At 65.4% G+C, this 456,641-nt stretch carries 399 protein-coding genes, 10 tRNA genes and 1 pseudogene (2 of these 410 cut by a window edge); 240 read left to right on the top strand and 170 right to left on the bottom strand.

The features are described 5' to 3' along the window. Nucleotides 1-488, top strand: the 3' portion of a protein-coding gene (locus tag AC1PQG_RS18310) for an MFS transporter (protein WP_481119237.1). Its footprint begins 727 nt before the window's first position; 488 of the gene's 1,215 nt are visible here — the last part of the coding sequence; its start codon lies beyond the left edge, outside the window; its stop codon occupies nt 486-488. 128 nt (nt 489-616) lie between these two features. Then, complete coding sequence (locus AC1PQG_RS18305; protein ID WP_481119236.1) at nt 617-2,101, top strand: malonyl-CoA decarboxylase; 1,485 nt, start codon at nt 617-619, stop codon at nt 2,099-2,101. 27 nt (nt 2,102-2,128) lie between these two features. Here the strand turns inward: AC1PQG_RS18305 and AC1PQG_RS18300 are convergent, their stop codons facing one another. After that, nucleotides 2,129-3,253 (bottom strand): GNAT family N-acetyltransferase, encoded by a 1,125-nt coding sequence (locus AC1PQG_RS18300; protein WP_481119235.1) that lies wholly within the window; start codon nt 3,251-3,253, stop codon nt 2,129-2,131. 112 nt (nt 3,254-3,365) lie between these two features. Here AC1PQG_RS18300 and AC1PQG_RS18295 point away from each other — a divergent pair, with 112 nt between their 5' ends. The 3 genes from AC1PQG_RS18295 (at nt 3,366) to gltX (ending at nt 6,873) form a co-directional block, all read left to right on the top strand. Continuing rightward, nucleotides 3,366-4,985 (top strand): NAD+ synthase, encoded by a 1,620-nt coding sequence (locus AC1PQG_RS18295; protein ID WP_481119234.1) that lies wholly within the window; start codon nt 3,366-3,368, stop codon nt 4,983-4,985. 67 nt (nt 4,986-5,052) lie between these two features. Then, complete coding sequence (locus AC1PQG_RS18290; protein ID WP_079432897.1) at nt 5,053-5,391, top strand: P-II family nitrogen regulator; 339 nt, start codon at nt 5,053-5,055, stop codon at nt 5,389-5,391. 84 nt (nt 5,392-5,475) lie between these two features. Beyond that, nucleotides 5,476-6,873, top strand: a complete 1,398-nt coding sequence (gene gltX, locus AC1PQG_RS18285) for a glutamate--tRNA ligase (RefSeq protein WP_481119233.1) — start codon at nt 5,476-5,478, stop codon at nt 6,871-6,873. A 121-nt stretch (nt 6,874-6,994) separates the two neighbouring features. Here the strand turns inward: gltX and AC1PQG_RS18280 are convergent, their stop codons facing one another. Both AC1PQG_RS18280 and mnmC read right to left on the bottom strand, forming a co-directional pair. Beyond that, nucleotides 6,995-7,828, bottom strand: a complete 834-nt coding sequence (locus AC1PQG_RS18280; protein WP_481119232.1) for an outer membrane lipoprotein — start codon at nt 7,826-7,828, stop codon at nt 6,995-6,997. Between the two features lie 90 nt (nt 7,829-7,918). Then, nucleotides 7,919-9,835, bottom strand: a complete 1,917-nt coding sequence (gene mnmC, locus AC1PQG_RS18275) for a bifunctional tRNA (5-methylaminomethyl-2-thiouridine)(34)-methyltransferase MnmC2/FAD-dependent 5-carboxymethylaminomethyl-2-thiouridine(34) oxidoreductase MnmC1 (protein ID WP_481119231.1) — start codon at nt 9,833-9,835, stop codon at nt 7,919-7,921. Nucleotides 9,836-10,055: 220 nt separating this feature from the next. On the opposite strand from mnmC, the gene pepN reads away from it, so the two are divergent. Continuing rightward, nucleotides 10,056-12,746: an aminopeptidase N gene (gene pepN, locus AC1PQG_RS18270; protein WP_481119230.1), complete on the top strand. Its 2,691-nt coding sequence runs from the start codon at nt 10,056-10,058 to the stop codon at nt 12,744-12,746. 165 nt (nt 12,747-12,911) lie between these two features. Here pepN and AC1PQG_RS18265 read toward each other — a convergent pair whose 3' ends face one another. From AC1PQG_RS18265 to AC1PQG_RS18255, 3 genes are all read right to left on the bottom strand, one after another. Beyond that, nucleotides 12,912-13,715: a J domain-containing protein gene (locus AC1PQG_RS18265; protein WP_481119229.1), complete on the bottom strand. Its 804-nt coding sequence runs from the start codon at nt 13,713-13,715 to the stop codon at nt 12,912-12,914. Nucleotides 13,716-13,852: 137 nt separating this feature from the next. Further along, nucleotides 13,853-15,565: an ArnT family glycosyltransferase gene (locus tag AC1PQG_RS18260; protein ID WP_481119228.1), complete on the bottom strand. Its 1,713-nt coding sequence runs from the start codon at nt 15,563-15,565 to the stop codon at nt 13,853-13,855. Beyond that, complete coding sequence (locus tag AC1PQG_RS18255; RefSeq protein ID WP_481119227.1) at nt 15,562-16,044, bottom strand: glycosyltransferase family 2 protein; 483 nt, start codon at nt 16,042-16,044, stop codon at nt 15,562-15,564. Before AC1PQG_RS18255 ends, AC1PQG_RS18260 begins: the two co-directional genes overlap by 4 nt. A 267-nt stretch (nt 16,045-16,311) precedes the next feature. Between AC1PQG_RS18255 and AC1PQG_RS18250 the strand changes: the two genes are divergently transcribed. The 9 genes from AC1PQG_RS18250 to AC1PQG_RS18210 all read left to right on the top strand — a co-directional run bounded on the left by AC1PQG_RS18250 (nt 16,312) and on the right by AC1PQG_RS18210 (nt 24,584). Next, nucleotides 16,312-16,962, top strand: coding sequence for a DedA family protein (locus AC1PQG_RS18250; protein WP_481119226.1), 651 nt, complete (start codon nt 16,312-16,314; stop codon nt 16,960-16,962). Nucleotides 16,963-16,971: 9 nt separating this feature from the next. Then, nucleotides 16,972-17,619 (top strand): phosphoribosylglycinamide formyltransferase, encoded by a 648-nt coding sequence (gene purN, locus AC1PQG_RS18245; RefSeq protein ID WP_481119225.1) that lies wholly within the window; start codon nt 16,972-16,974, stop codon nt 17,617-17,619. Between the two features lie 7 nt (nt 17,620-17,626). Further along, nucleotides 17,627-18,715, top strand: a complete 1,089-nt coding sequence (locus tag AC1PQG_RS18240) for a DUF3108 domain-containing protein (RefSeq protein ID WP_481119224.1) — start codon at nt 17,627-17,629, stop codon at nt 18,713-18,715. Nucleotides 18,716-18,819: 104 nt separating this feature from the next. Beyond that, nucleotides 18,820-20,079, top strand: a complete 1,260-nt coding sequence (locus AC1PQG_RS18235) for an RsmB/NOP family class I SAM-dependent RNA methyltransferase (protein WP_481119223.1) — start codon at nt 18,820-18,822, stop codon at nt 20,077-20,079. Further along, entirely contained in the window at nt 20,079-20,705 is a 627-nt protein-coding gene (locus AC1PQG_RS18230) for a phospholipase D family nuclease (protein ID WP_481119222.1), read from the top strand. Before AC1PQG_RS18235 ends, AC1PQG_RS18230 begins: the two co-directional genes overlap by 1 nt. Then, nucleotides 20,671-21,969 carry a mechanosensitive ion channel family protein gene (locus AC1PQG_RS18225; RefSeq protein ID WP_481119221.1) on the top strand — a complete coding sequence of 433 codons (1,299 nt, stop codon included), beginning with the start codon at nt 20,671-20,673 and terminating at the stop codon, nt 21,967-21,969. Before AC1PQG_RS18230 ends, AC1PQG_RS18225 begins: the two co-directional genes overlap by 35 nt. A gap of 185 nt (nt 21,970-22,154) precedes the next feature. Continuing rightward, nucleotides 22,155-23,327 carry a DesA family fatty acid desaturase gene (locus AC1PQG_RS18220; protein ID WP_481119220.1) on the top strand — a complete coding sequence of 391 codons (1,173 nt, stop codon included), beginning with the start codon at nt 22,155-22,157 and terminating at the stop codon, nt 23,325-23,327. Between the two features lie 61 nt (nt 23,328-23,388). Beyond that, a complete protein-coding gene (locus tag AC1PQG_RS18215; protein ID WP_481119219.1) occupies nt 23,389-24,024 on the top strand; it encodes an rRNA large subunit pseudouridine synthase E in 636 nt (211 codons plus the stop codon). A gap of 95 nt (nt 24,025-24,119) precedes the next feature. Continuing rightward, complete coding sequence (locus AC1PQG_RS18210; RefSeq protein WP_481119218.1) at nt 24,120-24,584, top strand: DUF192 domain-containing protein; 465 nt, start codon at nt 24,120-24,122, stop codon at nt 24,582-24,584. A gap of 133 nt (nt 24,585-24,717) precedes the next feature. Here AC1PQG_RS18210 and tal read toward each other — a convergent pair whose 3' ends face one another. The 14 genes from tal to AC1PQG_RS18140 form a co-directional block, all read right to left on the bottom strand. Continuing rightward, nucleotides 24,718-25,797 (bottom strand): transaldolase, encoded by a 1,080-nt coding sequence (tal, locus tag AC1PQG_RS18205; RefSeq protein WP_481119217.1) that lies wholly within the window; start codon nt 25,795-25,797, stop codon nt 24,718-24,720. Nucleotides 25,798-25,870: 73 nt separating this feature from the next. After that, complete coding sequence (gene gspN / locus AC1PQG_RS18200; protein WP_481119216.1) at nt 25,871-26,623, bottom strand: type II secretion system protein N; 753 nt, start codon at nt 26,621-26,623, stop codon at nt 25,871-25,873. Nucleotides 26,624-26,626: 3 nt separating this feature from the next. Next, nucleotides 26,627-27,136, bottom strand: coding sequence for a type II secretion system protein GspM (gene gspM / locus AC1PQG_RS18195; RefSeq protein WP_481119215.1), 510 nt, complete (start codon nt 27,134-27,136; stop codon nt 26,627-26,629). Further along, nucleotides 27,133-28,350 (bottom strand): type II secretion system protein GspL, encoded by a 1,218-nt coding sequence (gene gspL, locus AC1PQG_RS18190; RefSeq protein WP_481119214.1) that lies wholly within the window; start codon nt 28,348-28,350, stop codon nt 27,133-27,135. The genes gspM and gspL overlap by 4 nt, the downstream gene beginning before the upstream one ends. Continuing rightward, the gene (gene gspK / locus AC1PQG_RS18185) at nt 28,347-29,315 is read right to left on the bottom strand and encodes a type II secretion system minor pseudopilin GspK (protein ID WP_481119213.1); all 969 of its coding nucleotides are present in this window, start codon (nt 29,313-29,315) and stop codon (nt 28,347-28,349) included. Before gspK ends, gspL begins: the two co-directional genes overlap by 4 nt. Then, entirely contained in the window at nt 29,315-29,941 is a 627-nt protein-coding gene (gene gspJ, locus AC1PQG_RS18180) for a type II secretion system minor pseudopilin GspJ (RefSeq protein ID WP_481119212.1), read from the bottom strand. The genes gspK and gspJ overlap by 1 nt, the downstream gene beginning before the upstream one ends. Further along, nucleotides 29,938-30,324 (bottom strand): type II secretion system minor pseudopilin GspI, encoded by a 387-nt coding sequence (gene gspI, locus AC1PQG_RS18175; protein ID WP_481119211.1) that lies wholly within the window; start codon nt 30,322-30,324, stop codon nt 29,938-29,940. The genes gspJ and gspI overlap by 4 nt, the downstream gene beginning before the upstream one ends. Further along, entirely contained in the window at nt 30,321-30,836 is a 516-nt protein-coding gene (locus AC1PQG_RS18170) for a prepilin-type N-terminal cleavage/methylation domain-containing protein (RefSeq protein ID WP_481119210.1), read from the bottom strand. Before AC1PQG_RS18170 ends, gspI begins: the two co-directional genes overlap by 4 nt. A 5-nt stretch (nt 30,837-30,841) precedes the next feature. Next, a complete protein-coding gene (gspG, locus tag AC1PQG_RS18165) occupies nt 30,842-31,270 on the bottom strand; it encodes a type II secretion system major pseudopilin GspG (RefSeq protein WP_481119209.1) in 429 nt (142 codons plus the stop codon). Nucleotides 31,271-31,280: 10 nt separating this feature from the next. After that, nucleotides 31,281-32,486, bottom strand: a complete 1,206-nt coding sequence (gene gspF, locus AC1PQG_RS18160) for a type II secretion system inner membrane protein GspF (RefSeq protein WP_481119208.1) — start codon at nt 32,484-32,486, stop codon at nt 31,281-31,283. Then, complete coding sequence (gene gspE, locus AC1PQG_RS18155; RefSeq protein ID WP_481119207.1) at nt 32,483-33,949, bottom strand: type II secretion system ATPase GspE; 1,467 nt, start codon at nt 33,947-33,949, stop codon at nt 32,483-32,485. Before gspE ends, gspF begins: the two co-directional genes overlap by 4 nt. Continuing rightward, entirely contained in the window at nt 33,946-36,147 is a 2,202-nt protein-coding gene (gene gspD, locus AC1PQG_RS18150; RefSeq protein WP_481119206.1) for a type II secretion system secretin GspD, read from the bottom strand. Before gspD ends, gspE begins: the two co-directional genes overlap by 4 nt. After that, nucleotides 36,144-36,767 carry a type II secretion system protein N gene (locus tag AC1PQG_RS18145; RefSeq protein WP_481119205.1) on the bottom strand — a complete coding sequence of 208 codons (624 nt, stop codon included), beginning with the start codon at nt 36,765-36,767 and terminating at the stop codon, nt 36,144-36,146. The genes gspD and AC1PQG_RS18145 overlap by 4 nt, the downstream gene beginning before the upstream one ends. Before the next feature lie 113 nt (nt 36,768-36,880). After that, nucleotides 36,881-37,519, bottom strand: a complete 639-nt coding sequence (locus AC1PQG_RS18140) for a dioxygenase family protein (protein WP_481119204.1) — start codon at nt 37,517-37,519, stop codon at nt 36,881-36,883. Between the two features lie 22 nt (nt 37,520-37,541). Here AC1PQG_RS18140 and AC1PQG_RS18135 point away from each other — a divergent pair, with 22 nt between their 5' ends. Beyond that, a complete protein-coding gene (locus tag AC1PQG_RS18135) occupies nt 37,542-37,766 on the top strand; it encodes a hypothetical protein (RefSeq protein ID WP_481119203.1) in 225 nt (74 codons plus the stop codon). A 43-nt stretch (nt 37,767-37,809) separates the two neighbouring features. Here AC1PQG_RS18135 and AC1PQG_RS18130 read toward each other — a convergent pair whose 3' ends face one another. The 9 genes from AC1PQG_RS18130 to nifH form a co-directional block, all read right to left on the bottom strand. Continuing rightward, entirely contained in the window at nt 37,810-38,577 is a 768-nt protein-coding gene (locus AC1PQG_RS18130) for a tRNA pseudouridine(65) synthase TruC (protein WP_481119202.1), read from the bottom strand. Between the two features lie 90 nt (nt 38,578-38,667). Next, nucleotides 38,668-39,426, bottom strand: coding sequence for a 4Fe4S-binding leucine-rich repeat protein (locus AC1PQG_RS18125; protein WP_481119201.1), 759 nt, complete (start codon nt 39,424-39,426; stop codon nt 38,668-38,670). Further along, nucleotides 39,419-39,727 carry a hypothetical protein gene (locus tag AC1PQG_RS18120; RefSeq protein WP_481119200.1) on the bottom strand — a complete coding sequence of 103 codons (309 nt, stop codon included), beginning with the start codon at nt 39,725-39,727 and terminating at the stop codon, nt 39,419-39,421. Before AC1PQG_RS18120 ends, AC1PQG_RS18125 begins: the two co-directional genes overlap by 8 nt. Then, nucleotides 39,724-40,443, bottom strand: coding sequence for a dinitrogenase iron-molybdenum cofactor biosynthesis protein (locus AC1PQG_RS18115; protein WP_481119199.1), 720 nt, complete (start codon nt 40,441-40,443; stop codon nt 39,724-39,726). Before AC1PQG_RS18115 ends, AC1PQG_RS18120 begins: the two co-directional genes overlap by 4 nt. Before the next feature lie 36 nt (nt 40,444-40,479). Next, the gene (locus AC1PQG_RS18110; protein WP_481119198.1) at nt 40,480-40,671 is read right to left on the bottom strand and encodes a 4Fe-4S dicluster domain-containing protein; all 192 of its coding nucleotides are present in this window, start codon (nt 40,669-40,671) and stop codon (nt 40,480-40,482) included. A 47-nt stretch (nt 40,672-40,718) separates the two neighbouring features. Further along, nucleotides 40,719-40,946 (bottom strand): putative nitrogen fixation protein NifT, encoded by a 228-nt coding sequence (gene nifT, locus AC1PQG_RS18105; RefSeq protein ID WP_481117812.1) that lies wholly within the window; start codon nt 40,944-40,946, stop codon nt 40,719-40,721. 66 nt (nt 40,947-41,012) lie between these two features. Next, nucleotides 41,013-42,581, bottom strand: a complete 1,569-nt coding sequence (gene nifK / locus AC1PQG_RS18100) for a nitrogenase molybdenum-iron protein subunit beta (protein ID WP_481117813.1) — start codon at nt 42,579-42,581, stop codon at nt 41,013-41,015. Nucleotides 42,582-42,723: 142 nt separating this feature from the next. Continuing rightward, nucleotides 42,724-44,196: a nitrogenase molybdenum-iron protein alpha chain gene (gene nifD / locus AC1PQG_RS18095; RefSeq protein WP_481117814.1), complete on the bottom strand. Its 1,473-nt coding sequence runs from the start codon at nt 44,194-44,196 to the stop codon at nt 42,724-42,726. 106 nt (nt 44,197-44,302) lie between these two features. Further along, nucleotides 44,303-45,181, bottom strand: a complete 879-nt coding sequence (gene nifH, locus AC1PQG_RS18090; protein WP_481119197.1) for a nitrogenase iron protein — start codon at nt 45,179-45,181, stop codon at nt 44,303-44,305. 209 nt (nt 45,182-45,390) lie between these two features. On the opposite strand from nifH, the gene AC1PQG_RS18085 reads away from it, so the two are divergent. The 4 genes from AC1PQG_RS18085 (at nt 45,391) to AC1PQG_RS18070 (ending at nt 50,275) form a co-directional block, all read left to right on the top strand. Continuing rightward, complete coding sequence (locus AC1PQG_RS18085; protein WP_481119196.1) at nt 45,391-46,248, top strand: NAD(+)--dinitrogen-reductase ADP-D-ribosyltransferase; 858 nt, start codon at nt 45,391-45,393, stop codon at nt 46,246-46,248. A 277-nt stretch (nt 46,249-46,525) separates the two neighbouring features. Then, nucleotides 46,526-47,152, top strand: coding sequence for a nitrogen fixation protein NifQ (locus tag AC1PQG_RS18080; protein WP_481119195.1), 627 nt, complete (start codon nt 46,526-46,528; stop codon nt 47,150-47,152). A 111-nt stretch (nt 47,153-47,263) separates the two neighbouring features. After that, a complete protein-coding gene (locus AC1PQG_RS18075) occupies nt 47,264-48,124 on the top strand; it encodes an SIR2 family protein (protein WP_481117818.1) in 861 nt (286 codons plus the stop codon). Between the two features lie 69 nt (nt 48,125-48,193). Beyond that, a complete protein-coding gene (locus tag AC1PQG_RS18070; RefSeq protein WP_481119194.1) occupies nt 48,194-50,275 on the top strand; it encodes a hypothetical protein in 2,082 nt (693 codons plus the stop codon). A gap of 12 nt (nt 50,276-50,287) precedes the next feature. On the opposite strand, the gene AC1PQG_RS18065 is transcribed toward AC1PQG_RS18070, so the two are convergent. The 5 genes from AC1PQG_RS18065 to AC1PQG_RS18045 form a co-directional block, all read right to left on the bottom strand. After that, nucleotides 50,288-50,974 (bottom strand): 4'-phosphopantetheinyl transferase family protein, encoded by a 687-nt coding sequence (locus AC1PQG_RS18065; RefSeq protein WP_481119193.1) that lies wholly within the window; start codon nt 50,972-50,974, stop codon nt 50,288-50,290. A gap of 5 nt (nt 50,975-50,979) precedes the next feature. Further along, complete coding sequence (gene secF, locus AC1PQG_RS18060; RefSeq protein WP_481119192.1) at nt 50,980-51,912, bottom strand: protein translocase subunit SecF; 933 nt, start codon at nt 51,910-51,912, stop codon at nt 50,980-50,982. Between the two features lie 30 nt (nt 51,913-51,942). Beyond that, on the bottom strand, nt 51,943-53,802 hold the full coding sequence (secD, locus tag AC1PQG_RS18055) for a protein translocase subunit SecD (RefSeq protein ID WP_481123027.1): 1,860 nt from the start codon (nt 53,800-53,802) through the stop codon (nt 51,943-51,945). 83 nt (nt 53,803-53,885) lie between these two features. Continuing rightward, complete coding sequence (gene yajC, locus AC1PQG_RS18050) at nt 53,886-54,218, bottom strand: preprotein translocase subunit YajC (protein ID WP_481119191.1); 333 nt, start codon at nt 54,216-54,218, stop codon at nt 53,886-53,888. A gap of 206 nt (nt 54,219-54,424) precedes the next feature. After that, entirely contained in the window at nt 54,425-54,751 is a 327-nt protein-coding gene (locus AC1PQG_RS18045) for a hypothetical protein (RefSeq protein ID WP_481119190.1), read from the bottom strand. A gap of 316 nt (nt 54,752-55,067) precedes the next feature. Here AC1PQG_RS18045 and AC1PQG_RS18040 point away from each other — a divergent pair, with 316 nt between their 5' ends. Both AC1PQG_RS18040 and AC1PQG_RS18035 read left to right on the top strand, forming a co-directional pair. Further along, nucleotides 55,068-57,278 (top strand): UvrD-helicase domain-containing protein, encoded by a 2,211-nt coding sequence (locus AC1PQG_RS18040; protein ID WP_481119189.1) that lies wholly within the window; start codon nt 55,068-55,070, stop codon nt 57,276-57,278. Between the two features lie 37 nt (nt 57,279-57,315). Then, entirely contained in the window at nt 57,316-59,157 is a 1,842-nt protein-coding gene (locus tag AC1PQG_RS18035; protein WP_481119188.1) for an asparagine synthetase B family protein, read from the top strand. Nucleotides 59,158-59,237: 80 nt separating this feature from the next. Here AC1PQG_RS18035 and AC1PQG_RS18030 read toward each other — a convergent pair whose 3' ends face one another. After that, nucleotides 59,238-60,008, bottom strand: coding sequence for a ParA family protein (locus AC1PQG_RS18030; protein WP_481119187.1), 771 nt, complete (start codon nt 60,006-60,008; stop codon nt 59,238-59,240). Nucleotides 60,009-60,345: 337 nt separating this feature from the next. Between AC1PQG_RS18030 and AC1PQG_RS18025 the strand changes: the two genes are divergently transcribed. The 3 genes from AC1PQG_RS18025 (at nt 60,346) to AC1PQG_RS18015 (ending at nt 64,172) form a co-directional block, all read left to right on the top strand. Beyond that, nucleotides 60,346-62,640: an NADP-dependent malic enzyme gene (locus AC1PQG_RS18025; protein ID WP_481119186.1), complete on the top strand. Its 2,295-nt coding sequence runs from the start codon at nt 60,346-60,348 to the stop codon at nt 62,638-62,640. A 177-nt stretch (nt 62,641-62,817) separates the two neighbouring features. Next, on the top strand, nt 62,818-63,792 hold the full coding sequence (locus tag AC1PQG_RS18020) for a quinone oxidoreductase family protein (RefSeq protein ID WP_481119185.1): 975 nt from the start codon (nt 62,818-62,820) through the stop codon (nt 63,790-63,792). Nucleotides 63,793-63,794: 2 nt separating this feature from the next. Continuing rightward, nucleotides 63,795-64,172 carry a hypothetical protein gene (locus tag AC1PQG_RS18015; protein ID WP_481119184.1) on the top strand — a complete coding sequence of 126 codons (378 nt, stop codon included), beginning with the start codon at nt 63,795-63,797 and terminating at the stop codon, nt 64,170-64,172. Nucleotides 64,173-64,266: 94 nt separating this feature from the next. Here the strand turns inward: AC1PQG_RS18015 and AC1PQG_RS18010 are convergent, their stop codons facing one another. After that, on the bottom strand, nt 64,267-65,313 hold the full coding sequence (locus AC1PQG_RS18010; RefSeq protein ID WP_481119183.1) for a GGDEF domain-containing protein: 1,047 nt from the start codon (nt 65,311-65,313) through the stop codon (nt 64,267-64,269). A gap of 180 nt (nt 65,314-65,493) precedes the next feature. Between AC1PQG_RS18010 and AC1PQG_RS18005 the strand changes: the two genes are divergently transcribed. From AC1PQG_RS18005 to AC1PQG_RS17990, 4 genes are read left to right on the top strand one after another with little or no spacing between them, the layout of a single operon-like run. After that, entirely contained in the window at nt 65,494-66,615 is a 1,122-nt protein-coding gene (locus AC1PQG_RS18005) for a rhomboid family intramembrane serine protease (protein ID WP_481119182.1), read from the top strand. A gap of 22 nt (nt 66,616-66,637) precedes the next feature. Next, on the top strand, nt 66,638-67,951 hold the full coding sequence (paeA, locus tag AC1PQG_RS18000; protein ID WP_481119181.1) for a polyamine export protein PaeA: 1,314 nt from the start codon (nt 66,638-66,640) through the stop codon (nt 67,949-67,951). A gap of 32 nt (nt 67,952-67,983) precedes the next feature. Next, entirely contained in the window at nt 67,984-71,475 is a 3,492-nt protein-coding gene (gene dnaE / locus AC1PQG_RS17995) for a DNA polymerase III subunit alpha (RefSeq protein WP_481119180.1), read from the top strand. 5 nt (nt 71,476-71,480) lie between these two features. After that, nucleotides 71,481-71,960: a WbuC family cupin fold metalloprotein gene (locus AC1PQG_RS17990; protein ID WP_481119179.1), complete on the top strand. Its 480-nt coding sequence runs from the start codon at nt 71,481-71,483 to the stop codon at nt 71,958-71,960. Here AC1PQG_RS17990 and AC1PQG_RS17985 read toward each other — a convergent pair. From AC1PQG_RS17985 to metG, 5 genes are all read right to left on the bottom strand, one after another. Continuing rightward, nucleotides 71,947-74,442 carry a sensor domain-containing protein gene (locus tag AC1PQG_RS17985; RefSeq protein ID WP_481119178.1) on the bottom strand — a complete coding sequence of 832 codons (2,496 nt, stop codon included), beginning with the start codon at nt 74,440-74,442 and terminating at the stop codon, nt 71,947-71,949. The genes AC1PQG_RS17990 and AC1PQG_RS17985 overlap by 14 nt on opposite strands. An 88-nt stretch (nt 74,443-74,530) precedes the next feature. Further along, nucleotides 74,531-74,824 carry an acylphosphatase gene (locus AC1PQG_RS17980; protein ID WP_481119177.1) on the bottom strand — a complete coding sequence of 98 codons (294 nt, stop codon included), beginning with the start codon at nt 74,822-74,824 and terminating at the stop codon, nt 74,531-74,533. After that, nucleotides 74,808-76,496, bottom strand: a complete 1,689-nt coding sequence (locus tag AC1PQG_RS17975; RefSeq protein WP_481119176.1) for a SulP family inorganic anion transporter — start codon at nt 76,494-76,496, stop codon at nt 74,808-74,810. Before AC1PQG_RS17975 ends, AC1PQG_RS17980 begins: the two co-directional genes overlap by 17 nt. A gap of 136 nt (nt 76,497-76,632) precedes the next feature. Beyond that, nucleotides 76,633-76,911 (bottom strand): hypothetical protein, encoded by a 279-nt coding sequence (locus AC1PQG_RS17970; RefSeq protein WP_481119175.1) that lies wholly within the window; start codon nt 76,909-76,911, stop codon nt 76,633-76,635. Beyond that, complete coding sequence (gene metG, locus AC1PQG_RS17965) at nt 76,908-79,076, bottom strand: methionine--tRNA ligase (RefSeq protein ID WP_481119174.1); 2,169 nt, start codon at nt 79,074-79,076, stop codon at nt 76,908-76,910. Before metG ends, AC1PQG_RS17970 begins: the two co-directional genes overlap by 4 nt. Nucleotides 79,077-79,245: 169 nt before the next feature. On the opposite strand from metG, the gene apbC reads away from it, so the two are divergent. The 4 genes from apbC to AC1PQG_RS17945 all read left to right on the top strand — a co-directional run bounded on the left by apbC (nt 79,246) and on the right by AC1PQG_RS17945 (nt 83,549). Next, nucleotides 79,246-80,337, top strand: a complete 1,092-nt coding sequence (apbC, locus tag AC1PQG_RS17960) for an iron-sulfur cluster carrier protein ApbC (protein WP_374487005.1) — start codon at nt 79,246-79,248, stop codon at nt 80,335-80,337. Then, nucleotides 80,334-80,528: an NF038104 family lipoprotein gene (locus tag AC1PQG_RS17955; protein ID WP_481119173.1), complete on the top strand. Its 195-nt coding sequence runs from the start codon at nt 80,334-80,336 to the stop codon at nt 80,526-80,528. Before apbC ends, AC1PQG_RS17955 begins: the two co-directional genes overlap by 4 nt. An 86-nt stretch (nt 80,529-80,614) precedes the next feature. Then, nucleotides 80,615-81,184: a dCTP deaminase gene (gene dcd / locus AC1PQG_RS17950; RefSeq protein WP_374487006.1), complete on the top strand. Its 570-nt coding sequence runs from the start codon at nt 80,615-80,617 to the stop codon at nt 81,182-81,184. 115 nt (nt 81,185-81,299) lie between these two features. Then, the gene (locus tag AC1PQG_RS17945) at nt 81,300-83,549 is read left to right on the top strand and encodes an Orn/Lys/Arg family decarboxylase (protein ID WP_481119172.1); all 2,250 of its coding nucleotides are present in this window, start codon (nt 81,300-81,302) and stop codon (nt 83,547-83,549) included. A 98-nt stretch (nt 83,550-83,647) separates the two neighbouring features. Here the strand turns inward: AC1PQG_RS17945 and AC1PQG_RS17940 are convergent, their stop codons facing one another. Both AC1PQG_RS17940 and AC1PQG_RS17935 read right to left on the bottom strand, forming a co-directional pair. Next, the gene (locus tag AC1PQG_RS17940) at nt 83,648-84,151 is read right to left on the bottom strand and encodes a dihydrofolate reductase (RefSeq protein ID WP_481119171.1); all 504 of its coding nucleotides are present in this window, start codon (nt 84,149-84,151) and stop codon (nt 83,648-83,650) included. A 1-nt stretch (nt 84,152) separates the two neighbouring features. Further along, nucleotides 84,153-84,947 (bottom strand): thymidylate synthase, encoded by a 795-nt coding sequence (locus AC1PQG_RS17935; protein ID WP_481119170.1) that lies wholly within the window; start codon nt 84,945-84,947, stop codon nt 84,153-84,155. A gap of 141 nt (nt 84,948-85,088) precedes the next feature. Between AC1PQG_RS17935 and AC1PQG_RS17930 the strand changes: the two genes are divergently transcribed. After that, a complete protein-coding gene (locus AC1PQG_RS17930; protein ID WP_481119169.1) occupies nt 85,089-86,561 on the top strand; it encodes a hypothetical protein in 1,473 nt (490 codons plus the stop codon). A 51-nt stretch (nt 86,562-86,612) separates the two neighbouring features. Here the strand turns inward: AC1PQG_RS17930 and AC1PQG_RS17925 are convergent, their stop codons facing one another. After that, the gene (locus AC1PQG_RS17925; protein WP_481119168.1) at nt 86,613-87,896 is read right to left on the bottom strand and encodes an O-acetylhomoserine aminocarboxypropyltransferase/cysteine synthase family protein; all 1,284 of its coding nucleotides are present in this window, start codon (nt 87,894-87,896) and stop codon (nt 86,613-86,615) included. 211 nt (nt 87,897-88,107) lie between these two features. On the opposite strand from AC1PQG_RS17925, the gene AC1PQG_RS17920 reads away from it, so the two are divergent. Further along, complete coding sequence (locus tag AC1PQG_RS17920) at nt 88,108-88,482, top strand: hypothetical protein (RefSeq protein ID WP_481119167.1); 375 nt, start codon at nt 88,108-88,110, stop codon at nt 88,480-88,482. On the opposite strand, the gene AC1PQG_RS17915 is transcribed toward AC1PQG_RS17920, so the two are convergent. Then, nucleotides 88,479-88,985: an O-acetyl-ADP-ribose deacetylase gene (locus AC1PQG_RS17915; RefSeq protein WP_481119166.1), complete on the bottom strand. Its 507-nt coding sequence runs from the start codon at nt 88,983-88,985 to the stop codon at nt 88,479-88,481. The genes AC1PQG_RS17920 and AC1PQG_RS17915 overlap by 4 nt on opposite strands. A 142-nt stretch (nt 88,986-89,127) precedes the next feature. Between AC1PQG_RS17915 and parA the strand changes: the two genes are divergently transcribed. Together parA and AC1PQG_RS17905 are read left to right on the top strand one after the other, a co-directional pair. Next, entirely contained in the window at nt 89,128-89,787 is a 660-nt protein-coding gene (gene parA, locus AC1PQG_RS17910) for a ParA family partition ATPase (protein ID WP_481119165.1), read from the top strand. After that, nucleotides 89,784-90,515: a hypothetical protein gene (locus AC1PQG_RS17905; protein ID WP_481119164.1), complete on the top strand. Its 732-nt coding sequence runs from the start codon at nt 89,784-89,786 to the stop codon at nt 90,513-90,515. The genes parA and AC1PQG_RS17905 overlap by 4 nt, the downstream gene beginning before the upstream one ends. Before the next feature lie 78 nt (nt 90,516-90,593). On the opposite strand, the gene pabB is transcribed toward AC1PQG_RS17905, so the two are convergent. The 6 genes from pabB to moaA all read right to left on the bottom strand — a co-directional run bounded on the left by pabB (nt 90,594) and on the right by moaA (nt 97,671). Beyond that, nucleotides 90,594-92,393: an aminodeoxychorismate synthase component I gene (gene pabB / locus AC1PQG_RS17900; RefSeq protein ID WP_481119163.1), complete on the bottom strand. Its 1,800-nt coding sequence runs from the start codon at nt 92,391-92,393 to the stop codon at nt 90,594-90,596. A gap of 93 nt (nt 92,394-92,486) precedes the next feature. Next, entirely contained in the window at nt 92,487-93,626 is a 1,140-nt protein-coding gene (ppk2, locus tag AC1PQG_RS17895) for a polyphosphate kinase 2 (RefSeq protein WP_481119162.1), read from the bottom strand. A gap of 49 nt (nt 93,627-93,675) precedes the next feature. Beyond that, nucleotides 93,676-94,587 carry a hypothetical protein gene (locus tag AC1PQG_RS17890; RefSeq protein ID WP_481119161.1) on the bottom strand — a complete coding sequence of 304 codons (912 nt, stop codon included), beginning with the start codon at nt 94,585-94,587 and terminating at the stop codon, nt 93,676-93,678. Between the two features lie 117 nt (nt 94,588-94,704). Next, nucleotides 94,705-95,979 (bottom strand): molybdopterin molybdotransferase MoeA, encoded by a 1,275-nt coding sequence (gene moeA, locus AC1PQG_RS17885; RefSeq protein WP_481119160.1) that lies wholly within the window; start codon nt 95,977-95,979, stop codon nt 94,705-94,707. Then, nucleotides 95,976-96,581, bottom strand: coding sequence for a molybdenum cofactor guanylyltransferase MobA (gene mobA / locus AC1PQG_RS17880; RefSeq protein WP_481119159.1), 606 nt, complete (start codon nt 96,579-96,581; stop codon nt 95,976-95,978). The genes moeA and mobA overlap by 4 nt, the downstream gene beginning before the upstream one ends. 1 nt (nt 96,582) lies before the next feature. Continuing rightward, nucleotides 96,583-97,671 (bottom strand): GTP 3',8-cyclase MoaA, encoded by a 1,089-nt coding sequence (gene moaA, locus AC1PQG_RS17875; RefSeq protein WP_481119158.1) that lies wholly within the window; start codon nt 97,669-97,671, stop codon nt 96,583-96,585. Nucleotides 97,672-97,917: 246 nt separating this feature from the next. Here moaA and AC1PQG_RS17870 point away from each other — a divergent pair, with 246 nt between their 5' ends. The 3 genes from AC1PQG_RS17870 (at nt 97,918) to AC1PQG_RS17860 (ending at nt 103,056) form a co-directional block, all read left to right on the top strand. Further along, entirely contained in the window at nt 97,918-100,008 is a 2,091-nt protein-coding gene (locus AC1PQG_RS17870; protein WP_481119157.1) for a methyl-accepting chemotaxis protein, read from the top strand. Between the two features lie 410 nt (nt 100,009-100,418). Next, nucleotides 100,419-101,267 carry a substrate-binding periplasmic protein gene (locus AC1PQG_RS17865; RefSeq protein ID WP_481119156.1) on the top strand — a complete coding sequence of 283 codons (849 nt, stop codon included), beginning with the start codon at nt 100,419-100,421 and terminating at the stop codon, nt 101,265-101,267. A gap of 28 nt (nt 101,268-101,295) precedes the next feature. Next, nucleotides 101,296-103,056, top strand: coding sequence for an outer membrane protein assembly factor BamB family protein (locus AC1PQG_RS17860; protein WP_481119155.1), 1,761 nt, complete (start codon nt 101,296-101,298; stop codon nt 103,054-103,056). A 16-nt stretch (nt 103,057-103,072) separates the two neighbouring features. On the opposite strand, the gene AC1PQG_RS17855 is transcribed toward AC1PQG_RS17860, so the two are convergent. The 5 genes from AC1PQG_RS17855 to AC1PQG_RS17835 form a co-directional block, all read right to left on the bottom strand. Further along, a complete protein-coding gene (locus tag AC1PQG_RS17855) occupies nt 103,073-103,702 on the bottom strand; it encodes a response regulator (protein WP_481119154.1) in 630 nt (209 codons plus the stop codon). Further along, complete coding sequence (locus AC1PQG_RS17850; RefSeq protein ID WP_481119153.1) at nt 103,699-105,108, bottom strand: sensor histidine kinase; 1,410 nt, start codon at nt 105,106-105,108, stop codon at nt 103,699-103,701. Before AC1PQG_RS17850 ends, AC1PQG_RS17855 begins: the two co-directional genes overlap by 4 nt. 145 nt (nt 105,109-105,253) lie before the next feature. Continuing rightward, the gene (locus AC1PQG_RS17845; RefSeq protein WP_481119152.1) at nt 105,254-106,507 is read right to left on the bottom strand and encodes a DUF1501 domain-containing protein; all 1,254 of its coding nucleotides are present in this window, start codon (nt 106,505-106,507) and stop codon (nt 105,254-105,256) included. 15 nt (nt 106,508-106,522) lie between these two features. Beyond that, on the bottom strand, nt 106,523-108,106 hold the full coding sequence (locus AC1PQG_RS17840) for a DUF1800 domain-containing protein (protein ID WP_481119151.1): 1,584 nt from the start codon (nt 108,104-108,106) through the stop codon (nt 106,523-106,525). Between the two features lie 12 nt (nt 108,107-108,118). Beyond that, nucleotides 108,119-108,460, bottom strand: coding sequence for a hypothetical protein (locus tag AC1PQG_RS17835; RefSeq protein WP_481119150.1), 342 nt, complete (start codon nt 108,458-108,460; stop codon nt 108,119-108,121). 295 nt (nt 108,461-108,755) lie between these two features. Here AC1PQG_RS17835 and AC1PQG_RS17830 point away from each other — a divergent pair, with 295 nt between their 5' ends. After that, nucleotides 108,756-110,042, top strand: a complete 1,287-nt coding sequence (locus AC1PQG_RS17830) for a cytochrome-c peroxidase (protein WP_481119149.1) — start codon at nt 108,756-108,758, stop codon at nt 110,040-110,042. A 326-nt stretch (nt 110,043-110,368) separates the two neighbouring features. Here the strand turns inward: AC1PQG_RS17830 and AC1PQG_RS17825 are convergent. From AC1PQG_RS17825 to AC1PQG_RS17815, 3 genes are all read right to left on the bottom strand, one after another. Then, nucleotides 110,369-110,444: transfer RNA gene (locus AC1PQG_RS17825), tRNA-Asn, on the bottom strand. Nucleotides 110,445-110,498: 54 nt separating this feature from the next. Continuing rightward, nucleotides 110,499-110,574 (bottom strand) — tRNA-Asn (locus AC1PQG_RS17820). A gap of 97 nt (nt 110,575-110,671) precedes the next feature. Further along, nucleotides 110,672-111,880 (bottom strand): amino acid aminotransferase, encoded by a 1,209-nt coding sequence (locus AC1PQG_RS17815; RefSeq protein WP_481119148.1) that lies wholly within the window; start codon nt 111,878-111,880, stop codon nt 110,672-110,674. Between the two features lie 132 nt (nt 111,881-112,012). Here AC1PQG_RS17815 and uvrB point away from each other — a divergent pair, with 132 nt between their 5' ends. Both uvrB and AC1PQG_RS17805 read left to right on the top strand, forming a co-directional pair. Continuing rightward, nucleotides 112,013-114,091: an excinuclease ABC subunit UvrB gene (gene uvrB, locus AC1PQG_RS17810; protein WP_481119147.1), complete on the top strand. Its 2,079-nt coding sequence runs from the start codon at nt 112,013-112,015 to the stop codon at nt 114,089-114,091. Nucleotides 114,092-114,172: 81 nt separating this feature from the next. Continuing rightward, nucleotides 114,173-114,664 carry a low molecular weight protein-tyrosine-phosphatase gene (locus AC1PQG_RS17805; protein WP_481119146.1) on the top strand — a complete coding sequence of 164 codons (492 nt, stop codon included), beginning with the start codon at nt 114,173-114,175 and terminating at the stop codon, nt 114,662-114,664. Between the two features lie 116 nt (nt 114,665-114,780). Here the strand turns inward: AC1PQG_RS17805 and AC1PQG_RS17800 are convergent, their stop codons facing one another. Next, entirely contained in the window at nt 114,781-117,879 is a 3,099-nt protein-coding gene (locus AC1PQG_RS17800; protein WP_481119145.1) for an Rne/Rng family ribonuclease, read from the bottom strand. A 541-nt stretch (nt 117,880-118,420) separates the two neighbouring features. On the opposite strand from AC1PQG_RS17800, the gene AC1PQG_RS17795 reads away from it, so the two are divergent. Genes AC1PQG_RS17795 through AC1PQG_RS17780 form a run of 4 tightly spaced genes read left to right on the top strand, consistent with a single transcriptional unit; the run spans nt 118,421 to nt 121,296 of the window. Beyond that, a complete protein-coding gene (locus AC1PQG_RS17795) occupies nt 118,421-119,377 on the top strand; it encodes an RluA family pseudouridine synthase (protein WP_481119144.1) in 957 nt (318 codons plus the stop codon). Next, nucleotides 119,370-120,026: an HAD-IA family hydrolase gene (locus AC1PQG_RS17790; protein WP_481119143.1), complete on the top strand. Its 657-nt coding sequence runs from the start codon at nt 119,370-119,372 to the stop codon at nt 120,024-120,026. The genes AC1PQG_RS17795 and AC1PQG_RS17790 overlap by 8 nt, the downstream gene beginning before the upstream one ends. After that, complete coding sequence (locus AC1PQG_RS17785) at nt 120,005-120,352, top strand: Rieske (2Fe-2S) protein (RefSeq protein ID WP_481119142.1); 348 nt, start codon at nt 120,005-120,007, stop codon at nt 120,350-120,352. The genes AC1PQG_RS17790 and AC1PQG_RS17785 overlap by 22 nt, the downstream gene beginning before the upstream one ends. Before the next feature lie 2 nt (nt 120,353-120,354). Continuing rightward, a complete protein-coding gene (locus AC1PQG_RS17780) occupies nt 120,355-121,296 on the top strand; it encodes a S49 family peptidase (protein ID WP_481119141.1) in 942 nt (313 codons plus the stop codon). A gap of 6 nt (nt 121,297-121,302) precedes the next feature. Here AC1PQG_RS17780 and AC1PQG_RS17775 read toward each other — a convergent pair whose 3' ends face one another. Together AC1PQG_RS17775 and AC1PQG_RS17770 are read right to left on the bottom strand one after the other, a co-directional pair. Beyond that, the gene (locus AC1PQG_RS17775; RefSeq protein WP_481119140.1) at nt 121,303-122,016 is read right to left on the bottom strand and encodes an SAM-dependent methyltransferase; all 714 of its coding nucleotides are present in this window, start codon (nt 122,014-122,016) and stop codon (nt 121,303-121,305) included. A gap of 3 nt (nt 122,017-122,019) precedes the next feature. Next, nucleotides 122,020-122,595, bottom strand: a complete 576-nt coding sequence (locus AC1PQG_RS17770) for a Maf family protein (protein WP_481119139.1) — start codon at nt 122,593-122,595, stop codon at nt 122,020-122,022. Between the two features lie 105 nt (nt 122,596-122,700). Here AC1PQG_RS17770 and AC1PQG_RS17765 point away from each other — a divergent pair, with 105 nt between their 5' ends. The 9 genes from AC1PQG_RS17765 to AC1PQG_RS17725 all read left to right on the top strand — a co-directional run bounded on the left by AC1PQG_RS17765 (nt 122,701) and on the right by AC1PQG_RS17725 (nt 129,204). Then, a complete protein-coding gene (locus AC1PQG_RS17765; protein WP_481119138.1) occupies nt 122,701-123,177 on the top strand; it encodes a YceD family protein in 477 nt (158 codons plus the stop codon). 21 nt (nt 123,178-123,198) lie between these two features. Beyond that, nucleotides 123,199-123,378, top strand: coding sequence for a 50S ribosomal protein L32 (gene rpmF / locus AC1PQG_RS17760; RefSeq protein WP_079435603.1), 180 nt, complete (start codon nt 123,199-123,201; stop codon nt 123,376-123,378). A gap of 79 nt (nt 123,379-123,457) precedes the next feature. Beyond that, nucleotides 123,458-124,471, top strand: a complete 1,014-nt coding sequence (plsX, locus tag AC1PQG_RS17755) for a phosphate acyltransferase PlsX (RefSeq protein WP_481119137.1) — start codon at nt 123,458-123,460, stop codon at nt 124,469-124,471. Beyond that, on the top strand, nt 124,468-125,433 hold the full coding sequence (locus tag AC1PQG_RS17750; RefSeq protein WP_481119136.1) for a beta-ketoacyl-ACP synthase III: 966 nt from the start codon (nt 124,468-124,470) through the stop codon (nt 125,431-125,433). Before plsX ends, AC1PQG_RS17750 begins: the two co-directional genes overlap by 4 nt. A 42-nt stretch (nt 125,434-125,475) precedes the next feature. Then, nucleotides 125,476-126,411 carry an ACP S-malonyltransferase gene (gene fabD / locus AC1PQG_RS17745; RefSeq protein WP_481119135.1) on the top strand — a complete coding sequence of 312 codons (936 nt, stop codon included), beginning with the start codon at nt 125,476-125,478 and terminating at the stop codon, nt 126,409-126,411. Further along, nucleotides 126,408-127,157, top strand: a complete 750-nt coding sequence (gene fabG, locus AC1PQG_RS17740) for a 3-oxoacyl-ACP reductase FabG (RefSeq protein ID WP_481119134.1) — start codon at nt 126,408-126,410, stop codon at nt 127,155-127,157. Before fabD ends, fabG begins: the two co-directional genes overlap by 4 nt. A gap of 54 nt (nt 127,158-127,211) precedes the next feature. Further along, nucleotides 127,212-127,484 carry an acyl carrier protein gene (acpP, locus tag AC1PQG_RS17735; RefSeq protein ID WP_481118208.1) on the top strand — a complete coding sequence of 91 codons (273 nt, stop codon included), beginning with the start codon at nt 127,212-127,214 and terminating at the stop codon, nt 127,482-127,484. Nucleotides 127,485-127,500: 16 nt separating this feature from the next. Next, nucleotides 127,501-128,736, top strand: a complete 1,236-nt coding sequence (fabF, locus tag AC1PQG_RS17730) for a beta-ketoacyl-ACP synthase II (RefSeq protein WP_481119133.1) — start codon at nt 127,501-127,503, stop codon at nt 128,734-128,736. A 30-nt stretch (nt 128,737-128,766) separates the two neighbouring features. Next, on the top strand, nt 128,767-129,204 hold the full coding sequence (locus AC1PQG_RS17725; RefSeq protein ID WP_481119132.1) for a protein YgfX: 438 nt from the start codon (nt 128,767-128,769) through the stop codon (nt 129,202-129,204). Here the strand turns inward: AC1PQG_RS17725 and nadB are convergent. Then, complete coding sequence (gene nadB / locus AC1PQG_RS17720; protein ID WP_481119131.1) at nt 129,201-130,814, bottom strand: L-aspartate oxidase; 1,614 nt, start codon at nt 130,812-130,814, stop codon at nt 129,201-129,203. The genes AC1PQG_RS17725 and nadB overlap by 4 nt on opposite strands. Nucleotides 130,815-131,021: 207 nt before the next feature. Here nadB and rpoE point away from each other — a divergent pair, with 207 nt between their 5' ends. The 22 genes from rpoE to AC1PQG_RS17610 all read left to right on the top strand — a co-directional run bounded on the left by rpoE (nt 131,022) and on the right by AC1PQG_RS17610 (nt 146,430). After that, the gene (gene rpoE / locus AC1PQG_RS17715; protein ID WP_079435684.1) at nt 131,022-131,621 is read left to right on the top strand and encodes an RNA polymerase sigma factor RpoE; all 600 of its coding nucleotides are present in this window, start codon (nt 131,022-131,024) and stop codon (nt 131,619-131,621) included. Between the two features lie 4 nt (nt 131,622-131,625). Next, nucleotides 131,626-132,162 carry a sigma-E factor negative regulatory protein gene (locus tag AC1PQG_RS17710; protein WP_481119130.1) on the top strand — a complete coding sequence of 179 codons (537 nt, stop codon included), beginning with the start codon at nt 131,626-131,628 and terminating at the stop codon, nt 132,160-132,162. Beyond that, the gene (locus AC1PQG_RS17705; protein ID WP_481119129.1) at nt 132,159-133,124 is read left to right on the top strand and encodes a MucB/RseB C-terminal domain-containing protein; all 966 of its coding nucleotides are present in this window, start codon (nt 132,159-132,161) and stop codon (nt 133,122-133,124) included. The genes AC1PQG_RS17710 and AC1PQG_RS17705 overlap by 4 nt, the downstream gene beginning before the upstream one ends. Continuing rightward, nucleotides 133,124-133,579, top strand: a complete 456-nt coding sequence (locus tag AC1PQG_RS17700) for a SoxR reducing system RseC family protein (RefSeq protein ID WP_481119128.1) — start codon at nt 133,124-133,126, stop codon at nt 133,577-133,579. Before AC1PQG_RS17705 ends, AC1PQG_RS17700 begins: the two co-directional genes overlap by 1 nt. Nucleotides 133,580-133,584: 5 nt before the next feature. Then, nucleotides 133,585-135,009 (top strand): DegQ family serine endoprotease, encoded by a 1,425-nt coding sequence (locus AC1PQG_RS17695; protein ID WP_481119127.1) that lies wholly within the window; start codon nt 133,585-133,587, stop codon nt 135,007-135,009. Beyond that, nucleotides 134,999-135,250, top strand: coding sequence for a glutaredoxin family protein (locus AC1PQG_RS17690; protein ID WP_481119126.1), 252 nt, complete (start codon nt 134,999-135,001; stop codon nt 135,248-135,250). Before AC1PQG_RS17695 ends, AC1PQG_RS17690 begins: the two co-directional genes overlap by 11 nt. 69 nt (nt 135,251-135,319) lie before the next feature. Beyond that, nucleotides 135,320-137,116, top strand: coding sequence for a translation elongation factor 4 (lepA, locus tag AC1PQG_RS17685; protein ID WP_481119125.1), 1,797 nt, complete (start codon nt 135,320-135,322; stop codon nt 137,114-137,116). 30 nt (nt 137,117-137,146) lie between these two features. Continuing rightward, the gene (gene lepB / locus AC1PQG_RS17680; RefSeq protein ID WP_481119124.1) at nt 137,147-137,935 is read left to right on the top strand and encodes a signal peptidase I; all 789 of its coding nucleotides are present in this window, start codon (nt 137,147-137,149) and stop codon (nt 137,933-137,935) included. 2 nt (nt 137,936-137,937) lie between these two features. Then, nucleotides 137,938-138,303: a DUF4845 domain-containing protein gene (locus tag AC1PQG_RS17675; protein WP_481119123.1), complete on the top strand. Its 366-nt coding sequence runs from the start codon at nt 137,938-137,940 to the stop codon at nt 138,301-138,303. A 6-nt stretch (nt 138,304-138,309) separates the two neighbouring features. Continuing rightward, nucleotides 138,310-138,978, top strand: a complete 669-nt coding sequence (gene rnc, locus AC1PQG_RS17670; RefSeq protein ID WP_481119122.1) for a ribonuclease III — start codon at nt 138,310-138,312, stop codon at nt 138,976-138,978. After that, nucleotides 138,978-139,886 (top strand): GTPase Era, encoded by a 909-nt coding sequence (era, locus tag AC1PQG_RS17665; RefSeq protein WP_481119121.1) that lies wholly within the window; start codon nt 138,978-138,980, stop codon nt 139,884-139,886. Before rnc ends, era begins: the two co-directional genes overlap by 1 nt. Nucleotides 139,887-139,895: 9 nt before the next feature. After that, nucleotides 139,896-140,633, top strand: coding sequence for a DNA repair protein RecO (gene recO, locus AC1PQG_RS17660; RefSeq protein ID WP_481119120.1), 738 nt, complete (start codon nt 139,896-139,898; stop codon nt 140,631-140,633). Continuing rightward, nucleotides 140,630-141,391 carry a pyridoxine 5'-phosphate synthase gene (locus AC1PQG_RS17655; protein ID WP_481119119.1) on the top strand — a complete coding sequence of 254 codons (762 nt, stop codon included), beginning with the start codon at nt 140,630-140,632 and terminating at the stop codon, nt 141,389-141,391. Before recO ends, AC1PQG_RS17655 begins: the two co-directional genes overlap by 4 nt. Further along, a complete protein-coding gene (acpS, locus tag AC1PQG_RS17650) occupies nt 141,388-141,765 on the top strand; it encodes a holo-ACP synthase (protein ID WP_481119118.1) in 378 nt (125 codons plus the stop codon). Before AC1PQG_RS17655 ends, acpS begins: the two co-directional genes overlap by 4 nt. Further along, nucleotides 141,762-142,799 carry a beta-N-acetylhexosaminidase gene (gene nagZ, locus AC1PQG_RS17645; protein WP_481119117.1) on the top strand — a complete coding sequence of 346 codons (1,038 nt, stop codon included), beginning with the start codon at nt 141,762-141,764 and terminating at the stop codon, nt 142,797-142,799. The genes acpS and nagZ overlap by 4 nt, the downstream gene beginning before the upstream one ends. Nucleotides 142,800-142,813: 14 nt before the next feature. Continuing rightward, the gene (uvrC, locus tag AC1PQG_RS17640; protein ID WP_481119116.1) at nt 142,814-144,610 is read left to right on the top strand and encodes an excinuclease ABC subunit UvrC; all 1,797 of its coding nucleotides are present in this window, start codon (nt 142,814-142,816) and stop codon (nt 144,608-144,610) included. A gap of 15 nt (nt 144,611-144,625) precedes the next feature. Continuing rightward, nucleotides 144,626-145,198 carry a CDP-diacylglycerol--glycerol-3-phosphate 3-phosphatidyltransferase gene (pgsA, locus tag AC1PQG_RS17635; RefSeq protein ID WP_481123026.1) on the top strand — a complete coding sequence of 191 codons (573 nt, stop codon included), beginning with the start codon at nt 144,626-144,628 and terminating at the stop codon, nt 145,196-145,198. A 58-nt stretch (nt 145,199-145,256) separates the two neighbouring features. Further along, nucleotides 145,257-145,332 (top strand) — tRNA-Gly (locus AC1PQG_RS17630). Between the two features lie 42 nt (nt 145,333-145,374). Then, a tRNA-Cys gene (locus tag AC1PQG_RS17625) sits at nt 145,375-145,448 on the top strand. An 8-nt stretch (nt 145,449-145,456) separates the two neighbouring features. After that, nucleotides 145,457-145,532: transfer RNA gene (locus AC1PQG_RS17620), tRNA-Gly, on the top strand. A gap of 201 nt (nt 145,533-145,733) precedes the next feature. Further along, nucleotides 145,734-145,877, top strand: coding sequence for a hypothetical protein (locus tag AC1PQG_RS17615; RefSeq protein ID WP_481119115.1), 144 nt, complete (start codon nt 145,734-145,736; stop codon nt 145,875-145,877). Nucleotides 145,878-145,971: 94 nt separating this feature from the next. Beyond that, nucleotides 145,972-146,430 (top strand): DUF4124 domain-containing protein, encoded by a 459-nt coding sequence (locus tag AC1PQG_RS17610; RefSeq protein ID WP_481119114.1) that lies wholly within the window; start codon nt 145,972-145,974, stop codon nt 146,428-146,430. Here AC1PQG_RS17610 and AC1PQG_RS17605 read toward each other — a convergent pair. Genes AC1PQG_RS17605 through AC1PQG_RS17595 form a run of 3 tightly spaced genes read right to left on the bottom strand, consistent with a single transcriptional unit; the run spans nt 146,415 to nt 148,505 of the window. Then, a complete protein-coding gene (locus AC1PQG_RS17605) occupies nt 146,415-147,086 on the bottom strand; it encodes a hypothetical protein (protein ID WP_481119113.1) in 672 nt (223 codons plus the stop codon). The two genes, AC1PQG_RS17610 and AC1PQG_RS17605, sit on opposite strands and share 16 nt — an antisense overlap. Beyond that, nucleotides 147,080-147,955 (bottom strand): class I SAM-dependent methyltransferase, encoded by an 876-nt coding sequence (locus tag AC1PQG_RS17600; RefSeq protein ID WP_481119112.1) that lies wholly within the window; start codon nt 147,953-147,955, stop codon nt 147,080-147,082. Before AC1PQG_RS17600 ends, AC1PQG_RS17605 begins: the two co-directional genes overlap by 7 nt. Further along, on the bottom strand, nt 147,942-148,505 hold the full coding sequence (locus AC1PQG_RS17595) for a DUF1415 domain-containing protein (protein ID WP_481119111.1): 564 nt from the start codon (nt 148,503-148,505) through the stop codon (nt 147,942-147,944). The genes AC1PQG_RS17600 and AC1PQG_RS17595 overlap by 14 nt, the downstream gene beginning before the upstream one ends. An 83-nt stretch (nt 148,506-148,588) precedes the next feature. Between AC1PQG_RS17595 and ylqF the strand changes: the two genes are divergently transcribed. After that, nucleotides 148,589-149,512, top strand: a complete 924-nt coding sequence (gene ylqF, locus AC1PQG_RS17590; protein WP_481119110.1) for a ribosome biogenesis GTPase YlqF — start codon at nt 148,589-148,591, stop codon at nt 149,510-149,512. Nucleotides 149,513-149,574: 62 nt separating this feature from the next. On the opposite strand, the gene AC1PQG_RS17585 is transcribed toward ylqF, so the two are convergent. From AC1PQG_RS17585 to AC1PQG_RS17555, 7 genes are all read right to left on the bottom strand, one after another. Further along, nucleotides 149,575-150,600, bottom strand: coding sequence for a class I SAM-dependent rRNA methyltransferase (locus tag AC1PQG_RS17585; RefSeq protein WP_481119109.1), 1,026 nt, complete (start codon nt 150,598-150,600; stop codon nt 149,575-149,577). 34 nt (nt 150,601-150,634) lie between these two features. Beyond that, nucleotides 150,635-152,155: a cyclic nucleotide-binding domain-containing protein gene (locus tag AC1PQG_RS17580; protein ID WP_481119108.1), complete on the bottom strand. Its 1,521-nt coding sequence runs from the start codon at nt 152,153-152,155 to the stop codon at nt 150,635-150,637. 102 nt (nt 152,156-152,257) lie between these two features. Next, on the bottom strand, nt 152,258-152,668 hold the full coding sequence (locus AC1PQG_RS17575; RefSeq protein WP_481119107.1) for an HIT family protein: 411 nt from the start codon (nt 152,666-152,668) through the stop codon (nt 152,258-152,260). 29 nt (nt 152,669-152,697) lie between these two features. Beyond that, nucleotides 152,698-153,090 (bottom strand): thioredoxin family protein, encoded by a 393-nt coding sequence (locus AC1PQG_RS17570; RefSeq protein ID WP_481119106.1) that lies wholly within the window; start codon nt 153,088-153,090, stop codon nt 152,698-152,700. Continuing rightward, entirely contained in the window at nt 153,087-153,341 is a 255-nt protein-coding gene (locus AC1PQG_RS17565) for a hypothetical protein (RefSeq protein ID WP_481119105.1), read from the bottom strand. Before AC1PQG_RS17565 ends, AC1PQG_RS17570 begins: the two co-directional genes overlap by 4 nt. Nucleotides 153,342-153,359: 18 nt before the next feature. After that, complete coding sequence (locus AC1PQG_RS17560; RefSeq protein ID WP_481119104.1) at nt 153,360-153,683, bottom strand: DUF6156 family protein; 324 nt, start codon at nt 153,681-153,683, stop codon at nt 153,360-153,362. A 53-nt stretch (nt 153,684-153,736) separates the two neighbouring features. Next, on the bottom strand, nt 153,737-154,762 hold the full coding sequence (locus AC1PQG_RS17555; protein WP_481119103.1) for a bile acid:sodium symporter family protein: 1,026 nt from the start codon (nt 154,760-154,762) through the stop codon (nt 153,737-153,739). A 105-nt stretch (nt 154,763-154,867) separates the two neighbouring features. On the opposite strand from AC1PQG_RS17555, the gene AC1PQG_RS17550 reads away from it, so the two are divergent. Beyond that, nucleotides 154,868-155,653 carry an AraC family transcriptional regulator gene (locus tag AC1PQG_RS17550; RefSeq protein WP_481119102.1) on the top strand — a complete coding sequence of 262 codons (786 nt, stop codon included), beginning with the start codon at nt 154,868-154,870 and terminating at the stop codon, nt 155,651-155,653. A 79-nt stretch (nt 155,654-155,732) separates the two neighbouring features. Here AC1PQG_RS17550 and AC1PQG_RS17545 read toward each other — a convergent pair whose 3' ends face one another. Then, nucleotides 155,733-156,437 carry a GntR family transcriptional regulator gene (locus tag AC1PQG_RS17545; protein WP_079436846.1) on the bottom strand — a complete coding sequence of 235 codons (705 nt, stop codon included), beginning with the start codon at nt 156,435-156,437 and terminating at the stop codon, nt 155,733-155,735. Nucleotides 156,438-156,624: 187 nt separating this feature from the next. Here AC1PQG_RS17545 and madL point away from each other — a divergent pair, with 187 nt between their 5' ends. From madL to mdcH, 9 genes are read left to right on the top strand one after another with little or no spacing between them, the layout of a single operon-like run. Continuing rightward, nucleotides 156,625-157,026 (top strand): malonate transporter subunit MadL, encoded by a 402-nt coding sequence (gene madL, locus AC1PQG_RS17540; protein ID WP_481119101.1) that lies wholly within the window; start codon nt 156,625-156,627, stop codon nt 157,024-157,026. Nucleotides 157,027-157,042: 16 nt separating this feature from the next. Then, complete coding sequence (gene madM / locus AC1PQG_RS17535) at nt 157,043-157,804, top strand: malonate transporter subunit MadM (protein ID WP_374486591.1); 762 nt, start codon at nt 157,043-157,045, stop codon at nt 157,802-157,804. Nucleotides 157,805-157,838: 34 nt separating this feature from the next. Next, nucleotides 157,839-159,494: a malonate decarboxylase subunit alpha gene (mdcA, locus tag AC1PQG_RS17530; protein WP_481119100.1), complete on the top strand. Its 1,656-nt coding sequence runs from the start codon at nt 157,839-157,841 to the stop codon at nt 159,492-159,494. A 5-nt stretch (nt 159,495-159,499) separates the two neighbouring features. Then, nucleotides 159,500-159,814, top strand: coding sequence for a malonate decarboxylase acyl carrier protein (gene mdcC, locus AC1PQG_RS17525; RefSeq protein WP_079436842.1), 315 nt, complete (start codon nt 159,500-159,502; stop codon nt 159,812-159,814). Next, complete coding sequence (locus tag AC1PQG_RS17520) at nt 159,811-160,725, top strand: biotin-independent malonate decarboxylase subunit beta (protein WP_481119099.1); 915 nt, start codon at nt 159,811-159,813, stop codon at nt 160,723-160,725. The genes mdcC and AC1PQG_RS17520 overlap by 4 nt, the downstream gene beginning before the upstream one ends. Continuing rightward, nucleotides 160,722-161,432, top strand: coding sequence for a biotin-independent malonate decarboxylase subunit gamma (mdcE, locus tag AC1PQG_RS17515; protein WP_481119098.1), 711 nt, complete (start codon nt 160,722-160,724; stop codon nt 161,430-161,432). The genes AC1PQG_RS17520 and mdcE overlap by 4 nt, the downstream gene beginning before the upstream one ends. 11 nt (nt 161,433-161,443) lie before the next feature. After that, nucleotides 161,444-162,112 carry a malonate decarboxylase holo-[acyl-carrier-protein] synthase gene (mdcG, locus tag AC1PQG_RS17510; protein ID WP_481119097.1) on the top strand — a complete coding sequence of 223 codons (669 nt, stop codon included), beginning with the start codon at nt 161,444-161,446 and terminating at the stop codon, nt 162,110-162,112. Beyond that, the gene (gene mdcB / locus AC1PQG_RS17505) at nt 162,105-162,983 is read left to right on the top strand and encodes a triphosphoribosyl-dephospho-CoA synthase MdcB (protein WP_481119096.1); all 879 of its coding nucleotides are present in this window, start codon (nt 162,105-162,107) and stop codon (nt 162,981-162,983) included. The genes mdcG and mdcB overlap by 8 nt, the downstream gene beginning before the upstream one ends. Before the next feature lie 8 nt (nt 162,984-162,991). Then, complete coding sequence (mdcH, locus tag AC1PQG_RS17500) at nt 162,992-163,903, top strand: malonate decarboxylase subunit epsilon (protein ID WP_481119095.1); 912 nt, start codon at nt 162,992-162,994, stop codon at nt 163,901-163,903. Between the two features lie 34 nt (nt 163,904-163,937). On the opposite strand, the gene AC1PQG_RS17495 is transcribed toward mdcH, so the two are convergent. The 5 genes from AC1PQG_RS17495 to AC1PQG_RS17475 all read right to left on the bottom strand — a co-directional run bounded on the left by AC1PQG_RS17495 (nt 163,938) and on the right by AC1PQG_RS17475 (nt 169,763). Continuing rightward, on the bottom strand, nt 163,938-164,621 hold the full coding sequence (locus AC1PQG_RS17495) for a hypothetical protein (RefSeq protein WP_481119094.1): 684 nt from the start codon (nt 164,619-164,621) through the stop codon (nt 163,938-163,940). Nucleotides 164,622-164,682: 61 nt separating this feature from the next. Then, nucleotides 164,683-166,620: a peptidase U32 family protein gene (locus AC1PQG_RS17490; RefSeq protein WP_481119093.1), complete on the bottom strand. Its 1,938-nt coding sequence runs from the start codon at nt 166,618-166,620 to the stop codon at nt 164,683-164,685. 124 nt (nt 166,621-166,744) lie between these two features. Next, nucleotides 166,745-167,164, bottom strand: coding sequence for a hypothetical protein (locus tag AC1PQG_RS17485; RefSeq protein WP_481119092.1), 420 nt, complete (start codon nt 167,162-167,164; stop codon nt 166,745-166,747). Between the two features lie 31 nt (nt 167,165-167,195). After that, nucleotides 167,196-169,034, bottom strand: coding sequence for a response regulator (locus AC1PQG_RS17480; protein WP_481119091.1), 1,839 nt, complete (start codon nt 169,032-169,034; stop codon nt 167,196-167,198). 174 nt (nt 169,035-169,208) lie between these two features. Beyond that, nucleotides 169,209-169,763, bottom strand: coding sequence for a DUF924 family protein (locus tag AC1PQG_RS17475; RefSeq protein WP_481119090.1), 555 nt, complete (start codon nt 169,761-169,763; stop codon nt 169,209-169,211). Between the two features lie 48 nt (nt 169,764-169,811). On the opposite strand from AC1PQG_RS17475, the gene AC1PQG_RS17470 reads away from it, so the two are divergent. The 14 genes from AC1PQG_RS17470 (at nt 169,812) to AC1PQG_RS17405 (ending at nt 195,294) form a co-directional block, all read left to right on the top strand. Beyond that, on the top strand, nt 169,812-170,993 hold the full coding sequence (locus AC1PQG_RS17470; protein WP_481119089.1) for a methyltransferase: 1,182 nt from the start codon (nt 169,812-169,814) through the stop codon (nt 170,991-170,993). Nucleotides 170,994-171,424: 431 nt separating this feature from the next. Then, nucleotides 171,425-171,973, top strand: a complete 549-nt coding sequence (locus tag AC1PQG_RS17465; protein ID WP_481119088.1) for a hypothetical protein — start codon at nt 171,425-171,427, stop codon at nt 171,971-171,973. Between the two features lie 33 nt (nt 171,974-172,006). Then, on the top strand, nt 172,007-173,050 hold the full coding sequence (locus AC1PQG_RS17460) for a DUF4214 domain-containing protein (RefSeq protein ID WP_481119087.1): 1,044 nt from the start codon (nt 172,007-172,009) through the stop codon (nt 173,048-173,050). 131 nt (nt 173,051-173,181) lie between these two features. Further along, nucleotides 173,182-175,098: a glycosyltransferase family 2 protein gene (locus tag AC1PQG_RS17455; RefSeq protein ID WP_481119086.1), complete on the top strand. Its 1,917-nt coding sequence runs from the start codon at nt 173,182-173,184 to the stop codon at nt 175,096-175,098. Between the two features lie 166 nt (nt 175,099-175,264). Further along, entirely contained in the window at nt 175,265-177,505 is a 2,241-nt protein-coding gene (locus AC1PQG_RS17450; protein WP_481119085.1) for a glycosyltransferase family 2 protein, read from the top strand. A gap of 26 nt (nt 177,506-177,531) precedes the next feature. Further along, a complete protein-coding gene (locus AC1PQG_RS17445) occupies nt 177,532-178,740 on the top strand; it encodes a glycosyltransferase (protein WP_481119084.1) in 1,209 nt (402 codons plus the stop codon). A 57-nt stretch (nt 178,741-178,797) separates the two neighbouring features. After that, nucleotides 178,798-180,264, top strand: coding sequence for an adenylyl-sulfate kinase (cysC, locus tag AC1PQG_RS17440; RefSeq protein ID WP_481119083.1), 1,467 nt, complete (start codon nt 178,798-178,800; stop codon nt 180,262-180,264). Between the two features lie 127 nt (nt 180,265-180,391). Further along, nucleotides 180,392-184,858, top strand: a complete 4,467-nt coding sequence (locus AC1PQG_RS17435) for a glycosyltransferase family protein (protein ID WP_481119082.1) — start codon at nt 180,392-180,394, stop codon at nt 184,856-184,858. Then, a complete protein-coding gene (locus AC1PQG_RS17430; RefSeq protein WP_481119081.1) occupies nt 184,855-186,345 on the top strand; it encodes a hypothetical protein in 1,491 nt (496 codons plus the stop codon). Before AC1PQG_RS17435 ends, AC1PQG_RS17430 begins: the two co-directional genes overlap by 4 nt. Before the next feature lie 20 nt (nt 186,346-186,365). Continuing rightward, nucleotides 186,366-186,953 carry a hypothetical protein gene (locus tag AC1PQG_RS17425; RefSeq protein WP_481119080.1) on the top strand — a complete coding sequence of 196 codons (588 nt, stop codon included), beginning with the start codon at nt 186,366-186,368 and terminating at the stop codon, nt 186,951-186,953. Nucleotides 186,954-186,995: 42 nt separating this feature from the next. Further along, nucleotides 186,996-188,318, top strand: a complete 1,323-nt coding sequence (locus tag AC1PQG_RS17420) for a polysaccharide deacetylase family protein (protein ID WP_481119079.1) — start codon at nt 186,996-186,998, stop codon at nt 188,316-188,318. Next, entirely contained in the window at nt 188,315-191,770 is a 3,456-nt protein-coding gene (locus AC1PQG_RS17415; protein WP_481119078.1) for a glycosyltransferase, read from the top strand. The genes AC1PQG_RS17420 and AC1PQG_RS17415 overlap by 4 nt, the downstream gene beginning before the upstream one ends. A 10-nt stretch (nt 191,771-191,780) precedes the next feature. Beyond that, on the top strand, nt 191,781-194,009 hold the full coding sequence (locus AC1PQG_RS17410; RefSeq protein ID WP_481119077.1) for a methyltransferase domain-containing protein: 2,229 nt from the start codon (nt 191,781-191,783) through the stop codon (nt 194,007-194,009). 37 nt (nt 194,010-194,046) lie between these two features. After that, nucleotides 194,047-195,294: a hypothetical protein gene (locus tag AC1PQG_RS17405; protein ID WP_481119076.1), complete on the top strand. Its 1,248-nt coding sequence runs from the start codon at nt 194,047-194,049 to the stop codon at nt 195,292-195,294. A 91-nt stretch (nt 195,295-195,385) separates the two neighbouring features. Here AC1PQG_RS17405 and AC1PQG_RS17400 read toward each other — a convergent pair whose 3' ends face one another. After that, nucleotides 195,386-196,000 carry a class I SAM-dependent methyltransferase gene (locus AC1PQG_RS17400; RefSeq protein ID WP_481119075.1) on the bottom strand — a complete coding sequence of 205 codons (615 nt, stop codon included), beginning with the start codon at nt 195,998-196,000 and terminating at the stop codon, nt 195,386-195,388. A gap of 147 nt (nt 196,001-196,147) precedes the next feature. After that, on the bottom strand, nt 196,148-196,966 hold the full coding sequence (locus AC1PQG_RS17395) for a hypothetical protein (protein WP_481119074.1): 819 nt from the start codon (nt 196,964-196,966) through the stop codon (nt 196,148-196,150). Between the two features lie 260 nt (nt 196,967-197,226). On the opposite strand from AC1PQG_RS17395, the gene AC1PQG_RS17390 reads away from it, so the two are divergent. The 5 genes from AC1PQG_RS17390 (at nt 197,227) to AC1PQG_RS17370 (ending at nt 205,654) form a co-directional block, all read left to right on the top strand. Then, complete coding sequence (locus AC1PQG_RS17390) at nt 197,227-197,430, top strand: SlyX family protein (protein ID WP_481119073.1); 204 nt, start codon at nt 197,227-197,229, stop codon at nt 197,428-197,430. Nucleotides 197,431-197,568: 138 nt separating this feature from the next. After that, on the top strand, nt 197,569-199,755 hold the full coding sequence (locus AC1PQG_RS17385; RefSeq protein ID WP_481119072.1) for a DctP family TRAP transporter solute-binding subunit: 2,187 nt from the start codon (nt 197,569-197,571) through the stop codon (nt 199,753-199,755). Next, the gene (locus tag AC1PQG_RS17380) at nt 199,752-202,763 is read left to right on the top strand and encodes a hybrid sensor histidine kinase/response regulator (RefSeq protein ID WP_481119071.1); all 3,012 of its coding nucleotides are present in this window, start codon (nt 199,752-199,754) and stop codon (nt 202,761-202,763) included. The genes AC1PQG_RS17385 and AC1PQG_RS17380 overlap by 4 nt, the downstream gene beginning before the upstream one ends. 66 nt (nt 202,764-202,829) lie before the next feature. Next, entirely contained in the window at nt 202,830-203,930 is a 1,101-nt protein-coding gene (locus AC1PQG_RS17375) for an extracellular solute-binding protein (RefSeq protein ID WP_481119070.1), read from the top strand. Continuing rightward, entirely contained in the window at nt 203,927-205,654 is a 1,728-nt protein-coding gene (locus AC1PQG_RS17370; RefSeq protein WP_481119069.1) for a diguanylate cyclase domain-containing protein, read from the top strand. Before AC1PQG_RS17375 ends, AC1PQG_RS17370 begins: the two co-directional genes overlap by 4 nt. Nucleotides 205,655-205,664: 10 nt before the next feature. On the opposite strand, the gene AC1PQG_RS17365 is transcribed toward AC1PQG_RS17370, so the two are convergent. Together AC1PQG_RS17365 and nadC are read right to left on the bottom strand one after the other, a co-directional pair. After that, nucleotides 205,665-206,561: a hypothetical protein gene (locus tag AC1PQG_RS17365; protein WP_481119068.1), complete on the bottom strand. Its 897-nt coding sequence runs from the start codon at nt 206,559-206,561 to the stop codon at nt 205,665-205,667. 65 nt (nt 206,562-206,626) lie between these two features. Beyond that, the gene (gene nadC, locus AC1PQG_RS17360; protein WP_481119067.1) at nt 206,627-207,475 is read right to left on the bottom strand and encodes a carboxylating nicotinate-nucleotide diphosphorylase; all 849 of its coding nucleotides are present in this window, start codon (nt 207,473-207,475) and stop codon (nt 206,627-206,629) included. 55 nt (nt 207,476-207,530) lie between these two features. Here nadC and AC1PQG_RS17355 point away from each other — a divergent pair, with 55 nt between their 5' ends. Next, nucleotides 207,531-209,033 (top strand): FMN-binding glutamate synthase family protein, encoded by a 1,503-nt coding sequence (locus tag AC1PQG_RS17355; RefSeq protein ID WP_481119066.1) that lies wholly within the window; start codon nt 207,531-207,533, stop codon nt 209,031-209,033. Between the two features lie 369 nt (nt 209,034-209,402). Continuing rightward, nucleotides 209,403-210,209, top strand: coding sequence for an EF-hand domain-containing protein (locus AC1PQG_RS17350; RefSeq protein WP_481119065.1), 807 nt, complete (start codon nt 209,403-209,405; stop codon nt 210,207-210,209). Between the two features lie 118 nt (nt 210,210-210,327). Here the strand turns inward: AC1PQG_RS17350 and AC1PQG_RS17345 are convergent, their stop codons facing one another. From AC1PQG_RS17345 to miaA, 3 genes are all read right to left on the bottom strand, one after another. Next, entirely contained in the window at nt 210,328-210,867 is a 540-nt protein-coding gene (locus AC1PQG_RS17345) for a cupin domain-containing protein (RefSeq protein WP_481119064.1), read from the bottom strand. 31 nt (nt 210,868-210,898) lie between these two features. After that, complete coding sequence (locus AC1PQG_RS17340) at nt 210,899-211,288, bottom strand: hypothetical protein (protein ID WP_481119063.1); 390 nt, start codon at nt 211,286-211,288, stop codon at nt 210,899-210,901. 61 nt (nt 211,289-211,349) lie between these two features. After that, on the bottom strand, nt 211,350-212,303 hold the full coding sequence (miaA, locus tag AC1PQG_RS17335; protein ID WP_481119062.1) for a tRNA (adenosine(37)-N6)-dimethylallyltransferase MiaA: 954 nt from the start codon (nt 212,301-212,303) through the stop codon (nt 211,350-211,352). Between the two features lie 59 nt (nt 212,304-212,362). On the opposite strand from miaA, the gene AC1PQG_RS17330 reads away from it, so the two are divergent. From AC1PQG_RS17330 to AC1PQG_RS17295, 8 genes are all read left to right on the top strand, one after another. Then, nucleotides 212,363-213,253 (top strand): TraB/GumN family protein, encoded by an 891-nt coding sequence (locus tag AC1PQG_RS17330; protein WP_481119061.1) that lies wholly within the window; start codon nt 212,363-212,365, stop codon nt 213,251-213,253. Between the two features lie 11 nt (nt 213,254-213,264). Then, the gene (locus AC1PQG_RS17325) at nt 213,265-213,972 is read left to right on the top strand and encodes an N-acetylmuramoyl-L-alanine amidase family protein (RefSeq protein ID WP_481119060.1); all 708 of its coding nucleotides are present in this window, start codon (nt 213,265-213,267) and stop codon (nt 213,970-213,972) included. Nucleotides 213,973-214,067: 95 nt separating this feature from the next. Then, on the top strand, nt 214,068-214,811 hold the full coding sequence (locus tag AC1PQG_RS17320; protein WP_481119059.1) for an EI24 domain-containing protein: 744 nt from the start codon (nt 214,068-214,070) through the stop codon (nt 214,809-214,811). After that, complete coding sequence (locus AC1PQG_RS17315; protein ID WP_481119058.1) at nt 214,812-215,585, top strand: competence/damage-inducible protein A; 774 nt, start codon at nt 214,812-214,814, stop codon at nt 215,583-215,585. It abuts the gene before it with no gap. A gap of 9 nt (nt 215,586-215,594) precedes the next feature. After that, on the top strand, nt 215,595-215,978 hold the full coding sequence (locus AC1PQG_RS17310; protein ID WP_481119057.1) for a hypothetical protein: 384 nt from the start codon (nt 215,595-215,597) through the stop codon (nt 215,976-215,978). Between the two features lie 72 nt (nt 215,979-216,050). After that, on the top strand, nt 216,051-216,575 hold the full coding sequence (locus tag AC1PQG_RS17305; RefSeq protein WP_481119056.1) for a hypothetical protein: 525 nt from the start codon (nt 216,051-216,053) through the stop codon (nt 216,573-216,575). 317 nt (nt 216,576-216,892) lie between these two features. Further along, nucleotides 216,893-217,870, top strand: a complete 978-nt coding sequence (locus tag AC1PQG_RS17300; RefSeq protein WP_481119055.1) for a TerC family protein — start codon at nt 216,893-216,895, stop codon at nt 217,868-217,870. 148 nt (nt 217,871-218,018) lie between these two features. Further along, nucleotides 218,019-218,522, top strand: coding sequence for a GNAT family N-acetyltransferase (locus AC1PQG_RS17295; RefSeq protein WP_481119054.1), 504 nt, complete (start codon nt 218,019-218,021; stop codon nt 218,520-218,522). 15 nt (nt 218,523-218,537) lie between these two features. Here AC1PQG_RS17295 and AC1PQG_RS17290 read toward each other — a convergent pair whose 3' ends face one another. Beyond that, complete coding sequence (locus tag AC1PQG_RS17290) at nt 218,538-219,437, bottom strand: DMT family transporter (RefSeq protein WP_481119053.1); 900 nt, start codon at nt 219,435-219,437, stop codon at nt 218,538-218,540. A 459-nt stretch (nt 219,438-219,896) separates the two neighbouring features. On the opposite strand from AC1PQG_RS17290, the gene nifJ reads away from it, so the two are divergent. After that, on the top strand, nt 219,897-223,469 hold the full coding sequence (gene nifJ, locus AC1PQG_RS17285; protein WP_481119052.1) for a pyruvate:ferredoxin (flavodoxin) oxidoreductase: 3,573 nt from the start codon (nt 219,897-219,899) through the stop codon (nt 223,467-223,469). A gap of 15 nt (nt 223,470-223,484) precedes the next feature. Next, the gene (locus AC1PQG_RS17280; protein WP_481119051.1) at nt 223,485-224,498 is read left to right on the top strand and encodes a dihydroorotate dehydrogenase-like protein; all 1,014 of its coding nucleotides are present in this window, start codon (nt 223,485-223,487) and stop codon (nt 224,496-224,498) included. A 178-nt stretch (nt 224,499-224,676) separates the two neighbouring features. Here AC1PQG_RS17280 and lpdA read toward each other — a convergent pair whose 3' ends face one another. The 4 genes from lpdA to AC1PQG_RS17260 form a co-directional block, all read right to left on the bottom strand. After that, nucleotides 224,677-226,458, bottom strand: a complete 1,782-nt coding sequence (gene lpdA, locus AC1PQG_RS17275; RefSeq protein WP_481119050.1) for a dihydrolipoyl dehydrogenase — start codon at nt 226,456-226,458, stop codon at nt 224,677-224,679. Nucleotides 226,459-226,468: 10 nt separating this feature from the next. After that, on the bottom strand, nt 226,469-228,142 hold the full coding sequence (aceF, locus tag AC1PQG_RS17270; protein WP_481119049.1) for a dihydrolipoyllysine-residue acetyltransferase: 1,674 nt from the start codon (nt 228,140-228,142) through the stop codon (nt 226,469-226,471). Between the two features lie 18 nt (nt 228,143-228,160). Next, entirely contained in the window at nt 228,161-230,836 is a 2,676-nt protein-coding gene (gene aceE, locus AC1PQG_RS17265; RefSeq protein ID WP_481119048.1) for a pyruvate dehydrogenase (acetyl-transferring), homodimeric type, read from the bottom strand. Nucleotides 230,837-231,266: 430 nt separating this feature from the next. Next, nucleotides 231,267-232,460 (bottom strand): ABC transporter substrate-binding protein, encoded by a 1,194-nt coding sequence (locus AC1PQG_RS17260; RefSeq protein ID WP_481119047.1) that lies wholly within the window; start codon nt 232,458-232,460, stop codon nt 231,267-231,269. Between the two features lie 197 nt (nt 232,461-232,657). Here AC1PQG_RS17260 and AC1PQG_RS17255 point away from each other — a divergent pair, with 197 nt between their 5' ends. The 11 genes from AC1PQG_RS17255 to AC1PQG_RS17205 all read left to right on the top strand — a co-directional run bounded on the left by AC1PQG_RS17255 (nt 232,658) and on the right by AC1PQG_RS17205 (nt 243,402). Continuing rightward, nucleotides 232,658-235,372: a PAS domain-containing sensor histidine kinase gene (locus AC1PQG_RS17255; RefSeq protein ID WP_481119046.1), complete on the top strand. Its 2,715-nt coding sequence runs from the start codon at nt 232,658-232,660 to the stop codon at nt 235,370-235,372. Continuing rightward, on the top strand, nt 235,347-235,979 hold the full coding sequence (locus tag AC1PQG_RS17250; RefSeq protein ID WP_481119045.1) for a response regulator transcription factor: 633 nt from the start codon (nt 235,347-235,349) through the stop codon (nt 235,977-235,979). Before AC1PQG_RS17255 ends, AC1PQG_RS17250 begins: the two co-directional genes overlap by 26 nt. Nucleotides 235,980-236,192: 213 nt before the next feature. Beyond that, nucleotides 236,193-237,050 carry a bifunctional methylenetetrahydrofolate dehydrogenase/methenyltetrahydrofolate cyclohydrolase FolD gene (gene folD, locus AC1PQG_RS17245; RefSeq protein ID WP_481119044.1) on the top strand — a complete coding sequence of 286 codons (858 nt, stop codon included), beginning with the start codon at nt 236,193-236,195 and terminating at the stop codon, nt 237,048-237,050. 3 nt (nt 237,051-237,053) lie between these two features. Continuing rightward, a complete protein-coding gene (gene purE, locus AC1PQG_RS17240; protein ID WP_481119043.1) occupies nt 237,054-237,551 on the top strand; it encodes a 5-(carboxyamino)imidazole ribonucleotide mutase in 498 nt (165 codons plus the stop codon). Between the two features lie 18 nt (nt 237,552-237,569). Next, the gene (locus AC1PQG_RS17235; protein WP_481119042.1) at nt 237,570-238,724 is read left to right on the top strand and encodes a 5-(carboxyamino)imidazole ribonucleotide synthase; all 1,155 of its coding nucleotides are present in this window, start codon (nt 237,570-237,572) and stop codon (nt 238,722-238,724) included. Between the two features lie 6 nt (nt 238,725-238,730). Continuing rightward, nucleotides 238,731-239,711 (top strand): L-threonylcarbamoyladenylate synthase, encoded by a 981-nt coding sequence (locus AC1PQG_RS17230; RefSeq protein ID WP_481119041.1) that lies wholly within the window; start codon nt 238,731-238,733, stop codon nt 239,709-239,711. A 56-nt stretch (nt 239,712-239,767) separates the two neighbouring features. Continuing rightward, nucleotides 239,768-239,843 (top strand) — tRNA-Ala (locus AC1PQG_RS17225). Nucleotides 239,844-240,006: 163 nt separating this feature from the next. Continuing rightward, on the top strand, nt 240,007-241,206 hold the full coding sequence (locus tag AC1PQG_RS17220) for a tyrosine-type recombinase/integrase (RefSeq protein ID WP_481119040.1): 1,200 nt from the start codon (nt 240,007-240,009) through the stop codon (nt 241,204-241,206). Nucleotides 241,207-241,316: 110 nt separating this feature from the next. Further along, nucleotides 241,317-241,565 (top strand): helix-turn-helix transcriptional regulator, encoded by a 249-nt coding sequence (locus tag AC1PQG_RS17215; protein ID WP_481119039.1) that lies wholly within the window; start codon nt 241,317-241,319, stop codon nt 241,563-241,565. A 13-nt stretch (nt 241,566-241,578) separates the two neighbouring features. Then, nucleotides 241,579-242,436 carry a helicase RepA family protein gene (locus AC1PQG_RS17210; RefSeq protein WP_481119038.1) on the top strand — a complete coding sequence of 286 codons (858 nt, stop codon included), beginning with the start codon at nt 241,579-241,581 and terminating at the stop codon, nt 242,434-242,436. 96 nt (nt 242,437-242,532) lie between these two features. Continuing rightward, complete coding sequence (locus AC1PQG_RS17205) at nt 242,533-243,402, top strand: replication initiation protein (RefSeq protein WP_481119037.1); 870 nt, start codon at nt 242,533-242,535, stop codon at nt 243,400-243,402. A gap of 198 nt (nt 243,403-243,600) precedes the next feature. Here the strand turns inward: AC1PQG_RS17205 and AC1PQG_RS17200 are convergent, their stop codons facing one another. From AC1PQG_RS17200 to AC1PQG_RS17190, 3 genes are all read right to left on the bottom strand, one after another. Next, nucleotides 243,601-244,398, bottom strand: a complete 798-nt coding sequence (locus tag AC1PQG_RS17200) for a hypothetical protein (RefSeq protein WP_481119036.1) — start codon at nt 244,396-244,398, stop codon at nt 243,601-243,603. Nucleotides 244,399-245,253: 855 nt separating this feature from the next. Continuing rightward, entirely contained in the window at nt 245,254-245,544 is a 291-nt protein-coding gene (locus AC1PQG_RS17195; protein ID WP_481119035.1) for a hypothetical protein, read from the bottom strand. A gap of 70 nt (nt 245,545-245,614) precedes the next feature. Beyond that, nucleotides 245,615-246,064 (bottom strand): hypothetical protein, encoded by a 450-nt coding sequence (locus AC1PQG_RS17190; protein WP_481119034.1) that lies wholly within the window; start codon nt 246,062-246,064, stop codon nt 245,615-245,617. 541 nt (nt 246,065-246,605) lie between these two features. Between AC1PQG_RS17190 and AC1PQG_RS17185 the strand changes: the two genes are divergently transcribed. The 7 genes from AC1PQG_RS17185 to AC1PQG_RS17155 all read left to right on the top strand — a co-directional run bounded on the left by AC1PQG_RS17185 (nt 246,606) and on the right by AC1PQG_RS17155 (nt 255,094). After that, nucleotides 246,606-247,019 (top strand): DUF6573 family protein, encoded by a 414-nt coding sequence (locus AC1PQG_RS17185; RefSeq protein WP_481119033.1) that lies wholly within the window; start codon nt 246,606-246,608, stop codon nt 247,017-247,019. Nucleotides 247,020-247,078: 59 nt separating this feature from the next. Then, nucleotides 247,079-247,213: a hypothetical protein gene (locus AC1PQG_RS17180; RefSeq protein ID WP_481119032.1), complete on the top strand. Its 135-nt coding sequence runs from the start codon at nt 247,079-247,081 to the stop codon at nt 247,211-247,213. Nucleotides 247,214-247,282: 69 nt separating this feature from the next. Beyond that, the gene (locus AC1PQG_RS17175) at nt 247,283-247,720 is read left to right on the top strand and encodes a hypothetical protein (protein ID WP_481119031.1); all 438 of its coding nucleotides are present in this window, start codon (nt 247,283-247,285) and stop codon (nt 247,718-247,720) included. 136 nt (nt 247,721-247,856) lie between these two features. Beyond that, nucleotides 247,857-250,595 (top strand): site-specific DNA-methyltransferase, encoded by a 2,739-nt coding sequence (locus AC1PQG_RS17170; protein ID WP_481119030.1) that lies wholly within the window; start codon nt 247,857-247,859, stop codon nt 250,593-250,595. Beyond that, nucleotides 250,595-251,635, top strand: a complete 1,041-nt coding sequence (locus AC1PQG_RS17165; RefSeq protein WP_481119029.1) for a protein NO VEIN domain-containing protein — start codon at nt 250,595-250,597, stop codon at nt 251,633-251,635. The genes AC1PQG_RS17170 and AC1PQG_RS17165 overlap by 1 nt, the downstream gene beginning before the upstream one ends. Nucleotide 251,636: 1 nt before the next feature. Next, the gene (locus AC1PQG_RS17160; RefSeq protein ID WP_481119028.1) at nt 251,637-254,789 is read left to right on the top strand and encodes a BPTD_3080 family restriction endonuclease; all 3,153 of its coding nucleotides are present in this window, start codon (nt 251,637-251,639) and stop codon (nt 254,787-254,789) included. Nucleotides 254,790-255,009: 220 nt separating this feature from the next. Beyond that, a tRNA-Tyr gene (locus AC1PQG_RS17155) sits at nt 255,010-255,094 on the top strand. Nucleotides 255,095-255,190: 96 nt separating this feature from the next. Here the strand turns inward: AC1PQG_RS17155 and AC1PQG_RS17150 are convergent. The 8 genes from AC1PQG_RS17150 to AC1PQG_RS17115 all read right to left on the bottom strand — a co-directional run bounded on the left by AC1PQG_RS17150 (nt 255,191) and on the right by AC1PQG_RS17115 (nt 261,609). Then, nucleotides 255,191-255,523, bottom strand: a complete 333-nt coding sequence (locus AC1PQG_RS17150; RefSeq protein ID WP_481119027.1) for a 2Fe-2S iron-sulfur cluster-binding protein — start codon at nt 255,521-255,523, stop codon at nt 255,191-255,193. Between the two features lie 153 nt (nt 255,524-255,676). Next, nucleotides 255,677-255,868 (bottom strand): 2-hydroxymuconate tautomerase, encoded by a 192-nt coding sequence (locus AC1PQG_RS17145; RefSeq protein ID WP_254051019.1) that lies wholly within the window; start codon nt 255,866-255,868, stop codon nt 255,677-255,679. Between the two features lie 29 nt (nt 255,869-255,897). Beyond that, complete coding sequence (gene dmpH, locus AC1PQG_RS17140; protein WP_481119026.1) at nt 255,898-256,686, bottom strand: 2-oxo-3-hexenedioate decarboxylase; 789 nt, start codon at nt 256,684-256,686, stop codon at nt 255,898-255,900. Further along, nucleotides 256,683-257,714: a 4-hydroxy-2-oxovalerate aldolase gene (gene dmpG / locus AC1PQG_RS17135; RefSeq protein ID WP_481119025.1), complete on the bottom strand. Its 1,032-nt coding sequence runs from the start codon at nt 257,712-257,714 to the stop codon at nt 256,683-256,685. Before dmpG ends, dmpH begins: the two co-directional genes overlap by 4 nt. A 10-nt stretch (nt 257,715-257,724) precedes the next feature. Next, entirely contained in the window at nt 257,725-258,639 is a 915-nt protein-coding gene (locus AC1PQG_RS17130) for an acetaldehyde dehydrogenase (acetylating) (protein WP_481119024.1), read from the bottom strand. Nucleotides 258,640-258,662: 23 nt separating this feature from the next. Continuing rightward, complete coding sequence (locus AC1PQG_RS17125) at nt 258,663-259,457, bottom strand: SDR family NAD(P)-dependent oxidoreductase (protein WP_481119023.1); 795 nt, start codon at nt 259,455-259,457, stop codon at nt 258,663-258,665. Nucleotides 259,458-259,577: 120 nt separating this feature from the next. Next, the gene (locus AC1PQG_RS17120; protein WP_481119022.1) at nt 259,578-260,504 is read right to left on the bottom strand and encodes a catechol 2,3-dioxygenase; all 927 of its coding nucleotides are present in this window, start codon (nt 260,502-260,504) and stop codon (nt 259,578-259,580) included. Nucleotides 260,505-260,712: 208 nt separating this feature from the next. Further along, a complete protein-coding gene (locus AC1PQG_RS17115) occupies nt 260,713-261,609 on the bottom strand; it encodes a LysR substrate-binding domain-containing protein (RefSeq protein WP_481119021.1) in 897 nt (298 codons plus the stop codon). Nucleotides 261,610-261,799: 190 nt separating this feature from the next. Here AC1PQG_RS17115 and AC1PQG_RS17110 point away from each other — a divergent pair, with 190 nt between their 5' ends. From AC1PQG_RS17110 to AC1PQG_RS17070, 9 genes are all read left to right on the top strand, one after another. Then, complete coding sequence (locus tag AC1PQG_RS17110) at nt 261,800-263,071, top strand: ABC transporter substrate-binding protein (RefSeq protein ID WP_481119020.1); 1,272 nt, start codon at nt 261,800-261,802, stop codon at nt 263,069-263,071. A gap of 101 nt (nt 263,072-263,172) precedes the next feature. Then, the gene (locus tag AC1PQG_RS17105; protein ID WP_481119019.1) at nt 263,173-264,066 is read left to right on the top strand and encodes a SphA family protein; all 894 of its coding nucleotides are present in this window, start codon (nt 263,173-263,175) and stop codon (nt 264,064-264,066) included. A 20-nt stretch (nt 264,067-264,086) separates the two neighbouring features. Continuing rightward, entirely contained in the window at nt 264,087-264,803 is a 717-nt protein-coding gene (locus AC1PQG_RS17100; RefSeq protein WP_079435985.1) for an ABC transporter ATP-binding protein, read from the top strand. Next, nucleotides 264,800-265,504: an ABC transporter ATP-binding protein gene (locus AC1PQG_RS17095; protein ID WP_481119018.1), complete on the top strand. Its 705-nt coding sequence runs from the start codon at nt 264,800-264,802 to the stop codon at nt 265,502-265,504. The genes AC1PQG_RS17100 and AC1PQG_RS17095 overlap by 4 nt, the downstream gene beginning before the upstream one ends. 2 nt (nt 265,505-265,506) lie before the next feature. Continuing rightward, the gene (locus tag AC1PQG_RS17090; protein WP_481119017.1) at nt 265,507-266,367 is read left to right on the top strand and encodes a branched-chain amino acid ABC transporter permease; all 861 of its coding nucleotides are present in this window, start codon (nt 265,507-265,509) and stop codon (nt 266,365-266,367) included. A gap of 5 nt (nt 266,368-266,372) precedes the next feature. Continuing rightward, nucleotides 266,373-267,431 carry a branched-chain amino acid ABC transporter permease gene (locus tag AC1PQG_RS17085; RefSeq protein ID WP_481119016.1) on the top strand — a complete coding sequence of 353 codons (1,059 nt, stop codon included), beginning with the start codon at nt 266,373-266,375 and terminating at the stop codon, nt 267,429-267,431. Nucleotides 267,432-267,433: 2 nt separating this feature from the next. Continuing rightward, the gene (locus AC1PQG_RS17080) at nt 267,434-268,030 is read left to right on the top strand and encodes a hemerythrin domain-containing protein (protein ID WP_481119015.1); all 597 of its coding nucleotides are present in this window, start codon (nt 267,434-267,436) and stop codon (nt 268,028-268,030) included. Nucleotides 268,031-268,054: 24 nt separating this feature from the next. Continuing rightward, nucleotides 268,055-268,852 (top strand): 2-oxopent-4-enoate hydratase, encoded by a 798-nt coding sequence (gene dmpE / locus AC1PQG_RS17075; RefSeq protein ID WP_481119014.1) that lies wholly within the window; start codon nt 268,055-268,057, stop codon nt 268,850-268,852. Between the two features lie 281 nt (nt 268,853-269,133). Continuing rightward, nucleotides 269,134-270,906, top strand: a complete 1,773-nt coding sequence (locus tag AC1PQG_RS17070; protein ID WP_481119013.1) for a sigma 54-interacting transcriptional regulator — start codon at nt 269,134-269,136, stop codon at nt 270,904-270,906. A 3-nt stretch (nt 270,907-270,909) separates the two neighbouring features. On the opposite strand, the gene AC1PQG_RS17065 is transcribed toward AC1PQG_RS17070, so the two are convergent. The 6 genes from AC1PQG_RS17065 to AC1PQG_RS17040 form a co-directional block, all read right to left on the bottom strand. Continuing rightward, entirely contained in the window at nt 270,910-271,974 is a 1,065-nt protein-coding gene (locus AC1PQG_RS17065; RefSeq protein ID WP_481119012.1) for a 2Fe-2S iron-sulfur cluster-binding protein, read from the bottom strand. Between the two features lie 13 nt (nt 271,975-271,987). Beyond that, nucleotides 271,988-272,353, bottom strand: a complete 366-nt coding sequence (locus AC1PQG_RS17060) for a phenol hydroxylase subunit P4 (protein ID WP_481119011.1) — start codon at nt 272,351-272,353, stop codon at nt 271,988-271,990. A gap of 91 nt (nt 272,354-272,444) precedes the next feature. After that, entirely contained in the window at nt 272,445-274,013 is a 1,569-nt protein-coding gene (locus AC1PQG_RS17055; protein WP_481119010.1) for a YHS domain-containing protein, read from the bottom strand. A gap of 16 nt (nt 274,014-274,029) precedes the next feature. Further along, a complete protein-coding gene (locus tag AC1PQG_RS17050; protein ID WP_481119009.1) occupies nt 274,030-274,311 on the bottom strand; it encodes an MmoB/DmpM family protein in 282 nt (93 codons plus the stop codon). A gap of 14 nt (nt 274,312-274,325) precedes the next feature. After that, nucleotides 274,326-275,327, bottom strand: a complete 1,002-nt coding sequence (locus tag AC1PQG_RS17045) for an aromatic/alkene monooxygenase hydroxylase subunit beta (RefSeq protein ID WP_481119008.1) — start codon at nt 275,325-275,327, stop codon at nt 274,326-274,328. A gap of 3 nt (nt 275,328-275,330) precedes the next feature. Then, on the bottom strand, nt 275,331-275,627 hold the full coding sequence (locus AC1PQG_RS17040; protein WP_481119007.1) for a phenol hydroxylase subunit: 297 nt from the start codon (nt 275,625-275,627) through the stop codon (nt 275,331-275,333). A gap of 442 nt (nt 275,628-276,069) precedes the next feature. Between AC1PQG_RS17040 and AC1PQG_RS17035 the strand changes: the two genes are divergently transcribed. Both AC1PQG_RS17035 and AC1PQG_RS17030 read left to right on the top strand, forming a co-directional pair. Next, nucleotides 276,070-276,543, top strand: a complete 474-nt coding sequence (locus AC1PQG_RS17035; protein WP_481119006.1) for a hypothetical protein — start codon at nt 276,070-276,072, stop codon at nt 276,541-276,543. Between the two features lie 4 nt (nt 276,544-276,547). Beyond that, nucleotides 276,548-277,942 (top strand): exonuclease domain-containing protein, encoded by a 1,395-nt coding sequence (locus AC1PQG_RS17030; RefSeq protein WP_481119005.1) that lies wholly within the window; start codon nt 276,548-276,550, stop codon nt 277,940-277,942. A 62-nt stretch (nt 277,943-278,004) separates the two neighbouring features. Here AC1PQG_RS17030 and AC1PQG_RS17025 read toward each other — a convergent pair whose 3' ends face one another. From AC1PQG_RS17025 to AC1PQG_RS17005, 5 genes are all read right to left on the bottom strand, one after another. Beyond that, nucleotides 278,005-278,562 carry an H-NS family nucleoid-associated regulatory protein gene (locus AC1PQG_RS17025; protein ID WP_481119004.1) on the bottom strand — a complete coding sequence of 186 codons (558 nt, stop codon included), beginning with the start codon at nt 278,560-278,562 and terminating at the stop codon, nt 278,005-278,007. A 153-nt stretch (nt 278,563-278,715) separates the two neighbouring features. Beyond that, nucleotides 278,716-279,837 carry an ABC transporter permease gene (locus AC1PQG_RS17020; protein WP_481119003.1) on the bottom strand — a complete coding sequence of 374 codons (1,122 nt, stop codon included), beginning with the start codon at nt 279,835-279,837 and terminating at the stop codon, nt 278,716-278,718. Between the two features lie 4 nt (nt 279,838-279,841). Beyond that, nucleotides 279,842-280,768, bottom strand: a complete 927-nt coding sequence (locus AC1PQG_RS17015) for an ABC transporter ATP-binding protein (protein WP_481119002.1) — start codon at nt 280,766-280,768, stop codon at nt 279,842-279,844. Nucleotide 280,769: 1 nt separating this feature from the next. Next, the gene (locus AC1PQG_RS17010) at nt 280,770-281,726 is read right to left on the bottom strand and encodes an HlyD family secretion protein (protein WP_481119001.1); all 957 of its coding nucleotides are present in this window, start codon (nt 281,724-281,726) and stop codon (nt 280,770-280,772) included. Continuing rightward, nucleotides 281,723-282,289 carry a TetR/AcrR family transcriptional regulator gene (locus AC1PQG_RS17005; RefSeq protein ID WP_481119000.1) on the bottom strand — a complete coding sequence of 189 codons (567 nt, stop codon included), beginning with the start codon at nt 282,287-282,289 and terminating at the stop codon, nt 281,723-281,725. The genes AC1PQG_RS17010 and AC1PQG_RS17005 overlap by 4 nt, the downstream gene beginning before the upstream one ends. 210 nt (nt 282,290-282,499) lie before the next feature. Here AC1PQG_RS17005 and AC1PQG_RS17000 point away from each other — a divergent pair, with 210 nt between their 5' ends. Genes AC1PQG_RS17000 through AC1PQG_RS16985 form a run of 4 tightly spaced genes read left to right on the top strand, consistent with a single transcriptional unit; the run spans nt 282,500 to nt 286,013 of the window. After that, nucleotides 282,500-282,991 carry a hypothetical protein gene (locus AC1PQG_RS17000; RefSeq protein WP_481118999.1) on the top strand — a complete coding sequence of 164 codons (492 nt, stop codon included), beginning with the start codon at nt 282,500-282,502 and terminating at the stop codon, nt 282,989-282,991. Then, nucleotides 282,984-283,658 carry a PspA/IM30 family protein gene (locus AC1PQG_RS16995; RefSeq protein ID WP_481118998.1) on the top strand — a complete coding sequence of 225 codons (675 nt, stop codon included), beginning with the start codon at nt 282,984-282,986 and terminating at the stop codon, nt 283,656-283,658. Before AC1PQG_RS17000 ends, AC1PQG_RS16995 begins: the two co-directional genes overlap by 8 nt. Further along, nucleotides 283,655-284,281 (top strand): YqiJ family protein, encoded by a 627-nt coding sequence (locus tag AC1PQG_RS16990; RefSeq protein WP_481118997.1) that lies wholly within the window; start codon nt 283,655-283,657, stop codon nt 284,279-284,281. Before AC1PQG_RS16995 ends, AC1PQG_RS16990 begins: the two co-directional genes overlap by 4 nt. Nucleotides 284,282-284,327: 46 nt before the next feature. Continuing rightward, a complete protein-coding gene (locus AC1PQG_RS16985; protein ID WP_481118996.1) occupies nt 284,328-286,013 on the top strand; it encodes a flotillin family protein in 1,686 nt (561 codons plus the stop codon). Nucleotides 286,014-286,190: 177 nt separating this feature from the next. Here AC1PQG_RS16985 and lysS read toward each other — a convergent pair whose 3' ends face one another. From lysS to AC1PQG_RS16935, 10 genes are all read right to left on the bottom strand, one after another. Continuing rightward, nucleotides 286,191-287,690, bottom strand: coding sequence for a lysine--tRNA ligase (gene lysS / locus AC1PQG_RS16980; RefSeq protein ID WP_481118995.1), 1,500 nt, complete (start codon nt 287,688-287,690; stop codon nt 286,191-286,193). Nucleotides 287,691-287,807: 117 nt separating this feature from the next. Then, nucleotides 287,808-288,908 carry a GGDEF domain-containing protein gene (locus tag AC1PQG_RS16975; RefSeq protein WP_481118994.1) on the bottom strand — a complete coding sequence of 367 codons (1,101 nt, stop codon included), beginning with the start codon at nt 288,906-288,908 and terminating at the stop codon, nt 287,808-287,810. Nucleotides 288,909-289,070: 162 nt separating this feature from the next. Further along, nucleotides 289,071-291,872 (bottom strand): AAA family ATPase, encoded by a 2,802-nt coding sequence (locus AC1PQG_RS16970; RefSeq protein WP_481118993.1) that lies wholly within the window; start codon nt 291,870-291,872, stop codon nt 289,071-289,073. Then, nucleotides 291,872-292,582, bottom strand: a complete 711-nt coding sequence (locus tag AC1PQG_RS16965) for a hypothetical protein (RefSeq protein ID WP_481118992.1) — start codon at nt 292,580-292,582, stop codon at nt 291,872-291,874. The genes AC1PQG_RS16970 and AC1PQG_RS16965 overlap by 1 nt, the downstream gene beginning before the upstream one ends. Then, a complete protein-coding gene (locus AC1PQG_RS16960; protein WP_481118991.1) occupies nt 292,582-293,937 on the bottom strand; it encodes a hypothetical protein in 1,356 nt (451 codons plus the stop codon). Before AC1PQG_RS16960 ends, AC1PQG_RS16965 begins: the two co-directional genes overlap by 1 nt. A 7-nt stretch (nt 293,938-293,944) precedes the next feature. Next, entirely contained in the window at nt 293,945-295,195 is a 1,251-nt protein-coding gene (locus tag AC1PQG_RS16955; RefSeq protein WP_481118990.1) for a hypothetical protein, read from the bottom strand. A gap of 63 nt (nt 295,196-295,258) precedes the next feature. Further along, nucleotides 295,259-296,363, bottom strand: a protein-coding gene (gene prfB / locus AC1PQG_RS16950; RefSeq protein ID WP_481118989.1) for a peptide chain release factor 2 whose coding sequence is annotated in 2 segments (ribosomal slippage) — nt 295,259-296,281 and nt 296,283-296,363 — 1,104 coding nt in all. Because the reading frame shifts where the segments join, the coding sequence is not laid out codon by codon here. An 84-nt stretch (nt 296,364-296,447) separates the two neighbouring features. After that, nucleotides 296,448-297,098, bottom strand: coding sequence for a hypothetical protein (locus tag AC1PQG_RS16945; RefSeq protein WP_481118988.1), 651 nt, complete (start codon nt 297,096-297,098; stop codon nt 296,448-296,450). A 157-nt stretch (nt 297,099-297,255) separates the two neighbouring features. Further along, nucleotides 297,256-298,599 (bottom strand): pseudouridine synthase, encoded by a 1,344-nt coding sequence (locus AC1PQG_RS16940; RefSeq protein WP_481118987.1) that lies wholly within the window; start codon nt 298,597-298,599, stop codon nt 297,256-297,258. Nucleotides 298,600-298,601: 2 nt separating this feature from the next. Beyond that, the gene (locus tag AC1PQG_RS16935) at nt 298,602-299,330 is read right to left on the bottom strand and encodes a pseudouridine synthase (protein ID WP_481118986.1); all 729 of its coding nucleotides are present in this window, start codon (nt 299,328-299,330) and stop codon (nt 298,602-298,604) included. 104 nt (nt 299,331-299,434) lie between these two features. Between AC1PQG_RS16935 and AC1PQG_RS16930 the strand changes: the two genes are divergently transcribed. After that, nucleotides 299,435-300,679, top strand: a complete 1,245-nt coding sequence (locus AC1PQG_RS16930; RefSeq protein ID WP_481118985.1) for a nucleotide disphospho-sugar-binding domain-containing protein — start codon at nt 299,435-299,437, stop codon at nt 300,677-300,679. 32 nt (nt 300,680-300,711) lie between these two features. Next, entirely contained in the window at nt 300,712-301,593 is an 882-nt protein-coding gene (locus AC1PQG_RS16925; RefSeq protein ID WP_481118984.1) for a PEP-CTERM sorting domain-containing protein, read from the top strand. Between the two features lie 153 nt (nt 301,594-301,746). On the opposite strand, the pseudogene AC1PQG_RS16920 reads toward AC1PQG_RS16925, so the two are convergent. Continuing rightward, nucleotides 301,747-302,118 (bottom strand): annotated as a pseudogene (locus AC1PQG_RS16920) (transposase); the annotation flags it as partial. 505 nt (nt 302,119-302,623) lie between these two features. On the opposite strand from AC1PQG_RS16920, the gene AC1PQG_RS16915 reads away from it, so the two are divergent. From AC1PQG_RS16915 to AC1PQG_RS16905, 3 genes are all read left to right on the top strand, one after another. Continuing rightward, entirely contained in the window at nt 302,624-302,854 is a 231-nt protein-coding gene (locus tag AC1PQG_RS16915; protein WP_481123025.1) for an IS4 family transposase, read from the top strand. A gap of 207 nt (nt 302,855-303,061) precedes the next feature. Beyond that, the gene (locus AC1PQG_RS16910; RefSeq protein ID WP_481118983.1) at nt 303,062-303,841 is read left to right on the top strand and encodes a hypothetical protein; all 780 of its coding nucleotides are present in this window, start codon (nt 303,062-303,064) and stop codon (nt 303,839-303,841) included. Between the two features lie 41 nt (nt 303,842-303,882). Further along, entirely contained in the window at nt 303,883-306,021 is a 2,139-nt protein-coding gene (locus AC1PQG_RS16905; RefSeq protein WP_481118982.1) for a putative bifunctional diguanylate cyclase/phosphodiesterase, read from the top strand. A 30-nt stretch (nt 306,022-306,051) separates the two neighbouring features. Here the strand turns inward: AC1PQG_RS16905 and mutL are convergent, their stop codons facing one another. Next, nucleotides 306,052-307,887: a DNA mismatch repair endonuclease MutL gene (mutL, locus tag AC1PQG_RS16900; protein ID WP_481118981.1), complete on the bottom strand. Its 1,836-nt coding sequence runs from the start codon at nt 307,885-307,887 to the stop codon at nt 306,052-306,054. Nucleotides 307,888-308,436: 549 nt separating this feature from the next. Here mutL and AC1PQG_RS16895 point away from each other — a divergent pair. Beyond that, entirely contained in the window at nt 308,437-310,068 is a 1,632-nt protein-coding gene (locus tag AC1PQG_RS16895) for a methyl-accepting chemotaxis protein (protein WP_481118980.1), read from the top strand. 83 nt (nt 310,069-310,151) lie between these two features. After that, on the top strand, nt 310,152-311,372 hold the full coding sequence (purT, locus tag AC1PQG_RS16890) for a formate-dependent phosphoribosylglycinamide formyltransferase (RefSeq protein ID WP_481118979.1): 1,221 nt from the start codon (nt 310,152-310,154) through the stop codon (nt 311,370-311,372). Here the strand turns inward: purT and AC1PQG_RS16885 are convergent. Then, the gene (locus AC1PQG_RS16885; RefSeq protein WP_481118978.1) at nt 311,347-311,958 is read right to left on the bottom strand and encodes a hypothetical protein; all 612 of its coding nucleotides are present in this window, start codon (nt 311,956-311,958) and stop codon (nt 311,347-311,349) included. The genes purT and AC1PQG_RS16885 overlap by 26 nt on opposite strands. A 113-nt stretch (nt 311,959-312,071) precedes the next feature. Here AC1PQG_RS16885 and AC1PQG_RS16880 point away from each other — a divergent pair, with 113 nt between their 5' ends. The 3 genes from AC1PQG_RS16880 (at nt 312,072) to AC1PQG_RS16870 (ending at nt 313,874) form a co-directional block, all read left to right on the top strand. After that, the gene (locus AC1PQG_RS16880) at nt 312,072-312,584 is read left to right on the top strand and encodes a MarR family winged helix-turn-helix transcriptional regulator (protein ID WP_481118977.1); all 513 of its coding nucleotides are present in this window, start codon (nt 312,072-312,074) and stop codon (nt 312,582-312,584) included. A 38-nt stretch (nt 312,585-312,622) separates the two neighbouring features. Further along, entirely contained in the window at nt 312,623-313,402 is a 780-nt protein-coding gene (locus AC1PQG_RS16875) for a gamma-glutamyl-gamma-aminobutyrate hydrolase family protein (RefSeq protein WP_481118976.1), read from the top strand. Nucleotides 313,403-313,508: 106 nt separating this feature from the next. Then, nucleotides 313,509-313,874: a hypothetical protein gene (locus AC1PQG_RS16870; RefSeq protein WP_481118975.1), complete on the top strand. Its 366-nt coding sequence runs from the start codon at nt 313,509-313,511 to the stop codon at nt 313,872-313,874. A gap of 9 nt (nt 313,875-313,883) precedes the next feature. Here AC1PQG_RS16870 and AC1PQG_RS16865 read toward each other — a convergent pair whose 3' ends face one another. Next, on the bottom strand, nt 313,884-315,227 hold the full coding sequence (locus AC1PQG_RS16865; RefSeq protein ID WP_481118974.1) for a chloride channel protein: 1,344 nt from the start codon (nt 315,225-315,227) through the stop codon (nt 313,884-313,886). A gap of 32 nt (nt 315,228-315,259) precedes the next feature. Further along, nucleotides 315,260-315,787 (bottom strand): peptidoglycan-associated lipoprotein Pal, encoded by a 528-nt coding sequence (pal, locus tag AC1PQG_RS16860; protein WP_481118973.1) that lies wholly within the window; start codon nt 315,785-315,787, stop codon nt 315,260-315,262. Nucleotides 315,788-316,256: 469 nt separating this feature from the next. Here pal and AC1PQG_RS16855 point away from each other — a divergent pair, with 469 nt between their 5' ends. From AC1PQG_RS16855 to AC1PQG_RS16835, 5 genes are read left to right on the top strand one after another with little or no spacing between them, the layout of a single operon-like run. Next, the gene (locus AC1PQG_RS16855) at nt 316,257-317,501 is read left to right on the top strand and encodes a GTP cyclohydrolase II (protein WP_481118972.1); all 1,245 of its coding nucleotides are present in this window, start codon (nt 316,257-316,259) and stop codon (nt 317,499-317,501) included. Continuing rightward, the gene (locus tag AC1PQG_RS16850; RefSeq protein ID WP_481118971.1) at nt 317,498-318,742 is read left to right on the top strand and encodes a URC4/urg3 family protein; all 1,245 of its coding nucleotides are present in this window, start codon (nt 317,498-317,500) and stop codon (nt 318,740-318,742) included. The genes AC1PQG_RS16855 and AC1PQG_RS16850 overlap by 4 nt, the downstream gene beginning before the upstream one ends. Before the next feature lie 26 nt (nt 318,743-318,768). Then, nucleotides 318,769-319,401: a uracil phosphoribosyltransferase gene (gene upp / locus AC1PQG_RS16845; RefSeq protein WP_481118970.1), complete on the top strand. Its 633-nt coding sequence runs from the start codon at nt 318,769-318,771 to the stop codon at nt 319,399-319,401. A 23-nt stretch (nt 319,402-319,424) separates the two neighbouring features. After that, nucleotides 319,425-320,084, top strand: a complete 660-nt coding sequence (locus AC1PQG_RS16840) for a TetR family transcriptional regulator C-terminal domain-containing protein (protein WP_481118969.1) — start codon at nt 319,425-319,427, stop codon at nt 320,082-320,084. Beyond that, nucleotides 320,072-321,349, top strand: coding sequence for an amidohydrolase family protein (locus AC1PQG_RS16835; RefSeq protein WP_481118968.1), 1,278 nt, complete (start codon nt 320,072-320,074; stop codon nt 321,347-321,349). The genes AC1PQG_RS16840 and AC1PQG_RS16835 overlap by 13 nt, the downstream gene beginning before the upstream one ends. A 575-nt stretch (nt 321,350-321,924) precedes the next feature. Here AC1PQG_RS16835 and AC1PQG_RS16830 read toward each other — a convergent pair. Together AC1PQG_RS16830 and AC1PQG_RS16825 are read right to left on the bottom strand one after the other, a co-directional pair. Next, nucleotides 321,925-322,704 carry a 2'-5' RNA ligase family protein gene (locus AC1PQG_RS16830; protein WP_481118967.1) on the bottom strand — a complete coding sequence of 260 codons (780 nt, stop codon included), beginning with the start codon at nt 322,702-322,704 and terminating at the stop codon, nt 321,925-321,927. A 102-nt stretch (nt 322,705-322,806) separates the two neighbouring features. Continuing rightward, complete coding sequence (locus AC1PQG_RS16825; protein WP_481118966.1) at nt 322,807-323,247, bottom strand: hypothetical protein; 441 nt, start codon at nt 323,245-323,247, stop codon at nt 322,807-322,809. 301 nt (nt 323,248-323,548) lie between these two features. Between AC1PQG_RS16825 and AC1PQG_RS16820 the strand changes: the two genes are divergently transcribed. The 8 genes from AC1PQG_RS16820 to AC1PQG_RS16785 all read left to right on the top strand — a co-directional run bounded on the left by AC1PQG_RS16820 (nt 323,549) and on the right by AC1PQG_RS16785 (nt 339,332). Next, nucleotides 323,549-325,570, top strand: a complete 2,022-nt coding sequence (locus tag AC1PQG_RS16820; RefSeq protein ID WP_481118965.1) for a TonB-dependent receptor — start codon at nt 323,549-323,551, stop codon at nt 325,568-325,570. Between the two features lie 6 nt (nt 325,571-325,576). Further along, complete coding sequence (locus AC1PQG_RS16815; RefSeq protein WP_481118964.1) at nt 325,577-326,773, top strand: PepSY-associated TM helix domain-containing protein; 1,197 nt, start codon at nt 325,577-325,579, stop codon at nt 326,771-326,773. 188 nt (nt 326,774-326,961) lie between these two features. Next, the gene (locus AC1PQG_RS16810; protein ID WP_481118963.1) at nt 326,962-328,233 is read left to right on the top strand and encodes an MdtA/MuxA family multidrug efflux RND transporter periplasmic adaptor subunit; all 1,272 of its coding nucleotides are present in this window, start codon (nt 326,962-326,964) and stop codon (nt 328,231-328,233) included. 3 nt (nt 328,234-328,236) lie between these two features. After that, complete coding sequence (locus AC1PQG_RS16805; protein WP_481118962.1) at nt 328,237-331,308, top strand: MdtB/MuxB family multidrug efflux RND transporter permease subunit; 3,072 nt, start codon at nt 328,237-328,239, stop codon at nt 331,306-331,308. Between the two features lie 85 nt (nt 331,309-331,393). Next, nucleotides 331,394-334,480 carry a multidrug efflux RND transporter permease subunit gene (locus AC1PQG_RS16800; protein WP_481118961.1) on the top strand — a complete coding sequence of 1,029 codons (3,087 nt, stop codon included), beginning with the start codon at nt 331,394-331,396 and terminating at the stop codon, nt 334,478-334,480. Between the two features lie 8 nt (nt 334,481-334,488). Beyond that, nucleotides 334,489-335,910 carry an efflux transporter outer membrane subunit gene (locus AC1PQG_RS16795; protein WP_481118960.1) on the top strand — a complete coding sequence of 474 codons (1,422 nt, stop codon included), beginning with the start codon at nt 334,489-334,491 and terminating at the stop codon, nt 335,908-335,910. A 191-nt stretch (nt 335,911-336,101) separates the two neighbouring features. Next, complete coding sequence (locus tag AC1PQG_RS16790; RefSeq protein ID WP_481118959.1) at nt 336,102-337,151, top strand: patatin-like phospholipase family protein; 1,050 nt, start codon at nt 336,102-336,104, stop codon at nt 337,149-337,151. Nucleotides 337,152-337,310: 159 nt separating this feature from the next. Next, entirely contained in the window at nt 337,311-339,332 is a 2,022-nt protein-coding gene (locus AC1PQG_RS16785) for a methyl-accepting chemotaxis protein (protein WP_481118958.1), read from the top strand. Between the two features lie 9 nt (nt 339,333-339,341). Here AC1PQG_RS16785 and AC1PQG_RS16780 read toward each other — a convergent pair whose 3' ends face one another. Next, on the bottom strand, nt 339,342-340,112 hold the full coding sequence (locus AC1PQG_RS16780) for a sulfite exporter TauE/SafE family protein (protein ID WP_481118957.1): 771 nt from the start codon (nt 340,110-340,112) through the stop codon (nt 339,342-339,344). A 96-nt stretch (nt 340,113-340,208) separates the two neighbouring features. Here AC1PQG_RS16780 and AC1PQG_RS16775 point away from each other — a divergent pair, with 96 nt between their 5' ends. After that, entirely contained in the window at nt 340,209-341,129 is a 921-nt protein-coding gene (locus tag AC1PQG_RS16775) for a LysR family transcriptional regulator (protein ID WP_481118956.1), read from the top strand. A gap of 36 nt (nt 341,130-341,165) precedes the next feature. Here the strand turns inward: AC1PQG_RS16775 and AC1PQG_RS16770 are convergent, their stop codons facing one another. The 5 genes from AC1PQG_RS16770 to AC1PQG_RS16750 form a co-directional block, all read right to left on the bottom strand. Next, complete coding sequence (locus AC1PQG_RS16770; protein WP_481118955.1) at nt 341,166-342,278, bottom strand: alpha-hydroxy acid oxidase; 1,113 nt, start codon at nt 342,276-342,278, stop codon at nt 341,166-341,168. Beyond that, on the bottom strand, nt 342,275-342,955 hold the full coding sequence (locus tag AC1PQG_RS16765) for a Fe2+-dependent dioxygenase (RefSeq protein ID WP_481118954.1): 681 nt from the start codon (nt 342,953-342,955) through the stop codon (nt 342,275-342,277). The genes AC1PQG_RS16770 and AC1PQG_RS16765 overlap by 4 nt, the downstream gene beginning before the upstream one ends. A 55-nt stretch (nt 342,956-343,010) precedes the next feature. After that, nucleotides 343,011-345,293, bottom strand: a complete 2,283-nt coding sequence (locus AC1PQG_RS16760) for a TonB-dependent receptor (protein ID WP_481118953.1) — start codon at nt 345,291-345,293, stop codon at nt 343,011-343,013. Nucleotides 345,294-345,480: 187 nt separating this feature from the next. Continuing rightward, on the bottom strand, nt 345,481-345,807 hold the full coding sequence (locus tag AC1PQG_RS16755) for a YkgJ family cysteine cluster protein (RefSeq protein WP_481118952.1): 327 nt from the start codon (nt 345,805-345,807) through the stop codon (nt 345,481-345,483). Between the two features lie 37 nt (nt 345,808-345,844). Further along, nucleotides 345,845-346,600, bottom strand: coding sequence for a helix-turn-helix transcriptional regulator (locus AC1PQG_RS16750; protein ID WP_481118951.1), 756 nt, complete (start codon nt 346,598-346,600; stop codon nt 345,845-345,847). Between the two features lie 204 nt (nt 346,601-346,804). On the opposite strand from AC1PQG_RS16750, the gene AC1PQG_RS16745 reads away from it, so the two are divergent. After that, nucleotides 346,805-347,191, top strand: coding sequence for a VOC family protein (locus tag AC1PQG_RS16745; protein WP_481118950.1), 387 nt, complete (start codon nt 346,805-346,807; stop codon nt 347,189-347,191). Here the strand turns inward: AC1PQG_RS16745 and AC1PQG_RS16740 are convergent. From AC1PQG_RS16740 to AC1PQG_RS16720, 5 genes are all read right to left on the bottom strand, one after another. Beyond that, nucleotides 347,182-348,453 carry a TolC family protein gene (locus tag AC1PQG_RS16740; RefSeq protein ID WP_481118949.1) on the bottom strand — a complete coding sequence of 424 codons (1,272 nt, stop codon included), beginning with the start codon at nt 348,451-348,453 and terminating at the stop codon, nt 347,182-347,184. The two genes, AC1PQG_RS16745 and AC1PQG_RS16740, sit on opposite strands and share 10 nt — an antisense overlap. A 74-nt stretch (nt 348,454-348,527) precedes the next feature. Continuing rightward, entirely contained in the window at nt 348,528-348,848 is a 321-nt protein-coding gene (locus tag AC1PQG_RS16735; protein ID WP_481118948.1) for a DUF3240 family protein, read from the bottom strand. Next, entirely contained in the window at nt 348,845-351,931 is a 3,087-nt protein-coding gene (locus AC1PQG_RS16730; protein WP_481118947.1) for an efflux RND transporter permease subunit, read from the bottom strand. Before AC1PQG_RS16730 ends, AC1PQG_RS16735 begins: the two co-directional genes overlap by 4 nt. A gap of 4 nt (nt 351,932-351,935) precedes the next feature. Further along, nucleotides 351,936-353,054, bottom strand: a complete 1,119-nt coding sequence (locus tag AC1PQG_RS16725) for an efflux RND transporter periplasmic adaptor subunit (protein ID WP_481118946.1) — start codon at nt 353,052-353,054, stop codon at nt 351,936-351,938. 93 nt (nt 353,055-353,147) lie between these two features. Continuing rightward, on the bottom strand, nt 353,148-354,068 hold the full coding sequence (locus AC1PQG_RS16720; RefSeq protein ID WP_481118945.1) for a bestrophin family protein: 921 nt from the start codon (nt 354,066-354,068) through the stop codon (nt 353,148-353,150). A 274-nt stretch (nt 354,069-354,342) separates the two neighbouring features. Between AC1PQG_RS16720 and AC1PQG_RS16715 the strand changes: the two genes are divergently transcribed. Next, complete coding sequence (locus AC1PQG_RS16715; protein WP_481118944.1) at nt 354,343-354,921, top strand: hypothetical protein; 579 nt, start codon at nt 354,343-354,345, stop codon at nt 354,919-354,921. Between the two features lie 63 nt (nt 354,922-354,984). Here the strand turns inward: AC1PQG_RS16715 and AC1PQG_RS16710 are convergent, their stop codons facing one another. The 4 genes from AC1PQG_RS16710 to AC1PQG_RS16695 form a co-directional block, all read right to left on the bottom strand. Continuing rightward, nucleotides 354,985-356,202, bottom strand: coding sequence for a PepSY-associated TM helix domain-containing protein (locus tag AC1PQG_RS16710; RefSeq protein WP_481118943.1), 1,218 nt, complete (start codon nt 356,200-356,202; stop codon nt 354,985-354,987). Between the two features lie 10 nt (nt 356,203-356,212). Then, nucleotides 356,213-358,345 carry a TonB-dependent siderophore receptor gene (locus AC1PQG_RS16705; RefSeq protein WP_481118942.1) on the bottom strand — a complete coding sequence of 711 codons (2,133 nt, stop codon included), beginning with the start codon at nt 358,343-358,345 and terminating at the stop codon, nt 356,213-356,215. Between the two features lie 105 nt (nt 358,346-358,450). Beyond that, complete coding sequence (locus AC1PQG_RS16700; RefSeq protein ID WP_481118941.1) at nt 358,451-360,793, bottom strand: fatty acid cis/trans isomerase; 2,343 nt, start codon at nt 360,791-360,793, stop codon at nt 358,451-358,453. Nucleotides 360,794-360,809: 16 nt separating this feature from the next. Then, nucleotides 360,810-361,340, bottom strand: coding sequence for a GNAT family N-acetyltransferase (locus AC1PQG_RS16695; RefSeq protein ID WP_481118940.1), 531 nt, complete (start codon nt 361,338-361,340; stop codon nt 360,810-360,812). 134 nt (nt 361,341-361,474) lie between these two features. Here AC1PQG_RS16695 and AC1PQG_RS16690 point away from each other — a divergent pair, with 134 nt between their 5' ends. Together AC1PQG_RS16690 and AC1PQG_RS16685 are read left to right on the top strand one after the other, a co-directional pair. Further along, nucleotides 361,475-362,773, top strand: coding sequence for a histidine kinase (locus tag AC1PQG_RS16690; protein ID WP_481118939.1), 1,299 nt, complete (start codon nt 361,475-361,477; stop codon nt 362,771-362,773). Nucleotides 362,774-362,897: 124 nt separating this feature from the next. Beyond that, entirely contained in the window at nt 362,898-363,278 is a 381-nt protein-coding gene (locus AC1PQG_RS16685; RefSeq protein WP_481118938.1) for a c-type cytochrome, read from the top strand. Between the two features lie 88 nt (nt 363,279-363,366). Here AC1PQG_RS16685 and AC1PQG_RS16680 read toward each other — a convergent pair whose 3' ends face one another. Further along, nucleotides 363,367-363,777 (bottom strand): hypothetical protein, encoded by a 411-nt coding sequence (locus tag AC1PQG_RS16680; RefSeq protein ID WP_481118937.1) that lies wholly within the window; start codon nt 363,775-363,777, stop codon nt 363,367-363,369. A 30-nt stretch (nt 363,778-363,807) separates the two neighbouring features. Next, nucleotides 363,808-365,673: a sigma-54-dependent Fis family transcriptional regulator gene (locus AC1PQG_RS16675; protein ID WP_481118936.1), complete on the bottom strand. Its 1,866-nt coding sequence runs from the start codon at nt 365,671-365,673 to the stop codon at nt 363,808-363,810. Nucleotides 365,674-366,079: 406 nt separating this feature from the next. On the opposite strand from AC1PQG_RS16675, the gene AC1PQG_RS16670 reads away from it, so the two are divergent. Then, a complete protein-coding gene (locus tag AC1PQG_RS16670) occupies nt 366,080-366,394 on the top strand; it encodes a c-type cytochrome (RefSeq protein WP_481118935.1) in 315 nt (104 codons plus the stop codon). A 128-nt stretch (nt 366,395-366,522) separates the two neighbouring features. Here the strand turns inward: AC1PQG_RS16670 and AC1PQG_RS16665 are convergent, their stop codons facing one another. Genes AC1PQG_RS16665 through pedF form a run of 3 tightly spaced genes read right to left on the bottom strand, consistent with a single transcriptional unit; the run spans nt 366,523 to nt 368,744 of the window. Then, a complete protein-coding gene (locus AC1PQG_RS16665; protein ID WP_481118934.1) occupies nt 366,523-367,467 on the bottom strand; it encodes a beta-propeller fold lactonase family protein in 945 nt (314 codons plus the stop codon). A 4-nt stretch (nt 367,468-367,471) separates the two neighbouring features. Beyond that, nucleotides 367,472-368,317, bottom strand: coding sequence for a substrate-binding periplasmic protein (locus tag AC1PQG_RS16660; protein ID WP_481118933.1), 846 nt, complete (start codon nt 368,315-368,317; stop codon nt 367,472-367,474). Further along, nucleotides 368,307-368,744: a cytochrome c-550 PedF gene (gene pedF, locus AC1PQG_RS16655; protein WP_481118932.1), complete on the bottom strand. Its 438-nt coding sequence runs from the start codon at nt 368,742-368,744 to the stop codon at nt 368,307-368,309. Before pedF ends, AC1PQG_RS16660 begins: the two co-directional genes overlap by 11 nt. 327 nt (nt 368,745-369,071) lie before the next feature. On the opposite strand from pedF, the gene AC1PQG_RS16650 reads away from it, so the two are divergent. The 10 genes from AC1PQG_RS16650 to AC1PQG_RS16605 all read left to right on the top strand — a co-directional run bounded on the left by AC1PQG_RS16650 (nt 369,072) and on the right by AC1PQG_RS16605 (nt 384,331). Further along, nucleotides 369,072-371,102 (top strand): sigma-54-dependent Fis family transcriptional regulator, encoded by a 2,031-nt coding sequence (locus AC1PQG_RS16650; protein ID WP_481118931.1) that lies wholly within the window; start codon nt 369,072-369,074, stop codon nt 371,100-371,102. Nucleotides 371,103-371,523: 421 nt separating this feature from the next. Further along, nucleotides 371,524-373,866: an acyl-CoA dehydrogenase gene (locus AC1PQG_RS16645; RefSeq protein ID WP_481118930.1), complete on the top strand. Its 2,343-nt coding sequence runs from the start codon at nt 371,524-371,526 to the stop codon at nt 373,864-373,866. 41 nt (nt 373,867-373,907) lie between these two features. Then, nucleotides 373,908-375,191, top strand: a complete 1,284-nt coding sequence (locus AC1PQG_RS16640; RefSeq protein ID WP_481118929.1) for an acetyl-CoA C-acetyltransferase — start codon at nt 373,908-373,910, stop codon at nt 375,189-375,191. Beyond that, nucleotides 375,191-377,134, top strand: coding sequence for a 3-hydroxyacyl-CoA dehydrogenase NAD-binding domain-containing protein (locus AC1PQG_RS16635; protein ID WP_481118928.1), 1,944 nt, complete (start codon nt 375,191-375,193; stop codon nt 377,132-377,134). The genes AC1PQG_RS16640 and AC1PQG_RS16635 overlap by 1 nt, the downstream gene beginning before the upstream one ends. An 11-nt stretch (nt 377,135-377,145) precedes the next feature. Next, nucleotides 377,146-377,553 carry an acyl-CoA thioesterase gene (locus tag AC1PQG_RS16630; RefSeq protein WP_481118927.1) on the top strand — a complete coding sequence of 136 codons (408 nt, stop codon included), beginning with the start codon at nt 377,146-377,148 and terminating at the stop codon, nt 377,551-377,553. Between the two features lie 118 nt (nt 377,554-377,671). Then, nucleotides 377,672-378,952, top strand: a complete 1,281-nt coding sequence (locus AC1PQG_RS16625) for an OmpP1/FadL family transporter (protein WP_481118926.1) — start codon at nt 377,672-377,674, stop codon at nt 378,950-378,952. A gap of 67 nt (nt 378,953-379,019) precedes the next feature. After that, nucleotides 379,020-379,700: a TetR family transcriptional regulator gene (locus AC1PQG_RS16620; RefSeq protein WP_481118925.1), complete on the top strand. Its 681-nt coding sequence runs from the start codon at nt 379,020-379,022 to the stop codon at nt 379,698-379,700. Between the two features lie 133 nt (nt 379,701-379,833). Further along, on the top strand, nt 379,834-382,218 hold the full coding sequence (locus AC1PQG_RS16615; RefSeq protein ID WP_481118924.1) for a 3-hydroxyacyl-CoA dehydrogenase/enoyl-CoA hydratase family protein: 2,385 nt from the start codon (nt 379,834-379,836) through the stop codon (nt 382,216-382,218). Nucleotides 382,219-382,235: 17 nt separating this feature from the next. Continuing rightward, a complete protein-coding gene (locus AC1PQG_RS16610; protein WP_481118923.1) occupies nt 382,236-383,432 on the top strand; it encodes an acetyl-CoA C-acyltransferase in 1,197 nt (398 codons plus the stop codon). 101 nt (nt 383,433-383,533) lie between these two features. Beyond that, complete coding sequence (locus tag AC1PQG_RS16605) at nt 383,534-384,331, top strand: enoyl-CoA hydratase (protein ID WP_481118922.1); 798 nt, start codon at nt 383,534-383,536, stop codon at nt 384,329-384,331. Here the strand turns inward: AC1PQG_RS16605 and AC1PQG_RS16600 are convergent. Continuing rightward, nucleotides 384,321-385,022, bottom strand: coding sequence for a YdcF family protein (locus tag AC1PQG_RS16600; RefSeq protein ID WP_481118921.1), 702 nt, complete (start codon nt 385,020-385,022; stop codon nt 384,321-384,323). The two genes, AC1PQG_RS16605 and AC1PQG_RS16600, sit on opposite strands and share 11 nt — an antisense overlap. Before the next feature lie 228 nt (nt 385,023-385,250). Here AC1PQG_RS16600 and AC1PQG_RS16595 point away from each other — a divergent pair, with 228 nt between their 5' ends. Both AC1PQG_RS16595 and AC1PQG_RS16590 read left to right on the top strand, forming a co-directional pair. Continuing rightward, complete coding sequence (locus AC1PQG_RS16595; RefSeq protein ID WP_481118920.1) at nt 385,251-385,784, top strand: DUF2802 domain-containing protein; 534 nt, start codon at nt 385,251-385,253, stop codon at nt 385,782-385,784. Then, entirely contained in the window at nt 385,781-386,692 is a 912-nt protein-coding gene (locus AC1PQG_RS16590) for an SPOR domain-containing protein (protein ID WP_481118919.1), read from the top strand. The genes AC1PQG_RS16595 and AC1PQG_RS16590 overlap by 4 nt, the downstream gene beginning before the upstream one ends. Before the next feature lie 47 nt (nt 386,693-386,739). Here AC1PQG_RS16590 and AC1PQG_RS16585 read toward each other — a convergent pair whose 3' ends face one another. The 3 genes from AC1PQG_RS16585 to AC1PQG_RS16575 form a co-directional block, all read right to left on the bottom strand. Then, nucleotides 386,740-386,961 (bottom strand): hypothetical protein, encoded by a 222-nt coding sequence (locus AC1PQG_RS16585; protein ID WP_481118918.1) that lies wholly within the window; start codon nt 386,959-386,961, stop codon nt 386,740-386,742. A gap of 85 nt (nt 386,962-387,046) precedes the next feature. Then, complete coding sequence (locus AC1PQG_RS16580) at nt 387,047-388,186, bottom strand: EAL and HDOD domain-containing protein (RefSeq protein WP_481118917.1); 1,140 nt, start codon at nt 388,184-388,186, stop codon at nt 387,047-387,049. A gap of 25 nt (nt 388,187-388,211) precedes the next feature. Next, complete coding sequence (locus tag AC1PQG_RS16575) at nt 388,212-389,240, bottom strand: CDP-6-deoxy-delta-3,4-glucoseen reductase (RefSeq protein WP_481118916.1); 1,029 nt, start codon at nt 389,238-389,240, stop codon at nt 388,212-388,214. A gap of 42 nt (nt 389,241-389,282) precedes the next feature. On the opposite strand from AC1PQG_RS16575, the gene AC1PQG_RS16570 reads away from it, so the two are divergent. Genes AC1PQG_RS16570 through AC1PQG_RS16560 form a run of 3 tightly spaced genes read left to right on the top strand, consistent with a single transcriptional unit; the run spans nt 389,283 to nt 391,795 of the window. Then, the gene (locus AC1PQG_RS16570; RefSeq protein ID WP_481118915.1) at nt 389,283-390,161 is read left to right on the top strand and encodes an NAD-dependent epimerase/dehydratase family protein; all 879 of its coding nucleotides are present in this window, start codon (nt 389,283-389,285) and stop codon (nt 390,159-390,161) included. 26 nt (nt 390,162-390,187) lie between these two features. Next, a complete protein-coding gene (locus AC1PQG_RS16565) occupies nt 390,188-390,604 on the top strand; it encodes a CopD family protein (protein WP_481118914.1) in 417 nt (138 codons plus the stop codon). A gap of 21 nt (nt 390,605-390,625) precedes the next feature. Then, nucleotides 390,626-391,795, top strand: coding sequence for a THUMP domain-containing class I SAM-dependent RNA methyltransferase (locus AC1PQG_RS16560; protein ID WP_481118913.1), 1,170 nt, complete (start codon nt 390,626-390,628; stop codon nt 391,793-391,795). A 119-nt stretch (nt 391,796-391,914) separates the two neighbouring features. On the opposite strand, the gene AC1PQG_RS16555 is transcribed toward AC1PQG_RS16560, so the two are convergent. Both AC1PQG_RS16555 and AC1PQG_RS16550 read right to left on the bottom strand, forming a co-directional pair. Next, nucleotides 391,915-393,051, bottom strand: coding sequence for a PilT/PilU family type 4a pilus ATPase (locus AC1PQG_RS16555; RefSeq protein WP_481118912.1), 1,137 nt, complete (start codon nt 393,049-393,051; stop codon nt 391,915-391,917). A 61-nt stretch (nt 393,052-393,112) separates the two neighbouring features. Further along, complete coding sequence (locus AC1PQG_RS16550) at nt 393,113-394,156, bottom strand: type IV pilus twitching motility protein PilT (protein WP_481118911.1); 1,044 nt, start codon at nt 394,154-394,156, stop codon at nt 393,113-393,115. Nucleotides 394,157-394,230: 74 nt separating this feature from the next. Here AC1PQG_RS16550 and AC1PQG_RS16545 point away from each other — a divergent pair, with 74 nt between their 5' ends. Genes AC1PQG_RS16545 through AC1PQG_RS16530 form a run of 4 tightly spaced genes read left to right on the top strand, consistent with a single transcriptional unit; the run spans nt 394,231 to nt 396,704 of the window. Then, nucleotides 394,231-394,965, top strand: coding sequence for a YggS family pyridoxal phosphate-dependent enzyme (locus AC1PQG_RS16545; protein ID WP_481118910.1), 735 nt, complete (start codon nt 394,231-394,233; stop codon nt 394,963-394,965). A 38-nt stretch (nt 394,966-395,003) separates the two neighbouring features. Beyond that, nucleotides 395,004-395,816 (top strand): pyrroline-5-carboxylate reductase, encoded by an 813-nt coding sequence (gene proC, locus AC1PQG_RS16540; RefSeq protein WP_481118909.1) that lies wholly within the window; start codon nt 395,004-395,006, stop codon nt 395,814-395,816. Between the two features lie 15 nt (nt 395,817-395,831). Further along, nucleotides 395,832-396,404 (top strand): YggT family protein, encoded by a 573-nt coding sequence (locus tag AC1PQG_RS16535; protein ID WP_481118908.1) that lies wholly within the window; start codon nt 395,832-395,834, stop codon nt 396,402-396,404. 3 nt (nt 396,405-396,407) lie between these two features. After that, nucleotides 396,408-396,704: a DUF167 domain-containing protein gene (locus AC1PQG_RS16530; RefSeq protein ID WP_481118907.1), complete on the top strand. Its 297-nt coding sequence runs from the start codon at nt 396,408-396,410 to the stop codon at nt 396,702-396,704. A gap of 4 nt (nt 396,705-396,708) precedes the next feature. On the opposite strand, the gene AC1PQG_RS16525 is transcribed toward AC1PQG_RS16530, so the two are convergent. Then, on the bottom strand, nt 396,709-397,596 hold the full coding sequence (locus AC1PQG_RS16525) for a LysR family transcriptional regulator (RefSeq protein ID WP_481118906.1): 888 nt from the start codon (nt 397,594-397,596) through the stop codon (nt 396,709-396,711). A 110-nt stretch (nt 397,597-397,706) separates the two neighbouring features. Between AC1PQG_RS16525 and AC1PQG_RS16520 the strand changes: the two genes are divergently transcribed. Next, nucleotides 397,707-398,474 (top strand): SDR family NAD(P)-dependent oxidoreductase, encoded by a 768-nt coding sequence (locus AC1PQG_RS16520; RefSeq protein ID WP_481118905.1) that lies wholly within the window; start codon nt 397,707-397,709, stop codon nt 398,472-398,474. 14 nt (nt 398,475-398,488) lie between these two features. Further along, a complete protein-coding gene (locus AC1PQG_RS16515) occupies nt 398,489-399,481 on the top strand; it encodes an aldo/keto reductase (RefSeq protein ID WP_481118904.1) in 993 nt (330 codons plus the stop codon). Nucleotides 399,482-399,504: 23 nt separating this feature from the next. Here AC1PQG_RS16515 and AC1PQG_RS16510 read toward each other — a convergent pair whose 3' ends face one another. From AC1PQG_RS16510 to AC1PQG_RS16475, 8 genes are all read right to left on the bottom strand, one after another. After that, the gene (locus AC1PQG_RS16510; RefSeq protein ID WP_481118903.1) at nt 399,505-400,785 is read right to left on the bottom strand and encodes a Glu/Leu/Phe/Val family dehydrogenase; all 1,281 of its coding nucleotides are present in this window, start codon (nt 400,783-400,785) and stop codon (nt 399,505-399,507) included. Nucleotides 400,786-400,857: 72 nt separating this feature from the next. Continuing rightward, entirely contained in the window at nt 400,858-402,171 is a 1,314-nt protein-coding gene (locus tag AC1PQG_RS16505) for a DcaP family trimeric outer membrane transporter (protein ID WP_481118902.1), read from the bottom strand. 156 nt (nt 402,172-402,327) lie between these two features. Continuing rightward, on the bottom strand, nt 402,328-403,632 hold the full coding sequence (gabT, locus tag AC1PQG_RS16500; RefSeq protein ID WP_481118901.1) for a 4-aminobutyrate--2-oxoglutarate transaminase: 1,305 nt from the start codon (nt 403,630-403,632) through the stop codon (nt 402,328-402,330). A gap of 55 nt (nt 403,633-403,687) precedes the next feature. Further along, the gene (locus tag AC1PQG_RS16495; RefSeq protein ID WP_481118900.1) at nt 403,688-405,157 is read right to left on the bottom strand and encodes an NAD-dependent succinate-semialdehyde dehydrogenase; all 1,470 of its coding nucleotides are present in this window, start codon (nt 405,155-405,157) and stop codon (nt 403,688-403,690) included. Between the two features lie 87 nt (nt 405,158-405,244). Further along, nucleotides 405,245-406,072, bottom strand: a complete 828-nt coding sequence (locus AC1PQG_RS16490) for an ABC transporter permease (protein ID WP_481118899.1) — start codon at nt 406,070-406,072, stop codon at nt 405,245-405,247. 146 nt (nt 406,073-406,218) lie between these two features. Continuing rightward, a complete protein-coding gene (locus AC1PQG_RS16485; RefSeq protein WP_481118898.1) occupies nt 406,219-407,505 on the bottom strand; it encodes an ABC transporter permease in 1,287 nt (428 codons plus the stop codon). Nucleotides 407,506-407,613: 108 nt separating this feature from the next. Next, nucleotides 407,614-408,648: an ABC transporter substrate-binding protein gene (locus AC1PQG_RS16480; RefSeq protein WP_481118897.1), complete on the bottom strand. Its 1,035-nt coding sequence runs from the start codon at nt 408,646-408,648 to the stop codon at nt 407,614-407,616. Nucleotides 408,649-408,711: 63 nt separating this feature from the next. Then, nucleotides 408,712-409,830 (bottom strand): ABC transporter ATP-binding protein, encoded by a 1,119-nt coding sequence (locus AC1PQG_RS16475; RefSeq protein ID WP_481118896.1) that lies wholly within the window; start codon nt 409,828-409,830, stop codon nt 408,712-408,714. A 265-nt stretch (nt 409,831-410,095) separates the two neighbouring features. Here AC1PQG_RS16475 and pdxR point away from each other — a divergent pair, with 265 nt between their 5' ends. Beyond that, nucleotides 410,096-411,586 (top strand): MocR-like pyridoxine biosynthesis transcription factor PdxR, encoded by a 1,491-nt coding sequence (pdxR, locus tag AC1PQG_RS16470; protein ID WP_481118895.1) that lies wholly within the window; start codon nt 410,096-410,098, stop codon nt 411,584-411,586. 76 nt (nt 411,587-411,662) lie between these two features. Here pdxR and aceB read toward each other — a convergent pair whose 3' ends face one another. After that, nucleotides 411,663-413,261 (bottom strand): malate synthase A, encoded by a 1,599-nt coding sequence (aceB, locus tag AC1PQG_RS16465; protein ID WP_481118894.1) that lies wholly within the window; start codon nt 413,259-413,261, stop codon nt 411,663-411,665. A 39-nt stretch (nt 413,262-413,300) separates the two neighbouring features. Then, complete coding sequence (locus AC1PQG_RS16460) at nt 413,301-413,993, bottom strand: haloacid dehalogenase type II (protein ID WP_481118893.1); 693 nt, start codon at nt 413,991-413,993, stop codon at nt 413,301-413,303. 187 nt (nt 413,994-414,180) lie between these two features. On the opposite strand from AC1PQG_RS16460, the gene AC1PQG_RS16455 reads away from it, so the two are divergent. From AC1PQG_RS16455 to AC1PQG_RS16415, 9 genes are all read left to right on the top strand, one after another. Beyond that, the gene (locus AC1PQG_RS16455) at nt 414,181-415,083 is read left to right on the top strand and encodes a LysR family transcriptional regulator (RefSeq protein WP_481118892.1); all 903 of its coding nucleotides are present in this window, start codon (nt 414,181-414,183) and stop codon (nt 415,081-415,083) included. A 792-nt stretch (nt 415,084-415,875) separates the two neighbouring features. Beyond that, the gene (locus AC1PQG_RS16450; RefSeq protein WP_481118891.1) at nt 415,876-416,298 is read left to right on the top strand and encodes a type IV pilin protein; all 423 of its coding nucleotides are present in this window, start codon (nt 415,876-415,878) and stop codon (nt 416,296-416,298) included. Continuing rightward, complete coding sequence (locus AC1PQG_RS16445) at nt 416,292-416,885, top strand: pilus assembly FimT family protein (protein ID WP_481118890.1); 594 nt, start codon at nt 416,292-416,294, stop codon at nt 416,883-416,885. The genes AC1PQG_RS16450 and AC1PQG_RS16445 overlap by 7 nt, the downstream gene beginning before the upstream one ends. 7 nt (nt 416,886-416,892) lie before the next feature. After that, entirely contained in the window at nt 416,893-417,342 is a 450-nt protein-coding gene (locus tag AC1PQG_RS16440; RefSeq protein WP_481118889.1) for a type IV pilus modification PilV family protein, read from the top strand. Beyond that, nucleotides 417,317-418,567: a PilW family protein gene (locus AC1PQG_RS16435; RefSeq protein WP_481118888.1), complete on the top strand. Its 1,251-nt coding sequence runs from the start codon at nt 417,317-417,319 to the stop codon at nt 418,565-418,567. The genes AC1PQG_RS16440 and AC1PQG_RS16435 overlap by 26 nt, the downstream gene beginning before the upstream one ends. Then, a complete protein-coding gene (locus AC1PQG_RS16430; protein WP_481118887.1) occupies nt 418,560-419,255 on the top strand; it encodes a pilus assembly PilX family protein in 696 nt (231 codons plus the stop codon). The genes AC1PQG_RS16435 and AC1PQG_RS16430 overlap by 8 nt, the downstream gene beginning before the upstream one ends. Next, the gene (locus AC1PQG_RS16425; protein WP_481118886.1) at nt 419,233-423,138 is read left to right on the top strand and encodes a pilus assembly protein; all 3,906 of its coding nucleotides are present in this window, start codon (nt 419,233-419,235) and stop codon (nt 423,136-423,138) included. The genes AC1PQG_RS16430 and AC1PQG_RS16425 overlap by 23 nt, the downstream gene beginning before the upstream one ends. An 87-nt stretch (nt 423,139-423,225) precedes the next feature. After that, nucleotides 423,226-423,301: transfer RNA gene (locus tag AC1PQG_RS16420), tRNA-Thr, on the top strand. A 114-nt stretch (nt 423,302-423,415) separates the two neighbouring features. Beyond that, nucleotides 423,416-423,491: transfer RNA gene (locus AC1PQG_RS16415), tRNA-His, on the top strand. Nucleotides 423,492-423,593: 102 nt separating this feature from the next. Here the strand turns inward: AC1PQG_RS16415 and AC1PQG_RS16410 are convergent. Both AC1PQG_RS16410 and rlmM read right to left on the bottom strand, forming a co-directional pair. Continuing rightward, the gene (locus tag AC1PQG_RS16410; protein ID WP_481118885.1) at nt 423,594-425,042 is read right to left on the bottom strand and encodes a DEAD/DEAH box helicase; all 1,449 of its coding nucleotides are present in this window, start codon (nt 425,040-425,042) and stop codon (nt 423,594-423,596) included. A gap of 80 nt (nt 425,043-425,122) precedes the next feature. Then, nucleotides 425,123-426,205: a 23S rRNA (cytidine(2498)-2'-O)-methyltransferase RlmM gene (gene rlmM / locus AC1PQG_RS16405; RefSeq protein ID WP_481118884.1), complete on the bottom strand. Its 1,083-nt coding sequence runs from the start codon at nt 426,203-426,205 to the stop codon at nt 425,123-425,125. A gap of 163 nt (nt 426,206-426,368) precedes the next feature. Here rlmM and AC1PQG_RS16400 point away from each other — a divergent pair, with 163 nt between their 5' ends. Genes AC1PQG_RS16400 through AC1PQG_RS16390 form a run of 3 tightly spaced genes read left to right on the top strand, consistent with a single transcriptional unit; the run spans nt 426,369 to nt 430,577 of the window. Next, a complete protein-coding gene (locus AC1PQG_RS16400; protein WP_481118883.1) occupies nt 426,369-427,406 on the top strand; it encodes an aldo/keto reductase in 1,038 nt (345 codons plus the stop codon). A gap of 34 nt (nt 427,407-427,440) precedes the next feature. After that, nucleotides 427,441-428,778: a cyclic di-GMP phosphodiesterase gene (locus AC1PQG_RS16395; RefSeq protein WP_481118882.1), complete on the top strand. Its 1,338-nt coding sequence runs from the start codon at nt 427,441-427,443 to the stop codon at nt 428,776-428,778. Continuing rightward, complete coding sequence (locus AC1PQG_RS16390) at nt 428,775-430,577, top strand: putative bifunctional diguanylate cyclase/phosphodiesterase (RefSeq protein WP_481118881.1); 1,803 nt, start codon at nt 428,775-428,777, stop codon at nt 430,575-430,577. Before AC1PQG_RS16395 ends, AC1PQG_RS16390 begins: the two co-directional genes overlap by 4 nt. A 15-nt stretch (nt 430,578-430,592) precedes the next feature. Here the strand turns inward: AC1PQG_RS16390 and AC1PQG_RS16385 are convergent, their stop codons facing one another. Next, on the bottom strand, nt 430,593-431,039 hold the full coding sequence (locus AC1PQG_RS16385; RefSeq protein WP_481118880.1) for a hypothetical protein: 447 nt from the start codon (nt 431,037-431,039) through the stop codon (nt 430,593-430,595). A 284-nt stretch (nt 431,040-431,323) separates the two neighbouring features. On the opposite strand from AC1PQG_RS16385, the gene AC1PQG_RS16380 reads away from it, so the two are divergent. The 24 genes from AC1PQG_RS16380 to AC1PQG_RS16265 all read left to right on the top strand — a co-directional run. Continuing rightward, on the top strand, nt 431,324-432,493 hold the full coding sequence (locus AC1PQG_RS16380) for an extracellular solute-binding protein (protein ID WP_481118879.1): 1,170 nt from the start codon (nt 431,324-431,326) through the stop codon (nt 432,491-432,493). Nucleotides 432,494-432,510: 17 nt separating this feature from the next. Further along, the gene (gene ugpQ, locus AC1PQG_RS16375) at nt 432,511-433,254 is read left to right on the top strand and encodes a glycerophosphodiester phosphodiesterase (protein WP_481123024.1); all 744 of its coding nucleotides are present in this window, start codon (nt 432,511-432,513) and stop codon (nt 433,252-433,254) included. A 76-nt stretch (nt 433,255-433,330) separates the two neighbouring features. Then, on the top strand, nt 433,331-434,299 hold the full coding sequence (gene ispB, locus AC1PQG_RS16370; protein ID WP_481118878.1) for an octaprenyl diphosphate synthase: 969 nt from the start codon (nt 433,331-433,333) through the stop codon (nt 434,297-434,299). Nucleotides 434,300-434,417: 118 nt separating this feature from the next. After that, nucleotides 434,418-434,494: transfer RNA gene (locus tag AC1PQG_RS16365), tRNA-Pro, on the top strand. Between the two features lie 355 nt (nt 434,495-434,849). Continuing rightward, entirely contained in the window at nt 434,850-438,806 is a 3,957-nt protein-coding gene (locus AC1PQG_RS16360; RefSeq protein WP_481118877.1) for a Pls/PosA family non-ribosomal peptide synthetase, read from the top strand. A 134-nt stretch (nt 438,807-438,940) separates the two neighbouring features. Further along, nucleotides 438,941-440,290, top strand: a complete 1,350-nt coding sequence (locus tag AC1PQG_RS16355; protein ID WP_481118876.1) for a phenylacetate--CoA ligase family protein — start codon at nt 438,941-438,943, stop codon at nt 440,288-440,290. 57 nt (nt 440,291-440,347) lie between these two features. Continuing rightward, nucleotides 440,348-441,673, top strand: coding sequence for an O-acetylhomoserine aminocarboxypropyltransferase/cysteine synthase family protein (locus AC1PQG_RS16350; protein WP_481118875.1), 1,326 nt, complete (start codon nt 440,348-440,350; stop codon nt 441,671-441,673). Continuing rightward, the gene (gene metX / locus AC1PQG_RS16345; protein ID WP_481118874.1) at nt 441,670-442,806 is read left to right on the top strand and encodes a homoserine O-acetyltransferase MetX; all 1,137 of its coding nucleotides are present in this window, start codon (nt 441,670-441,672) and stop codon (nt 442,804-442,806) included. Before AC1PQG_RS16350 ends, metX begins: the two co-directional genes overlap by 4 nt. A 51-nt stretch (nt 442,807-442,857) precedes the next feature. Then, nucleotides 442,858-443,268, top strand: a complete 411-nt coding sequence (locus AC1PQG_RS16340; RefSeq protein ID WP_481118873.1) for a hypothetical protein — start codon at nt 442,858-442,860, stop codon at nt 443,266-443,268. A 267-nt stretch (nt 443,269-443,535) separates the two neighbouring features. Continuing rightward, a complete protein-coding gene (locus tag AC1PQG_RS16335; protein ID WP_481118872.1) occupies nt 443,536-445,005 on the top strand; it encodes an MBL fold metallo-hydrolase in 1,470 nt (489 codons plus the stop codon). Between the two features lie 146 nt (nt 445,006-445,151). Further along, the gene (locus AC1PQG_RS16330) at nt 445,152-446,159 is read left to right on the top strand and encodes a sulfate ABC transporter substrate-binding protein (RefSeq protein WP_481118871.1); all 1,008 of its coding nucleotides are present in this window, start codon (nt 445,152-445,154) and stop codon (nt 446,157-446,159) included. A 116-nt stretch (nt 446,160-446,275) separates the two neighbouring features. After that, on the top strand, nt 446,276-446,962 hold the full coding sequence (locus tag AC1PQG_RS16325) for an RBBP9/YdeN family alpha/beta hydrolase (RefSeq protein ID WP_481118870.1): 687 nt from the start codon (nt 446,276-446,278) through the stop codon (nt 446,960-446,962). A 156-nt stretch (nt 446,963-447,118) separates the two neighbouring features. Then, on the top strand, nt 447,119-448,096 hold the full coding sequence (gene cysK, locus AC1PQG_RS16320; protein WP_481118869.1) for a cysteine synthase A: 978 nt from the start codon (nt 447,119-447,121) through the stop codon (nt 448,094-448,096). Nucleotides 448,097-448,110: 14 nt separating this feature from the next. Next, entirely contained in the window at nt 448,111-449,070 is a 960-nt protein-coding gene (gene epsC / locus AC1PQG_RS16315) for a serine O-acetyltransferase EpsC (RefSeq protein WP_481118868.1), read from the top strand. After that, nucleotides 449,058-449,294 carry a helix-turn-helix domain-containing protein gene (locus tag AC1PQG_RS16310; protein ID WP_481118122.1) on the top strand — a complete coding sequence of 79 codons (237 nt, stop codon included), beginning with the start codon at nt 449,058-449,060 and terminating at the stop codon, nt 449,292-449,294. Before epsC ends, AC1PQG_RS16310 begins: the two co-directional genes overlap by 13 nt. 49 nt (nt 449,295-449,343) lie before the next feature. Then, nucleotides 449,344-450,603, top strand: coding sequence for an OmpP1/FadL family transporter (locus tag AC1PQG_RS16305; protein WP_481118867.1), 1,260 nt, complete (start codon nt 449,344-449,346; stop codon nt 450,601-450,603). Between the two features lie 136 nt (nt 450,604-450,739). Beyond that, a complete protein-coding gene (locus tag AC1PQG_RS16300) occupies nt 450,740-451,192 on the top strand; it encodes a YeeE/YedE family protein (RefSeq protein ID WP_481118866.1) in 453 nt (150 codons plus the stop codon). Further along, a complete protein-coding gene (locus tag AC1PQG_RS16295) occupies nt 451,189-451,680 on the top strand; it encodes a DUF6691 family protein (protein ID WP_481118865.1) in 492 nt (163 codons plus the stop codon). Before AC1PQG_RS16300 ends, AC1PQG_RS16295 begins: the two co-directional genes overlap by 4 nt. 78 nt (nt 451,681-451,758) lie before the next feature. Continuing rightward, the gene (locus tag AC1PQG_RS16290; protein ID WP_481118864.1) at nt 451,759-452,682 is read left to right on the top strand and encodes an AraC family transcriptional regulator; all 924 of its coding nucleotides are present in this window, start codon (nt 451,759-451,761) and stop codon (nt 452,680-452,682) included. Between the two features lie 94 nt (nt 452,683-452,776). Next, complete coding sequence (locus tag AC1PQG_RS16285; protein WP_481118863.1) at nt 452,777-453,337, top strand: carboxymuconolactone decarboxylase family protein; 561 nt, start codon at nt 452,777-452,779, stop codon at nt 453,335-453,337. After that, nucleotides 453,334-454,419, top strand: coding sequence for an acyl-CoA dehydrogenase family protein (locus AC1PQG_RS16280; RefSeq protein WP_481118862.1), 1,086 nt, complete (start codon nt 453,334-453,336; stop codon nt 454,417-454,419). The genes AC1PQG_RS16285 and AC1PQG_RS16280 overlap by 4 nt, the downstream gene beginning before the upstream one ends. Beyond that, nucleotides 454,416-455,216 carry an ABC transporter ATP-binding protein gene (locus AC1PQG_RS16275; protein WP_481118861.1) on the top strand — a complete coding sequence of 267 codons (801 nt, stop codon included), beginning with the start codon at nt 454,416-454,418 and terminating at the stop codon, nt 455,214-455,216. The genes AC1PQG_RS16280 and AC1PQG_RS16275 overlap by 4 nt, the downstream gene beginning before the upstream one ends. Nucleotides 455,217-455,267: 51 nt before the next feature. Then, nucleotides 455,268-456,506 (top strand): ABC transporter substrate-binding protein, encoded by a 1,239-nt coding sequence (locus AC1PQG_RS16270; protein WP_481118860.1) that lies wholly within the window; start codon nt 455,268-455,270, stop codon nt 456,504-456,506. Beyond that, nucleotides 456,506-456,641 carry the 5' portion of an ABC transporter permease gene (locus tag AC1PQG_RS16265; protein WP_481118859.1) on the top strand. Its footprint extends 611 nt past the window's final position, so 136 of the gene's 747 nt are visible here — the first part of the coding sequence; its start codon is at nt 456,506-456,508; its stop codon lies beyond the right edge, outside the window. Before AC1PQG_RS16270 ends, AC1PQG_RS16265 begins: the two co-directional genes overlap by 1 nt.

Genomic DNA, 456,641 nt, shown 5'->3' with positions numbered 1-456,641 from the left:
TGCCCGGCGCGGTGGACCTGTGCGGCCTGCCGGCCAATGTGTCGGCGCTGTCGCTGGCCCTGATCGGCCTCGCCAACATCGCCGGCAGCCTGGGGGCCGGCGCTCTTGGTCAGCACTACCGCATGAAGTGGATCCTGACCGTCATGTACGCATCGCGCGCGGTGCTGGTCGGGCTGTACCTGCTGGCGCCGAAGACGCCGATGACCTTCTACGCCTTCTCCATTGGCCTCGGCCTGACCTGGCTGGCCACGGTGCCGCCCACCGCCGGGCTGGTCGGCAAGCTGTTCGGGCTGCGCTACCTGGCCACGCTGTTCGGCCTGACCCTGCTGTCCCACCAGATCGGTGCCTTCTTCGGGGCCTGGCTGGGTGGGCTGGCGCTGGTGCATTTCGGCAATTACGACTGGATGTGGTATGCCGACATCGTGCTGGCGCTGCTGGCCGCGCTGGTCAATCTGCCGATCCGTGAACCGGTGCCGGCGCATCGCTGATGCCGTCGGCACGGAACTGACGGCCGTCGGCGCCGGTCATCCTTGAAAGGAAGATCCGGACCGGCTGGCCCGCTGGCGTGGGCAGGCAAGGCCCGGAGGCAGGGATTCGTTCGAGGAAGGAGAGGGTAATGGGATCACCGGACAACACTGTGACGGACAGCGGCCGCGGGCTGGGTGCCTCCATGGCGGGGCTGTGGCGTCGCCTGGTGCGGGGCAGGGAAGAGGCGCAGGCACCAGTCCCGCGGGCTGAGGCCGTGCCGGCCCGCAGCTGGCGGCGTGTCGAGGACCTCCTGACGGCCGCGGCCGGCGACTACGACGGCGAAGCCCGTGCCCGGGAGCGCATGGCGCACCTGCTGGCCTTTTACCTGGCCGCCGGCGACGAGGACCGGCGCGCTTTCCTGGGGCGTCTGGAGGCCGATTACGGCCCGGTGGAAGTGGACGTCCGGCGTGCCATCGAGGCCTACATGACGGCCGCCGGCCCGGCCGAACGGGCCCGTGCCGAAGGGCGCCTGAGTGCCAGCCTGGAGTCGCCGCGGCTGCGTATCCTGCGCCAGTTCAACCTGCTGCCCCACGGCGTGCATGCGCTGGTGGACCTGCGCGCCGACCTGTTGCGCCTTGGTGTGGATGCCTGTCCGGGGCTCGACCAGGATCTCCTGCATCTGTTCGTCAATTGGTTCGATGCAGGTTTCCTGGAATTGCAGCGGGTCGGCTGGGAGTCGCCGGCCTCGCTGCTCGAGAAGCTGATCCGCTACGAGGCGGTGCATGAGATCAAGTCGTGGAGCGACCTGCGCAACCGGCTGGATTCCGACCGCCGCTGCTACGCTTTCTTCCACGGCCGCATGCCGGGCGAGCCGCTGATCTTCGTCGAGGTGGCGCTGGTGCGCGACATCGCCGACAAGGTGCAGACCCTGCTCGACGAGAGCCAGCCGACCCTCGACCCGGAAGCAGCGACCACCGCGATCTTCTATTCCATCTCCAATGCCCAGAGCGGCCTGCGTGGCGTGAGCATGGGCGAGTTCCTGATCAAGCGGGTCGTGCAGCAGCTGTTGCAGGAGTTTCCACGCCTGCGCAGCTTCGCGACCTTGTCGCCGGTGCCGGGCTTCAACCGCTGGCTGGACAAGCGCCTGGCCGAGCCGGCCTATGTGGCGCGCATCCCGGCTGATGTCCGCAAGCTGCTGGATGCTACCGGCAAGAGCGGTGTTGCCGCGGTGCTCGACTGTGTCGGTGCCGAGATCGCCGGCAGCCAGTCGCCGTCGGCGTCGCTGCAGGCCTGGCTCAAGGGCGAGTGTGCGTATTACCTGGCTCGGGAAAAGAGCGGCAAGCACCCGCTCGACCCGGTCGGGCGTTTCCACTTCTCCAACGGCGCCAGCCTCGGCCGCATCAACTGGCTGGGCGACGTGTCGGCGCGGGGCCTGCGTCAGTCCTGCGGCTTGATGGTGAATTATCTCTACAAGTTGAAGGACATCGAGGGCAACCACCAAGCCTATGCCCGCGAAGGCACGCTGGCGCTGGCTTTCGATGTGGAGCGTCAGCTGGAGGCGGCCGTCGAGGCGCGCAAGGAGCCGCGTGCCGGGAGGGCGCCACGGGCCCGGAAGGCGCGCGCCGAGTCTTGAGCCCTTCCTGATTCCATCGGCCGGGGTTCAGCTCCGGTCGCGGAAGGGCAGGCGCTCCGACAGTTCGTCCAGGTAGGCGTCCATGCCGCCCCGTTCCTGGGCCAGGAAGCGCGCCACCGCGTCGCGGAAGCGCGGGTCGGCGATCCAGTGGGCGGATGTGGTGCGCACCGGCTCCAGCCCGCGGGACAGCTTGTGCTCGCCCTGGGCACCGCCTTCGAAGCGGGCCAGGCCTTCACGGATCGCATAGTCGATGGCCTGGTAGTAGCAGGCCTCGAAATGCAGGCAGGGCACGAACTCGACGGCGCCCCAGTAGCGGCCGTAGAGCGCGTCCGTGTCGTGCAGGAAGAAGCTCGCCGCGATGGGCGTGCCGGCCCGTTCGGCGATCATCAGCACACAGGCGTTGGCATTGCGCAGCCCGAGGGCGGTGAAGAAGGCCAGGTTCAGGTAGGGCGTGGAGGCGTGTTCGGCGTAGGTGCGGCGGTAGCAGGCGTGGAAGAAGGCCCACTCCTCGGCACCGATCTCCTGGCCGCGCAGGATGCGGAAGTCGATGCCGGCATCCATCACCTTGCGCCGCTCCTGGCGGATCTTCTTGCGCTTGGGCTGGGCCAGCTGGGCCAGGAAATCGTCGAAGTCCCGGTAGCCGGCATTGCGCCAGTGGAACTGCACGCCATGGCGGATTTCCAGCCCGGCTTCCGCCAGCCACGCGCTTTCCTCGTCGGTGGGGAACAGCACATGCAGGGACGACGCGCCGGATGCGCGGACCTCGTCGAGCAGCAAGGCCAGCAGCAGGCGGCGGGCGGCTTCGTCGTGGCCGAGGATGCGCCGGCCCGGCACCGGCGTGAAGGGCACTGCGGCCAGCCACTTGGGGTAGTAGTCGAGGCCGTGGCGCTGGTAGGCGTCGGCCCAGGCCCAGTCGAACACGTATTCGCCGTAGGAATGGCTCTTCAGGTACAGCGGCATCGCGGCGAGCAGTCGGTCGCCTTCCCACAGGGCCGCGTGGCGTGGCCCCCAGCCTGCCCGGGGCGCCACGCAGGCGCTGTCTTCCAGTGCGGACAGGAAGGCGTGGGACAGACTGGGTTGATCGCCGGCCAGGGCGTCCCATTGGTCGGCGGGGATTTCGGTGAGGGCTGGATGCAGGCGGAAAGTCGGCATGAGAGGCTCCGGAGCGCGTGGCGGCAGCATACAAGCACGGAGCGGGCCTGTGGCCGCCCGTGCGGCGGGCGGCGGCTTCGTGGCAGGCGGCTTCGGGGTTATAGTGTCGCCCATGAAAACCCCTCTTACCGTCGCTGTCGCCCAGCTCAATAGTGTCGTGGGCGACCTCTCCGGCAATGCGCGCCGGATCCTGGATGCGGTGACCCGGGCCAAGGCTGCGGGCGCCGACGTGGTGCTGACCCCCGAGCTGGCCCTGTGCGGCTATCCGGCCGAAGACCTGCTGCTGCGGCCGGCCTTCCTCGAGGCTTGCGCCGACACGCTGGCCGAACTGGCCGTTGAGGTGCGCGGCATCACCGCGCTGGTCGGCTACCCGGCATTTGCCAACGGCAAGCGCTATAACGCGGCAGCGGTGATCCAGGACGGCCGTGTCGTCGCCACGTATTTCAAGCACCGCCTGCCCAACTACGAGGTGTTCGACGAGGAGCGCTACTTCGAGGCCGGCACCGAAGCCTGCGTTTTCGAGCTGAAGGGTGTGAAGGTGGGCGTGAACATCTGCGCCGACGTGTGGGAGTCCGGTGCGGCCGACGTGGCCCGCGGGGCGGGGGCGGAGGTGCTGCTGGTCCTCAACGCGTCGCCCTTCCACATGAACAAGCAGGCGCTGCGCTACGAGGTGCTGCGCGAGCGCATCGCCGACACCGGCCTGCCGGTGGTGTATTGCAACCTGGTCGGCGGACAGGACGAACTGGTCTTCGACGGCGGCTCCTTCGCCCTCGACCGGGACGGCACACTGGCCTGGCAGGGCAAGGTCTTCGCCGAGGAACTCCACCTGCTGCCGTTCGCCGACGGCGCCTGGCAGGGCGGCAGCGTGCCAGCGGTGCGTCCCGTCGAGGCCGACGTCTATGAGGCGCTGGTCCTCGGCGTGCGCGACTACCTGGGCAAGAACGGTTTCCCCGGCGCCATCATCGGCCTGTCCGGCGGTGTCGATTCGGCGCTGACGCTGGCGATCGCCGTCGATGCGCTGGGCGCCGAGCGCGTCCGCGCGGTGATGATGCCATCGCCCTACACGGCGCAGATGAGCCTCGACGATTCCCGCGAGATGATCCGCCGTATCGGCGTGCGCTACGACGAGATCGCCATCGAGCCGGCGATGCAGACCTTCGCAACGCTGCTGGCGCCGCAGTTTGCCGGCCTGGCGGCGGATACCACCGAGGAGAACCTGCAGGCGCGGATCCGCGGCATGATCCTGATGGCCCTGTCCAACAAGACCGGCTCCATCGTGCTGACCACCGGCAACAAGAGCGAGATGGCCACCGGCTACGCCACGCTGTACGGCGACATGGCCGGCGGTTTTGCGGTCATCAAGGACATCTACAAGACCTTCGTCTATCGCCTGTGCGCCTGGCGCAACGCCCAGCCTGGTGGCCCGGTGATCCCCGACAACATCCTGACCCGGCCGCCTTCGGCAGAGCTGAAACCCGACCAGTGCGACCAGGACTCCCTGCCGCCCTACGAAGTGCTGGACGCGATCATCGCCGCCTACATGGAAGAGGACCTGTCACCCCATGAGATCGTCGCCCGTGGCTATGCCGAGGCCGAGGTGTATCGTGCGGTGGCCATGCTACGGCGCAATGAATACAAGCGCCGCCAGGCACCGATCGGCATCCGCGTGACCCAGCGCGGCTTCGGCAAGGACTGGCGTTACCCCATCACGTCCCGATACCGGGATGCCTGACAGAGACCGGCCCGCGTAGGGCCGGATATTCCGGCTAGAATGCCGGACCGTTCCAAGGAGACCGTATATGAAGAAGATCGAAGCCGTCATCAAGCCCTTCAAGCTCGACGAAGTGCGCGAGGCCCTGTCCGAAGTGGGTATCACCGGGCTGACCGTTACCGAGGTGAAGGGTTTCGGTCGCCAGAAGGGCCACACCGAACTGTACCGCGGCGCCGAGTACGTGGTGGACTTCCTGCCGAAGATCAAGATCGAGGTGGTCGTCGCCACCGACGTGCTCGACCAGGCCGTGGATGCCATCATCAAGGCTGCCCGCACCGGCAAGATCGGCGACGGCAAGATTTTCGTGATGCCCGTCGAGCAGGTCGTGCGCATCCGTACCGGCGAGACCAACGAAGCGGCGATCTGATCCCCGCCAGACGGTCGGGAACTTTGGTCCCGACCGTGCGCTGTGCGTAAAATGCCGGGTTTTCAGCTTTCCCGGATTGACGTCATGGCTTCTACCGTCCGTACCCGTTTCGCCCCCAGCCCCACCGGCTTCCTGCATATCGGAGGGGCGCGCACGGCGCTGTTCTCGTGGGCCTTTGCCCGCCGCCATGGCGGCACCTTCGTGCTGCGCATCGAGGATACCGACGTGGCCCGTTCCACCCCTGAGGCGGTGCAGGCGATCCTCGACGGCATGAACTGGCTCGGCCTCGAATGGGACGAAGGCCCGTTCTACCAGATGCAGCGCATGGAGCGCTACAAGGCGGTCGTCCAGGAGATGCTGGCTGCCGGCACGGCCTATCCGTGCTACATGTCGTCCGAAGAGCTCGACGCACTGCGCGAGGCCCAGCGGGCCCGCGGCGAGAAGCCGCGCTACGACGGCCGCTGGCGTCCCGAAGCGGGCAAGGTGCTGCCCCAGCCGCCGGCCGGCGTAGAGCCGGTGATCCGTTTCAAGAACCCCACTGAAGGCGTCGTGGCCTGGGACGACCTGGTCAAGGGCCGCATCGAGATCGCCAACGCCGAGATGGACGACCTCATCATCGCCCGTCCCGACGGCACGCCGACCTACAATTTCTGCGTGGTGGTGGACGACTGGGACATGGGCATCACCCAGGTCATCCGCGGTGACGACCACGTGAACAACACGCCGCGCCAGATCAACATCCTCAAGGCGCTGGGCGCCGAGGTGCCGCAATACGCCCACCTGTCGATGATCCTCGGCGACGACGGCCAGAAGCTGTCCAAGCGCCACGGCGCGGTCAGCGTCACCCAGTACGACGACGACGGCTACCTGCCGGATGCGGTCATCAACTACCTGGCCCGCCTGGGCTGGAGCCACGGCGACGACGAGATCTTCTCCCGCGCGCAGCTGGTGGAATGGTTCGACCTCGACCACATCACCCCGTCCGCCGCCCAGTTCAACACCGAGAAGCTGAACTGGCTGAACGCCCACTACATCAAGCAGGCCGACAACGCTGTGCTGGCCGCCGACGTGTCCCGCCGCCTGGCCCGCCGCGAAGTGAATCCGGAAGCCGGTCCGGCGCTGGAGGCGATCATTGCGCTGTACAAGGATCGCGTGAGCACGCTCAACGAGCTGGCCGACGCCGCGGAACCGTTCTACATCGATCTGCACGTGGCGCCGGAACTGCTGGCCCAGCACCTCACCGATGCCGCGCGTACGGCGCTGGCAACGCTGCGCGGCAAGCTGGCTGGGGCAACCTGGGAAAAGGCCGCGCTGAGCGCCGCGATCAAGGAGACCTGCACCGAGCACGGCATGAAGATGCCCCACGTGGCGATCCCGCTGCGCGTGGTGCTGCTCGGCCAGCCGCAGACCCCGTCCATCGACGCGGTGCTGGAAACCATGGGCCGCGAGCTGGTGCTGGCGCGCCTCGACCGGGTGCTGTGATCCCGTCGGGCCGCTTTCGCACCCCATAAATACAACGGCCCCGGCGAATACTTCGCCGGGGCCGTTGCACTTTGGTTTGTCAGATCGACGACAGGGCTACTTCTCTCCTGCCGTTTCCGTCTCAGAAGTCGCTGCTGCGGCCCGATGCGGCCTGGCCGGCACCGACGATCTCGCCGTTGCGGACGCGCACCGCGTCGCCGACGCGCCAACTCGGGGCGCTCTGTTCGGTGATCACGCGGCGGGTGCCGTCGTCCATGCGTACGGTGACCTGGTAGTGGCTGACGGTACGGGCGCGACGCTCGACTTCGTTGCCGGCGAAACCGCCGAGCACGGCACCGCCGATACGCGCGAGCTTCTTGCCGGAGCCTTCGCCGACCTGGTTGCCGAGCACGCCGCCGAGGATCGCGCCGCCGACGGCGCCAATACCTGAGCCTTCACCCTTCTGCTGGATCGCCTCGACGTTCTCGATCACGCCGCATTCACGGCAGATGGCCGGCGGCGGGGTTTCGATGACCTTGCGGGCCGGGCCGCTGCTGGCGCCCGTCGGCGGGGGCGCCGGCACTGCGTCGGCCGGCGGCGGATTGCCGGCCGTGGCCGGTGTCGTCGAAGCGACCTGGTGTTTGGTGTGTTCCCTGGCAGGCTTGGAGGCGACACGCGGGGCTTCGTGGCGCTCGGCCTGCTTGGCCGCCGGAGCGGGTTCGACGGTCTGTGGCTGCGCACTGGCGACTGGGGCCGGCTCTGCGGTCGGGTTCGGGGCTGCAGTCGGCGCGGTGATTGGCACCGGTGGGGTGGCGGGTGCGCTGGCGGTGGTTTCCGCGGGGGCAACCGGCGCGTGGGAGGTGTCGGGCAGCAGGCCGGTCAGTTTGGCGACGCCGGCGAGGCTCAGCACGGTGACGGAGGCGGCTGCCACCCACATCATCGGGTGCAGAGGCGTGCGTGAAGGACTGGTGCTCATGGTGTTCTCCTCAATGAATGAGGAGATTAACGCCGCAGCCTGGCTGGGGGTGACATCTGCAACCGCCGCTTACAAAAGTCATGGGCTCCCTTACTCTTCGCCGCTCGTGCTGGGGCGGGGGGGCTTGAGCAGGTAGCGGGCCGGGTCGAGGGCGTCCACCAGTTCGCGTTCCAGCGGTAGCGGATCCCCGTCGAGCTGACTGGCCAGCAGTTCGCCGATGAGGCTGGCCCACACCAGGCCACGGGCACCGAAGCCGGACACGGCGAACAGACCCGGCTGGCGCGGAATGTCGGTGAGGGGCGTGGTGCGCTCGGCGCGTTCGACGGCCGGAATGGCGCCGACCATCGGCAGGCGGTCCGGCGAGGCCGGGCGGAAGCCGACGCGGCCATCGAGCTGGGTCGGGTCGTAGGGTGCCGCGTAACCGGGCAGGATGAAGTCCAGCTTGGTGAGGTTTTCCCGGTGCTCGGCCTCGCGCAGCTCGGTACCGTCGTCGTCGGCCAGGAAGGTGGCGCCGGCGCAGCGCAGGCCGTCCACTTCCGGGCTCACGTAGCCGAGGCGGCACACCACCACCTTCGGTGGGCTGCCGGCCGTGGCGGGCAGGTGGGAGACCTGGCCGCGGGCCGGGCGCACCGGCAGCGTGGCGGCCTGGGGGAGGGCGCGGATGCCGACGCCGTTGGCGAGGATCGCCACCGGCGCGCGGGCGATCTCGGCGCCGGCCTGATCGAACGCAATCCACATGCCGTCCCGGCGCTCCAGGCGGGCCACTAGCTGCCCGAAGCGGGTTTCGACGGTGGCTCCGGCGGTTGCGAGGTTGGCGGCGCACAGGGTCGGCGGCTGGATCCAGCCGCCGCTGGGGAACCACCAGCCGCCCAGTTCCACCGGCCAGCCGACGATTCGAGCGGCCTCGTCCTTGTCCACGAAGCGCAGGTAGTCGGTGGGCGGGGTCTGGGTATCCACGACGGCCTTCTGCTTGCCCTCCTGCTTGGCGTCGCGGGCCAGGTGCAGCACGCCGCAGGGCGACCAGCGCGCAGCGTGGCCGGCTTCGGCCAAGGCCTCCAGATGGTGGCGTCCGTACAGGAAGCCGGCGCGGGTGATGCGGGCCAGGCGGTTGTCGTCCAGGCTCGGCAGCGGGCGGAACACGCCGGCTTTGTTGCCGGAGGCGCCGTGGCCGGGGCCGGCGGCTTCGTCGATGACGGTGATGCGCCAGCCGCGGGCGGCCAGCCGCTCCGTAATGGAGGTGCCGGCCACGCCGGCGCCGATCACCAGCGCCCGGCGTGGCTGGACCGGCTCCGCTACGGATGGGGCGTCGGCGAAGTGCCCGCTGAGCATCTCCCGCTTGCCGCCGAAGCCGGCGCGCCGCTCCAGCGTGAAGCCGGCCTCCTGCAGCCCGCGGCGCACATGGCCGGTTACAGACCAAGTGGCCAGCGTGGCGCCGGGGGCTGCCAGGCGGGCGAGCTGCGCATAGACCGCCGGCGACCACAGGTCCGGGTTGTTGACTGGCGAGAAGCCATCCAGGTAGAAGGCGTCGGCCTTGGCCTCGAGTTGCGGCAACGTGTCCAGGGCGTCGCCGAAGATCAGTGTCAGCGTGACGCGCCCGGCGTCCAGATGGATGCGGTGGAAGCCGGGCACCAGCGGCGGCCAGTGGCGGCGCAGCTCGTCGGCGAGCGGTGCCAGCTCGGACCAGGCAGCGTGCAGTTCGGCCAGGTCGTCGGCCTGGAAGGGGTGCTTCTCGGTGGAGACGAAATGCAGGCGCGCGCAGCGGGCCGGGTCGTCCCGCCAGGCGGCCCACGTGGCCAGGAAGCTGAGCCCGAGGCCGAAGCCGGTCTCGACGATGGTGAAGCGTTCCAGTCCCTGCCAGCGTGCCGGCAGGTCGTTGCCGGCCAGGAAGACGTGCCGGGCCTGGCCGAGGCCACCGGCGGTGGTGTGATAGACGTCGTCGAAGGCAGGCGAGTAGGGCGTGCCATCGGCGGCGCGGACGAGGGTGGCGGGGATCAGCGGCGAGTACATGAAGCGTTGGCTTGCGGCAGCAAGGCGGAAGGCGAACTGGGGCGGAACTTTGGCACCGTTCCCGCCTGCTGTCGAATCTTTCGCCGACAGGTGCGTCTCAAGAGGGAAGCCGCCCGAGCGCCGTTGCGCGCCTTGTTCCGATTCATCGATTGATACGCCGGCCGTCGCGGCCGCCGGGCTAGAATCCCTGCTTTCGCGAAGACAACACTAAGGACATCCAATGCGTACCCCCAACGGCTCGCCCATCCGTCGCGAGGCTTACCAGCCGCTCGCCTACGGCGTTGAAACCGTCGACCTGGATTTCGTCCTCGAAGCTCAGGCCACCCTCGTCACCAATCGCATGCGCTGCGTGCGCAATCCGGATGCCGATGCCGGTCCCATCGTGCTGCTCGGCGATGGCCTGAGCCTGGTGTCGGCGCGCATCGACGGTGCCGAGCCGGCGCCCGGCCAGCTGCGCGAGACCGAGTCCGGTCTGGAGATCGACGTGACGGCGGAAGCCGTCGAACTGGAGATCGTCACGCGCATCGATCCGTCGGCCAACCTGACCCTGTCGGGCCTGTACCAGTCGCGGGGCGGTTACTACACCCAGTGCGAGGCCGAGGGCTTCCGCCGCATCACCTATTTTCCCGACCGTCCGGACGTGATGGCGCGCTACACCGTGCGCCTGGAGGCCGACGCGGCCCGGTGCCCGGTGCTGCTGTCCAACGGCAACCTGCTGGAGACCGGCAGCCTTCCCAACGGCCGCCACTTCGCCCGCTGGGAAGATCCGTTTCTCAAGCCGTCCTACCTGTTCGCGCTGGTGGCCGCCGACCTGAAGGCGCTGGAGCGCCGGGTCAAGACGATGTCCGGCCGCGAAGTGCTGCTGCAGGTGTGGGTCGAGGCGCGCGACCTGGACCGCGTCGATCACGCGATGGAATCGCTGGTCCATTCGATGCGCTGGGACGAGGAGACCTTCGGGCTGGAACTCGACCTGGACCGCTTCATGATCGTCGCCGTGTCCGACTTCAACATGGGCGCGATGGAGAACAAGGGCCTCAACATCTTCAACACGAAGTACGTGCTGGCCAACCCGCAGAGTGGCACTGACGTGGATTACGAGAACGTCGAGAGTGTCGTTGCCCACGAGTACTTCCACAACTGGACCGGCAACCGGGTGACCTGTCGCGACTGGTTCCAGCTGACGCTGAAGGAAGGCCTCACCGTCTTCCGTGACCAGCAGTTCTCCGCCGACATGCTGGCCAGCGCGTCGGATTCGCCCGCTGCCGCGGCCTCGGCCCGTGCGGTGACGCGCATCGCCAATGTGCGTGTGCTGCGCAGCGCCCAGTTCCCGGAGGATGCCGGCCCGATGGCCCATCCGATCCGCCCGGACAGCTACCAGGAGATCAACAACTTCTACACCGCCACGGTGTACGAGAAGGGCTCCGAGGTCATCCGCATGCTGCATACCCTGCTCGGCAAGGAGGGCTTCCGCAACGGCATGGACCTGTACTTCTCCTACCACGACGGCCAGGCGGTGACCTGCGACGACTTCGTCGGCTGCATGGCGGAGGCCAATGGTGCGGACCTGGACCTCTTCATGCGCTGGTACAGCCAGGCCGGTACGCCGCGCCTGAAAGCCGAAGGCGTCTTCGATGCGGACAACCGCAGCTACACGTTGACCCTCAGTCAGCGCACGCCGCCGACCCCGGGTCAGGCGGACAAGCTGCCGCTGCACATCCCGGTGGCCATCGGCCTGATCGGTCCGGACGGCAAGGATCTGCCGTTGCAACTGGAAGGCGAGGCCCGCGCCGGCGACGTCACGCGCATCCTCGAACTGAAGGAGGCCAGCCAGAGCTGGCGCTTCACCGGTATCGACGTGGCGCCGGTGCCGTCGATCCTGCGCGGCTTCTCGGCGCCGGTGATCCTGGAGCTCGACGAGGACGACGCACGCCTGGCCTTCCGCATGGCCCACGACAACGACCCCTTCAACCGCTGGGACGCCGCCCAGCGCTACATGGAACGGGTGATTCTGGCTTTGGCTGCGGATGCCGCCGCCGGCAGCAAGCTGGAAGTGCCGCAGGCCTTCGGCCACGCCTTCCGGGCGCTGCTGGTCAATGAATCCCTCGATCCGGCCTTCCTCGCCGAAATCCTCGCGCTGCCGGCCGAAACCTATCTGCTCGAGCGCATGCCGCAGGCTGATCCGGCGCCGCTGCGTGCCGCGCTGATGCACTTGATGCGCGAGTTGGGCCATGCGATGCAGGCTGACTTCCTCGATCGCTACCTCGATCTGGAAGTGGACGGCGCCTACCGCTATCACCCGGCAGATGCCGGCAAGCGCGCGCTGCGCAACCTGTGCCTGCGCTACTTGACTGCCTGGGGCGGTGCCACTGCCATCGACCTGGCGAAGAAGCAGTTCGAGCACGCCGGCAACATGACCGAGCGCTACGGTGCGCTGGCCGCGCTGGTGCAGAGCGATGCCCCGGCGCGCTTCGATGCGCTGGCGGCTTTCCATGAGCAATACAAGGACGACGCGCTGGTCCTCGACAAGTGGTTCCTGCTGCAGGCCAGCGCCTGGCGCTGGTCCGACGCTGCGCCGGCCACCCTCGAACAAGTGCGCGAGTTGATGGGCAACCCGGCTTTCAGCCTGTCCAACCCCAACAAGGTGTATTCGTTGTTGGGCGGTTATTTCCGCGCCAACGCGGCGGAGTTCCACCGGCCCGACGGCGCCGGCTACGCCTTCTGGGTCGAGCAGGTGAAGGTATTGAACAAGAGCAACCCGCAGGTCGCGGCGCGCATGGCACGCTCGCTGGAAGGCTGGCGCAAGTTCACGCCGGAGATCCAGGGCCGCATCCGCACGGCCTTCGAGGCGCTGGCGAAGGAGGAAGGCTTGTCGCCCGACGTCGCAGAGATCGTGGACAAGGCGCTGGCCTGAGTGAGTATCGGGAAGGGCTGAAACCGTGGGGAGAGTTCATTCGCCCCACGGTTCGACGAGTCTGCGCCTGGCGTTGGAAGTGATCGAATTGCCGACCGTTGAGCGAACAGCCTTACGCCCCCTCCGCGAGCGGCGTCGGTTTCTGCGAAGGCGCGTTGCCGTGCCCTACTTGACCGCCGTCGCCGACATGCCAGCAAATTCGAGTACGAGGCTGGCGAGGGCGTCGGACTCGGCCTCGATTTCCGTTGCCAGGGTGGCCTGCTTCTCGGCGATCCATTCCGGGTCCTCGAGATCGTCGGCCCAGCAGAACGGCGCTTGGCTGCCCATGCGTGACAGGCGCTTGCGGCGGACGTCGAGGAGGTTGCGCAAACGAGCTTCCGCACCCGTCTGGAAGGGGCGCAGTGCGGTGGCGACCTCCCGCTCGATGAAGGGGGCAAGCGCGTCGAGCAGGTCGGCGTCCATATCCTGGTAGGCATCGCTCACTTTGCCCCAGTAACGGTCCGCCAGCGGTTCATCGGGACGGATTTCCGGGTGCAGGTGGCGGGCTAGCCGTCGCCAAGCGGAACGGCAGCGGGTGACCCGGGCTGGATCGAGGGGGGCGCGGCCGCCCGGATGGCGCTGGCTGTCGGCCAACACACGGGTGTGGTCGGCTTCCAGGGCCTGCCAAGCCAGCACTTCGGAGGCCACGGCCCGTTCGATGGTGGCCAGAGCCAGGCTGCTCAGCGGCTCGCCGCGGCGTAGGCGGGCCTGACCGAGTTCGACACGGCAGCGGTATGCCCGGTGTTCGACCTTGAGGCCCAGCAGCCGGACCTCCAGCTCGCCAAGACTGGCCTGGTAGCGGGCCAGCAGGTAGGGACGTTCAAAGCGTTCGAGCCACTCGATGGCTTCGAGAGTGTCGGCGAGGGCGCAGGCCACTTCATCGGCCGCAGCGGACTCGGGGGAGGGAACGGGATTGCGGTCGATGGACATGGCAAGGCTCCGGGGCTGTGGTTCGGCATGCATGACGCAGTGCCGTGCATGAGTGTTCAATCATGTGTCTGAGCGCGGGGCTCGTGCCCTTTAATGAGCATCGATTTTTCTATTTTCTGAAGGAGATGAAATCAATTTCATAAGCCAGGTGTCGCTTTGAATTGAACGCCATCTTGCGCCGATTTGCTTGGTGTTGTGGATGTCGGCAAGCAGGTTGCTGACAGGCGGATTATGTCCGCTTGTGGCGGTCTTACGATTTGCTCCGTAAAAGCCAGTTGTTTGGCAATTCTCTCTGGAAGGTGCCCTTTGATGCCATCAATGAGTGCAACTGCAAATTGCCCTGCACCTTGTTTTTTGGACCGGATTGTGCCGATACGGTCGCCACATTGGCTAACCTTGGCAATTAATGCAGGGGCGGCAGCGTGCACCATGGAGCCATTGGAAGGCTCAAGTATCAGAACAATATGTTCGGGGCGGTGCTCAATGCTCTCGGATGCAATGGTGGAGGGCGCCAGCCCTGGCGGCAGAATTTCGGGGTAATAAGCGGTGATAGGCTGCAAGTTCGCCGGCTTTGGATACCCTTGTAGTTCCCGCAACTTGGCTACACGGATGGCTTGATCAAATACCAAGTACGTGGAGTCGTTATTCGCGCGAGCTTGTGCGATCGATTGGTCGAGGCGGCTTTGCTTGTTGTGCACGGTTTGTTGTTCCAGGCTTGTAAGCCCAAAGCTGCCAAATCCAATGATTAGCACGACCAGGGCTTGCAAGCCGCCCCCGGCCTTCAATAGAGCCCAGCTTCCGGCCAAAGCCAATGGGGCTACGAAAATTATTGCGTAATTCTCCTGCTTGGGAATAAATTTGATGGGATTGATTGATATCGGAAAGAATGAGTACGCTAAAATCATTAGCACTAGCCAGTAAACCACGTAGCGTCCGAAGTCCCCGCGCGTGTTGTCAGCCTGCCGTCTTATGACCAGGAAGGCTAAACCAGCCATCGCGATATGCGGTAACAGCCAAAGGTCGCGCATGTCGCGGAACATCATTTGAAAATAAAAAGCTGGGGTGCCATAGCCCCAGAATGGATCGCCTGTGTATTCCTGATGAGTGCGCAGAAATGGAAGGAGAACGCGTAGGGTATGCAATGGATCGCCATAGACGTTCCACAATAGGAGCCACTCCAGGCTGACAATGCAGATAAAGGCAAGCGCTATTAACCACCAGCCGTAGAATAAGCGCCGGAACCATGCGATAGATACGAGAAAAATGGCGATCAGTGGAATCGTCGCTGTGGGTTTGATACACCAGCACATGCCCAGAGCCACGCCGGACAGGACTGCCATGGGCCTGGAGTGGTCTTTTTCTGCGAGGAATAGTCCGGTGAAGGCTAGTGTGATAAAAGCAGCAAAAGGCGCGTCAGCCAGAGGGCGGCCCGCAAGCGCAACATGCATGGGGGTAAGGCTGACCAAAAGGCCTGCCAATATCGCGCCTCGATGGCCCCAATAGCGTCCGGCCAGTATGGTGACAGCGGTAATCTCGAGCAAACTGCAGATTAGTGACCAGGCTGTCAGCGCGATGTCGCTATTACCTAGAAGATGACTCAGTAGCGCAATCGGCAGAACAATGCCGAAGCGCAGATCTCCAGGATCAGTCGAGTATCGCCAGTCCCCATGAGAGATCTCCAAGCCGCGCAAGGAATATAGGACATCGTCGGTACCGCCCAAACCAGGCATCAGCAAGAGCCGCTGAACTACGGCGAACGTCAAGATGGCCGCGATGGTCAGTAAAGGAGTGGCCTTTCTGGGGGCTGAGGATTTTGACATGGTCGTGGGGCTGTGATGGGGGGCACTCATGGCAATTGGGTGCCGGAGCAGATACGGCGTCGTCTCGAGGCGTTGGTTGCTACATGACCTTCTTCCCAAAGGCGGCCCTTCACAGACAAGGGCGGATTGCTTTTTCCGATGAGGTTGCGACTGGAGAAGATCGGCAGCACGTCCGGGGGGGCGTCGAAAACGGTAACCTGCCGTTTTAGGTCCACAACTGCAATTAGGTCGTCGCGCCGGGGTGCCTTAATGTATTTGCCACATGCTTCGGTTATGCCGCGGTTCCAATTGCCCGCTGGTCCCAAAGTCTGGAGAAGGCGAAGATGACGCAGGCGAGGACCGAAACTGCAGAGTCCAACGGTGAGGGCAGTGTCGTTGGGCGAGGAGTCGTCCGCCACGAGCAGTTCGAAGTCTTCAAAAGACTGAGCCAGAAAGGACCCGATGGTCATCTTCAGGCTGGCGTCTCTGCACCAAGTTCGGGTACAGACCGAAACGCGAGGGTGGTCCATAGAATATCCAACTAAATCAACGGGTTTTGTCGCCAACTGTAGCTCGCGACGGTTCGCCACGTCTTTTCAAAAGATTTACCATTTTAGATGGTAAGGATAATTGGATTGATTTTTTTCGGGGGCAGAGTATGCCTAGTGTGTGATGGATGGCATTGCCACGTCAATCCAGAGGGGCGTTGCATTTGGGTAATGTCGCGGCTGCATGCTGCTCCCTGTTTGTGCTGCCCTCCGGTATTATGATTGGATTGTATTTTCTGTGCCGCGGCAATGGAACTCATCACAACCTTTATCGACATTGTCCTGCATCTGGACGTGCATCTGGCAGACCTGGCGAACAACTATGGCACGTGGATTTACGCGATCCTGTTCCTGATCATCTTCTGTGAAACCGGCCTGGTGATCTTCCCCTTCCTGCCGGGCGATTCGCTGCTTTTCGTGGCTGGCGCGCTGGCCGCCACCGGCGGCATGGACATCGGCGTGCTGTGCGCCGTGCTGTTGGCTGCCGCGGTGCTGGGTGACAACACCAACTACTGGATCGGCCATACCATCGGACCCAAGGTGTTCCGGTGGGAGAATTCCCGCCTGTTCAACCGCCAGGCCTTCGACAAGACCCACGCCTACTTCGAATCCCACGGCGGCAAGACCATCATCATCGCCCGCTTCCTGCCGCTGCTGCGCACCTTTGCGCCCTTCGTGGCCGGTGTGGCGCGCATGACCTATGCGCGCTTCGTAGCCCTGGACTTCCTGGGCGGTGCGGTATGGATCTTCTCGCTGACCTGGCTTGGCTACGGCTTCGGCAATCTGCCGGCCGTCAAGAACAACCTGTCGGCGGTGATTCTCGGCATCATCGCCATCTCGCTGTTGCCGGTCGCCATCGGCTGGCTGCGCGGCCGTTCGGCAGCGCGCGCGGCGAGTTGAGGACTCTTCATGCAGAAAAACATCGTCATTCTGATTTCCGGCCGTGGCAGCAACATGGAGGCCATCGTCGCCGCCGCGATCCCCGGCGCGCGCATCGCGGGCGTCATTTCCAACCGGCCGGATGCGGCCGGCCTCGACTTTGCGGCTGATCGCGGCATCCCGACGCGGATCGTCGATCACAAGGCCTACCCGGACCGCGAAGCCTTCGACGCCGCGCTGGCCGAAGCCATCGATGCGCTGGCGCCCGATCTGGTGGTGCTGGCGGGCTTCATGCGCGTACTTACCGATGGGTTTGTGAGCCGCTACGCCGGCCGCCTGCTCAACATCCACCCGAGCCTGCTGCCGTCTTTCCCCGGCTTGCATACCCACCGGCGTGCGCTGGAGACCGGTGTGCGCGTGCATGGCACGACGGTCCATTTCGTGACGCCGACTCTTGACTGCGGCCCCATCGTAATCCAGGCCGTCGTACCGGTTCTGCCGGGTGACGACGAGGTGGCTCTGGCCGCCCGCGTGCTGGTGCAGGAGCACCGCATCTATCCGCAGGCGGTGCGCTGGTTCGTCGAAGGGCGCCTGGGCTTCGACGCGGAAGGCCGTGTCCGCGTCCGTGACGAACTGGCCGGCCCGACCGGCTGGACGGTGCCGCCGGTCGAGGGCTGAACCGCTAATGGCTGTGTCTCGCCGGGCTGGCGCGACCCTTGCCGTCGCGATCACCGTATCGTTGCTGGTTCATGGGATAGTGTTGATCGGCCCTGCCTGGCGCCTGCCGTTCGATCAGGCCAGCGTGTTGCCGCCCTTGGACGCCCGCCTGGCGCCGTTGCCGAAGCCCACGTTGCGGGAGGACAGGAATCCGGCCGCCGCAATCCGCAAACCGCTTCCGCGCCGGGCACCGGCACCGCATCGGGCGGTGGCCGAGAGTGGTGCTGCGATGGAGGCTGTACCGGTACCGGTACCGGAAGCGGGCCAAGGGCCCTCCGACGTCGCTCAGGAAACACCGCCCGCCGCCGACGCCGCTGGGGCACAAAAGCCGGCAACCGAGGCGCCTGCCTCCGCCTTGCCGGAAGGGGCCAGTGGCAAGGCGCCCGGAGCGGGCTACGGCGATGGCTGGCTCAAGTCTGGCCGGGTCCAATACAACGTGATCCGCGGTGAGCGCAATTTCATCATCGGGCGCACCACCCATGCGTGGACCCACGACAAGGACCATTATTCGATGGAGACGGTGGTCGAAACCGCCGGCCTCATCGGCTTGTTACGGCCGTTCCGGATGATCCAGCACAGCGAAGGGCGCATCGGCCCCAACGGCCTGATGCCGGACAAGTTCACCGTCGAGCGGGACGGCCAGTTGAAGGAAAAGGCCGACTTCGACTGGTCCGCCGGCAAGGTCGTGTTGACGGCCGGCGAGCGGCGGCGGGAGTTTCCGCTGGCCGAAGGCGACCAGGACGTGCTGACCCTGATGCACGATCTGGCGCTGCGGCCGGAGGGTTTCGAGCGCGCCGAGTTGCTGGTGGTGACTGGCAAAAGCGCGGTGCGCTCGGTGATCCAGAATCTCGGCCTCGAGGAACTCGACATCCCCGCCGGCAAGGTGTCTGCCTATCATCTGGGCAGCACCGGCCACCGCGGCGAGCTGAAGATCGACATCTGGCTGGCCCGCGACTACGCCAACCTGCCGGTGCGCCTGAAAATCACCGACAAGAATGGTGACGTACTCGACCAGGTCGCTACCGGCGTCGACCTCGGCAAACACGCTCCGCAGTAAAATCACGGGCAAATCCAACAAATAATTCGGGGCCGGCTTGCCGGCCCCGGTCCGCTCCATTGGGCGAGCACGCTCGCCCCCACAAGCAAGAGTAACGAATTCCCATGACCATCACCCCCGCCCAGATCCAGTCCGCCAGCCAGGCCTTGCGCACCGTACTGCGCTTCGAATACCCCGCCGATTCGGTGCTGTCCCGCTATTTCAAGGACCTGCGCGAACTGGGGGCACGGGACCGGGCCTTCGTCGCCGAGGCGGTCTACGGCGTGCTGCGCCGCAAGCGCACCCTCGAACGCCTGTGCGGCCCCGAGGCTTCCACCCGCCAGCTGATCCTGGCCTGGCTGGCCCGTGTCGAAGGCACCACGCTGCGCCAGCTCGGCGAAGGCCTGCACGGCCGCGACATCGACTACTTCACCGAGATCAAGGGCCGTGACGCCGGCGAGATGAGCCTGGCCGAATCCACCGATCTGCCCGACTGGCTGGCCGAGCGCCTGCTTGCCACCCTCAGCCCTGAGCAGGTCGTGGCGCTGGCCCAGAGCCTCAACCGCCCGGCACCGCTGGACCTGCGCGCCAATACCCTGAAGATCGAGCGCGACGCGCTGGTCGAGCGCCTCAAGGCTGACGGTATCGCCTGTGCGCCGGGACGCTACTCCCCCGCTGCGGTGCGCCTGGAAGGCAAGCCGGCGTTGCAGAAGCATCCGCTGTTCCTCGACGGCAGCTTCGAGGTGCAGGACGAGGGCAGCCAATTGCTCGGTTTCCTGCTGCAGCCCAAGCGCGGCGAGATGGTCGTCGACTTCTGTGCCGGCGCCGGCGGCAAGACGCTGCTGCTCGGCGCGCTGATGCGCAACACCGGCCGTCTGTACGCCTTCGACGTGTCCGACAAGCGCTTGTCCAAGCTCAAGCCGCGAATGGCCCGCTCCGGCCTGTCCAACATCCATCCGGTGGTCATCGCCAGCGAGAACGATCCGCGCGTCAAGCGCCTGGCCGGCAAGATCGACCGGGTACTGGTGGATGCCCCGTGCAGCGGCCTCGGCACGCTGCGCCGCAACCCCGACCTGAAATGGCGCCAGAGCCCCGAGGCGTTGGCCGAGCTGACCGCCAAGCAGGCCGCCATCCTGGCCAGTGCCGCACGTCTGGTGAAGCCGGGCGGCCGCCTGGTGTATGCCACTTGCAGCCTGCTGCCGGAGGAGAACGAGGCCATCGTCGCCGCCTTCCTGGCCGCCAACGAAGGCTTCCTGGCACTCAACGCGCAGGACGTGCTGGCCAAGCAGGGCGTCGCCATCGAGTGTGGCGAGCAACTCCACCTGACTCCGCAGACCCACGACACCGACGGCTTCTTCGCCGCGGTGCTGGAGCGCAAGGCCTGATGCCGCTCCGCCTGCTGCTGGCGGGCCTGATGCTGCTGTGCGCAGTACAGGCCCGCGCCCTCGAGCGGGACCCATCGACGTTGCTGGCCGCCAAGGGCAAGGTGGAGATCGCCTTCTCCCCGTGGAACGATCCGGAAGCGGTGCTGCTGAAAGCGATTGGCGAAGCCAGGGAACGCATTCTGGTCCAGGCCTATCTATTCACCAGCAAGCCGCTGGCCCGCGCGCTGATCGACGCCCATGGGCGCGGTGTGAAGGTCGAGGTGATGCTGGACGCCGAGATGAACCGGCCGGCCTCGCCGAGCGTGCTGCCCACGCTGCTGGCCGCCGGCATCCCGGTGGCCGTGGAGACCCGCTACAACATCGCCCACAACAAGGTGATGATCTTCGACCCGGATTCGCCGCGCGCTGCGCTGGCCACCGGGTCCTACAACTTTACCCGTGCGGCCAGACTGTCCAACGCGGAGAACCTGCTGGTGCTGCGCGGCAATCCGGCGCTGGTGCGCGTATATGCCGACAACTGGCAACGCCAGCGCGCCGAGGCCCAGGTGGTGCGTAGCCTGGAAGATCTGCCCGAACGGAAGAGGAGAGAGAGTGGAAGAGAATCAGATCGCGCATCTACTGACTGACCTTTGGGGAGACCTCCAGCAGCCCACCGTATTCTGGCAGGTGGGCGTGCTGGTTCTGTGCCTGGTGCTCGCCGGCCTGATTACGCGGCAGATCCGTGTGTTCCTGCATCGCCGCCTCAAGGTCAATCCCCAGCTGCAGCGCGGCGCCGGTGAGGAAAGCCTGCGCCGGGTGATCTTCCCGGTTACCGCGCTGGGCTTGGTGCTGATTGCCCGGATCATCCTCAGCAACTGGCAGCACGTGAACCTCTTCCGCCTAGCGGTCCCCTTGCTGCTGGCAATGGCGGCGATCCGCCTGACCGTGCATGCGATCAAGCGGGCCTTCCCGCAAGCTGGCTGGTTGGCCGCCTTCGAGAAATTCTTCGCTTTCACGGCGTGGATCATCGTGGCGCTGCACATCAGCGGCGTGCTGCCGACCGTCATCGACGGCCTGGAGCAGATCGACTTCACGATCGGCAAGGCCAGGCTCAACCTGTGGATGCTGCTGCAGGGCGCCCTCACGGTGCTGCTGACGGTGCTGGCGGCCCTGTGGCTGGGCGGTGTCGTCGAGACGCGGCTGATGAACACAGAGGGGCTGGATTCGAACCTCAAGCTGGTCTTTGCGCGGCTGGTGAAGGCGGTGCTGATCGTGCTGGCGGTGGCCATCGGCCTGCCGCTGGTGGGTATCGACCTCACCGCGTTGTCGGTGTTCGGCGGTGCGCTTGGCGTTGGTCTCGGCTTCGGCATGCAGAAGATCGCCGCCAACTACGTGTCGGGCTTCATCCTGCTGCTGGACCGCTCGATCCGCCTTGGCAACCTGATCTCGGTCGGTAACGAGCGCGGCGTGGTCAGCCAGATCACCACCCGCTACACGGTGCTGAAGGGCATGACTGGCATCGAGTCCATCGTGCCGAACGAGACCCTGGTCGGTTCCGTCGTGCAGAACGAGACCTTCACTGATCCGAAGGTGCGCATCGCGCTGCCGATCCAGGTCGGCTACGCGACCGATCTGGAGAAGGCGATGGCCATCCTCGTCGAGGCTGCCAAGCATCAGCCGCGGGTGATGGACGACCCGGGGCCGGGGGCCTTCGTGGAGGCCTTCGCGGACAACGGCATCAACCTGCAACTGGGCTTCTGGATCAAGGACCCCCATGAAGGCACCTTGGGCATCCGTTCGGCGATCAACCTGGAAGTGTGGCGGCGTTTCCGCGAGGAGGGCATCGAGATCCCCTTTCCCCAACGGGAGGTCCGTCTGCTCAACCCGGTAGCGCCCCAGGCGAGCGTTTGAGCGCCAGCCGGCAGGGATGCGTCCTTGCTGGCAGGAAGTAGAACCGCCAGTGGCCAAGCATATTTCACTGTTGCTGAAAAGCCCCTGATGGGGCTTTTTTGCCTTTTTGTCCCGCTTTCACCTTGGTTTGGTATGGCGACTCGACTAGAATCGGCGCACTACCCAACGAAGGATCGTAGGCCTCGATGTTCTCCGGACTGTTCGATTTACCGTGGTGGGGCTATGTGGCCATCACCCTGGCGCTGACCCACGTCACCATCGCCTCGGTGACGATCTTTTTGCATCGCCACCAGGCGCACCGCTCCCTTGAGCTGCACGCGCTGCCTTCCATGTTCTTCCGCTTCTGGCTGTGGCTGACCACCGGCATGGTCACCAAGGAGTGGGCGGCGATCCACCGCAAGCACCACGCCAAGTGCGAGACCGCGGAGGACCCGCACAGCCCGCAGATCCAGGGCATCAACAAGGTGTTGTGGACCGGCGTGCTGCTGTACGTGAAGGAGTCCCGCAATCCGGAAACCATGGCCCGCTACGGCCACGGGACACCCGACGACTGGATCGAGCGCAAGCTGTTCTCGGCCTGCCCCAAGACCGGCATCTTCATGATGCTGGGCATCGACATCGCGCTGTTCGGCGTATGGCCCGGCGTGCTGATGTGGGGCGTGCAGATGATCTGGATCCCGTTTTGGGCGGCCGGCGTCGTCAATGGCCTGGGCCACTTCTGGGGCTACCGCAACTACAACTGCGCGGATGCTTCCACCAACCTGATCCCGTGGGGCATCCTGATCGGCGGTGAGGAGCTGCACAACAACCACCACAGCTTCGCCACGTCGGCCAAGCTGTCGGCCCGCTGGTACGAGTTCGACATCGGCTGGATGTATATCCGGACCCTCGAGATCCTCGGCCTGGCCCGCGTCAAGAAGACCATCCCGACGCCGCGCTTCGGCGTTGCCAAGGCCTTGGCGGACTTCGATACGCTGCAGGCCATCATCACCTGCCGCTACGACGTGATGACCCGCTACGTGAAGTCCCTGAAAGCCATCGCCCAGGAAGAGTTCGCGGCCCTCAAGGCCCAGTCCGGCGGTACGCTGAAGGTCAGGGAGCTGCGCCGCTGGCTGGCGGCAGAAAATGGCCAGCTGTGCGCCGACGAGAGCAAGCGCCTGGCGTCCCTGCTGCAGGGCAATGCCCGGCTGCAGACCGTCGTCGCGATGCGCGAGGAACTGACCGCCCTGTGGGCGCGTTCCACGGCCAGCCGCGAACAGCTGCTGCAGCAGCTGCAGGACTGGATCGCCCGCGCCGAGCAGAGCGGTATCCAGCAGCTGGAAGAATTCTCCCGCCGCCTGCGCCGCTACGCCGTCTGATCCCCGTCCCGACCCTTGCAAGCCCGCCCATGAGGCGGGCTTGTCGTTTCTTGAGCGAGCCGTGTCCACCCTGATTCTCTTCAACAAACCCTTTGGCGTGCTGTGCCAGTTCACCGGCGAGGCCGGCAAGCAGACCCTGGCCGAGTTCATCCCGGTGCCCGGTGTCTATGCGGCTGGCCGTCTGGACGCGGACAGCGAGGGCCTGCTCGTGCTGACCGACGACGGCGGCCTGCAGAAGCGCATCGCCGATCCGCAGCACAAGCTGCCCAAGACCTATCTGGTGCAGGTGGAAGGCGTGCCCGACGAGGCGGCGCTGGCCCACCTGCGTGCCGGCGTGGACCTGGGTGATTTCGTCACCAAGCCCTGCGAAGCACGCCTGGTGGACGAGCCGGGCTGGCTGTGGCCGCGGAATCCGCCGATCCGCGAGCGCAAGTCGATTCCGACCAGCTGGGTCGAGATCGTGCTGCGCGAGGGCAAGAACCGCCAGGTGCGGCGCATGACCGCCAAGGTTGGCTTTCCGACGCTGCGCCTGATCCGCGAGCGCATCGGCGACTGGTCGCTGGCCGGGCTGACGCCGGGAGAATGGCGGCAGGCGCCGGTGCCGGCGAGCCTGCGGGGCCGCCTCGCGCCTGCGGCGGCTGCAGCGCCGCGTCCTGGCAAGCCCGGTCAACCACACCGCCGGCCCCGCGTTGCTTGAATTTTGGCGCGGTGTGTTCATCCGCTCCGTGCGTGTCGATTGGTTTCCACCGGCGAAGGCATTCGCTTCCACCCTTATTTGTTTCTATCCCTGCCATGGCCCTGATCCGTTGTTCCCTGCCTTCCGCCACTGCCGGTCTGGCCCTCGCGCTGGCGGCCCTTGTCGCTCACGCCGAGGGCGAAATGCCGCTCACCGAACTGAGTGTCGGCATGTACCGCATCGAGGCCGAGGCGGCCGTCACCATGTCGGACCGCATGCGCGGCCTGATGCAGCGCAAGAACATGCCGCAGAACCACGGCATGCTGTTCGCTTTCACCGAAAACCAGCGCCACTGCATGTGGATGAAGAACACGCTGCTGCCGCTGTCGGTGGCTTTCATGGATGAGCAGGGGCGCATCCTCAACATCGAGGACATGCAGCCGCAGACGGAGAACAATCACTGCGCGGCCGGGCCGGCGCGCTTCGCGCTGGAGATGAACCTGGGTTGGTTCAAGCAGAAGGGAATCGCGCCGGGGGCGACGATCAACGGCGTGGCCCGGCTGGCCGGGGCGGCGCGCTGAGCGTGGCCGGAGGTCGAGGAACTGTCGAGGGGCGGGGCGGCGAATGAGCTTGCTGCCGTGGATGAGCTCAGACGGGGATGGATCGAATAAAAAAAGGCGCCGGGAGGCGCCTTTTTTTATTGCGGCAGCGCGCTCAGGCGGTCAGTTCGAGCAGCTTGCCGAAGGCCGTGGCGAACTGGGCGAGGCCGTCCTGTTGCAGGCGTTCGCCGAGGACTTCGAGGTCCAGGCCGAGGGCGGCCAGCGCCGCAATGTGGGCGGCGGCGCCGTCCACGTCCTCGGTGACGGTGCCGGCACGCACCTGGCCGTGGTCGACGAAGGCGGCCAGTGTGGCGTCGGGCAGGGTGTTGACGGTTTCTGCGCCGATCAGCGGCTCGACGTACATCAGGTCGGAATAGGCCGCGTTCTTGGTGCCGGTACTGGCCCACAGCATGCTCTGCGGGCGGGCGCCCTTGGCGGCCAGGGCGGTGAAGCCCTCGCCGTGGAAGCGCGCCAGATAGCGCTGGTAAGCCTGGCGGGCCAGCGCCACACCGGCCTTACCGCGCAGCGCGAGGGCGGCGTCGCTGCCGATCTCTTCGAGCTGCTTGTCGATCAGGCTGTCCCAGCGGGACAGGAAGACGCTGGCCACGGAGCGCACGCGGGATACGTCGCCGCCGGCCGCGGCCAGTTTTTCGAGGCCGCGCTGGTAGGCACCGGCCACTGCATCCACGTGGCCCAGCGAGAACATCAGCGTGACGTTGATGCTGACGCCTTCGCCGGTGAGGGTTTCGATGGCGCGCACGCCGGCCGCGGTGGCCGGGATCTTGACCAGCAGGTTGTCGCGGGCGACGGCAGCGCGCAGGCGGCGGGCCGCGGCGACGGTGCCGGCCTCGTCATCGGCCAGCGCCGGGGAGACTTCCAGGCTCACGTAGCCGGCATCGCCCTGGCTGGCGTCGAAGACCGGGCGGATCAGGTCGCAGGCGCGCTGCACGTCCTCGATCACCAGGCGCTCGTAGCGCTGTTCGGCCGACAGGTTCTCGCCGTTCAGCGCATCCAGCGCCGGGCGGTAGTCGTGGCCGTCGGCGATGGCTTTGTGGAAGATCGCCGGATTGGTGGTCACGCCGGCCACGCCATTTTCGATGTGGCGGGCGAGCAGGCCTTCGTTGATCAGGGCGCGGGACAGATTGTCCAGCCAGACTTGCTGGCCGGCGGCACGGGCGGCTTGGATCGGATTCATGGATGCGGGCTTCGGCGTGGCGGTGGTTCGGAATGATCCCGCCATTCTGGCCGAATCCCGTGGCAGAGGAAAGTCAGCGCGGCGGCCAGTGGATCTCGAAATGCCCGGGCTGGGAAGTGGGGCGGGCCGCGCCGCCGGCGATAGCGGGCAGGCGGCTGAGGAATTCCGGTTCGCCGCTCAGCGTGCCGTCGAAGCGCGGCATGTGGCCCGACGCCGCCTCGCCGCTGCCGTTGGCGACCACGTCGCCGGCGAGGGTCTGCAAGGTGTAGCGGATGAGGCCGTCGTGGGCGTCCAGGCTGATCTCGTAATCGCCGAACTGGCGCCCGGGAAACAGCGCGCTGCGTGCTCCGCGCCACAGCAGGCGCGCCTTGCCCGAGCAGCGCCCGTCGGGTGGGCAATGCCAGGCCGGCGCCTCGATGGTCAGATCGCCCTGCCAGCCGGCGCGGGCGACCGGATTGGGGATCGGGCTGAGCGCCGCATCGGCGGGGGCGTGCAGGCTGAAGCCGCTCACATCGAGGCCGCGCAGGCCCGCTTCGATGCGGCCGATGGGCACGCCGCTGCTGGCCAGCGACCAGGCGGCGGCGCCACGGGCGAGGGCGGCGGTGTCGAAGTCCCAGCTCAGCGGCAGCCAGGGTTTCAGGCTGCGCCCGCTGGCGTCCCGGCTGGCCAGTACGCCATGGCCCCGCCACAGGCTGCCTTCGGCCTGTTGCAGGTGCAGGCCGTCCTGGGTCAGGCGGGCCACCAGCAGGTCGATGAGGCTGGCCGGCGCCTTGGCGATCAGCAGGGCCAGCGTCAGCAGTGCAAAGACGAGCAGTTTGCGCAGCATGGCTCAGGGGGCGGAGGGCCCCGCCAGCACCGCGTCGATGCTGGCCTGCGGGCCTTGCTGCTGGATCTCCATGCGCAGCACGCGCAGGCCCTGGTCGCGCTGCACGGCGGCCAGCCAGGTAACGAGTTCGTCGAAGGGCGCCTGGCCCTTTACATGCAGGCCTTCGCCGCCGGCCTGCAGCGTCAGGCCGAGGCCGCGGCTCTTGGCGGCGGCCTGGGCGGCTTCGAGCAGGGCCGGCCCGGCGGGGACCTGCAGGGGCGGCTGGGTGCGCAGGCGGGCGACTTCGGTGGCGGATTCCTGCACCAGCTCCAGCTGCGCGGCACTGCGCGGCAGGCTGCGGTCGAGGCGGCCGCGCTCGTGGCGAGCCCAGTCGAGCAGGCTCAACGTGAGGCCGATGGCGACGACAGCGCCGGCGATCGTGACCAGGCGGCGCTCCCGTGGGCTGATGCCCTGCCAGGCGGTGGTGAGGCGAGTGATGGGGCCGATGGCGGCGACGGGCTTGGTGGTGCTCATTGCAGGTTCTCCCGGCGCAGCAGCAGATGGGGGGCGCTGCCGTCCCGGCGCAGGTCGGCGAGCAGGCCACGGCTGGCGAGCAGGCCGACCACCGCTTCGGCACGGGCGGCGGCGGAGCCGCCGAGGGTCAGGTCGAGGCGGCCGTCCTCGTAGCGCAGCGCGACGATGCCGGCCGCCGCGTCGGTGCCGAGGGCTTCGGCGGCCTGGGCCAGCAGGGCCAGCGCGTCGTCGTCCCGCAGCAGGCCGTGGCGGGCCCGTTCCTGGTTGAGCTGCTGGCGCATCTGGGCGGCCGGGGCGACCACCGGGGTGTTCGGGAAGCTGGTGCGGTAGATGCGCTCGATGCGCCCGTCGATGTCGCCGACCTGATGTTTCATCCACAGCACCTCGCCCACGTCGGCCACCAGCCACAGGGCCAGTGCGCTGCCGCCGAGGATCAGCGCCGGGCGCAGGCGGCCGAGCCAGGCGCCGCCGCGGGCGCTGGGCGCGAACTCGCCGTGCAGCAGGTTGGTGGCCTTGCGGTCGGCGCCCTGCCACCAGCGGTAAGGCGCTGCAGCCACGGTCTCGAGGCCGGTTTCGGTCTGCAGGCTGGCCAGATCGGGGGCCGGTGTGCCGGCGGCCACATGGACGTCGATGCGCGACGGGGCGCTGTTGGCGGCGCGGGCCACGCCGGCCTGCTGGGCCAGCAGCGGCATCAGGATGTCTCCGTCGATGGCCAGGCCGGCATCGGGGCCGGTGCGCAGGATGGCGCCGTCGGCGGACAGGCTCAGCTGCCAGCCTTGCGGGTCGGTCGGCGCGGTCTGCAGTTCGGCGAGCACGCGCTGCGGCTGCCGGCCGATGGCGGCGAGTTGGGCCGCCACCAGGCGCAGGCGCTCGCGGGCGACCACCAGCACGCCGGCCAGGTCGCGTTCGCCGTCGTCGGCGGGGCGGCGATGGCTGACGGTGAGGTGCTGGCTGTCCGGGTCCTTCAGCAGGCGGTCCTCCAGCGCGTAGGCCAGCAGGCGCGGCAGGTCGCGTCGGGTGGCGCGCGGCAGCGGCACTTCGAGCCACAGGCACTGGGGGCCGGTGAGCACGACTTCGCATTCGTCGGCGGCCGGCCAGTGGCGGGGTTCGCTGCGGCCTTCGGAGAGCGGCTGGCCATCCGGGCCGAGGAGCGCCCACGGGCAGTCCGGCCGGGTCGGCCAGTGCTCGTCGATGGCGAGGATGAGACGGGTCATAGCAGTTTCTGCCAAACGATGGTGGGCCAGTTCTGGGCGCGGTCCAGCAAAACCTCCATGCGGACCATGGAGACGCCGAAGCGGGCGCGGCCAGTGGCAAGGAAATGCCGGCTGGTGGTGGCCAGCCGGGCGGTGTCGGGGTTGAGGTCCTGGGACGGCAGGCGGGCCTTGAAGTCGGGCAGGTCCTTGAACCACGCGCGGCTGCGCTGCACGATCAGAAGGCGGGCGGCGTCGAGGCTCAGGCCGGGAACGGCGGCGGCGAGGACTTCGGCCGGGGCGGTATTCACGTTGATCTTGCTGTCGGCGGGCAGCGCCGCCACGAAGGGGCTCAGGCGCGCCACCAGGTCGGGCGTGAAGCCGCGCACCTGGGTCAGCTCGCTGACCGCCAGCAGCGGGCCGTTGGCGGGCCGGCGGGCCGGCGTCTGGGCTTCGTACCAGGATGACTCGGCGCCGCCGGGCAGGCGCGGCGTGTCGTCGGCATCGAGCCAGTCGAGCAGGGCCGACGTAAGGTTGAGGGCATCCCCGTCGCCGACGCCGACGATGGCCAGCAGGCGGCGGAACTGCTCCACTTCGAGCAGGTTGGCGCCATCCATCTGGACCAGGTTGTTGAGGTTGACGCGCCCGGACAGGTCTTGCAGTTCGCCACTGACTTCGCCTTCCTCCACCGGCGTTGGCGGCACCTTGACGGCCCAGCTCTCGCCGAGGTGGTCCACCTGGGTCGTACGGGCGTCTTCGGCCAGCACGTTGCGCGCCCAGTCCACGGCGCCGCGGGCCAGCAGGCGGGCCTGGGCCTGGTCGTGGCGGCCCATTACCTGGTCCATGGCGACGCCCAGGTCGCCGACCGCGGCGGCGGCGATGCCGGCGACGAGGGCCACCGTCAGCAGCGCGAGGATCACTGCCGCGCCGCGTTGTGGGCCAGGCCGGCAAGTGGGGGCGGAAGTGGGGGAAAAGGGACGGCGGCTCATCAGCGGAGAGCGATCATGCGCGTGATGGTGCCCACGTCGGGCAGGTCGAGTTCGAGGATCACCGCGTCCGGCAGCGCGGCGCGGCGGTCTCCCGGCGGCCAGGCATCGAGGCGGTTGTTGTTGTACAGAAAGCGCCAGCGCAGGTCGCGGATATTGTCGAGCAGGGGCTCGACGCTCGGCTCGCCGAGGAGCTCGCGGCCGCTCCAGCGCAGCCATTCGAGGCGGCCATCCACCAGGCGGAAGCCCACCCGGCGCACGCCGCGGCTGTCATCGAGGCGCAGAAACTGGAATTCCGGGCCGCCGCCGTTGGCGCTGCGGCCGAGGATCATGGCCGGCGTGCTGGTGCTGCTCAGGGCCGGGACACCGCCGGGCATGCCGCGCTGCTCGCCCGGGGCGACGGCCTGAAGCAGGTCGGTGTCGATGCGCTGCATGCTGCGGCCGATGGCGCGCCAGCGCTCGAAATTGGCCTCCAGTCGGTCGCGGCTGGTGGCGACCTCGGACAGGGCGCGGTAGGACAGTACGCCGAGGATCGCGAAGATCGCCAGCGCCACCATCAGCTCGATCAGGGTCAGGCCGCGTTGGTGATGCGGCTTGGCCTGACGGGCGCGCGCATGAATGGGGCTCATCGCAGCGGCCTCGCCAGGTAGCCGCTCAGGCGGGCGATGGCGTGATCGTCTGACTCCTCGCTGAAGACGCTGACGTCCACGCGGCGGAACAGGGGGTTGGCGGTGTTCTTCACCTCTTCGCGCCAGCGGTAGCTGCGCCCGGCCTGATCGGCCGTGCCTTCGTTGGTGCCGGCGTTGGGCCAGGCTTGGGTGGCGCGCAGTTCGGCCAGACGGTTCTCGGCGATCCAGTCGCCGACAAGGCGTTCGCGCAGCTCAGCGGAGGACTGGGCGGTGACGCCCATTGCGCGGAAGGCGGCGGTCAGCGCAATGGCCAGGATGGCCAGCGCGACAAGGGTCTCGAGCAGCGTGAAGCCGCCCGTCCGGCGGGCACCTGCGCGCATCATGCGTTGCGACCCGGCAGAGCCAGGATCACGTCGCCGTTGGCCTTGCCGATGAGGCGGGCTTCGCCGCTCGGGGTGGCGACGCGCAGTTCGTATTCCGGTGCCTGGGTGCCGAACTGCAGGCGTGGCGTGGTGGCTTCCGGCTGGCCGTCGATGCGCAGCCCGGACCAGTACAGGCCGTCGGGTAGCGTCTTCTCGGTGAATACCGGCGGGTCGTTGAGAGGACGCCAGTTGTCGTCCGGGTCGAGGCCCGAGAAACGGTAGCCGTCCGGCAGGAATTCGATGACGATCGGGCGGCCGCGGACCGCCGCCCGGTCGGCGGTGGCCTCCAGCACCAGGCGCAGCCGCCGCAGGGCCTGATCGGCGTCGCGCCCGCGCAGGCTGTCCAGCCCCAGGCTGATGCCGGTGGCCATGACGCCCATGATGACCAGCACCACCATCACTTCGATGAGGGTGAAGCCGGCGTGGCCGCGGAGGCCCCCCAGCCGGGGCGTGGCCACGGTCGCGGGGGGCATCTTGATCACAGGCTCCAGGAGCCGATGTCCGCGTCGAAGCCTTCGCCGCCGGACACGCCGTCGGCACCGAAGCTCATCACATCCACGTCGCCCTTCAGGCCGGGGACCACGTACTGGTAGGGCTTGCCCCAGGGGTCCATCGGCAGCTTGTCGAGGTAGGCCTTCCAGTTCTCTGGCACCGGTGCAGTGGTCGGCTTGACGACGAGGGCCTGCAGGCCCTGCTCGGCGGTGGGGTAGCGGCGGTTGTCGAGCTTGTACAGCTTGAGGGCCTGCATGATCGCCGAGATGTCCTGCTTGGCGGCGACGACGCGGGCTTCGTCGGGGCGGCTCATGACCTTCGGCACCACCAGCGCGGCGAGCACGCCGAGGATGACGATGACGACCATCACTTCGATGAGGGTGAAGCCGCGGCTGCGGCGGAGGCGATTGAGCATTGGTACGTCCTTATTTCATCAGGGTGTTGATTTCGATGATCGGCTGCATCACTGCCATCACGATGAGCAGCACGAAGCCACCCATCAGCAGCAGCAGGATCGGCTCCAGCAAGGCCGTGAGCGTGGCGGTGCGGTTCTCGAGCTCGGCCTGCTGCAGGCGGGCGGCGCGGTCGAGGAGTTCGTCGATGCGGCCGGTGGCTTCACCGTTGGCCAGCATGTGGATCAAGAGCGGCGGAAACTGGCGGCTGGCGCCCAGCGCGCGGGACAGGGGCTGGCCCTCGCGGACGCGTTCGGCGGCGACGCCTACCGCGTCGGCCAGCGGCAGGCGGCTGATCACCTGGCGGCCGGCGTCCAGCGCGGCGAGCAGCGGCACGCCGCTGCCGGCGAGGATCGACAGGGTGCTGGCGAAACGGGTCGCGTCGAGGGTCCGCAGATGGCGGCCGAGCACCGGCAGGCGCAGCAGCCAGGCGTCCCAGCGGCGCTTGACGGCGGTGTCGCGCAGCGCGCCGCGGGCAGCGAGGATGGCGCCGATGATGGCCAGGATCATCAGCCAGCCCCATTCCCGCAGCACGGCGCTGACGACGATCAGGCTGCGGGTGAGCAGCGGCAGCGTCTGCTTGCTTTGCTGGAAGACGGACACCACCTGCGGCACCACGTAGGTCATCAGACCGATGATGACCATCAGCGCCACGCTGGCGACGATGGCCGGGTAGAGCAGGGCTTGCAGGGTCTTGGTACGCAGCGCGTTGCTGCGGTCCAGGTAGTCGGCCAGTTCGGTCATTACCTTGGCCAGCTCGCCGGATTTCTCGCCGGCCGCCACCGAGGCGCGATAGAGCGTCGAGAAGGCCTGCGGGAAGCGGTCCAGCGCGGCGCGCAGGCTGTAGCCGGAGAGGATCTCGGAACGCACGCCGGCCAGCAGCTGACGCGTGGTCTCGGTTTCGGCCTGCTCGATAAGAGCCGCCAGCGCCTGTTCGACGGTCAGGCCGGAGGCCAGCAGCGTGGCCCACTGGCGGGTCAGTAGCGTGAGGTCGGCATCCTTCAGCTTGCGCCGTGCGACTTTGGCGCCACCGCTGCCCTGGGCCACCGAGGCGACTTCCAGCGGAAACAGGCCGCGCTCGCGCAGCAGGCCACGGGCGGCCTTGCCGGTGTCGGCTTCGAGGACGCCGGCGGATTCCTTGCCGGCAGCGTCGAGGGCACGGTAGCGGAAAGCGGTCATTCGCGGGTCACGCGGAGCAGCTCTTCGGCCGAGGTCTGGCCGCCTGCGAGCAGGCGCAGGCCGTCATCGCGCAGGCTGCGGGTGCCGTGGGCGAGGGCGTGGGCGCGCAGCGCGGCTTCGTCGGCGCCGGTGTGGATGAGGCGCTGGAAGGCGTCGTCGACGACGATCAGCTCATAGATGCCGCTGCGCCCCGAGTAGCCAGTGCGTGAACACTCCGGGCAGCCGGGGGCGTGCCACAGCTGGGCCGGAGCATGGCTGCCGAGCAGGGCGCGGTCGGCCGCCGCGGTTGGTTCCGATGTGCGGCAGACCGGGCACAGCTTGCGTACCAGGCGCTGGGCCAGCACGCCGCGCAGCGTGGACGCCAGCAGGAAAGGCTCGACGCCCATGTCCACCAGGCGGGTGACCGCCGAGGCGGCGTCGTTGGTGTGCAGCGTGGCCAGCACCAGGTGGCCGGTGAGGCTGGCCTGCACGGCGATCTGGGCGGTCTCCAGGTCGCGGATCTCGCCGATCATGATGACATCCGGGTCCTGCCGGAGGATCGCCCGCAGGGCCCGCGCGAAGCTGAGATCGATGCGGCTGTTGACCTGGATCTGGCCGACGCCGGGCAGGTCGTATTCGACCGGGTCCTCGACGGTGACGATGTTGAGGCTGTGGGCGTCCATGCTCTGTAGCGCCGCGTACAGCGTGGTGCTCTTGCCGGAGCCGGTGGGGCCGGTGACGAGCAGGATGCCGTGGGGTTCGGCGAGCAGCTTGGCGAAGGGATCGACGGTGTCGGCGGCCATGCCGAGGCTGTCGAGGCTGCGCTGGCCGTTGCCCTTGTCGAGCAGGCGCAGCACGATGCGTTCGCCGTGGGTGGTGGGCAGCGTGGATACCCGCACGTCCACCTGGCGGCCGGCCAGGCGCAGGGCGATGCGGCCGTCCTGGGGCAGGCGCTTCTCGGCGATGTCGAGGCTGGCCATGATCTTGATACGCGAGGCCATCGCGGCGTGCAGCGCGCGGTGGGGCTGGGCCACGTCCACCAGCACGCCGTCGCGGCGGAAGCGCACCACCGAGTGGCGCTCGTAGGGTTCGATGTGGATGTCGCTGGCGGCCTGGCGCACGGCCTGGGTCAGCAGCGCGTTGATCATGCGGATGATCGGCGCGTCGTCCTGGGTTTCCAGCAGGTCCTCGACGGCCGGCAGCTCGGTCATCAGCTGGGTCAGGTCCACTTCCTGGCCCACGTCGGCGACCACTTCGGCGGCATTGTCGTCGGCGCCGGAATAGGCTTCGGCGAGGCGGGCCTCGAAGCCGGCGCGGGGCAGGGTCTCGATGCGCAGCGGTACGCCGAGGCTGCGGCGTACTTCGGCGACGGCGGCGAGATCGGCGCCTTCGCGGAGAATCAGGTCGGCGTGCTCGCCACCGTGGGCGGCGACGAGGATGCCGTGGGCCTTGGCGAAGGCATAGGGCAGCGACGGGGCGCTCATGGAGTTTGCGGCGCGGTCTGGGCCGGGGCGGCGGCGGCCGGTTCGGGGATGCGGTAGAAGGGCACGGTCGGTGCCGGGCTGCCCGGCGGCGGCAGCTCGGGGGCGCTCGGCTCGCTGCGCATCAGCGCGTCGCTGCGGTCGATGTTGCGCTGCTGGCCGATGATGTAGTTGTAGCGGTCCGACGAGATGCCCTGGATGCTGGCCGCGTCACGCAGGATCACCGGACGCAGGAAGACGATCAGGTTGGTCTTGCCGCGGCTGCGGGTGGTGTAGCGGAACAGGCTGCCCACGTAGGGCAGGTCGCCGAGCACGGGCACCTTCTCGACACCGCCGTTGTAGGTGTCTTCCACCAGGCCGCCGAGGGCGATCACCGCGCCGTCGTCCACCAGCACGGTGGATTCGATGGAGCGCTTGGTGGTGGACGGGCCGTTGGTGGCCGACGCGGTGGAGGCGATGATCGCCGAGGCTTCCTGGTAGATCTGCAGGCGCACGGTGCCGCCTTCGGAGATCTGCGGCTTGACCTTCAGCGTGAGGCCAACGTCCTTGCGCTCGACGGTGGTGAACGGGTTGGTGGTGGTGCCGCCGGTGGTGGCGTAGGAGCCAGTGACGAAGGGCACGTTGCTGCCGACGACGATCTTGGCTTCCTCGTTGTCGAGGGTCACCAGGTTGGGTGTGGACAGGATGTTGGCCTTGGTATCCGACTCGAGGAAGTGGGCCAGCATGTTCAGGTTGGCGATCTGCTTGCCGCCGACGGTGATTGTGCCGCCGCCAAGGACCAGGTTGAGGCCGTTGCCGGGCAGCGTCGCCGATGAACTGGAAGCCAGGCCGGCGGCCAGCGTGAGGAGGTTGTTGCCGCTCGAGCTGAAGCTGGTCCCGCCGTATGCGCCGGTGGAGCCGACCTTGCCGGCCTGCCACTGGATGCCGATCTCGGCGGCCTTGTCGGTGCTGACTTCGGTGATCAGCGCTTCCACGTAGACCTGCGCGCGGCGCTTGTCGAGTTCGTCGATGACCTTGCGGATATTGTTGTAGATGGCGTCCGGCGCAGTGATGATCAGCGAGTTGGTCATCGGGTCGGCCTGAATGAAGCCGTTGCCGGTGCCGCTGTTGTTCGTGCTGCTGTTGCTGAAGGACGGCGTCGTGCCCATCGTGCTGGTGTTGCTCGTGGACGAGCTGCCGGTCGAGCCGGTGGTGTTCGCGGTCGGGGCGAAGCTGCTGCTCTGGTTGCCGGTGCCCGTACCGGTGGTGGAGCCGGCTTCGCCGGACACCACCGCGCGCAGGGTCTGGGCGACCTTCACGGCTTCGGCGTTCTTCAGGTGCACGACGTGGATGTTGCCGGCGGCACCGGGCTGGTCCAGGTTGGCGACCAGCTGGCGTACGGCGTTGATCTTCGATGGGTTGTCGGAGCGGATCAGCAGGCTGTTGGTGCGCGGATCGCCGATCACCGTAACGCGCTGGCTGGCGTCGCCGCCGGTGCCCGGCGCGGTGGCCGCAATGCCGCTGGCGCCGTCGTTGAGCAGGCGGGTGACGGTCTGGGCCAGGTCGAGGGCCGAGGCGTGCTTGAGCGGCATCACGCGCATGTCACCCTGGGGTACATCGATGGATTCGATGATCTGCGCGATGCGGCCGATGTTCTCGGCGTAGTCGGTAACCACCAGCGAGTTGTTGCCGGGATAGGCCGTAACCGTGTTGTTCGGCGACACCAGCGGGCGGATCACCGGCACCAGCTGGGCGGCCGATTCGTTCTTCAGGTTGAAGACCTGGGTGGTCAGGCGGTCGCCACCGCCGGCACCCGCGCCCTTGCCGACCGGCACCGCGTGCAGCTTGGCGTCGGCTTCCGGCACGATCTTGGTGACGCCCTGGCCTTCGACCGCCGCATAGCCCTGCAGGCGTAGCGCGGACAGCAGGATCGAGTAGGTCAGGTTGCGGGCCACCGGACGCGCGGTGACGATGTTGAGGGTGCCCTTGACGCGCGGGTCGACGATGAAGTTGCGCCCGGAGATCTTGGAGATGGCCTGGATCACCGCGCCGATGTCGGCATTCACGAAGTTGAGGGACACCGGCTCGCCGCTGGCGGTGGTGCCGTTGTCGGCCGCGAAGGCCAGCGGTGCCGGCAGGGCCAGGGTTGTGGCGACGGTGGAGGCGAGGCAGGCGGCGAGAACGCGCCGGGTGACCCCGGAGCGACGGCGGGCTGGTTTCATTGGTTGCTGACAGGTTGCGCCGGGAAGCCGGCGGGGAATGGGGTTTGCGCGGGCGCGTCGGTGCCATTGGCCGGTGTAGGGGCCTGGAAGACCGCGGGCGGAGGCATGATTGCCGCTGGCGGTGTGGCTTGGGCATCGCTACCCGGCGCGGCCGCGCCGCGTTCGACGAGCTTGATGGTCTGGCGGGCGCCGCCGGTGGATACTTCGATGCTGTCCCGGCCGACGCTGGCCAGCGTGACTCCGGACTGGATCTCCTGGCCCTCGACGAAGCCCTGCTGGGCACCGCCGTCGATGGCGATCACCGCCCAGCCGGGGCGGCCGTCGCTGCCGGTGACGACGGCCTGCAGCGTATAGCGGCCGACCGGAGCGGCGATCACGGCCGGACCGCTGCCGGACTGGCCCATCAGGTGCCGGCTGGCGATGGCCTGGGCGGCGGCCTGCGGATCGGCCACGATGGCGACGGGCAGGGCCGGCGCGCGCGGTGCGCTGAAACGCCAGAACAGGTCGGCCGCCACCCAGGCGGACAAAGCCAGCGCGACACCCCAGACGAGGGGTGTGACGAAGCGGGCGGCGCGCGGCCAGGGCAGGCGGGACAGGTCGAGGCGTTCGGACAGGTTCATCGGGTGCGTCGCACAAAAGACCGACAATCTTAGCTGGCCTCTGTTACGGGATAAAGCGCCGCGATGACGCAGGGGTGCGATCCACACCGATCGCAACCTCCGGCAGGGAAGGTTTACGCGGATATGCCGACGGTGAGGGATGCGGAATAGCCGTTGCTCACTGAGCCGCTGATGGAGGCCATCTGGAGGCTGTAGCCGTCGCTGAAGACGTTGTCGGTGGCGAGGCTGATGGCGCTCAGGTTGCTGGCGCTGCTCGAGTAGCCGCTGGTGGCGTACACCTCTTGGCAGGTGGCGGTCGGGAAGGTCAGCTGGGAGGTCTTGAGCTTGTTGCCATAGGCGGTGGCCTTGGCGAGACTCGGATAGATCTCGAAATGGATGTGGGGGACGCGCCCGAGGTAGCAGCCGGGGAAGATCGTCAGGAAGGTGACCTTGCCGTCGCTGTCGGTTTCCTGCACGCCGCGCAGGTAGTTCTCGCCGGTGATGCCGGTGCTGTAGAGGGAATACAGGCCATCACGGGTGCAGTGCCACAGGTAGATCGCGTAGCCGGACAGGCTGGCGCAGCTGCCCGCCGTGTTCACCAACTGCAGCGTCAGGATGAGCGGAATGCCCGCCGCCACGCCGCTGGCGCCGGCAATACTGGAGCGGATGTCGCTGCGCACGATGCCCGACAGGCTGAGCGCGTTGGCAACGCCGTTGCTGTTGTAGTTGGAGCCGTCGCCGGGGTAGGGGCCGGCGGTCTCCTCGGGGATCACCGAACAACTGCTGACGCTCGACGTGATTGCGCTGCTGGAGGCCGTCGTGGTGGAGATGCTGCCGAAGCTGGCGGAGCTGCCACCGCCTCCGCCGCAGCCGGCCAGCGGCAGCGGGGCGACGGCGCCGGTCGGCGTTGGCCTTGAGCAGGGTTTCGAGGTCGTGGATGAGGTGGTGATCGTGCTTTTCCATGGTTCGCTCCGCGCGGGGGAAGGGCTTCCGGCTGGGCCGGATTGCCGCGGAGTGTAGGAAGAGCGGCCGTTAAGGCCTGTTGGAGCGGGGTAAAAACGGGTTAAGACGAGTGCATGCCGGACGGCGTCGGAAGGATCAGCGGGGCGGGCAGCGCGTCCGACCATTGCAGCGCGTTCAGCAGCGCGGCGAATTCGCCGTCGGGCGCCGCGAGCAGGTCGAGGGGCTGGCCGGAATGGGGATGCGTCAGCTGCAGGCGCGTGCACGCCAGCAGCATGCGCTGGCAGGCGAAGAGCTGCTGGAACAGCCGGTTGTGACGGCCCTTGCCGAAGGTCGAGTCGCCGATGATGGGGTGGGCGATGTGCTTCAGATGGCGGCGGATCTGGTGGCGGCGGCCGGTGTGGGGCGTCAGTTCGAGCAGCGCGTAGCGGCTGGTCGGATAGCGGTCCACCTGGTGCGGCAGCTCGCAGACGGCCAGGCGGCGGAAGTCGGTGACGGCCGGCTGGGCTTCGTCCGAGCTGCGTTCGCCGACCCATTCCTTGTCGTCGCGGCGCCGCGACAGCGGGTGGTCGATACGTCCGGCCACGGGCGGATGGCCGCGTACGACGGCCAGGTAAGTTTTGAGGACCGCCTGGCTTTCGAACTGGGTGCCGAGGGCGCGGGCGGTGTCCCTGTCCAGCGCGAACAGCAGCACGCCGGAGGTGCCGCGGTCGAGGCGGTGGGCGGGATAAACGTGGCGGCCGAGCTGGTCGCGCAGCAACTGCACGGCGAAGCGGGTTTCGTGGCGGTCCAGTTCGCTACGGTGGACCAGCAGCCCGGCGGGCTTGTGGATGGCGACGAGGTGTTCGTCCTGGAAGAGGATGGGCAGCATCGGGCGATGGTAGCCCAGGCCGGCCTCGCGGCGGCAGTGGATGTGGGCCGTGTCGGGGGCGAGCCCGTCGCCCCGCCGGCTGTGCCGGCTTCAGCCGACCTGTTTCTCGGCGCTGCTCAGGCGTTCCTGGCTTGCGCGCAGGACTTCCTCGTCGATTTCGCTGTCGAGCAGATCCCTGATGGCATCCAGCGGTGCCTGGGCGACCGCGGCGAGGCGTACCGACCAGTCGGGGTCGGCCAGCATTTTCGCCGCATCCGGCGGCAGCATGCGCCCGGCGGCGATGCGGCGGACTTCCGCCTCGCTGTCGTCGGCGTAGCAGCTCAGCGCGAAGGGCGGCAGGCGGCTGGCAACGGCCTTGCGGACTTCCCGCTCGGGGTCGTGGATCAGCGGCCGCAGCAGGCCGTGGGAGACCTTGCGGACTGCGAACATGCGCACCAGGTAGTCGATGTCTTTCAGCGCCCATTCGAGCTGTTCGGCGGGCATGCGCTGGACGGCGATGGCGCGGACGTCCCGGTCGGGATCGTGGATCAGCTCGGGCAGGCGTTCATCGGGGATGCGGCCGGCGACCACGCGGCGCACGACCTCGTCGGCGTCGTGCATCAGGTGGTCGATGGTTTCCAGTGGCGCGTAGCGGGCCGCAATGGCGCGGCGCTCCCAGAAGCCGTCGCCCAGGTAGGCCTCGGCCTCGGCCGGGTTGGCGCGGAAGAAGCGGTCGATCTGGCGGCCGCTCATCGCCACCACGCAGCGGTCGCCGGGCGTGCATTGGCCGGCGGCGAGGAGATCGGCGTGGTGGCAGCCGGCACAGTCGGCCGCCACCACGCGCAGGCCATGGGCGCCCCTGTCAGTCATCGTCGCCGGACAGCAGGGTGAACACGATGCCGCAGGCGCGATCCTCATTGGTGGTGAGGGACACGCAGTGCTCGGTGGCATCCAGCAGGTACATGGCGACGCCGTCGTGTTGGAGCCAGGTCGGCATGCGGGCCGGGATGTCGTCCTCGTTGCAGATCAGCAGGCGCAGACCCGGGTGCTCGACGCGCATGACGGCAAGCATTTCGGTGGAGCCATTGTGGGCCTTGACCCGGCCGGCCAGCTCACGGGCCAGCTCGGGGGTGATCTGCGGGCGCGGGGGCAGGGCGTTGGGGGCGTTCATGATTCGGCCTCCTCCACCTCGGTGTCCTCGGCAAAGCGTGCCAGGGATGCCGGTTCCACGCCCATCACGCGGGCCAGCCAGGGCGGCGGGGCGAGCATGGCGGTCTGCAGCTTGGCGAGGGCGTTGTCCGCCGGGCCGCCGGCCGGCCACTTGACCGGATGGACGCCGGCGCGCACGACCTTGGCCGCGGCGGGGCCGCCGATGGATTGGACGTAGACCAGCTGGCAATCGGCGATCAGCGCCGAGCGGGCGACGTTCTTGTCCTCTTCGGCGTCGGCCTCGGCGGTGCCGCGGACGGCCACCAGCCGGCTGTCGGTGGTGCTGACCTGGTAGATCAGGAAGCGCTGGCAGGAGCCGAAGTGGCCGTCGGCCAGTTCGCCATGGTTGGAGGCCATCGCGACGCGCAGGCTGTTGGGCAGGTCGCCGTCGGCGTAGGGCTGCGGTTTGGGAAGGCCGTCATCGACGCCTTCGCCCCACAGGAAGCGGACGGCGCGTTTGATGGCTTCCTTGTCGACGGTGGTCTTGCCGTCTTCGCCGGCCAGCCACAGGTTCAGGTCGGCAACGGTGACGCCGCCGAGCTTGTCGGCGGTGAGGGGCAGGCCGAGCCTTTCGGAGACCACGCCAATGAAGCCGCGCAGGTCGAGTTCGGGCATTTCGCGGACTGCCAGGGCGAGTCGCAGGGCGATCTCGCGGGTGAGGGGGGCGGTTTCACTCATGGTTGCGCTCCTTGGGCTAGGTCGTGCCGGCCGTGTTCAGGGCGCGGGCACGATGCAGCCGTCCGTCGGACACACCGAGACGCACTGGGGCTCGTCGAAATGCCCCTCGCATTCGGTGCAGCTATCCTGGTTGATCAGGACCATCCCGCCCGACGCCTGGATCGAATGGGTCGGGCAGACGGTTTCGCAGTCGGCGCAAAAGACACACAGGGCTTGTCTGATCTCCATGGCCATGGCTGCGCGATCCGTGCTGGGGAGGTTCCGTCGCGGCGAGATCAGTCGTCTTCGCCACCCACCCGCTTGGCCTTGACCGTGATCGGCAGGCGCGGCTGGGTTTCGAGAGGATCGAAGTACCAGCGGCTGCCGTCCTTCAGGACGAGCTCGCCGCCCCAGCGCTCGGGGGTGTCGAATTCGAGGGAGACGATGTCGTCTTCCAAGTCTTTCTTGGGCAGGTAGAACGACAACGAGCCGTTGTCGCTGCGCCGGATCATGATGTTCGCCATGTCGGTGTACTCCTTCTGTTCGTGCCGAAGCCCCCGTCCGGGGACGGGGGCTTGCGGGGATGCCGATTAACGAACCAGATCGTGGTTGTAGTCGGTGGTACCCATGCCGCGGGTTTCTTCGTCGAGACGCTCCATCACCGCGTTCACCAGGGTGGTGAGCATGTACATGGCACCTTCGTAACCGAGGGTGGTCATGCGATGCAGGTGGTGACGGTCGAAGATCGGGAAGCCGAGGCGGATCACCGGAACTTCGAACTCCTTGCCCTTGTGCAGGGTGTCGCGCTGGATGTACTTGGCGTAGGAGTTGCCGATCAGGAAGTCAGGCTTGTCGGTGAAGACCAGGCTGCGCATGTGCCACAGATCGCAGCCGGGGTAGGCCTTGCCGTGGATGCCGTACGGCGAGCTGGCGAGCAGCTTGTCGATGGCCTTGGCCCACTTCTTCGAGCCGTTGTTGGACAGGATGTGGGTCGGCTCGGCACCGCATTCCATCAGGAACTTGGTCAGGCCCAGGGTGAAGTCCGGATCGCCATACAGCGCGAACTTCTTGCCGTGCAGCCAGGTGTGGGAGTCGCCCATCATGTCCACCAGGCGGCCGCGCTCCAGCTCGAGGCTGGCGGGGATCGGCTTGCCGGTGACTTCCGAGATCTTCATCAGGAATTCGTCGGTCCAGTCCAGGCCCATCGGGATGTTGAGCTTGGGGACGTCGTGCTTCCAGGTGTTCTCGACGAACTTCTTGGTCTTTTCCAGCTGCATCGGCTGGAGCAGAACCGTGGTGATGGCGTTCGGCGCGGTCTTGACCTCGTCGATGGTGGTGCCGCCTTCATACATGCGGAACTTGCCGTCGGACGGGGTATCGAGCACTTCGGTGGGGTCGGACAGCAGGGTCGCGTCGACACCCATTTCACCCATCATGCGCTTGATGACACGATAGTTGCCGAGGTAGGTCTCGAAGCCCGGCACGAAGTTCACCTTCTGGCTGGAACCGACAACCTTGTCGTCCATGGCGTTGAGGGTGAAGTAACGCGCGATGCCTTCGAACATGTTGTCCCAGCCGGTGGTGTGGCTGCCGACGAAGGACGGGGTGTGCGCGAAGGGGACCGGGTATTCCTGCTCCAGGTGACCTTCCTTCTTGGCGTTGTTGATGAACGCGTTGAGGTCGTCACCGATCACCTCGGCCATGCAGGTGGTGGATACGGCGATCATGGTCGGCTTGTAGATCGCCTTGGCGTTGGCGAGACCGTCGAACATGTTCTTCTGGCCACCGAACACGGCTGCATCTTCCGTCATGGAGTCGGACACGCAGGAGACCGGCTCGCGGAAATGACGGTTGAAGTAGGTGCGGAAGTAGGCCACGCAGCCCTGCGAACCATGGACATACGGCATGGTCTTTTCGAAGCCCAGGGCACACAGCACGGCGCCGAGGGGTTGGCAGGCCTTGGCGGGGTTGACCGTCAGGGCTTCGCGCTTGAAGTTGAGTTCCTGGTATTCGGCGGTGGTGGACCACTTGAAGGCTTCGTCAACCTTGGAGGTTTCGTGGCCTTCTTCGTAGTCATCCTTCTTCCGCTTCAGGACGTCCTTGTACTCGTCGTTGCGGAACAGGGGATAGCACGGCTTGATGTCGTCGACTTCTTGCATTTCTCGTCTCCCAGCCCGGCCGCCAATCTGCGGACCCAGGCAACAGGTCGGAAAGGTGGGTGGCGACAGGGGTCGTCACCCGCATGGGGCTTGCGTCGCCCCGCCGCAAGGGCAGGGCGGATGCAGCAGACTTGCTACGGAATCAGGCGGCGGCAGCCAGCGGGGCTGCGTCGTCGTTCTTCTTCCACGGCGGGGTCTGCGTCTTCCAGCAGGGGTTGTTCAGGGTCATGTCCATGTCACGGGCGAAGATCGCGAAACCGTCGTAACCGTGGTAGGGGCCCGAGTAATCCCAGGAGTGCATCTGACGGAAGGGGATGCCCATCTTCTGGAAGATGAACTTTTCCTTGATGCCGGAGCCGACGAGGTCGGGCTTGACCTTCTTGACGAACTCTTCGAATTCGAAGCCGGTCACGTCGTCGTACAGCAGGGTCGCGTTGCCCATTTCCTTGACGGTGCGCTCGTAGTCGTCGTTGTGGGCGAATTCGTAGCCGGTGCCGACCACTTCCATGCCCAGGTCTTCGTACGCGCCGATCACGTGACGGGGACGCAGGCCGCCCACGTACAGCATGACCTTCTTGCCTTCGAGGCGCGGACGGTACTTGGCGATGACGGCGTCCATCATGGCCTTGTACTTGGCGATCACGCGCTCGGCGCCTTCTTTGATGGTGTCATCGAAGTAGGTGGCGATCTTGCGCAGGGATTCCTCGACCTTGGTCGGGCCGAAGAAGTTGTACTCGACCCAGGGAATCCCGTACTTCTCTTCCATGTGACGGCTGATGTAGTTCATCGAGCGGTAGCAGTGGAGGAGGTTCAGCTTGACCTTCGGGGTGTTCTCCATTTCGGCCAGGGTGCCGTCGCCGGACCACTGGGCGACCACGCGCAGGCCCATTTCCTCGAGGAGGATACGGGACGACCAGGCGTCACCACCGATGTTGTAGTCGCCGATGATGGCCACGTCGTACGGGGTGGAGGCGAATTCCTTGGCGTCACGGTTGCCGATCACCCAGTCACGGATCGCGTCGTTGGCGATGTGGTGGCCGAGGGACTGGGAAACACCGCGGAAGCCTTCGCAGCGCACCGGCACGACGGTCTTGCCGAACTTGGCGGTAGCCTTCTTGGAAACGGCTTCGATGTCGTCGCCGATCAGGCCGATCGGGCACTCGGACTGCACGGAGATGCCCTTGTTCAGCGGGAACAGTTCTTCGATTTCGTCGATCAGCTTGGCCAGCTTTTTGTCGCCGCCGAAGACGATGTCGCGTTCCTGGAAGTCGGAGGTGAAGTTCATTTCACCGAAGGCGTTGATCCCGGTGACACCGACGTAGTAGTTGCGACGACCGGCACGGGAGTACTGGCCGCAGCCGACGGGGCCGTGGGAGATGTGGATCATGTCCTTGATCGGACCCCACACCACGCCCTTGGAACCGGCATAGGCACAGCCGCGGATGGTCATCACGCCGGGCAGGGACTTGCGGTTGGAGGTGATGCACTTCTTGGCATTGGCCTCGTGATCGTTCACCGCGAGGTGCTTCGTACGATCCTTCTTGGCCTTTTCGGGGTAAACCTCCAGCACCTCCTGGATGAGGGCTTCGGTTTCTTCACGCGTAAGCGCAGCCATGGTGTTGCTCCTTTTGCGTCCCGCTAATCTGCGGCGACGAAATCAGGTTGGCGGAGAAGGTGCCGGCCGGGCGCAGCCGGCACCAAGGTACGGCGTAGCGCGCTGATCAGGCGGCCAGTTCGGAGGCAGTCTTGCCGACGATGGACTCGTCTTCCTGCTCCATGATGCCGAATTCCATCAGCAGCTCTTCCAGCTCTTCCATTTCGATCGGGGTCGGGATCACGAACTTCTTGTTCTCGAACACCTTGCGAGCCAGAGTGCGGTACTCGTCGGCTTGCTTGTGGGTGGGGTCGTATTCGATCACGGTCATACGACGGATTTCAGCGTGCTGCACAGCGTTGTCACGCGGCACGAAGTGGATCATCTGGGTGCCCAGGCGCTCGGCCAGGGCGATGATCAGTTCGTCTTCGCGGTCGGTGTTACGGCTGTTGCAGATCAGGCCGGCCAGACGCACGCCACCGGAGTTGGCGTACTTCACGATGCCTTTGGCGATGTTGTTGGCGGCGTACATGGCCATCATTTCGCCGGAGCAGACGATGTAGATTTCCTGGGCCTTGTTCTCGCGGATGGGCATGGCGAAGCCGCCACACACCACGTCGCCGAGCACGTCGTAGAACACGAAGTCCAGGTCTTCGTCGTAAGCGCCTTCTTCTTCCAGGAAGTTGATGGCGGTGATAACACCACGGCCAGCGCAGCCGACGCCGGGTTCCGGGCCACCGGATTCGACGCACTTGACGCCGCCGTAACCGACGGACAGGACGTCTTCGAGTTCGAGGTCTTCGACGGAGCCGGCTTCAGCAGCCAGGGCCATGACGGAGGTCTGGGCCTTCGAGTGCAGGATCAGGCGGGTGGAGTCAGCCTTCGGGTCGCAGCCGACGATCATGACCTTCTTGCCCATTTCGGCCAGAGCCGCTACCAGGTTCTGGGTGGTAGTAGACTTACCGATACCGCCCTTGCCGTAGATGGCGCATTGACGCAGTGCCATTTCGATTCTCCTTGGGTTTATCAATCCGACGAGACCCTATGCCTCGTGTGATTACCTAATCGCAAGCGCTGTGCCATGTCCTGATTGTTTATTCAAGTTATTGAATTTATTCTGTTAAATGATTTTTGTAGGGTGCTGTTGTCGCGTGTGGGATGCGACAAGACCCCACGCTTTGTAGGGAGTTTCACAGCTTGGAGGATGTCGTCGGAGTGAAAGGGGAGGAAAGCGTGCCGGCTTTGCCGAGGGGCGCGCGTCTGCCGATCAACCGCTGCAACCTGCCGGCGGCGATCATCGGTGGCCTGACCTACCAGCGGAATCCGGCGCCGCTGGTCATCGACGGGGTGTGGGAACTGCACCGCAGCCTGTTCGAGATGCTCGATGGGCTGCCCGACGTGGCCCGGCGGGCCCAGCGTTTCGTTGACTACATGGTGGTGAGCTTTCGCCTGGAGGCGCTGGAGGAGGCCGGGCTGAGTCCGGACTTCGGGCGCCTGGCGCCGTGCCGCAACCGCGCGCCGGCGCGCGGCAACAGCAATTACCAGCGCGTGGTGCGCGGCTGGGCCTTTGACGCGGATGGCCGCGAGGCGGCGGTGCTGAAGGGCTGGGTGGAGTCGCGCTTCGGGCTGACGCCGCGCTACCACCGGGGCTCGTTGGCCGACACCGGCAGCGAGGTCTACTGGCGCTACCTGGAGGCCCGCTCGGCCGGGCTGTATGGCACCAATGCTCTCGAGGCGCAGCTCGATCTCTTATATGCCTACACGCAGTACGAACTGCACCGGCCGGACCCGGACCGCACGCACCTGACGCTGTACCGCGGCGTGAACAAGCTCGACGCCCACGAGCGGATCGCCGGGCACGGGCGTTCCGACAGCATCTACCTGCTCAACAACCTCAATTCCTTCTCGACGTCCCGCGAGCGGGCCAGCGAGTTCGGCGACTACATCCTGCAGGCCGAAGTCCCGCTGACCAAGATCTTCTTCTACAACCACCTGCTGCCCGGCATGTTGAAGGGCGAGGACGAGTTCGCGGTGATCGGCGGCCTTTACGCGGTGCAGGTCACCACCTTCTAGGTGATGGCCTCCGGGGGGCGCACTGTCTTCTTGAGGAAGGTCGTGGGATGCGTGGTTTCGCACGACGGAACAATCAGCACGGAATCGTCCAGTAACGGCTTGTCGTGAATGCGACAACTGGCAGGAAGCCCGCGGGGGAGAGTCTCGCCCCGCAACCGACATAGAAGCGGCAGGCCGCACCGGGCGCGGCATTGGCGGGGCATGGGAAGCTGTTCCGGGTATGGCACGGGCTTTGCGTAAAGACTGGCATTCGAGGTCAATCTTTTCGGAGGCCATCATGGCGAGCCCTGCCAATCTGAACCTGCAACTCCTCGCTGCAGCCGGCGATCCGTCCGACGTGACCACCATCGCGCTGGCTGGCGTGATCGCCGGCGCTGCGCTGCGCCCGGCCGAGTATTCGGCGCCGATCGCCGGCTTGGGCGTGGAGGAGTTCGCGTGGCTGCTGGAGAGCGAATTCCCCTACCTGGAATGGGATGCCCACCTGGCCCTGCGTGCAATGCAGAAGTCGGCGCCGCGCCCGTCCAACTCCCTCGACGAGTTTTCCGACCTGCTGGCCCTGCTGTGGGACCACCGGGCCGAGGACGACACGCGCAGCCTGTGGCTGGCCTGTGCGGTGTCTACCGCCTGCATGTCGGCCAATCACCTGTGGCAGGACATGGGCCTGCCGTCCCGCCACATGCTTGGTGAGGTGCTGCAGAGCCACTTCCCGGTCCTGCACGGTCTGAACAGCGGCGACATGAAGTGGAAGAAGTTCTTCTACAAGCAGCTGTGCGACCGGGCCGAGGTGCATGCCTGCCGGGCGCCGAGCTGCACGGTGTGCAATGACCGCCCGACCTGCTTCGGCCCCGAGGATGGGCTGCCGCTGGCGGCCTTTGCTCCACCCGCAATGGCCCTGCATGCCTGATTTCCGTTCGCACCGGCTCGTTCGTCCGCCGGCCGTGGCAAGCGGCCGGTGCGGCGCTTGCCGCGATTTCCGCGTTTGTCCTCCTTCTTCTCCATCCCCACGGAGTCATCCATGAGTCAGACCATTCCCGCCGATCTCCTGGCCAGCTTGCATGCAGGCCTCGCTTCCGGCGACATCGTTCCCTACCTGGGCGCCGGCGCGCTGTCGCACGTCACCCATAAGGTTTCCGGCAAGCCGATCCCGGCCGACAGCAACAGCCTCATCCTGGCCATGAACAACGGCCAGCCGATGGCGCCGCGGCTGATGTACGAATTCCCGCGGGCGGCGATGAACGTCGAGCTCAAGCGCGGCCGCGCGGCGGTGAACAAATTCCTGATCGCCACCTACGGCTCGGACGAATGGACCGATTCAGCCTTCCATGGCTGGCTGACCGGCTTCAACCCCGACTACGTGATCGACATCAACCGGGACACCCAGCTGCAGCGTCTGTGGTCGAAGACGCCGCACATCCTGGTGGTGGGCATCGCCCGCATGGCTGGCACGGCCTTCCGCTACCGGCTGTATCAGCACGACGGCGAGAAGTACGCCGAGGTCAGCAACGAAGGCGTGGACAGCTCGCTGCCGGTGCTCTTCAAGCCGATGGGCACGCCGTGGCCGCAGCCGGACTTCATCGCCTCCGATGCCGACTACGTGGATTACATCACCGAGCTGATGGGGGGCTTCTCCATTCCGCCTTTCCTGAAGGCTCGCCGGGTGGGCAAGCGCTACCTGTTCCTCGGTCTGCGTCTCAACCGCGACACTGAGCGGATGGTGATGAGCGACATCATCTACGACTGTGCGACCGGTCCGGCCGCCTGGGCGATGATCGAGGAGCCCACCGCCAAGGAGCGCCGCTTCTGCGCGCGTCTCGGCATCGAGATCATTGAGGCGCCGATCTCGGCGCTCTACGGCGAGGCGCTGGCCGCCGCCTGATCCCGCGGGCAGGGCGGCTTCCAGGCCGTCCTGCCGAACCAATGATCACGGACCGGGTCCATCCGTGATATGCAGAATACCCAGACCCCCTCCATCGATGCGCTGCTGGCATACGTCCATGCGGTGCTCCCGGATCATCGCCAGGGGCCGCGCGACCTGCGCAAACTGGCCATCTACTTGCGGGCATTGCTGATCGCCGAGGATCTTCCCGACCGTATGGACGCCTGGCGGGCACTCAATGGCTGGCTGGCCGGTGGTGCCCTGTGGAACGACGTCTATATCGATTCCGCAGATGTCCACGGTTCTGCCACCCAGCGTTTTGCGGTGCTGATGGACGTGCTGGCCGCCCATCCTGAGCTTGCTGAGGCGGTCCGCCACGCCCTTTGCCTGATTCTCGATGAAACCGACGGGGCCAACCTGTTCGGCGAAGTGGGCATCCCCAGTGACCGGGGCTTTCTCTCCGAATTCGGCGATCGCCTGACCACGCGGCTGATTCCGTCACCGCGGGACGACCACGACCTGGGCCACCTGATGAGCCGCAGTTACACGCGGACGCGGGATCTGACGCTGGTCCGCGGGCTGCAGCCGTCGTCCTTCCAGCGCCTGGTGGATATCTTGTTCCCGGCCGAGGAGCCGGCGATGACGGCGGCGCTGCAGCGGGCCATGGCCGACGGCTTCCGTCTGCTGCTGGCGCGGTTGCAGGGCCAGGGCCTGTCCCAGAAGCTGCGCACGCGCAGCCAGCCGGGGCCGGTGTCCCGCTCGCCGTTCCGGCGCCTGGCCGACAGCGGCGAGAACCTGCTGTGCGCGTGGGAGCGCGGGAGTCTGCCAGGCCCGCTGCTGGAGGCCTGGTCGGCCGGCGTGGCCGCCTGCCGGGACGAGATGCATGTGATCTCCACACGGCTTGAAGCGGAAGGCATCAGCGTCGATATCGTCTATGGCCTCGATGTGCTGGAGCGCTGCCTGGTGCGCCTGGAGGCCATCGTCGCGGTGATGCAGGCCGGGCGCAGCAGCCCGGCGCCGGCGCTGGCGCTGCTGCAGCAACTGGCCTTCGCGGCCCACGAGAGCACCAGCCTGTGGCACGTGGTGCGCAGCAACCTGCGCCGCCTGCAGCGACGCATCGTGGACCGCGCCGGCGAGACCGGCGAACACTACATTGCCGAGACGCCAAAGGACTACCGGCATATCTGGGTGGCGGCAGCCGGTGGCGGATTGCTCACCGTGGCGACTGCAGCGATGAAGATGGCGATCGCCGGCGCCGGTCTGGCACTGTTCCTGGAGGGGCTGGGTTCCGGCCTCAACTATGCGCTCAGCTTCCTGCTGCTGCAGGCGCTCGGCCTGATGCTGGCGACCAAGCAGCCGGCGATGACCGCGGCGACCTTCGCGGCGATCATCCGCGACAGCAAGGGCGAGGCACGCCTGGAGCGCATCGTCGATTACGCGGCCTGCATCTGCCGCTCGCAACTGGCGGCCACCATCGCCAACGTGGTGGTGGTGGCCTGCGGTGCCTACGCCTTCGACGCCGCCTGGCAGTGGGCCACCGGCCATTCCTACCTGAGCCGCGCCGAAGCCAGTTACGTGTTCCATGCACTGAGCCCGGTGGACAGCGGCACGGTGTTCTACGCTGCGCTGACCGGCTGCATCCTGTACCTGGCGGCGCTGGCCGGCGGTTGGGTGGATAACTGGGCGGTCTATCACCGCCTGCCGCAGGCGATTGCCGAGCACCGCCTCGGTCACCGTTTCGGTCGTCTGCGCATGATCCGTCTGGCCGGCATCGTGTCGCGCAACATGTCGGGCTGGGCGACCAACATCTCCCTGGGCCTGATGCTCGGCATGACGCCGGTGCTGGGGCGCTTCTTCGGCCTGCCGCTGGATGTGCGCCACGTGACGCTGAACTCCGGCATCCTCAGCCTCGCCACGTCGGCGCTGGACGTGGAGCTCAGCACGGGCCTGCTGTCCCTGGCGGTTGCCGGGGTGGCGGTGATGTTCGTGCTCAACCTGGGGGTGAGTTTCGCGCTGTCGCTGCTGACGGCGGTGCGTGCCTACAATCTGCCTAAGTCGGATCTGAAGGAGTTGCGGCGGCGCCTGTGGCAGCGCCTGCGCCGCCAGCCGCGGGATTTCCTGATGCCGCCGCGTCTGCCGCAGCCGGCCTGACTTCGCGCCGGATTATTCCGCGACAGGCCATTGCCTGACGTGGACCGGGCGTACCACGTCGGAAACCACCAGGCTGGCTGAGTGGGTGGGGGCTAGTGCCAGGCTTTGCGGATGCCAGGTCTGCATCCTGCCCAGGTCATCGGGTAGCAAGCGGGGGGCGGTGTCGGCTTCGCTGCCGTCGAGGGGCGGTGGTGGTGACATCACGATGCCGGTTCCGCGCGCCTTGGCGAAGGCTTCGATGCGGGCCCACCAATCGAAGAAGGCGTGTCGCTGCCGGGCCGATGGATAGTGGAGAAAGGCGGTGTAGGCGGCCGGGGTGAGGTGGGGCTGAAGGATGGCGGGATCCAGCGCGTCGTCCAGCCGGCGCTCCACATCGATGCCAACCCGTCCGTGGTGGGTGACGGCGACGACGGCGAGGCCGTCGCAGTGGGAGGTGTTGAAGTCCAGTTCGATGCCGGCCAGGGACGGGCGGTCGAACGGATTGCGGGTGAAGGGCAGGGCGTGGGGCGCCAGGCCGGTGTGCCGGGCGAGGATTTCCCGCAAGGCGGCGCGGCGCAGCATGAAGCGGCGGCGGTCACGCTCCCGCATAAAGCGCTGCGCCCGTGCCTGTTCCCCTGCATCGAGCAGGGACCAGGCACGGGCGCAGTCTTGGGTGGGGCTGTCGAGATCCAGCACCCACAGGGTGATGCTCCGATCCACGTGGATCAGACGACGGCTTCCTGCTTTTCCTTCTTGGGCTGCATGAACTGCTCGCGGGACACGCCCAGCCACATGACCAGCGGGCTGGCGACCAGCACCGAGGAGTAGATGCCGAAGCAGATGCCGATGGTCAGCGCGAGGGAGAAGTAGAACAGGGTCTCGCCGCCGAAGACCAGCATCGACAGCACCATGATCTGGGTCGAACCGTGGGTGATGATGGTCCGGCTGATGGTGCTGGTGATGGCGTGGTCAAGCACCTGCGGGGTGGTGAGGCCGCGCTTCTTCTTGAAGGTTTCGCGCACCCGGTCGAAGACCACCACCGATTCGTTGACCGAGTAGCCGAGCACCGCGAGGGTGGCGGCCAGCACCGGCAGCGAGAATTCCCACTGGAACAGCGCGAAGAAGCCCAGGATGATGATGACGTCGTGCAGGTTGGCGATGATCGCGGAGACGGCGAAGCGCCATTCGAAGCGCATCGCCAAGTACAGCACGATGCCGCCGATCACCAGCAGCAGGGCCATGGCGCCGTCGGAGGCGAGTTCCTTGCCGACCTGCGGGCCGACGAATTCGACGCGGCGCAGCTCGGGCTTGGGGCCTTCGATGGCGCCGAGGCTGGCGATGACCTTCTCGCTGAGCTTGCCGGTTTCGATGCCGTCCCGGTTGGGCAGGCGGATCAGCACGTCGCGGGAGCTGCCGAAGTTCTGCACCTGGGCGTCCTGGTAGCCTTCCTTGGCCAGGGCGTCACGCAGCTTTTCGAGGGCCGGCGGTTCGCTGTAGCTGACTTCCATCAGCGTGCCGCCGGTGAATTCGACGCTGAAATGCAGCCCCTTGGTGGCGAGGAAGAACACCGCGAGCAGGAAGGTGATCAACGAAATGACGTTGAACACCAGCGCGTGCTTCATGAAGGGGATGTCTTTGTGGATCCGGAAGAATTCCATTTTGCGTGTCCGTTTCGTGTTCTGTACGCGTCAGACGCCCGGCTTCCAGACCTGGCCGATGGCCAGTTTCTCGAGCTTGCGCTTCTTGCCGTAGATCAGATTCACCAAGCCGCGGGAGACCAGGATGGCGCTGAACATGGAGGTCATGATGCCCAGGCAGTGCACCACTGCGAAGCCGCGCACCGGGCCGGAGCCGAAGATGAGCAGCGCGATGCCGGCGATCAGCGTGGTGACGTTGGAGTCGAGAATGGTGTCGAAGGCGCGGTCGTAGCCGGCGTGGATGGCCGCCTGCGGGCTGGAGCCGTTGCGCAGTTCCTCGCGGATGCGCTCGTTGATCAGCACGTTGGCGTCGATGGCCATACCTAGCGTGAGGGCGATGGCGGCGATGCCGGGCAGCGTCAGCGTCGCCTGCAGCAGGGACAGCAGGGCTACCAGCAGCAGCAGGTTGGAGGCCAGCGCGATCACCGACACGAAGCCGAACAGCATGTAGTAGAGGCACATGAAGACGGCGATGGCGATGAAACCCCACAGCGTGGAGTGGAAGCCCTTGCTGATGTTGTCGGCGCCGAGGCTCGGGCCGATGGTGCGTTCCTCGATGATCTCCATCGGGGCGGCCAGGGAGCCGGCACGCAGCAGCAGCGCGGTGTCGGTGGCCTCTTCGGAGCTCATGCGGCCGGAGATCTGCACGCGGCCGCCGCCGATTTCGCCACGGATGACCGGGGCGGTGACGACTTCGCCCTTGCCCTTTTCGATGAGCAGGATGGCCATGCGCTTGTTGACGTTCTCGCGGGTCACATCCTTGAAGATGCGTGCACCGGCGGCGTCCAGCGTGAGGTGCACGGCGGGCTCGTGGGTCTGGCCGTCGAAGCCGGGCTGGGCGTCGGTGAGGCGCTCGCCGGTCAGCACGACCTGCTTCTTGACCAGCAGCGGACGGCCGCCGCGCTCGTTGTAGAGCTCGGTGCCGGCCGGCACGGCGCCGGTCATGGCGGCCTCAAGGGCGCCCGGGGTGTCGTCCACCATGCGGATTTCGAGGGTGGCGGTGCGGCCGAGGATGTCCTTGGCCTTGGCCACGTCCTGCACGCCGGGCAACTGGACCACGATGCGGTCGAGGCCTTGCTGCTGGATCACCGGCTCGGCCACGCCGAGTTCGTTGATCCGGTTGTGCAGGGTGCTGATGTTCTGCTTGATCGCGAATTCCTGGATGGTCTTCTGGGCCAGCGGGGTGAGGTTGGCGGTGAGCTTGAAGTCGGCGCCGTCCTGGCCTTCGACCAGTTGCAGGTCGTTGGTGTTGGCAGTGATCACGGCCTTGGCGCGGGACTGGTTCTCGGTGTCGCGGAAGCGCACGACGACGCTCTGGCCTTCGCGGGTGATGCCGATATGGCGAACGTTCTTGTCGCGCAGCAGGGTGCGCAGGTCGCCGGTGGTGGCGTCGAGGCGCTTGGTGACGGCGCCCTTCATGTCGACCTGCAGCAGGAAGTGCACGCCGCCGCGCAGGTCGAGGCCCAGGTACATGGGCAGCGCGTGGATGCTGGTGAGCCACTGGGGGCTGGCCGACAGCAGGTTGAGGGCGACGACGTAGGACGGGTCGCTGGCATCGGGGTTGAAGGCCTTTTCAACGGCGTCCTTGGCCTTCAGCTGGGTGTCGGTGTCATGGAAGCGGATGCGCACGCTGTTGAGGTCGGCAAACAGGCCGTCATGCTGGAGCCCGGCTGCGGCGAGGCTTTCTTCCACGCGCTTGAGGGTGGCGGCGGTGTCCAGCTTGAGGGTGGCCTTGCCGCTGGATACCTGGACAGCGGGCACCTCGCCGTAGAAGTTCGGCAGGGTGTAGATCAGACCCCACAGCAGCACGAGGCCGATGAGGAGGTTTTTCCAGAGGGGGTAGCGGTTCATGGTCGGGCGGAAAGGGTAGATGACAGGCGCGGTGGCGCAGCGGCGCATCAGCACGGCCGGGACAGGCCCGGCCGTCAGCCGGATCAGATCGACTTCAGGGTGCCCTTCGGCAGTACGGCGCTGATGGCGCCCTTCTGCACGACGATCTGGGTGTTGGCGGCGATTTCGACGGTGACGTAGGCGTCGCTGAGTGCGACGACCTTGCCGACGATGCCGCCCTGGGTCAGGACTTCGTCGTTCTTCTGCAGACCTTCGAGCAGGGCCTTATGTTCCTTGGCGCGCTTCATCTGCGGGCGGATCATCAGGAACCACAGTACCGCGAACATGAAAATCAGCGGCAGGACGCCGGTGAGGCTGGACAGGGGATCCTGTCCGGCGGCCGGTGCGGCCTGGGCAAAGGCGTTGGAAATCAGCACATTAAACTCCGGTGGGCAGATGCAAAGCTCCGGATTATAGCAGCAGCCTGCGGCAGGCTTTCGACCGGCCACGCCCGGCATGGAGGCTGGCGGGAATGACGAAAAAAAGCGGCGTCTGCCTTGCGACAGACGCCGTCAATCTCCACGAGGGAGAGGAGGGAGAAAAACCCGGTTGGCTCGGCCTCTGGGGGGCCGTCTGACAGCGCTCAGGCTGCCTTGCTCATCTCGTCGCAAAACCGCTGCCAGTTGGCGGACATTGCAGAAAACATTTGCTCGGCAGCCAGCAAGGGCAAGAGGCCCATGCGGTGCTGGCTGCGCATGAAGGTTTCCATGTGCGGGGTGCAGAGGGTGTTCTGCTCCTCTTTCAGAAGCTCGAGGAAGCGGCCTTCGGCAGCGCCCCAGAATTCGGACGTGCCGACCCAGCCGGTATCGGCGGTGGCTTCGCGCAGCGCCTTGCGCCACAGTGCTTCTGCTCTTTCAACGGACACGCCGGCCTTGCGGGCGTGCCAGGGTAGGGTTTTGGGTGTCTTCATTTGCTGTTACTCCGGTATGGGGAGCATCAAACAACGCGGGGCTACTTCTGACAGCCGCTCGCTGGCGGCTTTGTGGTGCGCTGCAAAACGGTGTTTTACGGCGCGTTTCCCTGATTCTGTGTAGCTTTGTTAGCCCTCGATACGGCTTGTTTGCTGCATTGCACAACTCAAGTTTAGGTGCTTGCGACTCCGACCGCAAGGTATGGCAGTCTTTTTTTCATTTTCGGCGAGGTAATTTGTCACAAAAAACCTGGGCCTCGGTTGAGCTTCGGGCGGGCGGTAGAATGGCGGCCTTCGCTGCCTTACGTATCGCTCCATGTCCCAGCTGCTCGACAATCTCAATCCCGAACAACTCGCTGCCGTCACGCTCGAGCCCCAGCATGCGCTGATCCTTGCCGGCGCCGGTTCGGGCAAGACGCGGGTGCTCATCACGCGCATTGCCTGGCTGCTGCAGAATGGTTACTGCAGTCCCCAGGGCATCCTGGCCGTGACCTTCACCAACAAGGCTGCCAAGGAGATGCTGACCCGCCTGTCGGCGATGTTCCCGGTCAATACCCGCGGGATGTGGATCGGCACCTTCCATGGCCTGTGCAACCGCATGCTGCGTGCCCATTACCGCGATGCAGGCCTGCCGCAGTTGTTCCAGATCCTCGATTCCGGTGACCAGCTGGCAGCGATCAAACGCCTGCTGAAGGCCCTCAACGTGGACGACGAGAAGTTTCCGCCAAAGGAGCTGCAGCACTTCATCAACGGCCAGAAGGAGGCGGGTACCCGCCCCGCGGCGGTCGAGGCCTGGGACGACTACACCCGACGCCGTGTCGAGCTTTACATGGAGTATGAAGCACAGTGCCAGCGCGAGGGAGTTGTGGATTTCCCCGAGTTGTTGCTGCGCAGCTACGAATTGCTGGAGCGCAACGAGCCGATCCGCCGCCATTACCAGGGGCGTTTCCGCCACATCCTGGTGGATGAGTTCCAGGACACCAACGTGCTGCAGTACCGCTGGCTGAGCCTGCTCGCCGACGGCGGGCGCGAAGGCAGCGCCAGCCTGTTCTGCGTGGGGGACGACGATCAGTCGATCTACCGCTTCCGCGGTGCCGAGATCGGCAACATGCGCGACTTCGAAAAGGACTTCAAGGTCGGTAGCGTGATCCGCCTGGAGCAGAACTACCGCTCCCACGGCAACATCCTCGATGCGGCCAACGCGCTGATCGCCAACAACAGCAAGCGCCTCGGCAAGCAGCTGTGGACCGACCGCGGCGCCGGCGAGCCGATCCGCGTCTACGAGGCTTTCACCGATACCGACGAGGCACGCTGGGTCGTCGAGGAGATCCAGTCCCTGGTGCGGGACGGCATGAGCCGTGCCGACATCGCGCTGCTGTACCGCTCCAATGCCCAGTCGCGGGTGCTGGAGCACCAGCTGTTCTCCAGCGGGATCCCTTACCGCGTGTATGGGGGGCTGCGCTTCTTCGAGCGCCAGGAGGTGAAGCACGCGCTGGCCTATCTGCGCCTGATCGCCAATCCGGACGACGACACGGCCTTCACGCGGGTGGTCAATTTCCCGACCCGCGGCATCGGCGCCCGCTCGCTGGAGGTGCTCGGCGATGCGGCGCGCACCTGGAACACCCCGTTGTACCAGACGGTGCCGCATCTCAGCGGCAAGCCGGGGGCGGCGCTGGCCCAGTTCGTAGCGCTGATCGAGCGCCTGCGCCAGGAGACGGCCAGTCTGCGCCTGCACGAGATGGTCGATCACGTGATTGAGCTGTCCGGACTGCGCGCCCACTACAAGGCCGAGAAGGAAGGCCAGGAGCGTCTGGAGAACCTGGACGAACTGATCAATGCGGCGGCCAACTTCAGCGCCGAGCTGGGCGCCGGCGAGGTGCCGGGGGAGCACGGCTCGACGCTGGCCGAGTTCCTCGCCCATGCCTCGCTGGAGGCCGGCGACCACCAGGCCGACGTGGGCATGGAGGCGGTGCAGCTGATGACCGTCCATGCGGCCAAGGGGCTGGAGTTCGACGTGGTCTTCCTGTCCGGCCTGGAGGAAGGTCTGTTCCCCCATGAGAACAGCGCGCTCGAACTGGATGGGCTGGAGGAGGAGCGGCGCCTGATGTACGTGGCGGTGACGCGGGCCCGCCAGCGCCTGTACGTGAGCTTCACGCAGAGCCGCATGCTGCACGGCCAGGTGCGCTACAACCTGCGCTCGCGCTTTCTGGAGGAGATCCCCGAGGGTCTGCTGAAGTGGCTGACGCCGCCCAATCCGCGGCGCAGCTTCGTGTCCGAGCCATCCACCCGCTACTACAACCCGGGTACGTCGCGGCCGGCCGCGCCGAGCATGCCGCCCCCCCCGCCGCAGAAGTCCCGCGACCTGGGCGGGCTGGCGATCGGCCAGAGCGTGCGCCATGCGCGCTTCGGCGACGGGGTCATCGTTTCCGCCGAAGGAAGCGGTAATGATGCCCGCGTCCAGGTCAAGTTTGCCGAGGCCGGCAGCAAGTGGTTGATGCTGGCAGTGGCAAAGTTGATACCCGTGTAATGGATTTCAATGACAATATTGTTTGCATGTTGTTTGAATGAATTCATTTGGAGGCGGCGAATTGGAGTCGGAACTGGATAGCAAGTCCTTGATCGAGGTGCGCGTTGAAACCGCCGCCACCCCTGCGGCCGAACTGGTGCTCCGCCAGGATGGCGACCAGTGGGTGGGGGAATGGCAGGGGGGGCGCTTGCGCGTCCGGCGTCCGGCCGTCGTGGCAGAGCGCGACGGACTGGTCTGCATCGTGCGTGGCAGTCCGCGTAGCGTGGAGGGAGGGAATGCCCGTTCAGCAGAGCACTGGCTGGGCCTGTTCGCCAGCCGGGGCAGTGAGGCCATCGCGGACATCAGGGGGCGCTTCGCGATCGCCTTGATTGACACCCGCCGCAATGTGGTCACCTTGTTCAACGACCGTTTCGATACCGAACCGTGGTGCTACGCAGAGGAGAAGGGCGCCCTGGCCTTGTCGGACCGGGCCAATGGCGTTCCTGTCCGCAGCCGTACGGTGAGCAGCCAGGCGATCTTCAACTATCTGTATTTCCACGTCATCCCGTCGCCGGATACCGTCTTCAACGAGGTGCGCCGCCTTCTCCCCGCCTCACGGCTGGACTGGAAGGGCGGGGCGCTGCAGCTTGCGCGCTACTGGACACCGCGTTTCGATGAGCATCCCGGCCTGAGCCTCGAACAGGCCAAGGGGCGTTTCCTGGACATCGTGCAGGCATCCGTCGAGCGGGAGTACACAGGGGATGGAACGGGCGCCTTCCTGTCCGGCGGAACCGACAGCTCCTCGGTTTCCGGCATGCTCTGCCGCATCAGCGGCAAGCCGGCCAAGACCTATTCCATGGGCTTCGACGCCCAGGGCTACGACGAGATGGAATATGCGCGCATCGCAGCGCGCCATTTCAAGACCGATCACCACGAATATTACGTTACCCCCGACGATCTGCTCGATGGTATTCCGAAGGTGGCGTGTTCCTACGACCAGCCCTTCGGCAATTCTTCCGCGGTGCCTGCGTGGATCTGCGCGACTCGGGCCCGCGAGGATGGCGTCACCAAGCTGCTGGCCGGTGATGGCGGTGACGAACTGTTCGGCGGGAATTCCCGCTACGCGACGCAGCGCATTTTCGGTTGGTACAACACCATTCCCTCGTTATTGCGGGCGGCTGTCGTCGAACCCATTTCCGCGCTGCCGGGGATGAAGCGCATTCCCTTGGTACGCAAGGGCGTGAGCTACGTCGAGCAGGCGTCCATTCCGATGCCCGATCGACTCGAGATCTACAACCTGCTGATCCGCCTCGGCATGGACAAGGTGTTTACGCCGGGTTTCCTCAAGGGGATCGACGTGCATGGGCCGGGCCAGTTGCAGCGCGCTACCTGGGCCGAGGTTGGGGATGCCAGTCTGGTGAATCACATGCTCGCCTTCGACTGGAAATACACGCTGGCCGACAACGATCTGCCCAAGGTCGTCGGCACGACCCGTCTGGCGGGGTTGGATGTAGGTTTTCCGCTACTGAGTGACGAGCTGCTCGACTTTTCCCTGACCTTGCCGACGGAGTGGAAGCTCAAGGGGCTCAAGCTGCGCTGGATGTTCAAGGAGGCCCTGCGCGGTTTCCTGCCCGATGAGATCATCACCAAGAAGAAGCACGGCTTCGGCCTGCCCTTCGGCGTCTGGGCGATCAAGCATCCGGGGCTGCGCAAGCTCGCCACCGACGCTCTGGAGTCCTTCTCCGCCCGCGGTGTCATGTCTCCGGCATTCCTGCGGGAAGTGCTCGAGAAGCGTCTGCCGGAGCATCCCGGCTATTACGGCGAAATGGTGTGGATCGTCATGGTCCTGGAGTTCTGGCTGCAGGCCCATGCGCCGCAGTGGCGCTTCGACGGCGCTTGATCGGGCGCCAGGCTTACTGGCCGGGAATGCCGGCCGGCGTGATTGCAGGAGTTCGCCCTCCAGATTGATGCGGGGGCGCTTCAGGCACTGCGCAGTTCGGCGTGGAGGGCGGTGAATTCCTGGGCCAGCTTGTGCTTCGGGTCCAGGTGGATCATCGGCTTGGCCTGCTCGTGGCTTTCGCGGATCTTGATCGAACTGGACAGATAGGTCTTGAAGACCGGCAGGCCTTCGTCGATGAGTTCCTGCACCAGCTTCTGGGGCAGGCTGGCGCGGGGTTGGAACTGGTTGACGACGATGCCTTCCACTTCGAGGCCGCGGTTGTGGTCGGCCCTGATCTCCTGCACGTTCTCCATCAACGCGTAGAGCGCCCGGCGGGAGAAGTCGTCACAGTCGAAGGGGATCAGGCACAGCTGCGTCGCGATCAGCGCCGAGCGGGTGTAGAAGTTGAGCGCCGGTGGGGTGTCGATGAATACCGCGTCGAAGTCGTCGGTCAGTTCGTCGAGAGCGTCGCGCAGCTTGAAGATCTTGTAGCGGGATTCGAGCTTGCTCTGCAGCTCTTCCAGCATCGGGTGCGACGGTAGGATGGACAGCTTGTCGAAGGGCGTCGGGTGGACGAACTCGGTGGTCTTCTTGGGGCTGAACTTGAAGGACAGGGTCTGTTCGAACAGGCCGGCGAGGGTGTCGTTCACGTTGTCGGCGGCGTCGCCGAGCAGGTAGTGGGTGGAGTTGCCCTGCGGGTCCAGGTCCACCACCAGCGTGCGCAGGCCTTGCTGGGCACTGATCGCCGCCAGGTTGCAGGTGATGGTGGATTTGCCTACGCCACCTTTCTGATTGAACACCACGCGTCGCATCTTCGTTCCTCTGTTTGTCTGTCCGTGCATTTTCAGGCGGGTGCGATTGTGCCACGCAATCGGGGGGAGTCCGTATTTACCGAAGGTGCGTTATCGCGCTTGCTCGGTTAAACTCCCGGCAAACAAGACGTAGCGGGTATGCCACCTCCCGGCATGCCAGCTCCAGTCGGGCTTCCGGCGATCCCGGCGTTCGGCTGTCATATATAAGACTCGTGCCCGATCCGGGCATCCACATATTTCAGACTTCCGGCACATATCGCTTTCGCTGCCGCCGTTGCCGACCTGACGTCGGTTCCGGATACGGACGCGATATACCCGTTTTGAGAGAAGAGAGAACATGGATAAGGATTTCATTGCCGCCGCCCTCGAATACCACCGCGCACCGACCCGCGGCAAGATCGCGGTGGTGCCCACCAAGGGGCTGACCAACCAGCGCGACCTGGCGCTGGCTTATTCGCCCGGCGTGGCGGCTGCCTGCGATGCGATCGTGGCCGACCCGGCCGACGCGCAGGAATACACCTCCCGCGGCAACCTGGTGGCGGTGATCACCAACGGTACCGCAGTGCTGGGCCTCGGTAACATCGGCCCGCTGGCCGCCAAGCCGGTGATGGAGGGCAAGGGCTGTCTGTTCAAGAAGTTTGCCAACATCGACGTATTCGACATCGAGCTGGCCGAGAACGACCCGGACAAGCTGATCGACATGATCGCGGCCCTCGAGCCGACCCTCGGCGGTGTGAACCTGGAAGACATCAAGGCACCAGAGTGCTTCTACATCGAGCAGAAGCTGCGCGAGCGGATGAACATTCCGGTCTTCCACGACGACCAGCACGGTACCGCGATCATTTCCGCGTCGGCCATGCTCAATGGCCTGAAGGTGGTCGGCAAGAAGATCGACGAGGTCAAGGTCGTGGTGTCGGGCGCCGGCGCGGCGGCCATCGCCTGCCTGGAGCTGTGGTGCAGCCTCGGCATCAAGCGTGAAAACGTCTTCGTCTGCGACTCGAAGGGCGTGATCTACGTCGGTCGCGACGAGAAGATGGAGCCGACCAAGGCCCGTTTTGCCCAGAACACCGAGTACCGCACGCTGGCCGACGCGATGGTCGGCGCCGATATCTTCCTGGGCCTGTCCACTGCCGGCGTGCTGAAGCAGGACATGGTCAAGACCATGGCCGCCAAGCCGCTGATCTTCGCGCTGGCCAACCCGACGCCGGAAATCCTGCCGGAACTGGCCAAGGAAGTGCGTCCCGACGCGATCATCGCCACCGGCCGTTCGGATTACCCGAACCAGGTCAACAACGTGCTGTGCTTCCCCTTCATTTTCCGTGGCGCGCTGGATGCCGGCGCTACCAAGATCAATGAAGAAATGAAGCTGGCCTGCGTGAAGGCCATCGCCGAACTGGCTGAGGCCGAGCAATCCGACGTGGTGGCCCAGGCCTACGGCGGTGCCGATCTCAATTTCGGCCCGAACTACCTGATTCCGAAGCCCTTCGATCCGCGCCTGATCGTCAAGATCGCGCCGGCCGTCGCCCAGGCTGCCATTGATTCCGGCGTGGCGACCCGCCAGATCGACATGGACGCCTACGTCCAGAGCCTCAACGAGTTCGTGTATCAGTCCGGCATCATCATGAAGCCGGTGTTCACCACCGCCAAGGCGGTCCCCGTCGAGCAGAAGCGCGTGCTCTACGCGGAAGGCGAGAGCGAGCGCGTGCTGCGCGCCGTGCGTGCCGTGGTCGATGAGCATCTGGCCCGTCCGATCCTGATCGGCCGTCCGGCGGTCATCGACATGCGCATCGAGAAGTTCGGCCTCAACCTGCAGGCCGGCCGTGACTTCGACGTGGTGAACGTCGAGTCCGACCCGCGCTACCGCGAGCTGTGGCAGGAGTACTACCGTCTGATGGGCCGCGACGGCGTGACGCCGGATTCGGCCCGCGAGGCCCTGCGTAGCGACTCCACGCTGATCGGCTGCATGCTGCTGCGCCGTGGCGATGCCGATGCACTGGTGTGCGGCACCACCGGCTCCTACGACCACCACTACCGCCACGTGGAAAATCTGATCGGCCTGAAGCCGGGCGCCAAGCTGTTCGCGGCGATGAACATGCTGCTGCTGCCCAAGCGCATCCTGGCGATTGCCGACACCTACGTGAGCGAGCTGCCGAGCGCCGAGGACATTTCCGAGATCTCCCTGATGGCGGCCGAGGAAATGAAGCGTTTCGGCATTGAGCCGAAGGTCGCCCTGCTGTCCCACTCCAACTTCGGCAGCGCCCGCAGCACCTCGTCCCTCAAGATGCGCGCGGCCCGCGACATCCTGCGCGACAAGGCGCCGGAACTGCAGTGCGACGGCGAGATGCACGGTGACTCCGCGCTGTCCGCCGAGATCCGCGACCGCCTGCACCCGGAGTCCACCCTCACCGGTGAAGCCAACCTGCTGGTGATGCCCAACCTGGACGCTGCCAACATCGCCTTCAACCTGCTGAAGGTGGCGCATGGCGAGGGCGTGTCGGTCGGCCCGATCCTCCTCGGTGCGGCCCGTGCGGTGCACATCCTGACCCCGTCGGCCTCCGTGCGCCGCCTGGTCAACATGACGGCCCTGGCCGTTGTGGATGCCCTCGAGCAGCGCACCGAAAAAACGGTCTGAGTTAGCTTCCCGTTGCGGCGAAGGCGCTTCCGCCTCGCCGCAACGCTGGCGATGGATGCACGAACGCCCCTACAGTGGCTTGCCACGTAGGGGCGAATTCATTTGTGCTTCGGGACCACGACGCTTATGCGCCTCCGGTACAATTCAGTTACAACTGATGTCTTTGTGAGGTGCAGCATGCCCCATCTGATCCGTTTCGAGCGTATCGGCGGCCCCGAGGTCCTGCAGTGGGTCGAGGTCGATGTGCCGCCGCCCGCGGCGGGCGAGGTGCAGGTCCGCCATCATGCGGTCGGCCTCAATTACATCGATACCTATCACCGCTCCGGCCTTTATCCGCTGCCGCTGCCGTCCAGCCTGGGGCAGGAAGCCGCCGGCGTCATCGAGGCGGTGGGGGAGGGCGTCACCGAATTCCAGCCGGGAGACCGGGTTGCGTATGCGGGCGGTCCGCTCGGGGCCTATGCGGAGCTGCGCAACATTGCCGCCCAGCATCTGGTGAAGTTGCCCGACAGCCTGTCCTTCGAGCAGGGGGCGGCGATGATGATGCAAGGCCTCACCGCCCAGTATCTGCTGCGCCGCACTTACCGGGTCCAGCCCGGCGACACTGTCCTGATCCATGCCGCGGCCGGCGGTGTGGGCCTGATTGCCTGCCAGTGGGCCAAGGCCCTCGGCGCAACGGTGATCGGCACCGTCAGTTCGGACGAGAAGGCCGAACTGGCCTGTAGCCACGGTTGTGACCACGCCATCGTGTCCACGCGCGAAAAGGTTTCCGAGCGCGTGCGGGCACTGACCGGCGGTGCCGGAGTGCACGTGGTGTACGACTCCATCGGCAAGGACACCTTCCTGGATTCCCTGACCTGCCTGCGGCCCCTCGGCATGATGGTGAGCTTCGGCAACGCTTCCGGCCCGGTCGAGCCTTTCGATCTCGGGCTCCTGGCCCGGATGGGTTCCCTGTTCCTGACCCGGCCGACGCTGTTCACTTACACGGCCCGCCGTGAAGACCTCCTGGCGATGGCCGACGAGTTGTTCGGCGTCGTGGCGTCGGGCCAGGTCCGTATCAACATCAACCAGCGTTATCCGTTGCAGGACGCCGCCACGGCCCACCGTGAGCTGGAGGCGCGACGGACGACGGGCTCCACCGTTCTGATTCCGTGAAAATGACTGTTTTCTTTTTCCGTGCCGGGCTCGTCGTAGTGAGTCTGCTGGCTTGCGGGCCCGCCGTCCTTGCGGCTCCTCCTGCGCCGGCCGTAGTGTTGACGCCGGTGCAGATGGCTTACCTGCAGGCGGAGACCCGCCGTATCGACGAGACTTTCATCCAGAAGTTGATGACGATTTCAGGGGCGAGCCGTGAGCAGGTGATACGTGCAATCCCCGCCAAGGGGCGGCTGACGGAGCGTATGGCACGGATCTACAGCTCGTTGGAGTATGTTCTGAAAGTCCAGCTGACTCCGGAGCAGAAGGCCCTGATGTTTGCCGCCGACGAGGAGCGCAAGCAGGCTCTGAAGGAGCTACCGGCCTCGGCGGCCACCAAGTGAAGGGGCGCTCATCCACCGGGTGTGGTGTGCTGCAGGGGGCAGGGTTTCTGCCGGTGGAGGCAGGTTGGTCGGGGGATGTGGCGGATCCGGGCGTTCAGAACAGTTCCATGCTGCCGCTCGGTTGCTCGCGGAGGGTGATGCGTCCATCGGCCAGCAAGGTTTCGTAGCAGGCCGTCCGGTTGCGGCCGTTTTCCTTGGCGAAGTAGAGGGCTTCGTCTGCCCGCCCGACGATTTCCGGGATGGTGTCCTGGGGGCGGATGTGGGTATAGCCCATGCTGATGGTGACCTGTCCGACCTGAGGAAACGGATAGTGCTCGACCGTTTCACGCAGCCGTTCGAGGGCCTGGGCGACCTCGCTTTCGTTGCCGGCTCTCAGCACGACGACGAACTCTTCGCCGCCGAAGCGGAACAGGCGATCCTGGTGACGGAAGCTGTCCCGCATCAGGCGGGCCAGCAGCAGGAGTACCTCGTCTCCGTACAAGTGGCCGAACTGGTCGTTGATGCGCTTGAAGTGGTCCACGTCCAGCACTGCCAGCCAGTGGGTGCCGTCGTCCTGCTGACGCAGCCGCATCGGGCTGCCATTCATCGAGGCGCCACGCTGAACGGCCAGCGCATTGAGGATTTTTCCCAGGTTTTCGTCGAAGGTCTTGCGGTTGAGCAGACCGGTAAGCGTGTCCCGCTCACTGTAGTCCAGCAGGCTCATGTAGTTGCGGTACAGCCCGAGAAAGCCTTCCGCCGTGCCGAGATTCTCCTCGCTGAGCTGGGTGTTGCAGACTACTTCCAGTACGCCCAGTACCCGACGTTCGGCCAGGATGGGGAAACAGTGCAGGTATCGGTCCGTGGCTTCCAGGTGGCGAAGCACGATGTGGTTCTGTTCGACGCAGGCAGCCATTTCCGGCCGTTGGGAAACCGGCATCGTCTCCTCGACGTCGTCGAGCGCTTCCTGCACGTAGCGCACGCCTTCGGGGGCCACGTGTACGACCTGGGTCAGGAAGTTGTCGTTGCCGTGTTCGGTGACTTTGTAGAGATTGACTTCCAGCGCCTTGACCAGTTCGAACAGGGCCGATGCGACGCCCAGTTCCAGCAGGGTGCGGTCGCGATGTTGAGTGATGGATTCGACGTGTTTGAGAACGTGGATCATGGGTATCCAGAGCCAACCAGCTTGAGTCGGCATATTAGCGCAGAGCCCCGGATTGGGTGATTGCAGCGATGCCCAAACGAGGAATCTGTCGCGGATGAGCGCCAGGTCCCGGCCTCGGCGGACGAGGCGACCGGCTTGCGTATAATCGGCGGCACCGTTCTGCCAAGCCATTGCCGCGCCTTGAATTACGATACTTTCATTGACCTGCTGTTTGCACGGGTGCCGCGTGCGGCCGTCACATATGCCCTGGTGGCGGTCAACATTCTGGTGTTTGTCGGACTGGCGGCGGTGTCCATGAGCCCGCTGCACATTCCTTCCGAACTGTTGATCCGCGCCGGCGGCAATTTTGCGCTGCGGACCCAGGACGGCGAGGGCTGGCGTCTGTTGACGGCCCTGTTCCTGCATGGCGGGCTGCTCCACGTCGGGCTCAACATGTTCGCCCTTTACCAAGCCGGGCAGGTGGTCGAGCGGCTGTTCGGGCGGGCCGGGTTCGTGGTGGTGTATCTGGGGGCGGGCCTGCTCGGCAATGTGGCCAGCCTGTGGTGGCGGCAGGGGGCGGTGAGCATCGGTGCGTCGGGGGCCATTTTCGGGGTGTACGGAGCGCTGCTGGCTTACCTGACGGTCCAGCGGGGCTCGGTTCCGGTCGAGGTGTTCCGCGAGATGCGTTCGGGGACGCTCGGGTTTCTCGGCTATTCCCTGTTCGCCGGCTTTGCCATTGCGGGTATCGACAATGCAGCGCACCTGGGAGGATTGCTCGGTGGCCTGATTCTGGGAGCAGCACTGGCTGAGCCGGTGTTTTCCCAGTTGCCGGTCCGCTGGCTGACTTGGCGCGCGCTAGCGGGGATTATGGCCGTCGTGCTCATCGGGGTAAGCATGTGGCGTGCGACTCCTGACGTCGCCCATGAACGGGAGGTGGATACGCTGTACCAGCAGACCGTCCAGCGCTTTGCCATCGAAGAGCAGGACCTGCAGAGGGAGCAGACTCAGCTTCTGGAGGCCGTGCGGGCGCGCCGGATGAGCGAGGCGGCAGCGCTGGAGGTCCTCGAGCGGGAGCTGATCCCCCGTTGGGATCGGCAGGTGTTGCAGCTGTCGTGGCGCATGGCGCCGCCACCCCGTGAATGGCAACGGAATGAACTGATCCAGTACGCAACGGCCCGGCGCGATGCGCTGAAGGCCTTGATCCAGGCACTGCAGACCCGCGATGCCGAATGGATCGAGCGCTCACGCAATCTCCAGCAGGAGGCGGATTCCATTCTGTTGCAGATGCGTCTGCGCAAGTCGGTGGAGGAGCCGGGGCAGTAAAGCCGGATGGAGACCCATGAGCATGGACCTGCTTGAAAATCTTCTGCTGATCGGCGTGCTGGTGGCGATCAGCGCCTTCTTCGCTGTGTCCGAGATTTCCATTGCGGCGTCGCGCCCGGTGCGCCTGTCCGTGCTGGCAGAAGAGGGCCATGCTGCAGCTGCCCGCGTGCTGGCCTTGCAGGCCCAGCCAGGGCCTTTCTTCACGCTGGTGCAGATTGGCCTCAATGCAGTGGCGATCATGGGGGGCATCGTCGGCGAAGGGGTGTTCTCCCCGTGGCTGACGGCGGTGCTGGCGCCCTTGTTGTCGGAGACCTATCTGGAAACAGTGGCTTTCGCGCTGTCCTTCACCGGGGTGACGTCCCTGTTCATCCTGTTCGCCGACCTGATGCCCAAGCGCCTCGGCATGGCCTCGCCGGAGCGGCTGGCGATGGCCGTATCGGGGCCGATGAGCCTGCTGATCCGCTGGCTGCGGCCTTTGCTGTGGTTCTACAACTCGGCGGCGGACCTGTTGTTCCGCCTGCTGGGCGTACCGACGACGCGCAACGAGACGGTGACGCCGGACGAGATCATCGCGGTGGTGCAGGCCGGTGCCGACGCCGGGGTGCTTGCCGAGCAGGAACATGCGTTGATCGAGAACGTCTTCGGCCTGGACGCGCGTAGCGCGCCATCGGCGATGACGACCCGCGACAGCGTGGTGTTCTTCACCTTGCAGGAGAGCGAGGAGAGTATCCGCCAGAAGATCACCAGCCGCCCCTTCAATCGCTTCCCCGTGTGCGACGGCGACATCGACCACGTGGTCGGCTACGTGGATGCCAAGGACTTGCTCAACCGCGTGCTGGCTGGGCAGTCCCTGTCGATGAAGGCCGACGCGCCGATCAACCCGCTGCTGGCACTGCCCGACACGCTGACGCTGGCCGAGGTGCTGGAGCGCCTGCGCGAGGCCCGCGAGGACTTCGCGGTGATCATCAACGAGTACGCGCTGGTGGTCGGAGTGATCACCCTCAATGACATCATCCGCGCGCTGGTCGGCGACGACGTGGACCAGGTGCAGGAGGAGCAGATCCTGCGCCGGGATGAGCACTCCTGGCTTGTGGATGGGGCAACGGCTGCCAGCGACGTGATGCGCGTACTCGACATCGACGATGAGGACGGCAGCGAGCATTACGAGACCATCGCCGGCTTCATGATGTACCACCTGCGCAAGATCCCGCGCAGAACCGATCGGGTGGACTTTGCGGGCTACCGTTTCGAGGTGCTCGACGTGGACAACCATCGCATCGACCAACTGCTGGTCAGCCGACTGGGGGCCGACGGAGAAATCTCCGCCAAGGGGTGAACCCGTTTCCCCGGGGCGGGTAAAATCGCGGGATGCCTGAGACTCACTCCCCCCGCTTCATCCACCTGCGCCTCCATACCGAGTATTCGATCTCCGACGGGATCGTGCAGGTGGACCACGCCATCGCCCGCGCCGTCGCCGACGGCATGCCGGCGCTGGGCATTTCCGACCTCGCCAACCTGTTCGGCATGGTCAAGTTCTACAAGGGCGCCCGCGGCAAGGGCATCAAGCCGGTGTGTGGCGTGGATGCCTGGATCACCAACGATGTGGACCGGGACAAGCCGAGCCGCGTGCTGCTGATCTGCAAGAACCGCAAGGGCTATGGCCAGCTGTGCGAACTGCTGACCCAGGCCTACATGGAGAACAAGTACCGCGGCCGCGCCGAGATCCGCCGCGAATGGCTGACCGCCGACAGCGCCAGCGACCTCTTGTGCCTGTCCGGCGCCAAGGATGGCGACGTCGGCCATGCGCTGGCCAACGGCAACAACCGCCTCGCCGAACAGCTGGCCGCCGACTGGGCGCGCCGCTTCCCGGGCGGCTTCTACATCGAGATCCAGCGCGCCGGCCATCCGGGCACCGAGACCTACATCCGCGAGGCCCTGCAGATCGCCTCCAGCCTCGAGCTGCCGGTGGTCGCGACGCACCCGATCCAGTTCACCCGGCCCGAGGACTTCAAGGCCCACGAGGCACGGGTGTGCATCTCTCAGGGTAACGTGCTGGCCGACAAGCGGCGCCCACGGGACTTCACCGAGCAGCAGTACTTCAAGACCCAGGCGGAGATGTGCGAGCTCTTCGCCGACATCCCCGAGGCTCTCGAGAACAGCATCGAGATCGCCCGTCGCTGTTCGCTGACGGTTCAGCTCGGCAAGAACTTCCTGCCCCTGTTCCCGACGCCGGAGGGCATGACCCTCGACGACTACCTGATTGCCGAGGCCAAGGCGGGCCTGGAGGTGCGGCTGGGCGAGCTGTACCCGGACGAGACGGTCCGCGAGGGCCAGCGCCAGCGCTACGAAGAGCGCCTGAAGTTCGAGACCGACACCATCGTGCAGATGGGTTTTCCGGGCTACTTCCTGATCGTGGCGGACTTCATCAACTGGGCCAAGCAGAACGGCGTGCCGGTCGGACCCGGGCGGGGTTCCGGTGCAGGCTCGCTGGTGGCTTACAGCCTGCGCATTACCGACCTGGATCCGCTCGAATACGCATTGCTGTTCGAGCGCTTCCTGAACCCGGAGCGGGTGTCGATGCCCGACTTCGACATCGACTTCTGCCAGGACAACCGCTACCGCGTCATCGAATACGTGCGCGAACGCTACGGCAAGGATGCGGTGAGCCAGATCGCCACCTTCGGCACGATGGCCTCCAAGGCCGTGGTGCGTGATGTGGGTCGCGTGCTCGACCTGCCTTACGGCCTGTGTGACCGCCTGTCCAAGCTGATCCCGGTGGTGCAGAACAAGCCGCTGTCGCTGGCCGACGCCCGCGAGCAGGAGCCGCAGATCAACGAGCTGATGAATGATTCCAGCGACGGCGAATCGATCCAGGAGCTGTGGAGCCTTGCCGAGCCCCTCGAAGGCCTGACTCGTGGCGTCGGCATGCACGCCGGCGGCGTGCTGATCGCTCCCGGCAAGCTGACCGACTTCTGCCCGCTGTACATCGCCGACGGTGAGGACGCCACGCCGGTGTCCCAGTTCGACAAGGACGACGTGGAAGGCGTCGGCCTCGTGAAGTTCGACTTCCTCGGCCTGCGCAACCTCACCATCATCGAGCTGGCGCTGGACTACGTGGCACGCCTCACCGGCAAGCGGCTCGACCTGATGAGCCTGGGCTTCGAAGACCAGGCCGCCTACCAGATCCTGCGCGACGCCAACACCACCGCGATCTTCCAGGTGGAATCGGACGGGATGAAGAAGCTGCTCAAGAAGCTGGCACCCGACCGTTTCGAAGACATCATCGCCGTGCTGGCCCTCTACCGGCCGGGCCCGCTGGGCTCGGGGATGGTGGACGACTTCATCCTGCGTAAAAAGGGCCAACAGGAGATCGACTACTTCCACCCGGACCTGAAAGCCTGCCTGGAACCGACCTACGGGGTGATCGTGTACCAGGAACAGGTGATGCAGATCTCCCAGATCATCGGCGGCTACACTCTCGGCGGCGCCGACATGCTGCGCCGGGCGATGGGCAAGAAGAAGCCCGAGGAGATGGCCAAGCACCGGGAGACGATTGCCGATGGTGCCAAGAAGCTGGGCTACGACCCGGCGCTGGCTGAGCAGCTTTTCGACTTGATGACCAAGTTCGCCGAGTACGGCTTCAACAAGTCGCACACGGCAGCCTACGCGGTGGTCACCTACCACACCGCCTGGCTCAAGGCCTACCACTGCGCGGCCTTCATGGCCGCCACCATGTCGGCCGACCTGGACAACACCGACACGATCAAGATCTTCTACGAAGACACGATCGCCAACCACATCACCGTGCTGCCGCCGGACGTCAATGCGTCCGACTACCGCTTCGTGCCCACCGACTCCAAGACCATCCGCTATGGCCTGGGGGCGGTGAAGGGCGTCGGGGAACCGGCGGTACGGGCGATCCTGGCCGCCCGCGAGTCCGGCGGCCCGTTCAAGGACCTTTTCGACTTCGCCTGCCGGGTGGACAAGCGCATGGCCAACCGGCGCGTCATCGAGGCGCTGATCCGTGCCGGTGCGTTCGACACCATTGCACCGACCCAGCCGGTGGATCGCCACACGCTGCTGGCCAGCGTCGGCATCGCCATGGAAGCCGCCGAGCAGATCGCCGCCAACGCGCTGCAGAGCGGCCTCTTCGATGTGCCCGGCGAGGCCGCCGCGCCGATGGTGGACTACGTCAAGGTGCGGCCGTGGGGCGAACGGGAAAAGCTGAAGGAAGAGAAGCTGGCGATCGGCTTCTTCCTGTCCGGCCATCCCTTCAACGCCTTCAAGGAAGAGGTGCGGCGCTTCGTGCGGCGCCCGCTGTCCCAGGTCGAGCCGAGCAAGGAACTGATCACGATGGCCGGCGTGGTGATGGAGGTGCGCGCCAAGATGACGGCCCGCGGCAAGATCGCCTTCGTGCTGCTCGACGACGGCACCACGCCGCGGGAGGTGTCGGTGTTCTCCGAGGTCTTCGACAACAACCGCCAGCGCATCGTGGTGGACGAAGTGCTGGTGGTCGAGGCCAAGGTCAGCAACGACGACTTCTCTGGCGGCCTGCGCATCGTTGCCGACAAGCTGCTGACCCTCGGCGAAGCCCGCGGCCGTTTTGCCAAGGCGCTGCAGCTCCGGCTCAACGGCGAGGTCGGCGAAGCCGGCGGGGCGGTGGCCGCCGCGGAACGCCTGGCCAGCCTGCTGCAACCGTTCCGCGAAGGGGAATGCCCGATCCGTGTGCGCTACCGCAACGCCAACGCCGAAGGCGACGTGCCCTTCGGGCCGAACTGGCGGGTGCGCCCGGACGACAGCCTGCTCGAAAGCCTGCGCAACTGGCTGCCGCCGGAGGCCGTTGAAGTGCTGTACAGCTGACCGGCATGGGCATCCGCTTCTTCGATGCAGCTCTGCTCGACGGACTGGTGGCGCAGGCGCGAACGGTGCCGCGCCGCCGTGCCCACCACAACCTGCACACCGATCTGGGCGCGCCGGCCCAGCGCCTGCTGGTGGCCATGGAGCCGGATTCCTATGTGCGTCCCCATTGCCATCTGGATCCCGACAAGGCAGAAACCCTGATCCTGCTACGCGGCAGTCTGGGCGTGCTGACTTTCGATGCCGACGGTGCCGTTACGGATACGCAGGTCATCCGGGCTGGTGGCGCGCTTCCGGGCTGTGACGTGCCGCCCGGCGTGTGGCATGCCATCGTGGCACTGGAGAGCGGAACGGTTTTTGCCGAAGCCAAGGCGGGGCCCTATGTGCCGCTGAGCGAAGCCGAATGGGGACGCTGGGCGCCGGCGGAAACGGCTCCCGCCGCCACGGCCTACCTAGCGGCGATGACCGGGCTGTTTACTCTGGCGTGAATGGCGCCGCCGGCAGCGTGCCGATGTGCAGCAGGCCGGTGACGGCCTCTGCCGGCAGGGGCGGGCTGAACAAGTAGCCCTGTGCCGCAGTGCAGCCTTCCTGGCGCAGGAACTCCATCTGCTCCGGCGTTTCGGTGCCCTCGGCGATCACTTCCAGTCGCAGGTTGCGGCCGAGCTGGATGATGGTCCTTACGAGCACGGCATCGTCCGGGTCCTCGTTGAGATCGCGCACGAAGCTCTGATCGATCTTCAGGCGGTCCACCGGAAAGCGCTTCAGGTAGGCCAGGCTGGAATAGCCGGTGCCGAAGTCATCGATGGACATGCGGATGCCCAGCCCCTTCAGGCGCGCCAGGATGTCCTCGACGGCGCTGCCGGACTGCATCAGCAGGGATTCCGTGAGTTCCAGCTCCAGCCACTGGCCGTCCAGACCACTGGCATCCAGAACGTCGCGGACAGTGGCGACGATGTCTTCGCGACGGAATTGCAGCGCCGACAGGTTAACGGCCACCGGCATGGGCGGGAAGCCGGCATCCTGCCAGCGGCGTGCCTGGCGGCAGGCTTCGTGTAGCACCCAGCGGCCGATCGGAACGATCAGGCCGCATTCCTCGGCAAGCGGGATGAAGCGGGCCGGTGGCACACCGCCCAGCGCACCGCTGAACCAGCGCAGCAGGGCCTCCATGCCGATGATGCGGCCCGTCGCTAGGTCCACCTGGGGCTGGTAATAGAGCTGAAATTCGTTGTTTTCAAGGGCGCGCCGCAGGGCGTTTTCCAGGTGCAGGCGTTCCAGCGCGTTGACGTTCATCACCTCGTCGAAGAAGCGATAGGTGTTCCGCCCGCTTTCCTTGGCGTGATACATCGCCGTGTCGGCGTTCTTCATCAGGCTCTCGACGTTGATGCCGTCTTCCGGATAAAGGGCTATGCCGATCGAGAACGAGGTGCCGAGCTGTTGGGTGTCGATCTCGAAGGGCTCGCGCAGGCGGTCGAGGATCTTCTCGGCGACGCGAGCAGCGTCGGCCGGGACCTCCACATCGGTCAGGACGATCAGGAACTCGTCGCCGCCCTGGCGACTGACCGTGTCGGTTTCGCGGACGCAGGCCGACAGGCGAAGGGCGACGCCTTGCAGCAGCTGATCTCCCATCATGTGGCCGAGGGAGTCGTTGATGGTCTTGAAGCGGTCGAGGTCGAGGAACAGCAGGGCGATCCGCTTCTGCCGCCGTACCGCGTTGGCAAGGGCCTGTTCGAGGCGGTCGTGGAGTAGCGTTCGATTGGGGAGGCCGGTCAGCGCATCGTGTTGGGCCAGGAAGGCAATGCGCGCCTCCGAGGCCTTGCGTTCAGTGATGTCGGAAAACACGGCCACGTAATGGCTGATTCGCCCGGCGTTGTCGCGCACGGCGCTGATCGATAGGGCGGAAGGGTAGAGCGTGCCGTTCTTGCGGCGGTCGTTGATTTCCCCCTGCCAGAAACCGTGCTCCTCGATCTCCGCCCACATGGCTTCGTAGAAGGCCGGATCGTGGTGGCCGGACTTGAGCAGTTTCGGCGTCTGGCCTATGGCCTCGTCAGCGCTGTAGCCGGTGACTTCGGTAAAGGCTTTGTTGACCGACAGAATGTGCTGGCTGGCGTCGGTGACGATGATCGCCTCGACGCTGTTGCGGAACACCGTCCAGGCCAGACGGAGCTGTTCCTCGCTCTCCCGTCGAGCGGTGATGTCGGCGATGGTAGTGATGACGCCGCGGGGTGTGTCGCTATCGTCCTCGTAGAGCGGGACCGAATTGACCCACACCCAGCGCAGGCTGCCGTCCCGCCTTTCGACGCCGAGGGGGCCGGCCTGGGCCTGCCCGCTAGCCAGCGCCCGCATGGATGGGATCTGGGTGAGCTCGGCAGGTCCGCCGTCCTCGTTGAGGTAACGCACCAGGCCGTTGTCCTGGTTGAGTTCCCAGGTGTGCATTTCCGCGGGGCTGAGGCCGAAGATCTTTTCGGCGCTGGTGTTGTGCAGCAGTACCTTGCCGTGGGCGTCGCGCAGGATCACGCCCTCACCCATCGAGGCGAGCAGGGTTCGCATGCTCTCTTCGCGCTCACGCAGCTCGGCCTCGGTGTTGCGGCGGTCGGTGATGTCCAGGCCGGAAGCGATATAGCCGGTGAAGTCGCCGTTCCCGTCGAAGACCGGACGGCCCGTGTTGATGATCCAGCGGTAGTTTCCATCGTGGCGGCGCAGCCGGTACTCCATCTCGAAAGGCGTTTGCACCGCAAAGTGTTCGAGATAGGTGCCTATGCTGCGGTCGAAATCCTCCGGGTGGATCCCGATGGTCCAACCGTCACCCAGCTCGTCTTCGAGCGTGCGGCCAGTGAAATCCAGCCAGGTCTGGTTGAAATAGCTGCATTTGGCATCGACGCCGGATCGCCAGATCAGGGTCGGAAAGCGCTCGAACAGGGCGGTCGAGAAGTCCAGACTGCCGGCGTCTTCTTGAGTGGAAGGCAGGGCCACGGTAGGAGGGGGCGTCTTGAGGTCGGGTGGGGGATGACGACCGACACATTCTAACGCCATTTGTCGCCAGGCACGCCGCCGGCATGGCTCAGAGCGTGTCGGCGCGCGTAAAGCCGGGGCTTTCCGGTGGTGAGCTGCTTTCCCAGACCACCTTACTGACGCGGGCTGCCGGCGGGCCACGCCGGGCCCATTCGGTGATCGTGTCGAGGGCCGCAGCCGGGCCGGCGACCAGGGCTTCGACGGTGCCGTCACTGCGATTGCGCACCCAGCCGGCAAGGCCCAGGTGTCGGGCTTGGGCGTGCAATGCGTTGCGGTAGCCGACGCCCTGTACGGTGCCGTGGATGCGCAGCAGGCGGGCGGTGGAGTCAGATGTTGTCTTCATCCATGAACCTCGGAAGGAGCTCCCTGGAGCGGGCGAGGGCGCCGTACAGGTCGCTGCAGATGTTGTTGGGGCCCACTTCGTCGGCGAAGCCGGAACGCTCGATCAGCGAACCAGGCTGCGTGTTGAGGTTACAGAGGATAAGCGCACAGCCTCTTTTGTGCAGGTTCTTGCACAAGCTCTCCAGGCCTTCCAGGCCGGTGGTGTCGAGGCTGACCAGATGCTGCATTTCGAGGATGACGATTTCCGGGTGCCGCTCGGCCGGGGCCAGCAGGGCTTCCAGCTTGTGGATCGCACCGAAGAACAGGGAGCCGTACAGGGAATAGGCGACCACCCGTGGCGTGCCGTCCGGGTAGAGGAACTGCGGCAGCATCGCCAGTTCGCCGAGGGGGCGGCGTTCGACGCGGGTCAGGTCCGACATGCGGTAGATGAAGGCCAGGCTGGCCAGCACCATGCCCAACTCGACCGCCAGCGTCAGATCGAAAACCACGGTGACGAAGAAGGTGGTGAGCAGGATCGCCCGGTAGTTCAGCGAGAAGCGCCCCAGCCCGCGGAACTCGTGCCATTCGCCCATGTTGATGGATACGACGACGACGATTGCGGACAGGGTGGCCAGCGGGATGTGCTTGGCAAACGGCGCCAGCACCAGCACGACGGCCAGCAGCACCAGCGCGTGCACCATGCCGGCCACTGGGCTGCGGCCGCCTGTGCGCACATTGGTGGCGGTGCGGGCGATGGCGCCGGTGGCGGCGAAGCCGCCGAACAGCGGCGCGGCGATGTTGGCGATGCCCTGGGCGATCAATTCCTGATTGGGGTCGTGGCGGTCGTCGATGGAGCCATCCGCGACACGGGCCGACAGCAGGGATTCGATGGCGCCGAGCAGGGCGATGGTCAGCGCCGGCGAGATCAGCTTGCCGAGAATGGGCAGCGAAAGCTCGGGCAGCGCGAAGGCAGGCAGATCCTGCGGGATGCCATTGAAGCGGCTGCCGATGGTTTCCACCGGCAGGTGCAGGAGCGCATTGGCGACGGTGGCGACCACCAGCACACCCAGCGGGCCGGGCATGCGGGCCAGCAGCGTGAAACGCCGGGCCAGCCGGTTCCACGACAGCAGCACGATCAGCGAGACGATCGACAGCGCGACGGTGGGGATGTCGATGGAGTGCAGGTTGGCGGCCAGCGCCTCGATCTTGCCGAAGAACTCGCCGGGCATGTGCTCGATGCGCAGGCCGAGGAAGTCCTTGATCTGGGCGAGGAAGATCACCACCGCGATGCCGTTGGTGAAGCCGATCACCACTGTCTTGGGGATGAAGCGGATCAGGTTGCCAAGGCGGAACACGCCCATCGCGACGAGGATCGCGCCGGCCAGCATGGTGGCGACGAGCAGGTTCTGCACGCCGTAGTCGGCGACGATGCCGTAGATGATCGGAATGAAGGCGCCGGTGGGGCCGCCGATCTGCACACGGGAGCCACCGAGGGCGGAGATCAGGAAGCCGGCGACGATGGCTGTCCAGATGCCGGCAGTGGGGGACATGCCCGAGGCGATGGCGAAGGCCATCGCGAGGGGCAGGGCGAGGACGCCGACCGTCAGGCCGGCGGACGCATCGCGACTGAACTGGCTGCCGTCATAACCCGGCAGCGTGTCGAGGAGTTTGGGGTGAAACGCAATCTTGGCCATGGGGCCTCCGCAAAAAGGAAAACATCGGGTCTGCGCTGGTGGGCGCGCTTTGCGGAGGGGTGAGACCGGGCCCCGTGCGATGTTGGACGAACCATCGTTTGCGGGCGGTCATGGGCATGGTTGCGCGTCCTTCGGGTTAGTGGGAATAGTGGCTGTCGTTGGCGGCCTGCTTGCCGCGGGAGGCGGCATGCATGACTTCCACCAGCATCTTCACTGCGGCGATGAAGACGGCGACGATGCCGCCGCCCACGCAGATCCAGGCCTGCAGACCGTTGGCGGGAAAACCGGGCAGCAGGGAGGCGCGGTCTTCCATGAGGTAGGCCGCGCCCAGCGCGAGGACCACCACGCCGATCATGTCGATGGCCGCCCAGGCCCAGAAGGCCAGGGTCAGGCGGGGCAGGGGCGAGGCGCTCATTTGACGCGCATGCCCGGGGTGGCGCCGCTGTCCGGCGACAGGATGAACAGGCCCGGTACTTCGCCGTTGCTGTCGGAGGCGGCCAGCACCATGCCTTCGGACATGCCGAACTTCATCTTGCGCGGGGCTAGGTTGGCGACCATCACGGTCAGCCGGCCGACCAGAGTCGCGGGGTCATAGGCGCTCTTGATGCCGGCGAAGACCTGGCGCGGACGCTCCTCGCCGATGTCGAGCTGCAGGCGCAGCAGCTTGGCGGCGCCTTCGACGTGCTCGGCGGAGACGATCCTGGCGATACGCAGGTCCACCTTGCCGAAGTCGTCGATGGAAATGAAGGGCTCGGTTTCCGCCGCCTGCTCGGTTTCGGTGGCGGCCACGTGGGCCTGGTGCTGTGCGTGGCGCTGCTCGGAATGGGCGTCCTTGCCGTTTTTCGCGGCTTTGGAGGGCTTGGCATGGGCCACGGCGGCGGGGGCCAGGGAGTCCCGGTTGGCTTCGAGGAGCGCGTCCACCTGCTTGCGCTCGATGCGGGTCATCAGGTGACTGTAGGCGCCGATGGCGTGGCCGGCGGGCAGGGGGGCCAGCAGGCTGTCCCAGCCCAGCGGCTCGATCGCCAGGAAGGCTTCGACCTGGGCCGCGAGTTTGGGCAGAACCGGCTTGAGCAGGCCGGTGAGGGCCTTGAAGATGTTGATGGCGGTGGTGCACACGACGTGCAGACGGGCTTCCTGGCCTTCCTGCTTGGCCAGCTCCCACGGCTTGTTGTCGTTGACGTAGCCATTGGCCAGGTCGGCGAACTCCATGATCTTGCGCAGTGCGCGGCTGAAGTCGCGGGTCTCGTAGGCGGCGGTGATTTCGGACAGGTCCCAGTCGAGGGCGGCGGCGCTGTCGTGGGCGCCGAGCTTGCCGTCGAAGCGCTTGGCGATGAAGCCGGCACAGCGGCTGGCGATGTTGACGAACTTGCCGACAAGGTCGGAATTGACCTTGGCGATCATGTCGTCAAGGTTGAGGTCCACGTCTTCCATCGTGCCGTTGGACTTGCCGGCGAAGTAGTAGCGCAGCCACTCCGGGTTGAGTTTCTGCTCGGTGTAGGAGCGGGCGGTGATGAAGGTCCCGCGGCTCTTGCTCATCTTGGCGCCGTCCACGGTCAGGAAGCCGTTTACGCACAGCTGGGTCGGCGTGCGGTAGCCGGCGAAGTGCAGCATCGCGGGCCAGAACAGCGCGTGGAAGTACAGGATGTCCTTGCCGATGAAGTGGATCAGCTCGGTGCCGGTGGCGGCCGCCGGGCCGGCCTCGGTGTAGTCGGCGACGTCGATGTCCCTGCGGCGGGAAGCCAGGTTGCGGAAGCTGGCGAAGTAGCCGATAGGAGCGTCCAGCCACACGTAGAAATATTTGCCCGGGGCGCCGGGGATCTCGAAGCCGAAGTAGGGCGCGTCGCGGGAGATGTCCCAGTCGGACAGCTTGTTCTCGCCGGCCTCGCCGAGCCATTCCTTCATCTTGTTGGCGGCTTCGGCCTGCAGGCGGCGCTCGCCGTCGGGGGTGACGCCCTGGGTCCATTCGCGCAGGAACTCGACGGCGCGCGGGTCGGACAGGCGGAAGAAGTAGTGCTCGGAGGTCTTCAGCACCGGCTTGGCGCCGGACACCGCGGAGTACGGGTTCTTCAGTTCGGTCGGGGCGTAGGCCGCGCCGCAGGCTTCACAGTTGTCGCCGTACTGGTCGGCCGCGCCACACTTGGGGCACTCGCCCTTGATGAAGCGGTCGGGCAGGAACATCTCCTTGACCGGGTCGTAGAACTGCTCGATGGCGCGGGTGTCGATGAGCTTGGCGTTGTCGCGCAGGCGGGTGTAGATGTCTTCGGCATACCAGCGGTTCTCGCCGCTGTGGGTGGAGTGGTAGTTGTCGAACTCGACGCTGAAATCGCGGAAATCGCGGGAGTGTTCGCCATGCACGCGGTCGATCAGCTGCTCGGGCGTCAGGCCTTCCTTTTCGGCGCGCAGCATGACCGGCGTGCCGTGGGTGTCGTCCGCGCAGACGTAGTGCACCAGGTTGCCGCGCATGCGCTGGTAGCGTACCCAGATGTCGGCCTGGATGTAGCCGACCAGGTGACCGAGGTGGATGTCGCCGTTGGCGTAGGGCAGGGCATTGGTGACGAGGATCTTGCGCGGGGGGGTCATGGATGGGCCTGATGCACGATTGTTCTGAATCCGGCATTCTAGCAAAGCGATTCCGCCCTCGCGGAGCCTGCCCGTTTTGGTAAACTGGACAAAATTACTCGGGTTTACCTCGCCCCGCGTGCCGTTCACCATGTTTTCATTTTTCCGCCGCTCGCCGGCCCCCGATACCATGAGCCTGACCGACCAGAGCGTCCTCGACTGCCTGAAGCAGTTCGTCGATCCCAATACCGGCAAGGACTACGTCTCATCTCGCCTGGTGAAGAACCTGCGCGTGAGCGGTGCAGACGTGTCCTTCGACATCGAGCTGGGCTACCCGGCGCAAACCCAGATCGACGCGATCCGCCAGGCGCTGATCGCCCAGGTCAAGACTTTGCCGGGCGTCGGCAACGTGAGTGCCAACGTCCACACCAAAATCGTCGCTCACGCGGTGCAGCAGGGCGTCAAGCTGTTGCCCGGCGTGAAGAACATCATCGCCGTGGCGTCTGGCAAGGGCGGCGTCGGCAAGAGCACCACCGCGGTCAACCTGGCCCTCGCGCTGGCGGCGGAAGGTGCCCGCGTCGGCATGCTGGATGCGGATATCTATGGCCCGTCCCAGCCGCAGATGCTGGGGATCGGCGGTCAGCGTCCCGAGTCCCTCGACGGCAAGACCATGCAACCGCTGCACGCCCATGGCCTGCAGGTGATGTCCATCGGCTTCCTGGTGGATGTGGAGACGCCGATGGTGTGGCGCGGCCCGATGGCCACCGGCGCGCTGCAGCAGCTGCTGAAGGAAACCAACTGGGACGAGTTGGACTACCTGGTTATCGACATGCCGCCGGGCACCGGCGACATTCAGCTGACCCTGTCCCAGACCGTGCCGGTGACCGGTGCCGTGATCGTTACCACGCCGCAGGACATCGCGCTGCTGGACGCCCGCAAGGGCCTCAAGATGTTCGAGAAGGTCGGCGTGCCGATCATCGGCATCGTCGAAAACATGAGCATCCATATCTGCTCCAACTGCGGCCACGAGGAGCACATCTTCGGCACTGGCGGTGGCCAGGCCATGTGCGCCGACTACGGTGTGCCCTTCCTCGGCGCGCTGCCCCTCGACATCCAGATCCGCCAGGAAGTGGACAGCGGCGTGCCGACGGTGGTCGCCGACCCGGACGGCCGCGTCGCCGAGATCTACAAGGGCATCGCCCGCAAGGTGGCGATCAGCATCGCCGAGCGCGCCAAGGACATGAGCCACAAGTTCCCCAACATCGTGGTGCAGAACACATGAGCGGCCTTAAGCGGATGATGGCCGGTGGCCTGCTGGCGGTCGCCTGCATGGGCCTGGGCGGCTGTGTGGTGGGCACCGTCGTCGGTGCAGCGGTGGATGTCGGCGTCGAAGTGGTGAAGGTGCCGTTCAAGGTCGGCAAGGGTATCTACGACGTGGTCAAGGACGATCCGGAAGAGGATAAGAAGAAGTAGTTGCGGCATTGCATCAACGTCTGCAATTGACGTCTCTCCGGCGGGCCTCTGCATGTAGAATGCGCGTTTTTGTGCAGGGGCCCCGCGTGAGCATCAAATCGGACAAGTGGATTCGCCGCATGGCGGAAGGCGATGCGCGCATGATCGAACCGTTTGCCCCCGAACTGGTGCGCCAGAATGAGGGCGGCAAGATCGTGTCCTACGGGACGTCGAGCTACGGCTACGACGTGCGCGTTGCCAACGAATTCAAGATCTTCACCAACATCAATTCCACGATCGTCGATCCGAAGAATTTCGACGAGCGCAACTTCGTGGATTTCACCGGCGATGTGTGCATCATTCCGCCGAACTCCTTCGCACTGGCGCGCACCGTGGAGTACTTCCGTATCCCGCGCAGCGTGCTGACCGTGTGCCTGGGCAAGTCCACTTATGCGCGCTGCGGCATCATCGTCAACGTGACGCCGCTGGAGCCAGAGTGGGAAGGCCATGTGACGCTGGAGTTCTCCAACACCACGCCGCTGCCGGCCAAGATCTACGCCAATGAAGGCGTCGCCCAGATGCTGTTCTTCGAGTCGGACGAGGTGTGCGACACGTCCTACAAGGACCGTGGCGGCAAGTATCTTGGCCAGACTGGCGTGACGCTGCCGAAGATCTGAAATATTTCTGTTGTAACGTCACCGACACCGGGCGGACTATGCGCAAGCACGCAAGTCCGCCCAACGCTTTTTGTTGATCCGCCCGGGCCGAAAGTCGGGCATCGAGGAGTCGAGAATGCGCTTCAATTTTCCGGTCATCGTCATCGACGAGGACTTCCGTTCGGAAAACACGTCCGGGCTGGGTATCCGGGCCCTGGCGGAAGCCATCGAGAAGGAAGGCCCGCACGTCCTGGGGGTGACCAGCTACGGCGACGTGGCGTCCTTCGCCCAGCAGCAGAGCCGTGGGTCGGCCTTCATCCTGTCCATCGACGATGAGGAGTTCTCGTCGCCCGAAGCCACCGAAAAGGCCATCGCCGACCTGCGCGCCTTCGTCGAGGAAGTCCGCTTTCGCAACGCGGATATCCCGATCTTCCTGTACGGCGAGACGCGCACTTCCCGCCACATCCCGAACGACGTGCTGCGTGAGCTGCATGGCTTCATCCACATGTTCGAGGACACGCCGGAGTTCGTCGCCCGCCACATCGTGCGCGAGGCTCGTGCCTACCTGGACTCCCTGCCGCCGCCATTTTTCCGCGCGCTGACCCACTATGCGGCTGATGGCTCCTACTCTTGGCACTGCCCGGGCCACTCCGGCGGTGTTGCCTTTCTGAAGAGCCCGGTGGGCCAGATGTTCCACCAGTTCTTCGGTGAGAACATGCTGCGCGCCGACGTCTGCAATGCGGTGGACGAGCTCGGCCAGCTGCTTGACCACACCGGCCCGGTGGCGGCCTCCGAGCGCAATGCGGCGCGGATCTTCCACGCCGACCACCTGTACTTCGTCACCAACGGCACGTCCACTTCCAACAAGATGGTGTGGCATTCCACCGTGGCGCCGGACGATATCGTGGTGGTGGACCGCAACTGCCACAAGTCCATCCTGCACTCGATCATCATGACCGGGGCGATCCCGGTGTTCCTGACGCCGACCCGCAACCACTTCGGCATCATCGGGCCGATCCCGCTGGACGAGTTCAAGCTCGACAACATCCGCCGCAAGATCGAGGCCAATCCCTTCGCCCGTGCGGTGAAGGACAAGAAGCCGCGGATCCTGACGATCACCCAGTCCACCTACGACGGCATCCTCTACAACGTGGAGACCATCAAGGAGATGCTGGACGGCGAGATCGATACCCTGCACTTCGACGAAGCCTGGCTGCCCCACGCGGCCTTCCACGACTTCTATGGCGACTACCACGCGATGGGCGCCGACCGTCCGCGCTGCAGCGAGTCGATGGTGTTCTCGACCCAGTCCACCCACAAGCTGCTGGCTGGCCTGTCCCAGGCCTCGCAGATCCTCGTGCAGGATTCCCAGACCCGCAGGCTGGACCGGGACATCTTCAACGAAGCCTACCTGATGCACTCGTCCACGTCGCCGCAGTATTCGATCATCGCGTCCTGCGACGTGGCGGCGGCGATGATGGAAGCGCCGGGCGGCACCGCGCTGGTGGAGGAATCCCTGGCCGAAGCCCTCGATTTCCGCCGCGCGATGCGCAAGGTGGACGAGGAGTGGGGCGTCGACTGGTGGTTCAAGGTGTGGGGCCCCGACTACCTCGCCGACGAGGGCGTGGGCGATCGCGAAGAGTGGATGCTGCGCGACTCCGAGCGCTGGCACGGCTTCGGCAATATCGCGCCGGGCTTCAACATGCTCGACCCGATCAAGGCCACCATCATCACCCCGGGCCTCGACGTGGACGGCGACTTCGCCGACGACTTCGGCATTCCGGCGGCGATCGTCACCAAGTACCTGGCCGAGCATGGCGTCATCGTCGAGAAGACCGGCCTGTACTCGTTCTTCATCATGTTCACCATCGGCATCACCAAGGGCCGCTGGAACACGCTGCTGACCGCGCTGCAGCAGTTCAAGGACGATTACGACAAAAACCAGCCCCTGTGGCGCGTGCTGCCCGAGTTCATCGCCAAGCACCCGCGCTACGAGCGCATCGGCCTGCACGATCTCTGCCAGCAGATCCACGACATCTACAAGCAGAACGACGTGGCCCGCCTGACCACCGAGATGTACCTTTCGGACATGGTTCCGGCGATGAAGCCGGCTGACGCCTTCGCCAAGATGGCCCATCGGGAAATCGAGCGGGTGCCCATCGACGAGCTGGAAGGCCGCGTCACCAGCGTGCTGCTGACCCCTTACCCGCCGGGCATTCCGCTGCTGATCCCGGGCGAGCGCTTCAACAAGACCGTGGTCCAGTACCTGCGCTTCGCGCGGGAGTTCAACGACCGCTTCCCGGGCTTCGAGACCGATGTGCATGGCCTCGTGAAGGAAGAGCGCGACGGGCGCATCCATTACTACGTGGATTGCGTGCGCGGGTGAGTCCTGTGCTTGCCTGAATGAAAAAAGCCGCGATGTGAATCGCGGCTTTTTTCATGGCGCTCCGGGTTGGCGGCGCGAGCCTGCGACCGATAGGTCGTTCAGGCTGTATCGCGTTCGTAGGTGACGAAGGCGAAGGGCAGGCCCGATTCGGCTACGCGGGGCTGGCGGGAAGCCTCGCGCCAGACGCTGCGGTCGAAGTCCGGGAAGAAGGCGTCGCCGGCATAGTCCCGCTCAATCTCCGTGAGTAGCAGGCGGTCGGCCAGCGGCAGGGCCTGGCGATAGAGCTCGGCGCCGCCGATCACGAAGGCGATCTCCGCATCGCCGGCCGCTGCCCGAGCCGCTTCCAGGCTGGTAACGACCGTGCCGCCGGCAGCCTGGAAGTCCGGGTTGCGGCTGACCACGATGTTCAGGCGGCCGGGCAGCGGGCGGAAGGCGTCGGGCAGGGATTCCCAAGTCTTGCGGCCCATGATCACCGGCTTGCCGCGGGTTGTCTCGCGGAAGAACTTCATGTCCTCCGGCAGGTGCCAGGGCAGGCGGTTTTCGATGCCGATGACGCCGCCGCGGGCACAGGCGGCGATTAGGGCAAGCAGCGGGCGCGCCATCTCAGACCGCCACCGGCGCGGAAATGTGCGGATGCGGATCGTAGCCTTCCAGCGTGAAGTCCTCTATCTTGAAATCGAAGATGCTCTTCACGTCCGGGTTGATGTGCATGGTTGGCAGCTGGCGCGGCTCGCGGGACAGCTGCAGCTGGGTCTGTTCCAGGTGATTCACGTAAAGATGGCAGTCGCCGCCGGTCCATACGAAATCGCCGAGTTCGTAGCCGCACACCTGAGCCACCATCATCGTCAGCAGCGCGTAGCTGGCGATGTTGAAGGGCACGCCGAGGAAGATGTCCGCGCTGCGCTGGTACAGCTGGCAGGACAGCTTGCCGCCCGCCACGTAGAACTGGAACAGTGCGTGGCACGGCGGCAGGGCCATGCGGTCCACTTCGGACGGGTTCCAGGCCGACACGATGTGGCGGCGGGAGTCGGGGTTCTTCTTGAGGGCTTCGATGAGCTGGGCGATCTGGTCGATGCTGCGCCCGTCGGGGGTTTCCCAGCGCCGCCACTGCTTGCCATACACCGGGCCGAGTTCACCGTTTTCATCGGCCCATTCGTCCCAGATGGAAACCTTGTTGTCCTTCAGGTACTGGATGTTGGTGTCGCCGCGCAGGAACCACAGCAGCTCGTGGATGATCGAGCGGGTGTGCAGCTTTTTGGTGGTGAGCAGCGGGAAGCCTTCGGCGAGATCGAAACGCATCTGCCAGCCGAAGACGGAGAGGGTGCCGGTGCCGGTGCGGTCGTCCTTGCGGTGGCCGCGTTCCGCCACGTGGCGCATGAGTTCGAGGTACTGTCGCATGGCGCGCCAAAAGCCTGAATCTTAACCGATACCCAGTGGGCTCGGGGATGGGGCTTTCCACGATCCGGGGACTGCGGTGCAGGATAGGCGCCAGGCCCTTTGTGCTACCATCGCCGCGCGCAAGGAACCTAATTTTTCGGCATGGCCGTAACGGGAGAGAAGGCGGTCGTCATGGTGCTTGATTCTGTTGCCGCGGAGGCGCACCCGCTCCAGCAGCCCGAGTCGCTGAAGCACGTGCTTGGCGAGATCGCGTCCAGCGCGGCACCGGCTGCACTGATCGAGCTGATCCGCTGGCTGGACTCCTTTCACTACGAAGCGCTCGTGCCGCCGGCGGAACTGGCTCGCCTTGTCGCGCAGCTCGATGAAGCTGCGCAGCCCCATCTGCGGCAGACCGCCAGTCTCTATCTATCCAATGTCCTCGGTGCGCGAAGTGTGCGCTACAAGGCGCTCGGCCAGGATTTTCACGCCAGTCTCGGGCGTGCCTATGAGCTCGTGCTGGCATCTCCCGAAGAGGAACTTGAGCCTGATCAGCGGCTCGAGATGCTGCTGCGTTCGGTGCGCTGCGCCAACGGAGAGATGAAGTGGGCGGCTTTCGATTACCAGGAGCTGTCCGAGGACTCCTGGCGGCGGGCCGGTGAGGCATACCGGACTGCTTGCGAGCAGGACCGACTGGACAGCCCGGTCCTGGTCCGCGAAGGGCGCGAGACCCGTTCGACGATCCGGCGGGAGTTCGTGCGGCTGGTGGCGATGAAGAGCGCTTGTCTCGACCAGTTGGCCCCCGAGCGTATCGAGGCGACCGACAAGCTGGTGCGACATCTACAGCACGCCCTGGACCTCCGCCAGAGGCCTGGCCGCGGCCAGTTGTTCGCGGTCGACCTGGAAGCCCTGTCGCCGCCCCGGCGTTGCCTGGTGCCGCCGACCGAGCCGTCGTCGACGATGCGTTATTTCGATCCCGCCGACGCGATGCCTGTTCTTGGGGAGCTGGGGCAAGATGCTGAGGGAGGCGGTCGTGGTTTCGATGGCATGGATGACTCGACTGTTGCGGCCACCATACGTCATCTGATCCGGCATTGGGGGGAGCAACCGCCAACCCGGCGCTTCCGGCGCCATCCGGTGGGGGGCACCCTATCGTTGGCGACGGGGCTGGGCTTCATTCGCTCACTGATTTCCGGTGAGGCACTGCTGCGGCCGGCGGCTGCGTGGGCGCTGCAGGATGCCAGCCGCAACGGTTTCGGCGTCCGCGCGACAGTGATGGACCCCGAGGTGTGCCGGGTCGGGACCTTGGTGGCCGCGCATCTGGGCGAGAACGGACGCTGGGTGCTGGGCGTTGTCCGGCGTGTGCGCGTGGATGAAAAAGGCGGAGCGTCGGTTGGCGTTCAGCGTCTGTCGGACGATCCGCAGCCCGTCATCTTTGATGATGGCGCGCGGAGCTGGAACGGCATCCTGTGCGATCCGCCGGTGAGGGGGCGGGGGGTAAGGATCGTCTGTGAGCCGGGCACCATCCGCAGTGGCGTGCTCTTCGTCAAGCTTGGCGCGCGCATGCTCAAATTGCAGAGCGGTCCGGCCTTGCTTGCAGGCCCCGGCTATCAGGTCGTTGGTTGCCAGTTGGCGTGAGGGGACTCGGCCCCCTGCTTGAAGCAGGGGGCCGGATACTGCGGGCAGGAATCAGACTGCTGCCAGTGCCTGGTCCAGGTCGGCCAGGATATCGTCGATGTGCTCGATGCCGATGGACAGGCGCACCATGTCCTCGGATACGCCGGCCTTGACCATCTCTTCGGGCGACAGTTGGCGGTGAGTGGTGGACGCCGGGTGGCAGGCCAGACTCTTGCTGTCGCCGATGTTCACCAGGCGGGTTACCAGCTTGAGAGCGTCCTGGAAGCGTCCGCCGGCGGCCTTGCCGTCACCGTCAGCACTCTTCACGCCGAAGTTGAGGATGCCCGAGGCGCGGCCGCCCATGTATTTGTGGACCAGTCCGTTGTGGGGGTGCTCCGGTAGGCCGGCGTAATTGACCCACGCAACCTTGGCGTGGGCCTTCAGGAATTCGGCGACCTTCTGGGTGTTTTCGCAGATGCGGTCCATGCGCAGGGCGAGGGTCTCGATGCCCTGCAGGATCAGGAAGGCGTTGAAGGGGCTGATCGCGGCGCCCATGTTGCGCAGCGGCACGACGCGGGCGCGGCCGATGTAGGCGGCCGGGCCGAGGGCTTCCGTATACACGACGCCGTGGTAGGACACGTCCGGCTCATTGAGGCGGCGGAAGCGCTCCTTGTGCTCCGCCCACGGGAACTTGCCGCTGTCGACGATGATGCCGCCGATGGAGTTGCCGTGACCGCCCAGGTACTTGGTGAGTGAGTGCACCACGATGTCGGCGCCGTGCTCGATCGGGCGGCACAGGTAGGGCGACGGCACGGTGTTGTCCACGATCAACGGAATGCCGTGGGCGTGGGCGATGGCAGCCAGCGGCTCGAAATCGGTGATGTTGCCCAGCGGGTTGCCGACCGATTCGCAGTAGATGGCCTTGGTACGCTCGTCGATCAAGGGCGCGAAGGACGCCGGATCGCGGTAGTCGGCAAAGCGGACATGGATGCCGATCTGCGGCAGCGTGTGGGCGAACAGGTTGTAGGTGCCGCCATACAGCGTGGAGGCCGACACGATGTTGTCGCCGGCTTCGGCGATGGTCTGGATCGCATAGCTGATGGCAGCCATGCCGGATGCCAGGGCCAGACCGGCGATACCGCCTTCCATCGCCGCCACGCGGGCTTCGAGCACCGCCTGGGTGGGGTTCATGATGCGGGTGTAGATGTTGCCCGCGACCTTCAGGTCGAACAGGTCTGCACCGTGCTGGGTGTCGTCGAAGGCGTAGGACGTGGTCTGGTAGATCGGTACCGCGACGGCCTTGGTGGTCGGGTCCGGGCTGTAGCCGCCATGGACGGCCAGTGTTTCGAGTTTCATTGTGTTTTTCTCCGTTTTTTTAGGCGCACTACATCAGGCCGCCGAATGATACGCCGTTTATCTACTCCGGGTTTTCCCGGTGGTCGTTGCGGGAATCGTCACCTCGCCGAGGCCCCTGGCATTGGTAGATAATGTTCTTTGAAGCGCCTTGCCCGGTGTGGATATTGCAGGGCCGGCGGATGCCAAATAAAAAAAGATGGAGGAGATAAACATGGACATCAAGAAACGCCACGCCACGTGGCTCGAACTGGCGGCTGCCCGCCTGTCGCTGCTGGGGCAGGTGCGGATTCGCCTGCATGCGCTGACGGGCGGTTGCCACAACTGCCTCGGCATCACGCTGAACGGTCGCTGGCTGTGCGCAAATGACGGGCGCCTGACGATTTTCGATTGTCGGGAGGCTGCCCGGCGTTTTCTCGAATTGCTGCGCATCGACAAGGTGGAGGACGGCGACGCGGTCGCTCTGCCGAGTGAGTCCGGCGTGCAGTGCATGCGGCTGGGAAATCGCGGGCTACGCGTCTGCAACGGCCGCGGGACGCCGGCGCGTGCCAGCATGGCGTCCCAGTGTCTGGTCCCGCAGGGGTGCTAGGCCAGCGCTGCGTCGAGCAATGCTTTGAGCTGCGGGTCGTAGGCGACCAGCACAATTTCTTCCAATAGCGGGTTGGCGTCTGCCATGGCGCGGCAGGCCGCGACCGCAATCCGGACGGCTTCCTGCGGCGGAAAGCCGTAGGCGCCGCAACTGATCGCCGGTAGGGCCAGTGTCTGCAGGGCGTGGGCCACGGCCAGTTGCAGGCTGTTGCGGTAGCAGGCCGCCAGGGCTTCGGCCTCGCCGTGCTGGCCTCCCTGCCACACTGGGCCGACGGTGTGGATCACATGGCGTGCCGCCAGCCGGAATCCCGGTGTGATGCGCGCCTCGCCGGTGGGGCAGCCGCCGAGGCCGGCACAGTAGGCCCTCAGTTCGGGCCCGGCGGCCCGGTGGATGGCTCCATCCACACCGCCACCACCCAGCAGCGACGAATTGGCCGCATTCACGATGGCGTCGACGGCCAGTGCGGTGATGTCGCCTTGCCAGCTCCTGATTCTCGCACTCATTCTTTCCTCCCTATCGGATGCCTGCCCAAGGCATGGTGGTGCATGGAACTGTGACGGCGTCCATCCTGCCGTTCTCAATTCGACTTGCCAAGCGATCCCGTTCGCGCAAAAATAATACGGTATTACGCAATCAGGGGGTTGAGTGGCCAAGCCAAGGGTGATTACCGTCCTGTCCCAAAAGGGAGGGGCGGGTAAGTCAACGCTTACGATGCAACTGGCGGGTGGGCTCGCACGCAGCGGGCGCAAGGTCGCCATCATCGATCTCGATCCCCAGGAGACTGCCTTGCGTTGGGCCCAGTCTGCGGTAGAGGGCTTCCCGGCCCAGGTATCGCGGCTGGATGTGCCGCCCGAGGGCTTGCGTGCCTTCGTCAAACAGACGGCGCGGAGTGTCGACATCGTGCTGCTCGACTGTCCGCCGTCCATCGAACACGCGGCCACGCTGGCGGCGCTGCAGGAAGCCGACGTGGCGCTGGTGCCGGTCGTGCCGAGTCCGGCCGATCTGTGGTCCACCAAGGGCGTCGAGCGCCTGATCCTGCAGGTGCAGGCCAGCCGCAAGGGACTCAAGGCGGCGCTGGTGCCGAACCGCGTGGTGCGCACCAATCTCGCCTGGGACGTCCTCGAGGTGATGCGTGATTTCACTCTCCCGGTGCTGGGTGCGGCCCTGTCTCAGCGGAATGCCTTCGCGCAGAGCGCGGTGATCGGCGGCACGGTGTATCAGCTCGGCCGCGCCGGTGCCGAGGCGGCCCGGGAAGTGGACAAACTGGTTTTGGAAGTCTTGAAACTCACAGGAGAGAAAGTATGAACAGCAAGGTCAAGTCTGCGCTGCGTTCCACGCTGCAGCAGGAAACGGAATCCCTCGAAACCCGTCTGCCCGAACCCGCCGTGCCCGCCAAGGTGGAAGCCGTCGCGGCGAGCGAGCCCGTCGTGGCCGCACCGGCCCCGGTGGTGGAGAGCAAGCCGGAAGTCGTGGTTGCGGCTCCCGTTGCCGTGGAGGCCCCGGCCGCCGTTGCGGTTGCAGCAGAAGCGCCGGCCAAGGCCGTTGTGAAGCCAGTACGGGCCGCGAAGCCCGCCGCGCCCAAGCGCGCGCCTGCTGCTGCCAAGGTTGCCAAGGCCCCCGCCGTGAAGGCCAGGGCCGAGGACAAGCCGGTGGCCGTGGTGGCAGAAGTGCCGGTTCCGGCCAAGAAGGCCAAGGTGGTGAAGGCCGACAAGCCCGCGAAGCTGGAGAAGGTCGAGAAGGCGCCGAAGCCTGCCAAGGTCGTGAAGGCGGAAAAGCCGGTCAAGGCGGAAAAAGCCGAGAAGCCGGTCAAGGCCAGCCGCGAGAAGGTCGTGCGCGATTCCTTCTCGATGCCGAAGAGCGAGCACGCCCAGCTCAAGACCCTCCGCGAGACGCTGGCCAAGGCCGGCCGGATCTGCACCAAGTCCGAACTGCTGCGTGCCGGCGTGCAGCTTCTGCTGAAGGAGTCCACCGCCGGTACCCGTGCGCTGGTGGAGCGGCTGTCGGTGGTGCCGAAGGGCAAGAGCGCCAAGTAAGGCGCTCTACGGCCGACCTCTGGTGAATGCCGGAGGCGGCCTGTTTGTCGGGCGGATGTGCTGTCTGCCCGCGATGGCTCAGTCGCCTGTCGGGCGATCGAGCCCGCTCTTGCAGGGGGCGAGCTGCACGCGGATGAGTCCGCGCAGGCCGTTGCCGGCGAAGATTGCGTCGGCCTGATGTAGATCGTCGACAGTCAGCCGGGCTTCCCGCGCGTGGCCTTCCCCTAGCAGCCTGCGTCGCAGGACGCCATTGAGCAGCCCCGCGTCCTGCGGCGGCGTCAGCAGTTCCCCATTCTTCTGCACGAACAGGTTGCTGCGTGCGCCTTCGGCCAGCTCCCCCCGTTCATTCAGGAACAGCGCGTCGAAGTGGCCTTCGCCCATGACCCGCGCGAGCTCCTGGTCATAGAGCCGGCGGGCGGTGGTCTTGTGGCGCAGCAGCGGATCATCGCTGCGTACCCGATGGGGGGAGAGCACCACCGTCGGCGCTTCGGCAGGCGCGCCCGCACTGAGCGGTGCGGTCTCGACGCGGAGGTCGCCCTGCTGGCCGAGAGTGACGCGTACCCGCAGTGACACGTCGCCTTGGATGCCGGCCAGTGCCCGGCGGAAGGCGTCGGCATCGAAGGGGAAGCCAAACCAACGGGCGGAGTCCGACAGGCGCTCCAGGTGTTCGGGCAGAAAGGGGAAGGCCTCTTCTTCCGCCGGCGCATAGCGCAGGGTTTCGATCAGCCGCAGCGGCGTCGGCAGGGCCGTCAGGAAGCGCGCCTTGAGATGGCATTCCGCCCATTCCCCGGCCGGGCTCGAATCGTAGACCACGCCGCTGCCTACGTTGAGTTTCGCCTGGCCGTCCGTATCCACCAGCAGCGTGCGGATCGGCACGCTCAGGCGGAAATCGCCGCCGGGACGGATGAAGCCCAGCGCGCCGCAATACACGCCGCGGGGGCTCGCCTCCAGTTCGCGGATGATCTCCATCGCGCGGATCTTCGGCGCGCCGGTGATCGAGCCGCAGGGGAACAAGGCGCGGAAGATCTCCGCCAGCCCGGTGGTGACCGGTTCGGCGACGACGCGGGAGATCATCTGCCACACCGTCGGGTAGGGTTCGACGTGGAAGAGCTCGTCCACCCGCACGCCACCGGCAGGGGCCAGCCGGCCCATGTCGTTGCGGATCAGGTCCACGATCATCACGTTCTCGGCGCGGTCCTTTTCCGATTCGCTGAGGGTGGCCGGGTCGGCATGGCGCGGCGCGGTGCCCTTCATCGGCAGGCTGCGGAGCGTCGTGCCGCTGCGCTCCAGGAACAGCTCCGGCGAGCGCGACAGGATGCTGCCGCCGGCGTGGCGGATGAAGGCGCCGTAGCGGACCGGCTGGGCGGCGCGCAAGGCCTGGTACAGGGCTGCCGGGGCGCCATAGGTCTGGCCGCTGAACGGGAAGGTGTAATTGACCTGGTAGCAGTCGCCATCGGCGATGTAGCGGCGGATGCGCTCGATGTGTTCGAGATAGGTCGTTTCGCCGACGTCCGCCTGTAGCGCGCCGACGCCACCGGGCGCGTGGCCCGCCTGGGCCGTCAGCCAGGCCTCACTGGCGGCGGCGTCCAGCCAGTTGCCACGCTCGAAGATCCAGGCCTTGAGCAGCGGGCTATTTCCAGCCGGCAGCAAGGGGCGCAGGCGGGGCTCGATGGCGTAGCCGAGTTCGTAGGCTGCGGCCACCGCGACCCAGGCGCCATTGCGGGTCGCCTCGTCGAGGCGTTGCAGGCAAGCCTGCCAGTTGTCGGGGTGATCGCAGACGACTTCCTCGATCAGGCCGGTGAGCAGCCAGGCGCCGCCGTCGGCATCGAGGTTGTTGTCGAAGAAGGCAAAAGGGGGGAGGGCGGATTCGATTGGCACGGGCCGAGTTTACTGCGCCGCGGCACGGCGTGCAGAAGCGTGAAGGACTACTCCCTGCCCCTGCAGGAGCAGGGGACAGGGTGGGGAAACCCGTTACAGCAGCGGACTGGCGTGCTCGCCGCGTTCGTACACCACGTGTGCGCGGCCGACCAGCAGCGGGTCCAGCGAGCCGATCTGATCCAGGTCTTTGTTGGTGTAGGGCAGCTTGTGGAGCACATAGCGCATGGCGTTGAGGCGCGCGCGCTTCTTGCAGTCCGACTTGATCACCGTCCACGGCGCGTCCGCGGTGTCGGTGTGGAAGAACATGGCCTCCTTGGCCTTGGTGTAGTCATCCCACTTGTCGAGGGAGGCCATGTCGATCGGGCTCAGTTTCCACTGCTTGAGCGGATGGTTCTCGCGTTCCTTGAAGCGGCGGCGTTGCTCCTTCTGGCTCACCGAGAACCAGAACTTGATGAGGTGCACGCCGCTGCGCACCAGATGGCGTTCGAATTCCGGCGTCTGGCGCATGAACTCGAGGTATTCGTCATGGCTGCAGAAGCCCATCACGCGCTCGACGCCCGCCCGGTTGTACCAGGAGCGGTCGAACAGGGCGATCTCGCCGGCGGTGGGCAGGTGTTGTACGTAGCGCTGGAAATACCACTGGCCGCGCTCGGTCTCGCTGGGTTTTTCCAGCGCCACGACGCGGGCACCCCGCGGGTTGAGGTGTTCCATGAAGCGCTTGATGGTGCCGCCCTTGCCGGCCGCGTCGCGGCCCTCGAAGAGGATCACCACGCGCTGTCCCGTCTCCTTGACCCAGGCCTGCAGCTTGAGCAGTTCCACCTGCAGGTGGTACTTCTGCTTCTCGTAGGCCTTGCGCGACATCAGGTTCTTGTAGGGGTAGCTGCCTTCGCGCCAGCCGTCGGCGAGTTCTTCGTCCGGGTGGGAGGGTAGCTTTTTGTAGACCGCTTCGTCTTCGGTCAGGAGCGCGTTGCGCAGGATCGCCGCATCGTCGGGCGACGCGCCGGCCATGATGGCCTGCAGGGTTTCGGCGATGCTGTGGGCGTCGTGCCGGGCCAGGGTGGCGACGATGTCGCTCACCGCGCTGGCCTTGGCGTCCTGAGCGGCTTCGATGGCTTCGTCGACGACGAAGCGTTGGATGCCGGCAGGGGTGCTGCGCGGGGCGATGTCGCCGCTGGCAACACGCCGGGCGCCCTTGCCGGAGGAACGGGAAGTGTCGTTGTTCTTGTCGGTCATGGCCGTATCCTCTTCGGGGGATGGAAGGCGGTGGGGAATGCGCTTGCGTTCAGCCCGCCAGGCGAGCACAGCGTTCGGCGTAGGCCTTGCAGCGCTCGATGTAGTCGGTGGTGCTCTTGGGCATCGGCGTTCGCGCACGGGTAATGTAGCTGACCAGATCGCGCCCTTGCTGGATCAGCAGGCGGCCATCGGCCACCACGTGTTGATCTTCCGTGTTGGCTGGCATGGCCGCTTCGTTGAAGTGGCTGCACAGGCGCTCGGCGGCGGTCACGAAGCTCGTCCAGATGTCGAAGATGTCCGGGTCGGTGCGCAGGGTTTCGGTCTTGACCTGTGCGGCCCGGGCGAAGGCGCGGACATGGGGCTCAATGCCCGTGAAACAGGGGAGCGGCTCAAAGGTCTCGACCATCGCGTCGGCAATCCGGTCTACGTCGCGCAGGGTCATGCCGATCTTGACGTAACGGCTTTCGTAGAAGTCTTCCAGCGGGATCGAGAAGGCCTTGAAGGGCTCGCCCCACAGCTCGTCGATGCCTTCCTCGCCGGAACGGTGCAGCACCAGCCGGCCGAGGCCGAGGGCTTCCTGCAGGCAGCGCCCGCATTCGCGCATCAGGGCGTTGTCCGACTGGATTTCGATACCGACGCTCTGAAGTTCCACCAGTTTGGTGAAGATGTCTGCGGCCCGGTTGAACAGGGCGCCGGCCAGCATGGCGCCCTTGACCCGGCGCCGGTCCTCGTTGGCCTCGTCCTCGTAGCTCTTGCGGGCCTCGGTCAGACGGCTGCCCGGAATATTGAGCCCGTGCTCGACGTGATTGAATAGGCGGCGCGTGAGGGCGCCGATCAGCTTGCGCTTGGCCTGGAGGGTGTCCTCGGGTACCTGGTAGGTCTTGACCCAGTAACCGGAGTAGAAGACCCGTTCACGTCCGTCGACGATCTGCTTGGTGCCTTCGGGAACGTTGGTGTTCATGGTCCGCTCTTGGCAGTTGTTCGGAAGCAGCCTGGAAACTGCAAAGGTGAAATTCTGCACTAGAAAATAGTGCCCAATGCAACCCCTCTGTAATTTCCCGTCAGCTGCATCACGGTCTCAGACTAATCCGTCCAGAATTTGTACAGTCACGTCGTCACCGGCCGCCACGTCGCCCTGCTCGGGGCCCAGCACGATGAAGCAATTGGCCTCTGTCATCGAGCGCAGGATGCCCGAGCCCTGCGCGCCGGTGGTCCGCACCTTCCATTCGCCGTCTTCAGCGTAAAGCACGCCGCGCAGGAACTCGGTGCGGCCGCGGCCCTTGCGGATCGACACGGTGCACAGGGCGCGCAGTTCGGGCGGCAGGCCCGGGGTGGCGACGCCGGCCAGGCGCAGCAGGGCCGGGCGCGCGAACTGGTAGAAGGTGACCATCACGGCGACGGGGTTGCCCGGCAGGCCGAACAGCCAGGCGGCATCGCCCCCCGTGCCGATGCGCCCGAAAGCCATCGGCCGGCCGGGCTTCATGGCGATCTTCCAGAACAGCACCTCGCCGAGCTTGTCCATCATGCCGCGGGTGAAGTCCGCCTCGCCGACCGATACGCCGCCGCTGGTGATGACCACGTCGGCAATCGAGGCGGCCTCGCGGAAGCTGCCTTCCAGCGCCAGCGGATCATCGCGTACCACGCCGAGGTCGATGACCTCGACGCCGAGGCGGGTGAGCATGCCGAACAGCGTGTAGCGGTTGCTGTCGAAAATCTCGCCCTCGCGGGCGATGGTGCCGAGCGGCACGACCTCGTCGCCGGTGGAGAAGATGGCGACCCGCAGGCGCCGCCGGACGCTGACTTCGCTGATGCCGAGGGAGGCGATCAGGCCCAGCTCGGCGGGGCGCAGCAGCTTGCCCGCGGCCAGCGCGGGGACGCCGGCGCGCAGGTCCTCGCCGGCCTTGCGTACGTTCTGGCCTGCACGTTGGCCAGCCGGGATCGTGAGCTGGTCGTCGAGGCAGCTGACGATTTCCTGCATCACCACGGTGTCCACGCCGTCGGGCAGCGGGGCGCCGGTCATGATGCGCACCGCCTCGCCGGGGCCCACGGCCCGCGGGAAGGGGCGGCCGGCGTAGGCGCTGCCGACGACCTGCAGCGTTGTTTCACCGGTGCTGCGCAGGTCCGTGCCGCGCAGCCCGTAACCGTCCATCGCCGAGTTGTCGTGGGCAGGGACGTCGATCGGCGAGATGACCGCTTCGGCCAGCACGCGGCCGAGGGCCTCGCGCAGCGGCAGGTGTTCGACGCCTTCGATCGGCGCTACCGCGTCGAGGATCAGCTGGCGGCCAACGGCGACCGGCAAGGCATTCGGGTCATAGGCATCGTGACAGGTGAATTGCTGGTTCAGGGACGTCACTGCGGGATATCTCCAGAATGGTGGGCGCGGAGTTCGTCCGTCGTGTTGATGTTGGTGAAGGCCTCGGCTTTGTCGTCGAAGCTGCAGGCCACCCAGCACAGGCCTTGCAGCCAGCTTTCCATGCGGCGCCCGCCGGCGTGCAGGAAGGCCTGCAGGTCGGCCAGCACGTCGCGGCGCATCAGCGCGAAGACTGGATGCAGTTGTTCACCGGTGCTGGCGACCGCCACGCTGGCCCGTCCGGCAGCTAGCGCGTCGGCCAGGCGTGGCACCAAGTCGGCGGGCAGGAAGGGCGAGTCGCACGGGGCGCAGGCCAGGTAAGGCGTCCGGCAGGCTACGAGCCCAGCTTCCAGCCCGGCCAGGGGGCCGGCGAAATTGCCCTGCAGGTCGGGGATGACGGTGGCGCCCAGGCGGGTGTACGCGTCGCCGTTGCGGTTGGCGTTGATGAGCATGCTGCCGACCTGCGGTGCGAGGCGGGCCAGCACGTGGGCGGCCAGCGGCTGTCCGTCGAGCAGGGCCAGCCCTTTGTCGATACCACCCATGCGGCGCCCCAGTCCGCCGGCGAGGAGCAGGCCGGTGATGTCGTCTCTGCTGGGCAGCGTCATGTCAGCCCCCGATGTAGGACATCTCGATCTTGCGCAGGGCGGCCGTCTCGGCGGTGCGGATCTCCGAGTAGCGGTCGCCGCGGCCCTGCCAGATGTGGCCGATGGCGGCCGACAGCTCGGCGTCGCTGCGGCCGTTGCGCAGCAGTGCGCGCAGGTCGTGGCCGCTCTGGGCGAACAGGCAGGTGTACAGGCGCCCCTCGGTGGACAGGCGGGCCCGCGTGCAGGTGGAGCAGAAGGCCTGGGTGACCGAGGAGATCACGCCGATCTCGCCGCCGCCGTCTTTGTAGCGCCAGCGTTCGGCCACCTCGCCGGTGTAGTTGGGATCGACGGGCTCCAGCGGGAATTCGGCGTGGATGCGGCGGACGACTTCGGCCGACGGCACGACGTCGTCCATGCGCCAGCCGTTGGAACTGCCCACGTCCATGAACTCGATGAAACGCAGGATGTGGCCGCTGCCGCGGAAATGGCGCGCCAGCGGCAGGATCTCGTGGTCGTTGAGGCCGCGCTTGACGACCATGTTGATCTTGATCGGCCCGAGCCCGGCGGCCGTGGCGGCATCGATGCCCTTCAGCACGTCGGCGACCGGCACGTCCATGTCGTTCATCGCGCGGAAGACCGTATCGTCGAGGGAGTCCAGGCTGACGGTGACACGCTTCAGGCCGGCCGCCTTGAGGGCCGCAGCCTTTTTGGGCAGCAGCACGCCATTGGTGGTCAGCGTGACCTCGAGGCCCGGAATGGCGGCCAGCTGGGCAATGAGCTGCTCCAGATTGCGGCGCAGCAGCGGCTCGCCGCCGGTCAGGCGGATCTTGCTGACGCCGTGGGCGGCGAACAGGCGGGCCAGGCGGGTGATCTCCTCGAAGGACAGCAGGGACTCCCGCGGCAGGAAGGCGTAGTCCTTGTCGAACACTGCCTTGGGCATGCAGTACACGCAGCGGAAGTTGCAGCGGTCGGTGACAGAGATGCGCAGATCCCGCACCGGGCGGCCCCGGCTGTCGAGCAGGTGGCCGGTCGGTGCGTTGAGTTCCCGCGGGATCTTGGGCAGTTGCCCGAGCAGGCGCTCGTCGGCGAGGGGAATGACTCTCTGGTTCATCTCTGTGCGGGACGGATACGGGCAGGCGCCGTTATACGACGCCCAGTGGCCTGTGGCCTTGTTCTGGGGCAAGACGCCAAGCGCCTTCCTGCAAAAATTATGGGGGGCGGTGCGGGGAAGGACAAGCTGGTCGACGTGTGTTCTCCACGGAGCACCATCAAAAAAAGCGCTTGCTTGCCGTTAAGGCCGAAGTGGGCGTCGTTTTGAGCGGCGTCCGACGCATCTGTCAGCAGAGGAAAATGAACCATGAACAACTTGACGATCGGCAGGCGCCTGGCCCTTGGATTCGGATTCGTGCTGGCGCTCGGCCTGTTCGTTGCGATAGCGGTCTTTTACCACCTCGTGGAACTGCGTACCCGTTTTGGTGAATTTGAAGGACGGATGGTGGCGCGGGAGCGGCTTGCTTACCAGGGGCAGGTAGCGCTCGGGAACGGCATTCATTATTTCAAGAACACGGTACTTCGGGGCGGGGACTATCCGCAGAAATTCGCCGGCAGCATGGCGGCGATCGACCGCGTCGTCGGCGATTATCGAACTCTGGGGCCGGTAAGCGGCGAGGCCCAGCGCGCCCTGGAGGAGATTGTCGCGGGCAGCCAGAAATATCGGGCGGTAATCGTGCAGGTCGTTGATATGCGGGCGAGTGGTGCGACGGTGGCAGACGTGGACAAGGCGATTGCCGGCGCCGATAAGCCCATCGGGGAGGCTTTTGCGAAACTTCTGGAGTTGCAGTCGGCGGAAACCCGGCAGGCGCAGCAGGCTTTCGATGCAGAAGTGACAGATACGCAGAGGGGGCTCGGCGTTGCCACTGCCCTGATGGTCTTGATCGGTGCGTTCGCCGCCTGGCGGATCAGTCGCAGTGTAAGTCGGCCCCTGGCCCAGGCCGTGGCGATCAGCCAAGCGGTGGCGGCCGGTAATCTGCCCGAGAGGATCGAGGTGGCAGGCCGGGATGAGACCGGGCAACTGCTGCAGTCCATGCAGCGCATGGTCGAGATGTTCAGGGGGTTTGCCGAGGCGCAGGCGGAGAACGCCCGGCAACATGAAGCGGGGATGGTCGAACATCGGATCGATGCCGGGTGTTTTCCAGGGGTCTATGGGACGATGGCCCGCTCGATCAACGGCTTGGTGCAGACCCACATCGCGGTCAGCAGGCAGGTGGTCGAGGTCGTCAAACGCTACGCTGTGGGTGATCTGTCGATGGACATGGATCGTCTGCCCGGTCATCAGGCCCGCATTACCGAAGCCATGGATGGGGTGAAGGATTCGCTGCACAGCGTGAATGCGCAGATTCAGGCGCTGGTGGATGCGGCTGCAAATGGCGACTTCCAGGCCCGCGGCGATACCGCGGCCTTCCATCACGAATTCCGGCGGATGATCGAGGGGCTCAACCGCCTGATGGAAGTAAGTGATGTCGGGCTGGGCGAGGTGTCGCGGATTCTCGAGGCGCTGGCGCGTGGCGATCTCACCCAGCGGATCGAGGGTGAATACCAAGGCGCCTTTGGCCGCTTGCGAGACGATGCCAACACGACAGTGGCGCGTCTGCGGGAGGTGATCGGTGGCTTGCAGGGGGCTGCGGTCGCGATCAACACCGCGACCAAGGAGATTGCCGCTGGTAATGCAGATCTGTCCCGAAGGACGGAAGAACAGGCCAGCAGCCTTGAGGAAACCGCCAGTTCGATGGAGGAGTTGAATGCCACGGTCAGGCAGAATGCCGACAACGCCCAGCGTGCGAACCTGTTGGCGAGCCAGTCCAACGATGCGGTGGTGCACGGCGGAGTCGCCGTGCAGCGCGTCGTGGCAACCATGGCGGACATCCGCGAGAGTTCGAGCAAGATTGCGGACATCATCGGCGTGATCGACGGTATCGCCTTTCAGACCAACATCCTAGCGCTGAACGCCGCCGTTGAGGCGGCCCGGGCTGGAGAGCAAGGGCGCGGATTTGCTGTAGTGGCGAACGAGGTCCGCGCGCTGGCGCAACGTAGCGCGGTGGCGGCGCGGGAGATCAAGGAACTGATCGCTGTGTCCGTCGACAAGGTTGCCGGCGGTGCGACGCAGGTGGATGAAGCTGGGACCGCGATGCAGGAGGTCGTGACGGCCTTCGGGCAGGTGGCCGAACTGCTGGCCGGGATCAGTGAGGCGAGCCGTGAGCAAAGCCAGGGAATCGAGCAGGTGACCCACGCCATCACCCGGATGGATGACGTGACCCAGCAGAATGCCGCATTGGTGGAACAGGCCGCCGCTGCCGCGGAAAGTCTCGAAGTTCAGGCCCAGGGATTGATGGAGGTCGTCGCCCGCTTCAAGCTGAGCGGGTTATCTGAAAGAACCCGGCGGGTGGGTTGAGTGGAAGAGCCGGAGCTTTCCGCGGAAGTTGTGGAGATTCAATCCGTACCCTCGCGTCGAGGATAGGTTCTTGGTCTTGCGAAGGGTAGCGCAGTTAATCATCGACGGCGATGGGCCGCAGGCCGACTTCGGCGGCAGACTCGCTGCCGGCCTTGCTTGAAGGTCGGCGTGGTCGCGCAGTTCCGGGCTTGCGTCTGTCTCCACGTCTAGCCGCTGGACGGGTGCAAGCTGGAGGACGGATCCGGGGGGCGTTGCGGGGTGCTCCTGGATCTCTCGGGCAATTTGCCCGACGTGCCCGACAAAATTGCCCGACCCCGTGCTCGTGTGCTCCCGCCGCTGGAGGCGGCGCCTAGAATCCGGGCGAACGACAAAAACAACTCCCAACCCGTTCGCCTTTCTGGAGACTACCGATGAAACATTCCCCTCGCCGTCAGCTTTTGCTGGGACTGGCCGCCGTCCTGCTCACCTGTCATCTGCCGGCGCACGCCGACGAACAAATGGACGCGATCCACAAGCGGGGCCGCCTGAAGGTGGCCGTGTACAACAACTTCCCGCCCTATTCCGATGCGGGCAAGGGAATTGACGTGGAGCTGGGCCAGGCCCTGGCGGCCAAGCTGGGGCTGCAGGCCGATATCATCGGTTTCAAGGCTGGCGAGGATATGGGGGACGATCTGCGCAACATGGTCTGGAAAGGCCATTATCTGCGGGGCGAGCCGGCGGACGTGATGCTGCGCGTACCGGTGGACCCGGAGTTCGCCAAGGACAACGAGCAGGCCCGCATCTTTGGCGCCTACCAGCAGGAGGTGATGGGTATGGCGCGGGTGGCCAGCCGCATCCCGGCCCCCAGCGGCTCCGCGGCGGTGGCGCTGGAAGTGTTTACCCGCGAGAAGATCGGCGTCGAGGGCGATACGCTGGCCGACTCCTTCCTGGGCGGCGTGCTGCAGGGGCGGCTGCGTTCCAACATCACCCATTTCCGTTCCATCGGCGAGGCCGTCAAAGCGCTGCAGGAAGACAGCGTGGCGGCAGTGATGGCGCCGTTGGCCGAGCTGGAGGGGGCTCTTGTCGGCGAGACCCGCTTTGCTGTCGAGGAGGCCAAGCTGGGAGAACTGAATCCCAAGCGCTGGGCCGTTGGGATGGCGGTGAAGGCCGACTCTGACGAGCTTGCCACGGCGCTCAGTGGAGCCCTGAGCGAGCTGCAGAAGGATGGCACCGTGGCGGCCATCTTCAAGCGCCACGGCGTGACACCGCGCACCAACTGAGTACGCCCTTCGAGACCCGGACCGACAAATGCGTATCCACATCCGATTGCTCCCAGCCCTCTGCGCCCTAGCACTCGCACCGGCCTTTGCTGCCGATATCGACTGGCCCACCTACGGCCTCGACTTCAGCAACCAGCGCTACGCCACGCCGAACCAGATCGACACCGGCAACGTGGGTAAGCTCACCCGGGCGTGGGCTTACCACAGCGGCGTGAAGGCCACCTTCCAGTCAACTCCGATCATGGTGGATCGCACCGTCTATCTGTCGCTGCCCTTCAACGGGGTGGTCGCGCTGGACGCGGTGACAGGCCGCCAACTGTGGCGCTACGAGCACCCGCGCAAAAAGGATTACCCGCTGTGCTGCGGGCCGGCCAACCGGGGCGTGGCGGTGGCGGACGGCAAGGTCTTCATCGGCACCGTGGATGCACGGCTGGTGGCGCTGGATGCCAAGTCCGGCAAGGTGCTGTGGGACGTGGAGGTGGCCGACGCCGACAGCGCCCGGCAGGAGTCCGTCTCCACCCTCACGGAGGCAGACCCGCTGCGCAAGGCCAACATCGCCGGGCAGTCGGGCGTGGGTATTGCGATGGCCCCAGTGGTATACAAGGGCAAGGTGCTGATCGGGGTGACCGGCGTGGGTTACGGCTTGCACCTGGATTCCGACCGGGACGGGGCGCCGCTGGGGGCGGTGGTGGGGTTTGCCGGCAACTACGGCCGACCGGGTTTTCTGGCGGCTTTCGACGCAAACACCGGCAAGCGGGTGTGGCAGTTCGACACGATTGCCCCGAGCAACTGGGAGGGTGAGTTCCGCCGTACCACGCCGGACGGTGTGGCGCTCCATAGGGACATCGAGAAGGAACGTGCCGACCTGCCCAAATATCCCGACGCGGCGCGCTATGGTGGCGGTTCGGCGTGGTCCACGCCAGCCATCGATTCCGAGAACGGGCTGCTCTATTTCGGCACCGGCAATCCGTCGCCGCAGATGGACGGCACCTCGCGGCCCGGCGATAACCTGTACACCGTGTCGCTGGTGTGCCTGGACGTGGAGACGGGCAAGATCCGCTGGCATTACCAGCAAGTGCCTCACGATCAGTGGGGCTACGACGTGGCGAGCCCGGCGGTGCTGTTCGACTATCCCCACAACGGCAAGCGGGTTCCGGCCGTGGGCCAGGCCGCCAAGATCGGCTGGTACTACATCCATAACCGCCTCACGGGCGAGCTGCTGAAGAAGTCGGACGAATTCGTCGTCCACCAGAACACCTTCACCAACCCCACGCCTGAAGGTCAGGTGATCCTGCCCGGCGTGCTGGGTGGCATCAACTGGTCGCCCACCTCGGTGGATGCCAGGCAACTGGTGGCCTACGTGCCGGCGATCCACTGGCCGGTGAAGTACACCAAGCGTGTGATCCCCGCCACCGCGGCCAAGCCCGCGGTGGAGTACACGACGCTTGAGCCGCTGATGGACGCGCCCCGCTGGGGCGTACTGTCGGCCATCGACCTCGCCACCGGCAAGATGAAATGGCAGCACAAGACGGCCCAGCCCTTGGTCGGTGGGGTGCTGGCCACGGCGGGAAACCTCGTTTTCATGGGCGAGGGCAACGGCCGCTTCAACGCCTACGACGCCGCCAACGGGAAGGCCCTGTGGAGCGACCAGCTGGATGCGGGCGTCAATGCGCCGCCCATTACCTGGCAGATCGACGGCGTGCAGTACGTGGGCGTGGCGGCGGGCGGCAACCAGATCTTCGGCTACAAGGCCGGCGACACCTTCCAGGTCTACACCCTGAAAAGGTGAGGTTTGGCCCCGGCCCTCAGCCGATCAGCTTGAGTTTCATGGCCAGCCGGGCGAGCTCGAGGTCCGTACGCACGCCCAGTTTGGTCTTGATCTGATAGTGCACGTTCTGCACTGTCTTAGGGCTGATGTTGAGGATGTTGCCGATCTCTTCGACGTCGAGCCCGTCGAGGAGCAGGCGCAGGATCTCGAATTCCCTGGGGGACAATTCCTCGGCCGGATTGCTGACCCCTTCCAGCAGGGTGAGCGCCATCTCCGGGGCGATGTCCGGGCTCAGCACTTTTTCGCGCCGGGCTACCTTGTACACCGCCTGGATCAGCACGTCCGGGCTGCTGCTCTTGGTCACGTAGCCCAGCGCCCCGGCGCGGACCGCCTGGGCCGCGAAGAGCGGGTCCCGGTGCATGCTGAAGACCAGGATGCAGGCTTCCGGCTGGCGCTGGAGAATGCGTCGGGTCAGCTCGATGCCGCCCATGCCGGGCAGGGACAGATCTAGAATGGTGAGATCAGGCTGGCCTTCACGGAGGATCTGCAGCGCTTCCTCGGCGGAGCCGGCTTCGGCCTCCACGCGCAGGTCGGCACGGCGCTCCAGAAGGCGGCGGTAGCCTTCGCGGACCACCGCGTGGTCATCGACGAGCAGAATTCGGATCACAGGGGCTCCTTGTTGGTGGTCTCTTCGGTGCTCGTGAGGGGCAGATGCACGCTCACCAGCGTACCCCGGTCCGGTGCCGGGGCGATGCGCAGGGTGCCGCCCAGCGCGAGCACCCGCTCCTCCATGCCCAGCCGGCCGAAGCCGCCGGGCTTGCCGGCTTGGCCGGCGTCCTCCCCGCTGCGGACTCCCTGGCCGTCGTCACGGATCTCGAGGATCAGCCCGGCCGGCTTCCTTCGCAGGGTCACGTCCACCCGATCGGGCAGGCCGTGGCGGACGGCGTTGGTGAGGCTTTCCTGGATGATCCTGTAGAGGCTCACGTTGATGTTGTCCGGAAGGTCCTCGAGCCCGCCGCCGGTGGTGAGGGTGAAGTGCGTTCCCCGGCTGCGCTGGTTCCAGCCGGCGATGAGCTGCTGGAGGCTGGGCACCAGCCCGAACTCCTCGAGCCCGATGGGGCGCAGGCGGTGGAGAATTTGCTGGAGGGTTTCCATCATGTGGGCGACGGTCTTGACGATGGAGTCCACACACGGGCGCAGGGTTGGCACACCTTCGTCGGCGAGTTCCCGTGCGAAGGCCGCCTCGGCATTGAGGGACGCCAGGTACTGGCCAAACTCGTCATGCAGCTCCCTGGCCAAGTGTTGGCGCTCTTCCTCGCGCGCCGACAGCAGCCGGTGGGCGAGGCGCTGCTGGCTGTGGATGGTGCGGGCCAGGCGGTCGGCCAAGTGGTTGAAGCCTTCGGCGATGCGGTTGAGCTCGATGAGCGCGAAGCTGGGCATGCGGGCCTCGAGGTCGCCTCCCTCCATCCGGCTGAGCGTGCCGAGGATTGCCTCCGAGGGGGCCAGCGCGTTGCGAACCGGCCGATACACGAAGAAGCTGAGAAACAGGATCATCACGCTCACCGCGACCAGATTGCCCAGTTTCAGCGCCAGTTCGAGCACCTCCCGTCCATAGTTGGGTGTGACCACCAGTTGCCCGCCGGTGATGCCCGGGTATTGCCCGATGCTGCCGCGGAACTCCGCATCACTGCCGACGACCCAGCGCATGAATGCCTCCACCGGCGCCGGCAGGTCGATGGCCTCGGCAAAGCACTGGCGATGGGTGGCGTGGGTGTGAAAGTCGCTCATCTCGATGCAGAAATCGAGCACTTGCCCCATCGCCTTGAGGGCAGTGAGGTCAAGATTGAGTTCGGCGAGGGTGGCATCATAGGCCGAGTAGTTGCGATTGATCTCTTCGGTAATGAGCTGGCGGATCGCCACGCCCGTACGCTGGATGTCATCATGCACGCGGTAGCGCGCCTCCAGCAGCGTCACCACCGCACCCAGCAGCAGCACGATCAGTGCGAACAGGCTGACGCGGACAAAGAGATGGCGCTTGAGGTCGAGGGGACGCAGGCGGGGGGCGGGGAACATGGCAGGGCGGTCAAATTCGATCGACCCACAGGATGCCGCAAAAGCGCCGGGGAAATTGCCCGACGTGAGACCGATGGCTACCGATCAGGCGGGTCGGCCCGCGCCCGTCGACGACGTCGTCAAGACCTGGGAGCTGGGGAAGGGCTCAAGCACTGAGCAGCCCCGGTAGCCCACGGCCGGTAAAGCCCGGGAACACCTCCGCCAGGCGTGCGTCGGCAAGGCGCATATGGCGTTCGCAGAGCGTGACCAGCACGTCCCGGAAGTCCGTGGTGACTGCCAGGTCGCGTCCTTCGTAAAGGGCTGGCGAGTCCAGGCCGGGCCAGCGGCCATGGACCTTGCCCCCCGCGACGCGGCCGCCGAGCAGCCACATCACGTTACCGTGCCCATGATCGGTCCCGCCATTGCCGTTCTGGCGCACGGTGCGTCCGAACTCGGACATCACCACGATCTGGGTTTCGTCCAGGCGCGGCCCGAGGCCCCGCGCCAATTCAGCCAAGCCTCGCGCCAGGGGTTGCAGGCGCCCGGCCAGCTGGCCCTTGGCTGCGCCCTGATTGGCGTGGGTATCCCATCCGCCGACGGCCATGAAGGCCAGCTGGACGCCTTCGTCCTGACGCATCAGGCGTGCCAGGCGGGCCGCGTCGGCGGGGAAGCCCGTGGCGGGCGGGGCACCGTTGTCGGCGGCGCTCATCTCCTGTTCGAGGCGGGCCGGATCGAGGGCCTCCATGGCTTCCTTGTGGGCGCGCTGGGACTCCCGGTAGGCCCGCGATAGCTTGTCGTCGTTGTCGTACAGGCGGTCGAAGGCCTGGGCAACTTTGGGCCGGTCGAGCAGGGTCGGGCGCGTGGCCCGGTCGCCCAGGGGCAGGTTCGCCACCGGCTGGTGCCCCGCCAGGGCACGCGGCAGCACCGCACCCATGCCGAGGGCGCGCAGCGGGGCGGGATTGGCCACCGGCGGCAAGGCCCCCAGCAGGCGATTGAGCCAGCCGTCCGGGGTCGTCTTGCGCCCCGGCGTGCCGGACTCCATGTAGTCTTGGGCGTCGAAGTGGGAGCGGCTGGGATCTGGAGATCCGGATGCATGCACGAAGGCCAGGCGCCCGCTCTGCCAGTATGGCAGCAGGGGCGCGAGGGCCGGGTGCAGGCCGAAGTGTCCATCCAGATCCAGAACCCCATCCTCGCCGCCCGGCCGGGCCAGGGCGATGGTCGACCGGACGCGATAGTATTCGGGCTCGCCGTGGGGCATCACGACGCTCAGGCCATCCACCGCCCCGCGGAGGAATACCACCACCAGCCGGCCTGCGCCGGCGTCCCCAGGCACTCCCCGGGCCGCGATGGCCGAGCGCCCGAAGGGCAGTAGCATGGCGCCACCCAGCGCCGCCATCTTGAGGAAATCCCGGCGCAGCATCGCGTGTCTCCTGGGTCAGTGATGCATGAAGTCGGGGCTGCCGAGCACCAGCGCGGCGCGCAGGGCCGGTGCCGATTGCTCTACCACCGCGCGGGTCTTGGCCGAAATGGAGCTGCCCAGCGTTGCCAGCAGAAGCGCCGCGTCCACTGGGAGCAATCCTTTAACGGACGCGTCGCGCATCTCCCGGGTGCGGCCGGCACCACCGCTCGGCACGGCTGTGGCAGGCATGGCGCCGCCGCTGTCACCGGGCGCCCCCTCCAAGGCCAGCCTGCCGCCCGCCAGGGCCGAGGCAAAGTCGATACGGCGGCTCATCGCATCGGGGCTGAGCCAGGCCTCCTCGGTATTCTTGTAGCCATCGGGGGTCAGGCAACCGTACAGCGGCATGCCCAGCTGGTTGAGTGCGCCCAGCAGCGGACGGACATTGCGTACCGGACTACCCGCCGCGCGCAGGGACGACAGCACGTACTGGTAGGGGGTCTTGAACTTGCCTCCCTGGAAGGCGGGGGCGCGGAATTCCTTGCTTGCGAACAAACTCGCCAGCACCGCGCGGATATCGCCGTCGGTCTCGATGAAGCGCCGGGACAAGCGCTCCACCAAGGCGGGTGGCGGAACATCGGCAACAAAATACTGGGCAAGCTGGTAGCTGATGTGCCTGGCGGTGGCCGGCTGGCGGGCTAACACATCGAGCGCCCATTCGCCCTCAGCCTGGCCGCGCGCCGTCACCGGGCGTCCCAGCCAGGTTTTGTCCCCGTTGTCGTGACGCCGGGGATCGAAGACGAACAGGGCGTCGCCCCGCCTGGCACGGGGATCGAAGGTCCAGCCGGTGAGCATGCGGGCCAGCTCGGTCACGTCATGCTGGCCATATCCCCCATCGACGCCGAGGGTATGCAGCTCCATCAGCTCGCGGGCGTAGTTCTCGTTGAGGCCGGATGCCTTCGCCGCCGGCCCGGCGCCGCCGCGCGGGTGGAAGTCGGGTGACACGGACAGCCAGTTGTCCAGGTAGAACAGCATGGCCGGATGGTGGGCCGTGGCACCCAGTAGATCGCGGAAGCGCCCCAGGGCGTAGGGCCGGATCGCCTCGCGCTCGTAGGACTCCACCAGGACGCGGTCGAGCCCCTTGCCAGCGAAGACGTTGAAATGATTGAACCAGAAATCGACCATGACTTCCTGTAGCTGCCGAGGGCTTTGCAGCGCCTGCAACAGGCGGGCCTCGCCGGCCTCCAGGGCCACGCGGCGCAACAGCTCCCGCTGCAGGGTCTTGGCATCCTCGCCCTCCGACCGGACGGCCCGCTGGGCCTCCCGGTACTGGTTGATGAGCTCCCGGGGAGATGCCTTGGCAGAATCGAGGCCTGCCAGTTCGCGGCTGAGCTGCTCGGGTATCGGCAAGCGTTCGGGATGCAGTTGTTCGTCGATGTAGCGGTCTATCCCCACCTGCATGACGTGGGCAAGATCGCCCGGTGCGGGGCCTAGGCTCAGGCGATTGAGGACATGCAGCGCGGCTCGCTCGCCGATGTCGTCGTCTGCCCGCAGTGCCGATGACGCGAGCAGGGTCGTCGACAACGCTAGCGCGCCGACCAGTTTCCCGACGCCTGAAGCCACGGTCGCGACCCCTTAGTGGCCGATCTGGCGGCTGACCGCGTTTTCCTGCTGGTTCAAGGTCCGCTGTTCGGTCTTGGTGATATGGCCTCCGTTCTGGCTAGCCATCAGCCGCTCCTCGCGGCGGATCTGCCGGTCTTCCTTGTGCAGGGTCGCGGCCTGCTTGCCGCTGATTTCCCCTTCCTTCACTTCCTGATTGATGCGGCGATGCTGGTTCGCCAGCCGGCCGTTCACTTCGGCGCGACGGGGATGCTCCCTGGCCCACTGGCCATCGGCCGCAAAAGCGTTGCCAACGACAACGGAAGCCATGGCGGATACGACAAGGGCGGAAAGCAGGTTCCGATGCGGCTTGGTCATGATGATCTCCTCAGCAAGAAAGGGGCTTTCAACTGGGGCAGGCGCGAATCGTCCTGCCTGCGAACACTAACGTTTTGTCCTGTCGCCTGTTTGACAGCGAAAATGTAAGCAACCGGCTTCATTTGCAAGCACGTGTTGCGCTGACTGCCTCTTATCGACGTGGAACGTGCAAATGTCACGCCCGGAGCCATCCTGGACTACGGTGTGCATGTCCCCTGGCCGTAGTTCCGTCAACCCGGGGCGCACGGACTCGAAACGGAATCTCGGACTACGGACAATTTCAAGGAAGGCACAGATGAAAGGCACAAGGACTCTGATCCGCTTGATGTCGGCTCTGGGCGCGCTGGCTTTCGGCCTGCCAGTCCAAGCGGCTGCACCGGCACCCCCCAGCCAGGCGACGCTGGCCGCCCTAGGCAAGCTGATGTTCGTCGATCTAGCGCTGTCCGCCTCGGGGGCTGTGTCCTGTGCCACCTGCCACGCTCCCCAGAACGCCGGCCTGGCACCCAACACGCAGCCTGTTCAGCCAGGTGGGGCCAGCTTGAGCACGCAGGGCTTCCGTAACGCCCCGACCACCACCTACGTCCTGTTCACGCCGCCGCCGGCAATCAGCAGCGACGGCAGGATCCATGGCGGGCAAATGCTCGACGGACGCGCCGCCGATCTCGCCGCCCAGGCCGTGCAGCCCTTCCTGTCGTCGGTCGAGATGGCCAACGCCAGCAGCGCCGACGTGCGGGCCCGTCTGCAGAAACGCCCCTACCTGCAGCAGTTCGAAGCTGCCTTTGGTGCGGCGATCCTGAGCAATGCCGATGCGACCCTGAACGCGATGGCCCAGGCCATCGCCACTTTCGAACGCAGCGACCCGTCCTTCCAGCTGTTCTCAAGCAAGTTCGACGCCTACATCAAGGGGAGAGCCAAGCTGACAGCCCAGGAGGCCAACGGACTGAGCCTCTTCAACAACGCCCAGAAGGGCAACTGCAGCGCTTGCCACGCCAGCACCAGCACCGTCAGCGGCGTGCCGCCCCTGTTCACCAATTTCAGCTACCACGCCCTCGGAGTTCCACGGAACTGGAAGATCGCCTACAACCAGGACAGCTTCGTCGCCCCCGCTTTCGTTCCCCAGAACGGCTACGGCCTCGGTGCCCCGAACCATAAGTATTACGATCTCGGTGCTTGCGGTCCCTTCCGCACCGATCTGCGCGGGGTGAGTACGGTGTGCGGCCAGTTCAAGGTGCCGACCCTGCGCAATACTGCGCTGAAGGGTGCCTATGAGCATAACGGCGTGTTTGCCAGCCTGCAGCAGGTGCTGGCCTTCTACACCACGCGGGACCTGAACCCAGGCGCAATCTACAAGCAGGCGGACGGCGTCACCGCCGACATCGCCTACAACGACCTGCCGGTTATCTACCGGGCCAACGTGGAAGACCCGCCCCCCTTCCGCCCCCTACCTGGCAAGCTGGCCCGCCTGCAGCCGTCGGAAGTTCAGGACATCATCGCCTTCCTGTGCACCCTCACCGATGGCTACGATCCCGCCAATCCGACTGCGTACCGCTATCCGACCCAGTGCAAGGCGGCGCTGCGTTGAGGCTAGACAATCCTTTTCATGAATGTGGGGTGTAATGACCGTTGTCCCCTCTACCACACACAAGCCTTCGAGGCCCCTCGACAGCGCGATAGCTATCACTTCGACGAATGGGGAACTCAGAGCGAACCGGTGGGAGCCTGGCTATGGCGGGGGGGCATGAGGCGTGAAGGAGGGCGGCTGATTCCCATTCCGCCCCGGGTTTGTCACACCGGATGATGTTCTATGTGGACCACACGATGGGGGTACGCATCGAACCCCCGGACCAGCAATCGACCAGACAACAAAAAAGCCAACCCTTGCGGATTGGCTTTTCTGCTTGCTTGTCTTGGCTCCTCGACCTGGGCTCGAACCAGGGACCTACGGATTAACAGTCCGGCGCTCTACCGACTGAGCTATCGAGGATCTGACGGGTTGGCGATCCGCATCCGATTGGGTGCAAATGACCTGAATTTTTTCTGGCTCCTCGACCTGGGCTCGAACCAGGGACCTACGGATTAACAGTCCGGCGCTCTACCGACTGAGCTATCGAGGAACAGAGGCGCGCAGTATAGGAAGACGTTGCTGAAACGTCAAGCTGATTTGCGCGGTTTTTTTGCCCTCGGCTTGGCCGAGGGCAGTGCAACGGAAGCTTAGGCCTTGATGACGGCGGCGATGGCGTCGGCGACGTAGTCGAGGTTCTTGCTGTTCAGCGCGGCCAGGCAGATGCGGCCGGTGCCGACGGCGTAGATGCCGAACTCGGTCTTCATGCGCTCGACTTGGGCGGTGCTAAGGCCGGTGTAAGAGAACATGCCGCGCTGTTTGATGACGAAGGAGAAATCCTGGTCGATGTTACGGGCCGCCAGTTTGTCGACGAGGCCGGTCCGCATGGCGCGGATGCGGTCACGCATGCCGGCCAGCTCGGACTCCCACTGGGCGCGCAGCTCAGGGGTGGACAGCACGGCAGCCACGACCGCGCCACCGTGGATCGGCGGGTTGGAGTAGTTGGTGCGGATCACGCGCTTGAGCTGGGACAGCACGCGGGCGGACTCGTCCTTGTTCTGGGTGACGATGGACAGGGCGCCGACGCGCTCGCCGTACAACGAGAAGCTCTTGGAGAAGGAGCTGGACACGAAGAAGGACAGGCCGGAGGCGGCGAACAGGTTCACCGCGACGGCGTCCGGCTCGATGCCGTCGGCAAAGCCCTGGTAGGCCATGTCGAGGAAGGGGATGAGGCCGCGGGCCGCACAGGCCTTGACCACTTCGGCCCACTGGGCTTCGGTGAGGTCGGCGCCGGTGGGGTTGTGGCAGCAGGCGTGCAGCACGATCACGGAGCCAGCCGGCAGCGTGTTGAGCTTGGCGATCATCGCCTCGGCGTTGGCGCCGCGGGTTTCCGGGTTGTAGTACGGGTAGGTTTCGACCGGGAAGCCGGCGGCCTCAAACAGGGCGCGGTGGTTTTCCCAGGACGGATCGGAGATGTAGACCGTGGCGCCGGAAACGACGCGCTGGATCAGGTCGGCGCCGATGCGCAGGGCGCCGGTGCCGCCGAGGGCCTGGGCGGTGACGACACGGCCGTCACGGATGAGGGCGCTGTCGGCGCCGAACAGCAGGTTCTGCACCGCGCTGTTGTAGGCGACGGGGCCTTCGATGGGCTGGTAGCCGCGCGGGGGGGCCGCTTCGAGGCGGGCCTTTTCAGCGGTCTTGACGGCGGCCAGCAGGGGAATCTTGCCGTTGTCGTCGAAATAGACGCCAACGCCGAGGTTGACCTTGGTGCTGCGGGTATCCGCGTTGAAGGCTTCGTTCAGGCCAAGAATCGGATCGCGGGGGGCCATTTCCACCGCAGCAAAGATCGAAGAGCTCATGGGGTCTCCAGAAGGGGCGAAGGGAGCGGGGCACGTTGTGCCGGCCGCTGGGCGATAATGCGGGCTTGTCCAACTAAGCCGGGCTTGAATCAATTTGTTGTTCAAAGCCTGACTTGAACTTGTAATTTTATCATGGCCGATCAATCCGATAGCGGGCGTGTGGCGGTTTTCGAAGGCAGCCCGTTCCGACTGCATCAACCTTTTCCGCCCGGCGGCGACCAGCCGGAGGCGATCCGACAGCTCGTCGAGGGCATCGAAGACGGCCTGATGTTCCAGACTCTGCTGGGGGTGACGGGTTCCGGCAAGACCTACACGATGGCCAATGTCATTGCCCGCTGCGGCCGGCCGGCGCTGGTGCTGGCCCACAACAAGACGCTGGCGGCGCAGTTGTATTCGGAGTTTCGCGAGTTCTTTCCGGAGAACGCGGTGGAGTACTTCGTCAGCTACTATGACTATTACCAGCCGGAAGCCTACGTACCGTCCCGCGACCTGTTCATCGAGAAGGACTCGGCGATCAACGAGCACATCGAGCAGATGCGCCTGTCGGCCACCAAGAGCTTGATGGAGCGCCGAGACGTTGTGATCGTGGCGTCGGTGTCGTGCATCTACGGTATCGGTGATCCCGGCGACTACCACAGCATGGTGCTGCACCTGCGGGAAGGAGAACGGATCGTCCATCGGGACCTCGTCCAGCGCCTGGTGGCCATGCAATACACCCGGGCGGACGTGGACTTCAAGCGCGGCACCTTCCGCGTGCGTGGCGACGTGATCGACATCTACCCGGCGGAAAACGCCGAGCACGCGCTGCGGGTGGAGATGTTCGACGACGAGATCGAGCACCTGACGCTGTTCGATCCGCTTACCGGCCACCTCAAGCAGAAGCTCAGCCGCTTCACCGTCTATCCGTCCAGCCATTACGTGACGCCGCGGGCCACGGTGTTGAAGGCGGTCGAGGCGATCAAGGAGGAACTGCGCGAGCGGATGGAAGTGTTCTACAAGGGGGGCAAGCTGGTCGAGGCTCAGCGTATCGAGCAGCGCACCCGCTTCGACCTGGAAATGCTCAACGAGCTTGGCTTCTGCAAGGGCATCGAGAACTACTCCCGCCACATGTCCGGGCGCAAGGCGGGCGATGCACCGCCGACGCTGATCGACTACCTACCGAAGGACGGCCTGATGTTCATCGACGAGTCCCACGTGTCGATCGGCCAGGTTGGGGCGATGTACAAGGGCGACCGCTCGCGCAAGGAAAACCTCGTGGAGTATGGTTTCCGCCTGCCGTCGGCGCTGGATAACCGGCCGTTGAAGTTCGAGGAGTTCGAGCGCCTGCTGCCGCAGACGGTCTTTGTGTCGGCCACGCCTGCAGCCTATGAAAAGGAGCATCAAGGGCAGGTGGTGGAGCAGGTGGTGCGCCCGACCGGGCTGGTGGATCCGACCATCGTCGTCAAGCCGGCGACTACGCAGGTGGATGATCTGCTCGGTGAGATCAAGCTGCGCCTCGCCGTGCAGGAGCGGGTGCTGGTGACGGTGCTGACCAAGCGCCTGGCCGAGGATCTGACCGAGTACCTGGCCGAGAACGGCATCCGGGTGCGCTACCTGCACTCGGACATCGATACCGTCGAGCGGGTCGAGATCATCCGCGACCTGCGCCTCGGCGAATTCGACGTGCTGGTGGGCATCAACCTGCTCCGGGAAGGTCTGGACATTCCCGAGGTGTCGCTGGTGGCCATCCTCGACGCAGACAAGGAGGGCTTCCTGCGTTCCGAACGGTCGCTGATCCAGACCATCGGCCGGGCCGCGCGCCACCTGCACGGCACGGCGATCCTCTATGCCGACCGGATCACCGACTCGATGCGTGCCGCGATCGATGAAACAGAACGCCGGCGTACCAAGCAGATAGCTTTCAACGAGGCTAACGGTATTACGCCGAAGTCCGTGACAAAGCGCATAAAGGACATCATTGACGGTGTCTATGATTCAGATAGCAGCGATAAGGTGTCCGTGGCTGCCGAGCCTCGTGCGGATTACCAGTTGCTCGACGAAAAGGCGCTCGCCAAGATGATTCGGCTACTCGAGAAGGAGATGCAGGAGCATGCCCGCAATCTGGAGTTCGAGAAGGCCGCAGCCGTCCGGGATCGTTTGTTCAAGTTGCGTCAGCAAGCTTTCGGTGCAGACGGCCACGATTCCGCTGCTTCATCCAACACCTCCGACTGAGAGAAACTGATCAACGTGGTCCTCGCTCTTGTACGTTCTGCCCGCCGCCTGCTTAAATGGCCAGTAGGAGGGGAATACAGAATGAAAATATTGTTCGTGTGCACCGGCAACATCTGCCGGTCGCCAACGGCTGAGGGCGTGGCACGTCGCTGGTTGGCAATGGCCGGGCTGGGGAATGAGGTCGGCGTGGATTCCGCCGGAACACAGGGGTATCACGTAGGGGAGGCGCCGGATCCACGCTCCCAGTCGGCGGCTTCGCGGCGTGGTTATGATCTTTCCCGTCTGCGGGCGCGGAAGGTCGAAGCCAAGGATTTCGCCGAGTTCGATCTGCTGCTGGCGATGGACCGGGACCACCTTCAATACCTGCGGGACAAGGCACCGGAAGGCTCCCGCCACAAGGTGCGCATGTTCATGAGCTATGCCCGCATGTCCCGGCGGGACGACGTGCCTGATCCCTACTACGGTGGTGCGACCGGCTTCGACGCCGTTCTCGACATGTGCGAGGACGCCGTGCAGGGGCTGATCGAAGAGATTCTTCCGGAGATCAATCGTCGCCGGCAATCGGTGAGCTGAAGCGTGGAATAACCAGAAGAGCAGCCAGGCTGCGGTGACAGTTGCTGCGTCCTGTCGCCCGCCAACAAAAAGGCCAGCCTCGAAAGGCTGGCCTTTTTGTTGATTCCGGTGTGCCCTTACTTGGCGGAGGTTTCCACCTGGATCAGGGGCTCATCAACGACCGGTGTAGTGATGCGGGTGCGGCGACGGGGTGCCGGTTGAGGCGCCTCTTCGGCCGAAGCTTCGGTCTGGAAGGCCTTGATGGCATCGGCGCGAGTTTCCACCAGCACCAGGCCGCTGCCCGACAGATCAATGGGGGCCACGATCGGCGCTTCTGGGCTGGTCTCGGCGGTAATGGCAGCCACTTCCGGCTGGGCCTCGACGATGGGAGCAACTTCGACTTGCACCGGAGCGGCTTCCTGCTCGGTGGCAACGGCCGGGGTCGGCTGTTCCACTGCGACTTCGGGCAGGGTCTCGACAGTCGTGACGAGCGGTGCCGCAACGGCCTCGCTTTCAACGAGCGCGGGGGCCACTTCGGCAGCTGCGGTTTCGACTGCAACGGCCGGAGTGGGTTCGGACGGCACCTGTTCCACTGCGGGCTGGCCGATGGCCGCGACGGCCTGTTCAATCAGATCGGGCTTCTCCTGCGCGTCGGTGGGCGCTTCTGCGGCAGGGGCCGCGACGAGCGGTGCTTCGACGACAGGTTCGGCAGCTACGACCGCCTGAGGCTCGATGACGGCTGCCGTTTCGGTCGGAGCAGCTTCGACAATGGGTTCCGCAACGGCAGTTGCAGACGCGGTTGCGACAGCCGGGCCGGCTTCCTCCGGCGCCGGAGCTTCGCTGACGACGGGCTGCGGAGCCGCGACGACGGCTTCGGCTACAGGAGCAACGGCTTCCTGCTCTGCACCAGCTGCCGGAGTCTGTTCGCCGATTGCCAGTTCGCCCTGGGCCGCGGCCTCGACGGTGCCGGCTTCCTCATTGCGGCGGCCACCACGGCGACCACGACGGCTGCGACGGCTGCGTTCGTTGCCTTCGCCTTCGGCCAGGGCCGGGTTGGCTTCGGTCGGTGCCTCAGTTGCTGCCACGGAATTGGCCGTCACCTGCTCGGCGCTGGCGACAGTGCCCTCAGCTTCGGCTGTCTTGGGGGCCGGGTTGTTGCGGTTACGACGTTCGCCGCGCTCGGCACGCTCACCCCGTTCGCTGTTGCGGCCTTCGCGTTCCCCGCGCTCACCACGTTCCTGGCGTTCGACGCGCTGGCGCTTTTCGCGCTGCTCGGTTTGCGCTTCGCCGGTGGCGGCGTTGCGTGCGTTGTCACGGGGTTCGCGCGGCTCGCGGGCTTCGCGGTTGTCGTTGCGTTCCTGGCGCTCGCCGCGCTCGCCGCGTTCGCTACGCTCGTTGCGCTCTTCGCGCTGGCCATCCCGGCGGCCGCGATTATCGCGACCGTCACGACGGTTGCGCTCATTGCGGGGGCGGGCTTCGCGGCGCGGCGTTTCGGGCTGGGCCACGACCGGTGCCGGCTCAGGCTGCTTCTCGCCACGGAAGAACGCGAAGATGCGGGCCAGCAGGCCGGGCTGGCTTTCCGGCACGGCAGCGACCGGCGCAGCCTTGGCTTCGACGACAGGCGCCGGCTGGTCGGGGGTGATGCCCTTGACGGCGGCTTCCTGGCGCACCGGGCGCTCGGGGTTGGCCGACGGCGGCGTGTAGGTTTCGCCGGCCGGCTTGGTGGCCATGCGGTAGCTCGGCAGGCCGGTGTCTTCGCTGTTGAGCTGGTCGTGGCGCAGGCGGACGATCTCGTGCTGCGGGGTTTCCAGGTGGCGATTGGGGATCAGCACCAGGTTGACCTTGTGGCGCAGCTCGATCTTGGCGATGTCGTCGCGCTTCTCGTTGAGCAGGAAGGTCGCCACATCCACCGGAACCTGGCAGTGCAGGGCGCCGGTGTTGTCCTTCATGGCTTCCTCTTCGAGGATGCGCAGGATGTGCAGGGCCGACGATTCGGTGCTGCGGGTGTGGCCTGTGCCATTACAGCGCGGGCAGGGGATGTAGCTGGTCTCGGCGAGGGCCGGGCGCAGGCGCTGGCGGGACAGCTCGAGCAGGCCGAAACGGCTGATCTTGCCGGTCTGCACACGGGCGCGGTCGTAGCGCAGGGCGTCGCGCAGGCGGTTCTCGACTTCGCGCTGGTTCTTCTGCGACTCCATGTCGATGAAGTCGATGACGATCAGGCCGCCGAGGTCGCGCAGGCGCAACTGGCGGGCCACTTCGTCGGCAGCTTCGCAGTTGGTCTTGAAGGCGGTTTCCTCGATGTCCGCACCGCGGGTGGCGCGGCCGGAGTTCACGTCCACCGACACCAGCGCTTCGGTGTGGTCGATCACGATGGCGCCGCCGGACGGCAGGCTGACCTGGCGCGAGTAGGCGGACTCGATCTGGTGTTCGATCTGGAAGCGGGAGAACAGCGGCACGTCGTCGTGATAGCGCTTCACGCGGTTCACGTTCTGCGGCATCACGTGGGCCATGAACTGGCGCGCCTGCTCGTACACGTCGTCGGTGTCGATCAGGATCTCGCCGATGTCCGGCTGGAAGTAGTCGCGGATCGCACGGATCACCAGGCTGCCTTCCTGGTAGATCAGGAAAGCGCCGGCCTGGGACTCGGCGGCGCCGTCGATGGCGCGCCACAGTTGCAGCAGGTAGTTCAAGTCCCACTGCAGTTCTTCGGCGTTGCGGCCGATGGCGGCGGTACGGGCGATCAGGCTCATGCCGCCCGGGACTTCGAGCTGGTCCATGACGTCGCGCAGTTCGGCGCGCTCGTCACCCTCGACGCGGCGGGACACGCCACCGCCACGGGGGTTGTTGGGCATCAGCACCAAGTAGCGGCCGGCAAGCGACACGAAGGTGGTGAGGGCGGCCCCCTTGTTGCCGCGCTCGTCCTTCTCGACCTGGACGATCAGCTCCTGGCCTTCCTTCAGCGCTTCCTTGATGGACGCACGGCTGGCTTCGACACCAGGCTGGAAGTAAGCGCGGGAGATTTCCTTGAACGGCAGGAAGCCGTGGCGCTCGGCGCCGTAGTCGACAAACGCGGCTTCGAGACTGGGTTCGATGCGCGTGATGACGGCTTTGTAGATGTTGCTTTTACGTTGTTCCTTGGCGGCCGACTCAATGTCGAGATCGATCAATTTCTGACCGTCGACAATGGCAACGCGGAGTTCCTCGGCCTGCGTTGCATTGAAGAGCATGCGCTTCATTCGTCTTCTTCTCCCGCGCAGCACACGGGCAGGACGAACCGCGCCACCGCTTAACTGCGGTGACTTAGTTTGGCGTTGTCGCGACTATCCTTCATCGAGGGGAATATCAAACTAATGTGGGCGGCGGGGTTCGTCTATGCACCCTGAACCGCGATTTTCCGCTGGGGACCGTGATGAACCTGGGGCACGACTGGTCTCGCAACTCCTTTGCCGTGCAGTACTCTCGGGTACGACGGCATTTCCCTTTGCGACCTCGGGCCTGCTCTCCAGAACTTCTTCACCGTCCCTGAATTCAGGGCCGTCAAACTGCGTGTGCGCTAGCGCGCAATAAGTACAAGTTTATTGTCGAATACAGTACCATCGCCCTCTTTTTGTCCGGCGATGGACCTTCCTGCGGTGTTTCGGGAGCGGGTGTGACCCTGGTTGACCAGTGTCGAGTCGCTCCGGCGTGGCACAGGCCGGTGTTGAAGTCTTCACAACACGCTTGGGCAAATGCGACGCATCAGAACCGAAAAACCGCTCGCCAGTATATTTCAAAAAGATGGCCTTGAGTAAAGCCCCCTCTGTCATGCGGGTCCAGGTGGACGACGCAAGCGCTGGGCAGCGTATCGACAATTTCCTGGTCCGCATCTGCAAGGGCGTGCCGAAGAGTCACGTGTATCGCATCCTGCGCAGTGGTGAGGTGCGAGTGAACAGTAAGCGGGTGGATCAGACCTACCGTTTGCTGCTCGGTGATGAGGTGCGTATCCCGCCGATCCGCCTGGCCGAGAAGGCGGCGGAGCCGGCCATACCGGTCGGCAAACCCTTCGACATCGTCTTCGAGGACGATGCTTTGTTGGTCCTCGACAAGCCGGCGGGTCTGGCCGTGCACGGGGGGAGCGGCGTCAGTTTCGGTGTCATCGAGCAGTTGCGCCGCCAACGACCGGAGGCGAAGTTTCTCGAGCTGGTGCATCGCCTCGACCGGGAGACCTCGGGTCTGTTGATTGTCGCCAAGAAGCGTAGCGCGCTGACCGTGCTGCACGACATGATGCGCGAAGGTAAGGTGCGCAAGCGTTATCTGACCCTGGTGGCCGGGCGCTGGCTGAATCCGATGCAGCACGTGAAGCTGGCCCTGCACAAATACCTGACCGAAGGTGGCGAGCGCCGCGTCAGTGTGAACCCCGAGGGCAAGTCGGCGCATAGCATCGTCAGGCTGCTGAAGCGCTGGCAGAGCTACAGCCTGGTCGAGGTCGAGCTGAAGACCGGCCGCACGCACCAGATCCGCGTGCATCTGAGTCATCTGGGCTTTCCCTTGTGCGGCGACGACAAGTACGGGGATTTTTCGCTCAACAAGCAACTCGAAAAGCAGGGGTTCAAGCGAATGTTCCTGCACGCGGCGAAGCTCGCCTTCCATCACCCGCTGACGGATCAGCTGATCGAGCTGGAGGCGCCGCTGCCGCTGGAGCTGGAGCGCCATGTGGTGCAGATCGAGCAAACGGAAGCGAGGGAGTATGGCTAAGCGTTTCGAACTGATCGTTTTCGACTGGGATGGCACGCTGATGGATTCGGCTGCAGCCATCGTGCGCGCGATCCAGGCGTCGGCGGCCGATCTCGGTCTGCCGGTGCCGTCGGATGCCCGGGCCCGTCACGTGATCGGTCTCGGTCTCAGCGACGCGCTGCATTACGCCGTGCCCGAGCTGGCGGAGTCGGACTATCCGCAGATGGTCGAGCGTTATCGCCATCACTACCTGTCCGGCGACCATCAGCTGACGCTGTTCGAGGGCGCCGTGGAGCTGATCGCGGCCCTGCGTGAGCGTGGGCACCTGCTGGCGGTGGCAACCGGAAAGAGCCGCAAGGGGTTGGAGCGGGCGCTGTCGTTTTCGGGCTTGGGCGAGTACTTCCATGCGACCCGCTGTGCGGATGAGTGCTTCTCCAAGCCGCATCCGGCCATGCTCGAGGAGCTGATGGACGAGCTGGGTGTGGTGCAGGCGTCCTGCCTGATGATCGGCGATACCACCCACGATCTGCAGATGGCCAAGAATGCCGGGGTGGAAGGGGTGGCGGTGAGCTTTGGTGCGCATCCGGTGGAGCAGTTGGAGGCCGAGGCGCCGCTGGCCTGCGTGCATTCGCCTGCGGAGTTGCGGGAATGGCTGGAACGCAACGCCTGATCTGTCCGTCGGACGCAGTCCGGGAGGGGGAGGATGGGGTGCGCTTCAGCGTCACCCGTGTCACGGGTGAAGAACCGGCCTTCGTCGTGCGTTTCCGTGGGCGGGTGCATGCATACCTGAATCGCTGCGCCCATGTGCCGATCGAGCTGGACTGGATGCCCGGGCGTTTCTTCGACGACGAGCGTCTTTACTTGATCTGCGCGACCCATGGTGCGCTCTATGAGCCCGAGAGCGGCCGCTGCGTGGCGGGCCCGTGCAGGGGGAAGCGCTTGTTGGTGCTGTCCGTCGAAGAGCGTGACGGCATGGTATTCCTTGTAGATGAATAACAATGGACGAGAACAGGTCTGAGCATTGGGAGCGCCGGGTGCTGGAAAAGCTGGCGCTGGAAGGGTTGGCGGAACAGAAACGGCGGCGCCGCTGGGGGGTGTTCTTCAAGCTGACGGCAGTGTTCTACGTGGGTCTCGCGCTGTGGATCCTGGGTGATTTCGGCGCGGCGGAGCCGCTCGATGGCGGGCGCTTTACCGCGTTGGTGAGTGTCGATGGTGTGATCGCTGCGAAGGGGGAGGCGAGTGCCGAGCGGATCGTGGCGGCCTTGCAATCGGCGTTCGATGACGGCGGTACCCAGGGTGTCGTGCTGCGTATCAACAGTCCAGGCGGGAGCCCGGTGCAGGCCGGCATCATCAATGACGAGATCGGCCGGCTGCGTGCGCTGCATCCGCAGGTGCCGGTCTATGCGGTGGTCGAGGATGTTTGTGCGTCGGGCGGCTACTATGTGGCGGTGGCTGCGGACCGGATCTTCGTGGACAAGGCGAGCATCGTCGGGTCGATCGGCGTGCTGATGGACGGTTTCGGTTTTGCCGGGCTGATGGACAAGCTGGGTGTCGAGCGCCGCCTGCTCACGGCGGGAGAGAACAAGGGTTTTCTCGATCCGTATTCGCCACAGAATCCGAAGCAGCTCGAGCATGCGAAATCCATGCTGGGAGATATCCACGGGCAGTTCATCGCAGCGGTGCGGAAGGGGCGGGGGACGCGCTTGCAGGAGACGCCGGACATGTTTTCCGGCTTGATGTGGACCGGTGCGAAGAGTGTCCAACTCGGTCTGGCCGATGGCTTCGGCACCGTCGCCTCCGTAGCACGGGATGTCATCAAGGCGGAGAACGTCCGCGATTTCACGCAGAAGCCCGGGCTGGCCGAGCGTTTTGCGGAGCGCTTCGGCACTGATATGGCCGAAAGCCTGATGAATACGCTGGGAAAGACGACGGTGCGCTGATCGCCGTCAGGCGGCGAGGATCAGGAAAACCGTCGGCCGTTTTGCCAGTTCCGGTGCGGCGATTTTCTTCCATTCGGCGACCGGGCGGGTGTGGATCCATTCGCTGTCGAGAGTCAGATCGCGGGCGACGCACAGGCGTGTGTCGGCCTTGCAGACGCTGCGCAGGGCTTCGAACATCCGTTCGTTGCGATATGGCGTCTCAATGAATAGCTGGGTGCGGGAAAAGCGCGCCGATTCGGCCTCCAGTTCGCGGATGCGCCGGTTGCGGGCTTCTTCGTCCACGGGCAGGTAGCCGTGGAAGGCGAAGCTCTGGCCGTTGAGCCCGGAGCCCATCAGGGCCAGCAGCAGGGATGACGGGCCGACCAGCGGTGCGACGCGGATGCCCAGTTCGTGTGCGCGGCGGACCAGCAGGGCGCCCGGGTCGGCAACGGCCGGGCAGCCGGCTTCGGACATCAGGCCGGCATCGCTGCCGGCGAGCAGTGGGGCGAGCAAAGCGTCCAGGTCGGCGGTAGACGGCTTCTCCGGCAGTTCGCGAATGTCGAGATCGCGCAGCGGTTGCGGGTGTTCGAAGCGCTTCAGCTCCGCGCGGGCCGTCTTGGCGTTTTCGACGACGAAGTAACTCAGGCCGCGCGCGCGGGTGGCGACGTCGGCCGGGGTGGTCAGTCCGGTGGATGCAGGGCCGAGGCTGACGGGGATCAGATAAAGGGTGCCGCTGCTCATGGCTCAGGGGAGGGCAATGCCTTCGTTGCGCAGCATGCGGGCCAGCGCGATCAGTGGCAGGCCGATGAGGGCGTTGGGGTCATCGCCGCTGAGGGCATCCAGTAGCGTAATGCCGAGCCCCTCCGATTTTGCGCTGCCGGCGCAGTCGAGGGGGCGCTCCTTGTTCACATAGCGCACGATCTCGTCGTCGCTCAGGTTGCGGAAGCGGACTTCGGTCGGTACGGCATCCACTTGCACGTGACCGCTGCGTGTATTGAGCAGAGCGAGGGCGGTGTGGAAGATGACCGTGCGACCGCTCATCGACTTGAGCTGGGCAATGGCCCGCTCGATGGTGCCTGGCTTGCCGAAGCGGGCATCACCCATGTAAGCGACCTGGTCGCTGCCGATGATCAGGGTGTCCGGAAACTGACCGGCAACCGCGCGGGCCTTCTCGACGGCGAGCCGTTCGGCCGTGGCTTGCGGCGCCTCGCCTGGCAGCGGGGTTTCGTCAATGTCCGGGCGGGCGACATCGAAGGGCAGATCGAAGCGCTGGAGTAGTTCGCGGCGGTAGGCCGAGGTGGATGCGAGAACGAGTTTCATCGTAGCGGAAAGCCTGTTGTCGCGATGATTGGCGCGATCAAGCAGGGTTTTGACACGGGGAGCCGAAAATAATATCATGCCCCGCTTATGTCGCAAGAAAGCTTCGTGATCGACCTGCGGGCGCTGGCCAGAGATGGACGTAGCGTGCAAGGAGCGGTGCCGGTAGAGAGTCTTGGTCGTCTGACCGATTCGCTGCTGGAGCCGGTCGGCACGGTGACGTTCGAGTTTCATGGCGAGCGTGACGACGAGGGCAAGCTCTACGTCGATCTGCGGGTCCAGGGTGACCTGGTGTTGCAGTGTCAGCGCTGTCTTGAGGCTTTGGTGTGGCCCTGTAGTGTGCGGAATCGTCTCCTGTTGCTTCGTGCCGGTGAAGAGCTGCCGGAGGATGAGTTGGAGAACGACGAGGTCGATGCCCTCGAGGTGGAGCCTCAGACCGACCTGCTGGCCTTGGTGGAAGATGAGGTTCTCCTCGCCTTGCCCTTGGTGCCACGCCACGAAAATTGCGAACCGCCGGTGAAAGCCGACGGCAATGAAGAAATTTCGCCCTTCGCCGTTCTGCGCCAGTTGCGCGGCAAGGTTTAAGTATTCCTCAAGGAGTGTTTCATGGCTGTTCAACAGAACAAAAAGTCCCCGTCCAAGCGCGGTATGCATCGTTCCCACGATTTCCTGGTTGCCCCCCCGCTGGCTGTCGAGCCGACCACCGGTGAAGTGCACCTGCGTCACCACGTGTCGCCGTCCGGCGTCTATCGTGGCAAGAAGGTTGCCAAGGCCAAGGGCGAGTAATTTCCCCCGGTCCGCGAGCGGCGCGACGCCTAAGGGCGCTCGCGCCGTTTTCATACATGCTTCTCTCTGTTTGCGCCGAATGACTGTCACCCTGGCTATTGACTGCATGGGGGGCGATCACGGCCCCTCGGTGACCGTGCCGGCTTCCCTGCATTTTCTGCGGGAAGATCGCGACACCCGGATCATACTGGTCGGGCGTCCGGAGGCCATCGAGCCCCATCTCGGAACGGCCCTGGCCGAGTTCGGAGAGCGTCTGCGCATCCATCGCGCCACTGAGGTGGTCGGCATGGATGAATCGCCGGCGCTGGCCATGCGCAATAAGAAGGATTCGTCGATGCGCGTTGCGGTTAACCTCGTCAAGGACGGGGAGGCCCAGGCGGCTGTGTCTGCCGGCAATACCGGCGCACTGATGGCGATTTCCCGTTTTGTCCTGAAAACCCTTCCCGGTATCGATCGCCCGGCGATCTGCAGCACGCTGCCGACCTTGCGTGGGCAAACCCATGTGCTCGATCTGGGGGCCAACGTGGATTGTTCGCCCGAGCATCTGCTGCAGTTCGGCATCATGGGCGCGATGCTGGTGGCGGCCGTTGAGCATAACGAACGTCCGAGCGTTGGCTTGCTGAACATCGGCGAGGAGGAGATCAAGGGTAACGAGGTCGTCAAGCAGGCCGCCGAGTTGCTGCGCGCCAGTGGGCTCAACTTCTACGGCAATGTGGAAGGCAACGACATCTACAAGGGAACCGTCGATGTGGTCGTCTGCGATGGCTTCGTCGGCAATGTGGCGCTGAAAACGTCCGAAGGTCTGGCTCAGATGATGGCCACCTTCCTGCGCGAGCAGTTCTCCCGTAACTGGCTGACCAAGCTGGCAGCGCTCTTTGCGATGTCCGCCCTGAAGGGCTTCAAGCGCAAGCTGGATCCCCGGCGCTACAACGGCGCGGCGCTGCTGGGTCTGCGCGGTGTGGTGGTGAAAAGCCACGGCTCTGCCGATGCCTTCGCTTTCGAGCAGGCGGTCTGGCGGGCCGTGGAAGCGGCGCGCAATCGCCTCATCGAACGTATCAGCGAACGAATGGAACGTGAAAGGTCCGTTGCATGATTTATGCACGAGTGGCTGGCACCGGGAGCTTTCTGCCCGGCGAACCTGTTACCAATGATGATCTGGTGGCGCGCGGCATCGATACGTCCGACGAGTGGATTGCAGAGCGCACCGGCATTCGCGCCCGCCATCTGGCCGAGCCGGATGTCACCGCCAGCCAGCTGGCCTACGAGGCATCGGTTCGGGCGATCGAGGCGGCGGGTTGTCAGCCGGCGGACATCGACCTGATCATCGTCGCAACCTCGACACCCGATTACATTTTTCCGAGTACTGCCGCGCTGCTGCAGGCCCGCCTCGGGATCGTCAACGGCGGCGCTGCCTTCGACTTGCAGGCGGTGTGCACCGGTTTCGCGTATGCGTTGGCCACCGCCGAGAAGTTCATCCGCTCGGGCAGCAACAAGCGGGCGCTTGTTGTCGGGGCCGAAGTCTTTTCGCGCATCCTCGACTGGAACGATAGGGGCACCTGCGTGCTGTTCGGCGATGGTGCCGGTGCGGTTGTGCTGGAAGCCTCCGACAAGCCCGGCATCCTGGCTACGGCGCTGCATGCCGACGGCAGTCACAACCCCATTCTGTGCGTACCCGGGCAGGTCAATCGCGGCAGCGTGACCGGCGATCCCTTTCTGCGCATGGATGGCCAGGCCGTCTTCAAGTTTGCGGTCAAGGTGCTGAGCGAAGTGGCGCGTGAAGTCACTGAGCAAGCCGGTATGCCGCTCGACGCGGTGGACTGGCTGATCCCCCATCAGGCCAACATCCGCATCATGCAGGCGACGGGCAAGCGCCTCGGCCTGCCGATGGAGAAGGTCATTGCGACGGTCGCCCAGCATGGCAATACGTCGGCGGCATCCATTCCGCTGGCGCTCGACCAGGCCGTCCGTGACGGGCGCATCCAGCGCGGGCAGCGTCTGCTGCTCGAAGGTGTGGGTGGCGGCTTCACGTGGGGCGCCGCGCTGCTCGAGTTTTAAAGAACAAGCAACAAGAACCAGTCACCATACAGGGTAGGGATCATGAATTTTGCGTTTGTGTTTCCGGGGCAGGGCTCCCAATCCGTGGGCATGATGAGTGCCTACGGCGAGTCCGCCGTGATTCGCCAGGCTTTTGCCGAAGCGTCCGATGCGCTCGGCGAGGACTTGTGGCAGATGGTGCTGGAAGGTCCGGCCGAGGTGCTGGCTCAGACCGTCAATACCCAGCCGTTGATGCTGACTGCCGGCGTTGCCGTGTATCGCGAGTGGATTGCCCGCGGTGGTGCGGTGCCGGCCCTGGTTGCCGGGCACAGTCTCGGCGAGTATTCGGCACTGGTGGCGGCCGGTTCCCTTGAGCTGGCTGAAGCGGTCAAGCTTGTGCGCCTGCGTGCGCAAGCCATGCAGGAAGCGGTTCCGCAGGGTGAGGGCGCGATGGCCGCGCTGCTCGGCCTGGATGAGGATGCGGCTGTCGAGGCCTGTGCCGAAGCGGCTCAGGGCGATGTTGTTTCCGCCGCTAACCTGAACTCCCCGGGGCAGATCGTCATTGCGGGCTCCAAGGCCGCTGTCGAGCGTGCGATCACCGTGGCCAAGGCGCGCGGCGCCAAGCGTGCCGTGCTGCTGCCGGTGAGCGCGCCTTTCCACTGTGCGCTGATGAAGCCGGCGGCCGAGCGTCTCGCTGCGCGCCTGGCGGAAATCGAGCTGAAAACGCCCGCCATTCCGGTGCTCAACAATGTGGACGTGGCCGTCGAGGATCAGCCGGTGTGCATCAAGGATGCACTGGTGCGCCAGGCCTATTCCCCGGTGCGCTGGATCGAGACGGTGCGCGAAATTGCCCGTCGTGGTTCGACGCATGTGTTCGAGTGCGGTCCCGGCAAGGTGCTGGCCGGCATGACCAAGCGTATCGAAGGCAGCCTGCTGGGCGGTGCGATCGCCGATGCGGCCAGCCTGGAAGAGATTCTGAAGACGACGGGGGCGGTATGACTCAGGTTTTGCAGGGGCAGGTTGCGCTGGTGACCGGTGCGTCCCGCGGTATCGGACGGGCCATCGCGCTCGAACTGGGGCGCATGGGTGCAACGGTGATCGGGACGGCCACGTCCGAAGCCGGTGCGGCGGACATCCAGGCTGGTCTCGAGGCTGCAGGCATCGCAGGTCGTGGTCTGGCCCTTGATGTGACCAATGCCGAGGCTTGTGAGGCAGCGCTCGGCGTGATCGAGAAGGATTTCGGTGCGGTGGTCGTGCTGGTCAACAATGCCGGCATCACCCGCGACAATCTCGCCATGCGCATGAAGGATGGCGAGTGGGATGCGGTCATCGACACCAACCTGAAGGCTGTCTTCCGCATGTCCAAACTCGTCATGCGTGGCATGATGAAGGCACGCACGGGCCGGATCATCAACATTACGTCGGTCGTCGGTAGTTCCGGCAATCCGGGGCAGGCCAACTATGCGGCCGCCAAGGCGGGCGTGGCGGGCATGACCCGGGCGCTGGCGCAGGAGCTCGGTAGCCGTAACATCACGGTCAACTGTGTTGCACCGGGCTTCATCGATACCGACATGACCAAGGAATTGCCGGAAGCGCAACGCGAGTCGCTGCAGGGCAAGATCGCGCTGGGCCGTCTGGGCAAGCCGGAAGAGATCGCCTCCGTGGTGGGCTTTCTGGCCTCGCCGGCGGCGTCCTATGTAACCGGCGCGACCTTGCACGTCAACGGCGGTATGTACATGGCCTGATCCTCGCCGCGCTGGCGGGGGGGCATGTTTTTGGTAGAATGCGAAGGTTTTTGAATTCACACCCGTAATCAGGGAAGGAGTAAACACATGGAAAATATCGAACAGCGCGTCAAGAAAATCGTTGCCGAACAACTCGGTGTCAACGAATCTGAAATCAAGAACGAATCCTCCTTCGTGGACGATCTGGGCGCCGACTCCCTCGACACCGTCGAGCTGGTGATGGCTCTGGAAGAAGAGTTCGAGTGCGAGATCCCCGACGAAGAAGCCGAGAAGATCACCAGCGTTCAGCAAGCGATCGACTACGTCACCGCCCACCTGAAGAAGTAAGTTTCCGGAGCCTGCCTTGACCCGTCGCAGAGTCGTCGTCACCGGCCTTGGCGTTATTTCGCCGGTCGGCAATACCGTGTCTGAAGCCTGGGACGCCATCCTTAATGGTCGTTCCGGCATCGGTGAAATCACCCGTTTCGATACCACGAACTTCTCGGCGAAAATCGCCGGTGAAGTGAAGGGCTTCGATATTGGTGCCTATCTTTCGCCGAAGGAAGCGCGTCGTATGGATGGTTTCATCCACTACGGCCTTGCCGCGGGCATCCAGGCTTTCCGTGACTCGGGCATCGAGGTGACCGAGGAGAATGCCCCCCGGATCGGTGTCAACATCGGTTCGGGCATCGGCGGTCTGCCGATGATTGAGGATACCCACGACGACTTCCTCGCCGGCGGTCCCCGCAAGATTTCCCCGTTCTTCATTCCCGGCACCATCATCAACATGATCTCGGGCAATTTGTCGATCATGTTTGGTCTGAAGGGGCCGAACATTGCGATCGTCACGGCCTGTACCACTGGCCTGCACGCGATCGGCACCAGTGCCCGGATGATCGAGTATGGCGACGCTGACGTCATGGTGTGCGGCGGTGCCGAGTCCACCGTCACGCCGCTGGCGGTTGGTGGCTTCGCATCTGCCAAGGCCTTGTCCACCCGCAATGACGATCCCGCCACAGCGAGTCGTCCGTGGGACAAGGATCGTGATGGCTTCGTGCTGGGCGAGGGGGCTGGCGTGCTGGTCCTCGAGGAGTACGAGCACGCGGTCAAGCGTGGTGCGCGTATCTATGCCGAGCTGGCCGGTTTCGGCATGAGCGGCGACGCTTACCACATGACCGCGCCGGACACCGATGGTCCGCGCCGCAGCATGGTTAACGCGCTGAAGAACGCCGGTGTTAACCCGGATGAAGTGCAGTACCTCAACGCGCACGGCACGTCCACGCCGCTGGGTGACAAGAACGAAACCGAGGCTATCAAGCTGGCCTTCGGTGCCGATGTCGCCAAGGGGCTGGTGGTGAATTCCACCAAGTCGATGACCGGCCACCTGCTTGGCGGTGCGGGCGGTCTCGAATCCGTGCTGACGACGCTGGCGGTATATCACCAAGTGTCGCCTCCGACGATAAATATTTTCGAGCAGGATCCGGAGTGCGATCTGGACTACTGCGCGAACGTTGCCCGCCCGATGAAGATCGACGTGGCAATGAAGAACAACTTCGGCTTCGGTGGTACCAACGGTACCCTGGTGTTCCGCAAGATCTGACCACATGGACGCACGGAAACCCGCGCGTCCATGACCGTCATTGAGTTCAGGCCGTCGCGGCTGCTCGCCATGCTTCTTGTGGCGCTGCATCTCGCGGCGGCTTTTTCGTTTCTGCTCGGTTTTGGTTTGGGAGTGGCCAGTGCAGTCGGGGGGCTGGTGCTGGCAGGATCAGGCCAGCATTGCTGGCGTCATTGCCGTCGAGTGCCGGAGCCTCTGGGACTGCTGGAGGATGGGGGGCTGCTCTTTGATCCGGATGGGCTACTGGAGCACAGGCTGAATCTGCTGCCGGCAAGCGTGGTGACGTATCCCGCCGTCTGGTTGATCTGGCGGGTTGATGGCGAGCGAGAAACCGGTGCACTGATGTTGTTGCGCGATCAGCTTACGCCGCAGGCGTGGACGGAACTACAGGTGTGGCTGCGATTACGGGCCCGCATGCGTCTGGCGGGCCCGCAGGATTTGCCGCCCTAGTCTCTCGGTAGCGGCGCGCGCACGAAGGTTCGTTTGTGCGGTGGACGAAGGATTGTATCGCGGGCCGTCGACAGGGTTTCCGGGTAGTCGCGGCTGAAATGCAGGCCACGGCTTTCCTTGCGTTTGAGGGCGCTGCGGACGATCAGTTCGGCGGTGACGACAAGGTTGCGCAGCTCGATCAGATCGTTGGAGACACGGAAGTTGCTGTAGTACTCGTCGATCTCTCGCGCCAGCAGGCGGATGCGGTGCTGGGCGCGCTCAAGGCGCTTGTTGGTCCGCACGATGCCCACGTAGTCCCACATGAAGCGGCGCAATTCGTCCCAGTTGTGGGAGATGACGATCGTCTCGTCGGCGTCCGTTACACGGCTTTCGTCCCACTGGGGCAGGTTGTCGGGCAGTGGGCGCGGGTTGGCGAGAATGTCGGCGGCGGCGGATTCACTGAAGACCAGGCATTCGAGCAGGGAGTTGCTGGCCAGGCGGTTGGCGCCATGCAGGCCCGTGCAGGCGCTTTCGCCGATCGCGTAGAGGCCTTTGACGTCGGTGCGTGCGTGCAGGTCGGTGACGATGCCGCCACAGGAGTAATGTGCCGCCGGCACGACCGGGATCGGCTGGCGGGTGATGTCGATGCCCAGTTCCAGGCAGCGTGCCAGGATGTTCGGGAAGTGGCTCTGCAGGAAATCCGCCGGCTTGTGGCTGATGTCGAGGAAGACGCAGTCCAGGCCGTGCTTCTTCATCTCGAAGTCGATGGCGCGCGCCACCACGTCCCGCGGGGCGAGTTCCAGGCGCGGATCGTGATCCTGCATGAAGCGGCTGCCGTCAGGGCGGCGAAGCACGCCGCCTTCGCCGCGTACGGCCTCGGAGATCAGAAAGGACTTGGCTTGCGGGTGGTAGAGGCAGGTCGGGTGGAACTGAATGAATTCCATGTTGGCGACCCTGCAGCCGGCGCGCCATGCCATTGCCACGCCATCGCCGGTCGCGGTGTCGGGGTTGGTCGTGTACAGGTAGACCTTGCCGGTGCCGCCGGTGGCCAGCACCGTGTGGCGCGCGGCGATGGTGCGCATCTCGTCGTTGGCGATGTCGAGCACATAGGCGCCGAGGCAGCCTTCATCCGAGCGTCCGACCTTGGTGCCGGTGATGAGGTCGATGGCGATGTGCTGCTCGAGGATCGTGATGTTCGGGTGGCGGCGGACCTGTTCGGTCAGTGTGGCCTGTACCGCGGCGCCGGTGGCATCGGCGGCATGGATGATGCGCCGGTGGCTGTGGCCGCCTTCGCGGGTCAGGTGATAGCCGATGGAGGTGCTGGAGTCGGCGGTGAAGGGGACGCCGTGTTCGATCAGCCAGTGGATTGCGCGGGGACCGTTCTCGACGACGAAGCGTGTGGCGCTGTCGGAGCACAGGCCGGCGCCAGCGGTATGGGTGTCGGACACATGGGCTTCGGTGTCGTCGGCGGGGTCGAGAACTGCGGCGATGCCGCCCTGGGCCCAGGCGCTGGCGCTGTCTTCGAGGGAGCGTTTAGTAACGAGGGCGATCTTGAGTTTGTCTGCCAGGCGCAGGGCCAGGGATTGTCCGGCCAGGCCACTGCCCAGAATGAGCACGTCAAAAGCGGTCACTTCGGTGGGATTGCCGCGGTGGGCTGTTTTGCGAAGGGCCGACTATAGCACGTGCAGTTAGTCGCAAAACAACCCTGAGGACGACTGAACTATACGGATGCAGCAGGGTCTAGGAGGTACTTTGGCCAGGTTTTGGCGGCTCTCGGGATATACTTCTGGGCCGGTGACCCTTCAGGTCACGACTACGAAGATATTTGTTTCCCGACCATGAGCGATCGCGAAATTGACCAGCAGTTGGTCGAGCGTGTGCAGCGCGGCGACAAGCAGGCGTTTGGCCTGCTGGTTTCCAAGTATCAGCGCAAGCTTGCCCGCCTGTTGTCGAGATTGATCCGAGATCCAGCCGAAGTAGAGGATGTCGCCCAGGAGACGTTCATCAAGGCCTATCGCGCCTTGCCATCGTTTCGTGGGGACAGCGCTTTTTACACGTGGCTTTATCGCATCGGGATCAACACGGCCAAGAATTTTCTCGTTTCACAGGGGCGGCGCGCGCCCACCACGACCGATTTCGATTCCGAAGAGGCAGAGACTTTTGAGGAAGGGGACCAGCTTCGAGACATCAATACGCCGGAACGCCTGCTGATGACCAAACAGATTGGCGACACCGTCAATGTGGCAATGGAGGCGCTGCCTGAAGAATTGAGAACGGCGATAGTCCTGCGCGAGATCGAAGGCCTGAGTTACGAGGAGATCGCCACGATCATGGAGTGCCCTATCGGCACGGTCCGTTCGCGGATTTTCCGCGCTCGGGAAGCAATTTCTGAAAAGCTCAAGCCGTTGCTCGATACGGCTCCGAATAAAAGGTGGTAAGACGATGAAAGAAAAGGTTTCTGCCCTGCTCGACGGCGCGCTCGATGAGCACGCGACGGCGCGGATGTTCGATTCCCTGAAGCGGGACGGTGCATTGCGTCAGGAGTGGGAGAACTATTGCCTGATCGGAGATCTATTGCGCGATGAGCAAGTCCTGTCGTCGGATTTCACTCGTAACGTGATGCTGTGCCTGGATGACGAACCTACCGTTCTTGCACCGGCGAAGCGTGAGATCGGTGGGGGTTGGGTCCGTCATCTGATGCCGATCGCTGCGTCGGTGATGGGGGTGGCGGCTGTTGGCTGGGTGGCGATGAACCTGAACGGTTCCGGGCAGGATGCCATGCAGATGGCCCAGGCCAAGAAGGCTCCCGTTGCGGCGGTGACGCTGGACCGGGCGCCGGCCAAGCTGGCCGCCAACAGCGAAACGTCGGAACGTGAATATCTGTTCGCCCATCAGGCAATGGCGCCGTCAGCGGCCATGCCGGGCGTGGCCCTGTATGTGCGTACCGTCTCGGATACCCAGGTGGCCAGCCAGCGATGAAGCATCTTTTCTGTTGCCTGGTGGCGCTTGGGGCATGGAGTGGCTCCGCCCTGGCCGACGTTCCGACAGATCCGCTCAGCTGGCTTGCCCGCATCTCCAATGCGGCCCACAAGCTCAATTACACGGGCACTTTCACCTACCAGAGCGGCAAGAATGTCGAGACATCGCGCATTGCCCATCTGGTGGACGGCAGCGGCGAATACGAGAAGCTCGAAGCCCTCGATGGCAGCCCGCGCGAAGTGGTGCGCAACAACGAAGAGGTGCAGTGCTTCCTGCCTGACCAGAAGCTCCTGATCATCGACCAATCGACGGCGCGCCGCAGCTTCCCGGCACGTCTGCCGCAATCTCCCAGCGCGCTGGCCGAACACTATCGCATCCGCAAGGGTGAGGTGGTCCGTATCGTCGGCATGGAGAGCCAGCAGATCATCCTTGAACCCAAGGACGACATGCGCTTCGGCCACCAGTTCTGGGCCGATGTGGGCTCGGGCCTGCTGCTGCGTGCGCGTCTGGTCGGCGAGAAGGGGGAGAACATCGAGCAGTTCGCCTTCACCGAAGTCCAGGTGGGCGCGCCTTTCGACAAGGACAAGGTCAAGCCCCGCTTCGTGCGTTCGAGCGACTGGAAAGTGGTCAATGCGCGTGGCAGCGATGTGAAGGTCGAGGATACCGGTTGGGTTTTCAAGAATTCCATCCCCGGTTTCAGGCAGGTTGTCTCGGTGGCCCGCCAGGGGCGAAAGGAGCGTGGCGAGGCTTATCACGTGGTGTTTTCCGACGGTCTCGCGGCGATTTCCGTGTTCATCGAGCCTATGCCGGCCAAGAGCAACCTGCAGAGTGGGATGAGTTCGTCCGGGGCGTTCAACATCTTCCGCAGAACGGTGTCGGATCACCTCATCACCGTGCTGGGTGAGGTTCCGCAGCAGGCGCTGGTGCGTATTGCCGATGGCGTGGAGATGCGGAAGCGCTGATGCGGGTCAATGGTGTCGTCCAGCGGCTGGATGCAGGCTATGCGTGGGTGGATGTGTCCGTGGCCCAGGGCTGCGGTCGCTGCAACGAGCCGGGTGGCTGCGGTGGCGTCAATCTGGCTCGGCCAATGGCGCCGATCAGTCGGAGCGTGAGAGTGGTCAATGACATCGAGGCGCATCCTGGTGAGTCCGTCGGTGTCGTCATCGACGATCGCGTGCCGCTGCAGGCGGCGCTGTATGTGTATGGTTGGCCGGTGCTGGGCGTCATCGCCGGGGCCATATGCGGAGCTGTTGTGGCCCCGGGTGGCAATGCCGATCTGATGGCCGCGCTGGGGGCCTTGGTCGGCGGGCTGGTGGCGGCCGCGTGGGGGCGTCAGCGGAGTCGTGGCATGCAGAAGGATTTGCCCATGCACCTGGTGCGCGGGGCGTCGGACCAGGCGGGAGCATGCGGACAATGAAGGTGATGCTCCGTTGTTGCCGTGCCTTGTTGGTGGCGGGGTGCCTGCTGGTTGGTGGTGTGCCGGTGATAGCGTTGTCGCGGGATCTGCCGGATTTCGCCGAGCTGGCCGAGCGTCAGGGCATGGCGGTCGTCAATATCAGCACCACCCAGGCGGTACGGCCGGGCAAAGGGCCGGTGCCGAGCCTGGATGAAGACGACCCGATGTTCGATTTCTTCCGGCGCTTCGTTCCCCGTCATCCGGGCGCACCGCGGATCGAGCCGGACAACCGTTCCCTCGGGTCTGGTTTCATCGTGTCTCCGGATGGCTATGTGCTGACCAATGCGCACGTTGTGGAAGGTGCAGACGAGATTGTCGTCAAGCTGACGGACAAGCGCGAGTTCAGGGCCCGCTTGATGGGGGCGGATCCGCGCAGTGATGTGGCGCTGCTGAAAATCGAAGCCACTGGCCTGCCCAAGGTGACGCTTGGTGACCCGGCTAGGTTGAGGGTTGGCGACTGGGTCGTGGCTATCGGTTCGCCTTTCGGATTTGAGAATTCGGTGACGGCCGGTATCGTCAGCGCCAAGGGGCGTGCCCTGCCGCAGGAAAGTTTCGTGCCCTTCATCCAGACGGACGTGGCGATCAATCCCGGCAACTCGGGTGGGCCGCTGTTCAACATGAAGGGCGAGGTCGTCGGGATGAATTCCCAGATCTACAGCCGCACCGGTGGTTTCATGGGCCTGTCTTTCGCGATTCCCATTGATGTGGCGATGGAGGTGCAGAGCCAGTTGCGCAGCAATGGCCGCGTGCAGCGCGGGCGCGTCGGTGTCGTCATCCAGGAAGTGTCCCGTGAGTTGGCCGACAGCTTCGGGCTGGGCAAGCCGGTCGGCGCGCTGGTGAGCTCCGTTGAAAAAGGTAGCCCGGCGGAGAAGGCCGGTATCGAGCAGGGGGATATCATCCTGCGTTTCGATAGCCGGACGATTGGCGTGTCGGGCGATCTGCCGCGGGCCGTCGGCAGCACCCGACCGGGTAGTAAGGTTCCTCTGCAGGTGTGGCGCAAGGGCGCGACGCGTGATCTCTCCGTGGTGGTGGCCGAGTTGCCCGACGACAAGGCGCGCAAGATTGCGGCCAAGGTCGCCCGGCCGGATTCCTCGCCGAACAAGCTGGGTATCCTGGTCGTCGAGCCCACTGCGGACCAGAAGCGTGATGTGCGCTTTTCCGGTGGTGGGGTGGTCGTCGACGCGCTGCGCAGTGCATCGGCGCGGGCTTCCGAGATCCAGTCCGGCGATGCGATCCTGGCGCTGGTGGTGAAGGGCGGGCGTACCGACATCCGCTCCGTGGATCATTTCAACAAGGTCGTCGCCGGCCTCGAGGCGGGGCAAACCGTGACCCTGCTGGTGTTGCGCGGCGACTTCCAGACCTTTGTGCCGGTGAGAACGATTGAGCGCTGAACGCACGCTGACTGTCCTGAGCCGGGAGTGGTGCCATTTGTGCCACGATCTCGTCGATGCGCTGGCGCCGTTGCAGCAGGAACTGGGCTTTGTCATTGAGGTGGTGGACGTGGATGCCTTTCCCGAGCTCGAGGAAGTGTGGAGCGAAAAGGTTCCGGTGGTGCTGGCGGGCGAGACCGAACTGTGCCATTACTTCCTCGACGAAGCGGCGGTCCGTGCTCATTTCCGGCGTATCGGTTAGAATCCAAGTCTTTGCCAGGCAAACAAAATTTATTCAGGGTGCCCACCGGCACCCTTTTTCATGGCCGACATGCAACACATCAGAAACTTTTCGATCATTGCCCATATCGACCACGGCAAGTCCACGCTGGCCGACCGGATCATCCAGCTTTGCGGTGGCCTCTCCTCGCGGGAGATGGAAGCCCAGGTACTCGACTCGATGGATATCGAGCGTGAGCGCGGCATCACCATCAAGGCCCAGACCGCGGCGCTCAACTACCGTGCCCGCGATGGCCAGATCTACAACCTGAACCTCATCGACACCCCGGGACACGTGGACTTCTCCTATGAAGTGTCCCGCTCGCTGGCTGCCTGCGAAGGCGGCCTGCTGGTGGTGGATGCATCCCAGGGCGTCGAGGCGCAGACCGTGGCCAACTGCTACACGGCGCTCGACCAGGGCGTCGAAGTGGTACCGGTCCTCAACAAGATGGACTTGCCCCAGGCGAACCCCGATGGCGCCAAGCAGGAGATCGAGGACGTCATCGGTATCGATGCATCCGACGCGATCCCGTGCTCGGCCAAGACCGGCATGGGCGTCGAGGACATCCTCGAAGCCGTGATCGCCCGCATTCCGCCGCCGAAGGGCGATCCCGACGCACCGCTGAAGGCCCTCATCATCGACTCGTGGTTCGACAACTACGTGGGCGTGGTGATGCTGGTGCGCGTGGTGGATGGCACCCTCCGCCCGAAGGACAAGATCCTGTTCATGTCCAACGGAGCCCAGCACCTGTGTGAGCAGGTTGGTGTGTTCACGCCCAAGTCTTTGCCGCGGGAGAGCCTGTCCGCCGGTCAAGTGGGCTTCATCATCGCCGGCATCAAGGAACTCAAGTCGGCCAAGGTCGGCGACACCATCACCCTGGCCGGACGTAAGGCCGCCGAGCCGCTGGCCGGCTTCAAGGAGATCAAGCCGCAGGTGTTCGCCGGCCTGTATCCAGTCGAGTCCAACGAATACGACCAGCTGCGCGAGTCGTTGGAAAAACTGCGCCTCAACGACGCTTCACTGCAGTTCGAGCCGGAGGTGTCCCAGGCGCTGGGCTTCGGTTTCCGCTGTGGCTTCCTCGGCCTGCTGCACATGGAAATCGTGCAGGAGCGCCTCGAGCGCGAGTTCGACATGAACCTCATCACCACGGCACCGACCGTGGTGTACGAGGTACTGATGAAGGACGGCACCGTCGAGCAGATTTCCAACCCGTCGAAGCTGCCCGATCTGTCGAAGGTTGACGAGGTGCGTGAGCCGATCATCAAGGCCGTCATCTTCCTGCCCCAGGAATACGTGGGGCCGGTGATCACGCTGTGCAACCAGAAGCGCGGCGCGCAGGTGGACATGCTCTACCACGGCCGTCAGGTGCAGCTGATCTACGACATGCCGATGAATGAAGTGGTGATGGACTTCTTCGACAAGCTGAAGTCCGTCTCCCGCGGCTATGCATCGCTCGACTACGAGTTCAAGGAGTACCGTGCGGCCGATCTGGTCAAGCTCGATGTGCTGGTGTCCAGCGAGAAGGTCGATGCGCTGTCGATCATCGTGCACCGGGCCAACTCCCAGTACCGCGGCCGTGAACTGGTGGCCAAGTTGCGCGAGCTGATCCCGCGCCAGATGTTCGACGTGGCCGTCCAGGCTGCCATCGGCTCCAACATCGTGGCCCGGGAAACCATCAAGGCCCTGCGCAAGAACGTGCTGGCCAAGTGTTACGGCGGCGACATCACGCGGAAGAAGAAGCTCCTCGAGAAGCAGAAGGAGGGCAAGAAGCGCATGAAGCAGGTCGGCAACGTGGAAATTCCGCAGGAGGCCTTCCTGGCCGTGCTGCGGGTCGATGAAGGCAAATAACCGGCTGATGGCCGGTTCGGGAGTGCAGGCGTGAATTTCGCGTTGATTCTGTTTGGTCTGTTGGTGCTCAGCGGCGCCCTGTGGGCCCTCGACTACTTCGTGGCCAGCAGGCGGCGGGCGGTCGGGGCCAAGTCGCCTTGGTGGGTGGAGTACGGGGCGAGTTTCTTCCCGGTGATCCTGGTGGTGTTCTGCCTGCGCTCTTTCGTCGTCGAGCCGTTCAAGATCCCGTCCGGCTCGATGATCCCGACGCTGCTGGTCGGCGACTTCATCCTCGTGAACAAATGGACCTACGGCATCCGCCTGCCGGTCATCAATAAGAAGGTGATTGCCGTCAATGAGCCCAAGCGCGGTGATGTGATGGTCTTCCGTTTCCCCGGCGATCCATCTCTGGACTACATCAAGCGGGTTGTCGGCCTGCCGGGTGACAAGGTGGAATACTTCGACAAGAAGCTGACCATCAATGGTGAGGCAATGCCGCAGCAGCCTGCCGGTGACTACCTGCATGCCGATCGCCTGTATTACTCGCCGCGTTTTACCGAGAAGCTCGGTGACGTAGAGCACAGTATCATCGTCGAGAACGAGGCGCCAGCCTTCGTTTCCCAGATCACCCAGTACCCGTTCCGGGAAAACTGCACCTATACTAGTCGCGGCGTGTCCTGCACCGTACCTGCTGGTCATTACTTCATGATGGGTGATAACCGGGACGGCAGCTTCGACAGCCGCGGTTGGGGCTTCGTGCCGGAGGAGAACATCGTCGGCAAGGCCTTCTTCATCTGGTTCAACTTCAGCGATCTCAAACGTATCGGTAGCTTCCATTAATGATGACGCGAACGAGACAGTCGGGCCTCAGCCTGATCGGCGTGCTTCTTGTCGGGGCCCTGTTGGGCGCCTGCTTGTTGGTGGCTTTCAAGATGGTGCCGGTGGTCAGCGAGTACTTCGGCATCAAGCGGGCCATCTCCGCAGTGGCTTCGGGTGCGGATCCGATGACCGCAACGGTGTCCCAGTTGCGTAGCGATTTCTCCAAGCGCGCCAGCGTCGACGATATTTCCAGCGTGACCGCCGCGGATCTCGACATCACCAAGGAGAACGGCCACGTCGTCATCTCCGTGGATTACTCCCGCAAGGTCCCGCTGGTTTCCAATGTCAGCTTGGTCGTCGACTTCTCTGTTCGTTCGGCCAGCAAGTAATCCGTCATGAAGCTGGATGTGTTGCAGCAGGCCATCGGCCATCGCTTTTCCCGAATTGAATTGCTGGAGCAGGCGCTGACCCACCGTAGCTTCGGCTCTCCCCATAACGAGCGGCTGGAGTTCCTCGGCGACAGCGTCCTCAACTGCGTGACTGCGGTGGCCCTGTTCGGCCGTTTCAGCGAGCTGCGCGAAGGGGACATGTCGCGCCTGCGCGCCAACCTGGTCCGCCAGGAAACCCTGCATCGCCTGGCGGATGGACTGAAGCTCGGCGACTACCTGCGCCTCGGCGAGGGGGAGCTGAAGAGCGGTGGGCACCGTCGTCCGTCCATCCTCGCTGACGCGCTTGAGGCGATCTTCGCGGCGGTCTTCCTGGATGCGGGTTTCGAGACCGCCAAGACCGTCATCGACCGTCTTTACGAAGCGTCGATCGCCGGCCTCGATCCGGCCCGCGCGCTGAAGGATCCGAAGACCGCACTGCAGGAGTGGCTGCAGGGCAAGCGCATGCCGCTGCCGCGTTATTCCCTCGCCGACACCCGCGGCGAAGCCCATCAACAGGAATTCGAGGTCGAGTGCGAAGTCGCCGGCCTCGGCCTCAAGACCCGCGGCATCGGCGTGAGTCGCCGCGCTGCCGAACAGCAGTCCGCCCAGCGGGCGCTGGAACTTTTACCCAAGTAATGACCGATATTCAATCTCCCGCCGAGTCCGCTTTCCGGACCGGCTTCGTGGCCATTGTCGGACGCCCCAACGTCGGCAAGTCCACGCTGCTCAACCGCCTGATTGGCCAAAAGATCAGCATCGTCTCGCGCAAGGCGCAGACGACCCGCCACCGGGTTACCGGCGTGCTGACCGAGGGCGCCTCGCAGTTCATTTTCGTCGATACGCCGGGTTTCCAGACCCGTCACAAAAATGCCCTCAACCGGGCCATGAACCGCACCGTCACGCAGGTGCTGTCCGACGTAGACCTGGTGCTGTTCGTCATCGAGAGCGGCCGTTACGGTGCCGAGGACGAGCAGGTCGTCAAGCTGCTGCCGGAAGGCGCGAAGGTGATCCTGGTCGTCAACAAGGTGGACATGCTGGAGGACAAGGCACGCCTGCTGCCTTTTCTGCAGAAGGTGAGCGCCATCTATCCGTTTGCCGAGATCGTGCCGGTCAGCGCCGAGAAGGGCCGCAATACTGACGAGCTGCTGAAGGCGGCGGCGCCCTATCTGCCGGAAGGCGAGCCGATCTTCGACGCGGACGACATCACCGACCGCAGCGAGCGCTTCCTGGCCGCCGAATTCCTGCGCGAGAAGCTGTTCCGACAGCTCGGCGAAGAGCTGCCCTACGGCATCGCGGTGGAGATCGAGAAGTTCGAGGCCGAGCCCGGCCTGCGCCGCATCCACGCGGCGGTGATCGTCGACAAGGCGCCCCACAAGGCGATGGTGATCGGCAAGGGCGGTGAGCGCCTCAAGCGCATCGCCACCGAAGCCCGCGTCGAGATGGAAAAGCTCTTCGAATCCAAGGTTTTCCTGGAAGTGTGGGTCAAGGTGAAGAGCGGCTGGGCCGACGACGAACGGGCTCTCAAGAGCCTCGGCTACGAATAAGCTTTCCCCGTGAGCGCCAGGCCGCGCGTCGACCAGCAGCCGGGGTTCGTGCTGCACAGCTATCCGTACCGGGAGACCAGCCTGATCGTCGAGGTGTTTAGCCGCGATTACGGCCGCGTCGGCCTCGTCGCCAAGGGCGCGCGGCGGCCGATGTCCCAGCTACGCGGTGTGCTGATGGCCTTCCAGCCGCTGTTGATCGACTGGAGCGGCGGTGGCGAGATGAAGACCCTGGTGCGTGCCGAATGGCAGGGTGGCCAGCCGCTGCTGAGCGGCCAGGCCCTGCTGTGCGCCTACTACGCCAATGAACTGCTGATGCGCCTGCTGCCGCGGGAAGACGCCCATCCGGCGCTCCACAAGGCTTACGGCGAGGCACTGCGGGCGCTGGCCGCCAACGACTCCCAGGAAGTCGTGCTGCGCCGCTTCGAGCTGGCCCTGCTGCAGGAGCTCGGCTACGGCCTCAGCCTGGACATGGAGCAGGACGGGACGCCGGTCCGGTCCGATGCTTTCTACACTTATATAATCGAACGCGGTGTGGTGCTGGTGGGTGACGAAGTCGCCGACGACGCCGTGACCGTCAGCGGGCGCACGCTGCTCGACATGACGCAGGGCAATTTCCGCAATCCGGAGACCCTTGCCCAGAGCAAGGCCCTGATGCGCCGCCTGATCCAGTATTACCTCGGCGGGCAGGTGCTGCAGTCCCGCCGCGTCTTCACCGAACTTTTGGCTTTTCCCGGAGATCCGTCTTGATCGAACTTGGCGTCAATATCGACCACGTTGCCACCCTGCGCCAGGCGCGCCGCACTTGGGAGCCCGATCCCAGCTGGGCGGCCGTCGAGGCTCACCTGGGTGGCGCGGATGGCATCACCGTGCACCTGCGCGAAGACCGCCGCCACATCCAGGACGCCGACGTGCGCAAGCTGCGCGAGCTCACGCAGATCAAGCTCAACCTGGAGATGGCAGCCACCGACGAGATGGTCGGCATCGCCTGCGACATCAAGCCGGAAATGGCGATGTTCGTGCCGGAGGGCCGCCACGAGGTGACCACCGAAGGCGGTCTCGACATCGTGTCCCAGGAAGCCCGCCTGAAGGAGGCCGTCGCGCGCCTGGCCGACCAGGGCATCATCGTAAGCGTCTTCATCGATGCCGAGCCGGCCCAGGTGGAGGCCGCCGCACGCATCGGCGCGCGGGTCTGCGAGATCCACACCGGGCCCTACGCCCACGCCTTCCATGCCGCCGGACGGGACGCGGAAAGTCCCGCCGTGCTGGCCGAGATCGCCAAGATCGCTGCGGCGGGTGAGGCAATCCGTGGCCTCGGCCTGCGCTTCAACGCCGGTCACGCCCTCAACTACTACAACATCCAGCCGATCGCCCGCCTGCCGGGTATCCGCGAACTGCACATCGGCCACTCCATCGTCAGCCGCGCGGTGTTCACCGGCCTGCGCGAGGCGGTGCGGGAAATGAAGCGCCTGATGCGGGAAGCCGCGGAGCGCGGCGCCCGGCCGTGATCTACGGCGTCGGCACGGACATCGTGCGGGTCGCCCGCATGGAGGAAGCCCTGTCGCGTCACGGAGAGCGTTTTGCCGCGCGTATCCTGGCTGAGGCCGAGCGGGAGGCCTTCACTCAGTCGCGTGCCCCGGCCCGCCTGCTGGCCAAGCGCTTCGCCGCCAAGGAGGCCTTCGGCAAGGCTCTCGGCATCGGCGTCGCCGCGCCGGCCACGCTGCATGCGCTGTGGGTTGGCCACGATGCGCTGGGCAAGCCGGTGTTCGAATATGCGCCAGCGCTGGCGGACTACCTGCAGGAACGCGGGTTGGTCGCCCATCTGAGTCTTTCCGACGAAACCGATTACGTCGTCGCCTTTGCTGTCATCGAGAAACCATGAAGCCATCCCACACCCAGCCCGGTCCGATCATGCTCGACGTGGTCGGGCACGAAGTCACCGCCGAGGAGCGGGAGATCCTGCAGCACCCGCTGGTCGGTGGGGTGATCCTGTTCGCCCGCAACTACGCCGAGCCGGAACAGCTGCGGGCGCTGACCGCGGCGATCCGCGCGGTGCGCCCCGGCCTGGTGATCTCGGTGGACCACGAAGGCGGACGGGTGCAGCGTTTCCGCGAGGGCTTCACGCGCCTGCCGGCGATGCGCCGTTTTGGCGAGTTGTGGGATAGCGACCCCGCCGCTGCCCGCGCCGCGGCGCGCCAGGCCGGCCTGGTGCTGGCCGCCGAGTTGCGCGCCCATGATGTGGACCTGAGCTACGCGCCGGTCCTCGATCTGGATTACGGCGTCAGCACGGTGATCGGCGACAGGGCCTTCCACCGCCAGCCGGAGGTGGCCACCGAGCTCGCCCGTGCCGTCGTCGGCGGTCTGGCCGCAGCGGGCATGAAGGCGGTCGGCAAGCATTTCCCGGGGCATGGCGCGGTGGAGGCGGATTCCCATGTGGCGATCCCGGTGGACGAGCGCAGCTTCGATGCCGTGTGGGCCGAGGACGTGCAGCCCTTCCTGCAACTGGCCGGTGAGTTGGGCGGTGTGATGCCGGCCCACGTGATCTACCGCAACATCGATGCACGCCCGGCCGGTTTCTCGCCTTTCTGGCTGCAGGACGTGCTGCGCCAGCGTGTCGGCTTCGGCGGCGTGATCTTCAGCGACGACCTGACGATGGAAGGCGCAAGTGTGGCGGGCGACATCGTCGCCCGCGCCGAGGCCGCCCATGGCGCCGGCTGCGACATGGTGCTGGTGTGCAACCGCCCCGAACTGGCCGTGCGTCTGCTCGATGCATGGCATCCGGTGGTAGATGCCGACAGCGCCGCCCGCATCGCCGCGCTGCGCCCGCGGGCCGGCAGCGCCCCGGCGACGCCCGCCGAACTGGCCGACTGGGCCGATTACCGCGCTGCCCGCGAGGCCGTGCTGGCGCTGGCCTGATCCGGACCCCTGCCATGAGCTTCGACGCCAAGGCCTTCCTGCGCACCCTGACCGAGGAGCCCGGGGTCTATCGCATGATCGGTGCCGACGAGGTGGTGCTCTACGTCGGCAAGGCCAAGAACCTCAAGCGGCGGGTGTCGTCCTACTTCCAGCGCACCCAGCTGAGTCCGCGCATCGCGATCATGGTGAGCCAGGTGCTGCGGGTGGACACCACCGCCACCCGTTCCGAGGCCGAGGCGCTGATCCTCGAGAACAACCTCATCAAGAGCCTCGGGCCGAAGTACAACATCCTGTTCCGGGACGACAAGTCCTATCCCTACATCGCCCTGTCCGGCGGCGACTTCCCGCAGATCTACTATCACCGCGGCGGCTTCGCGAAGGGCGTGCGCTACTTCGGGCCGTTTCCCAACAGCTGGGCAGTGCGCGAGAGCCTGCACCTGATGCAGAAGATCTTCCGTCTGCGCACCTGCGAGGACTCTACCTTCAGCAACCGCTCACGGCCCTGTCTGCTACATCAGATCCAGCGCTGCACTGGGCCCTGCGTAGGGCTGATCGACAAGGAGGCCTACGCGGCCGACGTGCAGACGGCCAGCCTGTTCCTCAATGGCCGCCACACCGAGGTGATCGACGATCTGTCGAAACGCATGCTGGACGCCTCCGACGCGCTGGCCTTCGAGAAAGCTGCGATGTACCGCGACCAGATCCGCAACCTGCAGGCGGTGCTGCACAAGCAGTTCGTCGAGAGTGCCAAGGACGAGGACGTGGACGTGATTGCTGCGGTGGAGCGGGGGGGCATGGTGTGCGTCAACCTGGCGATGATCCGCGGCGGCCGGCATCTTGGCGACCGGCCGCTGTTCCCCAGCAACGCCCAGGGCTGCACGCCGCTGGACGCGCTGGTGGCCTTCGTCGAGCAGCACTATCTGGATCAGCCGCTGCCCGGCAAGATCCTCGTCAATCTCGAGCCTGCCACCGTCAAGGAGGCTCTCGAAGAGGTGGTCGAGGGCAAGGTCGCGGTAATGGCGGCACGCTACGAGAACGAGCGGGCCTGGATGGGCATGGCCGAGAACAATGCCGGCCTCGCCTTGCTGGCAAGGGAGCAGGAGTCCGCCCGCGGCGAGCAACGTCTCGACGCCCTGCGCGATGCGCTGGGGCTGGCCGACACGCCGAACCGCATCGAGTGCTTCGACATCTCCCACACGATGGGCGAGTCCACGGTGGCTTCCTGCGTGGTGTGGGACGGCAAGGCGATGAAGAAGTCCGAATACCGCCGTTACAACATCAGCGGCATCACCCCCGGCGACGACTACGCGGCGATGCGCCAGGCCTTGACCCGGCGCTACGAGAAAGTGGCCGCTGGCGAGGGCGTGCAGCCGGACCTGATCCTCATCGACGGCGGCAAGGGGCAGATGGGCGTCGCCAAGGAAGTGCTGGCCGAACTCGGCCTGGAAGCCATCACGATGTTCGGCGTCGCCAAGGGCGAGAGCCGCAAGCCCGGCCTGGAAGAACTGGTCTTCCCGGATGGCCGCGAGCCCGTGCATCTGCGTCCCGACGCACCGGCGCTGCACCTGATCCAGGAAATCCGTGACGAGGCCCACCGCTTCGCGATCACCGGCCACCGTGCGCGGCGGGCCAAGACCCGCAATACTTCGCGCCTGGAAGACATCGCCGGGGTCGGCCCGACGCGGCGGCGCAAGCTGCTGGCGGCCTTCGGCGGCATGGACGGTGTGCGCAATGCCACGGTGGAAGACCTCTGTCGCGTCGAGGGTATCAACCGGCACTTGGCAGAACAGATATACAATTCACTGCGATAGCCAGTGAACGCCGACATGCTCTTCAATATTCCCAATTCGCTTACCTGGGCACGCATTGCCCTGATTCCGTTTTTCGTCGGCATCTATTACCTTCCCGCAAGCGTGATGTCACCGGAGGACAAGAATCTGGTCGCCACGCTGACCTTCGTCGCGGCGGCGGTCACCGACTGGTTCGACGGTTACCTGGCGCGCAGCCTGGGACAGACCTCGGCCTTCGGCGCCTTTCTCGATCCGGTGGCCGACAAGCTGATGGTAGCGGCGGCGCTGATCGTGCTGGTGCACCTCGGCCGGGTCGATTCGCTGATCGCGCTGGTCATCATCGGGCGCGAGATCACCATCTCGGCGCTGCGCGAGTGGATGGCCAAGGTCGGGGCGGCTGGCAGCGTGGCGGTGGCCTTCGTCGGCAAGCTGAAGACGGCAGCCCAGATGTCGGCGATTCCATTGCTGCTGTTCCAGGCACCCATCCTCGGTTTCGACAGCATGGGGATCGGTACGGTGTTGATCTATGTGGCGGCGGTGCTGACGTTGTGGTCCATGGGCTACTACATGCGCTGCGCCTGGCCGGAACTGAGCAAGCGCAGCCAATAAAAAGATTGCGGTTTAATTTGACAGACAAGAAATTTTGCCTATAATGGCGGTCTGTCACGCGGCAGTAGCTCAGTTGGTAGAGCGCAACCTTGCCAAGGTTGAGGTCGAGAGTTCGAGACTCTTCTGCCGCTCCAGATTTTACGGGGAAGCAAAACCTGCTTCCCCGATTGATTTAAGGCGCGATAGCAAAGCGGTTATGCACCGGATTGCAAATCCGTGTAGGTCGGTTCGACTCCGGCTCGCGCCTCCAAGTAGTATGCGGCAGTAGCTCAGTTGGTAGAGCGCAACCTTGCCAAGGTTGAGGTCGAGAGTTCGAGACTCTTCTGCCGCTCCAGAATGCAACGGGGAAAACGAGTGATCGTTTTCCCCGTTTTCGTTCGTCTCTCGTCCGTCGCGCAGCCGGCCGTGCTGCGGGTGTTGTCCGTCGCAGCGCGTTCACTCGTCCGCAGCGATTCTGCAAGCTTGCTGTCACCAGATCTGCTTACCATCGTCATCACGGGCGTTCCTTTGCCCGGATCGGCAAGATCGGTGGGAGATGAAGATGAGGCGTTTCCTGTTGGCCGCGGTGCGGCGCTGGGTGCGGTGGATCTGCGGCCCGGATGCGGAGAGTTTCCTGCTTGACGACGAATGGCGCTCGCTGCTCTTCGTTCCAGAGGTGGGCGAGGGGAGGGAGGCCTAGTCCCGAAGCTGTTATGGGCGTGTCTTCCGTCCTCGCCAACGGTGCTGAATCGATCTAGTCTTCGGACTGGAAAGAACGGCCAGGGGAGGCGCGCATGGGGCGCATACGGGTTTGGGCGGGGCTGCTGAGCGTTGTGCTGGCAGGGCCGGCTTTGGCCGTTTTCAAATGCGTCGGCAGCGACGGGCGGGTGACCTATACCGATGGACCATGTGCTGCCGATAGCCGGGCACAGACCGTCGAGGTGCCGCCGCCCTTAAGTCCCGGGGAGGAGGCGGAGGCGCGCCGGCGCGGCGAACGGCTGCTCGACGATGCCCGTGAACTGGACACCCGGCGAAGTGCCGAAGCGGTCGAGCGCCAGCGGAGTCTGGATGCGGACAGGCGGGTAGAGGCCCAGCTGCGCGAACAGGGCAAGGAGGACGCTGAGCACTGGAGCACGGTTTATCCTGCCCCCATCTATGGTCGTCGCTGGCCGCCGGTCAAGCCGGTGCAGCCCAAGCCGAAGCCCGTCCAGAAGGACTCTCTGGGAAAGATGAACGCTTATCCGTTCCGTTGATCGGGCAGGTCGCGGAAATCCCGGTAAGCGGCAGAGGCCGCGTCCTTGTGGTCGATGTCGCCGAGGATCAGGAGGCGAACCGGCTGCCGATTGCCGTTGCGGCTGATTCCCGCGTTGAGTGCATCGATGACGCGCGGTGCGAAGCCGGCTGCGGCCGCATCGAGCACGATCAACGTCGGGCGCCGCGGCCGCCAGCAGGCTAGGGCGGCGAGGCGAGCGTCATCCACGTCGGTCAGCCACGCGTCGTCCCAAGGCTCATCGTTCCGCCGTGGCAGGAACCACAGCAGCGGACGCAGTTGCACGCCGATCCGGTAGGCGATGCCGCCGAGGCGGCTGCGCGTGTCGAGCTGGTTATAGCCGGCCAGCCGGTAGCCGAAGGCAAGTACACGGCGCCGTTGCGTCAGGCTGACGGCGGCGCAGGCCAGCGGGTATGGCGCGGCGGGAAAGCGCCAGGGAAATAGCGTGGCGCCCGACCCCGCACCTTCCATGACCCAATCCTGTAAGGCCATATCCAGCGTCGCCGGGCCTTCATCGTTCGCGGGCTGGCCGGTGATCGGCTGCAGCGCGGCGGTGTCGTAGCGCTCGCGCAGGCGTGGCAGCCGCGGTGCTACGGCGACCAGCAGCGCCGCGGCCGCAGCCAGCCCGGCCGTCAGCACGCGAAGCGGCTCCGTAGCTCGTTGAGGTTGAGTTCCGCCAGGATCGCCTCGATGCGCTCCATCGCGTTCTTGCGCGGCTGGCCGGTGTGGCGGGCGATGATCAGCTCGTTCTTCATCGAGTGCTCCCAGCCGACGAGCTCGGTCACCGTGACCTGGTAGCCGTGGGCTTCCAGCTGCAGGCAGCGCAGCGCGTTGGTGAGCTGGCTGCCGAATTCCCGCGTGTGGATCGGGTGGCGCCAGATCTCCGACAGGGGCGTCATGCTGAAGCTGGCGTTCTTGTTCTGGCGCAGCACGCTGGCCACCTCGGCCTGGCAGCAGGGCACCAGCACCACGAAGCGGGCATTCTTGGCGAAGGCGAACTGGATCGCGTCGTCGGTGGCGGTGTTACAGGCGTGCAGCGCGGTGACGACATCGATGCGCTCGGGCAGCTCGGTGGAGCGGGTGGATTCCTCCACGCTCACATCCAGGAAGCGCATGCGCGGGAAGCTCAGCCGTTCGGCCAGCTCGCGGGAGCGGGCGACCAGCTCGGCGCGGGTTTCGATGCCATAGACCGTGCCGGCCTCTTTGGCCTTGAGGAACAGGTCGTAGAGGATGAAGCCCAGGTAGGACTTGCCGGCACCGTGGTCGGCGAGGCTCAGGTCGCCGTGCTGCTCTAGCACCTCGGCGAGCAGCGGCTCGATGAACTGGTACAGGTGATAAACCTGCTTGAGCTTGCGCCGGCTGTCCTGGTTGAGCTGGCCGTCGCGGGTCAGGATGTGGAGTTCCTTCAGCAGCTCGATCGACTGGCCGGGGCGGATCTCCGGATGGACTGCCGGCTTGGCCTCGGCGGCCGGGCGGGCGGTGCCCGCGGCGGGCTTATTCCTGGCCATGCTTCTTGGACTCGGCCAGGCCGAGGGCCTTCCAGCCGGCGATGCCGAGCTTGTGCAGGGTTTCCATGTTGCGCTCGTAGATCATCTCGGCCTCCGGGAAGGCTTCCACGGCGCGGTCGATGCTCGCTTCGCGGATCAGGTGCAGGGTCGGGTAGGGCGAGCGGTTGGTATAGTTGGTGATGTCGTCCGGCTCGGTGCCCTCGAACTGGAAGTCCGGGTGGAAGCTGGCGATCTGCAGCACGCCGTCCAGTTCGTGCTCGCTGACGGCCTCGTCGGCGATCTGCACCAGGTCGTTGAAGTCGAGGAAGTCGGGGAAGAGCGTCGGATGCACCAGCAGCGTGGTATCGGTGACTTCGGGATCGACGGACGCCAGATGGTCCAGTTCCTCGTCCAGTTGCTCAAGGAAGGCGTCGAGGTGGCGGGCATCGCTGACCACGATGCGGACCTGGTTCTTGACGTAGACCGACTTGGCGAACGGGCACAGGTTGAGGCCGATGACGGCCTTTTCGATCCATTCGCGGGTCGCGGCGATGATTTCTTCGTGGTTCATGGTGCGGTGTTTCCGGGGATTTCCTTCGAGGGACGCCATTTTGCCCTGATAATGGCGGGCTTTCATTGATTCAACGCACGCCCATGTCCATCCAGTGGTTTCCCGGTCACATGACGTCCGCCCGCAAGAAGGCGGCGGAGAGCATGGAGCGCATCGATGTGGTCATCGAGGTGCTCGACGCCCGCCTGCCCGAAGCGAGCAGCAACCCGATGATCCGCGAACTGCGCCTGCATCGCCAGCGGCCGTGCCTGAAGATCCTCAACAAGGCCGACCTCGCCGATCCGGCGGTGACGGCCCAATGGATTGCCCATTACAACGCCCAGAAGGGCGTCAACGCGGTGGCGCTGTCGTGCAAGAAGCCCAGCGACGTAGCCAAGGTGGTTGGCCTGTGCCGGCCGCTGGCGCCGCACCGCAACGACCGTCTGAAGCCGCTGCGCATGATGATCATGGGCATCCCCAACGTGGGTAAGTCGACGCTGATGAACGCGCTGCTGAAAAAGCGTGTGGCCAAGGTCGGCGACGAGCCGGCGGTGACCAAGAGCCAGCAGATCCTCGACCTGTCGCCGACGGCAACCCTCATCGACACGCCGGGCATGATGTGGCCGAAGATCGAGCATGACTCCGATGGTTTCATGCTTGCCGCCAGCCACGCCATCGGCCGCAACGCGGTGATTGATGAGGAGGTTGCGAACTTCCTTGGTGACCTGCTGTTGGCGCGTTACCCGGCCCTGGTCGCCAAGCGCTACGGGGTGGCGGTCGACGGCCTGGACGGTCCGGCGCTCGTGGAGGCGATCGCGATGCGCCGCGGTTGCCGCCTGAAGGGCGGCGGTCTGGACATCGAGAAGGCCTCGCTGATCCTGTTGCAGGACTACCGCGATGGCGCCCTCGGCCGCGTCAGCCTGGAAACGCCGACGACCCGTGCTGCCATGATGGAGGCCCACGCCGCCATGCGGGCCGCGGCGGCTGCGGCGAAGGAAGACGAGCGGGACCCGGACGCGGACGAGTAGGTAATAAGGGCGGCAAGGAAGGGATTTGAACCCGCGACCTGCGCGGGCGAATCCGGCCGGACTCAAACCCGCAGCAGCACCGTCTTCAGCGGTGGATTGCCGTCCGTGCTCGGGAAATCCTCCTCCGGCGTGATCCATTCCAGCGCGCGTACCTCGCGTCCGGCTTTGCGGGCGCTGCGCACAAGCTGGTCGGCCCAGGCGTCGCGGTCCACCTGGGCGACGTTGTTGCAGCACACCAGGGCGCCGCTTTCGGCCGTACACAGCAGGGCCGGCTTGAGTAGCGCCGGGTAGTCGTTGACCAGGTCCACCACGCCAAAGGCGCTCTTGGCGTAGCGGGGCGGGTCAAGGAAGACCAGATCGAAGCTGTGTTTTTCCAGTTCCGGGAAAGGCGGCATGCGTTTGCCGCGCACCACCTTCGGCTGGCCGATGCCGGACAGCTGGCGCATTGCCGCGAAGGCGTCGCTCTTCACGAAGCGCAGGCGGATCGGCAGTTCGTTGAGGCGCGCATTGGCCTTGCCGACGGACAGGCTGGATTCGGCGAAGTCCACGTTCACCACGTGGCGGGCGCCGGCCTTGGCGGCAGCGACGCCGACGCCACAGGTGTAGGCGAACACATTGAGCACCGATTTGCCGGCGGCTTCCGCCATCACCTTGCGGCGTGCGGCGCGCAGGTCGAGGAACAGCCACGGGTCCTGCCCGGCGTGGCGGGCCTGCACGTTGTACTTGACCCCCAGTTCGGTGAATTCGCGCAGGGCTTCGGCCTTGGCCAGCTGGGCGGGCGGCAGCGGATTGCTGACGCGCGAGTTGGAATGGCTGCGGTCGTTGTAGACCAGGTCCAGCCCCGGACAGGCCTCGGCGTAGAAGGCCGTGACAGCTTCCTCTTCGGCCACGCTCAGCGGGCTGTGGAAGCTCTGTACGAGGATCAGGTCGCCGTAGCGGTCCACGGTGAGACCGGGGCGGCCTTCCACGGTGCCATGGAAGAGGCGGTAGGCGTTGGTCTGTTCGGCTTCCAGGCGGGCGATCAGTTCGTGGCGGGCGGTGAGGGCCTGCGCCAGGGCAGGGACGAGGGCGGCGGAGTGTTCTGGCATGGTGGCGGATCGCGTAGTGACGTTGTTATAGGGCTCAGAGACCGAAGAATTCGCGGATCTTCTTGCCCAGGGCGGCGACTTCCGAGCCCCGGTTGGCGTTCTGGCCGGTTTTATCCTCAGCATACCCCCTTTCCAGGGCATGGAAGTGGCTGAGGCGTTCTTCGAGGATGGATGACATGCCTTCTGCAAGCTCAGGCCGGCTGCGGATGATGTGCTCGAAGCCGGCCTTGTCGAGGCGGTAGGCTTCGATGTCGGTGGCGGCGATCACCGTGGCGCGACGTGGCGCACCGGTCATCAGACCGAGTTCGCCGAAGACGCTGCCCGGGCCGCGCTTTTCGAGCAGGCGCGGGGGGCTGCCATCGGTGGGCTGCCACCAGGCTTCGGCCTCTCCGCTGACGATGATGTACAGCCAGTGGGCGATGGCGCCCTGGCGGGTCATGATGTCGCCGCGGGCAAAGGGCGCGTTGACGAGGCGGCCGGCCAGTTCCAGCTGCTCCGCCTCCGACAGGCGCGAGAACAGGTCGATCTGCGCGATGGCCTGCTGGCGGCGGTTCAGCTCGCGGGCACGGACTTCTTCCCGGTGGGCTTCGCCCTCGGCGACCAGATGGATGGTCTGGTCGCTCACCGCCAGGCGCAGGCCTTCCCGCTGCAGCGCGGCGAGGATGTGGTGGCGGACCTCCGAGTCGGTGGCTTCGTCGGGCCCCGGATCGAGCAGCCAGTAGCGCACCGCGTAATGGGCGTAGCCCGGGCCGAAGTTGAGCAGCAGGCACTGGGGCGCCGGCGTGGCGCTGACGTTGGGGATACGGGCGGTGGAGATGTCCTGCAGCACGGTACTCGTCACGCGGCCCGGCGGCACCGACAGATCGACGTCGAAGCCGATGCTGCGCCGTTGCAGCGGCAGGGTCTGGCGTTTGTTGCAGATCAGCGCGTAGCGGTTCTTCATCAGATGGCTGTTGGGCACCAGCACCCGCTCGCCGCTGCGGCAGATGATGGCGGTGTAGCGCCACTGGATGTCGCTGACGCGGCCGGCGAGGTCGTCCATCTGGATCCAGTCGCCGATTTCCAGGGAGTTGTCCATCTGCAGGGCCAGCCCGCCGAGCAGGTTGCCGAGGGTTTCCTGCATCGAGATGGCGACCACGGCGGTGAGGACTGCCGAGGTGGTGAGCAGGTGGGACAACTGCATGCCAGCCAGGTTGAGGCGCAGGAAGGCCCAGGCCACGTAGCCGACGATGACCAGGATGTCGCCGAGGATGCCGGAGATGCGGATGCCGATCCGCGGCAGCACCACGTCGAACAGGGCCAGGCCCAGGTAGCGGATCACCGCCAGCCCTTCGCCGAATACTGCCATCTGGCGCAGCCAGTGCAGCGCCGCGGGTTCCATGTGCCCTTCCAGGCTGCCTGCCAGCAGGTCGCCGAGCAGGCTGGCGGTGAAAAACACGCCGGTGTTGACGAGGGAGCGCCGCCAGCTGCGCAGCGGGCCGAAGATCAGCGCACCGCTGACGATCATCAGCAGGATGGCGAAGGGGGCCTCCGGGCTCAGCAGGGGAATGTGCATGGTCTCGGGATGCCGCTCTGCCGCGGCATCATGATCGGTGGGGCAATGGGAAACAGCCCCGCGCCTCTCGCGAGGGGCGGGGCCGGCGATGTTCGGCGGAGGCTAGAGTGCGGCGCGCAGGCGGGCTGCCATCTCGTCGAGTTCGACGCGGCTCGGTGCGGTGGCTGGCCACACGCCGGGCAGCTTGTCGCCGGTGACGCGGGGCAGCACGTGGAGGTGGAAATGGAAAACTGTCTGCCCGCCGGCGACCTCGTTGGCCTGGAACAGGGACACGCCTTCGCAGCCGGCGGCTTCCCGCACCGCCTTGGCGACCCGCGTGGTGGTGCGGAACACCGCCTCGGCGAGTTCGTCTTCCAGGGTGTAGATGTTCTCCCGGTGCGGCTTGGCGATGACCAGCGTATGGCCGGGGTTGCCGGCCATGATGTTCAGGAAGGCAAGGGTGTGCTCATCCTCGTAGACCTTCGATGCCGGCAGCTCGCCGCGCACGATGCGGCAGAAAACGCAGTCGTCCATGTCTCTCTCCTCTCGATGTGTTCTTGTGCTCAGTCTTCGGCTCTGTCGGCCAGTGCCTTGCGCAGGTTGTATTCGTTTTGCCAGCTTTTGCGCAAGGGGTCGGAGTGGGCGTAGTGGCGGCTTTCTTCCGGGCTCTGGGCGTGGAAGGTCTCGACGGTGCGCTGCAGCAGGTGGTGGTGCGGCAGCATCGTACCGAAGAACAGCACGTCCTCGGCGCGCTGGATCAGCACGGTGGGGAAATTCTCGACATCGTAGTCGTCGAGCAGGTCGGCTTCGTCTTCCACGTCGAGCCACAGGAAGCGGGCGTTCGGGAAGTGTTCGGCCATGGCTTCGAAGCCGGCGCGGTAGTCGCGGCAGGTGCCGCACCAGGCGGCGCACAGGCAGGCGACGAGGAATTCGGGCGTGTCGGTCGGGGTGGTCATGGGTCGGTCTTGTCCGGAGGGGCAGGGGCGGGCGCCGCCGGGGCGCTTTCCAGGGCGATCCACTTCAGCCACTGGCCGCAGGCGTTGCGCGGGCCGCGGCGGCTGGTGCCGTGCCAGGGGCCTTCCTGGCAGGGGCCGCGGTCGTTGTCCTCATCGTATTCGACGGTGTCGGGCTCGACACCGGGCCGCCGTTCGCCACCCCAGCGGTTGCAGCTGAGGCAGCGGCGACGTTCTGCAGACTGGATGGCCAAGGCGAAGTTCCGCGCCGCTCAGTCGTCCAGCGTGGTCGAGGCGAGCAGGGTGCCGTCCTCGGCGTAGTCCATCAGCGTGGTTTCCTCGTCGATCACCTGCACGACCCTGGCCTGCTGCAGGGCGCCGCTCGGGTAGTAGCTGTAATGGTGGGCGGATTCGATCTCGCCGTAGACGACCTTCTCGCAGGTGGTCATGCGGTCGGCCGCGTCGTAGTAGGCGCGGTAGAAGGTGATGCGGTTGCGCAGGTCCGCCTCTTCGAGGGGCGAGGTGAGGTTCAGCGGCAGGCTGACGCCGCTGTAGGTGACGAAGTGGCGGACGGTGCTGGCGGATTCGGTGCTCATGGCGTCATAAGGCGGGTGTGGGTGGCGACCCGCCATTATGACGCGCTGCCGCATCAATGGGGGGCCGCGGCGTCCTTGCGCAGGGCGTAGCGGTTGGCCAGCAGCGAGCACACGAAGAGCTGGATCTGGTGGTAGAACATGATCGGCAGCACGATCAGGCCGATGGCCGGGTTGGCGCCGAACAGCAGCTTGGCCATCGGCACGCCGGAGGCGAGGGTCTTCTTCGAGCCGCAGAATACCGTGGTGATCTCGTCCTCCACCTTGAAACCGAAGCGCCGCGACAGCCAGGTGGACAGCACCAGCACCAGGGCCAGCACCAGGCCGGCGCCGAGCATCGCGGTGAGCAGCGTGCCGATGCCGTTGTTGCGCCACAGGCCCGAGGCCACCGAGTCGCAGAAGGCCGAGTACACCAGCATCAGGATCACCCAGCGGTCGAGCAGGTTGGTCAGCTTTTTGTGGCGCTGGTGCCAGGCGTGCAGCAGCGGACGCATCAGCTGGCCGAGGACGAGGGGCAGCAGCAGCAGCTTGGCGATGCTCAGCACGGTTTCGAGGAAAGGCAGGCCTTGGCCGTCCACGTTAGTGAATAGCGTGACCAGCAGCGGCGTCAGCACGATGCCCAGCACGCTCGACAGGGTGGCGTTGAAGATCGCCGCCGGCACGTTGCCGCGGGCCAGACCGGTCATCGCCACCGACGACGAGATGGTGGACGGTAGCGCGCACAGGTAGCAGAAGCCCAATGCCAGGTCGCGGGGCAGCCATTGGCCGACCAGCGCGTCGGCAATGAACCACACCAGCGGGAAGACCGCAAAGGTCATGCTCTGCACCACCGCGTGGATGCGCCAGTTCATGATGCCCTGGCGCAGGCTGGCGAAGGACAGGCCCAGGCCGTGCAGAAAGAACACGATGGCGATGCCGATGTCGGTGAGCACGTCGCCATGCAGCACACCGCCGCTGCGGCCCAGGTCGGGCAGCAGGGTGGCGAGGACGACCGCGCCGAGCATGCCGACGAGGAACCATTCCTTGTGCAGCCAGGTGCGCAGTTGCTGGAGGCCGCTTGCAGTGTTGGGGTTGGAGGGCACGTTGGGCTCCATGTCGTTATGGGTATGGTGGTGCACTCTAAGGCGTGGCAGGCTGTCTTTCTAACGACAGATCGACAACGAATAGCGATTGACGGACAAAACACCATGAACGCCCCGAACAAGCGCAGCGTGCCGAGCATGGCAAACCTGCCGCGCCCGCTCTACAACCGCCACGAAAGCCTGGCCCCCGGCTCATGGACCGAGGAGCACAGCCATCCCTGGTGTCAGCTGTCCTACGCCAGCAGCGGCGTGCTCGGGGTGCGCACGGCCGCCGGCGACTACGTGGCGCCGCCGCGCTTCGCGGTGTGGATTCCGCCAGATCTGCCGCACCAGGTGGTCAACCGCCGCCGCACCGAAATGCGCAGTCTTTACGTCACGCCGGCCGCGGCGGCGGCCCTGCCGGCGGAATGCTGCGTGCTGGAGATGAGCCCGCTGGTGCGGGAGCTGATCCGGCGCATCGGCGAATTGCCGGTGGAGTACGACGAGACCGGCCCGGCCGGGCGGCTGGTGGCGGTGCTGCTGGACGAGCTGGCCGGCCTGCCGCGGGCCGGCTTCGGCCTGCCGCTGCCGAAGGACCGGCGCCTCGGCGTGATCTGCGCGGCGCTGCAGGAGCAGCCGGACGATACGCGCAGCCTGGCCCAGTGGGCCATCGAGGCGGGCGCTTCGGAGCGCACGCTGGCGCGCCTGTTCGTGAAGGAGACCGGGCTCGGCTTCGGCGAGTGGCGGCAGCGCCTGCGCCTGCTGCTGTCCCTCGATGCGCTGGAGGCCGGCGACAGCGTGACGGACGTGGCCCTGGCCCATGGCTACGAATCCACGTCGGCCTTCATCGCAGCCTTTCGCGGCATGTTCGGCGTGACGCCGGGCGAACTGCGCGGCCGCGCCGCGTTATAGGCGCACCCAAGGCCGGGCTGCCGGGGGCGGCAGTTAAACCCGGGGCGGCCCGACGTTTCCTTGAGAGCAGTACGCGTCCTTACTGGGCGGTAGCCGCCTCGGGCTCTGCCGGGGCGTTCATCTGGCGCAGCGTGGCGACCAGGTCGGTGAAGCGCTCGCCCTGGACCACCACGTGGGCGCGCAGCAGGCTGGCGGCCTGCTCGCCGTCGCCAGCGACGATCGCCTCGACGATGCCGGCGTGCTCCGAGAACGAGGACTGCATGCGGTTGCGCACCCGCAGCTGCAGGCGTCGATAGGGGCGCAGGCGGCGGTGCAGCGCGGTGGCCTGCTCGGCGAGGAAGCCGTTGTGGCTCGCTTCGTAGATGCGGCGGTGGAAGACCTCGTTGAGCTGGTAGTACAGATCCGGCTTGCCGGCGTCCCGCGCTTCCTCGCAGGCCTGGTGGGCATCGCGCAGGCGGGCCAGCTCGGCCGGCAGGATGCGCCGCGCCGCCAGGCGGCCGCACATCGACTCCAGCTCGGCCATCACCTCGAACATTTCACATAGCCGGTCGGCGCTCATCTCCGGCACGGTGGCGCCGCGCCGCGGGCGGATATCCACAAGCCCGATCGACGCCAGCTGGATCAGCGCCTCGCGGATCGGCGTGCGTGACACGCCGAAGGCGGCGGCCAGTTCCTGTTCGTCCAGGCGCATGCCCGGCGGGTACACGCCGGTGACGATGCGTTCCTCGATTTCTTCGCCGAGTTGCTCCGAGCGCCGGACCGGCGTGGGGTTGAGTGCGTCCATGTTTTGCTCCTTTCGATTGACTATACAAAGCCCTTGACTTTGTGTCCACGGAGATTAATCTTGTATACACAAACAAAACTTATGAATACATAAGCGTCTCTAGTGAATTCATGGGTCGCGTTGAAAGCTCATCAAGAAGCTCAGGACAAACCATCACCGTGGCCTGGCCACACTAGGAGGAAACGAAATGATCATTTACGGAACGGCCATCCTGGCCGCCTGCCATCTGCTCGGCGTCTATATAGGCGACCTGCTGGGCGCCTTCATCGGCGTGAAGGCCAACGTCGGTGGCGTCGGCATCGCAATGATGCTGCTGATCTCGGCGCGGGTTTATCTGCACAAGCGTGGCCTGATGCCCGATACCACGGAAGCGGGTGTCGGTTTCTGGGCCGCCATGTACATCCCGGTGGTGGTCGCCATGGCCGCTCAGCAGAACGTGGTGGCAGCCCTCAAGGGCGGCCCGGTGGCGCTGATCTCCGCCATCGGCGCGGTACTGCTGTGCGCCTGCACGATCGCCCTGATCAACCGCACGGGACCGAAGCGCCAGGACACCGCCTGGCAGACCGGCACCGTGGCCGAAGAGTCCTGAGCCGGAGGAGACCAGCATGGAAATGATTGAACACGCCATCCGCGAAAACAGCCTCGTCGGCGCTTTCGCCTTCGTCGGCCTGATCATGTGGATCTCGGTCCACCTGTCCCGCAAGCTCACTTTTGGCCGCGTGCATGGCTCGGCCATCGCCATCGTGATCGGCCTGGCGCTGGCCTACTGGGGCGGCATCCAGACCGGTGGCAGCAAGGGCCTCGCCGACCTCAAGCTGTTCGCCGGCATCGGCCTGATGGGCGGCGCGATGATGCGCGACTTTGCGATCGTCGCCACGGCCTTCGAGGTGCAGGTGGATGAGGCGAAGAAGGCCGGCCTGGTCGGTGTGATGGCCCTGCTGCTGGGCACCATCATTCCGTTCATCGTCGGCGCCTCCGTGGCCTGGTCGATGGGTTACACCGACGCGGTGGCGATGACCACCATCGGCGCCGGCGCGGTGACCTACATCGTCGGCCCGGTGACCGGTGCGGCCATCGGCGCCAGCTCCGACCTGATGGCGCTGGCGATTGCCACCGGCCTCATCAAGGCCATCATGGTGATGGTGTTCACGCCGGTCGCCGCCCGCTTCATGGGCCTCGACAACCCGCGCTCGGCGATGGTCTTCGGCGGCCTCGCCGGTACCGTCAGCGGCGTGTCGGCGGGCCTGGCCGCCACCGACCGGCGCCTGGTCCCCTACGGCGCGCTGGTCGCCACCTTCCACACCGGCCTGGGCTGCCTGATGGGCCCGTCGGTCCTGTTCCTGGCCACCAAGGCCATCGTCGGCTGAGCCGACTCCCCAACCTGACACAACAGGAGATTCCATGAACGCTCCCCATCCTGCCGGAGCCTGGGACACCCGTCGCCGTGGCCGCCAGCTGCGCCTGGAACGGGCCGCTGCCCTCGGGCTGGCGCGCCGCGTCGAGGCGCCCCGCGTCGGCGAGCTGCTCGAAGCGGTGATCGAACCGGGCGACCGGGTCTGCCTCGAAGGCAACAACCAGAAGCAGGCCGACTTCCTTTCCGAAACCCTGGCCGACTGCAGCCCCGAACGCCTGCACGACCTGCACATGGTGCAGTCGGTGCTGGCCCTGCCCAGCCATGTGGATTTGTTCGAGCGCGGCATCGCCAGCAAGCTCGACTTCTCCTTCTCCGGACCCCAGGGCGGGCGCCTGGCCCGCCTGGTGCAGGACCGCCAGATCGAGATCGGCGCGATCCACACCTACCTGGAACTGTTCGGCCGCTACTTCGTGGACCTGACCCCGAACGTATGCCTGATCGCCGCCCACGCTGCGGACGCCGCGGGCAACCTTTACACCGGCCCCAATACCGAGGACACGCCGGCCATCGTCGAGGCGACGGCCTTCAAGGGCGGCATCGTGATCGCCCAGGTGAATGAGCTGGTGGATACGCTGCCTCGAGTGGACGTCCCCGCCGACTGGGTGGACTTCTACGTCGTTGCACCGCGGCCCAACTACATCGAACCGCTGTTCACCCGCGACCCGGCGCAGATCACCGACGTGCAGGTGCTGATGGCGATGATGGCGCTGAAGGGCATCTACGCCGAGTACGGCGTCAAGCGCCTCAATCACGGCATCGGCTTCGACACCGCGGCCATCGAGCTGCTGCTGCCGACCTACGCCACCGAGTTGGGCCTGAAGGGCAAGATCTGCACCCACTGGGCGCTCAACCCGCACCCGACGCTGATCCCGGCCATCGAGTCCGGCTGTGTCGAGTCCATCCACAGCTTCGGCTCCGAAGTGGGCATGGAGAACTACATCGCGGCCCGCTCCGACGTGTTCTTCACCGGCGCCGACGGCAGCATGCGCTCCAACCGGGCCTTCAGTCAGACCGCCGGCCTCTACGCCTGCGACATGTTCATCGGCTCGACGCTGCAGATGGACCTGGCCGGCAACAGCTCGACCGCCACGCTGGGGCGCATCACCGGCTTCGGCGGCGCGCCCAACATGGGCTCCGATCCCCACGGCCGCCGCCATGCCTCGCCGGCCTGGCTGAAGGCCGGCCGCGAGGCGGGCGGGCCCAACGCGATCCGCGGCCGCAAGCTGGTGGTGCAGATGGTCGAGACCTTCCGCGAGCACATGGCACCGGTCTTCGTCGAGGAGCTGGACGCCTGGAAGCTGCAGGAGAGCATGGGCATGGAGCTGCCGCCGATCATGATCTACGGCGACGACGTGACCCACATCGTGACCGAGGAGGGCATCGCCAACCTGCTGCTGTGCCGCACGCCGGAAGAGCGCGAACAGGCTATCCGCGGCGTTGCCGGCTTCACGCCGGTGGGCATGGCCCGCGACCGCCAGATGGTCGAGCAGCTGCGCCAGCGCGGGGTGATCCGCCGCGCCGAAGACCTGGGCATCGATCCCCGCCGGGCCAACCGCGACCTGCTCGCGGCCCGTTCCATCAAAGACCTCGTGCGCTGGTCGGGCGGCCTTTACGCCCCGCCGGCCCGTTTCCGCAACTGGTGAGCGCCATGGAAAAACTCGAATTCCGTTTCCCCGCCCAGCCCGCCACGCCGGCCGCCGGCGCGGCCCTGTGCGGCGTGGTCGGCTCCGGCAACCTGGAGATCCTGATCCGCCCGGGCGACGAGGCCGACGCCTGCGTCGTGTCGGTGAAAACGTCGGCCCGCGGCTTCGGCCGCATCTGGGAAGCCGTCATCGCCGAGTTTGCTGCCCGCCACGCGGCCGGCGGCACCCGCATCGCCATCAACGACATGGGCGCGACCCCGGCGGTCGTCAGCCTGCGCCTGGGCCAAGCCCTTGGCGAATACACCGGAGGTGTCCAATGAACGTGCCCGTGGCCAACAAGCTGGTGCTGCGCCGCAGTTACTTCGAGGCCAGCGCCCGCGCCCGCGTGGCGGCGGTGCTGGACGCCGGTAGCTTCCGCGAATTCCTGCCGCCGGAGGCCTCCGAGCCGAGCCCGCACCTGGCGGTGCTGGACATCCCCGGCGCCTTCGACGACGGCGTGATCGTCGGCTCCGCGAGCCTCGGCGGGCGGCCGGTGCTGGTGATCGCCCAGGAAGGGCAGTTCATGGGCGGTGCGGTGGGTGAGATCCACGGCGCCAAGATCGTCGGCCTGCTGCGCCGCGCGGCGCAGGACAAGCCGGCGGCGGTGATCTTCATGGCGGACTCCGGTGGCGTGCGCCTGCACGAAGCCAACGCCGGGCTGATCGCCATCTCCGAGATCATGCGGGCGGTGCTCGATACGCGGGCGGCCGGCGTGCCGGTCATCGCGCTGGTCGGCGGCAGCTGCGGCGCCTTCGGCGGCATGGGCATCGTGTCGCGCCTGTGCTCGGCGATCGTGATGTCCGAGGAGGGGCGGCTGGCCCTGTCCGGCCCGGAGGTCATCGAAACCGTCGCCGGCGTCGAGGAGTTTGACTCCAAGGACCGCGCGCTGGTGTGGCGCGTCACCGGCGGCAAGCACCGCTATCTGACCGGCGACTGCGCCGAACTGGTGGAGGACGACGCGGCCAGCTTCCGTGACGGCGCCATCGCGCTGCTCGCCGGCTGGCAGGAACCCGTACCGGCGAGCAGCACGCTGCGTGCCGAGCAGGCACGCCTGACCGAGCGCCGCCAACGTTTCGCCGGTCTGCGTGACGGCCTCGACGTGTGGCAGGCCCTCGGCGTTGCCGAACCCAGACAGATTCCGCTGATGGACCGGGACAGCCTGGTCGCCCTGAAGAAAGGATTGCCGGCATGAGCCTCCAGCACATTCTCGACGGCCTCTTCCCGGCCGGGCACGACGTGAGCGTCCACGGCCAGCTGGTTGCCGGCTGCGCGCAGACCGCCCTCGGCACGGTGGCCGTGCTCGGTACCACCGACGCCGCCGCCATTGGCCACGACATCGCCCTCGGCCTGGCCGGGCGGGTGCTCGACGTGGTCGATCAGCATCCCGGCCGGCCCATCGTCTTCCTCGTCGACACCAAGGGCCAGGCCCTGTCCCGCGCCGAGGAGCTGCTGTGCCTCAACGGCAGCCTGGCCCACCTGGCCCGCTGCGTGGACCTGGCCCGCCGCCAGGGGCATACGAGCCTCGCGCTGGTCACCGGCGAGGCGGTCAGCGGCGGCTTCCTGTCCTTCGGCCTGATGGCGGACAAGACCTACGCGCTGGCCGACGCCCAGGTGCGGGTGATGGACCTGAAGGCGATGGCGCGGGTCACCAAGATCCCGCACGAGCGTCTGCAGGAACTCGCCGCCGAGTCGCCGACCTTCGCGCCCGGCGCCGAGAACTACCTGCGCATGGGCGCCATCGAGGCGATCTGGGATGTGCCCAGTGCCGCGCTGCTGGAGGCCGCGCTGGCCGGCCAGCAGGCCGCCGGGCCAGCCGCCGACGAGCGGATGGCCCGTGGTGCGGAGCGGGGCGGGCGTCATCTCGCCGCAGCCACGGCAGCGGCCGTGGTGTCGGCCTGAGGCACGCGGCCATGCGTCGCCACGATCTGGCCACGGTGCGTGCAGGGGCGCCAGTGCGCTTCCTGTGCGATGCGCTCGACGACGCGCTGTCGGCGCGGGTTGCCGCGTGGATTGCTGCCGCCCGCCCGCTGGTGGTGGCGCGCCAGCTGGCCGGCGGCAGCGAAGCCTTGCTGGGGCTGACCCTGCCGGCCGCCGAAGGGCGCCGGCGCGTCGGCTGTCTGGTGGAGCAGGCGGATCTGCTGCAGGTCCGCCGTCCGCTGAGCATCGCCGAGTGCCTGCATCGCCTGGCCGACGACGTGGCCGCGCCGCTGGCCGCGCTGTCGGAGCGGCTGGCGGCGGCCGGCGTGAGCGTCGGCGTCTACGGTTCGCTGGCCTGGGAGGCCTTGAGTGGTGAGGCCTACCGCCACCCGGAGTCCGATGTGGACCTGATTTGCGACGTGGCCTCCGCCGCCCAGGCCGAGGCCTGCCTGCGTCTGCTCGCCGATGGGGGTGAAGAGCTGCCCTGCGGGCTCGACGGGGAGATCCGCTTCCCGGACGGCTGCGCGGTGGCCTGGCGGGAGCTGGCTGCCGCCTGGGGCAAAGCCGACGCGCGGGTGCTCGTGAAGGGCGGCGTGGACGTCGGCCTGCTGCCGCTGTCGGTGGTGCTGGAACAGTCCGAGGAGGATGCGCTGCATGTCTGATGCCCTTGCCGTGCGCCGGGAGGATCTCCGCCCGGCCGTTTTTCCCACCGCCTCCGTGGAGGGCTTCGCGGCCCGCGTCGGCAGCCTGGCCATCCGCGCCCTGTACCGGGAGGTGGAGCTGTCGCCGAAGCCCGGCCTGGTCAGCCCGGCCGATTCCGGCAGCCACACGGACATGGATTTCCGCACTTTCGTGCGCAGCCTGCAGTCCCTGCGCGATTATTTTCCCGAGATCGCCCGTGTCGGCGCCGCCAGCCCGTCCTTCGAGCCGCTGCGCCAACTCGGCGTGGCGGCGGAGGCGAAGATGTTGCAGGCGACCGGCGGCATCAACACGCACCGCGGGGCGATCTTCAACATCGGGCTGCTGTGTGCCGCGGCCGGCGCGTTGCATGCGGAGGGGCGTGACTTTGCCGCCGCCGACGTGTGCGCTGAGGTAACGCGGCGCTGGGGCGCGGCGATCCTCGGCTCGGCCAGCCCCGCGTCTCACAGCCATGGTGCCGAGGTGGCGCGGCGCTACGGCAGCGGCGGTGCCCGGCGGGAGGCGGCGGACGGATTTCCTGCTGCGCTGGAGGTGGGCTTGCCGGCTTACCGGGACGCCCTGCGGCTGACCGGCGATCCGCAGCGCGCCGCGCTGCAGTGCTTGTTCGCGCTGATCGCCCACCTGGAAGACACCAACCTGCTGTGGCGCGGCGGGCCCGAAGGGTTGGCCTTCGCCCAGTGTCGTGCGCTGGATTTCCTCGCTGCCGGCGGCGTGGCCGCGGACGGTTGGGAGGCGAGGGCGCAGCACATTCACCGGGAATTCGTCGCGCGCAACCTGAGCCCCGGCGGCAGCGCCGACCTGCTCGGGGTCACGCTGTTTCTCGACGCACTCTGAGGCTACCCATGCGCCTGGCGATTCTGTTCAGCGGGCAGGGCAACCAGCAGCCCACTCATTTCGACGCCTTGCGGCAAGGCGCATCGCCCGAACTGGGTGCGACGCTGGCTGAGGCGATCCCGGAGACATGGCAGGCGGCGGAGCCTTCCCTTGCCGAGCTGCAGGCCAACCGGGTCGCCCAGCCGCTGATCTTCGCCTACCAGATGTACCTGTGGCGCCAGTTGCAGCCTGCGCTGCCGCGGCCGGTGGCCGTGGCCGGCTATTCCCTTGGCGAAATGGCGGCCTGCTGCGCCGCCGGCGCTTTTCCGCTGGAGGCCGGCGTTGCGCTGTGCGCGCAGCGGGCGGCGCTGATGGATGCCTGCGTGGCCGGCCCGGCCGGTTTGTTGGCGGTGCTCGGCCTGCGTGCCGACGTTGTGGCGGAGTTGGCGGCGCGCTGCGATCTGCTGCTAGCGATCCGCAACGGGCCCGACCATTTCGTGCTCGGCGGGCACGCCGCTGGCCTCGTCGAAGCCGAACAGTTGGCGCAAGCGGCGGGGGCCAGCCGGGTGGTGCGCCTCGGTGTCGGCACGCCGTCCCACACGCCCTTGCTGGCGGCGGCCAGCGCCGGTTTCGCGACCTTGCTGGCGCCGCACCGCAGCGGCCGGCTGGCCTTTCCGGTCTTCAGCGCCATCGACGGACGGGCGGCCCGCACTGCGGCCGACGGCATGGATGCGCTGGCGCGCCAGATCAGCACGCCGCTGGACTGGGACGCCTGCCTCGGCGCGGTGCTGGAGATGCAGCCGGACGTGGTGCTGGAGATCGGCCCCGGCAACGCGTTGGCGCGCATGTGGGGCGAGCGGGACAGTAGCGTGCCGGTACGCGCGTCGGACGATTTCCGCAGTGCCGCCGGCATCATCGACTGGGTGAATGCGCGGGGCTGATTCCGCGCAGTGAGCCGGCCTTAGCTAGCCGGATTCAGGGCTTGGCCGGCGCGGCCGCCTGGGCCTTGAGCGGGGCGCGCAGGGCCTCGAAGCGGGCCGGCGCGACGTATTGCAGGAGTTCCTTGCCCTTGCTGTCGAGCACCAGGTCCAGGCCCTTGTCCGGGTAGAGCAGGTGTTCCAGGTGATCGTTGACGCGGATGCGCTCGGCGGGCGCGCCGAAGCGTTCCTGGATCACCGCGTCGTCCAGATTGACGCTGGGGATGAAGGCCAGGCCGCGGATCGGCGCGGCGAGGGCGGCGGCCCGGTCGGCGTCGGCCAGCGTGGCCTTGCGGGTGGTGCTCTGCATGTACTCGGTCTTCGGCGAGCGTTCGCGCATGCCTTCGATGGTGGCCTTGTCGAAGTCGGCGGTGACGATCAGTTTGCCGGCCACGAAGCCGGTGGTGACGCTCTCGTAATAGCCTTCCACGTTGCCGGTTTCGTTGGGCTCGGCGATCACCGCCAGCTGCAGTTCCTCGCCGAAGCGGGCGCGGGCGTCGGCCAGCGTGCTGCGCCCGAGGGTCAGCCCGAAGACCCGCGCTTCGCCCCCCGGCAGCACGTCGATCTGCCACGGCAGGCCGGAGGTGGGCACCGCCTTCGGGTCGAAGTGGGCGTATTGCCACGCGGCAGGGCCGACGATCAGGGCCAGGATCAACAGGACGACGGCAAGGGCGATCTTCATGGGGACGGGGACGGAGTTTGGCGGAAGCATGGAGGGCGGATGAACCCGTCCTCCACGGCGTTCAATGGGGTGCGTGGAAGCCTTCCGGCACCTTGGCGTGGAAGACCACCGGCACGGCGGGCATGTCGAGTACGGACTGACGGATCTTGCCGACCACGTGCATCTCGCAGCGCTTGCAGTCGAACCTGAGGGTCAGCTTTTCCTTGCCGTTGATCAGCGTCATCGGGTCGGGACGGATGCCCTTCACTTCCTTCGGGCACAGGTTGAAGCTGTAGCGCAGGCAGTGCTTGGTGATCATCAGGGAGGCGTCGTCCACGTGCTCGTTGGCCTCGTAGGCGGCCTCGATCAGTTGCACGCCGTGGCGCTGGTAGAAATCCCGCGCCTTCTGGTTGAGCACGTTGGCCAGGTAGCTGAGCTCGGTCTGCGGATACGGCACCGGCGGCTCGACCGCCGCCCGGCGCGGCAGCGGCGCCAGCGCGGCGAGGCGCGCGGCTTCCAGCTTGTCGACAGCCTCGCGGCGCAGCGCGTTGATGGCGCCGGCGGGCAGGAACCAGGCCTGGTCGAGCTGCAACTCGATGGCGCGGGCGCTGAAGATCGTCGCGCCGAGCTTGCCGAGGTTGTCGCGCAGGCCGGCGAGGGCGCGCTCGGCGTCCTTGGCGGGCTCCTTGGCGTGGGGCAGTTCGGCGCTGGCGGACACGCCGGTCTCGTCGGTGAGGGTCAGTGCGAAGCCGTCCGGCGTTTCGGTGAGCTGCAGATCCACTCCGATGCGGCGCTCGGCGGACTTCTTCTCGAGCATCTTCTCGAACTCGTGGTCGCGGTTGCGGAACACGCCGCTGCCGGGGAAGAGCTCGGCCGGCACGGCGTCGGCGGTATGTACGCGGAAATCGTCGCCGACGCGCTCGGCGCGGTTCACCCGCAGGCCGACCAGTTCGCCCTTGCGGTCGTAGAAGCTGAGGCCGTCGCCGTTGTGCAGCTCGACGGCGCTGGTGGTGTCGAACCAGCGGCGTTGCTTGCCGTCCAGGCGGATCACGCTGCCGACCGGTTCGCCGACGAACTTGGGCGAGTCGAAGGCGCCGATGTCGGCCGTGCGGCCATTGACGAAGTAGTCGGTGGCGCCGCGGTTGAAGGTTTTGTCGGCCAGCGGCTGGAACAGGAAGGTGCTGCGCCCGGCAGACGTGCGGCTGTATTCCGGCGTGTCCTCCATGATCTCGTCGAGCAGCAGGCGGTAGTGGGCGGTGATGTTCTTCACGTAGGCCATGTCCTTGTAGCGGCCTTCGATCTTGAAGCTGGAAATCCCCGCGTCGGCCAGCGCGCGCAGGTTGGCGCTCTGGTTGTTGTCCTTCATGGACAGCAGGTGCTGGTTGCTGGCGACCAGGTTGCCGTCCTTGTCGGCGAGGTCGTAGGGCAGGCGGCAGGCCTGCGAGCACTCGCCGCGGTTGGCGCTGCGGCCGGTGTGGGCGTGGCTGATGTAGCACTGGCCGGAAAAGGCCACGCACAGCGCGCCGTGTACGAAGAACTCCAGCGCGCAGTCGGTGGCGGCGGCGACCTTGCGGATCTCGGTGAGCGTCATCTCCCGCGCCAGCACGATCTGCGAGAAACCCACGTCCTGCAGGAAGCGCGCCTTGTCGGCGTGGCGGATGTCGGTCTGGGTGCTGGCGTGCAGCTGGATCGGCGGCAGGTCGAGTTCCAGCAGGCCCATGTCCTGCACGATCAGCGCGTCGGCGCCGGCTTCGTGGAGCTGGCGGATCAGGCGCTCGGCGCTGGCCACTTCCTCGTCGTGGAGGATGGTGTTGCAGGCGACGAAGATGCGCGCGCCGAAGCGGTGGGCGTGGCGGGTCAGGCGCTCGATGTCCGCGATGGTGTTCTCGGCGTTGGCGCGGGCGCCGAAGGCCGGGCCGCCGATGTACACGGCGTCGGCCCCGTGGTTGATGGCCTCGATGCCGATGTCCGCGTTCTTGGCGGGGGCGAGGAGTTCGAGCTGCTTGCGGGAATGGGTCATGGGGGTGCTCTCGGGGGTGAGTACGCTGCTCGTCCGGCAGCTCGCAACCCACCATTATCCCCGGTCCCGCGGGGGGCGTCGACCATGGCCCCAAGACCCGCGCCGGGCCTGGATTTGCGTTTGCTCAGCGGTGCACGCAGGTCTCGGTGCCGAAGTTGCCGCCCTTGAATTCGGGCTCGTAGTAGTACTTGCTGAAGCGCCACTTGCCGGCCTTGGTCTTGCTGAAGGTGGCGATGCCGGTGCCGTAGTCCTTGGTGCTGGTGTCGGTCAGCGCGAAGTGGATGGCCATCTGGCGGCCGTTGGCTGCGGCGTGGCCCGGGTAGCTGCCGTAGCCGGGGACTTCCAGTTTGAAGCTGTAGGCGCCGAGCTTGCCGGTGCTCTGGCCGGGCACCCGTTCGAGGGTCACGGTGCCGGTGTACTTGCCTTCGTGGCTGTCGTCGCCGGTGCAGTCGTAGGTGCCGCTGAAGTCCTCGCCGGTGAACGGGGTGTGGGCGTAGGCGGCACTCCAGGCGAGGCACAGGAGGAGGGTGGAAAGGCACTTCACGGTCGGGGGCTCCGGATGGGTTGGAAAGCCCTCATTGAACCACGATGCCGGCGTCCTGTTCAGCTGGCAGCCCCAGCCAGCGTTCCATTGCGTCGAGCAACACCTCGGGCTCGAAGGGCTTGATCAGGTAGTCGTCCATGCCGGCTCCCAGGCAGCGACGCCGGTCCTCCGCAAAAGCGTTGGCTGTCATCGCGAGGATCGGTACGCGGGCGTACTCAGGTAGTTGGCGGATCTGGCGGGTGGCTTCGAGGCCGTCCACCTCGGGCATCTGCATGTCCATCAGGATCAGCGCGTAACGCCTGGTGGCCGCCTTTTCCACGGCGATGCGTCCGTTCTCGGCCCAATCCACGTGCAGGCCGGCCTCTTCGAGCAGTTCGCGGGTGATTTCCAGGCTGACCGGCTCGTCTTCGACCACCAGTACTTGTGAGCCTTGCGGCAGGGGGCGCGGCTCCGGGCCGGTGGGAGAGGCGGTTTGCGCTGCGCATGTGGGCGTCGCGGCGAAGCCCACCACGCACCAGAAGGTGCTGCCGCTGCCGGGCTGGCTGTCGGCGCCGATGCTGCCGCCCATCAGGCTGACGAGGCGTCGGCTGATGGCGAGCCCCAGACCGGTGCCGCCGTATTGTCGGGTGGTGGAGTGGTCGGCTTGCTCGAAGGCCTCGAAGATCCGCTCCAGCGCTTCGGGTGGGATGCCGATGCCGGTGTCGCTGACTTCGAAACGAACCCGCACGAGACCGGTTTCGTCGTCCTCCAGTTTGTGGGCGCGGATGCTGATGCCGCCTTCGGCGGTGAACTTCAGCGCGTTGCCGGTCAGATTCAGCAGTACCTGGCCGACGCGCTGGCTGTCGCCGATGAATTGAAGACCGCCCAGCGTCGGGTCGATGTCCATCGCAAGCAGCAGTCCCTTGTCGTGCGCGGCGCCACCGATCAATCCATCCAGCGTGTGGAACAGTTCTGGCAGCGTGAAGGGCGACGGCGAGAGTTCGAGCTTGTCTGCTTCGATCCGCGACAGGTCGAGGATGTCGTTGATGACGCCGAGGAGATGGCGACCGGAGCCGATGATCTTGTCGAGCTGGTGCTGTTGCGTTGGTGTCGTAGCGCCGCGTTGGAGCAGATGGGCCATGCCCAGGATGCCGTTGAGCGGCGTGCGGATCTCGTGGCTCATGTTGGCGAGGAAGGTGCTCTTGGCGAGGCTGGCTGCTTCGGCGGCGTCCCGTGCCCGCTCCAACTCCGTACGGGCGAGGAAGTCCCGGCGGATCAGCCATTCCCGCCACCAGCCGACTCCGGCGGCGAGGATGAAGACGGTGAGGGCTTGGTAGCTCCAGTAGGCGAAGGCGTTGAGTTCGCTACTGATCCCGGCCCGGATCGCATAAATGAAGGCGGCGAGGATGGTTAGGCCTGCACCGAAGGCAATGCGGAACTGCACGCCGAGAATCACGAAGATGTAGAGCTCAAGGAAGGTGAAGTTGAGCACGCCGACCCACGACGACAGGCCGCCGGCGCCGCCCTGGTTGTCGATGCGGGCCAGAACCCAGAACAGGCTGAGTGAAATGCAGACCAGCGAACCCGCCATGACGGCCTGCCAGTTGCGCCTGGCGGCGTCGGTGAACGAATAGCCGATGGCCAGCAGCAGCAAGGGCACGCTGAGCGTCAGTCGGCCCAGGTTGGCGCTGACGTCGGGGAATACCATGAAATCCACCGCACAGTCGCCCAGCACGAGGAGCAGGCCAAGCACCAGGCTGGCCTGGGCGAAGCGGTGGTAGTAGTCGGTGTAATAGGCGCTGAAGTGTTTTTCGAGCCGCGAATCGAGAAAGCGCAGGAACAGGCCGTAGGCCAGCGTGGAGTCGGGGGCGGAGGCGGTATGGTGAGTCACGGGGGCGGCAGATCGGATCGCGGTGCTCCGATTGTCCATGCCCGCCGTGGGGAAAAGTGTTACGCGGGGTGGCGGGTGTGTACTTCGCCACACCCGTTCGATCCTGAGTTAGGGTAAGTGATAAAAATGATTTTTTTCAGTGGTTTGAATTGATTTCTCGTGGCTGACGGGGTTTCAGAACGCAGAGCCGGGCGTCTGCAGGAAGGTGATTTCTTCCGGCGACGACGATCGCCCGAGTACTGCATTGCGGTGCGGGTAGCGTCCGAAGCGGTCGATGATGGCCTTGTGGCGCAGCTCGAAGTCCAGGTTGCTTTCCAGGCCTGGCTGGCTGAACAGGCGGACGGCGTGGGTGTGGATCAGCGCCGATTCGCTGTGCATGTAGGGCATGTACAGGAAGGCGCGGCGGGCGACCGGTAGTTCTAGATCGGCGCCGGCGGCCACTGCGCCCTGGGCTAGCACCAGGGCCATGCCATCGCAGGCGAAGGCGCGCGGGTCGTCGCGGAAGAGGTTGCGGGAAAACTGGTCGAGCACGATGATCTCGGCCAGCCGGCCGTCGGCAGTGGCGCGCCAGGTGTGCAGTTCGCCGCTGGCCGCCGCCGCGTACACCGCCCTGAAGCGGGCGGCGATGAGGCGGTCGAATTCGTCCGAGCGGGCAAACCATTGCCTGGGCGTGCTTTCTTTGAACCAGAAATCGAGTACGGCTTCGGAGTCGGGCAGGGATGCGGCCATGCTGCGTTGTCCTCCTGGTTTTGCGGGGCAGGGGTGTAAAACGGAATCATGAATCATCGCGCGCGCTTCCTGGCGCTTCAATCGCTGCTACGGGAGTATCAGGCGTTCTGGCAGCCGCCACCATTCTATGTGCACCGCCCGGCCTGGTGCGAGCAATGGCCGGCGTTGGCGGAAGCGGTTCTGGGCCTGGGAGATGCCGAACTCGAAGCCCTGGTCGCATCGCCGGACGATTGCCGCGCCTGGCTGGAGGCCTATCTGCCGTTTGTCGGCGAACTGGGGCAACTCAGCGACGTGACGCCGCTACCAGCCCGCAGCCTGGCGCCGAGCGGGGCGCACTTCGACTGGTTCATCCCCGGCCGTAAGCGGGCCCAGATCGAAGCCTTCGCCAGTCATGGGCCGGCGGTGGCGGCGCCGCTGCTGGAGTGGTGCGCCGGCAAGGGCCACCTCGGCCGGCGGCTGGCCCTCAGCGACGGCCAGCCGGTGAGTTCGCTGGAGATCGACCGGGATTTGTGCGCGGACGCCGGGCGGTTGGCGGCCCGTGTCGGTGTCGACCAGCAGGTGCTGTGCGCCGATGCGCTGGAGCCGGCGTCCCGCGCCCATGTGCATAGGCGAGAGGTGCTCGCGCTGCACGCTTGTGGCGAGTTGCATCGCAGCCTTGTGCGCGGTGCCGCGGTGGACGGCGCCCGTGGCTACCGCATTGCACCCTGCTGCTATTACCGCGGCGCCCAGGATCAGGATGGTTACCGGCCGGTCAGCCACGAAGCGTCCTTGCCGCTGGACGGGCGCGCGCTGCGCCTGGCGGTAACCGAAACCGTGACCGCCCCGCCGCGCCTGCGTCAGCGCCTGGCTCGCGATCAGGCGTGGAAACTGGCTTTCATCGCGCTACGCAATGCACTCGAAGGAGAGGCGATCCGGCCCTTTCCGCCAATGCCGTCACAGCTGCTGTCCGGCGACTTTGCTGCTTATGGTGCGGCGGCCGCACGTCGCCAGGGCGTCAGCTTGCCGATGGGCGTGGACTGGGCGCATTGGCTGGCGGTTGGCGAACGGCGTCGCGGCGAAGTCCGTCGCCTGGAACTGGTCCGCCACGCCTTCCGCCGCCCGCTGGAGATGTGGCTGGTGATGGACTTGACGCGAGGCCTCGAGGAAGCCGGTTTCCAGGTCGAGGTCGGCACCTTCTGCGAGCGCAGCCTGACGCCAAGGAATCTGATGGTGCTGGCCAAAGCGCTTTGATGATACATTCTCGCATTCATCAACCTTGCGTAAAGCTTGCGATAAATTTTGTTAAGCTCGGTCTGGGGGCGGGGGATACGTCGAGGGCAGACGGGGGGATCGTTCACCGGGTTCTGCATCAGCACGGCTAGCGCTTGATCTCTTGATGGCATTTGCAACTAGTTCCATGGCACTGGATTTGTCAAACACTCGAAGGTAGTGATGTCGGAATGATTTTGCGAAATGAAGTCATTACCTTGTCGCCCGGCTTATACGCGTTGAGCCACCCGAAGGTTGGCGGGGCTCCATTCTGCGTGTCCCGAGTAGCCGATTTGGATGGGGATGCTGGAGGCGTCGAGAGCCTGACGATGCCGGGGACCTTGGACTGTCTACTTCGTGGGCCGGGTGATTGCATCGTGTGGCGGGTGACGGATCGGCCCGCTCGCATATTGTTGACTGCGTTTCTGCAGTGTGACGACGAGGAAGTGCCAGCGGTGCGGATTCAGCGTCTGGATGGTGATGATTCGATGCTGCCACCGCTCCTCAATAGTGCCCAGGATGATTCCGATGGCGGTCCCATCGCCGTGGCCCCTGAAGGAGTATCGATCATTGCTTATGTGGATGGTCGTGGTGACATGGTGGCCTCGGAGGGCGTGTGTCTCGGCAGTCCGGAAAGTTTGAGTTCGATTACCGGTTTTCAGTTGGAGTGGCCGGATAAGCCACTTGGCGTAGACATTGCCTATAGCGTGTTATTGGAAGGGCATGGTTATCTGCCAGAAGTCAATACTGGCAATTTCTGTGGTGTGCGCGAGTTGGGAATGCGTATCACCGCGGTACGCCTGGACTTGGTCGGCGAGAGGGCAGGGAACTACCGGTTGATGGGCGAGGCTTTTTTTTCCGGGGGTTTCAAGGCTTGCACCGAAGGTGGAGTAATGAGTGGGCCAAGTGGCTTCGAGCACTTAGCGGCATTGCGCCTGGAAGTCGGCGCGTGCGATTTGTAATTGCAGCATTTAGCAAAATGGAGTCTTTTTCCCATGTATGAAGCCGACCAGCAAACAGTTACGGATGCGTTGCATAACGCCAATCCGGTCGTTTTTTCCAGTTCGACGATCAATGACATTCTTGCACTGACCACCAGGACTTCGGACTCTGTGGTCCGTTTTGATTCGGTGCAGCCTGATTCCAACGGTAACGTCACGGTTCCGTCTGGTGCTGAAGTGGTCCTGATCGGTTCGTCAGACACCTCTCCGACGACCATTACGCCGCCGCACAATGCGCCGGTGGTGATTTTCCAGGGCCTTGGGGGGGTCGTTACGACATTGAATGACGGCGTCCTCGTACCGACGTCCCAGCCCGGTACCGTTGATCGTGTCGTGGTTGGCTCTGCCGGTGGCGACAAGATCGTCGTCGCTGATGCGCGCAATACCAAGGTTATTCTCGGCACGGGCGACAGTTCGGTGGTGACCGGTTCGGGCGTTGATACCGTCGAGGCTGGCCTCGGCAACAGCACGATCGTCGGCGGTAGTGGTAATTACGCCGTTGTGAAGTTGGGTGGTAGCGCAAGTAACTACACAGTGACGACTAACAACGGCCACGCGGTGGTAACGGACAACACCTCGCACAAGGTGACGGACATCTCCAAGATCCAGTATGTCCAGCTCGACCAGGGTAAGGCCCTCGTGTTTGCGAAGGATTCCGTCGAAGCAGCGGTTTCGACGCTGTATGAAACGGCTTTTGGGCGTACGGCGGATGCGGGCGGTCTGGACTACTGGTTCGACCTGGGCCGCGCTGGAGTGTCGCTGAAGCAGATTGCGGATGCCTTCACGCACTCCGCAGAATTTGTATCTCAAGCGGCGCTCAGCGATGCTGACTTTGTCAAGGGGTTGTACCAGCATACGTTTGGCCGCGATGGAGAAGCGGGGGGGCTCTCGTACTGGACCGATGCGCTGGCGCATGGTTCGACCCGTGCCGATCTGATCACGAGCTTCGCTCAGATTGCTGCCCATAACATCGACGGCAGCATTCATACCGAAGCCCAGGTTATCGGTAGCGTGACCATCGTGACCGGCATCATTTAATGCCCGACTCTGTCGGTTCGAAAGGGGCTTCGGCCCCTTTTTCTTTCGTTTGTCTGCCCACCAGGCGGGATGATTTCCTGCTTGGGCGGGCGGTTTCCGCATACAAGGCGGGCCAGTGGGCCGAGGCCGCCTTGTATGCGGAAACCGTCTGCCGAAGGACGCCGCGCAGCGACATCGCGGCGCTCCTGCGGGCCAAGGTGCTGGAGGCCTGCAGCCCGTTGCGGGCGGCCGCGGCCTGGTACGCGGCCTGGCGGGTAGCGCCGGCCAGTCCCTTACTGCAGGATGGTTTGCTGCAGGCATGGCTCGCTGCAGGAGAGCGGGACGCGGCGGTGTGCCTTGGTCCGGTATTCCTGCCCGAACGTTGCCGGAATGGGACGCAGGCGGGTCTGCTGCCGTTGTTACATGCTGCCGGGCTGGGAGCATTCGGCGCCTGCTGGAAACAGGGCGAGGACATCGAAGGCATGGTGTTCGCCGCTGCGGGGGCGGGGCCAACCCGGCGTCTGCTCGTGTCCGATGGAACGCGTCAGCAGGTTTTCGACGTGCCGGCGAACGGGCAGCGCTTCCGTATTCCGTGGGGGGCTGCGGCGGGCGTGTGGTCGCTAGCCTTGGTGCCGGATGCCGCGGGTGTTTCGGTCACCTCGGGGCAGCTCCTGCAAGGCTCGCCGCTGTCCTTCGTCCCGGCGCCAGTGACCTTCGAAGCCGGTGCCCGCGAGCGGGCCATAGGAGCAAGAAAAGCACAGGGGCATGCGGCGCTTGGCATTGTGATCCCGGTGTATGGCAAGCTCGACTTGGTCAGCCGTTGCATTGACAGCGTGCTGGCCAGCCTGCCGCACAATCGCTGCTCGGCGGAAATCATCGTTGTGGACGATGCCAGTCCCGATCCAGCCCTGCGGAAATGGCTGGACCGCAAGGCTGCGGCGGGACGCATACGTTTGCTCCGCAATCCTTTCAACCTTGGTTTCATCGGTGCTTGCAACCGCGGCATCGCAATGGTGCCTGGGGATGTACTCTTGCTCAACGCGGATGCGCTGGTCCATGGCGACTGGCTGGACCGTTTGAGCGCTGCCTTGTACAGCGCCGGCGACATCGCCTCGGTGACGCCTTGGTCCAACAATGGCGAGATCAGCAGCCTGCCCGATATTGGTGTGGCAGCGCCAGCCCTGGATGAGGCGCAATTGGCGCGAGTCGATGGCATCGTTGCGGCTGTCCGTGATGCGGGGCTGACGGCTGAGCACGAATTGCCGACCTGCTGCGGGTTTGCGATGCTGATGCGGCGCCGGGTCATTGACGAGATCGGTGGGTTGGATGACGTGGATCTGCGGCGGGGTTACAACGAAGAAGTGGATTGGTGCCTGCGCGCACGGCGCGCCGGCTATCGGCATTTGCTGGCGTCAGGCGTGTTCGTTGCCCATTCGGGTACCGCGTCCTTTGGTGACGAAAAGATTCTGCGTGTCGTCCAGAACAAGGCCGTGCTGGCGGCCCGCTATCCGGATCATGAGATGGAATACGCCCGTTTCCTGAGCGATGACCCCCTGGCCGCCATGCGGCAGGTGATTCTCGAGCGTCTGTGCGGGGAGGGGGCCGACTGGTATGCGGATCGAGATGAAGATGCCAGCCTGCTGGATGCGCCGGGGGGACCAGAAAAGTCGGACGGTGCGGAAAGCGTCCCGCCTTCTGCTGTGCGCTGGATTGCGGTACGCCTGGAAGCCGACGATGCCGTGGGTTATAGCAAGACTCTGCAATTGGCCCGCTTGATCGCCAGCCGATCCACCGAAGGTGAGCCGCCCTTCGCGCTGCTGTGCCTCGGTCTTGGGACGGAAGCCCTGTGGCGGAGCAGCGTGGTGAATGTGCTTCCGCCCGAGCCCGATGCCCCGAAGTGCGTGATCCCTGACAGCTTGCTGAGCACCTTGCTGCACTGCACGACGGTGCTGGCCAGCCCTTCCTGTCCCATAAGCGGTTGGGAGGAGATCGTCCGCCTCGACGACCGATTCGATCCAGCGGCGTGGCTGGCTGCACGCCATCCGGAGTCCTCCCTTTCTCCTGCCTGAGTTCAAACACTTCCCGATGACATCTCTGGTTCCATCTGGCGCTCAACCGTCGAGTGTTCCCGCCCCTCGCTGGCTGGGGGCAATCGAAGGTATCCACGAAGGCATCGTCCACGGTTGGGCCGTAGACCTCATGCGTCCCGATGCGCGGGTCGTGCTTGAGATCTGTATGGACGACGAGGCGGTTGGGGCGGTTATCGCCGACGTGGCGCGCAGTGATCTGTCCGATGCGTTCCTCAAACTGGGAGAGATCGCCCCCCGCCTGGACTCTTGCCACGGTTTCGTGACCGATCTGGGGGCACTCGCCCTGCGTGGCAGTCTGTCCATCCGGGTGGCCAACACCGACCATGTCTTGTCCGGCGCGCTGCCCATCGACACTTTGAAGGCACCGCCGGCCGTGGCTTTGAATCAGGTGTTCGGCGATGGGGGGCTGCGCCTGCACGGTTGGGCCATCGATCCCGTCGATCGGCGGCGCGTGGTCGGGGTCCGGGCATTTCTTGAACACCGCTGCCTGGCGCAGGCGCGGGCGGAGCGGGAGTTGCCGGTCTTGCGGTCCAGACAGGTGGGCGCGCGCGGTTTCGAGCTGGATCTTCCTCCCGATCTGGCCGATGGGCGTGTGCATCAGGTGCGTGTCGTCGATGAAAACGGGATCGCGTTGAACGGAAGCCCGGTAAGCATCTGCTGCCATGCCCAGGGCGGGCGGCAGTTGCTGACGATGGCAGAGGCCAGGGACGGGCTCTTGGGGGCCTTGGTCGACGGTTATGAACGCCACTGGCCGCGATGCATGGGGATGACCTATTACCGCGAATGGTCGGCGCTGTTCGAGGAGCTTGCCGAGCCGCCGGTTTTCGAGTCGGCGCCGTGCATCGGCGTGTTGGTGGTGTCCCGTGATCCGTCCGTGCCTGTAGATGAGACGCTTGCTTGCCTCGGCCGCCAGACAGGGAATCTTCGGGTTGTCGTGGAGCGCGTGGACGATGGCTGGACGGATGCGGTTGAGCATGCACTGGGCCGTCTGCTCGAAGCCGGCTGTCACTTCATCACGTGCGTGCGTGCCGGTGACCGCTTGCGGGATCATGCCCTTGGGAAGGCGCTGGAGGGCTTCGTCTCACCGAACGTTGCCATTGTCTACACGGACAGCGAGGCGGCAGATCTGCCCTGGTTCAAGCCGGCGTGGAACCCGGAATATGCACTAGCCAGCGATTACCCGCTGGAATTGATGTTGATGCGTCGTGCGATCGCCGAACGCGCCATTGGCGCAGGCTATGCGGCGTCCGATTCGGCGGCCCTCCGTTGGCAGGCCCTGGCCGCTGTATGGGACATCGCCGATCATGCCATTGTGCATGTGCCGCGCGCACTTTATTTATTCGAGTCTGCGCTGAGCGAGGCGGAGCAGGCGGCTCGGGCAGCGGCCGCAGCCGAGGCGCTGGGGCGGGTCGAACCGGCGGCGACGCTTGTGACACAACCCCAGCCGGGGGCGGGCTTCATGCCGCGCCGTCTGCAACGTTTGCCGCAGGCGGCCGACGGCCCCTTGAAAGTCAGCGTGATCATCCCGACCCGGGACGGCCTAGCGCTGTTGTCCCGTTGCATCGACAGCCTGTTTGCCCACGCCGGAACACTGGACGTGGAACTGATCGTGGTGGACAACGGTTCGGTCGAAGCGGAAACCCTGAGCTACTTCGAGGAGATCCGGGCTCGGGGCGTACGTGTACTGCCGATGCCAGGGCCGTTCAATTTCTCCGCGCTCAACAACCGGGCCGTGGCGGAGGCGAGCGGCAACATCCTGTGCCTGCTCAACAACGACATCGAAGTGCTGCACGAGGGCTGGCTCGAGGAACTGGTCGGTCAGCTGATGCGTCCGGGCGTCGGGGCTGTGGGCGCCAAGCTGCTGTGGCCCAATGGCATGGTGCAGCACGGCGGGGTGGTGCTGGGGATCGGTAACGTGGCCGGACATTATGGCAATCGGCTGACTGACGGCGACTGGGGCGATCAAGGCCGCAATCAGTTGCTGCAACGGGTCAGCGCAGTGACCGCCGCCTGCCTGCTGGTGCGCAAGACGGACTACCTGCGGGTCGGCGGCATGGACGAGGTGGCCTTCCCGGTTGCCTTCAACGACGTGGATCTCTGCCTGAAGATCCGACGCCTCGGCATGGCCATCGTGTGGTCGCCCTATGCACGCTTGCTGCATGCGGAGTCGGCGTCCCGTGGTCATGAAGACACACCCCAGAAAAGGGCCCGTGCGGGGCGTGAGGTGGATATGCTGCGACGTCGTTGGGGCGATGTGCTGTTCCGCGATCCGGCCTATCATCCGAGCCTCAACCTCGATGTCCTCAGCCAGGTATCTGCCGGCTTGGCGATCCCGCCACGCTCCCGGCTGCCCCGCAACGGCTGTCTCGACCTCCGGCAGAACTGAAGCTCCTGGAGCATCCGAAAGAAGCCATGAATATCCTGTTCATCCATCAGAACTTTCCGGGACAGTTCGTCCATCTGGCCGCTGATCTGGCGAAAAGTGGGGAGCACAAGGTGATTGCGCTCTCGATGTACGTCAATCCGGTCCCTGAGGGAGTGACGCTGCGCCCCTACCAAGCGCTGCGGGCGCAAAGCGAGCGCCAGCATCCCCTGCTCAAGGATCCGGAGGCCAAGATCATGCGGGCTGAAGCCTGCGCGGCTGCGGCAATCCAGTTGCGCAACGAAGGCTTCGTGCCGGATCTGGTCATTGCCCACCCGGGGTGGGGCGAGGCGCTGTTCATCAAGGATGTCTTCCCGAAAGCCAGATTGGCGGTCTATTGCGAATTCCATTACGCCGCAGAAGGGCGCGATGTCGGTTTCGATCCGGAGGAGCCACCCTTGAGTTTTCCCCAACGCTGCGCGTTGCGCGTCCGGAATATGGCCAATCTGCTAAGCCTGGAAGCGGCCGATCTGGCCTTTGCGCCGACAGAATGGCAGCGCAGCACCTATCCAGCGCCGTTTCGCGAGCGGATTGCCGTGATTCACGATGGTATCGATCTGGCCCGATTGGTCTATCGGAAGGGCGCAGTGCTTCGCATCGCCAAGGGTGATGGCTTGGGTGAATGCGTGCTGCGGCCGGGGGATGAGGTGCTGACCTACGTGGCGCGAAACCTTGAACCGGTGCGGGGCTTCCACATGTTGATGCGGGTGCTGCCCGAGGTGTTGCGGCTGCGTCCCGAGGCTCATGTGGTGATCGTTGGTGGCGATAGGGTCAGCTACGGACGGAGGCCGGAAGACGGTGGAAGCTGGAAGGATGCGCTGCTGAAGGAGGTGGGGGCCAGCCTCGACCTTGCGCGTGTGCACTTTGTCGGCAACGTGCCTGAAAGCGTGTACCTGGACCTGCTCAGCATCAGCAAGGTTCACGCGTACTGGACGACGCCCTTCGTGTTGTCCTGGTCCTTCATGGAGGCCGCGCTGGCGGGTGTGCCGGTGGTGGCGTCGGATACGCCGCCGGTGCGGGAGTTCGCCCAGGCCTTTGGTGCCCAGCTGGTGGATTTCTTTGATCGGGAAGGCTTCGTGCGGGAGATCGTGAAGCGGCTCGCGGTACCCTGTGACCTCCGCAAACCGCGGAAACTGAGCCGGTTTTCGGTGCCGCATTGTGTAGCGAAGCAAAAGAAATATCTCGGTATTGCAGACTGATGCGTGATGGCCCGAACGGGACTCCTCAGACGGATTTCTTCAACCTGAGCGTGCTTGATGAGTGACATTTCGAAGGCATCCATACAGTTGTCCGTGTGGCAGGTGCATGATATGAAGGACCGGTGCATCCATGTCGCCTGTTGTGGCGGTGACGCGATGTTGGCTGAGCTTGCGCGAGAGGGGATGGATGAGGCATCGCTGATTGACCGGAATGTCGAGATACCTGACATTCTCAGCTGGATTGTCGCGGCAGACGTGCTGCTGCTCGCGCTGAATACTGCGGATGGACTGGTCGCTCCGGCGTCTCGCCTGATTCCACTGGCCGGCATGATGGGCGCGGCTCGTGTCCTGGTGGTGCTTGCCGATGGGGGCGCGGACCCGGAAAGGGAGGGCCGTTTCCAGCGCTGTCGGGACGAGGTGCTGGAGTGGGGGCGCGTGTGGCGCATCGGTGTGCTCGACGTGCTTCCCCTTGTTTCGACGCTCGAGGGCTGGATTGTGCCGGCGTGGCATGCCGGACCAGGCCTCATCGATTGTCTGCGCGCGTATCGGCCGCCGGTCGTCGATGGGCGGGATGCGTGCGCGCAGGTCCGTTCCGGGGAGCAGAGGGGCGATGCACCGTCACCTCACTCCGATCAGTTCGAGGCCCGGCTGTTATGGCTCGTGTCTCGCGCACCGGTGCTGGGGCAGGTGTATCGTCTGCGCCTGGCTGATCAGGAGGTGGGGGCCACTGTCACGACGATCAAATTTCGGCATGACCTGCATGGTGGCGCGCGACTGGTGGCCCGAGTTCTGGGGCAGGACGAGATTGCTACGGTGAATGTCTCGACCAAAGAGTCTGTGATGTTCGATCCGTATACGGAGAATGCTCTCGAAAGAAGCTTCTGTCTGTTCGACGAGGCCTCGGGGGATTGGGTGGGCGCGGGCATTATCGATTTCGCTCTGCGCCGTGACAGCTACATCCACTGGCAGCCCCTCGAATTGAACAAATGGGCTCGTGCCCGGTTAAAGAGCCAGACGCCCTGCTGCGTGTGGCTGACCGGCCTGTCCGGTGCGGGCAAGTTGACGATCGCCAGTTCGCTGGAGCAACGCCTTCATGCCGAAGGTCGTCATACCTATGTGCTGGACGGGGACAATGTCCGCCACGGTTTGAACCGCGACCTCGGTTTTACCGAGGTTGACCGGGTCGAGAATATCCGGCGTGTGGGGGAGGTCGCCAGGCTGATGGTGGACGCGGGGCTGATTGTCATCGTCAGCTTCATTTCCCCTTTTGCCAGTGAGCGCCAAATGGTGCGCGGTCTGTTCGAGGATGGGGAATTCATCGAGGTTTTCGTCGATACGCCGCTCGAGGAATGCGAGCGCCGGGACGTCAAAGGTCTATACGCCAAGGCACGCAGCGGAGCCTTGAAGAATTTCACCGGAATCGATAGCGCTTATGAGGCACCCATCGCGCCGGAGGTGCATTTGAGGGCAGGGACGCTCGCAGTGGAGGGCTGTGTTGACATTATTCGCGAATGGCTGAAATGAGCATTGGCGGCGGAGCTTTTCGTACAGACTCTCTTTTTCTGGTTTTTCAGATTTTCGGAATGCTCTTAGGGATCGGGCAGACTCCCGATCCCTTCGTTTTGTCTAATTGAGTGTAAGGAACAGCAGAATGGCAACTCCCCGGAAGCCTCGCAACAAGCAGGGCAGTGTGACTGTCGTTGAGGCCAAGCCCCCCATGTACCAGGGCTTCCTGGAAACCATCGGTGACAACTTTCTTGCCGGCTGGTGCTGCGACATGGCGGAGCCGACGCGGCGCGTGGAAGTGGAGTTTGTCGTCGATGACGCCGTAATCGGTCGAGTCCATTGTGATCGCATGCGTGATGATCTGATCGCCAACCACATTGGCGACGGTTATCACGGTTTCATGTGGGTGGCGACGGAGGAGGCTCAAAATCTGTTTTGGCGGGCGGAGGCTAGAGTGACCGGAACGGACATCATTCTGCCCCGTATGGTTGCGGCGCCGAGTGAGGCTCCCGTGGTTCTAGGGGGGGGCAGTGAGGAAACGGCCGTACCCGAGGCTGACGTCGTGTTGCCGAATGAAGGAGTCGTGACTGGCGGTGCGATCGTGATCGACGGTGTATGGGCGGCGGGCGTTAGTGGTTGGATTGCTGAAGCAGACGCAGAGCGCACACTTAACGTCAATTTGTATCTCGATGGCCGTCTGACGAATACGGCGCAGGCCAACTTATCCCGCGATGACGTGGCAGAACTCGGGCAGTGGCCAGGCAAGCATGGTTTTCTGGTACCGGTGACGGATGCATGCTTCGACGGCGGCGGACATGTGTTGGAATTGGAAGTCGTTGAACTCTGTGAGCGGGTGACGGTCGTTGAGGGGACAGCGGGGCTTCGGGTGCTCAAACATGCTGCCTTTCAAGTCGAGTGCGGCTTGGTTAGTGGACGCATTGATGTCCGCGAGGTGCCTGAGTATCGCGGTAGACTCGCCGTATACGCGGATGGCGAACTGATTGGTAGTGTGCCAGTGACGCAGTCGGGTCAGGGGAGCTTCGATTTCAAGATTGAATTGCCGCTTGATTTGTCCGATGGTTTAGAGCATCACATCCGCGCGATCCTGACCGACTCTCCTTATTGTCTTCGCTCAGCGGATGGCCGAATTGGATTGGCTTACCGTAGCACGCTTAAAGGCAAAATGGATCGACTCGATGAGAATGGCATCGAGGGGTGGGCATACGACATCGAGCAACCTGACAGTGTGATCACGTTGGAGGTGTACGATGGTGCATCACTAATTGCGCGAGTCGACACCAACATCGTGCGTAGCGATGTCAACAAGAGTTTGGGTATCGAAGGCGCACACGGTTTTCTGTATTCCTTCCCAGCCTATCTATACGATGGTTTGGCTCATCAGATCTCGGTGCGGTTCAATGGTCAAACCCTAAATCGTCGTTTGACGCAGCCATTCCCGATATCCCTTACGCCAGCGCATCTGGCTGCCGTGCCGATGGGTAAGCGTTATGCGGGGTGCGTGGACGGTGCTACCCATAGCGTGGTGCACGGATGGGTTTGCGATACGTTGCGACCGGACGACCCCGTGACCGTCGCGATCCATGTGGACGGTGAGTGTATTGGCTACACTCGCGCCAATCGCTTCGAGGCGCGCTTGCGCAACGGGTGGCGGAGCGGTCATCACGTATTTACGATGCGTTTGCCACTGCGCTTGATGAACGGCAGGAAACGTCACATTAGTGTCGTGGTGTTGGAAAGCCAGTACGAGTTACCTAACAGGCACGCGTCCGTCCTGTTTCCGCTCGTTGATTATTTCGGTAGCCTGCCAGATCAACTGCCCGAACAGCAGTTCAGCTATACGCCGCCAGCGCGACGGTGGTTGGCCGAACCGGCTATGCAACAGCCGCTGGAAGAAGTACAGGCGGGCGATCCACTTATTTCCATCATTACACTCAATTGGAATGGCGCCAGAGTGTTGCGCGAGTTCCTGGCCTCGTTTCGCCGTGTGAGTTTCAAGCACGCCTACGAAATTATCTTGCTCGACCATGGGTCGAGTGATGACAGTCTGGCGGTGGTGGCTGAGTTTGCTGATCTGCCGCTGCGCCTGATCGAACGTGGTGCTAATTATTCGTTCTCGGCTTCGAATAACTTTGGGGCGAGGCTAGCGAAAGGCAAGTACCTGGTGTTTGCCAATAACGACCTGGTCATGCTGCACGATTGTTTGGCGCCAATGCTGTCCCACCTAGCAAGTGCTGATGTGGGAATGGTTGGTTTGAAGTTGCTTGAACCGCTCAGATTGGGGGCTGAGCAGTGGGGTTACGTCACGCATCACCAGAGTGTGCTCTTCCCTGGATTTGGCGTGCTGCCGGGAGCAAACAAGCGCTACTACGTGCCGATGGAGCAGGGGGAGCAACTCACGGCTGATCTCGCTGCCGTTTACCATGTACCGGTCGTCACGGGCGCATTGATGATGTGCCGTGCAGGGGACTTTGATGCTCTGGGCGGTTTTCATGAGGGGTATTTCTATGGAATGGAGGATGTCGACCTGTGCCTGAGCGTAACCTTGGGCTTGGGGAAGAAAGTCATCAGTGACACTTCGGCCGTTGCCCTGCATAACCGTAGTGCCACACGTGAGTCCAAGCTGCAGGTGTCTGAGCGCGAAAAGATGTATAACGCGCGGATTCATGCAGGCAATCGTAGTTTGTACATCTCGCGCTTTGCGCGCCATTTGACGCGCCGTATCCTGCGGTCGCTGGTGGCGGGTGAGGATTTCTGGCGTGCTACCCCATTACGCGTAGGCTTCGTTGTCTCAGAAGCGACTATGGCTACGTTTGCGGGTGATTTCTTTACGGCGGTCGAACTGGCTGAGGCAATGCGTCACGTATACGGTTGGGAAACCGTGTTCGTACCGAAGCGCACATACAACCTGCCCGGCGTTGATGTACTCGTCGTTATGCTCCATGACTACCAGATCGAGAAGGTGACTGAAGCCAATCCTGGACTGGTGACGGTGGCGTGGGCACGCAACCGGATGGATGAATGGGTTTCGATGCCATACTTCGATGCCTACCAGCTGATCTTCTGCTCCTCGCGTAAGGCGATTGACTACGTCAAGGAGCAGACCGGACGAGACAGCGTGTTACTGCCGATCGCCACGAATGCCCGACGCTTCCGTCCGCTCCCCCCCGCCAGCTATCACGCCAGCGACGTCACGTTTACGGGCAGTTATTGGTTGGATAAACGTGAGGCCATCGATCTGCAGGATCTGTCTGCGCTGCCCTATCAGTTCGCGATGTACGGCCATGGTTGGGGAGAGCACGAGAAGTGGCGTCATAACTGGCGCGGTGCTGTGCCCTACACACAGATGCCGGAAATCTACTCTTCGGCCAAGATCGTCCTGGATGACTCGCATCCGGTAACCCGCGAATGGAATTCATTGAATTCCCGGGTGTTCGACGCCATCGGTTGCGGACGCCTGGTTTTGACGAATTGCGGCGGTGGTGCAGCGGAATTGTTTCCTGATCTCCTGCCGACCTTCTCTACAGCCGAGGAATTGCAGCAACTCCTCCAGCGTTACCTGGACGCGCCGGAGGAGCGTGAGGCCCTGGCGACGAAACTGCATGCCGAGGTGCTGGCCCACCACACCTACGACAATCGGGCGATGACCTTCCGCGAAGAGTTGGTGCGCTTCGTCAATAGCAGCCTTCGCTTTGCCATCAAGATCGGTGTGCCGAATGCGGAAGAGCGCGAAGCATGGGGTGATTACCACTTTGCACTGGGTATCAAGCGCGCCCTTGAGCGGCAGGGGCATTTTGCTCGCATCGATATCCTGCCTGATTGGGATGGTGGCCTGACGGCGGGGGATGACGTCAATATCGTGCTGCGTGGCTTGTCGCTGTACAAGCCGCAGCCGACGGCAATCAACCTTATGTGGCTGATTAGTCATCCTGATGATATTACTCTTTCGGAATGCCAGAGCTATGATCACGTCTTCGTTGCATCCGTGCCCTATGCGGAGCGCCTGGCTGGACGGTTGGGCGAGCGCGTTTCGCCGCTTCTGCAGTGTACGGATCCAGAGTTGTTTTATCCGGACAGCGACGAGTCGCTGGATATCAAAGATGTCATTTTCGTCGGCAATTCGCGTGGTCAGCGGCGCGAGGTCGTGCAGTACGCGCTCGATAGCGGGCTGGATTTCGACGTGTATGGCGGAATGTGGGACAACATGCTGCCAACCGGCTGCCTCAAGGCCAAGCATGTACCTAATCAGGAATTGCGCCGCTATTACTCGACAGCCAAAGTGGTGCTCAACGATCACTGGCCGGATATGCGCAGCGAGGGTTTCATATCCAACCGCATTTACGATGCCGGTGCATGTGGCGCTGCTTTGGTGACGGATGACATGACGGCCTGCCGAGAGCTGTTTGGCGACGCGGTGTCGTATTACGACTCGGCGGAGAGCCTGTGTTCGACCGTTGAGGGCTTGCTGGTTGACGCAGATGCGCGTGCTCGGCGCGCCGCCGCTTTCAGTGAGTTGATCCGCCAGGAGCATACGTTCGATCACCGTGTGGCTGAAATCCTGGTTAGGGTGAGCGAATTGAATCAGCCGGGATGAATGGCGCAGACAGGGGGGCACGGTATCTCGTTGTCGGGCCCGCCAAGAGCGGTACGACCGCGCTAACCTATGCAGTGGTTGAGGCGGTCCGGGCTTCGACGGTGATGTTCGAGGAGCCGCCGGAAGCACTGGAGCGATTGCCGGCAGGTGGCGTCGCGAAGGTGCTGTACGACCATTTCGACGAGCAGCGCTTGTTGCGCGGTGCGGCGTTCGTGTCGCATCGCATGCTGCTGGTGCGCGATCCGCGCGATCTGTTCATCAGCCGTTTGCTGTACGTCGTGAGCTCGCGCCGGGAGTGGCTGGGAGACGAGGCATTGATGCATCGGCTGCTGCGCATGCTGTGGGACAAGCAGCAGTCCCCGGAGGATGTCAATCTGCTGGATGTCGGTGCCCTGCTGTTCGGGGATCGGCAGGAAGCCGTGTGCTGTTTGATGGGCCCGATCGAGCGTTACGCTGGCTTTCTGTCCGCGCAGCATCAGAACTGGTGTGTGGTGCGCTATGAAGACTTCGTGGCAGGTGAATTGGCATCGTTGGAAAGCTATCTGGACCGGCCAGTAGGCCATCGTCCGACCATCGATCCGCAGTACCGGCGTGTAGCCCGCAGTTGCAGTAGCGGTAACTGGCGGCATTGGTTGAGCAGTGACGATCTATGCCATCTGCGCCAAGATTTTGCCCCTTTGGTTGAGGTGTTCGGCTATGGGGACGACTGGGAGTCTGCATCAGCACCGCAGATTTTACCGGCTCATAGCTGGGGCTATATGACCAGTCTGATTGAGGAGCGCCGCCGCTTTTTCGGGCTGCCTTCACTCACTCTGCCCGAGTGGTTGCTTGCCGCGCGTGGGCAGCGCCCCTGCTCGATCTGTGGTGCGCTGTGCTTCGATGCCGGGCCGCGGGGCCGCCGGGCATTGAATGGCAGCTTGCCGCATTGCCGCCAGTGCGGTTCGCTGGAGCGTCATCGCGCCATGTTTGCCGTGGCTCAGGCGCTCTCCGCCAGCGGGCCGGTAAAACCGCGGATGTTGTATGTGAGCGAAGCGCCGCTTCCCGGGGCGGCGTTGTGGGGGAGCCCGAGACAGGTGGCCAGGGCCTGTGCGGTGGAGGGCGAAAGCCGTCAGGATCTGATCGTGCTGGACCATGGGCTTGAGCTGGCGCGAGATGACGTTGCCGATTTTGCGACGTTGGCGGGCTGCCTGAATGACGGAGGCGTGATCGTGGCTGACCTCGGAAACCCGCTGGGTAAGCCACGTACTGTTGAGGTCAGGCAGGCCGAGGGCGTCTATGGGGGGCCGCGTCATTATGGTCTGGATGTGGCGCAGCGTTTGCGTTGCAATGAACTCGGCTTGTCGATGCGTGTGCTTGTTGTTGCAGATCCGGGCACCGACACCGAATTAGCGCTGCACGTGTTCTCGCGGGGAAAGCATGTGCAGCATAGTCTCGGATTGAAGTTCGCTTCAATCATCGACGGTCGCATCGTGGCTGCGCCAGTGTGATTGCCAACAGGGGCAAGATAGTGGATTTTGAATTGCTTGAGCAGCATTATGCCGCGACTTATGCAGTGCAGGCCCAAAGGGTACTGTGCATCGGTACCCGCCAAAACATGGCCGTGCCCTATCAGGCGGCGAAGTCCGTGTTAGTGATCGATGCTTTGGCGTCTGCATTGCCATTGCCAGTCGAAAAAGAGTCAATTGATGCGCTGTGTGTACAGCGCGATGTCCTTCAGGTCGATCTGCTATGGTTTTTCATTCCGGAAATGTTGCGCGTGCTGTCGCCCACAGGAACGGCGTTGTTGATTGTGCCAAGCCCCCCATCTGCGATGGCGGGTGAGCAGGCGGCGGCAATGCTGGCGGACGTGCTAGCGGCCCAAGAGACGGCCTGTCGCTTGTTGGAATGGTTTGAACTGACGGGTCACTCCGGCACTGTTGTGCTGGTCATCGGCCCTCCAGGGGCGGTTGGGCGGCTCGCGCCGTATTATCCGGATGCGCATCTCGTGTGGTCGGCGCCGTTGCTGACTGTGAGGGGGGCTTCTCTGCGCTGCAACCTCTGCGGCGGCCAGCGCTTCTTGCCAGGACCAGGGGGCCGTATCGCCTCAAATGGTTGACCGCCGCGCTGCCAGGAGTGTGGTTCGCTTGAGCGGCATCGCGTGGTGCAGAAGGTGCTTGCTGCTCTGCAGGCCGGCTTCCTTGGAGAGCGGAGTCTGCTGTTGGTTGGGGATACGACCGGGGTGCCAACAGCGTGGTTTGGAAGTGTTGACCGTGTCAGCTTAGAGGACGTAGCGGCGGCGCAGATACCGCATCATTATGGTGCCGTCATTGCCTGCCACGTACTGGGGTTTGTGCGTGACGACCGCGCGGCCTTTGACCGCCTGTTGGACACGCTGCTCGCTGATGGTTGGCTGATGTGTGTATTTCCCGATGCGCTGGAGCAAGACATTAGCATCGACGTGGAGCATCCCCCTCTTTTCCACCGATATGGGCGTGATGTGATTGCACGGTTCGACTGTATGGGCAGCGAGCTGCACGTGCTGGAAATCGAGATGCGTGATCCGGGGAGTGGAGTGCAAATGGCTGCTCACATTTACACGCGGGAGCCGCGGATCGTTCGGCAGATGCAGCGCTGGCTGGGTATGGATGAGGGCTTTCGGGTTCGTGCGCAGATGCAGCCCGAACGGCGCGGGGCGACAGCAAAGGACCCGTTTGCCCCCTTGAGAGCAGAGCTCGAGCTATGGCAGGCAAGCGGACGCAGTTGCCCGTTCTGGTGGCGGGACGACGATCTGGTCTGTGCCAGTCCGGAACTCAACAAAATGGCGCTGTTGGCAGCGGAGGCTCGTGTTCCTGTACTGGCGGCCGTGATTCCGGCTCATACCGATGGCCGTCTGGGGGAGGATACGATGGGCATGGCTGAGCTGAGCTTTTGTCAGCATGGTTATGCGCACAAGAGCCATGTGGCTGCCGGTGTGCCGAGTAGCGAGTTCGGCAATGGGCGGCAGCTTTCGGAGGTGGCGCGGGAAATCGCGGAGGGCCGTCAGCGCCTGCAGGGATTGTTTGGTGAGCGTTTCATCCCGGTCTTCGTCCCTCCGTGGAATCGCATCGCCGCTAATTTTATCCCGCTACTGGAGGAATACCGGTTTCTGGGGTTATCACAACACAGGGATGAGCCGTCTCTTCCCGATTCAAAGTTGATCACCGTGCATTGCGATATAGAAATTCTGCTCTGGTCGGCTGCATCCAAGGCGACGTGCAAGCCGACTCAAACTCTCGTGCTGGAACTCGTCAAGCGGTTGGCCAAACTGCGTACCAATGCGATGGAGCCCGAGCCCTTGGGGGTGCTGACCCATCATCGCGCGATGAAGGATGACGCCTGGTTGTTTATGCATACGCTGTTTGCTGTTACCGCTGAGTTTTCCGTTGTGCGCTGGTTACCGGCTGCCGAGATATTTTCAACCGTGCGTAAGGGTGTTGCATGACGGGGCGCCATGAGGAAGTGACGGCACTGTTGCAGGCCCTGCCTATCGACATCGTGCCGCTGTTGCAATGTGGAGTGCTCAACCCGGAATGGTATGCGGCCAGATATGATGGGCCGCATGATCGTCTCGACATGCTCAGGGAGTTTTTCCTGGATCCTGAGTGCCGGGCCTATTCGCCCAGCGTGTACTTTGACTCCGATTACTATCTTGCACGGAATCCCGACGTAGAGGCTGCGCGTATCAATCCCCTCGTGCATTACGTGATGCATGGGGAGGCTGAAGGACGGTGTCCCAATCCCTTGTTCGACCCGGCCTTCTACAAACGGGCGATGAGGGAGCGGGGGCTACCCACGCAGCAGGGCACGATGCTGGCGCATTATCTGAGGGAAGGTCTGGCGCTCGGGCTGCCGACCTGTCGGGATTTCCACCCGCAGCGCTACCTTGCCGCATACTCGGACGTGGCTGTCGCGGGAGAAGAGCCGCTGGCCCATTTTCTCACGTACGGCTGGGGCGAAGGGCGTAGTGGCAACGGTGTGGTAGGCGCGGGAGTGGGTACCGCCACGCTCCAACCCCGCGCCGAAGCGCTGGGTGCATCGCTGCTGGGGCCGGCATTGCGTGCGCCGGTGGCTGCGCCCCGCCCCTATGCAAGCCAGGCATGTCCGTGGATCAGTGTCGTGGTGCCTTGCTATAACTCGCCGCCGGATCATCTGCGTGCGTGTATCGACTCGGTATTGGCGCAAAGCCATCGCAATTTCGAGCTGATAGTGGTCGATGATGCCTCGCCGAAGCAGGAACACCTGCCATTACTGGAGCAGTTCGAGAGGGAAGGCATCAGTGTGGTTCGTGCGGCCCGCAATGGCGGGATTTCACGGGCGAGCAACCTGGGGGCGGCTCGCGCCCGTGGAGAATGGCTGCTCTTCCTGGATCACGATGATCTCCTCGACCCCGGGGCGCTCACGGCTTTGGAGGAGCGCAGTCTAGCGGTTCCCCGAGCGCAGTATATTTATTCCGACTGTGCCCGGATCTCGGCCGGCGGGGAAATCCTCGACTATCACTACAAGCCGGACTGGAGTCCGGAATTGTTGCTCACCTACATGTATGCGGGCCAGGTGTTGTGTCTGCAGCGTGAGCTGTTTGAGCGCCTGGGGGGATTCGACCATCAATTCGATGGATGTCAGGATCACGATCTGGCGCTCCGGGTGGCCGAAGCGGATGTCCAGGTCGAGCATATCGCCTCTGTGCTGTACTACTGGCGGGCGATTCCGGGGTCAACGGCGCTTGCCGCGCGCTACAAGGACTATGCTCACAAGGCGGCCCGGCGTGCTATCGGTGCGTCACTGAAGCGGCGCAAGTCATCCGGACGGGCCAAGGCTGCGCCGTGGGCGGCGTCCAGTCGATCGAATTTCTTCCAGATCGGTTTCGGTGATGGCGGGCCGACAGTCACCATCCTGATCCCGACCCGGGACAACACGGCCATGCTGGCGCGCCTGCTGGATTCGATCCGGCAGCGTACCCGCTATCGCAACTATCGGGTGCTCGTGCTGGCCGACGAGGATGTAGGGCCGGACACCAAGTTGGCGCTGGAAGGGCTCGACGTACCTTTGCATTGGGGGCGCTTCCTCGACCGGAATGGGCGCTTCTCTTTTTCGCGCAAGATGAACGTCGGGGCCGCGTTGGCGGAGACGGAATTCGTTCTCTTGCTCAACGATGACATGGAGGTCGTCAGCCCGAACTGGTTGAGCGACATGGTGGGTATGGCGCGTTTGGCCGGTGTAGGCACGGTCGGGGCGCAATTGTGTTATCCGGATGGTTCGCTGCAGCATGGTGGAGTGACCGTCGGCCTCGAGGGCGGTCGTGCCGGGCATGTGCTCAAGGGGCTGCCGCCCGGTAACGAGGGGTATCTGTCTTATCGTGCAGCCACGCGCAATGTGTTCGGTGTGACCGCTGCCTGCATGCTGGTACGGCGCGCACTGTATCAGGAGGTGGGAGGCTTCGACGAGCACGATTATTCACTCGCATACAACGATGTCGATTTCTGCGCCCGCGTCTCCAAGCAAGGCTTCCGCCATGTCTACGTGGGGCACGCGGTTCTGTTGCACTATGAGGGGGCAACGCGGCAACGGCAGGACAGGCTCGATGAGGTGTTGCACTACACGGCGCAGTACGGAGCAACCCGCGACCCCTATTGGAGCCCGCACTGGGACGCATCACAGGAGGCTCCCTATCCGCTGCGTGCGATGCGGCGGTCGAACAAGGGGGGCGAGCCGGTCTTCTATTCTCACAATACCCAGTTGCAGGGTGCCACCAAGGTCCTGGCCGAGTTGGCTGTGCATTTGGCCGGCGAAACCGGCTCACGCTTTTACATACCGGAGGGGCCGGTCGCTTACCGGCGCCTGGATGAACAGTTCCGCCTGATGCGTACGGCGGGAATCGTCGCCCAGGCTGATGGCATCGCCGAATTGCAACATCGCCTGCGTGAGGTGGAGGCCGAATTGCTTGCGGCCAGTCCCAGTTGCGTCTTCTGCAATACCTTGTTGTCGGTGCTTGTGGTAGTGGCCGCGGTCCGCTTGGGCTTGCCGGTGGTGTGGATCATTCACGAATCTGAAGGGCACGATTTTTTCGATGGCTACGCGGAGCAGATCAGGCACTACCTTCTGCCTTTTGCGATGACCCAGGCCGACCGCGTCGTGTTCGTCTCTCAGGATTGCCGCAATCGCTACAGGGAATACGATCTCGCCAGCAACATGCTGGTGATTCGCAACGGTTCAGTTCCGGCCGATGTCGCGTTGCTGCGCCGTGATCGTCACATGCTGCGGCGTGAGTTGGGCTTGCCTGAGTCCGGTCGTATTGCGCTGTCGGTGGGGACCTTGTGCGAACGCAAGGCGCAGGTGAGGCTGGTGGAGCTGGCGCGCGAACTGGAATGTCGTCGCATGTTGTTGGATTTGCATTTCGTGGTGCTCGGTGCCGACAGTGGCGACTACCGTGCCCAGATGCAGGCCCAGGTGGACAAACTGGGGTATTACCGCGACCGTTTTGTCTTCCATGATGTCGTAGACAACCCCGCGCCGTTCTACTGTGCCGCCGATCTGTTCATGATGACGTCGAATCGGGAAGCTTATCCGACGGTGCTGACCGAAGCCCTTGCCCATGGCTTGCCGGTGTTGACCACCCCGGTAGAGGGCGCTGCCGATATCGTTTTCAACAAGGCGCTGGGCAGTATCGTCCCCTTCGAAGACATCGAAGGATGGATCGTCGCCCTCCAATCATGGCTTGAGGGCGCTTCGTCCGCTCAGCGGGCGAGCTCGGTGGCTGCTGCTGCTGCACTCCCGGCATGGTCCCAGGTGGCCCAGCAGTATCGAACGATGTTGTCGGGCATTCTGGATGGCTCGTGCCGAGCCCTCTGTTCCGCTCTATCTACAGTGATCATGCCTGCAGCGGATGGCGGGGAATAAAGGAATTAAGATGCTCTACAGTGAAGATCCGGTTCTCTCGGGCGACTATGTGGTGATTCAGATCCACCAGCCGCGGACTGGTGGTACGTCCTTGCGCTTGTTGCTTCGTGAAGTGTTTGGGGGCGATAAGTGTTTCATGAACTACAAGGGCGAACTGGCCGAGTCCGATGAGGCGACGCGGCAATCCCTGCGGGTGGTGGCGGGCCACGTGCCCTATGGCGATCATGTCCATTTCGACAAGCCGGCACACTACGTCACGGTGGTTCGTGACCCGGTCGAACGTTTCAAGTCCACCTATGCCGAGTTCCTGACGAACAGCAATAGCCCGTATTACGAGCTCGCACGTAGTGGAGACATCAACAGTTTCGTTCGCGTGGTGTTGAATTCGGACATTCCCGCCCTGCGTCAACAGTTGCATAACTTGCAGTGCCGTTTCGTCTGTGGCGAGGCGAGCTTCGAGAAGGCACGGCAGTTCGTCGACGACCGCTACTATCTGGTATGCGCCTTTCCCGACGTCGTAGAGATGGCGGAGGTGCTGCGTATGGCGCTTGGTGCCCCGACTGTCGTATTCCCGCATGTCCATGAAACTGATGAGAAACTGAAAGGGCTCGAGCACTTGATGCAGCTGAGCCCGGCATCCTTGACCTTGCTGCTGGAGTCCGAGTCCGAGGACATGCTGCTCTACAGCTATGTTCAAAAGGCATTTTCCGCAGTGCGCGATGGTGCGCGACGACGGGCTGGCAGAAAGTCCGTACCTGTCCAGATGCTGGCACCCGCACGCATCCCCCCCGCGGAACTGCGTTTCATGGGGGAGGATGACGCCATGTTTGTTCGCCATGCCGATTACCTCGCTGCTGGAGTCTTTGATGCATCGGGTTTGGCGGCAGGCCCGCACCGAATTCTGGATATTGGCTGCGGCTACGGGCGGCTGGCCTACGGCCTGCGGCGTAGCGGATATGCCGGTGAATATGATGGATTCGATATCCTGCCGCGCCACATCGGATGGCTCAATGAACAGTTCTCGGAAAGCAAGGACGACGCGCGCTACCGCTTCGTCCATGCAGACCTGTTCAATGAGCGCTATAACCCGGATGGCAAGCCACTCGCGACCCTCAGGCTGCCGTTTGAGCGCGCTGCTTTTGATTGTTTGGTCAGCTTGTCCGTTTTCACGCACCTGTACGAGCAGGAAGTTGTGGACTATGTGCGTTACCTGAAGCAATTTCTGGCGCCGGGTGGCGTGTGGGTCACCACTTTCTTTGCCATTCCGCCGGAATGTTCGCTCGAGCGACAACCGGGCACGGCGGTTTACCCTTTGGTCAAGCAGACCTCGGCCAATGCGTTCGTCCACGATCCGGATGAGCCTCTGCTGGTGATCGCCTATCGAGAGCAATTTCTTCTGGAGTTGTTCGCCCGTGAGGGGCTGGAGGTGGTGCGCCAGCGCAAGGGACGTTGGCTAACCGCCGATAATGCTGTCGAACTGCAGGATTGGTTCGTCCTGCGGTTGCGGGAGGGCTGTCTCGAGGCGGACCTTCCGGCCGTGGCACCGGCAACGGTTGCCAGTGTGGCTGCGGCGAGCGATGCTGTGTGCAATATCTGCGGCAATACGACGTTTGGGAGTGGTCCGGGGGGGCGGAGCGCCACAACCGGACGGGCCCCGCGTTGTCAGTATTGTGAAGCGCTGGAGCGGCATCGCATTGTCCGACGTGTTTTTGAAGCCCTGCCGGTCGGTTTCCTCAATGCGCGCAAGGGGCTGCAGTTCAGTGCCGATCCCGGCGTGCGCCCTGAATGGTTCCAGCACTATGAGGTATCGGAATATGGGGTGCGGAACAGCCTGGATGCGCAGGCCATCGATCGCCCGGACGGTAGCTATGGTTTCATCTCTCTGAACCATGTGCTCGAGAGTGTGCCGGATGACGTTCAGGCCTTCAGCGAACTGTGCCGGATCCTGCGCGACGACGGTGTGATTCAGGTCTGCTTCGGTGGAGTTATGGAGCGGGCGGCAACCCAGGAGTTAGTCGAGCCGCGTCACGAATGGGGAACCCGCCGGCTGTACGGCCGCGATGTCGTACAGCGCTTCCAGTGCGCTGAGCGCGGCATCTCGGTGCTGGCAGTCGAAGAGGAGGATCCGTGTACCGGGGTACGGGAAGTCGTGCACTTCTTCTTTAAACGCCAGGTCGACGCTCGGCGCGTGCGGAGCTGGCTCCAGCAATGGAGCGATACCGTCCGGGTGCTTGATTGATGTGAGTGCTGCGGTATCAACGAAGTGGAGAACGAATATGGAGTCTGTCGTGCCGGCATCCGGGCGTGCCGTCACCAAGGCGGATATCGTCAACCGTCTGGTGAGTCAGTTTGGTTATCGCAGTTATCTGGAATACAACAAGTTCGACGGCGCTAGCTACTATGGCGATGTTGTCTGCGAGCAGAAGGAACTGGCATACCTGCCGGAGCGTGCGTATCTCGACGGTGACAACCTGCCACGTCTGCTCGGTATGGCCCAAGCCGCGGTGGACATGGGTGTGCGTTTCGACCGGCTTCTGTCCTTGCAGCAATTGTTCGAGCATTTTGGCGAGCGCCGGTTCGATGTGATCTTCTTTGATCCGGTGCATGTCCGTCCGGATGTCGATCTGGCCTTGCGTGCGCTGCCGCGTCTGCTTACGCCTGGCGGCGTGCTTGTGGTGCATGATTGTGTGCCGGGGCATGAGCGGCAGACCAGCGTGCAACGTTGCCCGGGGTCATGGGTGGGAGAAACCTACAAGGCGTTTGCGTTGTTGCGTCGGCATAATATGCGGCAGACCGTAACCGTCTCCGAGGATTTCGGGGTCGGGTTGGTCTGGAATCACAGGCTCTGCCTCGATTATCCGGTTGAATACGATCTTGACTATGCGACCTTCCATGCCAATCAGGTGGCCTATACGGGCTTGATCGACTACGCCACCTTCCTTCAGCGCACGCGCAGTGGCCAGCTGCAACGGCTGTTTTGTGAAGACCAACCCGCTACATCACTGCAATTTCAACCCCGCCAGGGTTGGGGGCAGCCGGAAGGGCAAGTACCAAGACCGACTGCTCGCTGCCAACTGTTCTGGCGCCACTCGGGAGCTGGGTTCAGTGAGGCTGAATCTCAGGAACTGCCGCTATCCCACGCCGGTCAGCCCGAATTGATGCGTTTCGTCTTGCCGCCGGAAGTTGCTTCGGTGCATGCGTTGCGCTTTGACCCTCTGGATGGGCCGGGTAGTGTGCGCCTTCAGTCGCTGCGTCTGATGGATCAGGACGGCGTCGTTCATTGGGAGGCGGAAGGCCGTGCTACGCTGTTCGAGCGGATGCAGGGGATGTGCTGTCTGCCGGCGGCACCGGGAGCGGGTGTCTATCTGATGTCGAAAGGGGAGGATCCGCGCTGTGTTCTCGGAATCGATGCAGTCGTGCTGGCTCAGATACGGGCTGGATGGGCACTGGAGTTGCGGGTTGAGCTCCAACCCGTTGCAGCCCATGCCGTACTTGGGCTGTTGGGAAGCATGTTGGAAACGTAGCGCATACTAATAATTCTGCGCTACGTTTCCGATTTGCCGGCCCATCAGGGCCGCAACAAGACTGCGGAATTTACGGGAGTGTTCGCGATCTTCAGCCCCTGGCTGCAGAGGTCCTGGCGATGGCCCAGAGGTCATAGCCCTGGCCGGGGAGGATTCGGACTTCTTCAAAGCCAGCTTCGATGAGTTTGCAGCCTAGGCGTTTACTGGTAAAGCCTGTTCGGTGCGCCATGAATCGGTTTCCATGTGAGACAGAGGCCTGGTGCCCAAACAACATATCCAGCGGAGTAATCGGGCCGGCCGGGGATACATAAAGGACCTCGTCGATCTTCCCTTCGACGATGAGTTGAGCGATCCGTTCGAGGTTAGGGAGCGCGATCAGCGCAAAACCGCCTGCTTTGAGTGCTCGCCGGATTTCGGCCAAGGCTTGAGGGACTTGGAAATCCTCCAGGTGCTCCAGATTGTGCGAGGACCAGACGGCGTCCATGCTGCCGGTTTCGACGGCCGTCATTTCGGTGATGCTGGAAACGATGTCTGGCTGGACGGCTGGATCGATATCCAGTCTGATTTCCTGCCAGCGACTGTCTTGAAAGCATTCCGGCAGGCGTGTCCGGTCGGCTTTGCCACAGCCGATGTGAAGCAGGATCCTGGGCTGGTCCTGATTCAGGCAGGGGATGAGGCTGGCAAGGTCGTCGTAGGTGATCTTCATGTCGTGTTACGTGCAAGGGGCAGGTGCGGTTGTACGCGGTGGGGCCCTGGGGGCTGCCAATCCGCGTATCCGGGGGCGTTTGCAGCCGGCCGCCCTTGCTGGATCGTACGGCTGTTTGGGGGCGAGCCCCCGGGGGCTGCGGGGGCTTTAGGGTTTGCGGAAGACCTGCAGATTCGGGTGGTCATTCCACGGCGAGGCTGCAACGGACTTTGGGGTGATCTCGAGTTGTAGTGCCACGAGATGTTCCGTTCCAGTGGGGCCTGAAAGTACCTTGCCTGATGCAATGGCGAGCGGGGCTTCGCCGGCGAAGACTGCCTTGCCGCTCAGCTCGAAATCGGCCGAGCGTGGCCCGGTGAGGGCGAACGTGACCAGCGTGATCGGCTTGCCTTTGCCGCGGCTGCCGATGAATTGGCCGGGGACGCCCATATAGCGCTCACCGTCGGCCCCGGTACGGCATGAATAGGCCAGGGTCATGCCGCCAGGTGCGTTCGGCCAGTTGATCGAGAAGCCTTCGAGGCGCAGGCGGGTCGTCGGATCCCCCAGCCAGGTATTGTGGGAGATGACGTCACCTTGCGTTTCGATATGGCCGAGCAGTTCCAGTTGCGTCTGTGAAGTGGCGGTCGGTCCGGCTGGTGCACGGGAGGGGGCCGTTGAGATGCGGTCCATGCGCAAATGGACGTTGCTGGTATCGTCTTCGGACCTGAAGGTTGTGACCAGTATGTTTGCCGGGCCACCCTTTACTCGGGCCACGATACAGTCGCTGGGTGAGGCGAGCGTGTTGTCGCGAACGCCCTCGGACGGAAAGAAGTCGATCACTCCGTCGCCGAGTGGGGTCGGACTCAGGCTGATGCAGACCTTGGAGGTGCTTTGGGCATCGAGACTGTAGCGAAAGATGTACATTCCGGCGTCAATACGGCTGACTTGGGACGAAATCTGTAATGCGGTGATTTTTTCCGGTGCCTGCATGTTGGATCACTAGCTTGGTGGAGAATTCACCTGGATGGTACGGAGAAATTCTCCGTACATGGCCTCAGCGTGAGTCTTCATTGTTTTTACTGCATTTGAGAAATGTTCTCAAGTATGAATTTCCCCGCTGGAGGGCCCTGCAGTTCCTACGACGGCTATGCCTGAGCCGAGTGATCAAGTCTTGCGCGGTAGCATCTCGACGTTCGTCGTGATCTTCGGGGACAATCCGTCTCCGACCACAGCCCGCCGAAGGGGACGCCATGGAATCCCGACTGACCGAGATCGAGATCAAGCTCGCCCTCACCGAAGACCTGGTGGACAGTCTCAATATGACCGTCCACCGCCAGCAGGAGCAGATCGATGCGCTGCAACGCCAGATCCGCCTGCTCTACCAGCAGATGCAATCGGCTACGCCGACGGCGGAGGCTCACGACCTGCGTGACGAGATTCCGCCGCATTATTGAGTACGGGTACGGCGGCTCCGTCGTTCGCCTGTCCGACCGAGTCTGCGGCAGTTGATCGAAGGTTCGAGTCAAGACCATGCCACTACAAGGGGTTTCGATCGGTATATCATTGGCCATCAAGCCTGAATAGAAAAACTGATGAGCAAACACCCGATTCGTGTGCTGTCACTGGCTGTTTTCGTGGTGATCGGTGTGTTGCTGGTGCTGTGGTGGGTCGGCCCGCGCGGGGAGCGGCCGGAGGCGTCCAATGGTACGGCGGGCCCCGGTGCTACGGCCAGCGATGTGCGTGAGCTGCGCCTGGGATTGAATATCGCCGCCGGCAGCGCGCTGCACGCCGCGGCGCTGCGTTTTGCCGAACAGGTCGGCGAGCAGAGCAAGGGCAAGCTGAAGGTTACGGTGTTTCCCGACCAGCAGCTGGGCAGCGACGACCAAATGCTGGAAATGGCGCGCAGCGGCAAGCTCGATCTGGTGCTGACGCCCACTGCCAAGCTCAGTTCGGCCATTCCGGCCATGCAGTACGCCGACCTGCCGTTCTACTTCACGAGCCGGGAAGAACTGTACGCGATGCTCGACAGCGAACCGGGCCGCATGCTGCTGTCCAAGCTCAACAGGATCGATCTGGTCGGCCTGGCGTTCTGGGAAAACGGTTTCAAGCAATTCACCGCCAACACGCCGATCCGCCGCCCGCAGGATTTTGCGAAGCTGCGCATCCGGACGATGAAGAGCCGCATCATCGCCGACCAGTTCGAGGTGCTCGGTGCCCAGGCCATCCCGATCGATTTTCACGCTACCTACAAGGCGCTGGCCGATGGTGCGGTGGACGGCGAGGAAAACCCGCTGGTCGCCATTGTCGGAATGCGTTTCCACGAGGTGCAGAAGTACCTGACCCTCAGCAACCATGCCTATCTGGCCTACGTGTTCTCGGCCAGCAAGACGGTGTTCGAATCCCTGTCGCCAGAGATGCGTGAGGTCATCCGGCGAAATGCCCAGACGCTCACGGTGTGGGAACGCGAGGAAACGTCCCGCCGCGAGGCCCAGTTCATCGAGACTGTCCGGGCTGCTGGTGTCGAGATCCATACTCTGACTCCGGAGGAGCGCGAGGCCTTTCGCAAGGCACTGGCCCCGATTGCCGACAAGTTTGGCTTCGACGTGGGTTATGACCTGCTGGTCAAGACCGAGGAACTGCGCCACCAGCGGCAGGAGGGCGCCCAGGCGGCGGCTGGTGGGCGGCGTCCGCCGCTGGTGGTTGGCATCGATGCGGATTTCTCGATGCGCAGCGCCCAGGGCGGCGGGGCCATCTACCGGGGGGTGCAACTGGCCGTCGAGGAGATCAACGCGGACGGTGGCATCCGGAGCGTGCCGCTGCGGGTGGTCGGTCTGGATCACGCTACCAATGCGCAGGTGGGGCGGCAGAACCTCGCCCGTTTCGCAGCCATGCCGTCACTATTGGCCGTTGTCGGCGGCGTGCAGACAGCCGTCATCGCAGACGAGCTGGAGGACATCCATCGCCTGCAGATCCCTTTCCTGATTCCGTGGGGAACCGGGCGCGGCCTGGTCGAGCACGGGCATCGCCCGAACTACACCTTCCGTGTTTCGGTCAGCGACAGTTTGGCGGCTCCCTTTCTGCTGGAGCACGCACTGCGCGTTGGCGGTCGGGTGGTTGTGCTGCTCGAACGCTCTGCCTGGGGGCGCAGCAACGACGAGGTGCTCAAGCCCATCATCGAAAAGCTGCCGGCCGGCCGGGTGGAGATCGAGTGGTTCAATGTGGGCGATGCGGGGACCGAAGCGCGGGTGAGGGCCATCACTGGCCGCGAGGCTGGCGCGGTAGTACTGGTGGCCAATGCGGTGGAGAGCCAAAAGATCGTGCAGGCGATGGCACGCCAGGAAAAAACGCCGCCGGTGTTTGCCCACGTGGGGCTGACCGGTGGCGATTTCTGGCAGACGACCCAGGGGGCGTTGCAGCGGGTGGACCTGCGTTTCGTGCAATCCGTCCTGCTCGATGATGCTGCGACGAATCCTCGTTTCAGGAAGTTTCTCCAGCACTACCGGGAACGTTACGCCCTCGGGCGCGACGAGATGCTGCCGTCACTGATCGCCAGCGTGCACGCCTACGAGCTGACCCACATGCTGGCCAAGGCGGCCCGCCAGGCCGGGAGTGACGACCATGCTGCGGTGCGTAGCGCGCTGGAGTCCCTGCATGCCTATCCCGGCGTGTTGCGTGACTACAACCCGCCTTTCACCGTGGCGCGTCACGATGCACTGGAGCGCGGGCAACTGCGCCTGGCGCGTTTCGACGCCCGTGGCCGTATCGTGGCAGCAGAATGAAACTGGCTTTCATCACCCGCAGCGTACGCCGGCGGATCACCTGGGTCTTCGGCTTGTTCGTCGCGTTGTCGATGGTCACCGTGGCGACCACGGTGGGTTTCCGCTTGCATTCGGCAATTACCACCAACCTGACCCACGAACTGGAGGAGAGGGCCCGCCAGGATGCCCGGCTGCTGCTGCAGCGCTTCGATTACCTGCTCGAAAGCGCCAACGTGCTGGTCAGGAACCCGCTGGTGGTGAACGGCCTCAACGACGCCCAGGGGCGCGAGACTTACCTGCCGGAGCTGATCAAGAACTTCCGCGAGGGGCGTGACGTCTTCGCCGTGGCCTTGCTCGGCTACGACGGCAAGCCGGTGTATTCGACGCTGGATACGCTGCCAACCTACGAGGCCTCGTCCGAACTGCGCAGCACGCTGGCCAATGGTGTGGTCAGCTACCTGATCGATCGCAGCCAAGGGCACTGGGTCGTTTTCGTGCCGGTGACCTACTACAACACGACGCAAGGGGTGCTGGTGGTGGTGTACGACCTGGGTGCGCTGGCCCGCCGCGTGCTGCCCGCCGACCCGCTGCTCGGCCACCGCCTGCTCGTCGCGGACCAGACCCTGTTCGCCCATCCGGCCTCCGATGCCAGTGACCTGCTGATCGCGCGCAAGGCCGTCAATGACAACAACCGCAGTTTCCTCGACGGTCTCGGGCTGCAACTCGAAGTGTCGGCGCCGCGTCAGCACTACCTGGCACCGGCCTTCAGTGCCATCGGCGACGTGGCGCTGCTGGGCCTGATCCTGACCCTGGTGGCGATCGCGATCGCCTACTGGATCGGCTTCTCGGTGTCGCGCCCCATCGTGCTGCTGCGGGAGCGGGTGGCCGCCGCCGACGGCAGCCCGGAGCGCCATTGCGCACCGCTGGGTACCCACGACGAGCTGGAAGAGCTGGCCGGTATGTTCGACCAGCGCACCCATGAACTGCGGGACATCCAGTTGCATCTTGAGGATCTGGTGGACCAGCGCACCCGTGAACTGGCCGTGGCCAAGGAGGCTGCGGAGGAGGCAAGCCGTTTCAAGAGCAGCTTCCTCGCCAACATGAGCCACGAGATCCGCACGCCGATGAACGCGATTGTCGGCCTGACCCACCTGATCCGCCGCTCGGCGGTTGATTCGCGGCAGATCGAGCAACTCGACAAGATCTCCCAGGCGGCGCGCCATCTGCTGGGCATCATCAACGACATCCTCGATTTCTCGAAGATCGAGGCCGGCAAGCTGACCATCGAGAACGCCGATTTCGAGCTCGATCGGGTCTTCCGTAACCTCAACGATCTGATCTGCGACCGGGCTGCCGAGAAGGGGCTGGAGGTCATCAACCGCATCGATCCGGCCATCCCGGTGATGTTGCACGGTGACCAGATGCACCTCGGGCAGATCTTGGTCAATTTTGCCAGCAACGCGGTCAAGTTCACCGATGCCGGTTGCGTGATCTTCCGGGCGCGGCTGCTGGGCGAGGATTCCAGCGCGGTGATGGTGCGCTTCGAAGTCAGCGACACCGGCATCGGCCTCAGCGAAGAACAGCGTAACCGCCTGTTCCAGGCCTTCACACAGGCCGATGCGTCGACCACCCGCAAGTTCGGCGGTACCGGTCTTGGACTGGCGATCAGCAAGCGCCTGGTCGAACTGATGGGGGGCTGTGTCGGCGTCGATAGCGTATTCGGCAAGGGCAGTACTTTCTGGTTCGAGCTGCCGCTGCAGCGTGCTGCCGATGCTCCGGCCCCCCGCGGCCGGGTGAAGCTCGACGAGACCCTGCACGTGCTGGTGGTGGACGACAATGCCGATGCGCGCACTGCGCTGGAGGACATGCTCAATGCGTTCGCCGTGCGTGTGACGACTGCGGATTCCGGTGAGCATGCGGTGGCCCTGGCCCGCGAGGCGCTGCTGGGCGGCAGCCCGTTCAACCTGATCCTGATGGACTGGGCGATGCCCGGCATGGACGGCATCGAAACGAGCCGCCAGATCCAGGCCCTCGGTTCCGATGCAAAGATCATCCTGGCCACCGCGTACAGCAGCGAGTGGACCGTCGAGCAACTGCACACGATGGGTATCCAGTCCCAGTTGAGCAAACCGGTCACACCGTCGATGCTGCACGATGCCATCGTCGAGGTGTTCTCCGGCGTGACCTCGCGCCCGGCCGCGCCGGCGGCCATGGATCTGTCGCCGCTGCGCGGCCGCTACATCCTGCTGGCCGAAGACAACCCGGTGAACCAGGAAGTGGCCCTTGCGCTGCTGGAAGAAACCGGCCTGCGCGTGGATGTGGCCAACGATGGCGTGGAGGCACTGCAAAAGGCCGCCCACAATGCCTACGATCTGGTCCTGATGGATGTGCAGATGCCGAATATGGATGGCCTGGAGGCCACGCATGCGCTGCGCCAACTGCCCCAGTGCGCGTCCCTGCCGATTCTGGCGATGACGGCCAACGCTTTCGACGAGGACCGGCGTGCCTGTCTGGGTGCCGGCATGAATGACCACGTCGCCAAGCCGGTGGACCCCGACAGCCTGTTTGCCGCGTTGATCCACTGGATGCCGCCCCGGGCTCCGGCGCCCGGGGCCAGCCACGGCGAGCAGGGTGACGCAGCGGAATTGGCAGGGAAGGAGCAGGCGCTGCGGGAGGCCCTGGCCGCCATTGATGGCTTGGATCTGGCTTTCGGCCTCAGTCTTGTGCGCGGGAAGTTCGCCACCTATCGGCGTCTGCTGGCGATGTTCGTCGATACCCATGAGGGGGAGGTCGTGCGCATCCGGGGGGCTCTGGATGCCGGCGACCTGGATACTGCCCAGCGTGCCGCCCATTCCCTCAAGGGCAGTGCGGCCAGTTTGGGGCTGGTGCGCATCCAGCAGGCCGCCGCTGCGGTCGAGGCGCCGCTGAAGGGAGCTGCCGAAGGGGCCGCGGCGGCATCGCGAACAGCGCTGCTCGAGCTGGAGAATGAACTGCCGCGTCTGCTGGAACGACTGCGCCAGTTGCTGTGAGTCGATGCCTGTATTGGGCGTTCCCGCACGGATTTTGAGTGACGGAGTGCCACCGAGGCGCGGGGCGTGACGCGTATCATCCTTTGGATGAAGTTGCGTGGTGTATCCCTCCGTCTGGCGCCGCCCGTGAGGCTGGTGGTCTTCATCCTGTCCGGCGTTTTCGCTGCGGGCGCCCACGCGGCCGGCGTATTGCGCGTGCTCGCCTGGCCGGGCTATGCGGATGCGGAAGTGGTCCGCAGCTTCGAGCAGAAGAGCGGCGCGCGGGTCGAGCTGACGGTGATCGATACTGACGAGAGCCTGTGGCAGAAGGTCAGCGCCAACGGCGGGCGCGATTTCGACGTCATGGCCGTCAATACCGCCGAACTGCAACGCTACATCGCTGCCGATCTGGTCCAGCCGGTGGACCCGGCGCGGATCGCCGGCACGCGCCGCCAGTTGCCGCGTTTCCGCAAGCTGGCCGATATCCCGGGACTGGTCCATGTCCGCCAGGGCAGGGCTGAGGCCTACGCGATTCCCTACACGTATTCGACGATGGGGTTGATCTACGACCGCCGCCAGTTTGCCGAAGCTCCCGTGTCCATTGCGGCGCTGTGGGAGCCTCGCAACAAGGGCAAGGTGCTGGCCTACAGCGGTGGTGCCCACAGTTTCTCGCTGGCCGCCCAGGCGCTCGGCTTTCCATCGCCATTTCGTCTGCAGGGCGCGGAGTGGGCGCGGGCGGTGGACAAGCTGATCGAACTGCGCCGTAACGTGCTGGGCTTCTACAACCGTCCCGAGGAGTCGGTGCAGTTGTTCCTGCGCCATCGTGTCGCGCTGATGTTCGCCAACTACGGCTTGCAGCAGTTGCACATGCTGCGCGCCGCCGGCGCGGACGTGGGCTATGTGATTCCCCGCGAAGGTGCGCTGGCCTGGCTCGACTGCTGGGCTGTCACCCGCGGTGCCCGGGACGTCGATCTGGTCCACGCCTGGATCGATCACCTGCTCGGCGACACGGCCAGCGGCCTGCTGGCCCGTCGCCAGGGCCTGGCCAACACCCTGGTCGAGTCGGATGCGGGCACTTCGTCGGACCGCATCGTCTGGCTGGCGGCGGTCGAGGATGCGCCCCGGCGGGAAGCCTTGTGGGCGCGCATCCACTCGGGCGACCGGGCCACACGGGTGCTGGCGCCATGAAGGTGGGCATTGCGGTACGCCTGGGCCTTGCGCTGGCCCTCGTCGGAGTGCTGGCCGCCGGGCTGACCGGCTACTACGGCTACGCCGAGAGCCGCGCGATGCTGGTGGCCGCGGCGGAAGAGCGCCTGCTCACGTCGACGCGGGTGCTGGTACGCCAGCTGACGGTCGGCCTCGAGAACACCGCCCGTGACGTGTGCCTGATCGCCGAGCATCCCCAGGCCGCACGCCTGCTGCGGCGTGCCGACCCGGCTATGCAGATCAGCAGTGAGCGCAATGTGGCGCTGCTCTTCCAGCGTATGCTGGAAACTCACCCTGAATATTTTCAGATGCGCCTCATCGACGCTGCCGACCATGGCCTGGAAAGGATCCGTGTCGACCGGGACGTCAGCGGCGTGGTGCGTATCGAAGGGGATGAGCTGCAGGAAAAAGGGCATTACCCGTATGTCTTCGAGACGGTGAAGCTGCCGGCGGGAGCTGTGTATGTCTCGCGGGCGGAGATCAACCATGAAGTCGGCGCCCATGCGGGGCAGGGCAAGCCGTCAATACAGGTGGCTGCGCCGATCCGGGATCGGGCGGACGGGCCGGTCCTCGGCCTGGTGGTGATCAACGTGGATCTGAACGGACTGTTTGCCCAGTTGGCGGCCGACCTGCCGCCCGGTCTGCAGCTGTACCTGAGCAACGGGCGTGGCGATTTTTTGGTTCATCCCGACCCCGTCCAGGCGTTTGCCTTCGATCGTGGGCAGCGGGCCTCCGTGCAGGAGCAGTTTCCGGCGACCGAAGCTCTGCTGACAGGGCGGACAGAGCAGGCCGGGCAACTGGTGACCACGTCCCGGCCAGCGGGGCGGGAGGCCGTGGTGGCAGCTTTCGTGCGCCAGCATTTCACCAGCCTGCACAGCGAGGACGATTTCATCCTGGGCTTGTCCCAGCCGCTTGCTGTGGTGGTTGAACAGAGCGCCCGTCTGGGGGGCGCAACGCTGCGCATCGTCGTGGGTTTCAGTGCGCTTGCCGTGCTGCTGGCCTTCCTGCTGGCGCGGGCGCTGACCCGGCCGCTCCACCAGATTGTGCTGGCGGTGCGTGGCTATGCGCCCGGCCTGCCCAGTGGACGCCTGCCGAGCGCCAGGCAGGATGAGATCGGTGTGCTCGCGCGCAGCATTGAGGACATGCAGCAGCAGATCCGTGCCCAGTTCGATAGCCTGGAAGACAAGCAGCGGGCGTTGGACCGCCTGGCGAGCCATGACAGCCTGACGGGGTTGCCGAACCGGCGCCTGTTCCTCGACCGGCTCGACCAGGCCCTGGCCCATGCGCGCCGCAACGACGGGCATCTGGCGCTGTTGTTCATTGACCTGGACAACTTCAAGACTATCAACGACAGCCTTGGTCACGCGGCCGGGGATGCGGTGCTGTGCGCTGCTGCGGTGCGCCTGCAGCAACTGGTGCGGGCCAGCGATACGGTGGCCCGCCTGGGCGGTGACGAGTTCATCATGCTGCTCGACGGCGCCGACGATCCTGAAGCGATTGCGCACCTGGCCGAGAAAGCGCTGAGGGCGCTGGCTCAGCCCGTCATGCACAAGGGCCAGGCCTTGCAGTCCGGCGGCAGCATCGGTGTGTCCCGCTATCCCCATGATGCGACCGGTGCGACGGAGCTCATCGCCATGGCCGACAAGGCCATGTACCGGGCCAAGAGCGGCGGCCGCCAGCGGGCCTGCTTCGCGGAGGCGTCCTGAGCCGGGCCGCTCAGTGCAGGGTTTCGGGCTTGGCCAGCGGTTGCACGTCCACCCACACGTCGCTGCCGTCGTCGGTCTCGCGGATCTGCAGGCCGAAGCTGGCAAAGGCGGCCTGCAGGTCGCGGCGCAGCGGGATGTCGGCCAGCTCGCCGGGACCGATGGCGTGGCCGGCGGCCAGGTGCTGGGCGGTGGCGGCCCAGATCGGCGACAGGAAGGACTTGGACACCAGCTCGTGCATTTCGGCGCTGATGGCTGACAGCGGCTGGCCGAGGCCGTCCAGATAGCCCTGCACATGGGCGACGGCCTGCATCAGGTGGGCGATGCGGCCCATGCTCTTGGCGAACAGGCCGTCCAGGTCCTGGTCGGCGAAGTACAGTGTGATTTCCTCCTGCATGCCGTCCGGCAGGGCCTGCAGCAGCGCGGCCAGGTGGTTCAGCAGCAGGTCGGCGTCGGGCGGCACCGACCAGGCGCTGCGCCGGTTGATGCGGTATTCCTGCCACATGGCGCTGACGATGGGCGCCAGCGCTCTGGCCAGCGGGGTTTCGGCTACAGCTTCCAATGTGGCCTGGGCATCGTGCAGGCGCCAGCATTCCTTATGCAGGTGGTGGATCAGGCGTGCGATCTCGGCGCCGTCACCGGACAGGATCTGCCACAGCTTGCTGCCATCGAAGAGCAGGGCCAGCTTGCCCTCGTCGGCGACGATGCGCGACAGATGCTCGTCGGCGACCGGCGCGGCGCCGAAGTGCCGCTCGGCTGTGGGCAGGTCGTCGACGACGCGAATGCGTGACAGGCTGGACAGGTCGAGTTCCTCGTCCCGGTCCTGGATGCGTTCCAGCAGGGCTTCGATGACCTGGCGCAAGGTGTTCGCGTTGGCGGTGGAGACGGGACCGTCGAATTCGATGTTCATGGTCGGAGACACGATTCCTGAAATGAAAAGGCCCGGCATCCGACCGGGCCCGCATGGATTGCGGCTTATTCCTCGACGTGACGCAGGGACAGGTCGATGGCACGCACGTCCTTGGTCAGGCTGCCGATGGAGATGCGGTCCACGCCGGTTTCGGCGATGGCGCGCACGCGCTCCAGGTTGACGCCGCCAGAGGCTTCCAGTTCAGCGCGGCCCTTGTTGATGCCGACCGCGTCGCGCATCTCGTCGAGCGTCATGTTGTCGAGGAGAATCATCTTGGCGCCTGCGACGAGGGCTTCCTCGAGCTGGACCAGGTTCTCGACTTCGACTTCGATGAACACATTGGATGGGGCGATGGCGCGGGCCTGCTCGATCACCGCCTTGATGCTGCCGGCAGCGATGATGTGGTTTTCCTTGATCAGGATGCCGTCGTAGAGGCCGACGCGATGATTGGTGCCGCCGCCGACCTTGACCGCGTACTTCTGCGCCAGGCGCAGGCCGGGCAGGGTCTTGCGGGTGTCGACGATCTTGGCCTGGGTGCCGGCCACGGCCTGCACGAAGGTGGACGTGAGGGTCGCGGTGCCGGACAGCAGCTGAACGAAGTTCAGCGCGGTGCGCTCGGCGGTGAGCAGTGCGCGGGCGCTGGCATCCACTTCGCACAGCAGCTGGCCGGGCTTGATGCGCTCGCCATCGCGGGCATGCCAGATCACCGAGGCGTCGGGTTCCAGCGCAGTGAAGGCGGCGTCGAACCACGCGGTGCCGCACAGCACGGCATCTTCGCGGGTGATCACGCGGCCGCGGGCGGTGCGGTTGGTCGGGATAAGGCGGGCGGTGAGGTCGCCGGTGCCGATGTCTTCGGCCAGGGAGGCCGCCACGGAGCGCTGGACTTCAACGCGAAGCTGTTCTGCAAATTCCATCGGGGTTCACCTAAGATGTATCGGCCCGAATTCTAACACTTGGGGGGAGCGCGTCATGGGCACGATGATGGGGGTGCTGGAGGTCAGCCTAGGGGTGTTGATCGCCTTGATACTGGTGGGCGGTACGACCTACTGGTATGTGCAGGACATCACCCAGAAGAAGCATGCGATCCTGCGCAACTACCCGCTGGTCGGGCATCTGCGCTATTTCTTCGAGCAGCTCGGCGAATATTTCCGCCAGTACTTCTTCCTCGGTGATCGCGAGGAGATGCCTTTCAACCGGGCCACCCGCGGCTGGGTGTATCGCCTTGCCAAGGACGAGGGCGGGGTGATCGGTTTCGGTTCCACCTACGATATGCGCCACCCGGGCGCGCTGATCTTCGTGAATGCCGGCTTCCCGGTGCTGGAGGACGAGCAGGAGCCCACCGCGCCGTTGACCATCGGGGTGGGCTACGCGGCCAAGCCCTTCACCGCGCGCTCCATCGTCAACATCAGCGGTATGAGTTACGGCGCGCTGTCGAAGCCGGCGGTGCAGGCCCTGTCGCGGGGCGCGGCGGAGGCCGGCTGCTGGATCGACACCGGCGAGGGCGGATTGGCGCCGGCCCACCTGGAAGGCGGGGCGGACATCATCATGCAGATCGGCACCGCCAAGTACGGGGTGCGTGACGCGGACGGCCAGCTGTCCGACGAACGCCCGCGCGAGCTGGCTGCCCACGAGACGGTGCGGGCCTTCGAGATCAAGCTGTCCCAGGGCGCCAAGCCGGGCAAGGGCGGCGTTCTGCCGGCCGCCAAGGTGACGCCGGAGATCGCGGCGATCCGCGGCATTCCGGTGGGCGTGGACTCGATCAGCCCCAACCGTCACCGGGACGTGGCCAACGTCAATGAGCTGCTGGACATGGTCGTGCGCGTGCGGCAGGTGACCGGCAAGCCGACCGGCATCAAGACGGCCATCGGCGGGCGGCGCTTCATGCACGAGCTGTGCGAGGCCATCGTGCGGCGCGGGCTGCAGGACGCGCCGGACTTCATCACCGTGGACGGCGGCGAGGGCGGTTCGGGCGCCGCGCCGCAGGCGCTGGCCGACCACATGGCCTTGTCCATCGACGAGGCGTTGCCGCGGGTGGTGGATACGCTGATCGAGTTCGACCTGCGTGAGCGCGTCCGCGTGATTGCCTCCGGCAAGCTGGTCACCTCGGCGCGGGCCGCATGGGCGCTGGCCTGCGGGGCGGATTTCGTTAACACCGCACGGGGTTTCATGTTCTCGTTGGGTTGCGTGCAGGCCATGCGCTGCCACCAGAATACCTGTCCGACCGGCATCACGACGCACAACGCCAAGCTGCAGCGCGGGCTGGTTGTGGAGGAGAAGTACCTGCGGGTCGCTAACTACGCCCGCAACATGAACCGGGAGATCGACATGATCGCCCACGCCTGTGGCCTCCGGCAGGCCCGGGAATTCCGCCGCGAGCACGTGCGCCTGGTGCAGCCGGACGGCCGCAGCGAGGCCTTCAACATGCTTTATCCCTACCCGGAGCCGGGCTGCGAAGGGCGGGGCCATTACTGAAGTGCCCACCGGTTTGCCGGCCGGGTGGGCGACTTTTGCCGGTTGGCGGGGTTTTCCCCGAAATGGGTTCGCGGGCTGGCGGGACGTGCTGCCCTTCACGCAGCGGCTGGTGGATCCCGCCGGCAGTTTTTTCCGCTCTGCCGCGGCAGGCCTGTGTGCGGCTTCCGGTTCCGCTCCAAAGCTGCGAGAGGGGGCTGTTTTCGGGTGTTTGGCTTAACTCAACTTTACCCGTCTTAACTCCTCGCGCCGGTCAGGCAGGGGCATTCCGGCCGTTAAGTTGCTAGAGAGCAGAGCCTGGTCCGCAGTTGGCGGAGGTGGGCCCGGAAAGCGTCTCGGCTTTTCCCGGTTTCTTACGGAAAGGAATGCACCATGGTCAGCAGCGTAGGCAGTAACTACAGTGCCGTTTCGTCGTACGCGACGCGAACGCGCCCCGACCCGGCCGAGCTGGCGAGCAAGCTGTTCTCCAAACTCGACACCAAGGGCCAGGGCTACATCCAGGAAAGCGATCTGGAGTCGGCCTTCAATCAGGTCTATTCGTCCGCGTCGTCTTCATCCTCCAGCACGGCGACGGATTCGTCCTCATCCGCATCGAGCCAGGCTTCGTCGGATGCCACCCAGTTGTTTTCTGCGCTGGACAGCGACGGCAATGGACAGCTGACGGAAAGCGAGTTCTCGAGCGGTTTGCAGAAGCTCGCCGAGGCCCTCGACAGCCAGGCGTTCAGCAGCCGCATGCAAGGGGCGGGCGGCATGCCGCCGCCGCGTGGTCATCACGGGGATGGCGACGGTGACGATCAGAACGACACCGGCTTCACCAAGGACCAGCTCACCAGCCAGTTGCAGGACATCGGCTCGACCGACAGCAAGCGTGCCGGCGTGATCTCCGACATCGTCAACAACTTCGACAAGGCCGACACCGACGGCGACGGCAAGGTGACGCGGCAGGAGGCGATGGCGTACGAGCAGTCCCAGAGCACCACCTCGTCTGCCTCGGCGAGCGCGACGGCGACAGCAACGTCCTCCACCGATTCGGCGTCTGCAGTGGCGTCGAGCTCCGTGAGCACCCATCACGAGGGCAGGATGATGCACCGCCTCATGGAGTTGATGCGCACCTATGGCTCGAACAGCGGCACGTCGGACGGTACAAGCAGTGCCAGCAGCATCACGGTGTCCGCCTGAGGCTCCTTCCGATGAGGGGGGGCGTGGGGATTCCGTGTAAGGCGCACCTTGTGGGGGTGAAGGAATACACCTCCACAAGGGCCCGGGGGCTGCTGCCGCGGGCGAGCCTGGAGGAGATTCAGCGCACGTCGAAATTGGTCGCCGTCGGGGCGAAGCCGCTTTCCTGGTATTCCACGTCGCCGTCCCGCGCCCATACGTAATGGGGTTGATCGGCGGGCGCCAGGTAAACCGCGCCGGCCGGGATGGGCTGGACCCGTGTTTCGTCGAAGATAGTGCCGAAACCCACGTACAGGGTGCCGGACAGTACCGTCGTGATGCGGTCGTCCGGATGCACATGTACGCCGATGCGTCCGCCCTGGGCCAGGCGCAGGCGTAGCGCGTAGGGGCCGAGGGCTGTTTCGGTGCCGATCAGCCAGGCGGCCTGAAGGCCGGGCAGGTTGGGCGGTTCGACCCAGTTGGCCTGCGCCGGGATGATGGCCTGGGCCGTCGGGCCGGGCGGTTCCGCGGGGGCCGCCGGCATCACGGTCTCGCTGCCGGGGGCTTCGACTGGTGGGGGCTCATCGGGAGTGTCGGGTCCGCGCTCGGTATGGGCCGTGGTGCAGGTGAGGGCCACGGCAAGGGCCAGCACGGCATGCAAGGGCTGCAGGGTTCTACGCATCGGCGGAATCCACTCGTAAGGACGCCGCAGCTTACCAGCGGCTTATCGATCTGGTATCGAATTCGGTATCGCTGTCCGCCGTGGTCGGACGGTAGGCGACGAAGATCTGGTCTTCCGGGATCCCCGCATGGCGCGCGATGCCCGCGACGGCCGCGTTCAGCAGCGCGTCCGCGTGGACGGCGCCGATGCCGTCTTCCGTCACCCGCAGTTCAGCCAGCACCGGCTGGGCGTTGCCAGACATCAGCGCCATCGCCAGCCCGGCGACGGCCGGGTGCTGTTCGGCCAGGAAGGTCCAGCTCACGGAGACCTGCTCCGGCGCCAGCCCGGCGGCGTGGGCCAGATCGAGGCGGATCGCGTCGAGCAGCGGCCCGGTGTCCCGTGCGTCGGGGAAGGCCTGGGAACGGATATGCAGGAAGGGCATGGCGGGATTCCCGGCGGAGAGTCGATACCTGCGGCTCAGTATCCGGCCAAGTTGGCCGTGCTCACAAGGCCTGTTCGACGCGCGTGCAGACCTGCGTTGCCAAGTCGTCGGCGAGGCAGTCGATTTCCACCAGATCGCCCCAGTTTTCGCGGAAGTTGCGCTGCCAGGTGATCTGCCGCTTGGCGAGCTGGCGGGTGGCGAAGATGCCCTTGTCGCGCATGGTCGGCAGGTCGATGTAGCCGTCGAGGTATTCCAGCGCCTGGCGGTAGCCGACGCAGCGCATCGACGGCAGATTCGGGTCGAGCTGGTAGTGCTTGCGCAGCGCGACGACTTCATCGACGAAGCCGGCCAGCAGCATGGTGTCGAAGCGGCGCGCGATGCGGGCGTGCAGCACGGCCCGGTCGCTGGGGGTCAATGCGAGCGGGATGTAGCGGTGGCTGTCGGTCTGCTCTTCCCGGCGGGCGTAGCTGGCGGCCAGCGGCTGGCCGGTGAGGCGGACGATCTCCAGCGCGCGCTGGATGCGCTGCGCGTCGTTGGGTTCGAGGCGGGCGGCGGCATCCGGGTCCAGCCGGGCCAGTTCGGCGTGTAGTGCCGGCCAGCCGTCGCGGGCGGCGGCGTCCTCGATCTCCCGGCGCAGTTCGGCATCGGCCTCTGGCAGGTCCGACAGGCCTTCGCGCAGCGCCTTGTAATACAGCATGGTGCCGCCGACCAGCAGCGGGATGCGGCCGCGGGCGGTGATCTCGCCCATCAGGCGGCGCGCGTCTTCGCAGAAGCGGGCGGCGGAATAGGCTTCCTCGGGGCTGAGGATGTCGATCAGGTGGTGCGGGCAGACGGCCTGCTCGTCCCGGCTGGGTTTCGCGGTGCCGATGTCCATGTCGCGGTACACCAGTGCCGAGTCAACGCTGATGATTTCCACCGGCAGCCGCTGGGCGAGGGACAGCGCGCAGGCGGTCTTGCCGCTGGCGGTGGGGCCCATCAGCAGGATGGCGGGCGGGAGAGGCTGTGTTTGGGGCATGATGCGCCTTTTCTATGGACGCGCATTGTAGCGGGTGGGATGTGGGCGTGAGGATGGCGATGAGGTGGTGGAGGCAGGTCTGGCTGCTGCTGGGCCTGCTGGTGCTGGCGGGCAGCGCCGTGGCGAAGGGGCCGCTGTACCTGTGGGAGCTCAGCGACGATCAGGGCCGGCCGCGGGCCTGGCTGTACGGCACGATCCACGTCTGCGATGCGGGCTGCTTTCCGTTGCCGGGGCGGGTCCGGGCGGCGTTGGCGGAGGCGGACAGCCTCGGGCTGGAACTGGATCCGGAGGATCCGGCGCTGTCGCCGCGCTTGTTGCAGGCCAGCCTGCTGCCCGCCGGGCGGCGGCTCGACGACATGCTGTCCCCCGATCTACGCGTCCGCCTGGCCCGCGTGTTGACCCGCTATGGACTGCCTGCGGATGCCATGCAGCGCATGCAGCCCTGGATGGTCGGCACCTTGCTGACGCTGCAGTCGGCCCAGCGGGCCGGCCTGGGGACCAGCCAGGGTGTGGACCTGTGGCTGGCCCGCAGCGCGCGGGCCCGCGGCCAGTCCGTATGGGCGCTAGAGACCGTCGAGCGGCAGGTGTCGGCGATGGGAGCCGGCGGTGACGCCGCTCAGGTGGCCAGCCTGGGCGAGACGATCGGCCTGATCGAAAGGGACGAGGCGGAGCCTTATTTTCGCCGCCTGCTGACGGCCTGGCGGCGCGGCGACAGTGTGGCAGTGGACCGCATGCTGCGGGAGGAGGCCAGCGTCGAAGCCATGACGCCGATGCTCGCCGAGCTGCTCGACAGCCGTAACCGGGAGATGGCCGAGTCCATCGTGGCCCGCCTGCGCAGCGGCCGGCGGCCCTTCATTGCCGTCGGTGCCGGGCACTTCGGCGGGCCGAAGGGGCTGCTGGCGATGCTGGCTGAAAAGGGGTTCCGGGCCCGCCAGGTGAGCGACGAGTGAAGCGATGCGGCGTGACACTGTTGCTGGCCGCGCTGGCCGGCGCGGCACAGGCGGTGCCGGTAGCGGTGGATGTTGGCCATTACCTGGAGCGCCCGGGGGCGACCAGCGCCTACGGCGTTACCGAATTCGAGTACAACCAGTCCCTCGCCGCGGTGCTGGCGGCACGGCTGGCGGTGGACGGTGTGCCGGTGCGGCTGATCGGCTGGCGCGGCGAGATGGCCGAGCTGCGGGAGCGGCCGCGCCAGGCGGAGGCGGCCGGTGCGGGTTTCTTCCTGTCGGTCCATCATGATTCGGTGCAGGAGAGCCAGCTGGAAGCGTGGGAATGGAACGGGCGCGCACTGCGCCATGCGGACGGCTTCGCCGGCTTCTCGCTTTACGTGTCGCGCCTCAATCCGCGCCTGGACCAGAGCCTCGCCTGCGCCCGCCGTATCGGCGAGGCCCTGCGGGATGCCGGCCTGCCGGTCGCAACCCACCATGCCGCCCTGGCACCCGGCCTGGGGCTCGAATGGGCCGACGAGAAGCAGGGCGTGTATTACTACGACAATCTGGTGGTGCTGAAGGCGGCGACCGTGCCGGCGGTACTGCTGGAGGCAGGCGTCATCGTCAATCGCGATGAGGAGCGCCAGCTGGCCGGTGCCGCGCGGCGGGCTCTGACCGTGGATGCGGTGGCGCGCGGCCTGCGGGAGTGTGGCGTGACGGTGGGCGCCGCTAGACCATGATGTTGCGTTGCGGAACCCATCGACTGTTGCGGTGATCCATCAGAGTCGCCTCCGTGAGGCCCTGAGTTCACCATCGAGAGGATAGTCCCGAAAGCATGAAATCCGTCCTGTTGTCCTATTTCTCCGCGCTGCGCAGCCTCGGTAGGCCGGGTGTGCTGTGGCATCTGCTGTGGCCGACGCTCGCCGCGGCAGCCCTGTGGACCACCACGCTGGTCCTGAGTTGGGGCAGCATCGTGGCCATCGGCACCGACGTGATCACCCGCCTGCCGCTGGTCGGCCCCTGGCTGGCCGACTCGGAAACGGCGCTGCTGGTGGCCTTGTTCATGTTCAAGCTGGGCCTGGTGCTGCTCGCGCTGCCGATCATCTATGTGACGGCAGCCACGCTGGTGGCGGCAGTGGCCTTGCCGCTGATGACCGAAAAGGTGGCCGCCATCGACTACGCCGACGTGGCACGGCGTGCCGGCGGCAGCCAGATCGGCAGCGTGTGGAACGCGTTGACCTCGGTGTTGCAGTTCCTCGTGCTGCTGGTCCTCAGCCTGCCCCTGTGGCTGATCCCCGGCGTCGGGCTGCTGATCTCCCTGCTGCTGACCGCGTGGCTCAACCAGCGGGCCTTCCGCTACGATGCGCTGATGGCCCATGCCGACAAGTTCGAGATGAAGGACCTCCCGCGCCGTGAGGCCAGCGGCCTGTTCGGCGTCGGTCTGGTGGGGGCGGTGATGGCCCACGTGCCGGTCCTCAACCTGTTTGCGCCGGCCCTCGCGGGGCTGGCCTTCGTCCATTACCTGCTGTCGGCACTGCGCGTGGCCCGGCAGAACGAGAACATCATCGAGGTGCAGTAAATGACTCAAGCAGCCCAGCCGGCCTTCGGCGCCATCATCATCGGCGATGAAATCCTGTCCGGTCGCCGGGAGGACAAGCATCTGGCCAAGGTGCTGGAACTCCTCAAGGCCCGTGGCCTGCGCCTGGCTTCGGTGCGCTACGTCGGTGACGAGCGTCCGCGCCTGGTCCAGACCCTGAAGGAGAGCTTCGCCAGCGGCGACATCGTGTTCAGTTTCGGTGGCATCGGCGCCACGCCGGACGACCATACTCGCCAGGCGGCCGCCGAGGCGCTGGGCCTGCCGCTGGCCCTGCACCCGCAGGCCGAGGCCGAGATCCGCGCCCGCTTCGGCGACGAGACCACGCCGCAGCGCCTGCAGATGGGCGTCTATCCGCAAGGCAGTGACATCGTGCCGAATCCCTACAACCGGATTCCTGGCTTTTCGATCCGCAACCACTTCTTCGTGCCGGGCTTTCCGATCATGGCCTGGCCAATGGTCGAGTGGGTGCTCGACACGCGCTTCAAACACCTGCACCACCAGGCCGACTACGTGGAACGCTCGGTGATCGTGTGGGACGCGATGGAAGGCAAGCTCATCGACCTGATGGAGCGCATCACTGTCGACTTTCCCGATGCGACCCTGTTCAGCCTGCCCAGCGTCGGCGGGGAGGGCGGCCGGCGCCATATCGAACTGGGCATGAAGGGGCCGAGCGCCCGCGTGGACGAGGCGATGGCGCTGATCACCGCCGAGCTGGGGCGGCGTGGTTACAGCTGGGAGCCGCCGACAGCGGTTTGAGGTGAGCCGGTGAGTGCTCCGTCCCGCTACCGGGATTTTCCGGGCCGTCGCTGGCTGGGTGTGGCGCTGCGCGCGGCGCACCTCGCCGGCGTGGTAGGCGTCGGTGCCGGCCTGGTCGGCGGCGGCGTGGCGGATTCGCATTTCCCCGTGCTGCTGGTGCTGTCCGGTGTGTGCATGGCGGCGCTCGACGCGTGGTCCAACCCGCGCTGGCTGGCCGAGCCGGCGGGCTTGTCACTGCTCGTCAAGTTCGCGCTGCTCGGCTGGTTTCTCGTGGATGAGGCCAGGCGTCCGGCCTTGTTCTGGAGCGTGCTGGTTTTCTCGGTCATCTTCGCCCATGCGCCGGCGAGCTTCCGTCATCGAGGACGACGCCCGCGCCACCCTGAGCAGGTGTGACGTATGTCACGTAGTTGAAGCTTTCATACCGTATGCTCGGTGCCGATGTGGTTGCAGGCAGGGGTATGCGCAATGAATGAAGAGTGGATTCTGGAGAAGACGGCGGAGGGATTGGCGGAGATCGCCAACCGCAGCCGTCGGGTGCCGAACCGGCTGCGGACTGTGCTGATTCTGGTGGACGGTCGTAACAGCGTGGCTCAGCTCTGCGCCTCGGCGTCAGCGCTGGGCAACATTCGCGAGGCGCTGGCCGAACTGCGCGAGCTGGGGCTGATCGCACCGGCCGACGGAGGCTTGCCGCCAGCCAGCAGGGCTTCGGTGCCGCCGGCGGCGCGCCTGCAGGGGCCCCTCGCACGGCCGGAGCCCCAGCCAGGACGCCGCCGCTCCTTGGCGCTGGCGCGCCTGTACCTGCTCAACGCGATGGAGCAGAGCCTGCGCCAGGCCGACATGCCAGTGCGCGAACGCCTGCGCAACTGCACCACGCGGGCCGACCTGCTCGACGCCTTCGAGCTGTGCCGCCAGATCGCCGCCGAAGTGGGCGTCGCCCACATCGACACAATCGAGGCCCAGTTCCTCGGCATGCTGCCCGACGAGGGCTGAAGCCTGTCACCGGCCCTTGCGTTCCGCAGCGGCTGCTTCTATATTTCGAGTGTCCCAAAGGGGAGTAGCTCCACGTCGGTGGGCCGTCAAGACGGAGAATGCCGTGCGAACCCGCCGTGCCATGCACGGCGCCGCGGCTGATCTCCCGGCTACCGGGCAGTCGTTCGAGAATCAAGGGCGACTGTGAGCAAGACCTTTGCCGCGATGGCAAAGTGTCTTTCGGCAAAACCGGCTCCCCCGCCGGACCAAGCTCAATGGCCTTTCGTCATCGCCGGACGAAAGGCCTTTTTGTTTGGTTCCGTTTTGGGAGATTTCACATGGAAAGCATTGGTACCTGGTGGATGTGGGTGGGCTTCGCGGCCGTTGTGCTGGTGATGCTGGCCATCGACCTGGTGGTGGTCGGCGGCGGCAAGGAACACAAGGTGTCCCTGAAGGAAGCCGGCATTTGGTCGGTGGTGTGGGTCAGCGTCGCGCTGCTGTTTGCCGGCGCCCTGTGGTGGTATCTGGATGGCACGGCGGGGCGCGAGGTGGCCAACGCAAGGGCGCTGGAGTTCGTCACCGGCTACCTGATCGAGAAGGCGCTGGCCGTCGACAACGTGTTCGTGTGGCTGATGTTGTTCTCCTTCTTCGCGGTGCCGCCGGCGCTGCAGAAGCGGGTGCTGCTCTTCGGCGTGGCTGGCGCGATCGTGCTGCGCACCGTGATGATTTTCGCCGGTGCCTGGCTGATCACCCAGTTCAGTTGGCTGCTCTACGTGTTCGGAGCTTTCCTGCTGCTGACCGGCGTGAAGATGTTGGTCAGCGCCGAGCATGAGACCGACCTCAACCGGAATCCGGTGGTGCGCTGGCTGCGTGGCCACATGAAGATCAGCTCCGAGTTCCATGGGCAGTGCTTCTTCGTGCAGCGGGAGGAGGGTGGCCGCCTGGTCCGCTACGCGACGCCGCTGTTCCTGGCCTTGGTGCTGGTGGAGGCGTCCGACGTGATCTTCGCGGTGGATTCGATCCCGGCGATCTTTGCCATTACCACCGACCCCTTCATCGTGCTGACCTCCAACATTTTTGCGATCCTCGGCCTGCGTGCGATGTACTTCCTGCTCGCCGATTTCGCCCAGCGCTTTTCGCTGCTCAAGTTCGGCCTGGCGGCGGTGCTGGTCTTCATCGGCGGCAAGATGCTGCTGGCCGACCTTGTGCATGTGCCGGTGGGCATGTCCCTCGGCGTGGTCGCTGCGCTGATCGGCACCTCCGTGTGGCTGTCCCTGCGCAAGGAGCGCCTCGAAGCGCTGCAGGCCGAGCGGTGAGTGCCCCCAGGGCCGGGCTGTGCCCGGCCCGCCCCCCGTGGGGGAGAAGGAAACTTGGGGCGGCCCGGTGTTTCCTTGAGAGGGTGGACGCGGCCCGGCGGGACGGGCATCCTGCCGGGCTTGCCCGACTGCCTGGAGAACCTGCCGCGTGCGGATCCGCAACGAAACCCCGGCCGACGTGGCCGCCGTCCGCGAGGTGAACCTCGCCGCCTTCGACAGCCCCGCCGAGGCGGACCTGGTGGATGCCCTGCGCGGGCACACCTTCCCCTATGTGTCGCTGGTGGCCGACGACAAGGGGATCATCGCCGGCCACATCCTGCTCACGCCGGTCCATCTGCCCGGCCATCCGCGGGCGCGCCTGATGGCGCTGGCGCCGATGGCGGTACGACCGGACTACCAGCGCAGCGGCGTCGGCTCGGCATTGGTTATCGAGGGCTTGCACCAGGCTCGCGAGGCGGGCGCCGGTGCCGTCGTGGTGCTGGGCCATCCGGCTTATTACCCGCGCTTCGGCTTCGTGCCGGCATCCCGCCACGGCATCCGCTTTGCGCATGACGTGCCGGACGAGGCCTACCTGATCGTCCAGCTGCAGCCCGGCCATCTAGACGGGCTGTCCGGTACGGTCCAGTACCACGCCGCCTTCGACGCGGTCTGAGCCGTGCAGGTCCTTTCAGCCGCGGGCGCCACGTAGCCGCCCCAGGACGGGCCGCCAGGTGCTGCTCTCATGGACCACGAGACCGAGCAGGATCAGGCCTGTGCCGGCCATCACCTGCGTGCCGATCTCCTCGCGGTTGAGCAGATGCCCGAGCAGCAGCGCCATCACCGGTGTGATCAGCGTGATCAGCGCGACCTTCGAGGCCTCCAGGTGCTTGATCACGTAGTAGTACAGCGCGAAGCCGATCACCGAACCGAAGATGCCCAGGTAGCCGATGGCCGCCACCGTGCGCGAGGGCAGGGCGACAGGAAGTGCCGCTCCGTCGGCCAGCCACAGCAGTCCGAACAGCGGCAGGGACACTGCGAGGGAGCCGAAGGTGGTGGCCAGCGGCGGGCTGTCGTCGCCGATCCGCTTCAGCACGACCAGGCTCGCTGACGAGATGAACACCGCCACCAGCAGGGCGACCAGGCCGGCGGTGACGTTGGTGCCGCTGGTTGCACCGTTCGGCATGAAGATCAGCGCCAGCCCGCTGGCGCCGAGCAGCGTGCCGGCCAATCTCGTCGGTGTCAGGGAACGCTCTCCGAGCCAACAGGCGGCCAGCAGGCCGGCCATCAGCGGGGACAGTCCGAACATCACGGAGATCAGCCCCGAACTCACGTAGCGGGCGCCCCAGTAGGTCAGCGCCATGATGCCGAACAGGCCCAGCCCGCCGACTACGTAGGCCCGGCGCGCGCGGGCGTGCAGCGGTAGCCGGATTCGCCCGACGCCCAGGATCGCTGCGGCCACCAGTGCCCCGATCAGCATGCGGGCCAGCGCCGAGAAGGCGAAACCGGCGCCTTCGGTGCTCCAGCGGATGGCGAGCGGGGTGGTGGACCAGATCAGGATGATGGCGAGGTAGGCGAGGGAAACCGGCATGACGCACCTTTCGTGGCAGGGGGATAAATCCCGGAGGGACAAAGAAAAGGGCCGCGGTCTGATGATCCGCGGCCCCTGGTGATGTCGGCGAGTGCTGCTGCGAACTACCCCGATCCCGGCCCCGGACAAGCGGCAACGCGCCATGCGCGCAGGGCGCGACGGCGGATGCAAATGGTCGGGAAAGTCTTCGGGAAGTTCATGGGCCGATGATGCTGGCGATCTGCCGGGCGCGTCAAGCATGAATGCGCCTTGCATGTTCGGTTGCCGAACCCTGATGGTGTCCGGCCAAGGTGGGTGGCTGGCGGCAGCGCTGCTGCGCCGGGTCTGTCGAATCCTCCTTTGCGCCATGTCAAAGGGGCCGCCAGGCGGGCGGACTTATGATTCCTCCATTGCTGCGTCGCGTCTTGTGCCGGCCCGTTGTGGGCTGTCGGAGGGCGCCGCTTCCCGCAGGGAGTCGTCATGAGCACCTGTCTCAACCTCGACGGCAACGAAGCCGCCGCACGGATGGCCTATCTCGGCAGCGAGGTGATCGCCATCTACCCGATCACCCCGTCCTCCAGCATGGGCGAATGGGCCGACGAATGGGCGGCCCAGAGCAAGCCCAACCTGTGGGGCGTGGTGCCGAAGATCATCGAGATGCAGTCGGAAGGCGGCGCGGCAGGCGCGCTGCACGGGGCGCTGACCTCCGGTGCGCTGGCCACCAGCTTCACCGCCAGCCAGGGCCTGCTGCTGTTCATCCCCAATCTCTACAAGATGGCGGGCGAGCTGACGCCCTTCGTGCTGCACGTAGCGGCGCGGGCGGTGGCGACCCACGCGCTGTCGATCTTTGGCGACCACTCCGACGTGATGGCCTGCCGCGCCACCGGTTGCGCGCTGCTGGCCAGCAATTCGGTGCAGGAGGCCCAGGACATGGCGCTGATCGCCCAGGCGGCGACCCTCGCCGGGCGCATCCCGGTGATCCACTTCTTCGACGGCTTCCGCACCTCCCACGAGGTTGCCAAGATCGTCGCCGTCGAGCCGGACACGGTGCGGGCGATGATCGATGATGGCTTGGTAGCCGCCCACCGGGCCCGGGCGTTGTCGCCGGAGCATCCGGTGATCCGCGGCACGGCGCAGAACCCGGACGTGTTCTTCCAGTCCCGCGAGCGGGCCAATCCGTATTACGACGCCTTCCCCGGCCTCGTGCAGGACGCCATGGACCGTTTCGCCGGGCTGACCGGCCGGCGTTACAGCCTGTGCGACTACGTCGGCGCACCCGACGCCGAGCGGGTGGTGGTGGTGATGGGCTCGGCTGCGGAGACCGCCGAAGAAACCGTCGAACACCTGCTGGCCCGCGGCGAGAAGGTTGGATTGCTCAAGCTGCGCCTGTACCGGCCGTTTCCAGCGGCGGCATTGCTGGAAGCCTTGCCTGCCAGCGTGAAGGCCATCGCCGTGCTGGACCGCTGCAAGGAACCCGGTTCTGACGGCGAACCTCTGTTCAAGGACGTGATGACCGCCTGCGCGGAAGCCGCGGCCGACGGCCTGCGCCCGATGCCGCGGGTGATCGGCGGGCGCTACGGGCTGGCCAGCAAGGAGTTCACGCCGGGCATGGCCAAGGCGGTGTTCGACGAGCTCGCCGCGGCAGCGCCGAAGCGCCGCTTCACCGTCGGCATCGTGGACGACCTCACGCACCTGTCGCTGCCGTGGGACACGGATTTCCGCACCGATGCGTCGCGGCGCCTGCAGCATGCGGTGTTCTGGGGCCTGGGTGCGGACGGCACGGTGTCGGCCAACAAGAACTCGATCAAGATCGTCGGCGAGGCCACCGAACTGCAGGCTCAGGGCTATTTCGTCTACGACTCCAAGAAGTCCGGCGCGGTGACCGTGTCCCACCTGCGCTTCGGGCCGGCGGCGATCCGCTCCAGCTATCTGGTGGAGGCGGGCATGGCGGGCTTCGTGGCCTGTCACCAGACGGTTTTCGTGGAGCGTTACGACCTGCTCGCCCATGCGGCGCCGGGTGGCGTCTTCCTGCTCAACACGCCGGAGCCGGCGGACGCGGTGTGGTCTAGCCTGCCGGCGGCGATGCGTGCCGGCATTCTTGCCCGCGGCCTGCGCCTATGGGTGATCGACGCCTACCGGGTGGCCCAGGAGGCCGGGATGGGGCGGCGCATCAACACCATCATGCAGACCTGCTTCTTCGCCATTGCCGGCATCCTGCCGCGGCAGGATGCCATTGCGGCGATCAAGAAGGCGGTGGACAAGACTTATGGCCGCAAGAGCCGGCGCCTGGCCGATCTCAACCACAAGGCCATCGACGTGACCCTCGCCAACCTGCGCGAGGTGCCCTTCGCAGGTTTGACGGGCGATGGCGACACAAGCCAGCCGGTGGCTGCCGATGCGCTGCCCGACTTCGTGCGCGACATCACGCTGCCGATCTACCGTGGCGAGGGCAACGGCCTGCCGGTGTCGGCGATGCCGGCGGATGGCACTTTCCCGAGCGGCACCGCGCGCTTCGAGAAGCGCAACATCGCGCTGAAGATCCCGGTGTGGGAGGCGGACCTGTGTACCCAGTGCGGCAAGTGCGTGTTCGTTTGCCCCCACGCGGCGATCCGTGCGCGGGCCTTCCCGGCCGAGGCGGCCGTCGATGCGCCGCCGACGTTCAAGCACGTGCCGGCCAAGAGCAAGGATTTTCCGGCCGGTACCCACATCAGCTACCAGGTGGCGCCGGAGGACTGCACGGGCTGTGGCGATTGCGTCGAGGCCTGCCCGATCCACGACAAGTCCAACGTCAGCCGGCTGGCGGTGAACATGGCTCCGCAGGCGCCGCTGCGCGAACAGGAGCGGGCCAACTTCGACTTCTTTCTGAAGTTGCCGGAATTCGACCGCAGCCAGCTCAAGCAAGGCACCATCCCCGGTGCGATGCTGCTCGATCCGCTGTTTGAGTTCTCCGGGGCGTGTGCGGGTTGCGGCGAAACGCCCTATATCCGTCTTGCCACCCAGCTGTTCGGCGACCGCATGCTGGTGGCCAACGCCACCGGCTGCTCGTCGATCTACGGCGCCAACCTGCCGACCACGCCTTACACCGTGAATGGCGCCGGGCGTGGGCCGGCGTGGTCCAACTCCCTGTTCGAGGACAACGCCGAGTTCGGCCTTGGCATGCGCCTGGCGTCGGACCAACTGATGGGCTACGCGCAGAGCCTGGTGAAGGCGCTGGCGTCCGTCATCGGTGGCGACCTGGCGGAGGCGCTGGTGTCCGCCGACCAGCGCCAGGAAGCAGGTCTGCGCGCCCAGCGCGTGCGGGTTGCCCAGTTGCGCCAGGTGCTGGCGGGCAGCGCCCACCCCCGTGCGAAGGAGCTGGCCTCCCTCGCCGAATGGCTGATCCGCCGCTCGGTGTGGATCATCGGCGGTGACGGCTGGGCCTACGACATCGGCTACGGCGGCCTCGACCACGTGCTGGCGCTGAGTTACGACGTGAACGTGCTGGTCCTCGATACCGAGGTCTATTCCAACACCGGTGGCCAGACCTCCAAGGCGACGCCGATCGGCGCGGTGGCCAAGTTCTCGGCCGGCGGCAAACCCACCGCCAAGAAGGACCTGGCCCGGCTGGCTTCGGACTACGGGCACGTGTATGTGGCGACGGTGGCTTACGGCGCGAAGGACGTGCACACCCTGAGGGCCTTCCACGAGGCCGAGTCCTATGCCGGCCCGTCGCTGATCGTCGCCTACAGCCCGTGCATCGCCCATGGTGTGGACATGCTCTACAACCAGCACCAGCAGGACATGGCGGTGAAGTCCGGCCACTGGCCGCTGTTCCGCTACGACCCGCGACTGGAGGAGGCAGGCGCCAACCCCTTCAAGCTCGACTCGGCACCGCCAAGCCAGCCGATCAAGGCCTTCATGGACAGCGAAACCCGCTTCGCGATGCTCGCCCGCAGCCATCCGGAAGCGGCCGAGCGCCTGCTCGCCGAAGCCCAGAAGGAAGCCGACCGGCGCTTCAAGGCCTACCAGGAACTGGCCCAGGGCCATGCCGAGGCTCCCAAGGCGGGCACCTGAAGACGGAGACTTGTGATGATCGACCTGACTACCGAATACCTTGGCCTCAAGCTGAAGAACCCGCTGGTGCCGTCGGCGTCGCCGCTGTCGAAGCAACTCGACTCCCTGCTGCGCCTGGAGGATGCCGGTGCTGCGGCGGTGGTGCTGCATTCGCTCTACGAGGAAGAGATCCTCGCCGAGGATGCGATGACCGACCGTTTCCTGCTGCACGCGGATTTCCACGACGGCGAGTCGTCCGGCTTCCTGCCCGATCACGGTCAATTCCAGGGCGCACTGGAGCGTTACCTGGAGCATCTGAGATTGGTCAAGCTGCGGCTCTCCATCCCCGTCGTCGCCAGCCTCAACGGGGTGACGCCCTCCGGCTGGGTGGATCTCGGCCTGGCCTTGCAGGAGGCCGGCGCCGATGCGCTGGAGCTCAATGTCTATCATGTGGCGGCTGATCCGGCTGAAAGCGGCGATGCGGTCGAGGCTCGCTACCTGGCTTTGCTGGCGGAGCTGCGCAGCGTGGTGAAGCTTCCGGTGGTGATGAAGCTGCCTCCCTTCTTCTCGTCGCTACCGCATTTCGTGCGGCGGCTGGAACTGGTTGGGGCGAGCGGCGTGGCGCTGTTCAACCGCTTCTTCCAGCCGGACATCGACCTGGACAGCCTGCGCATGGTGGATCAACTACACCTGTCCAACCGTGAGGAGGCGTTGCTGCGCATCCGCTGGATCGCCATCCTGAGGGCCCAGACGCAGATGACGCTGGCCGCTACCGGTGGCGTGCACAGCGCCGACGAGGCCCTCAAGCTGCTCCTGGCCGGCGCCGACGTGGTGCATCTGGCGTCCTGCCTGCTCAACCATGGCCCCGAGCGCCTGCGCCAGATCCTGCAGGATATCGAGGCCTGGATGGTCGAGCGGGAGTACCACTCCATCGCACAACTGAAGGGCAGCATGTGCCAGTCCAACCTGCGCGATCCGGACGCGGTGGCCCGGCGTAGCTACATCAAGGTGCTGGACAGCTTCACGCCGCGTGGGGGCGTGTGGCGTTGAGCGGTGTTGCGGCTACGGCGAGGGCTTGGGTGCCGGGGGCGTAGCTCTGCTCGGGAGCGCGATGCCGGGCTGGTGCGGCATCCGTCGCCGATTTCGGTCGGCGGGTAGAACGGGCAAAAAAATGGCGGCCCAAGGGCCGCCAAAACAACGCTGCAACAGGGATCGGAACGTTGGCGTTTTACTTCTTGCGGGCAGGCGGCACGTCGGTGCAGCTGCCGTGGGCGACTTCCGCGGCCATGCCGACGGTTTCGCCAAGGGTCGGGTGCGGGTGGATGGTCTTGCCGATGTCGACCGCGTCGGCGCCCATCTCGATGGCCAGGCACACTTCGCCGATCATGTCGCCGGCCGACGGGCCGACGATGGTGCCGCCGATGACCCGGTGGGTCTCAGCGTCGAAGATCAGCTTGGTGAAGCCGTAGTCGGCACCGTTGGCGATCGCGCGGCCGCTGGCGGCCCACGGGAACTTGGCGGTTTCGACCTTCTTGCCTTCGGCCTTGGCCTGGGCTTCGGTGTAGCCGACCCATGCCACTTCCGGATGGGTGTAGGCCACGCCCGGGATCACGGTGGCGTCGAAGGCGGCCTTGTGGCCGGCAGCAACTTCCGCCGCCACGTGGGCTTCATGCACGGCCTTGTGGGCAAGCATGGGCTGGCCGACGACGTCGCCGATGGCGAAGATGTTCGGCACGTTGGTACGCATCTGCGCATCCACCGGGATGAAGCCGCGATCGGTGACGATCACACCGGCCTTCTCGGCGCTGATCTTCTTGCCGTTGGGCGCACGACCGGCGGACTGCAGGATCATGTCGTACTTGACCGGTTCCGGAGATACGCCTTCGCCCTCGAAGGTCACGTAGAGGCCGTCTTCCTTGGCATCCACGGCGACCGTCTTGGTCTTCAGCATGATTTTGTCGAAGCGGCTGGCGTTCTGCTTCTCCCACACCTTGACGGCGTCGCGGTCCGGGCCCTGCATCAGGCCGTCCATCATTTCCACCACATCGACGCGGGCGCCGAGGGTCGAATAGACGGTAGCCATTTCCAGGCCGATGATGCCGCCGCCGATGACCAGCATCTTCTTCGGCACGAAGCGCAGTTCCAGCGCGCCGGTGGAGTCGACGATGCGCGGGTCGCGGGGGATGAAGGGCAGGTGCACCGCGGCGGAGCCGGCGGCGATGATGCACTGCTTGAACTTCACGACCTTCTTGGCGCCGGTCTTGTCCTGGGCGTCGCCGGTGGTTTCCTCGACTTCGATGTGGTTCGGGTCGAGGAAGCTGCCGTAGCCGCGGATGATGTCCACCTTGCGGCCCTTGGCCATGCCGGCCAGGCCGCCGGTGAGCTTGCCGACGACCTTGTCCTTGTGGGCGCGCAGGGCATCCACATCGACGGAGGGCTTGGCGAAGCTGATGCCGGCGGTGCTCACGTGCTCGGCTTCATCGATCACCGCCGCCACGTGCAGCAGGGCCTTGGAGGGGATGCAGCCGACGTTCAGGCACACGCCGCCGAGGGTGGCGTAGCGCTCGATGATGGCGGTCTTGAGGCCCAGATCGGCGGCGCGGAAGGCGGCCGAGTAGCCGCCGGGACCGGCGCCGAGGACGACCATGTCGTACTCGACATCGGCTGCGCCGGCGTGGCTGGCGGCAGCCGGAGCGGCCACCGCGGGGGCGGCAGGCGCAGCGGCCGGAGCCGGTGCAGCGGCGGCTGCAGGAGCCGGGCTGGCGCCGGCGCCGTCGGCTTCGACGACGATCAGCACCTTGCCTTCGCCGACCCGGTCACCCAGGGCGACGCGGACTTCCTTGATCACGCCGGCGGCGGAGGACGGCACGTCCATCGTGGCCTTGTCGGATTCGAGCGTGGCGATGGCGTCGTCCACCTTGATGGTGTCGCCGACCTTCACGAACAGCTCGATGACCGGGACGTCGGAGAAATCGCCGATGTCCGGAACCTTGACTTCTACGAGGCTCATGGCGATCTCCTTAGAGCATGACCCGACGGAAGTCGGCCAGCAGTTGGGCGAGGTACACGTTGAAGCGGGTCGCCAGGGCGCCGTCGATCACGCGGTGGTCGGCGGTCAGGGACATCGGCAGGGTCAGGCGCGGCACGAACTGCTTGCCGTCCCACACCGGCTTCATCACCGACTTGTTGACACCCAGGATGGCCACTTCCGGCGCATTGACGATCGGCGCGAAGTAGGTGCCGCCGATGCCGCCGAGACTGGAGATGGTGAAGCAGGCGCCGGACATGTCGGCCGGCTTGAGCTTGCCGTCACGGGCCAGCTTGGCCAGCGAACCGGTTTCGGCGGCGATGTCGAACACGCTCTTCTTGTCGGCGTCCTTCACCACCGGCACGACCAGGCCGTTGGGGGTGTCGGCCGCGAAGGCGATGTTGAAGTACTTCTTGTAGACCAGGTTGTCGCCGTCGAGACTGGTGTTGAACTCGGGGAATTCCTGCAGCGCGCGCACCGAGGCCTTGATGATGAAGGCGAGCATGGTCAGCTTCTTGCCGGACTTCTCGTACTCCTTGTTCATCAGGACGCGGAAGGCTTCCAGGTCGGTGATGTCGGCGTCTTCGTGATAGGTCACGGCCGGGATCATCGCCCAGTTGCGGGCGAGGTTCTGGCCGGAGATCTTCTTGATGCGCGACAGCGGCTTGACCTCGACCTCGCCGAACTTGGCGAAATCGACCTTCGGCCACGGCAGCAGGTCGAGCCCGCCACCCAGGCTGCCGACGGCAGCGGCGGCGACGGCCTTGCCCGGGACGACGCCGGTGCTCATGGCGCCCTTCACGAAGGAGGTGACGTCGGCCTGCAGGATGCGGTTCTTCGGGCCGGTGGCCTTGACCTGGGCCAGATCGACACCCAGTTCGCGGGCGAAGGCACGGACGGACGGGCTGGCGTGCACTTTGCCGCCGAGCTTGACGGCGGACGGGGCGGCTGCAGCAGCGGCTGCGGCAGCAGCGACCGGGGCGGCCAGCGCCGGGGCGCCATCGACCAGCAGGGCGGCGGCCGGCGTGGCGGCCGCGGCGACGGCGGCAGGGGACGGAGCCGCAGCCGGAGCGGCTGCGCCGGCACCGGTTTCGACCTTGATCAGCACGGCGCCTTCGGAGACCCGGCTGCCGAGCTGGACCAGCACTTCCTTCACCACGCCGGTGGCGGAGGAGGGCACGTCCATCGTGGCCTTGTCGGATTCCAGCGTGGCGATGGCGTCTTCAGCCTTGATGCTGTCGCCGACCTTTACGAACAGCTCGATGACGGGCACGTCGGAGAAGTCGCCGATGTCCGGCACCTTCACCTCGACCACGCCACCACCGGCGGCCGGCGCGGCAGCCGGGGCTGCGGCGGGCGCCGCTGCAGGAGCGGGCGCCGGAGCCGGGGCGGCAGCAGCAGGAGCGGCCACCGCAGCGGCAGCGCCGACAGCTTCGATCTTGATCAGCACGGCGCCTTCGGAGACGCGGTCGCCGAGGCTGACCAGCACTTCCTTGACGATGCCGGCGGCGGAGGACGGGACGTCCATCGTGGCCTTGTCGGACTCCAGCGTGGCGATGGCGTCGTCCACCTTGATGGTGTCACCGACCTTGACGAACAGTTCGATCACCGGCACGTCGGAGAAATCGCCGATGTCGGGGACTTTGACTTCGATGAGTTGGCTCATGTTTGTACTCCTCGGCGATCAGACGGACAGGGGGTTCGGCTTGGACGGGTCAAGGTTGTACTTGACCAGTGCGGCGGCAACCTTGTCGCGGTCGATCTTGCCTTCGTCGGCCAGGCCCTTGAGGGCGGCCAGGGTGACCCAGTGGCGGTCCACTTCGAAGAAGTGGCGCAGCTTCTCGCGGGTGTCGGAGCGGCCGAAACCGTCGGTGCCCAGCGTGATGTAGGGGTTCTTGACGAAGGGACGGATCTGCTCGGCGAACAGCTTGATGTAGTCGGTGGCGGCGATGACCGGGCCGACGGCGCCTTCGAGCTTCTGCTCGACGTGGGACTTGCGCGGCGCCTCGAGCGGGTGCAGCAGGTTCCAGCGGCTGGCGTCCTGGCCGTCGCGGGCCAGTTCGTTGAAGCTCGGGCAGCCCCAGATGTCGGCCTCGACGCCCCAGTCGTTCTTGAGCAGGTCGGCAGCGGCGATGACTTCGTTGAAGATCGTGCCGGAGCCCAGCAGCTGGACGCGCAGCGCGCCTTCGCCACCTTTACGGAAGGCGTACATCCCCTTGATGATGTCGGCTTCGGCACCCACCGGCATTTCCGGGTGCTCGTAGTTCTCGTTCATCACGGTGATGTAGTAGTAGACATCTTCCTGCTCGGCGAACATGCGGCGCAGGCCGTCCTGCACGACCACGGCGACTTCGTACTGGAAGGTCGGGTCGTAGCTGATGCAGTTGGGGATCATGTTGGCGAGGAGCTGGCTGTGGCCGTCCTCGTGCTGCAGGCCTTCGCCGTTCAGCGTGGTGCGGCCGGCGGTACCGCCGATCAGGAAGCCGCGGGTGCGTTGGTCGGCAGCCGCCCAGCACAGGTCCATGGTGCGCTGCAGGCCGAACATCGAATAGAAGATGTAGAACGGGATCGTCTGCACGCCATGCACGCTGTAGGCGGTGCCGGCGGCGATCCAGTCGGCCATCGAGCCGGCTTCGTTGATGCCTTCCTGCAGAACCTGGCCGGTGACGCTTTCCTTGTAGAACATGAGCTGGTCATGGTCTTCCGGAACGTAGTTCTGGCCTTGCTGGTTCCAGATGCCGTACTGGCGGAACATGCCTTCCATGCCGAAGGTGCGGGACTCGTCGGGCACGATCGGGACGATGTTCTTGCCGATCTGCTTGTCCTTCAGCAGGGTGTTCATGATGCGCACGATGGCCATCGTGGTGGACAGCTCGCGGCCTTCGCCGGAGGCCTTCAGCAGCGCACCGAAGGTGTCGAGGGCCGGCACCGGCAGAGCGTCGGCCTTGCGGCGGCGGCTGGGCAGGAAGCCGCCCAGTTCCATGCGGCGATCGCGCATGTACTTGTATTCGGCGGAGTCTTCCGGGAACTTCAGGTAGGGCAGCTCGGCGAGCTGGTCGTCGGGCACCGGCAGGCCAAAGCGGTCGCGGAAGCGCTTGATCGACTCGATGTCGAGCTTCTTCTGCTGGTGGGAGATGTTCATCGCCTCACCGGACTGGCCCATGCCGAAGCCCTTGATGGTCTTGGCGAGTATCAGGGTCGGCTGGCCCTTGTGCTCGGAGGCGGCCTTGTAGGCGGAGAAGATCTTGAACAGATCGTGGCCGCCGCGGTTCAGTTGCCAGATGTCGTCGTCGGTCCAGTCGGCGACGAGTTCCTTCAGCTCGGGCGTGTTGAAGAAGTGCTCGCGGACGTAGGTGCCGTTCTTGGCCTTGAAGGTCTGATATTCGCCATCCACGCATTCCATCATGCGCTTCTTGAGGATGCCCTTCGTGTCGCGCTGCAGCAGGGCGTCCCAGTGGGTGCCCCAGATCAGCTTGATGACGTTCCAGCCGGCGCCGCGGAATTCGGCTTCCAGTTCCTGGATGATCTTGCCGTTGCCGCGCACCGGGCCGTCCAGGCGCTGCAGGTTGCAGTTGATCACGAAGATCAGGTTGTCCAGCTTCTCGCGGGCAGCCATGCCGATGGCACCAAGGGACTCGACCTCGTCGGTTTCGCCGTCACCCAGGAAAGCCCACACCTTGCGCTGCTCGGCCTTGGCGGCGTCGATCAGGCCGCGGCTGGCGAGGTACTTCATGAAGCGCGCGGAGTAGATCGCACACAGGGGGCCGAGGCCCATGGAGACGGTGGGGAACTGCCAGAAGTCCGGCATCAGCCAGGGGTGCGGGTAGGACGAGATGCCCTTGCCGTCGGTTTCCTGGCGGAAGTTGTCCATCTGCTCGTCGGACAGGCGGCCGAGCATGTAGGCGCGGGAGTAGACGCCCGGCACCGAGTGGCCCTGGAAGAAGATCAGGTCGCCACCGCTTTCGTGGTCGACGCTCTTCCAGAAGTGGGAGAAACCGACGTCATAGAGGGCGGCGGCCGAAGCGAACGAGGCGATGTGGCCGCCCACGTTGGTGTGCTTGTTGGCGCGCACGACCATGGCCATGGCATTCCAGCGGATGTAGGAATGGAGCTTGATCTCCATGTCCGGATCGCCCGGGTACTTGGGCTGCTGGTCGGCCGGAATGGTGTTGATGTACTGGGTGTTGGCGGAGTAGGGGATGTCGATCCCTTCCTCACGTCCGGCTTCGATCAGCTTCTCGATCAGGAAGTGAGCCCGCTCGGAGCCCTCCTGAGCGACGACTGCTTCGAGCGCGTCCAGCCATTCCTTGGTTTCCTGGGCATCGATGTCAGCCAGGATGTTTTGCGTATTCGCGGCCATGGTCTTGTCTCCTCATGACTTGCGGGTTGTGGATAGCTGCCGCGGGTGGCGGCAGCGGGGCTTCACTGCAAACCTGCGCGGACCGGATCGCGGTCCTGATTTTTCGCAATATAAAACGAACTATCGCAATGTGCAATAAGGGCGAACTTCTACTCTGAGTAAATTTTTGTTTTTTTGACCGGTGGCGGACTGCGGTGGACGGACTGCGGGCGCGACTGCGCCCGCGCGGAACGACGGTGGGGTGGATTGGCGAGGAGCGGGAACGCGGACATCGGAGGGTGTGTCCGCAAGGCTTAGCGCCGGCCGGGCCCGAAGGCCTCGGCCGGCGAAGCTTCGTTCGACGGATTGAGGAAAAAAAACGGCCGGGGGCGAGGGAGGGAGGGAGAAAACCCCCGGCCGCTTGCGGAAATGGGTGTTCCGCGTGGCGGGATCATTTGTGAAACGCGTCCCGCTTCCGGTCTTCGTCGTAGGCGAAGACCACTTGTCTGTTGCGTACTTCCCCCATGACCGGGATGCGCGTCGAGTCGATGGACTCATGGTCGGTCTTGGAGAAGGGGCGATCATATACCATGACGATGCCCTCTACATGTTCCTGCAGCGATTCCAGCGCCTCCCGCAGGCGGTGGCCTTCGGTGCTGCGCGCCTGGCGGATGGCGGCGGCGAGGAGCAGCATGGAGTCATAACCCTGGGCTGCGGCCGGCGGCACCGGGATGCGTTCCACGCCGAAGGCCTTGCGGTAACGTTCGATGAAGCGCTTGCGCCGTGGCGTCTCGCCTTCCTGGATGAAGGTCTGCGGCATGCGGGTGCCTTCCGCGTTGGGGCCGGCGTTGTCGATGAAGTTCGACATGGCCAGCGCCCAGCTGCCGACCAGCGGCACCTTCCAGCCGATCCGCACCAGGCCGTTGGCAAGGTGCGCGAGCTCCGGGCCCAGGCCGTAGGTGAGGATGCCTTCGGCGCCGGCGGCGCGGGCACGGGTCAGCTGCGGCGTCATGTCCACGTCGCGGATGTTGAAGCGCTCGATGGCGACCGGCTTGATGCCGTGGCGTTCGAGGGCCCGTTCCAGGTCCTCGCGGCCGAGCTGGCCATAATTGGTGCTGTCGTGGAAGATCGCCAGCCGGCGCAGGTGGCGCCGCTCGACCGCTTCCTCGACGATCATCGCGGCCTGGATGGAGTCCGGCGCCGACACGCGGAAGATGTAGTTGTCCGGGTACTGGGGCGGCAGGAACTGCTTGGTGATGATCGAGCCGGTGGCCACCGAGGTGATCATCGGGATGTGGGCCTGCTGGTAGAAGCGCTGGCTGGCCAGCGCAACGCCGGTATTGACGATGCCGAGGCCCGCGATCACGCGCTCCCGGTTGATCAGCTCCTGGACGACCTGGGCGCCGCGTTCGGGGAGCGCTTCGTCGTCCCGTTCGATCAGCTGTATCGGCCGGCCGAGGATGCCGCCGCCTTCGTTGATCTCCTGCGCGGCCAGACGGATGCCGTCGCGCATCGCGACGCCCATCGGATTCGAGCCACCGGTGAAGGGGCCGGACACGCCGACCTTGATCGGCTCGACGGCGCTGGCGCACAGCGCGGTCAGGCTGAAGGCGGCGATGCCGGCCAGGCGCACGATTCGAAGCAAGGGTGTCTCCGCCTGTCGTTGTAGGTGTTGTTGCAAGTCGCTGCGGATGAACGCTGCAAGCTATTCCGTCGCCTTGGGGGCGGGTATTGGTGAAAACCCGTAGCATCCGGCCTGTTGTGCCTGGAGGGGCAAGGGCTGCCCGGTTAGGGTAAGCCCGGATGCCCGGCCCTGGCGGACCCTAGCAGGATGAAAGGCAAATGCCGAACAAGTCTCGATCTTCCGCGCTGCCCCGTGCCGACTGGTACTGGACGGCACCTTACATTGCCGTGCTGGTGTTCGCGCTGGCCATGCTGGTCATCGTGTGGACGCTGCAGCACCAGGAGCGCGAGACCCAGCGCAACGCGCTGGCGCGCGACGTGCAGTGGGCCGAACAGACGATGCGCCTGCACATGCAGGGCACCGAGGAGTTCCTGTCCCAGCTGGCCCGCGAGCTGGCGGCGGGTACGCTGGATGCCGATGCCTTCCAGGTGCGGGCCAACCAGCACATCGCCAACAATCCAGAACTGGTTAACGTGGTGTGGGTCGCCGGCGAGCAGCGCGTTAAATGGACCGCACCCTTCGACACCACCGACTGGCTGGTCGGCGATGCGCTATCGGGCACCCAGGCGGCAGTGCTGGCGCGGGCCTGGGAGGTGGGACGGCCGGTGTACGGCGAGGCCTACGTGAATGGGCGCAACATGGCCGTGCTGGAAGTCTATGTGCCGGTGCAGCAGGGGCGCACTCCGCTGGGGGCGATCATCGCGGTGTACTCCATCGAGCGCATGGTCACGCACCTGGTGCCGAGCTGGTTCGGCGAGAAGTACCGCCTCGCTTTCACCGGTCCTGAAGGCGAAGTGCTGGGCATGAACTCGGCGGTCCATCCCCTCGACGAGAGCCTGGCCTTCTCGGTGGAGCTCGATCCGCCGGGCAACGGCCTGTCCCTGCAAGCGACGGCCTATCATGTGGCCAGCGATCTGCCGAAGGGTTTTCCGATCATTGTCATCGTCGGGCTGTCGGTGTTCGTGCTGTGGAGCCTGTGGCTGCTGCGCGCCCACATGCGCCGCCGCGTGCGGGTCGAGAAGGAGCGGGACCGCCTCTTCAATCTGTCCCTCGACATGCTGGCGATCCTCAGCCTCGACGGGGAGTTCCGGCGCAGCAATCCGGCCTTCGAGCGGATCCTCGGTCATCGCCCGGACGACCTGCCCGGGCGCTCCTTCCTCGACTTCATCCACGCCGAAGACGTGGCCGAGACCATCGAGCACCTGCGCAGCCTCGCCTCGGGCACGCCGGGCGCCTTCGAGAATCGCTGCCGCTGCGCTGACGGCAGCTACAAGTGGCTGGCCTGGAGCGTCAATTCGGTGCCCGAGGAAAAGCTGATGTACGCCGTCGCCCACGACATCACCGGGCGTAAGGCGGCCGAGGAGGCGCTGCGTGCCGAGTACGCCTTCCGCCAGGCGATGGAGGAATCCCTGGTCACCGGTCTGCGCGCCATCGACCTGAACGGCGAGATCATCTATGTGAACCCGGCCTTCTGCCGCATGACCGGCTGGTCGCGGGAGGAACTGGTCGGCTCGCGGGCGCCTTTCCCCTACTGGCCGAAGGACAGCTACGATCCGTTGCAGCGCAATCTGGAACTGACCCTCGCCGGCAACGCGCCGAACACCGGTTTCGAGATGCGCATCCGGCGCAAGAACGGACAGCGCCTGGATACGCGCTTCTACCTGTCGCCGCTGATCGACGGGGAAGGGCGGCAGACCGGCTGGATGGCCTCGATCACCGACATCACCGAGCCGAAACGGGTGCGCGCCGAACTGGAGGCGGCCCACGAGCGCTTCGTGGCCGTGCTCGACGGCCTCGATGCGGCGGTGTATGTGGCCGACGCCGCCAACGACGAAATCCTCTTCGCCAACCGGGCCTTCAAGAGCATCTACGGTTTCGACGCGGTCGGCCAGCGGGTTGGGCGCTACGGCCTGCCGACGCCGCCCGATACCCAGTGGTACGACGTCGATCCGCGCCGCCTGACGCTGGATCACGTGCCCCGGGAGCTCTACGATGGCGAGCTGCGCAATGCGCTGTCGGGCCGCTGGTACCACATCCGCGAGCGGGCCATCCGCTGGGTGGACGCCCGCGTGGTGCGCATGGCGATCGCTACCGACGTCACCGACCGCAAGCGTGTGGATGAGGAGAACCGTGCGCAGCAGGAGCGCTTGCAGCGCACCTCGCGCCTGATCACTATGGGCGAGATGGCGTCCACGCTGGCCCACGAACTCAACCAGCCGCTGGCGGCCATCGCCAATTACTCGATGGGTTGCGTCAATCGGCTGCAATCCGGCGAATACCGGCGCGAGGACATCCTCACCGCGATGCAGAAGGCCAGCGCCCAGGCAGAGCGGGCCGGCAAGATCATCCGCCGCGTGCGCGAGTTCGTGCGCAAGAGCGAGCCGCGCCGCGCGCCGGTGTCCCTGGCGGGCATCGTGGATGACGCGATCGGCTTTCTCGAGGTGGATGCCCGCCGCCATGGTGCGCAGGTCTTGAACCAGCTGCCGCACGACCTGCCGCCGGTGTTCGTCGACGCGGTAATGGTCGAGCAGGTGGTGCTCAACCTGGTCAAGAACGGCATCGAAGCGATGCGCGATACGCCGGCCGAGGAGCGCGTGCTGATCGTGTCGGCCCACTGTGTTGAGCACGACCAGGTGGAAGTGGAGATCACCGACCACGGCCCCGGGCTTTCCGACGAGGCGCGGGAGCGGCTGTTCACGCCCTTCTACACCACCAAGTCGGAAGGCATGGGCATGGGGCTCAACATCTGCCGTTCCATCGTCGAATTCCATGAAGGGCGTCTATGGGTAGACGCCAACCCCGCGGGAGGATGTATCTTCCGCTTCACTTTGCCTCTGGAGACCATCCGTGAAACCGCCAGCCTCGACGCCTGAACAGATCATCTACTTGGTGGATGACGACGAAGCCCTGCGCGATTCCCTGGTCTGGCTACTTGAATCGCAGGGGTTCAAGGTCGAGGCCTTCGCGTCTGCCGAGGACTTTCTGCGTGCCTGGCGGCCGGAGTTCAACGGCTGCTTGCTGCTCGATGTGCGCATGCCCGGCATGAGCGGGCTGGAGCTGCACGAGCGCCTGCGCGCCCAGTACTGCACGCTGCCGATCATCTTCATCACCGGCCATGGCGACGTGCCGATGGCGGTGGCCGCCCTCAAGAAAGGTGCGGTGGATTTCATCGAGAAGCCGTTCAACGATGCCGAGCTGCTGCGCCTCGTCACCCAGTGCCTGGCCAAGGAGCAGGAAAGCCGCGCCCGCCGCCGCCAGGATGCGGAGGTGGCGCGCCGCCTCGACCAACTCACCCAGCGGGAGCGCGAGGTCCTCGAGCTGATCATCGCTGGCAAGCTCAATAAACAGATCGCCGACGTGCTGGGGATCAGCATCAAGACCGTCGAAGTCCATCGCGCCCGCGTGATGGAAAAGATGGCCGCCCAGTCCCTGGCGGAGCTGGTGCAGAACGTGATGGCCATCGAGGTGAACCGGGCCTGAGTGTTGCCGGGGGCAGGGCGTCCGGCTTCTGTGGGAGCGGGGTCATCCGCCCTTGGTTCGCCGACCGGAGTCCATGGGTGAATGAAATCCTCCCTGTCGGGTGGTTCCGGGTTTGTGTGGCCCTCGTGATGCTTTACGCGGCCATTCAAAAGCCAAATTCGTCCCAGGTGCAAGCCGTGGTAAACTCACGGGTTTTTCCTGAGGGGCAGCGGCATGACGGCTCGCATTATCGATGGCAACGCGCTTTCCGCGAAACTGCGCGGAGAACTCGCCGCGAAGGCGGCTGAACTGACCGCCCAGGGCACCCAGCCCTGTCTCGCGGTGATCCTGGTGGGCGGCGATCCGGCCTCCGCCGTTTACGTCCGCAACAAGGTGGCCGGCTGCGAGAAGGCCGGCATCAAGTCCCTCAAGTTCGAATACCCGCAGGATGCTGCACCGGCCGACGTGCTCGGCAAGATCGCCGAGCTCAACGCCGATCCGTCAGTGCATGGCATCCTGGTGCAGCTGCCGCTGCCGAAGCACTTCGATGAGAAAGCGGTGCTTGAGGCCATTTCCGTCGAGAAGGACGTGGACGGTTTCCACGCCGAGAACGTCGGCCGCCTGTCCCAGGGCCAGGAAGCCTTCGTGCCGTGCACGCCGAACGGCGTGATGGAAATGCTGAAGAGCATCGACATGCCGCTGCGCGGCGCCGAGGCCGTGGTCATCGGCCGCTCCAATATCGTCGGCAAGCCGATGGCGATGCTCCTCACCGCCGCCGGCGCCACCGTCACCGTGTGCCACTCGGGCACCCGCGATCTGAACTTCCACACCCGCCGCGCCGACATCCTGGTGGCGGCCATCGGCAAGCCGAAGTTCGTCACCGGCGACATGGTCAAGCCCGGCGCGGTCGTCATCGACGTGGGCATCAACCGCCTGCCGGATGGCAAGCTGTGCGGCGACGTGGATTTCGAATCCGCCAAGGACGTGGCCGGTGCGATCACCCCGGTGCCCGGCGGTGTCGGCCCCATGACCATCACCATGCTGCTCGCCAACACCGTCGAGTCGGCAACCCGCGCAGCCCGGAAGGCCTGAACAATGAGCGAGCAACAACCCGTCATCGGCATCGTCATGGGTTCCAATTCCGATTGGCCCACCATGCAGGCCGCCGCCAAGGTGCTGAAGAATTTCGGCGTGCCCTTCGAGGCCCGCGTGGTCTCCGCCCACCGCACCCCCGACCTGATGTTCGAATACGCGGAACAAGCGCGTGCGCGGGGCCTGCGGGCGATCATCGCCGGTGCCGGCGGTGCGGCCCACCTGCCGGGCATGATCGCCGCCAAGACGACGGTGCCCGTGCTGGGCGTGCCGGTGCAATCGAAGGCACTGTCGGGCAAGGATTCGCTGCTGTCCATCGTGCAGATGCCGAAGGGCATTCCGGTCGCCACCTTCGCCATTGGCGAGGCGGGCGCCGCCAACGCGGGCCTGTTCGCGGTGGCGCTGCTGGCCGGTACCGATGCGGCGCTGGCCGACAAGCTCGAAGCCTTCCGCACCGAGCAGACCGCCAGCGTACTGGCAATGACCCTCGACCCGGTCTGATTTCGCAGGATTGAAACGATGATTCTTCCGCCCGCCACCCTCGGCATGCTCGGCGGCGGCCAGCTCGGCCGCTTCTTCGTCGCTGCGGCCCACGAGATGGGCTACAAGGTGTGGGTCCTCGACCCGGATCCCCACAGCCCGGCCGGCTTGATCGCCGACCGCCACCTGCAGGCTGGTTACGACGATTTCACGGCCCTCGACCAGCTCGCCGAAGCCTGCGCCGCGGTGACCACCGAGTTCGAGAACGTGCCGGCGGCGACCCTCGACTACCTGGCCAAGTTCGTGCCGGTGCGCCCTGGCGCGGCGGCGGTGGCGGTGTGCCAGAACCGCATCGCGGAAAAATCCTTCCTGCGCGACAACGGACTGCCCCACGGGCCGTTCGCGGTGATCCAGGCGGAAGCCGACATCGCCGCGGCGAATGCCGGCCTCTACCCGGCAATCCTCAAAGTGGCGCGTTTCGGCTACGACGGCAAGGGCCAGGCCCGCGTCGCCAATGCCGCCGAGGCGCTGGCCGCCTTCCGCCAGTTCAAGGGCGAGCCCTGCGTGCTGGAACGCATGCTGAGCCTCGATTACGAAGTGTCGGTGGTGCTGGCCCGCGACGAGCACGGCACGGTCAAATGCTTCCCGACCGTCGAGAATCAGCACAGCCGCGGCATCCTCGACGTGTCCATCGCGCCGGCGCGGACTTCCGCGTGCCAGCGGGATTCGGCCCAGGAGTACGCCGAGCGCATCGCCGAGCGGCTGGGCTTCATCGGCACGCTGGCGGTGGAGTTCTTCGTGTCCCGTGGCGAGCTGTATGTAAACGAAATGGCGCCGCGCCCTCACAACAGCGGCCACCACACCATCGACGCCTGCGTGACCAGCCAGTACGAGCAGCAGGTTCGCGCCCTGTGCGGCCTGCCCCTCGGCGAGGCGCGCCAGCACAGCGCATCGGTGATGGTGAACCTGCTCGGCGAGCTGTGGTACGAAGGCGGTTCGCCGCAGGGCCGCTACCGGGAGCCGGACTGGGCCCTGCTGCACGCCGTGCCCAGCCTGCGCCTGCATCTGTACGCAAAGCACCACGCCCGCCACGGCCGCAAGATGGGCCACTTCACGGTGATCGGCGACGATCCCGCCGAGGTGCTGGCCAAGGCCATGGCAGCCCGCGCGGCCATCGGCATCCGGGACGAGTAATCGGCAATGGCGATGGGCGACGATATCCGGCGCGCAGTCGAACTGCTGCGCCAGGGCGAGCTGGTCGCCCTGCCGACCGAGACGGTCTATGGCCTCGGCGCCGACGCGCTGAACCCCGATGCAGCGGCGCGGATCTTCGCCGCCAAGGGCCGTCCGGCCGACCATCCGCTGATCGTCCATCTGCCCGACGCGGAACAGCTCACCACCTGGGCGCGCGACATTCCGAAGGAAGCCATCGCGCTGGCCCGCGCCTTCTGGCCCGGCCCGCTGACCCTGATCCTGAAGAAGGAAGAGGGCGTGCCCGACGTGGTCACCGGCGGACAGGACACCGTCGGCCTGCGCGTGCCCAATCATCCGGTGGCGCTGGAATTGCTGCGCGCCTTCGGCTCCGGCATCGCAGCGCCGTCAGCCAACCGTTTCGGACGGATCAGCCCGACCACCGCCGAGCACGTTCGCCAGGAACTGGGCGATCGCGTCGCACTGATCCTCGACGGCGGACCCTGTGAGGTCGGCCTGGAATCCACGATCCTCGACCTGTCGCGGGACGTGCCGGTGATCCTGCGTCCGGGCGCCATCGGCGTGGACGACATCGCCCGCGTCATCGGTCGCCGTCCGCGGCTGCGCGGCGAGGAAGCTCAGCCCGATGCCGCGCCCCGCGTTTCTGGCGCTTTGGCTGCCCACTACGCGCCGCGGACGCCGCTGGAACTGGTGCCGGCCGAGAATATTCCCGCTCGCCTGCAGACCGGCGATGCCGTGCTGGCCCGCCGGCCTGCGCCGGCTGATCTGCCCGTGGACGTGATCTGGATCGCCGCGCCTGCCGACCCGACCGGTTACGGCCATGATCTGTATGCGGCGCTGCGCAGCCTCGACGAGTCCCCGGCGGTACGCATCCTGGTCGAAGCCTTGCCGGATGCGCCCGAATGGGCCGCGGTGGCCGATCGCCTAGGGCGTGCGGCAGTGGGTTCGGGCGAAGACGACGAAACCTGAACGTACGGGAAGTATTTGCATCTGCACCCAAGTTCGCTATAATGCGCGCTTCGCGTGGGCCGATAGCTCAGCTGGGAGAGCGCCGCGTTCGCAATGCGGAGGTCGTGAGTTCGATCCTCATTCGGTCCACCAGAACACTGTCTCACGAAATCTCGTGACACCTCAAAAGCCGCTCAGCTACTAGCTCAGCGGCTTTTTCTTTGTCTCGCCTTGTCTCATGTTGCCCCCTAGCATCTCGGGGCAACTGGGGGCAACATTGAGGGCAACTCAGCACAGCGTGAAGGAGTTGCCCCCAATGCCGCTCACAGACATCAAGATTAAGCAGGCCAAGCCCAAGGAAAAGCCTTATAAAATTTCGGACGAGAAGGGGCTTTACCTCGAAGTTGCACCCAGTGGGGGCAAGTGGTGGCGACTCAAGTACCGCATTGAAGGCAAGGAAAAGCGGTTTTCGCTGGGCGTGTACCCGGACGTGAGTCTCGCCCTGGCGCGTGAGCGCAGGGATGATGCCCGCAAACTTATCGCAAACGGTGTTGACCCTAGTTCGCACCGGAAGGCCACGAAGGAGGCGCGAGCTGAGTCGAGTGCGAACAGCTTCGAGGTAGTCGCGCGCGAGTGGTTCGACAGGTGGAAGACGACCAAGTCAGAAAAGCATTCTGACAAAGTTATTCGTCGCCTTGAACGTGATGTCTTTCCATGGCTTGGGCCACGGCCGATGGGGGACATCAAGCCGCCAGAGCTGCTGACCGTCTTGCGCCGCATCGAAGCCCGAGCGGTCGAAACCGCACATCGAGCTAAGCAGAACTGTAGCCAGGTCTTTCGCTATGCGGTGGCTACGGGCCGGGCCGAGCGGGATTTCACCGTCGACTTGAAAGATGCGCTGACACCCTGGAAGCCGGAGCACTTCCCGAGTATTACGGAGCCCGAGCAGATTGCTCCGCTCCTGCGGGATATGTACGGTTACCGAGGCAGTTTTGAGGTCCAGTGCGCGCTGAAGATAGCGCCCCATGTCTTCCTTCGCCCTGGCGAGCTTCGCCTCGCCGAGTGGCGCGAGTTCGACCTCGGGGCGGCGAGGTGGGAGATTCCTGCTGAGCGAATGAAGATGAAGTTGCCCCACATCGTTCCGCTGTCCCGGCAGGTTCTCGAAATCCTAGAAGAACTGCGACCGCTAACGGGGGAGGGGGTGTATGTCTTCAAGGGGCAGCGACCTGGCAAGCCGCTATCGGATGGGACCATCAACAAAGCGCTTCGTACTCTCGGATATTCCACCAAAGACGACATCACTGCCCATGGTTTCCGGGCTATGGCCCGCACGGTGCTGGATGAAGTGCTGGGGTATCGCGTCGAATGGATTGAGCATCAGCTTGCGCACGCAGTGCGAGACGCCAACGGGCGGGCGTACAACCGCACGGCCCACCTTGATGGACGTCGCCAGATGATGCAAGCGTGGTCGGACTATCTCGATAAACTTCGGGCGCCGCCGGAAGAGATTGATTGAAAATAACTATCTTACTGAGATTTATTATTTAAATATATCATCGAAAATCGTCTCGATACGGAGCTTCTCGTCTCTATACCTTAGACCGCAACTCAAGAATGGTCTTAGTGATGACGTATGAACTCCCTAATCTTCTCCAGGAAACTGCTTTTCTGAGAGAAAAGCAACTGGTCGGTGACGCCAAGAAGAACGCAGCCGGTCTTCTCCCGTTTTCCCGCGCAACGCTTTGGCGGCGCGTGAAGGACGGTACGTTCCCGCAGCCTGTCAAACTCTCCGAGCGAACCACAGCCTGGCCGACCACCGAGGTGCGCAAGTGGATGGCCGACCCGGTCGGCTATCGCGCCGCGCATGTGCACTGAGCGGGAGTATCAGATGCCCCTCCGCTCACTGGACCTGACTTGGGCGCTGACAGCCCAACTGCCACCCCTCGATTTCGTTCTACCAGGCTTGCTACCGGGCACCTTCGGCCTTGTCGTTGCGCCTGGCGCGACAGGCAAATCACAACTCGCCTTGGACGTCGCTGCCTCCCTGGCCCTCGGGCGCCCGGTGGCCGGCGGGCTTTTCCCAGCCTGCCAGCCTGGAAGAGTGGTCTTCCTGGCTGGTGAGGAATCCGACCGCCTACTTGCTGAGCGCATCCGCAGTCTGCTTCGACTGGACGAGCAGGGCGACCCCAGCCTTTACGACAATCTCGTGCTCCTGCCAATGGCCGGCGAGTCCTGCACTCTGCTTGACGGCGGCCGACCGACCGCGCTCTACGACGAGCTGCGGGCGGTGGCGCAAGGGGCGCGCCTCATCATCATCGACCCACTGCGCCGGATGCACGGTGGCGACGAGAACAACAGCTCGGATATGACCCGATTCGTCGTCGCCATGGAGCAGCTTGCCAAGGCGACGGGAGCGGCCGTGGTCGGTCTGCACCACGCCAACCGGGCATCTGCCGCGGATACGTCCTCGCAGAACGCAGCGCGTGGCTCTAGCGCCTTGGTCGATGGCGCCCGGTGGCAGCTCAATCTCTCGAGGCTGGACGAGAAGACCGCCGACCAGCACATGATTTCCGAAGCCGAGCGCCCGCAGTACGTCGCCCTCGATTTCGCCAAAACGAACTACCTGTCGCCTCGCCCCCGCTGCTGGCTCAAGCGCGGACCCGGCGGCCGGTTCTCACTCGTGCAACTGCCGATGACCGCGCCCAAGAGCAGGGCAGTCGGCGGGGCACGCCTACTTTCCACCTAACCAGGAGAGCCCCGGCCTGCGCAAGAGGACAACCATCGGGGATTTTGCAGCACAAGGACATATTTGAAGTAACGCACTGCCGGGGCGCAAGCCCCGATGGATACATCCACAATCTTTCAAACCCGGCTTCCACGCCGGCCCTACTGTTCCGACGACCTTTCCCATGGTCTGGTCATCCGCCCGACTGCCACTGCACTGCAACACCGGCACCTTCAGCCGAACGCGCCGCTCGAAGCGGCCTGGCTGGTCTTTGACCTTGACTACTCCGGTGCAGCCTTCGCCTGGGAAAAGGCCAATCTGCCGCCGCCCACACTGACTGTCAGCAACCCGGAAAACGGCCATGCGCATTTGTTCTACGGCCTGACGACCCCGGTCGGGATGAGCGATGCCGCGCGAGACGCCCCAATCCGCTACGCAGCGGCCGTCCAGGCGGCCTTCCTCGTGAAGCTCTGCGCTGACCCTGGCTACGCGGGCCTCATCGCCAAGAACCCGTTTCACGATGCTTGGCGGGCGCTCTGGGTGCAGCACCTCTACGAGCTTGGGGAACTGGCCGAGTACGTCAATCTGCCCAAACACCGACCACAGCGTGAGGCGCTGGGACTTGGCCGCAACTGCACCTTGTTCGACGAACTGCGTGCCTGGGCCTATCAGTGGCTGCGCCAGTACAAGCGGAATGACGCGACCGCAGACCAGTGGCTTCGGGCCGTAATCGGCCAAGCTGAGCGGCTCAACGCCTTCCCTGTGCCGCTTGCCTTCAACGAGGTGAAGGCTGTCGCCAAGAGCATCGCCCGGTGGACCTGGCGGAACTTCAGCGACGCGGCCTTCTCCGCCGTCCAGTCTGCACGCGGCAAGCGCGGCGGCCGCCCCGCTACCACAACCGAACACGGCGAGCCTTGGGCGGAGCAAGGCATCAGTCGGGCGACATACTACCGCCGCCGGAAAAGCGGTCTGCTTGTGCCCGAGTAGATGAGCGAGTGAGACAAAAGCCATATCAGATAACAGCGCCCACCCGCCCAAAGCGGGGGGTGCGTTAACGCATTCGGACCCATAAAAAACAAGAGGGGGCCGGCGACGCGTCCCCCTTGCCTCACGGCTTGATTTTTACCGTGATGAGAAAATAACGTGCAGAGCGGTGCCGACCCAAGCCGCTCCCCATGCCCTTGATTATGAAAATGATATGTCCTCGAATCTGTATAGCGACGTTTTGAAAGACAAGAGGGTGTCGAGGTGAATTTTTTTCCAGCCCGTAGCAGCCAGGTCGCGGGTCAGCTTCGCTTGGAACACTGGCGTGCAGATGAAAACTACCTTCCCCCAGCGCACCTTCTCGCCCAACAGCATGGGGCCGGTTGAGCGAAAGGCGTCCTGCGCCACAGTACCCAGCCATTGCAACAAGCGCGCATAGTCCTTGGCATTCTTCCGCGACCGCTCGACCTCGACCCACCAGACTGCATTGGTGGCGCGAATCAACACATCGGGCTTCTTGCCTGTGATGCCTTGCTCGCCACCAAGCCAAAGCCCTTGGGCAATCTCCCGCTCCGTGGATACCCGGAAGCCGGCCACAATACCCCCGACTGCAATCTCGTTAGCTATGCATCTGTGGCGGAAATGCGCAGAACTGAAGTTGCGCACCATGTCCTTGCCCGTGACCGCCGCGATGCCGATTTGCTGGAGCGCGCGAGCACCCGCCTCGGCTAGCGCGTAAATCACGCTGCCGTCGGGCGCGCGGCTGCTCAGCACGAGCCGCTGGTCGCGCAGGCGCTTCAGCGTCCTCTGGGCCATTCGCAGGCCCGCGGCGGTCGACGCGGGTGGCTTCAGGTCCGGCTCGCCTGCTGGACTTCTTGCCCAGCGCAGCCAGACTAGCGCCGCGATGTCACGGGTACGCAGCCAGCCGAAGCGGTGCAAGGCTCGCAGCACCTTGATGTCGTTCTCCCGAGCAATTGCTCGTCCGTCTCTCTCTGTCACGAGTTATCTCCCTGTTGTGTAGATAACTCGTATAGCGACGTCCCCCCTGTTCGTGTGCCGCTGCGACAGGGGATGAACAGGGAAACGAACAGCCGCGCTGCGGCTGAGGTCCACCGCAGCCTTTCCGCTTTCTGGACGAAAGCCCGGCTGCTCGGGCTCCTGGACGTCGCCCGTGTCCCAAACAACGGGGGCGCCCCACACCTTCCACGGTCCGCTTCGCGCACCGTTCCAGGCGCGGGAAACCCGCTCAACCCTCGTCGCTGGACGCGCCGCGGGCTCCGGCCGGGCCTTCGGTCGTTGCTTTGCACGACTTGACCAGGTTTCCCGCGCCTGCGGCTTGGGGCGCCGGGGCTACGCCCCCCTCTGCGTCACCAGCACCCTTGGGGGCGCTTCGACCTCGGCGACGGTCTGCGACCTGCCGGGCCGTGCCTTGCGGCTCCCCCCGCCTTCCGGCGGTCCGCTGGGGGCGGACGCACCTCCAGGGGCGGCGGGCAGCAGTGCCCTGGCCCCACGCCATGTCCTTCGTTCCCGTCGTGGCTCCCCTGCGTCGCTCGGCTGTTGCCCAGCGACTGCGCGCCGATGGCTTGCCGCTGTCGTGGCACGGACTGTTGCCAGACCGTGCGAGTTGTCGCAGCGGAGGAGCCGCGACCACTGGTGTCGGCGCAGGGAACTCTCCTGCATCTGCTCCCTGATGGGCTACGGCTTCGGCTACGCCCTTGCAGTCTGGTCTGTTGGCTGGGGTGTTATGCCAAGGAAGCGAACTCAGACGAAGCGCGATGGAAAGCAAACGCTCTCCCAATGCCAAGACCGGAAAGGATGAAATCGGGGGCACGGACTTCCGTGCCCCCGGTAAGCTTATTCGTAGCAGGCCTCTTCGTAAGCCATCTTTAGGCATTCTTTGACAAACTCAGCGGGGTCAAAATCTTCTGGAAACCAGTCATCCTCTGCTTCCTCATTGAAGTTTACGGTGTGAATTTCAGATAATTCCGGCCGCCAAATAAGGTTCGCCGTGCGGGGGTCCGCATCAAAAAGGCGGTCGGCGCGGAAAATAACATCATCCACATCAATACCTATTGCATCCCTCAGGGAATGGTTAATCGCGTCAAAACCGATATAAGCATCCGAGCAAACAGTGTACGAGGTCATAATAAAATCCTTTTGGAAGGCTGCAGTTAGATGCGGCAGAAGTGTGTTGAGTTAGTTGGTGCAGCTGAATTCAACGACGAGAGCAGGCTCGCCATTCTGCCTCCTCTTCTGCTTCGATAGCCGCTTGACGAGCGCCCCTGGATTCACCGGTTGTGTTGTCCATAATCCAATCGTCCTCATACCAGCGGGGGCAGCCACCTCCATCCAGCGCAGCATTAAGCAAATCTCTCGGGCTCATCCAAGTGCCGTCATGGCCGATGAAGTACTCAACGAAACCATTTTCATACACGTTAACTGCACCAAACTTGCCATTCGTTGCATCAGCGGAGAGGTTGTTCGCTACACGCCGAATGGCCTCCTCCATGTTTTCTGCGGGCTCATCGTCGAGAGTTGGGTGTGCTAACTCACGTAGCACGATATCTCGCAGAACTTCCGTCGCATCGTTATCGGGCTCTCCACTCAGCAGTAACGTTATATCGCGGTAAGCTTTGGACACAGAATCCAGGTTGTCGTTATTCATACAAGTGCTCCTATTTATATTAAAAATACAGCTCCATATGCACGGCTTAATAAACCATGCTGTACATGCTGTGCATTTCGGAGTCAGTGCAATCAGAATATCAACCCGCCAAAAATCCTGAGCATCTATATTTGCTGGTTATTGGCCGCCATAAATAGACAATTCTCAGCTCTTGTGTAATGGCACGGACTGTTGCCAGACCGTGCGAGGTGTCGCGGCTTGGTTGCCGCGACAACCGGCCTCGGCGCATGAGATGAGCCTTCCGCCTCCCGAGTCCGACGCCCATCAACGGCGACCTTCACCCAGGCCGGCCAACCCGCAAGAGCCTGCGGCACGTGTGCGCTCCTTCGCCCGTTCCCTTGCGGGCTGCGGCCTCGGCAGCGCTCTTGCTGGCTGCCCCTCTGGCCTGGGTGCAGCAGTCGCAGGGCGACGAACTCAGGAAGTACAGCGGAAAGCAGCAACTACCCCTTACGCCCAGCCGGCAAGGCCAGTACGGGGGCTCGGAATCTTGGAACCCAGCAGGTTTGAAAGGAGCAACACCATGACCACTACCGACAGACTCGAATCCCTCTTCGGCAACGTGATTTACGCGTACACAAGGGCCGACGCGATAGCCGATGGCACGTTGGTCGACGTGACAGAAACGGCCCGTGAAGCAGGTTTTTGCCTTCCGGTAGCAATGACCGCCGCCGCGTGGGCGGATTGTGTGGAGTGGAGCGAGGCGGATAGCCAGCGCCAAACTCGCCAAGACGAAACCGGCAGGCTTTGGGACGTCGCGTGGATGGCCGCGATTACCGCGCGCAAAGCCCAGGGGAACCGCGTTCCCTTTCAGCTCTACCGGATTCCGCGCGGTGGGCGTGCCACTCGGCCCCGGCTAACGACGCTTCATATGCACATTGGCCCCGGCGATGCCGGCGAGCCGGTCGTCACCATCTTGCTACCGAACGAAGACTGATTTCCCTCCACCCCGCCGACAGTCGGCGGGTCACTCTTTACCCTGAAAGGAGAAGAACCATGTCCTGCAATCCCATCAACCCGGCCACCGGCCTTCCAATGACCGGCGATGACATCGGCGGTGTCGATGTAGGCGGCAACCCTTACGGCCACAGCAACCCCTGGTCGTCGTCGGACTTGGAAAATAATCTCTAAGTTACGATGAAAAAATGGGGTCGGCATTCCTATACGTACATGTAACCCTTTCATGTAACGGAGCAGATGATGACCGACCCCATTTCCACCCCCACCCTCGATACCCTCGGTGGTGACAAGCCCCTTGACGTCGCCGACGCTGCCCGCGGACTTGGCTTGAAACCCGTCCGCGCGTGGGTGCCTGACGAGAAAAAGAAAGCCAGCACGGCTGGTGCTGAGCGAGTTCGACGCTGCCGGGAGCAGGCGGAGCAACTGGGATTCAAACAATTGAGTATCACTGCCCCCATCGAACTGCACCCGATGCTGAAAACCTTGGCTGCCAGGACGAAGGCCGGCGAGCCGGCTGATGCCGTGCTTGCTGAACTCCTGCCAAAATCCAGTGTCGCTCATCCAGATACTGCAGAAGCGCAACTGGACGTGGCCCCCGAGTGGCTGGAAATGCTGCCCGCTTGGCGCCGCTGGCTGTTGCGCTGGCTGCTGCCGTCGGGTGTCGTCAAGCTTCACTAATGTCAGGCGCGGTCTTGGGCCGGAGGCTGACCGACCCAAGGCGAGCACCTCGTCATGTTGAATGAATGACCATTCAACATCAAGGCGCTATCATTTCAGATTGTTCGAATAACAAGCCACGGAACAGGGAGCCCCGGTGAACGACTCGTCAGCCCAGCGGTACGAACACAAACAAGAAGCGGTGCAACGCCCGGATGTGGGCGTACAGGACCAGTTCAGCATAAAGAGGCCGAATCGGGTCTACAGCTACGATTCCAGTCTCGACCCGGCGCTGTCCTGGGACGAGAACCGCGAACGTGAACTCGGCGAATGGCTGATTGGCCTGGTTGCCCGTTGCGCGGATGAAGGCGAGGCGGCCGTCTTCGCGGCTCCGCAGGTTTGGCAGGGCGGCGGGGTGCAGGTGCAGTCCCTCAAGGCTGCGGCCGGGCTGCTGCAAGCGCTTTCTAAGCCCTTCCTGAACTGGGCTGGAAAGGCGGAGCGGCATCAACTCAGCGTGCCGACCACGCCGCTGTTCGTCCATGAGAACCACTCGACGAAGGCCATTCTCGATGGCATCAAGAGCCGCAAGGCCAAGGGCACAACCCTCGACCTGTTCGGCGACCCGCAACTGGACGTCACCGACCGGCTTGATGCCTACGAGCATAAGGGGCCGTGGCGCAACCGCATGATTCTGGGTGACAGCTTGCAAGTCATGAACTCAATGCTGGAGTTCGAGGGCTTGGGAGGGCAGGTTCAAATGGTTTATTTCGACCCTCCTTACGGCGTAAAATTTGGGTCAAATTTTCAACCATTTGTTCGTAGGAAAGACGTAAAGCACGGCGTTGATGATGAGATGACTCGTGAGCCTGAGATGGTAAAAGCCTATCGGGACACATGGGAGTTGGGTCTGCACTCTTATCTCACTTATCTTCGCGACCGTTTGATTCTAGCGAAAGAGTTGTTGACTGAGAGCGGCAGCATATTTGTTCAGATTTCCGACACAAATTTGCATCATGTCAAAGAGCTGCTTGATGAGGTTTTTGGCTCGGACAACTTCTTTTCTCTTATCACTTTAAAGAAGTTGTCGCCCCTCGGAACCGGTGGGATGGCGAATGTTGCTGACTATATCCTCTGGTTTGCTAAAGATATTCAGAAAATAAAATTTCGACCTATTTTTGACAAGAAAGAAAAAGGTGCGGAATCTAGATATGACTGGGTGGAGCTCCCAAACGGTGAGCGTCGCAGGCTAACCAAAGACGAACTTGATAATATCGAATCTTTGCCAGAGGATTGGAAGCTTTTCTGCCCTCAGGGAATGCTTTCCTCTGGATTTACGCCCACCTGTACTTTTCCCTTTGAACTAAATGGGAAGGCTATATCTGCTCAGCGAAGAAGTTGGCGAACAAATAGAAATGGAATTGAGAGGTTAAAAGAGAAGAATCGACTAATTCAGATGGGGCAGTTGCCGTATTTTGTGGCGTACTATGATGACAACCCTCTGATGACGATGACAAATATTTGGACGGATGGAGGGTCGGCGAGTACTTCATATGAAAAAGTATATGTCGTTCAAACTTCTACGCGGCAGGTCCAAAAGTGCTTGTTAATGTGCACTGACCCCGGGGATTTAGTTTTTGACCCGACATGTGGTTCAGGCACTACAGCTTATGTCGCCGAACAATGGGGCAGACGTTGGATTACCTGTGACACTTCGCGGGTGCCTTTGGCCTTGGCTCGTCAGCGCATGTTGACTGCGACCTTCCCTTATTACGACCTAAAAGACTCTAAGCTCGGGCCGGCCGGCGGATTCGTCTATAAGCGCCAGCAGAACCGGAGAGGCGAAGAAGTAGGCGGGCTGGTACCCCACGTCACTCTGAAGTCCATCGCCAACGATGAGCAACCTGTGATGGAAGTCCTAGTAGACCGGCCGGAAAAAAGGAAGGACGTGGTGCGGGTAGCTGGGCCCTTCGTCGTTGAGGCGACTATCGCGCCAGCCCAGACGCTTGATGAAACCGGCGTGGACGACGAACCGGCAGATTACGATTCGGTTCAGGCCGTGCGTGAGGCCCAGGCCGTCTACAGTGATGCTGCAACCCACATCGAACGCATGACCCAGGTCTTGCGCCAGTCCAAGACCCTGCGTTTGCCCGGCAATCAGGAACTGGTGCTCGAGCAGGTTCGCCGCAACAGCGACGGCGACATCCTGCACGCGGAAGCGGCCGATGCGGAGGGTAAGCGCATCGCCATCGTCTTCGGCCCCGAATCCGGCGCGGTCTCGGCCGACATGGTGTTCGAGGCGGCGCGCGAAGCCCACTTCCTGCGCTACGACCATCTGTACTTCTTCGCTTTTGCCATCCAGGCCAAGGCGCGGGAGCTCATCGAGGAGCGCAACAAGGACGGCAACCCCAAGCTGCGCATCCACTGCACCTATGTCGCCGTTACCCCGGACGTGGCCATGAGCGACCTGCTCAAGACCACCCGAGCCTCCGAAATCTTCTCGGTGACCGGCTTGCCAGATGTGAGGCTGACCAAGCTCGCCGAGAGGAACGGCGCTGGCGAGGCGCTGTATCGCGTCGAGGTGAAAGGCCTAGACGTGTTCAACCCCGCCAACATGGAACAGGAGTCCATTGAGGGGGAGAACCTGCCGTGCTGGATGCTCGACACCGATTACGACCCCACGGGCTCCTTCCAGGCTACCCAGGTGTTCTTCCCCAAGACCAGCGCCTGGGACAACTTGCAGAAGTCCCTGAAAGCCAGCTTCGATGAATCCGTGTGGTCGCATCTAGCAGGCACTACCAGCGAGCCTTTTGTGTTGGGCGAGCGGCGGCGCATTGCAGTGAAGGTAATTGATGAGCGGGGCAATGAGCTTATGCGGGTGCTGGAGGTAAGCGCGTAATGCCAAATCCTATTGTTGTTCTTCGTATTGGCTACATGGACCGCTACGATGGCCCTGCTGATATTCATAGCGATGCGAAATTTATCAAGGACCATGCTACAGGTGCTGAGGTCTTGAATTTCAAATCTTACAACGGAACATATTACGGATACGGAACCACTCCCGATTCCGCGGGGCTTGACCTGTCGAAGATTCAAGGAAGTAAGAAAAAATGGGTTATCGGAGAAAGCCTTGAAAACGTGGATGTGGTTTTCGTTGCGCCGCATCCAAAAAAAGGTGTGGTAGTTGTCGGCTGGTACAGAAACTCGACCTTATTCCATAAGCGTTATTTTGAACGAAATGATGACTCTATTCCAGGCCTTGATACAGAGTCACTTCCCTATCTTGTGAAGGGGTGTGCTGAGTCGGTGACTTTGTTGCCTGAGAATGAGCGTGACTTTGAAATAAATTATGGGAGCAAAGGCTTTATGGGCACTGCGCACGTATGGTACCCATTGATGAATTTAAAGGAAGAGAGAGTTTCCGATTTCGTTGAAAAGCTGCGTCAGTACATGGACAACAGGAGTGCTGCAGGCTCAGCAGATTTAAATCTTGGCCCAGGTTTTTCAAGCCGTTCAAACTTCTCCGACCCTGAACACAATGCGAACGTTGAACGCGCTGCTGTGGCCGAGGTGTTGGCGTACTACAAGAATAAAAATCCGAAATCCAGTATCGAGTCCGTTGAAAGCGAGAATCTCGGTTGGGATTTAATCATCGACAAGGGGACGCGCGATGAATTGTATGTGGAGGTCAAAGGAATATCATGCTCTTCGGTAAGCTTCGAGCTAACACCGAATGAATATAAGAGGCTCCGTGAGCATCACGAAAAATATCGTATTTGCGTCGTTTGTTGTGCGCTATCGACACCGATTTTGTATGATTTTTTTCCTACATTTATTGGTGGAAATGTGCTCTTACGGTCGCAAAAGCCAGCACTGACTATCGCTCTGGATGAAAAAACAGCGGCTGTAGCTCGCCCCCTTCCTAACGACAGGAGTTGATATGTCACAAATCAACGCCGTCGAAGAACCCATCATCAATTCCCCGTTTGACGAACCAAGGTTCCATTGGCACATCGAGGAAGGCCAAGCACCGCAGAAGCGCGACGGCCGTCGGCCGGCTAGCTACTTCTTCCGGGTGCCAGAACATTCTGGCCGAGGCAGGAAGGCCAAGAAGCAGACCGCACTCTTCGAACAAGACGCCAAAGGCAACGAATACCTGCTCGATACCGCCAATCTCATCCGTCAGCGGCTGAAGGAGTGGCGCGCCCGTGACTACAACGGGGCGACCAAGGTCACGAAGGAGCTGATTGCGCTGTGGCGGTCCCCCGACCGCAAGCAGCGGCTGTTCTTCGCCCAGCTGGAGGCGGTCGAAACCGTATTGTTCCTCGTGGAGGGACCGGACGACCTCAAGCAGGGTGTCCGCATCCCGACCGACGAGCCGGGCGATGAGGCCAAAAACGCTGGCTACAAGGCATTCATCCGCTACGCGGTGAAGATGTGCACCGGGTCGGGCAAGAGCACTGTGATGGGCATGCTCGCCGCCTGGTCGATACTGAACAAGGTCGCCGACTCCACGAATCCGGCTTACTCGGATACGGTGCTCATCGTCTGCCCGAACGTCACCATCCGCGACCGCCTGCGCGAACTCGACCCGAATCTGGACGAAATCAGCCTGTATCGCACCCGCGAGCTGGTGCCGCTGCATCGCATGGCTGAGCTGCGGCGAGGCGAGGTGTTCGTGACCAACTGGCACAATCTCGAACGCCGCGAGCTGTCGGACGTGAATGGGACTTCTGCCAGGGTGGTGAAGCGGGGTATCCCGGTCGAGAAGCGGAGAACGGTGAAGCTGGGCGGCCGGGACCAACTGACCGAGGCCGACATCCGCCAACAGGCGCTGACTGGAGCTTTCGACATTGTCAGCGAGGTGAAGGACCGTCACGGCACCCTGACCGCTTTCGACGTCAAGGAGACCAAATACTACGAGAGCGATACGGCCTTTCTGCGCCGCGTGCTGGGCAACCGCAAGGGGCGCAGCGCTGCCATCATGGTGATGAACGATGAGGCCCATCATGCCTACCGGCGCGGCAAGGCCGAGCCCGATGACGAATACGCGCTGGACGAGGAGACTGCCGACGCGGATGCACGCGAAGCCACTGTCTGGATTGAGGGGCTGGACCGCATCAACAAGGCATTGAACGGAAGCAGGAATGGCGTGCGTCTGTGCATCGACCTGTCTGCGACCCCGTTTTACATCCAGGGGTCGGGCAACGAGGTTGGGAGGCCGTTTCCTTGGGTGGTGTCGGATTTCAGCCTGCTGGAGGGTATCGAAGCCGGGCTGGTAAAAATCCCGCAGTTGCCGACCCAGGACGTTACTGGCAACGAGACCCCAGCCTACTTCAACGTGTGGCGCTGGGTGCAGGAGCGTATTGAGCAAGACGGCGGGGGCAAGGGGAAGCTCTCGCCGGAGATGGTGATGCGCTATGCGACCACCCCGGTCACGCAGCTTGCCGATGAGTGGCGCAAAACGCTGGATGTGTGGAAAGCCCAGTTCAAGGAGGGCTTCCGCAAGAGCGATGTGCCGCCCGTGTTCATCGTCGTGTGCCGCGATACGGCCCTGGCCAAGGAGTTGTATGAATGGCTGGCGAACGGGAACTCGGACTACGGCCAGTCACCGGCCGAGTTCCGTAACAAGCCCGGCCACGAGAACACCATCCGGGTGGACAGCAAGGTTGCCGAAGACATTGCTTCGGGTGCCAGCGGTAGCGACGAGGCACGGCGTCTGCGCTTCGTGCTGGAAACCATCGGCAAGACGGCCTGGCCGGGTGGTCACGTCCCCGAAGAATACGAGGCGCTGGTCGAGAAGCACAATCGCAAGGCGCTGGACGACGCTGACGACAGCGGCTTGATGACCATCGACGCAAGCGTTCCTCCCGGCCGGGATGTGCGCTGTATCATCAGCGTGGCGATGCTCTCGGAAGGGTGGGACTGCACGACGGTGACGCACATCGTTGGCCTGCGCCCGTTTGGTTCTCAGTTGCTGTGTGAACAGGTCGTGGGACGGGCGCTGCGCCGCACGTCCTATGCCATCGACGAGGCCACCGGCTTCTTTCGGGAGGAAACCGCCAAGGTGTTCGGCGTGCCCTTTGAGTTGATTCCGTTCAAGGTAGAAGGCGGCACGGCACCGCCACCGACGCCGCCGTCGAACCAGATTTACGCGGACCCGGCCAAGGCCGACTTTGAAATCACCTTCCCTGTAGTGGAGGGCTATGCGGACCCTGGCATTACCCGTGTCTCGCTGGATTGGTCGAAAGTGCCGACGCTGACGCTGGACCCACTCGAAGTGCCAGACTCGACGCTGATGAAGGGCTTGGCGGGAGCCGATGGCAGCCTCGCGGCTTACGGCCCCGGCGCGGCAGAGCTGGTGACGCTGGAGGCGTGGCGTGAGCGCATCCGGGTGCAGCAGGTGGCTTTCAACCTGGCGAGCACGCTGGTCAAACAGTGGCAACGCGATAAAGGCGATGGCATCCCGACCCATCGCCTCTTCCCTCAACTTCTGGCTTACGCTCAACGGTTCCTCGCCACCAAGCTCAACTGCAAGGGCAACCGCGCTACTCAGGATGTAGCCCTGAACCCTTACTTCGGTAAGGCGGTGGGCCGCATTATCGACAATCTGCAGGCTGTCGATGAGAGCGGACAGGCGCAGGAGCGACCCATCATCGCGGCAGGAACCGCAGGGATGCGCTCCACCCGCTATGTTGAGTTCGCCACCGGGCGCGACCTATGGCCGGTGACTCGCAGCCACTTGAACGCGATGGTGGCCGATACCAGGCAGTGGGAGCAGAGCGCAGCCTACTGCCTCGATACCCACAACCAAGTTCGCGCCTGGGTCAAGAACGACCATCTCGGCTTCATCGTTCCGTATCGGAAGGATGGAACCAAGCGGAGCTATCTGCCTGATTTCATCGTGGAGTTGGTATCTGGAGAAAAGCTGGTGGTGGAGCTCAAGGGGCAAGTGATAGACGATGCGCTCGTGAAGGCGGCGGCAGCCAAGCGATGGTGCGAAGCAGTGAACCGCGATGGGCGCTTCGGCAACTGGAGCTACCACCTGATGAAGCATCCTGCCGACCTGATGCAGTTGCTTGACCACGTATAAGCCGCTATAATTCGCGTCCTCAAATGCAGGGGCAAGTAGCTTTGTCCCGAGCAGCCAGTAGTCGAGGGGGCAACTCTGGGGGCAACTGGTTTTGGCGGCTCTGCAGAGCCGCTGTTTTAAAAGAGTTTTTTTAGGTGGTTCGATAGGCATTCGGCCACCAAAGTTTCAAAGAGTGCCAACAAGACTTGCTTGATGGTACTTCAAATCAGCAGCATCCCGTGGAGGGGTTCCCGAGCGGTCAAAGGGATCAGACTGTAAATCTGACGGCACTGCCTTCGAAGGTTCGAATCCTTCCCCCTCCACCACAAGAATTCGTAAAAAGGCCCAAGCGTAAGCTTGGGCCTTTTTGCTGTGCGCAGCAGGGTGCCATGCTTTGGCGCAGGGATCTGGAAAAAGGCGTGTTAACCCGAGGCTCCAGCCTTCGCCTTGCGTTCCACGCAGCGGGCGAGCACGTCCAGCGCATCCAGGCGCAGATCGCCGCGCGGAAAGACGCGGCAGGCGAGGACGACGCCTGAGTCTTCCTCGCGCTCGCTGACGAAGGCCCGGCTCATCTTCCGGATTTCATAGGGGCCGTGGGTGATGCGCACCTTGCAGATGCCGCATCCGCCGCCGCGGCAGCCAACGGGAATGCCCTTGCGGCCGAGGACTTCCATGGCCCGCAGGATGTCCTGACTCTCGGCGCAGGGGTAGCGCTCGTCGGTATTGGCGAGGTGGATGGAATGGCGTTCCGCCATGGTCTCCTCCGTATGGAGTGTTGTTTCCGGGAGGCTCTTCGGGGTGGAGCCTTGTCCCGTGCTTGTTGTCCCGGCCTTCGGGGCCTGACGCCGGATATGCCTGTGGCGGCCGGGGAGTCGGCCGCCACGTCTTCGCGCTTGGGGAGGGAAGGGTCAGCGACCCAGATCCTTCGCCGTCTGCCCGGCGATGCCCCAGTTGGTCTTGGGTACTTCCGAGATCCAGACGCGGATCGCCTCCTTCGGCGCGCCGGTGGCTTCCACCAGCGCCTGGCTGACCTTCTCGATGACGGCCCGCTTCTGTTCTTCGTTGCGGCCTTCGATCATGTAGATTTGTGCGAACGGCATTGCTGTCTTCCTTTTCTCGGTGGGGGGGATCAAACGAAGCGCAGGGTCGTGGAGCCCATACCATGGACCCGCAGCGTGACGGTGTCACCGGCAGCCACGGCCACGGCCTCGGTGATGCCGCCGGAGAGCACGACGGCGCCGGCGGGGATTTCTTCGCCGTGGTTTGCCAGGTGGTTGGCGAGCATCGCCACGGCAGAGGCCGGGTTGCCCAGCACTGCGGCGCCGACGCCCATGGCGACGGGCTCGCCGTTCTTCTCCATGACGACGCCGAGGGTGGCCAGGTCGATGCCGGTCGCTGCCGTCGGTACGCCGCCGACCACGAAGCGGCTGGCCGAGGTGTTGTCGGCGATCACGCTCTTCAGGTCGAACTTGAAGTCCTGGTAGCGGCTGTCGATGACTTCGACGCCCGGCAACAGGTATTCGGTGGCGGCCAGCACGGCGCCCACATGGCAGCCGGGGCCGCGCAGGGGGTGCTTGAGCACGAAGGCGATTTCCGGCTCGACCTTGGGGTGGATCAGCTCGGCAACCTTCACTTCGCCGCAGTCCGGCACCACGTAGTCGTCGGTCATGAAGCCGAAGACCGGGCTGGTGACGCCCATCTGCTTCATCTTGGCGTGGGAGGTGAGGCCGGCCTTCAGGCCGATCACGCGGCGGCCGCGCCCGAGCTTGCGGCGGAGGATTTCCCGCTGGATCGCGTAGGCATCGTCCCAGTCCATGTCCGGATGCTGGTCAGTGATCTTCGGTGTGTCGCGGGCTTCCAGCTGGCAGTTTTCCAGGTGTTCCGCCAGTTGGGCGATGGTCTTGGTATCGAGTTTCATGCTGCAAGCCCCCGCTCGCGCGCCATCGTGATGGCCGTGTCTTCGATCATGTCCTCCTGCCCGCCGACCATGCCACGACGGCCCAGCTCGACCAGGATGTCGCGGGCCGGCACGCCGTACTTCTTGGACGCGCGCTTGGCGAACAGCAGGAAGGAGCCATACACGCCGGCGTAGCCAAGGGTCAGTGCGTCGCGGTCGATGCGGATCGGGAAGTCCATGATCGGCACCACCAGGTCTTCGGCCACGTCGGTGATCTTCGCAACATCCACGCCGGTCTCGATGCCCATCAGGCTGCACACGGCGATCAGCACTTCCATCGGCGTGTTGCCAGCCCCGGCACCCAGGCCGGCGGCGGCCGCGTCGATGCGCGTGGCGCCCACTTCGATGGCGGCGATGCTGTTGGCCACGCCCATCGCCAGGTTGTGGTGGCCGTGGAAACCCAGCTCGGTCTCCGGCTTCAGCGCTTCACGCACCGCGCTGAGGCGGGCCTTGACGGTGTCGGGCAGCAGGTGGCCGGCCGAGTCGGTCACGTAGATGCAGTTGGCGCCGTAGCTCTCCATCAGCTTGGCCTGCTTGACCAGCCCTTCGGGGCTGTTCATGTGGGCCATCATCAGGAAGCCGACGGTGTCCATGTCGAGCTTGCGGGCCATCGTGATGTGCTGTTCGGACACATCGGCCTCGGTGCAGTGGGTCGCGACGCGGATCGTCGACACGCCCAGCTCCTTGGCCATCTTCAGGTGATCGACAGTGCCGATGCCCGGCAGCAGCAGCGCCGAGACCTTGGCCTGCTTCATCAGCGGGATGACGGTGGACAGGTATTCCTCGTCGGTGTGGGCCGGGAAGCCGTAGTTCACCGAGCTGCCCCCGAGGCCGTCGCCGTGGGTGACTTCGATCAGCGGCACGCCGGCGGCGTCGAGGCCGGTGGCGATGCTCTTCATCTGCTCGAGGCTCATCAGGTGACGCTTGGGGTGCATGCCGTCCCGCAGGGTCATGTCATGAACGCGGATCTTTTTGCCTTTGAGTTCCATGGTGCTTTCCTTAGGCGGTGACGGGTTGAAGGGTCAGGTGGCCGGCGAGGATTTCCTCGGCGAACATCTCGGCGGTACGGGCGGCGGCGGCGGTCATGATGTCGAGGTTGCCGGCGTACTTGGGCAGGTAGTCGCCGAGGCCTTCGACTTCGAGATAAACCGACACGCGGTTGCCGTCGAAGACCGGGCCGTTCACCAGGCGGTAGCCCGGCACGTACTTCTGGACTTCCTGGATCATGGCCTGAATGGATTCGCGGATCGCGTCCTGCTGCGGCTCGCCTTCGACGAGGCAATGCACGGTGTCGCGCATCATCAGCGGGGGTTCGGCCGGGTTGATGATGATGATGGCCTTGCCTTTCTTGGCGCCGCCGACCTTCTCGACCGCGCCGGCGGTGGTGCGGGTGAATTCGTCGATGTTCTTGCGGGTGCCGGGGCCAGCGCTCTTGGACGAGACGGTGGCGATGATTTCGCCGTACTCCACTGGCTGCACGCGGGAGATCGCGGCGACCATCGGGATCGTCGCCTGGCCACCACAGGTGACCATGTTGACGTTCATTTCCCGTTGGCCGACGTGCTGCTTGAGGTTCACCGGCGGCACGCAGTAGGGGCCGATGGCGGCGGGGGTCAGGTTGACCATCAGCACGCCCAGTTCGTTGAGCTTGCGGCTGTTCTCGGCATGCACGTAGGCGCTGGTGGCGTCGAAGGCGATCTGCACGCCGTCGGCGAGCACGTGGGGCAGCAGGCCGTCCACGCCGTCGGCGGTGGTCTTGAGGCCCATCTCACGGGCGCGCTTGAGGCCGTCCGATTCCGGGTCGATGCCGACCATCCACACCGGCTCCAGCACGGGGCTGCGCTGCAGCTTGGCCAGCAGGTCCGTGCCGATGTTGCCCGGGCCGATCAGGGCGCATTTGATTTTTTGGGTCATCGCAATGTCCTCGGGAAAGTGCGTCAAACGATGCTGCGCACGACGCCGCCATCCACGCGCACGGATGAACCGTTGGTCGCGGCGGCAAGGGGGCTGCATAGGTAAGTGATGGTGGCGGCCACTTCGGCCGGGTCGATGAAGCGGCCGAGCAGCGAAGCAGGGCGCTCCTCGGCGAAATAGTTGCGCTCCACCTGAGCCTCGTCGATGCCTTGTTCGCGGGCCAGGCGTTCGGTGAAGGCGCGCGAGCCCTCGGTACGGGTCGGGCCGGGGAGGACCGCATTGACGGTGACCGCGCTGCCCTTGCTCGCTTCGGCGAGGGCGCGGGCGATGGACAGCTGGGCGGCCTTGGTCATGCCGTAATGGATCATCTCGGGCGGCGGATTGAGACCGGATTCGCTGGAGACGAAGATGATCCGCCCGAAGCTGCGCCGTTTCATGGCCGGAAAGGCGACGCGGGACAGGCGCACGCCGCTCATCACATTCACGTCGAAGAAGCGCAGCCAGTCCGCATCGCTGATTTCCTCGAAAGGCTTCGGCTCGTAGATGCCGAGGTTGTTGACCAGGATGTCCACGTGTTCGCAGCGTTCCGCCAGAAGGGCGGTGCCGTCCGGGCCGGCGAGGTCGGCGGCGATGCCGTCGACCCGCGCGTCGGGGAGGAGGGCGCGCAGGCGCTGGACGGCGGCGTCGACGCCGGCCGCGGTACGTCCATTGAGCGTTACCGCCACGCCTTCGGCGGCGAGGCGCTGGGCGGTGGCGAAACCGATGCCCGCCGTCGAGCCGGTCACCAGTGCGTGTTTGCCAAGGAGTTGAAGATCCATTTGCGTTTCCAGAGGGTGAGCGGGCCCTTCGCCTCCCGCGCTGGGCGCGGGGACGTCGCTCGGTCAGACAGAGGGAAGGGCCGGACGGGTCGGGGCGTCAGCCCGTCCGCGGCGCCGTCGTCAGGTCACGACGGTCAGGAAGCGCTCGTTGAGGGCGCGGGTGTGATAGAAGATCGCCGAACCCAGTTCGTCCCAGGTCCAGGTGTAGGGCTGCATGTCGGGATAGAAGTCGTAGCCGCCGCAGAAGGTTTCCAAGCGGTTGCCGGACGGGTCGAAGGAGTAGATCGTCGTGCCGCGGGTTATGCCGTGGCGCAGCGGGCCGTTGTCGATGGAGACGCGGTACTTGCCCATCAGGTCGGCGGCGCGCAGCACCTGCTCCCAGGTTTCCAGCAGGAAGGAGGCGTGGTGCAACGTGTTGTTGCGCTCGTCGCGCACGAAGGCGATGTCGTGGGCCTTGGTGGAACAGCTCAGCCACACGGCCATGTCGGTCTTGCCGTCTTCGCCGAGGATCTTCTCCACCAGGCTGAAGCCGAGCACATTGACGAACAGGTCGCGGCTGCCATCCAGGTCGGCGCCGTGGATCTGCCAGTGGTCGAGGCGCACCGGCGAGATGCCCTTGCGGTTCTCGATGATCACGTCCGGATTCACATAGCCGAGGCCGTCGCCGACGGCGGTCTTTTCCGCGTAGAGCTCGATCAGGTGGCCGGTGGGCACCTCGAAGCGCACGCGCTCGCCGGTTTCGAGCAGTTCGCCGGCCGGAATGCGTTCGGTCGGCACGCCGTAGGCGCGCAGGTCCGAATTGAGCTTTTCCAGCGTGGCCTTGTCGCGCACCTTGAAGGCATAGAAGTCCATGCCGGCGCGGTCGGCTTCGCGGATGATGAAGCTGTGGTGGTCGCGCTCGTCATGGCATTTGAAATAGACGCGACCCGATTTGTCCCGTCCCGTTTCGACCAGGCCAAATACGTTGGTATAGAAATTGACCGACTCCTCCAGGTCCAGAACGCGCAATTGGCAGTGTCCCGGCCGCAATACTCCCGTCATTGACATTTGAATCCTCCTTTTAATGGTTCGACCAGCAGATTTATTTGTATTGAATAAATCGTCCGCGCAATGCGATGCGCATGTTTCTTATTGGCGGGCCGGGCGTGCCGACCACGTCATGCTGCAATGGTCGAAGCAAAGGAGGATGGCGTCAAATACTGATGGGGTTGCTCTCCATACCTGATAGATATAGTAGGGGCGGGCCGGTGGCGGCTCAGCTTGCGTCCGGCGAGACCAGCGCGGCCTCGATCATCGCGCGGAAGGTGGCGACGTGGGCCGAGGTGTCGCCGGTGCGGATTGTCATGATCAGCGGGGAGGTCAGGCCCTGCTCGACGAGGGGGCGGTAGGCCACGTCGTCGCGGCGCAGGCGCTGCACGGATTCCGGCACCAGCGTCACGCCCATGCCGGCTGCGACGAGGCCGATGGCGGTCTGCAGGCCGTTGGTTTCGTAGGTCTTGCCGATCTCGTAACCACGCACGCTGAACTGGTGCAGCACTTGGTCGGCGAAGCTGGGGCGCGGCGAGGCGGGGTAGAGCACCAGCACTTCGCCGGCGAGGCGTTTGAGTGGAATCGAGGCCTCGCGGGTCAGCGGGCTGTTGCTGGGGACGGCGACGACCAGCGCCTCTTCGGTGAGGACGATGTTCTCCAGCCCTTCGTCCTGAATCGCCAGGCGGCCGAAGCCCACGTCGATGCGCCCGGCCTTCAGCGCCTCGGCCTGCTGCACGGAGGTCAGCTCGGACAGGGAGATGTCGAGCTTGTCGTTCTCGGTGGTGAAGCGCTGCAGCACGTTGGGCAGGAAGCCATAGAGGATCGACGGTACGAAGCCGATGCCCATCCAGCGCGTGCTGCCGGCGCCGATCCGCCGCGTGGCCTTCTGGATCTCCTTGAGGCGGGCCAATACCTGCACGGTCTGGTCGTAGAAGAAGCTGCCGGCGTTGGTGAGCTTCAGCGGCCGGCTCGATCGGTCGAGCAGCGGGACGCCGAGTTCCTCCTCGAGCTGCTGGATCTGGCGCGACAGGGGAGGTTGCGCGATGTGCAGGCGTTCGGCAGCACGGCTGAAATTGAGGGTGCTTGCCACGGCCTCGAAATACCTTAGCTGGCGCAACTCCATTTATACCTCCCCGGTATAGTTGAAGACAAAAACGATATTGGACGTGCTATTTCGCCGGGCCGAGAATTCGCCGCAGGCATCGGGCAATTCCTGCCCATCCGCCATCAAGAAAGCGTCAATTCACTCGCAATGCCAATTACCGGCGCAGGCGGGGCGAACATTAGACACGAAAAAATATCAGGAGACAAAAATGACGGTAAACCACATTCGCCGCACCCTCCTCAAGTCCGGGGCCGCCGTGGCGGCGACGTCGCTGGCCGCGCCGTGGGTGCGTGCAGCCGGCGGGACGACCTTCAAGATCGGCTATGTGAGCCCGCAGACCGGCCCCTTGGCCGCCTTTGCGGAACCCGATGCCTTCACCCTCGAACAGGTGCGCAAGGCGGTGGCCGGCGGCATCGTGTCCGGTGGCAAGAAATACGCGGTGGAGATCGTCTATAAGGACTCCCAGTCCAATCCGAACCGCGCCGGCGCCGCCGCAGCCGAATTGATCCTGCGCGACAAGGTCGATTTGGTCATCGCGTCCTCCACGCCGGCCACCACCAACCCTGTGGCCGACCAGTGCGAGCTCAACGGCGTGCCCTGTATCACCAACGATGCCCCGTGGCAGCCGTATTTCTTTGGCCGCAAGGGCGACCCTAAGCAGGGCTTCGAGTGGACCTACCACTTCTTCTGGGGCCTGGAAGACATCATTGGCACCTTCTCCAGCCTGTGGGGCAAGATCCCCACCTCCAAGGCGGTCGGCGGCCTGTGGCCCAACGACGAGGACGGCAACGCGTGGGGCGACGGCAAGCTGGGCTTCCCGCCGGTGCTGGCCTCGAAGGGCTTCAAGGTGGTGGATCGCGGCCGCTTCCAGTCGCCGATCAACAATTTCTCGTCCTTCATCTCGGCCTTCAAGGGCGCTGGCGTGGACATCGTGACTGGCGTGGTGCCGCCGCCGGATTTCGCCAACTTCTGGAACCAGGCCGGCCAGCAGGGCTTCCGCCCGAAGATCGTCACGGTGGCCAAGGCAACCGAGTTCCCGGCGGCCGTCGCGGCCTTCGGCGACCGCGCCGAGGGGCTCACCGTCGAGCTGATGTGGAGCCCGGCGCACCCGTTCAAGTCCAGCCTCACCGGGCAGAGCGCCCGCCAGCTGGCCGACGCCTACATGGCCGCCAGCGGCAAGCCCTGGACGATGCCGCTGGGCCTCAAGCACTCCCTGTTCGAAACCGCGCTGGACGTGCTCAAGCGTTCCGGCGGCAAGGACCCGGAAGCGATCCGCAATGCGATCCGCGGCACCAGCCTCGACTCCGTCGTCGGCCATATCGACTTCCGCAAGGGGCCGGTCCCCAACATCAGCAAGACCCCGCTGGTCGCCGGCCAGTGGCAGAAGCGCGGCAAGGGCCTGGAGCTGGTGATCGTCGATAACAGCCAGGCCCCGATGATTCCCGTTCAGGCCGAGCTGCTGCCCATCAAATACGGCTGATCCCCAGCCGGCATCACCCATAACCCGTATCGAGACAATGCGGGCGACCTAGGTCACGCCCCGCAGGGGCGCGCACATCCAAAAAAAGGAGGAGTCGGACCATGAACAATAAATTGAACGCAGCCCTTGCACTTGCGCTGGCAGCCCTGGCCGGTGCGGCCGGAGCCACCGAAGGCGGCGGCACGATCTACCCGGTGGGCGCCGAGAACTACACCTGCTGCGCACTGCCGCCGCCGGGCCTGTACGGCATGGCCTGGTACCAGCACTACAGCGCCGACGCGGTGCGCGGCAACGGCGGCGAAGTGGTCACGACGTCCACCTTCAAGGTCACCGCCAACGCCATCGTGCCGCGGGTCGTGTATGTGACGCCGATGGTCGTGGCGGGCGCCTCGCTGGGCGTGCAGGCCATCCTGCCGATCGTCAATCTCGACGTGAACGTGGCCTCCGGCGTGCAGCAGAGCAAGACCGGCTTCGGTGACATGACCTTCGGCCCGGTGCTCGGCTGGCACCTCTCCGAGAAGCTGCACAGCGTGCTGGCCCTCGACATCTACGCGCCGACCGGCGCCTACAAGAAGGGCGACGTGGCCAACATCGGCCGCAACCACTGGGCGCTGCAGCCCGTGCTCGGCTTCAGCTACATCCAGCCCCACGGCTTCAACGCCGACCTGAAGACGATGTGGACCTACAACTTCAAGAACGACGACACCGACTACAAGGACGGCAAGGAGCTGATCGTCGACTACTCCGCCGGCTGGGGCGTGGGCGGCGGCTGGACGCTGGGCGTCGGCGGCTACTACTACCAGCAGCTCACCAACGATTCGCAGAACGGCGCCACTATCGACAACAACAAGGGCCGTGCCGTCGCTTTCGGTCCGTCTGTGCGCTACGACAGCGGCAAGGGCTGGTTCATCACCGCCAAGTACCAGGACGAGATGGCCGTGCGCAACCGCGCCGACGGCGCCGCGTTCTGGGTCAAGGCCGTTTTCCCGCTCTGAGCGCGGCCCGGGAGATCGACGTGCTGCTACGGGTCGACAACGTCAGCAAGAGCTACGGCACCCTCAAGGTGACCCGGGATGTCTCGTTCTCCGTCGAGGAGGGCCAGACGCTCGGCATCCTGGGGCCGAACGGCGCCGGCAAGACAACGTTGTTCAATTTGATATCCGGTGATGTGCGCGTCGATGCGGGCAGCGTCACCTTCGCGGGGCAGGACGTGTCCGCCCTGCGGCCGCACCAGCGCTGCCGGGCGGGCATCGGGCGCAGCTACCAGGTGCCTCATCCCTTCGGGAACATGACGGTCTTCGAGAACCTCGTCACCGCCGCCTGCTTCGGAGCCCGCCTCAGCGAGCGCCAGGCCTGGGACACGGCGGCCGAGATCCTCGACAAGACCGGCCTGCTGCCCCACGCCAACAAGCCGGCGGGCAGCCTCACGCTGCTCAACCGCAAGCGCCTGGAGCTGGCCCGCGCGCTGGCCACCAAGCCGAAGCTGCTGCTCCTCGACGAGATCGCCGGCGGCCTCACCGAGCACGAGGCGGCCGAGCTGGTGGCGGAACTGAAGCGCATCAAGGCCGAGGGCACGACGATGATCTGGATCGAGCACGTGGTGCACGCCCTGATGTCCATCGCCGACCGCCTGCTGGTCATCAATTTCGGCGAGAAGCTGGCGGAAGGGGAACCCGAGGCGGTGATGGGCAACCCGGACGTGCGGCGCGTTTACATGGGGCTCGAAGCATGACGGCGCCTTTCCTGCAAACGGTGGGCCTGCGGGCCCATTACGGCGATGCCCAGGCCTTGTTCGGCATCGACTTCCACATCGGCGAAGGCGAGACGGTGGCGGTGATCGGCGCCAACGGTGCCGGCAAGAGCACCTTCCTCAAGTCGGTGACCGGCCTCGTCCGCGTAGCGCCGGAAACCGTGCTGATCGACGGCAAGCCCAGCGGCGGCAGCGTGCCCGGCGACATCGTGCGCCAGGGCGTCGCGCTGGTGCCGGAAGGGCGCCGTCTGTTCCCCAGCCTGAGCGTCGAGGAGAACCTGCTGATGGGCGGCTACGCCCGCCGGCCGGGGCCGTGGAGCGTGCAGCGCCTGTACGACATGTTCCCGATCCTCAAGGAGAAGCGGAAGGTGCCCGCCACCTCGCTGTCGGGCGGCCAGCAGCAGATGGTGGCCATCGGCCGCGCGCTGATGAGCAACCCGCGCCTGCTGCTGTGCGACGAGATCTCCCTGGGCCTTGCGCCCATCGTCATCAAGGAGATCTACGACGCGCTGCCGGCCATCGCCGCCGAAGGCATGAGCGTGGTGATCGTCGAGCAGGACGTGATGGTCGCCCAGCGGGTGTCGCAACGCCTGTACTGCTTCCAGGAAGGGCGCGTGTCCCTCGAGGGGGCCAGCGACGGCTTCACCCGCGAGCAGATCAGCCAGGCCTACTTTGGAATCTAGACATGACTGAAACAATCATTCAGGGGCTGCTGCTCGGGGGGCTGTACTGCCTGTTCTCCCTCGGGTTGTCGTTGATGTTCGGCGTCATGCGCCTTACCAACATCGCCCAGGGCGACCTCATCGTGGCCGGCGGCTTTGCCGCCATCTCCGTGGCGCCGCTGGTCGGCGGCCACTTCGTGATGGCCGGCGTCGTGCTGCTGCCGGTGGCCTTCGCGGTCGGCTACGCGCTGCAGCGGACCGTCCTCAACCGCACCCTCGGCAAGGACCCGCTGCCGTCGCTGGTCGTCACCTTCGGGCTGTCGATCGTCATCCAGAACGCGCTCTTGGAAATCTACTCGGCGGACCCCCGTTCGCTGGATGCGGGCGAACTGGCCACCGGCAGCCTCAACCTCGGCGGGGACATCTACGTCGGCACGCTGCCGCTGCTGATCCTGGTCGCGGCGCTGGCCTGCACCGCCGGCCTGCAGCTGCTGTTCTCGACGACGTCCCTCGGCCGCGCCTTCCGCGCCGTGTCCGACGACCGCGAGGTGGCCGAGCTGATGGGCCTGAACTCGGCCAAGGTCTATTCGGTGGCGACGGCCCTGGCCTTCGTGCTGATCGCGCTGGCCGGCCTGTTCCAGGGCCTGCGCACGACGGTGTCGCCGGCCGACGGCCCGCTGCTGCTGCTGTTCGCCTTCGAGTCGGTGATCATCGGCGGCATGGGTTCCTTCTGGGGCACCTTCGTCGGCGCGCTGGTCCTCGGCGTCAGCCAGCAGGTGGGCTTCAAGTTCGATCCGGGCTGGGGCGTGTGGTTCGGGCACCTGGTCTTCCTGGCCGTGCTGCTCGTCCGCCCGAATGGCCTTTTTCCGAAAACGAAGGGTTGAGAGACATGAGTGCAACCGTCATTCGCAGCACCCGGGCGTCCCAGGCGACCATCGGGATCGGCGCTGCGCTGTGCGTCGCTGCCGCGACGCTGCCTTTCTGGGGCGAATCGTCGTGGATGCGGGAGTTCGTCGAGATCGCCTGCTACCTGATCTTCGCGATGATGTGGAACCTGCTGGCCGGCTATGGCGGCATGGTGTCGGTAGGCCAGCAGGCCTTCTTCGGGCTTGGCGGCTACGTGATGCTGAGCCTCGGCAACTTCCTCGGCTTCAACCCCTTCCTGGCCATCCCGCTGGCGGCGCTGGTATCGGCGCTGGCCGCGCTGCCGGTGTCGCGGCTGGCCTTCCGGCTGCAGGGTGGCTACTTCTCGATCGGCACGTGGGTCATCGCCGAGGTGTTCCGCCTTAGCATCGCCAACGTGTCGGCGGTAGGTGGCGGCTCCGGCACCAGCCTCACGGCGCTGCGCGGGATCAGCCGGGCGACCCGCGAGCACACCACCTATTGGGTCGCGCTGGGCTGCGTGGTGGCGGCCATCGCGCTGGTGTACCTGTTCCTGCGCAGCAAGCAGGGCCTGGCCCTGCAGGCCATCCGCGACAGCGAGGTGGCGGCCGAGAGCCAGGGCGTCGGCGTGGCCCGCATGAAGCTGGCGGTGTATGTAGTGGCCGCCTTCGGCTGCGGCATGGCCGGCGCGTTGTACTTCGTCAGCAACCTGCGCATCAGTCCGGACGCCGCCTTCGGGGTGAACTGGACGGCCTTCGCGATCTTCATCGTGATGATCGGCGGCATCGGCCGCATCGAGGGGCCGCTGATCGGCGCCGTGGTGTTCTGGGCCCTCAATAAGTTCTTCAGCGACTACGGTACCTGGTACCAGATGGGCCTCGGCCTGCTGGCCATCGCCATGACCCTGTTCTTCCGCGAGGGGCTTGGCGGCTTCCTGCAGCGCCGCCTGGGCTTCGAGATGCTGCCGACGCGGCGCATCCTCAAGCTCGACGTGCAGCCCGCGACGCCCGTCCCGGCCCACACGCCGGCCGCGCCTTCCCAACTGATGCCCAAGGTGAGCCTATGAGCATGCTGACGAAACAGGTCATCCGCGACGAACACGCGTCGCTGGCTGCCATGCTGCAGTCCCTCGCGATGATGGTCCGCATGGGGCCGGGGGAAGACCGCGCCGCCTACTTCGAGGTGGTCCGCGCGATGCTGTTCTACATCGACGAGATCCCCGAGAAGCAGCACCACCCCATCGAGTCCAGCCTGCTGTTCCCCCGCGTGGTGGTGCGGGCGCCGGAGATCGGCGACGTGGTGGCACGCCTCGACCGGGAGCACGCCCGCGGCGAGGAGACCGTGCGCCGCCTGCAGCACGAGCTGCTCGCCTGGGAACTGCTCGGCGACGAGCGCCGCGCTGTCTTCGAGGCCAGCGTCGGCATCTACCTGCGCTTCTATGAGGACCACATGCGCCTCGAAGAGGAGATCGTGCTGCCGGCCGCCGAGCGCAGTCTGAGCGAGGCCGACTGGGCGGAGATGGACCAGGCCTTCGCGGCCAACCACGACCCCCTCGGTCGCCTGCTGGCCGGCACCGGCGTGAGCGGTCTCGATCCGCTCTACCAGCAGCTCTTCTCGCGCATCGTCCGCCTCGCCCCGCCGCCGGTTGGGCTGGGCGGCACCTGATTCATCAGACCAGAGGTAATTCATATGGATGGCAAGACCATCGAACATTACGGGGCCGAACTCTTTGCCGCGTGGCAGCGCCGGGAGACGGTGCCGCCCTTGCTGGAGCGGGAGCCGGAACTGTCCATCGAGGACGCCTACCGCATCCAGCTGGAGTTCATCGCCCGCCGCCTCGCCGCCGGCGAGACCATCGTCGGCAAGAAGATCGGCGTCACCAGCAAGGCCGTGCAGGACATGCTCGGCGTCTTCCAGCCGGACTTCGGTCAGCTCACGTCGGGCATGGTGTTCCAGGAAGGCGACGCGATCGACCTCGGCACGCTGATCCAGCCCAAGGCCGAGGCCGAGCTGGCCTTCGTGCTGAAGGAAGACCTGATCGGGCCGGGAGTCACCGCGGCGGACGTGATCCGTGCCACCGACTACGTGGTGCCGTGCTTCGAGATCATCGATTCGCGCATCCGCGACTGGAAGATCAAGATCCAGGACACCGTAGCGGACAACGCCTCCTGCGGCGTCTTCGTGCTCGGCAAGGCCAAGGGTGACCCGCGCGAGCTCGACCTGGCTGGCGCCACCATGGTGCTCGAACGCAACGGCGAACTGCATTCCACCAGCACCGGTGCCGCGGTGCAGGGCTCGCCGGCCAATGCGGTGGCCTGGCTCGCCAACACCCTCGGCCCGCTGGGCATCCCGTTCAAGGCCGGTGAAGTGATTCTGTCCGGCTCCCAGTCCCCGCTGGTGCCGGTGAAGGACGGCGACGAGCTGGTGTGCACCATCAGCGGCCTCGGCAGCTGCCGTGTGAGCTTCTCCGGCAAGAGCGCCGTATGAACGACGGGGTGATCCCGTCCCGCAATGGCGCCGCCGTCGCGCGCTGCCAGCGGCCCGGCGCATTGCCCCTGCGCTTCACCGACTAGCCCGTCGGTGAGGCTCCCCGGCCGCAGGCTCATGCCGGGGAGGATGTTTCCCTCGACCGATTCAGTCTTTCCTCTCCTCTCAGGTCGGCCGACCTGGCCCCGGGATGTTGCGGCCATCCCGGGGCATTTTTTTATCCACGGCAGTCCGTGCCCTAAGATGGGCGGACGACAAAAAAAGACCGGGGGAGACGACCCATGAACAAGGACCATGGCATGGACGCCCGTTTCGAGCACGCGGCGATCCGCATCGAGGCGGACGGGCAGGGCACGGTGCCGCGCCTGGCGGACCTGCGCGACATCGCCGCGCGCCTGCGCTTCGCGCCGGAGGATGGGCGCATCTGGCTCGACGACGAACGCACCGTGCTGCTGCGCGCGTCGGTGTTCGCCGGCCTGCGCCGGGAGCTGCTGGAAACCCTCGGCGTGGACAAGGCGCGGGCGCTGTTCACACGCATCGGCTATTCCGCCGGCGCCCGCGACGCGACGCTGGCGATCAAGCTGCGCGGCAGCCGCCGGCTGATCGACGTGTTCGCGGTGGGGCCGCAGATGCACGCGCTGGAGGGCTTCGTCGCGGTGGAGCCGATCCGCATCGACATCGACGTGGAGCGGGGCGTGCATTACGTGGAGCAGATCTGGCACGACTCCGTCGAGGCGACCACCCACATGGAGGCCGCCGGCGTCGCCGCCGAGCCGGTGTGCTGGATGCAGGCCGGCTACGCGTCGGGCTTCAACAGTGCGCTGTTCGGCCGCCCGATCCTGTTCCGCGAGGTGGAGTGCCGCGGCGCCGGCCACGCCCATTGCCACATCATCGGCAAGCCGGTGGACGAGTGGGGCGACGTGGAGGCCGACCTGGGTTTTCTGCGCACCGAGGACTTCGTCAATGCGTCGCTGGTGCGCCGCCGTTCGCCTTTCGAGGACGCCAGCGGCGCGCCGGCCGGCCCGTCGGACTGCGATTTCATGGTCGGCGCCTCGTCCGGCTTCCTGTCCGCCTGCCACAAGCTGCGCCAGGTGGCGGGCACCAATGCGGCGACGCTGCTGCTCGGCGAGACCGGCGTCGGCAAGGAGCGCTTTGCCAAGATGCTGCACCGCCTCAGCAAGCGCGCGGAGGGGCCTTTCGTCGCGCTGAATTGCGCGGCGATTCCCGAAAACCTGCTGGAGGCCGAACTGTTCGGCGTGGAGCGGGGCGCCTACACGGGTGCCGGCGAGGCGCGCAAGGGCCGCTTCGAGCGGGCTGACAAGGGCACCTTGTTCCTCGACGAGATCGGCACCCTCAACGAGCCGGCCCAGGCCAAGCTGCTGCGCGCCCTGCAGGAGCGGGAGATCGAGCGCGTCGGCGGCTCGTCGTCACGGGCGGTGGATGTGCGCGTGGTGGCGGCGACCAACGTGGACCTGGCCGCCGCAGTACGGGAAGGGCGCTTCCGCGCCGACCTGTACTACCGCCTCAACGTCTTTCCGATCCGCATTCCGCCGCTGCGCGAGCGGCGCGACGACATCGCGCTGCTGGTCAATCACTTCATCAACAAGTTCTCGGCGGCCCACGGCAAGCGGGTGTCCGGCTTCACTCACCGGGCCATCGCGGCGCTGCTGGGCTACGACTACCCGGGCAATGTGCGCGAGCTGGAGAACCTCATCGAGCGCGGCCTGATCCTCGCCCAGGAGGACCGGGCCATCGACCGCCACCACCTGTTCCAGGCCGAGGAGGCATTGGGCGACGGGCTGCTGGCGATGGACCCCCGCGGCGCGGTACGCCCGGCCAGTCAGGTGGAGGACGTGGAGGAGCCCGACGGCGCCGAAGTGCAGGACCTCGTCGAGCGGGCGCTGGACCTGGCGATGCCGCTGAAGGCGCTGGAGCGCGGCGCGATGCGCGAGGCGGTGAAGCGCGCCAACGGCAACCTGTCCCACGCCGCACGCCTGCTCGGCATGTCCCGCGCCCAGCTGGCGTACCGGCTGGAGCGGGACAAGGAGGAGTGAGCCTCAGAGGTTTTTGAACAGCGGGCTGCGGCTTTGCTGGGCGGCGTCGGCGGCGGACAGGAACTTCTCGGTGTGGATGTCTCGTTCGAACAGGCGGCCCTTCATCAGCGTGCGGACGCCGCTCTCGATCATCGGCGGCGGGCCGCACAGATAGGCCTTGTGACCGCGGAAGTCGCCGTCGAACAGTGACCACGCCGCGTCATGCACGAAGCCGGTGGCGCCGTCCCAGGCACAGTCCGCGGTGGGCTCGCTGAGGGCCGGCAGGTAGCGGAAGTTGGGATGGCGGGCGGCCAGTTCGACGAAGTCCGCGTGGTAGTACAGCTCGGCGCGGTTGCGGGCGCCGTACACCAGCGTGATCGGGCGGGTGTCGCCGTCGCTGTGCAGCAGGTCGAGGATCATCGAGCGCGGGCTGGACAGCCCGGAGCCGCCGGCCATGAAGAGGATCGGCTGGGGATCGGACTTGCGCACGAAGAAGCGCCCGAGGGGCCCGCTGACGGTGACCGGATCGCCGACCTGCAGGCGCTCGTGGATGTAGCCGGTGGCCTCGCCGCCCGGTACGCGGCGGATGTTCAGCTCGACCAGGCGCCCGTCGGCTGGCGCGCTGGCCAGCGAGAAGGCCCGTGGCTGGGCGAGTCCGGGCCAGCCCAGGTTGACGTACTGCCCGGCCTGGAAGTCGAGGCCGTCGCCGTCGAGGGCGATGGTCACACCCTTGATGGTCGGCGTCAGGTCCTGCAGTGCGGCGACGCGGCCGCTGAAGTCGCGCAGCGGGATCGGGCGCTGGTCGGGTTCCTCGTCGATGTCCGCCTCGATGACGACGTCACCTTCCGGCGTGGCGCAGCAGGCGAGGCAGCGGCCCTCGTCCCGCTCCATGTCCATCAGCGCGAAGGGCGAGGCGTCGCCGTGACTCACTTCGCCGTCCACCACGCGGACCTTGCAGGTGCCGCACAGGCCGTGGCAGCAGGCGTGGGGCAGGTAGATGCCGTGGCGCAGCGCGCCGTCGAGGAGGGTCTGTCCCTCCTCGACGTCGAAGCTGGCGCCGAGCGGTTCGATCGTGACCGTGTAGCTCATGGCGCCACCCGGCTCACGCGCCGCTGCCGGCGATGCCGCGCAGGGCCGGCGTGCGCAGGCGCAGGTAGGCCTTGTGGCCGAGCCCCTGGGCGGCGAGCGTGGCGCTCCGCTCCGGCGTGAAGGGGCGGTCGGCGAGCAGCCACTCGACGCGGGCCCAGTCGATCTGCGGCCACTCCGGGTGCAGCGCGAAGGCGCTGGCGGGCAGCAGGTCGTCGATCACTTCGCCGAAGCGCAGCTCGGGGGAAACGAGCAGCGCGATGGGGGCGCAGATCATCGTGTGGTGGTCCCAGCCGACGTAGAGCAGTTGCTGGCCGTGGAAGTTGTCGACCCGGTCGCGGACCAGGGGCGGGACGGACGTTTGTTGAGCGTGGGTGTGCATGTGTGTCTCCATGGGCCGCGCTCGTGGGCGCGGCACCTGTCTGTATGGATGAGAAGGGGAAGGGCGGGCGCCGCTGGGGCGCCCTGGGTGTTCAGGCCGCGGCGGCCGGCGGAGTCTTGTCGAGGCCCTTCCAGCGCAGCCAGTTGGCTTCGTCGGGGGAGCCTTCGTAGTCGAGGTTGTCCTGGCCGGCGACCACGTGGAAATAGCGCAGCGCGTCGGCGCCCGGATCGCCGGCGGCCTCGGCGCCGGGCTCGACGCAGTTGCCCTGCAGGATCTGGTGGGCCGGCAGCCAGGCGCTGACGTACTTGTCGGGTTGCCCGGCAAAGATGTCCCGGCAGCCGTCGGAGCAGAAGTGGTAGGTGTCGCCGTCGTGTTCGAGCTGCCGGTGGCTGGTTCGCGTGGGGTCGTCCATCTCCGTGAAGATCAGCGGGGTCTGGCAGGTCTGGCACAGCATGGGCAGGCTGGGGTTGTAGTAGCGCTTGCCCTCGGCCTGCAGCTTCCGGTAGTGCTCGATGCGCGGGCGGTAATGCTGGTCGAAGGTGTTGGGGTACTTCCCGGCCAGCCAGGCCATGTCCTCATCCGACGGCAGCCATACGTGGAAGGCGGCGGCTCCGGAGAAGTTGTAGAAGGCGTTCCAGGTCTGGTGGGACAGGTGCTCGGCCTCGGCGACGCTCTGCTCCCAGTACTTGGGCATGCGCAGGCCGTAGCGGCTGAGGTCGTTGAACAGGGAGCCGCCGTTCTGCACGAAGTAGATCTCCCAGGCTTCCTTCCAGGACATGACCTTCTTCGGCAGCATGTAGTCGAGCATCATCGACACCAGGCCGAGCACCTTGTAGCCGCGCCAGAACCACTTGTCGAGGTAGCGCTGGATGATCGCCGCGTTGCCCGGGTCCTGCTCCAGCACGAACTTGATGCACTCCAGGCCCAGCGTCATGTGGCGGGCTTCGTCCGACTGGGACGAGAAGCCGAAGGTCACCGTGGCCATGTCGCCGTTGTAGGCGGCGCCGGACATGAAGGGCATGAAGACGAGGTTGGTGAGCAGGTATTCGAGGGCGAAGGAGATCGCGATGATCTGCTCGAAGGGGCCAGACGAGATGGCGTCCTCGAAGAAGGACTTGGGCACCGACAGGTACCACAGGCGGTCGTTCATCACCGTGTGGTCGTGCAGGCCGTTGAAGTACTTGTTGTACTGGCTGATGCTGTGGATCTGGGTCTGCACGTGGCGCAGCTCGTCCACCGCCTGCATCTGGCAGGCGATCGCCGCGCCGGGGCCGGGGAACTGGCGGCCGAGCATGGCGAACAGGCGGTGGGCGTTGTACTCGGCCGGCGTGATGCCGGTGAAGAACAGCTTCAGCGTGTTCACGTAGCGGGCGTCGGAGATGTTGAGGTGCCCGTTGTTCTGCTGGAAGGCGTCGAGCACCGCGTAGAGCTTGCGTTCCTTCTCGGCCTGGTATTTCCAGTAGGCGTCCATGGTCAGGCGGAACGGGTCTTCCCACTTGTCCCAGTCGTGGATCTTGATGCCTTCCAGGCCGAGCTGGTCGAAGGCCTTGTCCATCGGCTCGTAGCTGGTGTCCCAGCCCAGGCCGCGGGTCATCAGCGCGTATTTTTCCTTGAGGCTCAGCTTCTTGCCGGTCGGCCGGCGGGTGTCTTGGGTGTTCATGCTTGGGGGCTCCTCGTCAGCGGTTCCAGTGCAGGATCATTTCGTCCTCGCTCTCGTCCACGTTGCCGGACAGGGAGATGAGGTTGAGGTTGATGGACTGGAGGTCCCAGTCGGTGCCGAGGATCTCCTCGACGGTGCTGCGCCTGAGCACCAGGCGCCGGGGGGCGTCGATCTTGACCATCGCCGGCAGGCGGTGCACCACCGCGTCGGGGTTGTCGCGCTGCAGGGCTTCGATGATCGGGCGAGTGTCGTCATTGGTCTGCAGGGCCATGAAGACGGTGCTTTGAATGGAGCTCATCAGGTGTTCCTTTTTCAGGCGGCGTCGAAGCCGAGCTTGGCGATGCGCTGGTCCAGCGCGCGTGCAGCGGTCTCCAGGCGCGCGGGGCCGTCCAGGTGGGCGGCGCATTGGGCCAGCGGGGCGAGGGCGTCGAGGGCCAGGCCCTTCCATTCGGCGGCCCAGGCGGACAGCCGGGCGCGGTTGGCGGGCGATTCGGCGGCGGCGATCTTCAGGCAGGCATCGACCCACTTCTGGTTGTCGGCGGACCAGTCCTTGATGAACTCGGTGAGCATCGCCAGGTAGGCGCCGCCGGCGTCGCCCACGCCGCTGTGGAAGGGGGCGTACAGCAGCGGATGGACGAGGCTGTCCAGCACCAGGTTCTGGGCGACGAAGAGTTCGAACCAGTCCTTCTGCACCAGGCAGCGCTCGGCCAGCCGGCGCAGCGGCTGCCAGGTCGGGTCGCCCAGCCAGCGGGCCTTGGCGTCGGTGAGCGACTGGCCGGAGTTGCCGTCCAGCAGCAGGCCGATCCGCGACAGGTACTGGGCGATGCCGAGGCGGTCGGTGGTGGCGTACATGGCGCCCTGGGCCATGGAACTGCCGAAGCAGTAGGCGGTGACGAAGCAGTTGTTGAGGTTGGCGGCCCATTCCAGGTGGCGCAGGGGCAGCAGCAAGGTCTCGATGTCCCGCACCTGTTCGACGCTCAGCGTGGCCATCAGGCCGTGCTTGTCCACGAATTCGAAGCTCTTCTCGGCGGCTTCCTGCATGCGGGCCCGGTTGAGCACGTAGGTGGCGTAGTAGTACTGGCGCGGGTCGCGGAAGTCGTCCCAGTCGCGCATCTCGATGGCGGTGCGGCGGCGGTCGTAGATGTCCCGCTGCGGGTCCCACACCGGGCGGTAGTGGAAGTTGTCGCGGGGCTGCAGGTCGAAGCTGGCTTCCTGGTAGCGGCTGGCTGGCTTGTCGGCGCCGAAGCGGCGCGACGTGCGGGCGAAGGTCTGGCGTATCGGGTCGATGCTGGCGACCCGGATCTCGACGCTCATGGTTCAAGTCTCCTGATTGTTGTTGTGCGAGGATTCGGGCGCGCCGTCCGGCGTCCCGTAGAGGTAGGACTGCTGCCGCCGGAAGGCCCGGGCGGCGGCGTCCTCGTTCATGCGCTCCGTGCCCGGAAGGCCGGCGAAGGCCTCGAATGCCGCGCGGGGGAGGATGAGTTCGACGCTGAGCTCGGCGTCGCCGATGGCGAAGTCGAACTCGACGAAGCCGTCGTCACGCATCTGGCGGACGCGGACGAAGCGGCGGGCGGGGTTGAAGCTGCCCGCGGGGGGAAAGGTGCTGTCTTGCATGGTGTCTCCTGTCAGGCACTCTGGTGGTGCCGTGGGAAGCTCCATTGCAACGCCTGTGCCACACCGTTCAGGGCGGCTGAAAACAGGCCGGTTACGATCTCAAGTCATTGATTCTTATGATTCCGTGTGCTGGGCACGCTGGCCCGCGGAAAGCCCTCGCCAGGACGGCGCGGGCTGCGATTTTCTCAACTGCGCAAATCGGGTGGGGGCGTGCGCCGAGGTGGTTTTCAGGAAATGCGCAAGCGACTCCTGGCCGCACGACGACGCTATGGGGAAGGGCCGAGGAGGTCCGGATGCGTCTTCGGGCACCTCTGCGGCCTGCAGGGATTTACAATGCCGGCCGATCCCATTCATTCCCGAAACGGACAACGCCCGAGGCGGCGTTCACCCGACGTTTTCCGTTTCCATCCGGCTTCCAGTGCCGTTTTTTCCAAGGTCACCCATGTATCCAGTCCAAGATGTCGATGCGCTCCTGCTGTTGTCCATGCTGCTTGCCACCAAACGGAGGCCGGCCGACATGGTCGAGATCGTCGCGGCGGCGGATCTGCTCGATGGCGGTGTCGGTTCCGAGGCGCGCTGGGCCGAGGCTTTCCGCCGTTTCGCGACCCACGACCTGATCGTCGAGGTGGATGGCCGTTACACGCTGACGGAGGCCGGCCTGCAGCTCGTGCATCGCCTGCCGAAGAAGGCGGACACCGCCGAGCGGATCTTCCTGCTGCGCGAAAAGCTCTCCGAATACGAGCCGGCGGAGAAGACCCCGTCCATCGTCATGCAGGAGGAGCAGGTGGCCGAGGCGGTGCGTGCCCACCAGGCCTCCAAGTCCGTCGGCGGCAAGAACCTGCTGATGCCGAAGGCCAAGCCCGCTGAAGAGGACGCGCAACCGCGCCGTCGGCCGGGCGGCTGGCGCCGGGGCTGATCCGGTGCAGCTGGCCAACGGGCGCTGGCGCGGGCTGGCCTTCGTCGATATCGAGACCAATGGCGGTGCGGCCACCGACGAGGGAATCACTGAGGTCGGGATCGTCGAGGTGGACGAGGACGGCGTGCGGGAGTGGTCGCAGCTGATCCGCCCGGCCAGCCGCATTCCGGAGTTCATCACCCGCCTGACCGGCATCAGCAACGAGATGGTGGCGGATGCGCCGCGCTTTGCCGAGGTGGCGGCGGACATCCATGCGCGCCTCGACGGGCGATTGTTCATCGCCCACAACGCGCGTTTCGATCACGGTTATCTGCGCAACGCTTTCGAACGGGCCGGCCTAACCCTGCGGCCGCCGGTGCTGTGTACCGTCAAGCTGTCGCGGGCCCTGTATCCGGAGCACAAGCGCCACGGCCTCGACAGTCTGATCGAGCGGCACGGCCTGCGGGTCGGCGAGCGCCACCGGGCGCTGGCCGATGCCCAGCTGATCTGGCAGTTCTGGCAGCACATCCACGGGCATTTCGACGAAGGGCGGATCGACGCGGAGATCGCGCGGCTGACCGGCCGGCCGTCGGTGCCGCCGCAGCTGGACGAGTCCGTCCTCGATGAGCTGCCGGAGAAGCCCGGCGTGTATCTCTTCTTCGGCGAGAATGATCTGCCGCTGTACGTGGGCAAGAGCAAGGACATCCGCACACGGGTGCTGTCCCACTTCAGCGCCGACCACCGCAACGCCAAGGAGATGGCCCTCTCCCAGCAACTGCGGAGGGTCGAGTGGATCGAGACGGCCGGCGAAATCGAGGCGCTGCTGCTGGAGGCTTCGCTGGTGAAGACCCGCCAGCCTCTGCATAACCGCCGCCTGCGCCGCCAGTCCGACCTGTGCGCGTGGCGGCTGGCGGATGACGGGGAGGGCGGCCGGCGCCCCGAATTGGTGTACGCGCGTGACCTGACGGAGAACTGGGGTGATGACCTGTTCGGCTTCTTCGGTAGCCGGGCGACGGCGCTGCGCACGCTGCGCGGCCTGGCTGAAGAACACAACCTGTGCCAGGTCTGCCTCGGGCTCGAGAAGCAACCGCCCGGCCAGCCCTGTTTCGGCTACCAGCTGAAGCGTTGCCGCTGCGTCTGCGTCGGGGGCGAAAGCCGTGGGATGCACACTGCCCGCCTGCTGATGGCGCTGCAGAAACTGAAGGTCGAGGCCTGGCCCCATCCAGGGCCGGTCGGCATCCGTGAAGGCACGGCGGTGCACGTGGTGGACAACTGGTGCTACCTGGGCACGGCGAAGGACGAGGCGGAGGTGTTCGCGCTGCTGGAAAGCGCCCGACCGGCTTTCGACGGCGACGTCTTCAAGATCCTGCAGAAGGCGCTCAAGCGCGCCCGCATCGTGTCGCTGCAGTCGGCACGATGACGATGGAGGTGCGTTCGCACAGGCACTAGCACGGGGACCGGCGAATTCTCGCCGGCCTGGCTTCAGCGCGGCCGGAGGCTGGCCGGAATGGGCTTGGGGGCGAGTTTTTCGGCGGCGATTTCGAGGGCGTATAGCGTGCCGCCGGTGGCCAGCCAGGCATTGACCCAGTCGGGCTTGGGGCCGTCGCCGGACCAGGTGAGGGCGCGGTTGGAGGGGTGCATGAAGCGCACCAGTGGCATCTCCGTCGGAGCCGGCGGGGCGGCTTCCGCGAAGGAGATTTCCGCCTGCGCGGCTTCCTTCGCCTTTTCCGCTTCGGCCTGGGCCTTGGCTTTGGCCTTGGCTTCCGCTGCTTCGCGGCGGGCCTTTTCGGCGGCCTGCTTGCGTTCTCTGGCGGCGGTCGCGGCACGGGCCTTTTCTTCCGCTTCGGCGGCCGCCTTCGCAGCGGCTTCGGCGGCCAGGCGGGCGGCTTCTTCCTCGGCGGCCCGCGCGGCGCGCTCAGCCTCTTCGGCCTGGCGCCGGGCGGCTTCCTGTTCTTCCTGCTCCCGCTTGAGGATTGTGGCTTTGATCTGTTCCGCGAGTTCTTCGAGCTCGGGCAGCGAATACGACTTCAGTTCTGTCATGGAGGACGACGCGGCTTCTGCGGGGGCGGATCGGAGGCGGGTGGTCATGATTCGGCAAAAACGGGGCAGGCCACAGTGATCCTGCCAAGTTCAGCATTATGAAACATTTATCCGATCCATTAACGCGGATTTGCGGTTGTTGACGCCCTGTTCTCAGTCCAGCGTCCGGCGGAAAGTCTTCAGGCCAATGGTGAGCACCCCGACCATGAAGGCGAGAATAGGCCAGATCTGCGCCCATAGCATGTTCATGTCGTTGCCTTTGAGAAGAATGCCACGCACCAGAATCAGGAAGTGGGTCAGCGGCAGCACGTTGCCGATGGTCTGCGCCCAGTCCGGCATGCCGCGGAAGGGGAACATGAAGCCGGACAGCAGCATCGACGGCAGAAAGAAGAAGAAGGTCATCTGCATCGCCTGCAGCTGGTTGCGGGCGATGGAGCTGAAGGTGATGCCGAGGGTCAGGTTGGCGCAGATGAAGACCAGCACCACGCCGTAGAGCAGCAGCAGGTTGCCGTGCATCGGTACGTCGAAGATCCAGCGCGCGGCGAGCAGGATCAGCGTGACCTGGATCAGGCCGATCAGGATGTAGGGCACGATCTTGCCGGTCATTACCTCCAGCGGCGTAGCCGGGGTGGCGAGCAGGTTCTCGAAGGTGCCGCGTTCCCGTTCTCGGGTCATCGCCAGGCCGGTCATCAGCACCATGGTCATCGTCAGGATCACGCCCATCAGGCCGGGCACGATGTTGTAGGCGGTGACGCCTTCCGGGTTGTAGCGGCGGTGGATGCGCAGGTCCACCAGCGGACTGGCCGGTGGCTGCAGGCCGGGCAGGTCGGCGGCGAAGACTTCGGCGCCGAGCTTGTTGAGCACCGAGATGGCGCCGCCGGTGGCCATCGGGTCGGTGGCGTCGGCCTCGACGAGCAGCGTGGGCGGCTTGCCGCGCACCAGATCGCGGTTGAAGCCGGGCGGGAAGGTGACGACGAACTGCACCTCGCTGCGGTCCAGCAGGGCCGTGGCCTGGCGTTCGTCCACGCTGCCGACGATGGTGAAGTAATCGCTGTTGCTCATGGCGGCCACCCAGGCGCGGGAGAAGGGGCCGGGATCGGCCATTACCACCGCGGTGGGCAGGTGCTTGGGGTCGGAATTGATCGCGAAGCCGAACAGCATCAACTGGATGATCGGGATGCCGACGATCATGCCGAAGGTCAGGCGGTCGCGGCGGAGCTGGATGAATTCCTTGATCAGGATGCCGAGCCAGCGGGAGAAGGAAAAGCGGGCCACGGTGTCAGTTCCCCAGCGGGTCGGCGGTGTGTTGCATCAGGTGGATGAAGGCGTCTTCGAGGGACGGGGCGACCGGCGTCGCGGCCAGCCCGGTTTCCTTCTGCAGGGCCTGCAGGCTGGCGGCCAGCAGGGGGCCGTCCGTGCCGCTGACGTGCAGCGTCGTACCGAAGCTGGCCACCAGGTCCACGCCGGGCAGCTGGCGCAGGCGTTCGGCAAGGCCGTGGATGCCCTCGCCGGCGATCTCCCAGGTGTTGAGCCGGCAATTGGCGACGACTTCGTCGGCGGTGCCGGAGGCCAGCAGGTTGCCGTAGGCGATGTAGGCCAGGCGGTGGCAGCGCTCGGCTTCGTCCATGTAGTGGGTAGACACCAGAATGGTGATGCCGGCGGCGGACAGGCGATGGATCTCCTCCCAGAAGTCGCGGCGGGCCTTCGGGTCGACGCCGGCGGTGGGTTCGTCGAGGAGCAGCAGGCGCGGTCGGTGGAGCAGGCAGCTGGCCAGGGCCAGGCGCTGCTTCCAGCCGCCCGAGAGCGTGCCGGCGAGCTGCTTGCGGCGTCCGCCAAGGCCCAACTCGTCGATGGCCCGATCCACGGCCGCGCGCCGGTCGGCCATGCCGAACATGCGGGCGACGAAGTCCAGGTTCTCGACGATGCTGAGGTCGTCCCACAGGGAGAACTTCTGGGTCATGTAGCCGACCTGGCGCTTGATCGCGGCGCTGTCCTTCAGCACATCCAGGCCCAGGCAGGTGCCGCTGCCGCTGTCCGGTGTCAGCAGGCCGCACAGCATGCGGATCGAGGTGGTCTTGCCGCTGCCGTTGGGGCCGAGGAAGCCGTAGATCTCGCCCTTGCGGACCTGCAGGCCGAGGTCGCGCACCACGTGCTTGTCGCCGAAATGCTTGTTGAGCCCGGCAACGTCGATGACCAGTTCGTTCATGTCAGTGCCCGGCCAGGCTGACGTCCACCGGCAGGCCCGGCCGCAGGCTGGCAGCCTGTTCGACGGCGGGGGCGGCCTCGACGCGGAACACCAGCTTCTCGCGGCTGCCGCGGCTGTAGATGACCGGTGGGGTGTATTCCGCTTGCGGCGCGATGAAGTCGATGGTGGCGCGGATCGGCGCCGGGCAGGCGTCACAGCGGGCTTCGACGGCCTGGCCGGGCTTCAGCGTGGCAACGGCGGTTTCCGGCACGAAGAAGCGCAGCCGGCGCCGGGCGTCGGGCAGCAGGCTGGCCACCGGCGCGCCGGCCGGCACCCATTCGCCGGGGCGGTAATAGGTTTCGGCGATCTCGCCGACGGCCGGCGCGCTGACGGTCTTGCGTTCGACAGCCCAGCGCCGCTGGGCGGCCTGGGCGGTGGCGGCCTGCAGGTCGGCCTCGGCGCCGCGCACCTCGGCCTGGCGCCCGAGGGCCAGGCGGTAGGTTTCCAGTTGCTGGCGGGCTGCATCAACGGCGGCGACGCTGCGGTCGCGGTTGGCGCGGGCCTCGTCCACACGGGCCTGGGCCACGAAGCGCTGGCGGAACAGGGCGTCTTGCTGGGCCAACTGGGTGTCGGCCAGGCGGCGGGCCGCGATGGCCGAGGCGAGCTGGGCTTCGAGGGCGGCGATCTCCGGGGCCCGGTGCGGCGCCTTGAGGTTCTCCAGCTTCTCCTTCGCGGAGCCGCTGCGGGCTTCCGCTTCGGCGAGGGCCTGACTGTCGGGATCGGTGGCGACGGCGAACAGCTGCTGCCCGGCCGTTACGCGGCTGCCCCGCGGGCTGTCGAGGGATTTCAGGTAGCCGGCCTGCGGTGCGGCCAGGTACAGGTATTCGCCTTCCACGTAGCCCTGGAAACCGACGTCGGGGGCCTTGCCGCAGGCGGACAGGAGGATTGCGAGGAGCAGGGGGCTGCGGGTGAGCTTCATTGAGTGTCTCCATCGTCCGGCCTGGGCAGAAGGGCCAGCAGTTGAGTGAGGCCGATGTCGATCTCCTGCTCCGACTCGGCGCTCTGGCGACCCAGGTTCATCATCGCCAGCCCAATCACTGCGGCATGGAAGACCAGCACCTGGGGGGCGTCCAGGCGGTAGCCCAGGCGGCTCAGAACCTGGCCGAGGGCATTGCGCATAAAGGCCACAAGACGGGCGAACTCGGGGCGGATCTCCGGATCCCGGTCGCCCGAGAGCAGCAGGCCGAGCATCATCCTGACCCGCGGCAGAAAGCGCATGGCCGTTGCCAGCGCCAGCTTGGGATCGGTGCCCTCCGTGCCACCGAGCTGGCCGAGTTCCTGTTCGACGGAGTGCTCGGCGATTGCCAGCATCAGTCGGTCGCGGGTCGGGAAGTAATAGGTCAGATGGCTCTGGCTGACGCCGGCCGCCTTGGCGATGCGCGGCTGTGTCAGCGCGAACAGGCCTTCCCCACGCAGCAGGGCAAGGCCTGCGTCGAGGATTCTGCTGCGAATGCCGGTTGGTGTGGGGCTGGAGTCCTGCATTTGGTAAGGCTACCAATTCTTGGTAAGGCTACCAAGTGCGGGACCTGCATCGGTCTTTCTTGGGAGGTTCGCCTGCGGATACGCGATCGCGCAAAGAAATACGTTAAATGAATATGCTGGTTGACTCAGAAAGACAAAATGCATGACTATGTATGCATATGAAATCGCCTGAAGACGAACAGCATGGTGACTCAAACAACGGCCGTTTCAATGGAGCCGCTTTCGGCCCGGATTCCGGGCGATCTGTATGTCTGGCTTGCCCAGCTGCAGATCGACGGCGCAACGACCAACAGCGACAAGCTGCGGATCCTGCTCGGCCAGCTCAAGCGCCAGCATGACGGCGCCCTCGACTACATGGCCGCCCATGCCTGGGCGCGCGATCTGACGACCCGCCTGCGCGAAGGGCTGGTACGCATCGAAAGCGAGACGGACACGCGCTCCGAAATCGTGAGCCTGCTCCTCGAACACCTCACCGCCCTGCTGGCCCTGCTTGTGAGCCAGTCCCCGGCCACCGAAGCGGATGCCAGGAAGTTCGAAGACGCACTGGTGCGCCGGGTCTTCGGGCTGGGCGAGACGCTGCTCCGGCAAGGAATCACGTCCGAGGCTGCCGCCTATGACCCCGCGGTCGTCCGGCGCCACCTGGGCAAAACAGTCGAGTTAGTCTCCAACCTCCAACCCCTGAAAGGACCTACCGATGTCTGATTCCCTCAAAGCCCGGGTCGGCCGGGTGATTGCCGGCGGTGCACACGCGATTCTCGATCGGATCGAAGACAAGGCGCCGGAAGCGATGATGGAGCAGGCGATTCGCGATGCCGACGCGGTGATCGACGACGTGCGCCACGAACTCGGTGTGGTGTCGGCCAACCGCCACCTTTCCCAGCAGCGACATGCCGGGCTCAACGCTCAGCACACGGCACTCACGGCGCAAAGTCACGAGGCGCTGGCGAGCGGGCGCGAGGACCTTGCGAAGGCCGCGGTGGCCCGCTTGCTGGATATCGAAGCCCAGCTGCCCGTACTTGAAGCCACCCTCGGTGACTATCTGCTGCGGGAAGGCGAACTGCAGGGCTACGTCGCCGCCTTGCTGGCCAAGAAGCGCGAGATGCAGGAGGCTTTGACCCAGTTCCGTAAGAGCCGAGCCACGGGAAGCTCGGCGGTGCCGGCTGCCGCTGGTGTCGAGACTTCCGCTGCGAAGCGTATCGACGCCGTCACCAAAGCCTTCGACCGGGTCTTTGAACGCCAGACCGGCCTTGAAGGCCTCGCCCGCAGCGAGGGCTTGGAACAGGCTGCCCAACTTGAGGCGTTGGACGAATTGATCCGGGAAAAGCGCGTCGCAGAGCGGATCGCCCAACTGAAGGCGGGCAAGGCATGAGCCTGCTCAGTGCGCCCGAGACCCTGCCTTTCGGCGTCGGATTCGCGCTGATCGTTGGCATCGCGCTACTCGAAGGCCTGGGCATGCTGCTGTCGATCAGCCCCAGCGACTGGCTGACCGACCTGCTGCCCGACATCGACGGCGACACCGGGCTGGATCGTGTACTCGGTTGGCTGCACATCGGGCAGGTGCCGGCGCTCGTGCTGCTGTTGCTCTTCCTGGCCGGCTACGCACTCTTCGGCTACAGCCTGCAGATGCTGGCCCATGGACTGCTCGGCGGTTATGTGCCGGCACTCCCGGCCGCCCTGCTGGCCGTACCGGCAGGGCTGGCGACGGTGCGTGCCCTCGGTACCCTCATTGCCCACATCGTCCCGCGGGACGAAACGAGCGCCGTGAGCGAACAAAGCCTGCTCGGACGCACCGGCGTGGTGGTCGGCGGCTCCGCACGGAAAGGCCTTGCCGCGCAGGCCCGGGTGCGGGATGCCCACGGCCGCAGCCATTACTTAATGGTGGAGCCGGACCTGGACGGCGATGTCTTCGCCGAAGGAGCCCAGGTCCTCATCGTCAGCAAGACCGGCGCCTTCTACCGCTGCATCGCCAACCCCCATCCCGATCTGATCTAGCCGCCTACGGCGGCGCTCCCGAAGCAAGTACAAGGAAAACCCCTTTATGAGTAACCTGTTCGAACTGCTAATCCTCGCAGCCATCCTGCTTGTCTCGCTACTCGCGGTCGGCATTGTCTTTGCCCGGCTGTACAAGCGCTCTACAAAGGAGACCGCCTTTGTCCGCACCGGCCTCGGCGGCCAGCGCGTCATCATGGACGGGGGGGCGATCGTGCTGCCGGTCTTCCATGAGCGGGTCCTGGTCAACATGAACACGCTCAAGCTTGAAGTCGTGCGGCGAGAGCGTGAAAGTCTGATCACCCGCGACCGGATGCGGGTGGATGTCACCGCGGCCTTCTTCGTGCGGGTCAAGCAGACGGAAGAAGCCGTCAGCATCGCGGCCCAGACCCTCGGCGCGCGGACCATGAGCCCGGACGAACTGAAGGCCTTGGTCGAGGATAAGTTCGTGGATTCCCTGCGTGCGACCGCGGCAACCATGACCATCCAGGAACTGCAGGACAAACGGCGCGACTTCGTCCAGGCCGTCCAGAATGCCGTTGCCGAAGATCTGGAGAAGAACGGGCTGGAGCTCGAATCGGTCTCGTTGACCAGCCTGGACCAGACAGACAAACAGTTCTTCAATCCGAACAACGCCTTCGATGCCGAAGGCCTCACCCGTCTGACCGAGCAGACGGAAGCCCGGCGCAAGCAGCGCAACGACGTCGAGCAGGACACCGAGGTGCAGGTCCGCACCAAGAACCTGGACGCGACCCGCCAGAAGCTCACCATCGAGAAGGACCAGGAGTTTGCCACGCTCGCCCAGCAGCGCGAGATCGAGGTGAGCCGTGCCGAGCAGGTGGCGCTGATCGCCTCCCAGCAAGCCGAACGCAGCCGCGAGGCCGAAGCGGCCAAGATCGAGGCGGAGCGCCAGGTCAGCCAGAAGCGCATCGAAGCCGCACGCGAGATCAAGGCGGCGGAGATCGAGAAGAACCTGGTGATCCAGACCCGGGAGATTGAACTCGAGCGCCAGACCGAGATGCAGCGCGCCGAGCAGCGCAAGCAGGTCGAGATCGCCCGCCAGGACACGCAGATCGCCATCGCCAACAAGTCCCGCGAGCAATCCGACGCCGACGCCGCGGCCAACTGTGCGCGGGCCGAGGCCGTCAAGGCCGAGGAGGCGGTGACCACCGCCCGTCAGGTCGCCGTTGCTGAACGGGACAAGGACATCCAACTGATCGAGGCGTCGAAGGAGGCGGAGCAGAGCGCCATCGCGGTGAAGGTATCGGCATCGGCCGAGAAGGAGGCCGCCATGGACCGGGCTGAGGCGCTCACAATCGAAGCCCGCGCCAGGCAGGCCGCCTCGCTGGCGGAGGCGGAAGGCAAGCGGGCGATCAACGAGGCGCTCAACACGCTGTCGGCGGCACAGGTGGACCTGCAGGTCCGCACCCTGCTGCTGCAACAGCTCCCGCAGATCCTCGAACAGGCCGTGCGCCCGATGGAGAAGATCGACTCGATCCGCATCTTCCAGGTCGCCGGCATGCCCGGGGCCGCAGGCGCAGGTGCCGACGGCGCCACGTCAGCTTCCGGTGGCGCAACCTTCCCCGAGCAAGTGATGAATTCGGCGCTCCAGTATCAAATCGCCAAACCCATCGTCGATGCGGTCATGAAGGACGCCGGCCTCTCCAACGACGGCATTACCGGTGTGGCCACCACCCTGTCGTCCCTGCTGAAAGCACCTGAAGTGCAGGCTTGAGCTTTCGGCGGCCCATGCCCAGGTGAGGGCTGCACGCCTGTCATCCGCTGTGCCGAAGGATAGGTCGGGACCCATCTGGACATGCGGCTCCGGAACTGCCGGCCTGGAGCGGAAGTAGAAGGGCAGAAAAATGCCCGGTTCGAGAACCGGGCATCGTTGAGGAACTGGGGGCGGTGCTTACTCCGGACGCATCTGCGGGAACAGGATCACGTCGCGGATTGCCGGGCTGTCGGTCAGCAGCATGATCAGGCGGTCGATGCCGATGCCGCAGCCGCCGGTCGGGGGCAGGCCGTACTCCAGTGCGCGGATGTAGTCGGCGTCGTAATACATGGCTTCTTCGTCGCCGGCGTCCTTGGCCTTGGCCTGGGCCTGGAAGCGGGCGGCCTGGTCTTCGGGGTCGTTGAGCTCGGAGAAGCCGTTGGCGATCTCGCGGCCGACGATGAACAGCTCGAAGCGCTCGGTGATGTCCGGGTTGCTGTCGGAGGCGCGGGCCAGCGGGCTGACTTCGACCGGGTAGTCGATGATGAATGTCGGCTCCCAGGTCTCGGCTTCGGCGCAGGCTTCGAAGAGTTGCAGCTGCAGGCTGCCGAGGCCGCCCGGTTTGACCTTCTCGCCGAAGTCCTTGATCTTCTGCTTGAGCCACTCGGCATCGCCCAATTGGGCGTCGGTGAAGCCAGGGTGGTGTTTGCGGATCGCATCGACGATGGTCAGACGATGGAAGGGCTTGGACAGGTCCAGCTGGCGGCCCTGGTAAGTGAACACCTCGGTGCCCAGCGCTTCACGGGCGGCGTGGCGCAGGAGGCCTTCGGTGAAGTCCATGAGGCTGCGGTAGTCCGCGTAGGCCTCGTAGAACTCCATCATCGTGAATTCGGGGTTGTGGCGGGGCGACAGGCCTTCGTTGCGGAAGTTGCGATTGACCTCGAAGACCTTCTCGAAGCCGCCGACCACTAGGCGCTTGAGGTAGAGCTCCGGCGCGATGCGCAGGAACTGCTGCATGTCGAGGGCGTTGTGGTGGGTGACGAAGGGTTTGGCTGCGGCGCCGCCGGGGATGGGGTGCATCATCGGCGTCTCGACTTCGAGGAAGCCGTGGCCGGTCATGTAGTTGCGGATCGACTGGATCAGGCGGCTGCGGGCCACGAAAGTGTGGCGGGATTCCTCATTCATGATGAGGTCCACGTAGCGCTGGCGGTACTTGGTCTCGACGTCGGCCAGGCCGTGGAACTTGTCGGGCAGCGGGCGCAGGCTCTTGGTCAGCAGGCGCAGCTCGGACGACTTGATGGACAGCTCGCCGGTCTTGGTGCGGAACAGGGTACCGACGGTGCCGACGATGTCGCCGATGTCCCAGTGCTTGAAGTCGGCATAGACATCTTCGCCGACGCCGTCGCGGGTGACGTAGAGCTGGATGCGGCCGGACAGGTCCTGGATGGTGATGAAGCTGGCCTTGCCCATCACGCGCTTGAGCATGATGCGGCCGGCGACCTTGACCTCGACCGGGATGGCTTCGAGTTCTTCGGCGGATTTCTCGCCGTAGACCTCGTCGAGCTTGCCGGCGGTGTTTTCCCGGGAGAAGTCGTTCGGATACGCCTTGCCGGTGGCGCGCCATTCGGCGAGTTTCTGCCGGCGCTCGGCGATCAGGTGGTTTTCATCCTGGGCGGGCGAGGAGGTCTGGTCGGACATGATGGGCTCTTCAAATCAACGAAATGGGCGCGGCGAGATGCACGAAATGCCGCAAAGCCCTGAATTTTGACATATTCCGGCCCGCCCGTCGCGGCCGGGCTCGAGATGGGTGGGTGATTACAGGAAGATCTCGTCGATGTCGGACTGGATCTCGGCCTGACCGGCCGGTATGGTGAGGCGCAGTTTGCCGCTCATCACCAGTTCGTCGTAACCATTGACCTGGTTGCGGCCGTGCTCCTTGGAGTAGTAAAGCGCCTCGTCGGCGCGGCCGAGGAGTTCGGCCGGCGACAAGCGTGGATCGATGCGCGCGAAGCCCACCGAGCAGGCCACGCGCCCGACCCGCGGAAACTCGTGCTGGGCGACGGCTTCTCGGAAGCGGTCGAAGATGCCCTGCACGTTGTCTTCGGTGACATTGCGCAGCATGACCACGAACTCCTCGCCGCCGAAGCGGAACAGCTTGTCGTGGTTGCGGAAGCTCTGGCGCATCAGGTCGGCGATGCGTAGCAGCACTTCATCGCCGAACAGGTGGCCGTAATTGTCGTTGATGCTCTTGAAATGGTCGACGTCGGCCACGGCGAGCCAGCACGGCTGGCTGACGGTGAGGCCGTACGTGCGGCGATCGCTGGCGTCGAGGCGGGCTTGTTCGGCCTGCTCGGCAGCGGCGATCAGGCGTTCGAAGTCGTCGTCGAAGGTGCGCCGGTTGAGGAGCCGCGTGAGGGTGTCGAGGTTGGCGTATTCCCAGCCGTGGTGCTGGTTGTCGAAGCAGCGCAGGAATAGGCCGAGGGCCGCGCAGTCGGCCTCGCTGGGCTCTTTGGGGCTATGGATCTCCAGCACCCAGCGGGCCTGGCCGAGGGTGCCAATGGCGAAGGCCAGGCGCCAGGTGTCGCCTTCGTGCACCGCGGAGTGCCCGAAATCGGCATGCAGGCAACTGGACAGCAGCGGATCCACCGGCAGCCAGGAGTGGCCGTCGCAGACGTCGTCCCAGTAGGTCGCGGTGCTGTCGGCGACGCAGTAACCAAGCAGTCCTACGGTGAGTTCGGGGGGCGTGAAGCGCACAGCGAAGAGCAGGCCATAACTGCCTTCGAGAAAGCGCATGGCTGTCTCGGTGGTGTGGCGGTAGATCCCGCGCAGATCCCGGATGCGCGAAAGGGCTTCGGCGCCGGCAAGCAGCGCGAGAGTGCGGGAGGGATCGGGCAGAGCCGCCGGGGGCTGGCGCATGAATGGGTCGGGTTTGGGTCTTGAGGGCCGATTAACGTCCGTCGCGGTGAATTCTGAAGCCCAAAACAGGCAGTGAGCGGGTAGCGCAGTGCTTATCGCGCGTTTTTCCCTTTGTAGCATGTTTTTGTCATTATGAGGCAGCGGATTGTTTCGCCGCCCCGCTCAGACGCTGCGCTGTATCAAGCCGATAGGTGGCGCCCAGTCGTCGCCGGGCTTCTTCTTGCGGGTGACCAGCGTGAGCTGGGCCGGTGCAAAGACGTTGGCGTTGTGGGTGACCGGCGTGGTGATCAGGTACTGGGCGCGGGTGGCGCGCAGGAAGGTCCCGACGCGGTCGATGTTGGCGATGTCCAGATGCGCGAAGGGCTCGTCGATGAATACGAAGCCGCCCGGGCGGGCCTCGTCCATCAGCAGGGCGATCAGCAGGATCAGCGACTTCATGACCTGCTGACCACCGGAGGCCTCGCCGTCGTTGAGGCCGACGGCGCCCTTGCGGTCGAAGTCGAAACGCACTTCGAGGCCGGCGGAGGCCAGCGCCCGGTCTTCGTTCTCGAGCATCGGCACCGGGCAGTCCACGTCCACGTTGGCCAGGTCGCCGAGGGCGCGCAGGTTCTTGCCGTATTGGCGGACCGTGATGCGCAGCTTGGCGATGTAGGCGGCGCGGGCGTCGGAGGTGAGGCGGCGGGTCGTCGCGAAGTAGGCTTCCCGCTCGGCGTAGTCCCGTTCGCGCTGCTGCAGGTCGGCCTTCAGGCGGCCGGCCAGGGTCAGCACTGTGTCGTCGGTGATCCAGTCGCCGTCGTTGAGGCGCTGGCGCAGGCGTTCCAGGTCGGCCCGCGCGCCGCGGGCGTCGCCGTACTTGTCCACCAGCAGCGCGGTCTGCTGCGGCTCGCGCCAGTCGGCCGGCATGCCGCGGCGCAGCTGGCGCAGGCGCTGGATGCGGCGGGCCTGCTCGCGGCGGCGCGGGGCTGCGGTCTCGGCGAGCTCCTGGGCCTTGCGGGCGAGGGCTGAAATCTCGCGCTTGCGGCGGTCAAGCTCGATGTCGATGCCGCGCAGGCGCTGGTCGATCTTGTCCACGTCGCCCTTGGATTCGGCACGGGCCGCGATGGCTGCGGTGAGGCGTGATTTGGCGCCGGGCAGTGCGGCTTCGGCCTGCTCGAAGGCTTCGGCGCGGGCGGCCAGCAGCTGGGCGGCTTCGATGCCGTGCAGGCGGGCGCGCAGGGCGTCGGCTTCTTCCTTGGCGGCGTCCAGCTCGGGGCGCAGCTCGCGCAGGCGGGCGTCGATGCTGTGCATGTCGGCATCGAGCTGCTTGAGGCGGGCGCTGCGGGCCAGCTCACCGAAATGGAATTCGGTCGGCTTGCCCAGGTGGCGGGCGCCGCGGCGTTCCCGGTGGTAGCCGTCGCGGGTGATCCACTCGGTTTCCTTGGGCAGGTGGCGGGCGGAGTCGGCATCCTCGACGCGCTGGATGCGGTTCAGCAGGTCGGCCAGCCAGCGCGGCACGTCGTCGGCGAAGCGGATGACTTCGGCCAGCGAGCCGTCGGCGGCCGGCGGGGCGGTTTCCAGCTCCGGCACGATGAAGTGGCGGAAGCGTTCCTGTTCGCCCAGCGCCCAGGCGGCGTGGCGGTCCTGTTCCCGTTCGAGCAGGATCACGTTGCGGTAGGGGCGCAGCACGGCTTCGACGGCGCCCTGCCAGTCCGGGTCGGTGACCTCGATGATTTCGGACAGGGCCCGGTGGGCGATGCCGGCGTCGCCGAGGCGCTTGCGGAAGCGGCTGACCTCGCCGTCGGGCGGCGGCCCGCGGTGTTCGCGGGTGGCGCGCAGCTGGGTGGTCTTTTCCTCGAAGGCGGCGATGGCGGCCCGCTCCTGGCGCTGCAGCGCGAGCAGGCGCGCGTCGGCCTTGGCGTAGGCGGCCTCCAGGTCCACCGCGCCGTCGCCGGCTTCGCGGGCCAGGCGGGCGCGCAGGGCCGAGCGCTCGGCGAGCAGTTTTTCGAAGTCGCGGACTTCGTCGTGGGCGGTGAGGTGAGCTTTCTCGGCCTCCAGCTCGCGGCTGCGGGCGGCCTTGCGTTCCGTTTCGGCGGCGGCCTTCTCGGCTTCCACTTCGGCGGTACGGGCCTTGTGGCCGGCCAGCTCCTCGTCGCCTTTCTGAAAGTCGAGGCGGCCGCGGGCGATGTCGGTGCGGGCCTGCTCGATGTCGCGCATCAGCTCGGCGGCTTCCAGGCGCGGCACGATCTCCGTGGCGAGGGCGCCGGCTTCGTCGTTGAGCTGCTTCCATTCGAGGAAGCGGTCGGCTTCCAGGCGCTTGGCTTCGGCCTGGGCGCGCAGGCGGTCGAGGTCGAGGCCGAGGGCTTCGAGCTCCTTCTCGGCGTTGCTCTGCTCCTCGCGGGCGGCGGCGTAGTTGTCGAGCACCTCCTTGTCGCCGAACACGTCGAAGACCAGTTCGAGCAGCGCCTTCGGCGAGTATTCGCAGAGCTTGTCGGTGTCGCCCTGCTCCAGCGCCAGCACCTTGGCGATGGCTGGCGTCAGGCCGCCCCAGGCCAGGCGGCTCTGGTAGTCCCGGTAGCCGACCCATTCGATGGCCTTGTTCTCGTTGGCTTCCAGTGCCTCGATGGGCACGTCGCCGTCGGCGATGGCGTAGTCGCGGGTCCAGTCGCCGCCAGCGCGGCGGATACGGCAGGCCAGCGTGACCTCGTCCTTCAGGCATGGGAAGAACGGCCGCTTGCCGGTGCTGCCGGGCCGGTTGGCGACCACTGCGCGGATCCACGCGAAGCTGCGGTTGGCGCGGCGCACGTAGCGGCGGAAGTCGCGCTTGCCGGAGCAGCGCAAGCCGAACAGGGTGCGCAGCGCGTCGAGCAGCGTGGTCTTGCCGGAACCGTTGGGGCCGACGATGGTGATGATCTGGGCGTCCAGCGGGAGGCTGAAGCGGCGCCAGTAGTCCCAGTGGACGAGTTCGAGTTGCTTGATGTGGAACATTAGTAGTCCTCCTCCGAGCCGGCCTCTTCGATGTTGGCGACGTCATCGTCCGCAAAGGCTTCGAGGCTGGGGAGCGGGTGTCCGGCCTGGGCGAGCACTTCGCCGAGGGTGCCGTGCACGATGCGGTCGGCGAGGGTGCGGTAGTCGAGCAGCACGTCGAGCAGCGGGCCTTCGTGGATCATGCCGGCCTTGCGTTCGATGAAGCCGAGCTGGGCCAGGCGGGACAGTAGCTTGCCCTGCACGTAGGTCTTGTGGCCGAGGGTGTTGGCGAAGTCGGCCAGCAGGGAGGCTTCGACGATGGGGCTGGAGACGGCGTCGCCGCGCTCCACCGGGGCGTCCTTGCTGAACATGTCGCCCTGGCCGTCGTCGCCGAGCTTCTGGCGATTCACCTGGCGCTCGCGCTTGGGCAGGATGATCAGCGCCCAGATGACCACCAGCAGCGCCAGCTGGTCGCGGGTCAGGCCGATGTTGCTGGCGGCGTACTCGCGGGTGGCGCCGAACACCGGCTCATGCATGTCCTCGGTGAGGGCGGTGGCGACGTGCTCGGCGTAGGGGTTGTCGATGAGCTGCAGGCCGACGGCGGTGAGGCGGGCGTCGAGTTCGACGCGGAAGGTCTCGTCCACCAGCGCGCGGCGCACCAGCGGGTCGGTGCGCGGCAGGCTGCGGCTGGCCAGCAGGCGCGCGGTGAGGGTCCGGATCTGTTGTTCCATCAGGCTGGGTCGGAAAGGGATTCGGAGGATGCGGAGGCGGCGTCTAGGACGGGCACCATTTCGCGGGCCGGCAGGCTGCCGTGGGCGCCGACAAGGCCGACCGACATGGTGGCGATCTCGTCTTCGCCGACCTTCACGGTGGCGGCCTCGAAGCGCACTTCGAGGGGCAGGCGCATGAACTCGCCGATCGGACCGTCGGCCGGCGTCGCGCCGCCTTCGCCACCGCCATCGGCGAGCAGGGCCAGCAGGGACAGGCGGTAGGAGGCCGCGGGGAAGCCGCCGCCGGTAACCACGCTGGCCAGGCTGGCCGGCGTCTGGCCGGGTTCGGTGAGGCGCGACAGGCGTTGGCTGAAGTGTTGCAGCAGGCGCAGGTCTTCCTGCTCCGGCTGGTTGCGGCTGGGGGCTTCCTCGGCGCTCGGCAGCGCGATGTCGGCCTCCATCTGGCGGGCTTCTTCCGACAGCGCCATTTCGGCCCGGTCGAGAAGCTCGTGGCCGCCAGCCAGCAAGGTGAGTTCGGGGGCTGGGGCGAGGCAGCCGACGGTCAGGCTGGCCAGCTTGCGGACGTCCAGGCTGCGCAGCCAGGCGGCCACGTCGCTGGACGAAATGCCGGAGCCGCCGAGGGTCACGCGCTGGGCTTCGATCTTGTTGACCGCCCGCTGGAATGCCGCGTCCACACGGGCCAGGCGCGATTGGGCGAGGCCGATGCGCTGGGCGATACGGGCCAGGTCGAAGGGTACGTCGGGGTCGGCCAGCAGTTCGTGCAGGACTTCGGTGCCCTTTTCGATCCAGCGGGTGTTGGCGGACAGGCGGCGGCGGGCGTCGGCGATGCGAAATTCGGAGCCGGAAGCGATGGCCTCCTCGAAATGCCAGGCCAGGTCGTTGAGCTTGCCGAGCAGGTGGCCGAGGGCTTCCGGCGTGACGCTGCCGACGGCCTGCAGGCCGGCCAGCTGGGCCGTGAGGAAACCCAGCTCCAGATCGTCTTCGGCGCTGAAGCTGACCATCATGCCGATTGCTGCGACGGCGTTGCGGCCGAGGTCGGACAAGGCGTACAGGCTGTCGTCGCCGATCTCCAGCAGGCCGTTGCTGCGCAGGCGGCGCAGTACCGTCTCGAGCTTGACGTGGTCGAGGAAGGAGAAGCGCTGGCGCAGTTGTTCGGGTTCCCAGCGCGGGGAGTCGGTCTCCCTGCCGATCTCGCGCAGCACCAGCAGGCGCATCAGCACCTCGGCCTCGCTGCCGTGGAACAGGGTGCTGAAGGCGGACAGCAGCGGGCGGGCTTGGATCAGCGGGGCGAGTTCGGGGACGTCGTCGGCGGCGACGCCGGGGGCCAGCAGTTCTTCCAGGCGGACTTCGTTCATGCGGGGCTTAGCGGAACAGGGCGAGGGCGGCGACGCGGCGTTCGACTTCGTCGGCCATGCGCTTGTAGGCCGGCGCATCGACACCGCCGAAGCGGCGCTGGAACTCGTCGGCCATCATGGATTCGGGCAGGCCGTCGATCGGTGGCAGCAGGGACGCGTCGCGCAGGCCGGCGGAGACCGCCGCGGCGAGACGCTCGGGGTCGCCGGCGGCTAGTTCGCCGAGGCGTGTGCCAGCCCGGTCGGCGGCCAGGTCCACGAAGGAGAAGCCACTGCCACCGCGGGAGTCGCTGACTTCCTTGTCGAGCCCAATGGCGTTGGCCAGCGGTTCGCCGGCCCATGCGGCCAGCGCGGCGGAGACGGTGAAATGCTGGGCGAGGTCCTCACGGCCGCGCAGTGTCAGCGTCACCGGGCGCGGGCGCGGCCACTGGCGGGCTTCGGGAATCAGCAGGGCGATGTCGTGGCCGGACAGCTGAGCGGCGGTGACCAACAGGATGTCCCGGTAAGCACTGCTGCGCTCGCCGGAGCGGCTGCGTTCGCCGGCCTCCTGCAGCAGCGGGCCGAGCACGCTGGCAAGCGGTGCGCTTGGCCGTGTGCCGAGGCTGTCGATGCGTGCCGTCAGGCGCCGCTGGGCGTCGGCCAGGCCGTCGCGTCGGGCCGGATCGATGGCCAGCGCACGGGCCGAGTCGAGCAGTTCGGGCTGCCAAGTGTAGGCGACGCGAACGCCCGCGGGTGTGACGGAGACCCGGTCGATGCTGCGCGCCAGCAAACTGAGATCGGACGCGAACTGGGTACGTTTCAGGTAGTGCTCAAGTGCAGCCTGGAACAGGGCCGGCGGCACCGGCACGCGGCCGACGCGCACCTGTTCGAACTTGAGGCCGTCGGCGCCGGCGCCGAGCTGGGTGCTGACGTTGAGGTAACGGCCGAGCGGGTTGGGTGGCAACTGGGCGGAGTAGCTGATTTCGGCGCCCCCCTGGAGCAACTCGACACGGGTGTCGGCCTGGAGGCCGCGGCGGGCGGCGAGGGCGACCAGCGCTTCCAGGTCTGGCGCGGCAATGTTGATCTCGCGCCGCTCGTCGCGGGTCAATCGGCGTGGATCGTTCTTGCGGAGGATCGCCTTGGCGCGCATCAGTGCTGCGGGTGCGGGCGCGCTGCCGGTGGTGACCAGCGGCTTGTCTTCCACCGCCTGGAATGCCAGAACGACGGCCGCCACTGCCAGCAGCACGATGCTGCCGCTCAACCAGACAAGGATTCGCAGCATGGTAGCGGTTCGATCAGGAGAGGGAAAAAAGCACGGAGGCCGGCCAGCGGCCCCCGTCCCGTGTTACACGCCTTGCTTCAGGCTGGCCTGGATGAAGCCGTCCAGGTCGCCGTCGAGCACGCCCTGGGTGTTGCCGACTTCGTAGTTGGTGCGCAGATCCTTGATGCGGCTCTGGTCGAGCACGTAGGAGCGGATCTGGTGGCCCCAGCCGATGTCGCTCTTGGCGTCCTCGAGCTTCTGCTGTTCGCTCTGGCGCTTGCGCAGCTCGGCTTCGTAGAGGCGCGCCCGCAGCATCGACCAGGCTTCGTCCTTGTTGCGGTGCTGGGAACGGTCGTTCTGGCACTGTACGACGATGCCCGTCGGGATGTGGGTCAGACGTACCGCGGAGTCGGTCTTGTTGATGTGCTGACCGCCGGCGCCGGAGGCGCGGTAGGTGTCGGTACGCACGTCGGCCGGGTTGATGTCGATCTCGATGGAGTCGTCAACCTCGGGGAAGACGAACACCGACGTGAAGCTGGTGTGGCGGCGCGCGTTGGAGTCGAAGGGGCTCTTGCGGACCAGGCGGTGGATGCCGGTCTCGGTGCGCAGGAAGCCGTAGGCGTATTCTCCGCCGACCTTGATCGTGCAGCTCTTGATGCCGGCCACTTCGCCCTCGGATTCTTCCAGCAGTTCGACCTGGAAGCCCTTGCGTTCGGCGTAGCGCAGGTACATGCGTTCGAGCATGCCGGCCCAGTCCTGGGCCTCGGTGCCGCCGGCGCCGGCCTGGATTTCGATGAAGCAGGCGTTGCCGTCCATCGGATTGCTGAACATGCGGCGGAATTCGAGTTCGCCGACCCGGGCTTCGACGCTGGCCACGTCGGCTTCGACGGCCTGCATGGTGTCCTCATCCTCCTCCATGGAGGCGAGCTCGAACAGGTCCTTGCCGTCGGCGATGCCTTGCTCGATCTCCTGCAGCGTCAGCACGACGCCTTCCAGCGTCTTCTTTTCCTTGCCGAGCTCCTGGGCGTGCTTGGCGTCGTTCCAGATGTCCGGATCTTCGAGTTGTTTGCTGACCTCGATCAGCTTCTCAGCCTTGGAGTCGTAGTCAAAGATACCTCCGAAGTTCGAGCTCCCGGGCCTTCAGGTCGGCGAGCTTGTTGGAGATGGCGTTGAGACGTTCTGCTTCCATGATCGGGGCCCTGGCTGGTGCGGGAAAACCGGGCATTATACCTTCACGCAGGGGGCGCTGCAGCTTGGTACCTGTGCGGGGCGGTCAACGCGATGGCGCGGGGAGCATGCCGGCATCGGGCGGTGCGATGCTGCCGAAGCTGCGTGGAGAGGGTGTCGCCGAGAACTTTGCCTTGCAGGCCTGGTACTTGTGGCGGCACCGGTTGGAGCACAGGAACTCGGTGTTGTAATCCCCTTGCGGGCAGGCGAGCAGGCAGCGGGTGTTGGCCTTGATGCAGTCGGTGACGCTGCCGGTTGGTGGCGCAAAGGGGGAATGGGCGTTCTTGTCCTCGTCGCTGCCCTTGACATCCTTGCGCATCAGGCGAAAGGTGCCTTTGGATCTGTTGTTGTCCTTGGCTGAGGAAATTGTGTAACGCCCCTCGAACATGCTCGCTTGACAGCTGCCGGACATCCGTAGCGTGACGGAAGGGGGCAGGATGAGCCGCAGGGTGCATTGCCCATACTTGTTTTCGCCGGCCACGATGGGGGCTGATGCATTGAAGGGGGAGCCAGTGGTGACTGTACCCGTGAGCCGCCCGCCTTGCTCCTTCAGCTGAATCGTGATCGGTATGGGGGCCTCGAAGCTCTCGGGGGTCAGCAGCCCTTCATATGTCTCGTTGAGTTCCGCCAGCGCTGGGCCACAGGCCAGGCCGGCCAGAAGCAGGAAAGCTAAGCGGTACAGCAAGGACACAAGCATCGTCGGTCACGTCGCGGGTGGAGTGCTGCGCGGTATGCGGCGCCCACCACCCGCTGCGGGTGGTGGAGCCCCCTTGCGGGGCAGCCGTGGCGGGCAATTCTAACCCGGCCCCGGCGTCCCGCAGGCACCCTATGTCAGGTGCGTGCCCGCAGCAGTCTCAGAACAGCTCGTCCTGACCGAGGTAGCGCCACTGGCCCGGCGGCAGGTTGCCGAGCATCACACGGCCGATGCGTACGCGCTTGAGGCCGACGACCTTCAGGCCGACCAGCTCGCACATGCGGCGAATCTGGCGCTTCTTGCCTTCACGCAGCACGAAGCGCAGCTGGTCTTCATTGAGCCAGCTGACCTTGGCCGGGCGCAGCGCGTCACCGTCGAGGGACAGGCCGTGGTTGAGCAGCTTGAGGCCTTCGTCGGTGAGGCTGCCCTCGACGCGCACGTGGTATTCCTTCTCGATGCTTGAGTCGTCGCCGATCAGCGCACGGGCGATGCGCCCGTCCTGGGTGAACACCAGTAGGCCGATGGAGTCGATGTCGAGCCGCCCGGCAGGTGCGAGGCCACGGTGGTGGGTGCGCAGGTAGCGGTTTTCGGACGGATCTTCGGCCCAGCGGTTTTCGGCGGTGATCAGCACGCTGGCGGGTTCGTAACCGTCCTCCGCCTGGCCGGATACGTAGCCGACAGGCTTGTTGAGGAGGATGGTCACGCGGCTGTCCTGGGCGGTCTGGCCGCGGCGGTCGAGTTCCACTTTCTGGCCGGGCTTGACGCGGGAGCCCAGCTCGCTGACCACGCGGCCATCCACGCGGACCCAGCCCTTTTCGATGTACTCGTCGGCTTCCCGGCGGGAGCACAGGCCCAGTTCGGTCATCCGCTTGGACAGGCGGATCGAACCGTCGTCACGCAGCGGGGAAGGTACGGGGGCTGGACGTGCTTCGCCGCTCCATTGCTTGCGCTCGTGGCGCGGGGGGCGGGCCTCGGCGGCCTTGCCGAACTCGCCGCGCGGGCGGCTGGCCGGTTGCGGCGCGCTGCCGTCGTTGCTGCCGTCGTCGTGACGCCGCGGCGGCCGGTCGCCAAAGGGCCGGGCCGGGCGCTCTTCGCCCCACCGCGGACGTTCGCCGGCCGTACGTTCGCCGGACGAGCGTGCCGGCTTGTCGCCGAAGGGACGGGCAGGTCGGTCGCCGGTCGGGCGAGGCGGGCGGTCGTCGCGGGGGCGATCGCTACGCGGGCGTTCGTCGCGGAAGCGCTCGCCGCCCTGGCGCGGCGCGTCCCCGTCGCGGAACGGGCGCGGACTACGGCGTTCGGGTTCCGCGTTGGCCTGTTCGGGGAAGGAGGCCTTGGCGCGGTTGCGGCCGGTGCTGCCGGCAGCCGGCTTGCGCCAGTCCTTGTTGGGCTTGGGGCTGTCGGGGGCCTGCGGGGCTGCCTCGGCGGCGCCGGCCGCGCGCGGCTTGAGTTTCAGGGTGCCATCGCGGGTGGGCAGCGGGGCGCGGCGGCGGAGCGTGTCGGTCATGATCAGGCCTTTCTGGCGGCGGAATGCAGTTGCTGGAGGTCAGCCTCTTCAAGATAGACCCACTGGCCTTCGGTCAGGTCGGCTAGCAGCCCCTCACCCAGGTGGAGGCCGCCGAAGCCACTGCGATGGAGTTGTTCTACATGGTTGCCGGCGGCGGCGATCATGCGCTTGACGACGTGGTACTTGCCCAGATCGATGCTCATTTCCAGCGTCCGCTCGGCCAGCAGGCGCGCATGCAGGGCCGGCACCGGCTGGGGCTCGTCGATCAGATCGACGCCGTCGAGCAGGCGCTGCACGAGGGCATCGGTGCCGGCTTCGGCCAGTTCGGCGCGATAGACCTTGGGCACGTGCTTCTTCGGCGACGACAGGTTGTGGATGAAGGCGCCGTCGTCGGAGAACAGCAGCAGTCCGGTGGTGTCCTGGTCGAGGCGCCCGACGCTCTGCACGTTGCGGGCCACCAGTTGCTGCGGCAGCAGGGAATACACGCTGCGGTGGTGCTTGGGTTCGTGGGAGCACTCGTAGCCGGCCGGTTTGTACAGGGCGACGTAGGTCTTCTCGCGGAAGGTCCAGCTGTGGCCTTCGACTTCGAAGACCAGGCCGGCGGTGTCGATCTCGGCGCCGGGGTCGTCCACGACCTCGCCGTTGATGCGGACTTCGCCGAGTTCCACCCACTGGCGGCACTGGCGGCGGCTGCCGAAGCCCTGATTCTGGAGGATGCGTTCGAGTTTCACGGGAGTTGCGATAGTGCGAAATAACTTTTTATTGTCGTACCAGGCGGCGGCGATGGCAACTGCACCATTGTGAGGGGGGAAATATTGATGTCATAATATGACATATGAAAACCGTCGCCATCGTGTGGGAGTTAGGAAGTGATTTCGGGCATGTGGCCCGCGCCCTAGTCATGGCGGAGGGCTTGCGCGCGCGCGGCTTGCGGCCTGTTTTGGTTCTGCGCGATACATCCCGTGTCCTCGACATGTTCGGGCCTTTCGGCCTCGGTGGTGGGGTGGCAAGTTGCGCAGGGGACGATGCGGCAATCGAATTCACTCAGGCACCCCTGTGGTTGGCTCCGCGGAAGGGGCTACCCGATGCCCTCAATTTTACCGAGACCCTTTTCCTGTTTGGGTTTCTTAGTCCCGCAGGGTTGCTCTCCGTGGTTCAGGCCTGGCGCAATCTGTTCCGCCTGATCGCGCCCGACCTGCTGGTTTTCGACAGTGCCCCGACCGCAATGCTGGCAGCAAGAGGGCTTGGCATCCCGAGCCTCGTGACGGGCAACAGCTTTGCGGTTCCGCCGCAGGTCAGTCCGTTGCCACCCTATGAGCAAAGCAGCGGCGTCGCGGTGCCGGGGCCACGGGAACTTGAAACGGAGGCGCGCTGCGTGCGTAACGCGAACGAGGTGCTCATGGCGCTCGGCGCACCGCCGATCGAACATGTCTGCGAACTGTTTGCCGCAGAGGAGACGCTAATCGCCGGAACCCCGGAACTCGATGTATACGGCCGGGGAATGCCCGAACGGTTCATTGGGCCGATCGGAATTCTGGACAAGGGCTGCGCCCCGGTTTGGCCATCTGTGGGGCGCCGTCGGATCTTCGCCTACCTCAAAGCGCATTCGCCGAACCTAGATGACATGTTGGCAGCACTTGCCCGGCTTGATGCTGCGACGCTCGTCGTCGCTCCCGGTCTGTCTTCACGCCAGACCCAGTCATTTACGCGTCCGAATCTCAGGTTTGCGCAGCAAGCGTTGCGCATGGACTGCGTACGGGAAGAGTGCGATCTGGCAGTCGGGCACGGCGGTGCCGGCATGGTCGATCTGATACTTGGGGCGGGAAAGCCCTTGGTACTCCTGCCGCTCCAGATGGAACAGGTCATGACCTCCCGACGCGTGGCCGAGGCAGGTTGCGGGGCATGGGTGACCGCTACGCAGTCTTCCGTGGCGTTCGACAGGGTGTTGTCCTATGTACTAGAAGGACCTGAATTTGCGCGGCAGGCGCGTGCCTATGCCGCACGCAATGCAATGTATTCCGAACGTGATGCGCTGGAACGATTTGTGACAGCCTGCGAGCGGTTGATCGTGCCGTCCTGAACTGATTTTGACCGATGATGGAGATGAAGTTGATGCAGAAGAATCGAGTTTTGAGCCCGTGGCTGACGATGCTTGCGGGGGTTGGTGTCTTCTGGGCCACGCCTTCCTACGCAGAGCTTGTGACAACGGGCCAAGCGACCTATTCGCTGGATAATGGGTGGCAGCAGCAGGGAGACACGATCCAGTCGCCCGACGGCAGATTCGCACTGGACCGTTCTGTGGGTGTTGCGATGGTACGACTTCAGGCCGACGATTCGGGGTTTGTGGCTGGGGCAACCGCCCGTGGTTTTATGCCGGTAAGTGGCAACCTCACCGTCGACTGGAACATTTTGCTAACAAATATTTCAGGGAGCGCTCAACACTACATTTATTCCTTCGTAATCAGCAACTCCTTTCTGTCCGTTGTGAAGGGCGGCAACGCGCAGGGGAGTGGACAGGCTTCGTTTGGCGTGACGGTGAGCAGTGCGGGGGCGGGGGTGCTTTACTCGACCTATGCGAGCCTAGATGAGAGCGGAGCGCTCACTCACACGGGTGCTACCCTTTCCGATGCGAATGTGAGTCCGGTTACCAATTTCGAGGGTGTGGGCTCTTCATACTCCTGGAGCGCAACCACGGTCGTCCTCGATCTGGGAATGCTGGATCCAGCGCAGACATTGGAACTCGATTATGAACTGAGCTATGCGGCAAGTTCCGATTTCTCTGATAACGGCGATGAGTGGGCCGACAACTTCAGCCCCTATGGTGGAGCTGCCCGTGTAGGCGTGCTTGACCCGGGCGTCTTCAGCGGGACGCCTGGGACGATCGACGTCGTGGCGGCGACGGTAACGGCGGTGCCCGAGCCAACAAGTCTGGCACTGCTGGCGGCCGGGCTTCCGCTCTTGTGGGCGCGTCGCCGCCGCGTGATGCCCTTCTGACGGCTAACGGCCGAGCCAATGGGCTCGGCCGCTCCAGTCTTTTCAACATCGCAGGGGGATATAAAGCCGTTAGGGAAATGAACAAATCCCTTTTCTGCCTCTTTCAGGCATAAAGCTCGATTTTCGAGGGCATGCGTCCCCGAGTTTCCTCCCTCAGGATGCACCTCGGCCATGCATCGCCGGCATGCGCCTGTTGGCGAGCAGCAGATTGGCGAAGCCAAACAGCGAGAAGAGTTGCGCCTCGTTCTTTGCCAGCCCGTGATAGCGGGGCTTGCGATGCCGGAAGAGGTTCTTGATCACATGGAAGGGATGCTCCACCTTCGCCCGGATGCTCGCCTTGAGCTTCTCGAAGCGCTCCTGCAACCGACCCAACGCATCGGCGGGCAGGGCCTTGCGCACGCTGCGCTTCATCGCCATCAGCCATTCAACGGTCTTGCTCTGGTTCTCGGGGCGTTTCTCGACGCCTTGGTAACCCGCATCGCCGAACACGGTGTGCTCCTTGCCGTGCAGCAGGGCATGGGCCTGACCGGTGATGATTTGGGCAGAAGAGGAGTTTGGCGGGGTAGAACTGGGGACAAGCGCCTTGTGCTGCTGGCCGATCGGCTCGAGGAACAGCCTTTGGCGAGTATCCCGGAGGCGTGTCGGGGTTTGGTGAAAATGCATATGGGATATAATTTCCTGGGCCGCGAGACGCTCGACTGGCGTGAATTCATGCAGCCGCACTGGGATGCAAGCGCGCAGCGGATGCGGTCGCATCTGGTGGTGCTGCGCCTTCAGGACACAACGGAACTTGATTTCGAGGGCCAGACAACCCAGGGGCTGGGGCCCTTGAGTTATGAGGCCCAGTGCGGGATGTATGTGTATCCGATCTACGCGGTGACGCTCGCCCGGGAACCCTTTTGGGGATCGATGCGTGAATGTGGGCGCGGGCGTTCAAATAGAGCGAGGCGCCGCGGGAGGGGATGGCCGAGAGCCTGCGCGGGCTCGAAGGCTACGCTCGGGTGGCTGAGCACGCGCAGAGCCCGACGAAATCCGCGTGGCTTACGCGCTGCACGGCAAACGCCCGCAGCCCAGACCCAAGGTCAATCAGGTCCTGCGCCTGATCGCGATGCCCGGCGGCTTCATTGGGCGCAAGGGCGACGGCGGGCCCGGCGTAAAGAGTATCGGGATCGGGCTGCAGAAGGTCCGCACGGTGATTCAAGCGCCACCCCTCATTGAGGCCGGGAAGGCAGGGAAAGATGTGTGGAACGCAATGTATTAATGCCTCTCCTGCTCGTTTCACATTAATCCCATTGTCTTCTTGTCGTCACATTCGTTAAAGATTGCTTCGCCATCCCCGTAATTGCAGTGCACAATCGCCGCAATTTCTTCGAAGACATCCCGTGATTTCGCCTCGATTTCCTACCTGCCCATCTGTCGGCGCCGTTCTTTTTCGTCCCGGTCTTGCCGGCCTGTCCAGGGGCAAGTGATGGGGACGGTCGTTCATGCTGCGCCGGCGGGTTTCCGCCAGTTTCACGCCGATTTCCGTTTTACGGTTTCCCTGTTGGCCGTCCTGCGCGCGGTGCAGCGCCATCGCGCCCTGTGTGCCGGTGGCATTCGTCTCGAAGCGGAGTTGCCCGCCACGCAGGTGGCGGTTTCCCTTGCCATCGAGAGGGCGCTGAAAGCTTGTCCGCCGGAAGGGAGTAGCTCCGAAGCAAGTGGTGACCAAGCGTTTGTCGAGACGCTGGCAGAAGTTTGGCAGCAGATGCTTGCCAGCCGGCACATGGGTTCCGACGAAATGCTGTTTCTACGTCATTGCCGTCTGCTGGAGCGCGTGCTCGAACGTATCGGGCGCCTGGCGGACGAGTGGGCGGGACTGGATAGGGAGCGGGATCGGCTGGTGAGTGCGTATTCCCGTCAGCTGCCGGCGCTGACCGAGGCGCTGGGGAGGATCCGCGGCTTGTGCTGCGGGATTGCGGCGATCGGGCATTGCTCGCCCTTCAAGCGCACGCGCCTGTTCTTCCAGTGCTCGTCGGCCGAGGCCTTGCTGGTGGCGGCCAACCAGCGCTACCGGGAAACGGCCCCGCCGATCGAGGCGCTGGTGGCACGGACGGCCGCCGAGCGGCTGGTGCATGTGGTGCGGGCCGAATTCTTGCGCGAGCGGGTCGACTACCCGGTGGATGACTTTTACAGATTGGCGACAGAGGCGATTGATACGGTGTTCGTGTGGATCGACCGGGTTGGTGACGACTTGATGGGCAAGGCATGAACGGACGGGCGACAGTCAGAGCGGGCAAGGCGACGGCGCGAATGGCATTGGTCCCGGCTGCAGGGGCGGTGGACGGATCCCTGGCGGAGCGGGTGCTGGCGGCGCTTGAGGGCATGGTGATCCAGGCGCGACTGAGCGGCCTGGAGGGCGAGCGCAGCCTGACTTTCGTCAGTGAAGGCGCCGAAGCGCTGTGCGGCTGGCCGGCGGAGGCGCTGATGCGGGATGGTGCACTGTTCGGGCGCCTCATCGTAAGCGACGACAAGGCACCGCTGATGGCCCATGTGCTGGAGGCGGCCCAGGCCGAGGGGCGTTATCGGGTGGACTACCGGATTACCCATCGCAACGGCAGCGTACGTTGGGTCAGCGAGCAGGGCGCCGGGCGCTGCGGCGAGGACGGCGTGCTGTACACCGAGGCGCAGATCAAGGACATCACCGACGAGGTGGCAGCCCAGCAGCAGCTTGCGGATGCCGAGCTGCGCTACCGCAGCATCTTCGATTCGGGCAGCGAAGGCCTGTTCCAGACTTCCAAGGACGGCGTGTATCTGGCGGCCAACCCGGCACTGGCGGCGATATATGGTTACGACTCGCCGGCCCAGCTGATCGCCGAGCTGCGCAGCGTGGGGCGGCAGCTCTATGTGGACCCGGAGCGGCGGGCCGCCTTCATCGCCCAGATGCAGACCGATGGCGAGGTGCGGGATTTCGTCTCCGCGGTGCGCCGGCGCGACGGCAGCATTGTGTGGATTTCCGAGAGCGCCCACAGCGTGCGCGACGTGGATGGCAACTTCCTGTATTACGAAGGTTCGGTGCGCGACATCACCGCCCAGCGGGAGGCCGAGAACCGCCTGCGCTACCAGGCCACCCGCGACCAGCTGACCGGGCTGCTGAACCGCTTGAGCTTTGCCGAGCGCTTCGAGGAAGCCGCGCGGCGGGCCGACCGGCGCGGTGACAACCTGCTGGTGGCCTTCATCGACCTGGACAACTTCAAGGTCATCAACGACTCGCTGGGCCACCTGTTCGGCGACAAGCTGCTGCTGACGGTGGCCTACCGCCTGTCCCAGTGCCTGCGCTCGACCGACGTGCTGGCCCGCTACGGTGGCGACGAATTCGTGCTGATGCTCGAGGACGACGCCCAGAGCGGCAACGTGGAGGCCGTGCTGGCGCGGGTACAAGAGGCCATTGCGCGGCCGGTGATGCTCGGCGAGAAGGAGGTCACCGTGACCTCCAGTATCGGCGTGGCGCATTACCCCGAGGACGCCCGCAACTTGCCGCAGCTGCTGCAGCAGGCGGACGCGGCGATGTACGCCGCCAAGGCCGCCGGACGGGCGCGGGTGCATCGCTTCACGCCGGAGATCGGTGCCAATGCCACCGAGCGCCTGGCGCTGGAGATGGCGCTGCGCAGCGCCATCGAGCGCAGCGAACTGTCCCTGGTCTATCAGCCGCGCCTCGGGCGCGACGGCGAACTGCGTGCGATGGAGGCCCTGCTGCGCTGGAACAGCGCGGAATTCGGCCCGGTGTCGCCGGCGCGCTTCATCCGCATTGCCGAGGAGACCGGCCTGATCGTGCCGATCACCGATTTCGTGATCCGCAGCGTCGCCGCCCATATGGACGGCTGGCAGCGCGCCGGGCTGGCCTGCCCGCGGGTGGCCATCAACTGCTCGGTGCAGCTGTTCCGCGACAGCGGCTTTGCGGCGCGCCTGCTCAGTGTGCTTGAGCGCCACGCCCTGCCGCCCCAGTGCATCGAACTGGAGATCACCGAAACCCAGTTGATGGCGGACCCCCAGCGCATGATCAACACCCTTTCCGAGCTGAAGGCGCGCGGGCTGACGGTGGCGGTGGATGACTTCGGCACTGGCTATTCGAGCCTGGCCTACCTGAAGAGCCTGCCGATCGACGTGATCAAGATCGACAAATCCTTCGTCGATGGCCTGCAGCCGGAGTCGGAAGACCTGCAGTTCTCCCGCGCGATCATCAGCCTGGGGCACAGCCTGGGCTTGACCGTCGTCGCCGAAGGGGTCGAAACCGGCCTGCAGCACCAGCTGTTGCGCGACCTGGGCTGCGACGAGTTCCAGGGCTACCGTTTCGACCGGCCGCTGCCGGTGCCGTCGGTGCTCGGCAAGCTGCAGCGCATGAGTGGTGGCCCGCTGTGGCCGTGGGCTGGCGAGGCCGCACGCAGCGCTTGAGCCGGCCTGCTGGCGGCGGGCCGGGCGCGCTCAGCGCCCGCGCAGGAACAGCTTGTCCAGCTCGGCCATGCTCAGGGCCGTCCAGGTCGGGCGGCCGTGGTTGCACTGGTCGGCGCGTTCGGTGGCTTCCATTTCGCGCAGTAGCGCGTTCATTTCCGGGATCGTCAGGCTGCGGTTGGCCCTTACCGCGCCGTGGCAGGCCATCGTTGCCAGCAGCTCGTTGCGGCGGGCGGTGATGACCTCACTGGCCGGATAGTCGCGCAGCTCGGCCAAGAGCGCGCGGACCAGCTCGCTGACCGGCGCCCGGGCGAGCAGCGCCGGTACGCTGCGCACGGCCAGCTCCTGCGGGCCGGCCGGACCGATCTCGAAACCCATGCGGGCCAGCAGTTCGGCGTGTTCCTCGGCGCTCGCCATGTCCTTCTGGCCGACCCCGAACACCGCCGGGATCAGCAGGCGCTGCACGCCGGGCGTGCCGTCGAGCAGGGTCTTGAGACGCTCATAGAGGATGCGCTCGTGGGCGGCATGCATGTCCACCAGGATCAAGCCGCTTTCGTTCTGGGCCAGGATGTACACGCCATGCAACTGGGCCAGCGCGTAACCGAGGGGCGGCGCCAGATCGCCGGCCGGCAGCGGCGTATTGTCCCGCTCGATGGTCGCGGTCGGCTGGAGGGCGACGGACGACGGGTGGGCCTCGTCCGGCCGGGGGCTCGTCGGGATGTCCGGGCGGGCCGAGGCGGCGAAATCGTAATAAGCCCGGGACGCGGGCTCCATCGCCAGGCGGCTCTGGTAGGGCTGGGCCTGGATGCCGGGAGAGGGATAACGGACGCCACTCTGGACAGGTGCATCCTGCTGCTGGGGCGCGCTATCCACCGTGGCTGCCGCGCCGCCGGCGCCGGAGGCGGCCAGCGTCCGTGTCAGCGCGTGGTAGACGAACTGATGCACGGCCCGGGAGTCGCGGAAGCGCACCTCGATCTTGGCCGGGTGCACATTCACATCGACGCCGTAGGGATCCAGCTCCAGGAACAGCACGTAGGCTGGGTGGCGGCTGCCGTGCAGGATGTCGGCGTAGGCTTCGCGGATCGCGTGGGTGACCAGCTTGTCGCGCACGAAGCGGCCATTCACGTAGAAGAACTGGGCATCGCGGTTGCTGCGCGAATAGGCCGGCAGCGACGCATAGCCGCTGAGGCGCAGCAGGCCCGATTCGGCTTCGACGAGGCGGGCGGCGGCCAGGAAGTCATCACCAAGCAGCGAGCGCACGCGGGCTTCCTTGGTGCCGGATGGCAGCCGGTGGCTAACGCGGCCGTTGTGGGACAGCTGCAGCGCCACGTCCGGGCGGGCCAGCGCGACGCGCCGGAAGACGTCGTCGCAATGGGCGAACTCGGTGCCTTCGCTCTTCAGGAACTTGCGCCGCGCCGGGGTGTTGAAATACAGGTCGGCCACATCCACCACGCTGCCGTGGTTGAGGGCTGCCGGGGCCAGCTCGCGGGGATCGGCGTCGATGCGCCAGGCATGCGGTTCGCCGTCGGCGCGGCTGGTGATGCTCATCCGCGACACCGCGGCGATGGCTGCCAGCGCCTCGCCGCGGAAGCCCATCGTGCCCACGTGCTCCAGGTCGTCGAGGCTGCCGATCTTGCTGGTGGCGTGGCGCTCAAGCGCCAGCGGCAACTCGTCCTTGGGGATGCCGCAGCCGTCGTCGGCCACGCGGATGCGTCGTACCCCGCCTTGTTCCAGTTGCACCTCGACCACCGTGGAGCCCGCGTCCATAGCGTTTTCCAGCACCTCCTTGAGCACCGAGGCCGGCCGTTCGACGACTTCGCCGGCGGCGATCTGGTTGATGAGATGGTCGGGGAGAAGCTGGATGGCCATGCTGCGGGTCGTGCTGCGACAAGAGGGGATGCATTGTAATGCGCGGCATTCACGGCCACGAGGGGATTGATCGCCGTAAACGCGAAGACGCCCCGCTGCCGGAGGATGGGCTGCGGGGCGTCGGTCTGGTTGGGATCAGAAGGACAGGACGTCGAGACGTTTGATGGCCTGCCCGTTCTTGCTGAGCGTAGCCGGTGCCCAGGTGTAGCACAGCTGCTGCCCGCTGCGGCAGTCGTGGGGCGGTAACGAAGGTGAGCGGCGGCAGGCTGAAGAGTAGGCAGGGACGCATCGAGGGGTTGTCCTGTTTGCGTGTTGCTCTGTGAGTCGGGTGGCGGTGCAGTTTACGACGGGAAAAAGCGCCCTAATTGCCGAGCTTGTACCCCATCGGCGAGAGGTGGGATGGCTTTGCGATTTGTCAACAAAATGCGATAAATCAATGTGTAAATAGAAAAATGCTCTTCATGCATATGTCAGATGGTCGTAATTAAGGAGTACAAGTAAGAAACTGGTGGAACCTGATGTCAGAACAAAAAAACGTGGGAGAAAAAAATGAGCATTGCGAGCTCCTTGCGCGTCTCGACGCGTATCCAGGCCCTGGTTGGTCTGGCTTTGATCGGTCTGCTGGTGCTATGTGCAACCGCTCTTTATGAACTCAAGTCGAGCATGCTCGAGGAGCGGCAGGACAAGCTGAAGAGTCAGGTCGACAGTGCACTGAGCGTGGTCAAGTATTTCCACGCCCAGGCACGGGACGGGAAAATATCGGACGAGCAAGCCCGCCAGAGTGCGAAGGAAGTGTTGCGCGGTGTCCGTTACAGCGGCAACGAATATATCTTCGTATACCAGAACGATGGCCTGACTTTCCTTCATCCGATAAAACCGGAGTTCGAAGGACAGAGCAAGTGGGACATGCAGGATAGCCACGGCAAGTTTCTGATCCGCGAATTGATCGGAGCCGCAGGACACGGTGGTGATTTCGTCGAATACACATGGGAACGGGTCAAGGGGCAGCCGCCCGAGCCACGACTGGCGTACGCCGCGGCGTTCGAGCCGTGGAAGCTGACGGTCGGGACGGGTGTGTACATCGACGATCTGGACAAGTCATATGCGGCGGTCGCCCGCGTCTTCGGGGGGATCGCGATCGTGCTGCTGCTGATCTTGAGCGCCCTTGGCTGGCAATTGGGGGCGAGCATCCTGCGCCAACTCGGTGGTGAGCCCGCCGAGGTCGCCGCCGTGATGCAGCGGGTGGCGTCGGGGGACCTCAGCGCCGAAGTTCGCACTGCGCCAGCGGGCAGCCTGCTGCAAGCGACAGGGACGATGGTTGAGGCCCTGCGAAGCCTGGTTGCGGAGATCAACCGGGAGGCCGACAGTCTGGTTGATAACGCCGGCCGTATTGCCATGGCGTCGGACCAGATTGCCGGCGCCGCCGACCAGCAATCCGATGCCACGTCGGCAATGGCGGCCGCCATCGAGGAGCTGACCGTCAGTTCCAGTCATATTTCAGACAGTGCCACCGATAGCTCGCGTTACTCGACGGAGGCTGTCGAACTGGCCGGGGAGGGGTCGACGCGGGTCAGTCTGGCGGCGTCGGCGATCCGCAAGATTTCGGATACCGTCACCGATGCTTCGGGCCGCATCCGGGCTCTTGAAGAACGGGCGCGCCAAGTGTCGTCGATCGCAAATGTGATCAAGGATATCGCCGGCCAGACCAACTTGCTGGCTCTCAATGCTGCGATCGAGGCTGCGCGCGCAGGTGAGCAGGGGCGCGGCTTTGCGGTGGTGGCAGACGAAGTGCGCAAGCTCGCCGAGCGGACCTCCGCCGCGACGACCGAGATCGAGCAGATGATCTTCGGTATCCAGGGCGATACAGGCGGGGCTGTCGATGCGATGAATGCGGCGTTGCCGGAAGTGCAGGAAGGCGTGGAACTGGCTTCGTCTGCTGCCGAGTTGTTGAAGTCCATCGAGGCGGGGGCCCGGGCCACGCTGCAGCGGGTCGGTGACGTGGCGGATGCGACCCGCGAACAGAGCGCGGCGAGCACGGCCATCGCCCAGCGGGTCGAGCAGATCGCCGGCATGGTTGAGGACACCACCGGCACCATCCGCGACACCACGGCAATTGCCCACCATCTGGAGGGGATCGCCACCAACCTGAAGCAGCAGATCGGCCGCTTCCGCGTCTCCTGACGCGGGGATGGCAAGTGCGGACTGACCGCCCTACGGCGGGCAGTCCGTATAATCGCGGCCTCTCAATCGACACGGAGTCCGCCATGCACCTTGGAACCCCCCTTTCTCCCTCGGCCCTGCGCGTGATGCTGCTGGGCTCCGGCGAACTCGGCAAGGAGGTGCTGATCGCCCTGCAGCGCCTTGGGGTGGAGACGATCGCGGTTGACCGTTATCCGAATGCGCCGGGCCATCAGGTGGCGCACCGCGCCCACGTGATTCCGATGACCGATGGCGCCGCGCTGCGCGCACTGGTCGAAAAGGAGAAGCCGCACCTGATCGTGCCCGAGATCGAGGCGATCGCCACCGACACGCTGGTCGAGATCGAGGCCGAAGGGCTGGCCGAGGTGATTCCCACCGCCCGCGCCGCGCGCCTGACGATGAACCGCGAAGGTATCCGCCGCCTGGCCGCCGAGGAGCTGGGGCTGGCCACGTCGCCCTATCGCTTCGCCGACTCCCTGGCCGAACTGCAGGCAGCCATCGACGGCACCGACGGCCAGCCGGCGATCGGCTATCCGTGCATCGTCAAGCCGGTGATGTCGTCCTCCGGCAAGGGCCAGTCTCTGCTGAAGGGGCCGGATGACGTGCAGAAAGCCTGGGACTACGCTGCTGCCGGCGGGCGGGTGAACCAGGGGCGCGTCATCGTCGAAGGCTTCATCGATTTCGATTACGAGATCACCCAGCTCACCGTGCGCGCCTGCGATGCCAGCGGCACCGTGCAGACCTATTTCTGCGATCCCATCGGCCACGTGCAGGTGTCCGGCGACTACGTCGAATCCTGGCAGCCGCAGGCGATGAGCCCGGTGGCCCTCGAACGCTCGCGGCAGATCGCCGGCGCCGTCACTGCCAACCTCGGCGGGCGCGGCCTGTTTGGTGTCGAACTGTTCGTGAAGGGCGACATGGTGTGGTTCTCTGAAGTCAGTCCGCGGCCCCACGATACCGGCCTGGTCACCCTGTGTTCCCAGCGCTTCTCCGAGTTCGAGCTGCACGCCCGGGCGATCCTCGGCTTGCCGGTGGACGTGAGCCTGCGCGAGCCGGGCGCATCCGCGGTGATCTATGGTGGGATGGAGGCCGACGGCATTGTTTTCGAAGGTGTGGCCGAGGCGCTGGCCGTGCCGCGCACCGACTTGCGCCTGTTCGGCAAGCCGGAGGCCTTTGCGCGGCGCCGCATGGGCGTTGCGGTGGCCAACGGTGCCGATGTGGAAGAGGCGCGGGCGCGGGCCAAGCTTGCCGCCGGCAAGGTCAGGCCGGTGCGAAGCGCAGGCTGATCAGTCGTCCGGGGGCGGCGCGGCCAGGCGCGTCGTGGCCGCCTACCGCATCCACGTCCTTGACCAGAGTTTCGATCTGGCCGATGGCGATACCGTGTTCGGCGAAGAAGACCTGCAGGGCCCGCAGGCGCTGGCCGAACAACACTGGGTTGTACTGGGTGGCCGGGCTGTTGCCGAAGCCGGTCATGATCAGGCGGATCTCAGGCCGGGCCTGCACCAGCAGCGCGATCTCGCCGAGCAGAGAGGTGTAGGCGGGGCTTAGCTGCGCCTGCCGGTTCTCGAAGGCCTGGGTCGTGTCGACAGTCAGGTTGATGGAGCGCGCGTCGTCCTGCCAGGCGGTCTTCAGGCCAACGGCGCGAGCCAGGCGGGCGATTTCCCCGGCCAGGCTGCGCCAGCCGGTGGGCTGTACGGTTATGGCGCTCGATGCGATGGCGCTGCCCGGGTCGGGCGTGCCGGCCAGGCCGTTGTTTGTCAGCAGAAGTCCGCCCGTGGCCAGTAGGCCACAGGCAAAGGGGAAGAGGGCGGCGCGAAGGCGGCGCAGCGAGCCGGCGGCGCGGTCGGGCAGGCCGGGGGCGGTTGCGGGCATGGGTGTTTCCTGAAAATTCCGGGTGGGCGTGACAGCGTCCGGGGACGGCAATGGCGGCCGGGAACGCGGGACTTCTTGAGTAAACTGAATTGGTATAAATATAATTTCCGCAAATGAATTTAGCAAACTCCGACTCCAAGGCGCTCGCCACCGGCTCCGCAGAGGAATCTTTGGCCTTTGCGGTCCTCAAACAGTTCCGTCTCATCTATGGTTCAGTGAAGCAGCATTTCCGCGAGGTCGAGCAGACCTGCGGTGTGTCGGGCTCGCAGTTGTGGCTGCTGCACGAGATCGCCCGTACGCCGGGCATCGGCGTATCGGAACTGGCGGGCCGTTTGTCGATCCATCAGTCCACCTGCAGCCAGTTGGTGGACAAGCTGGAGACCCGCGGCCTGGTGACCAAGCGCCGCAAGCCGGAAGACCAGCGCCGGGTCGGCCTGCAGGTCAGCGACAGTGCGGCGGATGTGCTGCAGACGGCGCCCGGCCCGGCCGAGGGCATCTTGCCGGAAGCCCTGCAAGGCTTGTCCGAGGAAGAGTTGCGGCGGCTCCAGGCCGGGCTGGCCAGCGTCATCGGCCAGTTGAAGACGCGTGACGAGCGGAGCGTCGACAAGCCGCTGGCCGATCTGTAAGACGTTTGCGGGGCACCGGCCCCGGAAGGAGAGCGAGCGTGGCAAGGACCAAGACGATCCGTATCGGGCTGTCGGCCCGCCTGTTCCATCCGAAGGCCGGGGCGACGGGCCTCGAGTCGAAGACGCTGCAGGTGCTCGAGCAATCCATCGCCCAGTGGCTCATGTCGCGGGACGTGCTGGTGCTGATGGTGCCGTCAATCCTGAAGGACGGGCCGATCCACCGCAGCAGCATCCGCCTGCGCGATTACGCCGAATACCTCGACGGCCTGGTGCTGCAGGGCGGCGCGGACGTGAGCCCGGAAGCCTACGGCGAGCAGCCGCTGAAGGAGGAGTGGACCGGCGACCGGGTCCGTGATGCCTACGAGATGGAGCTGCTGCATGAGTTCGTCGAGCTCGGCAAGCCGGTGCTCGGTATCTGCCGTGGCATGCAGCTGATCAACGTGGCCTTCGGCGGCTCGCTGTACCAGGACATTCCGACCCAGTTCGGCGGTTCGGCCATGCATCAGGCCGAGGCCTATGATCTGCATCACCACTCTGTGCGCTTCGAGGAGAAGGGGCAGTTCGAGCGCTGGTTCGGGAGCGCCGAGGGTGGCCGCGTGGTGTCGATCCACCATCAGGGCGTGAAGACGGTGGGCCGTGATCTGGTCGTCGAGGCGGTGTCGTCCGAGGATGGTATGGTCGAGGCGATCCGCCACTCCGGCCGCAGCTTTCTGGTCGGCGTGCAGTGGCATCCGGAATTCCATACCCCGGGACGCACGGACCTGCTCGATTGCCTGCCGTTGCTCGACGCTTTCTCCGCGGCGGCGCGGGGGCGTTGAGCGCCTTTTGTTGCCCGCTCCGGAAACCACTCGGGGCGGGTGGGTTCAATCCAATATCCAGCTCCGTGACGGCCGCCCGGTTCGTCTCTACCTCAGGAACCATTCCATGGCCGGCTTCGAAAACTATCTGCAGGACACCCAGGACATCGAGCGTGAGATCGAGCGTAGAGGGGTGGCGCTCGGTATCGACTGGAGCAATACGGAACAGGTGCGCGCCCTTGCCAGGGAGGCAATCGAACACAATTCGGCGGATGTGCAGCGGGCGACGGTCAGGCCTATCGACTACCAGCTGCTTGCCAAGGTCGAGCTGTTCGGCCTTGCGGCGCTGATGCTGCGTACGATGCAGGAGAGTGCCAGCATTGGCTTCGAGAGCCATGGCGGGGTGATCTGGAAAACCTTCGCACGTGCCCTGTGGGCTGAGGCTCAAGCCCACGGCACCTTACCAGGTGGGAGGCTGGACAGTGGCGCTTGATATAGTCCGCTAGGGTGTCCGTGGCGGCTGCTGCTGTTGTGCGGGGCCCTGTGATGGGCTGGGCAGGAAACCGAGTGCAAGTTGCTGATAGAGCTCAGGGCTGAGGCGTGAGGCAATCGCTTTGGCGATCAAGGTGACGGCCATCAGGCTGATGACCATTCCATGTCCGTCAATCATCTCCATGACGATAATCGCTGCGGTGATGGGCGCCTGGGTGACGGCAGCCAGGAAGCCCGCCATGCAGAGGGCGATAAAGGCTGGGATGCCTTCGCCGATACCGAGCAGGGACGTCAGGGGGGACCCGATGGCAGCCCCGATCGCCAACGAAGGGGCGAAGATGCCTCCAGGAATCCCCGAATAGTAGCTGGCCAGCGTGGCCAGGAAGCGGCACGGCGCGGCATACCAGGGGAGTTCCATTTGGCCGGCGACGACTTGGGCGGTAATCGTATAGCCGCTGCCGTAGGACACTCCGCCGCTGATGAAGCCGGTCAACGCCACGAATACACCGCAGCTACCGGCAAACAGGATCGGATGTGTCTCTCGCCAGCGCCACAGCGCGTGCTCTCGAAAGCTCATCGGCAGCAGCATCAGCCGGCTGAACAGGCCGCCAAATACACCGCAGCTCACGCCAGCGGCGATAACGGGAATCAACAAGGACTGGTCGGCACGACCGTCCCTTACATGCCCGAAGTAGTTGTAGTTGCCAAGCAACGCGATGGCGACCAGACCCGACAGGATGATGGTGCTGACCAGCACGCCGCTGGTCCGGGTTTCCAGGCGTCGTCCGAGCTCTTCGACGGCGAAGACGATGCCCGCGAGTGGAGTGTTGAAGGCGGCGGCGACGCCTGCCGCTCCGCCAGCCAGGATGAGATCCGAGGCGCGTAAGGCGCGGGTATTGGGAAGCAGCTTGTGCGCAGCGTGGAGGATCGAGGCGGCTACCTGCACGGAAGGGCCTTCGCGACCAGAGGAAAAGCCGCCGATCAGCGCGAACGCGCCCAGGCTCACTTTGCCGAATGCGATGCGCAGCGAGACCAGTTGCCGGACTACCTTTCCCTGTGCGGCCAGGCGGGTTGCCGCGATCACCTGGGGGATGCCGCTGCCCTGGGTGCCGGGGAAGTAGCGCCGGGTGAGCCAGACGGTGCTCATGCCGACCAACGGGCTCAGCAGGAGGGGTAGCCAGGGCTTCCCTGAAGAGAGTTCGCCGAAGAGGGTGAGCGCCAGTTCCGCCAACTTGGCGAATCCCGCCACGATCACCCCGGCCGCCAGCGCAGCCAGCCAGAGGGTGATGCGGGTTCGCCAGCGGAGGGTGCTGAGCAGGCCGCTGCGCCGGGTGCTGATCGTCGGACGCTTCACGGCCTGTTTCCCACCGGGAGCCGGCGAATGACTTACTTGTCTTTGTGCTGGAAGTCCACGCGGCGGTTTTCAGCCCAGCAGCGCTCTTCCGCACAGCTTGCGCGCGGCTTTTCGGAACCGAAGCTGACTGCTTCGATACGGGCATCGGGCACGCCCTGCAGCACCAGCGCCTTGCGCACGGACTCGGCGCGCTTCTGGCCGAGGGCCAGGTTGTATTCGCGGCTGCCGCGTTCGTCGGCATTGCCTTCCACGGTCACGGCGTCGCTGGCGTGGCCGTTCAGGAAGTCGGCCTGCTGCTTCACCACGTCACGGTACTTGGTCTCGACGGCGTACTTGTCGAAGGCGAAGTAGACGCTCTTCTTGGCCAGTTCCTCGCGCTGGGCCTTCAGCTTCTGAGCCTCCAGCTCGGCGGCGGACAGGCCGGGGGCGGCGACCGGTGCCGGTGCGGCTTGAGCTGCGGAAACCGGTTGTTCGGTCGAGGCCGCGGGCTTTTGCGCGGTGGTCGAGCAGGCGGCCAGCACGAGGCTGCAGGCAAGGGTGGACAGCAGGGACTTGTTCACGGAGTAACTCCAGGAGTGGTGAGAGGGAAACGGTCGAGAGGATGTGCTGACGTGGCCTTCGCGCCTGGATGACAGGCTGGCCGTCCGGGCAGGCGCAGGGGCCTGGTCGGTGGGGAGGCGATCGGGGGTGGTTGGTGCTTCGTGGATGCGGGCGCATCCGTCACAACAGGGAGCCGGCGAAGGGCACACGGAAATCAGTTCTGAGCTTACAGCTATCGATTGATATCAATTGTATTTGTGTAAATGTTTTTGTGAAAGGGTGGCGTTGGTCTTTGAGGTGGGCCGGACTTCCGTCCGATTCTGGTTGAAGGCGATGGACGCCTTGCACCGACTGGGTTCGCCGGACTGGGTTGGTGCACTGCAATAGTGCATCTCCGACCCGTTCCGGGCCTGGAAATGGCTCGATTTCCGATGGCATGGAACTCGCTTTTAAAAATTGACCATATGGTCAGGTTTTCAGGAGCGAAGCATGGCGTCCCATATCGTTCTGACTTCCCATCCGCGCGCCAGCCGTGGCCGGTCGGTGTCCACCATCCACTGGGGCGCCGCCACCGCCGCCGAGCGGGGGCCGCTGGTGGCGGGCCTGGCCGAGCCGGCGCTGCGCAACGTGATCGGCACCCACTCTGGGTCCTATTCGGTGTATCGGGCGCTGGCGGTGGCCGCCGGCAACCTGCAGGCCAACCACCGGCCGGATCTCACCAACACCGTGCCGGCCACCGGCATCGGACCCCATCCCCAGTGGGCCGACGCGGGGCGCATCGTGTCCCTCGATCCATGGGGGCACCGGGTGGCCCAGGAGTTCGCCGCCGAGATCGCGGCGGGCATGGACATTCGCCCGACCATCGCGGTGACCACGGCGCACATCAACATGCCGGAGCTGCGCGATGCGATCGAGGCCGGCCGGCTGGTGCCGGATGGTGATCTCCTTGAGGCCAACGGCGACGTGCGCGTCACCAAGGCCGCCATCGACCCGGTGTGGTATCTACCTGGCGTTGCGGAGCGCTTCGGTATCACCGAGAGCGCGCTGCGGCGGGCGCTGTTCGAGCAGACGGGGGGGATGTTCCCGGAGCTCGTCACGCGCCCGGACTTGAAGGTTTTCCTGCCGCCGATCGGTGGCATGACCCTCTATTTCTTTGGCGACGTGAGCCTGCTCGGCCGTCCGGAGACGCAGGTTGCCTGTCGCGTTCACGACGAATGCAACGGCTCCGATGTGTTCGGGTCGGACATCTGCACCTGCCGGCCATACTTGGCCCACGGTATCGAGGTGTGCGTCGAGATGGCCCAGCGCGGCGGTGTCGGCCTGGTGGTGTACAACCGCAAGGAGGGCCGAGCCCTCGGCGAGGTGACCAAGTTCCTGGTCTATAACGCCCGCAAGCGCCAGTTTGGCGGCGACCGCGCCGAAACCTACTTCGAGCGCACCGAGTGCGTCGCCGGGGTGCAGGACATGCGCTTCCAGGAGCTGATGCCGGACGTCTTCCACTGGCTCGGCATCACCCGCATCGACCGCTGGGCATCGATGAGCAACATGAAGCACGGGGCGCTGACCGCCGCCGGCATCCAGGTCGTCGAGCAGGTGGCGATTCCCGACGAATTGATTCCCGCCGACGCGCGGGTGGAGATGGACGCCAAGACGGCGGCGGGCTACTTCACGCCGGTGGCGCCGCCGACCGCGGCCGAGCTGGCGGTGGCCAAGGGCAGGGGGCTGCACGCATGAACCATGGATCGGGATGGCACACGCCGGTTTCCGCCGGCCATCCGGCGGCGCCGCTGCTGAGCTCGGCGGCGGTGCGCGGGCGCTGTCGCGTCGTCACGGCGCGCGCCGAGGCCGGCCTGTCGCCTTTCTTCACCTGGCATCCTGAGCAACTGTTGCCCTGTGCCGAGTACGTCGCACAGACCATCCGCCTCAACTACCCGGATCTCGACGTGCCCTACCACAGCCGCTGGCGTCATTTCGAGGCCGGCGGACGGGACCGCTGGGGCGTGTTGGCGGCCACTCACGGCCTGGACGGCGACCGCCTGGCGCGGGCCCGCGTGGCGGTGGATCTGGTCATCCCCAGTGTGTTGCTGGACGCCGGGGCGGGCGCCGAGTGGCGTTACCGGGATGTGGCCGGTGGCATGGAGCTGGGGCGCTCCGAAGGGCTCGGCGTGGCCAGCCTCGCCTTGTTCGCCAGTGGTGCGCTGTCGGCTGATCCGGCGAACCCGCTGCGCTGCGATGCGGCTGCGCTGCAGCGGTTGACGCCGGAGGTGCTCGCCGCGGCCTTCCAGGTCGGGCCGGCCAATCCGCTGGTCGGGCTGGACGGGCGCAGTGCGCTGTTGCAACGCCTGGGCGCGGTGATGGAGGCGACGCCAGCGGTGTTCGGCACGCCGGCCCGCGCCGGTACGCTGGTGGATTACCTGCTTGCCCACGCCATCGACGGCCGGATCGCCGCGTCCTTCGTGCTCGGTACGCTGCTGCGCGCCCTCGGCCCGGTGTGGCCGGGCCGCGTGGTGCTACAGGGCGTCCCGCTCGGCGACTGCTGGGCCCATCCGGCGCTGGAGGATGGCCTGCTGCCGTTCCACAAGCTGACCCAGTGGCTCACCTATTCCCTGCTCGAACCGCTGGAAACCGCGGGGCTGACGATCACCGGGCTGGACGAACTGACCGGTCTGCCGGAGTATCGCAATGGTGGTCTACTGCTCGACTTCGGGCTGATCCGTCCGCGGGAGGAGCGCTTCTGGCGCCATGCCTGGACGGTGGATGCGCCGCCCGTCGTCGAATGGCGGGCGCTCACCGTTATCGGCCTGGACCGGCTCGCCGTCGCCGTCCGCGAGTTGCTCGGGCTGGCGCCGGAGGCTTTTCCGCTGGCCCGTGTGCTGGAAGGCGGCACTTGGTCGGCTGGCCGGCGTATCGCCGCCCAGCGCCGCCCTGGCGGCGCACCGCCGGTGAGGCTGGCCAGCGACGGCACCGTGTTCTGAAACCACTGCACGCACTGGAGGACTGTATGAGCGCACCCCTTACCGTCATCGACCACCCCCTGCTTCAGCACAAGCTGTCCATGGCGCGCAGCGCGGAGACGACCACCGACAACTTCCGCCGCCTGGTGCGGGAGATCGCCTCCATGCTGGCCTACGAGGTGACCCGCGACCTGCCCACCGAGCTGATCGATGTGACCACGCCGGTGGCGGCCTGCAAGGTGCCGGTGATCAGCGGCAAGAAGCTGTGCCTGGTGTCCATCCTGCGGGCCGGCAACGGCATGCTCGACGGCATGATCGACCTGCTGCCCGGTGCGCGGGTCGGGCACATTGGCCTGTACCGGGATCCGGAAACGCTGGAGGCCATCGAGTACTACTTCAAGCTGCCGGACGACGTGGAAGACCGCCTGGTGATCGTCGTCGATCCGATGCTGGCCACCGGCAATTCGGCCAGTGCGGCCCTGTCACGCCTGAAGGAGGCCGGCGTGACCAGCCTCAAGTTCGTGTGCCTGCTGGCCGCGCCGGAAGGCCTGGCCGCGTTGCAGGAGGCCCACCCGGACGTGCCGGTGACCACCGCCGCGGTGGACTGCCACCTCAACGAGCACGGCTACATCGTGCCCGGCCTGGGCGACGCCGGCGACCGCATCTTCGGCACCAAATGACGGTAGCACCGCCGCCCGGGGACGTGGACACGCCCGCGCGCGGCGGGCGCATCCGGCGCCAGCACGAGGCCGCCATCCTCGCCGCCGCCGAGCAGGTCTTCGCGCGGGCCGGTTTCCAGGGCGCCACGATGGCGGAGATCGCGCTGGCGGCAGGCCTGCCCAAGTCCAACCTGCATTATTACTTCGGCACCAAGGCCGAGGTGTACCGCGCCGTGCTGGCGCACATCCTGCGCCTGTGGCTGGCCGAGACCGACCGTATCAACGCCGACGCCGATCCCCGCGCGGCGCTGGCCCATTACATCGAGGCCAAGATGCGCCTCACCGCCGAGCATCCGGACGCCTCGCGGGTCTTCGCCAACGAGTTGCTGCACGGCGCGCCGGAGATCGGCGACTATCTGCGCCATGAGCTGCGTCTGCTGGTGGCTGAGAAGGCGGCGGTGATCGAAGCCTGGATCGCTGGGGGCAAGATGGCGCCGGTGGATCCGGTGCATCTGTTCATCAGCCTGTGGGCGCTGACCCAGACCTATGCCGACTTCGAGACCCAGGTCTGCGCGGTGCTGAACCGCCGCAGCCTGGGGCCGGCCGATTACCGGCGGGCCACCGCCCATGTGCTGAACCTGGTGCTGCGCGGCTGCGGCCTCGTCGCCCCCATTCCGGAAGGAGTTTCCCCGTGTTCGACCTGATCCTGCGTAACTGCAACCTGCCCGATGGGCGTCGTGGGATGGATATCGGCATCCGCGACGGGCGTATCGCCGCAGTCGAAACAGCGTTGTCCAGCGAAGCGGGGGAAGTCATCGATGCGGCCGGCCAACTCGTCACGCCGCCGTTCGTCGACGCCCACTTCCACATGGATGCGACCCTGTCCTACGGCCTGCCGCGGGTGAATCAGTCGGGCACGCTGCTGGAAGGCATCGCCCTGTGGGGCGAACTGAAGCCGCTGCTGACGCAGGAGGCGCTGGTGGAGCGGGCGCTGGCCTATTGTGACTGGGCTGTGGCCAAGGGCCTGCTGGCGATCCGTTCCCACGTGGATGTGTGCGACCCACGCCTGCTGGCGGTGGAGGCCTTGCTGCACGTGAAGGACAAGGTGCGGCCCTACCTGGACCTGCAACTGGTGGCTTTTCCACAGGATGGCGTGTTGCGTAGCCCCGGCACGCTGGACAACCTGAAGCGGGCGCTGGACATGGGCGTCGACGTGGTCGGCGGCATTCCCCATTTCGAGCGCACGATGGCCGACGGCGCCGAGTCGGTGCGCATCCTGTGCGAACTGGCCGCCGAGCGCGGCCTGCCGGTGGACATGCACTGCGACGAATCCGATGACCCGCTGTCGCGCCATGTCGAAACCCTGGCTTTCCACGCCCAGCGCCTCGGCCTGCAGGGGCGGGTGACCGGCTCCCACCTGACGTCGATGCATTCGATGGATAACTACTACGTGTCCAAGCTGCTGCCGCTGATGGCCGAGGCGGGTGTCGCGGCGGTCGCCAACCCACTTATCAACATCACGCTGCAGGGCCGCCACGACACTTACCCGAAGCGCCGCGGCATGACCCGCGTGCCGGAACTGCTCGCGGCCGGCATCCCGGTCGCCTTCGGCCACGACTGCGTGATGGACCCGTGGTACAGCCTCGGCAGCGGCGACATGCTGGAAGTGGCGGCGATGGGCCTGCACGTGGCCCAGATGACCAGCCAGGACGGTATGCGTGCCTGTTTCGCGGCGGTGACGGCGACGCCAGCGCGCATTCTGGGCCTGGATGGCTACGGCCTCGAACCGGGCTGCCGCGCCGACCTGGTGCTGCTGCAGGCTGGCAATCCCGTCGAGGCGCTGCGCCTGCGGGCGACGCGTCTGCTGGTGTTGCGTGGCGGGCGGATCGTCGCCCGCAGCCCGGCCGCCGTTGCCACGCTGAACCTGCCGGGACGGCCGTCCTGTGTGGATTTCAGCCACCGGACCTGAGTCTTATCCCCGTCCGCCGTGGTCAAACCTGTGGGTAAGTTGTGAAGCACGCCCCTAGAAGGCTGATTGGGCAGCGTTTTTAGTGTTTGCCTCAATTTTGTGCAATGCACCTTTTTGACCGGAATGCCGCGCCCTGTGGATTTTTGCCGAAGCTGTGGGTTATCCCCGCCAATCGTGGTCAACCCTGTGGATAAAGTGTGAAGGGTGTAAACAGATCTTTGAAAGATAAACGCTTTTTGTTGCTGCCTAAAAATTGGGCAGCTCTTTCCGTGCGGCGATCACGGGTTTTCGGGTCATTTCCTGTGACGGCGTGGTGTGGATATTCAGGTTTGTGAGAACCACACAAGCTGTGTGTTATCCCCGTCCAGCGTGGTCAACCCTGTGGGTAAGTTGTGAAAGGTGGGTCTAGGTCACTGATCCGGCTGTGCTTTTGATGTTTGCTTCAATTTTGTGCAATGCACATGACAGACACCCCAGGATGGGGATGTGGATTTGTGGGCATTTCCCCGCTTTTTTCCCCACCAGGCGTGGTCAACCCTGTGGATAAGGTGTGAAGGGGGCTTTCATGTCACTGATTAGTCAGCGTTTTTTAATGTTGCTGCAAAATTAGGCAGTATCTGGCTGGCGTCCAGAGCAGGGAAAATCCTTGAATCCAAGCCTTCCCAGCGTCTGTGGACAAGATCGAAATGCCCCAGTGTGGCCAGCGGGCCACCGATATCGGAGGTCGCATAGCACATCAGGCTGAGTTTAGTGGCGGTGCAGTGGACAACCTCCCGTGTGCTCGTGTTGAAGCGTTCGAGCAGCGCTTCCGTGGGCCATTCACTGCCGTACAGGCCGACCGTGACATGGGGTGTATACGGGCCGCCGGGCTCGGTGCGCGGACCGCACAGGGCGTGGCGCAGGCGGCCGATGCCGCCTTCCACGTCGCGGACGCTCAGGAAGGGGGCCGACGTGAAGCTCGCCAGACCGCCTATCTCCAAGCGGAAGGGGGCGCCGGCAATGCGCTGCAGGGCATCGAGTTGTCGTTCCAGCGCGGCCGGGCCGAAGTCGTCCGGATGCGCCGGTTGCCGACTCGGAAAGCCGCACAGGGCCAGTGTGACGTGCGGTTGGCGGCGGTAGTCGTCGAGCAGTACGTCGTCCAGTAGCCGGGCCGCGTCTTCGACCAGTTGCCTTACTGCCGGCAGGTCCACGTCGATGCCCCACAGCGCGTAGCGCGGGCGTCTGCGATGCCACTCGTGGAAATCCCGGCGTACGTTGCGCAGCGTCTGTCCGGCTGCCGCGAAATGTTCGCGGGCCAGTTCGAAGACGCTGTCAGGAATGGCGAGGTGGGAAGCAGCTTCGTCGCGTATTGGCATGGAGCGCAATGCAGAATCGTCGGCGCACCAGCATAACCGCTGGGGCGCCGACGATCATCCCGTCTTGCAGAGGGCGGACGGGCTTCCTGAATTGGCGGCCGCCTATTTTGCAGGTGCTGCTGCCGGCGTGGCAGGGGGGCCGAAGCGCATGCAGGCGTTGCTGCGCGGTGCCGGCAGCGTGATGCCCTTGGCCTTGGCCCGCTCGGCCATCTGCGCATGGTGCTCCGTCATGTAGGCCTGGCATTCTTCGGCGGTCTTCAGCGAGCGCATCTTGTCCCGGTGGGCGCGACGTTCCTCGGGCGTCATCAGCCCCATGCCCGGCGTGTTGCGGCGGTTCATGCGCCAGCCGCAGTTGGGGCCCATGTCCGTTTTCGCCGTGCCGTCGGCCTTCATGCACGGCCGGTCACTCTGCATCATGCCGGAGCCCATGCCGCCCCCGCCCATTCCACCGCCGCCCATGCCTGGGCCCGGCTGGGCCACCGCAACACCGGCCATCAACAGGCTTGCCATGCCGGCAAGGACGCATTGCCTGAACATCTTCATTGCCATCTCCCCATGTATGTGGGTCTTCATCCATCCCCAGGACCGTCCGCAGACCACGCCTCCGGGACTGGAACCATGTTTACGCCATCATATTAGGCGTCACTGATTGAGGGGCAAGAGGTGTCGCAGGATTTCCGGCCTGGACTTGCCCCAGGTCAAGAACCGCGGAGCGGGTTGCGGCAATGGCTGGCCCCGGCTGCGACATAGTGTCGCAACAACCCGTTTCCTGGCTCGTATCAAGAAACTTTCCGGGAGCGCCTTGTTACAGTCCGGGCCCAGTTCCCGACCGACGAGGCCCCCGATGATTTCCGCAAGACTGACCCCCATCGCCGTTGCCGTTTCCATGCTGGCGACGATTCCGGCCCAGGCCGCCGAAAGCGGCGACAGCGTGGCGCTGACCCTCGGCGAGGTGGTCGTCAGCGGCAGTGCCGATGGCCCGCTGCAGGCCCGGCGCGTGCTGAGTTCGGTGGATATCCTGCCGGAGGCGCGTATCGCGAATCAGCCGGTGGCCAACAACTGGCAACTGTTCGGCCAGTTGCCTGGCGTGATGCTGACCCAGTTCGGCCAGGGCACCACGTCCGGCAAGTTCTCCATGCGCGGCTTCAACGGGGAAGGGGAGATCAACGCGGTCAAGCTGCTGATCGACGGCGTGCCGTCCAACAGCAACGACGGCAACATGCCCTACATCGACCTGGCGCCGCGGCTGGACATCGAATCCATCGAGGTGGTGCGCGGCACCAACGATCCGCGCTATGGCCTGCATAACATCGCCGGCAACGCCAACATCATCACCAAGAGCGGTGGCAACTACGTGCAGGGGCGGGCCACGCTCGGCAGCTTCCAGACCCGTGAGCTGCAGGCGGCGGCGGGCATCGAGCAGGGCGCGCTGGCCCAGAACTACGCGCTGGCGGTGAACTCGAGCGACGGCTACCGGGCCCATTCCGGTGCCGAGAACGGCGCCTTCAGCGCCAAGTGGTTCATTACGCCGGAAGGCGGCGATAGCCGCTTCGGCCTGATCCTGCGCCACTCCACCGCCCGCGCCGACGAGGCGGGCTACCTGACCGCTGCCCAGCGCCGCGCCGATCCGGACCAGTCGCCGGCCCACAACGCGACCGACGCGGACCGCCGCCTGGCCACCCAGGTGGCGCTGCAGGCGGAAACCGCGCTGGGCAGCCAGCTGTTCTGGACCGGCCAGGTCTACCTGAACAATCTGGATGATCGCCGCTTCGTGACCTTCTCGGCCAATGTGTCCCAGCAGGAGCGCGTCGTCGCGGAAACCCACAGCGGCGCCTCTACGACGCTGACCTGGCGGGCCGGCAAGACGGTCCTCGGCGATCTGTCGGTGATGGGCGGCCTCGACGTGGAGCGCCAGGACAACCGCAGCACCCGCTACAACACCGTCAGCCAGGTGCGCCAGAGCCAGACCCGCGACCAGGCTTTCGAGTTCGACACCGCCGGCGCCTTCGTGCAGGCCGTGCTCAAGCCGCTGCCCGGCCTGAGCCTGACGCCGGCCTTCCGCGCCGACCGCGTGGACGGCACCTACACCAACCGTCTCAACGGCAAGACCTACGACATCAACGACTACGGCACCATCAATCAGCCCAAGATGAGCGCGGTGTACGCGCTGTCCGATGCCTACTCGGTGTACGGTAACTGGGGGCGGACCTTCCAGGTCGGCGTGGGTACCGCTTCTTATAAGGTGAACCAGACGGCCGACCTGTCGCCGTCGATCAACGAAGGCTGGGAGGCCGGCTTCAAGTTCCGTCCGCTGGCCTGGCTGGAGGGGCGCCTGGCGGCCTGGCGTCAGACGGCATCCAACGAAGCACGGCGCAAGCTCAACGACCCGGCCAACGACGCCGAGAACATCGGCCAGACCCGCCGCCAGGGCGTGGACCTGCAGCTCAACGCCCAGCCCACGCGCCAGCTCGGCCTGTGGGTCGGTGCCGCGCTGCAGCGCTCGAAGATCCTGCAGGCCGACGTGGCCTCGGCCGGAACCATCGGCAAGGAGATCGACCACGTGCCGCACCTGCTTTACAACCTCGGCGCCGATTACCAGGCCAGCGAGGCCTGGCGCCTGTCGGCATGGGTGAACGGGCAGAGCGGTTATTACCTGGAGCGCACTAACAGCACCGGCAAGTTCGGCGGCTACACGCTGGCCAACGTGGCAGCGGCCTATCGCCTGAGCCCGCGCATCAATCTCGAGGTGCAGGTGCGCAACCTGTTCGACCGTTACAACGAATACGCCTGGTGGGACGGCGCCCAGTCCCTGCACGCGCCGGGCGCGCCGCGCAGCGTGTACGGGACGGTCGCGGTCAAGTTCTGATTCCTGATGAAACGCGAACTGCGTCGCCTGTGGGTCATGCTGCACCTCTACGTCGGCCTGCTGGCCGGCGGCCTGTTCGTGCTGCTGGGGCTCACCGGCAGCGTGCTGGTGTTCTACCTGGACGTGGATAGTCTGCTCAATCCGCAGATCCGCGTCAGCGCCGCGGCACCCGCGCCGTCGCCGGAGGCGGTGTTCCGGACGCTGCGTGCCCGCTACCCGCAGCGTGACGGGCCGTGGCGCATTGAGATGCCGTTGTCGGCGGACGCGCCGGTGCTGGCTCGCTATTACAACCCGCCGGAAACGGCCGGGCGCGGCTTCGCGCCGCTGATGCTGAGCCTCGATCCGCACACGCTGGAGGTCACCAGCGCGCGCTTCTGGGGCGACTACGCGACGACCTGGCTGTTCGACTTGCATTACACGCTGCTGGCGGGCGAGGGCGGCAAGACGGCGGTCGGCGTCCTCGGCCTGGTGCTGGCGTTTTCATTGCTCAGCGGGCTCTACCTGTGGTGGCCCAGCCGCGCCCGCCTGGCCGCCGCGCTGAAGCCGGTGCTGCGCAGCGGCGCAGTCCGCCGCACCTACGATCTGCACGTGCTCGGCGGCGTCTATGGCCTGCCGGTGCTGCTGGTGCTGGCGCTGACCGGCAGCGCGCTGGCCCTGCCGGATTTCACCCGCGATCTGGTCGCCGGCGCGTCGCCGTTGCGCGAAGCCTACCGGCCACCGGCCGGCCTGCTGGACGATGGAGCTAAGCCGATCTCCCTCGACGCGGCGGTGCGCATCGCGCGCAAGTCTTTTCCCGATGCGGAGTTGCGCTGGATAGAGACCTCCGGCAGCGCGGGGCGGCCGATCTCGGTGCGCTTCCACCAGCCCGGCGAGCCCGGCCAGCGTTTTCCCCGCTCCCAGGTGTGGGTGGACCCGAGTGACGGACAGGTGCTGGCGGTGCGTGATCCGCTGCGGGAATCCGCCGGCGACGGCTTCCTGGCCTGGATGCACCCGCTGCACAACGGCGAGGCCTTCGGGCTGCCCGGCCGCATCCTTGCCTGCGTGGCTGGGTTGCTGCCGGCGCTGCTGTTCGTCACCGGCTGGCTGCGCTGGCGGCACAAGGTCCGCGCTCGTTCGGCGAGCGGACTGCGGCGGCCTTCGAGCATGCTCCCGGAGCACGCCCAGCCCGCTTCCGCGCGCTTGCAGGTGTCCGAGGTCGAGTGATCCGGCATGCGCTCGGGGAGATGCTTGTGATGTCTTTCCGCTTCTCTCCAGTGAATTTGCGCGAACAGTTTTTTCCTTACGGGGTCTTTACGCAGTCTTACGAATGCATCGTGTAGGATTGCGACCGCCTCTCGGTGGCTTCGACCTGCCGGCCTGTAGCGGGCCGGCGCCTTCCGGAAAAACGCTCCATGTCCAGCCCTGCCTCTGCTCCGTCCGACTCAGTTTCCCGTCCCCGTCGTCGTATTCTTCCCTGGCTCATCGTGCTGGCCCTGGCGGCCGGTGGCGGCTGGTATTACACCCACCGAAGTCCAGTGGATACAGACGGGGGAGGAGGGGGCAAGTCGGCCAATGGACCGCGCGGCGGCCGTGACGGGCGCGGCGAACGGCCGACTCCGGTAAGCCTCGCCACCATCGCCACCGGCGACATCCGGGTGATGGTGCCGGCTCTCGGCAGCGTGGTGCCGCGCAATCAGGTAACCGTGCGCTCGCGGGTCGACGGGCCGCTGCTGGCGGTGAAGTTCACCGAAGGCCAGACGGTCAATAGTGGCGACGTGCTCGCGCTGATCGACCCCGATCCCTTCCGTGCCGCGTTGGAGCAGGCGCGTGGCCAGCTGGCGCGGGACGCGGCGCTGCTGAAGAACGCGCAGATCGACCTCGACCGCTACAAGGGCCTGCTGCGTCAGGACTCCATCGCCGAACAGCAGGTGGCAACTCAAGAAGCGCTGGTGCGCCAGTACCAGGGCACCGTGCAGGCCGACCAGGCGGCGGTGAAGAGCGCCGAGCTGCAGCTGTCCTACACCACCATCAAGGCGCCGATCACCGGCCGGGCCGGCCTGCGGGTCGTGGACCCGGGCAACATCGTCAAGGCTTCCGATACCACCGGGCTGGTGACCATCGCCCAGGTGAGCCCGATCACCGCCGTGTTCCCGGTGCCGGAAGACCGCCTGCCGGCGGTCATGAAGCGCGTGCGTGAAGGCAAGGGCCTGATCGCCGAGGCCTGGGACCGGGAGATGAAGAACCACCTTGCCGACGGCAAGCTGCTGGCGGTGGACAGCCTGATCGACAGCACTACCGGCACCGTCAAGCTGAAGGCGGATTTCACCAACAAGGACGGCAGCCTGTTTCCGAACCAGTTCGTCAATGTGCGGCTGATCCTCGACACCCTGTCCGGCGTCGTCACGGTGCCGACCGCCGCCGTCCAGCAGGGTGCCAAGGGCAGCTATGTTTACAAGGTCGGCGAAGGCAACAAGGTCGCGTCGGTACCGGTCAAGCTGGGGCCGGTGGATGGCGACAAGGCCGTCGTAGAGGATGGCCTCGCTGCCGGTGATCGGGTCGTCGTGGACGGCCTCGACAAGCTGAAGGACGGGGCCCAGATCGAGGCCATCGACCCGAAGGCCGTGGACGCGCCTGGGCGGGAGAGGAAGCGCGGCGGTAACGGTGGCGGTCGTCCGGGGCATTAACGCATGAATCCGTCCCGTCCGTTCATCCTGCGGCCGGTGGCGACCTCCCTGCTGATGGTCGCCATCCTGCTGGTGGGCCTCGTCGCCTATCGCCTGCTGCCCATCTCGGCGCTGCCCGAGGTGGATTACCCGACCATTCAGGTCAAGACTCTCTATCCCGGCGCCAGCCCGGACGTGATGACTTCGGCCATCACCGCGCCGCTGGAGCGCCAGTTCGGCCAGATGCCGGGGTTGGACGAGATGTCGTCCACCAGCTCTGGTGGGGCCTCGGTGATCACGCTGCGCTTCAGCCTGGCGCTGAGCCTGGACGTGGCCGAGCAGCAGGTGCAGGCGGCCATCAACGCCGCGTCCAACCTGCTGCCCACCGACCTGCCGGCGCCGCCCACCTACAGCAAGGTGAACCCCGCCGACGCGCCGATCCTGAGCCTGGCAGTGAGCTCGAAGAGCCTGCCGATCACGCGCATCCACGACCTGGTGGAAAGTCGCCTGGCGATGAAGATCTCCCAGGTGCCGGGGGTCGGCCTCGTCAGCATCGCCGGCGGACGCCGCCCGGCGGTGCGGGTGCAGGTCAACCCGACCGCCGCCGCGGCCTACGGGCTGGGGCTGGAGGACATCCGTACCGCCATCGCCAACGCCAACGTGACCCAGGCCAAGGGCAGCTTCGACGGGCCCCAGCGGGCCTCCACCATCGACGCCAACGACCAGCTGCGCTCCGCCGACGAGTACCGTGGCCTGATCGTCGCCTACAAGAACGGCAACCCGGTGCGCCTGTCCGACATCGCCAACCTGGCCGACGACGCCGAGAACCTGCGCCTCGCCGCCTGGGCCGATGATCAGGCCGCGGTGATCATCAACGTGCAGCGCCAGCCGGGCGCCAACGTGATCGAGGTGGCCGACCGGGTCACCGCGCTGTTGCCGCAGATGACGGCCAGCCTGCCGGCCTCGCTGGAGGTGCGCGTGCTGTCCGACCGCACGACGACCATCCGCGCCTCGGTGCATGACGTGCAGATCGAGCTGATGATGGCCGTGGCCCTGGTGGTGATGGTGATCTTCATGTTCCTGCGCAGCGTGCCGGCGACCATCATCCCCAGCGTGGCGGTGCCGCTGTCGCTGGTCGGCACCTTTGGGGTGATGTACCTGGCGGGCTTCAGCCTCAACAACCTCACATTGATGGCGCTGACCATCTCCACCGGCTTCGTCGTGGACGACGCCATCGTGATGATCGAGAACATCGCCCGCTACGTGGAGGAGGGCGAATCGCCGATGCAGGCCGCGCTGAAGGGCGCCAAGCAGATCGGCTTCACGATCATCTCGCTGACCTTCTCGCTGATCGCCGTGCTGATTCCGTTGCTGTTCATGGGCGATGTGGTGGGGCGGTTGTTCCGCGAGTTCGCGATCACGCTGGCGATCGCCATCCTGATCTCCGCCTTCGTGTCCCTGACCCTCACACCGATGATGTGCGCGCGCCTCCTCAAGCACGTGCCGGAGGCCGAGCAGGGGCGCTTCTATAAGGTGATGGGCGATTTCTTCGACCGCGTCATCGCCCGCTACGGCGTGATGCTGCAGTGGGTGCTCGACCGCCAGGGGCTGACTCTGGTGGTGGCCGTCGGCACGCTGGCGCTGACCGCGTTGCTGTACGTCTTCGTTCCCAAGGGCTTCTTCCCGGTGCAGGATACCGGCGCGATCCAGGGCATCACCGAGGCTGCCCAGTCGATCTCCTTCGATGCCATGTCGCAGCGTCAGCAGGCGTTGGCCGAGGTGGTGCTGAAGGACCCGGCGGTGGCCAGCCTGTCGTCCTTCATCGGCGTGGACGGCTCCAATGCGACCCTCAACAGCGGGCGCATGATGATCAACCTCAAGCCGCTGGCCGAGCGGGACGCCAGCGCCGGCGAGGTGATCCGCCGCCTGACGCCGGAGGTGCGCAAGGTGGCCGGCATCACGCTGTACATGCAGCCGGTGCAGGATCTGTCCATCGAGGACAAAGTCAGCCGCACCCAGTACCAGTTCTCCTTGCAGTCGCCGGATTCTGCGGCGCTGACCGAATGGGTGCCGCGCCTCGTCGAGCGCCTGAAAGGCCTGCCGCAACTCGCCGACGTGGCCAGCGACCTGCAGGACAAGGGTCTGCAGGCGTGGGTGGAGATCGACCGGGCCAGCGCCAGCCGCCTCGGCGTCAGCACCGCCGCCATCGACAATGCCTTGTATAACGCCTATGGCCAGCGCCTGGTGTCCACCATCTTCACGCAGGCCACCCAGTACCGCGTGGTGCTGGAGGTGAAGCCGGAGTTCCGCAGCAGCCCGGCGGCCATCGCCAACCTCTACGTGCCGGGCACCGGCGGCGCCCAGGTGCCGCTGTCGGCGGTGGCGCGGGTCGTCGAGCGGCCGGCGATGCTGGCGGTGAACCACATCGGCCAGTTCCCGGCGGTGACCCTGTCCTTCAACCTGGCACCGGGTGCTTCCCTCGGCGAGGCGGTGGAGGCGATCCGTTCGGCCGAGGCCGACCTGGGCCTGCCGGCCAGCATCGAGACCAGCTTCCAGGGCGCGGCGCTGGCCTTCCAGGCCTCGCTGACCAACACGCTGCTGCTGATCCTCGCCGCCGTGGTGACCATGTACATCGTGCTCGGCGTGCTCTACGAGAGCTACATCCACCCGGTCACGATCCTGTCCACGCTGCCGTCGGCCGGCGTCGGCGCGCTGCTGGCGCTGCTGGTGGCGCGCAGCGAGCTGGGCATCGTCGGCATCATCGGCATCGTGCTCCTGATCGGCATCGTCAAGAAGAACGCCATCATGATGATCGACTTCGCCCTCGACGCCGAGCGGCGTGAAGGCCTCGAGCCGCGGGAGGCCATCTACCAGGCCTGCCTGCTGCGTTTCCGGCCGATCCTGATGACCACGCTGGCGGCGCTGCTCGGCGCGTTGCCGCTGATGCTGGGCTCCGGCGTCGGCTCCGAACTGCGTCATCCGCTCGGCGTGACGATGGTCGGCGGCCTGCTGGTCAGCCAGGTGCTGACGCTGTTCACCACGCCGGTGATCTACCTGGCCTTCGACCGCCTGGCGCGGCGGGGGAGGGCGGCATGACGGCCGGCACGGGGGCGAATCCCTTCGCCCTTCAGCAGTTCCGCGGCGTTTCCGCATCCGGTGACGCGTTCCGGAAGGGCGGAAGATGAACCTGTCCCGCCTGTTCATCTTCCGCCCGGTCGCCACCACGCTGCTCACGTTGGCCGTGGCGCTGGCCGGGGCGATCGCCTTCCGCCTGCTGCCGGTGTCGCCGCTGCCGCAGGTGGATTACCCGACCATCTCGGTGTCGGCCAACCTGCCCGGCGCCAGCCCGGAGACCATGGCGGCCACCGTCGCCGGGCCGCTCGAGCGCATCCTCGGGCAGATCGCCGGGGTCACCGAGCTGACCTCCTACAGCACCCTCGGCTCGACGCGGGTGACGCTGCAGTTCGAGCTGTCCCGTGACATCGACGGCGCCGCCCGCGACGTGCAGGCCGCCATCAATGCGTCCCGCGGCCAGCTGCCGACCAGCCTGCCGAACAACCCGACCTACCGCAAGGTGAACCCGGCCGAGACGCCGATCATCATTCTGGCGCTGACGTCGGACACGCTGACCAAGGGCCAGCTCTACGACGCCGCGTCCACGGTGCTGGCCCAGCGCCTGTCCCAGGTGGAGGGGGTTGGCCAGGTGTCCATCGGCGGCAGCTCGCTGCCGGCGGTGCGCGTCGAGCTGGATCCGGACCGCCTGGCGGCCAACGGCCTCAACATGGACGACGTGCGCACCGCCATCGTCGGCACCAACGCCAACCGCCCGAAGGGCGTGGTGGAGGATGGCGAGCGGGCCTGGCAGGTCGGCGCCAACGACCAGGCGCGCACCGCCGACGAGTACAAGCCGCTCATCGTGTCGTGGAAGAACGGCGCCGCAGTGCGCCTCTCCGACGTGGCCAAGGTGCGCAACGGCATCGAGAACGACCGCAACTACGGCTATTCCAACGGCCGCCCGGCGGTGCTGCTGATGGTGAACCGCCAGCCCGGCGCCAACATCATCGAGACCGTGGACCGGGTCACCGCGCTGCTGCCGCACCTGCGCGCCAGCATTTCGCCGGCCATCGACCTGGACGTGGTGATGGACCGCACGCCGACCATCCGCGGCTCCCTGCGCGAGGTGGAGCACACGCTGATGATCTCGGTGGCGCTGGTGGTGATGGTGGTCTTCCTGTTCCTGCGCAACCTGCGGGCGACGGTGATCCCCAGCGTGGTGGTGCCGGTGTCGCTGATCGGCACCTTCGCGGTGATGTACCTGGCCGGCTTCAGCCTGGACAACCTGTCGCTGATGGCGCTGACCATCGCCACCGGCTTCGTGGTGGATGACGCCATCGTCGTGCTGGAGAACATCTCGCGCCATATCGACGAAGGCCTCGCCCCGCGTCAGGCGGCCCTGCGCGGCGCGCGGGAGATCGGCTTCACGGTGGTGTCGATGAGCCTGTCGCTGATCGCCGTGTTCATCCCGATCCTGGCCATGGGCGGCATCGTCGGGCGCCTGTTCCGGGAGTTCGCGATCACCCTGTCAGCGGCGATCCTGGTGTCGATGGTGGTGTCCCTGACCGCCACGCCGATGATGTGCGCGCGCCTGTTGCAGAAGCGCCCGCCAGAAGGCGAACGCGGCCGTTTCGACTGCCTCGCCGGCGGCGTGCTGGACCGCCTGGTGGATGGCTACCGCCGCAGCTTGGGCTGGGCGCTGGCGCACCCGTGGCTGGTGCTGGGCATCCTGCTCGCCACCATCGCGGCCAACGTCCATCTCTACAACACGATCCCGAAGGGCTTCTTCCCGCAACAGGACACCGGGCGCATCCGCGGCTTCGTCGAGGCCGACCAGGCGATCTCCTTCCAGGCCATGAAGGGCAAGATGGATGTCTTCCTGGCCCTCGTCGGGGCCGACCCGGCAGTTGCCAACGTGGTCGGCTTCACCGGCGGCGGGCAGATCAACTCCGGCATGATGTTCATCACCCTCAAGCCGATCGGCGAGCGCAAGGAGTCTGCCGACGCCATCGTCACCCGCCTGCGCAAGAAGCTCGCCCATGTGCCGGGAGCCAGCCTGTACCTCAACCCGGTGCAGGACATCCGCATTGGCGGACGCTCCAGCAACTCCAGCCAACAGTTCACGCTGCAGTCCGACAACCTGGACGAGCTGCGTCTGTGGGAGCCGCGCATCCGCAACGCGCTGAGCCGCCTCGACGAGATCACCGATGTGAGCTCGGACCAGCAGGACCGCGGCCCGCAGACCACGCTGGTGATCGACCGCGACGCCGTGGCCCGCTACGGCCTGACCATGCGCGCGGTGACGACGGCGCTCAACAACGCCTACGGGCAGCGCCAGGTGTCCACCATCTACAACCCGCTCAACCAGTACCGGGTGGTGATGGAGGCGGCGTCCGACTACCTGCAGGGGCCGGAATCCCTGGCGCGGCTGACCCTGGTGTCGTCCTCCGGCGCCCAGGTGCCGCTGTCGGCGGTGGCCCGCGTGGTGTCCACGCTGGCGCCGCTGTCGGTGAGCCACCAGGGCGGCGCGGCGGCGTCCACGATCAGCTTCGCGCTGCCTGAAGGGCGCTCCATCGGCGAGGCCACCGACGCCATCCGCGCGGCGGTGGCGCGCATCGGCGTGCCAGTGAGCATCCGTACCAGCTTCGAGGGCAGCACCGGCGCCTTCCAGAAGTCCATGAGCACCCAGCCGTTGCTGATCCTGGCCGCGGTGGTGACCATCTACATCGTGCTCGGCATGCTCTATGAGAGCCTGGTGCACCCGATCACCATCCTGTCCACGCTGCCGTCGGCGGGCGTCGGGGCGCTGCTGGCGCTGATGGGCATGGACACCGAGTTCAGCCTGATCGCGATGATCGGCGTGATCCTGCTGATCGGCATCGTCAAGAAGAACGCGATCATGATGATCGACGTGGCGATCGCGCTGCAGCGCCAGGGCGCCAGCGCCCGCGATGCGATCCACCACGCCTGCCTGCTGCGTTTCCGGCCGATCCTGATGACCACGCTGGCGGCCCTGTTCGGCGCCATCCCGCTGGCCATCGGTACCGGCGACGGCGCCGAGCTGCGCCAGCCGCTGGGCATCGCCATCGTCGGTGGCCTGATCCTCAGCCAGATCCTGACCCTCTACACCACGCCGGTCGTCTTCGTGATGCTCGACCGGCTGCGCCGCCAGCCCAAGCCTGCGGCGGCATTGCAGGCGGGGAGCGCCCTTTGAAGATGAAAATGAAAACCAACGTGATCGGCATGGTGCTGCCGTGCCTCCTGCTGGCCGCGTGTACCGTCGGCCCCGACTACGTGCGGCCGACGGTGGAAACCCCCGCGGCCTTCAAGGAAGCTGCCGGGGACTGGCGCGCGGCGAGCCCGCAGGACCCGGTTTCCGGCGATACCTGGTGGACCGTGTTCGGCGATCCGGTGCTCGACGGCCTGCAGGCCAAGGTGGACATCTCCAACCAGAACCTGCGCGCCGCCGAGGCCCAGTACCGCCAGGCCAAGGCGCTGTCCGATTCGGCCCGCGCGTCCTGGTTCCCGACCATCAACGGCACTTTCGGCGCGACGCGCTCGGCCAGCGCGGCATCCACCGCCAGCGCCGGCAACGCACCGCCGGTCAACAGCTTCAGCCTCGGCGCCACCGCCAGCTGGGAGGCCGACGTGTGGGGGCGTATCGCCCGCAACGTGGAAGCCGCCGACGAGCGGGTGCAGGCCAGTGAGGCGGATCTCGCCGCGGCCCGCCTGTCGGCCCATGCGACGCTGGCCCAGACCTACTTCCAGCTGCGCGCGGCGGATCGCCAGAAGGCGCTGCTCGACGCGGCGGTGGCGGCCTACGAGCGCTCCCTCGAGCTGACCCGCAACCGCTACGCCGCCGGCGTCGCCACCAAGGCCGATGTGGCCCAGGCGGAAAGCCAGCTGCGCAGCACCCGCGCGTCGGCGCTGGATGCCGGCCTGTCGCGTAGCCAGTACGAACATGCCATTGCGGTGTTGATCGGCCAGGCGCCATCCAGCTTCGAGCTGCCGCCAGTGGCGGGCCCGCTCGCCACCGCGCCGGTCACGCTGACGCTGCCGTCCACGCTGCTCGAACGGCGCCCCGACATCGCCGCCGCCGAGCGCCGCGTCGCGGCGGCCAATGCGGCCGTCGGCGCGGCCCAGGCGGCGCGCTTCCCGGTGCTCGGCCTGTCCGCTTCCACGGGTTTCCGCCGCTCGCAGATCGAGGATCTGCTGACCGTGCCGAGTCGCTACTGGTCCCTCGGTCCGACGCTGGCGGCGACGCTGTTCGACGCGGGCGCCAAGAAGGCCGCGGTGGGCCAGGCCGTCGGCGTCTGGGAGCAGGCCGTGGCGACCTACCGGCAGACCGTGCTGGCCGCCTTCCAGGAAGTGGAGGACAACCTCGCCGCGGTGCGCGTGCTGGAGGAGGCCGGCGTCGAGCAGGCGGCCGCAGAATCTGCCGCCGCCGAGGCCGAGGCCATCGCCCTCAACCAGTATCGGGCCGGCACCGTCAGCTACCTCAATGTGGTCACCGCCCAGGCCACCCTGCTCAGCGCCCAGCGCAGCGCCAGCGACCTGGCGGCGCGCCGGCTAGTGGCGGCGGTGCTGCTGGCGAAGAACGCTGGCGGCGGGCTGGGCGGGAAAGCGCCGGAGGCCGGCAACTGAGTCTGTAGGGGCAGGCGGGAGCTGGAACGGCTGCTTGCCGTTCCCGGGATTCCATTCGGCCGGTGGGGGAGTTCTCAACTCCTGGCCGGTACATCCGGCTCCACGCGAACTTTCGTCATCGACGGACGTCCATCATGTATGCTGCGGTGCAGCAATTCAGCCTGCAGCAACTGACTGGAGGTATTCCGTCCATGTTGAAGAAGCTTTGGAAGAGTCGAGATTTTACCGCGTCCCCACCATTGAGCCTTGCGCTGCAGGGCGGCGGCGCTCACGGCGCCTATACCTGGGGCGTGCTGGACCGCCTGCTGGAAGACGACTGGCAGATCGACGGCATCAGCGGCACCAGCGCCGGCGCGATGAATGCCGTGGCGCTGGCCCAAGGCTGGACGACCGGCGGTGCCGAAGGCGCGCGGGAGAGCCTGGCGGCGTTCTGGGAGGCGGTGTCCGACACCACGCCCTTCGAGTTGGACCTGCTGCACAGCTTCAACCCGGCCGGCGACGGCTCGCTGCCGGCCCCGGTGGGGATGATGCTGGGTCTGACCAAAATGTTCTCGCCCTACCAGCTCAATCCCTTCGAGCTGAATCCCCTGCGCGACGTGGTGCGCGCCCAGTTCGATTTCGAGCGCATCCGCCGCAGCTGTCCGCTCAAGCTGTTCATCGCGGCGACCCGAGTGCGTACCGGCAAGGTCCGCTTGTTCCATACCCGCGAACTGAGCGAGGAGGCGCTGCTCGCCTCGGCCTGTTTGCCGACCCTGCACCACGCTGTCCAGATCGACGGGGAGGACTATTGGGACGGTGGCTTCACCGCCAACCCGGCGATCTATCCGCTGATGTACGAATGTGCCACGCCGGACATCCTGCTGGTGCTGCTCAATCCGTTGGTGTGCCCGGAAGCGCCGCGTACCGCTGAGGAGATCGCCGCGCGTAGCGTGGAACTGGGCTTTTCGACGACCTTCCTGCGCGAGATGCGCATGATCGCCCACGCCCGCAGCTACATCGAGGAGGGCCGCAACTGGCTGCCCCAGGGGCGGCTGGAACGCAAGCTGACCCGCCTGCGCTTCCACATGGTGGAGGCCGAGGAACTGGTGGATGCCGGTACCGCCAGCAAGCTCAACGCCACGCGAGCCTTCTTGACCGAACTGCGCGACCTCGGGCGGGCGCGGGCGGCACGCTGGATCCGTACCCATCGCCAGGACGTCGGCGTGCGTCCGTCGATCAACTTGGCCGATCTGTTCGCCTGATTGCAAGGCCAAGAGCATGCAAAAAGACCGTTTGCGTTTATTACAGCCTCAAGACAGCCCATCTTGAGCCGATATAGTCGGGCTCTTCCGTACTGTGCGGTATGTACGTCGTATCGCGGGCGGGAGAACCGATGAACGCCAACAAAAGAATAAAGAGACATGCTCAAGCACAAGCCCCTGGTCCGGCAGGTCGTCCTGCTGTGCACCCTTGGTATCGCCCTGATGGTGGTCGTTCTGGTCGCCACCGTTGCCGTTTTGTCGCGCCAGAGTGCGTTGAAGAAGGCAGAAGAGTCCCTGGCCCAGCAAGCAGACATGACCGTCGCGATGCTGGCCTATGCTCAGGACGCGCTGAAGGCGCGGGCTGCCGATGCCGTCGTGGAGTTTGCCGCCAGCGTGCCTGGAACGCCGCACCTGACTGGCCGCGATATCCAGATGGGAGGCGAGGCCCTGCCTGAGCTGGCGATCGGCGGCACCGTCGTCAGCGGCAACGCGGCGGTACTGCTGGATTACGCTCAGCGCTATGAGGACCGGGAGCCGTCCTTTCTGGTGCGCAAGGGCGACAGCTTCTATCGCGCGGTGACGCTGCTCAAAGGCAAGGACGGCAACTACCGGCACGGCGAGAAGGTCGGCTCTGCCGGCGACTACCCGTCCATTCTGCTGACCGGAAAGTCTTACCTGGGCGCCATCGAGCGCAACGGCAAGATGTTCGTGCTGGCGGCCAATCCGATCAAAGACGCCACCGGTAACGTGATCGGCGCGGTGACGATGCGCGTCGATGCGGAGAGCAACGTCAAGCTGATCAAGGAGAAGCTGGCGCAAATCCGCGTCGGCAAGACCGGCTATCCCTATATCGTGTCGGTCCCGTCCGGTGATGCCAAGGATGTGCGCTTCATCTATCACCCGAAGTTCGAGGGTAAGTCCCTGACCGACCTGGACCCGCGTACCCAGGGCATTATCAAGAGTCTGGTGGAGAAGCGTAATGGGACGTTGGTCTACAAGTGGGGCGATCCCGAAGCCGACAAGATGGTGGTCATCCGCGAGCTGCCGGATCTGCATTGGATGGTGGCCAGCGGCTCGTGGGTGGATGAGTTCGTCGAGGACGCCAACGGGCTGCGCAATGACATCGCGCTGCTCGCGGTTGCCTGCGGGACATTGCTGATCCTGGCGCTGGGCTACTTCCTGCGCTTGCGCCTAAAGCCCCTGGCGCACCTGGCCGAACTGGTGTCGCGCTTTGGTAGTGGCGATCTGACGGTGCGCGCCGATGTCGACGCCCGTAGCCGCAGCGAGATCGACCTGATCGGCAGCAGCATCAACACGGCTGCGGAGTCCATGCGCACGCTGAGCGGCAGCATCCGCCAGACCAGCGATCACCTGCAGCGCACCGCGCAGAACATGTCGGTGGCTTCCGAAGCGCTTGGCGAGGAGACCCGTCGGCAGAGCGATTCCGCCAGCGCGATGGCCAGCACCACCGAGCAGCTGACGGTCAGCGTGGGGCAAGTGGCCAGCAATGCGTCCCACGCGCTGGAACTGACGCAGGAGACCTCGCGCGCGGTGCAGGAAGGCGTCGGCTCGGTGCAAGGCAGTATCGAGCAGCTCAATGAGACGGCGCGCACCGTACAGGCTGCGGCGACCCAGGTCGAGCAGCTCGGCCAGCAGTCGGCGGAGATTCACCGGGTCCTCAATGCGATCCGCGACATTTCCGAGCAGACCAACCTGCTGGCTCTCAATGCGGCCATCGAAGCCGCGCGGGCCGGTGAGCAGGGGCGCGGTTTCGCGGTTGTCGCCGATGAGGTGCGCAAACTTGCCGAGCAGTCAGGTCAGTCCGCGTCGTTGATCGACTCCATCCTCAACAGCATCCAGGACGGCGTGTCCTCCGTGGCCAATTCGGCCCGCAAGGCGGTGGAGCAGGTGGATCGCAACGTGGTGGCATCCCGTCAGGTCGGCGAGGCCCTGCAGGCCATCCACGAGCGGGCCGAGCGCACCTCTCAGGCGGTGGCCGACATCGCCCGCGCGACGCGGGAGCAGACCCAGGCCAGCCAGACGATTGCCGGTGGCATCGACTCGGTGGCCCGTTCGGTCGCCGGAACCAGCCAGTCGGCGGCGTCCAACCGCAGCGAAGCGGCCGAGCTTCTGCGGGTCGCGCGTGATCTGGAGAACGAGGTCGGGCGGTTGCGCGTCTGATCCGGGGGCTCAGCCCGTCACCAACGGGCTGGCCAGCATCCATAGGGCGCTGAGCAGCAGCAGGGCGGAGAAGGCGCGGTGCATGGTCTTTTCGGGCAGGCGATGGGCGAAGGCCACGCCGGCCGACACGGTGAGCAGCCCGCTGGCGGCCATTGGCAGGCCCATCGCCCAGTTCACCCGGTGGGCGCCGGCGTAGACCAGCAGCGCGATCAGCGAACTGGGCGTGACTAATGCCAGTGCGAAGGCCTGGGCGACAGTCTGGCGCAGGCCGAACAGACCGGTTAGCAGTGGTGTCGCAACCAGCCCGCCACCGATGCCCAGCAGGCCCATGCTGCTGCCGCCAAGCAGGCCGACCAGCGGTACATGGCGTTCGGCCACTCGCGGAGCCGGGGCCGCCTTGCCGGAGCGGCCGGGGACGATGCGCTTGAGCGCCATCGCCAGTAGGAACAGCGCGAACAGTGCTTTCAGGGTGGCCGGATCCAGGGCGTTGGCAAAATGCGCGCTTCCCCAGGTGGTGAGCATCGCGATCAGGCCGATGGCCAGCGCGCGCCGGAAGGGCACCGGGTGGCGCTGGCTGTAGCGCCACCAGCCGACCATCAGGTTGGGCACCATCATCACCAGCGCCGTGCCTTGGGCCAGTGGCTGTTCCATGCCGTAGCCGATCACGAACAGCGGGATCGCGATGATGCCGCCGCCGATGCCGAACATGCCACCGAAGAAGCCGAGGGCAGCGCCGAGGATCAAGGCTGGAAGAAATGCTAGGAGGTCAGGGATGGGCATGGTGGTTCGGAACGGAAAATCCGGAACCCATCTTAAGGCGTGGTACCGGAGATACAATGCTTTAGAGTTAATTTGATCCGTACCTAAAACGCACGAATGCAGGATTCGTCCGATCTGGCTTTCTTTGCCGTCGTCGCGCGCCAGGATAGCCTGGCCGCCGCGGCCGCCGAACTGGGCGTGACGCCGCCGGCGGTGAGCCGTCGTCTCGCTGCGCTGGAGGCACGCTTGGGCGTGCGTCTGCTGAACCGCACGACACGGCGCCAGAGCCTGACGCCGGAAGGGGAGCGCTACCTCGACGAAGGCGCGCGGATCCTGCGCGACATCGAAACCCTTGAGCGTGGCCTGTCGGCCAGCCGCGAACAAGCCCGTGGCCTGTTGCGCGTGAATGCGACGCTGGGCTTCGGGCGTTGCCATCTGGCGCCGGCCATTGCCGATTTTGCGCTGCGCTACCCGGAGGTGGAGGTGATCCTGCAACTCACCGACCGGCCGCTGGACCTGACTGCGACGGCGACCGACGTCGGGGTACGCTTCGGCGCACCGCCGGATACCCGCGTACTGGCCCGGCGGATTGCCGCCAACCGGCGCCTGTTGTGTGCATCGCCGGTCTATCTGGCGGCGAGTGGCGAGCCGGCCGATCCGCAGGAGCTGGCCCGTCACCGTTGCATCGTGATCCGCGAGAACACCCGCGCCTATAACAGCTGGGAGCTGGCCAACGGAGAAAAGCAGATCACCGTGAAGGTGCGTGGTGGGTTGAGCAGCAACCATGGCGAAGTGGCGGTGAGTTGGGCGCTGGCCGGCCACGGCATCGTGCTGCGTTCGGAATGGGACGTGGCGCCGCATCTGCGCAGCGGCGAACTGCGGCGAGTGCTGGCGCCTTGGGTCGGGGCGGTGGCGGACATCCACGCGGTCTATCCCCAGCGCCATCTGCTCAGCGCCAAGGTGAAGGTCTTTGTGGATTTCCTGGCCGAGCGTTTTGCCGCCTATCGGCCGGAGGCGGATGAAACCGCGTCCTGGTAGGCGGCGCTTTCACGCCAACGCCGGCCCTGGGGGCACTTACGCCACGAGCAGGGTCGGCGGGATGTCCTGCAGCGTGCGGCAGCCGCACAAGGCCATGGCGATTTCCAGTTCGTCGCGCAGCAGGCGAATCACGTGGGCGACGCCGAGGGCGCCGGCATTGGCCAGTCCAAAGATGTAGGGCCGGCCGACCAGCACCGCGCTGGCTCCGAGTGCTATCGCTTTGAGCACGTCGGTGCCGCGGCGGATGCCGCCATCCACCAGCACCGGCAGGCTGTCGCCGACCGCATGCACGATGGACGGCAGTGCGGTGGCGGTGGGCAGGCTGGTGTCGAGGGTGCGTCCACCGTGGTTGGATACGATCAGGCCGCCGACCTGCAGGCGTGCCGCCTCGCGGGCGTCTTCGGGGTCGAGGATGCCTTTCAGGATCACCGGCAGGCGGGTGTTGGCCTGCAACCAGGCCACGTCATCCCAGCCCGGTGCGTCTAGCAGCAGATCATCGAAGAGGCCGCTGGCGCCGGGGGCGAGGGGGCGGGCGAGGCGGGGCGGCAGGCTGTCCAGATTCACCGCGCGGACGCCCGGCGGCAGGCGGAAGCCGACGCGGCGTTCAAGGTCACGGGCGCCGTTGCAGGGGGCGTCCACGGTCAGTACCAGGGCTTCGTAGCCGGCGGCTTCGGCGCGGTGCACCAGTTCCAGATTGAAGCCTTTGTCGTGCTGCAGGTAAAGCTGGAACCACAGGGGGCCGCGGTCGGGGTCGTCGCGTACCGCGTCGGCAATGTACTCCAGCGGCAGGCTGGCCTGAGTGCTGAGGACCAGCCCGGCCTGCTGGGCGGCGGCGGCGCAGGCCGTGGCGAGTTCTCCGTCCGGGTGGGCCATGCGCTGGTAGGCCACTGGCGCGAGGAGGATCGGGTGGGCTAGTTCGCGGCCGAGCAGCGACACGCGCGTATTGCCGCCGGCCAGCGCGCGCAGCACGCGGGGACGTAGCTGGATGCTGTTCCAGGCATGGCGGTTGGCGGCCATGCTCAGTTCGTCGGCGGCACCGCCGACGAAGTAGGCCCAGGCGTTGGCGTCGAGCACGTCGCTGGCGTGGGCTTCGTGGTCGCCGAGGCTGACCACGCCGGGCGGCAGGGTGTCGATGCGGGGCGAGTTCACGTGTCGGTCCACATGCGCAGGAGGTTGTGATAAGTGCCGGTGATGGCCACCGCTTCGTCGCATTCTCCGTGCTTTTCGCGCAGGCGCATCAGCGCCATGTCCAAGTCGAACAGCAGGCGGCGCTGTTCGTCGCTGCGCACCATGCTCTCGATCCAGAAGAAGCAGGCGATACGGTGCCCGCGGGTGACCGGCGTGACCTGATGGATGCTGGTGCCGGGATAGAGCACCGCGTGGCCGGCCGGCAGCTTGACGCCGCGGCTGCCGTAAGTGTCCTGCACTTGTAGTTCGCCGCCGTCGTATTCGTCCGGATCGGACAGGAAGACCGTGCACGAGACGTCGGTGCGTACCCGCTGGCCGTCAGCGGTGAAGCGGACGGCGTTGTCCACGTGGGCGCCGTAGAAGGGCGTGTCGCCGCCGTAGCGGTTGATTCGCGGAGTGAAGATCTTCTTCGGTAGTGCGGCGGTCAGGAACAGCGGGTGGCGCTCGACGCGGCTCTGGATCAGGCCGCGGATCGCCTGGGCGGCGCTGCAGTCGTGGGGCAGTTGCTGGTTGTTCTTGACCTGGGCGGCCTGGGAGCCGGCGCTGTCGCGGCCGTCGGTCCAAGGGGCGTCGACGAGCAACTGGCGGGCCTGGCGGACTTCGTCGGGGCTGAGAACGTCCGGTATCTGCAGGAGCATGGCGGGTTCCTGTAAGTGGAGACGGGCGGACCCGAAGTCCGCCCGTGGGTTCGACCTAGAATTTGAAGGTCGAGGTCAGCATGTACAGCCGGCCCGTTCCGGGCACGTAGAACGACGTGTAGAGAGAGTCGGCATACAGCTTGTTGGTGACGTTGGTGACGTTGGCCTTGACGATGAACTTGTCCGGGATCACCGCGTATTCCGCCATCAGGTCCGCCGTCGCATAGCCTTCCGAATACCAGCCGGGGTTGCGGTTGGGCGTCATCTTGCTGCGGAAGTTGATGCCACCGCCAGCGCGGATCTTGTCGGTGAACTGGTAGGTGGACCACAGGGAACCGGAGTGTTTGGGCACCAACGACGGGCGTGCCCCCTGGGCTTCACCATCGGTCGCACCCTTGTCGATCTCCGCATCCCAGATCCACATGTAGGAGCCCCACAGCTCCCAGCGTGGTGTGATGCGGCCAGTGAAGTCGAACTCGGCGCCGGTGGAGTGGCGCTTGCCGGACAGCACCGACAGGTTGATCAGCGGGTCGGTATTGCGCTCGTTGAGCTTGACCGTGCGGAACAGCGCGTAGCGGGTGCTGAAGCGGCGGTCGGCGGAGTCGATCTTGGCACCGAGCTCCAGGTTCATGCTCTTCTCGGGCGGCGTATTCACGTTCTGCGTGCTGTACGAATAGGTATCGCCAGACGTGTTGAATGACGTCGCGTAGGACAGGTGGAAGGACTGCAGGGGACTCGGCTGATACAGCGCGCCGACCCGTTGGCTCCACTTGTAGATGGATTGCTGGAAGTTGGTGATCGCCTTGGTGGTCAGGTTGAACTGATCGTAGCTGCCGGACATGGCGTCGTAGCGGATGCCGCCGAGCAGCTTCCAGTGATCGGCCAGCTGGACCAGGTCCTGGGCGTAGACGCCGCCGGACAGGCTTTCGAATTCGCTGCTCTTGGCGATGCTGCGGATGCTCTCGTCCACGGTGGCGCCGTCGAAGGGCGTGCCGATGGTGGTATTGGCCTTGGCCGGCACCACGCCACCCTGGGCCGCGTTGAGGGCACCGTAGACCCGCTTGCGCTCCCATGCGAAATCGACGCCGGTGAGCGCCTCGTGCTTGAAGCCGAAGGCGTCGAACTTGGAGGACAGGTCGCTCTGGGCGAAGAAGTTCTCCATGCTCTGCATCTTGAGGTTGGTGCCGCGGGTCACCACGGTGCCGTCGCTCAGGGTGGCCAGACTGGCGGCCAGGCTACCGGGCTGGAGCGCGGCCGCGGCGAAGCGCAGGGAGCTGGCCCGCTGGTCGCGCTGGAAGTCACCCTTGCGGAACTTGGTGACCAGCTCGGTATCGGCGGAGAAGCGGTGGGTGTGGATCAGCGTGGCGTAGTTGGCGGTGCCATTGTTGTAGTCGCTGGCCATCCCGTAATAGGTCTTGGGGTCGAGCGGCAGCATGCCGGTGGACGATACCGGCGACGTGGCGGTCGGGCGGATCCACGGCAGGCCGTAGTTGATGCCGTTCTTGTTGTCGAGGTGGTAGTAGCCGACCTCGATTTCGTCGGTGGTGCCGATGCCCCAGCGGTAGTCGGCGGCGAAGCCCTGCTTGTCGATGCTGGCGCCGGCGCCGTTGTTGTCGGCGATGGTGCGCATCGCGTTGAAGCGGAAGGCTTCGTTGTCGCCGGTGCGCACGTTGAGGTCGGCGACGGCGCGGCGGTAGTTGTGGCTGCCGAGAGTCACGTCCACCTGATTCTCGCCGTATAGCTGGGCCTGCTTGTTCACCTGGTTGACGGCGCCACCGGTGGAGCCGCGGCCGAACAGCATGGAGGCGGAGCCGCGCAGCACTTCGAGGCGGTCCAGGTTGAAGGTGTCGCGGTCGTAGAAGGCCGGGTCGCGCATGCCGTCGATGAACAGGTCACCGGTGGTGTTGATCGGGAAGCCGCGCAGGCGGATGTCTTCCTCGCCGCCCTCGGCTGCCAGGAAGGTGATGCCGGCGGTGGCCTTGAGGGCTTCCTTGACGGTGTCGATCTTGCGGTCGTCGATGAGCTTTTCGGTGACGACGGTGATCGACTGGGGAATGTCGCGCAGCTGTTGCTGGCCCTTCCCGATGCGGGTGGTGGTGGTACGCAGGCTGTCCTTGCCCTGTTCGGCTTCGGCGGCGGCCTTGACCACCACCGGCTTGAGGGTCTTCACATCGTCCTCGGCGGCGGGCGTCTGGGCCCAGCCGTTCATCGAGGCGGCGAACATCATCGCGCCGAGGGGCAGGATGGCGCGTTCGGCGGTGCTGCCGGCGGACTGTTCCGGGGCGGCGTTGCGGTGGGGGGGGTGAAAGCTCTGGTGACGGGTTTTCGTGCGTGCCAATTTGGCCTCCTGGGATGAATGTCGCCCGGTTGGACGGTGGAATTCAGGACCTGAGGCTGGCTGGCTTGGCTAGCGCATGGCTGGCTTGCCCATAGGATCTGCTTACAACTTTAACGTAAATGAGAGTTGTTCGCAATTATGTGCAAGCCCATCGACAGCCTGCCGACGGATTTCCGCAGGACGGGACTCAGTTCGGTGGGCTGGGAAGCGGCATCATGCGGTGGCGGGCACGGGCCTTGGCACACTGTTCGTCGCCAGCCTGGACCTCCCGGCAGGGCTCCGGGCGCTGCTCGTAGACGGTGCAGCCCACCTGATGCCCGACGTCTCCCGACAGCGCGATGCAGTGGGGATGGGCGTCATTGGTGCCGGCCATGCAGCTGAACCAGGGATTGACCTGTTCGGTCAGCTCGGCCGGCAGGCCGCGGGCTTCGGCCTCGGACCAGTAGAAAGACACGCGGAAGCTGGCGCAGCAGGCGCCGCAGTCGAGGCAGGGATTGGCGTCGGTGCTGCTCATCGGATGTCGTCGGTGGACCGGTGGAAACTAGAGGTGATCAGGCTTTCGTGAGGCGCGATTCTGGCATGTCCGGCAGACCTTGTGGACCGCCTCCAGGGCAGTCGGCAGATGGCTTCGCCGACTCCTGCTGGACGGACAGGAGATAGCGCGTCAGCATGCCGTCGCCTTCGAAATGGCTGTCGAGGGCGGCGACGCTGCGGATACGGTCGAGGCGGAAGCTGCGGAACTCCTCGCGCAGTTCGCACCAGGCTCCGAGCGTCCAGGTTTCGCCCCAGAACACCAGGCCGAGCGGCTGGATGAGCCGCTCGCTGTCCGCGCCGTCGGCCCGTGTGTAGGCGATGCGGACCTTGCGCTGGGTGGCGATGGCCTCGCGCAGCTCGGCCATCGGCGCGCGCATCGCGTCGGGGACGTGGAAGCCGGGCACGAGCAGTGCATCGCGGACCGGATCGTCGCGCAGTTTTTTCGGCAACACCGCTTCGATGCGCAGCAACGCGCGCTCCGCCGCGCGGCCGAGCCCGGGGTCGGCCCAGCTGCGCACCATACGGCTGCCGAGGGCCAGGGCGGCGAGTTCGTCGGCGTCGAACATCAGCGGCGGTAGCCGGTAGCCAGGGCGCATCAGGTAGCCGACGCCGGCTTCACCGCTGATCGGTACGCCGGAGCGGGACAGGTCGGCGATGTCCCGATAGACGGTGCGCTCGGACACCTGCAGGGCTTCGGCCAGCTCGCGGGCGGTGACGGCGCGTCCGCGGTCGAGGAGGAGGACGATCTGGAACAGGCGGTCGGCGCGGCGCATGCGGAGGACTCCGGAAGGGAAACGGCCCCGGTCCACATCACGCGCAATTCTCGAGGCGCGTCGGCCCATGGTTGGGGGCTACTGACATAAGGCTGTCAGGATACCGCGTCAACCGGCCGATTGCGCCCGGGCTACTGACGCAAGGGTGTCAGGAGCAGGTGGCCAGAATGGCGGTTCCAATCAATCCGCATGAAGGAGCACAGCATGGCCAAGACCCTGATCAACTGGTTCGAAATTCCCGTCGCCGACCTGGAGCGGGCGGTCCGTTTCTACGAGGCGACTTTCGCAGTCAGCCTGCGGCGTGAAGAGATGCACGGCATGCAGATGGCCGTCTTCCCGTACGTCGAGCCGGCCACAGGTGGAGCCTTGCTGGCCGCGCCCCAGGCCCGGCCCGGCGAGCGGGGCATCCTGATCTATCTGGACGGGGGCGACGACCTCGCGGTGCCGCTGGCCCGCGCGGTGGAGGCCGGCGGGCAGGTGCTGCTGCCGAAGACCGAGATCAGTCCGGAGATCGGCTACATCGCGATGTTCGCCGACAGCGAGGGCAACCGCATCGGGCTGCACTCGCCGGGCGCTGCCGCTCAGGGGTGATCGTGCTCGCCGTGCTCGTCGTCGTCCATGTCCAGCGCCCACAGCTGGTGGGCGTCGAGGAGCAGGCGGTAGCGGGCTTCGCTGGCGTCGAGACGGGCCAGGCTGGCGGCCAGGCGCGCTTCGTGGGCCAGGCGGCGGGCGTTGAGGGTGTCCGACAGGCTGCCCTCGCCGAGCTGCCAGGCCCGTTCGCTGAGGTCGGCGCTGCGCGCCAGCGCTTCGGCGGCGGCCTGCTGGCTCAGCCAGCCGGCCCGGGCCGCCGTTGCGCGACGGTACAGGGCGGCCGCTTCGGCCTCGATGCGGCGCTGGATACCGGCTTCCCGGTGGGCGCTGGCCTGGGCCGTGGCGACGGCGGCATCGGCATCGGCGCGGCGGCCGTCACCGGGCAGTGGCAGGCTGAGGGTCAGGCCGACCAGGCGCTCCTCGCCGTCCCGTTCGCGGGCCATGCGTACGCCGACGCTGGGGTCGGGGCGTCGTTCGGCTTCAGCCCGGCTCGCGCCGATGCGGGCGCGCAGGCTCTCCGAGCGGGCGACGCCCAGCTCGTGGTTGTGCTCTAGGATCGCGCCGACCCACTTGGCGGAATCCTGGCCGACGGCCTCTGGCGCCACTTCCGGCACGCTGTCGGGCAGGTTCAGTGCAGGGTAGAGGCGACGCAGGCTTTCCGCGGCCACCTGGGCGCGACCTTCGGCCTGGGCGAGTTGGGCCTCGGCCTGGGCCTGCGCGGCATCGGCCTGCAGCTTTTCCAGGCGCGGGGCGTCGCCCAGCTCGACGCGGCGTTTCACCACGCCGGCCTGGCGGGCCAGCACGTCGCGCTGCTTGCGCCATTGTTCGGTGCCGGCCTGCTCGCGCAACCAGTCGAACCACGCGGCCAGCAGCGCGCGGCTCGCCTCGTGCAACGCGTCGCCGCGGCCGATCTTGGCGCTGGCAATGCCCGCGGCACCGAGCTGGCGGTCCAGCTCGCCCTTGCCGGGCAGGCGCAGGGCGCGTTCGAGGCCGACGTCCCATTCGTTGAAGCGCTCGTTTGGCGTCGTGCGCACGCGGCGCTGCTGGTCGGTGAGGCGCAGCGTCCATTCGTGCTGGCCGGCGGCCAGGCGCCGGCTGCGCGCTTCCTCGGCCTCCAGCATGGCGCCGGCGGCGCTGACCATCGGGCTGCTGCGCAGCACGCTGGTCACCTGGGCCTGGGGCGGCAGATCCGGTGCATCGGCGGCCGGGCCGGCGAGGGCGGTGACGGGGAGCAGCGCCAGCAGCAGAAATCGTAGAGGCAAATTCATCCGTCCGACGAGGTCCGATCGACGTGTGAGAAGGAGTGCTTTGCTTCCCGTGGGGTAGGCCTGTGGCTTCATGCGAGTCTCCCGCTGGCCATCACCGGCACCATCCAGAAGAACACCCGGTTGGTGCCGAAACGCTCGCGCAGGATGTCGAGCAGGGTCTGGGCATCGTCGAGCGGGGCGACCAGCTCGACCCGGCAGCACGCGGCGCGGCCGCGCACATGTTCGGCGGTGCCGGTGAAGGTGACCCGCTGGCCTTGGCCCTCGACGCGCTGGGACGTGAAGCCCGGCGCCAGCGTCGGGTGTTCGAGCAGGGTTTCCAGCACGGCGTCTTCCACCTCGATGGGCAGTACCAGGGTCAGCACGACGTGGGACGGGGGATCGACGATCATTGGCTTGCAACCTCGGGAGCGACGGGGGCAACGCCGAAACGGCGGTACAGAACGGGGAGCAGCAGCAGGGTCAGGGCGGTGGCGCTGACCAGCCCGCCGATCACCACGACGGCCAGCGGACGCTGCACCTCGGAGCCTGGCCCGGTGGCGAACAGCAGCGGTACCAGGCCAAGGGCGGCGATGTTGGCGGTCATTAGCACCGGGCGCAGGCGGCGCCTGGCGCCTTCCACAACGACCTCGGCGATGGGCATGCCGCGGGCGTGGAGCTGGTTGAAGTAGCTGACCATCACCACCCCGTTGAGCACTGCGATGCCGAGCAGCGCGATGAAGCCCACCGAGGCCGGCACCGACATGTATTCGCCCGAGACCGCCAGCGCCAGCACGCCGCCGACCATCGCGAAGGGCACCATCGACAGCACCAGCAGGGCCTGGCGGACCGAACCGAAGGTGGAGAACAGCAACACGAAGATCAGCCCGAGGGCAATCGGCACCACCACGATCAGGCGGGCGGCGGCACGCTGCTGGTTCTCGAACTGGCCACCCCAGGCGAGGCGGTAGCCGTTGGGCAGCGGCACCTTGGCGGCCACCGCGGCGCGGGCTTCATCGACGAAGCCGACGAGGTCGCGCCCGCGCACATTGGACTGGATCACCGCGTAGCGCTGGGCGTTTTCCCGGTCCACCTTGACCGGGCCATCTACCCGTTCGACTTTGGCGATGCTGGACAGCGGCAGGCTGTGGCCGTCGGGCGCGGTGATGCGCAGCGCGGCGAAGGCGTCCGGATCGTTCTGCAGGCCGGCCGGGCCGCGGATCAGCAGCGGCACCCGGCGGGTGGATTCGATCACCGTGCCGGCGATGCGCCCTTCGAGCAGGCTGCGCAGGGTGTTCTGCACATCCTCCACGTTGAGGCCGAAGCGGCCGGCGGCCAGGCGATCCACCTGGATCTTCAGGTATTGCACGCCCTCGTTGCGGATCGTGACGGTGTCCTCGGCGCCCGGCACAGCCTTGACGACGCTTTCGATCTGCGCGGCGAGGTGATTGAGGGTGTTGAGATCCGGGCCGTAGAGCTTGATCGCCAGGTCGCCACGCACGCCGGTCAGCATTTCGGACACGCGCATGTCGATGGGTTGGGTGAAGGTCAGCGCGATGCCGGGGAAGTTCTCCATCACAGCCCGCAGCTGGTCGGTCAGCCAGTCCTTGTCCGGCTGGCGCCATTCCTCGCGGGGTTTGAGGACGAGAAAGGTGTCGGTCTGGTTGAGGCCCATCGGGTCGAGGCCCAACTCGTCGGAGCCCGAGCGGGCGACAATGGCTTTTACCTCAGGCACGGCTTTCATCACGGCCTGCTGCACGCGCAGGTCGGTGTCGATCGTCTGGGCCAGACTGATGGAGGGCAGCTTTTCGAGCTGCATGATGATGTCGCCTTCGTCCATCGTCGGCATGAAGGTCTTGCCTAAGGTGACGAAGGCCCCGGCGGCCACCAGCAGCGAGACGCCGGCTATTGCGGCGACCAGCTTGCCGCGGGCCAGCGCGAACTGCAGCAGCGGTGCGTAGGCCGCCTGCAGCTTGCGGATCAGCCAGGGCTCGTGAGCTTCACCGCGCTTCAGCAGGTAGGAGGCCAGCACCGGCACGACGGTCAGGGACAGCAGCAGCGAGGCCGACAGCGCGAACACGATGGTCATGGCCACCGGGCCGAACAGCTTGCCTTCCAGGCCTTCCAGCGTCAGCAGCGGCAGGAACACGATGACGATGATCAGGATGCCCGAGGCGACCGGCGCGGCCACTTCCCGCGTGGCGCGGAAGACCAGATGCAGCAGGGGCTGGCGGCTGGCGGCACCGCCTTCTCCAAAATGGGTTTCGATGTTCTCGACGACCACCACCGCTGCATCCACCAGCATGCCGATGGCGATGGCCAGGCCGCCGAGGCTCATCAGATTGGCCGACAGACCGACCTGGCGCATGGCGATGAAGGTGGCCAGCGCCGCCAGCGGCAGCATCAGCGCCACTACCAGTGCGGCGCGCAGGTTGCCGAGGAAGGCCAGCAGCAGCACCAGCACCAGCACGATGGCTTCCATCAGCGCCTTCGACACCGTGTGCACCGCGCGGCCGACCAGTTCGCTGCGGTCGTAGAAGGGCACGACCTTCACGTCCGGTGGCAGTTGCGGGGCAAGTTCGGCCAGGCGTGCCTTGACGCCATCCACCACCTGGCCGGCGTTGGCACCGCGCAGGCCGAGGACCAGGCCTTCGACGGCTTCGCCCTGGCCGCTGCGGGTGACGGCGCCGTAGCGGGTCAGCGCGCCGACGCGTACCGTCGCCACGTCGCCGACTCGGACCACGTTGCCGCCGTCGCTTTTCAGAACGATGGCACGCACGTCGTCCAGGTTGCGGATGGCGCCTTCGGCACGCACCAGCAGGGTTTCCTCGCCTTCGCTGAGACGGCCGGCGCCGTCGTTGCGGTTGTTGGCTTCCAGCGCGGCCTGCAACTGGGCCAGCGTCAGGCCGCGGGCGGCGAGGGCGGCCGGGTCGGGGGCAATCTCGAAGCTGCGGGCCTCGCCGCCGAGGCTGTTGACGTCGGCCACGCCGGGCACGGTGCGCAGGGCCGGGCGGATCGTCCAGTCGAGCAGGGTGCGCTTCTCTTCGAGGGAGATCGGCCCTTCGATGGTGAACATGAACATCTCGCCGAGGGGCGTGGTGATTGGCGCGAGGCCGCCGCCTGCGCCCGGCGGCAGGTTGCCCATCACGCCGGCCAGGCGTTCGCCGACCTGCTGGCGAGCCCAGTAGATGTCGGTGCCGTCCTCGAAATCGAGGGTCACGTCGGCCAGCGCGTACTTGGATGTCGAGCGCAGGATGCGCTGGTGCGGAATGCCGAGCATCTCCTGCTCGATGGGCACGGTGATGCGGGTCTCGACCTCTTCCGGCGTCATGCCCGGGGCCTTGATGATCAGCTTGACCTGGGTCGTCAACACGTCGGGGAAGGCGTCGATGGGCAGGCCGTTCCAGGCCTGCACGCCCGCGCCGATCAGTAGCAGCGTGGCGACCAGCACCAGCAGGCGCTGGGTCAGGGAGAACTCGATGAGGCGGGACAGCATGGGCTTATTCTTTCCCGATGCCGAGCCAGTTGGCCTTCAGCGCGGCGACGCCGGCGGTCACCACTGTGGCATCGGCCGGCAGGCCGCTGACCAGCACCGCATCGCCGACCCGGCCGTTAAGGGTAATCGGTACAGCACGGTAGCCGGTGGCCTTGCCATCGCTGGCGGCGACGAAGACCCACTGCTTGTCCTGGTGGCGCAGCACCGCAGCGGCGGGGACCTGAACTCCCGTCGCGCCGGCGTCGGCCGGCAGGTCGAGGTCCACTGCGGTGACCTGGCCGGGCCGCAGGTTCTGCGCGCCGCGGGTGATCAGGCCACGCAGCAGCACGCTCTGGCTGCTCGCATCAACGGCGCGGCCGACTGCTACCAGTTCGCCACTGGCGCCGGCGCCGGGGATGCGCAGCGGCGTGCCGACGCGGGCCCGGCCGGCTACCGTGAGGGGCGCCTGGATTTCCACCGACAGGGGATCGAGGCGGGCGATACGGTACAACGGTGCGGACTGTTCGACGCGCTGGCCGACGCTGACCTGCTGTTCCAGCACGCTGCCGGCAATCGGTGCGACGAGGCTGAGGGTCTGCCCGCCGCTGTGCTGGGCCAGGCTCAGTTCCTGGCGGCGCTCGGCGGCCTGGGCGGCGGCCTGGGTGGCATTGGCGCGGCTGGCCTGCAGGCGGGATTCGGCGATCAACCCTTCGCGGAACAGCTGCTCGTCCCGGTTGAGGCTCTGGCGGGCGAGGCTGGCCTGGGCGTCGGCCTGGATGCGGTCGCGTTGCAGTTCGAGGGCCTGCGGGCTGGCGATGCGGGCCAGCAGCTGGCCTTTCTTCACCGTCAGGCCGGGGGCTGTCTCCAGGCTTTCGACAACGCCGGCCAGGGGTGCGGCGATGACCCGGACCTGGTTGTTGGGGATGCTGACGGTGGCCGGCAGCCCACTTGCGGCCGGATTGCCGTTGCTACCCGCCTTGCGGGTGCTGATGCCAAGGGCCTGGCTCTGGGCGGCAGTCAGCGCGACGAAGTTGGTGCCGGCCGCCTGGGCGGGGCCTTGTGGCAGGGAGAGTAGCAGGACAGCGATCAGGCCTGCCGCGGTCGACTGTGACAGGGGGCAAACGGTAGAAAGGGAGGACAGCATGGGGACTCCGGCACGAGGCATCGTCCCGATTATCGCCCAGCCGTCTTAAGCGCGTCTTAAGCCTGCCCAAGCCGGGCAGGCTTGAGGCAGGGGCTACAGAAGCAGGAAGTCCTGCGCCTGCAGTGGCTCCGGCAACTTCTCCAGGCCACGGTACTCGCCCAGGTCGATTTCGATGACGCGGGTGATCGCGTCGAGGGGCAGGTCATTCTGGGCCGTGCCGAAAGGCTCCTCCAGTTCGTCGCCGAGGGCATCCAGCCCAAAGAAGGTATAGGCCACCAGGGCGGTCATCAGCGGGGTTGCCCAGCCCAGGGAGTGCACCATGCCGATGGGCAGCAACACGCAATAAAGGTGGGCGGTGCGATGCAGCAGCAGGGTGTAGGCGAAGGGCAGCGCGGTGTAGCGGATGCGTTCGCAGGCACCCTGGATGGCGGTGAGCTGGTTCACGTGTTCGGCCAGGGCTGTATAGGTGATCGAGTCCAGGCGGCCGTGCCGGTGAGCGTCGAGCAACTGCCCGGTGATGAGACGCAGGATGCCGTCGGGCACGTTGCGGCCCGCTCTGACCGTGGCGAGCTCAACGGGGCTCAACTCGGCCTGAGCGGCAGCAGCCACCGGCCGGTCGCGCAGGCGGGCGGTGAGGGCCTTGGTGAAGGCGGTGCATAGGCGCAGCACGTCGTCACGTTGGGCCCGACCGGCGGCATCGCCGTCGAGTAGCTGGCTGTCGCGTGCCAGGCTGCGCATTACCACCAGCAGGTTGCCGTAGTGCTTGCGGGCTTCCCACCAGCGGTCGTAGCAGGCGTTGTTGCGAAAGCCGAGAAACAGCGACAGGGATAGGCCGAGGAAGGTGAACGGGCCGGTCGCGAAGTCGGGAAAGCGCGGGCCGGTGAGCGCAGCGATCAGCGTCACGATGGCCGCGACGACGGTGACGAAGATCACCTGCGGGAGGATCAGCGGGATGATGGAACCCTTCCAGATGAAGAAGAGTTCCCGCAGGCGCGGGCGGGGGCGAACGATCATGGCAGGGGCTGCAGGGCGGAGAGCGTCTGTTTCGTTGGAGGGGGGCCTAACTTAATGTATGGGTGCTGCACTGCACAAGTCGTATCTGTGGCGGCTTGGTGATGTTGCTCGGTTCGCAGCCATACATCCATTTCCAAGGTTCGACTGGGATTGAGTGTGATATTTTTCACGAATATAACGATGGCATTCGTGAAATAAGAACTTGCACTAGGCATGATGCGTTGACGTTGTCTTAATGCAAATGTTCTTGATCCACTCAGGAGGTTACCTCACCATGATGCGCCGAATTGCCCCCAAGATCCTTGTTCCCCTCGCCATCAGCATGGTCGCCGGAACGGCGGGCGCCGCCTGCAACCAGGTGGCCGGCACGGTCCGGCTGTTGCCTGACGCCAGCTGCCAGATTGCGGCCAAGGTTCCCGGGCATACCTATATCGGCAGCTGTTTCAGTGTTCAGCTGTCGCTGATCGGTCTGCCGGGAGCCAGCGGTTACGCGGGGGTGACGGCGGAGCCGCTGGTCGGTGCGAACGGTGTCGGCACCGTGGCCCCGGCGGTGGTCCCGTCCGACTTCAGCCCGGTCGTTCCGCGGCAGATCGTGCAGACTGCACGCAGCGCGATCACGATCGGCAAGGGAAGCAACCAGACCACCCTCTACACCACCGATGTCATGGTGGTCCAGCCGACCTTCGACGCGACGACCGGGCAGATGGGAAACCCGGCAGCGCTGAGCGAGCAGATCCTCATCACCGGTAGCGACAACAAGGGGGCCTATGCCAAGGTGACCGGCAATCTGACGATCATCGGCAACAGCATCGGCCAGTCGGTGCCGGTGCTGGGCAAGCTCTGCCTTCCCTGAGCCCTGAGTTTCAGCCGTGTTCAGCGCCCCTCGACGAGGGGCGTTTTCGTTTACGCCGGACTTTCAGGCGGTTGCCGCTGCGCGCTGCATGGATGACGGCGACCTGTCCTTGAGGCTGCGGGCCCGGCGCTTGCGGGCCCAGATCACAACCCCGGTGACGCTGAGTACGGCCACGGCCAGCCCGCACAGGGATACCAGAATGCGCCCGGGCACTCCGGCGATGCGACCCGAATGGAGCGGGAACATGGCCTGCAGGAAGATGTCCCCGGCGCTGCCTTCGCCGGGAATGCTGCTGCCGACCAGCGTGCCGTCGCGGGCGTCGAAGTACAGCCAGGGGTTGCCGAGTCCACCGTCGCCGTGGCCGTTGCCGACCTCGAAGAAGCCCACGCCATAGACGCCGAAGGGCGACGACAGCATGACGCCGCCGGCCGGCATCTGCCAGCCCCGTCGGGCAGCTTCGGCGTTGGCAAGCCGGACGGCGTCCGCGAAGCCCAGCAGGGGTTCGACCGGCCGGTTCGGCGGCGCCGGCCTCCGGTCGGCAAAGGGCGATGGCGACAGGGATGAGAGCCGGGCCACCAGCGGGCGCATGACCTCCTCGCGCAGGTTCATGGCCACCGAAGTGACGGCGAGGATCAGCAGCAACGGAAAGAGCCATACGCCGCCCGAGCGGTGCAGGTCGAAGTTGAGGCGGTAGCCGCCGGTCTTCCAGCGGAAGGCGAAGGAGCGGCGCCAGGCGGCCCGCGACGGGAAGGACAGCACCAGCGCGATCAGGCAGTCGAGCACCCAGGCCAGGGCCAGGATACCCATCAGCAGCACTCCGAGCTGGAGTCCGAAGCCATCCGGGATGTGCATGCTGTAATGAAGCTTGTAGAGGAAGGGCAGTACGTTTTCCCGTTGCAGCGACAAGGCCCCCCATTCCCGCTGGCCCAGTACGGCTCCGCTGACCGGATCGAGGGCGACCTGGTTGAAGCCGAGCGCGAAGGGTTTGCCGCTGGCGGGGTCGATGCGCGGTTCGACGAAGACGCCGAGGCTGTGTCCAGGCTCCACGGACAGCGGCAGGTAGCGCACCCGCAGGCGCGGCTCGGCGGCCTCCAGGCGGGTCGCCAGCTCAGTGGACGGCAGCGGCTGGCCTGGAGTGGTGGAGCGGAAGAGGTGGGGATTCAGCCATTCGTCCAGTTCGTGATCCCAGGAGATCACCGCGCCAGTCAGGCCGGCGATGAACAGGAACACGGCGGCGAACAGGCCGAACCAGCGGTGCAGGCGAACCAGCAGGGAGCGCATGGGGTGATCCTCAGTAGGTCCAGGCCAGCGCGATGCTGCCGTTGCGCGGGGCGCCGTAATAGCCTTGGCCGTAGCTGCCCCAGTAGAGGCTGCTCAGGTATTTCTCGTCGGTCAGGTTGCGCAGCGTGGCGCTGACGCTGAGCTGCTTGCTGATGTCGTAGCGGGCGGTCAGGCCGATCAGCGTGTAGGCCTTCTGGCGCAGCTCGTCGCTGCCGGCCATGGCGTAGACGTCGCCCTGGTGGCTGAGGTTGGCGCCGATCTTCAGCTTGTCGACGAAGGGCAGCCGATACGTGGCGGCCAGGCGCAGCAGGCGGCGCGGCGTGTAGGTGCGCACGTCCTCGCCGTCGTCGTCGTGGAGCGACAGCTGGGTGTAGCCGAGGTTGGCCTCGAGGCGCGGCGTGAGCTGCCCGGCCATGTCGAACTGGAAGCCCCGCGAGCGGGCGTTGATGCCTCCGTAGTAGGCCTTGGTGCCGTTGTAGCCGGCGACTTCGGCGAGGTTGTCCTGCACGGTGCGGAAGACGGCCAGCGAGGCGTTGAGGCGGCGCTGGAAGAACTCGCCCTTGAGGCCGATTTCGCTGCTGCGGCCTTCCACCGGTTTCAGCACGTTGCCGCTGGCGTCCAGCTGATACTGGGGCGTGAAGATGTCGGCGTGGCTGGCGTAGGCGGACAGGTTGGGGGTGAGGTCGTACACCACGCCGAAGTAGGGCGTCACGTCGCTGGCCTTGCTGTTGCGGGCTACGCCGTAGGAGATGCCGTCGCTGTCGGCGCGGGTGGCGCGGGTGCCGCCGATCAGCTTGAGGCCGTCGGTGGGGGTGATGCGGGCGGCGGCGAAGGCGCTGCGCTGGCGGTAGGTGAAGGCGCTGCCGTCCGTCGACGCGTCGAAGAGCGGCATCGGGTAGCTGCCGTCCCAGTTGTCGAGGGCCGGCAGGGCGGTGCCGATGCCGCGCCCATAGTGGGTGGCGTCGTTGAGTTCGGACTTGGACCAGTTGGCGCCGAGCGTCAGTTCGTGCTCCTGCCCCCACAGGCGGAAGGGGCCGCTGAGCTGCACGTCGGCCTGGGTCTGCTGGTTGCTGGCGTTGTAGCGCGCCGGGTAGGCGAGCACGCCGAGGCCGGTGGCCTTGTCGGGGCGGCCATAGACGTAGAGCAGGGCGCTGTCGTTGCTGTTGTCGTTGCGGGTCAGCACGGCGCGGGCCTGCCAGCGGTTGTCGAACTCGTGGGTGAGTTCGGCGAAGCTGGTCTTGAACGTGGTGTCCCAGTAGGCCCAGTCGGCGGCGGGGCTGGTGGAGCGGCTGTAGTTGGTCCGCGTGCCGTCGGTGTAGAACATCGGCAGCGCGCCCCAGATCGGGCTGCGGGCCTTGTTGGCCTGTTCGTTGTGGCCGATGGTCAGCTGGGTGGCCGGGCCGAGATCGGCCTCGACGACGCCGTAGAAGACCGTCTTGGCCAGGCCGTAGCGGTCCAGGTAGGAGTCTCCGTCTTCGCGGGCGACCACCAGGCGTCCGCGGATCGCGCCGGATTCCACCAGTGCGCGGGACACGTCGGCGTCCAGCCGATAGGTGTTCCACGAACCGAGCGTGCCTTTCACGCTTGCCTGCAGGTCCACCGTCGGGCGCTTGCGCACGAAGTTGATGGCGGCGGCCGGGTAACCGGTGGATGTCATCAGGCCGTTGGCGCCGTAAACCGCTTCGACGCGGTCGTAGATGGCGGCGTCCATGTCGCCATAGATGTTGCCGTAGATGAAGGGCATGCCGACGCCGTCGGCCTGGAAGCTGGTGATGTCGAAGCCGCGGGCGGTGTAATAGGTGCGGCTGGTCTCGATCTTCTCGACCATCACGCCGGACGACGCGGACAGGGCGTCATTGACGCTATTGAGCTGGAAGTCGTCCATCTGCGCGCGGGTGATCACCGACACGGTCTGCGGGGTCTCGCGCAGGGACAGGTTCAGGCCGGTGGCCGAGCGGCTACGGCGCACCGTGTAAGCGCCGCTGCGTTCGGACGGCGGCTCCTGGTCGGTCTGGGCGGCGACCTTGACGGGCGCCAGGGTGACGTCTTCGGCGGCGCTGGCCGGCAGGGCGAACAGCGCGAGAAGGGCGCAGGCGAGGGGAGAACGGACGAAAGCCGCGGTCGCGGCGGGTTGGCGATGCATGGAGGCTCCTGGGCACGGGTCGCTTGCTGGCTGCCTAGGAACATGCCTCGGTGGCTGGCTATTTGATAATGGTTCTCATTATTGTAATAAATGGACGGGCCGGGATCAACGGTTCTCGAGCCGGCTGTAGTCGAGGATCGCTGCTTCGCGCGGGGCGATCTGGCGCCAGTGGGCATGGATCGCGTCGCTGACCGCCCAGAAGCGCGAGTCGGTACGGCGGACCGCGAAGCGCTGGGTGAGGTGCTGCACGTCCTCGTCGCTGGCGAGGGTCTGCACTGCGCGCACGAAACGCGGCAGCTCGTCGGCGTCGAGCTGGAAGATCGTGTTGGGGTAGGCGCCGACGATGCCGTCGAGGACGCTCAACGTGTCTTCGTCGGGCAGGCGGCGGCTGTCCTCGCGGAACAGTTCGGCGACGTTGCTGTGGGCGCTGTTGCGCAGCACCGACACCACGTGGATGGCGCCATCCGTGTTGGTCAGGACCAGCAGGCTGTGCTCGGGCAGTCGGGACGCGGGCTGGCCGGCCACCTTGCCGAGGGCGCGCAGCTGGGCGATCTGCTCGGCGTTGAAGCCATCGACCGCCAGGTCGAGCGGCTTCTCCCGCACCGGGCGCAGGTATTGGGCGACGTTGCGGTACAGCTCGCCGAGGGTGTCCGCGCTGCGGTAGCGCACGCCGGTCTCGCCCGGGTAGTAGGTGGCTGCGTCGGCGAAATCCCGGATGTGCTCGGGATTGCCGCGGTACCAGCGATCGAGCACCTTCTGGCGGTCCTTCAGGGGCAGCAGGGTCAGGAAGTTCTCTTCTCCTTCCATGCGCAGGAAGTCCATGTAGAGCCGGGTGGCCAACTGGTGGCCGGTGTTGCCATAGACGTCGAAGCCGGCGACCAGCAGGTAATGCATCCGCTCGAGCAACGGGTAGCCGAGCAGCATCGCGGTCTGCGGCCGCTCGCCGATGAGGCCGCGGACCACCGAGGCGCTGTCGAACTGGCGGAACACGGTCAGGCCGGCGGTCGGGTTGCGGCCCTCGCCGTCCCACAGTTCGCCGATTTGCGGGGGCTGGATGCGTGCGCCGCGCGCGATGAAGTCGGCCTTGCTGCGCAGGTAGGCCTTTTCGGCCTGGGCGTAGCGGCGCCAGGCCAGGATGCCGGTGCTGCTGTCGTCCTCGGCAGGCAGGCGCAGATTGGGCTGGGTGGCGTCGAGGAGGCTCTGGACCTGGTGATTCGCTTCGCTTTCCGGCGAATAGAAGAGCACCCAGAAGTGGTCGGTGATGACATTGAGGGCCACCTGGCCGCGGCACACCGGGCCCTTCATGAAGCCCATCAGCGTGAACTGGGCGTCATCGAGCATGAAGCGGTAGCGGGCGTCCACCGGCAACGCCCGGAAGGCGGCGAAGGGATTGGTGGCCGTCTTCGGCGAATAGTCGGGCAGTTTGGCCACCGCGATCGGCGCATCGAAGAACCACTTCCTCAGGCGGGCCAGACGGGCCGGGTCGAGGGCCAGCGGCATGTGGGTCTTGGCGACCAGGGTCTCCTCCAGCGGGCGCAGGCGGTAATACACACGCTCGACGCCCGGCGCGTCATAGGGGCGGCGGGTGGCGATCACGTCGATGGGCTGGCCGGGGGCGCTGCGGCTGCGCACCAGCTCGAAGCGGTAGTCGGGCTGTTCGTCGAAATACAGCTGGCCCACGTACCAGTGCTCGTAGATGTAGCGGGCGGCCAACCGGTCGCGCAGCGCGTTGCCGTTGAGCAGGTGCTCCCATTCGGCGACGCGGGCCTGCACCGCGGGCAGCGGCGCCGGGCGTGGTGTGTAGGGCGCGCCGGCCTCGATCCAGCGGGCAAGGATGTCGTGATCTTTCTGGCTGAGCGCCGGCAGGCCGTAGGGCATGCCCCATTCGGGATGCTCGGTGACGAAGCCGTCCATGCTCTCGACCTTGGCGCAGCTCTGGCTGCGGTCGAGGGCGAAGTCGAAGCGCTCGTCCGGCAGTGGGCCCGAACTCGGGCCGGGGTTCTGCTGCTTGAGGGCCAGGATGCGGTACAGCACGCTGGCCTCGCGGTTGGCGGCTGGCGTGGCGGCGCGTTCGTTGAGGATCGGGTGGAAGCCCTTGTCGCGCCATTCCACGGTGCTGTGGGCGTCGAAGCCGAGGCGGGTCGGGCTGGCGGCCCGCAGGCGGGCGTTGGCGTAGACCGGATCCGGGTTGGCGCCGCGGGTGATGCCGTCGTAGCGGGTCAGCTTGAGCTGGCAGGGCGAGTCGTAGCAGGCGTGGCAGGTCACGCAGCGGCGGTCCAGAATGGGTCGGACCTGCTGCCAGTAGTCGGGGGCCGGTGCGATGGGCACGGCGGGAGCGTCATAGCGGGCCGGGTCCGGGCGGCCTAGTTCGTGGTCGAGCTGGACCTTGGCGACAACGGTGGTGCAGCCGGCGAGGACGAGCAGGGCAAGGCCGAGGAGGGCACGCATGGGTTTCGGGAGAGATCTAGTATGGGCGCTGGATGCCGTCGGGGTGGAGCAGACGCATGTAACGGGCATCGGGGCCGTAGCCGGCCAGGCGTTCGGCGAGTATCGGCGTGGCCGTCACTGCCTCGAAACCGTGACGTGCCCACCAGCTGGCCGAGCCCTGGATGGCGATGAGGCTGGCACGCCCGAGGCGGCTGGCGGCGAGGGCCGCCATGAAGGCGTCGACGAGGGCGTCGGCGGCACCGCTGCCGCGCGCTTCGGGGGCGACGGCGAGATCGTGCAGGTGGAGCGTGTCGGCATCGGCCGGCAGCTGGCAGGCCTGGGCGTCCAGGTGCGGCGGGTCGTCGAAGCGCCAGGGCAGCGCCAGCAGGTAGGCGACCGGCACGCCGTCGGCCCGGCTGGCGACGAAACAGCTGTCGGGCGCGGCGGTCAGCTTGGCGCCCATCGAGCACGGCGATTCGGGGACGATGGCGGTGTAGCAGCGGGCCTGGATCTGCAGGATGGCGTCCAGGTCGTCATTTCGGGCAGGACGGATGCTAAGGCGGGTCAAGGCGATGGCAAACGGATCGGGAAGGCCGTCGATTATCGCCGATCCCCTTTGTCCGTGTGGTGGTGGGTGTTACCGGCTGCAACTGGCACATGCCTTGCTGTTGCCTACCCCAAAGGGAATATAAGGAGACGCAAATGGATTTGCGCTGGAGACTCTTCGGATATGTGCTGGGCTTTGCGTTGGCCTTGTCGGTCGCGGCGGTGGCGTGGGTCGGGTTGGCCCTGCAGCAGGACGTGGCCGAGGAAATGGAAGCCTCGACCCGCCTGGCGGACGTGATCTTGGCAGTCGGGACCGCACCGGGGCACCGGGCGAGCGAGCTGCGTGAGTTGCTGGCGGGTGGTCAGTTGCGGCACGTTGCGGTGTCCGTGGAGCGCTCCAATTTGGAGCAAGGGGCTGTCGCGCCTGCTCCAGCGGGCCTGCTGGCGACCCTTGCCGATTATCTGCTCGACGGGCGCGTTGCCCATGAGCGCCGTATTCCGCTCGGCGATGAAGTGTTGGTGATCCGCGCCGATCCCCGCGCCGAAATCCACGAAGTGCTGCGCGACGGCGTGCGCAATCTGGCGACGCTGGTGGTCTTCTGCCTAGGCATGGCAGTCGTTGCCTGGGTGGCGGCCCATCGCGCTCTGAAGCCGGTCCGCCTGCTCGAACAGGGGCTGGCCCGCCTTGGACGCGGGGAGGAGCAGGTGCGCCTGCCGCCATTTCAGTTGAAGGAATTCGCCAGCATCGCCCAGGCCATTGAAACCCTGTCCGGTGAACTGGCGGAGTCGCGGGCGGCGCGCCAACTGCTCGCCCGTCAGTTGCTGGAACTGCAAGAGAGCGAGCGCCGGGAACTGGCCCGGGAACTCCATGATGAACTGGGACAGGCGCTGACCGCTGTCAATGTTTCCGCGGCTTACATCGAGCGTCAGGCCGGCCGTGCCGAGCCGGCACAACTCGCAATGATCGCCGGCGACATCCGCAGCCAGACCAACGGGATGCTGGCCCAGGTGCGCAACCTGCTGTCCCAGCTACGTCCCCATGGTCTCGAAGGGCTGCAGATGGTAGACGCCCTCAATGACCTCGTCAGCGGCTGGCGTGGCCGTGTGCCGGAGATCGGCATCGAGGCCGAGTTCCCGCCGTCCCTGCCACCGCTGGAGCCCCATGCCGGCCTTGCGCTTTACCGTACGCTGCAGGAGGCCCTGACCAATGTGCTGCGCCACAGTGTGGCGAGCCGTGTGCGCCTGTCCTTGCAGACCAAGGGGCAGATGCTGGAATTGACCGTCGCCGACAACGGTGTCGGCAAGGCTGAAGAGGTGGTGCCGCGTTCCCGCGGCGGCTTGCTCGGCATGCGCGAGCGCGCCGAGATGGCCGGCGGAAAATGCTGGCTCACCGATGCGCCGGGTGGCGGTCTGCAGATTCGCCTCAGTTTGCCTCTGCCGTTGGCTCAGGCTTGAGGCCCGTGTTTCCCGAAATCATTCCGGGATCCCGCCTGCGTTCTGCCAGACGGCGGACGCAGGCAACGTTTTCAGGCTGCCGAACGGGCGGCGTGGAGACTTTTTTTAGCCAAGGAGAAACAAGATGAACGCCTTACGCAAGACGGCGCTACTGGCGGGCCTGGCCCTGGTCGCCACGGTTGCCAACGCCGCGGTGGACGAGGACATGAAGGCGCTGGCCACCAAGAGCGGCTGCCTGACCTGTCACGCCATCGAGTCCGGCACGCCCGGCCCGAACGGCATGGCTCCGATCGGCCCGGCCTGGCAGGACGTGGCCAAGGCCTACAAGGGCAAGCCGGGTGCAGACACTTTCCTGACCCGCGTGGTGCTCGAGGGCTCCAACCCCTACGGTAGTCACTGGAAGGACAAGGTCAGCGGTCTGGCCATGCCCCCCAACAAGGTCGCCATCAAGGAAGCCGACGCCAAGAAACTGGTGAAGTGGATCCTGACGCTGGCACCCAAGTAAGCGGGCAACACGCACGGCTGCGGCCGTGAAGGATGCAGTACCGAGAACCCCGGACGTCCCCCCCGTCCGGGGTTCGCTATTTCCGGGCTTACAGCAGGCTGTCGATCTGCTCGAAGTGCCCGTTTACGAGCCGGCCGTCGGAGCCGAAGACCAGTTGCAGGATCACGTCGCTCTTGCCGCCGAACCAGCTGCGGGACAGGGGAATCTTGCCGAACATGCAGGGGCCGCCTTGGGGCGGCAGTTGGGAGACGTTGGGGCTGCGCTCGACGAGGGCTTGGCACTCGGCGTTGCTCTTTTCCGAGAAGGTGGTGCCGTGGGCGCTGAGCCGCTTGCGGGCGTCGTCAAGGGGCATGCCGGGCTGGAATTCGGCCGAGAGCTGATCCGGCAGCGGGCTGGGAGCCGGCGAGCAGGCAGCCAGACCGGCTGCCAGGCACAAGCCGGCTGCCAGGCGCGAGAGGATGGAGGTGGTGGAAGACACGGTGGTGGGTGGAGAGCGCAAAGCCCGAGTATCCCACGCCGGGCCCGTCGATCACGAGGCCGACAGCTGGCGCAGCTTGCGGTAGAGGGTCGTGCGGGTGATGCCCAGTTCCCGCGCGGCGGCCGAGATGTTGCCGTTGTGGCGGGCTACGGTGCTTTCCACCAGGCGCCCTTCCGCGGCACGCAGGCTCTGGGCGGCTGGGCGTTGGGCAGGGGCATCCGGGTCGTCCACCAGATCGTGGGGCAGGTGTTCGGGGCCGAGGGTGTCGTCGTCCGGCCCCAGCATCGCCACGGCCAGGCGCAGGGCGTTTTTCAGCTGGCGGATGTTGCCGGGCCACGCGTGGTGGCGGATCAGGTCGAGGGCGGTAGACGACAGGCGCACCGGCCGCCGGGGCGACTCGTCCTGCAGAATGCGCCGGGCCAGCGCCTCGATGTCGCTGCGCTCCCGCAGCGGCGGGAGGGACAGACTCATCGCCGACAGGCGGAAATACAGGTCGGGGCGGAAGTCGCCGCTTTCGCAGAGGGCTTTCAGCGAACGGTGGCTGGCGCAGACCAGGGACAGGTCGATTTCCTCTTCCGGGCCGCCGCCCAGCGGCGTGACGCGGCGGGTTTCGAGGACCCGCAACAGGACGGCCTGCAGCTTGAGGGGCATGTCGCCGATTTCGTCGAGGAATAGCGTGCCTTGGTGGGCTTCGCGCAGCTTGCCACGGGCGCCTTCCCCGCGGGCGCCGGTATAGGCGCCGGCGGTGTAGCCGAACAGTTCGGCTTCGATCAGGTTGGCCGGGATGGCGGCACAGTTGATCGCGACGAAGGGGCCGTTGCGGCGTGGCCCGCTGGTGTGGAAGGCCTGGGCGAAGACTTCCTTGCCGGAGCCGGTTTCACCCTGGATGAGCAGCGGAATGTCCAGCCCAAGGATGCGTCGGGCGCGCCGGATGGCGTGGCTGACGGTCTTGTCGCCGAGGTCCAGTTCGTCGAGGGTCGGGCCGCTCGGCGCGGTCGGCGAGAAGGTCGCTTGTACATCCCGCGCGTTCATCGGTCGCATGCGCTGCATGTTGGTCAGCAGGACGCGGGCGACCAGTTCCTGGCCTTGACGGCTGCGCAGGCGGACCGGATGGGCGCTGCTCTGCAGCGCGTGGTCGAGCACGGCATTCCAGCGGGTCTCGAAGATGTCCCAGAACGGCGGCTTCTCGTTGCGTAGGGTATCGGGCAGCCCGAGCAGACGCTCGGCGCGGCGGTTGCACGCGAGCAGCGCACCGGCTTCGTCGAAGACCGCCAGTCCTTCCAGTGGGGAGGCCAGTGCCTCGGGCTGATAATGGAAGCGGAGCAGTACCGCTGCGTCGTTGACGGTTTCGATCAGCCGGTTTTCGATGATCTCGGCGGTGGTTTGCAGCAGCGCCTGGGCGTGGGTCTGGGTGATCTGCAGGTTGCTCGATACGTCCAGGATGCCGAGCACGCCGCCGGTCGGCGCGTGGATGGGCGTGGCGACGCAGGCAAGGAACCTGTTGCGTTCAAGGTAGTGCTGGTCCCCCATCACTGCCACCGGGCGCTGTTCGGCCAGCGCCGTACCTATGGCGTTGGTGCCCATCACTGATTCGGCCCAGGAGTGCCCCGGTTTCAGGGACACGCGGGCGGCCTTTTCCAGGAAGTCCGAATCGCCGACTGAACGCAGGATGACGCCGGAGTCGTCGGCAAGCAGGATCGTGGAGGAGGAGTGGGCGATCTGCTGATGCAGGTGCTCCATGATCGGCTGGGCGTAGGCGACCAGCCGCGCATTGGCTTCCAGGCGGTCGGCCAGGTTGCTTTGCTGGCTCGTGGCAGGCAGGCGCTCGGTCGGGCGCAGGCCGTCGGCCGCACAGCGCTCCCAGGAGCGCAGGATGGCCTTGAGCGGGGAGGAGGAGGGGGGATCCTGATTATTCACAATTGCTGAATAGCACGAAGCATACCCGCCTCGAAAGCGCTTGTCGTGCGCGTCAATTGCGTTGTATTTCTCCAAAAAAATCAGTAATTAAGCGCTATATCCATGTTTTTGAACGGGTTTTTTAGGGCGCGCAGTGTGCGTGAAGTGGAGCAGGTGTTCAAGGCGACGTAACGGGATGGAGCAGGTGTTCCGCTGCGGAACATGCATATGCCCCCGTGCATGTTTGACGTTATTTGCAAGTGTTTGTTTATAAATGGTTTTCGTGGCTGTGGCCGAGGGGCGCTGATCTGCACGCTTTTTGCTGCCTATGGTGGGTGATGCGGTTCAGTGCGTAGTCGTGCCGTGTCGCGGCCCTGACCGCTGTCTTGATAACCAGTCAGTCAAAAATGACTAAAAGGAGGAGCTCATGAAACTCGCCAACCTGCTGTGCATCGTCGCCCTGGGAGCCGCCGCCGCGACCCCGGCCATGGCATCCGAGGAGATCATCAAGAAGGCCCGTTGCGTAGCCTGTCACGCCGTCGACCAGAAGCGTGTCGGCCCTGCTTACAAGGATGTGGCAGCCAAGTACAAGGGCCATCCGGAAGCCGAGGCCATGCTGATCGCCAAGGTGCGTAACGGCGGCACGGGTACCTGGGGACAGATTCCGATGCCGCCTCATGGTCCGGACAAGATCAGCGATGCGGACCTGAAGGCTGCGGTGGAGTGGATTCTGAAGCTCTGAGCCGGGAGCGCGGGAGATCTTCCCGCTACAGATGTGCAAAACACCTGCTTCAGGCTGGAGCAGGTGTTTCTTTTTGATGCGCTACAAAAGGGTGTTCTGCGGCTACCGGAGGGCGGCGCAGATAGGGGTCAGCGGACGACGACACCCCAGGGGAGCTCCCCGACGGGGATTTCCTTGATGGTTTCCAGACGTTCGGTGTCGATTACAGAGACGCTGTTGGAGCGACCGTTGGCCACGTAGAGCTTGCGGCCATCAGGGGTGATGGCCATGTTCCACGGGCGCTTGCCGACCGGCACGGTGGCTTCGATCTGGTTGTCGCTGGTGCGGATCACGCTGACCGTACCGTCCTTGCCATTGGAAACGTAAGCGCGACTGCCGTCCGGTGCCATGGCGATGCCGTTGGAGAAGTTGCCGGCCTTGATTTCGGCGATGACCTTGCGCTTGCCCATGTCGATGGCGTAGACCGTGCTGACCATCTCGCAGGCCACGTAGGCACGCTTGCCATCGGGGGTGAAGCCGATGCCGCGGGGGCGCTTGCCGACTTCGATGCTGGCAACCTGCTTGCGGGCCTTCACGTCGATCAGGTCCACCTGCTGGGCTTCTTCTGCGCTGACCAGCAGCCAGCGGCCGTCCGGGCTGAATTCCGCGTGTTCCGGGTTCTTGCCCTTTACCTTGATCTCGGCAACCTTGCGCTGCTTGGCGGTGTCCAGCAGTACCACGCTGTTGGATTCCTCGACGGCGGCGGCCACCAGCTTGTCGTCGGCGGAAACGCTGACACCCTCCGGCGACTCTCCGAGCGGAATGCTGCCGACCTGCTTGCCTTCCGCGATATTGATCACCACCAGGCCGTTGCTTGGTGCCTCGCTGACGAACAGGTTCTTGCCGTCTGTTGCAATGCCTCGTGGCCGCTGGCCGCCGGGCAGGGTTGCGACCACTTCGTCGGTGGCAGTGTCGATCACCGATACCGATGCGGATTTTTCGTTGGGAACGTAGGCGAAGGGCGCGGCGAGGGCTGCTCCCGGCAGCAGGAAGCAGCTCGCCAGGAACTGCCGCAAGGTGAAGGGCTGGGTCATGGTCTCAGAGAGTCGGCTTGACGTAGGTGACGCCGTGACGGGCGAAGATGGCAGCGACCGTGCCGTTCTTTTCAAGTTCCTTCAGCGCCTTGTCGATGGCGTTGGCGAGGCCGGTTTCGTCGGCCTTGACGGCCATGCCCAGCGGCCAGCTGTTGATCTTGAGCTCCGGCATCTGGACGACTTCGACGACGAAGCGGTTGTCCTTGCCGAGGGCGGTTTCGATCTCCGAGCGCGGCCCCATCACGGCGGCCAGTTCGCCGGCCTTGAGCTTCTCGACGGCGGCGTCCACGCTGCCGAAATGGACGACGTTTTCACGCAGGCGGCCGTTCAGCACGCCGAGCAGGAAGGCGTCGGACAGGCTGCGGCCTTCGACGCCGATCTTCTCGCGGGTGAACACTTCCAGTGCCGTGGCGGCGGAACCGCGGATCGAGCCGATGCGTTGTACTCGGGCAACGGCCACCGTTTCCAGGTGGTAGGGGCCAAAGATCTTGACCTTGTCGTTCTTGCCCTGCAGGTAGGAGTCCACCGGCACGTGCATCATCACGTCGGACGGCTGGGTGCCGAGATAGTGCCCTTTCCAGACCATGTTGCGCAGGTCGTCGTCCATGTCTTCGTCGGCGTTGTAGCCGACGACCTGGGGATTCAGACCGAGTTGTTTGCTAAGGGCTTCGGCGAGTTCCACGTCGATGCCCTTACCCTGGTTGGAGTAGGGGGCGAAGTTGTTATACACGGCAATCCTGAGACTGCCGCGTTTCTTGATCTCTTCCAGCGCGTCGGCGCGGGCCGGCAGGCTGGAGGCCAGGGCTGCCGCGCCGGCGGCCAGCAGGAAGCGTCGACGATCAGTCTTCACGAACGGTCTCCAGCCAGGAACGGATGGTCCACATGGCTTCCTGGCTCAGGATGCCTTCGAACGGGGGCATGTACACGCGGCCGTCGCGGGTGGCGCCATGGCGGATGCGGTTCAGGAAGATCTCGTCGCCTTCCTGGCCGGCCGGCAGGTAGCGCAGGTCGGGGGCGATGCCGCCGGAGATCGCGCCGAGGCCGTGGCAGCGAGCGCAGTTCTGGTTGAAGGCGGATGAGCCGATGCGGATTGCCTCCTTGTTACCCAGGAAGGGGTTCTTCGGCAGCCAGTCCTTGCCAACGGAGGGCAGCGTCGAGGTATCGACGGCCTGGGGGGTCACGTCGCCGTGGGCGATGGCGGCAGTTGCCGCCAGGGTCAGCGCAGCGGCGGAGAGGGCACGGAGGAGGGCGGAATTACGGACAGTCACCTGGGTCACCTTTGGTCATGTGTTTGGAGTTCGTCGAGCGAAGCGCCAGTGGGCGGGTCGCCGTGTGTGCAGACCTTTCAGCAAGGGGTGTGCCACTTTCCGACTGGGCTGTGCGGCGACTCGCGGATGGGCTGCGTCGTGAAATGGGACACCTTTGCCGCAGCAGGTTTTTTCCAGTTTCCTTTATAGCTCTATAAACTGGCCTGGGTTTTGCTGATTGAGCGGGCGGGTGGAGCAGTCACATTGCTGAAATGTGGTCCAGCTGCTACATTTTGGCGCAGACTAAAACGCCGGCTCGAGCTGGCAGACAATCCGTCTAAGCGGAGGAGGAGAGAGATGATGCAGGTTCCTTTCAGCGCTGAGGCTCGGGCTCTGAGCCTTCTGGAGGCGCGGTCGCTGTACTTCGGCCGAGGCGAGCTTCCGGAGGCCTTGCTCGACCAAAGCGTGTTGCGCTCCTGGGAGCGTTGCCGGCAGGCGGGGCTCGATCCCACCCGTCTCGAGTGCGGCGAGCCCAACGTGCGGGCAGTGTCGGAGGCACGGGAGCGCAACCGCACGCTGATTTCCCACGCCGAGCCGGTTCTCGAGCATCTCTTCGAGCAGATCCGCAACTCCCACAGTATGGTTATCCTTGCCGACGCTCGCGGCATGGTGTTGCAGACCTATGGTGATCCTGATTTCCTGAGCCAGGCCGAGCAGGTGTCCCTGCATCCGGGGGCCAGCTGGCACGAGTTCGACCGCGGTACCAATGCCATCGGTACCGCGCTCGCCGAGCGCGGTGCGCTCAACGTCTTCGGTTCCGAGCATTTCTATGAGGGTAACGCTTCCCTGACCTGCAGCGCGTCGCCGATCCAGGATGCCCAAGGCCGTCTGATGGGGGTGCTCGACATCTCCAGTGACTATCGTGCGTTCCAGCGTCACTCCCTCGGCTTGGTGAAAATGTCGTCCCGCATCATCGAAAAGCGCCTGTTCGAGTCCGAATTCGCCCACCAGGGCCTGCTCAGCTTCCACGCCCGCCCGGACCATGTGGGCAGCATGTGCGAGGCGCTGCTGGCGATCTCGCCGGATGGCGACATCGTCGGTGCCGATCAGGCGGCGCTCGAACTGCTCGGCTTGCGCCGCGAGGACCTGCCGCGCCGCCACTACAGCATGCTGTTCGATGTGCCGCTGGGTACGTTGATTGATCGCGCGCGGCGCGATCCTTCGTCGCTCATCGCGATCGCCGGCCGTAACGGAGAGCGCTTCTACGCGCGTCTGCGCGGCAATTTCGCGTCGATGCCGGTGTCGAGCCCGGTCGGTGGTGAGGCCCGCGAGCGGCCCGCCCGCCCGGCCCGTGTCGAGGCGGAGCCCGCTTCCCAGGTCCGCCTTACGCTACATACATTGGCCACTGGTGACGAACGCCTGCAGGCGGCCATCGACAAGGGTGTGCGGGTTCTTGGTCGAGACATCCCGATCCTCATTCAGGGCGAGTCGGGTGCCGGCAAGGAAATGTTCGCAAAAGCTTTCCACAATAGCGGACCGCGGGCTCAGGGGCCTTTCGTGGCACTCAACTGTGCGGCGATTCCCGAAACCCTGATCGAGTCCGAACTGTTCGGCTACTCCGGTGGTGCGTTCACCGGCGCCCGCAAGGAGGGTGCGGTCGGCAAGATCCAGCAGGCCCACGGCGGGACCCTGTTCCTCGACGAAATCGGTGACATGCCCCTGTCCCTGCAGGCCCGCCTGCTGCGTGTGTTGCAGGAGCGCTGCGTGACGCCGCTGGGGACCAACAAGAGCATTCCGGTGGACATCACGCTGGTCTGCGCCACCCACCGGCGACTGAAGGAAGAGGTGGCGCGCGGCGGTTTCCGCGAAGACTTGTACTACCGCCTCAATGGGTTGTGCATCAATCTGCCGTCCCTGCGCGAGCGCAGCGACATCGATCGCCTGATCGACAAGTTGATGCGCGAGGAGGCCGGCCCCGATCGCCATGTGGAGGTGTCCCACAAGGTCATGCAGGCATTCCTGAGCTACCGCTGGCCCGGCAACATCCGCCAGCTGAACAATGTCATCAAGGTGGCGATCGCGCTACTCGACGATGACGAGGATGTCATCGAGACCTGGCATCTGCCGGACGATATCTTTGAAGAGATCGGTGAGGTCGTGCCGGCGATGGCATCCGTTGCACCGGTACGCAGCATGTCGTCGGGTCTGGCCGACGGGGCTGCCGCCGCGGCCGCCTCTAGCGGGGCGGCGAGCTTCGGGCGCCTGGAGGAGATCGAGCGCGACATGATCCAGCGTACGCTCGAAGCCGAGAACGGGAATATTTCGGCTGCAGCCCGTCGGCTCGGGATCAGCCGCAATACGCTGTATCGCAAGCTCGGACGGTTTTGATCGTCGGATGGGGGCCGGGATGTCACGGAGCCTGACATTCCGCCAATCCTTTTTTTGTAAGGGCACACGGGCCTGCCCGCATTGCTGGCCCCGCTGACGCGCGTCTGAGCCCTCCTTGGGGGAATGATGAGATGGTCAGCCCGATCCCTACCCGGCGCTACGCTGAGTAGGGATTTTTTTCGCCTGGTTTCTGGTGCGCTTGATCTCCTGATGTGTTGACGCAAAATTAAACGCATGTATGATTAAAACGAACGTTTAAATAAATTTGTGGCCTGTTGATCGATATCCCATCAACGACAAGGCCGTCTTGTTCAGACGGTCGCCGTGTCGCTGCCGCGGGACGCCAAGCAAGCCTGCAAAGATGTTGGCATAAAATTGACGGTGCGCTGGTAAGACGGCGCCGAGCAAAAGGAGACAGTCGATGTCCTATTCATCCCTGCTTGCCCTGCCTCTCTTGGTGGGGGGGCTTTTCCTGTTACCGGGGGTGCGCCGGAACCTCATCAGTGCGCCGATCTTCAAGGCCTTCCGCAAGGCATTGCCGTCCATGTCGCAGACCGAAAAGGATGCGCTGGAGGCCGGTACTGTGTGGTGGGAGGGCGAGTTGTTCGCCGGCCGGCCAGACTGGCAAAAGCTGCTGGCTTACCCGGTGCCGAAGCTCACTGCCGAGGAACAGCGTTTCCTCGACGAAGACACCGCCGAGTTGTGCCGCCTGACCCGCGACTGGGAGATGACACAGCACCAGGACATGCCGGCCGAAGTGTGGAAGTACATCAAGGAGCGCGGCTTCCTCGGGATGATCATCCCCAAGGAATACGGTGGCAAGGGGTTCTCGGCCTATGCCCATTCCCAGGTGGTGACCAAGCTGTCCACCCGCTCGTCGGCGCCGGCTGTGACGGTGATGGTGCCCAACTCCCTGGGTCCGGCCGAACTGCTGCTTCACTACGGCACGCCCGAGCAGAAGCAGCACTACCTGCCGCGGCTGGCTGCTGGCCTGGAGATACCGGCCTTCGCGTTGACCAGCCCATGGGCCGGTTCGGATGCGGCGTCGATTCCGGATTCGGGTGTCGTGTGCCGCGGCCAGTACCAGGGGCGCGAAGTGCTGGGCATGCGGGTCAGCTTCGACAAGCGCTACATCACACTGGCGCCGGTGTGTACGGTGTTCGGCCTGGCTTTCCGCCTCTACGATCCGGATCGCCTGCTCGGTGATGTGGAAGACTTGGGTATCACCTGCGCGCTGGTGCCCCATGATCATCCGGGTGTGGATATCGGCCGTCGCCACTTCCCACTCAACGCGGTGTGGATGAACGGGCCGATCCGCGGACGCGATGTGTTCATGCCCCTCGACTTCATCATCGGTGGCCCGCAGATGGCGGGGCAGGGCTGGCGGATGCTCATGGAATGTCTGGCGGCGGGGCGTTCGATCTCGCTGCCCGGTTCCAACACCGGCATGCTGAAGATGACGGCCCGCACGGTCGGCGCCTATGCCCGCGTGCGTTACCAGTTTAAGACCGCCATCGGGCGTTTCGAAGGAGTAGAGGAGGCGCTGACCCGCATCGGCGCCAACGCTTACCTGTGCGACGCGGCGCGGGTGATGACCGCAGGGGCGATCGACCTCGGCGAGAAGCCGGCGGTCGTGTCGGCGATCGTCAAGTATCACGTCACTGAAAGAGCCCGTCAGGTGGTCAATGACGGCATGGACGTGATCGGCGGCAAAGGTATCTGCCTGGGGCCGCAGAACTTCCTCGGCCGCGCTTACCAGCAGGTTCCGGTGGGCATCACCGTCGAGGGTGCCAACATCCTGACCCGTAGCCTGATCCTCTTCGGCCAGGGGGCGATCCGTTGCCATCCCTATGTGCTGAAGGAGATGGACGCTGCGCGTGCCGGTGACCTGGGCGCCTTCGACAAGGCCTTCTGGGGCCATATCGGCTACACGGTAAGCAATGCTACGCGGGCATTGGTGATGGGCCTGACCGGCTCCCATTTCGTGGCTGTGCCAGCCGATGTGGCGCCGGAAACCCGCCGCTACTACCAGCAGCTCACACGCTTCTCGGCGGCCTTCGCGCTGCTGTCCGACGTGTCGATGGGCACCCTCGGTGGCGCGCTGAAGCGCAAGGAGAAGCTGTCGGCCCGCCTCGGCGACATCCTGTCCCTGATGTACCTGGCCTCCGCGACCCTCAAGCGCTATGAGGACGAAGGGCGCCAGGCTGCCGATGCGCCGCTCATGCACTGGGCGATCTGGGACTGCATGTTCAAGGCGCAGAATGCCTTCGAGGGCGTCATCGCCAATTTCCCCAACCGGCTGTTCGCGATGCTGCTGCGGCGCCTCGTGGTCTTCCCGCTCGGGCGTCCCTACGTGGTGCCGTCGGACGCGCTCGGGCATCAGGTGGCGGGTCTGCTCATCGAGCCGTCGGCGACCCGCGACCGACTGACCTCTGACGTCTATCTGCCGAAGGATGTGGAGGAGCCGGTCGGTGCGCTGGAGGCTGCGCTGCACGCCACCATTGCGGCGGAGCCGGTCGAGGCCAAGGTGCGCCGCGCGATCCGGGAGGGCCATTTCACGCCCGGTCTGCTGGTCGGCGGTGGCGTGGATGCGCTGTACGATGCGGCGGTGGCGGGTGGCATCATCTCGGGCGACGAATATGCGCTGATCAAGCGCCGCGGCGAACTGCGCGACAAGGTGATCCGCGTGGACGATTTTTCCTATGATTTCGGCCTGCGCGATGCGCTGGCGGAGATCACCGAACCCCAGCACAAGGCAGCCTGAGCGGAACGGGGCGCGCCTGAGGAGAGGGATCCGAGCGAACCATGAACGAGCCGATCTACGTCATCGACGGGGCGCGAACCCCCTTTCTGAAGGCCCGCAGCGGCCCAGGTCCGTTCGCCGCCGCCGACCTGGCCACGGCGGCTGGCAGCGCGCTGCTGCTGCGCCAGCCTTTTGCACCGGATCAGCTCGACGAGGTGATCCTCGGTTGCGCGAGCCCGTCGCCGGACGAGGTGAACATCGGCCGCGTGGTGGCGCTGCGCATGGGTTGCGGCCTCCAGGTGCCGGGCTGGACGGTGATGCGCAACTGCGCGTCGGGCATGCAGGCCCTCGATTCGGCGATCGCCAACATCCGCTGTGGCCGCTCGCAGCTGGTGCTGGCCGGTGGCGTCGACGCCTTGTCCCGCGCACCGCTGCTGTTCTCCGATGAACTGGTGCGCGTCTTCGCCGGCTGGATGGCGGCGCGCGGTTGGGGTGAGCGGCTGGCGGCCTTGAAAGGCTTCCGCCTGAAGCATCTGGCGCCGGTGATCGGCATCATGAAGGGCCTCACCGATCCCATCGTTGGCCAGCTGATGGGGCAGACTGCCGAAAATCTGGCCTGGAAATTCGGCATCACGCGGCACGACATGGACGCCTACGCGGTCGAGAGCCACCGGCGCGTCGCTGCGGCACAGGACGGCGGCCGTTTTGCCGCCGAGCTGGTGCCGCTGATCGGTGCCGACGGAACGGTTCATGCTGCCGACGATGGCCTGCGCCGGGATGCGTCGATGGCCGGCATGGCCAAGCCGAAGCCCTTCTTCGACAGGAAATACGGTCGCGTCACCGCCGCCAACAGTTCCCAGATCACCGACGGCGCCACCTGGCTGGTACTGGCTTCCGGCGCGGCGGTGGAGGGTTTTGGCTTGCAGCCGATCGGGCGGATCGTCGACAGCCAGTGGGCCGGCCTGGAGCCGGACCAGATGGGGCTCGGCCCCGTTCATGCGACAACACCGATCCTGCAGCGCCATGGTCTGGCGATTGAAGACGTGGATCTGTGGGAGATCAATGAGGCCTTCGCCGCGCAGGTGATCGCCTGCCTGCGTGCCTGGCAGGACGACGGATACTGCCGTGAGCGGCTGGGCTTGCCCGGCGCGCTGGGGGCCATCGATCCCGCCCGCCTCAATGTGGATGGCGGCGCAGTGGCCCTCGGCCATCCGGTCGGGGCAAGTGGTGCGCGCATCGTGCTGCATTTGCTGCAGGCCCTGCGCCGTAGCGGCGGCCAGCGCGGCATCGCCAGCATCTGCATTGGCGGTGGCCAGGGCGGTGCGATGCTGGTGGAGGCCCTGTGATGGAACTGGTCAACTGGAAGCTGGAACGGGACTCGGACGGCATCGCCTGGGCGACCCTCGACGTGCCGGGCGCCGCGGCCAACACGCTGAGCAGTCGGGTGATGGCCGAACTGGAGGCCATCCTCGATCAGCTCACCGTGCGTCCGTCGAGCGGATTGGTGATCCGCTCCGGCAAGGCGGCCGGTTTCGTTGCCGGGGCCGACATCGAGGAGTTCACCCGCATCGACTCCATCGACGGTGCGCGCAAGCTGGTGGCGCGGGGCTGGAGCCTGTTCGAACGCCTGGCCGCGGCGCGCTTTCCAACCTTGGCCCTGGTGCGCGGCCACTGCATGGGCGGCGGGCTGGAGCTGGCGCTGGCCTGTCACTACCGGCTGGTGGTGGACGAGCCTGGCACGCGCCTGGCCTTGCCCGAGGTGATGCTGGGCATCATGCCGGCCTGGGGCGGCATGCTGCGCCTGCCGCGGCTGATCGGCCCGGCGGCAGCCCTCGACATGATGCTGACCGGAAAGGGCGTCGATGGGCCGAAGGCGAAGCGCCTGGGCCTCGCCGACGACTGCGTGCCGCTGCGGGTGATGGAGGACGCGGCGCGGATCCTCGTGATGTCAGGCAGGCCGCCGCGCAGGCCGTCGATCGTGCAGGCGCTGATGAACGGCCCGCTGCGCGGCATTATCGCGGCCAAGGCGCGCAAGACGGTGGAAGCCAAGGTGCGCCGCGAGCATTATCCGGCACCCTTCGCGATCATTGATACTTGGGCTAATCACGGCGGTAACGCGCTGGCGGTGCCTGCGTCCTCGCCATCGTCGCTGGGGGCGATCTTCCGTTCGCCGACGGCGCGCAACCTGGTCCGCGTGTTTTTCCTGCAGGAGCGATTGAAGGGCTTTGGCAAGGATGGCGATTTCCGACCGCGCCACGTGCATGTCGTCGGTGCCGGCGTGATGGGCGGCGACATCGCGGCCGAGTGCGCGCTGCGTGGCATGACGGTGACGCTGCAGGACCAGTCGGTCGAGCGCATCGCACCGGCAATCGCCCGCGCCGTGCAGCGTTTCGGGCGCAAATTCCGCAGCAAACCGAGGGAAGCCCGCTTCGCGCTGGATCGTCTGATTCCCGATCCGGCCGGTCATGGTGTGGCGAAGGCCGACGTGATCATCGAGGCGATCTTCGAAGACCTGGAGGCCAAGCGGGCGCTGTTCGCCGACATCGAAAGGCGGGCCCGTCCGGACGCGCTGCTGGCGTCCAACACGTCCAGCCTGCGCATCGCCGATATCGCGACGGCGCTGATGCAGCCCGAACGGCTGGTCGGTATCCATTTCTTCAATCCGGTGGCGGTACTGCCGCTGGTGGAGGTGGTGCGTACGGCACAGTCCGGCGACGAGGCCTTCCGCCGCGCGGCGGCTTTCGTGCGCCGGCTCGACAAGCTGCCGCTGCCGGTGAAGGACGAGCCGGGCTTCCTCGTCAATGCGCTGCTCGGCCCGTACATGTACGAGGCGCTGCGCTGCGTGGAGGAGGGCGTCGCGCCGGAAACCATAGATGCGGCGCTGGTGGCCTTCGGCATGCCGCTGGGGCCGATCGAACTGGTGGACACCGTCGGCCTGGACATCGCCGTGGCCGCCGGCAAAGCCCTGGCTGGCGCCGGGGCGGTGATGCCGCGAGCGCTGGCCGAGCGGGTCGAGCGCGGCCAGCTGGGCAAGAAGAGCGGGCAGGGCTTCTACGCGTGGAAGGACGGCAAGGCCCGCAAGGGCAGGCCGGGGGCGGTACCGGCCGGCCTGGCGGCGCGGATCATGGCGCCCCTGCGGGCCGCCGCCGAGGCGTGCGTGGCGAAGGGCGTGGTGGAAGATGCCGATCTGGCGGACGCCGGGGTTATATTCGGGGCCGGCTTTCCGCCCTTCACCGGCGGACTCTTCCATCAATCCCGCGCGGCTGCGTCGTCCAGCGGTCAGCGCTGACAGGAGTTCCGATGAGCAACACCCCCACCCAACTGCCCGCTGGCAAGATCCCCGTGCTGCGGGTCATGCCGATGCCTCGTGACCTGAACCCCGCGGGCGACGTGTTTGGCGGCTGGATCATGTCCCAGGTGGACATCGCCGGTGCGGTGCCGGCCCACAAGCGTTCCCGCGGCCGGGTGGCGACCATCGCCGTCAATTCCTTCCTTTTCAAGCAGCCCATCTCGGTAGGCGACATGGTCAGCTTCTACGCCGAGATCGTACGCATCGGCAAGAGCTCGATCACCGTCGACGTCGAGGTCTATGCGGAACGCAACCCCGAGAACCCGGTGGTCGTGAAGGTCACGGAGGCGACGTTGACTTACGTCGCGGTAGATGCCAACGGCGTTAAGCGCGAGGTTCCGCCGGAGATTGTTGCGTGAATCCAACAGCGCTTCGATTTGCTGCGTAGCGGCAGCCCGTCGGGGCTCTAGAATCGCCGCGGGTTTGCGCTCCCCGTGGTTGCACACAATTAAAGCGCCCTAGTGAGGAGACATAGGTATGAAGATGACGACCATCGCCCGATTGATGCCCTTGCTCGCCCTTGGCCTCGCCAGCGGGCAGGCCGCTGCTGCGGGTTTCCAGCTGCTCGAGCAGAATGCCAGCGGTATCGGCAATGCCTACGCCGGCTCTGCCGCAGTGGCGGAGAACGCCAGCACGATCTTCTTCAACCCGGCGGGCATGACCCAGCTGAAGGACCGCGAGGTGTCGGTCGGCCTGACCGCTGTGCGTCCGACCTTCAAGTTCTCCGACCGGGGCTCCAGCGCCGGTGTGCTGGGCGGGGCCGGTAATGGCGGTGACGCCGGGAGCTGGGCCTTCCTGCCCAATGCCTATCTGTCCTGGGCGCTCAGCAAGGATCTGTATGCCGGCGTTGGCCTCGGCGCGCCCTTCGGCCTGATCACCAAGTACGACGACCCGTGGCTTGGTGGCGCGCAGGCGATCAAGTTCGACATCAAGACCTACAACATCAACCCGAGCCTGGCCTATCGCCTCAACGACAAGGTCTCCATCGGCGGCGGGGTTAGCATTCAGCGCATCGAGGTGGACTACCGTCGCCAGGCGACGGTGACCGCGGCGGCACTGGCGGCCACCCACGGGACTTTCTCGGCCGACGACGTGTCCCTCGGCTGGAACCTGGGCGCCCTGTTCACGCTGAGCCCGACGACCAAGGTCGGGGTGTCCTATCGTTCCGAAGTCCGCCACAAGCTCGAGGGCGACTTGAAGGTCGACGGTCCCGCCGCGGGCGCCAGCGCCGCACTGACGACGGGCTCTGCCAAGGCCAATGTGGACCTGCCGGCAACCTTCATCCTCAGCGTCACACAGAAGCTCGACGAGCGCTGGGAGATGCTGGGCGATTTGTCGTGGACCGGGTGGAGCAGCATTCCCAAGGTGGATATCGTGCGTACCTCCGGGCTGCTCAACGGCGTCGCGGTGCAGACCCTCGATACCGATTTCCGGGATACCTGGCGCTATGCGCTGGGCGCCAACTACCGTTACAGCGACACGCTGAAGTTCAAGTTTGGCGTTGCCTACGATCAGAGCCCGGTGCGCGACCCGCAGCACCGCCTGGTGTCCCTGCCGGACAACAACCGGACCTGGTTCACCACCGGCGCACAGCTCAAGGTAAACAAGGATTCGGCGGTCGACGTCGGCGTCGCTTACCTGTATGTGCCGGAATCCCACATCGACAACAACCAGACCGCTCAGGGCCGTGGCCAGGTTACCGGCGTCTATGATGCGCGGGTGTGGATCCTTGGCGCCCAGTATTCGATGGCGTTCTGATCGTCCTCCTGTTTTTCCCTTTTTCAACCGTCCCCCGGTGCGCCGGGGGCTTTGCTGCTGATTCCCGATGGGCCGTTCCGACTCCTCCCTGCCTGACGTCAAGACCCGCATTCTCGATGCCGCCGAGCGCCTGTTCATGGAGAACGGTTATGCCGCGACCTCCGTGCGGATGATCACCGGCGCCGCCGGAGCGCCGCTGGCGCTGGTCAATTACCACTTCGGCTCCAAGCAGGGGCTGATGGAGGCCGTGTATGAACGGGCGCTGGGAAGCCGTGGCGGCAGCCGCGTGAGCTACCTGGACAAGCTGGAGGCCGAGGCCGCTGGTGCGCCGATTCCGGTGGATGTGCTGGTGGATGCCTTTCTGTCGTCAGCGCTGCGTCTGACGCGCAAGGACAGCATTCCCGGCGAGGTCTTCAAGCAGCTCATCGGGCGGGCCTTCTACGAGCCCGGGCCGGGCACCGAGGCCTTCTTCCCGACGGAGTACAAGGAGGCGGTGGACCGCTACCGCCAGGCCTTCATGCGCACGCTGCCGCAGTTGTCCCAGGACGACGTGGTGTGGCGCATGTACTTCTTCGTCGGCATCGTGGCCTATGCGATGGCCGGCAAGGACGTGATGCGGATGACCGAGACCTACGCGCTGGCCGATGCGGGCGAGCCGGAAGCCATCATGGCGCGGCTGCGGCCCTTCATCGTCGCGGGTTTCCAGGCGCCTGCCGGAGTGCCGCCGATCGGGCTGGCAAGCACCTGATTTTTAATCCATGTTGTACCTGAAGGAATCATTGCGCTAAGATTTGAACGATTGTTCAAAATCAACTGCGGCGATGTCGTCCGCGGTTCATGCCAAAGGTCCGGATCACGGGCCGAGCCAAAAGGAGACGCATGTGAGCAGACTGATCATTCGCAAGGTGGCCGTGCTGGGCGCCGGCGTGATGGGGGCGCAGATTGCCGCCCATTGCGCCAACGCCGGCGTGCCGGTCGTCCTCTTCGACCTGCCCGCGAAGGAGGGCGACCCCAACGGCATCGCCAGGAAAGCCGTCGAAGGCCTCAAGAAACTGGAGCCGGCGCCGCTGGCGGCCAAAGACCGCGCCCAGTTCATCGATGTCGCCAACTACGGCAGCGATCTAAACACGTTGCGCGATTGCGACCTGATCATCGAGGCGATCGCCGAGAAGATGGAATGGAAGCTGGACCTGTACGCCAAGGTCGCGCCCTTCATCCGTGCCGATGCGATCTTTGCGTCCAACACGTCCGGCCTGTCCATCGAGACCCTGTCCGAAGGCATGCCTGTGGCACTGCGCAGCCGCTTCTGCGGCATCCATTTCTTCAATCCGCCGCGCTACATGGCACTGGTGGAACTGATCGCCACCGGCACCACCGATCCAGCCACCCTCGACGCCCTGGAAGGCTGGCTGACGACCCGCCTCGGCAAAAGCATCGTGCGCGCCAAGGACACGCCCAACTTCGTCGCCAACCGCGTCGGCGTGTTCTCGATCCTGGCTGTGATGCACCACACCGCGCGGCTGGGCCTCGGCTTCGACGAGGTGGATGCGCTGACCGGCCCGTTGATCGGCCGCCCGAAGAGCGCCACCTACCGCACCGCCGACGTGGTCGGCCTGGATACATTGGCCCACGTGATCGGCACCATGCAGGCTACCTTGCCGGACGATCCGTGGCACGCCTTCTACAAAAGCCCCGATTGGCTGTCCGCACTGATCGCTAAGGGCGCTCTTGGCCAGAAGACCAAGGGCGGCATCTTCCGCAAGGACGGCAAGGCCATCGTCGTGCTCGATCTGGCGAAGCAGGATTACCGTCCGAGCGTCGGTGAAGTGGCGCCGGAAGTGGCGGCGATCCTGAAGAACCGCAACCCGGTGGAGAAGTTTGCCCAGCTGCGCGCCAGCAGCCATCCGCAGGCGCAATTCCTGTGGGCGATCTTCCGCGACGTGTTCCATTACTGCGCCTTCCACCTGGCCGATATCGCCGACAACGCTCGCGACGTGGACTTCGCGATGCGCTGGGGCTTCGGCTGGGCGCTGGGGCCGTTCGAGACGTGGCAGGCCGCCGGCTGGCAGGCTGTTGCCGAGGCGGTGAAGGCCGACATCGAGGCCGGTGCCGCGATGAGCGCTGCACCGCTGCCGGCGTGGGTTTTCGATGGCCGCCAGGGCGTGCATGAAGCGTCGGGCTCGTGGAGCGCGACGGACGCGGTGCTCAAGCCCCGCTCCACGCTGCCGGTGTATGGCCGCCAGCTCTTTCCCGAGCAGCTTCTTGGCGAAGCCGCGCCGGATGCCGGCCAAACCCTCTGGGAGAACGAAGGCGTCCGTCTGTGGAACCTGCCGGCGAAGGATGCGCGTATCGGCATCCTGTCCTTCAAGTCGAAGATGCACAGCATCGGCGACGAGGTACTGGACGGCGTGCTGGAAGCGGTCGCCCGCGCCGAGCGCGATCTGGACGGGCTGGTGATCTGGCACGAGGCGCCGTTCGCGGTCGGCGCCAACCTGCAGCAGGTGGTGGAAGCCTGCAAGGCCGGCCAGTTCGACATGCTCGAGAAGACCGTCGCCAAGTTCCAGCGCGCCTCCATGGCGCTTAAGCATGCGATGGTGCCGACCGTCGCAGCGGTGCAGGGCATGGCTCTCGGCGGTGGCTGCGAGTTCACGATGCACGCGACCCACCGCGTGCTGGCGCTGGAGAGCTACGTCGGCCTGGTCGAAGCCGGTGTCGGCCTGATCCCGGCCGGCGGCGGCTGCAAGGAGTTCGCGCTGCAGGCTGCGAGCCTGGCCAGCCGGACGGCGGGCGGCGACGTGTTCCCCTTTATCCAGAACATGTTCCAGACCATCGCAATGGCGACGGTATCGAAGAGCGCGTTGCAGGCCATCGAGCTGGGTTTCGCGAAGGCTTCGGACGACATCGTCTTCAACGCCCGCGAGCTGTTGCACGTGGCGCTGCATCGGGCCCGTGCGCTGGCCGAGTCGGGTTACCAGCCGCCGCTGGTCCAGCGGGCGATTCCGGTGGCCGGCCGCAACGGCATCGCCACCTGCGAAATGATGCTGATCAACATGCGCGAAGGCGGCTTCATCTCGGCTTGGGACTACCGCGTCGCCAAGGCGGCGGCTACCGCCCTGTGTGGCGGCGAGGTGGATACCAACGCCAGGGTGTCCGAAGCGTGGATTCTCGACGTGGAGCGGGCCCAGTTCGTGGACCTGCTGAAGACCGAAAAGACCCAGCAGCGCATCGTGCACATGCTGGAAACCGGCAAGCCGCTGCGCAACTGAAGGACGGAGACGAAACCATGAGCAAACAGATTCAAGACGCCTATATCGTCGCCGCGACCCGTACGCCGGTGGCCAAGCGCAACGGCATGTTCCGCAACGTGCGGCCGGACGACATGCTGGCTCACGTGCTACGCGCGGTGGTGGACCAGGTGCCGGGGCTGGACGCCCACGAGATCGGCGACGTGGTTGTCGGCTGTGCGATGCCGGAAGCGGAGCAGGGCATGAACGTGGCGCGCATCGGTGTGCTGCTGGCCGGCCTGCCCAACACCGTGCCGGGCATCACCATCAACCGCTTCTGTTCGTCGGGCCTGCAGGCGGTGGCGGATGCCGCGGCGCGAATCCGCCTCGGCGAGGCCGACGTGATGATCGCTGCCGGCACCGAGAGCATGACGGTGATGCCGCAGATCATGGGCAACAAGGTGTCCCTCAACCCGGCCATCTTCGCAAAGGACGAAAATCTGGGCATCGCCTTCGGCATGGGCCTCACCGCCGAGAAGGTCGCCCAGCAGTGGCAGATCGGCCGCGATGAGCAGGATGTCTTTGCGGTGCAGTCCAACCAGCGGGCGGCCGCGGCGATTGCCGCCGGTGCGTTCAGGGACGAGATCACGCCCTACACCGTACGCACCCACGTGCCCGGCGAGGGCGGCACGGTGCGCATCGTCGAACGGATCTGCGACACCGACGAAGGGCCTCGGGCCGATGCGTCGCTGCAGAGCCTCGGCAAGCTGCGCCCGGTGTTTGCTGCAAAAGGCTCGGTGACTGCCGGCAACAGCTCCCAGATGTCGGATGGCGCCGGCGCGGTGCTGCTGATGTCCGAGGCGGCGGTGAAACGCTACGGCGTCACGCCGATCGCCCGCTTCTGCAGCTATTCGGTGGCCGGCGTGCCGCCGGAGATCATGGGCATCGGCCCGATCGAGGCGATTCCCCGCGCCCTCAAGGCGGCGGGCATCGGCAAGGACGATCTCGATTGGATCGAACTCAACGAGGCTTTCGCTGCGCAGGCGCTGGCGGTAATGAAGCAGCTCGATCTCGACCCGGCCAAGGTCAACCCGCAGGGCGGCGCCATCGCCCTCGGCCACCCGCTTGGCGCCACCGGAGCGATCCGCGCGGCGACGCTGATGAGTGCCTTCCGGCGTACCCGGGCACGCTACGGGATGATCTCCATGTGCATCGGTACCGGCATGGGCGCGGCGGGCGTCTTCGAAAAGCTCTAGGCGAGCCTGGTTGGGACGACGGGCGCACTTTCCGTCGTCTCCTTTTTGCGGACAATGATGTCGCCGAGATCCAACCAAAACCCCATCGCGAGAACGAGATCATGACTGCGCCCATCCTGCTCGACATCGATGCCGGTGTCGCGACCCTCACGCTCAATCGTCCGGCGTCCCTCAACGCCTTGTCCTTCGACATGATGGCGGCGCTGTCCGAAACGACCGGTCAGCTGGCCCGCCGCAAGGACTTGAGGGTCGTGGTGGTCGCCGGGGCCGGTGAGCATTTCATGGCCGGCGGCGATCTGAAGGATTTCGCCGGCCAACTACATCTGTCTCCCGAGAGCCGGCTGGCCAGCTTCCGGGCCACTATCGAGCAGCACATCAACCCGGCCATCGAGGCGCTGGTCAGTCTCCCGGTGCCCGTGGTTGCCCGTGTGCAGGGGGCTTGCGCCGGCTTCGGTCTGTCCCTCGCGTTGGCCTGCGATCTGGTGCTGGCGGCTGACAACGCCTACTTCACGACGGCCTACGCGAGCATCGCGCTGAGTGGAGACGGCGGTGTGTCCTGGCTGCTGCCGCGCATCGTCGGTCGGCACAAGGCCTACGAGTTGCTGCTGCTTGCCGAGCGCTTCGACGCCGCGGAGGCGTTGCGGCTCGGCGTCGTGAACAAGGTGGTCCCGCTGGCGGAGCTGGATGACAGCGTCGACAAGCTGGTGCGCCGCATCGTCGACGGACCGCGGGAAACCTATGCGGAGATGAAGCGCCTGCTCGGCCAGTCGGCCTGCCATTCCCTTGATGCCCAGCTGCAGCTGGAGGCCGAGGCTTTCGCCCGCTGTGCAGCGCGGCCGGACTTCGACGAGGGGATCAACGCTTTCCTGGGCAAACGCAAGCCACGCTTCAACGGCTGAACCGATAGGCCAGCAGGCCCAGCCACTCATGCACGGCGTACCAGCCGGCGTAGGCTGTGTTCATGCTGGGCATCTCGATCGACATGTCGTCGCTGCTGACCGGGCCGGTGAGATAAGCCGTTGGTGCTGGCATGACCTCGAAGCCGGCATGTTCGAAGGCCTCCACCGAGCGTGGCATGTGGGCCGCATGGGTGACCAGCACGATACGGCGTATACCTACGGGTAGCAGCGCTGCGGCGCAAAAGTCGGCGTTCTCGCGGGTGTCCCGCGAACGGCTTTCCATCCATTTGACGGGAATCCGGAAGTCGTCCTCCAGCGCAGCTTTCATCAGCTCTGCTTCCGACTTCTTCTGTGAAGGCTGGGGCGAGCCGCCGCTCACCATGACCGGCAGGCCGGAATGCCGGGCCAGCCGGGCACCGTAGCGCAGCCGTTCCAGCGTCAGTCTATTGATCGTCATTCCATCGAATTCAGGGGCATGGCTGCGTACGCCGCCACCGAGGATGACGATCGCTTCGGCCTGGCGCAGCTTCCCCTCGTCGAGTGGCGCATAGCGCCCTTCGAGACCACGCACCAGCGGTGCAACCGAGAGCGGTGTGACCAGCAGGAGGGCGGACAGCAGACCGATCCAGGACAGCGTTTTTCCAGTACGGGGATGGTGGCGCAGCAGCAAGAGGCCTGCAGCGATGAGCAAAAGTGGCCCAAGGGGGGGCAGAGTCAAGGCGGAAACGAGCTTTTTCAGGTAGAACATGCGGAAAAGGCGGGGGCTGGGCGGCTCTCGCATTGTCGGTGAAGGACGTCGCGGCTATTATCGCAGCGTCAATCGCCAGCCGTGCAGGCTGGCCGCCATCAGGGGAACGATCATTATCTGCATCGGGTTTGAATCAGACGGGTACGACAGGGCTGCCGGGGAGCATGCTCGATGACTGGTATCGGTGTGCGCGAGGCTGTACTGGCGCTGGTCGCCGTGTTGAGTCTTTACCTGGTGGTGGTGCTGTTCCGCCTGGCCCGCCATCGGCGCGGCACTCCGCCACCGGAGACGCCGGAGCCTGCGGTGAAGGCCGAGACGCCGGTCGGGCGCGCGCCCGTGGTGGTGCCAGAGCCTGCGCCGGACGAGGCTGAAGTCTCCCGCGAGCTCCTCAACGAGCTGGAGATCCAGCAACTGCGCCAGGACATGACGCGTCTGCGCGCCGATTGCGACTTTCTACGCCGTGAGCTGGCGGTGATGCGCCACGACGTGGACCAACTCGGCGAACAGGCGCGCAGCGAACAGCAGGCCGCCCAGACAGCACGGGAGCGGACCCAATACACCCGCCCGGTTTCTCCGCAACACTCCGAGGCCATGCTGTTGGCGGGACGAGGCATGAGTGCGGCCCAGGTTGCCGAACACTGCGGCATTTCGGTTGCCGAGGCTGAACTGGTTTGTGCGTTGGCGAAGGCGGAGAGCGGATCATGACGGAACGCAATACCGACGCAACGGAAGCCGTTGAGGGTGAAGAGGATCCGCGCAAGCAGTTGTTGATCCGCGCCGGTGTCGCCGGGGGGCTGATCGCTGCGCTGCTCGGCGGCCTTTCTGTTTTCGATTACGTATCCCGACCACCGGCACCGGCGGAAGCGCCCCTGCCGACTCGCCCCATCGCGCCCGCCCAGGTGACGCCCGAGGTGGGGAGGGATGCCCCGCCGGATGTGCTGCGGGCCGGGAATGAGGCGGTTGCGCCCGAATCGGCACCGTCCCTGGAGGAGTCCGCGCCGCCGATGCTGCCTGGCGGTGGTGTGGCGTCGGATACGGAAGCGCCATCCCGCGCAATGCGCAGCGGTCGGATCGGTGAGGTAAGCCGGGGTGTGCCGCCGCAGGCCGGGGGCGCGGCGCATGCCCCTGGGCCGGTGGCGCAGAACAATGCGGCCCCCGCAGTCCAGCCGCCGGTTCCGACGGCGCCTGCTGCAGCACCGACAGCGGCGGCTCCTGCGGCCGGCGTCGTTTCGCATCAGGCTGCGGCGCAGGAGGCTCCGCGTCCGGCGCCGGCAGCATCGCAGACCTCGCGCCCGGCCGTGCCGGTTGCGCCTGCTGTGCCAGCAGCACCGCCGCCACGCCAGCTGCCGCCTGCAGGGAATGCTGCAGCGGCGCCGGCCGCCACCACTTCTGCTCCGCCGTCGCGGCCCTATGTGCTGGAGTTCGGGGTGTTCACCAGTGTGGCCAGTGCCGAAGCGCTGCGGGCGCGCTTGGCCCAGGCCGGCATTCCGTCCCAACTGGAAACTCGCGTCGTAGTCGGCCCCTTTGCCGACCGCAAGGATGCCCTCGCCGCGCAGGCGCGCCTGCGTGAAAAGGGCATCGACCCGGGAACCCTGCAGCCCCTCGGGCGCTGAACGTCACGCGCCTGAGCGAGCAGTCCTCCGGCTCTGGGGGCTTCCTCTTATTCCGTTTCGATGGTCAGGGCATGGCCGCTGCGGCAGTGCAGTGCCAGACCATGGCGTCCGGCCGTGGCCTCCGCCGTCCACACGGCGGCGGCTTCGCCGAGGCTGCGGGCAATTTCATAGCCACGCTGCTTCAGCCAGGATGGATCCACATGGCGCGCCATCAGGCGCGGTGCATTGGGTTGGCGAGGTGAGGCGAGGACGAGGTTGTAGATTCCCATGGCAATCTCCCGAGAGGTTTGCAATGGGGCAAATCTAGCTGCGGAGTATGACGGTTGTTGGTGGAGGCGCCCGGTGGCCCGTCCATCAACCGAACTGCAGGCTGTCGGCAAAGGACAGGGCGTCGAGGTGCGCGCGGTTGACCTGCTCTGCCGACAGGTGGAGCGCTTCCGATTGGGCTGCCAGATTCTTCGCGTCGAAGCCCTCCAGCGAGCAGGCGAGCTTGAGGAAGGGCGCATATACACCGTCGCCAGTGAGCAGTGCGTCGGCAATGCCGGTCGGCAGGTGCATTTCGTCGAGGGCCGTTTGCAGGCTGGCGCCGAGCAGCAGGTGCAGCATCGAGAAGGCGCCGGTGATGAAGAGATTGTCGAGTTCGCCCTTGTCGAAGAAGGCCGCGCCGATTTTCTCCATGAAGCGACCGCGGGCGATGGCTGTCTGCATCAGTGCAGGCGCGGACGGATCGCGGCTGGCCGAGACCAGCAGCACGGACAGCCATTTGTTGAGCTTCTCGTAACCGAGGATGGTCACCGCGTGGCGGAAGGACTGGATCTCGCACATCAGCCCGAAGCCGGCCGAGTTGATGTAGCGGAGCAGCTTGTAGGACAGGGCGACGTCTTGCTTGAGGACGGTCTCGATGTCCTTCACCTCGGCATTCTTGCGTACCAGATTCATGAGCCGGACGATCTGCGCATGGGATGGGGCGAGCTTGCCGTCGGTCTTGATGCCGCGCAGGAAGAACCAGCCCGATGCCCCGTCATAGCCCTGAATGACTGCTTCCTTGAAACTGGGCACATCGGGCAGGCCCCAGGCGAGGGACAGACCGGGCGGGTCGGCAGGCAGGGGTTGGCGCTTGGCGTCGATGATCACGAAGCGCCACGGCACGTTGGGTGGGAGCATCGTGTCCGGCTGGTACCAGGTCAGGTTGAGGCTGACCCCGTTGGCCTGCAGCTGGGGCAGGAGTTGCAGCGTCAGTGGATGGCCGATGGACTGGGTCGGGATCTCGATCATCGCGTTGGACGGTGCGATCCATTCCAGCATGTCGGGCGTCGGAACCAGCTTGTACAAGCTGACGAACACCGGATGTGTGGCTGGCCACACATCGGCGAGACCATCGAGGGTTTCCACGGCCTGGGCAACTGATGCGGCATGAACAACCAGCCGGTTGGCGGTGATCTTGTACTGCTTGTTGATGACGGGTTCGCGGGTGATCAGCGCTGCATTGCTCATGGACTCGGGGCTCCGTTACGCGGGCTCAGGCCGCCTTGGCGTCGTTCGAGAAACTGAAGGCGTCCGCATAGAAAGCCTCCACCGAAAGGCCGCAGCGCTCGGTGAGATCCTTGCGGGCGGCGTCGATCATCGCCGGCGAGCCGCAGGCGTACACCTCGTGGCCCGACAGGTCCGGCAGGTCGGCCATCAGCGCTTCATGGGCGAAACCGGTGCGACCCGTCCAATTGTCGGCTGCGGGCGCATCGGAGAGCACCGGTACGAAGCGGAAGCCCGGCAGGCGCGCCTCCCAGCTGCGGGCGATGTCGAGCTGATACAGGCCGGCCGCGTCGCGGCTACCCCAGTAGAGGGTCATCGGGCGCTTGAGGCCGGTGGCGATGGCGTTCTCGACGATGCTCTTGATCGGTGCGAAGCCGGTGCCGCCGGCCAGCAGCACGACCGGCTTCGGTGAGCCTTCCTGCAGGCGGAAGCTGCCGAGCGGGCCTTCGAAGCGCAGGATGTCCTTTTCCTTGAGTTTCTCGAAGACGTGGGTAGTGAACTGGCCGCCGGGCACCAGGCGGATGTGCAGTTCGAGGAAGTCGGCACCGGTCGGTGCATTGGCGATGGAGAAGCTGCGCCGCTTGCCGTCGGCGAGCAGGAAGTCGATGTACTGACCGGCGACGAACTGGAACTTCTCACTGGCCGGCAGCTTGATCTCGAGAACGATCACATCGTCGGCTGCGCGGGTGATCTTCTGTACGCGGCACGGCAGTTTCTTGACCGGGATGTCGCCGGCACGGGTCACCTGGCGCACTTCGATGTTGAGGTCGGAGCGGGGCTGGGCGCAGCACAGCAGCGCCAGGCCGCGCTCCCGCTCGTCGGCGGTCAGCGTGGATTCCGAATAACGGCCGAGGTCTACTTCGCCGGACAGGACCTGGCTCTTGCACACCCCACAGGCGCCGTCACGGCAGCTGTAGGGGAGCAGCAGGCCGGCCGTGAGGGCGGCCTCGAGAAGGGTTTCGTCGGCGTTGGCAGAATACTGGAGTCCGCTGGGTTGGAGGGTGACCTGGAACGACATGATGGGTGGCCGTGAGATAATCGATTAATGAAACGTCGAAATATGAAGAAAGTGCTGATTGTCGGCAGCGGAGACGTGGCCCGCCGGATCATTCCGTGGCTGGCGCGGCGCTTTCGCGTGCGTGCGGTGGTCCGCCGGGCGGAGGAGGGCGCCGTGTTGCGGGCTTTGGGCGCGCAGCCCATCGTGGCTGATCTGGATCGGCCCGACAGCTTGGCACGCCTTGCCGGCATTGCCGATTACATATTGCATTGCGCGCCGCCGCCCGCCGCGGGGCGAGATGATCCGCGTACCCGACATCTGCTTGCAGCCCTTGTGCATCGCGGAAGTCTACCACGACGGCTAAGCTATATTAGTACCACCGGTGTGTACGGGGACTGTGGTGGCGCCTGGGCCGACGAGACCCGGCCGTTGCAGGCGGCGTCTCCGCGCGGCCTGCGACGTGTGGCGGCGGAAGAGCATCTGCGGGCTTTCGGGCAGCGTACTGGATGCCGGGTAAGTATCCTGCGGGCGCCGGGCATCTACGATGCCGCCGATCGTCTGCCAGTGGCCCGCCTGCAGAAGGGCGACCCGGTGCTGGCGCCGCAAGACGACGTATTCACCAACCACATCCATGCCGACGATCTGGCGCGGTTGCTGGTGCTGGCCCTGTTCCGCGGCGGGCCGAACCGGGTCTATAACGCCTGCGATGACAGCGCGCTGCGTATGGGCGATTATTTCGATCTGGTTGCCGATACGCTCGGCCTGCCGAGGCCGCCGCGTCTGCCGCGTAGCGAGCTGGCCGGACGACTGTCGGAAATGACGCTTTCCTTCATGGCCGAGTCCCGCCGTCTGAAGAACGATCGCATCAAGCGTGAGTTGCACGCACGTCTGCGTTATCCGACGGTTGCCGATGCGTTGCGGACACGTCCCGCCACTTCCTGAATACTTTCATCCTCCGAGTCGAGACCATGCTCTACCTGAGTATCAAAGCCCTGCACATCATCTTCGTCGTCAGCTGGTTTGCTGGCCTGTTCTACCTGCCGCGCCTGTTCGTCAACCATGCGATGGTCACCGACAAGGCCACCATCGAGCGTCTGACGCTGATGGAGAACAAGCTCTATCGTTTCATGACGCCGTTGGGCATCCTGGCCGTCGGTTTGGGCATGTGGCTGTGGTTCGGCTTCGGCCTGGCGGGTGGCTGGCTGCACGCCAAGACTGCGCTGGTCACGCTGCTGATCGTTTATCACCTGTATTGCGGCCGCCTGATGCGTGCCTTTGCCGAAGGGCGCAACACGCGCAGCCACGTGTGGTACCGCTTTTTCAACGAAGTGCCGGTGCTGGTGCTGTTCGTCGTGGTGTTCCTGGTCGTCCTGAAGCCCTTTTGATTTTCCGAACGGATTGCAATCTTGAATTTCTTTGCCCCTTGTCCCCGCGGCCTCGAGTCGCTCCTTGCCGATGAACTCCGCGCCCTCGGCGCCACCGACGGGAAGGTCATTCCCGGCGGCGTACAGTTTTCCGGCGACTGGGCCCTGTGCTATCGCGCCAACCTGGAGAGCCGGCTGGCGACCCGCGTGCTGTGGCAGATCAGCATGGGCCGCTACCGCAGCGAGGAGGACGTGTACCGCATCGCCTACGCGCCGACCTGGGCGCGCTGGTTCACGGCCGACCAGACCATTCGCGTCTTCGTCACCGCCCACAAGTCGCCGCTGCGCAGCCTGGAATTCACGACGCTGAAGATCAAGGACGCGGTGTGCGACCACTTCCGCACTGTCGTCGGCCGGCGCCCGGACGTGGACACCCAGACGCCGGACATCCGCATCCATGCCTTCCTGTCGGCAGATACCGTGACGCTGTATCTGGATACCTCGGGCGATCCGCTCTACAAACGTGGTTTCAAGCAGGCTGCGGTGGAGGCTCCGTTGAAGGAGAATCTGGCCGCCGGCATCCTGCGCCTGACCGGCTGGAAGCCGGGTGAGGAAGCCTTGTGCGACCCGATGTGTGGCAGCGGCACCTTCCTCATCGAAGCAGCCCAGATGGCCCTCGACGTGGCGCCGGGCCTCGGGCGACACTTCGCCTTCGAGCGTTTCAAGCACTATGAGCGCGACACCTGGCTGCCGATCCGCAAGGCCGCCGAGGCGCGCCGCAAGGCACCGCGCAAGCTGGGGATCTACGGTTCGGACATTCTCGAGTCCCAGCAGCGCAAAGCTTATGTGAATCTGCGCAGCGCCGGCCTGGAAGGCTGCGTGGAAGTCGGGCGGGCCGACCTGCTCGACCTCAAGGCGCCGGCGTCCGCCGGTGTGCTGGTCGCCAACCCACCCTACGGTGTGCGCCTGTCCGACACTGCCGAACTGGAAGCCTTCTACCCCAAGCTCGGCGATGCGCTGAAGGCCAACTGGACAGGTTGGCGCTGCTACTTCTTCACCGGCGACCCGGCCTTGCCAAAGGGCGTCCGTCTCAAGGCCAGCAAGCGCACTCCGCTGTTCAACGGTGCCATCGAATGCCGCCTGTTCGAGTACCTGATGGTCACCGGCTCGGCCCGCAAACCCAAGCCGTCAGATGAAAACACCTCGGACTAAAGGCGTCCAGAAAGCGTAGCGAGCGGCCCGAGGTCGCGGCGAGGCGCACAGCCGTACATGAGAGTACGGCGAGCACCGCAGTCGCGAGATCGGACCGCGCAGTAGCTTTACGGGCGTCTTTAGACGATGTCGAGGTTCTGGATGCCGGAGGGGGTCATGTCCCGATCGCCACGGCGGCTCTTCAGCTTGATCTGCAGGCGCAGGTCGTTCATCGAGTCGGCGTTGCGCAGGGCGTCCTCGTAGCTGATCAGGCTCCGCTCGTAGAGATCGAAGAGACTCTGGTCGAAGGTCTGCATGCCGAGCTCGCTGGAGCGCTTCATGACTTCCTTGATGCCCGGGATCTCGCCCTTGAAGATCAGGTCGGAGATCAGCGGCGAGTTGAGCATCACTTCCACTGCCGGCACGCGGCCCTTGCGGTCGCACATCGGCAGCAGGCGCTGGGAGATCAGTGCCCGCAGATTGAGGGACAGGTCCATCAGCAGCTGGTGGCGGCGCTCTTCCGGGAAGAAGTTGACGATCCGGTCGATGGCCTGGTTGGCGCTGTTGGCGTGCAGCGTGGCCAGGCACAGGTGGCCGGTTTCGGCGAAGGCGATGGCGTAGTCCATCGTCTCCCGGTCGCGGATCTCGCCCATCAGGATCACGTCCGGGGCTTGGCGCAGGGTGTTCTTCAGCGCCGGTTCCCAGGATTCGGTGTCGATACCGACTTCCCGCTGCGTGACGATGCAGTTCTTGTGGGCATGCACGAACTCGATCGGATCTTCGACGGTGATGATGTGGCCGTAGCTCTTTTCATTGCGGTAGTCCACCATCGCCGCCAGCGAAGTGGTCTTGCCGGTGCCAGTGCCGCCGACGAAGATAACCAGGCCGCGCTTGGACATGGTGATGTCCTTCAGCACCGGCGGCAGGCCGAGGTCGTCGAAGGTCGGGATCTTCTGCGGGATGGTCCGCAGCACCATGCCCACCTGGCCCTGCTGGATGAAGGCGTTGGCGCGGAAGCGGCCGATGCCCGGCGGGGAGATTGCGAAGTTGCACTCCTTGGTGGCTTCGAATTCCTGGGCCTGGCGGTCGCTCATGATCACCCGCGCCAGTTCCATGGTGTGGGTGTGGGTGAGTTGCTGGTTCGACTGCGGCACGATCTTGCCGTCGATCTTGATCGCCGGCGGGAAGGCCGCCGTGATGAAGAGGTCGGAGCCATTCTTCTGCAGCATCAGCCGCAGCAGGTCGTGCATGAACTTGAGGGCCTGATCGCGTTCCATGGTGCGTTCCTGTCACCGGCGCGGCCGGTGGTTGCGGTTGTAGGACGGGGACGAAGAGGCTTTAGGCCGGGAAACTGTCCTTGTTCTGGGCTTTCAGACGGGCTTCGGCGCCCGACACGATATTGCGCCGGACCATGTCGGCCAGGCATTGGTCGAGGGTCTGCATCCCCACGTTCTGGCTGGTCTGGATCGCCGAATACATCTGGGCGACCTTGTTCTCCCGGATCAGGTTACGAATGGCCGGGGTGCCGATCATGATCTCGTGGGCGGCGACACGGCCGGTGCCGTCCTTGGTCTTCAGCAGGGTCTGGGAGATCACCGCCCGCAGGGACTCGGACATCATCGCGCGGACCATGTCCTTCTCGGCGGCCGGGAAGACGTCCACGATACGGTCGATGGTCTTGGCGGCGGACGAGGTGTGCAGCGTGCCGAACACCAGGTGGCCGGTTTCGGCGGCGGTCAGCGCCAGGCGGATGGTTTCCAGATCGCGCATTTCACCGACCAGCACCACGTCCGGGTCTTCCCGCAGCGCCGAGCGCAGTGCAGCATTGAAGGAATGGGTGTCGCGCATGACTTCCCGCTGGTTGATCAGGCAGCGCTTGGATTCATGCACGAATTCGATCGGATCCTCGATGGTCAGGATGTGGCCGTATTCGTTCTCGTTGACGTAATCCACCATCGCCGCCAGCGTCGTGGACTTGCCCGAACCCGTCGGGCCGGTGACCAGCACGATGCCCCGCGGCTGGATGGCGATGTCCTTGAAGATCTTCGGGCAGTTCAGTTCATCGAGGGTCAGCACCTTGGACGGAATGACCCGGAACACCGCCGCGGCGCCGCGGTTCTGATTGAAGGCATTGACCCGGAAGCGCGCCAGGTTGGGGATCTCGAAGGAGAAGTCGGTTTCGAACTGTTCCTCGTACTGCTTGCGCTGGGAGTCATTCATGATGTCGTACACCATGCCATGGACATCCTTGTGCACCAGCGCGGGCAGGTTGATGCGGCGCACGTCGCCGTGCACGCGGATCATCGGTGGCAGGCCGGCCGAGATATGCAGGTCGGATGCCTTGTTCTTGACGGTGAAAGCGAGCAGTTCGGTGATGTCCATCGTGGTGACTCGTTGCGGGCAGCAGGATTACGGATAACCGGGGCAAGCGTGCAAAACGGGCAGCGCCAGAGCCGATGCTATACTCAACGGCCTCTTTAGCCCAGATTCGCGCTTTGGCAGATTATAAATCAGGCATTTCCGGCCGCCTTCAAAACCTTGTCATGCGCATCGCGTCGGCGGCGCAGGCTGCGGGGCGTCGGCCGGCCGAGGTCCGCCTGCTGGCGGTGAGCAAGACCTGGCCCGCCGACAGCGTGCGCGAGGCCGCCGCCGCGGGGCAGCAGGCCTTCGGCGAGAACTATGTGCAGGAAGGTGTCGCCAAGGTCGAGGCGCTGGCCGGCCTCGGGCTCGAATGGCATTTCATCGGTCCGCTGCAGAGCAACAAGACGCGGCTGGTGGCCAACCACTTCGCGTGGGTGCATTCCATCGACCGCCTGAAGATCGCCGAGCGCCTGTCCGAGCAGCGTGACGTGCATCTGCCGCCGCTCAATGTGTGCATCCAGGTCAATGTGAGCGGCGAGGACAGCAAGAGCGGCGTGGCGCCGGCCGAACTGGTGGAGCTGGCGAAGGCCGTGGCCGCGCTGCCGCGCCTGCGCCTGCGCGGTCTGATGGCGATCCCCGAACCGACTCCCGACGTAGCCGTGCAGAGGGCACGTTTTGCCAGCCTGCGGGCCCTGCGCGATGAACTCAATGGGGCCGGCTACGGTCTCGATACCCTGTCGATGGGCATGTCCGACGACCTGGAGGCGGCGATCGCCGAAGGTTCGACGATGGTCCGCGTGGGCACGGCGATCTTCGGATCGCGCGCCTGAAGCATTTCCCTTTGAATCCAACTGGTGGAACGAATCCGATGAAAATCACCTTCCTGGGTGGCGGCAACATGGCGGCGGCCCTGATCGGCGGCCTGGTCAAGCAAGGTTTCAAGGCGGCGGACGTGCAAGCCGTCGAGCTGTCGGCCGAAGGCCGCGCCAAACTGGAAAGCCTCTTCGGCGTGCGCGCCGTCGAATCCCTCGACGATCAGGCGCTGGCTTGCGACGTGCTGGTGCTGGCGGTCAAGCCGCAACAGCTGAAGGCCGCCGTGGCGCCGATCGCCGGCCGTCTGAGCACGCAGGTGGTGGTCAGTATCGCCGCCGGCCTGCGCCTGACCGACATCGGCCGTTGGCTGGGTGATTACCGCAAGCTGGTGCGGGCCATGCCGAACACGCCGGCCCTGATCGGCGCCGGCATCACCGGCCTGTTCGCCGATCCGTCCGTCGATGCGGAAGGGCGTGACGCCGCCGCCAAGGTGCTGGCGGCGGTCGGCAGTGTGGTGTGGGTGGCCGACGAGGCGCAGATCGACGGCGTTACCGCGGTGTCCGGCAGCGGCCCGGCTTATGTCTTCCACTTCATCGAATGCTTGCAGGCGGCCGGCGAGTCCCTCGGCTTCGACGCCGACACCGCCCGCAAGCTGGCCATCGACACGGTGCTTGGTGCGGCCAAGCTGGCGGCCAGCAGCGAGGAATCCCCGGCGGTGCTGCGCGAGCGCGTCACCTCCAAGGGCGGCACCACCGCCGCAGCGCTGGCGTCCTTCGCCGCCGACGGCTTCCCGGCCATCGTGACCCGCGCGGTGGCGGCGGCCGAGGCCCGCGGCCGCGAGCTGGGCGAACAGCTCGGCCGCGACTGAGCGCGGAGCCCGGCCATGCTCGGAAACCTGTTCCTGACCATCGTCGAAACCCTCGGAAGTCTGCTTTCCGGCGTGCTGCTGGCGCGTTTCGTGATGCAGTGGCAGCGGATTTCCTTCCGCAATCCGATCGGCAATTTCGTGCTGGCCACCACCGATTGGGTGGTGGTGCCGCTGCGCCGCTTCATTCCGGGGCTGTTCGGGCTGGATATCGCCAGCCTGCTGCCGGCCTGGATCGTGCAGACGCTGGTGGTGTTCGTCACGCTGTGGGTACGCGGCATCATCGGCATCACCGATCCCGTCAGCCTGCTGGTGGTGATGTGGGGCGTCGGCTTGCTCGAGACCATCAAGGCGGCGCTATACCTGCTGATGGGTGTCGTGCTGATGTCGGCGATCCTGTCGTGGGTCAATCCGTATGCGCCGATGGCGGGTGTCATCAATGCGCTGGCCGAGCCTTTCCTGCGTCCGTTCCGCCGCGTCATCCCGGCGATCGGTGGGGTGGACCTGACGCCGATCGCGTTGCTGCTGCTGCTCCAGGTGCTGCTCAGCGCGCTGGCGATGGGCAAGTACATGCTGATCGGGCTGGCCTGAGCCATGACCTGGTTGAGCCGGGCTGCCGACGGCAGCGTGATCCTGACGCTGCACATCCAGCCCGGCGCCAAGAAGACCGAATTCGCCGGCCTGTACGGCGAGGCTCTCAAGATCCGCCTCGCCGCGCCGCCGGTGGACGGCAAGGCCAACGCAGCCTTGATCGCCTTTCTGGCCAAGACCTGCGGAGTGCCCAAGGCATCCGTGGAACTGGTCAGCGGCGACACCTCGCGCAGCAAGCGGGTCCGCGTGAGCGGCGCCGACCCCGCGCATCTCCTCGCGCTGGAGCAGGCGGCGGCCTGAATCCCTAGCCCGCCTTCAGCATTTCGATGAAGGCGCGCAGGCCAGCTGGCGGCAGGCGGCGGCTCGGGTAATACAGGTAGAAGCCCGGTTCGGCCGGGCGCCAGTCGTCCAGTACCGTCGCCAAGCGGCCGGCCGCCACGCCGGCGGCGGCGCTTTGTTGATAGACGTAAGCCAGCCCGAGCCCATCCTCGGCGGCGCGGACCATCAGCGGCATCTCGCCCACATCCAGCGGACCGTCCACGTCCACCTCCAGTTTTTCCCCATCCTTCTCGAACTCCCAGCGGTACAGTGCGCCGCTCGGAAAGCGGATGCGCACGCAGCGGTGCGTGTGCAGTTCGCGGGGATGTTGCGGGATGCCGGAGTTGCGCAGGTAGTCCGGCGATGCGATGACCACGAAGCGCTGGCGCGGACCCAGTGAAACGGCAACCATGTCCTGCTGCAGGCTCTCGCCAAAGCGCACGCCGGCATCGAAGCCAGCCGCGACGATATCCACCAGTGCGTCGTCGGCGACGATTTCCAGGCGCATGCCCGGGTGGGCGAGCAGGAAGCGCGTGGCCAGCGGCGCCAGCACGTGTTCGGCGGCGAAGCGCGGTGCGTTGATGCGCAGGGTGCCGCGCGGCGAGTCTCGGAAGGCATTGACCTCGTCGAGCGCGCTGTCGATGTCCAGCAAGGCCGGGGTCAGGCGATCGAGCAGGTGCTGGCCGGCTTCGCTGGGTGCCACGCTGCGCGTCGTGCGGTTGAGCAGGCGGACCCCGAGGCGGGTCTCCAGCCCGCGCAGGGTATGACTCAGCGCCGATGGCGAGACGCCCAGCTCGACGGCCGCCCGGCGGAAGCTGCGCAGACGGGCGACGGTGGCGAAAGCTTGCAGGTCGGCAAGGCAGGCGCGGTTCATATTGATGAAATTGGCTCAGCAGGTCATCGAGTATTGTGCGGATTGTTGCACGATCTGTCGCCGCGTAGCCTTCTCCGTATTCCCACTGCATCGACGAAAGGATACGAAGAATGGATACGCACTCGACCGATCTGGCCGGCAAGGTGGTACTGGTAACCGGCGCTTCCTCCGGCATGGGCGCCGCCACGGCACTGGCCCTCGGCAGGGCCGGCGCACGGGTGGCGCTGGCGGCCCGGCGTAGCGAGGCCTGCGCGGCGATCGCCCGGCAGATCGAGGAGGCCGGCGGCGAGGCGCTGGTGCTGAGGCTGGATGTGGGGATCGAGGCTCAGGTGCGCGAGGCGGTGGCTGCGACCGTCGCCCGCTTCGGGCGATTGGATGGCGCTTTCAACAACGCAGGCGTCCTCGGGCCGACGGCGCCCCTGCATGAAATCGCCAACGAGGATTTCGATGCGGTGATGCGCACCAACGTATCGGGCGTATTCTGGGCCATGAAGTACGAGATTGCCGCCATGCTGCAGAGTGGCGGCGGGGCCATCGTCAACAACGCCTCGGTCGTCGCCCAGGTCGCCTTTCCCGGCCTGTCGCCCTACAACACCAGCAAGCACGCAGTGCTGGGGCTGACCCGCTCGGCGGCGCTGGACTACTACCGGCTCGGTATCCGCATCAACGCGGTGTGCCCGGGGCCGGTGGAAACGCCGATGGCGGAAAGCGGGTTCGGCAGCCTGGACAATCTGCGGGCGGCCGGCGAGGGCTTCCCGGCCGGGCGTGTTGGTCAGCCGGATGAAATTGCCCGGCCGGTGCTGTTCCTGCTCTCCGGTGCGGCGAGCTACATCAGCGGGCAGGGGCTGGCGGTGGATGGCGGCTTTACGGTCCAGTGACAGGGGAGATGCAGATGGAGCAACGCTTTCTCGGCCAGTCAGGAGCCACAGTGTCGGCGATCGGCCTGGGCTGCATGGGCATGAGCGAGTTCTACGGGGCGAGTGACGACCGCGCCTCGCTGGCGACCCTCGAGCGGGCGCTGGAACTCGGTGTCAATCTGTTCGACACGGCGGACACCTACGGCTTCGGCCACAACGAGGAACTGCTCGGGCGCTTCCTGCGCGCGGGTGGTGCAGCGCGGCGGGCGGCTGTCCGCGTGGCCACCAAGTTCGGCATCGTGCGGGAGGCGGGGCGTTACGAGCGGCGCATCGACAATTCCCCCACCTATGTGCGACAGGCCTGCGAGGCATCCTTGCGGCGCCTGGGCGTGGGTTGCATCGATCTGTACTACTGCCATCGGCGCGATCCGGCGGTGCCGATCGAGGAGGTGGCCGGCGCGATGGGCGAGCTGGTACGTGCCGGCAAGGTGCGCCAGATCGGCCTTTCGGAAGTCTCGGTGGACAGCCTGCGGCGGGCCCATGCGGTGCACCCGGTGGCAGCGGTGCAGAGCGAGTATTCCCTGTGGTCACGGGAGCCGGAGGCCGGCATGCTGGCCGCCTGCGCAGAGCTGGGGGTTGGTTTCGTGGCCTACAGTCCCCTCGGGCGGGCCTTCCTGACCGGCACCGTGGACACATCGACGCTGGCCGACGACGATTTTCGCCGCCACAACCCGCGTTTCGCTGCCGCCGCGGCGGAGGTCAACCGCCAGCTGGTGGCGGGCCTCCAGGCTTTTGCGGCAGCGCGGGGCATCAGCAGCGCCCAGCTTGCCCTGGCCTGGCTGCTCGCCAAGCATCCCCACGTGATCCCGATCCCCGGCACCCGACAGGTCCGCCGGCTCGAAGAGAACGTCGCAGCGGCGGCTGTGCGTCTCTCCGCGGCCGAGCTTGCGGAGCTGGACGTGCTGTTCGCCCCGGAGCGGGTGGCCGGTGCCCGCTATCCGGCGGCGGGCATGGCTGGGATCGAATAGGGCGCAGGGTCTCGGGGACAGGCTCAGGGATACAGCCCGCGCATCTCCCGCGCCTTGAGGATGCGCTCGCAGGCCAGGATGAAGGCCGCGGTGCGCAGGCTGACCTGCCGGGCGCGGGCGGTGTCGCGGATGTGCACGTAGGCCTCTTCCATGATGCGGTCGAGGCGGGCGTTGATCTCGTCCTCCGACCAGAAGAAGCTGGAGAAGTCCTGCACCCATTCGAAGTAGCTCACCGTCACGCCGCCGGCGTTGGCGAGCACGTCGGGCACCACCTGGATGCCGCGGGCGGCGAGGATGTCGTCGGCCTCCGGCGTGGTCGGGCCGTTGGCGCCTTCGAGCACGATGCGCGTGCGGATGCGCGGGGCGTTGTGGAGGGTGATCTGTTGCTCCAGCGCCGAGGGCACCAGGAAGTCGCTTTGCACATCCCAGAAGCTGTCGTCGGGGATGCGCTCGCCGTCGCGGAACTCCACCAGCGGGCGGCCACCTGCGACCCACGCGAGGAGGGCCGGGATGTTGAGCCCGCCCGGGTGGAACAGGGTGCCGGAGACGTCCTGCACGGCCACCACATGGGCGCCGGCCTCGTGGAAGCAGCGCGCCGCGGTGCCGCCCACGTTGCCGAAGCCCTGGATGGCGACGCGCGCGCCGTCCAGCGCGATGCCGGCATCCTTGGCCGCCGCCGCGCCGACCACGAAGACGCCGCGCCCGGTGGCGTCCCGGCGGCCGAGGCTGCCGCCCAGGCTCAGGGGTTTGCCGGTGACGACGCCGGTGGCGGTGCGCCCCTGGTTGATGGAGTAGGTGTCCATCATCCAGGCCATGATCTGCTCGTTGGTGTTCACGTCCGGCGCCGGGATGTCCTTGTCCGGCCCGATCAGCACGTTGAGTTCGCTGGTGTAGCGGCGGGTCAGACGCTCCAGCTCGCCGTGGCTGAGGGTTCGCGGGTCGACCCGGATGCCGCCCTTGGCGCCGCCGTAGGGCACGCCGACGGCGGCGTTCTTGACGGTCATCCAGCCGGCCAGCGCCATCACCTCGGAGAGGGTCACGTCCTGGTGGAAGCGGATGCCGCCCTTGCCGGGCCCGCGGGAGGTGTTGTGATGGACCCGGTAGCCCTCGAAGTGGGCCACCGTGCCGTCGTCCATTTTCACCGGCACATCCACGATGAGGACGCGCTTGGGGCGCTTGAGGGTGTCGACCCAGTAGGTCAGCTCGCCCAGGTAGGGCGTCACCCGGTCGATCTGCTGCATGTAGACGCCCCAGGGGCCGGCGTCGTTGCTGGGGCGGAGGTAGGAAGGCAAGGGGTCGAGCATGGTGTCTCCTTGGGGGGCGGAGGAGTGCGGGGCGCCGGCGGGGTGGCAGCTGCGCCGGCGCCCCGTGGGGGTTTAGAAGTTGTACTTGACGGCGCCCTGGACGCGGCTGGAGGTGCCTTCGGCGCCGCCTTCCACCTTGCGCTGGGACCACACGTATTCCATGCCCACGTCGAGCTGGGAGGCGGCCTTCCAGATCAGGTTGGCGTGCACCTGGCGGGTGTCGGTATTGAGGCCGGTGATGTCGCCGAAGCCGGTCTTGTTGTTGATGTGGGTGGCGTTGAGGGACAGCGTGGAGCGCAGCACGGTGTTCCAGAAGTGCTGCAGGGCCAGGTAGCCGCCGGCCGCCTTCTGGGCCGACAGGGTGCCGGTGCTGGCGTCGTAGGCGGCGGCGCCGTACACGTCCTGGATGTAGCGGCCGATGCCCTGGCCGCCGTTGAGCTGGTAGAGCACCGTGTCGTTGGCGCCCAGCTTGAGGGAGCCGCCGACGCCCAGCGCCCAGCCGTTGGTGGAGGCGCGGTGATCGCCGTTGCCGTCGTCGGCCTTCAGCGGGCGCACCAGCGCGCGCACGTTGAAGTGGCCGTAGTCACCGCTGTGCTGCCACTTGGCGGTGAGGTCGGCGCCGCGGTCGATGGCGGTCACGTTGCCGCCGTTGTCGCGGGCGTCGGTCTGGGGGTTCTCCACCGACACCGAGAACTGGCTGGCACTGCCGACAGCGGCGGTGTAGCGCAGCTGGGGCTGGCGGATGAAAACCTGGCCGGTGGGGCCGTTGAACTCCAGGGTCTCGGGCATGGCGTCCAGGTCCATGAAGTTGGACCAGGTCTGGCCGGCCAGCCAGTTGCCGACGGTGCCATAGGCGTGGCGCAGGCGCGGGCGGGCGGAGTTGGTGTAGGTCTCGCTGCCTTCGTCGGTGAAGAAGTCGAACTCGATCTTGGTCTTGATTTCGCCCAGCTCGCTCGGCGTGGCGGTCTGCATGTTGATCCGTGAGGTACGGGCGCTGAAGGTGGTGGTGCCCTTGCGCTTGGCGTCGGCGCTGCCGTCGAGGGCGATGTCGCCGGCGCTCACCGCGCGGCCCTGGTTGCCCTTGATGTCGTAGATGGCGTCGAGCTGCACGTAGCCGCCGAACTTGATGGAGGTCTCGGTGCCCGGCACCTTGAAGGAGCCCGGCATGGAGCCGCGGGTGACCACGTCGGCCGGGTTGAGGGCCGGTGCCGGCGCTGCGGGGGCCACGGGGGCGGCGGCGACCGGGCGGCTTTCCAGCTGCTCGATGCGCGCCTGCATCTTCAGGAGCATGGCCTTCAGGTCTTCCACTTCGCCGGCACAGGCGATGCCGGGCAGGGAAAGGACGCCGGCGGCGGTGAGGGCGAGGATCAGTTGCGGCTTCTTCATGGTGCGGACTCCCAATTTGACGGTGATGAAAACGGTTTCAGCAGGCAAGGCGCGCCCCTGCGCGGCGGGGCGCATCGAAATTCGGTCCGGGGTGGGCCCCGTGTTATCGGGTGGGGGCGCCGCAGCCCCGGGGCGGGGACTGCGGCGGGAGGGCGTTTAGCCCTGGGCGGCGAGTACCGCGCGCAAGCTGGCTTCGAGCACGTCGAAGCCTTCTTCCAGCAGCGCGTCGTCGAGGGTCAGCGGCGTCATCAGGCGGATCACGTTGCCGTAGCTGCCGCAGGACAGCAGCAGGAGCTGGCGCTTGAAGGCTTCGGCGACCAGGGCCTTGGTGATCTCCGGGGCCGGGCGGGTGCGCTCGGCGTCGTGGAAGAACTCGATCGCCACCATCGCGCCAAGGCCGCGCACGTCGCCGATGCACGGCGCCCAGCTGGCCATGTCGCGCAGGCGGGCCTGCATGCGCGCACCGATCTGCACTGCGCGCTCGCACAGCTTCTCTTCTTCCACTGCGTCGAGCACGGCCAGCGCGGCGGCGCAGGCCAGCGGGCTGCCGGAGTAGGTGCCGCCGAGGCCGCCGGGGGAGACGGCGTCCATCACGTCGGCGCGGCCGATGATGGCGGAGATCGGGAAGCCACCGCCGAGGCCCTTGGCCATGGTGATGATGTCCGGCTGCACGCCGCTGTGCTCGATGGCGAAGACCTTGCCGGTGCGCGCCATGCCGGTCTGGATCTCGTCGGCGATGATGAGGATGCCGTGCTTGTCGGCCAGCGCGCGCAGGCGCTGCAGGAACTCGGTGGGCACCGGGTAGTAGCCGCCTTCGCCCTGCACCGGCTCGATGATGAAGGCCGCCACGCGGGCCGGTTCGATGTCGTTCTTGAACAGCAGCTCGATGCCGTGGATGGCTTCGTCGATGCTGGTGCCGTGCAGCTCGCAGGGGAAGGGGGCGTGGTAGATCTCGGCCGGGAAGGGGCCCATGCGCAGCTTGTACGGATCAACCTTGCCGGTCAGCCCGAGGGTCATGCAGGTGCGGCCGTGGAAGGCGCCGTTGAAGGCGATGATGCCGGGCCGGCCGGTGTAGGCGCGGGCCACCTTGACGGCGTTCTCGACGGCTTCGGCGCCGGTGCTCATGAAGAAGCTCTTGGCCGGGCCGGCCACCGGGGCGAGGGCGTTGAGGCGCTCGGCGAGAGTCACGTAGCCGTCGTAGGCGACGACCTGGAAGCAGGTGTGGGTGAAGGCTTCCATCTGGGCGGCGGCGGCTTCGACGACCTTCGGGTGGCAGTGGCCGGTGTTGACCACCGCGATGCCGGCCACGAAGTCGATGAAGCGGCGGCCTTCCACGTCCCACAGCTCGGCGCCCTTGGCGCGGCTGGCGAACAGGGGGTGGGCCTGGCCCACGCCACGGGGCAGGGCGGCGGAGCGGCGGGCCATCATGTGGGCGTTTTGTTGTTGAAGCGCTTGGTTCATTGCTGTTCTCCGTATGAAGGTCTGAATGTCTTGATGGAAAAGGGGCTTGAAGGGATCAGCTGTCGAGGCCGCCGAGGGCCACGTACTTGATCTCCAGGTAGTCATCGAGGCCGTGGCTGGAGCCTTCGCGGCCAAGGCCGGAGGACTTGACGCCGCCGAAGGGGGCGACCTCGGTGGAGATGAGGCCGGTGTTGACGCCGACCATGCCGTACTCGAGCGCCTCGGAAACCCGCCAGATGCGGCCGATGTCGCGGCTGTAGAGGTAGGAGGCGAGGCCGAACTCGGTGTCGTTGGCCATGCGGATGGCGTCGGCTTCGGTGGCGAAGCGGAACAGCGGGGCCATCGGGCCGAAGGTCTCCTCGCGGGCCACCGCCATGTCGGCGGTGACGCCGGTCAGCACGGTGGGCTCGAAGAAGCTGCCGCCGAGGGCGTGGCGCTGGCCGCCGGTGAGGACGGTGGCGCCCTTGGCCAGCGCGTCGGCGACGTGGCGCTCGACCTTGGCGACGGCGGCTTCGTTGATCAGCGGGCCCTGGGTGGTGCCGGGCTCCAGGCCGTCGCCGACCTTGAGGGCCTTGACCGCTTCGGCGAGCTTGGCGGCGAAGGCGTCGTACACGCCGTCCTGCACCAGCAGGCGGTTGGCGCACACGCAGGTCTGGCCGGCGTTGCGGTACTTGGAGGCGAGGGCGCCCTGTACGGCGGCGTCCAGGTCGGCGTCGTCGAAGACGATGAAGGGGGCGTTGCCGCCCAGTTCCAGCGACAGCTTCTTGATCGACGGCGCGCACTGGGCCATCAGGCGGGCGCCGACGGCGGTGGAGCCGGTGAAGGACAGCTTGCGCACGATGGGGTTGGCGCACAGCTCGGCGCCGATGTCGGCGGAGCTGGCCACGTCGCCTGTGACCACGTTGAAGACGCCCTTGGGGATGCCAGCGCGCTCGGCCAGCACGGCCAGCGCCAGGGCCGAGTAAGGGGTCTGCGGAGCCGGCTTGAGGACCATCGTGCAGCCGGCGGCGAGGGCCGCGCCGGCCTTGCGGGTGATCATCGCGGCGGGGAAGTTCCACGGCGTGACGGCGGCGCACACGCCGACCGGCTCCTTGGTGACGATCAGGCGGCGGTCGGGGAAGGGCGAGGGGATGGTTTCGCCGTAGGCGCGCTTGCCTTCCTCGGCGAACCATTCCAGGTAGGAGGCGGCGTAGGCCACTTCGCCACGGGCTTCGGCGAGGGGCTTGCCCTGCTCGCAGGTCATGATGACGGCCAGGTCTTCCTGGTTTTCCAGCAGCAGTTCGTACCAGGCGCGCAGCAGCTTGCCGCGCTGGGCGGCGGGCAGGCGGCGCCAGGCCGGCAGGGCGGCGTTGGCGGCGTCGATGGCGCGGCGGGTTTCCGCCGTGCCCATCACCGGCACGGCGCCCAGGCTGGCGCCGCTGGCCGGGTTGAGGATCTCGCTGGTGGCGCCGTTGTCGGCCCCGCACCACTCGCCGTTGATGAAGGCGGCATGGCGAAGAAGGGTGGAATCACAGATTTTGGGCATGAGAAGGGCTCTCCCGACACGAGTGGGATTGAAAAAGCGGAGGTGGATCAGTGGTTTAGGTTTTTAGCGCGATTCTCAGCGCAATTCTCAGCGCGACTTTCCGGTGCGCAGCTTCTCGGAGCGCTGGCGGAGCCATTCGAGGGTCAGCAGCATGAGGGTGGAAAGTACGATCAGGATCGTCGCCACCGCGGCGATGGCCGGGCTGATGTTCTCGCGGATGCCGGCAAACATCTGGCGCGGCAGCGTGGCCTGGCCGGGGCTGGCGAGGAAGAGCGTGACCACCACTTCGTCGAAGGAGGTGGCGAAGGCGAACAGCCCGCCGGAGACGATGCCCGGTGCGACCAGCGGCAGGGTGACCCGGAAGAAGGTCAGCACCGGGTTGGCGCCCAGGCTGGCGGCGGCGCGCACCAGGTTGTAGTCGAAGCCCTGCAGCGTGGCGGTGACGGTGGTGATGACGAAGGGCACGCCGAGGGCGGCATGGGCGAGGATCAGCCCGGTGTAGCTGCCGGCCAGGCCGAGCGGAGCGAAGAACAGGTACACCGCGACGCCGACGATGACCACCGGCACCACCATCGGCGAGATGAGGATGGCGGTGAGCAGCGCCTTGCCGGGGAAGTCCGCCCGCACCAGGCCGATGGAGGCCAGCGTGCCGAGGACCACCGCCAGCAGCGTGGCGGCCGGGGAGACGATCAGGCTATTGAGCAGCGCATTGCGCCACACGTCGGAGCCGATGATCTCCTCGTACCAGCGCAGGGAGGCGCCGGCCATCGGGTACATCAGGAAGGAGTCCGAGTTGAAGGACAGCGGCACGATGACCAGGATCGGCAGGATCAGGAACAGCAGGATCAGGCCGGCGATGACCCGGTGGGCGTAGAACCAGGTCCGTTCGAGGGGCGAGGCGTAGGCTTGCAGCATGAATTTTTCCTCTCAGTTATCCCTAGCGCTGTGCGCTAGTCGTCAGGCACGGGCCTGAGGCCGGCCGCGCACGGCCGCTCCGAAGCGGCCGGCCTGCCCCCCAGTGGGGGGAGACGCCGCAGGCGTGTCGGGGGGCGTCCTTCATCTCAGCGGGCCTTGGCCGCGTTGCGGCCCTGGCCGGCGTAACGGGAATAGACGACGTAGAGCAGCAGGGTGGCGCCGAGCAGCACGGTGGAGAGCGCCGCGGCCATGCCCCAGTTGATCGTCTCGTTGGTGTAGAAGGCGATGAAGTAGCTGGCCATCTGCTCCTGCGGGCCGCCGAGCAGGGCGGGGGTGATGTAGTAGCCCATCGACAGGATGAAGACCAGCAGGGAACCGGCGAACACGCCCGGCAGGGTCTGCGGGAAGTACACCTTCCAGAAGCTCTGGAAGGGCGGGCAGCCGAGGGACTGGGCGGCGCGCAGGTAGATCGGCGAGATGCCTTTCATCACCGAGTACAGCGGCAGGATCATGAAGGGCAGCAGGATGTGGGTCATGGCGATGTACACCCCGAGGCGGTTGAACACCAGCTGCAGGGGTTCGTCGATGAGGCCGAGGGCCTGTAGGGCCTGGTTGACCAGGCCGCCGGACTGCAGCAGCACGATCCACGAGGCGACGCGGACCAGGATGGAAGTCCAGAAGGGCAGCAGCACCAGGATCATCAGCAGGTTGCTGCTGCGGGTGGGCAGGCTGGTGAGCAGGTAGGCCAGCGGGAAGCCGAGGACCAGGCAGCACAGGGTGACCACCAGGCTCATCCAGAAGGTGCGGCCGAGGACGTCCAGGTAGATGGCCTGGTCTTCGGTGGCGGCGACGATGGCGCCGTCGGCATCCACCGCGTGGTCGAGGGCGGCCAGCAGGTAGTAGCTGGTGTAGGGCTGGCCGGCGCGGGCCATCACCTGCCAGGTGTGCGGCTCGCTCCAGCGCGGGTCGATGGCGGCGAGGCCTTCCTGCAGGTTGTTGCCGTCGGGCAGCGGCAGGCTGCGGGCGGTCTTCATGATCAGGCTGCGGTAGCCGGTCATCTCGGTGTTGAGGCGCTTGGCGGCGGAGGCCAGTTCGGTGCTGCCGCGGGCGCCTTCCATTTCCTTCACGAAGACGGCGAGGGTCGAGGCCGGCGGCAGGCCCTGGCCGTTCCAGTGCGCCAGCGCGGCGGCGGTGGCGGGCAGGCCGCCGATCACTTCGGGGTTGTCCACGCTGCGCTTGAGCAGCGCGCCGATGGGCCACAGGAAGGTCAGCAGCAGGAACACGGCGAGGGGGGCGATCAGCGCCAGGTGCAGCAGCTTCTTGCGCCGCTCGGCCCGCTGCAGGCGGGTCTTGAGGGGCAGCGCCTGTTCGGCGGGCTCGGCGGCAGCGTCTGGAGCGCTCAGGGTGGTGGCGGTCATGGGGGCTTCATCCATGGTGGTCGTCGGGGCCGGAGCCCGGTCGGGTGACGCCCGGCCAAGATCCAGGGCAGGGGAGGGGGAGGCGCTGCTCGAGGACATGGCGGGCGTCATTCGGCGGTCTGTTTACTTGGCGGCCCAGCTGTTGAAGCGCTGTTCCAGCTCTTCGCCGTGCTCGACCCAGAACTGGGTGTTGCTGGGCAGCGCGCTGGCGATGTTGGCGGCCGAGGTGGGCAGTTCGGCGGCGATCTGCGCCGGCATGGCCTTGGCGGCCTTCAGGTTGGTCGGGCCGTAGGGGATTTCGCCGGAGAAGACTTGCTGGTTCTCGGCCTTGCTGGAGAACTGCAGGTACTTGTAGGCCAGGTCGCGGTTGGGGGCGCCCTTCGGAATGGCGTAGGACTCCACGTCATAGATGTTGCCGCCCCATACCATCTTGAGGTTCTTGCCTTCCTTCTGGGCGGTGGCGATGCGGCCGTTGTAGGCGGAGCTCATCACCACGTCGCCGGCGGCGAGCATCTGCGGCGGCTGGGCGCCGGCTTCCCACCACTGGATGGAGCCCTTGATCTGGTCGAGCTTCTTGAAGGCGCGGTCGGCGCCGTCCTTGGTGGCGAGCAGTTTGTAGACCTGGTCGGGCTTGACGCCGTCGGCGAGTAGCGCGATTTCGAGGGTGAACTTGGCGCCCTTGCGCATGCCGCGCTTGCCGGGGAATTTCTTCAGGTCCCAGAAGTCGGCCCAGCTGGTGGGGGCGGCCTTCAGCTTGTCGGCGTTGTAGGCGAGCAGCGTGGACCACACGAAGAAGCCGATGCCGCAGTCGGTGACGGCCTTGCCGATGAATTCGTCCTTGCCGCCGATCTTGCTGTAGTCGAGCTTCTCGTACAGGCCTTCCTCACAGCCGCGGGCCAGCTCGGGGGATTCGACCTCCACCACGTCCCAGGTGACCTTGCGGGCTTCGACCATGGCCTTCACGCGGGCCTGCTCGCCGTTGTATTCGCCGGGCAGGATCTTGTTGCCGCTGCTCTTCATGAAGGGCTGGTAGAAGGCCTTGTCCTGGGCCTTCTGGTTGGTGCCGCCGAAGGAGATCAGGGTCAGTTCGCTGGCCATGGCGCTGCTACAGGACAGGATGCCGCAGACGGCGAGGGCGATGGTTTTGAGGGCGTGCATGGTGGTGGTTCTCCGGGTGAGGGATGGCGTGGATTGGGAGGAGCGAAGGGTGCTGCGGATTCGTCAGGCGCTCGGCGTGGGGGCCAGGGCGCGCAGGTGGGCGGCCGGGATGCCGACCTCGATGGGCTGTTCGGGGCGCAGCTCGTGGCTCAGCTGGGAGATCGGCGCCTTGACCATCAGGCTGGACTGGTTGCCGAGGTCGAGCTGCACGCGGACGTGGTCGCCCTGGTAGATGAGTTCCTTCACCTTGGCGCTGAAGCGGTTCTCGCAGCCAGCGGAGGCACCGTTGAGGACGATGCGCTCGGGGCGCACCGAGACCACTGCGCTGCTGCCCACGGCGCCCACGTCGGCGGCCCGGGCCTGGACGACCGCGCCGCTCGGCAGGCGGATCGCACAGGCGTCGCCGTTACGTTCGAGCAGGGTGCCCTGGAAGGTGTTGCTCTCGCCGATGAAGCCGGCGACGAAGGCGTTGGCCGGTTCTTCGTAGAGGCATTCGGCGCTGTCGATCTGCTGGATCTCGCCGCGGTCGAAGACGGCGATGCGGTCGGACATGGTCAGCGCTTCGCCCTGGTCGTGGGTGACGAAGACGAAGGTGATGCCGAGGCTGTCGTGGAGGTGCTTGATCTCGATCTGCATGTGCTCGCGCAGTTGCTTGTCGAGGGCACCGAGGGGCTCGTCCATCAGCACCAGTTCGGGTTCGAAGACCAGTGCGCGGGCCAGCGCGATGCGCTGCTGCTGGCCGCCGGAGAGCTGCTGCGGATAGCGGTTGCCGAAGGCTTCGAGGCGCACCATGGCGAGGGCGCGCTTGACCTTGGCGTCGATGTCGGCGGCCGGCAGCTTGCGCACGCTGAGGGGGAAGCGCAGGTTCTCGGCCACCGTCATGTGCGGGAACAGTGCGTAGTTCTGGAACACCATGCCGATGTTGCGGCGGTGCGGCGGCACCTTGTTGATGACCGTGCCGCCGACGCGGATCTCACCGGAGGTGGGCGTCTCGAAGCCGGCCAGCATCATCAGGCAGGTGGTCTTGCCGGAGCCGGAGGGGCCGAGCAGGGTGAGGAATTCGCCGCGGCGGATCTCCAGGTTGAGATCGCGGACGATGAGGGTTTCACCGTCGTAGGTCTTCTGGACGCGGGTGAAGGTGACGTGGGCTTCCTGCTGGGTACTGCCGGATTGTGCGGCCATTGGGTATTCCTCCAGGGTGCGGTTCACAGCGGTGCCGGATCGGTCGGCGCCGTTTGTTGCGAGTTCGTTAAGGCCATAGTAGGGTGCGAAAGCGGTTCTGTAGAGAGCCACTTTTTACGCACTGGAAGGAACCACTTTGCGGGAACCTTTCCATTCGGGGCCGGTGGACTTGTCTGCCGGCCGGCGCGTATTGCGGTGCAGAACGGTGCTGCCGCTGCTCCGAAACCCCTGACTGACGCAAGATTGACGCCACTTTTGCCCTGCCATGGATAACCGTCTGATCGTCGAATTGCTGCAGCAGCACCTGGCCCGCCAGCCGGAAGGCCTGATGCTGCGCATCCGCACTTTTCTGGCCTTGCGCCAGGCCATTCTCGATGGGCAACTGCCTCCGGGAACCCGCTTGCCGGGCACCCGTTCCCTGTCCCGGGATTTGGGCATGGGCCGCAATACGGTGCTTCGGGCTTACGAGCAGCTGTTCGCCGAGGGCTATATCGAGGGCCTGATCGGCGATGGCTCCTACGTGTCGGAGGCATTGCAACGGGTCGGCCGCCATCCGCCGCCGAAGCGGCTGGTCGGGACGCGGCGGGAGGGCCTGTCGCGGCGCGGCGGGGAGATCGCGGCGGCGAGCAGCAGCAGCCGGATCCAGCGCGGGGCCTTCATGCCGGGGGTGCCGGATACCGAGAGCTTTCCGTTTGCGATCTGGCGGCGCCTGCTCAGCAAGTACTTCCAGCCGGCCCAGTCGCACCTGCTGCAGTACGCCCACGGCGGCTACGGCCCGCTCAAGGTGGCCCTCGCCGAGTACCTGCACGTGACGCGGATGATGAAGTGCTCGCCGCGCCAGATCCTGATCCTCAACGGCTCCCACCAGGCGGTGGACCTGTGCGCGCGGATGCTCACCGACCACGGCGACCGGGCCTGGATCGAGGAGCCGGGCTACTGGGGCTCGCGCAACGTGCTGCGCGCGGCGGGGCTCGACGTGCGGGCGATTCCCCTCGACGCGGGCGGCATCGCGCCGACGGCGGAAGACTGGGAGGCGCCGCCGCGCATCATGTGCCTGTCGCCGTCGAGCCAGTACCCGACCGGCGTGGTGCTGTCCCTGGAGCGGCGCCTGGAGGTGCTGGAGCAGGCTGAACGCTGCGGCGCGTGGATCATCGAGGATGACTACGACAATGAGCTGCGCTACCACAACCAGCCGCTGGCATCCCTGTTCGGCCTGTCGCGCACCCAGCGGGTGATCTACGTGGGCACCCTGAGCAAGGTAATGTTTCCCGGCCTGCGCCTGTCCTACATGGTGGTGCCGGAGGATCTGGTCGATGCGTTCTCGATCGGCAACGCGGAGCTGTTCCGTGAGGGGCGGATGGTCGATCAGGCGGCGCTGGCGGAGTTCATCGATTCAGGCCATTTCACCGCCCACATCAAGCGCATGCGCGGCATTTACCGTACGCGCCGGGACATCCTGCTCGACGAGTTGGGCGCGCGGCTGGGCAACAGCGTGCGGGTCTCGGGCGGGCATGCCGGGCTGCAACTGGTGTACCTGTTCGATGCGCCGGTGGACGACGCGGCACTGGCCGCCGATGCGTTGGCCGACGGGGTGGTGGTGCGGCCCCTGTCGCTCTACTACATGGACCGTAGCCGCAGCGAGCCGGGGCTCAACCTGGGCTTTGCAGCGGTGCCGGATGAGCTGATCCGCCCGGCGGCGATCAAGCTGGCACGGGTGGTGGAGAACCACCTGGACAAGGCCGCCCGGCGCGGCTGAGCGGCCTGCCGCCGGGCGGGTAGACGAAAAAACGGCACCCGCAGGTGCCGTTTTCGTAACGAAGCGCAGGCTCCGTTTATTCCATCGCCTCGTACAGCGGCAGGGTCAGGAATTCCGGGTATTCCGCGGTCAGCGACATCTTGTCGAAGATCACGGCGGCCTGGTCGTAGGTGGCGGTGTCCTCGCCCTGGGCGGTGACGGTGGCCTTCACCTTGGCCAGTTCCTCGGCGATCATCGGGCGGACCAGCTCTTCGGTGACCTTGCGGCCGTCGTCGAGAATGCCCTTCGGGCTGACCACCCACTGCCACACCTGGGAGCGGGAGATTTCGGCGGTGGCGGCGTCTTCCATCAGGTTGTGGATGGGCACGCAGCCGTTGCCGGCCAGCCAGGAGCCGAGGTAGTGGATGCCGACGTTGATGTTGTTGCGCAGGCCGGCTTCGGTGATCGGGGTGGTGGGACGGAAGTCCAGCCACTGGGCCGGACCGAAGGAGCCTTCGACCTGCTTCTCGAACTGGTTCGGCTTGTCGCCCAGCACCTTGACGAACTCTTCCATGGCGATGGAGACGAGGCCCGGGTGAGCCACCCAGCCGCCGTCGAAGCCGTCGTTGGCGTCGCGGGTCTTGTCGTGGCGGATGCCGGCGAGGGCCTTTTCGTTGGCTTCCGGATCACCCTTGATCGGGATCAGGGCCGACATGCCGCCCATGGCCGGCGCGCCGCGCTTGTGGCAGGCCTGCACCAGGGCCAGCGCGTAGGAGCGCATGAAGGGCACTTCCATCGTGATGGCGCTACGCTGGGCCAAGCAGAAGTCCTTGTTCTTCTTGAACTTCTTGATACAGGAGAAGATGTAGTCCCAGCGCCCGGCGTTGAGGCCGGCGGAGTGGTTGCGCAGTTCGTACAGGATCTCTTCCATCTCGAAGGTGGCGAGGATGGTTTCGACCAGCACGGTGGCCTTGATGGTGCCTTGGGGCACGCCACAGTGGTCCTGGGCCATCACGAAGATGTCGTTCCACAGGCGGGCTTCCAGGTGGCTTTCCATCTTCGGCAGGTAGAAGAAGGGGCCGGCGCCGCGGGCGATCTGTTCCTTGGCGTTGTGGAAGAAGACCAGGGCGAAGTCGAAGATGCCGCCGCCGACGCGTTGGCCGTCAACGGTGACGTGCTTCTCGTCCAGGTGCCAGCCGCGCGGACGGATCTGCAAGGTGGCGATCTTGTCGTTGAGCTTGTATTCCTTGCCGGCTTCGTTCTTGAAGGATAGTTCGCGGCGGATCGCCTTGTAGAGGTTCACCTGGCCCTGGAGCTGGTTGTCCCAGTTCGGGGAGTTGGAGTCCTCGAAGTCGGTCATGTAGGAGTCAGCGCCGGAGTTGAAGGCGTTGATGATCATCTTGGCCTCGACCGGGCCGGTGATCTCGACGCGACGGCACTGCAGCGCGGCGGGCACCGGGGCGACCTTCCAGTCGCCTTCGCGGATGTGCTTGGTTTCCGGCAGGAAGTCGGGCATTTCACCGGCGTCGATGCGGGCCTGGCGCTCGACGCGGGCCTTCAGCAGTTCCTGGCGGCGGCCTTCGAAGGCGCGGTGCAGCTTGGCGACCAGCTCGAGGGCTTCCGGGGTGAGGATGGTTTCGTAGCCCGGACGAATCGGGGCATTGATCTGCATGCCGGCGGGGAGGGTGAGGCTCATGATGACTCCTGGTTGAGAAGTTGAAAGGGTTGAAGTTGTTCAGGCGCGGTGGCGCGCCACGTAATCGACGACATCGGTCAGCAGGCGTCCCTGGACGGTGGGGGTGACATCCAGTTGCTCGAGGGGCTGGCCGCTGCGGTTGATCCAGAATGTGGTATAGCCGAACCAGGTGGCGCCGGCGGCATCCCAGCCGTTGGACGACACGAACAGGATGCGCTCGGCTGGGCAGCCGAAGGCCTGCGGGGCCAGCGCGTAGGCGTCGGCGGCGGTCTTGTACTTGCGCACCGAGTCCACCGACAGCACGTGGTTGAAGAGACCATGCATGCCGGCGCTCTTGACGGCGACCTGCAGCATCTCGGGCGTGCCGTTGGACAGGATGGCAGTGGGGACACCGGCTTCCTTCAGGGTGCGTAGCGCGCCCAGGTTCTCGGGGAAGGGTGACAGGCAGGCGTACTGGTTCATCAGCTGGGTGCGGCGCTGGGCGTCGAGTTCCAGCCCGAGCCGTGCGGCGGCGTACTGCAGGCCGTCCTGGGTAATGTCCCAGAAGGGCTTGTAGCGGCCGGACAGGGTGCGGATGAAGCTGTACTCGATCTGCTTGATGCGCCACAGCTCGGCGAGGGCGGCACCCTTGCCCGGGTAGAGCTGTTCGGCCAGCAGGCCCACCGAGTAAACGTCGAAGAGCGTGCCGAAGGCATCGAATGCAACAGCCTGGATTCGGGGCGCGTGCGCCATGCTCTTGAGGTCCTCGTCGGTAATGCATTTGGTTGTTGGTGGTGCTGTGGGGCGCTTCTGCCGGGCTTTTTCCCGGTGGCGCCGCTCGATCAGCGTCTCCTCCACCACGTTGGAGCGAAGTTTATTTAATGACTAAACAAAAAAGAAGCCATAATAAAATCAAATGATTTTTTACTTTTAGTATTAAATGAGCAGCTTCAAGGAAATCGAGACCTTTGTCAGCGTGGCGACCCGCGGCAGCCTGTCGGCGGCGGCCCGCGCCGAGGGCGTGACGCCGGCGATGATGGGGCGGCGCATCGATGCGCTGGAGGAGCGCCTGGGGGTGAAGCTGCTGGTGCGCACCACCCGCAAGCTGAGCCTCACCTTCGAGGGGAGTGCCTTCCTGGAGGATTGCCAGCGCATCCTCAACGACCTCGCCAATGCGGAGGCGTCGGTGAGCCTGGGCGGTGTGAAGGCCAGCGGGCACATCAAGGTGTCGGCGCCGGCGGGCTTCGGCCGACGCCACGTGGCGCCGCTGGTAAGGGATTTCCTCGCCGCCAATCCGGAGGTGACCTGCAGCCTCGATCTAAGCGACCGCCTGGTGGACCTGGTGAACGAAGGCGTCGATTGCGCGATCCGCATCGGCGAGCTGAGCGATTCGAGCCTGGTGTCGGTGCGCCTGGCGGACAACCGGCGGGTCGTCGTGGCAAGCCCGTCCTATCTGGCTCGCAATGGCATCCCGCAAACACCGGACGAGTTGGCCCGCCACGATTGCTTGTCCCTCGACCCGCAGCGGGGCTGGGTCTTTGCCGATCTCGACGCGCCGGGACGTACGCGTACCGTCAAGGTCTCGGGGCGTTTCGAGTGTAACGACGGCACGGTGCTGCATGAATGGGCGCTCGGCGGCATCGGCCTGGCCTGGCGCTCCATGTGGGAGGTGGAGCGCGATCTGGCGAGTGGCGCGCTGGTGTCGGTACTGGACGAATGGGCTGCGCCGGCCACCGGCATCTACGCCGTCTTTCCGCAGAACCGCCGCCTTCCGCTACGGGTGCGGCTGCTCATCGATCATCTGCGCGGGGTGTTCGGACGTCTGGACTATTGGGGGGGCTGAGGAGGTGTCAGTGGGCTGAGCTCCAGATCCCTGTCGAACGGATTCTCCAATTCGATTTCAATCGCGATGCGACTGGGGACCGGATGTCCCAGAATTTCGGCAGGTGAAAAGCTCCAGTCGTGGATAAAGCTGGCATATGTTGCAGCTGCGTGGCACGTGTATGGCGTACAAACTGGCGTGGCTCGAACCACACGGCCGTCTGCCCCGATATCCACTTGAATCAGAAGACGACCGGATGGAGCCCCCGGGTTGGACGGCCAGTCTTGTGGACCTATCTTCGTGAGTAACACTGGAGGGCGGCTCAGGGCCTCAATAGGAAAGAAAGGTACTTCGGAGCCCGCGTTGGAGTTGGAGGGGGCTTTGTCCGTACTCTGTTGATGGGAGGAGGGCGTGCGCGTCATGGCCTGTCGGTCGGATGGCCCGTCGGAGATCGGAACCCTGTCTGCGGAGCGCTGCTTGGGCAGAGCGGGAGGAAGGGATCGCGGTGGCGCAGTACGCAAGCTCGCTATCAAGGGGGGAGCCGCGGGGGACGCCTGACCGGAGTGTGGGGCGCTGTCCAAAGTGATCAGCGCCCCCCAGTGGAGGGTAATGGAAAGCACGCTCGCTACGAGCAGCGATGTGTCAGGGTAAGGCCTCATCGAATGCTGTCTCGTCTGCAGTGGCAGGGCACATCAGGATAGGGGCAGACGGACGGTTCATCGCAAACCGCTTGTCTGGATAAACGCACCTTTGATCGTCGTTGTCTCGCTTTGGACGACGGCGGGTTCCATCATGTGTGCAGGGAGAATGCTCATGAACAGAATGCGCGGATTTAGTTTGATCGAATTGATGATCGTCGTAGCCATTGTCGGCATCCTGACGGCAATTGCCGTCCCGGCTTATACCGAGCACATCGCTAGAGGAAAGATCGCGCAGGGCCTTGAGGCCCTGTCCGAGGCAAAGGTGCGGATGGAGCAGGTTTTTAATGCCAACCGGTCTTACACACTGGCAGATGGCTCCTGTCCCGATTTTAGCGCCAGTTTCAGCGGGCTGCCATTCACGATCGCCCACAGCCCGGCTTGTACCGCCAATACCTTTACACTCAAGATTACCGGAACCTCGGCGGGTGGAATGAGTGGCTACTGGTATTCGATCAATGAAAGCAATGAAAAGAAATCGGCAACACCATCCAGCACTGGAAACTGCTGGTTAATGAGCAAGGGGGGATCGTGCTGACCGGACATGCCCAACGGGGAGTGACTTTACTGGAGTTGATGGTGACGGTGGTTATCGTGGCCATTCTGCTTGCTGTTGCAATGCCTTATTTTGGGGGTTTGATAGCGCGTGGTGCGGTCGCGTCGGGTGCTCAGCTGATCCAAAATGCATTGAGGCAGGCTGAGGCCGAGGCGATTCGACGTAATAGCGATGTCGAGTTCCTGTTAACAGACGATGTGCCAAGCGTCTCGTCGGTGGCAAGCCTCGTCGCCAAGGCGAATGGCAAGAACTGGACAATCCGGGTGGTTGATGCTGCGGCCTCGAATCGTTATGTGAACGGCTACACAACAAAGGATATTTCCGGCGGCATCGCCTACCAGGGGCCTGCAAGCATTCGTTTCAGTGGGGCCGGGCGTGTATTGGATTCGACGGGAGTGGCCGTGAGCGGGAAGCAGATCTTTCGGGTGTCGCAGACGGGGGTGAATGTTGCCTACTGTGTTTTTGTGACACCTGGAGGAGGGGTGAAAACGTGCAATCCGGCGCTTGCCAGTGGAAACCCGCAGGCTTGCCAGCCGATCTTGGCCGCAACTGATTGTCCGGGGGGGTAGTCCTGTGATGAAACGTGCGATTCACGGTTACGTTTTGCTTGAAGCGCTGGTCGCGCTATTGATATTTTCCTTGGGTTTGCTCGGGATGATCGGTTTTCAAGCTGCATCCACACGAATTGTCACGGATGCCCGCTTTCGAACGGAGGCTGCCATTCTCACGGACGAATTGCTTGCCAAAATGGCTGTTGACAGGCGCGATCTCGTACTCAGCAACTATCCGTTTAATTCGGATGGAAGTGGTGCAAGTGGTGCTACTTCCAAAGTGTGGTTCGATCAGCGAGTTGTTGCTGGAAGCAAATTGCCCAACGCGAAGGCCCGGGTGGCGGTTTCCAAGGGGGATGCGGCTGATACCTTCATTGTTACAGTCGTGCTTCAATGGGATTTGCCTGGGGCGACTGATGCGACTAAGTCAAAGGTGGAGCACGGAGTATATGAAACGACAACCCTGCTTTTCTAACCGCCATTGCAGACGGCATCGCAGGCTGTGTCATGCGCGACAGTCGGGTATTAGCCTTGTCGAATTGATGGTTGGAATGGTGGTTGGGCTTTTGGCCAGTCTGGTCATCATGCAGACTTTTTCGTCGAGTGAGACGTTTCGTCGCAATTTGTCCGGGGCGGGGGATGCCACGCAGGCTGCGGCAATCGTCGCCCAGCGGTTGGATCTGGTGCTTCAGGAGGCAGGGGCTGGGCTGGCACGAGGCTCGCACGTCTGGGGGTGTCAATTGTTGGTGAATTACGCAGGGACGGCCATCCTTCCGCGCCCTGACCCGTTTCCGAGTCCTTTCGGCAGTGTTCCCCAGAAAATTCGGGCGGTTCCGTTGGCCATCGTTGACGGTGGAACAAGCGGATCCGACGTTCTTGTCGTCATGGCAGGGGATTCCGCTGCAGGTAACAGGCCCATCATGGTTTCGACGACAGGTTCATCGCTTGTGCTGAAGCCCACTCCAGCCCTTGGTATGGGGCTCAAGGCCGGTGCAGATGCCTCCTTGTTCGATGTGTTCCTGACGGTTCCCCAGGACGTTCCAGATGACCCCGGGGATTGTCGCCTGGTGCAGGCGCAGAGCACTTTTTCGCCTGCAACGCTGGCCGCGGACAGTTCTATCGGGGCCAAGGTTGTGACGGTTTCCAATGCCGATATCCCTTTGAATGGATTGTCGTATGGAAATGTTGACTCAGGAATCCTTACGAGGGCCCCGGCTGCATTCCACTTGGGGTTGCGGAATGCACCGACGTTTGCCTTGCTGGGCGTCAACGGCAACGGGGAAATCGTTCAGTTCGACATTCTCAACCGTTCTGAGCCACAGGTTCTTGGCGAAAATGTGTTTCTCATCAAGGCTAGGTATGGGCTTGACGATGGCGTTGGAGGGACGGACAACGACAACGCAGTGGATGAATGGGTTTCACCGTCGGAGAGTGGCTGGACGATAGCCAACGTATTTGATGGGAAGCTGGCAACCCAGCAAAAAATCGGATATATCAAGGCTATTCGCATCGCTGTGGTAATGCGTTCGGCTCAACCGTTCATGACCGATGCTCCCGTCACTGAATTGAATCTGTTCCAGGATTTGCCCGAGAAGAGGCGATTCAAGAGATCCCTGAGTGTAGACGAGCAGCGTTACCAATATCAGGTGTATGAGTGGGTCATTCCTTTAAGAAACATGAAGGTGCCGCCCAATGTGTGATTTTCATATTGAAGGTGCTATGTCCGTTGGGTTCAGAGGCGGCTTTGGGCGGCAGGGCGGTGCCGTTCTGGCTGTCGTACTGATTATCTTGCTTGTAATGATGCTGGGGGCGACATCCTTGCTGAGTTCGGTCGGTACGTCGGCTTTGCTGTCGGGCAATATCGGCTTCAAGCGCGATACAAATAGCCGGTCGGCACGTGGGCTTGGCGATGCGTTCAAGCAAATGACAGGTACCAATAGAACAACACTCCTGAGTATCCAGGATTCCATTGTCGGTTGTCCTCCGCCGGCGAGTACCGGAGTAAAGTGCACCGCAGCAACGGAATGGGTCAAGCAGAATTTCTATCCTCGTCTGCTTGAGTCCGATGAAAATGGGATTCCCGTTATTATCAAGGATGCAACTGCATTCGATTCGGTCTTCAAAGTGGCGGCGCAATCCTATACCGGAGGATTTGCTGCATCGGATGTGACCAAGACCAGGTTCTTGATTGAGCGTATGTGCACGACTTATGGGCCGGCATCGGCCGTCACATGCATGCTTTCAAGCAATTCTCCTCGGGGCGGGACGGGATGGGCTGGAAAGCCCGGCTCCACGGCTACCCCTCTTTATCGGGTTACGGTGCGTACTGACGGGGTGCGCAACAGCCAGACTTACGCGCAGTGGATTGTTACCTTTGCGCAAGAATAGTGTTGTTTCCGTCAAACGGGGATTGATGATGATGAACCTGCTTAAAGTACAGCGCAAATGCCCAGGTGTCGAATCCGGACGGATCGCAGCGCGACTCTTGCTTGCTACCGCCTTGTTGAGCGCTGTCTTGCCGTGTGCGCGCGCGGCTGAAACCAGCCTTGCCGACGTGCCGATTCCTGCAAGTCAGGAAGCGGTACCTGCCAATGTGATGCTTGCGCTGTCAGTGGAGTTTCCGACGGCGCAGAGTCACGCCAATTTCAGCTCGGCCTTGGCTGCCAATTCAACATCAGACAGTCTTTTCGAAAAAACACGCAAGTATCTCGGTTATTTCGATCCGACCAAGTGCTACACGTACGACACTTCAAATACCTACTTCAAGCCGTCGGGCAATACGACGGATGTAACGAACGCCTTTAAGTGTCCCGGCGAGTGGTCGGGAAACTACTTGAACTGGGCGACCATGTCGGTTCTTGATCTGTTTCGCTGGGCGTTGACGGGCGGGGCGAGAGATATCGATCTACCTCTTGATTTCTCGGCCACGACGCCCGTTGGGACGACTGTATTGAAGAAGAGTTGGTCGAGTAATCAGGGGACGCAGCAGAATTTTCCAGATAAATCGTTGTCATCTGGAGACATTACTTCCTACACTCCTTTTCCGGTGAGCGGGACCAAGAATCTTGTGGCCGTCGTTCTCAATAAGGGGCTTAACGTCGAGTTTAGTTATAGTTCGGGCACAACGGCAGGCGGAACGGTTTACAAGAGTTACCCGGTTCGTGTCCGGGTGTGCGATGGAACAGATCCAACCAAGCACGAGTATCCAGACAATTATTACTGTCAGAAATATCAAAGCCCCGATGACAAGACAAAGTTCGTCTATAAGCCGGTTGGGCTGATTCAGAAGAACATTGGTCGGATGCGTTTTGGCGCTGTCAGCTATTTAAATCTGAATAACGACACCTATGGTAACGATACGCAGTTGCAGGCCGTGGATGGCGGGGTTTTGAAGGCCCATATAAACGACTCCAAGACTTATGAGATTCTGCCTACGGGGGTTTTTCCTTCTGATCCTTATCCGGCTGACAAGGGCGGCGATGCTGATGTCACAAAGACGGGGGCAATCAATTATTTGAATAATTTCGGATATGGTGCAAAAAGCTACAAGAGATACGACAATGTCAGTGAGATGTATGCGGTGGCGTTGCGTTATCTTCTTGGTCCGAAAGGGATTGGCAATGTTCCCGGTTACTCGAGCATACCCCCTGTTCCAAATTCGGGGTCTGTGCTGTCTTTGACGGCTGCGCAAAAAAAAGCAATAAAGGATGACTTTCCTGTCATTTCGACATGGAAAGATCCGGTTTTGAGTGCAGATGCGGGAGGGATGTGTCAGAAGCAGTTTGTTATTGGCGTGGGGGATACAAATACATGCTGTGACTCCAATCTGTCCGGTGGTGTTACGCCGGTAAATGCGGTTGTCGCTGGGGAAAGGTTTGCTGGACAGACTGCCAATTACTGGGTGACGCAAATTCCGAGCTATAATCTGAGCCGCGATTACATCGCAGGCTTGGCTTTTGCCGCTAATACCCAGGCCCTTCGGAGCGATTTTCCGAGTATGCGTATCAAAACTTTTTGGCTTGATGTGCTGGAGTTCTCACAGAAGGCACCCAATAACCAGTATCAGAAGGCCGCAAAGTACGGTGCATTCAAGGATGTGAATAATAACGGCGTGCCTGATGAGGGTGAGTGGAATGCCTTGAAGCAAACGTACGCGGGTGAGGTCCTGCCAGATGCCTATTTCCCCGCGTCCGATCCTGATCGCATGTTGACGGGTCTTTCTTCCGCATTTAGCCAAATCAACGCAATGATCGGGGCCGCAGCGGGAGCTGCTTTGCAGTCGTCGGCCATTTCCACGACAGCGACTACCGATGGAGTGTACCTGACAAGCTACAATTCCCAATATTGGTCCGGAGATTTGCAGGGCTTCACAATCGATGCTTCCACGACACCCGGTTTGATCAAGACAAGTTTGGTGTGGAGTGCAGCCTCGCTGCTTGATGCCAAGGTGGCGGGGACTGGATGGGATGCTGCGCGCAAGGTGGTGACGCTGGCGCCCAATAGTTCTGGTGTGCTGGTTGGGGTGCCGTTCAGGATTGGAAGTCTTTCGACCGCACAGAAAGCCACTCTAGGGGCCACGACGACGGAGCAGAGTGACATACTGAACTATTTGCGCGGGGATACCAGTAAGCAGTCTACATTGACGACCCGAAATACTTATCGTTATCGCGCTTCGGTCCTGGGAGATATTGTCGACTCGGGGGCGTTGTACGTTGGGCCGCCTAGCGAGGTCTATAGTGATAGCTATAATCCGGGGTATTCTGCTTTTGTGGCAGCAAAGGCCTCCAGAATACCGGTCATATATGTTGGCGCCAATGACGGAATGCTCCATGCGTTTGATGCGCGCGTTTCCGGTACCGGAGGGGGGGCGGAGTTGTTTGCGGTTGTGCCAAATGCGATGTTTGCGGGCCCGGATGGAGTACCGGTGGACAGTGGTTTGAAGGCGTTGAGTGGCAATGACTACCTTCATCATTATTATGTAAATGCTACGCCATTTGCGCGGGATGTCAACTTTTCGAGAGCGGGAGGTGTCATTGAGACCAATGCTGCAAGGTCAGATTGGCGCACGCTTCTTGTTACGGGCTTGGGAAAGGGCGGGCGCAGTTATGTTGCAATGGACGTGACGGATGTCCCTACTTCATCAACGTCTGAGGCGACCATTGCCGGCAAGGTTCTCTGGGAGTTTACTCACGAGGACATGGGGTTCAGTTATGGGCGTCCTTTTATCGTGAAAACGCGGAAATGGGGATGGGTGGTTGTCATTGCTGCTGGCTACAATAACAACCTTGGCGTGTCCAGTAACAGCGTGCCGGGCAAGGGGGTGGTGTTCGTGCTCAATCCTACAAATGGCGCTCTTCTCCAGAAAATCACTACTTCTGCAGGTAGTGTGACAACACCGTCAGGTCTGGCTAATGTGTCGGGATATGTGCAGGATTATGCTGACATGACCATGGATCAACTCTATGCAGGGGATTTGCTCGGTAATGTGTGGCGTTTTGATTTCATGAGCCCGACGCTATCGGTTCCAAGCGAGACGACGCCGATCGCCATTTTGAGGGACGCTGACGGGAACCCGCAACCTGTGACGACCGAGCCGTTAATTGAAATTGCGCCCGATCTGGTGCGATATGTTTTTGTCGGAACCGGGCGTCTTCTTCATACCAATGACCGGGATAGTACGCAGCGGCAGACTTTTTATGCCGTGCGAGATGGTACGGTGACCAATCCATACTCGACGGTGGCAGGTGCGCCTAATCCCCTGCCTTCAGGAGTTACATTCCCTGTCGGGCGGAGCCAAATGGTGCAGGTGGCGAATCTCATAGAGGGCGTGACAATGGACTCGAGCAAGCCTATGGGGTGGTACTACGATCTCATTGAGACTGCGGACTCTCCGAAGGCGCCGGCAGGAGCCAGTAAAGGACCTGAGCAGATTGTGATTAATCCTCAGGCCAATGAAGGTGTCGTCTCATGGATCGGGTCTGCTATGACCCAGGATAAGTGCAATCCCGCTGGTGTCAGCTCGACATACGCCGTCAAATATGGAACCGCAAAATCGGTTTTCTCCTTGCTTGATGCTACTAGCAATGCAGTGACGGTGCAGGGGAGTGTCCCTTCGAGCGTAGGGTTGGCGGGATTGAGACTGGTCCGTTACGGATCGACTATTAGGCTTGTCGGGTCTCGCAGTGATGCATCGGCGCCCTCGTTCGTTGGGAGTCAAGTTTCGGGCTTTGGCGATCCGCGTGTTTTGAACTGGCGAATTATCGGGCAGTAAGGATGGGCCTCTCGTCACTGCATGCGTTTATATGGGATAACAGGCTTGCGTAATTTTTCTTTGTCTGTATAATGCGCAGCTCTTGGAGCCGCTGTAGCTCAGTCGGTAGAGCAGCGCATTCGTAATGCGAAGGTCACCAGTTCGATTCCGGTCAGCGGCACCATAAATGCATTCGGGCCAACTCCAAAGGGTTGGCCTTTTTGCTGAGGCTTGAAGTTGCGCAAGTGAAAGTGCTTGTCGGCTAAAGCTTTGAGATGTTTTTTGAAAGTCAGCAGTGGCGGCATTAGCTCAGTTGGTAGAGCACTGGATTGTGATTCCAGGTGTCACCGGTTCGATCCCGGTATGTCGCCCCAGAATATAAAAGAAAAAGCCCTGAGAAATCAGGGCTTTTTCTTTTTTTGCTGTGTTGGTGGTAATGCGCGGCGGGCGCATTACCAAAGCTGCTGTGGATTCTGTTATGCCTTGCGTCCAAGGCCGCCGAGCAGAAATGCGATAGGACGCTGGGCTTTGTGAATTTCACGTCCCGCGGCAGGGGTTGTTGTGCTGCCTGCCTGTTGGGAAAGATCTTTTGGCGCTTCGTAGGGTTTGCTGAAGTCGAAGCCGTCTGGTGCGATGTGGCTGGGCTTGCGGCCCCGGGGTGCGGGGCGCTCCCGTTCGCTGGGTTTGCGACGATCGCTTGGACTGCTTTCCGATTGCTGGCGAGAGGTCGCTGCCGGAGCCTTGCGCCGACGGCCTGCTTCGCCTTCGAAGAAATCGGCTTCCGGTTCATAACCGTGGACGACCTCCTGCCGGATTTCCAGTTTGATCAGTTTCTGGATGTCGGCCAGACGATGCCGCTCTTCGGCGCTGACCAACGATACTGCTTTCCCCTTCTTGCCAGCTCGACCGGTTCTGCCGATGCGGTGGACGTAGTCTTCGGCGGTGTGGGGGAGTTCGAAGTTGATCACCGAGGGCAGGTCTTCGATGTCGAGGCCGCGGGCTGCGACGTCGGTGGCCACTAGCACGCGGATCTTGCCGCTCTTGAAATTGTCGAGTGTCTCGGTGCGGGCTTGCTGGCTCTTGTCGCCGTGGATGGAGTCCGCGGAGATGTCATGCCGTTCGAGGAAGTGGGCGAGCCGACTGCAGGCGAACTTGGTGTCCACGAAAACCAGAACCTGATTCGATGGGTCTTCGTGGCGGATCAGGTGAGCCAGCAGGTTGCGCTTGAGGCCGCTGGAAACGGGATGGACGATGTGGGTGATCGTCTCGCTGACCATGTTGCGGCGGGCCACTTCGATGAGTTGCGGATTCTTCAGCATCTGGTCGGCGAGTTTCTTGATCTCGTCCGAGAAGGTGGCCGAGAACAGCAGGCTCTGGCGATTGGCTGGCAGCAGTGAGAGGATGCGGCGGATGTCCGGGATGAAGCCCATGTCGAGCATCCGGTCGGCTTCATCCAGCACCAGGAACTCGACTTGGCCGAGGGCAATGGTTTTTTGCTGGACGTGATCGAGCAGGCGGCCCGGGGTTGCCACAACGATCTCGATGCCGCGGCGGAGCTCCTGGATCTGCGGGTTCATGTCGACGCCGCCATAGATGCAGGTGCTGCGCAGGGGCAGATGCTTGGAGTACAGCTTTACGGACTCGAACACCTGCATCGCCAGTTCGCGCGTCGGTGCGAGGATCAGCGCACGTACCGGGTGGCGGGCCGGGCTGGTCGAGGTGCTGGCGTGACGGGCCAGGCGGTTCAGCAGCGGCAGCGTGAACCCGGCGGTCTTGCCCGTGCCTGTCTGGGCTCCGCCCATGACGTCGTGTCCGGCGAGGACGACGGGAATCGCCTGGCGCTGGATCGGGGTGGGTTCGGAGTAGCCGGCGTCGGTGACGGCCTGCAGGATTTCAGGGATGAGCCCGAGTTCGGAAAACGACATGGATATGATCACGATGGCGGTGCTGTTTGTTTAGTGCACCGCAGCATTTAAGTAGGCAAGCATTATACATCGGAGCGCGCTCAGCGCCGCGTCAGATAGCACGTAACCTCTTCCCGGTCGTGATAGAGGTGTTTGATTCGCAATGTATATTTGATGCCCGCCGGGCGCAGGCGCTGGTCGATGAGGGCGCGGCAGCGTTCCACTTCCTCCTGGCGGCGCTTCATCGGCAGTTTGAGGTTGAAGATCGTGTGCCGGCAGCGTCCGCTGGCGATCCATTCGGCCATCAGGGGGGCGATTCGTGATGGTTGTTCCACCATATCGCAGACCATCCATTCGACGGGTTTTTTGGGGCGCCAGGTGAAACCGTCGGCACGCTGGTGCGTGATGAGGCCGGTCGCCAGTGCCGAAGGGGCCAGGGGGCCGTTGTCGATGGCGGTGACCCGCAAGCCCCGGCTGGCCAGTTGCCAACTCCAGCCACCGGGGGAGGCCCCCAGGTCGACGGCCTGCAGACCGGCGCGTAGTGTGGCCTGTTGCTCGTCAGGCGTGAGCAGGGTGAGGATCGCCTCGGCGAGTTTGAGCGTGGAACGGCTTGGCGCCTCTTTGGGCATGCGCAGGCGTGGGATGCCCATTGGCCATGGCGAGGACTCGCTGGGTTGGCTGAGGCCGAGCCAGGCCTGCCGACTGCCGACCAGGAAAAGGTGCAGGCGCGGCAGGTGCGGTGTGTCGGGTCGCAGCAGGCCGGCTTGATCCAACGACTCCTGCAGCAAGGGGCCGAAGCGTTTCAGGAAGCCCGATTGCTCTTTCCCGTCGTTGGTGTCGGGAGTCTCCAATAGAAGTGCCGAGAAGCGCTCGCCGAAGGATGCGATGGCCTCCTTCAAGGGGGTCAGCCGGTCGCGCTCGGGCAGATCGTCGATGATCGCCAGAACCTGGAAGGCCTGGCGGGCAAAGATCAGCCGCGAGATGTCGAGGCGGCGCCGTATTTCATCGTGTGGGGCCGGGGTGTCCAGGGCGAGATAGACGAAACCGCCGTTGCTGGGGGCTTCGATCCGGCCCGCGAGGCGCCGACTTTCAGTCTGGAGCTCCTGGGCGGCATCGGCTTCGAAACCGGGCCGGCATTGGACGAGGACGCCGAGCGCCGGGTGAGGCTGGTTGACAGACGACATGACGGGCTGAAGGAGTGTCGTGGCAGGATGGATGTGTAGAATTCCGGAATATCCAGCGGCCACTGCCGTCAATTCCCGGCGCGGTGGCGGGCCGACTGGTGGCGGATGATAACCGATCGTTGTGCCGGGGCCGTCTCTTTACCGGGGTTTTGGGAGCTATTTCATGGAATATCGCCAGTTGGGGAGCAGCGACTTGCAGGTTTCGTCGGTTTGTCTCGGTACGATGACCTTTGGCCGCCAGAACACAGAGGCGGAAGGGCATGCCCAGCTCGATGCCGCCTTCGCCCATGGTGTGAATTTCATCGATGCGGCTGAGATGTATCCGGTTCCGGCCCAAGCCGAGACCTACGGCGCGACTGAGTCCATCGTCGGCTCGTGGCTGAAGGGGAGGGCGCGCGACAAGGTCGTGCTGGCCACCAAGGTGGCGGGTCCGGCGCGCGGAATGGGCTGGATTCGCGGAGGACCGCAGGCGATGGATGGGGACAATATCCGGGCAGCGCTGGAAGGAAGCCTTCGGCGGCTCGGCACCGATTACGTCGATCTGTATCAATTGCACTGGCCGGCCCGCAATCAGCCCATGTTCGGGCAGTGGCGTTTCGATCCGGCCGCCGAGCGTCCGGCGACGCCGATTCGTGAGCAGCTGGAAGTCCTCGGGGAACTCGTCAAGGAGGGCAAGATCCGCTATGTAGGGCTGTCCAACGAGCACCCCTGGGGGGTGATGGAGTTCCTGCGGATTGCCGATGAACTGGGTCTGCCGCGGGTTGCCACCATCCAGAATGCCTACAACCTGCTCAATCGGGTCTTTGAGCAAGGGCTTTCCGAGGTGTGCTTCCGCGAGAAGATCAGCTTGTTGCCCTATTCCGTGCTGGCCTTCGGCCACCTGACGGGCAAGTATCTCGACGACCCTGCAGCGGCCGGCCGGATTTCCCTGTTCCCCAGTTTCGGGCAGCGTTACGACAAGCCAAATGTCCATCCGGCGGTGGCGGCCTACGTGGAGCTGGCCCGACAGCATGGCCTGACGGCCACAGAGCTGGCGATCGCCTTCGTGGTCGCGCAGCCGCTGGTGGGGAGTACCATCCTTGGAGCAACGTCCGTTGCACAGCTTGAAGCCAATCTACGGGCCGCCGAGCGGGTCTTGCCGGAAGCCGTGCTGGCCGGGATAGATGCAATACACCTGCAGTTCACGAATCCGGCGCCCTGACTATCGGTGACGGTCGTCGTTCGGGAGAAGTGCGTTGAGGGAAATCGTAGCAGCCCGCGATCTGAGCATTGGCATGTTTGTGGACGAACTCGATCGCCCCTGGCTGGAGTCGCCGTTCCTGCTGCAGGGCTTTCTGATCGAGAATGAGGCGATGCTTGGACAGGTGCAGCGGGAATGCCGCTTCGTATACGTTGATCGGAGTCGTTCCGTCGGCGATGCCTGGCGCTCCGATCCGAAGGTGCCGGAAGGATTGCCCGGGCATCGGCAGGCTTCAAAGGGGCCGCTTGATCTGGGAGCAAGGCGGCGTCCCCTCGATTTCTTTGCGCTGTTGCGGGCTCTGCGTGCGGGGGGCCTCGAACAGCAGGGCGATGGTGAGACGATCGATCTAGGCACGTCGAGTGCGAGCACCGTTGCAACGGAAGTGCCTCTCGAAACCGAGATTGCCGCGACACTCCCGGTCATGGCCCGTGCGCAGGGTGTGCTGGAGCAGATTGCCCATGACGTGCAGAGCTGTCTGAATCCGGATCTGGAACGCGTGCGCAGTGTCGTGGCCGAAATGGTGTTGAGCGTCGCCCGCAATCCGGATGCGCTTCTGTGGTTGGTGCGCCTCAAGCAGACGGATCGTTACAGCTACGATCACTCCCTCGACGTTGCCGCGCACGTGATGATCTTCGGACGTGCGCTGGGGCTGGGGGAGGATGCTATCGCAACGCTTGGCATGGCTGGCATGTTGCAGGACGTCGGCAAGCTGCGGCTTCCTCAGCGCCTTCTGCACAAATCCGGCGGATTGACGCCCACGGAGTACGAGATTTTCAAGACTCACGTGGATTACTCGAGACAGATCCTGTCCGCATCTCCCCATGCAAGTTCGGCGATGCTCGAGATTGTCGGAAGACACCATGAGCGGGTGGACGGTAGTGGCTATCCGACCGGCTTGAGCGGGAAGGCGCTAGGCATCATGGCCGAGATCTCCGGTATCTGCGACGTCTACTGCGCGATGACCCGCGAGCGCCCGTATGGTGCGGCGGAGAGTGCCCAGACTGCGTTGGATGCGTTGCGCGCCCAGCGTGGGGGCTGCTTCTCTGCGAGTCTGATCGATCAGTTCGTGCAGTGCATCGGCCTCTATCCCGTTGGCACCTTGGTCGAGCTCAACTCGGGTGAAGTCGCGGTGGTCGTCGCGCAGAATCGCATCCGTCGCCTGAAGCCGAAGGTCATGATCCTCCTCGGGCCGGACAAGAAGCCGAACACCTATCCCCAGACTGTCGATCTCCTGTACGACCGGCCCGGTGCGGTCGGAGAACAGTATTTCATCGTGAAGGCCCTGCCACCCGGGGCCTATGGCGTGGTGCCATCCGAGTTCTATCTGAGATGAATACTCGAGCCCTGAACCCCGGTGGCCTGGTGGTGCCGACTTTCGATGGGGATGCCTTGGCGCGTCTGTTGTTGCGTTACGGTATCGGACCGGCGGAACAGGCGGCCATCAGGGCTTTCGGCCGGATGGTCGATGTGGATGTGCTGGCGGCTGGGCTTGCCGAACGCTTCGTCCATGTTGGCGAGGGGGGCGGGGCACCGCTGGATGCGTTTTGTGCCAGCCTGGCCCGTCTTGCCGAGTGGGATTTTTCCGCGACCTGGCTGCGGGAGTTGGTGAGGCGCTGGCTCGAATGCTATCTGGCAGGCGCCGTGGCCGAATTTCCTTTCCTGGCGACCGAAGCCCTCCTCGGGGAGTGCCAGGCCCAATTGCTCGGTGAGCGGAGCACGGCTCATCGCCTCGAGTTGGACATCCAGATGGCGTTGGTACGTCTTGGATTCTGTCTTGGCGGGGTGTTGGCCGAGGCGACGGTCGAGCAGGAGCAGGCCTTCCGCATCTGCGCCGAGGATGCCGATCCGGTGCTCGGCATTCCCAATCGGCGCCGCTTTCTAGGCCTGCTGACCGAGTACCTGAAGTGTGTCGGAGAGGGCGATGTGCTCGGCCTTGTGCTTGTCACCGCAGATTGGGGGTTTGCAGCCGATGTCCTCGCGCTGGATGAGCAGGATTGCTTGCGTCTGGCGCTATCCGATGCCATGAGGGCGGCGCTGCGCCCGCGGGATGTGCTCTGTGCCCTGGGAAATGCGGAGTGGGCGGTAATCTTGCCGGATCTGCGCAGTTCCGCGCAGGTATCCCTGGCGGCCTACAAGTTGGTGGATGCCTGCGATGCTGCACGCAGCAACGCGTTTCCGGCCTTGCGTGGCCGTTTTTGTGCCGGCGGCAGTTGGGCTCCGGAGCATGCCCGAAACGTTCTGGATCTCGAACGAACCGCGAGGATGGCGGTGAATGTGGCCAGGCGTTCGGGGCAGCTCTTCGATGTGTACTGTCCCGATGTGACGCGTCGGGCCGACAGGGACGCACATTTCGAGACCGAAGTGGCCCGTGCTTTCGAGGCGCGCCAGTTCCGGCTTTACCTGCAGCCACAGGTAGTGTTGCCGTCGCGCCGGCCCGTGGGGGCCGAAGCCTTGCTGCGGTGGACCGACAGTGAAGGGCGGGCGGTTTCCCCAGGGCGTGTTTTGCGTGTCTTCGAGCGCCTGGGACTCATGGCCGATCTGTCCCGCTGGGTGATCCAACAGGCCGCCCAGAGCCTCGCTGCGTTGGATGCGGCCGGTTGCGAACTGCGGATCTCGGCCAATCTGGTGGCGGAGGATCTGCAGGACCCGGAATTGCCCCTCTTCATCCGGCAGACCTGCGAAACCTGGCGGATCAGTCCGTCCAGGCTGTGTTTCGAGTTGACCGAGGGGGGGCTGGTGTCGAGCGAGGGCATGTCCGTGCGTACGCTCGAGGCCTTGAAAGGAGGCGGTGGGCGCTTGGCGCTGGACGATTTCGGCACCGGCTATTCGTCCATGGATTACCTGCGCCGTCTGCCGGTGGACGAACTGAAGATCGACAAGTCCTTCGTCGAGCGTATCGTCCAGTCGGCCAGCGACCGCTCCATCGTCGAGTTGATGGTGCGTATCGCTCACGCCTTCGGCCTGGAGGTCGTGGCCGAGGGCGTAGAGAACGAGGAAACCGAAAGCATGTTGGCCGCCATGGGCTGCGACTGCGCCCAAGGGTATCTCTACGCGTCGGCCATGCCTGTTGACGTGTTTATCGACTGGTGGCGGGACGCGGTCCGTCAGGAAGATTCTCCGCCTTCTGGCTGAATCGTCCCGCGGTGGTCATTCCTTGGCGCGGCGGCGTTTGCGTGGAGTTTCGTCTGCGGTGGCTGAGTCAGCATCGTTCTTGGTGCCGTCTTCGCTGTCCGTGGCGTCATTTTGCGTATCAGCGTCGACACTCTTGGCTTTGGCCGGCTTGGTTCCGGGTGGGGTGGGCGGTGGAGGCGGGGGAAGCTGCGGCGCGACCTCGCTGATCTTGTTCTCCGCCATGTAGTCGTTCATTTCCTTCCAGCCAGCAAACACCGAAGCCTTGGATGCCCCCTGGTTAAGTGTGAAGCAGTCTTCGATCGCCCGTCCCGCATGCCGGCAGGCGCTGCCGATTGCCTTGCCTTCGGCCTCGGTCTGAGCGGCGGCCTTGCTCGGGTCTGGTATGCCCAGGCGTTCGCAGCCGCCGAGCAGGGCGGTGGTGCCGACAATCGAAAGCATCAGGCGCAGGGAGAGTTTCGTCATGGCTCGCTGGTCGCGTTGCATTGACCTCGTAAACGGCCTCCATGCGGGGGACTTGAACGTCTTGTCACGAATCCGGGCGGGCGGAGCAGGGCGCTTCTCACTATAATTAGCGCCTGATTTGCGTCTTCCTGTCGATGGACCTCTTCCCCATGAATATCTTCAGTCGTACCGCCCTGCTGGCGGCGTTCGGCGCTGTGTGCGTCTCCCCAGTCATGGCTGCCGCAGCCAAATCGCAGCCAGCTGCCAAACCACAGGCATCCCGTGCCGCGCCGGCGGATGCCGCCGTGAAAGAAGTCGAACTGGTGCACAGCCTTGGCGCTGACAAGGGCGAGCAGTTGCAGAAACTGGTCGATCGCTACAACGCGACCAATCCGGCGGTCAAGGTGGTGGTGCGTGAGCGCCGCTGGAACGACGGCGCGTTGCCGGACATGATGATCCTTGGCGAGCGGGACCTGCCTGGCTTCCTGAGTGGCGCGACACGCTATCGCCCGCTTCATCAGGTCATGAAGGATGCCGGCGAGCGTTTCGAGACCCTGCGTGCGCCGGCGATGATGACGCCGACTCCGCTCGATAGCGCCAATCGCCTGGTTGCCCTACCGGTCGGTCTGTCGACTCCGGTGATGTTCTACAACAAGCAGGCCTTCCGTGACGCGGGTGTCGATCCGGATAACGCGCCAAAGACCTGGCAGGCGCTGCAAAAGGCCCTCGGCCAGCTGGTTGCGCACGGCGCCACCTGTCCTTACACCACCGCCCAGCCGGCCTGGATTCTGGTCGAGAACATGAGCGCCTGGCACAACGAGCCGGTCGTCTCCGAAGGCAAGAGGGCCAGCCTGACCATCAACGGCATGCTCGAGGTCAAGCACGTGGCGATGCTGTCTTCGTGGGTGAAGGCCCGCTACCTGCATCTCTTCGGCCGCGACGACGAAGCCACCGAGCATTTCGCCAAGGGCGAGTGCGCGGTGCTCACTGCACCTTCCGCCGCCTTCCCGACTTTGCAGCGCCAGGCCGGGTTCGAGGTTGGTGTGGCAACGCTGCCTTACCATGAAGACTATTACGGCGCGCCGCAGAACACCCTCGCTGACGGTCCGGCCATGTGGATTGGCGCAGGCAAGAAGCCGGCCGAGTACAAGGCCATCGCCCGTTTCGTGAGCTTCTGGCTGAGCAGCGAGAGTCAGGTGGAATGGCAGCGCACCGCGGGTTACCTGCCCCTCAACCGTGCAGGCCTGCTGGCTTCCGAAAGCCGCTTGCTGGCGGATGACCTTGCGGCCATCCGCATCGGCGTGCAGCAGCTGACCCACAAGCCGGTGAGCTCCGTGTCCCGGGCGAGCAGCTACCCGCAGCGTGCAGCGGTCCGCCGCATCATAGAGGAAGAGCTGGAGTCCGTCTGGGACGACCGCAAGCCGTCCAAGCTAGCCCTCGACAATGCCGTGTCGCGCTCGCGCGCGCTGGACTGATCGAGGTCTGAGTGACCATGGCCGGCTGGGTGTGGCCTGAGCTGCTAGCGCACCGCTGCGGCGGTGCGCTAGCGCCGGAAAATACCCTGGCTGGGCTCGAGATTGCGGCCCGGCTCGGTTGTCGGGCCGTCGAGTTCGATGTGATGTTGTCCGCGGATGGCCAGCCTTTCCTGATCCACGATGAAACGTTGGACCGCACCGCCGGTCGAGGGGGGAGGGTTGCCGAGCTGAGCGCGGCGGAGTTGTCCGCCGTCGATGTCGGTCGTTGCTTCCATCCAGCTTTTGCCGGCGAGACGATCCCCACCTTTGCCGCGGCCCTCGAAAGCTGCCGGCGTCTCGGGTTGGCTGCCAATGTGGAGATCAAGCCGGCTGCCGGCCATGACAGGCAGACCGGGCAGGTCGTCGGGCGTATGTTGAGTGCCGCTGGCGTTGCTGGCCAGCAGGTTCTGTTGTCTTCCTTTTCCGTTGATGCCCTCGTGGCTGCCATCGAGGAAGCTCCCGACCTTCCCCGAGCCTTGCTGGCGGAGCGCCATACCCGAGCGGCCCTCGATACCGTGCGGCAACTGTCCTGCGTTGCGTTGAATCTGTCACGCCACTGGGTCACTGAGGCCGATGTCACCGCCGTATGCGACGCGGGTTTTGCGGTGATGATCTATACGGTGAACTCCCGTGCGGAGGCTCGGCGCCTGCTGGATTGGGGTGTTTCCAGTGTGTTTTCAGACCGTCCCGATCGTCTGTCCGCACCTGTGACGGAGTCGTGAATTACTTGACCGGCCCGGCTTGACGCCACCGCGGTCGGCCCCCTACCATCGCGTTTTTCCTATCCTGGGCATGGTCTTGTCTCTCACGCAGCTTTACGCGCCGATCGCCGAAGACATGAAGGCGCTTGACGCCGTCATTAGGGAACGCCTCTACTCCGACGTGGTCCTCATCCGCCAGGTGGCCGAGTACATCATCGGTAGCGGCGGCAAGAGACTGCGTCCGGCCATGGTCTTGTTTACTGCTGGTGCGGCCGGTTATCAGGGCAGCTACCACCGTGAATTGGCCGCGGTCGTGGAGTTCATTCACACCGCAACGCTCCTGCACGACGATGTGGTCGACGAGTCCGAATTGCGCCGTGGCAACAAGACGGCCAATGCACTGTTCGGAAATGCGGCTTCCGTGCTGGTCGGGGATTTCCTTTATTCCCGTGCATTCCAGATGATGGTCGGCACCGACAACATGAAGGTGATGCGCGTTCTCGCGGACGCCACCAATGTGATTGCCGAAGGCGAAGTCCTGCAATTGCTCAATTGCCACAACGCCGACGTCGCAGTGGATGATTACCTGCGCGTGATCCGTTACAAGACGGCCAAGCTATTTGAAGCGGCGGCCCGGCTCGGCGGTATTCTGGGTGGCGTCGGACAGGAACTCGAGGACAGCCTCGCTGCCTTCGGCATGCATATCGGTACGGCTTTCCAATTGATCGACGACGTGCTGGATTATTCCGGCGAAGAGGCGGATACCGGCAAGCATATTGGCGACGACCTGGCCGAAGGCAAGCCGACCCTGCCGCTGATCCACGTCATGCAGCACGGCACGTCCGAGCAGGCGGCCTGTGTACGCAAGGCCATCGAGACCGGCGGACGGGACGACTTCGCAGCGGTGCTGAGTGCCATTCGTGAATCCGGTGCGATCGAAGCCACCCGTAAGGTGGCTGAAGAAGAGGCCAAGCTCGCGCTTAATGCGCTTAATCAACTTCCCTCTTCCATTTTTAAAGAATCGTTGGTAGAATTGTCGTCCTTCGCAGTTGCACGGAAATACTGAGCTTCGGCAGATTTAAAAAGTATTTAAAAAATACTTTACAAAGTCGAAATTAAGTGTAAAATGAACGTCTTCTGTTTTAGGGAATTAGCAAAACAGCGCTAATTCAGCAGTAAAGCGTCGGGGAATAGCTCAGCCTGGTAGAGCACTGCGTTCGGGACGCAGGGGCCGGAGGTTCGAATCCTCTTTCCCCGACCACCAATTCAAGTGCAAATAGAAATTTTATTTGCACTCAAATGAAAATGGAGCAAAGTCAAAATCGACTTTGCTCCATTTTCATTTCCACTGCCGAAATCGGCAAATACGGCTTACTGGCGATGCTATCGATGCCCGCTTCCCGCTGTTCCCTCCTGTCACTGTCTGTACGGGCATCCGGTCAGTCAGTTGCAAGGGGGTTCTGCTATAAGCATGTGTCGTTTTTCCTGGCACAACGCCTGCCGCATCCACATCCCGTGATTCCCTGCCGCAGTTGGAGCCCGAGCGCTTCGACTGCGTGTTGCCACGTCCGCTTTGCGGAACGTGGGCAGGGGGTCACCGACTCTGCTGATCTCCAATGATTGTCAAAGGCCCCCTCCGACCGGATTTTCTCACTGAAGAAACCCTGGCGGACCTTTTCGAGGCGACCGCAGGTCGTCATCCCGAACGCCCGGCCCTGATCTGGGGGACCGAGCGCCTGTCCTACCGCATGCTCGACGAGCGAGCGGATCTGATGGCGCATCACCTCATCGAGGCGGGTGTGACGCCCGGCGACATCGTCGGCCTGTGGCTACCCAGAGGCATGGACTTGCTGGTGGCCCAGCTGGCCATCGCCAAGACCGGCGCCGCCTGGTTGCCCTTCGACGCGGATGCGCCGGCCGAACGCGTTGCGGTGTGCCTGAAGGATGCGCAGGGTGTCGGGCTGATCACGCAGCGGGAGCGCCCCGCGATCGAATGTCCGGCGTGGTCGCCGATGGAACTGTTGCGCGATGCCGTGCTGCCCCTGCGCCGCCGGAGCGGCGCCAGCCCGGACGATCCGGCCTATGTGATCTACACCTCGGGGTCGACGGGCGTCCCAAAGGGCGTGCCGATCAGCCAGCGGGCGATCTGCCATTTCCTGCGCAGCGAGAACGAGGTGCTCGGCATTCGCGGTGACGACCGGATCTACCAGGGTTTCTCGGTCGCCTTCGACATGTCCTTCGAGGAGATCTGGATCGCCTATCTGGTCGGCGCCAGCCTGTGGATCGCGCCGCAGGAGATCACCGCCGATCCGGATGCCTTGCCGAAGGCGCTGCAGGAGCACGGCATCAGCGTGCTGCATGCGGTGCCGACGCTGCTGGCGCTTTTCGCGACCGATGTGCCCGGCCTGCGGCTCATCAACCTGGGTGGCGAGGCCTGCCCCCAGTCTGTGGCCGACCGCTGGGCGACGCCGTCGCGGCAGGTCTTCAACACCTATGGTCCGACGGAAGCCACTGTCTCGGCCAGCATCACTGCGCTTAGGCCGGGTGAGGCGGTGACCATCGGCCGGCCGCTGCCCAACTATGGTTTGCTTGTCGTCGACGCCGACATGAAACTGCTGCCGGCCGGCGAAACCGGCGAGCTGTGCATCTTCGGACCGGGGGTTGCCGCCGGCTACCTGGGCAGGCCCGAACTGACCAGCGAGAAGTTCCGGTCCAATCCGTGGGCGGAGCATCCCCACGAGGCGAGCCTGTACCGCACCGGCGACCTGGCCCGCATCGACGGGGAGGGCCGGGTGGAGTGCCTGGGGCGGGCCGACGACCAGGTCAAGGTGCGTGGTTTCCGCGTCGAACTGGGTGAGATCGAGGCAGCGCTGACCCGCCGGCTCGTCAATGCGACGGCGGCAGTGGTGCTCAAGCCGGTCGGCGAACTCGAACAACTGGTCGCCTACATCATGGCGGCGGAAAGCGGGCGGCTGGACGTGGCCGGCCTGCGCGCGCATCTGCGCGAGACCTTGCCGTCCTACATGGTGCCGAGCCACTTCGAGCTGATCGAGACGATCCCGCGCCTGACCTCGGGCAAGATCGACCGCAAGGCCTTGCGTGCGATGCCGATGAGCGCGCCGACCGCAGCGACCGAGTCGGAGGAGCCGGTTACCGAAGCGGAGGTCGTACTGTTCGCCGGCCTGGCCCGCTTCTTCCCAGGGCTTCCGATCCGCCGGGACAGCGATTTCTTCAACGACCTCGGCGGTCACTCCCTGCTTGCCGCGCGCCTGGTGTCCGCACTGCGGACGGATCCACGTTTTGCCGGCATGACCGTGCGCGACGTGTATTGCCAGCGTCGGGTGGAGGACATTGCGGCGGCGATGGAGGAGGGCGCCCGCCGCCACTCGGCGGTCAGCTCGCGCCCCTTCGTGCAGGTGCCGCCGCTGCGGCGCTTCCTGTGCGGCCTCACGCAGGCGGTGACGCTGCCGTTCATGATCGGCCTGCACATCCTCAACTGGCTGGCGCCGTTCTTCACTTATCACTTCTTCACCGGTGATCCGGGAGACAGCGTGTGGCGCGCGATGGGCGCGTCGATGCTGGTCTTCCTCGGCACCTACCTCGTCACTTTCGGCGTGGCAGTGGTCGCCAGCCGGATCCTGCTGGTCGGCATCCGCCCGGGGCGCTACCCCCTGTGGGGCGCGACCTATTTCCGCTGGTGGCTGGCCGACCGTCTGCAGCAGACCGCACCGGCCTACCTGCTGTCCGGCTCTTCCCTGTATTGCGGTTACCTGCGCGCTCTGGGCGCGCGTATCGGCGAGGACGTGGTGATCGGCTCGGTGACGATCCGCCAGCCGTGGCTGCTGTCCGTCGGCGACGGCGCCAGCATCGGCTCCCAGGTCAACCTGGAGAACGTACGCGTCGAGGGCGGGGAGCTGATCGTCGGCGCCATCGACATCGGGGCGGAGAGTAATGTCGGCTCCTACGTGGTGTTGGAGGACGACACGGCGATCGCGCCCCATGGCCGCATCGAAGGCCTGGCGGCCTTGCCGCGGGGGGGACGGATCGGCGAGCGGGAAGTCTGGGACGGTTCGCCGGCCCGTTACGTGCGCCACCTGACGGATAAGGAAAGGCTGGTTCGGCCCCCGGTCAGTGCCCTGCGCCGGAAGCTGGAAGCGCTCTTCTTCGGGCTGGGTGCCGCCATGACGGCCTTGCTGTTCTTCCTGCCGATCTTCCCGACCTTCGTGCTGATCGATGCGCTCGACGACGGTGCTTTCGATCCGTCGGCCGCCGGTGCCCACAGCTATTTGTGGGCGGTCATGCGCTATACGGTGTTGGCACTGCCGGCCAGTAGCGTGCTGGTCATCGGCACCGCGTTGATTGCTGCCGCCATCCGCTGGCTGGTGCTGCCGCGCCTGCTGCCGGGCACCTGGCCCGTGCACAGCAATGTGTATTGCCGCAAATGGCTGGCCAACCAGATCCAGGTGGCCAGCCTCAATGTGCTGCACGGGGTGTACGCGACGATTTACGCGCCGGTGTGGTATCGCCTGCTCGGCGCCAAGATCGGCCGCGATGCGGAAATCTCCACCGCGATGGGCATCGTGCCGGACATGCTGACCCTCGGCGACGAGGCCTTCATCGCTGATGCGGTGATGCTCGGCGACGAGAAGATCGACGCCGGCTGGATGTCGGTGGACAACACGGTGATCGGCCAGCGCAGCTTCGTCGGTAACGGCGCCTATGTGCCAGACGGCACCACGCTGCCGCCGGGCGTGCTGCTCGGCGTGCAGTCGAAGGCGCCCGCCACCGAGCGGATGGCCTCCGGCCAGACCTGGCTCGGTTCGCCGGCGCTGGAGCTGCCGTCCCGCGAAGAGGTGATGGGCTTCCCGGATTCGCTGACCTTCCGCCCGTCCATCTGGCGGCGCATCGGCCGCGGTATCGTCGAGGCCGCGCGCATCCTGATTCCGCTGTCGCTGATCATCGGCGTCGGCTATGTGATCGTGCTGGCCGCCATGCCGGCCGCCGCCGACGAGAACTGGTTCAAGTTGTCTTGGCAGCTGACGCTGGCAGGCATCTGCTACGGCATCGGTGGTTTCCTGCTGGTGGTGGTGCTCAAGTGGCTGCTGATCGGCCGCTACCAGCCACGTGCCGTGCCGATGTGGACGCCCTTCGTGTGGGTCAGCGAGGCGGTCACCAGCGTCTATGAATCCATCGCAGTGCCCAACTTTCTTGAATACCTGCGCGGCACGCCGATGCTGCCGGTGGTCCTGCGCCTGATCGGTGTGCGCACCGGGCGCGGCGTCTATATGGATACCACCGACATCACCGAGTTCGACTGCGTGACGATCGGCGATCAGGCCGAGCTGAATGCTTGGTCGGGGCCGCAGACCCACCTGTTCGAGGACCGCATCATGAAGATCGGCCGCATCGACATTGGCGCGCAGGTGACGGTCGGCGTACGCGGCACCGTGCTGTACGACAGCCGGATCGGCGACGGCGTGCGCCTCGGGCCGCTGACCCTGGTCATGAAGGGCGAAAGCCTGCCGGCCCAGACGGCGTGGAGCGGCTCGCCGGCCCAGCCCTGGCAGGGCTGAAAAACGGGCGATTTCAGTACTGCACCTGAAAAGCTATTCGGCATGCAGCTGCAAAGCTCATAAGAATTGCTTGGTTGGGCCCCCGGAGGGGCGGGACTAGAGTCGGGCCTTCGCGTATTTCGTTGGTCCGCATCATGTCCCGCCCCTCCGCGCCCGCCCAAAGCCATCGCCCTTTCTGGGACGAAGCCCTCGAAACCCAGTCCCGCGCTGATTGGGATGCTCTGAAGCTGCAGCTGCTGCAGAAGCACCTGCATCACGCCTATTACAACTCCCCGTTCTACCGGGCCAGCTTCGATGCGGCCGGCGTGCATCCGGAAGAGGTGCGCAGCCTCGACGACATTCGCCGCTTCCCCTTCATCAACAAGCAGACCCTGCGGGAGCGCCAGCTGGCACTGCCGCCCTTCGGCGACCTGGTGGCGGTGCCCGAGCGGGACATCGTCTATATCTCCGCCTCCAGCGGCTCGACCGGCGTGCCGACGGCCTCACCCTTCAGCGCCACCGACTTCGACGAGTGGATCGACTACGAGGCGCGCCAGTTCTGGTCGTCCGGGCTGCGTCCGGAGGACCGCTACGCCCACTCCCTGAACTTCTCCCTGTTCGTCGGCGGCCCCTGCGTGCTCGGTGCGCAGAAGCTCGGTGCCTTGTCGATCCACGCCGGCACCGTGCCGTCCGAACGCCTGCTGGCCATCCTGCGCCAGTTCCAGGTGACGGCGATCTGGACCACGCCGTCCTATGCCTGGTACCTGGGCGAGACGGCGATCAAGGAAGGCATCGACCTGCGCAAGGACCTCGCCGTGCGGCGCATCTTCGTGGCCGGCGAACCCGGCGGCTCGATCCCGGAAACCCGCCAGCGCATCGAGGACCTGTGGGGTGCCTCGGTATATGACTACTACGGGCTGTCGGACATCTTCGGCTCCTGCGCCGGCATGTGCGAGGAGAAGGACGGCCTGCACTGGGCCGAGGACCACATCCTCGTCGAGGTGCTCCACCCGGAGACCAACGAGCCGGTGGAAGAGGGCGGCCGCGGCGAACTGGTACTGACCACGTTGAAGAAGAGCGCCCGCCCGATGGTGCGCTTCCGTACCGGTGACATCGTGTCCTTCACGTCCGAGCCCTGCGGCTGCGGGCGTACGTCGATCCGTCTGCAGGGCGTGCATGGGCGCCTGGACGACATGCTGATCATCAAGGGTGCCAATCTCTTCCCCAGCGACGTGGAGGCCATCGCCCGCCGCGACCACAACCTGACTGGCGAATACCGGCTGATCGTCGAGCGGGAGAACCACCTGGACCGGCTCACCGTGGAGCTGGAGCGCAGCGCCGCATTCACTGGCAGCAACGAGGAACTGGCCCACCACTTCGGCCGCCAGCTCAAGTCGATCACCGGCGTCAGCGCGGTGGTGACCATCCTGCCGCCCGACACCTTGCCCCGCGCCACCCACAAGGCCAAGCGCGTCGAGGACCGCCGCAGCGGCGTGTGGGCCTGAGCAGGCCGGCATACGAAACGACAACAGACCGATACAGACAGACCAAGGAGCGCTTCCATGACCGACCGTAAAGCTGCCTACCGCTTCGAAACCCTGCAGGTCCATGCCGGCCAGCAGCCGGCGCCGGGCACCAATGCCCGCGCCGTGCCGATCTACCAGACCACGTCCTACACCTTCGACGACGCCGACCACGGCGCGCGCCTGTTCGCGCTGAAGGAGTTCGGCAACATCTACACCCGCATCATGAACCCCACCACCGACGTCTTCGAGCAGCGCATCGCTGCGCTCGAAGGAGGCGTTGCGGCGGTGGCCACCAGCTCGGGCCAGGCCGCCCAGTTCCTGGCGATCACCACCATCGCCCAGGCCGGCGACAACATCGTGTCCACCAGCTACGTGTATGGCGGCACCTACAACCAGTTCAAGGTCACGCTGCCGCGCCTCGGCATCGACGTGAAGTTCGTCGAGGGCGACGACCCGGAGAACTTCCGCCGGGCCATCGACGCCAACACCAAGGCCTTGTACGTGGAGACCATCGGCAACCCGCGCTTCAACATCCCGGATTTCGAGGCGTTGGCGCAGATCGCCCATGAGGCCGGCATCCCGCTGATCGTCGACAACACCTTCGGCGCCGGCGGCTACATCGCCCGGCCGATCGACCACGGTGCCGACATCGTTGTGGAATCGGCCACCAAGTGGATCGGCGGCCATGGCACGTCGATCGGCGGGGTGATCGTCGATTCCGGCAAGTTCGACTGGGGCAACGGCAAGTTCCCACTATTCACCGAGCCGGCGCCGGGCTACCACGGCCTCAATTTCTGGGAAGTGTTCGGCAGTGGCGGCCCCTTCGGCAACATCGCCTTCGCGATCCGCGCTCGCGTCGAAGGCCTGCGCGACATCGGCCCGAGCCTGTCGCCGTTCAACGCCTTTCAGCTGTTGCAGGGCGTCGAGACCCTGTCCCTGCGCGTGCAGCGTCACCTGGAAAACACCCTTGAGCTGGCCCACTGGCTGAAGGCCCATCCGCAGGTGGCGTGGGTCGAATACAACGGCCTCGAAGACAGCCCGTACCACGAACTGGCCAAAAAATACCTGCGCAACGGCTTCGGCGCGGTGCTCAACTTCGGCATCAAGGGCGGCGCCAACGCGGCGCGGACCTTCATCGACAACGTGGAACTGGCCAGTCATCTGGCCAACGTCGGCGACGCCAAGACGCTGGTGATCCACCCGGCGTCCACCACCCACCAGCAACTGTCCGAGGCCGAGCAGAAGAGTGCCGGCGTGCGGCCGGACCTGGTCCGCGTGTCGGTGGGCATCGAGCACATCGAGGACATCAAGGCCGACTTCGACCACGCGCTGCGCCGGGCTGGACTGGAAGCGGCGGCATGAGCGCTGTGCGCCTGTCCGATCAGACCCGCCTGTTCCAGATGGGGAGCGACTTCGCGCTGGAGTCGGGGGAGAGCCTGCCCGGAGCGCAGATTGCCTTCCGGACCTGGGGCCAGCTGTCGGCACGGGCCGACAACGCGGTCATCGTCTGCCACGCCCTGACCGGTTCGGCGGACGCCGACGACTGGTGGGCGCCGCTGTTCGGCAAGGGCAGGGCGCTCGACCCGACGACCCAGTTCATCGTCTGCAGCAATGTGCTCGGCGGTTGCTACGGCAGCACCGGGCCGACAACGCTGGCGCCGGACGGGCGGCCGTGGGGCGCGCGTTTTCCGCGCCTCACCATCCGCGACCAGGTGCGCGCGCAGATCGCGCTGGCCGACGCCCTCGGCATCCGCCGCATCCGCTTCGTGATCGGTGGGTCGATGGGCGGCCTGCAGGCGCTGGAGTGGGCGCTGCTCGATCCGCAGCGGGTCGGAGCGGTGGTGACGATCGCCGCCTCGGCGGCCCATTCGCCGTGGTGCGTGGCGTGGAGCGAAGCCCAGCGCCTGGCGCTGGCGGCCGACCCGAAGTACCGCGATGGTCATTACGATCCGTCCGATCCGCCGCTGGCCGGCCTCGCCGCAGCGCGGGCGATGGCGATGGTCGGTTATCGCAGCCCGGCATCGCTGGGCCGGCGCTTCGGGCGCAGCGCCGCCGAGGAAATCTTCGGCGCGCGGGCCGCCGATCCGGATGCGCTGGCCGTGCAGGGCTGGGTGCGCCATCACGGCGACAGCCTGACCCGCCGCTTCGATGCGCACAGCTACCGGGTGCTCCTCGACGCGATGGATACCCACGACATCGGGCGCGGACGGGGCGGCTGCCGGCTGGCGCTGGAGCAGATCCGCCAGCCGGTGCTGGTCGGTTCGGTGCCGTCGGATGCGCTCTACGTGCCGGAGGATCAGCTCGCGCTGGTCAGCCAGCTGGCGCGGGCCAGCCTGATCGCCATCGATTCCGAGCACGGCCACGACGGTTTCCTGATCGACGCCGGGCGCTTCGAGCCGGCGATCCGGCGCTTCCTGGCCGAATTCCACTCCGGCGAAGTGCAATCCTTGCTTACGAACAGCCGTGTGCCGAGTCATATTTCGTACATACATTAGGACGAGAATGCGGGCCCCGGCTGGTCCGGCTGTATTACAGGAAAGATCGACATGAGCAATTCTCCCGTTCCCCGCCGCGCCAGCGCGGCAACGCCTCCCCAGGTTGGTAATGCCGTGTTGCGCAGCGCGTTGCTCGGAAACCTGCACGACGCCGGCGTGGCGATCGTCCGCTGCGCCGCTGGGCGGGATCGGGAGTCCCTGTTCGCCTCGCCGTCCCTGCACGAGAAGATCGTCGAGTGCCTGGAGGTGATGCGCGTTAGCGCCCGCGACATGCCGGAGACGGACAAGGAGGAGATGGAGCACGTCAACTGGCACGCCTGGGAGACCCTAAACATCGCTGCCGTCGGTTCGCCGCGGCAGGGCCGCGAACACCTGTGGCAGATCCTCACCGATCTGGTGCCGACGACCCTCGTCGAGGTCCGTCGCTACCGCCGTGCCTTGCCGGGCTGGTTCGAGATCTGATTTGCGGTTTCCGGCGCGGCTGCCCGGAATTCCCCATTGCCTGCTGTAATTCCACCACGGGCTGCTGGATGCGAAACATCCGGCAGCCCGTAGTCCTTTCTGCAAAAGCTTGCACTCAGCTTGCAGCGTGGGCCAGAAACCCCTGAAGAAACAAAGCTCCGCCGCACCCCTCACGAGTGGCTGCCGGGCCTGGGTATGCTTCTTGCCGAAGCCTGAACATCATTCACTCGATAAGGCCCGCCTGCGGGCTCATGTTCAGGGGGTTTCATGCGCAAGGTCGTACTTCCCGTCATCGGTGTCACCGCCGCCCTGTCTCTCGCCGCCAGCATGCCGGCGGCGGCACAAAGCCTGGAAGGGGCCGTCAAGGCCCTGGGCGCGGCGGACACTCATTCCCTGTCCCTGACCGGAACGGGCCAGTGGTTCCAGTTCGGCCAGGCGCCGAATCCCACGCTGGCCTGGCCGCGTTTCGACGTCAGCCGTTACGCCGCCGACTTCAACTACGACAGCGCCAGCGCGCGGGTGCAGATCACCCGCAGCCAGACCATCGAGCCGGGCCGCCTGCGCCCGGCCCCCGTCGAGCAGAAGGTCAACCAGTACGTCAGCGGCGCCCATGCCTGGAACCTGCCCACCGGCAATGCCGCCAATCCGGCTCCGACCCCGCAGCCGACGGCGCTCGCCGAGCGGCTGGCCGAGATCTGGTCCACGCCGCAGGGCTTCCTGCGCGCGGCGCAGGCCAACAACGCCAGGAGCGTGGTCAAGGCCGGCGAGGCCGAGGTGAGCTTCACCGTCGACGGCCATTACCGTTTCGTCGGCGTCATCAACGCCGCCAACCAGGTGGTGAAGGTACGCACCTGGATCGACAGTCCGGTGCTCGGCGACACCCTCGTCGAGACCCGTTTCTTCGGCTACCGCAACTTTGGCAACCTGTATTTCCCATCCCAGATCGAGCGCGTGCAGGGCGGCTATCCGGTGCTCGACCTGCAGATCAGCGACGTGAAGGCCAACCCGGCCGTCGATCTGCCGGTGCCGGCCGAGGTGGCGGGCGCCAAGCCCGCCGTGCCGACGGTGACGGTGACCAAGCTCGCCGAAGGCGTGCTGTACCTGACCGGCGGCACCCACCACAGCGTGGCCATCGAGCAGAAGGACCACGTGGTGGTGGTCGAGGCGCCGCTTAACGAGGAGCGTTCTGTGGCCGTGATCGCCAAGGTCAAGGAGGCCATCCCCGGCAAACCGATCAAGTTCCTGGTCAACACCCACGCCCACTTCGATCACTCCGGCGGCTTACGCACCTTCGTCAATGAAGGCGCCACCATCGTCACGCCGGCTGCCAACGTGGCCTACTACCGCAAGATCTGGGGCGCGCAGCGCAGCATCAACCCCGACAGCCTGGCCAAGTCCCACAAGAACGCCCAGTTCGCTGCCGTGGAGGGCAAGCGTGTGTTGACCGACGGCAAGCGCCGCATCGAGATCCACAGCATCGCCGGCAGCGGCCACAGCGACGCTTTCGCGCTGATCTACCTGCCCGCCGAGAAGATCCTCATCGAGGCCGACGCCTATACACCGACGGCCGCCAACGTGCCGCCGCCGAGCAGTCCCAACCCGTACTCGGTGAACCTCTACGACAACATCCGCAAACTCGGGCTGGATGTGGAGCAGATCGCCGCGCTGCACGGCCCGCGTGTCGTCACGTTGAACGATCTGCGTACCGCCATCGGCCAGGCCAGCGTGTCCCGCTGAGCATATCTACTGCGTTTCCTGCTGTGGCAAATCCCTGATTAGGAATTCACCGCAGCAGGAATAAGCAAACAAATTTTTCTTGGTTCGTCATTCGAATCTTCGTCTCTAGACTCAGTTTCACTCATCGTTAATTAATAGGAAGCCCAATGAAATCGCGCTTTGCCCGCCGCTCGCTGTTGTCTCTCGCCCTCGTTCTCGGCCTTTCCAGCCTGGCTCACGCCGACGTCACGCTACTGAACGTTTCCTATGACCCGACCCGTGAGCTCTATCAGGATTACAACGCCGCCTTTGCCAAGTACTGGAAGGCCAAGACCAAGGAAGACGTGACCGTCAAGGCTTCCCATGGTGGTTCCGGCAAGCAGGCCCGCTCCGTGATCGACGGCCTCGAGGCCGACGTGGTGACCCTGGCCCTGGCCGCCGACATCGACGCCCTTTACGAAAACGGCAAGCTGGTTCCGGCCGACTGGCAGAAGCGCCTGCCGCACAACGCTTCGCCCTACACCTCCACCATCGTCTTCCTGGTCCGCAAGGGCAACCCCAAGAAGATCAAGGACTGGAACGATCTGGCCAAGCCCGGCATCGAGGTGATCACCCCGAACCCGAAGACCTCCGGCGGTGCCCGCTGGAACTACCTGGCCGCATGGGGCTACGCTCTCAAGCAGCCGGGCGGCACCGACGCCACCGCCAAGGACTTCGTGAAGAAGATCTACGGTAACGTGAAGGTGCTGGATTCCGGCGCCCGCGGCGCGACCACCACCTTCGTTGAGCGCGGCATCGGCGACGTACTGATCGCCTGGGAGAACGAAGCCTACCTGGCGGTCAAGGAGCTTGGTCCGGACAAGTTCGACATCATCACCCCGTCCCTGTCCATCCTGGCCGAGCCGCCCGTCTCTGTGGTCGACAAGGTGGTCGACAAGCGCGGCACCCGCAAGGTCGCCGAGGAGTATGTGAAGTACCTGTACTCGCCGGAAGGCCAGGACATCGCCGGCAAGAACTACTACCGCCCGACCGATGCCAAGGTCGCCGCCAAGTATTCCAAGCAGTTCGCGCCGGTCAAGCTGTTCACCATCGACTCGGTCTTCGGCGGCTGGTCCAAGGCCCAGAAGACCCACTTCGCCGACGGCGGTGTGTTCGACCAGATCAGCATCAAGTAACAGGCGAGGGCGTTCCGGCCTTAGTGCCGGACGACACCGGAACCACGCCAGGCCCCCAAAGCCTGGCGTTTTTTTCATCAAGGCGCCGCGAGGCCGCCTTTTGCAGGAGCGTTCGCGTGCTGCAAACCACCCTGATCGTTCCCGGACTCAACAACAGCGGCCCTGGCCACTGGCAGACCTGGCTGGAAGAACAATTGCCCGATGTGCGCCGGGTGCGCCACATCGACTGGGATGTCCCCGTGCTGGCCCGCTGGGCCACGGAAGTCCGACGTGAAATCGACGAGGCCGCCGGCGTGGTGTGGCTGGTCGCCCACAGCTATGGTTGCCTGGCTTCGGTCGTGGCGGCGGCAGATCGCCCGGAGCGGGTTGCCGGCCTGCTGCTGGTGGCGCCGCCGGACCCCGACCGTTTCACCGCCTTCGGCCTGCGCGATCCGCGCGACATCGCCTGTAAGAGCGGACTGGCCGAGTGGATTCCGGCTTCGCCGATCGGCGTGCCGAGCATGGTCGTGGCAAGCGGCAACGACCCCTGGGCCAGCATCGAGCAGACGGCCCACTGGGCGGACAGCTGGGGCAGCCTGTTCATCGACGTCGGCCTGGCCGGGCACATCAACATCGAATCGGGGCACGGCCCGTGGCCGCAGGGCCTGGTGTTGCTCAATGCGCTGCGCGATTCCTATACCGGCCTGCCGCTCGGCAGCATCGACGATGGAAAGGTCACCAACCGCGGCAAGCGTGGTGCGCTGGCCCGTCTGCGCCATCGCACCCGCTTCAACTGGGACGTGTTCACAGAGTTGTCCCACTGAGTACATATAGTCACAACAATGAAATGCTTATTCGATTTGGGTTGCAAACCTACTGAATTATTGTTGGTTCGCTGCCCAAGTCGGTGGGCGTAGTGTGCTCCGCAGTGCAGCAAAGACATTCACCTATTCAAACCGATTGATCCAAGGAGATTTCCCATGTCGAAATGGTACGCGGACAACGCTCAGTCCATCGGCCACACCCCGCTGATCAAGCTCAACCGCATCACTGATGGTGCTCCCGCCACGGTGCTGGCCAAGATCGAAGGGCGCAATCCGGCCTACTCCGTGAAGTGCCGCATCGGCGCAGCGCTGGTGGCGGACGCCGAAAAGCGCGGCCTGCTTGGTCCCGGCAAGGAACTGGTCGAGCCGACCAGCGGCAACACCGGCATCGCACTGGCCTTCGTCGCCGCCGCCAAGGGCATTCCGCTGACGCTGACCATGCCCGAGACCATGAGCATCGAGCGCCGCAAGCTGCTCACCGCCTATGGCGCCAAGCTGGTGCTGACCGAGGGCGCCAAGGGCATGAGCGGGGCGGTGGCGAAGGCCGAGGAGATCGCCGCCTCCGATCCGGACAAGTACGTGCTGCTGCAGCAGTTCAAGAACCCGGCCAACCCGGCTATCCATGAAAGCACCACCGGCCCCGAGATCTGGGACGACACCGACGGTGCGGTGGACATCTTCGTGTCCGGCGTCGGTACCGGCGGCACGATCACCGGCGTCAGCCGCTACATCAAGCAGGGCCGCGGCAAGGCTATCCAGTCGGTGGCCGTGGAGCCGTCGGCCAGCCCGATCCTGACCCAGGCCCGCGCCGGCGAGCCGCTCAAGCCCGGCCCGCACAAGATCCAGGGTATCGGCGCCGGCTTCGTGCCGGGCGTGCTCGACCTGTCGCTGGTGGATTCGGTGGAGCAGGTCAGCAACGAAGAGGCGGTGGAGTTCGCGCGCCGCCTGGCCCGCGAGGAAGGCATCCTGTCCGGCATTTCCAGCGGTGCTGCCGTGGCTGCTGCAGTGCGCCTGGCCAAGCTGCCTGAGAACGAGGGCAAGACCATCGTCGTGATCCTGCCCGATTCGGGAGAGCGCTACCTGAGCTCGGTGCTGTTCGAAGGCGTCTTCGACGCCGCAGGCCTGCCGGCATGAACTCGCGCGAGCCCGTGAGCACGCACGACGAATCCGTGGCGGCCGAACACTGGGACCTGGGCGCGGTGGTCGGCGGCCTGCGGGCCGTGCGTGACCGCTGGCGCGAGGCCCAGGGGCGTAGCCGCGAGGCCGGTGGCCGCGAGTTTCCGTCCCGGGATGCGCTGGCCACGGTGGTCGGACAGCTGTGCGGGGCTCTGTTCCCGATGCGCCTCGGCCCGGCCGACCTGCGCCAGGAGAGCGAGGACTTCTACGTCGGCCATACGCTGGATGCGGCGCTGAACGGGTTGCTCGAACAGGTCCGCCTCGAACTGGCCTACCAGGCCCGCCACGGCGATGTGGACGAGCAGGCGATCCGCCGCCAGGCCATCCAGGTAGTCCGCGAGTTCGCGGCGACGTTGCCGTCCACGCGGGCGCTGCTCGACACCGACGTCGAGGCCGCCTTCCTCGGCGACCCGGCGGCCCGCAGCGTGGATGAGGTGGTGCTGTGCTACCCGGGCATCCTGGCGGTCATTCACCACCGCATCGCCCATCGCCTGTATTCGCTCGGTGTGCCGCTGATCGCGCGCATCGTCGCCGAACTGGCCCACTCGGCCACCGGCATCGACATCCACCCCGGCGCCGGGATCGGCCACAGTTTCTTCATCGATCATGGCACCGGCGTGGTGATCGGCGAGACGGCGGTGATCGGCAACCGGGTCCGCCTGTACCAGGCAGTGACCCTCGGTGCCAAGCGTTTTCCGGTGGGGGCCGACGGCAGCCTGGAGAAGGGGATGCCGCGCCATCCGGTGCTCGAGGACGACGTGGTGGTCTACGCCGGCGCGACGATCCTCGGCCGCATCACCATCGGCGAAGGCTCCAGCATCGGCGGCAACGTGTGGCTGACCCACAGCGTGCCGCCGGGCAGCCATATCACCCAGGCCGGCCTGCAGCATGCGCTCGCCGGCCAGGAACGGTCTGCCCCATGGCCGCGCTGAACCGCCGCTTCGGGCTGGCCGTCCGCCAGTTGCGGGAGGCGCGGGGCTGGTCCCAGGAGGTCTTTGCCGACCGGGCCGGCCTCAGCCGCTCCTATGCCGGCGAGGTCGAGCGGGGCAACGCAGTACCGTCGCTGGCGACGGTGCTCAAGGTGGCTTTCGCCTTCGGCATCAGCGCCTCGACGTTGATCGAGCATTCCGAAAAAGCAGAAATCCGCCGCCCCTGAACCTCACTGGCAGGCGGATCGCCGGTCACCTCTACAGAAGAACAAACTCATGAACTTGCGCAAGACTCTTCTGGCTGCCAGCCTGGCGGCCGCGGCGTGGCCCTTTGCCGCGTCGGCCACCAACGGCTATTTCTCTCATGGTTACGGCGTGCGCGCCCAGGGCGTCGCCGGTGTTTCCATCGCCTTGCCGCAGGACGGCCTTGCCGCCGCGGCCAATCCGGCGGGCACGGCGCTGATCGGCGACCGCCTCGACCTCGGCGTATCCTTGTTCCGTCCCGATCGCGGTGCGTCCATTCGCGGTAACGGATACGGCGCCAACGGTGATTTCAGCGGCAACGACGCCAGCAACTTCCTGATTCCCGAGTTCGGCTACGCCCGTCAGTTGTCGCCCAACCTGGGCTGGGGCGTGGCGGTGTATGGCAATGGCGGCATGAATACCGATTACGGCAGCAACCCCTTCGGTGCCTTCGGTTCCAGCGGCCGCGCCGGTGTCGACTTGTCCCAGCTGTTCATTACCCCCTCCGTGGCCTATAGGTTGACGCCCAGCCATTCGATCGGCGCCGCGGTAACTTTTGCCTACCAGCGCTTTGCGGCCCGCGGGCTGGGGGCTTTCGACAATCCGGTGGTCTCGTCCAACCCGGGATCGGTGACCGATCGTGGCCATGACAGCTCCACCGGCGTCGGTATCAAACTGGGCTGGATCGGCGAGGTGCTGCCGACCGTCAAGCTCGGGGCGAGCTGGTCATCGCGCATTGAAACGGGCGAGCTCGGCCGCTACAAGGGGCTGTTCGAGGGCGGTGGCGGTTTCGACGTGCCAGCCAACTATGGCGTGGGTGTGGCCTGGCAGGCCTTGCCGGCGCTAACGCTGGCGGCGGACTGGCAGCGCATCGAATACAGTAGTGTGAAGGCGGTGGGCAATCCGCTATCGGTGCTGTTCAGTGGTGGCCAGCTGGGTGCCGACAATGGTGCCGGCTTCGGCTGGCGCGACGTGTCCACCGTGAAGCTCGGTGCGATCTACAAGGCGGACGAGCGCCTGACCCTGCGAGCGGGTGTCAGTCGCAACCAGCAGGCGGTGCCGAATAAGCAGACGTTCGTTAACATCCTCGCCCCCGGCGTGGTGCGTAATCATTACAGCCTCGGCGCCAGCTTCAAGAGCACGCCCGGTGGCGAGTGGAGCGTGGCTTACACTCGTGTGCCCAGGGCCACGGTGTCCGGCTCGGGATCCATCCCCGCCAGCTTCGGCGGCGGCGAGGCCGACCTGCGCATGAGCCAGGATGTGCTGACGGTGGGTTATTCCTGGGCGCTTTGAGGTTGGCTCCGACACGGAGTTGCCGGCTCGTCGATTGATGTACGTGTAGTGGGTGAGCGCGCTTCACTCTCCTGTGGGCTGTCATCGGCTCAAATAAGGAAGCGGGTCGCATGCCCAAATGTAGAAAAGGTATCCAATGAGTATTGCCTGGCAGGCCTTCACGCCATGGTCTGCATTGGGAGGCGGGGCCCTGATCGGGCTGGCTGCCACCGTCTTGTTGTCGATCAATGGTCGGATTGCCGGTATCAGCGGCATTCTGGCCGGCTTGTTGCGGGCGCCAGGCGATCGAGCCTGGCGTTTCGTTTTTGTGGCGGGTTTGTTGCTCGCGCCGCTTGTGCTGCACTTCTTTGCCCCCGGCGTCGGCGTCCCGCCGGCTGTGGTGGGGGCGCCGGACGCACGGTTCCTGATGCTGGCGGGCCTGCTGGTCGGGGTTGGTACCCGCCTTGCCAACGGCTGCACCAGCGGTCATGGGGTATGTGGCCTGGCGCGTCTGTCGCTGCGTTCGCTCGCGGCCGTGGCGGTCTTCATGGGCACGGCAATCGTGGTGGTTTTCGTGTTGCGCCACGGTCTGGCGGGAGCGGCAGCATGAGCGTTTCGCAGATGAATGAACATGCCCCGCTTGCAGCGGCAGCGGCAGCGCCGGCTGCGGCGGGCGCCCGCGCGCTTGGGCTGATTGGCGCGCTGGTGTCCGGCCTCTTGTTCGGCGTCGGTCTGTTGCTGTCCGGAATGACCGATCCGGCCAAGGTGCTGGGTTTCCTGGATATCTTCGGCGCCTGGGATCCGTCGTTGGCCTTGGTAATGGTCGGCGGTATCGCTGCGGCGCGGGTTGGCGTGATGCTCATCGCCCGTCGTGGGGCTACTTTGTCCGGGCTGCCGGTGTGCCTGCCGCCCAAGCGGGCCATCGATGTCCGCCTGATTGTCGGCAGTGCGTTGTTCGGCGCGGGTTGGGGCCTGGCCGGTTACTGTCCGGGGCCGGCCGTGGTGTCCCTGGGCTTCGGTTCTTCGTCAGCGCTGGCGCTGGTGGTCGGGATGCTGGTGGGCTTGTGGGGCGCCCCCCATTCCCGCCCACGGCGATAAGCAAAGCACTTTTAATTGGTTCGTTTTCCGATTGGCCTTGGCAACACTTGGGGCCACCTCAAGCCGGATCACGAACCCATGAACACCGAAACCGATCGTCTTGCGCACTGGCTGGTCAGTGGGCTCGAACTGGACGCCACGGTCTTCCACGTGGGCCAGTACTGCGGGCCGTGGCGGGCGTCCACGGCCGGGCGGGAAAGGGCCAGCTTCCATCTGGTGTTGCGCGGCCAGTCCTACCTCCACCTCGACGGCCAGGCGCCGATCGTTCTCGGCGAGCGGGAAGGGGTCTTCCTGCTGCGGGACATTCCCCATTGCCTGACGCCCGAGCCCGACGCGGGGCCGGCCTTCCAGCCCTGCGACATGCAGCCGATGGTGCCGGCGCTGGACGGCGCCTGCGGGCTGGCCTGCGGCTTCTTCCAGTTCCGTGGCTTGCTCGGCGAGCTGTTCCGTGGCGCCTTTCCCGACTATGTACTGATCCGCGCCGATTCCGCCGCGCTGAAGGCGGTGGCACCGCTGTTCGACCTGATCCTCGCCGAGGCGGAGCGGGGCGACGATGCGCCGTCGCCGCTGATCGAGCGGCTCACCGAGCTGCTGTTCTTCTACGTGATCCGCGAGGTCGCGCGCCGTGACGATGTGGCCGCCGGCCTGCTGGCGGTGGCGCGGCGGCCGGAGTTCGCACCGCTGCTCGACGACCTGCTGCGCGAGCCCGGCAAGCCCTGGTCCATCGAGGACATGGCCCGCGTGGCACGCATGTCGCGGGCCAGCTTCTGCCGCCACTTCGTCGAGGCCAGCGGCCAGCCGCCAGCCCAGTTCCTGCTGCAGGTGCGCATGAAGATCGCCGCGCGCCGGCTGCAGGGCGGCGACAGCGTGTTGCGCGCCGCCGAGCACGTCGGCTACTACTCCCAGGCGGCCTTCACCCGCGCCTTCAAGAAAGTGATCGGCGAGCAGCCGGGCGCCTTCCAGCGCGCGCGCCGCAATCCGTTGCCACACGCTCACCGTTAGACGAAAGAGCAAAAAGCCGCGACGTTCGTGCATAGAGGGCGGCCCGCTCGATGGGGAGAATGTGCCCATCACGAACGCTGCTGTGGAGATTTTCATGACCCGCCTGACCGTCCATACCCCCGCCACTGCACCCGAGGGCAGCCGCGCCTTCATCGACACGGTGATCACCAACAACGGCTTCCTGCCCAACCTGATCGGCGTGCTGGCCAATGCGCCGGCGGCCCTCGAAACCTACCTCACGGTGTCCGGCATCAACGCCCGCGCCAGCCTCAGCCTGGCTGAGCGGGAAGTGGTGCAGATCACCGCCGCCAGCGTGCATGGCTGCGACTTCTGCGTGGCCGGGCACACCGCCATCGCCCTCAAGAAGGCCGGCCTCGAGCGGGACCTGGTGCGTGCGCTGCAGGAACGGGCGAGCACCGGCAACGCCCGCGTCGATGCGCTGGTGGCCTTCACCCGCGCGGTGATCCTGACCCGCGGCAACGTCGGCAAGGGCGAGCTGGCCGACTTCCTGGCGGCCGGCTTCGGCGAGCAGCAGGTGCTGGAGGTGATCCTCGGCGTGAGCCTGGCGACCTTGTGCAACTTCGCCAACAACCTGGCCGGCACCGGCATCAACCCCGAGCTGCAAGCCTACCGACCGGGAGCGCTGGAAGCATGACGCAGACGATCCGCAGCCAGGACGACGCGCTGGCCTGGGTGGTCGCCCACGCGGCGTCCCTTGACCGGGACGCCAGCCACGCCGACCAAGTGGTGCCGGTGCTCGGTGCCGCCGGCTTCTTCCGCAGCGGTGTGCCGGTCGAACTCGGCGGCTGCGGCGGCTCCACCTGGGATGCCGTCGAGGCCATTGCTCGTGTCGCCGAACATTCGTTGACCGCCGCCTTCGTCTTCTGGGGCCAGCGCTGTTTCATCGGCTATCTGCTCGACAGCGACAACACGGCGCTGCGCGAACGCACGCTGCCAGCCTTGCTGAGCGGCGAGCTGGCCGGCGCGACCGGCCTGTCCAACGCCATGAAGTACCTGTCGGGCATCGAGAGCCTGTCCGTCGCCGCGACGCCGGTGGCGGACGGCTGGGCGCTCGACGGCCGCTTGCCGTGGGTCACCAACCTGCGCCGCAGCGGCTACGTGGTGGCGGCCGCGGTGGAGCCGACCGACGGCCAGCCGCCGGCGGTGGTTGCCCTGTTCCACGATACGCCCGGCGCGGTGCGCAGCGACGACCTGGAACTGCTGGCCCTGCGCGGCAGCAACACCGCGGCCATCGACATCCGTGGCGTGGCCTCGGGGGCGGGCGAGCTGATCGCCGCCGACGCGCGGGCTTTCCTGCCGCGGGTGCGGCCGGCCTTCCTGAGCCTGCAGTGCGGCATGTCCATCGGTCTGGCGCGGGCCAGCCTGGCGGCCTCGAAGGCCAGCGGCAGCGCCGCTCGGGCCGGGCTGCAGGTGCGCATCGACCGCATCGAAGCCGATCTGGCGGACGCCATCTCTGCATTGCGCAGTGGCCTTGCCGACGGAAGTTTTGCAGTTCAGGCGGCGCCGCTGTTCCGTATCCGCATCCGCCTGGCCGGCATCGTCCGTGAGGCGGCCGACCTGGAGCTGGACGCCACCGGCGGCCGCGCCTACCTGCTGGCGACCACCGGCGCTTTCGCGCGGCGTTGGCTGGAGGCCGCCTTCGTACCGGTCGTCACGCCGAGCCTGACCCAGCTGCACGGCGAGCTGGAACGCCAGGCCGCCTTGAGGGCCGCATGAACAGCCCGCAGGCGGAAGCTGCGATCACCACGGCCGGCCTGGCGCCGGCGGTGCTGGAAGGGCGTGGCCTGTCCTATGCCCACGCCGGCGTCGGCACCATCTTCGACGGCGTCTCGCTGACGGTGCGCCGGCGGGAGATCGTCGCGCTGCTGGGCAGCAGCGGCTGCGGCAAGTCCACGCTGTTGCGCGTGCTGGCCGGCCTCGAAAAGCCCGCGGCGGGGGAGGTACGCTTTCTCGGCGAGGCGCTGGCCGAACCCCATCCGCGCAGCGCGTTGGTGTTTCAGCAGCCGAGCCTGCTGCCGTGGCTGAACCTGGCCGGCAACGTCGGCTTCGGCCTCGACTTCGCGCACCAGCCGAAGGCCGCCAGGGCCGAGCTGGCCGAGCGCGTGGCCGCCGCCATCGACGCGGTGGGGCTGGCCGGCCGCGAGGCGGCCTACCCGTCCCAGCTGTCCGGCGGCATGGCCCAGCGCGCGGCGCTGGCCCGTGCGCTGGCGCGCCAGCCGGAGCTGTTGTTCGCCGACGAACCCTTCTCGGCGCTCGATGCGATCACCCGCGCCGAGATGCAGGCGCTGCTGGTGGACGTGGTGCACCGCTGGCATTCGGCGGTGCTGCTGGTTACCCACGACATCGACGAAGCCATCCTGGTGGCCGACCGCATCGTGCTGATGGGCGGCCGGCCGGGCCGGCTGGTGCAGGAATGGACGGTAGACATCCCGCGCCCGCGGGAGGATTTCCCCGAGGCCGTCTCCGCGCTGCGCCTGGCCATCCTCGCGGCGTTGCGCCACAGCAGCCAATAAAACTGCGTTCGACCGCGCATTGATCTGAAATTCCCACCGGAGACCGTCTTCATGGATTACCGACCCGATTCCCGTTCCATCCATATCTGCCAGTCGCCGGACTGCGGCTGCGGCCTGAGCCGCCGCGACTTCCTGCGCCTGTCGGCGCTCACCGCCGCCAGCGTGGCGGCGCCGCTCCTGTCGGCCGGCGACGCGCTGGCCCAGGGCGCCGGCAGCGACCTGCCGGTGAAGATCGGCTACTTGCCGATCACCGATGCCACGCCGCTGCTCGTCGCCCACGGCCGCAAGCTGTTCGAGGCGGAAGGCTTGCGTGTCGAGAAGCCGCGCCTGTTCCGCAGCTGGGCGCAGATCGTCGAGGCCTTCGTTGCCGGCCAGGTGAACGTCATCCACCTGCTGTCGCCGGCGACCCTGTGGGTGCGCTACGGCACGCGTTTCCCGGCCAAGGTGGTCGCCTGGAACCACGTGAACGGTTCGGCGCTGACGGTGGCGCCGGGCATCAACAGCGTCGCCGAGCTGGGCGGCAAGACGGTGGCGATCCCGTTCTGGTACTCGATCCACAACGTGCTGCTGCAGCAGATCCTGCAGGCCAACGGCCTGGTGCCGGTGACCAAGGCGCGGGACGCGGGCCTGGCCCGCAACGAGGTAAACCTGATCGTGCTGCCGCCGGCCGAGATGGTGTCGGCGCTGGCCGGCAAGTCCATCGCCGGCTTCATCGTCGCCGATCCCTTCAATGCATTGGCCGAGACCGCCGGCGTCGGCAAGGTGCTGCGCCTGTCCGGCGACGTGTGGAAGAACCACGCCTGCTGCGTGACCTTCCTCGCCGAGCGGGACATCGCCGAGCGCCCGGAGTGGGCCCAGCGCGTCACTAACGCCATCGTCAAGGCCCAGCTGTGGACCCGCAGCAATCAGCTCGACGCTGCCAAGCTGCTGTCGAGCGCCGACGACAACCGCTACACGCCGCACAGCCCGCAGGTGCTCGCCAAGGTGCTGGCGACCACCGACTACGCCAGCTACGAGGCCAGCGGCGCAGCGCGCAACAAGGGCTGGTACCAGCGGCGCATCGACTTCCAGCCCTATCCCTTCCCGTCCTACACCGAAGAGCTGGTGCGCGTGCTGCAAAAGACCAAGGTGGAGGGAGACAACGCCTTCCTGGCCAAGCTCGACCCGCGCTTCGCCGCCCGCGACCTGGTGGACGACCGCTTCGTGCGCAAGGCCATCGCCGCAGTCGGCGGGCCGTCCGCCTTCGGGCTGCCGGCCGACCTGCTGCGCAAGGAAGTGCTGGCGGTGTGATGGTGGCGAATCTCCTGCTTCCGCTCACCGGCCTGCTGGCGGCGGCCCTGCTGTGGGCTGTCGGCGCCGGCTGGCTGGCGTCCCAGACGCCGGTGGCGGCCAGCTTCGCGCCGCTACCGGCCTTCGAGGCGCTGC

Source organism: Zoogloea sp. GDB6, assembly GCF_056724105.1.
The sequence above is the reverse complement of the archived record's forward strand: the minus strand, read 5'-3'. Positions and strand labels throughout refer to the sequence as shown.

Bases quoted from the DNA above. Each gene is read 5' to 3' on its own strand.
- AC1PQG_RS18305 (WP_481119236.1), top strand. From the start codon at position 617: ATGGGATCACCGGACAACACTGTGACGGACAGCGGCCGCGGGCTGGGT.
- AC1PQG_RS18300 (WP_481119235.1), bottom strand. From the start codon at position 3,253: ATGCCGACTTTCCGCCTGCATCCAGCCCTCACCGAAATCCCCGCCGAC.
- AC1PQG_RS18295 (WP_481119234.1), top strand. From the start codon at position 3,366: ATGAAAACCCCTCTTACCGTCGCTGTCGCCCAGCTCAATAGTGTCGTG.
- AC1PQG_RS18290 (WP_079432897.1), top strand. From the start codon at position 5,053: ATGAAGAAGATCGAAGCCGTCATCAAGCCCTTCAAGCTCGACGAAGTG.
- gltX (WP_481119233.1), top strand. From the start codon at position 5,476: ATGGCTTCTACCGTCCGTACCCGTTTCGCCCCCAGCCCCACCGGCTTC.
- AC1PQG_RS18280 (WP_481119232.1), bottom strand. From the start codon at position 7,828: ATGAGCACCAGTCCTTCACGCACGCCTCTGCACCCGATGATGTGGGTG.
- mnmC (WP_481119231.1), bottom strand. From the start codon at position 9,835: ATGTACTCGCCGCTGATCCCCGCCACCCTCGTCCGCGCCGCCGATGGC.
- pepN (WP_481119230.1), top strand. From the start codon at position 10,056: ATGCGTACCCCCAACGGCTCGCCCATCCGTCGCGAGGCTTACCAGCCG.
- AC1PQG_RS18265 (WP_481119229.1), bottom strand. From the start codon at position 13,715: ATGTCCATCGACCGCAATCCCGTTCCCTCCCCCGAGTCCGCTGCGGCC.
- AC1PQG_RS18260 (WP_481119228.1), bottom strand. From the start codon at position 15,565: ATGAGTGCCCCCCATCACAGCCCCACGACCATGTCAAAATCCTCAGCC.
- AC1PQG_RS18255 (WP_481119227.1), bottom strand. From the start codon at position 16,044: ATGGACCACCCTCGCGTTTCGGTCTGTACCCGAACTTGGTGCAGAGAC.
- AC1PQG_RS18250 (WP_481119226.1), top strand. From the start codon at position 16,312: ATGGAACTCATCACAACCTTTATCGACATTGTCCTGCATCTGGACGTG.
- purN (WP_481119225.1), top strand. From the start codon at position 16,972: ATGCAGAAAAACATCGTCATTCTGATTTCCGGCCGTGGCAGCAACATG.
- AC1PQG_RS18240 (WP_481119224.1), top strand. From the start codon at position 17,627: ATGGCTGTGTCTCGCCGGGCTGGCGCGACCCTTGCCGTCGCGATCACC.
- AC1PQG_RS18235 (WP_481119223.1), top strand. From the start codon at position 18,820: ATGACCATCACCCCCGCCCAGATCCAGTCCGCCAGCCAGGCCTTGCGC.
- AC1PQG_RS18230 (WP_481119222.1), top strand. From the start codon at position 20,079: ATGCCGCTCCGCCTGCTGCTGGCGGGCCTGATGCTGCTGTGCGCAGTA.
- AC1PQG_RS18220 (WP_481119220.1), top strand. From the start codon at position 22,155: ATGTTCTCCGGACTGTTCGATTTACCGTGGTGGGGCTATGTGGCCATC.
- AC1PQG_RS18210 (WP_481119218.1), top strand. From the start codon at position 24,120: ATGGCCCTGATCCGTTGTTCCCTGCCTTCCGCCACTGCCGGTCTGGCC.
- tal (WP_481119217.1), bottom strand. From the start codon at position 25,797: ATGAATCCGATCCAAGCCGCCCGTGCCGCCGGCCAGCAAGTCTGGCTG.
- gspN (WP_481119216.1), bottom strand. From the start codon at position 26,623: ATGCTGCGCAAACTGCTCGTCTTTGCACTGCTGACGCTGGCCCTGCTG.
- gspM (WP_481119215.1), bottom strand. From the start codon at position 27,136: ATGAGCACCACCAAGCCCGTCGCCGCCATCGGCCCCATCACTCGCCTC.
- gspL (WP_481119214.1), bottom strand. From the start codon at position 28,350: ATGACCCGTCTCATCCTCGCCATCGACGAGCACTGGCCGACCCGGCCG.
- gspK (WP_481119213.1), bottom strand. From the start codon at position 29,315: ATGAGCCGCCGTCCCTTTTCCCCCACTTCCGCCCCCACTTGCCGGCCT.
- gspJ (WP_481119212.1), bottom strand. From the start codon at position 29,941: ATGAGCCCCATTCATGCGCGCGCCCGTCAGGCCAAGCCGCATCACCAA.
- gspI (WP_481119211.1), bottom strand. From the start codon at position 30,324: ATGATGCGCGCAGGTGCCCGCCGGACGGGCGGCTTCACGCTGCTCGAG.
- AC1PQG_RS18170 (WP_481119210.1), bottom strand. From the start codon at position 30,836: ATGCCCCCCGCGACCGTGGCCACGCCCCGGCTGGGGGGCCTCCGCGGC.
- gspG (WP_481119209.1), bottom strand. From the start codon at position 31,270: ATGCTCAATCGCCTCCGCCGCAGCCGCGGCTTCACCCTCATCGAAGTG.
- gspF (WP_481119208.1), bottom strand. From the start codon at position 32,486: ATGACCGCTTTCCGCTACCGTGCCCTCGACGCTGCCGGCAAGGAATCC.
- gspE (WP_481119207.1), bottom strand. From the start codon at position 33,949: ATGAGCGCCCCGTCGCTGCCCTATGCCTTCGCCAAGGCCCACGGCATC.
- gspD (WP_481119206.1), bottom strand. From the start codon at position 36,147: ATGAAACCAGCCCGCCGTCGCTCCGGGGTCACCCGGCGCGTTCTCGCC.
- AC1PQG_RS18145 (WP_481119205.1), bottom strand. From the start codon at position 36,767: ATGAACCTGTCCGAACGCCTCGACCTGTCCCGCCTGCCCTGGCCGCGC.
- AC1PQG_RS18130 (WP_481119202.1), bottom strand. From the start codon at position 38,577: ATGCTGCCCATCCTCTTCCAGGACGAACACCTCGTCGCCATCCACAAG.
- AC1PQG_RS18125 (WP_481119201.1), bottom strand. From the start codon at position 39,426: ATGACTGACAGGGGCGCCCATGGCCTGCGCGTGGTGGCGGCCGACTGT.
- AC1PQG_RS18120 (WP_481119200.1), bottom strand. From the start codon at position 39,727: ATGAACGCCCCCAACGCCCTGCCCCCGCGCCCGCAGATCACCCCCGAG.
- AC1PQG_RS18115 (WP_481119199.1), bottom strand. From the start codon at position 40,443: ATGAGTGAAACCGCCCCCCTCACCCGCGAGATCGCCCTGCGACTCGCC.
- AC1PQG_RS18110 (WP_481119198.1), bottom strand. From the start codon at position 40,671: ATGGAGATCAGACAAGCCCTGTGTGTCTTTTGCGCCGACTGCGAAACC.
- nifT (WP_481117812.1), bottom strand. From the start codon at position 40,946: ATGGCGAACATCATGATCCGGCGCAGCGACAACGGCTCGTTGTCGTTC.
- nifK (WP_481117813.1), bottom strand. From the start codon at position 42,581: ATGCAAGAAGTCGACGACATCAAGCCGTGCTATCCCCTGTTCCGCAAC.
- nifD (WP_481117814.1), bottom strand. From the start codon at position 44,196: ATGGCTGCGCTTACGCGTGAAGAAACCGAAGCCCTCATCCAGGAGGTG.
- nifH (WP_481119197.1), bottom strand. From the start codon at position 45,181: ATGGCACTGCGTCAATGCGCCATCTACGGCAAGGGCGGTATCGGTAAG.
- AC1PQG_RS18080 (WP_481119195.1), top strand. From the start codon at position 46,526: ATGGCGAGCCCTGCCAATCTGAACCTGCAACTCCTCGCTGCAGCCGGC.
- AC1PQG_RS18075 (WP_481117818.1), top strand. From the start codon at position 47,264: ATGAGTCAGACCATTCCCGCCGATCTCCTGGCCAGCTTGCATGCAGGC.
- AC1PQG_RS18070 (WP_481119194.1), top strand. From the start codon at position 48,194: ATGCAGAATACCCAGACCCCCTCCATCGATGCGCTGCTGGCATACGTC.
- secF (WP_481119192.1), bottom strand. From the start codon at position 51,912: ATGGAATTCTTCCGGATCCACAAAGACATCCCCTTCATGAAGCACGCG.
- secD (WP_481123027.1), bottom strand. From the start codon at position 53,802: ATGAACCGCTACCCCCTCTGGAAAAACCTCCTCATCGGCCTCGTGCTG.
- AC1PQG_RS18045 (WP_481119190.1), bottom strand. From the start codon at position 54,751: ATGAAGACACCCAAAACCCTACCCTGGCACGCCCGCAAGGCCGGCGTG.
- AC1PQG_RS18040 (WP_481119189.1), top strand. From the start codon at position 55,068: ATGTCCCAGCTGCTCGACAATCTCAATCCCGAACAACTCGCTGCCGTC.
- AC1PQG_RS18035 (WP_481119188.1), top strand. From the start codon at position 57,316: ATGAATTCATTTGGAGGCGGCGAATTGGAGTCGGAACTGGATAGCAAG.
- AC1PQG_RS18030 (WP_481119187.1), bottom strand. From the start codon at position 60,008: ATGCGACGCGTGGTGTTCAATCAGAAAGGTGGCGTAGGCAAATCCACC.
- AC1PQG_RS18025 (WP_481119186.1), top strand. From the start codon at position 60,346: ATGGATAAGGATTTCATTGCCGCCGCCCTCGAATACCACCGCGCACCG.
- AC1PQG_RS18020 (WP_481119185.1), top strand. From the start codon at position 62,818: ATGCCCCATCTGATCCGTTTCGAGCGTATCGGCGGCCCCGAGGTCCTG.
- AC1PQG_RS18015 (WP_481119184.1), top strand. From the start codon at position 63,795: ATGACTGTTTTCTTTTTCCGTGCCGGGCTCGTCGTAGTGAGTCTGCTG.
- AC1PQG_RS18010 (WP_481119183.1), bottom strand. From the start codon at position 65,313: ATGATCCACGTTCTCAAACACGTCGAATCCATCACTCAACATCGCGAC.
- paeA (WP_481119181.1), top strand. From the start codon at position 66,638: ATGGACCTGCTTGAAAATCTTCTGCTGATCGGCGTGCTGGTGGCGATC.
- dnaE (WP_481119180.1), top strand. From the start codon at position 67,984: ATGCCTGAGACTCACTCCCCCCGCTTCATCCACCTGCGCCTCCATACC.
- AC1PQG_RS17990 (WP_481119179.1), top strand. From the start codon at position 71,481: ATGGGCATCCGCTTCTTCGATGCAGCTCTGCTCGACGGACTGGTGGCG.
- AC1PQG_RS17980 (WP_481119177.1), bottom strand. From the start codon at position 74,824: ATGAAGACAACATCTGACTCCACCGCCCGCCTGCTGCGCATCCACGGC.
- AC1PQG_RS17975 (WP_481119176.1), bottom strand. From the start codon at position 76,496: ATGGCCAAGATTGCGTTTCACCCCAAACTCCTCGACACGCTGCCGGGT.
- AC1PQG_RS17970 (WP_481119175.1), bottom strand. From the start codon at position 76,911: ATGAGCGCCTCGCCCCTGCCCCGCCTGACCCTGGCCTTCTGGGCCTGG.
- metG (WP_481119174.1), bottom strand. From the start codon at position 79,076: ATGACCCCCCCGCGCAAGATCCTCGTCACCAATGCCCTGCCCTACGCC.
- apbC (WP_374487005.1), top strand. From the start codon at position 79,246: ATGAGCCTGACCGACCAGAGCGTCCTCGACTGCCTGAAGCAGTTCGTC.
- AC1PQG_RS17955 (WP_481119173.1), top strand. From the start codon at position 80,334: ATGAGCGGCCTTAAGCGGATGATGGCCGGTGGCCTGCTGGCGGTCGCC.
- AC1PQG_RS17945 (WP_481119172.1), top strand. From the start codon at position 81,300: ATGCGCTTCAATTTTCCGGTCATCGTCATCGACGAGGACTTCCGTTCG.
- AC1PQG_RS17940 (WP_481119171.1), bottom strand. From the start codon at position 84,151: ATGGCGCGCCCGCTGCTTGCCCTAATCGCCGCCTGTGCCCGCGGCGGC.
- AC1PQG_RS17935 (WP_481119170.1), bottom strand. From the start codon at position 84,947: ATGCGACAGTACCTCGAACTCATGCGCCACGTGGCGGAACGCGGCCAC.
- AC1PQG_RS17930 (WP_481119169.1), top strand. From the start codon at position 85,089: ATGGCCGTAACGGGAGAGAAGGCGGTCGTCATGGTGCTTGATTCTGTT.
- AC1PQG_RS17925 (WP_481119168.1), bottom strand. From the start codon at position 87,896: ATGAAACTCGAAACACTGGCCGTCCATGGCGGCTACAGCCCGGACCCG.
- AC1PQG_RS17920 (WP_481119167.1), top strand. From the start codon at position 88,108: ATGGACATCAAGAAACGCCACGCCACGTGGCTCGAACTGGCGGCTGCC.
- AC1PQG_RS17915 (WP_481119166.1), bottom strand. From the start codon at position 88,985: ATGAGTGCGAGAATCAGGAGCTGGCAAGGCGACATCACCGCACTGGCC.
- AC1PQG_RS17905 (WP_481119164.1), top strand. From the start codon at position 89,784: ATGAACAGCAAGGTCAAGTCTGCGCTGCGTTCCACGCTGCAGCAGGAA.
- ppk2 (WP_481119162.1), bottom strand. From the start codon at position 93,626: ATGACCGACAAGAACAACGACACTTCCCGTTCCTCCGGCAAGGGCGCC.
- AC1PQG_RS17890 (WP_481119161.1), bottom strand. From the start codon at position 94,587: ATGAACACCAACGTTCCCGAAGGCACCAAGCAGATCGTCGACGGACGT.
- mobA (WP_481119159.1), bottom strand. From the start codon at position 96,581: ATGACGCTGCCCAGCAGAGACGACATCACCGGCCTGCTCCTCGCCGGC.
- moaA (WP_481119158.1), bottom strand. From the start codon at position 97,671: ATGAACCAGAGAGTCATTCCCCTCGCCGACGAGCGCCTGCTCGGGCAA.
- AC1PQG_RS17870 (WP_481119157.1), top strand. From the start codon at position 97,918: ATGAACAACTTGACGATCGGCAGGCGCCTGGCCCTTGGATTCGGATTC.
- AC1PQG_RS17865 (WP_481119156.1), top strand. From the start codon at position 100,419: ATGAAACATTCCCCTCGCCGTCAGCTTTTGCTGGGACTGGCCGCCGTC.
- AC1PQG_RS17860 (WP_481119155.1), top strand. From the start codon at position 101,296: ATGCGTATCCACATCCGATTGCTCCCAGCCCTCTGCGCCCTAGCACTC.
- AC1PQG_RS17850 (WP_481119153.1), bottom strand. From the start codon at position 105,108: ATGTTCCCCGCCCCCCGCCTGCGTCCCCTCGACCTCAAGCGCCATCTC.
- AC1PQG_RS17845 (WP_481119152.1), bottom strand. From the start codon at position 106,507: ATGCTGCGCCGGGATTTCCTCAAGATGGCGGCGCTGGGTGGCGCCATG.
- AC1PQG_RS17835 (WP_481119150.1), bottom strand. From the start codon at position 108,460: ATGACCAAGCCGCATCGGAACCTGCTTTCCGCCCTTGTCGTATCCGCC.
- AC1PQG_RS17830 (WP_481119149.1), top strand. From the start codon at position 108,756: ATGAAAGGCACAAGGACTCTGATCCGCTTGATGTCGGCTCTGGGCGCG.
- AC1PQG_RS17815 (WP_481119148.1), bottom strand. From the start codon at position 111,880: ATGAGCTCTTCGATCTTTGCTGCGGTGGAAATGGCCCCCCGCGATCCG.
- uvrB (WP_481119147.1), top strand. From the start codon at position 112,013: ATGGCCGATCAATCCGATAGCGGGCGTGTGGCGGTTTTCGAAGGCAGC.
- AC1PQG_RS17805 (WP_481119146.1), top strand. From the start codon at position 114,173: ATGAAAATATTGTTCGTGTGCACCGGCAACATCTGCCGGTCGCCAACG.
- AC1PQG_RS17800 (WP_481119145.1), bottom strand. From the start codon at position 117,879: ATGAAGCGCATGCTCTTCAATGCAACGCAGGCCGAGGAACTCCGCGTT.
- AC1PQG_RS17795 (WP_481119144.1), top strand. From the start codon at position 118,421: ATGGCCTTGAGTAAAGCCCCCTCTGTCATGCGGGTCCAGGTGGACGAC.
- AC1PQG_RS17790 (WP_481119143.1), top strand. From the start codon at position 119,370: ATGGCTAAGCGTTTCGAACTGATCGTTTTCGACTGGGATGGCACGCTG.
- AC1PQG_RS17785 (WP_481119142.1), top strand. From the start codon at position 120,005: ATGGCTGGAACGCAACGCCTGATCTGTCCGTCGGACGCAGTCCGGGAG.
- AC1PQG_RS17780 (WP_481119141.1), top strand. From the start codon at position 120,355: ATGGACGAGAACAGGTCTGAGCATTGGGAGCGCCGGGTGCTGGAAAAG.
- AC1PQG_RS17775 (WP_481119140.1), bottom strand. From the start codon at position 122,016: ATGAGCAGCGGCACCCTTTATCTGATCCCCGTCAGCCTCGGCCCTGCA.
- AC1PQG_RS17770 (WP_481119139.1), bottom strand. From the start codon at position 122,595: ATGAAACTCGTTCTCGCATCCACCTCGGCCTACCGCCGCGAACTACTC.
- rpmF (WP_079435603.1), top strand. From the start codon at position 123,199: ATGGCTGTTCAACAGAACAAAAAGTCCCCGTCCAAGCGCGGTATGCAT.
- plsX (WP_481119137.1), top strand. From the start codon at position 123,458: ATGACTGTCACCCTGGCTATTGACTGCATGGGGGGCGATCACGGCCCC.
- AC1PQG_RS17750 (WP_481119136.1), top strand. From the start codon at position 124,468: ATGATTTATGCACGAGTGGCTGGCACCGGGAGCTTTCTGCCCGGCGAA.
- fabD (WP_481119135.1), top strand. From the start codon at position 125,476: ATGAATTTTGCGTTTGTGTTTCCGGGGCAGGGCTCCCAATCCGTGGGC.
- fabG (WP_481119134.1), top strand. From the start codon at position 126,408: ATGACTCAGGTTTTGCAGGGGCAGGTTGCGCTGGTGACCGGTGCGTCC.
- AC1PQG_RS17725 (WP_481119132.1), top strand. From the start codon at position 128,767: ATGACCGTCATTGAGTTCAGGCCGTCGCGGCTGCTCGCCATGCTTCTT.
- rpoE (WP_079435684.1), top strand. From the start codon at position 131,022: ATGAGCGATCGCGAAATTGACCAGCAGTTGGTCGAGCGTGTGCAGCGC.
- AC1PQG_RS17710 (WP_481119130.1), top strand. From the start codon at position 131,626: ATGAAAGAAAAGGTTTCTGCCCTGCTCGACGGCGCGCTCGATGAGCAC.
- AC1PQG_RS17705 (WP_481119129.1), top strand. From the start codon at position 132,159: ATGAAGCATCTTTTCTGTTGCCTGGTGGCGCTTGGGGCATGGAGTGGC.
- AC1PQG_RS17700 (WP_481119128.1), top strand. From the start codon at position 133,124: ATGCGGGTCAATGGTGTCGTCCAGCGGCTGGATGCAGGCTATGCGTGG.
- AC1PQG_RS17695 (WP_481119127.1), top strand. From the start codon at position 133,585: ATGCTCCGTTGTTGCCGTGCCTTGTTGGTGGCGGGGTGCCTGCTGGTT.
- lepA (WP_481119125.1), top strand. From the start codon at position 135,320: ATGCAACACATCAGAAACTTTTCGATCATTGCCCATATCGACCACGGC.
- AC1PQG_RS17675 (WP_481119123.1), top strand. From the start codon at position 137,938: ATGACGCGAACGAGACAGTCGGGCCTCAGCCTGATCGGCGTGCTTCTT.
- rnc (WP_481119122.1), top strand. From the start codon at position 138,310: ATGAAGCTGGATGTGTTGCAGCAGGCCATCGGCCATCGCTTTTCCCGA.
- era (WP_481119121.1), top strand. From the start codon at position 138,978: ATGACCGATATTCAATCTCCCGCCGAGTCCGCTTTCCGGACCGGCTTC.
- nagZ (WP_481119117.1), top strand. From the start codon at position 141,762: ATGAAGCCATCCCACACCCAGCCCGGTCCGATCATGCTCGACGTGGTC.
- uvrC (WP_481119116.1), top strand. From the start codon at position 142,814: ATGAGCTTCGACGCCAAGGCCTTCCTGCGCACCCTGACCGAGGAGCCC.
- pgsA (WP_481123026.1), top strand. From the start codon at position 144,626: ATGCTCTTCAATATTCCCAATTCGCTTACCTGGGCACGCATTGCCCTG.
- AC1PQG_RS17615 (WP_481119115.1), top strand. From the start codon at position 145,734: ATGAAGATGAGGCGTTTCCTGTTGGCCGCGGTGCGGCGCTGGGTGCGG.
- AC1PQG_RS17610 (WP_481119114.1), top strand. From the start codon at position 145,972: ATGGGGCGCATACGGGTTTGGGCGGGGCTGCTGAGCGTTGTGCTGGCA.
- AC1PQG_RS17600 (WP_481119112.1), bottom strand. From the start codon at position 147,955: ATGGCCAGGAATAAGCCCGCCGCGGGCACCGCCCGCCCGGCCGCCGAG.
- AC1PQG_RS17595 (WP_481119111.1), bottom strand. From the start codon at position 148,505: ATGAACCACGAAGAAATCATCGCCGCGACCCGCGAATGGATCGAAAAG.
- ylqF (WP_481119110.1), top strand. From the start codon at position 148,589: ATGTCCATCCAGTGGTTTCCCGGTCACATGACGTCCGCCCGCAAGAAG.
- AC1PQG_RS17585 (WP_481119109.1), bottom strand. From the start codon at position 150,600: ATGCCAGAACACTCCGCCGCCCTCGTCCCTGCCCTGGCGCAGGCCCTC.
- AC1PQG_RS17580 (WP_481119108.1), bottom strand. From the start codon at position 152,155: ATGCACATTCCCCTGCTGAGCCCGGAGGCCCCCTTCGCCATCCTGCTG.
- AC1PQG_RS17575 (WP_481119107.1), bottom strand. From the start codon at position 152,668: ATGGACGACTGCGTTTTCTGCCGCATCGTGCGCGGCGAGCTGCCGGCA.
- AC1PQG_RS17570 (WP_481119106.1), bottom strand. From the start codon at position 153,090: ATGACCACCCCGACCGACACGCCCGAATTCCTCGTCGCCTGCCTGTGC.
- AC1PQG_RS17560 (WP_481119104.1), bottom strand. From the start codon at position 153,683: ATGAGCACCGAATCCGCCAGCACCGTCCGCCACTTCGTCACCTACAGC.
- AC1PQG_RS17550 (WP_481119102.1), top strand. From the start codon at position 154,868: ATGAACGCCCCGAACAAGCGCAGCGTGCCGAGCATGGCAAACCTGCCG.
- AC1PQG_RS17545 (WP_079436846.1), bottom strand. From the start codon at position 156,437: ATGGACGCACTCAACCCCACGCCGGTCCGGCGCTCGGAGCAACTCGGC.
- madL (WP_481119101.1), top strand. From the start codon at position 156,625: ATGATCATTTACGGAACGGCCATCCTGGCCGCCTGCCATCTGCTCGGC.
- madM (WP_374486591.1), top strand. From the start codon at position 157,043: ATGGAAATGATTGAACACGCCATCCGCGAAAACAGCCTCGTCGGCGCT.
- mdcA (WP_481119100.1), top strand. From the start codon at position 157,839: ATGAACGCTCCCCATCCTGCCGGAGCCTGGGACACCCGTCGCCGTGGC.
- mdcC (WP_079436842.1), top strand. From the start codon at position 159,500: ATGGAAAAACTCGAATTCCGTTTCCCCGCCCAGCCCGCCACGCCGGCC.
- AC1PQG_RS17520 (WP_481119099.1), top strand. From the start codon at position 159,811: ATGAACGTGCCCGTGGCCAACAAGCTGGTGCTGCGCCGCAGTTACTTC.
- mdcE (WP_481119098.1), top strand. From the start codon at position 160,722: ATGAGCCTCCAGCACATTCTCGACGGCCTCTTCCCGGCCGGGCACGAC.
- mdcG (WP_481119097.1), top strand. From the start codon at position 161,444: ATGCGTCGCCACGATCTGGCCACGGTGCGTGCAGGGGCGCCAGTGCGC.
- mdcB (WP_481119096.1), top strand. From the start codon at position 162,105: ATGTCTGATGCCCTTGCCGTGCGCCGGGAGGATCTCCGCCCGGCCGTT.
- mdcH (WP_481119095.1), top strand. From the start codon at position 162,992: ATGCGCCTGGCGATTCTGTTCAGCGGGCAGGGCAACCAGCAGCCCACT.
- AC1PQG_RS17495 (WP_481119094.1), bottom strand. From the start codon at position 164,621: ATGAAGATCGCCCTTGCCGTCGTCCTGTTGATCCTGGCCCTGATCGTC.
- AC1PQG_RS17490 (WP_481119093.1), bottom strand. From the start codon at position 166,620: ATGACCCATTCCCGCAAGCAGCTCGAACTCCTCGCCCCCGCCAAGAAC.
- AC1PQG_RS17475 (WP_481119090.1), bottom strand. From the start codon at position 169,763: ATGGCCGCATCCCTGCCCGACTCCGAAGCCGTACTCGATTTCTGGTTC.
- AC1PQG_RS17470 (WP_481119089.1), top strand. From the start codon at position 169,812: ATGAATCATCGCGCGCGCTTCCTGGCGCTTCAATCGCTGCTACGGGAG.
- AC1PQG_RS17460 (WP_481119087.1), top strand. From the start codon at position 172,007: ATGTATGAAGCCGACCAGCAAACAGTTACGGATGCGTTGCATAACGCC.
- AC1PQG_RS17450 (WP_481119085.1), top strand. From the start codon at position 175,265: ATGGACGACGAGGCGGTTGGGGCGGTTATCGCCGACGTGGCGCGCAGT.
- AC1PQG_RS17445 (WP_481119084.1), top strand. From the start codon at position 177,532: ATGAATATCCTGTTCATCCATCAGAACTTTCCGGGACAGTTCGTCCAT.
- cysC (WP_481119083.1), top strand. From the start codon at position 178,798: ATGAGTGACATTTCGAAGGCATCCATACAGTTGTCCGTGTGGCAGGTG.
- AC1PQG_RS17435 (WP_481119082.1), top strand. From the start codon at position 180,392: ATGGCAACTCCCCGGAAGCCTCGCAACAAGCAGGGCAGTGTGACTGTC.
- AC1PQG_RS17430 (WP_481119081.1), top strand. From the start codon at position 184,855: ATGAATGGCGCAGACAGGGGGGCACGGTATCTCGTTGTCGGGCCCGCC.
- AC1PQG_RS17415 (WP_481119078.1), top strand. From the start codon at position 188,315: ATGACGGGGCGCCATGAGGAAGTGACGGCACTGTTGCAGGCCCTGCCT.
- AC1PQG_RS17410 (WP_481119077.1), top strand. From the start codon at position 191,781: ATGCTCTACAGTGAAGATCCGGTTCTCTCGGGCGACTATGTGGTGATT.
- AC1PQG_RS17405 (WP_481119076.1), top strand. From the start codon at position 194,047: ATGGAGTCTGTCGTGCCGGCATCCGGGCGTGCCGTCACCAAGGCGGAT.
- AC1PQG_RS17400 (WP_481119075.1), bottom strand. From the start codon at position 196,000: ATGAAGATCACCTACGACGACCTTGCCAGCCTCATCCCCTGCCTGAAT.
- AC1PQG_RS17395 (WP_481119074.1), bottom strand. From the start codon at position 196,966: ATGCAGGCACCGGAAAAAATCACCGCATTACAGATTTCGTCCCAAGTC.
- AC1PQG_RS17390 (WP_481119073.1), top strand. From the start codon at position 197,227: ATGGAATCCCGACTGACCGAGATCGAGATCAAGCTCGCCCTCACCGAA.
- AC1PQG_RS17385 (WP_481119072.1), top strand. From the start codon at position 197,569: ATGAGCAAACACCCGATTCGTGTGCTGTCACTGGCTGTTTTCGTGGTG.
- AC1PQG_RS17380 (WP_481119071.1), top strand. From the start codon at position 199,752: ATGAAACTGGCTTTCATCACCCGCAGCGTACGCCGGCGGATCACCTGG.
- AC1PQG_RS17370 (WP_481119069.1), top strand. From the start codon at position 203,927: ATGAAGGTGGGCATTGCGGTACGCCTGGGCCTTGCGCTGGCCCTCGTC.
- AC1PQG_RS17365 (WP_481119068.1), bottom strand. From the start codon at position 206,561: ATGAACATCGAATTCGACGGTCCCGTCTCCACCGCCAACGCGAACACC.
- nadC (WP_481119067.1), bottom strand. From the start codon at position 207,475: ATGGAATTTGCAGAACAGCTTCGCGTTGAAGTCCAGCGCTCCGTGGCG.
- AC1PQG_RS17355 (WP_481119066.1), top strand. From the start codon at position 207,531: ATGGGCACGATGATGGGGGTGCTGGAGGTCAGCCTAGGGGTGTTGATC.
- AC1PQG_RS17350 (WP_481119065.1), top strand. From the start codon at position 209,403: ATGGTCAGCAGCGTAGGCAGTAACTACAGTGCCGTTTCGTCGTACGCG.
- AC1PQG_RS17345 (WP_481119064.1), bottom strand. From the start codon at position 210,867: ATGCGTAGAACCCTGCAGCCCTTGCATGCCGTGCTGGCCCTTGCCGTG.
- AC1PQG_RS17340 (WP_481119063.1), bottom strand. From the start codon at position 211,288: ATGCCCTTCCTGCATATCCGTTCCCAGGCCTTCCCCGACGCACGGGAC.
- miaA (WP_481119062.1), bottom strand. From the start codon at position 212,303: ATGCCCCAAACACAGCCTCTCCCGCCCGCCATCCTGCTGATGGGCCCC.
- AC1PQG_RS17330 (WP_481119061.1), top strand. From the start codon at position 212,363: ATGAGGTGGTGGAGGCAGGTCTGGCTGCTGCTGGGCCTGCTGGTGCTG.
- AC1PQG_RS17320 (WP_481119059.1), top strand. From the start codon at position 214,068: ATGAAATCCGTCCTGTTGTCCTATTTCTCCGCGCTGCGCAGCCTCGGT.
- AC1PQG_RS17315 (WP_481119058.1), top strand. From the start codon at position 214,812: ATGACTCAAGCAGCCCAGCCGGCCTTCGGCGCCATCATCATCGGCGAT.
- AC1PQG_RS17305 (WP_481119056.1), top strand. From the start codon at position 216,051: ATGAATGAAGAGTGGATTCTGGAGAAGACGGCGGAGGGATTGGCGGAG.
- AC1PQG_RS17300 (WP_481119055.1), top strand. From the start codon at position 216,893: ATGGAAAGCATTGGTACCTGGTGGATGTGGGTGGGCTTCGCGGCCGTT.
- AC1PQG_RS17290 (WP_481119053.1), bottom strand. From the start codon at position 219,437: ATGCCGGTTTCCCTCGCCTACCTCGCCATCATCCTGATCTGGTCCACC.
- nifJ (WP_481119052.1), top strand. From the start codon at position 219,897: ATGAGCACCTGTCTCAACCTCGACGGCAACGAAGCCGCCGCACGGATG.
- AC1PQG_RS17280 (WP_481119051.1), top strand. From the start codon at position 223,485: ATGATCGACCTGACTACCGAATACCTTGGCCTCAAGCTGAAGAACCCG.
- lpdA (WP_481119050.1), bottom strand. From the start codon at position 226,458: ATGAGCCTCGTAGAAGTCAAGGTTCCGGACATCGGCGATTTCTCCGAC.
- aceF (WP_481119049.1), bottom strand. From the start codon at position 228,142: ATGAGCCAACTCATCGAAGTCAAAGTCCCCGACATCGGCGATTTCTCC.
- aceE (WP_481119048.1), bottom strand. From the start codon at position 230,836: ATGGCCGCGAATACGCAAAACATCCTGGCTGACATCGATGCCCAGGAA.
- AC1PQG_RS17255 (WP_481119046.1), top strand. From the start codon at position 232,658: ATGCCGAACAAGTCTCGATCTTCCGCGCTGCCCCGTGCCGACTGGTAC.
- folD (WP_481119044.1), top strand. From the start codon at position 236,193: ATGACGGCTCGCATTATCGATGGCAACGCGCTTTCCGCGAAACTGCGC.
- purE (WP_481119043.1), top strand. From the start codon at position 237,054: ATGAGCGAGCAACAACCCGTCATCGGCATCGTCATGGGTTCCAATTCC.
- AC1PQG_RS17235 (WP_481119042.1), top strand. From the start codon at position 237,570: ATGATTCTTCCGCCCGCCACCCTCGGCATGCTCGGCGGCGGCCAGCTC.
- AC1PQG_RS17230 (WP_481119041.1), top strand. From the start codon at position 238,731: ATGGCGATGGGCGACGATATCCGGCGCGCAGTCGAACTGCTGCGCCAG.
- AC1PQG_RS17220 (WP_481119040.1), top strand. From the start codon at position 240,007: ATGCCGCTCACAGACATCAAGATTAAGCAGGCCAAGCCCAAGGAAAAG.
- AC1PQG_RS17215 (WP_481119039.1), top strand. From the start codon at position 241,317: ATGACGTATGAACTCCCTAATCTTCTCCAGGAAACTGCTTTTCTGAGA.
- AC1PQG_RS17210 (WP_481119038.1), top strand. From the start codon at position 241,579: ATGCCCCTCCGCTCACTGGACCTGACTTGGGCGCTGACAGCCCAACTG.
- AC1PQG_RS17205 (WP_481119037.1), top strand. From the start codon at position 242,533: ATGGATACATCCACAATCTTTCAAACCCGGCTTCCACGCCGGCCCTAC.
- AC1PQG_RS17195 (WP_481119035.1), bottom strand. From the start codon at position 245,544: ATGACCTCGTACACTGTTTGCTCGGATGCTTATATCGGTTTTGACGCG.
- AC1PQG_RS17190 (WP_481119034.1), bottom strand. From the start codon at position 246,064: ATGAATAACGACAACCTGGATTCTGTGTCCAAAGCTTACCGCGATATA.
- AC1PQG_RS17185 (WP_481119033.1), top strand. From the start codon at position 246,606: ATGACCACTACCGACAGACTCGAATCCCTCTTCGGCAACGTGATTTAC.
- AC1PQG_RS17180 (WP_481119032.1), top strand. From the start codon at position 247,079: ATGTCCTGCAATCCCATCAACCCGGCCACCGGCCTTCCAATGACCGGC.
- AC1PQG_RS17175 (WP_481119031.1), top strand. From the start codon at position 247,283: ATGACCGACCCCATTTCCACCCCCACCCTCGATACCCTCGGTGGTGAC.
- AC1PQG_RS17165 (WP_481119029.1), top strand. From the start codon at position 250,595: ATGCCAAATCCTATTGTTGTTCTTCGTATTGGCTACATGGACCGCTAC.
- AC1PQG_RS17160 (WP_481119028.1), top strand. From the start codon at position 251,637: ATGTCACAAATCAACGCCGTCGAAGAACCCATCATCAATTCCCCGTTT.
- AC1PQG_RS17150 (WP_481119027.1), bottom strand. From the start codon at position 255,523: ATGGCGGAACGCCATTCCATCCACCTCGCCAATACCGACGAGCGCTAC.
- AC1PQG_RS17145 (WP_254051019.1), bottom strand. From the start codon at position 255,868: ATGCCGTTCGCACAAATCTACATGATCGAAGGCCGCAACGAAGAACAG.
- dmpH (WP_481119026.1), bottom strand. From the start codon at position 256,686: ATGAAACTCGATACCAAGACCATCGCCCAACTGGCGGAACACCTGGAA.
- dmpG (WP_481119025.1), bottom strand. From the start codon at position 257,714: ATGGAACTCAAAGGCAAAAAGATCCGCGTTCATGACATGACCCTGCGG.
- AC1PQG_RS17130 (WP_481119024.1), bottom strand. From the start codon at position 258,639: ATGACCCAAAAAATCAAATGCGCCCTGATCGGCCCGGGCAACATCGGC.
- AC1PQG_RS17125 (WP_481119023.1), bottom strand. From the start codon at position 259,457: ATGGATCTTCAACTCCTTGGCAAACACGCACTGGTGACCGGCTCGACG.
- AC1PQG_RS17120 (WP_481119022.1), bottom strand. From the start codon at position 260,504: ATGTCAATGACGGGAGTATTGCGGCCGGGACACTGCCAATTGCGCGTT.
- AC1PQG_RS17115 (WP_481119021.1), bottom strand. From the start codon at position 261,609: ATGGAGTTGCGCCAGCTAAGGTATTTCGAGGCCGTGGCAAGCACCCTC.
- AC1PQG_RS17110 (WP_481119020.1), top strand. From the start codon at position 261,800: ATGACGGTAAACCACATTCGCCGCACCCTCCTCAAGTCCGGGGCCGCC.
- AC1PQG_RS17105 (WP_481119019.1), top strand. From the start codon at position 263,173: ATGAACAATAAATTGAACGCAGCCCTTGCACTTGCGCTGGCAGCCCTG.
- AC1PQG_RS17095 (WP_481119018.1), top strand. From the start codon at position 264,800: ATGACGGCGCCTTTCCTGCAAACGGTGGGCCTGCGGGCCCATTACGGC.
- AC1PQG_RS17090 (WP_481119017.1), top strand. From the start codon at position 265,507: ATGACTGAAACAATCATTCAGGGGCTGCTGCTCGGGGGGCTGTACTGC.
- AC1PQG_RS17085 (WP_481119016.1), top strand. From the start codon at position 266,373: ATGAGTGCAACCGTCATTCGCAGCACCCGGGCGTCCCAGGCGACCATC.
- AC1PQG_RS17080 (WP_481119015.1), top strand. From the start codon at position 267,434: ATGCTGACGAAACAGGTCATCCGCGACGAACACGCGTCGCTGGCTGCC.
- dmpE (WP_481119014.1), top strand. From the start codon at position 268,055: ATGGATGGCAAGACCATCGAACATTACGGGGCCGAACTCTTTGCCGCG.
- AC1PQG_RS17070 (WP_481119013.1), top strand. From the start codon at position 269,134: ATGAACAAGGACCATGGCATGGACGCCCGTTTCGAGCACGCGGCGATC.
- AC1PQG_RS17065 (WP_481119012.1), bottom strand. From the start codon at position 271,974: ATGAGCTACACGGTCACGATCGAACCGCTCGGCGCCAGCTTCGACGTC.
- AC1PQG_RS17060 (WP_481119011.1), bottom strand. From the start codon at position 272,353: ATGCACACCCACGCTCAACAAACGTCCGTCCCGCCCCTGGTCCGCGAC.
- AC1PQG_RS17055 (WP_481119010.1), bottom strand. From the start codon at position 274,013: ATGAACACCCAAGACACCCGCCGGCCGACCGGCAAGAAGCTGAGCCTC.
- AC1PQG_RS17050 (WP_481119009.1), bottom strand. From the start codon at position 274,311: ATGAGCTCCATTCAAAGCACCGTCTTCATGGCCCTGCAGACCAATGAC.
- AC1PQG_RS17045 (WP_481119008.1), bottom strand. From the start codon at position 275,327: ATGAGCGTCGAGATCCGGGTCGCCAGCATCGACCCGATACGCCAGACC.
- AC1PQG_RS17040 (WP_481119007.1), bottom strand. From the start codon at position 275,627: ATGCAAGACAGCACCTTTCCCCCCGCGGGCAGCTTCAACCCCGCCCGC.
- AC1PQG_RS17035 (WP_481119006.1), top strand. From the start codon at position 276,070: ATGTATCCAGTCCAAGATGTCGATGCGCTCCTGCTGTTGTCCATGCTG.
- AC1PQG_RS17025 (WP_481119004.1), bottom strand. From the start codon at position 278,562: ATGACAGAACTGAAGTCGTATTCGCTGCCCGAGCTCGAAGAACTCGCG.
- AC1PQG_RS17015 (WP_481119002.1), bottom strand. From the start codon at position 280,768: ATGAACGAACTGGTCATCGACGTTGCCGGGCTCAACAAGCATTTCGGC.
- AC1PQG_RS17010 (WP_481119001.1), bottom strand. From the start codon at position 281,726: ATGAAGCTCACCCGCAGCCCCCTGCTCCTCGCAATCCTCCTGTCCGCC.
- AC1PQG_RS17005 (WP_481119000.1), bottom strand. From the start codon at position 282,289: ATGCAGGACTCCAGCCCCACACCAACCGGCATTCGCAGCAGAATCCTC.
- AC1PQG_RS17000 (WP_481118999.1), top strand. From the start codon at position 282,500: ATGGAGCCGCTTTCGGCCCGGATTCCGGGCGATCTGTATGTCTGGCTT.
- AC1PQG_RS16995 (WP_481118998.1), top strand. From the start codon at position 282,984: ATGTCTGATTCCCTCAAAGCCCGGGTCGGCCGGGTGATTGCCGGCGGT.
- AC1PQG_RS16990 (WP_481118997.1), top strand. From the start codon at position 283,655: ATGAGCCTGCTCAGTGCGCCCGAGACCCTGCCTTTCGGCGTCGGATTC.
- AC1PQG_RS16985 (WP_481118996.1), top strand. From the start codon at position 284,328: ATGAGTAACCTGTTCGAACTGCTAATCCTCGCAGCCATCCTGCTTGTC.
- lysS (WP_481118995.1), bottom strand. From the start codon at position 287,690: ATGTCCGACCAGACCTCCTCGCCCGCCCAGGATGAAAACCACCTGATC.
- AC1PQG_RS16975 (WP_481118994.1), bottom strand. From the start codon at position 288,908: ATGCGCCAGCCCCCGGCGGCTCTGCCCGATCCCTCCCGCACTCTCGCG.
- AC1PQG_RS16970 (WP_481118993.1), bottom strand. From the start codon at position 291,872: ATGTTCCACATCAAGCAACTCGAACTCGTCCACTGGGACTACTGGCGC.
- AC1PQG_RS16965 (WP_481118992.1), bottom strand. From the start codon at position 292,582: ATGGAACAACAGATCCGGACCCTCACCGCGCGCCTGCTGGCCAGCCGC.
- AC1PQG_RS16960 (WP_481118991.1), bottom strand. From the start codon at position 293,937: ATGAACGAAGTCCGCCTGGAAGAACTGCTGGCCCCCGGCGTCGCCGCC.
- AC1PQG_RS16955 (WP_481118990.1), bottom strand. From the start codon at position 295,195: ATGCTGCGAATCCTTGTCTGGTTGAGCGGCAGCATCGTGCTGCTGGCA.
- AC1PQG_RS16945 (WP_481118988.1), bottom strand. From the start codon at position 297,098: ATGCTTGTGTCCTTGCTGTACCGCTTAGCTTTCCTGCTTCTGGCCGGC.
- AC1PQG_RS16940 (WP_481118987.1), bottom strand. From the start codon at position 298,599: ATGACCGACACGCTCCGCCGCCGCGCCCCGCTGCCCACCCGCGATGGC.
- AC1PQG_RS16930 (WP_481118985.1), top strand. From the start codon at position 299,435: ATGAAAACCGTCGCCATCGTGTGGGAGTTAGGAAGTGATTTCGGGCAT.
- AC1PQG_RS16925 (WP_481118984.1), top strand. From the start codon at position 300,712: ATGCAGAAGAATCGAGTTTTGAGCCCGTGGCTGACGATGCTTGCGGGG.
- AC1PQG_RS16910 (WP_481118983.1), top strand. From the start codon at position 303,062: ATGGGGACGGTCGTTCATGCTGCGCCGGCGGGTTTCCGCCAGTTTCAC.
- AC1PQG_RS16905 (WP_481118982.1), top strand. From the start codon at position 303,883: ATGGCATTGGTCCCGGCTGCAGGGGCGGTGGACGGATCCCTGGCGGAG.
- mutL (WP_481118981.1), bottom strand. From the start codon at position 307,887: ATGGCCATCCAGCTTCTCCCCGACCATCTCATCAACCAGATCGCCGCC.
- AC1PQG_RS16895 (WP_481118980.1), top strand. From the start codon at position 308,437: ATGAGCATTGCGAGCTCCTTGCGCGTCTCGACGCGTATCCAGGCCCTG.
- purT (WP_481118979.1), top strand. From the start codon at position 310,152: ATGCACCTTGGAACCCCCCTTTCTCCCTCGGCCCTGCGCGTGATGCTG.
- AC1PQG_RS16885 (WP_481118978.1), bottom strand. From the start codon at position 311,958: ATGCCCGCAACCGCCCCCGGCCTGCCCGACCGCGCCGCCGGCTCGCTG.
- AC1PQG_RS16880 (WP_481118977.1), top strand. From the start codon at position 312,072: ATGAATTTAGCAAACTCCGACTCCAAGGCGCTCGCCACCGGCTCCGCA.
- AC1PQG_RS16870 (WP_481118975.1), top strand. From the start codon at position 313,509: ATGGCCGGCTTCGAAAACTATCTGCAGGACACCCAGGACATCGAGCGT.
- AC1PQG_RS16855 (WP_481118972.1), top strand. From the start codon at position 316,257: ATGGCGTCCCATATCGTTCTGACTTCCCATCCGCGCGCCAGCCGTGGC.
- AC1PQG_RS16850 (WP_481118971.1), top strand. From the start codon at position 317,498: ATGAACCATGGATCGGGATGGCACACGCCGGTTTCCGCCGGCCATCCG.
- upp (WP_481118970.1), top strand. From the start codon at position 318,769: ATGAGCGCACCCCTTACCGTCATCGACCACCCCCTGCTTCAGCACAAG.
- AC1PQG_RS16830 (WP_481118967.1), bottom strand. From the start codon at position 322,704: ATGCCAATACGCGACGAAGCTGCTTCCCACCTCGCCATTCCTGACAGC.
- AC1PQG_RS16825 (WP_481118966.1), bottom strand. From the start codon at position 323,247: ATGAAGATGTTCAGGCAATGCGTCCTTGCCGGCATGGCAAGCCTGTTG.
- AC1PQG_RS16820 (WP_481118965.1), top strand. From the start codon at position 323,549: ATGATTTCCGCAAGACTGACCCCCATCGCCGTTGCCGTTTCCATGCTG.
- AC1PQG_RS16815 (WP_481118964.1), top strand. From the start codon at position 325,577: ATGAAACGCGAACTGCGTCGCCTGTGGGTCATGCTGCACCTCTACGTC.
- AC1PQG_RS16810 (WP_481118963.1), top strand. From the start codon at position 326,962: ATGTCCAGCCCTGCCTCTGCTCCGTCCGACTCAGTTTCCCGTCCCCGT.
- AC1PQG_RS16805 (WP_481118962.1), top strand. From the start codon at position 328,237: ATGAATCCGTCCCGTCCGTTCATCCTGCGGCCGGTGGCGACCTCCCTG.
- AC1PQG_RS16800 (WP_481118961.1), top strand. From the start codon at position 331,394: ATGAACCTGTCCCGCCTGTTCATCTTCCGCCCGGTCGCCACCACGCTG.
- AC1PQG_RS16795 (WP_481118960.1), top strand. From the start codon at position 334,489: ATGAAAACCAACGTGATCGGCATGGTGCTGCCGTGCCTCCTGCTGGCC.
- AC1PQG_RS16790 (WP_481118959.1), top strand. From the start codon at position 336,102: ATGTTGAAGAAGCTTTGGAAGAGTCGAGATTTTACCGCGTCCCCACCA.
- AC1PQG_RS16785 (WP_481118958.1), top strand. From the start codon at position 337,311: ATGCTCAAGCACAAGCCCCTGGTCCGGCAGGTCGTCCTGCTGTGCACC.
- AC1PQG_RS16780 (WP_481118957.1), bottom strand. From the start codon at position 340,112: ATGCCCATCCCTGACCTCCTAGCATTTCTTCCAGCCTTGATCCTCGGC.
- AC1PQG_RS16775 (WP_481118956.1), top strand. From the start codon at position 340,209: ATGCAGGATTCGTCCGATCTGGCTTTCTTTGCCGTCGTCGCGCGCCAG.
- AC1PQG_RS16765 (WP_481118954.1), bottom strand. From the start codon at position 342,955: ATGCTCCTGCAGATACCGGACGTTCTCAGCCCCGACGAAGTCCGCCAG.
- AC1PQG_RS16755 (WP_481118952.1), bottom strand. From the start codon at position 345,807: ATGAGCAGCACCGACGCCAATCCCTGCCTCGACTGCGGCGCCTGCTGC.
- AC1PQG_RS16750 (WP_481118951.1), bottom strand. From the start codon at position 346,600: ATGCGCCGCGCCGACCGCCTGTTCCAGATCGTCCTCCTCCTCGACCGC.
- AC1PQG_RS16745 (WP_481118950.1), top strand. From the start codon at position 346,805: ATGGCCAAGACCCTGATCAACTGGTTCGAAATTCCCGTCGCCGACCTG.
- AC1PQG_RS16735 (WP_481118948.1), bottom strand. From the start codon at position 348,848: ATGATCGTCGATCCCCCGTCCCACGTCGTGCTGACCCTGGTACTGCCC.
- AC1PQG_RS16730 (WP_481118947.1), bottom strand. From the start codon at position 351,931: ATGCTGTCCCGCCTCATCGAGTTCTCCCTGACCCAGCGCCTGCTGGTG.
- AC1PQG_RS16725 (WP_481118946.1), bottom strand. From the start codon at position 353,054: ATGCTGTCCTCCCTTTCTACCGTTTGCCCCCTGTCACAGTCGACCGCG.
- AC1PQG_RS16720 (WP_481118945.1), bottom strand. From the start codon at position 354,068: ATGATCGTTCGCCCCCGCCCGCGCCTGCGGGAACTCTTCTTCATCTGG.
- AC1PQG_RS16715 (WP_481118944.1), top strand. From the start codon at position 354,343: ATGATGCGCCGAATTGCCCCCAAGATCCTTGTTCCCCTCGCCATCAGC.
- AC1PQG_RS16710 (WP_481118943.1), bottom strand. From the start codon at position 356,202: ATGCGCTCCCTGCTGGTTCGCCTGCACCGCTGGTTCGGCCTGTTCGCC.
- AC1PQG_RS16705 (WP_481118942.1), bottom strand. From the start codon at position 358,345: ATGCATCGCCAACCCGCCGCGACCGCGGCTTTCGTCCGTTCTCCCCTC.
- AC1PQG_RS16700 (WP_481118941.1), bottom strand. From the start codon at position 360,793: ATGCGTGCCCTCCTCGGCCTTGCCCTGCTCGTCCTCGCCGGCTGCACC.
- AC1PQG_RS16690 (WP_481118939.1), top strand. From the start codon at position 361,475: ATGGATTTGCGCTGGAGACTCTTCGGATATGTGCTGGGCTTTGCGTTG.
- AC1PQG_RS16685 (WP_481118938.1), top strand. From the start codon at position 362,898: ATGAACGCCTTACGCAAGACGGCGCTACTGGCGGGCCTGGCCCTGGTC.
- AC1PQG_RS16670 (WP_481118935.1), top strand. From the start codon at position 366,080: ATGAAACTCGCCAACCTGCTGTGCATCGTCGCCCTGGGAGCCGCCGCC.
- AC1PQG_RS16665 (WP_481118934.1), bottom strand. From the start codon at position 367,467: ATGACCCAGCCCTTCACCTTGCGGCAGTTCCTGGCGAGCTGCTTCCTG.
- AC1PQG_RS16650 (WP_481118931.1), top strand. From the start codon at position 369,072: ATGATGCAGGTTCCTTTCAGCGCTGAGGCTCGGGCTCTGAGCCTTCTG.
- AC1PQG_RS16645 (WP_481118930.1), top strand. From the start codon at position 371,524: ATGTCCTATTCATCCCTGCTTGCCCTGCCTCTCTTGGTGGGGGGGCTT.
- AC1PQG_RS16640 (WP_481118929.1), top strand. From the start codon at position 373,908: ATGAACGAGCCGATCTACGTCATCGACGGGGCGCGAACCCCCTTTCTG.
- AC1PQG_RS16635 (WP_481118928.1), top strand. From the start codon at position 375,191: ATGGAACTGGTCAACTGGAAGCTGGAACGGGACTCGGACGGCATCGCC.
- AC1PQG_RS16630 (WP_481118927.1), top strand. From the start codon at position 377,146: ATGAGCAACACCCCCACCCAACTGCCCGCTGGCAAGATCCCCGTGCTG.
- AC1PQG_RS16625 (WP_481118926.1), top strand. From the start codon at position 377,672: ATGAAGATGACGACCATCGCCCGATTGATGCCCTTGCTCGCCCTTGGC.
- AC1PQG_RS16620 (WP_481118925.1), top strand. From the start codon at position 379,020: ATGGGCCGTTCCGACTCCTCCCTGCCTGACGTCAAGACCCGCATTCTC.
- AC1PQG_RS16610 (WP_481118923.1), top strand. From the start codon at position 382,236: ATGAGCAAACAGATTCAAGACGCCTATATCGTCGCCGCGACCCGTACG.
- AC1PQG_RS16605 (WP_481118922.1), top strand. From the start codon at position 383,534: ATGACTGCGCCCATCCTGCTCGACATCGATGCCGGTGTCGCGACCCTC.
- AC1PQG_RS16595 (WP_481118920.1), top strand. From the start codon at position 385,251: ATGACTGGTATCGGTGTGCGCGAGGCTGTACTGGCGCTGGTCGCCGTG.
- AC1PQG_RS16590 (WP_481118919.1), top strand. From the start codon at position 385,781: ATGACGGAACGCAATACCGACGCAACGGAAGCCGTTGAGGGTGAAGAG.
- AC1PQG_RS16585 (WP_481118918.1), bottom strand. From the start codon at position 386,961: ATGGGAATCTACAACCTCGTCCTCGCCTCACCTCGCCAACCCAATGCA.
- AC1PQG_RS16580 (WP_481118917.1), bottom strand. From the start codon at position 388,186: ATGAGCAATGCAGCGCTGATCACCCGCGAACCCGTCATCAACAAGCAG.
- AC1PQG_RS16575 (WP_481118916.1), bottom strand. From the start codon at position 389,240: ATGTCGTTCCAGGTCACCCTCCAACCCAGCGGACTCCAGTATTCTGCC.
- AC1PQG_RS16570 (WP_481118915.1), top strand. From the start codon at position 389,283: ATGAAGAAAGTGCTGATTGTCGGCAGCGGAGACGTGGCCCGCCGGATC.
- AC1PQG_RS16565 (WP_481118914.1), top strand. From the start codon at position 390,188: ATGCTCTACCTGAGTATCAAAGCCCTGCACATCATCTTCGTCGTCAGC.
- AC1PQG_RS16555 (WP_481118912.1), bottom strand. From the start codon at position 393,051: ATGGAACGCGATCAGGCCCTCAAGTTCATGCACGACCTGCTGCGGCTG.
- AC1PQG_RS16550 (WP_481118911.1), bottom strand. From the start codon at position 394,156: ATGGACATCACCGAACTGCTCGCTTTCACCGTCAAGAACAAGGCATCC.
- AC1PQG_RS16545 (WP_481118910.1), top strand. From the start codon at position 394,231: ATGCTATACTCAACGGCCTCTTTAGCCCAGATTCGCGCTTTGGCAGAT.
- proC (WP_481118909.1), top strand. From the start codon at position 395,004: ATGAAAATCACCTTCCTGGGTGGCGGCAACATGGCGGCGGCCCTGATC.
- AC1PQG_RS16535 (WP_481118908.1), top strand. From the start codon at position 395,832: ATGCTCGGAAACCTGTTCCTGACCATCGTCGAAACCCTCGGAAGTCTG.
- AC1PQG_RS16530 (WP_481118907.1), top strand. From the start codon at position 396,408: ATGACCTGGTTGAGCCGGGCTGCCGACGGCAGCGTGATCCTGACGCTG.
- AC1PQG_RS16525 (WP_481118906.1), bottom strand. From the start codon at position 397,596: ATGAACCGCGCCTGCCTTGCCGACCTGCAAGCTTTCGCCACCGTCGCC.
- AC1PQG_RS16520 (WP_481118905.1), top strand. From the start codon at position 397,707: ATGGATACGCACTCGACCGATCTGGCCGGCAAGGTGGTACTGGTAACC.
- AC1PQG_RS16515 (WP_481118904.1), top strand. From the start codon at position 398,489: ATGGAGCAACGCTTTCTCGGCCAGTCAGGAGCCACAGTGTCGGCGATC.
- AC1PQG_RS16510 (WP_481118903.1), bottom strand. From the start codon at position 400,785: ATGCTCGACCCCTTGCCTTCCTACCTCCGCCCCAGCAACGACGCCGGC.
- AC1PQG_RS16505 (WP_481118902.1), bottom strand. From the start codon at position 402,171: ATGAAGAAGCCGCAACTGATCCTCGCCCTCACCGCCGCCGGCGTCCTT.
- gabT (WP_481118901.1), bottom strand. From the start codon at position 403,632: ATGAACCAAGCGCTTCAACAACAAAACGCCCACATGATGGCCCGCCGC.
- AC1PQG_RS16495 (WP_481118900.1), bottom strand. From the start codon at position 405,157: ATGCCCAAAATCTGTGATTCCACCCTTCTTCGCCATGCCGCCTTCATC.
- AC1PQG_RS16490 (WP_481118899.1), bottom strand. From the start codon at position 406,072: ATGCTGCAAGCCTACGCCTCGCCCCTCGAACGGACCTGGTTCTACGCC.
- AC1PQG_RS16485 (WP_481118898.1), bottom strand. From the start codon at position 407,505: ATGGATGAAGCCCCCATGACCGCCACCACCCTGAGCGCTCCAGACGCT.
- AC1PQG_RS16480 (WP_481118897.1), bottom strand. From the start codon at position 408,648: ATGCACGCCCTCAAAACCATCGCCCTCGCCGTCTGCGGCATCCTGTCC.
- AC1PQG_RS16475 (WP_481118896.1), bottom strand. From the start codon at position 409,830: ATGGCCGCACAATCCGGCAGTACCCAGCAGGAAGCCCACGTCACCTTC.
- pdxR (WP_481118895.1), top strand. From the start codon at position 410,096: ATGGATAACCGTCTGATCGTCGAATTGCTGCAGCAGCACCTGGCCCGC.
- aceB (WP_481118894.1), bottom strand. From the start codon at position 413,261: ATGAGCCTCACCCTCCCCGCCGGCATGCAGATCAATGCCCCGATTCGT.
- AC1PQG_RS16460 (WP_481118893.1), bottom strand. From the start codon at position 413,993: ATGGCGCACGCGCCCCGAATCCAGGCTGTTGCATTCGATGCCTTCGGC.
- AC1PQG_RS16455 (WP_481118892.1), top strand. From the start codon at position 414,181: ATGAGCAGCTTCAAGGAAATCGAGACCTTTGTCAGCGTGGCGACCCGC.
- AC1PQG_RS16450 (WP_481118891.1), top strand. From the start codon at position 415,876: ATGAACAGAATGCGCGGATTTAGTTTGATCGAATTGATGATCGTCGTA.
- AC1PQG_RS16440 (WP_481118889.1), top strand. From the start codon at position 416,893: ATGAAACGTGCGATTCACGGTTACGTTTTGCTTGAAGCGCTGGTCGCG.
- AC1PQG_RS16435 (WP_481118888.1), top strand. From the start codon at position 417,317: ATGAAACGACAACCCTGCTTTTCTAACCGCCATTGCAGACGGCATCGC.
- AC1PQG_RS16430 (WP_481118887.1), top strand. From the start codon at position 418,560: ATGTGTGATTTTCATATTGAAGGTGCTATGTCCGTTGGGTTCAGAGGC.
- AC1PQG_RS16410 (WP_481118885.1), bottom strand. From the start codon at position 425,042: ATGTCGTTTTCCGAACTCGGGCTCATCCCTGAAATCCTGCAGGCCGTC.
- rlmM (WP_481118884.1), bottom strand. From the start codon at position 426,205: ATGTCGTCTGTCAACCAGCCTCACCCGGCGCTCGGCGTCCTCGTCCAA.
- AC1PQG_RS16400 (WP_481118883.1), top strand. From the start codon at position 426,369: ATGGAATATCGCCAGTTGGGGAGCAGCGACTTGCAGGTTTCGTCGGTT.
- AC1PQG_RS16390 (WP_481118881.1), top strand. From the start codon at position 428,775: ATGAATACTCGAGCCCTGAACCCCGGTGGCCTGGTGGTGCCGACTTTC.
- AC1PQG_RS16385 (WP_481118880.1), bottom strand. From the start codon at position 431,039: ATGACGAAACTCTCCCTGCGCCTGATGCTTTCGATTGTCGGCACCACC.
- ugpQ (WP_481123024.1), top strand. From the start codon at position 432,511: ATGGCCGGCTGGGTGTGGCCTGAGCTGCTAGCGCACCGCTGCGGCGGT.
- AC1PQG_RS16360 (WP_481118877.1), top strand. From the start codon at position 434,850: ATGATTGTCAAAGGCCCCCTCCGACCGGATTTTCTCACTGAAGAAACC.
- AC1PQG_RS16355 (WP_481118876.1), top strand. From the start codon at position 438,941: ATGTCCCGCCCCTCCGCGCCCGCCCAAAGCCATCGCCCTTTCTGGGAC.
- AC1PQG_RS16350 (WP_481118875.1), top strand. From the start codon at position 440,348: ATGACCGACCGTAAAGCTGCCTACCGCTTCGAAACCCTGCAGGTCCAT.
- metX (WP_481118874.1), top strand. From the start codon at position 441,670: ATGAGCGCTGTGCGCCTGTCCGATCAGACCCGCCTGTTCCAGATGGGG.
- AC1PQG_RS16340 (WP_481118873.1), top strand. From the start codon at position 442,858: ATGAGCAATTCTCCCGTTCCCCGCCGCGCCAGCGCGGCAACGCCTCCC.
- AC1PQG_RS16335 (WP_481118872.1), top strand. From the start codon at position 443,536: ATGCGCAAGGTCGTACTTCCCGTCATCGGTGTCACCGCCGCCCTGTCT.
- AC1PQG_RS16330 (WP_481118871.1), top strand. From the start codon at position 445,152: ATGAAATCGCGCTTTGCCCGCCGCTCGCTGTTGTCTCTCGCCCTCGTT.
- cysK (WP_481118869.1), top strand. From the start codon at position 447,119: ATGTCGAAATGGTACGCGGACAACGCTCAGTCCATCGGCCACACCCCG.
- AC1PQG_RS16310 (WP_481118122.1), top strand. From the start codon at position 449,058: ATGGCCGCGCTGAACCGCCGCTTCGGGCTGGCCGTCCGCCAGTTGCGG.
- AC1PQG_RS16305 (WP_481118867.1), top strand. From the start codon at position 449,344: ATGAACTTGCGCAAGACTCTTCTGGCTGCCAGCCTGGCGGCCGCGGCG.
- AC1PQG_RS16300 (WP_481118866.1), top strand. From the start codon at position 450,740: ATGAGTATTGCCTGGCAGGCCTTCACGCCATGGTCTGCATTGGGAGGC.
- AC1PQG_RS16295 (WP_481118865.1), top strand. From the start codon at position 451,189: ATGAGCGTTTCGCAGATGAATGAACATGCCCCGCTTGCAGCGGCAGCG.
- AC1PQG_RS16290 (WP_481118864.1), top strand. From the start codon at position 451,759: ATGAACACCGAAACCGATCGTCTTGCGCACTGGCTGGTCAGTGGGCTC.
- AC1PQG_RS16285 (WP_481118863.1), top strand. From the start codon at position 452,777: ATGACCCGCCTGACCGTCCATACCCCCGCCACTGCACCCGAGGGCAGC.
- AC1PQG_RS16280 (WP_481118862.1), top strand. From the start codon at position 453,334: ATGACGCAGACGATCCGCAGCCAGGACGACGCGCTGGCCTGGGTGGTC.
- AC1PQG_RS16275 (WP_481118861.1), top strand. From the start codon at position 454,416: ATGAACAGCCCGCAGGCGGAAGCTGCGATCACCACGGCCGGCCTGGCG.
- AC1PQG_RS16270 (WP_481118860.1), top strand. From the start codon at position 455,268: ATGGATTACCGACCCGATTCCCGTTCCATCCATATCTGCCAGTCGCCG.